We start from the raw sequence: 461,373 nt of genomic DNA, 5'->3' as shown, positions 1-461,373 counted from the left end.
CCTGGCTATAGCATTAATGGAATCAAGAAACTTTCAACAGCACGATTTTGCCCGTTTTCATCCCGGGGGGAGTTTGGGGCGTAAACTGCTGGTAAAGGTTAAGGACCAGATGCGTATCGATAAGCTGCCTTTTATTAATGAAGAAGCTTCATTCATGGATCTGCTGCTCCGTATGTCAGAAGGCAGATTGGGTATGGTTATGGTTGGCGATTCATCCCTTATCAAAGGCGTTGTGACAGATGGGGACCTTCGCAGGGCGTTATTAAAACACCCGGATACTTCAACCCTAACCATAGCCGAAATTATGACTGTTAATCCCGTCATTATTGATGAGAATGAATTTGTAGGTTATGCCGAGCAATTAATGCTTGAAAAGAAAATTACCACCTTGTTGGTTGGCACTGCAAGTAACCGTTCAATAACAGGTGTTTATCAGATCTATACTGCTTAAAATCGCTTTAAGTTAGCTTTGATCGCTTGCTGTTTGCATAGGGGGCACCAGATTTTGGTAATATTTGATTATCTTTACCGGTATCTATCATATCTACCGTGTTAAATTAAATGTCTGATCAATCAAATTCGATCACTAATAAATTTCAGGCTCCTGCAAATATTCGTATTGCAATAATAGGTCTTGGCTATGTGGGATTGCCTCTCGCAGTTGAGTTTGCAAAAAAATATCCTGTAAAAGGTTTTGATATTAAGCAAAGCAGGGTTGATGAGCTGAACAATGCATTTGACCGGACCCTTGAAACCAGTACCGATGAACTATCGACGGTTTTAGGCTTAACGGATGAAGGTAAAGGCTTAACTTTTACATCGCAGGTAACTGATATTGCTTCGTGCAACGTTTATATAGTTTCGGTGCCTACGCCTACTGACCAGCATAACCGCCCTGATCTGAGCTTGCTTACAAAGGCAAGTAAATCAATAGCAAGTGTACTAAAGAGGGGAGATGTGGTTATTTATGAATCGACAGTTTACCCCGGAGTAACAGAAGAAGTTTGTGTGCCGGTTTTGCAGGCAGAATCGGGTTTGCAATATAACAATGATTTTTTCGCCGGGTATTCGCCTGAACGTATAAATCCCGGCGACAAGGTTCATACGTTAACTAATATTTTAAAAGTAACCTCGGGTTCAACGCCTGAAGCTGCTGATTTTATTGACGGCTTATATCAATCGATAGTAAAAGCTGGAACACATAAAGCTCCTGCTATTAAAGTTGCCGAAGCGTGCAAGGTGATAGAAAACTCGCAGCGCGATATTAATATTGCTTTTGTAAATGAGCTGGCCAAAATATTCAGCATCATGAATATTGATACCCACGCAGTATTGGCGGCTGCAGGCACCAAATGGAATTTTCTGAATTTTAAACCGGGCCTTGTGGGGGGGCATTGTACAGGAGTTGATCCGTATTATCTTGCTGCTAAAGCCCAGCAAATGGGATATCACCCTGAAATTATACTGGCCGGGCGAAGGCTTAATGACGGCATGGGTAGTTACGTTGCCCTTGAGGTTATTAAGCTAATGGTTAAGAATGATATTTCGGTTAAAAAATCCAAAATCCTTGTGCTTGGGTTTACCTTTAAAGAAAATTGCCCTGATGTACGTAATACAAGAGTAATTGATATCATTAAAGGCTTTGAGGGCTTTGATGCCACTTGCGAAATATATGATCCATGGGCCGATCCGGATGAAGTAAAAAGGGAGTACGGGATATCTACGTTGAAAAACTACGGTGAGCTAAGCGGTGCATATAATGCCATTGTTGTGGCCGTGGCGCATCGGGAGTTTTACAATCTCGACTACAATGGTTTAAAACATACGCCATCATCCGTAATTTATGACATCAAAGGTATTTTAAACAAGGAAGTTGTAAATGGACGGTTGTAAATGTTGTTTTTACAATTATTTTTTCACATAAAATTCATATTTTTTTCACTGTTAACAGAGATTTCATTTTGAATAAATTTCTTAATTTTTAATTTTGTGGCTGTGGGAATAATACATTTGTAACGGTGTCTTCATTTAATTATGACATTGTTATTTATAAATAATTATAGTAATTTTAGCAGGTTGCATACTACATAAGCACATATACATGATTCACAGATACGCTACTTTTATTAAAGCAGTGAACCTTACCATCGATTATATTATACTTAATATGAGCATGGTAATTTCTTACTTCATCGAAGACCGGTCATACATCTTTTGGATAAACAACAGGAAATACTTGCCTATTGTGTTGGTTTTTAACCTTATCTGGCTGTTGTCTGCAAATATTACCGGCTTGTATGAGCATGTACTTAATAAAGATTCAATTAAAACTTATCGCGGCGTAATTAAAACCTATTTGCTGTTTGTAAGCTTTATCTGTTTCACTATCATTATATTGATAGGAACTAATGCGTATTTTATAACGCGTGAGTATCTGTTTTATTCGTTGGCATTGTTTGGTTTTCTGCTTGGTTTGTGGAAGCTGATATTCCTTACCATCCGTAAAAGCGACCGCTCTTCACTTATTGATACACGTACGGTTATCATTATTGGCGGAGGCCGGATCGGATCGGATCTTTACAGCTTTTTTAAACAAAACCCCGAACGCGGTTACAATCTTGTAGGTTTTTTTGATGACGGGATCGATACTGTTCTGGATAAAAATCTTTATTTAGGCGGTACTAATGACTGCATAAGCTATGTGCTTAATAATAAGGTTGATGAAATATTTTGTACGCTTCCAAATTCAGATGCAGACAAGATAGAGCAGTTGATGCTTGACGCCGATAAAAACCTGATCAGGTTTAAGTTTGTGCCTGAATATTACGATTATGCCAAAAAGCCAACGTTTATACAAAGTTTTGGTCATATTCCAATCATATCCGTAAGGCCCGAACCTTTGGAGAATATGCTTAACCGTTCTATCAAACGCTTATTTGACATCTGTTTTTCGATATTTGTTATCCTGTTTATTTTTAGCTGGCTTTTCCCTATCCTGGCCATTATTATAAAGCTCGAATCAAAGGGGCCGATATTCTTCGTTCAGGAGCGTTCCGGCAGGGACAATAAGCCTTTTAAATGCTATAAATTCCGTAGCATGAGGGTTAATCATGATTCGGATAAAAAACAGGCCACGCGTGGTGATTCGCGCATAACTAAGTCAGGAGCTTTTATCCGTAAAACCAGTATTGACGAATTGCCGCAGTTTTTTAACGTTATATTAGGCAACATGTCTATTGTTGGGCCAAGGCCACATATGATAAGCCATACTCAACAATATTCGCAACTCATTGATACCTTTATGGTAAGACATTTTCTTAAGCCGGGCATTACCGGTTGGGCCCAGGTGTCTGGCTTAAGAGGCGAAACTCAAACCACCCAGGCGATGCTTGAGCGCGTTGAGGCCGATGTTTGGTATCTTGAAAACTGGTCGTTCCTGCTGGATATGAAAATCATATTCCTGACCGTATGGAACGTGTTTAAAGGCGAAAAGAACGCATTTTAACATGCTGATATTCCGGGATCAGCTAAATCGAGAGGTTAAACTTTCCCGGCCGCCTAACCGTATCATTTCTATTGTACCATCTCAAACAGAATTGCTTTTTTACCTTGGCTTAGATGCCAGGGTAATTGGCGTTACTAAGTTTTGCATTCACCCCGCGGAAAACGTTAAATCAATTGCTAAAATAGGGGGGACCAAGCAACTTGATATTGCAAAAATCCGGTTGCTTAACCCTGATTTAATTATTGCCAATAAAGAAGAGAACGACCGTTTTCAGGTAGAAGAATTAATGAATATTTGTCCGGTATGGATTAGTGATATTTTTGACCTGGATTCGGCCCTACAAATGATTAACGGCATTGGTGATGTTACTGGTCGGCTGGAACAAGCAAACGATCTCTGCAAGGAAATAAAGCATCTGCTTAATGGCATAAAGCTTTCCTCAACCAAGCTCAATGTCGCTTACCTCATTTGGCGTAAACCCTATATGCTTGCAGGCAAGGGAACTTTCATTGATTGTATGATGCAAATATGCGGGTTAAATAATGTAACAGATGTTGAGCGTTATCCGGAAATTGATGCGGATGCCCTGATTGCTGCTAAGCCAGACCTTGTTTTTCTGTCAACTGAGCCATATCCATTTCGCGAAAAACATATAAATGAGTTTAAGGCCATTTTGCCTGACGCCAAAGTGATTTTGGTAGATGGTGAAATGTTTTCCTGGTATGGTAACCGACTTTTATATGCTCCAATGTACTTTAAACAACTGTTGAAGGGGGTGATGGAAAATTAATTGCTACTAAATGAGCATGATAGCAAAAAAATGAAAATTATGTTTTTAAGTATAATATTAAACACTATCTTTGCAGCCTGTTAAAACAGAAACGCGGAAGTGGCGTAATTGGTAGCCGCACCAGACTTAGGATCTGGCGCTTCACGGCGTGGGGGTTCGAGTCCCTTCTTCCGCACTAAAAAAGACGAGAGTCCCTTTGAAGCAATTTAAAGGGACTTTTTGTATTTAAACATTACCATGATTGTTCATGGTAATCCGGATCAGGTAGAAAAGTTGGGGGGACTTATTTTATCCATCGATATAAGCGAGTAAAGTACTCCATCTACCCGTATACCAAAGTGTTTCCTATTTTCAAACATGTATCAATAACTAAACCGACGTCTACATGGAACAAACAGTAATTGTATCACGAAAACTCAAAATGTTCGATAAGAGAAAGATCAGTAATTGAGTTAATGAACAGCTCCATTTTTGCAGAAGGTCCTTGAAGTTGCCATGTTAAAAGCATATAATTACTTTCTTTAACCCTTTTAACCATCTTGAATTTCAGTTTATGATCTTTCATCATATTTTCGCATAATGTGATGCCATTTGCTGAAACAGGGCATTTAATGTAAAATGTTTTGGATTGATTATAATAGTCTATTTTCTTTTGAAAGAAAGGAAGTACTGCAAGTATGAACAGGATCATTATACTGGCACAGCCGGCTGCTAAGTAATAACCGGCACCAATGCCCATTCCTACTGCAGCAACCGCCCAGATAGTAGCTGCTGTAGTGATGCCATTAACCCGATTTTCGCCTCTGAAAATAACACCGGCACCAAGAAAGCCAATGCCTGTGACAACGTTTGAGGCAATCCTGTCTGCATTATTGGGAGAACCGATGGCTGTTGACATCAAGGTGAAAAAACATGCACCAAAAGATATCATAATGGTTGTACGGAAACCAGCCGCTTTGCCGTGATACTCTCGCTCGGCGCCTACAAGTCCACCCCACAAAAGGGCCAGCAAAAACCTGATCAGGATTTCTATATCGAAAGTCATAAACTCAATTGCATTGATTATAATCGAATATATGATTTTTATAAATAGTTGAACGGCAGATTTTCGCCAAGTATGTGATGGGAGCAACCGATTGTAAGAGATAGGTTGTTACCATTTCATGTAATGCCGGGCGGTGTTTTGCTGCGATAGGGGATATAAGGCTATCAGGCGCCACTTTCTGGCTCTATCGTACCCGGAACAACATTGTTTTCGTAAAGTGAAGTTAAACCTGTTTATATCAAAAAAACAAAGCAGGGTGTAATGAAACGTCCTGCTTTGTTTTTAATTACCTATAAGTTTTACCACACGTTACCCCGGGTTCATGGGCAGCTGTGTAATACTGTATTACTTACCCTTAAGCTGCACCATTACCTTTATAGTTTGGAAAATTATGCCTAAGTCGTTATTAAAGTTGATGTTCTTTAAATAAATAAGGTCATAACGAATTCTGTCGCGCATTTCCTGGACATTTTCCGCATAACCATAGTTTACCTGGCCTATAGAAGTAAGGCCGGGTTTAAGTTTAAATAGTTTTTTATAATTAGGCGATTCTTCTATAAGTTGCTCGATAAAATATTGCCGCTCCGGCCTTGGCCCAACAATAGACATATCTCCTTTTAAAACATTCCAAAATTGCGGCAACTCGTCCAGGCGGGATTTACGTAAAAATAAACCCCATTTAGTAATTCTCGGGTCTTTATCTTTTGACAGTAAGGGAACAGCCTGTTCTGAGTTTACGTACATGCTTCTGAACTTATACATGCTGAATGGTTTGTGATTCCTGCCAATTCTTTCCTGGCGATAAAAAACTGGGCCTTTTGAAGTTAGCTTGGTTACTATGGCTAATACAATAAACACAGGGAGGCCTGGAATCATTACAAAAAGCGAAAACAAAATGTCAAAGCAGCGTTTAAATAAAATAATTTTAAGGCTGATTTCAATTGATGAAGAAATTTGTATTACCGGCAAATTTTCATAATTGACAATACTGGCATAGCTGTTATCAAGAACAAGATCCGACACTAATTTGATCTTTATGGAATGATGATCGCCCAGGGCCACAAGTTTATTCAATAAAAGCTGATCCATAAATTTATAGCATATAAATGCTTCATCAGGCCTGGCTTCGAGTATTTTATCAAATAATACCTCGTGAGGCATACTTTCAATCATTTCTTCAGGTATGGTGGTGATGAAATTGTATCCATATTCCGGGTGCCGTGAAAATGATTTTTTTACCCTATTAACGATATCTGCATTTCCAATGATTATAACGTGCTTAATGTTATAGCCTTTTTTTCGAATATAATCAAGCGTGAAAAAGATCAAAGAGCGTTGTACTACTATTAAAATGAAAAACAAAAGATAAGTGCAAAACATTACCATTCTGCTTACCTCATAAAGTTTAAAGAAATAAACTATGCCCAGAACCATTACGAGATGGTACACTATCGAGGACATGAATTTGCTTAAATTGTCACTTAATATCAGTGGCCTTTTTATAGTATAGTTTTTAGTTACCGAAGCTATAGTGACCCAGGTTAGATTAACTAATAATAAAAAGTCGATTGACTGTATTTCGGACGAATAGAACGTAAGTATAAGTAAATGAGCACATTGGAGTGCGATATTTAATAATATTAAATCACATAAAAATGTAAATGGTTGGAGTAATCTTGAGTAACGCATTTGCGATCAGGGTTAAGTTGTGCAAATATAATAATTTTACTAAAACGAATTGTTTTTTAAAATAAAATCAATGTTTGTTAAACTTAATTACGGGGACTACATCTGAAACGCTACAGCTATAAACTAATTATTTTCTATTTTATTTTGTATTTTTTGATTAATGCAGCTAATTAACTCATTTTTAAATCTATCTGTTGAAAAAGAAGAGGCGTGCTGGGTGATTTCTTTATAATTAAATAATGATATGTTAACCTCGAAAGCCTCAACGGCTTCTTTAATAGCTTTTGCAGACTGCTCATAAAAGAATATCCCTGTTTTGTTTTCTATGACGCTTTCCAACGCGCCGCCTTTACCAAAGGCAATCACTGGGGTGCCACAAGCCTGGGCTTCAACAGGTAAAATACCAAAATCTTCTTCGGCGGCAAATACAAAGGCTTTAGCTTCGGCGAGATATTTTTTAAGCACATCAAAGGATTGATAACCGAGTAATATTGTATTTGGGGCGGCTAATTTGCTCACCTTTTTGAAATCCGGCCCCTCACCAATCACATATAATTTTTTGTCAGGCATTTGAGCAAATGCCTGTACAATCAGATCAATTTTTTTGTAAGGAACAAATCTCGAACAGGTAACATAGTAATCTTTTTTCTCATAAACAGGTAAAAAGTCTTCGGTAGCTACATTTGGATATATAACCTTGCTTTCCCGTCCGTAAACCTTTTTAATTCGCTTAGCTATATAATTTGAATTAGCAATAAAATGATCAACGCGGTTGGTGCTTATGATATCCCATATCCTGATGCGGTGCAGCAGATATTTTGCTATGAATCCTTTCAAACCTTTATCCAACCCCGATTCTTTCAAATATTGGTGGTGCAAGTCCCAGGCATAACGTATCGGCGAATGGCAATAGCAAACATGGATTTGGTTGGAATTAGTTAAAGCTCCCTTGGCTACAGCATGTGAAGATGAAATGATCAAATCATAGCTCGAGAGATCAAATTGTTCTACCGCCAAGGGAAACAGAGGTAGGTACGCTCTGTATTTGGTTTTGGCAAATGGCAATTTCTGAATAAAAGAGGTTGTAACTTTATGGTCAGAAAGGCCAAGTTTCACGATGGTTTCATCGCGGGCTACCAACGTATAAATATCTGCATCGGGATACAATGCAGCAATTTCTTTGAAAACATTTTCAGAGCCACCAATTACGGTAAGCCATTCGTGTACTAATGCGACTTTCAAGATTGTGCAATTAAAAAAGTAATAGAATTAAAAATTTGCATGGCCGAGTTTTCCCAGCTAAACCGCTTTAAATTTTGGTTCCCATTTTTAACAAGAGTGTTACGTAATGTGCTATCATCAATGAGTAAATCAATACCCTTTGAAATCTCTTTTGTATCAAGTGGGTTTATATACATGCTGGCATTGCCACAAACTTCACGCAAACTGCCTATATCAGATACTAAAGTGGGGCAGCCGTAAGCCATTGCTTCAAGCGGCGGGATCCCGAAGCCTTCATATAAACTTGGATACGCAAACAATTGTGCTCCGGTATATAAATTAGCCAGTTCATGATCGTTAACCCTCCCGGTAAATATAATATCGTTGCGTGTTTTCAGATTTTCATTACCCTCATTGTTAAAAATAGCATTGCTATCGCCAACAATTATAAGTTTAAAGTTCTTATGCTTAATTAACCCAAAAGCCTCCACCAGGTTCTGGATATTTTTCCTTTTATCAATTGATCCAACTGCCAGTATGTATTTGCCATAATTTGTTTCAATAAACGAAGGAGCAGGAAGCTCCGATACGCCATTGTATACAACTTTTATTTTTACGGCATCTACATGGAGATACTTTATGATTTCGGCTTTGGAAAAATCGCTGACTGTGAATATTAGTTTAGCCTTCTTACTGATCCGCGGCATCAGAAATTTATAAAATCTGACAAAGTTTTTGCTGAACCATTGCGGATTAACGAAAGAGGCAACGTCATGTATAGTTATGACCTGGTTGGTATAAAACAGCGGCGCAACATTGCATAGGTTAATAAGAAGTGGTTTGTTATTCCTTTTTAAATACAGAGGTAAATCAAGCTGCTCCCACATAACTCCTTTGCATTTTCCTATAATAATTACGTTTAATTCAGCTGCCACTTCATGGTGAATGATATCTGAAGGGGCTACAAAAACAAGATCGGGCATCATTTCGTTTAATTGCCTTGCTATTTCAATAGCAAAACGTTGTACGCCAGTAAGTTTTTGGGTAAGGAAGCGGGCGTTAATAATGATATTTTTTTTTTGTTTTTCCAAAATTAAGGTTATTACTGAATATTAACGTTGGGTAAAAGTGAAGTGGAATTTGCTGACTTGTTAATATTATTACTAATATAAAAAGCAAAAAACCAGGAAATTACTACGAAACCATCGCAAGTTAGCGGGCTAACATTTGTTGTCAGAATAATAATAAGCGCAATACCGATACCTTTTAAATTTAGATACCTTGTAAAAATTAAAAACAAAGCAAACACTTGAACCCCATATCCCAAATAAAGTGCCGGAAGACCACAAAACTCCTTTATTCCTGAATCTCTAAATTCAAGTGTCATGGCTTCCATGCCTTTTCTGGACCGTTCCATTAAATCATAAATGCTAATCCCCCTTACAAAATCGATCAAACTTGCGTATGGTGTGAGTGCGTATCCCGAAAAACGGTGAACCATTGAGTTATTGGCAACGTCGGTAAAAAAGTCGGATGTTAATAGCAGGTGATTAAAAAATATTATCAGGATAATGGTGTAAACAATGGCCACACCATATTCCTGCAGCATGTTTAAATATCTTCTAAAAAGTAAAATGAACGGCACTATCAATAATATCAGGGTGGTTTTTGAAAGTGATATTATGATGCCAATTATTAAAAAGGTAATGTAAAATTTTTTCTTCCCGCTTTTTATCTTAGGGTCATTGATCAATACAAAAAATGTGGTGCCTAAAAGAGATGCAAAAAATCCTCCTTCCCTTGATAGCCCGCTAACCCTGGGAAGAAGTGAAATGGCATAGAAGTTTGTAAAAGTAGGTCCGGCAAACTTACCTAAAAGAACACTGGCGATATTGGTAGGACCGATTTGATAAGCTAAAGTCGGATCAATAAAAATCAAAGTGAATTGTAACAGTGCTATTAGCACGTTAATAAAACACCATTGATACAAATAGAAAAAGCCTGCTTCATAACAATAAAACATATATGTTACAGAAAGCAACAACATTTGTATTTTTAGAAACAAAGCTACATTAAAACAAGCCAATGCCATCAAAACCGACATCCCAACGACTATAATAATCTTGTTCTTATCAAACTTATTTACTGCCCATAAAATAAAGGGGATATCAAATAAAATGATAACCGATGACAGGTAGATTGTTACGCCCCCAACAAATGGAGACAATATAGGCGCTGTTAAAAAAAGGAAAAACAAATTCGGAATTGCTTTTTTCATAGAAAGATTGGGTATCTAAGTAACTCCGTATAAAATGTCTGATATATAACCCCTCATCTACAATTATAATTTAAAACCTTCTTGAACTCCTTTAATAACTTGAATCTTTTGTTTTGAATCGAATTGGATAAATCTCACAAAACGGGTACTCATAGTAAAACATAAGGAGCACAAGTACTTTAGGCCTTTTAGGTTTTTGCGAATAAAGTAAATTCTGTTTCTTGTTCCATAATAAATGGAAAAAAGAGATTCTTTTCCCCCGGTAAGCGAGCTAACTTTATGATAAACATGCAATTGTGGTAATAATTTAACCAGATAACCTTTTTCGACTGTTCTAAATATAAAATCGGTATCGTCATAATAAACAAAATACTTTTCATCCATTAAGCCAACGTCATAAAAAACCTTGTTATTGATAAGCATAAAACAGGTTGGAGCATATTTAAAATAACTTTCAGCACTATACCGCGGCCCATCATCATCCCCCTCTCCGATATGAATGGTTGAACCTTTAAGCATTAAAAATTTACCACCTGCCATCCAAATTTTGCCATTATCATGAAAAAATATTTTAGGTATGATAATGGACTCATTGTTTTTTTCAGCATGGCGTAACATATTTCCAAGAAGCTCAGGTTGATTAAACTCAATATCATTATTAAGTAACAAAGTATGTGTTGTACCTTGCTTTAACGACAGTTCAATACCCTGATTATTACCCTTTGCAACGCCCGCATTATCTGGGTTTTTAATATGTGTATAATTAGTTATAGCATATTTAACACTTAGCTCAAGCAATAGATTATCTGTATCCTCGCTACTTGTATTATCAATTAAATACAAGTGGTAATCTTTAAATGTCTGTATAGACAAGCTTTTAAAAAAGCCTTCAAGTACTTTATCACTGTTAAATAATACGGTAACCAAACCAACTTTTGCCATAAACTATTATTTAAAAAGCCCCTTTTCTTTCATTTCCGCGATTGATTCTTCAAATTTATCATCACTTATCTGCTGCTCGTTAACCCATTGTACAAACTTTGCAATGCCAGTTTCAAAGTCAACTGCAGGAACAAAACCTAAAGTTTTATTTATTTTATTTAAATCAGCATAGTTATGCCTGATATCACCAGTACGGTAATTACCTGATATATTGAGAGGTACCCTGATATCATAATGTTTAATCAACATTTCGGCCACGGTTAAAACATCTGTTGGCACTCCAGAACCAACATTAAATACCTGCCCATTTGCCTCATTGTTTACTATTCCTAAGTATGTTGCATGTACAACATCATCGATAAATACAAAATCACGGCTTTCTTTCCCGTCTTCAAAAACATTAATGCTTTTTTTATTTCTTATAAGTGTTGAAAAAATAGAAAGGATACCCGTATATGGGTTTGAAAGAGACTGCCCTGGGCCGTAAACATTTTGGTATCGGAACGCCACTGGAGCAATGCCTATTGTTGGGCAAACTGTCATAATCATTTGTTCCTGATTTTGTTTGGTAATACCATAAACAGAAGAAGGATGTATTTTTGATTCTTCATCAGTTGCGACCAACTTTAACGGACTGACATTGCCCTGATACTTCACCTCAAAATCACCGTTATCCATAAATTCAGATACACGATGTTTAGGGTAAATATAAGTATTGAGCTCATCAGAATAATACTTCCCTTCGCCATATATTGATCGCGAAGAGGCAACAATTACCTTTTCAACGTTGTGCTTACTATTAGCTAAAATATCAAGCATTAACGCGGTGCCTTGTATATTAACTTCTGTATATCTTGCAATTTCATACATTGACTGACCTGTACCAGTTTCTGCTGCATAATGTACAATGATATTTTGCCCGTTTATGGCGTTTTCCCAATCTGTTTTTGAGGTAACCGTACCCTTAATAAAATTCACCCTGTTTTTTATTGATAAAAATAAAGGGGATGCATTTTCTGCATCTTCTCCGTGTATCTGAGGCGAAAGGTTATCAAGAACGGTAACTTCATATCCTCTACTTAATAACAATAAGGCCAAATTGCTTCCAATAAATCCCGCTCCACCTGTAATTAGTACTTTTTTCATTTAGCTATTTTAAAAATAAGTTTTTAATCAATTAATGAATTATAAACGTGCCATCCGGTGATGTTTTTAACCACGTACCTGATTTCGCATCATATTTTTTTATTATTCTTGCCGGACTTCCAACTGCCACACAATAATCCGGTATGTCTTTTGTTACCACGCTGTTGGCGCCTATTACACATCCTTTTCCAATACTTGAACCAATTACGCATACATTTTCGCCCAGCCATGTACCATCTCCTATATTCACAGCTTTTAGTTGTTTTATGGGTTGTTTAGAAACAGGAAGGCTTATATCATCATAACTATGCAGATTATCAGATATATATACTTTGTCTGCTATTAAAACATTTTTTCCTATGGTTATACTTTCTGTAGCATAAATATGATTAAAATGCCCAATATTGGTCCCATCTCCAATGATCAAGTTGCAAGTTGCAGCTCCTGTATGGGGAAAAGCTGCCAACCATGTTTTATATTCAATATTGACTCTACTTCCAATTGAAATATTTGAATATCCCTCGATTTTAAGTGGAGAGACAATCTTAGACCTATATCCGATATGTTTAAATGCCAATTTATAATACGGATATATTATCAAATAATAAATTATACTAAGTAACCGTTTCATGTTTTAATTGATTTTCTTATCTATTAAATGAGCTTGGTTTTCGAACGTAAAGTATTTAGCAGCATTCTTAACAAAAAAACTAAACCTGTCAACACCTAACATAGTCAATAGAAACTTAGACATCAATTGCATTATTATGAGTCGTTTGTTTTTTTTATTTGCATTAGCAATAGAATTCCTTCCAACGTGTCCACTATTGAAGTTGACAATATGTTTAGTCAACAGTTTATTTTTTTTTAATAAATGATAAAAACTATTTTCACTTGTTTCAAAGGGATTGTTTTTGCTTGAAAAATAATTAGTATCTAAACATTTTCTGTAAACCCTACGATTAAAATCACTAATCAGCTGCCCGTTATTAAAATATTGGTAAGAATAGCTTAGTCCCCAAAAATCTTGAATATTTTCATTGTTCAAGGCATCCTTATATACATCAAAAGCAATTTTCAAATCATCATATTTTAACTCTTTATATAAGCCATTTTGAATTTCGTTTTGTTTGTAGGAAGAAAAATGCATGAAAACAAGTTCGAACTTTTCTTTATTTTTTTCGGCCCTTGGTATTACATATAACGTATCTCCAATATTTACAATCTTTCTTTCGTGAAAATTCCACGGAGCAATATTTAATCCTAAATCGGCGGATATCTCTAATTCTTCGGAAGAAAGAAAAATTGGAAAAAATGCAGCCCATTTTTGATCTGTTGCCAAGCCGCGTTCATCGTCAAAAAAAGAGTATTTTACCAATCTTTTTGCCCACCAGTTGAGTACAGAAGTTATTTTTTCCGATTTTCTCAATCCGATAAAACCTAAATTAAACGTTCCGTATTTTAAGAATAAATAATCCGGGACATCTCCAGTGAAATCTTCCTCCATATAAAGTATATGAGGGGTGAGAAGCATTACCGAAGTATCCAGTTTTTCATATATGGAATCTAAAGAATTGTATACAAGGATATCAGGATCAAAATAGATGACTTTTCCATAACCCAGGAAATCCATTAAATATTTAAAACAAAATGGTTTTAATGCAGTGCAAAATTCTACCAAATTATATTTAAAAGACAATTCGTCCCATGTATTCTCATCAATCGGTAAAACATTTTTTGAGATTAAAAAGTTGCCTCCCTGATCTTCTAAGTTGATTTTCGTTGTCTCATCGAAGTCATCGGCAATGAATATAAAAAAATCAACATCTTTGTTGTATCTATACAGGGAATTCTTTAAGGTTTTGGCAAGGCCAATATAATTCTTGGTTACTATAGTAAAAGCTACTTTTTTCATAATAAAGTCTTAATTGATTTAGCCATATATCCCAATAATGATTTTTGGGGGAGGTTTTTCGTTGTAATAAAATTAGAGTCAATAACTAACCGCTTACCGATTACAACAGTTTGTTATGGTTAAATACATTTGAAATCTTATTTTTTCCTGCATGGATTATAGAAAAAATGATTTCATTTTTTATAATCTTAATCTGGTATATGGCGTAAAAAATAACACATGATAGCATAATCGATATTTCTGTAATTATATTATCAGAAAATAGTTTTCTGGCAATGTATGCGATTAAAAAAAACACGCCCGAGCCTAAAGCTGCACTAAAGATTGGTTTTGCTGAAATAGCTACAACTTTTAACCGGTAAACAAAGTAGAAGCTTAAGAGCATTACAACCAGCTCTGTACAGATATTGGCGAAAGCTGCTCCGTTTGCTGAAAATGTTGGTATTACTGCAAAATTTATTGAAAGACTCACCACCATACCGCAAAGCACCACTATCAACACCTTTTTATCATTACCCAATGGCGATAATATTTGCCATGCAAAAACATTTGTCGCTCCAATAATGAAAATTATTGGCGACAATATTTGTAATGGAACTATTGACTGTGAAAATGATTTACCTACCAATGTTGTTATAATGAACGGAGCCATAATTATTATGCCAACACTTATAGGAATTCCAAATGTACAGACAAAATTAAAGGACTTATTGATCAGTAACTGAATCCTGGAATGGTCTCCTTTTTTAAAGGCCTGACTAATTTGTGGTATTAACACAGCTCCTAATGCGGTAACAATTGTAATTGATATTTTGGCAATTTTAACAGCTGTGCTATAAAAACCTACCGGGACTTCGCCTTTTAAAAAGCCAAGTATGGTGTTATCCATTAGCAGATACACGGTAATTACAATATTTGAACACAGTATTACAAGTAATGGCTTTACATGTTTCTTCAGGTTTAGATGTTTAAATGAAAGCCTGATAATTTTTTTGCTGTAAATGAAATTGAATAGCGCGTTGAAGAAATAGCTTGCTGCAGTTAGCCCATAATAAACAGGCTCATCGCCTTTATGGTGTACAAAACCAAATAGCAATATTAAAAATAGCCCTCTGACAAGGAGTGTTCTTTTTGTAATGTAAGTAAATTGCTCAATACCCTGAAAAAACCATTCGATGGTAAATACATTACATATTAAAATAAAGGCACCAATAAGAACAAGATTAAGATGCGTGTTTATTTTACCAATAAAAATCCCGGCAAGCACATACGTTACAACAAAGATCGCTGTACAGATCATATGTATTGTGACTAACTCCGAAAAAAGAGAAGAAAGTTGATCAGGATCATCTTTTACCTTTGATATCTCTCTTACCCCATATATTGGTATTCCTAATGCCGCAATCAGTAAAAAAATCTGTGTAATACTATCAATAAACACTACCGACCCTATACCATCAGGTCCTAATGTTCTTGATGCAAAAGGAAAAATGATAACTGAGAATAGTATTTGACTTACTGAAAGTAGGAAATTAAAGAATATGTTTTTTTTAAGCATATTTAATTCATAACGCTTGCTTAATATACCTACCCGCCAACAAAAGCGATACTATCAAAACAGTGGCTAAAACAAATCCTATTATAGCAGCCATAACTTTGCTGGTGTGTTGTTTTAGTAAAGGTAAGGTGGGCTTATCAATTACTTTTATTAGTGGTTTTTCGTTCCGCAATGAAATTTTGGATATTTCAAGGTTTTTAACAATTTCTGCATATATGGCTTTACTTGATTCAACATCAATTTGCTTTTTTTGTGATTGTACACGTAACGTCAATAAAGCCGGGTTAGCATTTGGATTGGCGTCCATTGAAGAGGCTACTCCGTGTAATGCAAAATTTAATTCTCTTTTTACACTATCTGCCTGGCGTTGCAATATATCCAGGTTCTGATTGGTCTTTTGAGTCTTGGTTTGCACATAAAAATCATTTACCGTTTCAACCAACACATTGGTAAATGTCTGGGCAAACACTTCGTCTTTTGAAACAAACTCAACTTTTATAATATTCAGCTCTTTTTCTAATTTATTAACCGACAAAAAGTTCTTGTTAAACTGTCCCACTAAATCAGTAATAATACTATCCTGTTTCCGGCTAAACTTTTCGGGATCTCCGTTGAAATTTATGCTTTCGATTTTATCTTTCTTTTTCCAGCGCTCCCTTAGTTTATATGAATTTATATACATTTCTATGAGCTTCTGTTTTTTGCCATTAATTTCTACTTCAGTAAGCAGGGCCTTTTCAATCATTAGCCTCGTTTTATAAAGGGCCATTATATTGATTGGGTCAAATAAACCACCATTGCCGTTATCCAGGTTGATACCGGCTAATGATGCCAGTGCCGAATATTGACTTAAACCTCCGCCTTTATTACCATCTTCAAGAACAAAGGTTGATTGAGCTGTAAAGCTATCCTTTTTAGTATACGCATAAACGATACCTAAAATTGATCCGGTTATTGATACTACTGTAATAATAAAAACCTTCGATTTAAGATACTTAAGCGCTTTTCGAAAATTTGCGATCAGGTCTTTTAACGTTATTTCTGACTTATTATCCATTTTTTGTAATGCTGAAATGCAGAAACTGTTATTTATTTAAACTTAAAATCCCTAAAATAATAGCCCCTAATGAAGCCAAACCGGTAGTAAAGCCTAAAATAGTTTGAGCGGTATTGCCTTTGCTTTCTGATTTTTTAGGAACATATATCTCACTACCTGGTTTAACCGAAGGGTGGTTGTTGAAGAAAAGGAACTTGCGCGTACCTTTTACCGTGCCATTTGGATAAACAACATAAGCTCCACGCCTCAGGGCATCCGGCCCATAGCCTCCGGCGTTTGAAACAAAATCGTTAAATGATTTTGACTTGTCATATACAACTGCACTTGGATAAAGCACCTGCCCGTTAACGCGTACAACCTGTTGTTGCTTAGGTACTCTTATAACGTCACCGTTCTCCAAAAGCAGATCCGTTTTTGAGCCTGGCGATTTCAAGATCTTGTCTAATTCAATACCAACGTAGTTGTTTCTTAATTGCACTGTATCGGTTGTTGTGTTTGTTGAGTCTTTATATGATTTTTTAAGCCTGTTGATCCGGGAATAGCGCTCTGCATTTATTGATGCAGTATCTGTTTTGTTTTTGTCAATACCCAATATCGCAAAGTTGTCGCGTTTTAACGAGCCACCTGCCGCATCGGCTGAGGCGGTAAGTCCACCCGCTCTTGCAATCAGGTCTGATATCTTTTCGTTTTTATTTTTAATTGTATAGGATCCGGGATATAACACTTCACCTTCAACTTTTACGGTTTTTTGCTTTTCATATCCGGGGAGGCTATAAACAGAAACAATGTCAAAAGGCGTAAGCACAAAATTAGCATCGGCAGGTTTTAGGTTGCCATCAATATTAACGCTAAAAACCTGCGATACTGAGCTGTTTTTAGATGACGGATCTGCATCTGTTACTCGCCTGGCCACCTCAATACGGTTTGTACTGGCACCTTCGGCAAAGCCACCTGCTTTTAAAATCAGGTCTTCTACTTTCATGTTTTCAGAAAATGCAAACTTTCCAGGTTTTCTGACATTTCCGTTGATAGTAACTGTGTACTTATCCCTTAAATCAAATATAGATGAGATGTTAATAATATCTTCACGCTGTAACGGAATGTTCACAGTTTTGTTAATGATGTCTTTAACATTAAATCCTATTATTTCGGTACTGTTATCAGGCTTTAACCGGGTAATGGTACCGCGCTCAGTAAAGGCGTCTTCTTTTAGTCCCGCGGCTTTGTCAATTAATTGCAGTAATGTTAACCCGTTTTGAAGTTCATAATCACCAGGTCTAAAAACTGCTCCTTTTATTACAACCCGGTTTTCAAACCTGTAAATAATAGGCTCGATGGTATATTTATCCCCCCTTAACGGGATGTAGTTTTTATAGTCAGCTTCCAATACATCAGTTATTTTACGCTGTTGATCGCTTACCTGCGATACTTTGATCCTTGCAGTATATGCGCTATCGGTGAAACCGCCGGCATAGGTTATGATATTATCCAGACTTTCTCCTGGTAAAACTTCAAATAGTGCCGGTATTTTGATCTCGCCAACAAGTTGCACCCTGGTGCGGTATGTTGGCACGCGTACAATATCCTGATCCTGAAGGGTAATATTATTTTTTTGATCACCTTTTAGTAAGAAATCATAAACATCAAGATGCCTGATAATGCGGTTGTTTCTGATGATCTCAATCTGCCTTAAACTTCCGTTATCGGAAGGGCCACCGGCAGTATATAAGGCATTAAAGACGGTAGCAAGGGATGGTAGGGTATAGGTGCCCGGTTTAGCCACCTGTCCTATAATAATTACCTGGATACTGCGGATATTGCCGAGTGTAACCTGTACGCTTGTGCCACGCCCGATAGCGTAATTGTTTGCCGCAAGCTTGTTTTTTATTAACGCCGTGGCTTGTTCAATAGTTTTACTGCCTACGTTTAAAACGCCAACGCCTGGAATGTTAATATTTCCTTCGGGGGATACATCCAGCTTCCAGTTTACTAACGAGCTGCCATAAACACTAATATTCAGTTGATCATTAGGCCCAACAATATAGTTTAGCGGGGTTGCCAGCTTAAGGTTGGGTTCAAATGAGCTGTTTTTATTTTTAAAAATGTCTGCACCGAAAATTTTAGGCTTTAAACTTTCAAAAAGGTCTTTGTTGGTATAAAGCGTGTCTGTTGTATCTGGTTTATAGTTAAGTTGCCTTCCCAGCTGATTTTGCGTTGAATCTGGTTGTGTATTGGATGATGCGTTGCTTTTTGTTCTTAGCTTTTTTATGCGAAGCTCTAATTTTTGAAGCTGTGTGGCCGACATACCCCGACTTTGAGCCTGCTGCAGTAATTCTGTGTCGGTTAGATCTGTTTTTTGCGCCTGTTGCAGTAGTTGAAGCACCTGCTGGTCTGAAAGATCGTCGACATTAATTGAGGAAATGTTTTGTAAGCTGGTTTGGGCGGTGATATTAGTAACTGCTCCAAAGCTTAGCACAGCAATTAAAAATATAAAAAAGCGAAGTTTGTTCATATGTAAAGGTTATCAGAGCGTAAAAATAGCACTCTAATAAATGATATTATTTTCTGCAAAAGTAAACCAATTTCCCGTTTCGGGGGATAAAGTGAATTTTTTAATTCGTAGTATAAATGGTTGGCTGATTGATAAACTGAAAAAAGCTGTCTGAAATTGTTCGTTAATTAAAAAAATAAGTAAAGTTAATCCTGGCATGTAAATTATAACTTGAGCCATTTCTGTACTCATAGTTTAAGGTATAAACTGGTGTAACCTCGGCCGAGATCAAATAGTTTTCAAATTTATGATTAGCATAAAAGGTACCTGCAATATCCACCCAATGTAAATTACTTATTCGGGCTTCAGTAAAAGCCTGGTAATATAAATCATTATTATGCAATAGTCTTTCCAGTGTAATGCCATATGAGTTGTAATTTTTAAGGTAGCTAATATCAAAAATAAAGCTGTTGCTTCCGGGGCCAATGCCTGCGCCTATGTACCTGCCATCATTAGTATATCCGTCTCTTGGGCTTTGCGAATGGATATACCATGAAGGTTCGTCGCGCAGTAAATAAGTTGGTGCCCTTTGCAATTGCGTTATTTCTGATTTAATTTGTATAAAACCGCCACGGCTGAGTTCAAATAATTTGCGGCCGCCAAGAGTATACGCCGCTGAATGCTCAGGTTCTTCTAATAGATCAGACAGGCTTCCGGTGCGGTCGTTGCGTGCCCATTCAAAATAAATTTCGGCCTTGTACAAGGGTAGGAGCTGCCTGATGTTAAGTGAGTATGCAAAGTCTTGCTGATCTCCGTTTTGCCCATTATTAATGTTATTGGCCTTGTTTGAAGAGCCGGTAATAACCGGGATTATTTTGCGGATAATATTTTTGTTATGATAGACAGAGTCTTTGTCAAGATAATCATAAGCAGAAAGGCCAAGATACAACCCTTTTAACCATTTAGGTTGCCAATTAATACTATAAGCCGAAATATATCTCGAAACTTTAGGTTTCGGGATATATAGATTACTTCCGTATATAAGTTTGCTTACATCGTCTGGAGCAAAACCAGATTGTTTCAGGTTGCCGCCTATGATTTGCCACTCAAAAGAACCAATTATTGTATTAACCGGCTTGGTGGAGTTGAATGTCCAGTGAAAAAAACCCGGTGCCGAATTACTCATCATGATGGAATTGCGTATTCCTGGCCCCCACCATAAGTTTTCGGTAGATACACCAGCTTCTATGCTTTTATATGCTAAAGTAATTTTTGATTGTCCCGGATAAACATGTTTCAATGATGATGTGCCAAATCGTTCTGGTGCGTCGATTCCGTTAACCTGGGCAAAGTAAGCACCCATTAAAGCTTGTGAGTTGTTTTGAGCTTGTACGTCAGCAAAGGTTGAAAAGCTTTTGTTTTGTGCATAAACTAACTCTGGTTTTATTTGTACGTTAAGAATTCCGGCTTTTAAGAAAATACCACCACTAAGCATACTTTGATACCCGGCATTAGGGTATAACGAAGAATTATTGTAACCATAAGGGCGCTTCACGTTGTACTCGTTTAACCAGTTAACAGGCAGAATATGCAAGCCTGAAGGTATTCCCATGAAATTAAATTTAATGTATTCGCGGCTTGCAATTAGCGGCTGGAGTGCAGAATCAGCTACAATAGAGGTTGTTAATGGCCGAATAACAAACGACGATTTACTATCGATATTTCCAGCTACTTGCTCCCGGCGCAGTAACTCTTCAGCATAACTCCCAACAGGGAAAGTTTGGCCGTAGCTTTTTAATGAAACAACAAAGCTTAATGAAATGAAGATATATAAGGATCGGATAGTTATATTAATGCTCATCAAAAAGAAAGGTTTAGGAAATCAACAATTAACCCAATGGTAATGTTAAAATATCGTTCTTTTAATATTAATTAAAGGATCAGGTGTTTGTATACTAATCTTAAATCAATATCTTGAATTGACTGATATTTATAATAACAATTATCGGGTTTTTTTTAAAATTCCAAAACGTTTTTTAAATTTTAATAAAAAAACTACAATTTGATTACTATACGTTATGAAGAGGTAAAACATTACAATGGCATTTTAATTTTTGTATTGGAGCCGGCGATGTGACTTTTCTAACACAAGCGTTTTGCAATGGTAATGCCATGCCTTGGTTTTGGTAGGCTATCAGATAACGGCCGGGAAGTATGCAAATTTCACAGGTTTGATAAGATTCTCCGGTATTTTTAGTGGAAGAAAATGGTAGCGTTAAACATCCTTAGCTATAAATGCGCTTTGACCGGTTAGATAGATGAAAAAGCAGTTGTTGGGGTAGTTTGGAGAAACAAAAAGCGCCGTAAATTTTACGGCGCTTTTTGTTTCCTAATTGAATAATACTTGGCGGAGAGTTAGGGAACAGTAACCAGTTTAATGTCTGCTATAAATCAATGCTTTGTGCTTTTATTCAGTTAGGGGTCACCTGATAGATCACCCTTAAATAATCAAATCGCTTGTGCTTATTTAACAAAGATATAACTATTTTAAATGTAAATATTCACAACTTCAAGATGAAGGAATTGACAGACGCACTAGTCTAAAAGATCTGTCGGAAACCGTACCGGTTCGATTCCGGTTTGGAAAGATTTGATACTCCAAAAAAACCTATTTCTAAGAGCTGATTACCAATACGACAAACTTTGCTTATCTGCGCTTTGAAAAGTGTCAGAAATGACTATCATTTCTGACCTTCAACTGCTGATATCTTCCACATAGTTTCAATAACCGAGTTTTCCGGGTGACAGATATCATTAAGTTATTTGACGGAGGTCATTCTTTTTGGTAAATGTTATTCAAAACTTTACTTAAAAAATTGATGATCATTTGTCTCTTCGAAAATGGCATCAGGTTATCATAAAATGATTAAAAATGAAAAAGTTGATTTTGGTGATGTTTATAGTCGAATTATTCTTTTCGATAGATGGATTTGCCCAGGACAATAATCCGGCGCTAGTCAGTGCCGTCCGTCATCAACTGAATTCACCAGCTTTACTGCAGGCATTACATTACCCGCAAACCGCAACCCGTTTTTACAGGCAAAATAACTATCGCCCAGTATGGATAAACCCCGAATCTCATTCAAATACCGGAAATGCCATGTTGCTTATAGATTGTGTAATGCAGTACGGATTATCGCATAACGATTTTCATCCTAGGGACCTTCAATTCGACGTACTTCGTGATATTTTAGATAATCCCAATACAGTGGATGACTTGTTGAAAGCAAAATTTGATGTTTTGCTCACGGATGCGATAATCACAATGATGAATCATTTGCATTACGGAAAGCTAAATCCAGATTACGGATCTGCACGTGTCGATTATGGGATGGACATTCCGTTTGCAGCGGAAACCAAGCTAAAAAACGTTATCGATTCACCCGATTTCAAAGATGCGATTCTTAGTGTTCAGCCATGTGCTAAAATCTACGTTGTTTTGCGGGAAATGCTGTATATAATCAGGGGGCAAGCGCCTGACGATTGTTACGGAGAACCTGGCAGCGATGTTATGAAAATAGCTGCTAATATGGAACGGATCAGATGGGCGGAGATTGACGACAAGCAAGAGTTTATCCAGATCAATGTGCCAACTTATACGTTAAAATTGCATTTGCCGGATACTACAGTGCTCTTCAAAGTAATTGTAGGAGCACCAGAAACGCCCAGCCCAACGTTGCAAAGTCAGGTGACTTATTTGACTACATACCCCAACTGGCTTATCCCCAACCAGATATTCACCCACGATATATTGAAAAATGCCCTTGCAGATAGCCTGTTCCTTGGGCGCAACCAAATAAGCATCTATAATAGGGACGGGGAACTAACAGATATCACAAATGCCCAATTGAAATTCATATTAAAATTACCAAACGGATATTATGCCAAACAAGCGCCGGGATGCGATAAAACGCTCGGTTCGATGGTTTTTCATTTTCAAAATAGCTACAATATTTATTTAAATCAAAGGGATGATCAAAAATTGTTGACATTGGATAAGCGCGATGTAAGTAATGGTTGCATTTGGATAGATAAGGCGGTTGAACTTGGTGCGTTGCTGCTTAAATATGACGGTTTGGGACAAGCGGCTCAAATGTACAGGAGTTTGAAAAAAATAAAGACTCAAAATTTTATTCTTAATAAGCCGGTTCCTTTAAAAATCACTTATTTAACGTGTGAAGTGAGAAACGGCGAGTTGATACGGTTTGAAGATATCTATAATTTGGATGAAAGCCTTGAAATGGCCATCTATGGTAAAAATACACATAACATAAGTATAAAATAAACATCGGTTTGCTAACCTTAACATTTAACCATTTGGTATTTTAAAGTTCCGGGTTTCATTTTCCCCTGAAGAGGTTGCTTAACATAGATCAAATTATTCTGACATTTTGCGATAATGAAAACTAACCAGCAGCTAATTAAAAATCGAAAAAATGAGGTGGCAAAGTTTTTTTCGGTGCTGGGCCCGGGCCTTACAACCGGCGCTGCTGATGATGACCCTTCAGGTATAGCCACTTATTCGCAAACCGGCGCACAGTTTGGCTATAATCAATTATGGACAGCGCTTTATATGTTGCCTTTTATGATAGCCGTGCAGGAAGCCTGCGCAAGCATTGGGATGGTTACCGGTAAGGGTATATCGGCCGTAATAAAAGAAAATTATAGCAAAAGTGTTTTATATGCGGTTGCCGGGCTGGTATTAATAGCTAATACCATTAATATTGGTGCCGATATAGGAGCTATGGCCGCCGCCGCCCAATTATTGGTCCCAGCATCTTTTGTTACCCTGACGTTATTTTTTACGCTGTTAATCCTCATTCTTGAAGTTTTTACTTCTTACCGGTCATATGCCAGGATTTTAAAATGGCTGGCCATAACTCTCCTTGCATATCCCATTACTTTATTTATTGTCCGGCAACCCTGGCTCACTATACTAAAAGCAACAGTTTTACCTCATTTTGAATTAAATTTTAGCTTTCTGTTTATTATTACCGGGGTGTTGGGAACTACTATTTCTCCATATATGTTTTTTTGGGAGGCATCACAGGAAGTAGAGGAACAAAAGGAATGGGAACGGCTTTCACATCATAAACCAAAAGTAAGCCGGGGGCAAATTAAGCGGATGCGTATCGACAATACTTTCGGAATGTTGTTTTCAGAATTTACCACCTGGAGCATTATTGTAGTTTCTGCTACGGTTTTACACAACAGCGGTGTAACAGACATCAGGAGCGCTTCCGATGCGGCAAAAGCGATCGAACCATTGGTACATACCTTTCCTAACGCTGGTTTTTTAGCAAAATTAATTTTTTCAATTGGCATCATTGGCCTCGGCTTGCTGGCGGTTCCCGTGCTTTCTGGTTCAGTAGGATATGCTACTTGTGAAGCGTTCAATTGGAAATCTGGACTTAATTTGAAGTTAAAAAGAGCTCCGGCATTTTATGCTGTTATTTGTATCTCCACTTTAATTGGATTACTTATCAATTATAGCGGGGTAGATCCTGTTAAAGCACTTGTTTATGCAGCAGTGTTAAACGGAATAGCTGCGGTGCCTCTACTTTTTTTAATAATCCGGATCACTTCTAACAGAAGTATCATGGGGGAATTCAAAACTAAACTATTTTCCAAAATACTGCTTTGGTTCACTTTCGTCACTATGGGGGCGGCTGCGATAGCGTTATTTTATACAGTTTATGCATAACCCAGAACCTTTCGCAACAGCTATAAACATTGACTTCCTTTTTTATATTAAAAAAACACGCTTTTATTGCAGATAAGCCAAATGATTATGACACCTCAATTAAATGATTTAAATTAGGCTATGTCCAGTACCTGATTTATGAGTATTCCAATTTTAATAATAGAAGATACCGCCGACATTCGGGAGGGTGTAGTTGAAATACTCGAACTGGCCGGTTATACCGTTTATGCTGCAGAGAACGGAAAAGTAGGTGTTGAACTTGCTAAAACCCATTTGCCGCATATAATTCTTTGTGACATTATGATGCCGGAGCTCGATGGGTATGGTGTGCTGTATATGCTCAATAAATTGCCGGAAACGGCTAACATACCATTCATTTTTCTTACAGCCAGGGCGGATCGGGTTGATTTACGCAAGGCGATGGAAATGGGGGCTGATGACTATCTCACCAAGCCTTTTGATGATGTGGAACTGCTTGCAGCAATTGAGAGCAGATTAAAAAAGCAGGAACAGCAAAAGAAATTTTATAGCGAGAGCCTTGATCAGTTAAGCCGAGTTGTTTCCCGGAAAGAAGGCTTAGCCGAACTTCAAAAGATCATTAAAGAGCGAAAAGTGCGTTCATTCAAAAAAAATCAGGTTATATATTATGAAGGGGATAAGGGAAACGGCTTGTATGTTATACTGAATGGAAAAATTAAAACCAGCAAGCTCGCTTCAGACGGGCGGGAATTGATAACAGATTTGCATACGGCAGGCCAATACCTCGGTGTCAGGTCTCTCCTGGCCGATGATTCCTATTCGGAAACCGCTTGCGCCGTTGAAGATAGTCAGCTATGCCTTATTCCCAAAGAGCGGTTGGATGAAATGCTTAATTTATATCCCGATGTAACAAGCAAGTTTATTAAACTGTTGGCGGGCCAGATACGGGAGAATGAAGATCGTTTACTGCAATTGGCTTATGATTCTGTTAGAAAGAAAATGGCAAATGCCGTTTTACGGCTTCTCAGGCAAACTAACGCTGAAGACAGAAGCATTCGTATTTCCAGAGAGGATTTGGCAGCGTTTGCCGGCATGGCTACAGAAACGGTTAGCCGTACATTGTCAGACTTTCGCAGCGAAGGATTGATCGAAAAAAATGGCAGTGTAATCAGGGTGCTTGATTTGGAGCGGTTAAGTAAAATGAAGAATTAATTTTTCTGCAAAACGCAAAAAACATGTAAAAAATATGATGCAGGAAGTTTAGCCGGGTATTTTTTATTCCCCAGCCGATAGCAGGCATCGCCCAAGTGTTTGCAATAATTCTTCCGGGCCAAAGGGCTTGCAAACGTACCCGTTAGCCCCTAAATGCATTCCTGTCTCCATTTCTTTTTTCTCGGCATTTGCCGTAAGAAAAATAAAGGGAATGGTTGCGGTAATGGGGAGCGATTTTAGCGCCCGAAACACCTCATAGCCATTGGCCATGGGCATCATGATATCACAGAGAATAATATCCGGCAACCAGTCTCTTGCTAATTGAAGGCCGGCCTCTCCATCCTCAGCCGTCAGTACCTTGTAACCTTCCAGTTCCAATAGCTCACATGTGTTTTCCCGGATATCCTGATTATCTTCAATTACCAAGACTTTTTTCATAATGCCTCATCTTGTGGTCTTAGTGCCGCAAACAGAGTTTCAATAATAAAGATATGAAAGATTTCTTAAATACTCCGGTGAGTTGTAAGTTGGTGTCAGCTGCGCTGGCCAGGTATCGAAAACGCCATTTTTAATAATCCTAAATAGTTACAATCAAACGTGAAGAGAAGATATAGTTATGCCAAACTGGCAATCCTATTCAGTTGAATAAGGCGCTGCCATAAAGCGCCAGCGCCTTCCTTTTAAAAAGCAAATTCAGCTTCTCCGATATCCAGTTTGTTTTTTACATGGAATATGCCGGGCGCGGCCAATGCTGCATTCTCGGCGTCGTCTTTCTCCGCAAGGGAGCGTACCCTGCCGGTCAGCGTTACGGTGTTTCCATTGATTTCCGCATGAACCTTCGCTGCATCTATACCGGCGCTTCTGTGAAAAGCTGCGCTAATTTTTTGCTCCAGTTCGTAGGCAGATAGCCTGGGTTTCAGCGCAATCCGGTTGATTACCGATTTTATACCCGTGAGGTTTTGAATAGCTGTTACTGCGCCGGCGCGCTGATATTCCCATTCCAATTCGCCCTCAAGTGTGACAACGCCGCTTTCTACCTTGATTTTGATCTTATCGTTGGGGATCGCTGAATGCCATTGTAGGGTGTTTAATATTGCCTCGGCTATTTCAGTATCGGTTCTGCGGTAGATTGGGGAAATCCCTATTTGGATGTCTTCGGCTACAGCCTTCACGCCGGCCACCTTTTTTACTGCCTTTTCCGCATCAACTTTTTTAGAAAATGTGTCTACGGTACCCGACAGCGTAACAATGCCGTTTTTAACGGCAACTCCAATTGTGGATGAGTTTAGGAATGGTTGCCATTTAAGTTCATCCATCACGTCATTCTGAATTTCATGGTCTGTTTTCACAATTAATTATTAAATAATAGAGTTGTGTTAATTGATATTCAAATGACCTCAATTTCAGTAGAAAACAACATGACGGTGGGCAGTACCCCGGATGATTGTTATCACGATAATAACCCAGACAAAAAATGTAGGGAACAATGATAGTTTGGATCATTTTAGAACATGACCCGGGTCATTTTTGTGTTGGTATTTGCCAGGTAACTTGCCCGTACAAAATCGACAATTGCCATGAAAGGAATCATCATTTACGGGAGTAAATACGGCGCGACTAAACAATATGCGCATTGGCTGGCCAACATTTTGCAAATGCCGGTATCAAAAGCCGAGAGTGTGACTCCCGACGTGCTGGCTCTTTATGATATGATTGTAATTGGTAGCCCAGTTTATATCGGCAAGTTAGTGCTGCATGATTGGCTGAGGAAAAATAGCGACAGTCTAAAACACAAAAAGCTTTTTATATTCATTGTTAGCAGCACCAACGATGAGGATATTGCGCAGCGGCACGCGCTGATAAAAAACAACTTCGACCATAATATCAGCAAAATGGCCAAAGTGTTTTTCCTCCCTGGCAGATGTATTGTTGCTAAACTTTCATGGATGGACAGGTTATCATTAAAGATGGGCGCCTGGCTGGAAAAGGATCCTGAGAAAAAATTGGTTATGAAAAAGGGATTTGATTATATGGATCGCCACCACCTTGATGATATCATTGCACAAATTCAGCGTTTTGCCGACGATTAGTACGAGTTTTTTCGTGCAGATGCCAACAGTTTGGAATAGCGGCCTTTAGATCAGGCTTCATCCATAATCAGCACTGCAGCGCCGCTAATTTGCCCTGATCTTAACATCGAGATAGCGTCATTAGCTTCGGACAGTTTAAACACCTGGGTTTGCGTATGTACCGCAACATTTTTCAATGCAGAAATGAAGTTCAAGCCATCCTGGCGGGTTAAATTTGCAACTGATTTAACCGAGCGTTCGCCCCAAAGCAAATCGTATGAAAAGGTCGGGATATCGGTCATGTGAATCCCCCCGCAAATCACCTGGCCTCCTTTATCAATCTCTTTTAAAGCTTTGGGAATTAATTCGCCGGCAGACGCAAAAATAATGGCCGCATCAAGTAACTCAGGCGCAGTTTCCGAACTGCCGCCTGCCCAATACGCCCCCATAGCTTTTGCAAATTGTTTTGCCTGATTGTCATTGTCTCTAACGAACGCGAACACCTTCTTGCCTTGAGCTATAGCTATCTGGACCAGGATATGTGCCGCTGCCCCAAAGCCATACATGCCTATATTTTGGGCCGATGGCGTTATCATCTGGTAAGAACGAAAGCCTATAAGGCCGGCACAAAGCAAAGGCGCTGAAGATGGGCTGCGATACTGCTCATCCAATACAAAACAAAAACGGGCATTTGCCACTGTATATTCGGCATAGCCCCCGTCTATGGTATAACCGGTAAATAACGGGTTATCGCAAAGGTTTTCCATTCCTTGCAGGCAAAACTTGCAATGCCCGCAGGTTTGACTCAACCACGGTATACCCACAAGTTGACCGGGAACTGGCTCTTTGACCGCCTTTCCGGCTTCGATTACCGTTCCTAATATCTCGTGCCCTGGGATTAGCGGAAGTTTGGGTTTATCAAGTTCGCCATCTATTATATGCAGGTCGGTACGGCAAATGCCGCAGGCCAATACTTTAACAAGTACTTGGCAATCAGAAGGCCGGGGGATTGGCAGCTTTTTGCAGATGAGCGGGTTGCCGGCTTTTTCCAGCACCATGGCCCGCATGGTATAGGGGTATATCATGAGTATTTCGGTTTTATTTATTAAACATCAAAACAGCCGACGTCAAAATATAATTTATTGCATCGCTGATAGTTTATGAACTGTAAATTTTCATGTAGTATTCATCAGCCATCCTTGCCGATTCAAAGACTGGGAATATATCTTTTGCTGCTTGCTTCATGATAGATAGCCATTGATCCTGGTTGCGATAATACATGGGCATTATTACGTTTTCTAACAAGTCCATCAGGTTCCTGTTCTCCAGAATATCTTTTTCTTCTTCTGATATCGTACCGGGTGCGGGCCTGATCAGGAAACAATTATTCATTTCTCGGGCAAATTCAGGGACCCAGCCATCAGGCATCGACAGGTTTATACTTCCGTTCATGGCCGCCGTCATACCGCTTGTGCCTGATAAAGTTTCGGATTATTCAGCCATACGTCCGAACCTTTTTTTAACATAGCCGATAGCGCAAGCTCATAGCCTGTCAACACCGCGCAGCGCTTAAAAGGCCTGGTTTTAATCATGATCTGGTTAAATTGATCTATGGAATCCTTATCTTCAGGATAAGGCTTACCGGCCCAGATCAACTGTATAGGGTAATCGCTTTGTTCGAGCAAACCCGTAAATCGCTCCCAGTCTTTCATGATGAGGCCGGCACGTTTATAGCCTGCAAAACGTCGCGCCCAAACAATGGTTAGTACGTTTTCGTCAAAAAGTTTACCGCATTGGTCGGCTACGATTTTGAACAAGCTTCGTTTCATTTCTTTTTTCCAGGCTATGACATGGCCATCATCATTATCAGCAAAGGCCGCGTTAAGATCAGTGTCGCTCCAGTAAGCGTTGTTTTGGGCGTTGGTAATAGAAGTAATTTCGCATATATCGGGGTTTTTACCCCACATTTGCCTGGCGACTTCCCCGTGGAGCTTTGAAACCCCGTTGGCTTTTCTTGAAAATTTAAGTGCCCCCAATGTATAATTAAACCGGTCGCTTTGCATGCCCAGCATTTTCCTTACCTCGGTATCTTGTAAATGATAAAAGAACGACATTTCTTTTAATAGAACATAGCTATGTGATTCGTTGCCGGCCATTTCCGGGGTATGGGTTGTAAAAACCACCCGCTTTTTTAGTTCCGCAAGGCTTTTAAATTTATCAAGCAGGTAAAAGTTAAGGGGTACGGAATGGCCCTCATTCATGTGGTAAATATCCGGTTCAAGCCCCAACAGGTCAAGCAAAGTAGCGCCGCCAATACCCAATATAATACTTTGCGCAATGCGGGTTGCTTCATTCGGGTCATACAAGCAATGGGTGATAGAACGCGAAAGCTCATCATTTTCGTCAATATCGGTACTCAGCAGGATTAATGGGGCTGTTCCGAACGTTTCAGGAGTGAGTAAATAAGCTTTAACATGTACCGGGGCATCATGAACGGATACCTGGAAAACGAAACCTAAATCTTTCAGAAAAGCATATTCTTTTCTGATAAATTCCGCTTTCATCAAACCCTCACTATCTCTTGCCTGATCATAATAACCATATTTCCATAAAATACCTATCCCAATCAGGTTTTGCTTTAACTGGTAGGCGCTGCGCAAATGCGAACCTGATAAAAAGCCCAACCCTCCGCTGTAAATCTTCAGCGCCTGGTCAACAGCAAATTCCATAGAAAAATAAGCTACGCTCGTTTGGTATTTTTTATCGGGTGTGTAGCCGAAAATTTCGTCTTTGGTTATCATAAATAGTCGATTGGTTGCTTATTCTATAACAGGTGGCGCTATTGTTTGTGTTATCCGGCGCCGGGTATGAGTTTGCCTTAATTACCATGCTTAGGTTCAACAAAGGTAGGTTGTTGTTTAGGCAGCGAAATGATCGCTTCTCCTCAAATAAATGATACTGATCATTTATTTGAGGAGAAGTTGTTTGGCAATACATGACGAGTGTCACCCTTGCAGCTGTTCGTGGTCATTCCGGCCATATACAGCGCGTTGCAATTTTGTATTATGAAAAATCATATCAATATCAAATACGTTAAAAACCTCAATAACGACGCTTTACGCGGCATTGTTTTTTACACACAGGAACTGGGTATCCTTCAGGAGAGGTTACAGGAAATAGCAGCAGATAATACTGCGCGCGAAGTGCAGGAAAAGGTTGAACATTTTCAAAATCAGTTCAGCATCCATCAGGATTATCTGACAAAGTTAAGGCACGATATCCAAATCAATGATAAGGCAATCGAGGCCCAATTACTGGTTACCGATGCCGTGATCTCTGAAAGGACCGCCGCTGAGCATGCCGGCATCCATGAGAACTACATCACTGAGGAGAATATTTTCAACAACCTGCGACACGAGTTTAACCGCTTCGCTGCACAATGGATGTAATCTAAGGAAATAAGAAGAAATATGCGCAAACCTTAGTTTTTAAAAGGAATTTAAGGTTCTCCAAATGACGAGGATCACAAACAAAACTGATCATTGTCCTGTCCGGACTTCAATATAGTAGATAGTTTTGTTATAACCGATGGATGGAATTTATTCCTGTTTCGGTAAATGATCCGCATCATGGGTTCAATACCGGTGACGGCGGCATTACGGAACCGGAGGTACCGGTTCCGTTTTTTTTTATTAAATATCCCCCGCGTTGTCAATGACTAAAAATAATTTCCATATCCAGGGTTTGAGCCGGTTGGAAGTTGCCGCTGCGCGGGAAAGATATGGTATTAACCGCCTTTCAATAGAAAAGAATAATGTTTTTTTTACTGCCCTGAAAGACCTCGTAGCAGAGCCAATGGTTGTTTTACTATTAGTAACGGCCGTTATATATTTAGTTAGAGGTCAGAACGGCGATGCTATGTTTTTAGCGATAGCCGTATTTTTGGTAGCCGGAATTTCTATTTTTCAAAATTCCAGGAGTAAGGCTGCTCTCGATAAGCTAAAGAGTTTTACACAGTCAAAGTGCAGGGTGATCCGGGAGGGTTTGGTAACTGATATAAATAGCTATGAGCTTGTTGTGGGCGATAGCCTAATAGTCGAAGAAGGTATGTCCATCGCAGCGGATGGAAGGATCGTGCATTCCAATGATTTTTCCGTTAATGAGAGCATACTGACGGGAGAATCCCTCCCGGTTTTTAAGGATCCATTGTCTGTTGAACCCATCGTATTTCAGGGTACCACAGTAGTAAGTGGACTTGCAGTGGTTGCCGTTTCTGCTATAGGTGATCAGACCCAGCTTGGTAAAATTGGAAGGGGGCTGGAATCTATCACGGTAGAAAAAACGCCGTTAGAATTACAGATCAACAATTTCGTAAAAAAGATGGTCATCATTGGTGTCATTGTTTTTGCAATTGTTTGGGCTATCAATTTTTTCCGCTCTGCCGATTGGCTGGCCAGCCTTACTAAAGCACTTACCCTGGCTATGAGCATTTTGCCCGAAGAGATCCCGGTTGCATTTACCACTTTCATGGCTTTGGGGGCCTGGCGGTTGATGCAGATGGGAGTGGTGGTTAAAGAAATCAAAACTGTGGAAACGTTAGGCAGCGCATCAGTAATATGCACGGATAAAACGGGTACTCTTACTGAAAACAAGATGAGTCTTGCTAAATTATATTTAAGGGGGGCCAGGCAATTTTATGACGCTGTAGAGTTGATGGATGAAAAAAAAGCAAGGCAATTGGTGGCGTTGGCAATGTGGGCAAGCGAACCTATTCCTTTTGATCCGATGGAAGTGGCTTTACATGAAGGCTATCATAAAAACTGTGATACAGATGAGCGCCCCGGTTATCGTTTGGTTCATGAATATCCATTGGCTGGTAAGCCGCCAATGATGACACATGTTTTTGAAAATGAAAGCGGTCATCGGATCATTGCGGCAAAAGGCGCGCCGGAGGCTTTGCTGGCCGTATCAGGATTAAATATTGAAGAAAAAAAAGTTATTGAAAGCGCGATCAGGAAACTATCGGCAGAAGGTTACCGGGTATTAGGCGTAGGGCGGGGACTTCTTGATGGCAATCAGTTTCCGCCGGTGCAGCAGGAAATTCAATTTGACTTTGTTGGCCTGGTGGCTTTTTATGATCCACCAAAAAAGAACATAAAGGATGTACTGGAAGCTTTTTACAAGGCAGGCATCGTTGTGAAAATTATAACAGGCGATAATCCTTTCACCACCCAGGCAATTGCAAAGGAAATAGGTTTCCGCAACGGCAATGAAACCATCTCCGGCGACGCGTTACTCGCCTTGCCCGAAAAAGAGTTCGGGGAGAAGATAAAGCATGTCAATATTTTTAGCAGGATGTTCCCCGATGCAAAACTAAAGATTGTCAACGCGTTAAAAGCCGCAGGCGAAATTGTTGCTATGACCGGCGATGGTGTTAATGATGGACCTGCGCTCAAGGCAGCGCATATTGGTATAGCCATGGGCACTAAAGGAACGGAAATAGCCAAAGATGCCGCTTCGCTGGTGCTTGTAAAAGATGATTTGTCAAAAATGGTTGACGCGATAGCCATGGGCCGGCGTATTTATACTAACCTTAAAAAGGCAATACAGTATATTATTTCTATTCATATACCTATCATTCTTACAGTATTTATTCCTTTAGCATTTGGATGGATCTACCCTAATATATTTTCCCCTGTTCATATTATATTTCTGGAACTGATTATGGGGCCGACATGTTCTATTGTTTACGAGAATGAGCCTATCGAAAAGAACACTATGCTCCGGCCTCCAAGACCTCTGGTCTCGACATTTTTCAATTGGAGTGAGTTAGTGACCAGTGTTATTCAAGGATTAGTGATCACCGGGGTGACCTTGCTTATTTACCAATATGCAGTAAACGCAGGGTTTAGTGAGCAACTGACACGTACCATGGTTTTTAGTTGCCTGCTCTCGGCCAATATTTTCCTGACACTGGTTAACCGTTCATTTTACTACTCGCTGCGGGTTACAATAAAGTATAAGAACCGGCTGATGTTCCCGATGCTTGGGTTTACCTTGCTGCTTGGCTTGGCGTTGCTTTATATCAGGCCATTAGCAATGTTTTTTGAATTTAAGTCTCCTTCTGCATTTCAGCTTGCAGTAAGTGCCGGCGCAGGCTCTCTTTCCGCCGGATGGTTTGAGGCATTGAAATGGGTTAAGAGAAAATGAGATTAGCGCATCAATAATTATGTGCTAATGATTTTGGGGATACTCCTGATCAGAGCAAATTAGGTTTTATTGACCATGAAAGAAACTATAAACAGTTACAATCAGCACGTATCTGCTCTTTATTTCGCACCCAACCGGATGATTAATTGTGCTCAAACCGACCGGTTGTTTTGTCAATTATTATTTTATAAACTATGAGGTCAATTTTATCTCCCAGGTCGTATTCACTTTCGGTGATCCCATGGGAGGGATGGCCAGAAGGCTGTTCAACCAATGGCATGATCCTATGAATTAGGGCCTGCATAGTCTGTTCTTGCTCTCCAATTTCGGTAATCTCTTCAAATTTTCCCCAGGCGATGACACTTTTCCAGCTAAAGATGTTTTTTATTTCGTCCACCTCAAAACAAACTTCAGGGTTTTGCCGCATCATCTCGATCTTTTTTCCCGGACCGGAGTGCGCATAGATAACGCCGTTTTTATATACGTAATTAACAGGCACAATATAGGTAGTACCGTTGGCGTGGCATCCCAGGCGGCCTGTAATTTGCCGGCTAAGCAAAGCTTCTATTTCTGGCTGTTCCAATTTTCCTAACATAGCTAAGCGCATTAAGTTTATCAAAACTAAACACGCAGGGATTTAAATAAGATGTTCTTTGTCAGCGGGAGATATGATCTATATCACTCTTGTTGAATTGTTGCTGATATCAATTTCTTAACCGGTGCTTTGCTGCCCTAAGTTTTTGCGCGATACAGGTACTTGTTATATCCGAATGAGATTTTTTCGATGAGGCCGGCCTCCACCAGTTTCTTCAATTTATTATTGAATGAGCTGTGTGAGATATCGAGCCCGGTAGCTCGTACATCCAACCAGATAGATTCGGCATCCTTGCCTTCTTTTGATGTTAACATTTGATTGATAATGTAGCCACTTATCAACTGCATCTGTTCCTGCGGTTTAGTAAGCCGTGACTTTGATGACCTGAAAGGATATTGGATATTCATTGCTTTATATACTCAATGATTTATAGCTTATTTCCAATAAGCCAAAATAGCTTTCAAATTTGAAGCAAATCTGTACCTGGCTTTAATACTCCCTTTTTTAAAGCTTCAAATTGTTAAATTCTGTTAAACAATACGCATTTCATCTCAACTACAGAATGTTGCAATACTATTGTTAAAAAAAGAAGAGTGCGGATAACTATGCTGTGTTGTTTACCGACACAAAATAGCCGTTTGTCCGCACATTGTTTGAAGTACCTAATTGCTAATTAAATTTAAAGGAAACTTATTTATATACCCCGATCTTAAATTTATGGACAGAAAAGAATTTCTTTCAACGATTGGAATTACGGCCGCTTCATTTGCGTTGATCAATTGCATCGGTTGCAGTAAAAAATCAGATAGCGCATCCGGCAGTGTTACCGGGCCGACGGGCGTTGATTTTACACTTGATCTTAGCCTTTCCTCAAATTCGGCTTTGCTGAGCAATGGTGGTTACCTCGCTTCAAACGGCGTAATTGTAGCAAAGACTACGGCCGGCGCTTACATTGCTGTTCAGCAATCCTGCACGCACGAAAGTTACCCGCTCATTTACCAGGGTAGTAGTCAGCAGTTTTATTGTAATAACCATGGCTCCGCGTTTACTGAGGCCGGAGTGGTTAAAAATTCGCCAGCAAACCGTAACCTAACTGTTTATAAAACAACACTAACAGGTACATCTTTGAGGGTATTCTCTTAAAAAACGTTAAAATGAAATTACTGATCTTCACACTTTTTTTATTTGTGGCTAAGCCGGTTACCTGGCTTGGTGATTTCAGCAAGGCCCAGGCCGAAGCTTCTGCATCACATAAACTGATTGTTATAAACTTTTCCGGTTCGGACTGGTGCGGCCCCTGTATCCGGTTACGAAAAGAGATACTGGAATCGGATAAATTCAATGATTTTGCAGCTGATAAGCTTGTTTTGGTAAGGGCTGATTTTCCACGGCAAAAGAAAAACCAATTGAGTAAAGAGCAGGTGAAACTGAACGAGGCACTTGCGGACAAATACAACCCCGATGGTAAATTTCCGTTTACACTGCTTGTTGATGAGCACGGTAAAGTGTTAACAGAGTGGGACGGGTATCCAAATGAATCCACCGATCAGTTTATTGATCAGATCAAAGCCTTTACAAATGACAGCCATTGAAATAGTGCCAACCGTTTATAAACGCGTTCTGAAATTGATGGGCAACCGCTTTGAAATAAGCGTAGTAAGCGATGATGAGAGCCGGGCGTCAAGTCGTATCGATTTGGCTGTAGCAGAAATAAGCCGGATAGAAAAATTACTTACCACCTTTAGCGACGATAGCCAAACCAACCAGATTAATGCTGCTGCCGGTATAAAGCCGGTAAGAGTGGATCAGGAGGTTTTTCAGCTTATTCAACGCTCGCTCAAAATATCCGCGATTACGCAAGGGGCATTTGATATTACCTACGGATCAATTGATAAAAGCCTGTGGAACTTTGATATAAACATGAAAAGTTTGCCCGATGCCGAAACCGCGCGTAATGCTGTACGACTGATCAATTACAAAAACGTGATCATGGATCCTGAACACCTAACAGTTATGCTTAAAGAAAAAGGTATGCGCATAGGTTTTGGCGGGATAGGGAAGGGATATGCTGCCGACCGGGCAAAAGCCATTTTACAGCATAACGGCGTAAACAGTGGCATAGTAAATGCAGCCGGCGACCTAACCACCTGGGGAACACAACCTAACGGTAAGCCATGGACTATAGCTATTGCAGATCCCGATAAGCAACTAACACCCTTTTCAACGCTTAATATCAGTGATATGGCCATCGCTACATCCGGTAATTATGAAAAGTACGCTGTAATAGATGGTAAAAAATATTCCCATACCATCGATCCTAAAACGGGTTTGCCAGTAAGTGGAATTAAAAGCGTGAGCATTATTTGCCCAAGTGCGGAATTTGCCGACGCTATGGCCACACCGGTAACCGTAATGGGTATCAGGGTGGGCCTTGATTTGGTAAATCAACTACAGCAACTTGCTTGTGTGATCATCGACGACAATAACCGCCTTTACACCTCCAGGAATATCAACGTTAAAAATTAATACATGAAAAAAATACCCCTGATTAAATTAATGCTGGTGAGTAGCTTGCCGGCACTTTGTCTGCCATCTTGTATGTCGGTAAAGGCCTATCAGAAAAATCGCCTTAATGATGCGGAGATGGAACTGTCAGCCCGTAAATCTCAGAAGTTTGAGCAAAGTTTTCAGTTATACCGTGAAGGCGGCTCAGGAGCAAATGGCGGAAAAAGCGGCGGTGGCTGCGGATGTAATTAAAACGGCTGCCGGAAATGAGAAAAATATATTTATGCGTTGCCGCTTTGTATTTAGGGATAGTTGCCGCGCATGCGCAAACTAAAACCTTGCCCGTTAAAGATAGCAGCAATTACCAGGCACGTAAACTTAAAATTGATGAAATTAACATTGTATCAGCTTATTACCATCAGGATGGCAACAACTCTGCTGTTACAGGAGGTATTGGTACCGAAAAACTGACTGATTTTGCTAATACCTTTGATCTGCAATTATCAAAATATGGTGTAGGAGGAAATAAGCACACTTTTACTTTTGAATTGGGCGTTGACCATTATACGTCGGCCTCTTCGGATAAGATCGATCCTTATAGTGTTTCTTCGGCCTCCAGACAGGACACCCGTGTTTATCCCTCACTAAATTGGACGGTATCTAACGATAAAACGGGAAACGCATTTGGCTTAACCGGATCTTATTCACACGAGTTTGATTATCAGTCTTTCGGCGGAGGGATTAACCTAACCCGAGTATCAAAAGATAAAAACACGCAGTTTGATTTTAAGGGACAGGTGTTCCTTGATACCTGGAAAGTTATATTGCCGGTTGAATTACGACCGCCTGGATATGGATCAGGGTCAGACAGGGATGGACGGGGTAACGTGGACCATAGTCCCCGCAATTCATTTAGTACATCATTTTCAATTTCGCAGGTGCTGAGCACGCGTTTACAGGCTTTGTTTATTATCGAGCCGTCCTACCAGCATGGTTTATTGGCAACAAAATATCAACGTGATTATTTTACCGATGGATCTGAAAGGGTTGAAAACCTGCCGGGCAGCCGTTATAAACTTCCCATTGCGGTAAGGTTCAATTATTTCCTGGACGACCATTTCGTGATCAGAACGTTTTACAGGTATTACATGGACAATTGGGGGATCCGGGCGCACACAGCCGAATTAGAGATACCCATAAAGCTAACCTCTTTTGTATCGGTAAGTCCCTATTACCGGTATAATAATCAGCAGGGTACACGCTACTTTGCACCTTATGGGCAACATGATCCAACAGCTGTATATTATACCAGCGATTACGACTTGTCAACACTTCATAGTAATTTTGTTGGCGCCAATATCAGGTTATCACCACCAACTGGTGTATTTGGATGGCAGCATTTCAATTCGCTGGAGATCAGGGCAGGGCATTATATGCGCTCAACGGGCTTAAACTCAAATATTGTAACTTTAGCAATGAAGTTTAAATAAATTATTATGCATCGCGAACATCATGTAACAAGTTCAGAAACCATCAGGGATATCGTTATCGGTATGTCTGATGGTTTAACCGTACCTTTTGCACTGGCGGCAGGGCTAAGTGGGGCGGTAAGTTCGTCAGCCCTGGTGGTTACGGCGGGTATTGCCGAAATAGTGGCCGGATCTATTGCCATGGGTTTGGGCGGATATCTTGCCGGACGAACAGAAGTCGATCACTATCAATCTGAGTTGAAGCGCGAATATGATGAAGTTGAGCGTGTGCCCGACCAGGAGAAGGCAGAAGTAAAGAAAGTATTTGCGAGCTTCGGCCTTTCAAAGCATCTTCAGGATGAGATTGCAGATGAACTGGCGAAAGATAAGACCCAATGGGTTGAATTTATGATGCGTTATGAACTGGGCCTGGAAGAACCTGATGCAAACCGCGCTACCCAAAGCGCCATCACTATAGGCATTTCCTATATCGTAGGAGGTATCATCCCGCTTTCGCCCTATATTATTATTCATGAGGCGCAAGAGGCACTTTATTACTCATGCGGGGTAACGATAATTTGCTTGTTTATTTTTGGCTATTTTAAAAGTAAAATGACCGGCCAGCCTGCGTTAAGCGGCGCATTAAAAGTAGTAATTATTGGGGCTCTTGCCGCAGGGGCCGCATTTACTATGGCAAAGCTGATTACTGGTAAATAATGTTTATTTATTATTACCGCCGTTTATCATGTCTGAAACAATGCCCTTGTCATCTTTCCTTTCAGCCAAAAATACGCCAGCCAAATGTACAAGTATAAATGAGATAATCAGGTACATGCAAAATCCGTGAACTTCTTTAACACTATGCCTGATAGATTTAAATGGTGCTAAAAGATCTTCAAATGCCAGGAATAAACCCGTTAGGGCCATTATAATAAGTAAGATATAGAATAACGCATAAATGGCTTTCACTGTAAGCTCATGTTTGGCAAGTTCACGCTCTTTTTTGGTGGAATGAAACTGACGGTAAAGTTCTTTTATCCGGCGGATGAATTTTTGGTCAGTTAGTTGAAAAAGCTCCAGGATGAGCCTGAACAGCAATAGGCCGACTAATACATAACCAAACCAGGTATGTATGCTCCAAACGCTATCTCCGAGAGCGTGTGCAACCGAGCCTGATTGATCGTCGGTTATGGTAGCACCTTGGGCTTTCAGTTGCGTTTTAATTATGTTTGTTATAGTCCTTTTGTCGGTGATAGTAGAATTGATCAAAACGGTAATTAATGAACCACTAATAACGATTGTGTTTGCCCAATGCCAAAAACGCAGAGGGGCAGAGTATACCCGATGGATAAGGCTCTCATGATTAGGTTGGATTATTGCCATAGTTTTTTGACTGGAACAGGATTTGTTATATCCTCACTTAAAATGTTTGTAAATTAACTGATGATTTTGAAGCAAGTCTGTAGTTTGTGACACTTCAGCTTCTCTTCAGTTTCCATATTTAAATTTGATCAAAAAGCTTTGAAAATCCTGGTAATAGAAGACGAGCAAGGTTTACGCGAAAACATCACAAGTTATTTGAATGTAGATGGCAATATCTGTGAAAGCTGTAGCACATTAACTACGTCACTGCAAAAACTTTCTGACTATGACTATGACTGTGTTTTGCTCGATATTGGCTTGCCCGATGGAGAAGGGTTTGGCGTGCTTGAATACCTGAGCATCAAACAAAAAACCGAAGCTGTTTTGATCATCTCGGCCCGAAACTCGCTCGATGATAAATTAAAAGGGCTTAACATCGGCGCCGACGATTACCTGACAAAACCCTTTCATTTAGCCGAGTTAAAAGCCCGGTTGATGGCTGTGTACCGCCGAAAAGCTTTCAATACAAGTAATAAATTGGTTTTCAATGAAATTTCTGTTGATATGCAGGGACGTACAGTTGAAATTAATCAAACCCCGATTATCCTGACCAGGAAAGAGTATGATATGTTACTTTATTTCATGGCCAACAAAGGAAAAGTAATCTCCAAAAATGCCATTGCCGAACACCTTTGGGGAGATGAAATGGATATGTATGATAGTTTTGATTTTATATACACGCATATAAAAAATCTCAGACGGAAAATTCTGGAGGTTGGGGGGAGGGATTATTTGACGTCTATATATGGTATGGGTTATAAATTTACCGATTGATGAAGCTGTCACAGCATTATACCCGGACGAGTGTTTATGCCACGCTGACTGTTTTAGTGATAGGAGCAGTTATTTATTACTTTGCCATTAATTACATTGGCACACAGCAACTTGACCGGGCGCTGCAACAGCAGTTAACGGAGGCAGAAGAGTATATCAGGAGCAACGATGGCAACCCGCAGCTATATGACCTTGACCGTGATCATGCTGTGTTTGTTAAAACTAATAGACAACTGTTACTGAAGCGTTTTTTTGATACAACGTATTTTAATCCAAAAGAACAACGAAGCGAAGCAGGCAGGGCGGTAGAAGACCTGGTAAAACAAAAAGATAGTAATTACAAGGTTGTGATCACTGTTTCGCGGGCAGGGCAAAAAAATCTTATCGAGCTTATTTCTATCATTACGCTTGCATTGCTGGCCGGTTTACTTGCAGTACTTTTTGTTATCAATAAATACATGTTAAATGGCCTTTGGAAACCCTTTCAACTCACCCTGAATGAAATCAAACAGTTTAATATCGCCGACGTTGACCAATTTAAAGGCAAACCAAGTAAAGTTGACGAGTTTACAGAACTTAATGAAGCTATAAGAGAAATGTCTTTAAGGGTAACCCATGATTATCTTAACCTGAAACAATTTACCGAAAACGCATCACATGAAATGATGACCCCGCTGGCTGTTGTTACTACTAAACTGGATACCCTTATACAGGATGAAACATTAAGTGCAGAGCAGTTAGGACAAATAGCCGACATTTATAGCTCAGTAAATAAGTCCAGTCGGCTTAATCAGTCGTTATTGCTATTGGCTAAATTAGAAAATAAACTGGTTACTGAAGAGGAACCAATTAGCCTTGAAACGGTGATTGAAACTAAAATACTCCAGTTTCAGGAGCTTATTGAAAAAAAAGAACTTACCATCCGGCATACCCTTTACCCCAGGCAAATAGTGGCCAGTAAATACCTTGTTGATATTTTATTGAATAACCTTTTCAGCAATGCAATCCGGCACAACCTGCCAGGTGGATTCATAACCATTGATCTTAATTTCGACCAGTTATCTATAAAAAACACCGGGGCCGCAAATACATTAAACGGGCCGCAAATTTTTGAGCGTTTTCAAAAAGGCAAGGACTCACAGGGTGCCGGATTAGGCTTAACATTGGTTAAAAATATCTGCCAGTTATATGGCTATACCATTCATTATGAGTACGAGACCGGTTGGCATAAATTTGTTTTTACTTTTTAAGCCCGTCGCTGTTTTGTCACGTTTTTTATACACAGGGATCAACTACAATTTTGCTTCAGATTACCGCAATAGCTTAGCACGAATACAATTTGTATACGTTTTAAAGCTCAATATCGATGAAATACGTTTGCTTGCTGATCCTTACATTTTGCGTCCTCAAACTAAAAGCACAGGATAACTATGAGATTCAGGTTTATGGCTCAGAAACTGTTGAAAAAGGTAGAACCATGGTTGAGCTTCACAGCAATTATACAATAAGCGGTAGTAAAACGGTAGGTAACGGCGAGCTTCCAACAAATCATGTTGAACATGAAACTATTGAGATTACTCATGGTTGGACAACATGGTTTGAAACCGGGTTCTACTTTTTTAATTCAATAGGTGACGGTGGCCGCACCGCTTATGTTGGTTCTCATATAAGGCCCAGGGTAGCAGCACCGGAAAGCTGGAATTGGCCTGTAGGAGTAAGTATCTCAACCGAGTTCGGCTTCCAAAAAGCTGCATTTTCTGCCAATACATCCACGCTGGAAATCAGGCCAATCGTAGATAAAAAATGGAATAAGTTATATATATCCGTGAATCCTACACTGGAAAAGAGTTTCAAGGGGCCTGATCAAAACCGCGGGTTTACCTTTTCACCAAATGTTAAAGGCAGTTATGATGTAACAAAAGTTGTTGCACTTGGGCTGGAATACTATGGCAGTACAGGTCCATTTTTTCATTATGACCCAATTGAGCAACAGGACCACCAATTGTTTGTTGCAACCGACCTGAATGTAGATCCTAAATGGGAGTTTAACGGCGGGGTAGGGTATGGTTTTACGTCAAATTCAGACAGGGCTATTTTGAAGATCATTGTAGGTCGCCGGTTTTAATAGAATTTTAAAGCGTACAGAATTAACCCGTAGATCAACGCGTATTCTTTTATACTGAGTTGATCAAATAATGACGCAGATCATTTGCTGTGTTGATGCGGGTCAACATAATATCCGGCGATATGGGCTTAATTTGACAGGTATTTCCAAAACCTCTTCGGCCCAAACCAATGGAACATAAAAACAATCAATTAAATACCTTCTGGCAGCTTACGCAAGATGACGCATTGCACTTGCTTGACACTACAGTTACAGGGCTTAGTTCATCGCATGCTATCGAAAGGCTTGAACAATACGGTGCCAATACATTAAAAAAAGCAAGCAAATTCAACAATCTGGTATTGTTACTCTCTCAATTTAAAAGCCCTGTAACATTATTACTTATAGCCGCAGCATTACTATCTGCTGGTTTAGGTGACATGGCTGATACTTTAATTATCATAGGTATAGTGCTTGTCAGTAGTATTTTGGGGTTTTGGCAGGAGAGGGGAGCTGCCGGCGCCGTTAATGAATTGTTGAAAATGGTCCAATTGCATTGCACCGTACTGCGTAATGGCAAAAAAACAGAGCTTGAGGTAACAGGTGTGGTTCCCGGGGATGTTATCTGTTTATCGGCCGGGGATATTGTGCCTGCCGATTGCCTGATCATAGAATCAGAAGCCTTGTTTGTTGATGAAGCATCATTTACCGGCGAAACCTATCCGGTTGAAAAAAATCCTGGTATTGAACGCGCTAACACACCTTTAGCCAGGCGCAACAATTGTCTTTTCATGGGCTCGAGTGTCGTGAGCGGCATCGGAAAAGCGCTTATAGTACAAACAGGGCGAAATACAGAATTTGGGAAAATATCAAATGATTTGTTATTGAAAGCGCCAGAAACCGATTTTGAAAGAGGGATAAGAAAATTTGGATATATGCTAATGGAAATCACTCTTTTGTTGGTGTTGGTGATCTTTGCGATAAACGTATTACTGCATAAACTGGTGCTTGATTCCTTTTTGTTTTCGCTTGCTTTGGCTGTTGGGCTTACTCCTCAGCTTCTACCTGCAATTATCACTGTTAATCTTTCATCCGGCGCCCGAAGAATGGCCAAACAAAAGGTGATTGTAAAGCGCCTTAGCGCTATAGAAAATTTTGGCAGCATGAATATATTATGCTCTGATAAAACCGGCACTATTACCGAGGGAAAAGTCAATTTAAAAGATACACTGGATTTTAGGGGCGAGCACAACGATAAGGTGTTTACCTATGCCTGGCTCAATGCCAGATCCCAGCAGGGTTTTGTAAACCCCATAGATGTTGCTATTTGCTCAGCCGGTATCGGACAAAAACACGTAGAACCCTTTTCTGTAATTACTGAAATTCCATATGATTTTATCCGTAAGCGGCTCACCGTACAATTGAAAAGCCAGGCCGCTAACCTGGCTATCACCAAGGGTGCGTTAAGTGTAATTCTTGATATCTGTAGCCGGGTTGAAGTGTCTGAAAGTGTTATTGAAGATATCGGAGATCGTAAGCAGGCTATTTTAGATCTTTATCACAAATTAAGCGATTTGGGGCTCCGAACGCTGGGGGTTGCCTATAAAGAAGTGGCCGATGACCAGGTTTTTACAAGGGATAATGAAAATAATATGGTATTCCTTGGATTTGTAACACTGTTTGACCCACCCCGGGCGGGCATGCTTCAAACAATTGAAACCCTGCAAAACCTTGGTATAAAGCTAAAAATAATTACGGGTGATAATGCGCCGGTGGCCCTTAATCTTGCCCAGCAAATCGGTTTTCAATCAGTTCGGATACTTACAGGTCAGCAAATGCGCAATATGAGTAATTCTGCGCTTCGGCATAGCGCACCGCTTACCGATATTTTTGCTGAGGTTGAACCAAGCCAAAAAGAGCGGATTATAAGCATACTAAAAAAAGCAGGAAATGTTGTTGGTTTTATGGGCGACGGAATAAATGATGCCCCCGCGCTGCATACTGCCGACGTAGGTATTTCTGTAAATTCTGCTGTTGACGTAGCTAAGGAGGCGGCTGACATAGTACTGTTGAACCAGGATCTCAATGTATTAATCAATGGTGTTACGGAAGGCCGTAAAACTTTCACCAATACCATGAAGTATATTTTTATGGCTACCAGTGCCAATTTTGGCAATATGTTCAGTATGGCTGGTGCATCGTTGTTTTTACCATTTTTGCCATTGTTGCCAAAACAAATATTACTCACTAATCTGTTAACCGATTTTCCTGAGATGACTATTTCTTCGGACAAGGTGGACGATATTAACGTTAAAACACCTCAACGCTGGGACCTCCGCTTTATTCAGCGTTTCATGATTGTTTTTGGTTTACTGAGTTCGGTTTTTGATTACCTCACTTTTGCGGTGCTCATTTTCGTGCTACATGCCAATGAAAAGGTTTTTCAAACCGGTTGGTTCACCGAATCGGTGATTTCAGCTATTTTGATTGTACTGGTAGTGCGTACACGTTTGTCATTTATGAAAAGCCTGCCGGGTAAATATTTATCATTGGTAACTACCGGCATAATGTGCCTGGTATTGGCTATTCCATTTTCACCCTTTGCAGCAATGTTTGGTTTTATAACACTATCATGGAAGTATTATGTGTTGATGATGGGCACAGTAATAGCGTACATCTTATCAGCCGAACTTGCGAAGCAATGGTTTTATAAACGAATTGCTAAGTAACTATTTATTTGCATGCCCCGAAGTTTTAAGCAGGAACAACTAGATTATTTCGCGGGCAGCGTTTGAAAGTATGCTGCCAGCTTACCCGATGATATAGTTAATTTACCCGGGCATTGAATATTAATATAGGCACATTTACATTTTTAGTCATTTCAAGCGTGTGGCTGCCCTTAAATAAACGTTTTATAAAACCCAAATGATGATGCACCATAGCCAGCATATCCACATGCTCTTCTACGCAAAGTGTTGCAAGCTCATTTTCAATTTCTTTAGATCTCAGAATTTTGGTGCTCAATAAATCGTTTTTGTTTTTTAATGCCATGGTGTTCAATATTTCCTGCATAAATCGTTCATTGAGAGCGAAGTAATTATCGTGCTCGTCAACTGTTGTTAATAGTATTTCGGCATTAAGCGCTTCTGTCAGTTTGGTTAATGATTCAATAGCCTCAATGTCATCTTTAGTTGATGTCAGATCGGTGGCGAACGCTATCCGCCTGATATCGTTGAACCTGGCGGCGGGAGGAACAAGCAACAGGGGAAGGTCCAGATTATTCACCATGCTTTTCATGTTGTTGCCTTGCAAAAAGGTATTTAATCGGTCTTTATCATGTGTGCCGGCCACAATCATAGCAACGTTATTGGTGGATGAAAGGAATTTTATTACGCTGCACAAATTGCCAAAAGAACTATTAACAGATATTTGAGGGCTAAACCCATTTTCTTTACGAAGAGTACCCCGCCAGGTTTCCAATTGGCTCTTCAAAAGGTTTAGCATGTTGGTGCTTTCTTCGCTCAGCATATCATATTCTTCAACCGGCCAGCCAACAGTGTAAGGACTTGGAATTTCTGAAGGCAACAGATAAGCATTGCACAATAGTAAATTGGCTTTTAGGCTCATTGCAAGTTTTAATGCAAAATGTGCGGCGTGTGTCGCATTAGGGGAGAAATCGGTGAGTGCAATAACGGTTTTCATGATCCGGTAATTTTTAAGGTAAAAATGCGATACCCGCGGCAGGAAAAGCATGATGAAAATCATATAAATAGTTGATAGTCATCAGTGAATGAGGTTTTACAGATAGCTTATTTTGCAGATGTTACCCGGTTATTCACCTAAAAAGCATTATTATGAAAACGATCCTTGTAATTGACGATGGTTCCGCATCAGCAAAACATGCGGCACATTTTGCCCTTAGCATGGCTCAGCAGGCAGAAGCAAGTTTGGTGTTGGCACATGTTTATCCGTTAAAACGACCTGCCGTATCCAGGGAACTTCAATTGGCTGGCCAAAACATACCCGAATATGACATTACTGAACCAACGCAAGATCTTTCGGCTCAACTCAAATTGGTAGCAACAGGTGCTTTTGTGCCCCCAATTGATGAATTTGACGCGTTGCTTGATACTGAAGCGCAATTAATCTCTTACATCAATAAAAATAATATCTGGCTGGTAATAAAAGGGGCGACGAAACCTGGACCTTTTGACACGGAAATAAAAATTCAGTCGGTTTTAAATAGGATCACATGCCCGTTGATGCTAATCCCTGAAAAATATGACAGGCAGGGTTTTAAACAAGTTATTTATATCGCTGACTTAAGGTATTGCCGGTTAAGTGTGCTGCATTACCTTGCCGCGCTGGCCCGGCCATATAAAGCCAATTTGTTGCTCACACACCTGTCGGCAAAAGGATTGCCCCATATTGAACAAAACTATGCGCTCAGCCTATTCAATGACGAAATAAGTACAAGGGTTAATTACGAACAATTGCATTTTAATAATACGAGGGAACGGGATGTTACCCGGGCAGTTGACGTTATGACACACACTATGAATGCCGATCTGCTGGCCGTTGTTCATCATCGTTTTCATTGCGAAGAATTGGCTGCAGAAAGCAACGGTAGTTCTGTGCCTGTTCAGATAACTATTCCGGTTATTGTCTTTCCTTATTGAATTTCAGGTGGTTATGGTTTATTCGGGTGTTAAGGATCAATCGGATTAGTGACGGCCGTCACTAATTTAACAATTGGTGCGTTGCAACTTTACATTATTAAAAAAGATGTTATGAAAACAGGAGAGATGAATAACGCGGTTATTAAAAGAATTGTAATTTTTCTTTTTATCTCATGCATTTTTACTGCTGCCAATGTTAAGGCCAGGGGCTTAGCAATTTTAAGAACCGATACTTCGGTAAAAGCGGAGATAATCAGGCAACTGAATGACAAGGCGGTTAATAGCGGGTTATATTTCCCTTCGTCAACAAAGCGTTTTTATCTTAAGCGTAACTTTGCACCTATTTGGACATTAGAACAAAAAGACCAGAATAAAACCTGGGCCGCCATGCTGCTGGTTGATTGTGTATTACAGTTTGGTTTAAGGCACGAGGATTATCACCCGAAAGACTTACTGTACCCACTACTTCATAAAATACTTGAACAGCCCGAAAAAATAAGCAACAGCCAAAAAGCCCGGTTTGAAATACTGCTTACAGATGCCATGCTTACCTTCATGAATAACCTGCATTTCGGCAAATTAAACCCATATTATTCACCTGCAAAAATTGATAGGGAAACTGTAAATGGTTTCAATGGCAGCGATATTTTAGCTAATGCGCTCAACCAACCTGCCTTTATGGACGCGATAGTAAAAGTGCAGCCAACTAATGAAGATTATAAGACTTTTCAGCATCAGTTACACATGATAAAAGGGGTTTATGAAGGCGATTGCTATGAAACACCTGAAGCCGACGTGAGGAAAATAGCTGTCAATATGGAAAGGCTGCGATGGGCCGAAATCAATGACAGTATTTATATCCAGGTCAACATTCCTACTTATTCATTAAAACTGGTACGGCCGGATACGACATTTAACTTCAAAGTTATTGTGGGAAAACGTGCGGCGCCAACTCCATTAATGGTTAGTATGCTTACAGATTTTGCAACTTCGGCAGGACCTCGGGTTATAAAAAACAAGAGCCGGGATAAATTTAATTCCGGAAATTTTTCATTCAAAGCCGCTACACCTAACGAAAAAAAAGGGGCATATATATACTTTATGCCAGGCAATAAAGCAGGTATTGAACTACAGGGAGTATCAGATAAAAGTTTATTCGGCAAAGGGGGAAGGGCAGCAAGTGACGGAGCTATAAAGATTGAGCGGGGGGAGGAGCTTGCAAAGCAATTACTGATAACAGGCGGTGATAAAAATGATATGAAATTGGTTCACCGCGCTCTGATGAACCGGGAAGTTAAGGTTTTCCCGTTAAAAAAGCCCATCCCAATCAGGATCACCTACATTACAGCGGCTATTGTAGACGGTCAGATTGTTAAATACAATGATGTTTACAATTTGGATAGCGTGATTGAAAACATGCTTTATGATATTAAGCCTAACAATAAAACTAAATGATCATATTATTAATAATTGTTAAGTTATGAAAACGATCTTAGTACCAACTGATTTTTCAGCTCCTGCTCACAATGCGGCAAGCTATGCTTTAAACCTTGCAAAAAATATAAGGACCGGGGTAACCTTGTGCCATGCTATTAAAGTGCCATCGGAGGCGCCCATGGCGGCGCAGGTTCCCTGGCCACTGGAGGATTATGCCTCTTTGAAGGAAGAAGCGGACCAGGAACTGAAGCACTTGTCGGTAACTTTACGACATGAAGTCCCTTTTGAGAAAATAGCCTCTGGTCACGAATTTATCGGCACCCATAGCGCTACCGGTGAAGTAACCGATGTGATAAGAAACACATTTGAAGAACAAAAATGTGTAATGGTTGTAATGGGAATGTCGGGAGAGGGAGCTGTAAGCAGGTTCTTTTTAGGGAGTAATACCCAGGAGATCATTAATAAATCAACATTCCCCGTACTGCTGATCCCGGCGGAGGCCCGTTTTCGTCCGATATTTAAAATAGCGTTTGCTACTGATTTGAGTAGGGGAGATATCGAACTGATCCATTCGGTAGCAAGCCTGGCTTACTATTTCAACGCCGAGTTGTTAATAACCCATATTACCGACGACAAATTTGAAACAGGTGATGATAAACAAAAAGTTGATGAATTTTTAAAAGAGGTTACCTGTAAAGCCAATTATCCCAAAATCTATTACAAGCACATAAAAAGTATAGATGTAATGCATGGACTCGACTGGCTTTGTGAACACGGTGTAATTGATATGCTGGTTATGGTACACCGGAGGCTAAGCCCCCTTGGACAGCTTTTAGGTTTTAGTTACACTCAAAAGCTTTCACATCATATTGAAATACCCCTGCTAATGCTGCCTGAAGGCCTGCCTGCTGTACACTTTTAACTGAGCGAATATTTTGAAAACAATTAACAGCATGGCGGTTATCCGTAATTTTTATGTCATTGGGATAAGTTACAAAAAAACAGATGCCGATAACAGGGGTAAATTTGCAATAAGCAGCGGGCAATATGAAGTTTTATTAAAAAGGGCAAATGGCTATGGTATCATTTCGGTATTTGTTCTGTCAACATGTAACCGTACCGAGATTTATGGGTTAACAGACAATGCAAACAAGCTTATTGATTTATTATGTAGTGTTACCGTTGGCAAAAAGAATGAATTTGCCGCTTATTGTTATGTGAAAGAGAACGTGAATGGAGTTAGGCATTTATTTAATGTTGCGGCAGGTTTAGACTCACAGATACTGGGTGATTATGAAATTGTTGGGCAGTTGAAACAAGCTGTTAAATTTGCCAAAGAACGTGCCTTTATCGATAGTTTTTTAGAGAAGCTTTACAACACCGTTTTGCAGGCATCGAAGCAGGTTAAAAATCAAACCGGCCTGAGTAAGGGATCTACGTCCGTGTCTTTCGCAACTGTTCAACTCATAAAAAAACATAACCTTTTTAATATTGATAGTAAAATATTGCTCGTGGGCGCCGGAAAAATGGCACGGCTTACATGTAAAAACATAACCGAATGCCTGGGGAAGATTAGGATTACAATAGTTAACCGTTCTGTAGATAAGGCAAGAGAGGTTGCGGCTGAAATGAATGCTGATTACGCAGCTGTTGACGAGCTGAATAGCCTGATAGGATCTTCTGACATTGTCATTGTAGCTACGGGGGCACCTTATCCCATTGTTTTAAAAGGGGACCTTGAATGCCCGGGTAAAAAACTGGTTATAGATTTGTCCATGCCCTATAATGTTGACCCGGAAGCAGCAAAATTGCCTCATATTGATTTAGTTAATATTGATAAGGTATCGCTGATTAATAGTAAAACGTTACAACAAAGACAAGGGGACGTGTGCGCCGCCCAAAAGATCAATGAATACTTTATTGACAAGTTTATGGAGTGGTGTGAAATTCGTAAAAGCCTTTTATTGGTAAATACTATTAAAGGAAAACTAACCACCATTTGTGTAAGTCAATCATTGCTTGCTAATGGTACAGGTAGCTCTATTGTTTTTGAAGAGCAACAAAGGATACAGCAAATTTTGACTGAAACGGCCACAAAAATGAAAAGCTCAAATCAAGCCGGCTGCCATTATCTTGAAGCTTTAAATGATTTTATGTCACCTCAGTTTTCGGTGCAAAAAACCACTCTGATATGATATCTGTCAAATAGGTTATTGATTGAAATCATTTCAAAATTCTGTTATAATCAACAGATTTGATTAAAATAACTTCTTATGGCTAACGATGTAAGCAAATCAGAGATCGCATTCCTGGAAGGTCCCCATTCCCGGTTCAAGGAGTTGCGTTTTACTTTAGAAACCATGTGGGAGTTTATAAAGGGCTTCCGTGCTTTGCATTTTATCGGCCCTTGTATTACCATTTTCGGTTCGGCGAGGTTTAATGAAGATCACCCTTATTATGAGCTTACCCGAAAAGCCGCGGCCGAATTTGCCAAACTTGGGTTTACTATAATGACCGGAGGGGGGCCTGGACTTATGGAAGCAGCCAATCGTGGTGCTAAGGATGTTGGCGGCAAATCGGTAGCCTGTAATATTCAGCTACCAGTGGAGCAGAAACCCAATCGTTACCTCGATAAGTGGGTTTATATGAAGCATTTTTTTATCAGGAAAGTATTGCTGGTCAAATATTCTTTTGCCTTTGTAGTCATGCCGGGCGGTTACGGCACTATGGATGAGTATTTTGAAGCACTTACCCTGATTCAAACCCATAAAATAGAAAACTTTCCCGTTATTATTTTCGGCAAAGCTTATCACAGGGAGCTTGTGGAACATATCAACCTGATGGAGGCGAATGGAACCATTGGGCCCAATGATACAAAATTATACCTGATTACCGATGATATACAAGAAGCAGTTAGCCTGATAGCAGAGAAGAGTATCAAAGCTTTCGGTCTAAAACCAGCTAACCCCATAAAGCCAATGAAATGGTTGCTCGAGCACATTTAAATTATCTGCTGATATTTAACGGGTTCAACAGAGAGGATTTACCGGCTTGAACCGCAATATTGTTAAGCGTTATCTCGAATTAATACAGAATACTATCAATATTGAAAGCCAAATTGAGCCTGGTGCTATTTTTTTAATTAACTCTCTCGCTACACAGTAAGTTGCCAATTGCTGAAAATTGTTTTTTTCTGATAGCTGTTATAATAATGGCTTACAACATTGGAAAAACAGTTAAGTGTTCTAACGTTGTAAGCCTTTGTAGTTGAATAACAGATCATTGATGATGCGGGTACGCATTATACGGTTGTAGGAAAAATAAATAATGGCAGTTTTAAATCTTCGAGAGCATCTTTAGTTGTGCTGTGCTCAAAATAGCGCCTGAAGAATGAATGCTGATGATGAACTACAGCAAGAATATCGGGTTTTACCTCAGCACAATGACGGTGCAGCCTGTCTGCAACATCATGACCTCCAAGGTTTCTGAACGAGATTTTATCATACCCAAATTTGGCTATGTGTTTTTGGAATGCCGCTTCCTTTTCAATCTGTTGCTGCTTGTCCTTAACCTGTTGATTTACGTGTACCACTTCGATGCTAAAATGAAAGGTTTTGCCAAGGTTTATTAAATAGTGTAGGGCCTGGATGTCGGGTTCATCAAAAGTTGTGGCGAATACTACATTTTTAATATCTGCTAAAGCACCATTGGCAGGTATAACAAGTACGGGTTTTTGAGCATGCCTTATTATTTTATTCGTTTCACTGCCAAAAAACAAATGGTCTATTGATGTACTTGATGGTGCGCCCATAGTTATAAATTCGATTTGGTTTTCGTCAATTACCTGTTTTAGGTTGTCTTCCAGGTTTCCATCACCACTTAAACCTTTGAGTGTTGGTTTACGATAGCTTTTATCAATGTCATCGGCAATGTATTGAAGGGCGTTTAGCTGGTGGTCAAGCTTTTTCTTTGTTTCAGTGGTAGCTAAAAAAAACTCTTCATCTACGTAAGGGCCGCCAGAAAAAGTAGAGGCTATAGCTATCGTTTCATAATTATGATACAACAGCATGTTGGCATGTAATTTACCCGCAAGCAACACGGCTGAGTTAGCCGCGTTTACTGAATTATCTGAAAAATCGGTAAGTGCAAGGATAGTTTTCATGATGACAAATTGGTTTAATGTTATTGAAATTGTTTATACAAATTTTTGCATAATAAGTCATGCTGCAAATGATCGTGATCATCAGGAATACTGATATTGGACATCGATTATTCAGCCACTGCAACACTTTGATGTTGAATATCATACCTTATTGTGACGGCCGTCATGTTACGTTAAATGGTTTGTTTCCAATTTTGCATTATAAACTTAATACATACCGCTATGTCAACATTAGTAAAATCAAACAGCACCCCTTCATTACGTTCGATGATGGAAGATTTTTGGAACAACGACCGGTTTTTTACACTCCCTTTTTTAAATCAGGAATTATTGCCCGCGGTAAACATTCGTGATACAAAGGATAATTATGAGCTTGAAGTTGCCGCTCCGGGTTTTAAAAAAGATGATTTTAATATCAGTACCGAAAATGGCTTGTTAACTATAAGTGCGGAAACCAGCGAGGAACATAACGAAGAAAAGAAAAATTATACCCGTAAGGAGTTTTCTAATACTTCGTTTACCCGCACTTTTCGCTTGCCGGACAATGTGGACAACGAGCATATCAAAGCAAACTACAATCACGGATTACTGACTATTGATATCCGCAAAACAAAGCAGGACACAACGGAGAAAAGGAAAATTAATATTGACTGATCAAACCACGTTGCGCCTGTGCCTGGTAGCACCGGTGCAACTTTTTCTTTGATCTAAAGCAAAAAAAACAAGCAATGGAAGCAGGAGTTTATAAAAGTGCCATAGTGCCCTCAAGATATTGGGTGTTGATGCTATTATCAGGGATATTACTTTCTATTCTTGGCGTGTGGATCATTTTATCGCCGCTACAGTCCTACTTATCGCTCAGCCTTACGTTTGCGGTAGGCATGATCATAACAGGTTTTTTTGAAGCCATTGTATCCCTCATGAGCATCAGACATATTGAGCGCTGGGGGTGGTTATTGGCAAGCGGGCTCATTGATATTGCTATTGGAAGTTACCTCTTTAGCTATCCTTCAATAACCATGATGTTACTTCCGATTATTATTGGCTTTTGGTTGCTGGTTAGAGGGATAATGGGGATTGGAAGTGCTATCGATATGCGTGCCTACGGTATTTCGAGTTGGGGCTGGATCTTATTTAACAGCCTTGTTGTTGTTTTTTTCTCGGTGGGGATACTTGCCTATCCTGCTTTTGGAATAGCAAATCTGATCATTTGGACCGGGCTTGCTTTTTTAGGGGCTGGAATATTCAGAATTGTTATTTCAATAAAGATAAAGGAAATAAGCCGGCGTGTATCCGGCCATAGGTGACATTGTCATTAGTTTTCTTTCAATAATCAGTAGCCCGGTTTCATTAAACGAATATTGGGCGTTTAGTATTTGTTACAGTATTTAAATATCTGAAAATGAACCCAAAAGTTCCAACCCCGGCAGCATTACTTGCAATTAATGCAGGTTCATCAAGTATCAAATTCTCTTTATTCCGCCTGACTGCTAATGTTCAGAAAATAGGAGAAGGTAGGATAATCCGCATTGGTCTGCCCGGAATGTCATTTGAACTTACGAGGAATCAGTTCTCCGAAATTGAAACACTCCCTAATGATGTTACTGATTATGTGTCGGCGATAAAATTCATTGTAGACTGGCTTGAATGCCAACCCTTATTCGCTCAGGTTAAAGTCATAGCGCACAGGATGGTGCATGGCATGGAGGATTGCTCACCCGCCATTGTTAATGACCACATGTTATCCACTTTAAAAAAGGAAGCCGGTGATGATCCGGAGCATCTGCCAAACGAAATTAAGCTGATCGAAGCTTTCAGGTATCATTATCCGCAATTGCCTCAATACGTTTGTTTCGATTCATATTTCCATCAGGATATGCCAGCCGTAGCCAAATTACTGCCATTGCCAAGGCGCTTTACACAATCTGGAATAAGGCGTTACGGTTTCCACGGCCTCTCGTATCAATATATTATGCAAAAGTTAAAGGCAGAGGGCAACGGGGAAGGCAAAATTATCATTGCGCACTTAGGTAATGGTTCGAGCCTGGCAGCGGTGAAGGACGGCAAAAGCGTGGATACCACCATGGGGTTTACCCCCGCTTCGGGGTTGCCAATGAGCACCCGGTCGGGAGATATTGACCCTGGCGTGGCCTGGCACATTATGAAGCATGAGGGTCTTACTGCCGATCAGTTTATCCACATGACCAACCATGAGTCGGGACTTTTAGGCGTTTCCGGAAGCAGCGGCGACATGCATGACCTGCTTTCGCGGGACGCAACGGATTATCTTGCAGTAGAAGCGGTAGATCTGTTCTGCTATTATGTTAAAAAAAATATTGGAGCCCTCACTGCCGCTTTAAGTGGTATTGACACTTTAGTTTTCACAGGTGGAATAGGGGAAAATGCAGCAGTGATACGAAAAAAGGCATGCTCCGGGCTTGAATTTTTAGGAATTGAGCTTAATTACGAAGCAAATCAAAAAAACGAAAATGTCATATCATTAGCTGAAGCGAGGGTTAAAGTTTATGTAATGCCAACCGATGAAGAGCTAATGATGGCTGAGATGGTTAATGAATTAATGAACATTTGAATTTTAAAAATTAAGAGATGAAAATGATAACTGATATTACCAAAAACGAGAATGCGCCGTTAACCGATGATTGTTTAACAAAATTGGATGCGTATTGGCGTGCAGCAAATTATTTATCTGTTGGCCAGCTTTACCTGTGCGATAATCCGCTGCTGGATGAGCCTTTAAAAATGGAGCATATAAAAAAGATGCAATTGGGGCACTGGGGAACCACACCTGGTCAAAACTTTATATACACACACCTTAACAGGCTTATTAATCGGTATGAGCTAAACATGCTTTATATTTCCGGTCCCGGGCACGGGGGGCCTGCCGTAGTTGCAGGCACCTACCTTGAGGGTACCTATAGTGAAATATATCCCGAAGTTAGCCAGGATAAAGCAGGGATGAAAAAACTATTCAAACAGTTCTCATTCCCCGGCGGTATTTCCAGTCACGCGTCGCCGCAAACACCGGGATCGATGCACGAAGGTGGAGAGCTTGGTTATTCGTTAAGTCACGCGTTCGGTGCTGTACTTGATAACCCCGATTTAATCGTTGCCTGTGTTGTTGGCGATGGCGAGGCCGAAACAGGGCCGCTTGCAACTGCCTGGCACTCTAACAAGTTTCTAAATCCGCTTACAGATGGCGCCGTATTGCCCATTTTGCACTTGAACGGTTATAAGATATCCAACCCTACCGTATTGGCCCGTTTACCTCATGATGAGCTGGAACAACTATTTCAAGGTTATGGTTATAGCCCGATATTTGTTGAAGGATCAGATCCTGAATTTATGCACCAAGCTATGGCGGCAGCTTTAGAGCAAGCGATACACTACCTCAAGCAAATTAAATATAATGCCGCAGAACACCCCGGAATGGAGAGGCCAAAATGGCCGATGGTTATTCTTCGGTCACCCAAAGGCTGGACAGGGCCTAAAATAGTTGACGGCAAACAAATAGAAGGTACATTCCGCTCACATCAAATCCCTCTTACGGTTTCATCAGCATCTGGTAATCATTTACAAATGCTTGAAAGCTGGTTGAAAAGCTATAGGCCCGGGGAGTTGTTTGATGTAAATGGCAGGTTGAAGAAGGAAATTGCAGAGATAGCACCGAAGGGCAACCGGCGAATGGGGGCAAATCCTCATGCTAACGGCGGACTTTTGTTGAAAGAACTGCGCCTTCCGGATTTTCAGCAATACGCCGTAAATGTACCTGCCTCTGGTGTTGCGGGGGAGGGTGATGTACACGTATCCGGACGTTTTCTACGGGACGTTATATCCCTTAATCCTCAAAATTTCCGCGTTTTTGGTCCGGATGAAACGGTTTCGAATAAACTGGAAGCTGTTTTTGAAGTAACCAACAGGCAATGGAATGCCGATGTTGATTCAAATGATGAATACTTGGCTGCAACCGGAAGGGTAATGGAAATGTTGAGTGAACATCAATGCGAAGGCTGGCTGGAAGGATACCTGCTTACCGGCAGGCATGGACTGTTTAACTGCTATGAAGCATTTATCCATATTGTAGATTCGATGTTTAATCAGCATGCCAAATGGCTCAAGATGACCAGCGAGATCCCATGGCGAAGAAAGATAGCGTCATTAAATATCCTACTTACATCTACCGTTTGGCGTCAGGACCATAACGGTTTTACCCATCAGGACCCTGGTTTTATAGATCATGTGATCAATAAAAAATCAGAGATTGTGAGAGTTTACCTACCGCCCGATTCTAATTGCCTGCTGTCTGTAATGGATCATTGCCTGCGGAGCAGCCATTACGTAAATGTTGTAGTTGCCGGGAAACACCCTTCGCCGCAATGGTTAAATATGAAGAATGCTGTAGATCATTGTACAAGAGGCATCGGGATTTGGGATTGGGCAAGTAACGATCTGGATTGCGATCCGGATGTAGTGATGGCATGTTGCGGAGATATTCCAACGCTCGAAACCCTTGCCTCGGTATCCATTTTAAGGGAGCACCTGCCGAATTTAAAAATAAGGGTGATTAACGTAGTTGACCTTTTGAAGCTCGAAAAGCAATCCGGGCATCCACATGGCCTGAGTGATCATGACTTCGACTCTCTATTTACGACTAATAAACCTGTGATTTTTGCTTTTCATGGTTACCCCTGGCTAATTCACCGGCTTACCTATAACCGTACCAATAACAACAACATTCATGTAAGGGGATACAAGGAAGAAGGTACAATTACTACCTCGTTTGATATGACTGTTTTAAATGAAATGGACAGGTTTCATCTAACTATCGATGTTATTGACCGCGTGGCTACCCTTGGCAGTAAAGGCACATATTTAAAACAGAAGTTAATGGATAAGCTAGTTGAGCATAAACAATTTATCTGTGCTTATGGAGAAGATATGCCTGAGATAAAAAATTGGCGGTGGGAAGTGTAAATCAAACCTCAAAAAAGCAGATGGAACGCTTAAAATAGACTATAGAACGATGATTAACTTTTAAATAATACAGAATGAGGATTTTAGAGAACAAAGTCGCCTTGATTACCGGAGCTGGTTCGGGCATAGGCAAGGCTATAGCAATTTTATACGCTTCAGAAGGCGCCAGAATTGTTGTTTCTGACATTGATGAACCGAGAGGGATGGAAACTGTTCAGCGCATAAAAGCGTTCGGTGGCGATTCTATTTTTGTTAAAGCCGATACTTCTCTGCCACATGAACACAAAAAAATGGTTGACAGAACTGTTCATCAGTTTGGTGGGTTGCATGTAGTAGTAAACAACTCAGGAATAGGGGGGCCATTAAACACCGTTGGCGATTATCCTATCGATGGTTGGGACAAAGTAATCAGCACTAACTTGTCTGGCATTTTTTATGGCATGCATTTTCAGATTCCTGCTTTAATAGCCTCCGGAGGTGGCAGCATCGTTAATATGGCTTCTATTCTGGGAAAGGTGGGAACTAAAGGTTCTGCTGCGTATGTAGCAGCTAAACATGGAGTTATTGGCTTGACGGAGGCCGCTGCTCTTGAATATGCAGACAAGGGTGTTCGCGTAAATTCCGTAGGTCCCGGCTATATACTAACGCCGATGCTAAACATCTTGGATAAGGGAACTATGGATAAAGTGAAAGGCATGCATCCAATGGGACGGCTGGGTAAACCGGAAGAAGTCGCTGAGCTATCTTTATGGCTTAATTGCGACAAGTCATCATTTGTTACCGGCTCGTACTATAACATTGATGGGGGATACCTTGCGCAGTGATTATCATTTTTACAATTTTAAAATCAGTTATTTTACGCATTATTTTTAGACCGATTCCCCACGAATTGCGGGACTTAACCGAGCAGATCGTGGCAAATTGAAGGTGTTTATTTCTATGTGTAATTTAAAGACCGGAGGAAAAACTAGCGCGAGCAATTGCTGATCAGCGATCATTGCGCTAAATTTACGATGGCCGACGAATCCTGACAGTTGTTCCTTTGCGATACCTTACTAAGCACATCGTTATAGATCAGACCTTGGTGCGCGAGAGATTTTTTAATGATACCTTTTTGCTTATATCTATTGCCACAAATAAACTTAGAAAAGCTCTTGAGTATTTAACATGTTACTTTCTTTTAATTTTTTTTCCGAACGCAGAAAAACTTATTTTTGAATAAATCACCTGTCTATGAGCGTCACTTACTTCAAGCCTCGCGACCGCTTTGATTTTTCAAAAGATAGTCTTGATATTGGAAATCCCTTACAATGGGACAGGTCACATTTTTTAAAACACTTTTTTAAAAGAGTGTTTACCATTCGAGATGATCGCATAGATGAATTTTACCAGCGCCACCTGGCTTATTATCTGTCCCAACATCCAGATGGTAAAGAACAGATCTTCTTTAAATATTTTTGGTCGCTCATTGAAAGGCAATTAAAGGTGTTGTTAGGTACTAATGTTTATGATGAGCACCATTTAAGGAATGAGCGGGAAATCGTACGATTGCAAAAGTTTACGTCAATGCTGATTTCGCTTGACCGTTGGAACATTCACAAATCAAATGATGCAGTAATAGCGCAGCAGGAATCAGAAATATTCGCACTTAAACAAGAGGTAACTCGATTGAAAGCCGATCTCAAGAAAGCAACGGCTTTTGAAACTGAAGGCTATATCAATATCCCAGAGGGCTACCGAAATACCGTTTTACACCTGCATTTGCAAATGCAGGAACTTAAAACACCTGAAGGGAAAGAACTGATGTTTTCTCAGACGCAGAGTGTTTGGATGAAAATGATCTGCAAGTATTTCCGCGAGGGAGACAAAGAGATCAATTATGAAACCATACGCCGTTATTTCCCGAGTGACAAGCGCGAACCCGGAGATAAACACGCCGACATCCCTGCAAAATCCAAGCTTTTTACGATCAATCCTGCGAAAAAGAGGAGTTAATTTTTCTTTTGCTGGCAATGTAATTAGCTATTCGCCAATATAGCATCAATTTGTCAATCAGTATGTTATAAGCATCTTTAGCTTTTTCCAAACTACTCCATTTTAACCAAGCAATTCTGCATGGTCAAGAAATTTATTCTGTACCGCACACATTTGTTCCAAAACAAATGCTATGCAGATCATCAATCAAGAAGCTCTTAGCCTGTGCATACGCCAGGCAGTGAGGGCAGAACTACAGGAACATTTTAAAACGGGCGGCAACGAGCTGCCAAACTCAGAAAGACTTTTATCCAAGCAGGAACTTGCCGCCGAACTAGGCGTGTCTCTCGTTACGCTTACCGATTGGATGAAAAAAGGCTTACCCTATTTGCGCCTGCATAAAAGGGTGTACTTCAGAAAAAGTGAAGTACTTAATGCCATGCAACAAACCATTAACAATTAAACAAGGAGGAACAGATGAATGTGGAATTAATCACCAAAGGGGATTTACTGGAATTTAAAAGCGATCTGCTTAACGAGATCAAACGGATCATACAGCCGGGACAAGCCAGTACAAAAAAATGGTTAAAGAGCGTGGAGGTTAGAAAACTGTTGGGGATATCGCCCGGTACGCTTCAAAACCTTCGGATCAACGGTACGCTGCGGTTTACCAAAGTGGGTAGCATCATGTACTATAAGTTGGAAGACATCAACAAGATCCTGGAAGGAGAAGGCAAATGAAACTGCAAAAGGAAATTGTTAAAGAACTGGCGGGTTTTGCAAGCCTGCTTAAACAGATGGAAAAAGATAATCGCTTGCTGCCAACCCACCTTAGCCTGTTTACCGGTCTGTTTGTTTGCTGGCAGCGAAACGGTTTTATCAGCCCATTTAGTGTGACCCGGAAAATCCTCATGGCGTTTTCCAAGATAGCATCCATTGCCACTTACCATAAGTGCATCAGGGAGCTGAATGAGTGTGGTTATATCCGGTATCAACCTTCCTATCACCCAAAGCAGGGCAGCCTGGTTTACTGGCTGGAAGCACAAGCAGCGGCGAAAAAGCATGGTGTCTGAATCCGCGCAAAACTTCGTTTTGCAACATTGGAATAGCATACCGCAAGCGGTATGCAGCACATATACAGATAGCTGGATATATGGCGGAGAGATCTACGACCCGAAGGGAGCGAGTTAATGTTTTTGCTTCACAAAAACCCGGATACACCCCGCCGGGGTGATCCGGTAACTCGCTCCCGTTGGTCGGTTTGGGAAGAAGTTTTAAGAACGTGATTTTATGACAGGATCAACCGAAAAAGATAAAACTCAGAAAAAGCGGTTGCCCGGCAGACCGAAGAAAACAGTAAGCAGGAGCGATTTTCTGATGGTACGGTTAACGCCGACGGAACGTGTTCTGATCGATGGGCGGGCAAAGAGGGCCGGATTAAAATCCAGTGAATGGTTCCGCAGTGCTGCCAAAAGCGCGAAAGTTTTCCCGCGATTTTCGGTAGAAGAAACAAGTTGGTTCAGGATGCTGGCGGGGCTTGCCAATAACCTTAACCAGCTGACACACCTTGCCCATGTGGCCGGGCTTTTCTCACTCGCCCTGAAATGCCAGGCCTTGCTGAAACAGATCGAGGACTTGTTAACTAAGATCAGCGGCCATGATGGGTAAACCAATCACCGGGCGAAGCTTTGGCGGCTGTGTCCGATATGTAGTAAATAAGCAGGATGCAAAGGTCATTGCTGCCGAAGGCGTGCGGATACAGGACGCAGGAACGATCACCCGTGATTTTAACCTGCAACGAAAGATGAGGCCGGAATTAGGCAAAGCTGTGGGGCACCTGGTTTTAAGCTGGAGCAAGGAAGATCTGTCTAAGCTAAGTGATCAAATTATGGTGGAGCGGGCAAAAGAATACATGGATAAAGTGGGTATCTGTAATACCCAGTTTGTTGTAGTTCGTCACCATGACAGCGAGCATCCGCATTTACATGTGATCTATAACAGGGTAGATAATAACGGCAACACCATTACCGATAAAAATAATTTTGCGAAAAATGTGAAAGCCTGCAAAGAGATCACGCTGAAATACAGCTATCATATAGGGGAAGGCAAAGAACAGGTGAACAGGCAGGCCTTAAAAGGAAAAGAGAAAATCCGGTACGAACTTTTTGATGTGATTAAAGCTGCGCTTAAGCAGTCAGGAGACTGGAAACAGCTGGAAGCGAATTTGCAAAAACAGGGTATTGGAATCGCTTATAAATATAGGAGCGGCAGCAATGACGTACAGGGCATTTCTTTTGAAAAGGGCGATATCAAAATGAAAGGATCTGCTATTGACCGGAGTTTGAGCTATGTCGGGATTAATACGCAGCTTAACCGGAATCTACAGGCGCAGCAGGAAGATATAGTAAGAAAAGTAGATTCACCTTCATTAGCCGAGCAGTTACGGGATGCGATCAAGCAGCATGGCGAGGCTGATGAGGTACACGTTCAAACTGGCGGTAAAGGCATACTGGAAACGTTGCTGGAACCGCAGTTTGTTGCCGGTCCGCCCGATCCGATGGGGGATGCGGATATAGCCAAAAGGAAACGAAAGAAACATGAAGCAGAGCATTCGCAGTCACAAAGGATCACCAGGTAGCGTGATTGCAAAATGATTATTTAACTATTCAAATTCAGGAATTATGCAACAGGAAGAACTGGAAGAAAAAGTAACGATGTTGGAGGAACTGATACAGGGGTTCATTCAAAGTATTGCAATAATAGAAACCGAAATGCCCGACTTTCTAAAGAGTTTTTTACAGCAATACAAGGAAACATTAGACCGGATAACCATCAAGATCGAAACGGCCAATAAGCGTTACGATGATAAAAAGATCCAGCAACAGATGGATGAATTAAAAGATGTGGTTTCGAGGGTGCCTAAAGTGATCGGTGTCAAAAATCATCATCATTTCGGGGCATGGTCAAAAAGCCTGATTATCGGAGTTGTGGTAGCTTTTGTTGTTACTGCCGGATCATTTGGCACAGCTTTATATCTTAACCAACAAAACGACCGGTTAAACGAGGAGGCTTATAATTTCTGGCTGGTTAGGGCGATGTATCCTAAAACTGCGGAAACAATTATTACAGAGTTAAAGGATGATCCGGATGCTTTTATCGCTAAGGCTGAAAAGGCGATAGAGAAACAACAGGCTATTGCTGCCGCTAAAGCTATTGCCGATCAGGCAGACAAGGATCAGAAAGCGGCGAGGGATAACCTGAACAAAGTAAGATCGGCTAAATGAATACGTTTGCCCTGTTTTCTTTTTTGATAGGAGCGGACGGCCATGCGGCTGCGGCAGGCGGCTGCATTACACCACGCGTTTCGCTCCGGGTTCCATTACGCCGCCAGCCTCGCCACCGCACATGCAGGAGTGTATTCGTTCCTCATACACACCTGCCTTTCTCGCCCACAGGCTATGGGTTAGTCACAGCACCGCAGTCACAAAATTAGCTACGCAGAAAAACCGTCAAGGGCATGTAAACCGGCTATCGCCGGCCCTTGACAGTTTTCCTGCTAACAGCTCCGGTTGTTTAAGCGGTGAATGACTTAGCTTGCACAATGGAATATATGGGAAATGCTTGATATCCTAATTCCCACCTCAAATTAACGCTTAACTCCACCACTGCCCAATGAACGCCCAGGATTCTGAGTATGTTTGGGGGGGACTATATCTTGTTGCACTTTCATTTGCTTTACAAATGTTCTCATATCTATCGCAATGCGATTGACCCAATGGGGTAAATTAACAGATTCATCGATAATCTTACCACCGGCAAATTTTAGATAAACTGAAACGCCCTGTCCGTTTTCCTTAGATGCGGCTTTCATTAAAATAACCTGCTCAAAAGCATGGTAATACTTTTGCAGATTAATTAAAGACTCTTTATAATTTGCTTTGATGTTATCTGCTGATACGTCATGACCGCCTTTGGCTACTCTTAAGAGTACACGTTCAAAAGACATGGCAATATCATCCAGGCCAAAGAAAAACAATCGGGTACTATAGCCATTGATCTTAAATTCATTGACTGATTTCATGATATCTTCTGTTCGGAAATTAGTTTCGAAAGCACAGGTTGTATTTCTGTTTTGCATGGTTTCTTTCCAATCCGAAAATATATGCCCGTTAACCGCATCATATAGATTACCACTGTCTAACCCCGGAAATTGCTTTTTAAGCAGTATAAATTCCTTATCGCCATCAAAAATAGGGGTGCCAGGTGGCACCATAGAGGATGACAGCGTGCTTTTACCAGCTCCGTTGGGCCCGGCAAAAACAAACAGTTCCGGCTGATCCATTAAAATTTCCTGCTAATTATCTGGCTTTTGCCTGTGTTGACATCTACCTCCACCAACTCGCGGTGATCGGCATATTCACGGATTACATGATTTTTATGCTCTTGATTTTCGGCAGGCTCGTAAACATTATAGTGTCCCAGACGTGTGTTTTCGAATTCTACGTTTTGGATTTCAGGGCACAACCGCTCTTCGATCTCTTTTAGAGAACATTCAAAAACGGGTATGTAGGTTAGTTGTTCCATTAGCAATTGTAATTCAGCTGCCTTTGCCGGGTGCCAATGGCTTACAGGGACAAGAACAGCTGTTGCTTTTTGTTGGTCGTCGTAAACAATATTAAATGTGTCCTGAGTGACGAACTCTTTCAAATTTAGTGTTTTATACATAGTCTTACAAATTACTATTTAATAATAACGTGACGGTGACGTTCTCTTCGTTGTCTGATTGGCATATCAGACAGCGTCGGATTAAATGACTGTGATTGGGTAGCTGTCGGTTTATTCAAGTTATCTGCATTTTTTTGTAATAACTCCATCAGCACATTGGTCTCTATTTTTAAGGCCACTGCAAATCCAAAGGAAATTGCAGTGGCTGTAACCAAGCCGAAATAAACAATTAGAATCTTCAGTTTTACTTTTTTTGAATAGGATTGAAGCACTTTGTCAAGCTTTTTATCGAAGCTATCTACAGCGAGTTCTAATTGCTTATCCGCTTGACGATTGTTCAACTTGTCCAGTTTTAAGCTGATCTGTACAAGTTGTGAAGCGTGATCTGGGAGACAAACTTTTGGATAATTTTTAACGTTTTTCTCGCTGTTGATTAAACTTTCATGCCTCCATTTGTTCTGTTCAGCTGACCTTTCAGAAGCTTCACTCAGTCCATTACTTTGATTGTTTTTTTGCTGGTTCATCTATTCCTTATTAAACATGTAAATGACTAACCTTGCAGCTAAACAATAACCGCAAGGTTGATGATTAATTCAAGCGCTAATAAAGCTTCCTAAGTTTAGACATGTCCTGCGCCACTTTCATATCTAGGATTTTCGCATAGTGCTGGGTTGTTTTGATATTGGTATGGCCGAGCATCTTAGATACACTTTCGATAGAAACGCCATTTGCAAGTGTTACAGTCGTTGCAAAAGTATGGCGGGCTATGTGGTAAGTCAATTCCTTGTTGATGCCGCAGGCATCGGCTATTTCCTTCAGATAGCTATTCATCTTTTGGTTGCTCAATACAGGAAGCAATAAACCATCATTCACACATTGAGGGTGGTCTTCATATTTTGCCATTGATTCCATTGCTTGGGGAAGTAAAGGGATTCTTGAAGAGGTATCTGTTTTCTGACGACTGGTATAAACCCATTTCTGCCCGTCGATTCCGGTTACGATCTCTGAACGTTTTAATTTCTTAACGTCCGCATAAGCTAAGCCTGTGTAGCAACTGAAAAGAAAAATATCCCTTACCTGTGATACCCGGTCGCTGACAAGTTTCTTATTGGCCATCACTTCCAATTCTTCGGCGTTTAAGAAATCGCGTTTAACCTCTTTAACTTTGGGTTTGTATTTGACAAACGGATCTTTATCAAGCCATCCGTTTGCGATACAAATGAGTATTATCTTTTTAAAGTTCTTCAGATACTTAACAGTTGAGTTATTGTTGCAACTTCTTTCCGAACGTAAGTAAAAATCATAAGCCATAATAAACTCGTGGTCGATTGCCCGGATATCGATATCGCAGGAGTTAAATTTCCATTGCAGGAATGCTTGTGTATGTTTGAGACTTGTCTCGTATCGATCAAGCGTCCCCTTTGCATATTCTTTGCCAATAAGCGCAGCAACCTGACGGTTATGTTCCTGGAATATTGGCACCAGCATTTTTCCGGGTGATGGTTTTCCGCCGAGAAGTCTGTCTTTTAAGTTGGGAGCGGTGATCAGCAACTTACGCTCTATCATATCCCGGTGGACATCGTACACCTGGTGTTCTAATGTTTTCAGGTAAGCATTGATGCTTTTCGTTTCCTCATTGTTCCCGGTTAACTTTTGAGCGTTTGTATTCCATTTGTCGGGGTTGACATAGCGTTTAGAGGAGACTTCGATGCGCACGCCATCGATAGTGATACGCAGGTAAACAGGGGCGAGGCCTTCGGCATTTGTTTTTGATCTCTTTACGTAAAAGAGGAGGTTAAAAGATTTGTTCATCGCTGAAGCTTTTAAGTGAATAAAATTAGTTACATATCCTCCTGTAATCAAGATGTTTAAATACTAAACAGGCTCAATAACAGTAACTTATAAGCATTCCGGTGACCAGCGGTTTCACCTCTAAAAAGGTCACCCGCAGGTCACTGGAACAAAGCGATTTATTGGTTTATCTTGGTGTGGGTTAAAAACAAAAAAGCGCCGTAAGTAATTCATTTACAGCGCTTTTGATTCTAAGTGAATATTACTTGGCGGAGAGTTAGGGATTCGAACCCCAGGAACCTTTCACAGTTCAACAGTTTTCAAGACTGCCGCAATCGACCACTCTGCCAACTCTCCGGCGACAAAAGTACAAATCCGAAGCGAATTGGCAAATTTGAATTGCACTTTTTTTAATTTAATTAAATAATCTACATAAATTACTGATTAACAGAAAGTTAATTTTTTGTTTACTCTGTTTTTTTTGCCCTAAAAGTGTTAAATCTGGGTTTTACAATGCGAATTGTGCGCTTGGAGAGCTCCACCGACGCATTTAATTCGAACCCGATGATCAAAATTAACGAGTTTATGTACATCCAGATCATGACCACAATGAGCGTACCGATAGACCCGTAGACTTTGTTGTATGATGAAAAATTGTTGATGTAATAAGAGAACCCCAGCGAAGTTAAAACTGCCAGCGCTGTAGCCAGTATGGAACCGGGATTTACAAAGTTCCATTTCTTTTTATGCGCAGGGGCGTAACGGTACAGGCAACCGATAGTCACAAAAATAATCACCACAATAATCACCCACCTGAACAGCATTACCGGGTAAACCCAAAAGTGATTTGTGGATGCAACGTGCGATTGGATAAATTTGATAGCAGACTGCCCCAGGATGAGTATGGAGATTGCCAGTAATAATGCAAAACTGATGGCCACGGTAATCCCCGTCGCTACCAGCCTACGTTTAATCCAGCTTCGTTTATCCTCAATCAGCGAAGATTTGTTGAAGGCTTTCATCAGGTTGATAACTCCGTTGGTTGCAAAATATAAAGTTGACAGGAAACCAAATGAAAGCAACTTGCCATTTTGGTTGCTTACGATATCAAAAAGGGTTTCCCTGAAAGCCATATAAGCGTTTGTAGGCATTACAGAGGCCAGCACCATCATCAAGTTGCCCCTGAAATGTTTAATAGGTACGTAGGGGATAAGCGTAAACAAAAAGATCGTTGCCGGAAAAATGGCCAGCATAAAGCTATATGCCAATGCATAAGCCCGATTAATGAGTGAGTTGTTGGTGATTTCTTTTACAAAAAAATCAATAACTGTATATAGCGGCAATGGCCTGAAACCCGGAATGATGACAGACTTTGTCCACTCAATGATGTACCTGTAAAACGTAAATCGTAATAAAAAGCGGTGCAGCCATTTCATTTACACCAAATCTACTTAAAAAAGGGCATTAATCTATCGGTAAAATCCTGCGGCGGCAAGCACGGGCGGTTGTTTTTCATATTGATGAACACCAATAGCGTTTCGCCGGTGTTAATGAGTTCGCCTTTAGGGTTTGTAAGCTCATACTTGAAATGGATGCGGATACCTGGCAATTTATCCATAATTACCCTGATGCTGATCTCCTCGTCATACAAAGCAGGTTTTAAGTACTTACATTTAAGCTCAAGCACCGGCATCATAATACCCGATTCTTCCATACCTTTATAAGTAAGGCCGAGACTGCGGAGCATTTCTACACGGCCAACTTCATAAAACTCGGCGTAGTTGCCGTAGTACATATAGCCCATCTGATCGGTTTCGCCGTAGCGCACCCGTATTTTGCTGGTGTGCTCAAACATTACCTGAGGATATTACGTTCGTTAAGGGCTTGTTGAAATTTATGTGCGTTAACCAAATGGTCGGCCACATTGGTAGCAAAGGCATGGTACCCCGAAAAATCAGCTTTGGCGCACATGTAAATGTAATCGTTCTTTTGATAGTTGAGCACGGCTTTTACAGCATTAACTGACGGCATCATGATAGGGCCCGGAGGTAAACCTTTATGCAGATAAGTGTTGTATGGCGAATTGTATGAAAGGTAACGGGTGAGTACACGTTTTATAGTAAAATCATTCATTGCGAAGATCACAGTAGGATCGGCATCCAGTGTCATCCCTTTTTTTAGACGATTAAGATATAAGCCCGCGACAGCAGGCATTTCATCGTCATGCAGCGCTTCGGCATCAACTATTGATGCCAAAACAGATACTTCCTGCGGAGTAAGGTTTATTGCAGCAGCCAGTTTCTTGCGTTCAGGTGTCCAAAAGGCCTGGTAATGGTCATACATCCGTGTAAAGAATTTTTCAGGGCTTGTATTCCAATACATTTGGTACGAGTCGGGCATCATCACCGTATACACATTATCAGTAGTAAAACCATATTTACTTACAAAACTTGCCGAATCGAGCAGTCGGATAATCGCCATTGAATCGGGTTCTATCTTTTTAGAGATAAAACCGGCAAATTGTTCTTTAAGCCTCAAGCCATGAAATTCAACTTTAACAGGTTCCTGGGTTCCCGATGCCAGCATATTAATAAGCTTACGGTTACCCAGCCCTGCGTGAAGGCGGTATTTACCCGGCTTAACACGGGCGACATAATTCATATTACGGGCAGCCCACGCAAATGAAGCAGTATCTTTAACGATACCCTCATCCTGGATAGTTTTAAAAACATCGTTAAAAGTTGCACCCGTGTGGATGTATAAATATTCCTGCTTATCGGTTACGTTAGGGCCAAAGTATTTTAGGTAATAATTGAATCCTGTAAAGCCTAAAAGCACTACGATAACGATTACCAGTGCTATAGTAAATTTCTTGAGCATGCCTGATCCTTGTTTTTCCGCGGTCATGATATTGAATAGATTGTATTTATTTTAGTTTTTGAACAGCTATTAACCCACCGCGTAAATTACGCACATTACTATAGCCATGCTGTTCTAAAATGGCTTGGGCCGTTTCGCTCCTTAAACCAACTTTGCAGATAACGATTATCTCATCGGTTTTGTTGTAAGTTAAACCGTTAAGCTTACGTTCCAGGCTTGACAGCGGAATATTATCACCACCAATATTGTAGGTGTGGTACTCAATAACCTCGCGCACGTCAATCAGATTAAGGTTTTCACCTTCACTTAAACGTTCAAGCAGTTCGGTAGCTTTAATTTGCCGGTGGGGCTGCATCTGTTTTTGTGCCTTGTGAAACAGTTAGGTTTATACGCGTACCAATACTGGTTTTGCTTAACGAGTCGGTTTTCATTGGGTATTGTGAAACTACAACCACATTAGTCGAATCAGTAATGGAGCCCTGATAAGTAATAATGCCAACCGTTAGCCCTGCACCTTTTATGGCAAAGCGTGCAGCATCAAGGTCAAGGTTTACCAATTCTGGTATTTCCACTTCGCTCGCGCCTTCGCCATCGCCCAAAACCAAATCTATTTTGGAACCCTTAGGGAGCTTGGTTCCCGGTTTTATCACCTGTCCGCCAAAACGTACTTCAAGAATTCTGTCGCGGGCAATATCTGATCGATAGGTAGTGTCACCTACTTTTAAACCGTAATTTGATATGGTAGCGATGGCTTCGCGGTAATTGCTTTGTTCAAGGTCGGGCAGGCTTACAGGTGGTGCCTGAAGGGTTACCATGGTAAGATAAATTACCCTGTTTTCCTTAACGTTGGTACCCGGATCAGGATCCTGTTCAACGATGGTGCCTGGTGCTACGTCCTGTACGTAAACGGAGTCTATTTTATAGCCAAATCCCTGTTCTTTTAAGATATCCATAGCCTTATCAATAGTAAGGCCTTTAAGCTTTGGTACAGGTATGCCCGATCCGTGGCGGGTGTAATAACCAAGACTGAAAAATGCTATTAAGACAACGGCTATCACGGTTACAATAGCCATCAATAAGTTATTCCGGAATGATTTTGATTTTAAGTAAGCCCCAAATTTGCTCATCAGTATATGTAAGGGTAAACCTTTTAATTAAGTATCAAACATAGGAATTATTTTGTTAGCCGTAAAGTTTTAAAGTTGCCCGAAAGTCGGTAAAGTGCGTAAATCAGACAGTTAGTTTCTGATTGATTTAATTGATGAGATGTTTAGAAAAAATTATGACCGCATCATCTAATTACTAAATTTGGGGGTCTGCTTCCGGTTTTCGGACTTTACCGACTTTCGGACTTTCTGACCATAATCATGAAGAATATAGCCCTTTTGGCCGGAGGCTTTACCGGCGAATATGAAGTATCCCTGAACAGTGCAAAGAACATTGCTGCAAACCTTGCATCAAACAGTAATTACAAAGTTTATACTATATTGATTACCCGCGACAGGTGGTTTTTTGAGGCCGATGACGCCACGGTTGATGTAGATAAAAATGATTTTACGATCACCCTAAACCAGGAAAAGATAAAATTTGATTTTGCTTTTATCACCATTCACGGTACTCCCGGCGAAGATGGTAAGCTACAAGGCTATTTTGATATGTTGGGTATCCCGTATAATACGTGCGATGCTACAACATCGGCTATTACCATGAACAAGGCTTATACCAAAGCTATTGTAAATGGTATTCATGGTTTGCATACCGCCCATTCCATGCGCTTATTTGAGCGCGATGTGCATGATGTGGCTACCATAGCAGCTAACCTTAAATTCCCATTATTTGTTAAGCCTAACAATGGCGGTAGCAGTGTAGGCATGAGCAAAGTGCAAAATATAGCAGGTTTGCCCGAAGCATTGAACCGCGCCTTCCAGGAAGATGCACAGGTGTTGGTTGAAGAATTTATTAAGGGCCGGGAATTTAGCATTGGTATAGCCCGCTTGCACGGCAAAATAAAAGTATTGCCTGCCACCGAGATTATCACATCAAAAGACTTTTTTGATTACGAGGCAAAATATACATCGGGCGTAACACAGGAAATAACCCCGGCAGATCTGTCTCCTGAAAAGGTCCATGAAATTGCCGGCATAGTTACCGAAGTATATACCCGTCTTAACTGCCGCGGCATGGCAAGGATCGACTTTATCTTATTGGAAGGCAGCAACGACTTTTACTTTATTGAGATCAACACCACACCAGGTCAATCGGCAGCCAGTTTGATTCCACAACAAGTGAGGGCAGCAGGCATGGACGTTGGCGAGTTTTATAGTGCATTGATTGAAGGAGCTGCATTGTAGTATTTCGGAATTGGGGTTTTCGATTTCGGATTTATTTTGAATTCATAATTTAAGAGACGCCTTTGGTGCGTCTCTTTTAGTGTAACAACAAGGCTATTCTAACGTCAAAACCAACGATGCTGCAATTTCAAAACTTCAAAAAATCATACGGTAGTTACCCGGCCTTAAAAATTGAAAGCCTCAAGCTTGAAAACGGTATTTACTGGATAAAAGGAGTAAACGGATCGGGCAAAAGCACTCTGCTAAAATCTATTGCCGGCATCCTGGCGTTTAATGGCGACATATTGCTTGGTGATGGTATTAGCATAAAAAAACAACCGGTGGCTTACCGTAAGCTGGTTAATTTTGCTGAAGCCGAGCCGGTGTTTCCTGATTTTTTAACAGGGACTGAAATGGTCAGGCTGTTTGCCGATGCTAAAGACGCCCCGGCAGGACAGGAAGATAGGTACATTAAAAGCATGGGAATGCAAAGTTTTGTCGACCGCCCGGTTGGTACTTACAGCAGCGGTATGATGAAAAAGCTTTCACTGTTGCTTGCCTTTTTAGGTAATCCCAAATTGATCCTGCTCGACGAACCGCTTATCACCATTGATACGGCATCGTTGGCAGTATTAAATACCTGGATCAGGGAAAGACATGAGCAGGAGGGAACCAGCTTCTTATTATCATCTCACCAAGTACTGGAAGATGGCTCGTTACCCGTATCGGGCGAGTTATTAGTTGAAGATCAAACCCTAAAGTTTATCAACTAATGAAGCCGCTAACCAATGTATTGTTAAAAATATTTGCAGGCGGTTTTTTCCGGGTACATGCGGGGATCTTGCTTTTTATATTTCTGGCGATGGTTGGTGTCGTGCCGCCTCAATATTTAATAGGTTATCATAAAGCCCTAATGCTGGCAATGGATAGTAGTTCGGCAGTGATGGCGTTGGTATTTGCGGTCTGGCTAATTTATGCCATTAAAAGCTGGCATTATGTATCCGGGCAGATCTTTGCCTCTGGTCAGCATTTTTTATTTTACAGCAGTAATTCTCTGAGTAGGGAGAAACAATTAAAAAGCTGGTTTGGGATACAGGCAGCTATATTATCGCCAATAATAGCTTATGCGATCATAGCAATTTGTGTTGGCTTTGCTAATCATTATTATGTATTGCCGGTTTGCATTTTGTTGTATTTAATAATATTAAGCTATTTAAGCGCGGTTATTTATATGAGACAAATCAACCGTCTTGTTGATGGCAGTAGTCAATCTCTATTATTAAAACTAAGCAGCAAATGGCGGAAACCTTATTTCAGCCTTTATATTTACCACCTGTTTGATAAACGCAAAGTGCCGTACCTGATCACCAAGGCATTATCATGGCTTATCATTACCGGGGTATTTTATGTGTTTGCTGATGTTAAAACCGATGCACGTGTCGCCGGCATTGCCATACTTGCGGTAGTCACAGCACATATTGTTTTGATATTTGAAGAACGGAAGTTTGAAGAGAACGGATTAGGTTTCTCCCGCAATTTACCTTACAGCAGGCAAAGGCTCTTTCTGAATTTTGCAGCTGTTTATTTCTTTTTACTGATCCCCGAAAGTGTCTGGCTGTTCAATAGGTTTAACCCCTTTATGGCCGCAGAGTTATTACTGTTAGCTTTAAGCACCTCAATGTTGTTCCACTGCCTGCTTTATTGGTTCGGGCTCAATATGGATAAGTACCTGCAATGGATCCTGGGTTTATTTATAGTGCTGTTTTGGATCATTATGTTCAAGCTGCTTTGGGTGCTAATCCCATTAAACTTGGGTTTAGCTTACTGGTTGTTTTGCAATAACTATTATAAATTTGAAGGAGTAGCAAGCGATAAGCTGTGATAATTAAAGCTGCGCTTTTATCATCCTGTCCCTGCCGCTCATGTCTTTTTTTAGCTCTATGTTTTTAAATCCTTTACCGGCTAATAGTTCCACTGTTTCTTTACCCAGGTTTTCATTTATCTCAAAGTAAAGTAAGCCCCCGGCAATCAAATTATTCAAAGCAAAGCCGGCAATAGCCCGATAAAATATCAGCGGGTCGTGTTCGGGGACAAACAATGCTGTATGTGGTTCAAAATCAGTCACATTGCTGTGCATCTGCTTTTTATCATCAAGAGTAACGTAGGGGGGATTGCTTACGATGATATTATATTGAGCGCTTTCATTACCCGGTTTGGTATTTAAAATATCAGCCTGAAGAAAATTAACATCTACCTCATTTAACACAGCATTTTCCTTAGCCGTTTGCAAGGCTCCCTCAGATATATCAATCGCTGATACAACAGCATATGCCAAATTCTTTTTCAAACTGATAGCTATACAACCACTCCCCGTACCTATATCCAACAAAGAAAACCTTTCGCCTTTCACCTTTAACCTTTCACCTTCCGAAAGCAAAATCCATTCAACCAGTTCCTCAGTTTCCGGGCGCGGGATCAGCACATAAGGGTTTACTTTGAAAGGCAAGCCGTAAAACTCGGTAACGCCGATAATGTACTGAACAGGTTTTCCTGTTTGAAGTTCGATAAGGATATTTTTGACCCGTTTCGATTGTTCGGCAGTTAATTCCCTTTCCGGAAATGCTTTGATAGACGCTCTTGATAAGCCCGTAACTTCGGCGATAACAAGCAGCGTAATGGCTTCTGTTTCATTAATATCGTAAACGCCGTTTATCTGCTGCCTGTAATCTTCAAAAACATCCTTAACTGTAATCATGCAACAAAGTAACATAAAAGCTACTTTTGCAGCATGCTTGAACATGAAAAATATATGCGCCGCTGTTTAGAGCTTGCTCAATTGGGTGCAGGATATGTTAGCCCGAACCCCATGGTTGGTGCAGTTGTAGTTCACGATGGCAAAATAATAGGAGAGGGCTATCACCGGAAGTATGGCCAGGCCCATGCCGAAGTTAATGCCATTGCCCAGGTTGCCCAACAGTTTGCCAACCACGTCCAATTGCTTAAAAATTCGATAATATATGTTTCGTTGGAGCCTTGCGCGCATTATGGCAAAACGCCCCCATGTGCAGATTTGATCATCAAACACCAAATCCCAAAGGTTGTAGTTGGGTGCCGTGATCCTTTTGCCCAGGTTGATGGGAAAGGGATCGAAAAACTTCAGGCAGCCGGTATTGAAGTAATAACCGGAGTATTGGAGCAGGAATGCCAATGGCTTAACCGACGTTTTTTTACCAAAGTACAAAAACACAGACCATACATTATACTGAAATGGGCACAAACGCAGGACGGATTTTTTGCTCCGGCTGATGGTGGCCAGTTTTGGATCACCGGCCCTGAATCAAAAAAACTGGTTCACAAATGGCGCAGCCAGGAAGATGCTATACTGGTTGGTAAAAACACGGTATTAAGTGACAATCCGCAATTAAATACCCGTTACTGGGACGGCCCTTCGCCTAAGCGGGTAGTGATAGACAGGAAACTGGAATTAAATAAAGGGTTGAATATATTTGATCAGTCTGCCGAAACGTTGATATTTAACGAGGTTAAGTTTGATGTGGATGGTAAAAACAGGTACATCGCTCTTGAAGATTTTGAACGCTTTGTGCCGCAATACATTTTATACCAGTTATACCTTCAGGATATTCAATCTGTCATTATTGAAGGAGGCGCTCGTACGCTTGAGGCCTTTATCGAAGCTGGTCTATGGGACGAAGCCCGCGTGTTTACCGGCGATAAAGTTTTAAACAAAGGCATAAAAGCACCGCAAATAACCGGTATACTTGCCGAAGAATATCCCGTGGGCGCCGACCGCCTAAAAATGTTATACAATAAGCCAGTTATATAAATGCTGTTCGTTTTTTTAAGTATTTGCTGTAGTGTTATCGTGTCTATTTTGCTAAAACTGGCAAAACGTTACCATGTAGATGTTTATCAGGCCATCACCTGGAATTATTCAATGGCTATTTTGCTTACCTGGTTCTTTTTTAAACCACAATTAAGCATCATTCAGAACGGGCCTGTTTATAACTATTTGGCCTTAGGCATTTTGTTTCCAGCGGTGTTTGTAATTATGGCTACATCGGTACGCAAGGCTGGTATTGTACGAACAGATGTGGCCCAGCGGCTATCCTTGTTTATTCCAATATTAGCAGCCTTTGTTTTATTTGGCGAAGCAACAGGTGCAGTAAAAGCCATTGGCATTATACTGGCTTTCATTGCTATTATCTGTTCTGTTCCATGGCAAAAATCAATCGGTAATAAGGTGGAAAAAGGTTCATGGATTTACCTGTTAATAGTTTTCCTGGGTTTTGGTATTATTGATGTACTGCTAAAACAACTTACCAAGGTTAGCAATGTACCTTTTACTACAGCTATATTTGTTATCTTCATTATTGCCTTTGTATTAACCTTTGCTGGTTTAGTTTACCAGGTATCTACTAAAAAAACAAAATTCTCGCTACCGCAGATTGTTATAGGCTGGATCCTTGGGATAGCTAACTTTGGCAATATCCTGTTTTACCTAAAAGCGCATCAGGCATTGGCCAATAATCCATCTACAGTATTTTCATCCGTAAACATTGGTGTTATTGTGGTTGGCACGCTGGTGGGCATTTTTGTATTTAAAGAGAAACTGAGCCTGATCAATAAAATAGGTATAGCCGTAGCGTTATTGGCTATTGTTATTATTTATTTTCCGCAAACGTTAGGCTTCCTGCACTTGTAATATTTTTGAATGCTTTTTGACGATACTTATAAAACTATAGAAAATCCTGCCGAAGGTATTTTCCGCGACCGCGGCAGCAAATTCCTGGCCTATGCTTTTCCTATCAACTCTGAAAATGATATCAAGGCTATTGTCACCCAATTAAAATCCGAACATCCCAAGGCTAATCATCATTGCTGGGCCATGCGCTTAACTATCGATCGTTCGGTGTTCAGGGTTAATGATGATGGAGAACCTTCAGGTACCGCTGGGAGACCAATCTTAAATACACTTTTATCAAAAGATCTAACCAATATATTGGTTGTAGTGGTTCGGTATTTTGGCGGCACTTTATTAGGTGTGCCCGGCTTAATCAATGCTTATAAAGTTGCAACCGAAGAGGCATTAAACCAATCGGTTATCATTTCAAAAACAGTAAATGACGTTTACACGGTCTCTTTTGATTACCTGCAGATGAATGACGTAATGCGTATTATCAAAGATGAGAACCTTACAATAGTTAACCAGGTTTTTGATAATGATTGCAGTATCCAGCTTTCTATCCGTAAAATGCAGGTTGAACAGGCGCTTTTTAAATTGAGTAAAGTGAGCGGTACAAAGCTTAAGTATGACCACAGTATCTAACAGTTGAACTCCTTTACCTTACCAATCAGGGCACTGTTTTTGTGCCGATTTAATTCCTTAATTGTGGTGTAATTGTTTTAATTTAGTCGGGTATGCAATCTTTTGATTTAGATAAAACCGACCTGCTCCGCATTAAAACAGCGCTCGAAGCCGATGATGCTGAGTTAGAGACTGTTCTGAAGGAATATCACGCTTCGGAGATTGCCATACTATTTGAAAAACTTCAGCAGGAAGAAAAAGAACGGATCATCAATATTCTTCCGGCCGACGTTGCTTCGGAAGTTTTATCCGAAATGGACGAGGAACACGGCCCCGCCGAGTTACTTGTAAATCTTGACCCTGAAAAACGTACAGAGATAGTTGAGGAACTTGACTATGATGATGCTACCGATATCATATCTCAGCTTGATGAGGAAGACCAGCAAGAGATTTTAGAGGACCTGGATCATGAAGACGCCAGCAGCATCCGTGCGCTGATGACTTATGCGGAGGATACCGCCGGCGGTTTGATGAACTCTGAGATTATCAAGGTGAATATCAATCTTGATAAAAAGGATGCGTTGGACGAGATTATTCGCCAATCGGAAGAGATGGAGGAGTTTTACACCATTTGCGTGGTTGATAATGATGACATCCTGAAAGGCATCCTTTCCATCAAAACAGTTATTAAAGCCCGCGCCGATGCCCGCATCAGCGATCTGGTAACTACCGATTTTGTTTACGTAAAAGCCGAACTCGATCAGGAAGAAGTAGCACGCCTCATCAAGCAATATAACCTGACCAGTATCCCTGTTGTTGATGACAATATGAAACTGCTTGGTCGTGTTACGGTAGATGATATCATCGACGTAATGGAGGAGGAAAACACAGAGGACATTTTGAAAATCTCCGGTGTATCTGAAGACGAAGAGTTAAGCGGTAACTGGGTGGAAGCTGTCAAAAGCCGTTTACCATGGCTGGTGATCAACCTTGGTACAGCATTCCTTGCCGCATCTATTATCCGTACTTTTGATGATACCGTTGCTAAACTTTCAATTATTTCGGCTTATATGACCATTATCGCCGGTATGGGTGGCAATGCGGCCACACAGGCCCTGGCGGTAACTGTGAGGCGTATTTCGTTAAGTGACCTTTCAGACAAACAAGCGTATAACACTGTATTGAAGGAATTTTTGGTTGGTATGATCAATGGCGCCGCTAATGGGCTGATAGTTTTTATAGTGGCTTTCTTTTATGATGCAAACCCGATGCTTGGCCTTGTGCTGTTTTTGGCAATGACAGGTAACCTTATTATAGCGGGTTTAACAGGGGCATCAATTCCGCTGATATTAAAAAGGGTAGGGATTGATCCAGCTGTGGCATCATCAATCATCATTACTACATTTACTGATTGTATTGGCTTTTTATTACCATTATATCTTGCCACGAAATTGCTTTTAAAGCAGTAGAGCTAAAACTGAAGAATATTTAAAGCCTTGTTATATAGTTAGTTTCTTTTGCGGGGGTACCAAAAATGTTATATTTATAAATAATCTTTGAATATTTGCGTGTTTACAATAACTTAATAACATTGCTGGGACGAATTTAATCTGAAACTGATGACAGAAGTTAGACATAACTGGACTAAAGAAGAGATAGCCGAAATATATCATACGCCGTTGCTTGACCTTATCTACAAAGCAGCAACTATACACCGCGAAAATAAAGATTACGCAGAAGTGCAAATCAGCTCACTGATCTCAATTAAAACCGGTGGTTGTTCTGAGGATTGCGCTTATTGCCCACAGGCAGCCCGTTACAATACAGGTGTGAATGTGCATGCAATGATGCCGAAAGACGAGGTGATTGCTGCCGCCGAGAAAGCAAAAGCCGGCGGTGCTTCACGATTATGTATGGGCGCTGCCTGGCGCGAAGTACGCGATAACCGCGATTTCGACAAGGTAATTGACATGGTAAAAGCCGTTAATGAGCTTGATATGGAAGTTTGCTGCACCCTTGGCATGCTTACCGAGAGCCAGGCACAGCGTTTGGCCGATGCCGGTTTATATGCCTACAACCATAATTTGGATACATCTGAGGAAGACTATAAACGTATTATCACTACCCGTACTTACGACGAGCGCCTAAAAACGTTGGAACATGTGCGTAAAGCTAAGATCACCGTATGTAGCGGTGGCATCATAGGTTTGGGTGAAACGGTAGAAGACAGGGTATCTATGCTGAAAACACTATCAAACCTGCCTAAACATCCGGAATCCGTACCTATCAATGCCTTGGTACCTGTGGCCGGAACCCCACTGGCGGATCAGCCACGGGTTTCTGTTTGGGACATGGTGCGTATGATTGCTACTACGCGTATCATTATGCCGAAAACAGTAGTTCGCTTATCCGCAGGACGTACTGAAATGAGTACTGTTGAACAGGCTTTCTGCTTTATGGCCGGTGCTAATTCAATCTTCGCAGGCGAAAAATTGCTAACCACGCCAAATCCGTCATTTGATACTGATATGGCTATGTTTGAATTGCTTGGTTTGTCGCCGCGCAAAGCATTTAAAAATGGCCGCCCTAATGAAGTTAAAAATCAAGAAGTTGAAGTAGCGGGTTAAAAAATGTTATTAAATAATAGTAAAAGAAGCCGGGCATTTTGCTGCGGCTTCTTTTGTTTAGGAGCAATCTGTTGATGCTATTGTTGTTTCTTTCTGGCTTTAACGCTTTTTTTGCTTAAGCCGTTTACCTTGTATTCCAAATACAACTGTTTTGAGACAAAACTCTTGTTAAAATCTGTCCGTTCTTTTTCAGTCATATTGGCCCGTGCATTAAGGATAACGTTAGTAAGTGGCTGCTTTGATGCTTTATCATACGGAATTCCGTCCTCATGCATAACCATTAACCTTCCTTTAGTCCGCTTCAGCAATTCGTCTATTAGTGCCCTGTTGGGCATTGTTGACATCCAACCACTACTGATGATTTCGTAATCCAGTGTTGCCATGGCAGCAAGGTCGGGGTGGCTCATCATTTCCAATCCTAATCGTTGCGCTGTTCCGTTATGACTAAGATGATGCGCAACCTTATAAAAAACGGTACGGTTCAACAGATCCTTTGTAAAATCTTGTTGAGGCCACGAAATATTATGCCAGCTTTCCCAACTACCATATTCGGCATCACCTGGGAATAACATTACCCGGCCGCTATCTTCAAACTCAATAGCCAACGCCAGACTAAGGTTGTTCGTCATGCTGTTTACCCTTAAGGCAAGTGCTCCGGCGCTGTTCAGCCAATCGTGATCAATATTACGCCATTGATTTGCTTTATCTTCATAGCATTGGCGCTGGTCTTTGCTGTCTTTGCTCACGTATTTTGTGTCAAAGGGTAACAAATTTTTTAACTCCCGTTTGTCCTCTGCCAAAACTGCCATGGCAAATGCATCGCTATGCGCCAGTTCGTTATTATGTGCATAGCTTTCGCCGGCACCGCCACTTTCCTTTTTTACCTGCTCCCAGGCTAAAGGCGGTCCAAGCACATAAAAGCGAATCCCCTCTGCGCCCGGCAGATTACTGATAATCTCTCCGGGATGGCAATACCTGATTTCAATTTTATTACCTTCAGCAATTTGCTTTTTAACTACTTCCATACCTTTCAGCATGCCAACGTAGTCTCCGTCCTTTAACGCGAATTGCAAATCCGCAAAAGAGTTTAACGCGCCGGCAAAATATTCCCGGGCTGCCTTTAGCTCATTACCGCTTTTTTCATCTTTAAACTGGTTTACAAATTCAGGGTCTTGAAGGGCTTTGTTCATTTGGTTTGCCGCTTTCTTTAGCGCCTTTTTCTTATCGCCGAAATCCTTGAGCCACTGCTGTGCCTTACTGTCGTCGTCACTTTCTGTCCAGGCCATCCAGATATTTTTGATATTAAAGTCCTTTGTAAATAGCTCTTCACAAGCTTCAAAAACATAAACATGGTCTTTATGCTCATGAGTAACGATCAGGAGATCTATAGTATTTCCTACGTATTCTTTAAGGTCGGTAATATAGGGAACCAGCTTTTCTTCTGCCCCCTGCCACGTACCACAGTCAATCATGATCTTATATTTTTCCTTTTCCCCGGCAAATAGTTTAATAATAAAACAATCGCCGGTGCCCATGCGGTACATGCGTATATCTGCCCGGGTTACTTTTTCTGTTGATATTGTTGTCATGACAGGTTCAATGTTGGTGAAGAAATGCAAAAGGTTCTGTACTCCTGAACGCCGGGCCCGAAAATCCTTGTTGAAACCCGTTATCTGTTCCGCCATCATTATTCAGGAAATTGTACTGAGCTTTTAGCCGCTGCAGGTTTAACAGACACTTATCCTGATTGGCAAAACAATCTACATCTATAAGTGGCTTGCTAATAGCATATTTAAGTTGGAGGCTGTCCAGGTCAAAGATCAGCGTACAGCCGCCTTTGAAATCGAACGATGTTTCATCTTCAGTTTTTTGGCTTGAAGGGAGGAAAACGCCATCTCTGCAGATCAACCTGCTGGTTTGAACAATAGAAAATATTACCTGGTTAATTTGATTACCTTCCGGCCCCACCCGGTTAACAAGTCTTAGATTTTGAATCTGAAATGATGGGCCCAAGTACTTCCCTGATTGTTTGATACCCAGGTCAATGTATTCTTCTAGAAAAGCCAGCCCTGTAATTCTTGCAAATTCCTTGGATGACGAAAACTTTATGTTTAACCGGTCATGCAGTCCCTGAATTTGTGTCTCTTTGTTTTTTTCTGTCCGTCCGGCGATATATAAACGGGTGAGATCATATATTTCTTCTCTATCCGACACATATTTGATCGCATTGCCATATTCCCTTAAAAAAGTACCTATGATCAACAACAGCTGCCCGGTGTCATTTTGCGTTTTCTCCTGATCTGATTGGTCCTTAAAGCTTAATTTTTTTCCGGTTGCCTTAAAGGAGATATCAATCATCGGTTGTTGCAAACTTTCAATACTCAGGGTTTTAATTCCCTGGGGATAAATGCCGCGCCGCCTGAAAGCGTCAATAAAGGCCAGCCTATAGTCCCGGCTGTCGTCCGCAACCAGCTCAACATCTGCCGTGATGATTGCCCGCAGGTAATCGCCAAAGGTAATATCAACCGGAGGACAATAGTCCAGGGCGCGGATGCACATATTGAGTACGTGCCCGGCTGTCTTAGCAGCTTCGCCAGCCAGTCTGTTAACTAAATCCGGATGCAATTCACCTAAAGGCAAAATCCCGGTTCCGTTAGATGCGATCCTCAGCAGATCGGCGGCCCTGCTTTTATAAATATTAATGAATGCCTCAAAAACAGCTGCAACCAGAATGCTGCCACGGGCATGGGGTTCCATAATGTTTCTGTAATCATCCACGTTAGGTATTGTTGGCACCCATTTGCCAGTTGTTTCATCTATGTGTCCTAATGCATCGCGCAAGCTGCCGTATGATCCGATAGAAGACCCAAATTGTTGCGCCAATTGGCCCAAAAGGTTTTGACTGGCCAAATCACCACGTGTTTTAGCAATCTGATGTTTCAATACATCCGGGAATGTAAAATGCTGAAAAAGTGCTACAATATCTGCGAAAGCCTCATGAAAGGCCAGTACATCGGCGTTGCTTGGCTCGTTGTAATTGCGGTGCATACCGTCAAGCAATGCGTGGGTTACTTCATGGGCAACAATATCATGGCTAAGGCAGGTAAATACAAGAGAGTTTGGCATCTGCAGTGTCTCATCGGCAGGCATTGCCGAAAAGTATCCAAATAAAACGGCCTTTTTTACAGGGCTATAATAAGCGTTTGCATCTCTTAATGCGTGGGGATAAATCCGGAGTCGTTTAACATACGTTTCATAGCCTTTTCCTTCACTATAGTTTAACAGGCGCGATGCCCAAAGGATTTTTCTTCCAAGCGATTTTTCAAAATGGCGGATAGTTATCATTGCTACAGCATAAACCATTTGCTGGTGAAATTGGGGATTGCTTTCGCTCGGATCGAGGCCATCTTGCGCAAGCACATAGGCATTATCTAAATTAACAGGGGCGTAGTACTCCTTAGTTGTGGGATCATAATCAAGCACCTCCAGGTATTCACCTACGGGACCGGGCTCCACATTTTCCCAGGGGACCTTGTAAACAAGATCATTAACAGCGGAGGTATCCAATTTAAGTGATAAGCTGGGGTCGAAAGCGTATCCCCTCAGCTTCCGAAACGCCGGAAGCTTGGCAGATTGACTGGAATACAAATTGTTCATAATGCAGGTTGATTAGGTATAAGTACGAAATGATAAAGTTGAGTATTCTAAATTTTTGATTCCGGTTGTTCGGTTTTATTGTTGTATTACAACCGAATGCCTGAATATTAATATATTGTCCGCATCTGGTTGCAATGAGCTTAATACAATTGTACCGGGACCTGTTAAAAACAAATAAGTAAACCAGGAAGAAAGGTCTTTCTGGTTTACCCGTCGTTAAACAATAGTCCATGTTTTCTTTGCGTCGAGATTGGCTGCAGCGTCTTTTACTGAAAGCACGAACTCGGTTGCGGTTGCATCGGCAGGGGCGTAGTCAAAACTGATTTCGGTGGCGGTTATCGTTATAGTCGATTTATCGATAACCTGATTATTGATCGTTATAATCAAATTCTTGAGGTTCAGATTTTGACCGGGTATTTTTACATGGTTTACCCCCTTGGCGTCAATCTTCTCCGGGCTTACCTTATTCATATCTACCGTAGCAGCTTTGGCGGCCGGTTGCGGCGAAGCTGCGTTTCCCGCACCGGAGTGTGTATCTGCCGGTTTAAGAATTGCTTCAAATATTACTTTTAACTTTTGTGTTGCTATATCGGTAAATAATCCCACTAACCCGGCCGTTAGCATAATAGCCGTTAAATTGATTGGAGCACCCTGATCAGTAGTTCCTGAACCGGACGTGCCGTTTGTTGCGAAATAGATCAGCAGCGCCAGGCCTGATGCCGTAAAAGGCTTTATGATATACCAGGGATACCAGCTTCTTTGAAACCTTTTCATGCCGATATAAAATGTCAGTGACCTGCTTACATGGATCAAGTTGCCCAGGAAGCCCGCTGCAGCTACAAGTATCAGCAGAAGATTACCCAATTGAATAGTACAGATTTTTTCGCTGGATCCGGGGCACTCTTTCCTGACGCATTTTGCCGCACAAATGTGTTCCAAAGCTTCCTGCTTATCCTTTAATTTCTTCAATGCATTTTGAGTTTCTTCAATCACCTTTTTTAAAACCTCAAGGGCTTTTACCGAATCTGGATTTGTATCCTTGGCCAGGGTCTCGCTGTGCTTTTGCTGTTCTGCCAGCTTTTTTGTAAGAATGACAATCGTATCGGCTACGGTAGCTTTAGGTTTACCGTCGGCGGATTTAGTTTCGTTGCCGGCAGGTGCAATTGGCCGTACATGAAAAGGTTTGTTTAAGTATAACGCATTTTTGTTTGTAGTTGGGTCTGCAGGCCACCATGCGATGATTATAAACATCGAGATGATCATTGCAGAAACTACAAGGGCAACCACAGTAAATTGCTCTTTTGCTGAAAGCTGGGGATTATCTGGCTGACCGGCGGCATCATTTTTTAGCGCATCGTTTGGAGTAGTGCCTTCTGTTGAAGATTGGGGGTTTTGTTCTGACGTTGGCATGATAAGTTGAGGTTAAGGGTTTAAAAATCGGTTGTAATAATATATCTCCGAACTGGAGGTGGATAGAAATTATTGCATTTCTTAAACTAACTGAAAGCTAGGTAATTATATTAAAAAACAAAAGATATTTTTTGAAAAAAAATACACGCTTTTTTATACAGAAATAGCCATCTATTTCTCAAAGTCAGGCCGTACTTTAAGTAGCCTCGCACATCTCGTTACCGGTGATGACCACCGATATAATCCAGATTAAAACATATGCTGATTACGAGTTGCAACCTATTGTTAATCGATGTGCTACTTCTTAAATATATGTCGGTTTACGAGCTGCGGATTTTTATAGTATTTGATTAACTTCGCGTTGCAAAACCTTATCATGCGTCTTTCTCGTTACTTGCTGTTGTCCCTGATCGTTATTTCTGCTTATCGCGCCTGTGGGCAGGATGTAGATTTTCATTTAAATGGTACTTTCCTGAGCGGCAAAAACATCCTAAAGGTTAAGCGCGATTTTAAAGATCCCTACTTGTGGGTGCTTGCTCAAAATCATGCGGTTTACCGGATAAATAGTATCACCAAAATTATTGACGATTACAGTGGCTTTTTCAGTGCGTACCACAACCTCCAGTTTGTTGATATTGCCGGTGCAGATGCTAATACAGTATTCGTAGCAACAAATTCGAATAACATCCTGGCGCTAAAAAATGGCACAATCAAGGTTATCGGCGCAGCAAAAGGGATACCGGGTACGGTTCAATCTATCGGTTTAGATTATACCGGTAGCTACTTTAGTGATAATACCAACGGATTGGGCGGCCATCCGCTTGCTGAACATATTTTGCTTATCGGTACCGATAACGGCCGGTGCAATTATGATTATGAACAGGAAATAATGAAACCCAATCCATCGCATGTGCCCTCTCAAATCTTTGATGCGACATACCGTTCGGAACTGTTCAGTAACCTTGAATTCGGCAGTTATCCCGATGTAGTAAAGCAATATGCTGTTGTTGAGCTTACTAAGCTAACTATTTGGGGTGGCTTTCTATGGTATGGTAACAACAGTATGTACGGCGAAAAGATCAATACCGCCTATACAACTTTCGGCAATGTAATAGATGCAATGGATTACGGGTCTTTGTCCGGCTCCCTGATGAATCAGTTCTGGGGAACGGAAAAAGGCTTGTTCCAAAATTTCAGGGGCTATTCTTACTATTCTGATAATGAACATCATGCCTATTTGCCCGGTATCAATGTCAATAAAATAGCTTCAATTTATGGATTGCGGTATTTTGGTACGTCACAAAACAAGGGGCTTATTAAAGAAAATCTGTTGGTAGGTACGGATCAGGGCTTTTATTATAGTAACTCGGGTTACTTCAGCTTCAGCCTATTTAACTATTCGTTGTTTCATTATGACGCACTCGGCAACACTAAGGTCAACGATATTTGCGTGAATGCCACATCTTATTCCAGCCCCGTCTGTGAAGATGGCGTGTGGGTAGCTGCGGCTACCGGTTTGTATCTGCTCAAGCCCGATTACGGGCCTTACGTAAATCCAACGCAGCAACTTAGTAGCATACAGTTTGAAGGCCAGGCTTTTAATGTAACCCAGTTAGAAATATGCGCCAACACCACTGTTGATGCTATTGTACAAAATAGTGCATATTCTGGGAATGCAATACAATGGTATAAAGATGGGCAGGAGATACCTAACGAAAGCAATAGCAAGCTTACCATAAAAAACTCAGGCGACTATTACGTGGTATTGTATGATCCCTGTTCGCCTTTGCACCTTGAAAGCAACCATCTTAAGGTGACGCAAATAGCAGCCCCGGTATTTGCTTTTGATTATCCGGATCAATTGAATTACTGTGAAGGGTCTGTTGCCAACCTTAAAACTGATAATAAGGCAGGATATAATTATCGATGGTATAAGGATGGCGTATTAAACGGAAATACCACTGCCTCTCTTGATATCAGTGAAAATGGCAAGTATAAGGTGGAAGTGAGCGCCTGCGCGGGCAATTGGGTTTCATCAAAGGAAGTTGAGGTTAAATTTATTCCGGTTCCAAAGCCGGTACTTAAACAGGATAAGGCGGCTTATTGTGATGGAGAGCAGGCAACGATAAGCAGCCAGGTGCCAATTGACGGATCACAGATCATCAACTGGAGCCCTTATCAATACCGCTGGTACCGGGATGGCGTTTTAAACGGCGCAACCACGCCTAACCTGCAGGTTACTCAGGCCGGTAAATATAAAGTGGAAGTTCGGGGATGTTCGAACTCGTGGGTTGCCTCAGATGAGCTTACTATTGATTTTATTAACCTGGCAAAACCGATTATCGCAGCCGATAAGCCCGGTTACTGTACGGATAATATTGCCAGCCTGACTACCAATTTCACCAACGACGGTACTTATACGTTAAACTGGTTCCGTGACGGAAATTTACTGGCCGCTGAGCTAAATAAAACTAATATAACTGCCAGTCAACCCGGAAAATACAGTTTGAGCGTCAGTAGTAATATAACTGCCTGCAGCGCCCTTTCCGATCCTTATACTTTAAACTTTGATGCTGTGCCGGATATCAGCATTCAGCAGATCGTTAATACCAATCTGTGCGACGGCGAAACGGTTATACTGAAAGCCAGCTATTCAAACGGAACTGTTAAATGGCAAACTGGCGAGGCCACTGATCAGATCAGTGTTAACCATTCGGGCACATATACCGCGACGGTGAGCACTCCGGGGGGCTGCATTGCATCTCAAAGTATGCCGGTTAGCTTTTTGCCTAAACCCATATTGTCGGTTCCAGATGCCAGTTTGTGCCAATATTCAAATGAAACCATTACATTAACTGCTCCTCCGGGCTTTGTAACTTATGAGTGGAATGGCCAACCCGGCGGGCCTGATTTCAACACAGGCAGTCTGGGGACAGTTAGTTTAAGGGTTACTGACCATAATGGCTGCAGTGCCACACAAACTATTAACATTACCAGCCACTGCGATGACATTCACATCCCAAATACTTTCACCCCTAACGGCGACGGGGCCAATGATAGCTGGGTAATCACGGGCCTTACAAAGTCTGATAAGGTTAACGTTTACAACCGTAACGGTACAATGGTTTTTCAAAGCCAGGGTTACGCCGTACCCTGGAATGGGGCCTATAAGGGTAAAGCACTGCCTATAGGCGTTTATTATTATGTGATCAACACCCCTGCGTCTAAACAAGTGCATAGCGGTGCGGTGACTATTATTTACTAATGTTTGCCGCCAGCTATACTCCGCAAACTGGCAAGCGGTTTTGACTCTTTAAAACAAAACCGTTTGCGATTTCCTTTTTTAGATAGGAAATTTTCTAAATTACCTGTCCTATCTAAAACCAGTTATGAATATCGAATTCAATAAAAATGAAGATATTAATAAGCAGCTTGTTTATGAGTTAAACACCCGGCTTAACAAAGTTTACCAGGGCGGCGGAGAAAAGGCAGCCACCAAACAAAAAGAAAAGGGTAAAATGCTTGCCCGTGAACGGGTGGCTTACCTGATTGATAAGGACAAACCCTGGCTGGAAATTGGCGCTTTTGTTGCCGATGGCATGTACGCCGAACATGGCGGCTGCCCATCCGGCGGTGTTATTTGCGGTATCGGATATATTTCAGGCAGGCAGTGTGTTGTTGTTGCTAATGATGCCACTGTAAAAGCCGGGGCCTGGTTCCCGATAACAGCAAAAAAGAACCTGCGTGCCCAGGAAATAGCTATCGAAAACAAATTACCTATCATTTATCTTGTCGATTCGGCAGGGGTTTATCTGCCCTTGCAGGATGAGATTTTTCCAGACAAAGAGCATTTCGGGCGCATTTTTCGTAATAATGCTGTGATGAGCAGTATGGGCATTATCCAGATTGCAGCTATCATGGGCTCTTGTGTTGCAGGTGGGGCCTATTTGCCTATTATGAGCGATGAAGCTATGATAGTAGAAGGCACAGGCTCTGTTTTCCTGGCAGGGTCATATCTTGTAAAGTCGGCTATTGGCGAGGACGTAGATAATGAAACGCTTGGTGGTGCAACTACCCATTGCGAAATATCGGGTGTTACCGACTATAAGCAGCCCAATGATAAGGCCGCACTTGATTCCATCCGCAATATCCTGAGCATGACCGGCGACTATACCAAAGCCGGTTTCGACAGGGTTCAGCCATCAGCCCCAAAGCTCGATGAAAAGGAAATATACGGTGTACTTCCTGATAACAGGGAAAAAGCATATGATATGATGGAGATCATTCTCCGTTTACTGGATAATTCTGAATTTGAACCTTATAAAGATGGCTACGGGCAATCCATTATCTGCGGCCTTGGCCGGATTGATGGCTGGGCTGTAGGAATTGTTGCCAATCAGCGCAAAGTGATCAAATCAAAAAAAGGAGAGATGCAGTTTGGCGGCGTAATCTATTCCGATTCGGCAGATAAGGCTACACGTTTTATCATGAACTGTAATCAAAAGAAAATCCCGCTGGTTTTTTTGCAGGATGTTACCGGTTTTATGGTAGGCAGCCGGTCGGAGCAGGGGGGCATCATCAAAGACGGTGCAAAGATGGTGAATGCAGTGGCAAATTCCGTTGTGCCTAAATTTACCATTGTTGTAGGCAATAGCTATGGCGCAGGTAATTATGCCATGTGCGGTAAAGCATACGATCCACGACTGATCTATGCCTGGCCATCGGCTAAGATTGCAGTAATGGGCGGCGGACAAGCAGCTAAAACCCTGCTGCAGATACAGGAGGCGGGACTCAAAGCAAAAGGCGAAGAGATTGATGCGGTAAAAGAAGCAGAGTTATTGAAGCAGATAACGGATAAATATAATGCTCAAACAACCCCATATTATGCTGCTGCCCGGCTTTGGGTGGATGGGATCATCGATCCGCTCGAAACCCGTAAAGTAATATCAATGGGTATTGAGGCAGCCAATCATGCGCCAATTGAAAAAGTCTTTAATGTAGGGGTGATACAAACTTAGTGATTAGAGGTTGGAGATAAAAGATTAGTAAAAAACGCCATGCAGAAACTATCTCGGCATGGCGTTTTGCTTTTTCAACTTACGCTCGTTTGTAACGAGCGCTTAACCAGGGTTTGCGTTTGCAACGAAAACTAAACTATCCTCTGTGTCTCTTATGTTTTTTCTTCGACGATTTTGACGACGATGAACTTTGTATATCCGAAGATTTTTTCTCATCCGTTTTAGCAGGCTGATTGTCCGGTTGTTTTACATCGGTTGAATCTTTACTCAGTTGTTTAACTGTAAATTCATTACCTCGTAATCCATATTCCAGCTGGCGTTTTGCTCCTGAGGGTTTGGCGTCTTTGCCAGTGCCATTAAATATCGGAAACTCCCGCATCAACTTTCCTTCCTTGATATAAAAATTATCATTACCTCGATAACCTTTACGCTGTGAGCTGGTTAATTTCGGGAAGTCAAGTTTATTGGCTTTACTGTTATTGTCGTTAAACTCAAAGGCGTAGATAGATGTATAATTAGTCGTGTCTTTCGATTTCGCCTGGATCAGAATCTCAGGATTGCCATCCACATCCATATCCGAATTGTAAACGTCGATAATAGCGCCATCCAAATCGCCGGTTGTTGTAGTGTATTTTATGGCCGATGAATCTGAATGTAATATCATGAACGAACCGGCTTCTTCGGCACCACGGCCCCAGCTCAAAATATCATAGCTTTGCCCTGGCGAAACCTCTATCAGTTTATGAAACCTGAAAGGCGCCATCAACTCCGGCTTTTTAGGTGCCGTAGGAGCGGCAGGCTTTTTTGTTTCCTGCCCGCCGCATCCAGCCATTAATGCACTTATCGCAAGTGCAAAAAGGTAAAACCTGTTAGTCATATTTTTTTGGTTCAACTTAGTTGTATAACGTATCTGGTGTTAGCTCGGCTTTTGCTTTGCCAGGCGCAGTAATAAACACTTTTAACGATACAGGGCCAGTTCCCTGGTCAAAATATTTTACCGTTACCTTATGGTAGCCTTTTAACAACGGCGCAGCTCCCATTTGTTCATTCATGGAATGTTTTCCGTCATTATCAACTACCGGTTGGTCATCAATTAATAAAACCGAACCACCTGCAGATGACGTTGCAAAGCCATAAACGCCATCAGTTTCAATATTAATAAATCCTGTATAAATCACACCATATTTACCTTTATTTTTTCGCAGATCGGCTGTATTAAAGGTTTTGGTTACGCCACTATCGGCTGGCATAATGCCAAGCTGATTTGTACTGGTATAAAGGCCGGGAAAAACCTGGTATTTAAGTCCTGTTGCTGTACCTGTATAAGTAACGGCCGCCATCGGCGCTTTATTATAAACCAATGTACGGGTCACGTTGCTACGCTTACCTGAAGGAGTTATAACGATAGTCTGTAGTTCGCGGTATTGATCAGCAGGTATATCCAAATTTAATGGGGTGGTATAAATCAAATCTGTTTCGCGCGGGGTGTAACCATCAATAGTATAATACACTTTTGCTCCTTCAACAGATGGTTTCAATACGGCATTTAACTTGCTGCCTATCATTACTGTATCTTTTGCACCTATAGCTGTTGGCACGTGGTAGTCAAACCCGTTTTTATCCAGCCAAGCCAGATGACCAGGCAAGCGTGTATCAGCAAAATCAACGTAATTCTTGTTGGCTAATGGCGACCAGGCAATTTCTGACAACGCAAGCAATCTCGGCAACAGCATAAACTCTACTTTGGCATCTGTGGCTATATATTCTGTCCACAAATTGGCCTGTACACCTTTAATGTATTTTTGCTCATCTGGCGTTAATACAGCAGGAGTAGGGTTGTAACTATAAATTTTCGACAGTGGTTCGTTACCGCCAATACTTAATGGTTCCTGGCTTGGTTTTCCCTGGCCATGGTCGATGTATAAACCGTTGCTTCCCGGCGTCATGATCACATCATGTTTTTGTTGCGCTGCCGCAATTCCACCTTCTTCGCCTCGCCAGCTCATTACGGTAGCGTTAGGAGCAAGGCCACCTTCTAAAATCTCGTCCCAGCCAATGATGCTGCGGCCTTTTGAATTTAAAAACTTTTCAATACGTTGTATAAAATAGCTTTGCAATGCGTGCTCATCCTTCAGTTTTAGTTTTTTAATTAGCTGCTGGCAAAAAGGCGAGCTTTTCCATGCATCTTTGGGGGCTTCATCACCACCAATGTGGATGTACTTACTCGGGAAAAGTGCCATTACTTCTGTTAAAACATCCTGCAAAAAGGCGAAGGTTTTTTCATTAGGGCAATAAATATCGTTAAATACTCCCCAGGTTTCAGCCGGTTGATACGTTTTTGATGGATCGCAGCTTAACTCGGGATAAGCAGCAAGCGCGGCCTTAGAGTGCCCTGGCATTTCAATTTCAGGCACTATAGTAATAAACCTGTCTGATGCATACTTAACAACCTCACGAATCTGGTCTTGTGTATAAAAGCCACCGTAAGGTGTACCATCAAATTGTTGCGGCGTACGGTCATGATAACCTCCAATCAACGTTTGGGCGCGCATGCTGCTGATTTGGGTAAGCTTAGGATATTTCTTTATTTCTATACGCCAGCCCTGGTCTTCGGTAAGGTGCCAGTGAAAGGTGTTCAGTTTATAGGCAGCTAACAGGTCGATGTACTTCTTAACCATCTCTACCCCAAAAAAGTGACGTCCAACGTCAAGCATAGCGCCGCGATAACCGAAACGCGGATAATCTTCAATTTGCACAGCTGGCAATTTGATGGTAGCAGCATGTTCTGCAGGCATCAGTTGCAGCAGTGTTTGCACACCATAGAACAATCCGGCGCCCTTACCTGCAACAATAACCTGTTGCGGCGTAATGGTTAAACGGTAACCTTCGGCAGGTAAACCATCAGTACCGGCAGCGGTAAGGGTTATAACGTTACTGCTTCTGCTGCTTTTTATGGCAACCGGTTTGTTATAAGCCTGGTTTCGGGCAAGATAATCTTTTAAAAATACTACAGCTTTGTTTGAAGGAGTATCTGCCTGGACGATAGTTTCCTGGCTCAAAACAAATTGACCGGGAGCTTTTTTCAATGAAACGGGAACTGGGATAATGCCCAGGTTTGGATTCGTGTCCTGTGCGTTTACAGTGGTGGTGTACACTGCAAGCACGGCAAGCAGTACTAAAGAAGCCTTTTTATACATGATTTATCTAACAGGTTAGTGTGAGCCCGTAAGATAAAACTTTTTAAAAAAATATAAAAAGTTTTGATGTGTAAAATATTAGTTCGTTTGTTCGATGATCTGAACTTACTATTGGAATTTAGTAGATTCCCATAATTCGTTAATCTAACCTCATAACAACTCCACAACATTCATGTATTATTTTGAAGCGGATAAGTTGCCGTGAGGACACGGCAACTGGGGGATTTTAAAGCAAAAAAGCGACAAGTGTAGTTACCTGTTGCTTTTTTAAAGCCTCTCCCTTTAGGGGAGGGTTTGGGTGGGGTTCAACTTATGCTGTCACCACATGCTCTTTGGCAGCCAGGTAACGTTCAGCGTCAATAGCCGCCATACAGCCGGTACCTGCTGCTGTTACAGCCTGGCGGTAAATGTGGTCCTGAGCATCGCCTGCACAAAATACACCTTCAACGTTGGTTTCAGTTGAGCCAGGGCGGGTGATGATGTAGCCTGTTTCATCCATATGTAACCAGCCTTTAAAAATATCGGTATTAGGATGATGGCCAATTGCTACGAAAAAGCCTGTAACGTCAAGATCAGTCTCGGCGTTAGTTTGGTTATTGATCACTTTAACACCGGTAACACTTTGACCGTCGCCTAAAATCTCTTTGGTTTCTGTATTATATAAAATTTCGATATTCGGGGTGTTCAATACACGATGAACCATTGCTTTTGAAGCGCGGAACTCATCCCTGCGAACGATCATATATACCTTGCGGGCTAATTTTGCTAAGTAAGTAGCTTCTTCGGCTGCGGTATCACCAGCGCCTACGATAGCTACATCCTGGCCTTTAAAAAAGAAGCCATCGCAAACAGCACAGGCAGAAACACCAAAGCCGCTGTATTTTTGTTCAGATTCCAGGCCAAGCCATTTGGCCGAAGCGCCTGTAGATATAATTACGGTATCGGCAGTGATGGTTTTTACGTCATCAACCACAACTTTATGTGGCAAACTTGAAAAATCAACAGAGCTAACATATCCGAAACGGATTTCAGTACCTAAGCGTTCGGCTTGTTTACGGAAATCTTCCATCAGTTCAGGGCCCATGATGCCCTGCGGATAACCCGGGAAGTTTTCAACTTCGGTAGTTTGTGTAAGTTGGCCGCCTGCCAGTAAGCCGGTATACATAACTGGTTTAAGATCAGCGCGGGAAGCATATATAGCTGCAGTATAACCTGCAGGACCAGAGCCTATGATGAGGCATTTTACGTGTTCAGTTTCTTGAGACATTTTATTATAAATGAGTTGCGAATTTACGATTTTAAGCGCATAAGGCAAAGCGCATATCGTCAACAAAGTGACATCATTTGCCCGTATTTGCCGTTAGCACCCGCATTACATTTCCGCCCAATATTTTATCGATGTCTTTTTGACTATAGCCTAATTTTAGCAACTCAGCTGTTATTTTAGGATAGTCAGCAACGTTGTCCAAACCGAGGGGGTATGATTCGGCACCATCAAAATCCGAGCCTATACCTACATAATCAACGCCTATGAGCTTTACTATGTAATTGATATGTTTGATCAACAACTCAAGCGGTGGCCTCAATTTGTCTGATTCGGCTTTGTACATAGCATTTATCCGGATATTGGCCAGATCGACATCATGGTAAACCTTTGTCAACGAGTCGAGCTCTGTTTTGTGCAGTGCCAGAAACTTAAGTACTTTGGGGGTATACGTACTATCTACAAAACCGCTGTAAAAATTAACGCATACCACGCCGCCATTTTTGGCAAGTGCTTTTAGTTGCTCATCTTTTAAATTACGACGGTTAGGATCAATACTGTAGGCGCAGCTATGGGAAGCAATAACTGGTTTTGTAGTAGTTTCAAGCACATCATAAAAGGTACGCTCGCCCACGTGCGATACATCAACCATAACGCCAAGCTCATTCAGGTGTTTAACAATCTGCTTACCATAGTCGGTAAGCCCTAAATGTTTCAAACTATCTTTTTTGGTAACCTCGTCACGCGCCGAAGTTGCCCATGAGGTACTGTTATTCCAGGTTAAGGTAAGATAGCGCATCCCTCGTTTGGCAAGGCTATCGATATAATCCATCCTGTCCTCAATCATGTGACCTCCTTCAACACCAATCAATGCCGCCAGCTTTTTATCCGCAACTGCTTTTTGAAGTTCTTTGGTATTGCGTACTAAAGTTATTTTATCAGGATTACGTTTGATGAGCGCATACAACGAATCTATTTCCCGGTTTGCAAAAGCAAAGGCAGTCCCTTTACCATAACTTTCGCCGCACCAGATAGAAAAGATCTGCGCATCAAGTCCGCCTTCTTTAGCACGAACCAAATCAAAATTCCCTTCGTTTTGCCGTTTGCCTAAATCAGTTTTGGTTATCAGCTCGTTTGAAATAACATCGTTATGCGTATCAATTAAAATAGCCTTTTGATGGATTTGCTGAGCGTTTTGGGCAGATAATTTCAACGCGAGCAATAACGGGAATAATAACAGCGATCTTTTCATAATTGGAAGATAGGGAAATTGATTGCTGGTTCGGCTAATTTTTTGATTTCGGTGATTTTGACTACCCGCCTTTCACTATAAAAATGATAATTGCTGCAACTAATAACGTTAACCCAATTAAAACGAAGGCAAATGGGACACTTTTTGAAGAAGCGTCATTTAATGTAAATAGCGAATTATCGGTGCGATCATAAACCACATTTACTGAATCACCCTCTTTATATGAGTATCTGCTGATACCGATATTGTGTTTTTTTGTTATCAATTCGTTTTGCAATGTTCGATAACTAATTACCGGATAATTTAATACCGTCGAATCTTTATTGCTCCTTTCGCGTTCAATACTTATAACCGTACCGTTAACTTGTATACCCCTTTTAATAAGTTTTTTATGATCATTATATAGCATGGCGCCAGACAAACTAAATACTGCTCCTATAACTCCCAATATTACAGCAGTTACAGTAGGATTATTGGCAAAATGGGTGTTATATAATAAGAGATCAACAATCATGGTTAAGGTTATTGGTTAAAGCGTAGAGTTTATTAACTCTACGTTCAATATGTAATATTAACTTATAATTTCCAGGTCGCTTAACTGGTTATTGATAAACTCCATTTCTTCTCCGTTGATATGGATATTGATAGCCTTGGCATTCTGGATAGATTGCTCAGCATTACGGGCGCCAACCAATGCAACGGTTATACCCGGGTGATTGATCGTCCAGCGGATAACCAATTGCCCTAAAGTGGCACCTTTTTCATCGGCCAATGGTTTTATTTTGGCAAGGAAAGCGTTGGTACGTTCAATATTTTGATCTTTAAAATACTTAACGCCTGCACGGTGGTCGCCTTCGCCGAAATTTTGGCCGGGTTTCATTTTGCCGGTTAGCAAACCGCGTTCAAGCGGGCTATAAGCTAATATTGCTTTCCTGTTCTCGATACAGTAAGGAATTAACTCATCTTCAATAGCGCGGTTAACCATACTAAACGGAACCTGGTTTGCAGCCAGTTTAATAGTTTTGGCAGCGATATTCATTTGACTTACATCGTAATTACAAACACCGGCTTCGCGAATTTTACCCTGTTCCTTCAGCCGTAAAATAGCTTCCATGGTTTCATCTATGGGCGTGGTTTTGTCCGACCAATGAATCTGGTACAGGTCAATATAATCGGTGCCAAGGCGCTTAAGACTATTTTCACACTCGGTAATAATACTGTCTTTACCGGCATATCGATATACATCAATATCCTTCCCGCTGTTGTCTTTACTTTTAAAAAAGAACTCGCCTTTTGCAAGGTCCCAGCGTAAGCCGTATTTAGTTAGTATCTGTACCTTATCGCGGGGGAGGTCTTTTATGGCTTTGCCAACAAGTTCTTCGCTTTTACCCTGTCCGTAAACAGGGGCTGTATCAATTGAGGTTATGCCAAGGTCGTAGGCAGCAAGCATGGCATCGATAGCTTCCTGATCATCATTACCGCCCCACATCCAGCCGCCTGCAGCCCATGCACCAAAAGTTATTGCCGATACGCTTAGTTTACTTTCGCCTAATCTTCTGTATTCCATTTTTAAAAGTAGATTGATGTATGCGTCAAATATATTTATTTAAACATTATTTGAAAGGGGGGGATGAGCTATAGCTTATGAAAGTATGGTTTTAAAATATTCTCATAAAATAGCTCGAATAGAATCTGCACATCTGAAATTTGCACACCTGCATATTTAAAAAATCACCACATTTGTAAATAGCACAACCACCTATATAAAATATGTATTTTTTATATCCTGCTTTTTTATTTGCGTTGCTGACCCTGGCCATCCCGGTTGTGATCCATCTCTTCAATTTTCGTAAATACAAAAAAGTATACTTTAGTAATGTACAGTTTTTGAAAGAGGTGCAGGAACAGCAGGCCTCACGCCGTAATTTAAAGGAACGCTTGATCCTGGCGTCACGCTTACTTGCTTTACTGTTCCTGGTTCTTGCATTTGCCCGTCCGTATATACCAGGTACCCATAATGCAAACGCCGCCAAACAGCAGGTGATCAGCATTTTTGTGGACAATTCCTACTCCATGGAAACCCTTAACCGGGAAGGTTCATTGCTTGATGAAGCTAAACGCCGCGCAAAAGAAATTGCCTCTGCTTATAGTATCAACGACCGCTTTCAATTGCTCACACAGGATTTTGAAGGTAAACATCAACGCTTGCTGAGCCGTGATGAATTTAACGATGCCGTTGATGCGGTTAAGGTGAGCTCGCAAAGCCGAAGCCTGCAACAGGTGATCAGCAGGCAGGACAACTTATTGGAAAATCAGATAGGTTCCACCAAATCGGTATTCATCATTTCAGATTTTCAAAAAGGAAAGAATGATAAACCCATAAAGTCTGATAGCGATATAGCTGTAAACCTTGTTCAGCTCAAAGCCGGGAATCTGCCCAATGTTGCAGTTGATTCGGCCTGGTTGCTTAGTGCAGTACATCGCCCGACCGAAAGTGAGAAACTGGTTGTTCGTCTGCATAACTATGCTACTGAAAAAGCAGAAAAGATTCCTCTTAAAATATCGATCAATGGTGCGCAGAAAGCGATTGGTAGTTTCAGCATCAACGCCCACGAAGTTCAAAACGACACATTGTCTTTTTCGGGTTTAAAACCCGGATGGCAACGTGGCGAAATTCAGTTACAGGATAATCCGGTTACCTTCGACAACCAATTTTACTTTAGTTTTAATGTAAAACAGCAAATGCCGGTTTTGCTGATAGACGGCGGGACGGCAAATCCTTATTTGAAAGCAGTTTTTGCTTCAGATGCTTTCTTTGCTTCAACCCGCGTAACAGACGGTGGTGTTGACTATGCTGCGCTTAATAATTACCCTATAGTAATTATCAGCGATGTTAAAACTATCGCTACCGGGCTGGCGCAACAGCTGAGAACGTATGTGACAAAAGGAGGGACACTGGTTGTATTTCCGTCGGTAGATGCTGATCTTGCTAATTACAAATCCTTTTTATTAGCCCTAAATACCGGATATCCTGAAAAGATGGTCACCCAGGATGTAAAAGTGGCTTCCATTAACAGGCAGAGCCCGGTTTTTAAGAACGTGTTTGAAAGCTTTCCTCAAAATCCAGATCTGCCATTTGTTAAAAAATACTATCAACTAAGTAAAAGTGGTGTTAAACACGAAAGTTTGATGGACCTTGCTACCGGTGAAGCTTTTTGGGAGGGTTACAGCAGCGGGAAAGGGAATGTTTTCATGTGTGCTGTACCTCTTAATGAAGATTTTAGCAACCTGCCCCGGCATGCTTTGTTTGTGCCAATACTTTTCAGGATGGCATTATTAAGCGGGCATGACCAGCCCCTGTTTTATACCCTTGGTACCGATGAGAATTTTGAGGTGCCTCCGGTGCAAACCACCGAAAAGCAATTGCTAAAACTCACCAAAGGCAATCAAACCATTATCCCTGATGTAAGGCAGCAGGAGGGGAGTACGCTGTTATATGTTTCCGACCAATTAAATGAACCTGGAATTTATTCGCTTAGGAAGCAGGATAGTACGCTGGCAACACTTGCTTTTAATGACAGCCGGGCCGAGTCAGACATGCGTTATTTTACAGCGGCCGATCTCGAAAAAATACTGCCAAATGCAAAGCCCTTATTAACAGCAGGAAACGGTTCGTTAAAAAGTGTTGTTGCCGAATCAAATTTTGGCACACAATTATGGAAACTTTGTATAATTTTGGCGCTGATCTTCCTGCTTGCAGAAATATTGTTAATCAGATTTTACAAGCCTGATCAACAGCGTGTTATTCAGGCGGGATAGATCGATACAAATCCACACATAAAGCAGTGCTAATGAATTTGCTTATCAAATCAGCCACTATTCTTGATCCCGGATCATCCTTTCATCAACAAGTTGCCGATATTTTAATTGAAAATGGTGTTATCACCCGCATAGCCGACGACATTGATGCCGACACCGAACTATTTGATGCCGAAGGTAAATATGTTTCGCCCGGTTTTTTCGATCTTAACTGTAATGTAGGCGAGCTGGGCCTTGAAACCAAGGAAGACCTTCGCTCCGGTACAATAGCTGCGGCAGCCGGAGGTTTTACTGGCATAGCATTAATGCCTAATACTCAACCGCCGGTGCATTCCAAGTCGGAAGTTGAATACCTGTTGAATCGTTCAAAAGGTAACCTGGTTGATGTTTATCCCCTGGGTACTATATCTCAAAAACGTGAAGGAAAAGACCTTGCAGAAATGTACGATATGTACCAAAGCGGCGCCAAAGCTTTTACCGATGGTAGTCGGCCGGTACAGGATGCCGGTTTAATGGAAAGAGCTTTGCTGTATGCACAGGGCTTTGATGCATTGGTTTTCTCTTACCCGGAAGATACTGCAATAGCCGGTAAAGCGAAAGTTAATGAGGGCGAGATCAGCACGCTGCTGGGCATGAAGGGCATTCCTTCATTGGCAGAAGAACTGATGGTTGCCCGTGATCTTTATCTTGCAGAGTACACCGTATCACGCATCCATTTTACAACCATATCAACGGCCCGTTCGGTCGAACTGATCCGTGAAGCCAAGCGCAAAGGTATCGAAGTTACCTGCGATGTTGCCGCGCATCATTTAGTGTTGACTGATGAAGCTCTTTTAGGTTTCGACAGCTTGTATAAAGTTAAACCGCCATTACGTACTGCCGATGATGTTGCGGCGCTTGTAAAAGGTTTAAAAGATGGCACCATCGACGCTATTGTATCGCAACATACCCCGCACGAAATTGAATTTAAAGATGTGGAGTTTGAGGTTGCCGAATACGGTATGGTGGGTTTGCAAACGGCGTTCTCCCTGGCTTTAAAAGCCGGCTTACCTGCTGAACTTATAGTTGAAAAACTGGCCATCAATCCCCGCGAAATACTTGGGGTTGAACTGCCTGTTATCGCCGAAAATGAAAAGGCAAACCTGGTAATTTTTGACACTGACGCAGAATGGGAATACGCTCCATCTGTTAACAAATCTAAATCTGCAAACTCTCCTTACATTGGGCAGCTTTTAAAAGGTAAAGTATTGTTAACTTACAACAATCAACAAATATTTAAATAACATACCTATGATCGATCCTAAAATAGAAAACGCCTTTATAGCAGCGCTTGAAGCCTTTTCAAAATACAACAGCTACGACGCAACCCAGTTAACCGACGAGTTTGCTGATGTTTTTGCCTCCGACGAAGATTTCTTATCTAAAGTGGATGAATTGGATGCGGTTTTTGATGAAAACCCGGAGGTTGAGGAACTTCGCGAAATCTTCTTCGACCTGTTGATGATCAACTTCTTTAGTGCTGATGTTAAAAAGCTGGAAGAAGATTATCTTGATACACCGGAGTGGGAGAGTATTGAAGAAGAAACCCTTGACCGTGGTACCGAACTCCTTAATCTTTTACTGTACCTTAACGAGTGCGAAGACGAAGATATTGAACCAGAGCTTGAAGATTACCTGAAGGAATTTTTACTGGTTGATGAAGATGAGTTCCAGGACGAGTACCGCATTTATGAGCCTGTAATTGCCAACCAAATCCTGATTGAAAGCCCGGTATCTGAGATCAGCAAGGTGGCAACAACACTTCCTGAAGATTCGGAGCTGAAAGAGTTGTTTTACCCAATGATGTGCTTTTTCCAGAATATAGATCCTTCTGATGAAGAGATAAAAGAAATTGCCGACAATGCCATCAACAAGGAATTTGATATGGCAGTTTTAGAAATCCTGGTTAATTTTCAATAATACAAGTAGCGTTTAAGTAATATAAACCAACAAATGAGTCAAGAAACAGATAAAGAGATAAAGAAGCAAGGATTGATTAAAGGAGTTTTCTTAGGGCTGGTAATATCGGCCATAAGCATTATCTATTTTTATTTTATGGTTACAGCCGCTAAATCAGCAGTGATAATCACTTTTGGCTCAATGGTGTTTTCATATCTGCTGCCTTTAACCGCTGCAGCTTTGTTTTCACTAAGCCTCCGAAAAAAAATAGGTGGATTATGGACGATGAGACAGGCAGGAACCGGGATTTTTATAATGTTTTTTGTTTCGTACATAATGGTTTTTATTATTAAAGACCAGGTTTTTGCCAAAGTAATTGAGCCCAATATGGTTCAAAAAACGGAAACAGCTATGGTTAACGCCCTTAACAAACTGAAAGATGAAACCACAAAACCAGAGGAAAAGAAAGAAGCTGATGCTAAAATAGTGGAAATGAAAAAAGCTTTCGATGCCGAAAAAACTGTTACCATCGGGCAGCAAATTCAATCGTTAGGGATTAGCATTATATTTCTGTTTGTTCTGTCGATAATTTTTGCTGCATTTTTTAAGCGAGAACCTGTTGGGTCAGCCTCTTGAAAATGAGCTGGTTAAACCAATAATAAAAGAGGCCTTTCAAATTCTGAAAGGCCTCTTTTATTATATAAACTCCCTGGGGTTAAAATAAAGATGTACATGATATAGTATTATTAGTTAATTTTAACTAAACACTAAACACTTGTATCATGGAAGTAAAAAAAGCGAGTCCATCGCAACCGGCCCTGAAATGGGCATTGATAAATCTGATAGCTTCGATAGTTATAACTTACGCATTCCAGTTCCTGGATCTCGATCCAAACTCGTCTCTTAAATATCTTAGTTTCCTGCCTTTTCTGGCGTTCCTGTTTCTTACTCAAAAGGAATATAAAGATCAGCTTGGCGGTTACCTTACCTACGGCGAAGGCTTTTTGTCGGGCTTTCTGTATGCTATTTTTACCGGCGTATTCATAGCTATATTTACATATGTATACTACACCATGCTAAGTCCGGATATGGTTACTAAAATTATGGATGCATCACAGAAAAAGATGACCGAAGACGGCAAACTAAGCCAGGATCAAATAGATGCGGCTATGAATATGACCCGTAAATATTTTGCAGTTTTTGCTGTAGTAGGCGTTGTTTTTATTTACATCCTGTTCGGTACAATTGTAAGCCTCATATCGGCAGCGATATTCAAAAACGAACGATCTCCGTTTGATACTGTATCTGATAATTATGAAAGTCCAAAGCCAACCGATCCAACAGTATAAAGTAAGCTGAAAGCAGAATGCACAAAGCTTAAAGCTAATCTTCTAATTGGTACAGCTATTCAATTAGTTGATAAATTCATATAAAAAAGAAGGCCTTTCAACTAATGAAAGGCCTTCTTTTTTATATGCTTCAGAGGTTATTTATCTCTAACCAACAATCTCTATTTCTTCATTACCAACTTTACAATATCGTTACCAAACACAAACACCATCAAGGTAACTAATATTACAAAGCCTACAATTTGCGCACGCTCAAGGAATTTATCGCTTAACGGTTTGCCTTTAATCATTTCTATGATCAGGAAAACCGCATGACCGCCATCAAGGGCAGGAATAGGTAACAGGTTCATCAGCGCCAATACCATTGACAGGAAGCCTACCAGTGTCCAAAAGTGGCCCCAATCAATAGTACCACCAAACAGGTTGGCTATAGCTACTGGTCCGCTTACTGCTTTGCCGGGGTTAACATCACCCTTGAAAATCTTGCCGATACCTTTGGCATTATCCCTGAAAGTTCCCCATGCTCTTTGTGCTCCTATAGGAAAAGCCTCAAAAAAACCGTACTTTATTGTTTTAATATCCGGGAAATCGCTTTTTGCACGGTAAAAGCCCAATTTACCTTCTGGCGTAACCTGTGCTTTCAATGTAACCAGCTCATGGTTGCGTTTTATGCCCAATTCAACTTGTTTGCCTTTATTGGCCGATAGTTGAGCCTGCAATTCGTCCCAAAATACAATTGGATGATTGTTGGCCATCACAATGCTGTCGCCTTTTTTCAAACCTGCTTTTACAGCGTTGCTGCCCGGCTCCAATGAATCAACAATGAACTTAGCACGGGGCAGGCGGCTAATGAAGCCTTCTATGTCGTGATCGTTCAAATCGTTAAGGATCGTACGCGGGATACTGATCTGCAAAGTTTGCGTGCCGCGCAACACGGTAAATACAGTATTATCCAATAGTACCTGCGGACTGGTAAGATCGTCAAAACGTTCAAATGGTTTACCATTTATAGCAACAACCTTGTCGCCAATTTGAAGGCCTATTTTTTTACCTACTTCGCCTGGTACAATACCGTATTTTGCCGCAGAATTAGGGATATAGCTATCGCCCAAACGCATGGTTAACACCCAAAATATCAGGATCCCGAGTATAACATTTACCGTAACACCGCCAAGCATCACAATAAGGCGCTGCCAGGCCGGTTTCGAACGAAATTCCCAGGGTTGCGGCGGACCAGCCATTTGCTCAGTATCCATCGACTCATCAATCATACCGGCAATTTTAACATAGCCACCCAAGGGTAACCAGCCAATACCGTACTCAACGCCTTTATATGTAAATTTAAACAGGCTCACGTTCCAGGCATCAAAAAACAGGTAGAATTTTTCTACCTTAATGCCAAAGGCCCGTGCTGCCAGGAAATGCCCCAGTTCATGCAGGATTATCAAAATTGAAAGGCCCAGTATAAGCTGGCCCACCATGATCACTATACTCATTATCTATATCTATGTAATATTAAAATTGTAATGTTTTTGAAGGTAGTTGTTGTATATAATTTTGCGCAAAGATGCGTGTTTCTTTGTCAGTATTCAAATAGTCAGTTAGCGTTGGGTTTGCAATAAAATTAATTTTTTGCATGCACTCTTCAATGATACCGCTCATGGTTAAAAAGCCAATTTTACGATCAAGGAAGCCTGCAACCGCTACCTCATTTGCCGCGTTTATGATGCAAGGCATGTTACCTCCCTGTTTTAAAGCAGCATACGCCAAACTTAGATTACGGAAAGTTTCCATATCCGGTTTTTCAAAAGTAAGATTAGGGTAATCGGTAAAATTGAAACGCTTAAAATTTGTTTCTATCCGGTTAGGATAGGTGAGGGCATACTGTATAGGCAGCTTCATATCGGGCAAACCTAATTGAGCCTTAATTGATCCATCCCTGAACTGTACAAGCGAGTGAATAATAGATTGCGGATGAACTACTACTTCAATCTGATCTGCTTCAACATCAAACAACCATTTGGCTTCGATAACTTCAAGCCCCTTGTTCATAAGGGATGCTGAGTCGATAGTTATTTTGGCACCCATCACCCAGTTTGGATGTTTAAGCGCATCTTCGCGGGTAACATTTGCTAAGAAATCCAGACCGCGGCCGCGAAATGGCCCGCCAGAAGCCGTGATGATCAGCTTTTCTATTGATTTATAGTCCTCGCCAACAAGGCTTTGAAATATTGCTGAGTGTTCAGAATCTACCGGTAAAATTTGAACTTCATGTTGTTTCGCCAATGCTGTTATGATATCGCCGGCAACAACTAATGTTTCTTTGTTGGCAAGGGCAATGTCTTTCCCTGCTTTAATAGCGGCAATTGTTGGTTCCAGACCGGCAAAGCCCACCATAGCAGTCAGCACAACTGCAATTTCGGGGTGGGTTACAGCGTCAATGATAGCCTGATGACCGGCAAGCACCTGTATTGGTAAGTGCGCCAAAGCCTCTTTAACTTCCTGGTATTTACTTTGATCGCAGATAATGGCATATTCGGGCACAAATTCAATAGCCTGGCTAATAAGCAAATCGGCATTGGAATGTGCTGTGAGCAAAAACGCCCTGAATAAATTGCTGTTCCACCTTATTACATCAAGTGTTTGTGTACCGATGCTGCCTGTTGAGCCAAGGATGGCAATGTTTTTTATTTGGTTACTCAAGTATCTTTATTTTATAAAACTCTTTAATCCTTCGGCAATCTTCCTGTCGTTTGATAGCCGTGGTACTTTGTTTTGCCCGCCAAGTTTACCTTCTGCCCGCATGTAATTGATAAAGGCATCTTTTTGCAGGCTTTGGATTACCAAAGGTTGCAAAATGTTACCTTCAATCAGGTCAAAATAGTAAATATTTTTATTCTGCAACGCCTTATCCACTTTTATGGCGAAAGCCTGAAGATCGGCCGGGGCTGTGCCGAATTCGATAAACCATTCGTGGTAAGGCAATTGTCCTGCCGGCGGGTTAACCTGAGGCGCAACTGTAAATTCAACTACGTCGATACCTTCTTCTTTAGCCACGCTCATCAAGGCATACTCTACTTCTTCGCCTATAACATGTTCGCCAAAAGCAGATATGTAATGCTTAATACGACCGGTTACGATAATACGATACGGATCTTTCGAAATAAATTTAACAGTATCACCTATGCTATATCCCCATAAACCTGCGCTGGTATTCATGATGAGCGCATAGTTTTTGTTCAGCTCTACATCTTTAATGTTGATGCGGGTTGGATTTTCGTTAAAATACTCGTCAGATGGAATGAATTCGTAAAAGATTCCTGAATCAACCAACAATAAAAGCCCTTTTTCTTTCTGCGAGTCCTGAAACGCAATAAAGCCTTCGGAAGCAGGGTAGGTTTCTATCGAATCGATCTTAAAGCCAATGCTCTCTTCTATACGAGCGCGGTAAGGTTCGTAATTGACACCGCCGTAAACATAAAGCTTAAAGTTTGGGAATATGTCTTTTATTTTTTTTCCTCCTGCTTTGGCCGAAAGCCTGTCGAAATACATCTGGCACCAGGGTGGGATCCCGCTGATGAGGCGCATATCTTCATTAAAGGTTTCGTCTACAATGGCATCAACTTTTTGCTCCCAATCTTCAATGCAATTGGTTTCGTAGGCCGGTAACCTGTTTTTTTGCAGATAACCCGGAACGTGATGCGCTACTATACCCGAAAGCCTGCCCGTTGAGATACCATGCTTTTCGGCTAAGATCGGGCTGCCCTGCAGGAATATTAATTTGCCATCTACAAAATCAGCATTACCCGTTTCATGTATATAGCTTAACAAGGCATTTCGAGCAGCTTTGATATGCTCGGGCATGCTTTCTTTGGAGATGGGAATATATTTTACGCCCGATGTTGTGCCTGATGTTTTAGCAAGGTAAGCAGGTTTGCCCGGCCATAGTACATCCTCTTCGCCATTAACCACTCGGTCGATATAGGGGCGAAGGTCTTCATAATCATGTACAGGCACCAATCGCTTAAAATCCTCGTAGTTATTGATCTTTTCAAACTGATGATCTTTACCGAAACTGGTGTTTTTGGCTGCATGTACCAGATCTGTAAACGCCCTTTGTTGAAATGAAACCGCGTTTTTACGCAGTTTATCTAATTCCCGATTAACAAAGGCAGCAAATACTTTACTTAAAGCAGATTTAAGTCCCATTTTTAATTGGTTTCAGATAGGTCATCGTCCACATCCTGATGGCTGTAAACCAGTTTACGGTAAGTAACCATAATGATCACCTGGGTAAAAGGAAAGCAAAGAATGAACCAGCAATAAAATGCAAGCCTGAATGCAAAACCATCTTTTTCCTGGTCAAAACCAAATAAGCCCATCGTAGCTACTACCGGTAGTAATACGGCAACCAGTATCAGTATGATTATAGCAAAGACGCCTAAAGTTTTGAAGAAATTATCTTTTGTGATCTCAAAGCTTTGACGCAACGATTCGATAGGCGATGAATCATCATCAACAATGAAACAAATACAAAAGATGCACCTGAGACTTATATAAAGAATAAACAGCAGTTCAATAACCTCAAAAATGCTATCGTATCCAATGTTGCGTTTGGCTAATACGTATAAAAAAACCAAAGTAGCTACAAAAAAAGCTGTTATTATACCAATCATCACAAAGTTGAAGGTCATCTTGAATGATGGTAAAATGTCTTTGAATTCAAATTCGTAATATTCCTTGTCGATAAGCGTGAGTATCAGTTTGTAAAAGCTTAAACCGATAAAACACTGCACTATCATTTGTACAATTACAAAACCTATCTCAATGAAGCGGTCGTCATTATCAATGATAAATGCCTTTAAAAACTCAACAAATTCGTTTATAAACAACGATATGATCGAGTAAACCACCAGCGGTACGAAATTTCTTTTTAAAATATTCCATGCGGTTTTAATGGTCTCCGCTACAGAAAAGGTGTGGTACATATTGCTTATGATCTACTTAAAACTTTCCGCTTCCAAAAATCCTGTATAAATCCTAACCCGTAGGCAATAAGTTGTGTGAAGGCAGCTATAATGCTCAAAAATGCGATTTTTGCCGATTTATTTTTCCACCAGGCATGGAAAAATATTAACAAATTGAAAATCAACAGTATAAAATTACCTGCGAGCGCTAATGAAGAGCCAAACAGGTTTAATATAATGGTTAGGATAACCCCCAAAGTAAAAGCGGCCGGGAAGAAATGAACCAGTTTTAACTCCTGAGGAAAAAACTTTGAAATATTGATACGTGCCCTTCCAAAAAAATGCAACTGTTTATAAAACTGATAAAAGTTGGTACGACGTTTATGATATACAATAGCATCGGGGATCAAACCAATTTTAAACCCCAGCGAATGGATCCTGATACTGTACTCAATATCTTCTCCTAATCGGGTGATAATAAAACCGCCGGCTTTCTCCCAGGCCTGCCTTGAAACCCCCATATTAAAACTACGTGGATGAAACTGGCCTATGCCTTTTTTATTACCACGAATACCGCCGGTAGTAAAAGGAGAGGTCATGGAATAACTGATGGCTTTTTGCGTAGGGGTAAAAGAATCGTGTGCCCCATCGGGCCCGCCATAGGCATCAAGGTAATTTGCAGCCAGCGAATTATTTACAATTTCCAGGTAAGTAGGAGGAATCAGACAATCCGAATCAAAAATCACAAAATAGTCGCCTTTGGCACGCTCAAAACCAAAATTGCGGGTAAAGCCCTGGCCTTCGTTCTGCTTTTTAAAATAGCGCAGGTTAAGCTTATCAGTAAAGGTATTTACTATGGCTTCAGCATCATTTACAGAACCATCCTCAATAACCAATACCTCAAAGTCCCTGTACGTTTGCAGGGTTAAGGTTTCCAGCAGTTCTTTGATCTCCTGCGGGCGGTTATATAAAGGGATAATGATGGAAAAAAACATGTTTTGTAGATAGATGTGCAAATTTCAAATGTGCAAATGTGCAGACTGTTTTAGCAATGCCAGATGTTTTTATTGTTCATCTGCACATCCGAAATCTGCATATCTGCACATTCAATTAAATTGTTTCCTCAATTTGGTAATGGTTGCGCTCGCTCGCACTACGTGATACTAATTCGGCAACAAAGCCGGTTAAAAACAATTGCGATCCTAATATAATAGCAACTAACGCTATATAAAACAGTGGATTGTCAGTTGGTTGCCGTACTGTAAGGCCATGTGCCAGGTTATATAGTTTTTCACCAATGATCCAAACGGTAATAAAAAAGCCGGCAAAAAAGCTCAGGGTACCCAGCAAGCCGAAAAAGTGCATTGGACGTTTTCCAAACTTACCTACAAAAAATATCGAAAGCAGATCAAGAAAGCCATTGATGAACCTGCTTAATCCAAACTTTGTTTTGCCGTATTTACGCGGGCGGTGTTCAACAACCTGTTCGCCAATTTTGGTAAAACCAGCCCACTTAGCCAGCACCGGGATATAACGGTGCATTTCGCCGTAAATTTCAATATTTTTAACCACTACGCCACGGTAGGCCTTTAAACCGCAATTAAAATCATGCAGGTTATTTATCCCACTCATTTTGCGGGTGGCGGCGTTGAATAGCTTGGTCGGGATAGTTTTACTCAGCGGATCATGCCTTTTGGCTTTCCAGCCAGATACAAGGTCATATTTTTCTTCATTTATCCGGCGATAAAGTTCCGGGATTTCATCAGGGCTATCTTGCAGGTCGGCGTCCATGGTAATTACAACATTACCTTTAGCTGCAATAAAGCCGGTGTTTAGGGCTGCCGATTTGCCGTAATTACGCCTGAATTTTATTCCTTTTATAAACGGATTGCCGGTTTGCAATTTCCTGATCATTTCCCATGATCCGTCCTTACTGCCATCATCGACCAAAATTATCTCGTAAGTAAAACGGTTTTCATCCATAACCCGGCTAATCCATGAGGTTAATTCGGGTAATGATTCTACTTCATCGTAAAGAGGTACTACAACTGATATATCCATTTATAGGGCTGCGATCAACGACTATATGTGCCGTAAATCATCCGCAAAAATATAAAAAATAGGGATTGATTTGCAACAATGTATCAACGGCGATTTTAGGGAAATAGTTTATTCATTATTGCGATAAAAAAATGAACCTGATACTACGTAACCAAGCAATTACGTTTCAAGTCAAATATATTTTAATATCTTTCCCTCACAATTAAAACACAGTTAATGAAATTCTACAAAGCCGCGTTATTATTGGTTTTAGGCTTTTATGCCCTCGAAGTAAAAGCGCAAAATGCAGATCAGGCCGCCCCAAAGTATGATCAGCATAAAGTATTTAACCCTATGTTTTACCCCGAAAGAGGTGGCGAATTCAGGCTGGCCAGTGGAGCCCCGGGCCCAAAATACTGGCAAAACCGGGCCGACTATAAGCTTGATGTTACGCTCGATACTACTAAACATCGTATAGAAGGCAGTACATTAATAACTTATACCAATAACAGCCCGGATGCACTTGCCTTTTTGTGGCTCCAGGTAGATCAGAATATATATAAAGAGGATTCACGTGCCGAAGCTACGAGTAATGTTTCGGGCGGGAGATTTGTAAACAAATCATATACAAAAGGTGCCGAAATAAAATCAGTCTATGTAATCAATAAAGGTAAAACCCTGAAAGCTGACTACCTGATCACTGATACCCGCATGCAGATAAAACTAAAAGATTCACTACGTGCAGCCGGAAGTAAATTGCAGATTAAAATAGAATATGGTTTTGATATCCCCGAATACGGTACCGACAGGATGGGCCGTCAGCATACCAAAAACGGCTGGATCTATGAAATTGCTCAATGGTACCCTCGCATGGAAGTTTACGACGATGTAGCCGGATGGAATACGATACCATACCTCGGCGCAAGTGAGTTTTACCTTGAGTACGGTAATTTTGATTATACCATCACCGCGCCTGCAAGTTTAGTTGTTGCAGGATCGGGTGAGTTGCTTAATCCTGTCGAAGTATTATCGCCAACCACCATAAACCGTTTGGCCGAAGCTCGTAAAAGCGATAAAACTGTTACTATTAAAGATTCAACGGATATTTTGCGTAATAACGATTACCCGAAAAAGCCAACGCTTACATGGCATTTCATGTGTAAAAATGCACGCGACGTTGCCTGGGCCGCATCAAAAGCCTTTATTTGGGATGCAGCACGGATCAATTTACCGAGCGGTAAAAAAGCACTTGCCCAGTCGGTCTATCCGGTAGAGGCTAAGGGGAATAATTCGTACGGGCGTTCAACGGAATATGTTAAAGCTGCCATTGAATTATACAGCGACAAATGGTTTGAGTACACTTATCCTGTTGCTACCAACGTGGCAGGCATAGTGGGAGGGATGGAATACCCGGGTATTGTATTCTGCGGTTCAAACAATCAAAACGGAGGTTTATGGGAAGTCACCAATCATGAATTTGGCCACAACTGGTTCCCGATGATTGTAGGCTCAAACGAACGTAAATATGCCTGGATGGATGAGGGCTTTAATACGTTCCTGAATAATGTTGATACCAAAGTGTTTAACAAGGGCGAATATTATGAAAAGCCCGATCAGCAAAAAAACGCCGCTTACTTGTTTAGCCCCGGTGCCGAGGCCATTATGAATACGCCGGACGTGATACAAGAAGATTTTTTAGCCGTTGCTGCTTATGAAAAACCTGCATTAGGCTTAACAATTTTACGCGAGCAAATTTTAGGTGAAGAGCGGTTTGATTATGCTTTCAAAACCTATATCAAACGCTGGGCCTTTAAACATCCAACCCCGTGGGATTTTTTCCATACGATGGATAATGCCGCAGGCGAGGACCTTAGCTGGTTTTGGAACGAATGGTTTTTTACTACCTGGAAAGTGGATCAGAGCATAAAAGACATTTCGTACCCGGATAATGACGCCTCGAAAGGAGCTATGATCACCATCGAAAACCTGGAGGAAATGGCCTTACCAGTTACCATATCTATAAAAGAAGAAAATGGAAAAACAGGTATTGTAAAACTCCCGGCCGAAATCTGGCAGCGCGGTGATACCTGGACATTCCCATACAAATCGACCTCGAAAATTGCATATGCAACTATTGATCCCGATCACACCCTGCCTGATGTTAATCCCGAAAACAACTCCTACAGCGGCTTGCCGATACCCCAGGGTACAACTGCAACCTCTGTTATAAAAATGTACTTAGATGCTATCGGAGGCTCTGATAAGCTTAAAAATATCCGCGATTTACAAGCATCGGCAATAGGCAATATACAAGGTGCCGACGTTCAATTGGTAACCAGGTATAAAATGCCCGATAAGTATTTCCAGGAAGCAATTGTGCCATCATATAATAACATGGTTGTATCTCATGTTACCCTTAATGGCGATAGTATAAAAGCAAAACAGGTTAACAGGGACGTGCAGCTTGATGATGCCGGTAAAAAAATGATCAGACTTAAAAGTCGTCCGTTCCCGGAGCTTGATTATGAGCGGATAAATCAAAATATGATGTTGCAACCTATTTTACGTGTAGTAAACGGAGAACTCGCCTATGAGGTTGATATTAATATAGGCGCCGATATTCATATTCATAATTATTACAGCCAAAAAACAGGGTTGAAACTTAAACAAACCATAGAAGGGGCGAATGACCTCTCGGTTGAATTTGGTAATTACGAAGGCATAAACGGAGGTATTAAAATTCCGTTCTCCATAAAAACAACACTTGTTGGGCAGCCGATAGAGTTTAAGGTTAAAGAAACATCAGTTAACTCCAACCCTTCAAACGAAGCTTTTAAATAGGCTTGATTTGCATTGCCGAATGGGTATTCTGATTTCCAGTTTATGTGGAAATGAGAATACCCATTTTTTGTTTTCGAAGCATTAATTCCTTCTGATATCATCGAATAAAATTTTGAAAATGGTATGATGCTAAATGCTATTTAAAATTCTATTTTTGTACCCACAAAATGAGGGTCACTTTGTAGGTGACCGTTTAAACGTAATTTTATAAAACTTTAAATCATAGTTGTAGATGATTAACATTACACTTCCCGATGGATCCGTTCGTCAGTATGACAAAGGGATCTCTTCTATGCAAATCGCGCAGTCGATTTCTGAAGGTTTAGCACGTAACGTATTAGCAGCCGAAGTAGACGGCCAGGTTTGGGATGCAAGCCGCCCTATTGAGCAGGATGCCCATGTTAAATTATTAACATGGAATGATGCCGATGGTAAATCAACTTTCTGGCATTCATCAGCCCACTTAATGGCCGAAGCTTTAGAAGCCCTATATCCGGGTACTAAATTTGGTATCGGTCCGGCAATTGAAACTGGTTTTTATTACGATGTTGATTTTGGCGACAAGGTTTTATCTTCTGACGAGTTTAAGCAGATCGAGGATAAAATGATTGAGCTTGCTAAAACCAAAGAGGAATACATCCGTAAACCGGTGAGCAAGGCCGATGCTATTGAGTATTTCACTGAGAAAGGTGACGAATACAAATTGGATCTGATTAAAGACCTGCCTGACGGTGCTATTACTTTTTATACTCAAGGTAATTTTACAGATCTGTGCCGTGGGCCTCACATCCCTAACACAGGCTTTATAAAAGCGGTTAAGTTGATGAGCCTTGCCGGTGCATACTGGCGTGGCGACGAAACACGCAAACAGTTAACCCGCATATACGGCGTTACTTTCCCTAAAGCAAGTGAGCTTACTGAGTACCTGCATATGATCGAAGAAGCTAAAAAGCGCGATCACCGTAAGTTGGGTAAAGAATTGGAACTGTTTGCTTTTTCGGAAAAGGTAGGCATGGGGTTACCATTGTGGCTGCCTAAAGGCACTGCACTGCGTGAGCGTTTGGTGAACTTTTTGCAAAAAGCACAGGTTAAAGCAGGATATGAGCAGGTAATTACTCCGCATATCGGTCATAAAAACTTGTACGTAACATCAGGACACTACGAAAAATATGGCGCCGATTCCTTCCAGCCGATAAAAACCCCGCAGGAAGGAGAGGAGTTCTTCTTAAAACCGATGAACTGCCCGCATCACTGCGAGATATATAAAACAAAACCGCGTTCATACAAAGATTTGCCGGTTCGTTTTGCAGAGTTTGGTACTGTATACCGTTACGAGCAGAGCGGTGAGTTGCATGGTTTAACCCGTGTGCGTGGCTTTACTCAGGACGATGCCCACTTATTTTGCCGTCCGGACCAGGTGAAGGATGAGTTTAAAAAGGTGATTGACCTGGTGCTGTATGTATTTAAAGCTTTAGGCTTTGATAATTACATTGCACAGGTATCATTACGTGATCCTGAAAATCGCGCTAAATATATAGGTACCGACGAAAACTGGGCATTAGCCGAGAACGCAATCATTGAAGCAGCAGCCGAAAAAGGTTTGCCAACTGTAGTAGAATATGGTGAAGCTGCGTTTTATGGCCCTAAGCTTGACTTTATGGTGAAGGATGCGCTTGGTCGTAAGTGGCAATTGGGCACCATCCAGGTTGACTACAACCTGCCTGAGCGTTTTGAACTGGAATACACTGGCAGCGATAATCAAAAGCACCGTCCGGTAATGATCCACAGGGCTCCGTTTGGCTCGATGGAACGCTTTATTGCGGTATTAATTGAGCATTGCGCAGGTAATTTCCCGCTGTGGTTATCGCCAGAGCAGTTCATTATACTTCCCATATCAGAAAAATATGAAGAATATGCAAAAAAAGTTTCTGATATATTAAAAGATTCCGATATTTGCGGGCTAATCGACTTCAGGGACGAGAAAATAGGCAGAAAGATACGTGATGCTGAAGTCAAAAAAATCCCTTACATGCTGGTTGTGGGCGAAAAAGAAGCTGCCGAAGGCTTAGTTTCTGTACGTAAACATGGTACCGGTGATTTGGGAAGTATGAGCATAGAAGATTTTAAAGAACAGATAACTAAAGAAATAACAGTATAACTTGGCATTAAACAAACCTTTCAATAGAGGACCAAGGCTTCCTTTTAAGAAAAAAGAAGCTGAACATAATATCAATCAATTCATTAGGGCTCAGGAAGTTCGCCTTGTAGGTGATAATGTTGAGCAGGGAGTTTACTCATTAAGAGATGCCCTTGCGATAGCGCAGGAGCAGGAATTGGATCTGGTTGAAATATCTCCAAACGCCGTACCACCCGTTTGTAAAGTAACTGATTACAATAAGTTTATTTACGAGCAGAAAAAGAAGCTTAAAGAGATAAAAAGTAATGCCAAGCAAACGGTTATTAAAGAGATCCGTTTCGGACCGAATACTGACGACCATGACTTTGAATTTAAATTAAAGCATGCCATTAAGTTTTTGGAATCTGGAGAAAAGGTAAGAGCTTACGTACACTTTAAAGGTCGTGCCATTGTTTACAAAGAACAAGGTGAGATTTTACTACTTCGTTTTGCCCAGGCATTAGAAGAAGTAGGTAAAGTGGAGCAATTACCTAAGCTTGAAGGAAAAAGGATGTTTTTAACCCTTGCACCAAAGGCAGCAAAAAAATAATGAAAATGTGCAGATGTGCAAATTAAAAATGTGCAGATGCTAAAAATAAAACGTTGAGAAACGTTAATATCTAACACAAATAAATAGAGTTATGCCAAAAATGAAAACCAATTCCAGTGCTAAAAAGCGCTTTAAGCTTACTGGAACCGGTAAAATCGCAAGAAAAAACGCATACAAAAGCCACATCTTAACCAAGATGTCGACAAAACGTAAGCGTGCCCTTGGTCAAACCAGCTTAGTATCTGATGCTGACATGGGTAACGTAAAACGTATGCTTTGTATCGGAAAGTAATTCACAAATTTTAAAACCAGGTATTAGAGTTTTAAGTCCGGCACACGAGATGCAGGCACTCACTACCAAAAATCAAACAAGATGCCACGTTCAGTTAACGCAGTAGCGTCGAGAAGACGCAGGAAAAGGATCATGAACCTCGCCAAAGGTTATTGGGGTTCACGTAGCAAGGTTTACACCATTGCAAAAAACACAGTTGAAAAAGGTTTACAGTACGCTTACCGCGACCGTAAAACCAAAAAGAGAGAGTTCAGAGCTTTATGGATCCAACGTATCAACGCTGGTGCCCGTCAGCACGGAATTTCTTACTCTCAGTTAATGGGTAAATTAGCCGCTAAAGAAATTGGTTTAAACCGTAAGGTATTAGCTGATTTAGCGATGAACAACCCGGATGCTTTCAAAGCAGTTGTTGATGCAGTAAAATAATATCGCATTATAAATGCAAGAAAAAGGCCGCAATTTGCGGCCTTTTTTGTTTTATCTCCTTGGCTTTTGTGTCCTCACAAAAGCATTGCCTGCCAAAGGAAAGGCATATGATTATTCAATTACTATCACATTCACAAATTCATCAGCATCATTATTGATATCCATATACTGCTTAAAATTCTGGATATCCTTATCAACCATATTTTTGAATACAGGGTTTAGTATTTTAGCTATACCTGCGCCAACACCACCTGCCGGGGGCTGATAGCTGATCACCACATCAACAATAGTTCCCTGTCCGTCAACCGTATCCTGGAAACGTATTTTACCCGCATTGTTAATCATTGAATCGGACAGCGAGCTCCAGCCGATCATTTCATTAGGTTCGTCATGAACAATTTCGGCATGCCAGCTAACTGTTGCTACATTTTTCGGCAGCTTTAATACCCAATGCGAATATTTTGAGTCGATGACCTCCACGCTTTCCAGGTGTTTCATAAACAACGGCAGGTTATCCAGCTTGCGCCAAAACTCGTATACTTTTTTCCGCGGTTTGTTTACGATGAACGAGGATCGGATATTTACATTTATGGGATTGGTTGATAGCTTGCCAATGCGTTTATAGAGTTCGCAATGCCCGGTAATGCCACGGTTTAACAGGTAACCACCGGCACCTATTTTTACGATACTTGCGAATGGGTTTTTAAAAATGTTTTTAAAACCAGAGAAGCCGAGTTTCATGCCGCCTGCAATAGAGGTGAAGCGCTCGGGCCAATTCAGGTTTATGCGGTCATCACCATAAAGTACAGGGAAGTTGTCGGTATATTTTACTATTGTAGTTGCCATAGGTTTTTAAATAGTTGTCGTTTTTAGAACACCTTTATGGCTACTAAGTTTTTTCTGAAGTGAATTTTATTGCTTTTTACTATAGGCGAACTTGAACTTAGTTAAATCTGGCTGGTGCTTTTTAGGACGATTTAACTCATATTGATATATCACCTGCCCAAGGTTTTTCAGGAAAGGCAGACATACCGTAGCATATTCATATTTATTGTCGTTCAGTATGCCATCTTCATTTGATTGCACAACGGCGCTGAGCATAAACTCCACCTTGTTTTTGAAATCCACGATATAAGCATTGTCAATATCGTAACCATAACTGTCACCAACTTTATTAAAGACCCTGATATCTGGGTTTATAACAGCTGTACTGTCTCCACCATAAAATAAGAATTTACAATAGGCCGGGAAATATTCGGGCCGGCTATAAGTCGGTTTAGCATTTTCGGTAGGGAAAGTGCTCATGTACCGGTAAATGAAGCGATAGTCATCTTTAGTTAAATTAAAGCGTTGTTTTTTCGGAAATGTTTCGGGGAATAGCAATCGTTTAAGTACCATCTGCTGATCGGCAAGGGAATAAACATTCTTCTCAGAAAAATCAAGTGGTTTATTAACCAGCCGGTCACTGCTATCTAAATAAGCTTTGCCTTGCAGCATATTTTCCAGGTGCATAGGATAATTCAATGTATCATATAGTGCCGGTTTGTGATAAGCCAGCTTGTTATCATCATAAAAATCGATAGGATTGGTGTGCCTTGTACTTTCACCGGCATCGCCGATGGCCAACCTGCCTACAATACGGGTGTTATTAAGATGATATTTCTTAAGCTTTTGGTTGATCTCCGCCCGCCCCACAAATTCATACAGCCGGTTATAGGCATGGTTATCGCTTACCAGCAGGATCTTTTTAATATAGTTTTCGATGCTTGGTAAACCTGTTGCAGATGATGTATCTGTCCTGACTTTAGTTTGGCCGGCAAATGAACTGTCAGTAATCATTACCGATTTGCGGCTTAGGCCTTTTATTTTTAGCTCGTTTAGTTTTTCAATCGCGAATATAGCTGTAGGAAGCTTTACGGTACTTGCAGGATAAAAATAATGATTAGCGTTAAGGCGATAACTGTATGAGGTAAAATGGGGAACATTGTTTTTGTCCCTGTCTATCCGGGTATATAAGATCTGTATTTCATTTTGTGTGGGATGCTTCAGGATGCCCGAAAATAGTTCCGGATGGCTATTTAATAATCCTCTCAGAAAAACAGTATCCGGCTGCTGGGCAAAACCGGAAAACGCAATCATCATCAATAGTAAAATGCAGAAATGTTTCATCCTGATAAATATAGCTATGTAGTTTGAGGTTAACAGATACTTATTGTACTTTTGCAGCGCTTTAGGTTTCATTAAAATTGTTTAATGAATTAAAAGGGAATACGGTGTAAGTCCGTAACTGTCCCGCAGCTGTAAGCTCCGTAACCGTTGCCAAATCTATAGGTCACTTTCTGAAAATAGGAGGGAAGGCCAGGCAAATGGGGGGTAAGTCAGAAGACCTGCCAAGGCATTATATGTTATTCATAGCTTTCGGGGATTGAAGCTTGAATGTGAATGCTCTTCAATTGGCGTGTTTTCATTTTACTCATTTCCGTGTATGCTATTCAGGCTGCATTATTATTTTATACATATCAATCATACATGGAAAAAAAGTACGCTAAAATTACTTTGGGTTTCGGCTTGTTAGCTGTTGGTTTATCAGCCAATGCTGCATATGCACAGGATACCACACGCACTTTAAATACGGTGGTAGTAACGGCAAGTCGTTCGCCTAAAAAACTGTCAGACATCGGTCGCGTTGTTACTATAATCTCTGCCGATGAGATCAATAAATCGCAGGGCAAATCATTACCTCAGCTATTAAATACTGTTGCCGGTATAACTTTTTCGGGCGCAAATAATGCTCCCGGCATTAGCACTTCGGTTTTCCTGCGCGGAGCGTCATCGGGCAATACCCTTATCCTTGTCGATGGCTTCCCGGTAAACAATGCATCAGGCATTGACGGCAGTTACGATCTTAATGCCTTTTCGCTGGATATGATAGATCATATCGAGATTTTAAAAGGAAGCGGTTCAACACTGTATGGTTCTGACGCTGTAGCCGGCGTTATCAATATCATCACCAAAAAAGCAAAAGAGCAAGGATTAACCGGTGGCTTGCAGTTAACCGGCGGCAGCTACAATACATTTAAAGAATCGGCGTCATTAATTGGGCGTGTAAAAAATACCGATATTGCCATCAATCTTTCAAATACCGATTCAAAGGGATTTGCCGCTGCTACAGATACTACAGGCAAAGGCGGTTTTAAGAAAGATGGTTTTCATCAGCGCTCTGCCAGTGTAAACCTGAGCCAAAACATATCATCTAAATTTATCCTGAACGGAAATTTGCAGGTAAGCCATAATACCGGTGATCTGCCATATGGAGCTTTTACTAATGATAATGATTACACTTATAAAAACACTTTTTTATTTGGTGGTGTAGGTGCAAAGTTGATTTTGCCTAAAGGTGACCTGAATGTAAACCTGTCGCAAAATACGGTTCAAAATGATTTCAATAACCTGCCGTCTGACAATTACGGAACCCACCAGGTTACAAAAAATACAGGTCGTATAACTAATGCTGAAGCTGTGTTTAATTATGAATTGAATAAGTATTTGGATATTACCAGCGGCGCGGCCTTTAAATACAGCAACACAAGTCAATACAGTCTGTATGAATCAACATCTTATCCGGGTGTGCCAAGCATTATCAAAGCAGGTGATGCTGCTAATAATATCTTCAGTGCTTATACATCGTTATTCTTTAAATACGATATCTTCCACATGGAGTTAGGCGGCAGGTACAACAACCACAGCAAATATGGCGACAAGTTTACTTACACCATCAATCCATCGTTGTTCCTTGCCGATCAGTTTAAAGTTTTCGGTACAATAGCTTCAGCATTCAGGTCGCCTTCGCTATATCAGTTGTTTTCTCAATATGGCAATCCCAAATTAAATCCTGAGATCACTACATCATATGAAGCTGGTTTTGATTGGGAGATTGTTAAAAACACGCTGTCATTTAATACCCAGTTTTTTAAGCGTAATACAAAAGATGTGATCTACTTTTTCTCTGAATCGGCCCCCCCGTATAGCTCCTTCTATAAGAACGGACAAGGGCAAAAAGATAAAGGCTTTGAAACTGAGTTAAAATATCGCGACACCAAAATACACGCATCTGCCTATTACGCTTATGTAACAGGTAAGCTTACCGATGAAACCGGTGTACAAACCAGCAATCTTTACCGCAGGCCTAAAAGTACTTTCGGCGCTAATATCAGCTATGATGTTTTAAGTGATTTTGAGGTAGGTGTTAACTACAAATATACAGGTAACCGTACTGATTTGACTTTTACAAACACTGGATCAGAAGTGATTACACTGAAGCACTATAACCTGGTAGATTTACACCTGGAATACAAAGCAACCAAAAACTTAAATGTTTTTGGCGACCTTAACAATGTTTTGGATACGAAATACGTAGACTGGTTAGGATATAACACACGCGGTATCAACTTCATGCTTGGTGCCAGGTATCAAATTAAATAGCGTTTGCTTATTGTTCGGATTATTAAGTAATTTTACGCCATATATAAAATCATGACCGCAAAAGATAACACCAACCGCAACCTGTTCCTGATCCTGATGATCCTGGTTGCTGCCGCATTCAGGCTTTTAGCATTTAAGTATAAAGAATTGAGTAATTTCAATCCGGTAGGTGCTATTGCATTATTTGGTGGTGCTTATTTTACCTCAAAGTGGAAGGGGTATGCAACAGTATTGCTTACATTATTTACAACAGATATTGTGATTAATTACCTGTACACTTCAAAGTTAACTTTATGGTATGGCGGTGCAGCATGGGTGTACTTATGTTTTGCTTTGATGGTACTGGTGGGCAATTTGCTTGAGAAAGTAAATGTTATCAATGTACTTTTAGGCTCAATTACGGCTGTTTTAATTCACTGGTTAATTACAGATTTGCCATGGTTATATGGTACGCTTTACCCGCATACTATGGCTGGTTATGGAGAATCATTGGTTAAAGCTATTCCGTTTGAACGCAATATGGCGCTTGGTACATTAGTGTTCAGTGCGATACTTTTTGGCGGCTTTGAGCTGGCGAAGAGTAAGTATACTTTTCTACAGGATAAAAAGCAATTGGCTTTATAAGATAAATGAACTTAAATTTAAAGCGGATTGTTGAAAAACAGTCCGCTTTTTTTATGGCCTACTCAGGCTGTCTACTTAAATCAATATGAAAAATATAGTAATACTAACGGGAGCCGGAATCAGCGCCGAAAGCGGCTTAAGAACTTTCAGGGACAGCGATGGGCTGTGGGAAGGTTACAATATTGAAGATGTAGCCACACCCGAAGCCTGGGAGCATAACCCGGTTATGGTGCAGCAGTTTTACAACGAGCGCCGTAAATCCGTATTGGAGGCAAAACCCAATGCTGCCCACTATGCACTTGCCGCGCTCGAAGAAAAATATAAAGTGACCATCGTTACCCAAAATATCGACGACCTGCATGAAAGGGCAGGCTCAACTAACGTGGTACACCTGCACGGGATCATCACCCGGTCGCAATCAAGTATCAAGCCGGAGCTAACTTACCCTATCGATGGCTGGGAAATAAAAATGGGAGAGAAATGCGAATTAGGCTCGCAATTGCGAGCGCATGTAGTTTGGTTTGGGGAAGCCGTGCCAATGATAGAAACGGCAGCCGCGATCTGCGCTGGTGCTGATTTATTTATCCTCGTTGGATCCTCGCTGGCAGTTTACCCGGCAGCCGGGCTGATCGGTTATGTTGACCGTGGAGTGCCGAAATATATTATCGACCCTAATATTCCTTCGGTAAATGTAAGGGGAAATGTAATTAAGATCCAGGAAAAGGCTACCATAGGTGTGCCGGCATTGGTAAATGAATTATTGAAAGATTAAATCACTAATTAAATATGAAGTGCATCTTCAATTGGAGCGGCGGTAAAGACAGCGCTCTCGCCTTATATTATTGTCTGCAAAACCCCGAGATTGAGATCGCGTATCTTGTGACCACCATTAATGACGCGGCCGACAGGATTTCGATGCATGGTGTAAGGACTGAGTTACTGATCAAACAGGCTGAAGCTATCGGTATTCCTTTATACCAAATCCGCCTGCCCGAAATGCCTGGGATGAAAGAGTATGATGATGTTATGCGTTATCATTTAACCCGTTTCAAAAACGAGGGCATAACCCATTCCATTTTTGGAGATATATTTTTACAGGACCTTAAAGATTACCGCGATGCCCGATTGAGTGAAGCTGGTCTTAATGGGATTTATCCGTTATGGAAACGGGATACATCAGAACTTATAAATGAGTTTTTAAACCTCGGTTTTGGAACGGTGATAGCCTGCACCCAGCAGCGTTTGGAAAGGATAGTTGGAAAGGAAATTACCCACGAACTGATTGATGCTTTACCCGATGATATTGATGTATGCGGCGAGAATGGAGAGTTCCACACCTTCGCTTTTAAAGGGCCGATCTTTGCCCACGAAATAAAATATAAAACCGGGGTAAAGATTTTTAAGGAATATGCGGCGCCCAAAAACACAGATGATTCCTGTATTTCTGCTGCAGACTCAAAACCTTCCGGATTTTGGTATTGCGATCTTTTATTGGCTTAACTTATCATTTATTTTGCCAAATTCAACGCAGAATTAAATTTTGTTTGGTGTTATAAGTTTATTAACTATCAGAACTTTAACTTAAAATATCTTAACTTTTTATTTAGATAGAGCTAAAGATAAAATCAATTAGTGCCCGAAAGGCAATTAATTGCCAAATTAAATTCTGTTTCAGATTGCTTGCTTTTATAAGCAGTTGATTATTAGGTATTTGTATTGGTTAACTTAATAGTTATATCTGAAATAAGCATCCTTGTAATCCATACGCATGTCATTAAACCGGGCTGCTATTTTCTTTAAAAATTCTTCGTCAAGCAATTCAAAAACACTGTTAACACCATCGGTTAAATCCATCTCGGGGATCTTGTAACTTTGCTCAAGGGAGCCCTGCTCTATCTTCACAATAAATTTGTTGTTCATATTCAGGATAGAGATCTTGAAATCGGGGTGCGGGAGTTCTGCAATAATTCTCATGTCTTTTTTATTTATCCAATAATCCGTTTAACGGATCTTTTCCATTGATGGTACCAAAGCTGGCAACCGGTTTAAACCGGGCGAATAGCTCCTCACTGTACCAGCCTTCGCTTCTCGTCTTTTTTATTACTTCGGCATGTTCGGGGCTTTTATATGCAAAAGCCTTTACATGATCCAGGCTTTCCCAAACAGAAAACGTAGCCTGCCTGTATACCGGCGCTTCGCCAACGCCAAACGAATTTATATACCCGGGAGCGGATGTCATCATATTTGCAACTGTATCTACATTAGCCCAGAAATTCTTTAACCTGCTAAATTTTATAGTTGCGCGCGTGAGCACCGCAACCGGGCCGCTAATATCGCTTACGTCCGGCTTGCCAAAAGGTTCTTTACCATCCCAGCTTCCATGGCTTTGTATTGGAGCGCAAAGTATCGTCCAGTTTTCGGTACCTAACAGCCTCCACCAGGAAGAAACAAATGAACGGTTGTAGAATACATCAAAATCATCGCGGCTATCCCAACAGGCCAATAAGCCCCATTGTTGCCAGTCCGGTTCAAGGTCAAAGGTTCCGTTTTTTCCTGAGCCCAGAAGCTTGTAAAAGTTGCATCCTTTTTGCATCAGTAAGGGGAGACGATGAATCGCCATAGCCAATAGAGCAAAAGGAATAAACAGTTTGCGGTAGCGAATTATGGTGAGGCTAACGATCATGCAAATGCTAAATAAAAGATTAAATATGATATTTGCCTTATTTACTTTCAACACCACATCCTTACTTTTGTATCATGGCAGAGGATTTAACAATTACCGCATCAACCGATAAAACCGAACAGTATACCACGCTTATCCCTCAAATTGAAGCTTTGCTTTATGGCGAGCCCGACCTGGTGGCCAACATGGCCAATGTTGCAGCGGCTTTAAAAGAGCAGTTTAAATGGTTTTGGGTAGGCTTTTACCTGGTTAAAGAAAACGAGTTGGTGTTAGGGCCATTTCAAGGTCCCGTAGCTTGTACCCGCATTGGTTTGGGGAAAGGCGTTTGCGGTGCGTCATGGCAGCAGGCTAAAACATTGGTTGTACCTAATGTTGAGGCATTTCCAGGGCATATTGCCTGTAGCTCACTTTCGCGCTCAGAGATCGTGGTGCCGGTATTTAAGGATGATAAAGTAGTGGCGGTACTTGATGTGGATAGTGAATTGCTGGATCAGTTCAACGAAACCGACGCGCAGTATCTTGAGCAAATAGTAAAGCTTGTTAATTTTTAATGAGCAGGATCTATCTGATCGCCGGTCTCGGCGCCGACACCCGTGTCTACAATAATATCAACCTTAATGAACATGAGGTAATTACTGTTGATTGGGTTGAACCTGACTTAAACGACACTTTACCTGATTATGCACAAAGGCTTATTTATCAATATAATATTAAGCCTAATTCTGTACTCATTGGTAATTCTTTAGGTGGGATCATCGCCGTTGAAATGGCGAAGTTTATACCGGTAGAAAAGGTTGTCCTGATCTCCAGTATTAAAACCAGCGATGAGGCGCCAGGGTATTTTAAGCTCTTCCGCACGCTGCCTGTTTACAAAATGATTCCGGGTAAAGTATTTAATTCAATGGGCTTCATGGTTAAACCTTTGTTTGGTCACATGAGCCAGGAGGATGCATGGTTATTTAGCGACATGCTCAAAAAATCATCGCCGATATTTATGAAATGGGCCATGTATGCCATTTTGCATTGGAAAAACGAAATTGTCCCGCCAAATCTCTATCACATTACCGGCGATAAAGACCTGGTGTTTGATTATAAAAAAATAAAAGGTGCTACAGTTGTTAAGGGCGGCACACATATTATGATCTTTGATAAGGCAAAAGAGATCAATAAATTATTGAAGGGGATCCTCAAAAAATGAAATTACCTGAAAGTTATTACCTGGGCAATGATGTGGTAAGTATCAGTAAAGACCTGTTAGGTAAGTATTTATTTACCTGTATCGATGGTGCAATTACTGGTGGATATATTGTTGAAACAGAGGCATATAATGGCGTTGTGGACAAAGCTTCGCATGCGTTTGGTAATCGCAATACACCGCGGACTAAAACCATGTTCATGCAGGGTGGCATCGCTTATGTTTATCTCTGTTATGGCATTCATGAAATGTTCAATATCGTTACCTCAAGCGAAGGTCATCCGCAGGCAATCCTTATCCGGGCCATTCAGCCCACCGATGGTATAGAGGCTATGCAGGTGCGTCGCAATATGCCGGTGCTTAAGCCCAATATTACTGCGGGCCCCGGTTCGGTAGCTAAGGCTTTAGGGATTTCGCGTAACATCAATGCTTTTAGCCTGCAAAGTGATACTATCTGGCTTGAAGATCGAGGCTTGACTTTTTCTGATGCGCAGATAAAAGCCGGTCCGAGGATAGGGGTAGCGTACGCAGCCGAAGATGCCTTGTTGCCTTATCGCTTCTATGTAAAAGGCAATATTTACGTAAGCAAGCCCAATAAATAAGCTTCCTATTTTGTAATATTGGCGAATGAACTATCAAAACGATCTGGCATTTGCCCGGCAGCAGGATGAGCAAGATCCGCTTAAAGATTTCAGAAGTCGCTTCTTGATCCCAAAGCACAATGGCGAAGATGTAGTTTACCTTTGTGGTAATTCACTTGGGTTGCAGCCTGCATCGGCGCAGCAATATCTTGCCGACCAATTAGACACCTGGAAAAATCTTGCTGTTGAAGGTTGGTTCCAGGGAGATGATCCCTGGCTTGACTATCATAAATCGATTGCCGGTTCAATTGCCCGCATTGTTGGTGCGCAGGAAAATGAAGTTGCCGTAATGAACTCACTTACAGTAAACCTTCATTTATTAATGGTAAGTTTTTATAAACCAGATAATAAACGTTTTAAAATTATCATGGAAGGAGGGGCTTTCCCTTCGGATCAATACGCCATGGAAAGCCAGGTAAAGTTCCATGGTCTTGATCCTAAAGATGCAATAATTGAGATTTTTCCGCGGGAAGGTGAGGTTACATTACGAACTGAAGATATCATTCAAACTATCGATCAACATAAAAATGAACTGGCTTTAGTACTGTTTGGTGGTATCAATTATTATACAGGGCAGTTCTTTGATCTGAAAGCGATAACCGATGCTGCTCATGCAGCAGGCGCTTACGCCGGTTTTGATCTGGCTCATGCTGCGGGCAATGTACCTGTGCAGTTGCACAACTGGGGTGCAGATTTCGCATGCTGGTGCTCATACAAGTACATGAACTCCGGGCCGGGTGGTATAAGCGGCATTTTTGTGCACGAAAAACATTTTACCGGTAAAGAACTAAACAGGTTCGCCGGCTGGTGGGGCTATCGCCGGGATAAACAATTCCTGATGGCTCCGGGCTTCGACCCGGAAATCGGCGCTGCCGGCTGGCAGGTTAGCACAAGTCCAATATTGCTTCTCGCTTTATTTAAAGCCTCCATGGCTATTTTTGATGATGCGGATGGGTTAGATACCCTCCGGGAGAAAAGCGTTCGTTTAACGGGTTATTTGGAGTTTTTGATTCGGGAGATCAATCAGGAGCAGGGCGAAGAAGTTTACAGGATCATTACTCCGGCAGATCCGGCTACCCGCGGCTGCCAGCTTTCGGTAGTTTGCAAGCGAAATGCGCGGGGAATTTTTAACTACCTGGCACAAAATGGCGTTATAGGCGATTGGCGCGAACCCGACGTGATCCGCCTGAGTCCTGTACCACTTTACAATACCTTTGAAGATGTTTACAAGACAGCTGGTTTAATAGCTGACGCATTAAAAGCTGTTTAAATTTCAAGAGATATGGTTTATTATAATCCCAAAGAATGGTTTTCATTTATTTTTAAAATAAACAAAGCGGAAACACTGCGCGAGTTATTTCCGCTTATGCTTGCGGTAGGCGCGTATGCCGGTGTTGTTACTTATTTCCTGATAGATTTTTGGCAGTTGCCTGATACCAGCATACTCAGGAAAGTGATCTTCATCCATCAAACAATAGGTTTCGTATTTTCATTATTGCTGGCATTCCGTATCAACTCGGCTTATGACCGCTGGTGGGAAGGGCGCAAGATCTGGGGGAGTTTAGTTAACAATAGTCGCAACCTCGCTATCAAACTAAAGCATCTAATCGGTGAAGATGACCTGGCCTTTTTCAATTATGCGATCCCCCGTTACGCACGGTCACTGCGTGATCATTTGCGCGACGAATACGTTCCCGAAGAACAGCCGTTTATTAGTATTGATGTCCTGAAACACGTACCTAACCAGGTAGCTTCTGAAATGATAAAAAATGTTTACCGGTTAAATAAAGAAGGTGTAATTAATCCGGAGCAATTATTTAGCATAACTGCAGAAATTACCTCTTTTACAGATATTTGTGGTGCTTGCGAACGCATCAAGAAAACACCTATTCCGTTTTCGTATAATGTATTTATCAAGAAGTTTATCTTCACCTATATCATGACGCTACCGTTTACCTGGGCTTTTGATCTGAAGTATTTTATCATCCCTATAATTTGCTTTGTGCTTTTTGTTTTTGCAAGTATTGAGTTATTGGCCGAAGAAATTGAGGATCCATTTGGCCGCGACGCCAACGATTTACCGCTGGACAGCATTTGCGATAATATCCAAAAGCATGTAGGGGAGTTGATAGGATAGAAGGCATGCTCAAAATAGCTTACGATCCGATATACGCCCATCCGCTGCCCGAAGGTCATCGATTTCCGATGCTGAAGTATGAGCTGATCCCCGCACAGCTATTGCATGAAGGTGTGATAAACAAGGATAACCTGTTTTCTCCGGATCTGCTGGCAGAAGATGTCATCATTCGTACTCATGATGAAAATTACTGGCACCAGCTTCGGGATTTAACACTACCTCCAAAGGAACAACGCCGTACAGGATTTCCGTTATCAGCGCGGTTGGTGGAGCGGGAAATAAGAATTGCTAAAGGTACAATTGATGGTTGCAGGTACGCTTTCGAAAGCGGAGTTGCGTTCAATGTAGCCGGAGGCACTCACCATGCGGGCAGTAATTGGGGTGAAGGTTTTTGTTTATTGAATGATCAGGCTATTGCGGCTAATTATTTACTGGATAATTACTTAGCTAAATCTATCTTAATAATTGATTTAGATGTGCACCAGGGCAATGGCACAGCCCAGATCTTTGAAAACGAGCCAGGTGTATTCACTTTCTCTATGCATGGTGCCAATAATTTCCCTTACAGAAAGGAGCGGTCTGATCTGGATATTCCTTTGCAGGATGGCGTAGGCGATGATGAGTTTCTTGACATTCTTAAAACAACGCTGCCTCGATTAATAGAACAACAGAAGCCTGATTTTATCTTTTACCTTTCGGGAGTAGATATTCTGGCTACTGATAAACTGGGTAAGCTTGCGTTAAGCAAAGAAGCATGCAAAGCCCGCGACCGGTTTGTTTTTGAGCAATGCATTAAACATAGTATACCGGTACAGGTGAGTATGGGAGGAGGTTATTCACCGCAGATTAAAGATATTGTAGAAGCGCATTGCAATACGTTTAAAACGGCCATTGATCTTTATTTCTAATCTTTGGCTATTATCGGTATTGCCGGTTTGATCTTGTGGCTTTTGCTAAGCAGGTTGAAGCGCGCAAACAAAAGTATAGATGCGGTACCCAGGCCAAGTACCAAACCATACCATACCCCATATACCCCAAGATTAAATTTAATGCCAAGCAGATAACCAACGGGTAAACCTATCACCCAATAAGCCAGGAAAGTAATAACCGTGGGAACATTTACATCGCCCATGCCCCTCAGTACGCCAAGCCCAACAACCTGTGCTCCATCAAATAACTGAAAGAAAGCTGCAATGATAAGTAATTGTGATGCAATAACTATTACTTCTTTATCTGAAGTAATTATCCATGGCAAAAGGTTTCTTGCCAGCGCAAATACTATCGCCGTAAAACACATAAATAGCAATACAATATGATAATTGGAGATAGCAGCCAACCTTAAATTGCGATGATCGCTTACGCCAAAGTAATTTCCCGATTTAATAGCAGCGGCAGCGCCTATACCGCTGGCCATCATATAAGTCATGGAGGCCATGGTGATAGTTACCTGATGTGCCGCCTGAGCAACCACGCCAATAGTGCCCACTAATAAAGCAGCTCCGCCGAAGGCGCTGATCTCAAAAGTATATTGCATGGCCACAGGCGCCCCGATTTTCATGATTTGAATCCCCCGCAACCTGTCGATATTCTTTATTGCGAAGTCAGTTAAATATGCTTTGAAATTCTTCGACCGAAAAACATAAACACCCATCACGGTAGCCATCAAACATCTATCAATGAGTGTGCTGTAACCAACGCCCTTAATGCCCATAGGTTGAATGCCGAACAAGCCTTTAACAAAAGTTATCCCCAATAAGATATTGATCAAATTGCCCCATATGGATATCATCATCGCCTGTTTGGTAAAGCCCAGGCCTTCGGCAAACTGCTTAAATGTGTTGAAAATAAGTAAAGGGATCAGCGACAGGCTAAGCAGGAATAGATAAGGCTTGGCTTCTTTCACTACATCCGGCGATTGATCAAGATGCCCAATAAGCAACATGGTGCCAAAGTAAATTCCGCAAAACAGGATGATCCCACTCAGGATATTGAGAAATAAGCTGTTAGACAACAGCAATCCACATTCTTTATAATTTTTACGGCCGTTATTTTGAGCAACAAGCGGTGTTAGCCCATAGGAGATGCCCATACCAATAACTAACGGAACCATGAAAAGACTGTTTACCGTTGATACTGCAGCTAACGAAATGGTGCCTGCAAAGTGCCCTACGATAATAGTATCAGACATTTGCACAAGAGTATGCCCAACATTTGAGATAATTACCGGGATAGCCAGTTTAAGGCTTTCAAGATAATAAGGCTTGTATTTTTGGTAAATGGCTCTCATAATTACTCAGGCAACAGGACCGTAAAAGTAACCATTTGGGCACACACAAAAGTCAGCAGGCTGTATAATATTCTTCCTTTTCGGTTGTATTGATCTTAATCAGGCCTGACAATATCAGGTCGACAAGTACATTCTGCGCACGGCGACGCCCAACTTTAAGTAGCTCGCTACATTCTTTTATAGTGATGCGGCCGACCTTTTCTAAATGGCCAAGCAAGGTGCTTTCATTTTCAGAATACTCAATTAAAACACCCTGATCATTTGATGAGCGTTTCAAAACCTCCAGCACAATTTTACTCGCCAGTACGCTTTTATCTTTTACACGTACATAAGCCCACCATTTACCATCTTCGGCAAGGGCATAATGCGGTTTTAGTTCGCTTGCCGGGGTATCTACAACCAGCACCAGCTTATCATCAAAATAAACTTCTTCAAAAGTTGGCTCAAGGGCCGGGCGCGAAAACAAATGCGCCGCTTTTGTTATCATGTATTTTTCTTCCTCTTCAGATTTAACACCTTTTATTGTGCCGTCATCCGATACGCCAATAAGTAACTTACCACCTTTATTATTGGCAAAAGATACCATTGTACGGGCTATCTTTTCACAACTGGTTATTGTTTTTTTAAAGTCGACGCTTACACCTTCTCCTTCAAAAATCAGCTTCTTTACGTTTGTTTTATTCATAGCCTTTTATCAGTTATCAGGGCTTAATATATGGTGTGAAAATTTCCATCCAGGTTTCTGGCCGTAAAATGGGTGAAAAACCAAACTGGCTATATAAGTTGTGTGCATCCTTAGTAGCTAACGACCACCTTCTTAAACCTTTCAGGTCGGGGTGCCTAACAATGGTTTGTACCAACCATTTAGAAAGGCCTTTGCCCCGGTGAGCAGGTAAAACAAACACATCGCAGATGTAGGCAAACGTAGCATTATCAGAAACCACCCGTGCAAAGCCAACCTGTTCATTGTTGAAATAAATACCAAAACACATAGAGTTTTCGATTGCCCTGGCTAATTTTTGTCGCGGAATGCCTTTTGCCCAGTATGACTCATTATTGAGGTAATCATAAATAACATCAACATTAAGCAGGTTTTTATCGGTTGAGATCATGAAGCCCTTTTTTTCAAAAGCTTCGTCATTCATAATTACAGTCATCAGTATAAATTATATAGTAGTATCAATAAAGTTTAAGTTGCGTACATAAACCTCAATCATGACGGATACGCATATTTCGCCATCTTTATTGTAAATATCAATAGGGAAGAAGCGAATAAATTTACCGGTGGTATTTAAAATATGCTCCGCATCGGCTATATCGCTATCCGTCAGTTCAATATTGAAAAATAAATTTGTTGCAGCAGGCTTGGTATATTTTACACTTGCTGATTTTGACCAAACTGTCAATTTATAACCTTTGTGGCTAAATATTTGATAAAAGAGCAGGGGATAAAAAGGGTCGGCAGCCGAAAATAGTGTGCCGCCAAAAATTGAGTTATTATAGTTTTTATTAAGAAAACTCTTCCTGATCTTCACCTTAACACCGCGGTAGCCTTTACTGAATTTAACTACCCAGATACGCTGGAAAAGGAGAGGAGGGTAGAAGCGCATTACCCACTTTAATAATCCTTCGGATACCACCATAGCGCTTAAAGATCAGAAAAAAATTAAACAATGACTGGCAAATGTGGATCAAACAAGCCTATGTTTAAAAATAAAAAGATAACAAAATCCAGAATTACCAGTAAACAATACCACTAAAGCTTGGTTTATAGTATGGTTCAATATAAATTGATCATTTAATTAAAAGCAAATAACTATGAAAAAGCAATTTTTAAGTTTCGCACTTGTCGCGGCAATGATTGGCGCCATTGCGACAAGCTGCAGTTCAGAAAAAAAAGCAGGCGATGGCTCTGACAGTACAAAAATGGATTCAACAAGCCAAAGCACACCTGCACCGGCCGCTACTGACACAGCTAAAACAGACACTGCAAAAAAAGATACTACCAAGCATTAGTAATTTAAAACGCATAAAAAAATCCCGGCCGGGTATTTCACCTGACCGGGATTTTTTTATGCGTTTTTCTCTTTTTTAAATTTTAGAATGCGGTTTTTATAACACCGCCGTCGGCGCGTAAAGTTGCACCATTAGTTGCTGCCGATAGCGGACTTGCAACATAAGTAACCATACTTGCAATTTCATCTGTAGTGATAAAGCGTTTTATTAATGAAGTGCCACGCACATTAGTGAAAAATTCTTTTTCTACCTCTGTATTACTTAAACCCTGATCTTTTGCTAACGCTTCAATGAAATCGCCAACACCCTCAGATAACGTTGGGCCAGGTAAAACGGTATTTACAGTAACGCCTGTGCTTTTAGTAAGTTCGGCCAGGCCACGTGCCACGGCAATTTGAGCTGTTTTGGTTGTTCCGTAATGGATCATTTCTTCGGGGATCTGATATGCAGATTCGCTGGAAATAAAAATGATACGGCCCCAGTTTTTGCTGATCATTTTATCAAAATAAGCCCTTGATAACCGCACCCCGCTTAGCACATTAACCTCAAAAAACCTCAACCAATCGGCATCCGTAATTTCGGTAAATGGTTTGGGTTCAAAAATGCCAACATTATTTACCAGAATATCGACTTCGGGCAATTGTGCTGTCAAAGCGTCAACTTGCGCAATATTTGAAAAATCAGCAGCAATTCCTTTAATTTTATTATTGCCGGTTTCTGTGATCAGTTTTTTTACAACTTCGTCAACTTTGGTTTGGTTGCGGCCATTTACGTATACAGTAGTGCCTTCGTTTGCCAATGATTTTGCAATAGCATATCCAATGCCAGCTGTTGATCCGGTTACCAACGCGATTTTGTCATTAAGTTTAAGGTCCATGATTTTATTTTTGCTTGATAACACAAGTGTAACACCGATGTTGGTTTTTAGCAGATTTTAAAATCAAAGATTGAACAATACTGACAATTGACGTGAAGTATTGAACGTCGGCAACTTAACCCTGTCCTGGTTGATACATTCTTTTTTCAACCGGCTGATAATATTCATTCAAGTTTTCCGGTACACGGGATTTGTAGCCCAAGATCTGCCTTAAGTCGTCGCTTAATCCTTCGCCAAATTCATAACCTAAAAATCTGGGGTAATCAAGTTGCTGTTTGAAAAACGGCTTGGTAAAAGCCATGGTTAAAGTTCGCCGCGTTGCATCCGTATAGTTTTTACCGGCCGCATGCCACAAATTGGAATCGAACAAAATAATGCTACCTTTTTTTGTATTAGCACGATCTGCGTTTTCATAAAAGAAATCAGCTTCCGGTTTATCATCTTTTTTATGAGAGCCTGACAAAAAAAAGGTCGACCCGTTTTCGGCAGTGAATTCATCTAAGGTGATCATCATCTGGATCATTACTTTAAAATCTCCTGTAAAGCTCCTGATGTCCCTGTGTATATTTTGCACATAAGGTTTTTCATCTTTTAAATTAATTACCGCACCTAATGAGTTGATAATGTAATTTCCCTTTAAAAAGTGCGTCATCTGATCTGCACAATATTTTCGTTCAAGAAATTTTAATGAAAATCTTTCCCTTTCAACGAGGTGGTGCAACGTGCCATTCATATTGTCGCCTATACCATTAGCAATTTGAATTTTACGCCTCACATCGTACGCAGGCACCAATGAATCCCTTATTTCGTCAATGAAGGCATCATCCAGGGCATCTTCATATATGATCCATCCATATTCATCCATTACCTGGTCAAATACGGCAAGGTCAGCATCGGAATATTTAAACTTATTTTTCATTTTGTTATTAATTAAGGTTGTCGATAGTCGTGGTTTCGGGTTCGGAAGTAGTTGCTTGTATTTTTCTGTTAGGATGACGATATAATGGAAAAAATTTAACTTCGGGATTGGCGTCAACACCTGATCTTAAAACGAGATCGTTATATGCCGATTCATCGTTAACGTAACACCAGATCCGGTCTTTTACCTGTAAGTTTGAGAAGAGCTTTTTGAAATTGAAAAGTGAATCTTCCTTTCCGCCAACGCCGCCTCCAAGATGAAAGATCTTTTTTCCTAACCGTCGTCCAATCATACTTATTTCGTCTGTTAATAGTTTACTCGGAGAAATATTCAGATAGTCGGGAGAGGTGGCCGAAAGGTGGTTTCTTACGATGTTATCCGATAATAAAATGAGTGCTCCGCATGTAAGATTCAGGCCGTCGTAAATTAAGATCAGCTTATTTTTCATGTATTCTTCGTTAAGAAGATTAATAAAATGCTGAACATCAAAATAATAGTTAGATGAAGCATTTAGCCTATCCATATTTTTATAATACATTTCGGCAAAATCTTCTATTTCCTGAATTGTATCTGCCTCTTTAATTGTAAATCCCATTTTTCGCAGGCTTCTGATTTGGCGGCCAAGTCTTTTATCGTAGCCTTTTCGTTGATCTTCTTCAGACATGGAAAGGTCAACGTACAGTGTGGTACCATTATCCTTAATGCCGCCAATGTTTTCCAACAGATGATGCTGATTAAGGAATGGATGCAATCTTGAAAAGATACAAATAGCTGATTCCTCTTTCATGAAATCGGTAAATGCAATCTTAAATTGTTTAATTATCAAGGCGGATAAGCTCTCAAGAGATTTGTTGGATAAGGGGCCTGAATAACCATACACACAGGTCATATCGAAGTATCCGGAACCTTCAATTTTTCTTTTGATGACAGGTAATGCTATAAAAACTGTATCTTCTTCATAAACAAATAAAAGCGGCTCGCCTTCATTATTTAAAGAGTGATAATACCATGTGTGAAATCCCTCGTGGGCATACGACCGGCTTATGTATTCATCCCAATCCTTTCTATTGCGTATGGTGAAACTTCGATAGTTCATAAGTGGATTTTTGATTGTTGTAAGTGATTGTTGATTGTATGCCTGGGGGAGGGCATGGGGTACTTAATCAGTCAATAACATTGACAGTTTATGGCTAATACTTATTCGGGTGCCGCCGTGGTGGCGCACAAGTTAATAGTATAACAGGAAGATGAAAGTGTAATGTAGCTTAAAGCAAGTATTTTACAGTTTCAAAAGCTTTACGTAACCGGAAACGGCCTAATTCAAATAGTATATATCTTTTAATATATAACAACAAGAGCATTTTCTTTTGCATTCCGCGATAATGAAAACGCCTGATGATCAGGTTAAAGTCGCTAATAACCATTTCCATTCTGGCTTCATTTTTTATCATGCTCCAAATGCCGCCAACGTGATTGCGATAACAGCTCATAACCTCGGGCATTACATATATTTTACGCCCGGTATTAAAGGTGGCGAAAAGTTTAAAAAACTTATCAGCTGCATAACAGCTCGTATACCATTGTTTTTGAAACAATTCGTGCACTTCGGGGATATTGTGATAAACAACAGTGGCAGTTTTAGTTTCCACCTGGCGCCCAACTAATAAATCATGATAAGTATACTCAAGCGGCACTGGATTTGGCTCAATATTTAGTGTGTTATTGTTGATATCAATTACTCTTGTATAGTGGCAGCAAATAACATATTCCGGGTTGTTTTCCAGGAAATCGACCTGTTTTTGCAGTTTTTGAGGGCTTGTCCAAAAGTCATCACCATCACAAAGGGCAATGTATTTTCCTTCACATGCTTTAATGGTATTAATGGTATTTAAATGAGCCCCGCGGTTTTTTTCCGGGTATATGATCTTGATTTTGTCGGGATATTTTTCCTTATATGATCTCAGGATCTCCGTTGTGCCGTCGGTTGAACAATCATCGCCAACAACAATTTCATATCGAAAATTTGTTTCCTGCATTAGAAAACTCTCAATAGTTTGACTGATAAAATCTTTATGGTTATAAGTTGTACAGCAAACGCTAACCATTAAGTTCTGATCTGTTATCATATAAAAGGTGAAATTTATTTGCAGAAATATTATAAATAGAATTTTAGGTTCGCATGCCTGGTATAATTAAAAACTATAGCAACTGGCATGTATTTCGGGTTATGGCACAATGCTTCGCCAATTGACTCACATTTTTTTCAATTTGATCGGAAAAGGTCTATTATTTAAATAGCTTTTAATTCAACTGAGGTTCGATCAAAAATCAATAATTACGAGTCGGCTATTACAGCAATTTTGCTATGTCAAATATATTTAATTCATGTTTATCAATAGCCTGCATCACTTTATTGACCCTTAAATTGTAAACTACTTTTCAATTACTTTACATACATGTGCATGCCTGTAAATATTATATGTATACCCGTGCAATTCTATATAAGTTCAAGCCGAAACCAAGAATACCACGTGAAATTGAGTAAAAAATATTATTCTCATAATTAACATTATGTTAAATAGTAGTTTTAAAAGAAAGGCCTTTTTAAAGGCCCCTCTTATTTATGATATATCCTCGGATATTATTGATTAGCCGGCAATGCGTCGATCTGCGCTTTTAATTTTGAAGCGTTTGCGTCGTCTTTAACCCCTAAATAATAAGTTCTCAAGTTTTGCAGCGCATCAATTGATTTTGGCTGAAGTTCTACAGCTTTTACCAAATAAGGTTTAGCTTGTTCAAACTGAGCTTTAGCTTTGGCGATTGCAGCATCGTATTCCTTTTGTTTATTGGCAGGTAATTTATTTGCTGCGTTATAAGCATCAATTGCCGGGTTAAGGATTACATAGCCGTAATTTAAGTTAGCCTCGAAATAGTTAGGATCAATTTCTAATGCTTTCTTATACATTTCTCCGGCTTTAACATAAGCTTCGGCTTTTGAAGCGGCTAATTTAGCTTTTGCAGCTGCATCTTTAGTAGCACCAGCCTCTCTTGCATAATTATCAGCTGTTTGAGAGTAAGTTAAACCAGCATAATAATACAGAGTTTTGTTTTTGGGATCATTTGCTAAAGCAGCCTGGATTTTATCGGTAACTTCCTTTTCTTTTCCTGTTTGCAGGCTGATTTCAATTTCGCGTTTACGTAATTCGCTGTTTGCCGGATATTTGCTTACGCCTTCAGATACGGTTTTAAGTGCACCTGCGGTATCTTTACTTGCAAGGTACAATGATGAGAGATCAAGATAAACACCGGCATTTTTTGAATACTTGGTAGTTACCAGTTTGCTGTAATTTGAAATTGCAGCTGGGTAATTTTTTCCGTTTGCAGCTGCAAGGCCTGTATAATAGATAGCATTTGTATCTTCAGGCAATACGGTACGGTAAAAGTCAAATGACTTATAAGCAAGATCATATTTACCGCTTGAGTATTCCTTTACACCCTTTGTTAATTGATATTGGGCAAGGTTTAAATATGCTTCATCAATCATTTTTTTGTTTTCGCCTTTAGTATCAACCTCTTTAGCTTTCTTTAAAGCTTCTTCGGCTGTAGTAAATAGCGGTAATGAAGTAGTTGGCACAGTGTCCTGAATAGCTAACGCTGAATAAATTGAGCCTTTTACAGCATAAGTAAGCGGTAAAGTAGCGGTTTTTTCATTGGCCGAGGCTTTGTCAATTGATTCTTTGGCGGTAGTAAGGCTTTTGCCTGCCATTGATGCCATTGCCGGCTGGCCCCTTAAACCCGAATATTTTTCATATTCTTCCTTTGCGGTATTTAACTCACCTTTTTGTGCAAAAGCTGTTGCTGAAACTAAGCCTAACAGGCCCGCCATCAAAAGTTTGATTTTCATGATTATTATTGATTGGTTAACTGTTTTAGTTTATTGTTTATTCTGTCTAACTGATCCTGGTTGTTGGTTTTGGCGTAAGCCAGTTGCAAAGCCTGCAAGCTATTGACGTTGTTGGGCGAAATTTCGTTAGCCTTTTCAAGCCATTGTATAGCACGTCCCAGGTCCTGAATGCTCCTCTCCCCTTTTGTGGTTGAGCTTTGTTTTAAATATAGTAACCCTAAATTAAATACCGGGTCAAAGTATGTTCCGCTTAGTTCAATGGCATGTAAATAAAGAGACTCCGCCTGATCAAATTTATCTAAATGATCATAGCAATTAGCTGCCACAAACGCAATATCGGCGTTATTTGCATTAATATCAAGCAATGGGCCAATTAAGGGCTCTAAGGCTTTATAATTTTTTCTATTGTTGTAAATATTGGCTTCGTCGAGCAGTAAAAAACGATCGTTAGGCAAGATTTTTCGGCCTTTCTGGAGTATTTGTAGCGCCTTAGTAGTATCGCCCAATGATTTGTAGATATTTGATGCCGTTTCGATATACTCGGTACGGCCACTGTCAACCTGCAGCATGGTAGTATAGTACTTAGCGGCATCCTGCAAATTACCTGCTTTGTTGTTTGCGAAAGCAATATAAGTATTAATCTGGTTCATTCCCGGAGCATACTTTTTAGCATTTTCAAACGAAACTCTGGCATTGGCAAAATCCGAATTATTTACAGCTTCAAACCCTTTTCTGATATAGACATTAGCCAAACACCGCTTGGTGTAATCAAGTTCAGACTGGTATTTGAAAATCTTGCCCATGCCCGATAACCTGTCAACCAATTTGGTTGTTTTATCCAGCATGTCCGCGGGCATACCAAGTTTGTTTAACGAATCGATATACAGGATACTTGAGTTTACGATAGCCCTGTACAAGTTCTTTTCGATATCAGCCGTATCCGACTTGGTAATGATCAAACTATCTGCAGATTTTTTGGCCGCGGCCAAATACTTCAGGTCGTTTTTCTGCTTATAAAATGCCAGGTTATTTACCACAACCTTCAGCGCTTCTTTTTGTGCGAAGGCAAAGGTTGTAGTAAAACTTGTTATTAAAACCGATAAAATGATCTTGCGGTAGTGCATATTTTATTATTCTGTTGTATCCTCAGTTGATGGTTCTGCGCTATTTTCAGCTGTATCTCCGTCGCCTTTATTTTCGGCTGCGGTGTCAGTGCCTTCAGCATTTTCATCGCCTTCTTTTACTTCTTCATCTTCGTCATGCTCAATTTTGGCTACTGAAGCTATCTCGTCATTGTTTTTAAGCGTGATCAGCCTTACACCCTGTGTGGCACGGCCCATTACCCTTAATTCGCTTACAGCTATACGGATAATAATACCTGATTTGTTAATGATCATCAGGTCTTCCTTATCTGTAACACCTTTTATAGCTACAAGGTTTCCTGTTTTTTCAGTAATATTTAGTGTTTTTACACCTTTACCACCGCGATTCGTAACACGATAGTCTTCAATATCGGTACGTTTACCATAGCCTTTTTCTGATACTACCAATACGGTTGTTTCAGCATCGTCAATAGCTATCATACCAACTACTTCATCGTTCTCATCATCAAGCGTAATACCACGAACGCCCGTAGCCGTACGTCCCATAGGCCTTACTGTCGACTCATTGAAACGGATAGCACGCCCTGATTTAAGTGCCATTACTATTTCGCTGCTACCACTTGTTAAGCTGGCTTCGAGTAGCGAATCACCCTCGTTAATGTTGATGGCATTGATACCATTTGAACGTGGGCGTGAGTAAGCCTCAAGTGAGGTTTTCTTAATGGTACCTTTCTTGGTACACATGATAATGAAGTTATTTTCAAGGTAGTTCTGGTCTTTAAGCGAGATTAGCTTAATGTATGCCTTGATATTCTCTTCTTTCGGAATATTAATGATATTCTGGATTGCACGACCTTTTGAGGTACGTGTGCCTTCTGGTATTTCAAATACCCTGAGCCAGAAACATTGACCAGATTCGGTGAAGAACAACATATAGTTGTGATTTGAGGCAATAAGCAGGTGCTCTATAAAGTCTTCATCACGACTATTGCTGCCGATAGCACCTTTACCTCCCCTGCTCTGCCTGCGATATTCTGTAAGCGGAGTACGTTTGATATAGCCTTCGCGCGAGATTGTAATTACAACGTCCTCGTCCTCAATGAAGTCTTCGGTTTGCATTTCGGCAGATGAGTGAACCATTTCGGTACGGCGCTCATCACCATATTTCTCCTTAATTTCAAGTAACTCATCCTTAATGATCTGCATCCTTAAACCTTCGTCGCTCAGGATGTTTTTTAAATGTTCGATGAGTTTCATTAAAGCTGCATATTCATCTTTGATCTTGTCACGTTCAAGTCCTGTTAACCTCCTTAAGGTCATGTCAAGGATAGCGCGTGCCTGGATATCAGTTAAACCAAAGGTGGTCATTAAACCTTCCCTTGCTTCATCTGGCGTTTGTGAAGCACGGATCAGGCGGATAACTTCATCAAGATGATCTAAAGCGATCAACAATCCTTCAAGGATGTGTGCGCGTTTTTCCGCTTCATTAAGCTCAAATTTGGTACGGCGTACCACAACCTCATGACGGTGCTCAACAAAATGATGGATCAGATCCTTCAGGTTCAGCAGCATTGGCCGGCCGTTAACAAGAGCGATATTGTTAACACTGAACGAAGTTTGAAGAGCGGTATATTTAAATAGGTTATTTAATACGATTGCAGCATTAGCATCGCGTTTGATTTCATAAACAACGCGGATACCTTCACGGCTCGATTCATCGCGAATAGCTGATATGCCTTCCAGTTTCTTTTCGTTAACTAATTCGGCAGTACGCTCGATCATTAAAGCTTTGTTTACCTGGTAAGGTATTTCGCTAACAATGATACGTTCACGCTCGCCATTGTAGGTTTCAATTTCTGCACGTGCGCGGATCACAACCCTGCCACGACCTGTTTCCAGTGCTTCGCGTGGGCCATCGTAGCCGTAAATAATGCCACCTGTAGGAAAATCAGGGCCTTTTACATATTTCATTAACTCAGCAACCTCTATCTGGCGGTTATCAATCAATGCAATAGTAGCATCAATAACTTCCGAAAGATTGTGTGGGGCCATATTGGTAGCCATACCTACCGCAATACCCGAAGCGCCGTTAACCAACAGGTTAGGGAATTTAGATGGCAATACAGTTGGCTCCTGTAGCGAGTCGTCAAAGTTTAATTGATAATCAATGGTGTCCTTGTTGATATCGGCAAGCATCTCTTCGGCAAGCTTTTGCAAGCGTGCCTCGGTATAACGCATTGCCGCTGGCTCGTCACCATCAACAGAACCATAGTTACCCTGGCCTTCAACCAACAGATAGCGTAAGCTCCACTCCTGGGCCATACGCACCATGGTATCATATACCGATTTATCACCGTGCGGGTGATACTTACCCATTACCTCACCCACAATACGGGCAGATTTTTTATAAGGCTTACCGTTGGTAAGTCCCAGGTCAAGCATACCGTAAAGCACGCGCCTGTGTACGGGTTTCAGTCCATCGCGGACATCGGGCAGCGCCCTGGAAACAATCACTGACATTGAATAATCAATGTACGCCGATCGCATTTCCTCATCAATATTTATCGAAATTATCCTGTCTTCTGCGTGTGAATTATCGTTTTCTGTTCCTTCAGCCATTTTTGATTATTTGTAGAACCTTCTCTTATAATTGCGTGTTAAAATTGATTTTTCAACGACCTGCGAAGTTAAAAAAATACTTGGGATTGCACCAATTTAGTAACAATAAACCATGCTGCTTATTGCTATAAAGCCAACAATTTTGTTACGTTAATCAGGGTTTATTTAAGTTTTACCCAGTAATCTTCAACCCTGTTGCCGTTGGGTAAAACAGAAAGCAATTTAAGCGTGTCGTTACTGATTGTGTAGTTGTACTTTATGGTTTTGTTAAGCAGCTTTGACTCCTGCATGCAGTATGTTTGGGTTTCAAAGCAGGTATCATCTTTTAACTGATAGTCGCCCTTTTCATAAATCTGGGTACTCTGCCCTTCCTCAATCACTTTGGCTTTATAATGCTCGTTGTCATAATCCCGTTGTAGTTTGTAAGCTGTGGGGGCTGCATCAAGCTTGCCGTTAATTATGCCGCCGCGATATTCCCAACTGCCTTTCAGCGGACTATCGGCAAAATGAAAAGAGCATAGCAGCAGTATAGCGGCTACAGGTAAAAAAAGCTTTTGCATAGATGATGTTTGTACCGGGCTAAATTTCGATTATACCCAGTTAATACCTTTTTTTAGTAAAGATAGTGTTTTTTCCTCTTCACTGCCAGTTACCGGATGATAGTCATAAACCCATTTGGCCGTAGGCGGCAAGCTCATCAATATCGACTCAATCCTGCCGTTTGTTTCCAATCCGAATTTGGTGCCGGCATCATAAACCAGGTTAAATTCGGCATAACGGCTGCGGCGCTGGTATTGAAAAAGCTGCTGCGCTTCTGTGAATGATTTATCCCTGTTGCGGTTCACCAGTTCGGTATATATTGGTGCAAAAGAGCGACCAACCGTTTTTGAAAACTCAAAGATATCCTCCCAGCTCAACTCATCATTAGCGGTGAGCCTGTCGTAAAATATGCCGCCTATGCCGCGGGTTTCGTTACGGTGTTTGATGAAGAAGTAATCATCTGCCCATTTTTTAAAACGGGGATAAAAATCGGCATAGTATTGATCGCATGCAGCTTTTAGGCCGGCATGAAAAAAACGGACATCATCTTCAATGACGTAATGTGGGGTCAAATCAATACCCCCGCCAAACCAGCGAACAGGTTTTTGACTGTCGCCCATGGTAGAAGGCATTTCAAAATAACGGATGTTCATGTGAATGATAGGCACCAATGGATGGTTGGGATGGATCACAATAGATACACCGGTAGCAAAAAAATCGTCCTGCTCAACCTGCAGCGCACGCTTCATCGTATCAGGCAAATGACCATGAACCGCCGAAAAGTTAACCCCGCCCTTTTCAAGGATATTGCCATTCTGAATAACCCGGGTACGGCCTCCGCCACCACCCTCGCGCTCCCAAAGCTCCTCTTCAAATTTTGTTGCGCCATCTAATTGTTCAAGTGCGGCGCAGATCTCATCCTGTATTTGCTTATAATCTTCGGCTATTTGTTCTTTGCTGATCATAGGCTGTAAAAGTAATGAATTTTGGGAATTGCCATGGATGGCCTTTTTGTTAACGCCGGAATGCACACTTCTATATCCAACAGGCAATAATAGAAAGTGTTCAACTTTTTTAGGTATGAACACCAGATAAAAATTAACTATCTGATAGTCATCGTTTTAAATGTTCATTATTTTACCGTATAAAATACAATTAGCTGATAATCAGTGCTTGTATTTTTCGCTTTATGATAAACGGAGCATTTTGGAACACGCGTTTTTAAAAAATTGAACACCTGGCTGGTTTAGCTTATCTCAACATAGTTCAAATCCTTACCAAAAGTTTCTTTTAACTGGCTTAAGGATAACAGAGCCACCGCGGTGAGTATGCCCATCATGATATACCCAGATTTAATATACCCATATTTTGCATTGAAAGCATTAAATGCTACAGTTATAGGGATTAATGAGCCGCGTACAAAGTTAGGAACGGTAGTAGTAACTGTTGAGCGGATATTGGTGCCAAACTGCTCGGAGGCGATAGTGACAAATGTTGCCCAGTAACCAACCGTACAGCCCATGAAAAAGCTTAGTACAGCAAATTTTTCAGGAGTAATGCCATAGCTGCTTAAATAAAAGTGAACACTAACTAATGATATAATCAAAAATACAGCCATGGTTAATTTTCGGGACTTGGTAACCTGGGCCAGCAAGCCAGCAACAATATCGCCAATGGCAATACCTATATAACTGTAAAATATACCGTCACCTGGCTTGATAATAGTTTTGGCACCTAACGCAGCACCAAACTTATCCGAAAAACTGATCAATACACCTACCACATACCAAAGCGGTGCGCCTATCAGAATACAGAACAGGTATTTTTTTAAGCGTTCCCAATTAGTAAATAACATGATCATGTTGCCTTTGGATACGTCACTGTTCTCGACATTTTTGAACATGCCCGATTCAAAAGTACCAACACGGAGCAGCAACAATAAAATTCCCAAGCCACCCCCTACAAAGTATGCATTGCGCCAGCCAAATTTAGCTACCGCATAAGCAGCAGTGGCGCCAAACAAGCCAATAACAGCAACCATCATGGTTCCGTAACCGCGGTTTTCCTTGCTCAACGTTTCGCTGACTAAAGTAATACCTGCCCCAAGCTCGCCTGCAAGCCCCAGGCCTGCAATAAATCGTACAATGGCATAGGTATTTACGTCATGAACCAGGCCATTGGCAAAGTTGGCGATAGAGTAAAGCAATATCGAACCGAAAAGCACTTTAATACGGCCCAGCTTATCGCCTATAATACCCCATATGATGCCGCCAAGCAACAAACCAAACATCTGGATGCTGATAATGAACTGGCCTTTGTCGGTTATTTCCTGTGCATTTAAGCCAATATCTTTAAGGCTGGGAATTCGTACTATCGAAAAAACCAAGAGATCATATATGTCAACAAAATAGCCCAGTGAAGCAACAAGAACTAAGAAAATAGCATTCCTTGTAACTTTGGCATTGGTAGCATCGGTCATAAACTATAAAAATTGGTTGGCTAATGTAGGAGATTTACGCAGATAAAAGCAAAAAAATGAGCACAAAAAAACCCCTGTTGAAGCAGAGGTTTTGTGAGTAAATGTTGTTCAATAACTTTATATATTTATACCTTTTTCACGTTAACTGCCTGTAATCCTTTTCTTCCTTCTTCAACATCGTATGTAACGCTGTCGTTGTCCTTTATAGCATTTACGCCGCCCTGAACGTCTTTAAAGTGTACAAAAAGATCTTTACCTTCTTCGGTAATTATAAAGCCATAACCTTTCTGTGTGTTAAACCATTTTACTTTTCCAGTTTTCATAATTATAATAATCGTAATAAAAAATTCGTGTTAAGATCAACTAAAACCAAACTGAAAAATAAAATAGGTTTATATGTTCAGAAGGAATAGATATCCCGCTTCCCTCAAATATATAAAATTATTAAATAAACCAAATAAAATTATTTATTTGGTTGCGGTGTCAGGCGCAAATAAGGTTTAACTGCTGTAAAACCCTTTGGAAATTTGGCAGGGATATCTTCAGTTTTAATTGCAGGCACTACAACTACATCCTCCCCTTCCTTCCAGTCGGCCGGTGTAGCTACGCTGTAATTAGCGGTTAACTGCAGCGAATCAATCACCCTTAAAATCTCCTGGAAATTACGACCGGTTGATGCAGGATAGGTAATGATCAGCTTAACTGCTTTATCAGGGCCTATAATGAACAATGAACGCACCGTTGCATTTACCGAAGCATTTGGGTGGATCATATCATAAGCTTCAGAAATTTTACGGTCTTCATCGGCAATGATCGGGAAGTTAACTTCAACACCCTGTGTTTCGTTAATATCCTGGATCCAGCCGTGGTGTGACTCTACCGAGTCAACGCTAAGCGCTAATACTTTAACATTACGTTTGGTGAACTCGTCTTTTAAAGCCGCAGTTTTGCCAAGTTCGGTAGTACATACAGGCGTATAATCACCAGGGTGCGAGAATAATACGCCCCAGCTATCACCTAAATATTCGTAAAAGTCAATTTCGCCTTCTGATGTTTTTGCCTTAAAGTTCGGTGCTTTATCGCCCAGTCTTAAACTCATAATTGATAGATTTTTGATTGTAATTTTATACGACTAAGTTACTATACATTCCTAAACAAATGCAAACAAACTTTAAATAATCATATTATTTACGCCAACATTACAAAGGCTGTGTTGTTGAAGTTTGAAATAAACAAACAGCTATCCATGAGCAAACACACCTATGATACCGGAATAATTGGCAATTGCGCCTTTTTAGCCCATATTAATAAAAACACCAATGTAGACTGGCTTTGCTGGCCGCGATTTGACAGTACCTTTATTTTTGGCGGCTTGCTTGATAAAGATAAAGGAGGCGAATTTTCCATTCGCCCGGAAGGCGAATTTACTACACAGCAGCATTACCTTGAAAATACCAATATTTTAATTACTGAAATCAGTCCTGAAAGTGGCGGCAAATACCGGATAACCGATTTTGCACCACGCTTTTACCAACATCAGCGATATTATAAACCACTGATGCTGATCAGGAAAATTGAAGCTATTGAAGGCTCGCCGAGGATCATTGTTAAATGTGAGCCAGTATCCGAATACGGCGCCATTAAACTTAGCGTGAACCGCGGCAGCAATCATATCCAATACCAGGGCGGCGAAGAAAACATCCGCCTTACCACCAATATTCCGGTCAGTTATATTTTTGACGAGCAGGCATTTGTGCTTAACGAAACCAAATACCTGGTCATGACTTATGGTGAACCGCTTGAAGCCCCGCTTATTAGTACTGCCGATCGTTTCCTGGCCGAAACAGTGCAATACTGGCGCACATGGATCAAGCACTCATCAATTGCCACCTATTTTCAGCCATTTGTTATCCGCTCGGCCCTGGCCCTTAAAATACATCAATTTGAAGATACCGGCGCCATTATAGCAGCAAGTACCACCAGTTTACCCGAATCGCCGGGAAGTGGCCGCAACTGGGATTATCGCTATTGCTGGCTGCGCGATACCTACTATGTAATAACCGCGCTAAACCACATCGGTCATTTTGAAGAGATGGAAAAGTATTTCAGCTATGTTACCGACATCACTTTTTCAGAAATGGAGCGTTACCAGCCGCTTTATGGCATTACCGGTAAAAAGGACCTTGTAGAAAATGTTTTAAGTGATTTGGCAGGATACATGGGTAACCAGCCGGTACGCGTTGGTAATCAAGCCTCTGAACACATACAAAATGACATTTACGGCCAGGTATTGATCTCCCTGCTTCCATTGTATACAGATCATCGTTTTGTGTTTTCAGAGCGTAAGGATTCGGTACATTGGGTTGAATTTTTGCTAAACAAGATTGAACATACCATCGACGAAAAAGATGCAGGAATATGGGAGTTTAGAAACATGGCTAATATCCACTGTTACAGTAACCTGTTTCAGTGGGCAGGCGCATCTGCCGCCGAAAAAATGGCACGTACTATCCAAAATCAGGAGCTGATTGATAAGGCGTTATCTCTGAAAGAGCGCGCAGCTGCACATATTGAAAGTTGCTATGATCCCGTGAGGAAAGTTTACACCAATTCTGCCGGAAGCAGTAATCTTGATGCCAGTACTTTACAGCTTATTATGATGAATTATCTTGATCCCGCTTCGCAAAAAGCAAAAGATCACTTAGCTGCACTGGAGAAAGAGCTAAAAACACCTAATGGATTATTTTACAGGTATTTATATGCCGATGATTTTGGTAAACCGAAAACTACTTTCCTGATCTGCGCATTTTGGTATGTGGAGGCGCTGGCGGCTGTTGGCAGGTTAGATGATGCCCAGCGAGAGTTCGGAAACCTGCTGCAATATTCTAATCACCTGTTGCTGTTTAGTGAGGATGTTGATGAGGAAGACGGCAGCCAATGGGGCAATTTCCCACAGGCTTACAGCCATGTAGGATTAATGAATGCCGCTTACCGGATTGCTATGAAATTGGACAGGCCGATATTTTTGTAAGGGTTTGATCTCCTTTTATGTAAAATTAATAGCGAATAAGCCTTACGAAGTTTTAAAAACTTCGTAAGGCTGGATTGCACTGTTCAAGTTTCCTTAGGGTCTATAGCAGAGGCCTCTTAGGCTCACCGGGTTCTAAACATTTGCCAGGATATTCGAAACGGCGAATTAACCTGGCGCATACATCAGGGTCCTCTGCGAGAGACCCTGATGGGACAATAATTTTTAAAGCGTCATTGCGAGGTACGAAGCAATCCCCAATAGGCAGAGCAGTTATACAGGTTCGCCCTTTAAAGTCGGGGATTGCTTCGTACCTTACAGCAATGACGCTTTTTTATTTTTATTACACATCTTATGCGGCTTAAATGAAACTCAATTTGGTTATTAAATAAAGAAGCCCGAATGACTTACGCAGTCAACCGGGCTTCCATTAAAAAGATAATGTTCTACACTTGCGTACTCTCTTCTACCGGTGTATACTTAGCAAAACTGGTAAGTAACTTCCTTACCTCGGTTGGATTGCGCAGATAAAATTTTGCTGCCGAAAGATTACTGCCAACTTTAATGGTTATAGCACTCTCAGGCAGGGCTTTAAAGATATCTTCGTCGGTATAATCATCGCCGAAAGCTATAATAAAGTCATAGTCCCGGCCTTCGGTAAGTGTTAAAGCGGCTTTACCTTTATTGATATCCATGTTCTTCACCTCCAATACTTTATCCCCTGCTAACAATTGTAATCCTTTATCGCTCGCAAGGTATTTTAGGTTGTTCATGAGCTCGTTGGCCCTCAGTTCGCCAAGCCCTGCCTGTGCTTTGCGGTAATGCCAAACCAATGAATAGGTTTTTTCTTCAATGAACGAACCCGGAGTGCGGTCTACATAAGTTTCCAGTATCGGGTAAATGTCGTGTTTCCATTGATCGCTAAGCCCTCCTATTTTATGCCACGAAGTGCCCTGCTGCTTAAACCATGATCCATGTTCGGCAATAAGATAAATATCATTGCCCGCAAACCAATCATCGAGGTTTTCATGCTTTCTGCCGCTAATCAAAACAAGTTGATTGGCAGGATCTTCTGCAAGTTTATTAATGATGTTATATAGCTCCTTATCCGGACTGGCCTGGTCTATGTTTGATTTAAAATTCACGAGCGTGCCGTCATAATCTAAAAAGATGATGCGCTTTTTAGTTTTGATATAACGGTTAATGATACTTTGTTCAGTTGTGTTGCTTACGTGCCTGGCCTGCATGGAACGTTGCATGAGTTTCACCTCTTTCAGCCTATCCATAAAAATTTTAACCCAGTGTGATGTATTGAATTTTGCAACTAACTGTCTCATCGGGATCATGCGTCTTCGTTGTTCCTCAAGCGGCATATTGATGGCTTGCAAAATAGCGCGGCAAACCTCGCCGGTATTGTTGGGGTTAACGATTATAGCGTCTATAAGCTCTTTAGATGATCCAGCCATCTCACTCATAATCAACACGCCGTCATTATTTATCCTACTGGCTACATACTCTTTGCTCACCAGGTTCATACCATCGCGCATGGGGGTAACTAAACAAACGTCGGCCGAATAATAGAGCGCCGAGAGGGTTTCAATAGGAAACGAACGGTAGTAGTAATGGATTGGGCTCCAATCCATAGTTCGGTATAGGGCATTGATTTTACCCACTTTTTTATCTATTTCATCACGAAGGTGAGCATATTGCGGAACGGTATCCCTCGACGGAACAACGATCATGTAAAGTGTAATGTGTTCAATACACTCCGGGCATTGTTCAAGCAACAGTTCAAAAGCTTCGAGCCTCTGCAAAATCCCCTTGCTGTAATCAAGCCTGTCGATAGATAGGATTAGCTTTTTGTTTTGAAAATTCCCTTTAATAAGCTCAATCTGCTCCTTTACCTCATCTTGCAAAGGTAGTGACGAATATCTTTTTTCATCGATACCCATCGGGAATGATTCAACAACAACCGAACGTTCGCCGTTGCTTATAATATTGGCACTTGACGACACGGGGAGCAAGCGTGTGGCGGCTCCCAAAAAGTGGCGTACATCATCAAAGGTATGTAAACCAATGAGGTCTGCGCCAAGTATACCTTCCAATAATTCCGAACGCCATGGGATAAGCCGGAACATTTCGTTTGATGGAAAAGGAATGTGCAGGAAAAATCCGATAGATACATCCGGCATTTCCTGTCGTACAAGCTGGGGCAGTAAAAGTAACTGGTAATCATGAATCCAAATCACATCGCCCGGCTCGGCAATGCTCAGGATAATGTCCCTGAATTTTTTGTTTACAGCCTTATAATAATCCCAGTTTGATTGTTTGTATGCAGCATATGTTGATGCATAATAATGGAAAACAGGCCATAAAACCTCGTTGCTAAAACCTTCGTAATATTGATTTATTTCTTCCTGATCTAAAAAAACAGGGATCAGGCTCAGTTCTTTTAATTCTTTGGTAACCTGATCTTTATCTTCCTGTTCGGCTATTTCTATTCCGGGCCACCCTATCCACACATTATTGCCCTGTTTATATATTGAACCTAAACCGGTAGCTAATCCTCCCTCGCTTGGTGATGAATGATAGGCACCATCAGTTTTGGAAATTTTAACGGGTAAGCGGTTTGATACAATTATTGTTTTCGACATACTAACTAAATATTAATTAATATTTAAAAGGCGAAAACAGCGTTTTTGTTTTATAAAATGGCGTTTTATGACATAAAAACGTGATTTTTAATCATAAAAAAAGCCGTCCTGATATTTAGGACGGCTTTCAATTGTTATAATTTTTCGGAAATTATTTCACTTGTTGGAAAAACTCAATGTTAGCTTGTTGAGTGATTCTTACCAAAACTTCGTGTTTGTCGTTTTTCAAGTCAACAAAGTATGAAGTTGGCTCGATAGCGTCATTGATTGAAGTGTTAGCCTGGTAAACGATAACTTCGCCTACTGCGTAACCTTTGTACTCGTTGTTGATTTGTTGAAGAGCTTTTGCAGGGATAGCTTTGTTGTCAACACGTTGAGTTGTACCTAAAAATTCACCTTGCAAGTTGTAGAAAGCAGTTTTTTGAACGCCATCAACAGTAAAAGTAGCTTTTTGTACGTTTTTAGTTACTGTCCAGTTAACGTCAGTAGCTTCAGCAAAATCAGCAGTAAAGCCGTGTAATGCGATGTAAGAAACGTTTGTACCACCGTCAGATTTTTTGCCACCATCGGCGAAAGCGTTAACGGTAAATAATGCTGCGGTTGCTATTGTTAAAAATATCTTTTTCATGTTCGTTTAAATTTTAAATCCTGCAACAAAAATACAGTGTACTTATCAATATTTAAAATTTTCCGAAACTTTTATGAATATTTAATAATTATAGCCTTTTGTAGCCTTAAAATTTAAATTTTATCAATGACCTTAGTGTATATTTTACAATATCTAAAAGAAAAAACGCCAATTAATGGCGTTTTTAGTTTGCTAAACCGATTTATGTTGTCATGAAAATGTCATTTAGCCGTTATCTGCAAAGCCCGGGTATAAAGTCATGCCCCCATCTGCAAAAATTGTTACCCCTGTAACATAATCCGACTCATCAGATGCCAGCCAAACTGCCAGTTTTCCGATATCATCGGGCTGACCAATGCGGTTGTATGGAATGAGCGTCAGCAATTTATCTAACGCATCTGGTGTTTCCCAGGCTTCTTTATTAATAGGCGTTTGTATAGCTCCCGGTCCTATGCCGTTTACCCTGATCTTATGTGGGGCAAGCTCCTGTGCTATACTTTTCATAAACATCATAATGCCGCCTTTGCTGGCTGCATAGTTTACATGTCCGGCCCATGGGATAACTTCATGCACGCTGCTCATGCAAATAATTTTGCCCGCAGCCTTGCTTTTTTCTTCAATAACACCCCGTTTTATAAACTCCCTGGCTGCCTCCCGGGCGCACAGGAACTGCCCGGTTAAGTTAATACTGATCACTTTATTCCAGTCGTCAAGCGTCATGTCAACAAATTTGGAATCTTTTTGTAAGCCTGCATTATTCACCAGGATATCAATGGTACCATATTGCTTAAATATTTCAGCAAACATGGCTTTTACTTCCTCTTCATGACTTACATCGGCCTGGAATGCAAATGCATCGCCGCCAAAGGCTTTGATCTGACTCACGACATCATCAGCCGCGGCCTTATTATGTGCATAGTTAATCAGGAGTTTAGCACCGGCCGCAGCCATAGCCAGTGCAACGCCTTTGCCGATGCCGCTATCGGCGCCGGTCACAAGTGCTGCTTGTCCTTTTAATAGTTGGGGGGTATTGCTCATAGATAAACGTTTTTGTGTTTAAGATAAGCAATTGAATTGAGTGGAGAATTGTTTTTATATGAACCGGGATTTATGTGATTGAAAGATTACATAACCATACAATTGTGATCCGGTAATCCTGAAAATCCACGTAAACCCCGGCTCGGAGCTTATAATGTCTTTATATAATCATGAAACATATATAAGGCTTTCTTCTTATCTGCTGTTAAATCATAATCTATTTTAACCATCAGATAATCAACCAGGTCAAAATCATCGCGCATGGTCAATTCTTTAAACAACTCTTCGCGGTGGTCAAGACCGTATTTTAACGATGCATTAAACTCATCCATAAAATCCTGCGGAATAGGCTTGTTGGCTATCCAGGCCGCAAACGTAAAAGGCAGACCGGTCATCTTTTGCCATTCTTCGGCAAGGTCGTAAACGTATTTATATTGTTGCTTTTTGCCGAAAGTACGATCGCCTATTTGTACAAAAGCGGTGTACTCATCTGTTGATTGAGCATAATCCGGCGCATTGGTAACCTGTTCCGGATTTACCTGCCAGTGGTTTTTAAGCAAAACGCGGGCAAGATTATTTGATGAGCGTGACTGCGGATCGAGCTGAATAGCAGTTACATCATTAATGTCACAATTGCTGAAAATAAAAACTGAGTTTACCGCGCCTACTGCACCAATGCAGTAATCAGAAACAATTTCCCATTGTGGTAAGCTCAAAGCTGCTGCAACAGGGATAAGACCGATATCAACCACATCGTCGATGAGTTTTTGAGCACAATCCGACGGAATGTCGAGGCTTAGGTCTATTTTATTAATAATGTCGGTATGTTGAATGCCGTATAAAAAGGGTTTGGTGTTAGTGTAGCTTACTGCTGATATTCTGATCTTGTTCACAAATTCGCTATTACTGTTCTTCTGAATGTTTTAGATGTTCGGCGTTGTTGAAGTCGGCGACCTCAAATTTTTCACCGTCGTAGGTCACCTTATATAGCACGAGGTTTTGGTGCGGAAAAGCGTCCATTTCGGATAATGGCTTGCCGGTGAGGATGCAAAGCAACAGGCGCAAAGCACGGCCATGCATACATATAAGCACCGTTTTTTCTTCGGGATGGCTCATGATCACCTTCATGGCCTCGCGTTGACGTACTTCAACCTCGAGCGGACTTTCGCCGCCTTCAAATTTACTGTCGAGTTTTCCGTCCAGCCAATCGCGCATGATCTGCAGAAAAGCTGCCTTATTATCAGTTGTGGGTGCCTGGCCTTCATGAATGCCCCAGGCCAGCTCATCCAAACCCGAAAGCTTTTCGAAGGGAATACCGAGGTCAATAAAAGGCTGAATACTTTGTTGCGTACGCTTTAGTGCTGATATGTAGATCTTATCAAACTGAACAGTTTTATAAGCCTCATAAAACTGGCAGGCTTGCTTGCGTCCTTCGGCATTTAAATCGGTATCAACCCCGCGGCCCTGTATAATACCAAGTTTATTATACTCGGTTTGACCGTGACGTACTATATATAAGGTTTTTTGTATCATTTTTTTGAGCTGAAAGCTAAAAGCATAAGGCTTAAAGCTTTTTGCTTGTTGAATAATTTTATTGTCGTTTTGCTTTGGGCTTTCAGCCTTAAGCTTTTTGCTAATTAATAACCGGTAACTTGTAATACTGAGGCTTAGGCTCATCGCCAAACACAAAGTTGGTATAATCCGTCACCACATTATACAAAGTATCACGTTCGATGGGTTGCCGGCCTACATGTTTAATTAACTCTACCACCTGTTTAGTACTCATGCCTGGGTGTTGTTCTTCGGCACCGGCCATTGAGTAGATTTTGGTGGTATCATCAAGCGTGCCATCAATATCGTCAACGCCAAAGTTAAGCGAAAGCTGCGCAGTGGTACGGCTAATCATAGCCCAGTAAGCTTTAATATGATCAAAGTTATCCAGGTAGATACGGGCCACGGCATAATTACGCAAATCTTCAATCACAGAAACCTCGGGCACATGCGACATCTGGTTATCCTTATTACGGAACTTAAGCGGAATGAATGTCTGAAAACCACCTGTTTTGTCCTGCAACTGACGCAGGCGCTCCATATGATCTACACGGTGCCTGTATTCTTCGATATGTCCGTAAAGCATGGTAGCGTTTGAACGGCCACCAAGCTTGTGCCACTCTTCATGAATAGCCAGCCACTGATCGGCAGTACATTTATCCTTCGAGATCTGATCCCTGATCTCCGAATCAAAAATTTCGGCACCGCCGCCGGGGATAGAATCCAGACCTGCTTCCTGCATGAGGCGCATGCCTGTAGCGTAGTCAATTTTGGCCTTTTTAAAGATGTAGTGATATTCAACCGGGGTTAACGCCTTGATATGCAATTCCGGACGGTGTGCACGGATGCGGGCAAAAAGTTCCTGGTAAAAAGGTACATCATATTGCGGTAATACTCCGCCTACAATGTGAACCTCTGTAACCGGTTCGCCGTCATATTTGGCAACCATGTTAAACATTTCATCCATGGTGTACTCCCATCCTTCTGATTTTTGTTTCAGCAGGCGTGAGTATGAACAAAATTTGCAGTCGTAAACGCAAAGATTGGTTGGCTCAATATGAAAGTTACGATTAAAATAAGTTTTATCGCCGTGGCGCTCTTCGCGGATGTGATTGGCTAAAGCGCCAAGATATCCAAGCTCGCCCTGCTCATAAAGCAAAACGCCTTCATCAAAAGTGATGCGTTGTTTATTTAGTACCTTTTGGGCAATGTGCTTTAAGTCAGCAGATAAATTCGGATCCTGTAGCAATACCTGTAAATTATCTGAATTTTGCATCATTATAAATTTGGCCAAATGTACAAAAAAGCATAAAAGTAATATGCGTTATGACACATATCGGCCAAATTTCGTGGTAAATTACATTAAGGTTACAGTGCTTTGATCTCACTGATGGAGATCCCTATTGAGCAATCGTCCTGGCAACCATTGGGCACATAACTGGCGCCTGATATCATACCATTATTGTTGGTTTCAAAATAAATGGTATTCTTTTTCTTATCAGCCGCAAGCCATTCGGTTTTTGCTTTTTGATAAACCTGGTCGAGCGTAAGTAATGACGCACCAGAATTATGCTGCCCTAATGATGTTTTATCTTCCTGCCACTGTTCCCTTATTTTTTTAGTAGGAGCGCTGTTGGGATTTTGCTCTAAAGTATATGATAGAAAATCTCGCCCTACCACCACGCCGTTTTGCACAATAATTTTTGTTTCGGATCCATAACCGAATACAGACCCGGCATTAACTGTGTAGCTGTATGTGTTTTTACTTTCAGTTTTAAAGTTTTGCCACACCTTATAGCTTTTGTCGTAAGCTGTTTCGTTAGCATCTTTTTTGCAGGCTATAAAGCTGGTTGTAGCAAGCAGGATCAGGATAAAGGTTTTTTTCATGCGGATAGGTTTTACAGCCTATTCGGATAAAAAGAAAAAAACGCTACAATTAATAACAAATATTCTTTTTTACTTTGGGCGATAAGCACAAATACCAATGAAAACAGAAACTATAGCTATACATGCCGGCAACCACGTTGATGAAGCAACAAGGGCCGTAATACAACCCATTATTATGTCAACCACATTTGAGCGTGGTGAAGATGGTGGCTTTCCGGCGGGGTATATTTACAGTCGCTCATCAAACCCTAATCGCCATGCGCTGGAGCATGTGCTGGCTAAACTGGAAGGTGGTGTTGAAGCAGCTGCGTTTTCATCGGGCAACGCTGCAGGCATGTCGGTATTTCAATCGCTTGAGCCGGGTACGCATATTATCGCTCCTGATGATATGTATCACGGCTTACGTAACCAACTTAAAACCCTTTTTGCAGGGATCCTTACTTTCGATTTTATCGACGTAAATGATACCGAAGTTTTACAACAACATATTAAACCCGAAACTGGTTTGATATGGATAGAAACGCCTTCAAATCCGTTATTGAAAATCACAGATATAAAAAAGGTAGTAGCCATTGCCAAATCAAAAGGCATTAAAGTTTTATGTGATAACACTTTTGCCACCCCTATTTGCCAGCGGCCTTTTGACTTAGGAGCAGATATGGTAATGCATTCAGCTACCAAATATTTCGGTGGGCATAGTGATTTGATGGGGGGCGTTTTAATCACTGCCGAAAAAAACGATTGGTGGACAAAGATCCGTCAGGTACAGGAAATGGGTGGTGCTATCCCCTCACCTATGGATTGTTATTATCTGGTACGCAGTATAAAAACCCTGCCGTATCGCGTAAAAGGTCACGTACAAAATGCACAGTTATTGGCCGAATACCTTGAACAGCATCCTAATGTTGAACAGGTAATGTATCCGGGTTTGCCATCGCACCCGCAGCATGATATTGCTAAAGATCAGATGCTGGCTTTTGGAGGCATGTTGTCCTTTATTGTTAAGGGAGATGAAAATGATACACATAACATCATTAACAAGCTTAAGCTATTCATAAAAGCTACGAGTCTTGGCGGCGTAGAAAGCCTTATAGAACATCGCGCTACCGTTGAAGGTCCGGATACCAAAACACCGCGTAACCTGCTGAGAGTTTCTGTTGGGCTGGAGCATATTGATGATTTGATAGCAGATATGGAGCAGGCGTTATTAAGGTAAAAGGACAAAGGTAAAAGGCGAAAGGTAAGACCTGTATCGCCTTATAGATATAAAATATTGGGTACTCTTCCAGTAATTAGCTTACTTCAAAAAGAAAACCTTTTACCTTTCGCCTTTAACCTTTAACCTTAAAAAGAAATAAAATTTGGTACATTACCAAATAACGTGTTATATTTGGAACATTATTTGGTAGCGATACCAAGGTCGATCAATACTCCGCACATAGTTCGGGTTTTGATTTATAAAGAAGCGGCGAGAGATCAGGCTCAATGACCCGCTGGCAACCCTTCAATGTTGAAGAAGGTGCCAATTCCTGTCCCGGCAAATAACACCGGGGAATATAAATTTATAACCATGAAAAGTTTAATTAAATTTACGCAACACAACACTTTTTACACCTCAAACGGTAATATACAAAATATTAGCTCCCCTATTGGCTGTATTTGTATGTGTTGCTGCTGTTGATGCTTGGCACGCTGCTATTTTCATTCTCTGAAAAATGCGTGTGTTATTAAACCGGTCATCTAAACCGGCTTATCAAAATCCATCTTAACATTCAAAATCTAAATTAAACACATTAAAAATTAAAACTATGTCTGCCTTAAAATTCGAAACCTTACAATTACATGCCGGTCAGGAAGTTGATCCAACAACAGGTTCACGTGCAGTGCCCATTTACCAAACTACTTCGTACGTATTTAACAGTGCCGAACATGGCGCCAACCTGTTTGCGCTGAAAGAATTTGGTAATATCTACACCCGCATCATGAACCCAACTACCGATGTGTTTGAAAAACGCATCGCTGCGTTAGAGGGCGGCGTTGCGGCGCTGGCAACAGCATCGGGACAAGCATCACAATTTATAGCATTAAATAATATCCTGCAGGCAGGCGATAACTTTGTTACTTCTCCTTTCCTGTATGGAGGTACTTATAACCAGTTTAAAGTAGCTTTTAAACGTTTAGGCATTGATGTTCGTTTTGCTAAAGACGATACAGCAGCTAATATCGAAGTGCTCATCGACGATAAAACAAAAGCTATTTTCCTGGAAACCATTGGTAATCCAGGTTTTACCATTGCCGATTTTGAAAAGGTTAGCGAGGTTGCGAAAAAACATGATTTGCCGCTGATTGTTGATAATACTTTTGGTGCAGGTGGTTACCTCTTCCGCCCTATTGAGCATGGCGCTAACGTGGTTGTTGAGTCAACCACTAAATGGATTGGCGGGCATGGTACAAGCATAGGCGGCGTTATTATTGATGCAGGCAATTACAATTGGGGTAATGGCAAATTCCCTCAATTTACCGAACCATCTGAAGGTTATCACGGGTTGGTATTCAATGATGTATTTGGTATTGGTGGGCCGTTCGGCAATATCCAGTTTATTATCCGCGCCCGTGTGGAGGGCTTGAGGGATTTTGGCCCATCGCAGGCTCCGTTTAATTCGTGGTTGAATATCCAGGGACTGGAAACACTTTCTTTACGTGTACAACGCCATGTTGACAATGCACTGCAGTTAGCTAAATGGCTGGAGCAGCACCCGCAGGTGGCAAGCGTAAATTACCCTGGACTGGAATCATCGCCATACCATGACCTGGCTAAAAAATATTTAAAGAACGGCTTTGGCGGCGTGTTATCGTTTGAAATTAAGGGAAGTAAAGACCAGGCCAGCCGATTGATCAATAACCTTAAACTGGTAAGTCATTTGGCCAATGTTGGCGATGCAAAAACACTCATCATCCAACCATCGGCAACCACACATCAGCAATTATCTGATGAAGAACAATTGGCGGCCGGTGTTACACCTGCTTCGTTGCGCGTGGCTGTTGGTATTGAACATATTGATGATATTAAAGCCGATTTTGAACAGGCTTTTGCAAAAATCAAGCAAGGTGAGGGTGAGTTAGTTTAACAATGTATAGTTTTTTTTAAGTGATATAGTAAACGTTATTACGGGCAGCAACCAAAAATTTTGGTTGCCCCCGGAATAACAAATAACAGAATGAACGCGGAGATATTTAAATACACTGATACTTTTGAATTTGAATCGGGCCGTACAATTGAAGGTTTAGAGATAGGCTTTCATACATACGGTAGGTTAAATAAGGAAAAAAATAACGTTGTTTGGGTTTGCCATGCGCTTACGGCCAACAGCGATGTGCTTGACTGGTGGAAAGGCCTTGTGGGCACAGGTTACTTCATTAATCCTGAAGAGCATTTTATAGTTTGCGCTAATATTTTGGGTTCCCCTTACGGCACTACCAGTCCGTTGAGCATTAATCCGGTTACCGGTCAGCCATACTATCTCTCCTATCCCCAGTTTACTACGAGGGATATGATTAAAGCGCATCAACTACTTGCCGGTCATTTACAGATTGACAGCATTAATATATTAATTGGCGGCTCCCTTGGGGGGCAGCAGGCTATGGAATGGGCCATTATTGAGCCCGACCGGATCAAAAACCTCATTCTGATAGCCACCAACGCCAAGCATTCACCATGGGGTATTGCCTTTAATGAATCTCAGCGTTTAGCTATTACTGCTGATCGTACTTTTTATGCCAACACGCCTGATGGTGGCCAGAAAGGTTTAAAAGCAGCACGTAGTATTGCGTTACTGAGCTATCGTACCTATAAAACCTATGGCATTACCCAGCAGGAAGAGGGTGATACTGTACAGGATGATTTTCGCGCCTCAACTTACCAAAATTACCAGGGGCAAAAGCTGGTGAACCGTTTTAATGCCTATAGCTATTGGTATTTAACCAAAGTAATGGACTCGCACAATGTTGGCCGCGGTCGTCATGGTGTTGAAAAAGCGTTAAGCCTCATCAAGGCAAAAACTTTGGTTATCGGTATCTCTTCAGATGTTTTGTTCCCTATAGAAGAGCAACAATATCTGTTCAGGCATATCCCGAAAGCAGCCTTTGCCGAACTGGATTCGTTTTATGGGCACGACGGGTTTTTAATTGAAACAGAAGCATTAACAAACATATTTACATCGTTTTTTAAAACCGATGTGAAAGGAAAAATTATAGAACTGCAACGTACAGCGTAATGAGTAAAAAGTTAAATATCGGCCTCTTTGGATTTGGAGTTGTAGGCCAGGGTTTATATGACATCATCAAAACAAAGCATTTAAATATCGAGATAGTAAAGTTTGCTATTAAGGATCCAAATAAAAAACGTTCTTTACCGGCACATTTATTTACTACCGATAAAGAAGAACTGCTTAACAACCCCGAGATCAATACCATTGTTGAACTCATCAATGATACCGAAGCTGCTTTTGAGATTGTTTCAAGAGCGTTAAAATCTGGCAAGAACGTAGTATCTGCCAGCAAAAAAATGATTGCCCTGCATTTGGACGAGCTGATCGAGATCCAGCATCAATACGGTACATCGCTATTATATGAAGGTGCGGTTTGTGGCAGTATTCCTATTATTCGTAACCTGGAAGAGTATTATGACAACGAGTTACTGCATTCCATAAGCGGTATTTTCAATGGTTCTTCAAACTATATCCTTTCGAAAGGTTTTATTGAAGGGCTTGATTACGATAGTGCATTGAAACAAGCGCAAGACCTTGGTTTCGCTGAAACTGACCCAACCAGTGACGTTGGTGGTTTTGATGCCAAGTATAAGCTGGTTATTGCGGCGGCACATGCTTATGGTGTAGTTGTACAGCCCGACGAGGTTTTTAATCTCGGTATCCAGAACCTTGCAGCTGCCGATTTACAGTATGCCCGCGAAAAAAATCTCAAAATTAAACTGGTTCCTGTAGCAAAAGAACTTGACGACCGTAACGTTGCCCTGTTTGTATTGCCTAAATTTGTGAACGATAAAGAGTTTTTATATAACGTAGAGTACGAATACAATGGCGTAACCGTACAAGCTGCCTTTGCCGATCAGCAATTCTTTTTTGGAAAAGGTGCAGGTGGGCACCCTACCGGTTCAGCTGTACTTTCGGACATTGCGGCCCTGCGTTATAACTACCAGTACGAATACAAAAAGGCCAAAGAAAAAACAGACCTTAATTTTACCAATAATATCGAATTAACTGTTTACCTGCGTTATGACGATGAGGAATTAGTTGAAGCGCTGAACTTTGAGCATATTAACGAGCGTTACTATTCAGGTAATTACAAATTTGTTATAGGAAAAATCAATTTGCAAAATCTGATCGCTAATCAATTACGTATATCGGAAAGTAAGGCTTTCGTGGCCTTTGCCGATCAGCTTACGGGGGTCAGCTTAGCATCGGCAGCTAAAGAAGCAGCTGAAGTTTTTTAAGTAGATTCTTCGGTTGCCATTAACATAAAAAGGCTTCTCAAATTGAGAAGCCTTTTTACATTGAAATATTTGTTATCGATTACTTAGCCGGTTCTGCAGCTTCTTTGGCTGAATTCAGGAACACGAACTGGTTATCGAACATATCAATTTTGATAACGCTGTCTTTATCCACCGTACCGGCAAGGATCTGTTTACTCAACTCGTTCAGTATCTTTTTCTGGATAACACGTTTTAACGGACGTGCGCCAAATTGCGGATCATATCCCAATTGTGCCAGCCAATCCAAAGCTTCGTCGGATGCTTCGATAGTTACACCCATTTCTGCAAGGGTTTGCTGTACCTGTTTAAATTGCAGCTTCACAATATCATGGATCTCATCGCGGTTAAGCGGGGTAAACATGATGATCTCATCAATCCTGTTCAAAAACTCCGGACGAATGGTTACCCTTAGCAGGTTAAATAGCTCGTTCTTTGTTTTTGCAACCAGTTCATCGCGATTTTCGTCTTCCAGGTTCTGGAAGTTTTCCTGGATAATGTTTGAGCCGATATTGGAGGTCATGATGATGATAGTGTTTTTAAAATTCACCACACGACCTTTGTTATCAGTTAAACGGCCATCATCCAACACCTGCAACAGGATGTTAAACACATCGGGATGGGCTTTTTCAATTTCATCCAGTAAAACCACACTGTAAGGCTTGCGGCGAACGGCCTCCGTTAACTGCCCGCCTTCATCATACCCAACATAGCCCGGAGGCGCTCCTATCAGCCTTGACACAGCATGGCGTTCCTGGTATTCACTCATATCTATCCTTACAAGCGCGCCTTCATCGTTAAACAGATACTCGGCCAAAGCCTTTGCCAGCTCGGTTTTACCCACACCGGTTGTACCTAAAAATATGAACGAACCAATTGGCCTGCGCTTATCCTGCAAGCCTGCACGGCTGCGGCGGATAGCATCACTTATTGCTTCAATAGCTTCTTCTTGCCCGGCTACACGTTTGTGCAGCTCATCTTCAAGGTTAAGCAGTTTTTCGCGCTCACTCTGGATCATTTTGCTCACCGGGATGCCTGTCCAGCGGCTTACTACACCTGCAATATCATCGGCGGTAACTTCCTCTTTCAGCATGCGGCTGTCGCTTTGATTTTCAAGCAGGGCTGCTTTCAGCTTTTCAACTTCGGCCTGGGCTTCAACTATGGTGCCGTAGCGTAATTCGGCTACTTTGCCATAATCCCCGGCACGTTCGGCCTGTTCGGCTTCCAGCTTGTAATTTTCTATCAGCTCTACTTTAGCATTGATGCCATCAACAAGGTCTTTTTCACCTTTCCATTTGGCACGTAACGAATCACGTTGTTGTGAAAGGTTAGCTATTTCTTCGCTCAGTTCGGCAACCTTGCGGTCGTCCTTTTCACGTTTAATAGCTTCACGCTCAATTTCCAGCTGCATGATGCGGCGTTCCAGTTCATCAACCACTTCCGGCACCGAATCCATTTCCAAACGAAGTTTTGAAGCGGCTTCGTCCATCAGGTCGATCGCTTTATCAGGTAAAAACCTGTCGGAAATATAACGTTGTGACATTTCGACAGAAGCGATGATCGCTTCGTCTTTGATCCGCACTTTGTGGTGGGTTTCATAACGCTCTTTCAGTCCACGTAAAATTGATATAGCATCGGCAGCATCAGGTTCTTCAACCATTACTTTCTGGAAACGGCGTTCCAAAGCTTTATCTTTTTCGAGGTATTTCTGATACTCGTTAAGTGTAGTTGCACCAATTGAACGGAGCTCACCGCGTGCCAGGGCTGGTTTCAGGATATTAGCCGCATCCATAGCACCTTCTCCCCCGCCTGCACCTACCAGCGTATGAATCTCATCAATAAACAGGATGATCTCTCCGTCGCTTTGGGTAACCTCTTTTACAACGGCTTTTAACCGTTCTTCAAACTCGCCTTTATATTTGGCACCAGCAATCAGGGCTCCCATATCCAACGAGTATACCACCTTGGTTTTCAAACTTTCGGGCACATCACCCTTAATGATCCTGAATGCAATGCCTTCGGCAATGGCTGTTTTACCAACACCGGGCTCACCAACCAATATCGGGTTGTTTTTGGTACGGCGCGAAAGGATCTGGATAACACGGCGAATTTCATCATCGCGGCCTATAACCGGGTCTAATTTGCCCGAACCTGCGTATTCGTTCAAATTGCGAGCATATTTGTTAAGGGCGTTATAAGTAGCTTCGGCGTTTTGATCCGTCACTTTACTGTCGCCGCGTAAAGCTATAATGGCCTTTTTCAGGTCTTTTTCATTAACACCCGAATCCTTAAGCATAGTGCTCACCGCGCCTCCGGCTGCTAAAATGCCTAACAGCACATGCTCAACCGATACAAATTCATCTTTAAATTCTTTTAAATATCCCGAAGCTTTTTGCAAAGCCGAATTTGCTTCAGACGAAAGATATACATTGCTTCCGCTTACTTTAGGGAACGATGCAATCTGTGCATCTAAAGTATCATTTAACCTTTTCAGGTTAACGTTTAGTTTCTTTAATAAGTAGCTAATTACGTTTTCATCAACCAGCAACAAGCCTTTAAGCAGATGTGCGGTCTCAATTGCCTGCTGTTGGTTACCAACAGCAATTTCGGAAGCCTTCTGCACGGCTTCCTGAGCTTTTATGGTAAAGTTGTTAAAATTCATAGTACTCAGTGTTAATCAAATTATCGGCCATAATACCCATAGTGAAAAATTGTCATTTAAAATTAAATCAAAATGACACTTTGCCATGATTATTAGCAATTTAGGCGTTAATATTAACAATAGTACGAAGCAATTTGTCGTTTAATACGTTAAAACAATAATAAAAGTATGCGTCAGGTAGAGATGTTTAAGGACGCTAAAGCTCAGATGAGCTTAACAAACACCTCACTAACAGACAGGCGTGGGCTTGTCTGTTAGTGAAATATTGTGTAACGGATAAAGCTGATTGTGATGGTGCAATGCCTGTTGTCTATAAAATGGGGACTTATAATGTGCGAGGGTTTAGTCAGCCAGGCGCGGGTTTAATTATCCAATTTTTCAACTTTAACTAAATTGCAGGTCCAGGCAAGTGCTTTTCCGCCATTTCTTCCGTCAACCACGCCACTTGTCTTCATCGTTTTTCTATTGCTGCTTAACGTGTAATAATTGGCATACTGCCTTCCTTTGAGATCATATGTGGCGTTGGGCCTCGCATCTGTAATCGTCAATAAATAAATACTGTCGGATAAGACTTTATAAGTACCGCTGTGTGTAACAATCTGTACATTATTTTCTTTTGCAATGTTATAAAAGCTGCCATCCGACCTGAATACAACTTGAGATCCCGGATTGGTTGTATCCTTCCAAATGCCTACAAACGGTTTAATTTCCTTCTGATTAGCCCTTTCTACAGTTCTACAGGAAAAAGTTGTTAATACAGTAATAAGAATTGCGATAAATTTAAGAGATTTCATTAACATGTGATTTTGGTTTTATGATGTGTAAATTATATTTTTCCTTTCTTTAAAAACAATCAAGGTTCATCAAAATAGGCTTATATGTTATCTGACCTAATATTTGTAAAAAGGGTTAATTGTGCTTTGTCACATTTCCGTTACGTTGTTTTTAAATATTTTCATAATTTTGTTTAATCCATAAAATATAATTGAACACCCATTTCTTTTTTAATAGTCTTCCAATCAAATACCGGTCGCAATACCGTGATCATTATACTTACCAAAATCTGGTGGCTATCAGGGGTGCCAGTATGATATTTTTGCTGCTTAATGTAATTATCCGCATCCTTTACCTTGTATTCCCGGTTAGTTTAACTAAAGCGCAAAATTTCCCTGAATTTAATTTCAGTAACTGGGTTTTCATTATCGTAACCCCGGTTTTCCTGATAGCCAGCAATCTTTTTATAGTTGGATTTAAAGGACGTAAAAAAGCAACAACAGGCATGTCACTGCTTGTGTTTTTGTTTGCCCTGTATATTATTGTTTGTGGTATGTATTCGAGTTTTATTGCCACGTCCGATCCAAGCAATGCACTCACTTTGTATCTTGTTGCACTGAGCCTCATTAGTGTAATATTTGTATTTGAATACTATGAAACTGTATTGCTGCTTGTAGCAGTTGAAGTATTTTTTACTTCGCTGTTATTTTACAGCCAAACACCCGCTACCGACATGCTGTACAACCAGCTGATATCGGCCATTTTGATTTCGGGATTTTATTTTACTTCCAGATACTTTTTTACTTATAAAGCCAACTACTATTTACAGGTTATCGAGACCCGCGAAAAAAACTCGGAAATTGAAAAAGCAAGCGAATTTAAAAACCAGGTATTAGGCATGGTAGCGCATGATCTCCGAAATCCAATAGCAGCAGTAGAGTCAATTGCCATGATGATGGAACTTGATGAAGTTGATGAAGATATGCAGGATAATATCAATATGATGAAAGCTTCATGCGTAAAAGCACGAAGTATCATTGATGATTTGCTGGAGGCAGCTCAAAATGAAAACATAGCAGTTTTTGAAACCCGCAATACCGACCTTAACCAATGGCTTAACGGCATTGTAAACGAATGGAAATTGCAGCAAGGCAACAAGGTTGATGTGCTGTTCATCAATACGGCAGGTGCTGTTAATGCGCTTATCAACCATGAAAAATTTCACCGGGTTATTGATAACCTGATCAGTAATGCAGTAAAGTTTTCAAAAGACAGGGACCGGGTAGATATTCGATTGTCTCAACAAAATAACGTGGTAACCATCGAAGTTCAGGATTATGGTGTGGGCATACCGGCTGCTATGTTACCGGAGATCTTCAATCAATTTTCAAAAGCAGGGCGAACAGGTTTGCGCGGTGAAAAATCAACAGGACTTGGTTTAAGTATAGTGCGCCAAATCGTTGAAAAGCATAAAGGCAGTATTACGGTAACAAGCACCGAAGGACAGGGTTCAACATTCAGAATTATGCTTCCTGCCGTCAGCCCATTTTAAGAAGATGTTTCATTACTCCTCATTTAATTTATAAAACCTGTTATCAAAATTAACAAGGAATAGTTCGGTAGTGGCCCGGGTGAGCGCGGTATAAAACCATCGCAGAAAATCCATATTGATCATTTCGTCGGTTACATAACCCTGATCAACAAAAACGGCATCCCACTGGCCACCCTGCGCTTTGTGACAGGTAATGGCGTAAGCAAATTTTATTTGCAAAGCATTATAGTATGGATTAAGTTTCAGCTCGTTGTGCATGGCCCTTTTACTGGGTAAATGCTCATAGTCTTTCATTACTTCCTGGTAAAACCGTTTCTGATCTTCCTGGTTCAATGCCGGCGAATCGGCATAAAGCGTATCAAGCAGCACCTTGCAATCAAGCGTTGGATCTTCGGCATAATCTATAAATTCCAACTGCACATCGGCAAAACGAAAGCCATACATTTCCTCGGTGCGGCGCACTTTTACTATACGGGCAATATCTCCATTGGCAATAAATGCAGTACTGTTCTCGTCCTTATCCTGTAGCCAGAAATAATTGTTTTTCACTATCATGATCTGGTCGCCGCCGGTAAGCTCTTCCTCCCGGTACAGGATCCGGTTGCGGATTTGCCCATTATACAGGTTGGCGTTTTTGTTTGAGCGGCAAATGATAAGTGTACGATCATAGCCGTACTTACGGTAAGCATATTCCAACCCTTCAGGTAATCGTTCGCCGGTCATTCTGTAAACGTCCTTAAACCCTTTGGTTACAATTTTAGGTATCTCAATGAGCTCTTCGCGTATCAGATCACGAATATTGGTGGCGTTATATAAAATACCCGAGTTCTTTTGCTGTCGCAAAACCTCGGTAAGCTCATAACTGAATATCGACAGGCCAAATTTATCGCCCATAAGCTGCGCGTCAAGCGCGGGGCTGTCCTCGGCTCCTACGGGTGGCAACTGTGCGGTATCACCTACCAATATCAGTTTGCAGTTTTTATCGTTATAAACGTATCTAAGCAGATCAAATAATAAGGAAACGTGATTGTTGCCCATTGCATCATCCGATATCATCGAAGCCTCATCCACAATAAAAAGGGTATCACTGGCCAGGTTATCGGCCAAGGCAAAACCGTCATCAATGGTTAAGGCCGATTTTTTACGGTAGATGCGCTTATGGATTGTAAAAGCTTTTCGTCCGGAGTAATTGGTAATCACTTTAGCTGCACGACCTGTAGGGGCCAGCAGTACGGCTTTGTAATTGTAGTGCCTTAGCGCTTTTACCAACGCGCCCACTATGGTTGTTTTCCCGGTGCCTGCATAGCCCTTCAGGATAAAGCATTCGTCGCCCTCTGCGCTTTTTAAAAAAGTGTGTAGTTTGCTAAAAAGCTCCGTTTGCTGGCCTGTTGGCTCATGCGGAAATGCCTGGCGGATATGATCGGGATTTGACACCCTGCAAAAATGATGATAAGTATTTAATTCAGTAAGATTAGTTTTACATTTGAGCCATGGAATTTGACGAAAACAAAGAGGAAGAAAAATACAGCGAAGACGATTATGTAGATATTTACTCCAAAAGGGCAATATTTTGGTTTTCGTTTTTTAACCTGATTTTTGGCGGGGTACTGCTGGTTATTAATTTATACAATGCCGGTTATAAAAAAGCCGTTCCGGCGGTACTGGCTTTTGTCTTATTTTTTTCCTATCTCTCCTACTTTGTTATCATGCATTCGGGCGTTAACCTGCAACAGGTTATTGATGCCATGAACGTAACCGCGAAAGGCGGCCAGCCAACACCCGCACAAGTTACAGCAATGCTTTCAGTAGCAGGCCTTAACATAGGTTTTGGGCTGATTGGTGCATTAATCCTCAGTCAGTTTTTTTTCAAGAGGTATTTTCCCGATAACGATTACTATCCCAAACCGGTGGGATTACCAATTTTGATATTTATCTTCCTGATGGTATTAACCCGCATCTTATAACGGCATATCAATTTGGACTGCGGTAATTACTGTATCTGCTAAAAAATATTACTTTTGCTAAAACCGGTATGAACGAACACAATTACACTTACCATGATGATAGCTTTAGTTTGGATAAAACTGAAGATTATATTTTATTAATACAGGTTGAAGACAAATCGTTTTCGTATGCCATTAGTAATAATGGCACCCTGATTGCCTGGGCCGAAAACTATCCTTTTGATGAGTTAAGTGATCCACAGGAATTGCTTGATCTTTTATCTGCTAAATACAGGCAGATAATTATCGGCTTACCGGCGCACAGTTTTACGCTTGTTCCTGCCGAAATATTTAGCGGTGAGCGCCTGCCTAACCTTGCCCGTTTCCTTGATGTAAAGCCAGATAGTAAGGTTTTAGCGCAGCTATTAGATCAGGAAAATGTTATTGTATACAAAACCAGCGAGGTTATTGTAAATGCAGCCGAAGAATTTGGAATTCGTAATACTGTTTTTACATCAAAAGGCTGGTTAACGGCCATTGCTCAAAACAATCCCGGCAACAATGACCTTTATCTCAATATTGAAAAAGACAAGGTAGAAATAAGCTATTTCGCAGGTAATAAACTCCGTTTTTATAATTCATTTGAGTTTAAGGAAATCGATGAGCTTGTTTACTTTACCGTATTGGTTACTAAGGAGCTTAATCTTGAACCTAAAAACACTGGCTTATACCTGAGTGGAGACCTTGAGGCCGACGATAAAATATTAAACCGGCTGGCAGATTTTTTTGGCAAGGCAGAAGTTAACAATTTACAGGTATTACAATTACCGGCAGAGGTTGTTGCACACAGGGTATTATCAATAGCGGCACTTTCATTATGCGCATTATAGGAGGCAGTTTAAAAGGCTTAAGGCTTAATCCACCTAAAAATCTTCCCGTTCGCCCTACAACAGATCTGGCTAAGGAGGCTTTATTTAATATTCTGCTAAATCAAATTGAATTTGAAGGCATTAAGGTACTCGATTTGTTTAGCGGTACGGGCAATATTTCGCTTGAGTTTGCATCGCGAGGGGCATCAGAGGTCGTATCTGTTGACAGGAGTATTCATTGTGTTAACTATCTTAAAGACACCTCCCGTCAGCATAAGCTTACACAAATAAAAACCTACCGCGAAGATGTATTCAAATATCTGAATGTTGAAACTGAACAATACGATCTGATATTTGCTGACCCGCCGTATGACCTTAACCGGATTCCTGATTTGCCAAAAGTTATTTTTGAAAAGAACCTGCTTAAACCCGATGGCTTGTTAATAGTTGAGCATCAATCGCTTCAAAATCTTAGCAACCATTCTGCTTTCGTGGAGCAAAGAAAATACGGGCATTCATCTTTTTCATTTTTCAGACCGGTTTAGACATCCGCTTTTAAAACAGCAATCCCGCTTTCTTCAAAGATTTTTGCCTTGCTGTTATCAGCATCGGTAATGATTGCATTGATGATGTTTAAGCCTGCGAAATTAAGGTAGGTCTCTTTTCCAATTTTACCTGCATCGCAAAGGATATAGGTGTAAGCGCTATTTGCGGCAAATGCAGTTGTTATGGATGCCTCCTGTTCGCTATTGGCAAACAAGCCTGTTTGCGAAATGCCATCAATACCTAAAAAAGCTTTGGTTGCACGGTATTTTTGGATGTGCTCAATGGCTATGGTACCATGTACGGCCTGGCGCTCTTTGTCAAGCTCCCCTCCTATAATATTCACACTTGCAACGCTATCCTGAAGTTCATATATTACAGGTAATGAATTTGTTATAACCTTTATCTTCTTGTTTTTAATAAACTGGCAAAGCCTGAAAACGGTGCTTCCGCAGTCCATAAAAATAATGTCGCCATCATTGATCTGTGATGCTGCCCTGCGGCAGATGGCATCTTTAACAACCGCATTTTGGGCGCTTTTATTCGCGAAGCTGTGCGGCTTTTCGTGAGGGTTAACTTTTGTTGCCCCTCCGTGTGTACGATAAAGTACCCCATCGACAGCTAACTGGTTCAGATCGCGCCTAATGGTTATTTCCGAAGTATTCATTTCGGCGGCTAATTGCTTTATATCTACCTCTCCGTTCAGATTAAGTTGCTCAATTATTTTTTGTTTTCTTTTAGGAAAGTTCATTTTATTTGTTTTAATTCGATCAAAAATAATCATTAATAATCATAAATGATCAGTCAAAATGAATCATATAAAAATCCTCAATACCGATATTTTATCAAACAACTGGTATACATTAAAAAAAGTAACGTACGAGTTTACGGAAAGCAATGGAAAAACATCGATACAGCATCGGGAAGCATATGACCGTGGCAATGGTGCAACCATCCTGCTTTACAATAAAGCGCAGGCATCAGTGATATTAACCAGGCAATTCAGGCTACCAACGTACATTAACGGCAACCCTGACGGCATGCTGATTGAATGTTGTGCCGGTTTGCTGGATAAGGATAATCCGAAAGACTGTATCCGCAAGGAAACCGAAGAAGAAACGGGATATAAAATAACCGATGTTAAAAAAGTTTACGAGGCTTATATGTCGCCCGGGTCAGTTACCGAAATCCTTTATTTTTTTGTGGCTGAGTATGCCAAAGAAATGAAAGTGAGCGAAGGAGGCGGTCTCGCTCACGAAAATGAGCATATTGAAGTTTTAGAGCTACCATTCAGTGAAGCTCTTCAGATGGTCAAAAACGGCGAAATAAAAGATGCTAAAACTATCATGCTTTTGCAGTATGCACAGATAGCTGCTCTGGTTTGAAGTTGATTTGGTTGATTGGGTGAGCGGTTCGTTTTTCGGGTAGCACGATGGATATTGAAACACAAAAAAAATAATCTTTCACTAATAACCCAATTAACTATTCACTAATTTTACTGCATGAAGATAGCCCTGTTTCCAGGTTCATTTGATCCCATTACTAAAGCGCATGTTGATATCGTAAAGCGATCTGTTGAGCTGTTTGATAAATTTTATATAGGTATTGGCGTAAACAGCAGCAAGAAAGGGCTATTAACAATTGAACAGCGTGAACAAATGATCAGGTCTGTTTTTGAGCATGATGAACGGATCCATGTAATTGCCTACGAAGGTCTTACTGTAGATTTTTGTAAAAGCATCGGTGCGGCTTACATGATCCGGGGGATCCGTACAGTATCTGACTTTGAATACGAAAAAGCCATAGCCCAGATGAACCATTCGCTGGCACCCGATATTGAAAGCATATTTATTGTAAGCAAGCCGGGCTATTCGTCCATAAGCTCAACCATTGTACGTGAAATTATCCGCTATAATGGTGATGTAAGCCAATTTATTCCGAAAGAGGCATTACCTTATTTGTAACAAGCTTTTGTTCGTGCAGCACATCCATTATGGATGGAAAAGTATTTTCAATTATCGGTTCAATATGGTGGTGCTCAAACCAGCGCACATCAGTAATACCTTCTTCTTTTTGAGGTTTTAATTTGTCCTTGCCTTTGCTTTTCATTGCAAACCAATGTGTTTTTTTAAGTACAACCTCGCCACGGTTCACATAAACATGGTAGGTTTTACAAATTTTTTCGCCCAGCTCGCTTACTTTTATGCCGCACTCCTCCTCTACCTCACGTACTGCGGCTTCTTTTACCTTTTCGTCTTTTTCTATTTTGCCCTTGGGTAAATCCCATTTATCATTACGATAAATGAATAAATATTGCCCCTTAGTGTTCATAACCAGGCCGCCTGCCGCTTCAATTAGTGTAATGTTTTTCTTAACAGCTTTAAAATACACCTTAGCATTGGCTGTTTTTATATAGAACAATTTGTTGGGGTTAGCGAGGATCCAGGTATATATAATTTTAAGGTCAAATGTCTCTGCATCAAGCCTTTCAAAATTATCTGCATGCTTTGGTTCAGATTCTGTGAGCAGGATAACCTTTTCGTTAATATAAATTCTGTATTTTTGAGCCATGTTTACTAATAATGAGATCGAACAACAAGTAGCCGAATTCCTGCTGCAAATTAAAGCAATTAAATTACAACCCAATAATCCTTTTACATGGGCATCGGGCTGGAAATCTCCAATTTACTGCGATAACCGCGTTACCCTTTCTCATCCAACCATCCGTACCTACATCAGGCAGCAATTAGTTGCAGCTATTCAGGACAAATTCGGTTCGGTTGGCTGTATTGCGGGTGTAGCTACTGCAGGCATTCCGCAAGGTGCATTAGTAGCACAGGAGTTAGGTCTTCCTTTTATTTATGTGCGTTCAAAACCTAAAGAACATGGAACCGGCAGCATGATTGAGGGTGATGCCCCTACTACCTCAGGCAAACGCGTTGTAGTAATTGAAGATCTGCTTTCAACCGGAAAAAGCAGCCTGCAAGCTGTTGAAGCTTTACGTGCTGCAGGCTATGACGTTGCCGGCCTTGCTGCTATATTTACATATGGCTTTGACATTGCCGATGAAAATTTCAAACAGGCAAATTGCCCTTATGTAACCCTGTCAAACTATAACGCCCTTATAAAATACGCCGAAGAGCATCAATTCATTAATGAAAAAGATGTAAACCTGCTCAAACAATGGCGCGAAAACCCATCAACCTGGGGCGAAATGGCTGCAAGTTAATACCTCAGAGTTTTTTTGATTTATATGATTACGCTGATTTTTCACCAAACGTATAATTTGTCACAAATCTCACGTCTAATATCTCATATCTGTTCATGAATACATTTACCAGTTCTATAAGCATTAACAAACCTTTAACAGAGGTTTACAACTTTTTGGCCGATTTCAATAATCATAAGCAGCTAATGCCCGATAATATCCAGGAGTGGACATCTACGAGGGATGAAGCACGCTTCAGCATTCAGAATATGGCCAAACTTGCTTTGAAAATTGATGAGCGTATTGCGAATGAGCTCATAAGGATTATCCCTGCCGAGAAGCCTCCCTTTGATCTTGAACTAAAATGGTCGTTATCTTTCAATAACGACCATACTGATATTTTATTCACCATCAATGCAGAACTTAGCATGATGATGAAAATGCTGGCATCTGGTCCGCTCCAAAAATTGGCCGACCATGAAACACAGAGTTTGCTTAATGTTTTAAGCTAACTCCTGCAGCATTGCAGCAAAGTTTATTAATATACTTTGCGTTTGTGTGTATTGTTGATGGCTATTACCACATTGATGATAATTAAACCTATAATTAAAGCTCCCATGACCATTGTTAAATATTTTTAATAATTGTTATATTACTTGTTAGTCAAAGGCTGTACCATTATGCTATAACTGGTAAAATGTTCCTTTAAAACGCGTTAAACGCACTTTTAGTTTATCATCAATTATCATTTTTGTGTAATTGTATGCCCACGAAATAAATTGTGGGGAAAATTGCTGCTCAAAAAAATTCCCCATTTATAATATCGGGACCTGATATCGTTAAAATGAAGATTTTAACGTACTTTTGCGCCAAATTAGAGGTGCAGCATGATCACGGTATCCAATCTTTCTTTACGTTACGGTAAGCGTACTTTGTTTGAAGACGTTAACCTGAAATTTACACAAGGCAACTGCTACGGTATTATTGGCGCCAATGGTGCCGGTAAATCTACATTCCTGAAAATTCTTTCGGGCGATATTGACCCAACCAGTGGTTCGGTGAGTTTTACTCCCGGCGAGCGTATGGCTGTTTTAAGCCAAAACCACTACGCTTTTGACGAATTTACAGTTCTTGAAACCGTAATGATGGGCCATAAGGAAATGTATGCTATCATGAAGGAAAAGGATGCTATTTATCTGAAAGAAGATTTTAGCGATGCAGACGGCGAACGTGCAGGTGAATTGGAAAACCTTTTCGCTGAAATGGACGGCTGGAATGCTGAAAGTAATGCCGCCACCCTATTGAGCAATCTTGGTATCAAAGAGGAATTTCACTATCAGCTGGTAAAAGACCTTGATAATACGCAAAAAGTACGCGTGTTATTAGCTCAGGCGCTTTTTGGCAAACCTGATATCCTGTTACTGGATGAGCCTACCAACGATTTGGACATCCATACCATTAGCTGGCTGGAAGATTTTCTTGCTTCATATGAGGCTATCGTACTGGTAGTATCGCACGACAGGCACTTCCTTGATACTGTATGTACCCACGTAGTAGATATCGATTTTGGAAAGATGACCATTTATACCGGTAACTATACCTTCTGGTATGAATCGAGCCAGCTGGCCCTGAAACAACGTGCAGAGCAAAATAAAAAGGCCGAAGATAAAGTTAAAGAACTTCAGGAGTTCATTCGCAGGTTTAGTGCCAACGCCTCAAAATCAAAGCAGGCAACCAGCCGTAAAAAAGCTTTGGATAAAATCAATCTGGATGAGATCCAACCATCAAACCGTAAATATCCAGGTATTATATTCAACAATTTGGGCCGTGAAGCCGGTGACCAGATCCTGACCGTTGAAAACCTGGGCAAAACGCTTAATGGTGAAGTATTGTTCAACAATATCACTTTCACAGTAAATAAAGGCGATAAGATTTCCATCCTGTCGCAAAACAGTTTGGCAACCACTGCCTTCTACAATATTTTAACCGGCCGTGATAAAGATTTTACCGGCACGTTCAAATGGGGCGTAACCATTAATGCTGCCGATATCCCTAACGATAGTAGCGAATACTTTGATGGTAAAAACGATAACCTGATCGACTGGCTGCGTGAGTATTCACCTGGTGAAAAAGACGATCAGTTTATCCGTGGATTCCTGGGTAGGATGTTGTTTTCGGGCGAAGAGGTTATGAAAAAGTGCAGCGTGCTTTCGGGAGGCGAAAAAATGCGTTGCATGTTTAGCCGTATGATGCTGCAGCAAGCCAACCTTTTAATGTTTGATGAGCCTACCAACCACCTCGATCTGGAATCTATTACCGCACTTAACAATGGCATGAAAGACTTCCGCGGCACGATACTGTTTACCTCGCGAGATCATGAATTGGTTGAAACAGTAGCTAACCGTATTGTTGAGTTAACACCGGGCGGCTATATAGACAAATTGATGACTTACGATGAATATATCAACAGCGCCGTGGTGCAAAAACAGCAGGAAGACTTATACGCTGCTGTATAATAAAGATTAAATATTCAAAAGGTCCGGTAGTATTACACTGCTGGACCTTTTTATTTTAAATTTATTATAAGTTTATGCCAATAGCCTGCGTTTCGAGTTGATTGATTGTCGACTCGTCACTATACAGATAAAAATGATCTTTAGTATAAGAATATTGAACATTTAAACCATTTTGGGAGATAAAGTCTTTAACAACGCTTTCATACTGCAGCTTGTTAATTTTGAGTAATTTTCTTTTTTTCATAAGGAGTAGATGTTAAGTTTTACAATTTAAGTAGCTTTTGTTGAAATTCCAATAAGAAAATCGATATTTTGTTATGAAACTACTACTAAATCTATTTAGCAAGGCCGGTATTCATAAAAATACCGAGTAAATTCACAAAAGTTTACTACCAATCCTAAATGATTTTACAATCCGTTAATTAAAATAATTGTTAACAAAAGGTATTTTTAACAGCTTAAAAGAAAATAATTTGCATATTTGCAGCCCTACCAAAATCAGGTATAAGACTCCGTAGCTCAGCTGGTAGAGCAAATGACTCTTAATCATTGGGTCGAGAGTTCGAATCTCTCCGGGGTCACTCAAAAAACAAAAAACAGCCTTGAATATATCATTAAGGCTGTTTTTTGTTTCACCAACTATCTACCTATCGGGCAAAAACAGCCTCTAAAAGCGGGTTTATTGATTTTTGTTTCTCCGATATTTCACCATGTTTCACCAGCAAGCAATAATGTCTCACCAATTATGACTACTAAGGAATTTAAACAAAGTATCTCTACAAAGGTGGTTTTACACCACAGGGTATTGTCTGATGATACCCGAGGGTTGTTTTTGCGGGTAATCATCGACCGGGTAAAACGCGAGTTCAATTTAAAGGAAAGCTGGCCGGAGGCTTTTTTTGATCCCGCTGCCGAGCGTGTCACTAAACGAAGTGCCAGGGATACGGATGCCGACAGGGTTAATATGATCTTAACGGAAGCAAAAAGCCGTGCTAACCGGATCATTATGCGCTATTTTTCTGCCGAAAAGCCACTTACTACAAGCTTGTTTACCCGCGAGTTTGAAAACTACGATAACCGGGAAAACTTTTTGGCCTATTGGAAACAAACTCAGGATAACTGGGAAAACGAGGGCGTTATAAAAGACACCACGGCTAAAAACCATACTACCAGCTATAATCGCTTAGTTGAGTTTTTGGGCGGCAATGAGGTGCTTTTGCTGGGCGATATCAATTTTGATTTTGTTGTGAAGTTTAACACCTGGATGCGCACTAAAAAAGTGCCGGCATTAAGTCATAATTCGGCTTGTACTACGCATACGCGGTTCAGGACTTATATTATAAAGGCTAAGGATGACGGTTTCGATATTCAAAATCCTTATGAGCGCTATAAATTTAAATATGAAGATGGACATCGCGAATCGCTTGAAAAGCATGAATTACAGGCGCTGAAAAAGCTTTTTGATAGCGGCGAATTGGATGAACTTTGCCAGGAAACGCTGCGCAAGTTTTTGTTTAGCTGCTATACCGGCATCAGGATTAGCGATACACACCAATTGCACCGCAACATGATCAAAAACGGGCGGCTTAAAATGAGCCTTTTAAAAGGCGCTGTAAGGTATGGCAAAGAAATTAATATGCTGATCCCCGATTATGCTCTGAAACTGGTAGAGGGCAGGAAAGGAGTATTGTTTAAGGAAATAGCAGATCCCACATGCAACGAAAAACTTAAACTCATCCAGGAGAAAGCCAATATCACCAAAAACCTAACCTTCCACGTTAGCCGCGATACATTCGGAACGCTGTTTATTGAAATGGGCGGCGATGTTGCCACCCTTAAAGAGTTAATGGGGCACTCAGATATTGCCACTACCATGATTTACGTAAAAATGAGCGAAAAGCGCAAAGATGTGCTGATGGCTAACTTTAATAACCTGTAAATAAAAAATCCCCTAAGCGGGGATTTTAAGTAATTGAACGGTTTCGGTAAGGTCATTGTCCCGCTGTCGGGCTATTTCGGCGAGTAAGTGGTGCAGCTGGCCAATCTCTACTTTGTCCCGGTCTGTCAGGTGATCCGAATTAAGTGTGAGTTGGTTGAGCAATTCCATCATGTGAATAGGATCTGCATGGCGATAAACTTCAAGTAAACCGGTAACCATTGGCGGTTTTTGATTGCAATTTGAGCATTGTTCAATCATTGTGAAAGGTGTTTTGGGGGTCAAAAAAATAATTAGCTATCAATCAGGGGATTTAAATCTAAATCAAATTTCTTAAAATGATAAATGTTTTCACATGTATTTTTAATGGTATGGTACATATAACCTTCGTGAAAATATAGAAGATTGCCGCGAAAATAATAGTGTTTTTTAAGCAATAATTATGGATTTAATATTACTGTGAGTGGTTAATGCCGCCCTCTTCCGAAGCATCAATAACCTGTTTGGTATACCTCTTTAGTATTTCCTCAAAAAGGCTTTCGTGTACCAGGTAAAAGCCAACAACTTCGCGTTTTATTTGTGGCTTGCCTTTCTCCCAGTAGTAAGGTGTTAACCGGGTATAATCGCGCCATGTTTTAATGGCATCTTCCTTTCGCTGGTAAACATTGGTTGCCCCAACGTTATCCTGTATCACTCTATCGTTTTCTACTTGAAAATACATTTTACGGAAAGTGTACTTTTTATCATCGCTCATATCACCCAATTTACTAACAAAATTAGTAAAATAAAATAAAGATGCATAAAAAAAGCCCCGGAGGGCTCACGTTAATGGCAGGTTAGCAGTTGTACATGCTGCGCATAGTTTAAAAACCTTATCAGCCTGAATATAGCGGCCGATTGTGCAGGCATTGGCTCAATTTTGCTATGCTCCAGCAAATCCAATAAGGTATCAACTATAGTGTTGGGGCCGTTTTCATCGCTTAAAAGGCTTTTCAAATCCATTTCAAGTATCTCGCGCGCGTTTTGCGCCTCTTTTTCGTTATATTCGCTCATGATCTTTTTAATCTTTGTTGGTTAATGGTTCATTAGGCCCCGGGCAGCGTCGAAACTTCCGGGGCTTTTATTTTTTCTTCTTTGTTAAGCTATTATGAATTTTTTCGATTGTAATAAAATCTCCTTTCTCGTTAGCATTATTTAATTTTTTGAAAACCTCCTGATCGCCTCCTTTATCAGGATGGCACAATGAAGCCGCTTTCCGATATAGTGTTTTCATTTTGGCTGCCAGTTCAGGATCTGTGTCAGCTGTAATTTTAAGTGCCCCTGCTTTAATGTCGATTTCCTTCTGCCTTTCAATCAATTCTTCTACAAGTTCATAGTAAATCTTATAAAATGCTTTTTGCAGGTCTGTTAATGGCAAAGTATCGTAACAATACTGCATAAACTTTAAATACTGGCAGCGTACACGATGTTCAAGACTATCAAAAACAACATAGGGATATTTAATGCCAAAAGTGTAATTTTCTGAAAACTCGGCACGCCCGGCGTTTGAAAAACCAGTCCAATAAGCTTTATAAGTATCAAACACATCATAATCAATAGCCACCGCAAACGACATAGTATTAAGGTTATGGACGTATAATTGATACTTAGGGTTAGTCCGAAAGCGGGAAAACCATGTAAAAAATCTAATCTTGCGCTCTTTGTACGTCGAAAAATTAAATATTTTACTTTTATAAAACCGCAATTTATAACTGGCGTAAAACTCACTGAGCTCACTTAAGTGTGGATATTTTTTTATGGCAAGCCGATAAAAAATAACGCGATCTAAATAAAAAACCTCTCCCGCTCTTTTATTCACTTTTAATGTTGTGTCATCAGTGAATAAAAGATTTTTATAGAAGATAGGTTTATTCATATCACGTTTAAAATTGCTATGCCTTGAATACCCTAAAAAACGATACACAAAAGATGAAAGAAAAGGATAATCGTTTTCGCTATCCAAAAACATTTCCTTTATGTTTTCCAAATTGGATTTCTCTACATTCATATTCAAAGGCCTTATTGCTCAAATATCAATACAGATTTGAGCAATAAGGAGCGTTTTTAAATTTGCTACTCTGGAATTTCTAAGCCTGGATTTTCATTGATATATTGGTCTAAGTCGCCAAAGAGTTCAAGTTGCTCAGCACCTGCCTCTACCCGTACCAATTCAGCAAACCTGGCTTCTGCCTTTTTAATTTTTGTATTGATGCCGGACCTGTCTTTTTTCCAAACATTGATTTTATCATAGTAGGTAGAAATCAATTCTTGTTTCTTTTTAAGTAGCTCTAATTCCTGATTTTCCATGTTGCTAAATATTGTTTAATGTAGTAATTACTATAATATACTACAATTATAAACATAGAAAATTTATAAAACAAATTTTATTTTAAAAGATTTTTTTACTTCTTTTGTTGTAAATAAAACATCATGACAGCAATTACACTTAAACAGTTACCGGATGATGTGCACCGGGCTATAAAACGCATCCAGCTGGACAAAGAAGATGAGGGCCAAAAATTGAAGTTGGAAGAGATTTACGTTTTGGTTCTCAAGGAAGGCCTTGAATCGTTAGAAAAGAAAAAGCCAGCTAAATAAGCTGGCTTTTTTGTTCAGCAACCATTTGCTATTCAGCAACCAGTTGCCAACCTAAGCGTGGCAACTGAAAAGCCTATCACGCGTTAGCCTGATCCCTGATAGCTAATTTCTTTGCCTTATAAATTTCATAGGCGCGGTCATTAAAAATAACCTGCTGATCCTGTATCGCCTCTCGGGTTTTCTTCAATTCATCGAGCATCATATCAATATGCTCAGGCGTTATACCGGGGCTTGTGGCCACTGCAGTAGCGGTTGATTGCCTTGCTGTAGATGGACTACTTAAGCCAGGCGATGTGCGCCGCTCCCGGTCTGTTATAGCCGTTGCCACTCGGTCATAGTTTAAAGGTGCGCCGCCACTGTTAAGCAAGGCATCAATAATACCTTTGTTATTGGCATAGGTTTTTTTGCTTAATACCGGCTCACCGCCCTCTATCTGTCCATAAATTTGGCCGTACGGGCCTACCAGGTTGATACCGCCATTGCTATGGCTGGGGCCATCTGGCAGAATGCCGCCATCTTCAAACTCTGGTGCTTTCTGTGAAGCAATTACCGCTATTTGCGCAGCGGTTTCAAGCGCAATTAAGGGGCTAAAGGCAAAACTAAGAATTCCTGTTTGGGCTGCAACCTTTGTCATTGCCAACGCACCGTTTATTATGGCCTGTACAATGGCCGCTTGTTTTTCGGCTTCCCATTGTTTACGCTTTACCTCGGCTTCCTGTTTAGCGTATTTATCTTCAATGGCGGCACGTTGCTGCTCGGTTAAGTTTTTATTGCTTAACTCCTGATTTTTTTGATTTTCGAGATTTCGGATATGCGCTTCAGTATCTGCCTGCCTGTTGCGGTTGGTTATTTCAAAAAGGGCGTTAGCTGTGGTTTTAGCGCCCGAAAGCACCATTTCATTGTTCGCTTTACGCTTTTTTATTGCCTCTTTTTCGGCTTGTTTAGCCTCTTCATCATCACGTTGTTTATTAATGGCAGCAATCGCATCTTTAAAATCTTTTGTTGCTTGCTCTTCCTCGCTAAACTTGCTTTTAAGGGCGGCTATCTCATCATCATATTTTTTATTAATTCTTGCCCGTTCTTGTTCGTCGCTATCGGCAGATGTAACCAGGCCATCAGCTTCAATTTTCTTTTTCTCTTCCTGGAAGCGCTTTTCTTCATTGATTTTAGCATTAGCCAAAGCTTCAGCCCTGCCTTTTTCAATTGTAGCTATCCGATTTGCGTTGCTACCGGCATCAGCCAGCATAGCATCATACTTCGCATTGATATCATCACGCTCTTTATCGTACTGTGTTAAAAGCTGATCCGAAAGTTTGTTATTGTATGCAGCTATTTTGTCATTTAAATCCTGTTGCTGCTTAATAATCAGCTGGTTTCGCGCAGTTTCCTTATCGGTTTTTAATTTGGCTATCCGCTCATCCAACGCGTCGCTTTCGGCCTTAGTAAGGTTTTTTTTCTGTGTTGCCTTTACTTGTTTATCTATTTCCTGTTGGTATTTATTATCAAGCAGGTCAAGCTCTTTATCGTTTTTGGCTTTTGTCGAGGCTATTTCGGCAATATCAAACTGTTTATATTCGGCAGCCAATGCAGCCAAATCTTTTACAGTTTGCTCACGTTCGCTTATGGCACCCGAACCTTGTTTTTTGTCGTTTTTGGCAACTTGCAAAAGCTTTTCCGTATCATTAATATCCTTAATGATCTTCTTATAAGCTTCTGAGCCTATCACGGTATTTTGCAGAGAGGCGTTTAACGATTTGATGCGGTCATTCAACTCGCCTACCGTCATTTCGCCAAGCGCTTTGATGTTGCCGGTAGTAGCGGTTGTTTTTTTGTTAAGATCGTCCATAAACGAACCATTGAGGCCTTTTATGGTATCATCTATTTTTTTTGTATCGGTGACAAGGCCCTGCAAATCTGCCCGGATCTTCCTTATTTCATCGGGCGTTAATTGCCTGGTTACCGAGGTGCCAGTACCAACGGTACCCCCGCCCTGGTATTCGGTAGTAGTCCCCTTATTTAGGGCCTGAATCAATGCGTTACGCTGAAAGGTGATCTCGTTGCGCTCTTTTACCAAAGCAGATATCGCGTCTTTATTGGTGTACTCAAGCAGGGCTTTTTGCACGCCGACAAAATCACGGGCTTTTTTGGTATTAATTTCAAGCGCGTTTCCGTATTGATCCCACTTAGTAACTGCCGATGGGATAACATCGGCTATTTGGTTCAGGATATCCTTGGTTTCTTTTTGTTCATCCTTATTCAGTTTGCCTTTTTGCTTTAACTGATCGTAGCGCTCAATTAAAGGTGTGGTGTTTTTTTGAAGCGAATCAACCGCCTCCGATTGCTTTTTAAACTCATCTGTTAATTGTTCAGCCTCGCTGCGCGCATCCCCCAGTTTTTTAACCAAAGGGTCGAATATGGAAGCTATCGCACCTTTAAAAGATACGATCAGGCTGCCGATACGTTCCTGCAAGTTGCCTAAATCGGTGTTAAATGCATCAAGCGCGCCACTGGATGTGTTACGGATAGCTTCTGCGGTACCGCCGAACTCTTTTTCAAGCTCTTTTAAAATAATGGTCTGCGCGCCCGCGATGTCGCCACTTTCCTGCATCAGCTTTATTTGTTCTTTTTGCTGATCGTTAAAGGTTACACCAACCTTTCGCAACGAGGTGAGGCCGTTAATAGGGTCGTTCAGCGCTTTGCCTACTGCGATACTGGCCGTTTGAACACCTTCCATGCTTACGGTACCCCCATTCATGGCCGATGTATAGTCTAAGATTGCCGGCAGCGCCTTTTCATATATCTTACCCCCTACATTAGTAAAGGTGAGCAGCATTTCTTCGGCTTTGGCAATTACGTCGTCATCAACGCCGGTTTTATCCATCTCTACCTGCTGCATTTTTTGGAGGGCATCCATCGAAATGCCGGCAGCACCGCCGGTAGATGCCAGCGCGGCAGCTAACTGCGCCTGCGTTTTTTCTGCCTCGACAAAAGCAGCCTCGCTACCATTCCACACGTCCTTTACAAAGCCAATAGCCGCAGAAACGCCTTTATAGATTAAGGTGCCGGCAGTAATTTCGCCGGCCATTTCGCCGATGTTTTTGAAACCTTCTTTGAAATCGGCGAAAAAGCTCTTTTGTTTATTATTGGCCTCATCGGTGGCGCCAGCCAGTAGCTGCTGGGATGTTATTGTTTGGTTGAGTTCCTCCCTTCGTGCACGTTGCGCCTCGGTTATTGTCCGCAAATTAGCTAATTCCCTTTGGTAGATAGGGTCGGTTTCTTTCAAGCCCTGTACAAGCTTCAACTGATCAGCCCTGGCTTTGTTCAATTCCTTATATGTAGCTTTCGCTTGTTCACCATTAATGACAAGGTTTATTATCGCGTTTTCGGTTTGATCTGCCATTTTTTAAGGAATTAATATTTCTGTGCCATTAAATTCGCCTTCGACTTCTGCCAACCAGTTTACGCCAAAATCTCGCATCAATATGAGGCGCAGGATACCGGCTTCGCGGGTTTTGGTTTTGCTATACCATGGGCTTTTTTTGCGCCTGCGGTTGCCTATCGGCCTGCCTTTGCCCACGCGCATATCAATGTAGCGGCCGTATTGTTTAAACTTGATGATCACGCGCTCGATATCGCCGTTTGCCTGCACCAGTTCATAAGCAAGGCTTTGCCAAAGGGCGCCGTCAAGCCTGCCGATATCGTATTTATCAAGCGCCTCGTGAAAGCGGTCGATAGTTACCTCGGCCCATCCTTTTACAGCATCGTTAATGTTTATGGTTTGCACGTTTACTGCTGCCATGGTATTAAGTTAAAATATGGTAATAGGCGCTCGGCATAAGCTTATAACTCCATGCGGTGTATGGGCCACCCGAGTTTGAACTGATTGGCGCGCCGTGTTGCAGCTCGGTTTCGGTGCCGTTACAGGTGGTGGTAACCGTGCCGTTAGTAGTTTCGCTGCCGCCTGTGTAATAGGTGGTAATATTGTACCGTACGGGCAAGCCGACAACCGTTTTGGGAATAGTGGCGGCCGCATCCTCAAAAAATACGGCATATAAATCGCAATGATAGGTACGGTAGCCCGGCGGCGGAAAAGGAAAGTCGGTAGATGCGATGTTACGCTGCTGTAATTTCACGTAAACGGTGCCATTGTCTTCGCCCGGGCCCGGTACATCGGGCGGCGGCGGCTCAATCTGCACCGTATTGTTTGGCCTTACAACCGGGTACAGCGTTAATTTGGCTTTAACCGTTTGCTCATCGGCAATATCAGCAGTAAAGCTGCTCAGGATGCAACTTATCGTAGCCTTGTTGAAATCTCGGATGAGGTAGCGCTTATGTACCGACAGGTTCAAAAATTCTTCCTTGGTGAGCCTGAAACCCATCTCAAAAGGCTTGGTGTTTTTCAGGAAAGTGTATTTCTGCTGTAACGATTGGTATGAGGTGCCTGATGGTGTAAGCGAGAGCGTGAATTTGGTGAGTTGCGTGCCTGCCTGATCAACATTATCAGTACTACCATAGGGATAGGTGTAGCCGGCAGCGTCATGCTGCATGCCGTGATAATACAGAAATCGCAGTTTAAAGTTATTGCGGTCGGCATATTCCTGCGCCTGTATCTGCGTAAATGGCGCTACCGCGTGTACCGGTTGTTTCATGTACGGGATACGCCATTGCGCGGCGCTAACGGTGGCGGGCGAATCCTCATTGATCATTTTGGTTGCAACGTCGGCCAGTGTTATTTCGGTAAGGCCGTCGCCGATCACCATTTTAGGCAGGTTGTTTTTATCGGTATCGCTAAAAGCATCATCCTTATCATCAACAGGCTGGGTAATGGTGTAGCCCGTGGCCTGCCCGGATATTTCGCGGTAATCCAGTACCTGTTTGTCGCGCAAATCAACCGTTTCGGGCGAATCCTGTAAATACAGCAGGCTTTCAACGTAACAAATTTTGCGGGTGGTATCCTGGTCAATTAATGCGCCGAACCGGTTACGTACGGTTTTCAAAAATTCGGTAACCGTGATAGCCGGCATATAGGTGGGATAATCGGCCACGATGTATACATCGATAGATACCTGCGAGTATATGAAGATCCGCTTTATATCCGGGTCGTTAAGCATGGTACCGGTTGCCGACAGACCGTAAAAGGCCAAAACCTGCTTTAGTACATATACCAGGTTAAAAAACGGCAAAAACGTTTGGCTTTTAGGGTCAATGCCTGCGTTTACAAAAAACGAACCTACGCCGCTTGTGATGCGCCACTCGTTCATGTATTTGCTCACCGGGAAATCGATATCAGGGTAATCTCCGTATTGCGACGGGTCAATCTCTTTATAAGCACCATCGTTTTTGATTGGGAAAAATACCAAGGGGTAAACGCCCGGTGCCGCCGTAGCAGTATCGAGCATAAAGGCACCAAAAGTTTCGGCATCATAAGCACCGATAATGCCCGAGCTGCCGGGAATATACAGTTGGTTCATCATCCGGGTTGACATATCCTTAGCCAGAATACCCTTATCAATAAGCAAATTGTAAGCGATGGTTTTATCCTCAATAGTGAACAGGAAGCGGGTAACCTTATAAGGCAGGTTGCCCAGCCACATGCGTACATCCAGCTCGCGCAGGCCTGCAGCAGTGGCAATAAAATGCGCATTGGCTATGAGGGCGCGGTTATCTTCAAGCGGCAGCGATCCGGAATAACTCAGGCTGCCCAAAAAGTCATCCTCGTTATTAAAAATGGTGCTGTTTATTTCGATAGTGAGCGCGCCATCAACTGCCATTACAAAAAACTGGCCTGTACTGATGAGTTGGAGACGTAAAAGCATTGTTTTATCCGATGAATTTTATCAATGCCCAAATACTGTCAGCTATTTGCTGATATCCCGCAGTAGCCGGGTGAATGGCATCATTAAGCACCGTTATTTGCTGGCTTGTATTCCGGGCGCTCAGGTTAATGGTGGTAGTAGGATAATTATTATCCGTATCCAGGTTAAGGTTGGCCGGGATCAGGTAGATACCTGCAGTTCGTTTTGCCGAGGTATCCAGGTGAGCGATAACAGCAGCACGCCATAGGGCAAAATTGCGCACGACGCGGTCTCGTTGCGTTCCTGAAGCAAACGTAGCCGCAAAGCCGTCTTGTGATCCAGCAGGGCCGAACGTCATCACATAACCGAACTTGCCACCAGGTACAGCGCTTTGAAAGCTTGCGATCATCTGATCGAGCTGAGCGAGGCAGCTCGTGATCATGGCATTAACGCTGGCATCATCCGTTGCAAACCTGAAATCGTTTATACCTAACTGGATAACAAACCAATCGCCTGAAGCCATGGTAAAGCCATTATTTGACAGGTAGTAGGAATAGTCGAAAAGGCCGGTTGCAGCTTTATAGTACGGGTTGGACGCGGCACTGCTTACAGATGAAAATGTGATCGTAGCATCGCCGGCGCTGCCATTGGTTTTAGTGAGCGTGCCTGACGCGGCTGGAGCAGTGCCCGACGCGAGCGTACAGATGATTGTGCCGGCACCACCGGTAAGGTTTACAGTTTGTACCAGGAATACCGCGCCGTTATTTGAATATAGGGCGCTTGCAATTGCCGGCGCGGTGGTTACGCCGGTCACGTTAAAAGTATAGTTGACAGTGCCGGCTCCTGAATATGATGCGAAAGTGTAACCTCCACGGCCTTCATGCTTTGTTGAACCGGCACCTAACGTCCCGATTTGAGTAAGCTTTAAAAGATTACCCGATGCATTTTGCAGGTTATTTAATTCTATTGTCTCCTGGTTAGAGGCAACGGTGCTATCACCCATTTCGTTTATTTTATGGGTTGCATTTCCATTTCCAACAGCTGCAATATTGACTGTTGTTGAAGCCGCCGTATAAAGCACGTTTCGGTAATAAACATTTACAGTCAGGACAAAAGAGCCCGATTCGGTAGTATCGGGGGTGTATCTCCAGAAATCAGCATATTGCCTGCCCTTGGCACAAACAATGTCGATGACGATATCGCGCATCGGCATATTGCAGTAGACAAGATTCTTAAGGTAAATATTCATTTCCTGCGTTTGCATGACATACAGCTGCGACTGCAGATTAATGAAACACTCGAATGCGTAAGCTGGTGTTGATGATGGTATAAGCCCTTTAATGTAGTTTTCAGTTGCTGTAGAGAATCCTCCCACAACCGAAACGTTCAATAGCTGCATCCAAAGACCTTTCACAACAGTATCGCTGGTTAAAGTAGCCGGCTCTGTTGTAAGATCTGTATGGGTTTCGAACAATCGTTTATTTGTACTCGTAGTGATTGTATTACCAAAGAAGCCACAGCGGCCATTGGTCAGGTATTCAACCCATAGCGGAACGTTGTTTGTGTTGGGAATAACAGCATCGAAAGTCAACGTAAGCACATTTATCACGCTATCGGTGGTGATGGTTAGCCCGGTGAACGTTTTAGTGACCAGTACCGTACCGCTGCTATTGTTTTCACGGATGATGATCTTGATACTGGTTACTGGGTTTCCGACATACCCACAGCCCATACCGAACTTGATGGCGTTAAAATTTTGCGCTGCCGGCAATTGAGATGCCCAGGAAGTAGAGGGCGACGATGTATTGAAATCAAGCACCGATCCGGACTGAGTGAGCTGCTCGGCCACGATGGTTGTTATGGTACGATCTGTCAGGGTCTTATCGGCCTGATCAATGTTTATTTTCAGCTTATCGCCGACAGCTGTTTTTGCATATAACACGGATCCATCGGGCAATGAGGGGATTGCCGAGGGCTTTACGTTGTATACCGGCGTACCCTGCTTGTAAAACTGGATCCAAAAACCAAAGAAGATACTTTCGGCACCCGCTGTTGCCGGCTCTGTATTGACATTGAGCGCCGCAGTGTAGGTAGCTTTATTTACCGTGCCGGTGATCACGTTCCCGTACCTTCCGCAACGCCCATTACAGCTAATCCCAATCCACAGCGGCACGTTATTGGTGTTTGGCACGTTGGCATCAAGTATAACATTGATGTTTTGCGCAGTGCCGGTAACAAAGCTGAGCCCGGTTACTGTTTTTGTAGATAGTACGCTGCCTGTGGTGTTGTTTTCGCGGATGACCACTTTAAGCGAGGTAATGGGATATGAAGCGTCATACTGGCGAATTTTGAACGTTATGTTATCAAAGTTTTGCACCGTTGGACCCTGGGTAGCCCACCCGCTGAAACTTGGCGCTTCAAATGAAAAAGCGCTGCCGGATTCGGTGAGTTGCTCAGCTATTTTATTGTTGGGCGTAGTGGCCGAAAATGCGGCATCCATCAGCGTTACTTTGCCGGCTATGTCGCCCGGCACAGCGGGAAGGGTAACCAGGTTGTATGATGCTGTCCAATAAGTTCCGTTAAAGTACAGTTTGCCGTTCATGATGCCCTGGCCGTCGGGCGGTGCAGGTATTACAATGGCAGCGTTTGAGGCATCTTTAAAATTGGTGTAGGTGCCTGCCGATGAAAATGAATATGATTTACCGGCAGCAACAGTACCGGGATTAGTTGAGGTTGTTGCAGCGCCCAAATCGCCCGAAGTTGCCGAAGCGGCCAGCGCGATAGATTCCTGCCGGTTAAAGGTTTCGCCCTGCGGGTAATACCGTTTATCTAACTCATCAAATGTTGCTCCTGTTGCCATTTTTAAATATCATTTATAGCCTGTTGTGAATTGTTAAGCGATGGTATGGCCAGCGCATAGCTATCCGCGGTGTGCAGATCTTCATCATACGCAAGCCTGTATTCGAGCACGGCGGCGCTAAAGCCGGTACCGTCTTTTCGGAAATCAAATTTTTTGGTGGTCATTACTACCGGGGTTAGCTTGTTGCCGAAAACACGGAAAACCTGTTTGCTGAGCTGCAACTCGACAATAGCGTCATATATCCCACCGGCGCTGATATAACCTGAGTTTATTTTATCATTTAAAACAGCTTTAATATTGCTGTTTTGATAATTGCCCGATTCGGGTAGCGTGGCAATATCCGGCTGAAAGGCCGTGAGATCAAATTCGGCATCCGAACTAAGCTCAGAACGGCCAAAAGTGCGCAGCGTTTTGAAGTTGCCGCAGCTATCGGCATATAAAAAATACCGTGTGTATTGCTCATAATTGCGGTCGACAATAAAGCGCTTTGGCTTTGACCGGCTTTCGTGACTTGTGCCGTTAACCAGTGTAACAATGTAAGAGGCTGCCCTATTCCCCGAAACACCATAGCCATTAAGGCCCAGTTGCTGATAACCACAGCCAACCGCTACTTTTTGCATGGATAAAACTGTGCCGCCGGTTAAGTATATGGTTTGTAAAGTATTATCCTGGTAGGTAATATCAACTTGAACCGCAAGTGTTTCGGTTGCGGACAGATTATTGACAAACGAAAGGAATTGAGCCTGATTGGTTTTTATAGAAAAATAGTCAACCGGCCATGTTTCCAGCCAGCATTGATAAGCATAAAGCGACGGATCAGGCAGCAGGTAAGTTTGCAGGTAATTCACCCTGTCGGCGATCTGTTGCAGGGCAAGATTGCTATAGCCTCCATAAACTACCGTGTGAAGCCCGGTTTTATTGAGTTTTTTAACCGAAGGGTCATCACCAAAAAACTGCGCATATTTTACATAGTACTGCCAGCAGCTTTTTGAGCATAACTGCCAGTAACTACCGGTTAACGACGGGCTGTCAAAACCCATAAATGAGTGCAGCGATTCGCTGATATCAAGCGTTGTAATGCCCGTTTTTGGCTCATCAAGAGAAACATTAGCATCGTAAACTTTTACGTCGCCACCGGATGGGTTATACTTCCATACCTCGATATGGTGCATGAAATTTGCCTTTTGTGAACCCGATGTACCGGGCGTTGCTACGGCCTGGTTTGCCGCCGGTGTAATATCATAATCGGTACTCGCCACTTTAGCGGTAAAAACAAGTTTCGGGTGAGCACCTGAAGTATTTACAGATACCTTAAAAGCCTGATCGATAAAATAATTCCCCTCAAAATAATCTACAAGCGAAGCCACATAAGCATTACTGCCATCGCCGGTTGGAAACTGATTGCCGCTTATGTCAGGTGTGGTGGCCGCAGTTAAACTGGCGCTGCCCGCATTCCATGAAAGGCCGATCTGTAAGCCATCGGTAACAGCACCCGGAAACTCAACCGTATTGACCGAAAACGCAGGCGCTGTGGTAAGGTAGTCGTCGCTCATAAGCTGCAAAACGATTGGATTTTTGCTGAATGCGATAACAGGAAGCGGCGAATACAGCGTAACGGACATTGGGACTGCTATTTATCAAGCCAATTTCCCGAATCGACCGTAAAACCGAAAGGACAGGTTATTGTGTAGCGGAAGGTATAACCGTAATGATTGCCCGCCATTGGGCCCACCGGGTCATATTGCACGTTATGGATCACGAAACGGGCACCGCCTGCAAGATTTGGATTGGCCGGGTTGCCTTTTAACTCGTTATGCATGCGGGCGCAAACCTGCAAACCGATGGCTAAACACTTATCCTGAACGCCTCGGATATCTTCCTGCTCGCGCGGATCTGCTTTATCCAGTATGGTAAACTGCCCGCTGATGGTTTGCAGATGACTTTGGGTACCATTATTGTCGCTAAAAGTGCCGTTCATGGAATCAAGCGCCATCATGGGCGTAGCTTTGGTTGCCCGGATCGCGTTATCTATCTCCTTTAAATCCATATCAACCGGGATAAAAAAGAAAGCGGTACGGCCATCAACCCCATGCCTGATTTGGTTGTGCTTTTGGGCAAGGCCTGTAAAGTAGGCTATATACTGGGCTTCGGTGATCATGGGTTATTGCGTTTAAATTCCTCTTCCTGTTCAATAAGGTTAACCAGGTGCAGAAGGAAGGTGTACAGGTTTGTTTTTTTGGTGCTGGCATGATCACCAAGCGGGCCGCCTGCCAGCGAAAGCGTAACATCGCCACGCTTTTTGCTTTTACCTTTATTACCCTCAAAAGCTTTTGAATGGGTTGAGGCGACGTAATTGCGGCAACCTTCGTAATTGAAAGCAATAGCCAGTTTAAACGCTTTGCTCAGTCGTTTGAATTTTTGCTGCCTTTTGGCAATGCCGGCATCGGTAACATCTTCGCGGATATCATCATCAATTATTCCGCTTCGTTTTGGTCGGTAAAGCACGGCACACAGGGCATTAAGGGTATCATTATCGCCGGTTTGTTTGAACTGCCAGTAAAGGGGTTCGCAAACGTTGAAAAACTCGTGAGCCGTGAGGTTTGCCAGCTTATCGGCAGGGCCGTGATAGCGTTTAAAAAACAGGCTGAAAGATTTAATCACCCAGCGGTTTAAGCGGTTTTCTTTGATCAGCATGCGCAGCGATGGCGCAATTTGAATGCGCTGCCAGGGCTTCATGTCCTTAAATATGCTCGGCTTGATGCCGTAAAATATCGGCACGGCCAGTTCCAGCTTTTCTTCGTCGGAGGTTTCCCGGTAGGCGTTGAACACCCATAACATTAGCTGGCGCGGCGTAACCTCATTCCATACCGATGGCGCGGTACAATCGATGCGTTTTTTGCGATGGGTGAATGATATGGCGTTCATGTTTATTGGCCGGGTTTTTGTTGCTTTTTAGTTATGATAGCTACCATCATTTTAACTATAGCGCTATGCGTTTGCGATCTTTTTGACATTGCAGATGCCGAAAACAGTGCTAATGCTTCTCGTGCTTAAGTTGCTCCACTTCGGTACTTAATAGCTGTACCTGGGCTTCCAGTGTTTTCAGGCGGATCTCGTTAACACGGGTTTGCGTTTCTTGGTTAGACCGTACATCCTGTATATCTCCCTTCAACTGGAAATATGTTGTCATAACCGATATCACGATACTGGCCGTGCTGGCAACCGTAACGATCATGTTTTTAATGGTAATTCCCCGGATTTCCCGGTGTTCAAAAGTGGTCATGGTTTATTCGGGTGTAATGGTTTTGGGCGGATCGCCGGTTACGTTAAAGTCTTTGGCGCACAATAAAGCCACGCCGGTAATAAGCTGCGGTACTGCCATTTGCCAGTTGATCTTATCACTCAGGAAGCTTTCAATAATTGGCGCGGCAATGGTGAGGATGCCGCCAACGGTAGTTTTCCAGTTGCGTACCAATGGTTTTGATTTTATTTTTTTCATATAAAGTAAATCCCCCTTTCATCATCATTGAGCTTACTGGCGGTTGATAGATCGGCCGCCACATAGCCCGCGAACAACAAAGCGTTATTGTTTAGCCATTTCGTGAGAGATGCCAGTTGCGACAGGCCTTTATTAAGCGTTACATTCATGATGCCCTGTAAGCGCTTCATATCGCCCTCGGTTGATACTTCTACATTTTCGATATTTCCCTTAAGGGTATCGGTTACCAGTCCTGAACTATCAAAGTTTACCAGGCGGTAAGGGATGGCCTCGGCAATGGTGAGCAAGGCCGTTGATTTGGCGATGCGTTGCAGCAATTGCTTTTGATCTGTAGTAGTACTGCCGGCAAGTACAGCGGCGCGCAAAGCCGAGCTGAGGGTATCGCCCAACAGGTTATCAATATAATTTTGCTCAACGGTTTGGATCACCGAGCGCAGGCGGTAAAACAACTCAGCGTTGCCATTAATATCAAAGCCCTGCGAAAACTCTTCGGTAGTGTTGGTATACAGGCTGCGGTTTTTGAGGTGGGCGGCATCGGCGGTGTAAGCGCCGAAGTCGGCCTGGTTAAGTTCAAGATAGGTTACAGCAGCTTCCAGCGCCCGGAAACCATCGGCACGGCTTTGGGTGCGCAGCTGGTACGTTTTTTTATCGGAGGCCGGCAGGTAGTTGCTATCTTTTTTAACGATGATCCCGGTTTCATTGATCCTAACGCTGCCGAACGCCACATAGTAATGAATGGCGAAGTTGGCAACCGCTTTTTGCAGCATGGTAAGCGCACGGGTTTCTTTATCGGTAAGCCCGGTTTCGCGCAAGCGGTCGTGCAATCCATAGCCGATGGCGGGGATAACGTGATTGGTTTCGGCATCATCCACAAACGACTGGATGGCATCGAAGTACAGGTCGGTATCTACCGCACCCATCACGCTTTTTAATTCGCTGGTGCTGTTGATGAGTCTTTGGCTGGCCATTGTTGTTGAACTGATGTTGAAACCTTGCGTGATGTATCAAGTGCCTGCGGTGCGGCCTCAATTGTTTTGATAAAAAAGAACGGGTGGCGCTCATAGTAACCATTGTACCGGCAGGCGAAGTAAACCGGCTCATCAACTACCTGGCGTTGCGGCCCGAGCAGGGCAACGTACATATTAAAGGCAATGAGCTTATCAGATCCGCCGCCCGCGTTAAGATTGCGACCGGGGCCCTGCCCTACCAAAGTACCATCCAGCCCGAGCGCGCGCAAAAGGTGGGCGCTTGCTTCCTGTGAATCTTCGATGTATGCGCCGTCCTTTAGCTTATCTTCGATAACCTCAATGTCCCAGCCTGGCAACTTTTCGCCATTAACATCGTAACCTACTTCATTAAGGATTGATTTGCCGGCATTTTCTACGCCGGTAAGTTTTTTATTGATGAGGTCGAGCGTTTCGCGCTTCTTAGCGGTTTTTTCTTCCTGCGTATAGGTTTCCCAATCGGGATATACAGCAGGCCAGTAATTAGTGGGAATACGAACCAAATATTTAATATTCATTTGGTTATTCATGATAGCCTCTTTAAACACCGGAATTTTGGAAGCGAGCGCAAGCCACCCCGAAGTACGGATGCCATCCCATGGCGCAAGCTGGTAATATGCTTTGCCTGGTGATGGGTATGAAACGGGATACACGAAGCGCTTAACAGCCTTGTTATTTTGCAGGTTTTCGATCAGGTTCCAGTCGTAAATATTTACAACAGGTAACTCCATACCGTAAGGCCCATTTTTATCGTAGATGCCATTGCCCCAGGTTGAGGCCAAAGCCATTTTATTGATGATCCCGTTCGCGTCTGATTTGTACCAACGGCACCAACTGGCATCGTGGGTACCGATGTAAACAATTTTATCGCCCTCTTCATTTTTGATGAGGTCGGGAAAGATATTCCAAAACCAGTAAAAATCTGTATAGGCTTCCCGGTAATAGCGTTTGAGGTTTTCCGAAAGGAAAAACGCCATGATATCGGGGTCGGTGATGGGCTGTTCATCCCATGCCTTTGTTTCCGCGTTATATACCCTCTCATATGGCAGCACCAAAGCACCCTGGGCGGCACGTGCTTTCCAGTCGAGCAGCGCAGGGAGTTCGGTACTTTTCTCGGCAAGGGCAATGATGTCCTGTGGGAACATGTTGTTATCCCCCCAGTATGCTACATCCTGAACATTAAGCAGGCTGAATATTTGCGGCGAGGTGGCAGCAACAGCCGGAGTATTTGATGACGGTGTCCGCTTTCCAACCCGAGCGGTTGAGCCAGTATAAACCGCCGCGCCTACCGATGGCAAATAGGCAACTTCTTCGCTGAATAGTATTTCTGTTCTGTTGGCCATTATAATACTACCCTCATATTGTTGAACTCTTCAACCAGCAAGGGGTGAAACTTGCGGATCTCGTTATTATAGATTGATCGGAAATTACGAGTGTAGTTTTGGAAGTGGTTAGGGTTGCGCTGAGTACTGTCGCTACTAACGCCGCCAACGATAACCACGTTTTTAACCGTGATACGTTTTCCGCCAGTACCTTTCTTCAGGTTGCAGTCGATGAAACGGAAGTTACAGGGGATTGGCAGGCCGTCTTCGCCTTTCAAATCCATAACAGCAAGCATTTCCTGTACCCGAATTAATTCCATAGTACAAAAGTTCTTATTGTATACACGGAAATAAAGGACAGCGAAAAGCAACACAGTTAATTGCAGTGATTTTTGATGTAATTTTTTGACTGCGTTTGACTTAGCAAGTAAAAAGGCTTTTTTGAGTTACATTTTCGCGCGATTGAGCACGGCACACACTATCCCTCGATGGAAAGAAAATGCTAAAAAAATGCGATATCATCCCCGCTCCTACATCAGCAGGTCTGTGACGGGCATTGAGTAGCCTACCTGGTGCTTAAACTTACCTATGTACAGCGTATCAAAGGCATCTGTGAAGTGTGTAGCCTCTTCAGGAGGCACGGTGTGTATCCTGCTTTCATCACGCTTATCTTTTTCGAAGCCCTTGTTACCCTGGCGCACTGCCGCACGCTGAAGCGCGATGAGCAGTTGAGCACAGTTGCTTTTGTTGAAGCGCACCCTTACCACGCGCCTATCATCTTCCTTAAGCACAGCTCCCCACATGCGGTACCTGGTATCATGCTTAGGCTGTTGGCCGATGTATAACATGTTTACTTTCCATCCTTTAGCGGTGAATGCACGGTTAATCATATCGGCATAGCTGAATACCCGGCTGCTATCGGTACCAACAAAGGTGTGATCATAATACAGGTTAAGTACTTTGGTTGGGTGGAAACGGTAGTATGCAATAACCTTTTGACATAGTTCCTCTAACCGCTCCTCATCCTTAACGTAGAACGCATTAAGCACACGATACTCTTTAGTATGTTCCTGCCCGATGGTGCAACAGTTGAAGTAACCGTTACAATCAAAGGCTATATCAAGCGGCTTAGTCTTGTTTACATCGGCATCGAAACGGCTGTCCGGGGCAAAGTCAGGCTGCCTGGTTAGGATGATGTTGTTATCGATAAATCCATAATCATAGGCATCGTAGGTGTGGCGATCGAGGTCGAGCTGAGGATAAAAGCCTTTTTCTACCTGAATGATGCGCTTATTAAGGATTGCCCTTTCGTAAACGGCGGGTTTCATTTCGCGTTTCCATTGACGGAATTGCTCTTCACCCAGCACCTCGATATTATCCAGGCTGGTAGCTTCGCTGTAAAATACAGTTCCTTTTCGCAGCTCATTCAATACCGTAGCATAATCACGCATTTTGCGGGCGAGGTATTGGCGGCGAGGTTGTGATGTTCGCGGATGGCCGAACTCCAACTCCAAATTATTGTACGCCAGCTGTATGTTAATGATCTGCGTTATGGCAGATCTGTTCATTTCCTTTTCCTTATCGAGTATCCACTTGCCCGACTGATCGGCAGGCATATCCGTACAAAAGGTTACCTGGTGATGGCAGGCCAAATGGCCGAATATTTCCCGGTTACCGCGGTTGGTTGGCGCAATGTCATCCAGGTAGCGCGTGTAGTTAAGGAAGCGGGCTTCGTCTCCATCAATAGCATCTACGGTTTTACCATTGGCAAGGCCCGGCCTGTCGAGGCTCATTAAATGGCGTACATGGCCGTTCCACCAAAAAATGCTGTGCTCGGGTGATCGAGGGTGATAAATTGCGCGTGGGATCTTCAGGTTTTTAGGCGGAAACTGGAAAGCCCAGTAATGAACGCCCGGCATGTACCCGTACTGCTGCCATGCCTTTTCAAGCGGAGGCAAGGTACGGGTGAGCGCTTGCATGTACGTTGCTGATACCATGCCGGTAGCGCCTTTGGGCATTGCGTTTTGGCTTTTTATTGATCGCCTGGCAATTGGGCCCTCAGTTTTGCCTGTACCACGGGCCCAAACATGGTAATGTTCATGCGCATCAACCAAATCGGCAATGCGCTGCGGTTTGTTGAGCCATATTTTACGCGCTTCACTCACCATCGGGCATGACCTCCGCGTCTTCGGCTTCCGAATCAATGAACCCGGCCCGCTTTTCGTTAAGTATCCGGGCAACTACCTCATCCGGGTTATCAATCTTTTCGAAGCCCAATTCCGTCGGATCGGCGACAATGGTAAATGTCGGAGGCACAAACTCGCTATAATCGGGCACATCTACACGCTGTTCGTGCAGACCTTTAATTTTGTTCAGCTCTTTAAAAAACTTACTTGCCGCATCAAAATCACCCGCCTCAAATGCGCTATGCATCATGTTTTCGCCCCATTCGATCATCACGCCGCGTGAGTACTCTACATCTTCGCGACCTTCACAGCTTAAAAAGAAGCGTTTGGCATTGCGGATATCTTCATAAGCAGTACGGGCAGATACACGGTATTCCTGCCTGATCCATTCAACCAGGCCGCTAAAGTTGAACCGTTTGCGCACCTGCTTAATAGTTCCATCAGCATCGGCGGCCGAAACTATCTCCCCCTGCCTGATGAGCACATCAACCTTTTGCCAGCGGATGAGCATCCCGGCAAGCTGCGCAGGTAAGTCGGCGGTTTTATGATCCAGCCAGGCGCGCAGGATGATATCATAAGGTGTATCGCCCTTCACATCGCTCGATTTGATCATCTTGCCCAAACTCATTTCTTCCGCTTATTGGCAACCAGTTCGGCAAGGCGGGTTTGGCTGTTGGTGAGTAATTGCTGTGTTTGCTCGCGGTTACGGCATGATGGCGAAGCCAAGCGCGCTTTCGCCTTGCTGATGGTTTGCCTGAGCAATTGCATTTCCTTTTTTGGTTCGAGGGTTTCTTTGGGTTTTACCTCATCATCCGGGAAGCATTGGTGCTCCTGGTAATAATCAATAGCGGCCCATGTTTCGGTAATTTGTTGATGAGTCGTGAGGATTTTTGCAGCGCACTGCCGAAGTTCCTCGCCCTCGGGCAGGTAATGCTTTTGCTCCATGAGCATGCCCAGCAATTGGTACAGCTTTTGTTTTTTATTAGTAAGCTGAAGGTACTTTTTAGCCTGCTCAGGCTTCGGTTGCGCGGATGGTTTTTTAACCGGCTCAGTGGTGGGTAATGGCTGGCTTTCGGCTTTCGGCGTTACGCTTTCAGCTAACCTAACCAGTTCCTCGCGCAGCTTAGTAACATTATAGGCGTTAGCGCCTCCGAGTTTAAATTTTTGCTTTAAAAACGCATTGCTGCCGTGCTGCTCATAAAGCCGCACACCATCATCATAAGTGCCGTTTTGTAACCAGTTGGCTATTGCCTGCATGGTACAAAACACCCTTATTTATGCGCTGTAAAAAAGGACAGGGAAAGAAAAAGCCCGGTTTTGGCCGGGCTTGATAGTTAGTTGATGCATGAATTAATTAATGCGTATGTTTATAGTTAGCTAATTCGCAAAGCAATTTTGCATCACTATAAAACATCGCGTTATTATTAAGTATTTCCCCTTTTTTATTAACAACATACCATCGGCACTGAATTCCATCATCCTCTAAAAATCTATCTGTAATGCTGTACTCTTCCGTGTTTTCAATTTCGGTTACTTTCAAAGTAACAGTAACACCATTCGGTAATATAGCCATAAAATAAGTTTTAAATAAAGGTTAAACCTACGCAACAATTTTCAAATTATCATTCATTTTGGCTATCTGCGTTAGCAGGCGGATGAGGTTATAAAAGTTTTGCCACTCATCGGGGCTAAAATAGCCGTCGCGCTTTTGGTGCTCCACCATCAGCTCGGTTATGTAATCAATGGTTAGTAAGGGATCGGCCATCTGCCTGAACCTCATTACTTCGTTCCATAGCAAATCTGTTGCTATTTCTTCCTGTGTTTGTTTTTTCGTGGTTCGCATAATTCAAAAAAACTAATTATAGCCCAGGTCACTGCGAACCACGCCGGAGACCGGAAAAGTACAGCACTTGCAACTGCTTGCCTGGGTATATTGTTAATAAAATGTTTTGCTGGATTTCTCCAACGTGATTCGCATTACAAACGTGCGAAACATTATTGATATTAACAAGAACAAAAATAGCCGGGCTATGCCGGCTACGCAATACTATAAAAGTGGGATATTAATAGGTTACACTTTTGTGAGTAGTATCTTGCTGATATTTGATAAAAGGTGGATTGTGAATTATACTATCTCCCTTAAAGTCAAGCCAAAAATCATTATCCATAGAAAAACTATCATCGCGCCCTAACTTGCTTACTATAAACGAGTATGGTGTTTTCTGCTTAAAATTATACTTTATAAAAACAGTATCACCTTTTTTTAAGTCGGCCCATCCCGGTATGTTTTTAACAATTTTTAAATCTTCAAACAAAACCACCTCATTAAAATATCCAGGTAAATCGTCTGTTAAAATAATCTTAACAGTGGTAGAATCAACGTACAAAAGCTTATGCTTTATCGGTATCGACTGTTTTTGACAAGAAAACATTAAAGTCAAAGCTGCTGAAACCAAAATGTAAATTTTTTTCATGTTTATTTATTAAATATGCTTGAATCCCGGTCATTAACGTCCTTCAGAGGTCTGTTACAGACACCGCAGCTACCGCCGTTTTTAGCGCAATGCTTACAATATTTGCAGTTTTTACAAGCGTGGCAGTGAATAGCCCCACGACACACCGGCCAATGCTTCTTTCGGGTTTGCCCATCGGTAAAAAAGGAAATCAGCAGGCAAAAAAAGATAAGGCTAAATCTCATGATCAGGTTTATTTCCCTAAACCTACACAAAATCTCACAAAAACAAAAAACCCGGCCTCGCGCCGGGTCTCCCCTAATTAACAATCTAATTATAAACAAAGAAAACTATTACACTTTTTGCAGCCATGGCAGGCCATCGGTTACCAGTTTTTCGGCTTGCTCTTCGGTTAATGTCCTGAAGTCAATATCACCGATGCTGGTATTCAATACAATGGGGCAGTGTGTGCCTACCACTTTGAATTTACCCTCCAGCGCGGGGTTAAGGTGCTCGTTTTCGGGCTGATCGGCGGCGCCTTGCACCCCTGAATCGTTTTTACCTTGCTTTGCCATGGTTTATGCGCCAGTTACGGGCAGTGTGCCGGTATAGTAAAAGAACGGCTGCGGATTGTGCGCCTCAATGGTAAATGTAACACCTGGTTCGCCTGTTGGGCCCTTACCAAACTTAACCGAACCGGTCATTATTTTGGCAGGTAAAAACTTGCTGCCAACCTGGTAAAAGTTTGTGGTATCGCCAGGCCTGCGCATCAATAGCACCAATCTTGAATTTTTAAGCGAGCTGAAACCGCCAACATTATCAATAGTTGGCTGGGCCATAAATATGGTAACCTTAGGGTTAAACATATGGCTATACACTTCGCCCTCCATTGCAGCCTCAAAATCGCTTTTCTCGTAGATGGTTTCTACAGGGATAGGCGCTTTGCCTGTTTTCATCACGTGCGTGGCACTGATGGTTAATATGCTGGCTGCAGTGGTGCCAATGGTCGCCTCCTGAAGCGTTAGAATATCGCCATAGCGTAACAAGTACGCGAGTTCGGCAACGCCGGCCGCGTTTTCGGCACCGTCATCATGACTTAGGCCGGTTAATACTACTCCTGAATAGGTTCCCATGGTTTATTTTCCTTTCTTGTTTGCTTCAAGCAGGGTAACTGCGTGCGAGCCTTTTTTTAACAATTCGGTTATTTTTTCGTGGTTGTCAAGCAATTCATCTTTGCTAACGCCATCAGCGCCAAAATGAACCTCAACCTTGCCGATGTTTTTCACTACAGTCGTGAAATCCTTGGGGGCCGCGCCGATAGCCACACTTGCTTTTTCAATAGCGTCGTTGGCAATTTCTTCGGCTTGCTTTTGCGCTGATAATGCCGCATCGCGCTCACCCTCAACCTGCGTAATATAGGCCTGCGCATCTTCGAGGGTTTTGATATTTTCCTTTTTCATTTTAAAAATGTTACAGCTTTACTGAAAGTGTTAAAAAAGGGGTTTTACCCCCTTTCTGTTAATTTTGATCGTTAATGCACAGTATTTCCGGATCCTGAAAGTTGAAGCCCAACACGCCCGACATACCCATTTTAATGCTATAAACATCAGGTATTACGTTAACAATGTTATTATCGCTTAACAAATCGGTACCCATCAACAGGTTTTCTTTCGGTGTAGCAATGATCATATTACTGCCACGCTGCCATGTGGTTGGCACCAATTGTGCTTTTTTATTAGTATTGGCGAGGAACATGTTACCGCTTGCGTCAGTTTCTGTGTATTTGGCGGTGGTACTCAAAAAGTCATCCTGTAAAAATTCCATGATGGTATTACCCAGGTAAATTTGAGCGCCACGAGCTTTAACAGCATCAGGTAAAGCCCTGAAAACAGAAGTTACTTGTTTGTATGGATTGCTGCTTCCAGTTACAGCACCTGTTGATACGACGTTGGCGGCGGGTATAACGCTGGTATCTCGCGCCGTTTTGATACGCGTACCCAAACCAATTGTTACAGCCAATGCGTTTGAATCTACCCATTTAGCAGGTGTTGTAGCGGGTGATTCACCGGCAGAAGTTGAGGCAACTGCGGTAAAATACTGCGTTTTCTGACCAACTGTAAATTTGATCTTGGCCCCAACACTATAAGCCGTACCAGCATTAAATGCAGCAAAAGCGGCCGATCCAACGCCAAAAAATGCAGTTTTATCGTTTATGTCGGCAGCAAGCGATTGCAGCACTTTGTCATAAGTATACTGCTGAAAAGGGATTACGTTGTTAAGTGTGTTTTCGCCTGATGGCCTGAAATCGCTAAGATAGGTAGTGCGATATTTACGCGGATCGATGATTAAATCGCGCTGCCATTGGTCAACATCCAAATATTGAGGCTGATATCCGATATCATCTCCTTTAGGCTGAAATGTACCACTATAAGGCTCAAAGCCATTGCGGATAAGCAGTTTGGTTAACACCATCCTATTTTTAACGTTTGGCACCAGGGTAATATCATTAGCTATATCGAGCATGTTGTAAAACTTGCTGAATAGCTGGTTTCTTACCTTTCCAAAGAAGTTTGCTATTAACGTAGTATCGGGCGATATGGTATCAAATGCAACGCCTGTGGGCCGTTGTACGCTGCCCAGTATAACCAAAGCAGCGAACATGCCAAAAACAGGCACGCCGGTATAATGAGCACCGATTAATGACATAAGTGCTATGATCATAAGGCTAACAATTAACCCTAAAACCGATTGTGATTTTTTCATTTTATTGGAGTTTAGTAATAATTTTTTTAAAAGCTGAGAAAACTCAGTTTATTTAATTAGTGCTGTGCATGGCGTACATTTGGCGCAGTTCCTTCTCAACAGAGGTTAATTCGGCTTCTTGTGTACCTGCTGTAGGTTGGATATTATCGCGCTCCGCACCAGGAGATACCGGCTCAGATCCTGGCTTAGCATCAACCTTTGCCTGTAGCGCAGCTATCTTAGCGTCTTTTTCGCCTATAGTTTTCACATGCGCTGCAATGGTGTTGTTGGCGGTTGTTAACTGGCCTTCAACAGCGGTTAATTGTTCAATTTCGCTATCAAGGCAAAGGGTAACACCCTTTATCCCGAAAGCTTCTATCTCTTCGTTTGCGGCTTCGAGATTTTCGGCCGTGATGGTTTCAACGCCTTTGAGCGCGGCTACCTTCGGTAATTTGTTTCCAAACATTTTATTTTGATCTTGATTTTGTGCTATGAGTTGCTGCATACGGGCCACTACTTCGGTGTAGTTTTTTATCCCGTCTATCAGGCCTATGCGCTGGGCATCTTCGGCAAAAAACATCTTTCCGGTTTTCCATTCGTCGCTTGTGAGTTTATCGGCGCGGTCGTCGGTAACCACGTTTAAAAAGCGGTCGCAAATAAATTTGAGTTCGGCCAGCAGCGCGGCTTTTTTACCGTTCAGGGCATCTTCAACATCTTTGTTTTTGTCAACGCTTTGAGGGGCCCGAATAATGATCTGCTCAATACCGTTCATCTCCAAAGCCTTCCTGATATCCAGCAGCGTAGCCATAACGCCCACGCTGCCCAGCATGCAAAGCATGTTGGCTGCATATACTTCGGTACTGCCTATAAATGCCCATACGCCGCCGCTGGCCATGCTGCCATCATTAACGAGGGTAAGTAAAGGTTTCTGCGCGCGGAAGCTTTGAACGGCAAGCCTGAGTGTTTCAATGCCATCTACCTGCCCGCCTGGTGTATCGGCCAGGATGATAAGGCCGGCAATGCTTTCATCGGCAGCATATTCATTGATGCGGGCCGCGTAATCTTCGGTACCATAGCTGCACATGCCGCCATAATGCATCATTACACCGGTAACACGCATAACAGCTATGCGTCCGGTGTACTCGTCATCCTGCGAAATGGTGATATCGCCCTCGCAACCGTCATCAAATTCGTCGTCTAATACAACGCGCTCGAAAGTATCTTTTGGGAGTTCGGCGGCTTTTGGTTCAAGCTTGCCGGATAGCACCGCCTGAGCGTACGGGAATGAGGCGTGTACGCCCTCTTCTGAGATGGCGAAATAACCTTTGGCTAATGCTGATACAAGTAAACTCATTTAAGCCAAAACTACCGGGCGGCAGATCGGCAAAAAAGGACAGCTATTTGAGAGGTAAGACAATAAGATTCAAGAGACAGGAAAAAAATATTGCTTCCTGAATCTTGAATCTTTGATCTATGAAGCCACAGCGGGTTCGCAATTAACCCAACTTACATTCAGCTTGTAATAATTAAGGCTTGCATAACCCTGCCCGGTGTCGGCATCGTGAGTGATGGTTACGGGGTTTGATGGCGTGCCGATGATCCTGGTTAAGCCGTTGTTATCAGTAGTTTGCAAAATGCCCGTTTGGCCGATGTATTTTTTAAACAGGTTATAGAGGTCGGTGTTTTGACGGTTAAAGGCGAAAACTATGGAGTAACTGTATTCCGGGCCGTTAACGCTATCCTTAGTGTTGTCCTTAATGGAGGTTTGCTCGGGTAAAAAATCGATAGTTTCCCAATCGTACCCTGTGTAAAATGTTACGGGGTTAAAGCCGCTAAGCCAGTTGGCCATGGCAAGCGAAATGGATCTGAGCGACCCGATATTATCATCTTCGGAAAATGCAGCTGCGAAAGCCATATGGTTGAGGTATTAATGTGCTATGGTGAATTGAAGGAAACTGGTTTCGTTATACATGGGCCCATCGGTATGGATCAGATTAAACTGCCTTTGAAAATTACCGATAAGCCTGGCGGCGGTCTGTTTTTGCTCGGCAGTTTGAGCGCTTGATGCTACCCGCTTTACCCAGGTATAAACATCATATTTATTGTTACTGGGTTTCATGCCGATAATGCGCTTAAAAAACTGATCTGATTAAGCAAAGCCGGGTTAACGATGGCCTCCTGTTCAACTTCCTGAAAAAAGTTAAGCGTAAACTGCGGCTTAACTTCGCGCTGATCACGGGCGCGGGCATCAAGGCGCAGGCGTTCGCGGTAATACCAGCGTTTAAGGTTTTCAAATGGCAGCTCGTCTTCAGTAAAGCCATACATTTTTTGAAACTCGCGGATGGTATCATCAACCTGGTAACCTGCCTGGTTAAGCTGCTTAATGAGGCGGTACATCTCTTCATGTATCAGATCTGCAACAACATCGTTAAAAAGCTTCACATTTTCGCTGCTGAACTGCAGCCCTTTTTTACGGGCGATACCTTCGCCGGCTACAGCGCCTATAAACGCGCCGTAATCAACCTTGTCCTTTTTGGTTACTTCGGATGCTTTTACTTTTGTTATGGGTTGCAGGGCGTTGTAAATGTAGGCAGGGATAAAACCACGGTCGGTAATAAAGAACCGCTCGCCGTAGTGGTACAGCAAGTACTTGCGGATGTACGGATGAACCGATATCCTGATGAGGTAATGGTTTGCCATTTGTGAAAGATTGTTTACCAAATATAACGATAAACATTCCAAAAAATCAGAATATTTTTCTGTAAAACAGAGAGCGCGCGCGAAAAATCATTTTCGGGTAACGTGTTTTGTGTTTTTTGTCTCCACAGTCCCTACACGCTCCACGCATCCCTACACGCTCCTACATCAAAAAGTGCGTTTTTGATAGCGTAAAGGCACATTAGGTTATGTGGAGAAAAAAAATCAATATTTGTTAAACCCTAAGCGTTTTTATTTTTTCGCTGTGTCGATTTTAAAAAGTGCCTTTAAACGCTTTAAAGACACTTTTACTTTTTAAACAACCTTTCGGCGGTAAAGGTACGCCGTCCCTACAAACAGGCAAAAGGACGCGTTTTTTGTAGGAACTATGTAGGGACTGTAGGTACGTGTTTAAACATTTATTACATTTTGGCATAAAAAAGCCCGGTTTTGGCCGGGCTGGGGTGGTGAGATGATGAACCTGTTAAAATGGGATGTTAGCTAAATATGGCGTGCCTTTTTTTATGATTTTATGCTCACTTAATGGACTACCTTCATCCTCTTCGCTAAATTCACTAACCGGGCATATCCCTTCGTCGTTTTGAAAATAGTCCTCTTCCAGCTGATAGGCATCAGTGATCCTTATCCCGCTATCTTCCTGTTGCACAAGTACGGGGCTCTTTAATTGCTCTTCTGTTAACCCATTGCAAAAATGTTTCAATGTTAGAAAAGTAATAGTTTCATTCTGTTCTACGTGGATTTGCGTTATCCGATCTTCAGGCACCAAACTCGCCTCTAAAAACCGTTGTTTTGCAACCTGCTCATCGTTGCACCACTGCATAACCAAGGAATTATCAACGCCTGTGTCTGTTTTAAAATGTACTCTGTAATTTTTCATATTTATTTAAGTTGTTAAAATTCTGCAACCTGAAAACCTGACAAACACCTGATCTTTACCCTGCGATTCGTCAAACTCGCCATCAACGTAAAAACCTTCATCTTCTACATGAATTACCCTAACCGGGTTAATAGGTTCGTGACCCGTAATTTTGCAACAGGTCATTACACATTCAGTATCTGAATGGTACTCGTAAACTTCGCCGAACATGTTACTTACTTTAAACTCATATCCGTATAAAAACTCTGCTTTTGTCATTCTATCGGGCTTTTTTCAACTATAAGGCTGCCTGATTGCAGCATGGTTATCATTTTTTCGGTATCAATTGGTTTGGGTGTGCAGGTCATGTACTCCAACAGGTGTATGTTGCGCGGCTCCCACTCGTTAGTTGCCTGGTTAAGCGTCCAACCTGCACTGGTGCACAGGTACCGTTTACCGGTTGTGGTGCTCAGGTACCAGGTGTATTGATGGATATCGGCGGCGGGGTTGTAGGGCATTACAATATTTCCTCTTTTAAAATCTGATCAGTAGTTAAGCCGAAAAACTCTGCAATTTGAATAAGGCGGAAGTATGCAGGTTCGGCTTCGTTTTCCCATGCCGATATGTTGTTTCTGTCAATGCCTTTAAACTTTTCGGCAAAGGCCTGCTGCGTTAGCCCATGGCGTTTACGCAAGCGTTTCAGGTTTTTGTGAAAGTGGTTGTACATCATTTATCATCCTCCTTTCCAAAAGCAGCCTCAACCAAAGCCTGATCAGTTGGGATGGCGTTTATTTCTTCGGTAAAATCAATTGCGGTAACATTCATGCGCCTGAAGGTTCGGTCACCTTTGTGGCTAACACTCAGGATACCGGTTACTTTTATTTCGCGGTCGCGCTTTAATTGGTGCGCCATGTTTACCAAATCGCTGATGCAGTTGGTGAGCACTTCGTTTTTAACCCGGTCGCCGGCATCGTTGGTGTAGCTTTCATCCTGCATCAGGGTAAATGTTAACTTTTGCTTATCGATGATATGCTCTAACTGGCTGTCAAATTTGAGGCGGCCGGTGATGGTAACCGTGTCGGCGGCATCATCACGGCTTCGGTCGAGGTTTACGCCCAGCATTTCGTAATCAAACACGTAGCTGCTGGTGTTGGTATCCTTAAACCAGCTTCCGGGGTTATTGCCCAGGTAACTTTCCTGATCTTTCATATACGCTATTATGGTTTGTTCATTTTGGCCTGCTTTGCCTGTTTGGCTGCGCATTTCTTTCATGTAAAGCGCGTGTATGGTGCCCAGGCGCAGGAATAGCAGTTTTTTAGGCCCGTCAAACTTTTTGGTAACCGAGATCTTTTTACCCGCTTCCTTGCCGGCATCCAGGCGTACTTCGGGTTTAGCTTCCACCCGGAAGTGGTTGCCTGCCTCAATAATGCCCTGGTCGAGCAGAAACTCAACCGTTTTCCAAAACTGGCTAAGCGAGTTACTTTCGCTCATTACGCTGGCCAGCTTGCTGATTTCTTTAATACAATGGTTAAAAAAGGTATCGTAGGTAAAGCCGAGATTAAACTTTTCGCTGATGAGCCCGGCAACGGAGAGGGCTACCGAGTAGTTTTCAACTATCCTGTTTTTAGCATTGATGCCCTCTTTTACCAGTTTGGCCTTAAGTGCTGCACTTGCCGCCAGGTACCGCATGGTAAAATGATCGGCAATAAATTCGCGGTATTGCAATACATCGCAGATCAGGCTGCTGATACCTTCCTTTTCGTGGCGTTTCAGCTCATCATACAGGGCAATCTTTTCGGCAGTGCGGTTACTGTCTTCCGTAATTTTGCAAGGGATGGTGCGGCTAAGTACCGAGTTATCATCTTTGGTGCTCAAAAACTGGCCTATGAGCATGATGGCCACGTTGATAGATTGCACCGTTGTTTTATTTCGCTTTCCGGTGCCCTTGTGCCTGCCTTCGCCGTCATACGCGCCCTTGATGGCTGTAAACCAATTTTCGTTAATCGTGTTTTCGTCGAACTCGTTTAAACCGATGGCGACGTTAGTAAAGCGGGAAAGCAGGCTGAAAAATGCAAAGTCGGTACCGTTAGCTAAATTGAACATGGGCATATTGAGTGTAAAGAACGCGGCAACCGATTCGGCAATTTTTGATTTGCCCGATCCTACAGGCCCGTAAAAGTAAAGCAGCGGAAAATTGCCATTTCGTTTAAACAGGATATCCCTAAAGCAGGTCATCACCGTGAAAATAATGGCCGTCATGCCATGCTCGGGATACACTTTAACCATCAGGTTACACCAGGCCTCAAAACCTATCGCAGACCTGTTATAACACAGGTATTTGTCGTTTTTGTAATTGTCATCTTCCTGCCTAACACCTTCCAGCACATTGCTGGCGCTCATGCTCAGGTAATTGTAATCGCCAACCTGCGCAAAGCCGTACTGGTTATAGTCAATCAGGCCATCTTTATAAATGATATTGCTAAAGCTGTAAAAACCCTCGGGCTGCCATCCCAGTGTATTGAGTTCAAAGCATTTGGGGTACTCCATTAAAAAGTATGATTTTAATTGGTTAAGGTGCGCTTTGGTAAAGCCGTTGAGCGTAAAAAATGCGCCCTCGCCGGTGATGATGGTATCAAACACCTCCATGCTTGTAAATGCTTTGCCTGGCAGTTCCAATACTGTTTTAATATGCCCGTTGTGCAGCTCGGTAAGGCGGCGGTTGCCCATTTCGTCTTTAGTGTAAATGTGCACCAACGGGATCAGCGTAAAGTTTGTGAGCTTTTTGGGCCCGTTACCGGTTGCGAAGTAGATACCTGTTGCGGGTCCGGCATTAAGGTGCTGTACCCAGCCTTGTTTCCAATAAAAATCGCTCAGCTCGGGGTTATTACTCAACCACGCCGGCAGCACATTGTCACCGTCATCAATGTGCTGTACGGTCTGCAACTCGCGCGAGCACATGAAATTGTTTATTTCCTTTACGACGGTTGCTTTCGGGATCTTGAATTTTGAGCCGATGTGTTTGGCTATTTCTTCGCGCTCAAAAGCGTTTTGGTAGTAACTGATATGCTCACAGATAGTGAGCAAGTTTGCCGAAATTTCTTCAGCTGTTTTATAGTCGGTATAATGGGCGATAAGCCAGTTTGCATAATTGATGTATTCGGAAGCAAAGGTGTTGATGCTGATGGTAAAACGCTGCGAAATAAGCGAATCGCATAGGTCTAAATCTTCGGCAGGGTCACGGCTCACTAATATTATTTTTGTGCCGATGCCGCGCAGGACGTTGCAGACTTCTTTAGTAGTTGTTTGCAGATTGCTAACCAGGTTGGGCAGTTCATCAGAGTTAAGTTCACTCAGCAACTCGTCATTGGTAACCAGGTGCCAATGCTTGCTGTCAGCATCATGGTTAAGCAGATCATAAGGCGCAATAGTTTCCTCAGCCGCAGGCTCGATAGACGGTTTAGTAAGTAGTATAGGTTGTATTTTGTCGAGCATGGTTATTGGCGTTTTTTGCAGAATTGTGACAGGTATGAATATTTTGCAGCGTACAGGGTGTGTATGTCGGGTTCGGGTTCCGCTATTTCTGATTTTACAGCCGTAACCTGCAAGCCCTCGTTTTCGAATGACAGTTTTACATTTTCAAAATCTATTGCTGGTGGCGATATTTTAACCCCTTCATTGATCATGGTTTGTAGTTCCTGTTCGGTGTAATAAAACACCATGTTTGGGTTGATGCCGTGCAGTTCAGTAAACTTCACCAGCTTTAAGGTATCTGTATGCAGCTTCATATACCTGATTATAAAATCGTTGTTTTCGTTCCGCAAATGCTCAATTTCGGTATTTGCTTCGTTGTAAAAATCAACCAGCTTATTAATGATATCGGCTTTGATATTAAGTATACGCTGCGTTGCGTTAGGCAGCGCAGCATACTTTTGCATATCGGCCTGCAAGCTTTTTACAACTGCCTCGAAATTGGATTTGGCGGATGATGAGGGCATGGTTAATCGTTTCTTCTGAATTCCTCGGCCTGATAGGTATAGTAAACAGATGGCTCCATTGATGGCATGAGGCCGAGGTAATAGTATTTATCACCAACAGTCATTACTGTATCGTAATACCATACACCATCTTCAGAGTGATGACATTCTCCGGCTTGACCTGTCTTACCATCATCGAAATGAGATGGAACCCATCCGCAAAGAATATTTTCGTAGAGTTCCCAATCAATTTGATCAAGAGGCTTTAGAAAGTCGTGTAATCCTAAACCACTCTTTTCATATTTTTTAAACGTTTTCGTAGCCATTGTTATTGATGTTTACCGTTGGTTGATATAACTTTAAAAAAGATAGCCCATACCCATGGGTTTGCATTGTAGTTTTCGCGGCCGTTTATTTTGCACCACAGTTCTGCCCAGTGGGCTTTTAAAAGCATTTCCTGTGTTAATATGATGCCGTTGTCTTTCTGCATAAAACCCTCAGGCAGGAATGATGCGGCAGAATTTTCTATACCCAGCTTGAACACTGGTTTGTTATCTGCACACGGTATACGCACCCCTTCTCGTAAAATATCGGTTTCGGTGATATCGTGCAGGCGCTCGGCCTCAATCTCGGTTATCTCAAGCCAAATTCGGGCAAAACATTTAGGTAGAAACCTTGCCCGCTGCCACTTGCCAAGCGTTTTCCTTTTCTTAAGGTTTTTTAGGGTATTTGCGGGTATCTCATCAAAGTGAAGCATAATCGCTCCTAAGTCTTTGAAAACACATTGTATATGGTTGCCGTTTACGCTTATTAAGTGCTCTTCGCGAACCCAAAGTTTACTACCTATTTCTCCAAATGGTGGCTTCCTTTCGATGATATCGGCATCAGTGATAGGGTTTTTACCGTTCGGAGCCCAGGTATATTTTCCTGAAGCGTGCAAAACAAGTGTTTGTAAATAAGTATCGGTTGGTAACTGTTTAATTTCGCGCCTTGTCACAGTTTTATTTCCTGCAAGTATGGCCTGCACCATAGCAGTGCTGAATAGTATAGGGTATTCTTTCATTTTATTACGTGATTAAATTTTAGGAAAGTTTTTATGTGTAACTCCATCAAGCAGCGCCCCTGCCATGGTTTTCCCCAGCTTATAGAACCTGTAATAGTTGTTCTCATCGTGAAAAACTTTTGATTTTGCGCGTATGTAATTGTCTTCTAAGTCGCGCTTTACATGAGGTGGCATTTGATCTAATTCAACCCAATCGCCCCATTGTTTAAAGAAAAATGGCACCCCATATTTAGCACATTGGTCTCTAAGCTGTCGGGCTGATTCAATATGTAACGGTCGCTCGGTATGTCCGCTTTCTCCACCACATATAACCCAATCAATACCCCTGGCATACGCAAATTTTTTTATATATCCGTCGAAGCCTGTTAAAGCGTTAAATCCATTACAAATGTTTGCAAGGTCGAGGCGGCCTAAAAGCGGCTCGCAACTTAAAAAACGCACTTTAGCCGGCACCATCAACAATATTGGTATTCTCTCTTCCGCAACAGGCTGGCTTTCTACGCTTGTTCCTATCCAAACATTATCCGGCCAATTTTTCAACCATGCATCAGGTACCATTTTTAAAATGTTTTCAGGGCGCTTGGTCAATAGCTGCCATATAAGGTTAGGCGTGTTAATAATGATGTAGAAAAGATCAATCCTGAGTTCATTTAATTGCGGGTGATCTTCAAATACATCGCCCATACTCGCGCAAAAAACCTTTGCGTTTATACCAACCTGCTTAGCATCTAAATCCCACTTAAAAGGCATCCGCCAATATTGTTTGGATTGTGTTTTCCGGGTGCTGTTTGGCCCCCAATGCGGGTTTTCATGGTTGTACCTGTTATCCTGTTTTTCGGCGTAGCAGTTTTTACAACCTTCGCTTACTTTCATACAGCCCCACCAAGGGTTAAAGGTGTGGTCTGTCCATTCAATTGATGAGTTTTGCATGATTAACAGCCTTTTTCTGTGAAATAATTTTTGTAGTTCATCCATCCGCGCGAAGTAAAAAAGCCCCATTGGCGCACGTATTTCGATACAAAAACAAGGGTGTAGGCTGGCTTATCGTTCAAGAGTACCACCCGGTGAGCGTGGTGTGCAGCCCTGTAAATGATCATGCCGGGCCAAATGCGTTTTTGTTTTCGGTAACCTGGCGCCGATCCGTCCGGTACCTCTTCCATATAGCCGCGCCAAAGGATTATGCTAACAAAGTTCCAGGGGTGATCGTGAAGGTCAACAGCGTCACTACGGTGAAATTTGTGAAAGTAGATTTTAAGCTTTTTGCCGTAAAAAATGATAAACCGGGTTAGATAAGGCTCATGGGCGTCGCCACGCGCTTCGCAACCGTAAATTATTTTTTTGCGCTGGATGCCTGATTTTAACCATTGGTAAATTTCGGATCGGAAGGCGCAGATAAGCGCCAGTGCTATACACGACAATACAACCGCCGCGTACTTGATAAGGTAAATTATGGCTTCCATAATGGTTTGTTGGTTTTTAAATTAATTGCGCTTGTTTAAGTTTCCTGATATCAGAAGGGCACGTAACCCGGAAGGTGGTAACCTCATCCAGTTCGTCGCCCACAATCAGGTGCTGGCAACCCCAGCGGTTAACACAAAGTATGTACGGTATGCCTTTTGTCAATTGGTAGCTGATGTTTGACCTTGTTTCGCCGGTTGCTGTGGTTTCGGCATGGTAAATATCAATGTGGCCAATACTCAGCTTAATAAAAGCGGTTTGCCTTGTTTTGCATTTAGGGCATACAATATCATAAGCCTGGGTTAACGCCTGTTTGTGCATGATGTATGATTTATTTCGTTAATCAGGATATCAATAGGCATATTTTCGATGTGTTTATCAATGCGTGAGTTCAGCATGCAAATGGTCATCATATTGCCCTCCAGTCTTAACCCGGCCATTGCCCTCGGCACTTCGGGAATGGATTCATCGTTAATGATATCTTCAAGATCCTGATTTTCCATTTCGAGCAGTTCCAGCTCAGAAAAGGCCGCGTTAAGAAATACATTCATCGTTGTTGTTTTTTGATCCGGTTACGAACTGCAAAGTATTTGGCTTTGCTCTTTTGCCTTTCAACCCTACCGGCCCTGCTTTGATAAACCTCTTTAGCTAAGTCGAGATATTGAGCGCGGGTAATTGATTCGGGAATGTTTTCAATTTGGCCGTACTTAATCTTCATATAGAAGTCTTTATAAGCAACCAACCCGCAAACAGCTATGTAATTTTCGAGTGAGGCTTTTACGCCCGCCTCGGGTGTGCCGAAAACATCATTGTTTTCCGGCACGTTTGGGAATAGTTCCAGTGAGGTTTGCATTATGCAGCCTCCCTTAAAAGTTCGAGTAGTTTTTCGCTCATTTTGAAAAAATGAGCTTTTCGTGCGCTGGTGCGCGCAGCATCAGCATCAGCAGCAGCATCAGCAGCATAAGCAGCATCAGCAGCAGCAGCAGCATAAGCAGCATCAGCAGCAGCAGCAGCAGCATCATTTCTTACTTGCGCCCATTCATCATAGGTAACGGTTTCGGTAATTGATCTTGTAAAAGCATCAGCAACGTCCTGTATAGCCTTTCTTTGCTTATCATTTTTAGCAAATTTTATAACGCCTTCGGCGTTATCTGCCAGCATCCAGGCCATAAACCTGCGCCAAACATTTTCAAGATTAACACCAACCGGTACAGCCTCTATAAACCGCAATGGCCACTCTTTTGAATTTTCGACTGTCATCCCCTCGAAAAAACGATCCTCAAGTCTTGCCAATATGCGCGGGATACCTAATTGGGTTTCATACCTTCCGTGTATATCCGAGGTATTTACGGTCTGTTTTTCGAAATCTTCGGGGCTGAACATGGTACAGGTAACTGCACAGCCTTTTTGATTTTCCCAATATGATCCCTGCCTCAGGTTATCTAATACCTGGTGACGTTTAATGTCTGCTATTTTAGCATCCTTAATTTCCTGCTTTCCGTGAAAGCTGATAAGCGGTTTGTTCATTTGTTTATGGTTTGATTGTTAAATTATTGTTTGATGTATCAGAGGTAATCCCGGCAGGCCTGCATAATGGCCTCTATTTTTTCATACCATGTTTGATACAACTTTTTTGTAGCGCGAGGCGCTATAAAATGCAGGTCGAGCGCGCATGTCATTACGGTTTTAATAACTTGTTTTGGTGATGATTGCAACTCGGCAATTTCCAGCTTGATCAAAACCTGCTCAACAGCTTCCAATTTTTCAGCCGCCCCCGTAGCATACTGATAAGCTTTTAAGGCGTATTTTCGCTCAATGGCATAACTACGAAGCTTATTAACTACATCACGCTCGGTAAGCACCGTGCCTGTTTGCTGTTGCATGGTTTGGGTTTGCATGGTTATATCAAATGTTTTTGAGTGGCGAACCTGGTTAAATCGGCTTTGCGCTGAAAGCCTGTTTTTTTGCGGATATTACGGGTATGAGTGGTTACCGTACCGATGGCAATATTGAGTTTATGAGCTATTTCCTTGTCCAGGTACCCCATGGCAACATGCTTTAAAACTTTAACCTCCGATGATGTAAGTACTTCACCGATATTGGTCTTTAAACTATCGCAAACAATACCCTCCATTTTGCATATTCCGCGCTTTGGGCATGGCCAGTATTCCTTTTGCTGTAACTGGCCGTTTATCATATCCGGCGTATGATCAAAGCCACCGTAATTACATACTACGTATTGGTTTATCACCGGCATGCGACCGTATATCCCCATTTTGGCAATGCCTTTAAGTTTTTCAGGGTGCTGCAACATATCTGCCTCAATGGTTGCTATCATGTTTCCGCTTAGTTCGTCAATACTTACAGCGCGGCCGCCGGTAAGGCAAAAGGCTTTCATGTCAGCATCTGCAAAAAACTCTGCATTTTGGTCGAATAGTCCTGCGGGTAAAGTGTGCATGGATCAGGCGTTTAATTTTTCTAAAAGTGATTGCCTGTTTGCCTCTGCGGCGGCAGCCTTTTGCTTTCCTTTAACTGCTAAATCGAGCAGGTAATCAAAAACATCATCATTATTGCGCGCCCCTGAAGCAACTTTGCCGATAGTTGACTCAGACAAATCAAATTTTTCAGCGCCGAGTTTCCGCCAGTTTTCGGGGAGGTATTCGGTAGGTATCTTCGGTTTAGTGTCGTCGGCCATTTTGTACTATTTAAATGGTATTTTTTAATTGGTTGCTTTGTGCTTAATTTGTGCTACAATTGTGTTGGCTTTGTGCCCTAATTGTGATATAAATGTACTATGATAAAATGTAATATTCCAAATACTTATAATAAGTTTTTGGAATAAACTATATAACTATCTGATTTAAAGCAAAATAAAATTTACAAAAAAATGGAAGAATACCCGTTCAAGGCGCTCTTAAAAGAAAAATTTGAACTTACTGGAGAAAAGCTGGCCTGGTTTCTCGATGAGGCAGATGTTAGCCAGGGATGGTTTTATAATCCGTCTGCATTTATCGACACTAAGCTTAAAACAATTATGAAAGTGTCAGAAGTTTTGAAGTTTGATTTTTTATCGGATTATTTCAGATATATAGGAAAGGAGGCACCAACAATGCATGTGCTAAGAGAGCCAGCAGGTACGTATGGAAACGAGGAAATAACGGTGCAGGTGTCGCTAAAAGGGGATATAAGAAAATTAAGCAAGATGCTTGATAAAATAAAGACTGAAACGGATAAGGAAGGGGTTAAAATTCAGTAATGTTTCTCCTTTGTTTCACTATGTTTTTATAACTGACTGTTTTTCAGTTAAAAGCCAATTCATAATTGACCTCTCCGGGGTCACTTTTTTAAGCAAGTTGTCAATAAAATTGACAACTTTTTTTATGACTTGGTTTCCGATAAATGGTGGTGTTTAACAACATAGAAGTTTTTAATTTAACCATGCCCAAACGGCCTAAGAATGCCACCTTGAAATTATAACGACATTTTCTTGGCGCCTTAATAAATAGGATACTTTAACTTATAAGTTAGTACAAGCTTCCCTTTTAATAGGGTATCCACTCTATTAATAATTACATATAGGTGCTGCTTTTGGGGGGCTTTGAATTTGAGGATACAGGTTGCAGTTGAGTCGGCAAACAACCAATGCTCCTTTCCGAAACAGCAATTGTCAACAGCGATAGTATCAGTAATTTTCTTTTTGTTTGCCACCGTATCATGCAAAATCCACACCTGATGCCAGGAGTTTTTTGTTGAACTTATTTTTAAAGTAACCATTTTAGCGTTGTTACTTTTAACCAATGTGGCGTTCAGGCCTGCACACTTTTCAGTGTTTGCGAAATATTTTTTAAAAGCGGGCGCCCCAAACTGCGCCAACAATCCAACGCTATAAAAAAACACACCAATTGAAGTAAGTATAACTGCCGATTTAAACCGAATATTATTTCGCTTTGCAGCTTTGTTAAAAGCGGCCCGTACAGATTCCGGATCGGCCGCATAAAATGATTCAGGTACGGGGAAATAAGCAATAGTTGCCAGCCAGTATGCCATAGTTAAGCTCATAAAGGCAAATCCCAATAACAATAATGAATAAATATTCCAGTCGTCTTTTTTTGAAAAAACTACCGATCCCATTGTTGTTGCCGTATAAACAGTAAAAACCCATGCAATAGCTGCCTGTAATTTTTGGATAGCATCTTTTCTGTTTGGAGCTGAGTTGTAAACTTCTTCGGCCCCGATATTAAGCCAAAAAGGGTCCGAAACAACATTCGTATCATTGATTGCCATAACTTTAACAGCTTATGTTGTATTGATTTTTATGGTTAAGCACACAAACAAGGGTAAATAAATGAAACACAGTTCTTTGTGTGCCTGATTTTTTGAATAACTGATGTTGGGCGTGGATATCCTGGATCCCCAACTCGCTTACAATAAGCGAGTCAACTTGATTAATACTGGCCGATATCTGTTTGTCGGCAGGGGCTTGGACTAATCGTTCTAAAAGATCGGTTCTTATTTGAAATAATGCATTTGTTTTGACGCAGGGATCCGAAATCCAGCAAGGACAATCAGGAGTTATACATTTTACATTTGGCATGATAATATGGTTTGATGGTTAATTAGATGTTTTACCTTGCAGATTCCATTGAAGGGTTAAAAAACCAAACAAGTTTGGTTTTTTAAGGTCATATTTTAACGTAACAGGCAGCGTAAATTCTTTAGTAATATGAAGACTAAATACTGCGTCAAACTTGAGTGTGTTTCGTTCTTCATTTGTATACAAAACCTTATTTGTTATCCAGTTTTCTTCCAAAGCAAACTCCATTTCAAACAAGGGATTGTTCTCCTTATCGTTAGCCAGAATTTTATTACCCCCAGCATAGATTCTAATAAGGTTTCTACCTAACCCTTTATTTGACATGGTATCATGTTTTAAGATATCGTTAAACTGCAAATCTAAAAACCATGGTTTTTCCGATTTTTTTCCTATTCCAACAAGGTATCTTAAGGCAAAATTAGTGCTATCAAGTGTTTTAGTGTTCCATTTATATTCCGGATTCACGCTTAAAGTAAGCAGGCTTTTCATGTCAAGTTGCTTGGCTTTCTTATCATATTGCGTTTGTAAATCTTTTCTTGCGGACCCTATCAGGCTATCTCTCAAATCTTGTATGCGCTTTGATAAGTCTGATAAATTATGAGATGTTCTAAATTTTTCATTGGAACTTTTCAAGTCGGCTTCCATTTGGGAGGCTTTTTTGGGGTCCTGCTTTTTTATTTCGGCGATTTCTGCTCGATAGATGCCTTCGGCATTAGCATTTGCATTTCCAATTCTTTTATCTATCAAAAAAAAATCATTAAAGAAGTTGTGCTCACTTTTATCGCGATTATTAATAATTGCATATTTAAATCCGCCTGTTAATATGTTAAACCCTCCACTTTTACCCTTATCAATACCCAGACTGTATTCAAAATTTCTTGCAAATCGCCCGGCTTTACTGGTGTAATAATTGGATAAATCCAGGCGACCATCTTTAAATAGATTGAATGTATTAAACAAAGTTGATTTGAATTGATATCCGCCTCCATTTAATGTCGTAACGGTTGATTGAAAAAATTTGGTCAGAGCCTCATAACTAACACTCGATTTGGTAGGAGTATTTGCTATTGTTCTCGTTATAGCATCGTTTTCGTCCGGCGATGTTTGTTGACAGAGTGCCCTACTTGCTATTGAGAATAGCAACATCACTATAAGATAAACTTTTTTCATGATATGGTTTAGCTAACGGTATAAGATTTAATGAAACTATCAATAATATTTTGGTCAAATGTGTTATCATTTGCAGAAGACAGGACCGTTCCGTGGGCATCCCGAACTTCAACCGTAATTTTCCCTCCGTTTGGCGCATTACCAGTAACTACAATGCTTTGGTCTCCTAAAACCTGATTTACGGTAAAGGATTGAGTATCTCCGTCATCAGAATTAATGCACCTTCCACTACCCATACTTCCCTGAAAATCAAAAAAGCAAATCCCGCCTCGGCCATCAAAAAACTTTACTATAAATGTGATTGGTTTAAAACCGCCTTCATCTCCCATAATTGCTCGTACATATTTAAGTTTTGGAGATGAAACTACATTAGCGCTACTTTTTAACCATTGCGACTTTGGTGTTTTTCTTCGCTCTCTCCTACTGCCAATGTGCGCCCGCATACTATATTTCAGCACTTGGTCTGCCGGGTATTTCTGCTGCCAGCCGCTTCCGGATTCAATATCATATACACCGATATAACCACCTTTTAATAATTCAAAAGGCTGTGTAATATGCTTACCGTAATCAAATTGAGTACCGGGTAAATGAAATTTCTGAAACCATGATGGAAATACGAAGTCAGAAACTTTAATGCCGTTAATCAGGTAAGCAAAACTGTCATCTTCGCAGGCATCACAATTTTCATAAGCATACAGCACGCCGGTACCGGCTTTATTTTCAACAAAAACAGTTAAGTTGATATCCGGGTCACCCAGCATTTCAAGCAGTTCATGACTTGCCGTTACCGACCATGAAGTGCCGAACTTAAGATCTGTACCGGCAAATACTTTGCCCAATGGCAAGCCTTCGCTGGTTAAATCGTGATAGCCTAATGCGCCGGCCTGGTCTGAGTTGTCTAAAATGATCAGCTGCCAGGCCCCAGACGGCAAAGCCCCTTTCGGATAAAAAGTTATCTCTGCATCTATTCCCCAGGCTGGGGCAAAGTGCTCGTGTACCTGTATCTGTAAAGCATCTACAACTGCCTGAACTTGTTGATCTGTTAGTCCAATAAATTGATTTTGGACGGCTATTTTAATGCTGCTCATCGCTTTGAATATTAAAGAGTTAATGATTGAAATTTTATTGAAGTAAAGTTAGATGACCAGTGATATGCAGGTAAAGAGGAATAATCCCGATAATGAAACCGGAAATTTCCGGTACTCAAATAAGGCTGCGGTATTTATAATTGTACTGGCTTTTAGATAAGTAAAAAGCTATGCTAACGTCTTTGAAATACGGATATATATTTGGACATTAGAACAGCATATTAATGGATGTTTAATATGCATTAATACAACCTAATACCATCTGAAGTCACATAATATTTCCATGAAAATAACGATAGGTATAGCCGACGATCAGCAATTATTTTTGAAGTCTTTATCTAACTTAATAAGCTCCTTCAATGATTTTGAAGTTGTTATTGAAGCATTAAACGGAGAGGAGCTGTTAAAGGATATTGGGATACTTAAAACCTTGCCCGATATCATATTAATTGACGTGCAAATGCCGGTAATGGATGGCCCCACAGCCGTTGCTAAAATTGCTGCGGGTTATCCTTCAATAAAAACGGTGGCACTGTCGATGAAAGAAGATGACCACTCTATTTTGAGAATGTTAAGGGCGGGCTGTTCGGCCTATTTGCTTAAAGACCTTCATCCAAAAGAACTTGAAAGAGCCTTGTTAGAGGTTCGGGAAACAGGATATTATAACAGTGATACATTAAGCGTGCATTACAGACGCTTGCTAAGAAAACAGGACAGTAACGAAATTACGCTTACAGACCGTGAAAAAGCCTTTTTAAAATTAGCATGCAGCGATTTCACTTACAAAGAAATAGCATCAAAAATGTTTCTTTCAGAAAAAACGATTGATGGCTATCGTGAAGCGCTGTTTGTAAAGCTAAATGTTAAAAGCCGTACCGGGATGGCATTGGAAGCTATACGACAGAATTTGGTGGTTTTTTGAATAGAGAAGTATCGTTGCGGCCCTTGTAAATACACCAGGATGATAATTAATTAACCCTTAAACAATAAAAATTAAAACAATGGCCAAGACTAAATTAGATCCAACCGAATTTGCCATTCAGGTGGGAGCAACCTTCGATTTCCAGGAAAACGGAACAATTGTAAAAGTTAATTCAGACGGTACTATTGCAATTACATTGAACTTCGTATTAAGCCAATGTGCAACATGTGCGATTAGAACTTCGGGAGATATTAGTGATATTAATACTGCTGTGTTTATAAAGGATAGTGCCAATTCTTTAAATTTAGGTGGCGGCTCTAAAGTGAAAAAGCTGTCACTTGGGGAAAATGTAACAACAGGCCAGTTTAGCCTTGGAACTGATAGAAATGATGTTTTTTTAATTACAGAAGCAACTAAAGGCCGACAAGGAGGCAGTTAACAGTTAGATAAATATACTATCTATTTGCGGATCGATATATTTTAGAAACTCGCGCCAGTTTGGTAACTCTTCTAATAGCTTGTCGGATAATACATTGGCTTTTACGTTGGCATAATCGCTGGGATGCATAATTTCTTTACAATTTTGTATTGGAAAAAAAAAGCTATAGCCTGTGGGAGGCAACTTAATAGTTACAAAATCATCAATTTTAGTATTAGAGGTAAACAAATTATTGGGGCTGTAAATATCCGAACCGCTTGATGTCTCTATAACAATGGAACTCTTTGAAACAGCCTGATTAAAAGCAGCAATCTGACTTGTAAACATTTGTGTTAGTTTCTGCAGATCTGAGTTAAATTGTTGGTTAGCCGAATTAATGGCTTTTATCCAGTTAACTATATCGATCATCATAACAAAACCGCCGGTAAAGTCGAAGCATACGGATCTTACATATTTGAGAAAATATTTCATTTCTGTATCTACTGCACTATTCTCTTTCAGCTGATCGATTAGTAAATCGATCAGCCCTTCCAGAAGCTCTTTATGTTGAACAAGTATGCTTTTGTTACCGGTTGTTTTACTTAAATCAACGGCGAACACTTTAAATAATTTAAGTACACCGGGTTCAGATCTATCGAGCATAACAGCTTTTGATTTTGAATAAGAATTATCTAATGTTGTTACACATGTTCTGGCTAATTCAGCAGGTTCAAGTTTGTTACCGGCGAAAGCGCTTATTTCTGTAAGGATGTCTTTTAAATTATAGCCTGGTAAATCAATGCTACCTTGAGGAGCAACCAGGCATTTAACGCTATCCTTAAGTGTATACATGGTATGCAAATTCATCATCCAGCAGTTGCTCATTAATAAAACACCAACCCTTTTTCCGCATAACCATAGCTCGAGACATTTATCCAACTCGCTGTTTGTTAAAATTTCCGCAGCCGTTGGCTCAACGTCCATCTCATTTTGCAATAGTCCATCAGATAAAATGGCCGTTTTTTGCTGTTGAAACAACGAATGCCCGGTGTCCGCATTTGCGCCTGCACCGATAAATCTGATCCTGCTGACTTTATCATCATATACAAACCCGCTTTCACTCTCTAAATAATACTTAAGTCTTTGTTCATTTTCCGGGCTGTTTCTTATCTTTATTAAAGTATGGCCAACCTGAATAGTGGTATGAGTAGTTGCAACTTGTTTGTTTTTTAAAAAACCATGCGTGTCTTTTTGTTTAACCCGGTTCCAAAACATTTTAATGAATGGATATTGGAATAAATCCCGGTCAATCTCAGTTCGAACTGTATTGTTATTAAGTACAGGAATTTCTTTTCTGAAGATCCCAAATGCCGAACCATGATCCCAGGTAATAAGGAAAACTTCTTCGTCGGGTTTAACATTTGTTTTTCGTAGTATATCTGCCAGTTGCTCGGCTTTTTGTAAAACAAGGTTTCCGTTTTCATCCGCTTCATTATCCACTAACTCACAGTTTTTTATACGGTTGCCTAAACCATTCTTTTTAGCCTCAATTGTGAAAAATGCGGTTGTATTATATGCTTTATTCCCCAATGTGTACTTTATGTTGTTCATGATAACAAACATCCTGGTTTGCTTATTATTGATGGGTGTAGTGATAATATCCCCCAGCATGCTATTAACCATAATTTTCATTCTTTCAACCATAGAAAGCTTTTCATTTGTGGTAAAATCTGCATAAATTAGAAAGACAATTAACCACTTATTACATTGATTTTCAGGAAAATTTTCCATATCAGAGTTTTATTGTTACTTAGTTTAGGTACGAATTCGATTGCGCAGCAAAAAGTCAGGGTGTCTCTGGTGAAATATGGGCAATCCGATGGATTATCAAGCTACAATATACAGCAAATTATCAAAGATAAAAATGGATTTCTTTGGGTAGCTTCACAAGATTGCTTAACCAGGTTTGACGGTAAATCTTTTTTATCGTACACCCAACAATCTTTACCAAAACACCGGATATCGGGCCCTGATGTACGTAAAATAATTGAAGATACCATACATAAAGCGTTATGGATTTTACCAAACAGAGATCAATTACATGTCATAAATACCACGAATGGAGATGTAATTAAAAATATATCTATCCCGAATTATGCTAACGACGATTGGAACATCACCATGACAAATTGTGGAAATAATTTATGGATAGGTTCCTTTCGGGGGTTAAAAATACTAAACACGAAAAAATGGCAATTTATTCCCCCTCCAAAAAAGATTCAGAACCACTTTATAAATTCCGAAATCAATTGTATTGGACGGGATAATTTCAATAATGTTTGGGTTTGTTATACCCGCTATGGCATTGTTATTTATAACGGAACCAGTCTGAAAAAGATAAAGGAAATTAAGTTAAAAGACCTCGGAGACCGTTTGGGACGCAATACTATTCGCGTAAACGACTTTACGCTGGTCAATAACAATGAAATTCTGTTTGCCACTGATCAGGGTTTGAGAACGGTTTATTTCGATAGATTTTACTCACTAACAGTTGATAATAATCCTGTTAAAAATTTAAAAGTATTAAATAGTTGCCCAATAGATGCAATAAAAGCTATTCGGCATGATGATATAATAATTTCCGGCAATGGCCATTTATATCAATTCAATTCTGCTTTGAGTAACTATGTTGTTTATGACGAAAGTATCGGCGATGCAGAAAGTAAATGGATCAACTACGTGCAATCAATTTACTTTGATGGTGACAAGATTTGGTTAGGTTGTCAGCAAGGGATTGGGATGATGAAAATTATTAGTAGTCCTTTCGCAAAATATTATTATGATGAAAAAACAGGAAACAAACTTGAGCACATGCGCTCGATATGTGTGTTACCTAATAAAGACATTTTATGTGGTTTAAGCAGCGGATTAACTTTGGTAAATCATGGGGATAATAGTTTTACCACGTTAGACAGGGCACACTTGTATCACCATATTTTCTTTTTAGGCAACAACATGGCTTTCCTTTCCACAAACCAGGGGATGCATGTACTGAAAAAAAAAACTATTAAATCTATTGAAAGCATTTATCCAGAGTTGAAAAGTTATAAAGCACATGTAGTCAATAGCCATGTTTTTGTGGGGGATTCGGTGGTAATAATGGGTACAGAGTGCGATGATGGCATTTTAATTTGGAACTATAAACGACACTACGTGAAGAAAATTGACACATCTTCATCGCCCGCTTTGGCTTCCAATACGGTTAATAATATTTATCATGACAAGATTGGAAATTTATGGGTATTATCAGATAAGGTTATAACGGTTATCAATGCTGATTTCACTATTTCAAAAAGCCTGGATTTTGCTTCGGAAAGAAAATATCCAAAGCTTGACTTATTTTTCGACATGTGCGAATTCAATCGCAGTTATTGGATCGCATCTTATGGGAATGGGCTTATCCAAATAGATGACAAGTGGAAAGTCAGGAAGCTTATCAGACAAAAAGACGGGTTATCCAACGAAGGAGTTTATAACATATTTAATATCAGAGACTCAAGTTTGCTAATTACGTCTAATAACGGACTTTCGTCCTATAATATTAAAGCGCAAAAATTCAAAAATTACTATATTGAAAATGGATTGCAATCGAACAGCTTCGAAGAGGTAACTGCTACGGCTTATCATGATAAAATTTACGCCGGAGGCATCAATGGCTTTACAGTGATAGACCCTTCTAAGTTGCTTGTAAATAAAATCCCTCCCATCCTCTACCTTGCTAACGTCGAAGTAAAGTTAGACAATGGTCAAAATCTTGTTAATACAAGCCTTGACATAAAGACGTTAACGATTCCCAATAACTGGTTGCAAATATCGATATCATTTACCGGAATCAATTTTGAAGATCCGAAGCGGGTAACCTATAAATATCGTATAAAGGAAATTGAAACCAACTGGATAAATAATGGCCATCGCGATCTGATAAATATTATAGGCCTTCCTCCCAATACCTACACCATTGAACTAAAGGCGGCGAATGAGGATGGTTATTGGAGTTATCCTAAAACACTCATTGTAAAAATTGAACCCAAATGGTTTGAAACTTGGTTTTTTAAACTTGCAATGGTAGTATTAGGTGTAATAATTTTAAATGCCTTTTACCATTATCGCATTAAACAAATTAAAATCCAGCAACAAATAAGAAGGGACATTGCCAATGACCTGCATGATGACTTAGGCAGCACATTAAACTCAATTAAAATATTTACCCACCTGGCTATCGAAAAGAAACAAAATATCTCCTATTTAAAAGAAATCGAAAAATTGATAACCAGTACTACAGGTGGTCTGCGGGATATGCTTTGGGTTTTAGAAGATTCGCGGGATGATATGAACGAACTATTAGATAGAGTTAAAAAGTTTGCTACCCCAATTGCCCATGCCAATCAAATAAAATTAGAATGCTACATTGAACCTGAGCTCGGCAACCCCAATATATCAAAAACGGAAAAAAGGAACCTTTTATTAATAGCAAAAGAGGCAATAAACAATTCCTTTAAGTATGCTGAATGCCAAACAATAAAAGTCATAGTCAAACCAGGGACTAATAAAAAGATTCTATTCTCAATATCAGATGATGGGTTAGGGTTTGATATCTCCAATAAATCAAATGGCTACGGCCTAAATAGTATGAAAAACAGGGCCGAGCAAATTAATTATGTGCTTCATTATAATTCATCTCCGGGCAGTGGGACCTTAATAACTGTCGAAAAAAAGTAATTTTGAAAACCGGATCTATTTTGAGAAAAAATTAATTATCTAACATAAGAACTAATCCAATATAATCTTTCGCTACCTCCGGGCACTTTAAAAATAAAAACCGCTCCTAATCCAATTAGCAGCGGTTTTTATTTTTACACATTCCCCGGCAGACAACAACTGTCTTCCCGGGCAACACATGAATCCATCGCGCGATTTATGAAACTTTGATCACGATTTTACCAAATGCACCTTTTGCCAGGTGCTGGTAGGCCTCAACTGCGTCTTCAAATGGATATACTTTTTCAATAACCGGCTTGATATTATATTTATCAAATGCCTTGTTCATCTCTTCAAGTGCTTTCAAATGGCCAACTGCAATGCCTTGAATTTTGGTTTGCTTAAAAATCACAGGCATTAGGTTCAGCGCAGTGGTTTGTCCGGCAAGAAATCCAATAACTGTAATTTGTCCGGCCACCCTGGTTGCTTCAACCGAATCATTCAAACCTTCGCCGCCAACAACTTCTAAAATATGGTCGGCTCCGATGCCATTGGTTAGCCTGTTTACCTCTTTAGCCCAATTGGGTGTTGTTACATAGTTAATGATCTCATCAGCTCCAAGTGTCCTCGCTTTTTGGCCTTTTTCATCACTGCTGGTAGTAACAATTACGCGGGCGCCCAAAGCGTGGGCAATCTGAATTCCAAATATTGATACCCCGCCGGCACCCTGTAATACAACCGTTTCCCCGGGTTGCAGGTTGCCATGATTAACAAGAGCAAACCATACGGTAAGGGCTGCGATTGGAAGCGTAGAGGCTTCTTCGTCAGTTAGTGAAGCAGGTGCGGCTACCGCCGACTCTGCTTCAAGGATCATATACTCGGCCAGGCCTCCGGGTAATGGTGCCCCTAAGCAAAATTCCGGCTCATTGTGAGCGGGCTTACCGTCCATCCAATGAGAGTAAAGGTGGGAAATTACCCGGTCGCCTACTTTAAACTTCTGTACGTCAGTTCCAACAGCTACCACAGTTCCGGCAGTATCCGAAACAGGAATAAATGGAAAAGGAATCATTTCCGGTGAATAAATTCCATCAATAATAGCTTTATCGCGAAAGTTGAGTGACACAGCGCCAACTTTGATCAATATTTCATGGGTTTTTGGTGAGGGAATTGCAACCTGGACCAATTTTAAGTTTTCTAAACCGAAAGCGTTTGATTGCCATGCTTTCATCGTCGATTTTTCTTTTGACATATTCTTGTTTTTATAATCCAAATTTCCTTGTTATTTAAATCATAAAACAGATTCAGATTTTACAAAAAAAATGAGATCAGTTTGTGATAAACTATTTTTTTCTGTCTTTTGTGTATTTATTTTAATGCTTAATTATCAAAATCATGCCGGGTAGGATATTTCGATACGAGCAAGTGGCATCCAAAATAGAGGAAACCATTAAAATGCTCGATTTGCAACCGGGCGATAAAGTGCCGTCGGTTCGCCAGGTAAGCCGTGAGCTGAAAGTGAGCTTAAATACAGTTTTTCAGGCTTATGCTATACTTGAAGCGAAAGGTTTAATTTTTTCCAAACCAAAATCGGGCTATGTAGTCAATGTACCGCCCAGAACATTAAATGCGCCCCATTTAAAGCAAAACGCGGCTTTGCCGGCGGTAGTTGAAATAACCGGGATGGCCGCTGCTATGATGAAAAATGCAAAAGAAAACGGAATCGTGAACTTTTCTATTCTGGCGCCGGTTAATGAACATTTACCGGTAATCAAGCTAAATAAGTATGTTACGGCCGCTTTAAGTGAGACAAGAAACGAAAATTACCAATACCCATTGGTTGACGGTCATCCCCGGTTATTGAAACAAATTGCCAGGCGCGCGTTTGAATGGCCCAATAGCATTGACCAGCAACATATACTTGTTACCAACGGCTGCATGGAGGCCATTAACCTTTGCCTTGATGCAATTGCCAAACCGGGCGATATCGTCGCCGTAGAATCTCCAACTTATCATGGGATTTTACAAAGCCTGGAACAAAGAGGCCTAAAAGCACTTGAAATAGGTATCGATACGCAAACCGGGTTACGTTTAGATAATCTTCGTGCGGCAATTGCCAATAACAATATATCGGTCTGCATTTTTATGCCCACCTGTCATAACCCAACAGGTTGTGCTATGCCTCAGTCCAATAAAATAGAACTGGTTAATTTATTGGGCGAACACAATATTCCCCTTATTGAAGACGATGCATTAGGCGAATTAAATTACCACGGGAATAATCTTCCCGCAAAGGCGTACGACACATATGATAATGTATTGTATTGTTCATCCTTCTCAAAAACACTTGCACCCGGGTTTAGAGTAGGATGGGTTTCTGCCGGGAAGTATCATCATGAGCTCGAAAAATTAAAATTCGGCTCAAATATTTCAACAAACGGTGTGCTGCAGGATGCTATAGGCAGATTTTTGGAAAGCGGACAATATGACAAACATATCAGGAAAATGCGCCTGTCCCTTCAGTCGCAAATGGTAAAGTATGTAGGCACTATTTCAGGCTATTTCCCTAAAGAAACCCGCCTCTCCATACCACAGGGAGGGCTAAGCGTATGGATTGAATTACCGATAACAACAGACGCTTTTGCGCTGCAAAAAGCGGCACTGGCTAAAGGCATTGGTATATGCCCCGGTCATATTTTCTCAGCTTCCAACATCTATCACCAATGTATTCGCATTAACTATTGCCCGCTATGGAACAATAAAATCGACAATGCCATAAAAACCATAGCGTCACTTTTGAGTTAGTTGAGCATTCAACTCACCCCAGGGTTGGCTATATCCAGCACCGTTCTGCCCTCTATCTCCCCTGCTTTCATTCTGTCAAATACCTGGTTAATATCATCCAGACTGGCGGCATGAACAGTGGCTTTCACTTTACCGTCTAATGCAAATTCAATAGCTTCCTGCATATCTTTCCTGGTGCCAACAATAGAACCTCGAACAGTGTACCGGTTTAAAACAGATTCAAAAATCGGCAGTTCAAAATCACCCTTAGGTAACCCGTTTAAAGCGATAGTACCTTTTTTCCTCAATACCGAGATCCCCTGTTTAATAGCAACAGGCGAAACCGCTGTAACCAACACGCCATGCATGCCTCCCGTGTGTTTTTTAAGGAATTCTTTGGGATCCTGCTTTAGGGCATTTACCGTTAAGTCGGCACCCAAATCCCTGGCCAATTGCAGCTTGTCATTAGCTATATCAATTGCAGCTACATGCATGCCCATAGCCCTGGCATATTGAACAGCGAGGTGCCCTAACCCGCCAATACCCGAAATAGCAATCCATTCGCCGGGTTTGGCTTCGGTTTCTTTTATGCCTTTATAAACTGTAACACCCGCGCAGATGATAGGCGCCATCTCCATGAAGTTTGTATTAGCCGGAAAATGGGCTATATAACGTGAATCCGCAATTAAATACTCTGCAAAGCCACCATCTACGCTATACCCCCCGTTCTGTTGCGAATCGCAAAGCGTTTCCCAGCCTGTTATACAAAATTCGCAGCATCCACAGGCGCTGTATAACCACGGCACTCCTACTATGTCGCCTTCCTTAACATTTTTTACGTTACGGCCAAGTGCGGCTACATAACCAATGGCCTCGTGTCCGGGTATCAGCGGCATTTTGGGTTTTACAGGCCAGTCGCCCTCACAAGCGTGCAAATCGGTGTGGCATACACCGCAAGCAATAACTTTTACCAATATTTGGTTTTCGCCCGGTTCTTTCACAGGCATTTCCTCTATTTGAAGCGGTTGACCAAATTGATGGATCACCGCGGCTTTCATTGTTTTAGGCAGCATATCTTTACTTTTATAAATGATAATGAACGATTTACTTTTTGGCGGGAAATACTAATAGCGGAATATTGAGGCGACCAGCCATTTTCTCGCTATGACTGCTTTTCAATAACCGGTGGACGAAACTATGTGGCCTGTGCACCATTACCAGCAGATCAACCTGTCCATGCTCACATAGCCAGCTCAAACCAGCCTCAACCTGGCTGTTGCGGACGCTGCGATAATAGATATGCGGATAATTGGCTTTATTGGATACTTCTGTCATGAAGTTGGCAATGGTTTCCTTCAACGCTTCGGGTATTGTTTCGCCATCATAAATATGGGTCAGTAAAATTTGTGCGCCTAATGTTTTAGCAAAGGGTATTAAATGAAACAAACTCTCCACATCATTTTTCGGATCGGTAAAATCTGTTGCGAATGCTATTTTTTTAAGCGGTGCGAACTGCGTTTCGGGCGAGATGAGCATTAAGGGTTTAGTGGTGGCTTCAATCATATTTTTGCTGTGGTTACCCAATAAAAAACTGCTCATCCCGTCGCCGTGGGTACCCATTACCACCAAATCAACCGGGTGGCTTTCCACATAACTTTCTACAACATCAGTTACAATGCCCGATTCGTTTTTGAGCGTGATTCCGGGCTTGAACCCGTCAGGGTGGTTAGTCATTTCTAAATCTGATTTTAAGTTTTCGAGGCCGGTAGTACTGTCCAGCAGCAACAGTTCAAGATCATCCATTGGCCATACTATAGTGCCTGATTGAGGCATTTCGGCAGGAACAATAACCGCATTACAGAGTACGATGTTAGCTTTGATGTGTTTGGCCAGGTGATAGCCATATTCAGCAGCATGCCTTGCATTAGCTGAAAAATCGGTAGCAACAAGCAGTGTTTTCATGTTTTGAGTGTGATTGTTTTATACCACAAAACTGCCTGTTTTTACAGGCGAAAATAATGACTGCGGTCACCATTCTACGTGACCCTAAGCCCAATATAGCCTGTATCACAACCTAATACCTGGATCTACATTTAAATACCTGGCTTTTGTTTATTCACCCTCATATATTACGCCAGATGCCGGTGTCTCTTTCAATTCTATCTTTCTCAATCCGGGCAATAAGGGTTTTATTTGCCGCCAGATCCAGATAGCCAAAAGCTCGGCTGTCGGATTTTCAAGCCCTTCTATGCTATTTAACAGGGCATGGTCAAGCATTCCGATCACCGGAGCGGCGATTGCCTTCAGGTCAGAAAAATCCAGGATCCAGCCCTCCCGCTCTAATATTTCGCCGGCAATGTAAAGGGTAAGATGATAGGTGTGCCCATGTAAGTTCCGGCATTTGTGGCCCTCGGGAACATGCGGTAAAAAATGGGCGGCATCAAATGTAAAGTGTTGGTAAATGATCATAAATAAGTTAGATAAATAATAACGCTGTAAGGTTAGGCCAAACTTATTGATGATCATGTGACCAGGGTCGTTTGCGATAGTAACCTTTATCATTGTTTCATAAGGGTATTGCAACTAATCGTTTTATTATCCTTTATGGCAATGATAAGCATCAGCAAACAGGCTGTTTGCCATCATGGCAGCAGTCACGCACTGCCTATAGTTTTGAGCCATAATTCAAATCCATATATTATGAAAACTTTAAAACTATCTGTATTGACTATCTGCCTGTTTAGCGCGTTAAACAGTTTTGCCCAGCAAAAAAATGAGTGGGATATTCGCTTGCGGGCAGTAGGTATATTACCACAGGAAAGTGCCAAAATCGGTGTTATAGGTGGCGATATCAATATCAGTAATGCATATATACCCGAGCTGGATATTACCTATTTCTTTGCCAAAAACTTCTCTGCCGAACTGATCCTCGGTACCTCAAAACATAAAGTAAAAACACAGGGTTCAAACCTTACGGCCATAGGTGGCGGCTCCTCCGCCGATGTTAACCTTGGCAAGGTATGGCTGTTACCACCAACCTTAACTTTGCAATACCATTTGCCGACAGGTATAGCATTTAAACCATACATCGGCGCAGGTGCAAATTATACCATATTTTATAATGCCGATAAAGGTCCCGTTGTGCAGGCGATAGATTATCAAAATAAATTCTCTTTTGCAGCGCAGGCTGGTATTGATTATGACATCACTAAAACGGTATTCCTGAACATCGATATCAAAAAACTTTTCCTTAATACCAACGCTACGGTCAACGCCGCTAACCTTACCCCGGGCGGTAATCAGTCGCTGGCCCCGGTATTAAAAAACATTAACGCCGACGTTAAGATCAGGCCATGGGTAGTAGGTGTAGGAGTTGGATACCGGATCAAGTAGTGTCCGCCCAGTCCTTATAAGGCAATTTTGAAAGAGCCGGGCAATTGTACCCCGGCTTTTCTGCTACCTGCATAATAAACTTTATGATATCAATCAATTAAAAAAGTGACGATGGTCATTTTTTTTAAGCAAGCTGATCGCTACTCTTATTACATGGAACAAATCAATATAAAACAAACCACTCCTCTTCACCAGGAATGGCTGCGGAGGCTTGATTTTTATCATTTTGAGCTATTTCTTATCCAGGAACAACTGGACGAAGTAGCAGAGGACTGCATAGATGGCGATATCTCAGAAAAGGCCGTGCATTTTAAAGATCGGCTAACTATCCGCAAAAACGATATAGACAGATTGAGAAACCGGATCCGCGAAAGTCTTGCTTGCCTGGCGACGGAAATAATGGATGAAAGCACTATTGAATACACGCTTCAGGTGTTCGGAACTTTAAATCAGGAATGCCTGTCACAACAGCAATCAATTAATGAATTAAAAAAAGAATTCGATCATTTTACCGCCGAGTTAGTCTAAAGTAAACCCGCTCGTAAGTAAAAAACACAATCAAAAAATGATCAAAATCACTTTTTAAACTGAATGTGATTATTCCTCACTTTCCGCCAGGTGATGATATTTGACTGACCTGATAAAGCGGTCACGGGGTAATATGGAAAGTGCAGCATTGCTGAATGCAATCATCGAAAATGCTATTGATGGCATTATAACAATTGATGAAAGAGGGTTGATTGAATCGATCAACCCATCTGCATGTAAGTTATTTCAATATACCCCCGGCGAAGTCACCGGCAAAAACATATCGGTACTGATGCCGCCACCCGATAAGCACCAGCATGATGAATACATTAACAGGTACCAGAACACCGGCCGCGCGCATATCATTGGCATAGGTCGCGAAGTTACAGGGTTGCGGAAAGACGGCTCACTGTTCCCGTTTCGCCTCGCAGTAAGTGAAGTAAAATATTCAGGGCGAAAAATATACACCGGCTTTATACATGATATCAGCCGGGAAAAAGAAGCCGAGGGCCGGCTCAAAGAATACGCCACCCATTTGGAAGAAGAAGTACAGGAACGTACCCAATCACTGCAGCTATCCGTAATTGAACTTCAACAAGCTAAAGAAGAGGTTAGCTTATCGCTCGAAAAAGAAAAAGAGCTCGGGCAATTGAAAAGTCGTTTTGTTTCGATGGCCTCGCATGAGTTTCGTACCCCCTTAAGTGCGGTGCAGCTGTCTGCTTCACTCATCGAAAAATATGCAGGGCATATACAAAGTCAAAATATCAGCAAGCACGTTAATAAGATCAAAAATGCCGTTGGCAACCTTACCACGATCTTAAACGATTTCCTGTCGCACGAAAAACTGGAGGCCGGTCGTGTTGAGCCTTCCTTAACATCTTTTGACCTGGTAAAGCTGGCCGAGGAAATCACTGAAGAAATGCAGCTGATAGCCAAAAAAGATCAGAACATCATTTACCAGCATACGGGTAGCAACAGCCGGGTTAATCTTGATTTAAACCTGCTCAAAAATTGTATTATCAACCTTATTGCTAACGCCATCAAATACTCCGGCGAAAATACTTTTATTGAATTTAATACCGAGATCGGCAAAAACGGCTGTATCATCACCATAAAAGATAACGGCATAGGCATCCCCGAAACAGATCAGAAGCATTTATTTGAAGCTTTCTTCAGGGCGCACAATACCGGTAATATTCCTGGCACCGGCTTAGGTTTACACATTGTTGCCCGTTACGCCCGCCTCATGAATGGCAGTGTTGCGTTTAAAAGCAGCGTTAATAAGGGCACCATATTCACCATTTCATTTCCCGAACAATGAGCAAAAAGATACTTATAATTGAAGACAACAATGATATTCGCGAAAACGTAGTTGAAATACTGGAACTTGCCGGTTACAGCGTATTTGAAGCCAGTAACGGCCGCGCCGGGGTTGACCTTGCTTTGAAAAACGTTCCGGACATTATTTTATGCGATATCATGATGCCGGAGTTGGATGGCTATGGCGTGTTGTATATGCTGAATAAAAATCCGGTAACCGCCGCTATCCCTTTTATATTTCTAACTGCAAAAGCCGAGCGGGTTGACCTGCGCAAAGGCATGGAAATGGGTGCAGATGATTACCTTACCAAACCATTTGATGATATGGAACTGCTAAGCGCGGTTGAAAGCAGGCTCAAAAAGAAGGAAGCCCAGCAGCTCTTTTACAGCAGGTCGCTCGATAATTTAAATCAGCTGCTATCTAAAAACAAGGGCCTGGCTGAATTAAAGCGCATCATCGAAGAACGGCGGGGCCGCCAGTTTAAGAAAAACCAGGTTATTTATTATGAAGGCGATAAAGGGAACGGACTTTATTTAGTAATAAAGGGCCGAATAAAAACTGTAAAAATGGCCGAAGACGGTCGCGAACTGATGACCGGAATTTACACTGCCGATGAATACCTGGGGATCCATTCGCTCCTATCTAACGAAACCTATAGCGAAACTGCAACTGCATTGGAGGATAGCCTGCTATGCCTTATTCCTAAAGACCAACTGGATGAGCTATTGAATTTATACCCCGAGGTTGGGCGCGAATTTATCACGCTGCTGGCCAACAACATCCGGGATAAGGAGGAACAGTTGTTGCAACTGGCCTACCACTCTGTCAGAAAAAGAATGGCCGAAGCTATGCTCCGTCTCCATAAACAATACACCAGTACCATTGACAGCTTTAAAATATCAAGAGAAGACCTTGCAGCAATGGCAGGTATGGCTACAGAAACAGTAAGCCGTACACTATCCGATTTTAAAGATGAGGGCCTGATAGATAAAAAGGGCAGCGTAATCACCATCCTTGACATCAACAGGCTATCAAAGATGAAAAACTGATCAGCATCACTTTTTGGGTTGATGAGGCTCATTCGGAACTGGCTTTTTTAACCTAATTTTACTCCTGATAAATCATTGCAAATGAAAGCGGTAGCCTATAGTATCAAGCCTTTTGAAAAGGAATTCCTGGCAAAAGCCAACCAAAAAAAGCACGACATTACGTTAATATCCAACGCCCTTGGTCCCGACACAGCCGTGTTTGCCGAAGGCAAGGATGCAGTCATCGTATTTACCAATGACGATGTTTCGGGCCCGGTAATTGAAAAGCTTGCAGGCTTTGGCGTAAAACTGATCATCACACGTTCAACCGGCACAGATCATATTGATAAACAAGTCGCTGCTATATATGGTATCAGTGTATCAAACATCCTCTCCTATTCGCCGCAGGCTATAGCAGAGCATGCTGTTGCACTTGCATTCGCGCTAAACCGGCAGATCATCAGGGCTGATGCACACAGTCATCATTTCGATTTCAGGAATGATGAGTTGATGGGATTTAACTTCTCTGGTAAAACTGTGGGGCTTATAGGTCTTGGTAATACAGGCAAAGCAGCGGCAAAGATATTCGATGGCCTTAGCTGTAATGTTATTGCTTATGATCCTGTATTCCCCGCAGATGCTGTAAACATAAAATCGGTTACTTTAACCGAACTGCTTACAACTGCTGATATTATTTCGCTTCATTTACCACTTATACCCGCTACCAGGCACCTTATTAAAAACGAAACCATCAGTTTCATGAAAAACGGGGTGATGCTCATCAATACTTCAAGAGGTGCGCTTATCCGCACTACCGATGTTATAGCAGCACTAAAAAGCGGCAAGATTGGCTACCTGGGCCTGGACGTATATGAGTTTGAAAAGGGTTTATTTTTTGAAGATCATGAAGATGACCTTGTTAAAGATCCTTTGCTGCATAGTTTATTGAATTACCCTAATGTGCTGATTACTCCACATCAAGCTTACTTAACCAAGGAGGCACTACAGGAAATAGCAGACCAAACTATCCGTAATCTTGATGAGTGGCAGCAGAACAAATGTTCTGGCGAAGCTTGTGTATGTGCCAATAGTTGCAGGAATAATACCATCCACTCAACACTTTGAGATTTTTAATTTATGGAACAATCACTTACAGCCAAATACAATGTGGCTGCGCCCCGCTATACCAGTTACCCAACCATGCCCTATTGGGGTACTAACGCATTTAATAAAAGCGAATGGATTCAAACAGTAAAACGTTCCTTTAATGAAAGTAACACGCAGGAAGGTATCAGCATATATATTCACTTGCCTTTTTGCGAAAACCTTTGCACTTACTGTGGCTGTAATACACGTATCACCAAAAATCACCGGGTTGAGGAACCATATATTAAAGCCTTATTGCTGGAATGGGCTATGTATAAAAATATTTTCGGTAAGAAGCCGGTTATTCGGGAGATTCATCTTGGTGGTGGTACTCCTACATTTTTTAGTCCGGCAAATCTAAAAATGCTGATCAGTGCTATTCTGCTTAATGCAGATATTCATCCGGATGCAGGCTTTAGTTTTGAGGCGCATCCGGCCAATACTACGGTTGATCATTTACAGGCCTTATATGATCTTGGTTTCAGGAGGCTAAGCCTCGGCATCCAGGATTTCGACCCCAAAGTTCAGTTCATCATTAACCGCCAGCAAAGTTTGGAACAGGTGCAGGCTGTTACCGGCCAGGCGCGGCGCATTGGTTATACCTCAATCAATTACGATCTGATTTATGGTTTACCCTTGCAAAGCTTACCCGGTTTGGCCGCCACCATGCAACAGGTGGCCGACTTGAGGCCTGACAGGATTGCCTTTTACAGTTACGCGCATGTGCCATGGATAAAACCAGGTCAGCGTCGTTTTACCGAAAAAGACCTGCCGGATGCCAGGCTTAAAGCTAAATTATATGAAGTTGGACGTTCGTTACTGAAGCACTATGGCTATGTAGAAATAGGAATGGATCATTTTGCCCTCCCCGGCGATGAGCTGCTATTAGCCGAACAAAACGGCAACCTGCATCGTAATTTTATGGGCTATACGCATCAGCATACGCAATTATTGGTTGGCTTAGGAGTGTCATCCATCAGCGATTCACAATACGCTTTTGCCCAAAACGTAAAAACGGTTGAGGAATACCTTGAGCTTGTAAAAAATGGCGAACTACCCGTTTTTAAAGGCCATATCTTAACCAATGATGATATGATCATTCGCAGGCATATTCAGGATATCATGTGCAAAGGCCAAACCACCTGGAACCATCATACAGAACCCTGTGAACCGCTGTTTGAAGGGATTGAACGCTTGCAACCTTTAGTCGATGACGGATTAATAGAGCTTAACTCCTGGGGCTTAAAGGTAACGCCTGAAGGCAAAAACTTTTTACGCAATATTTGTATGGCTATTGATGCGCGCTTATGGGCTAATAAACCGGCTACGCAGTTGTTTAGTATGGCGATATGATTACTCTAAAAAGCCACAATTGATGGTGATTTAAAGACCTGCCATCTCCAGCACGTCATTGCGAGGTACGAAGCAATCCCCGATTGGCAGAGCCGCTCTGCATAGTTTGGGATTGCTTCGTACCTCGCAATGACGCTTTTTGTGTATAAATAATTCCTTAGATTAATAATAGACTTATTATTCCTCATTTGCATACCTCAATACCAGATGATTGCTTTGCCGGGCTCAAATAAGGAATATTCAAATTCAATCCCCGCAAAATAAACCAAAAGCCGAGACAAACCATCAGGTAAGGCATTGTCCTATTGATCCTACGCCTTATTACCGGGCCAACAAAACCCGAGCTAACCGTTGCAGCCAGCATCAGCGGAAAAGTTCCTGTTCCAAACCAAAACATGTAAGCCGCGGCATCTGCAGCCGACGGACTGTTAACTGCCCCCACAAGTGCCAGGTAAATAAAACCACAAGGTAAAAAGCCGTTTAGCACACCAATAACCAAATGCCCGGCCTTGTGCTTTAATGCATATTGCAGCAGTTTATTAATAGGCGATATTATAGTAGGAAAGCCTTTCATTTGTGATAAACGGCGCAGTTTAAATAAACGAGAAAGACCGGCCATAATAATTAGCGCGCCGCTCAGCAAGCTTATCCCCTGCTGCAAACCGTAAAGCCACAATTGTTTCCCTATAATTCCGATAAGCAATCCTAAGAAGGTATAACTAATTACCCTGCCTGTATTATAAAGCAGTTTATCTGCAACAATAAGCCACCAGCGGTTTTGCGAAACCGGGACAGCAAAAGCCAGAGGCCCGCACATACCAATACAATGCACACTGCCAAACAAGCCAATAAAAAATGCAATCTCGTTGTTACTCATTTAATGTATACCTCCTTATGGTACAGGTATGATTTTTTGCCGCTTTCCCATTCAAACGTTAATTGCCAGAGGCCTTTGGCAACGCCTTGCAAATCAAGTTCTGCCGATTTGCTGCTACCGCTGTTTAGTTTAAACGATCTGTCTAACGCCTTATCAGAAGGTCGCATAAAACTTACCTTTCCGGTTATAGGTTCGCTAAAAGTTATCATAAGCCGGTCGTCACTTTGTAACATTACAGGCTCAGCATGATCTTTATTTACCTGTTCTTCACGGTCGTGATCTTTGTTGAAACTCAATCCCTTTTCGTAGTATTGGTGATCGTAATCATCAACCGGTGCGTTGAACATATAGATACACATGCTCAGGATAAACAGCATAAAAGCTGCCATCCCTGCAATAATTCCTTTTCCCCAATTCATTTGCTTAATCGTTTATTGGTCCTATAAAATTGGTACTCACTGTTTGGATAACCCGCTTGTCGGTCATCAACTGTAACCGGATGTTTGTTTTGGCGGTATGGATATGTGATGCAGGCAGCATAACAAAAAACACTATTTTTTCCGTTCCGCCCCCGGTAACAATCGCAGGCGCCTGGATATATTTTATTTTGATGGAAGGGGCGTCGGCCACAATAGTTATGCGCTTGTTTTTATCGGTTTTATTGATGATCTCGGCATTATAAATATTGCTGATATAGCCGCCGGGCTGTTGCTGATAGAGCATACCCGCGCTTCGCATAACCGTCATCTCCATATCGCTGCGGCTAAAAATAAAATAGCTTAATACACCAACCAGAACAGTGATCACGGCAGTATAAGCCATCATCCTGCCGGTAAAAGTTGGCTTCTCTTTAAGCCTGATCATATTTTCTGAGAAATAGCCTATCAGGTTGCGGGGCTTGCCTATTTTATCCATTACCTGGTCGCAGGCGTCAATGCAGGCGGTGCAGTTAATACATTCTATTTGTGTTCCCTTACGGATATCGATTCCTGTAGGACAAACCGCCACGCACAAACCGCAATCCACACAATCGCCTTTCAAATTAAATGGATCAGCTACTTTACTTAATTTTCCGCGGGGTTCACCGCGTACGTCGTCATAAGCTACAACTAAAGTATGCTGATCTATCAATACACTTTGCAGCCTGCCGTAAGGACATATTACTGTACAAACCAACTCACGCACCTGGCTGTAAACCAGGTAAAACACCAGCGTAAACACCCAGATACTGGCAAAGCCTATCCAATGCAGCGTAATTGGTTCGATCATGATCCGGATCAAATTTTCGCTACCGACGATATAAGCCAGAAAAGTATTGGCTATAAGGAATGATACCAGTATAAACAAAGCATGTTTAAGCGTTTTCTTCTTGATCTTTTCCTTAGTCCACGGCCCGGCATCCAGTTTTCTTCGTTTGTTGGCATCGCCCTCAATCATTATCTCGATTTTGCGGAAAACCATCTCCATAAAAATGGTTTGCGGACAAATCCAACCGCAAAAGATCCGCCCGAAGGCTATGGTAAACACCACAATGCAAACCAGGAAAACCAAAGAGGCCAGCGCGAACAGGAAAATATCCTGCGGCCAAAATACCTGGCCAAACAACACGAAATGCCGGTTCATAAAATCAAGTAGCAGCAATGGCTGCCCGCCGACGCGTAAAAATGGTCCGCTGAAAAAGAAGATAAGATAAAAATAGCTTAGCCAGCTTCTCCATTTATAAAACCTGCCCTTACGCACCAACGGATACATCCATTTCCGCTTTTTGCTTTCCTTACCCTCCAATAATCCTTCCATTATTTTAATGATAATATTATGCTACGCTTTTTTTGTTGCTTTAGCGGCATCATCGGTTTCTTTTTCACCCTGGGCTTCCTTGGCTCCCGCCGGATTAGTACCGTGTAATGATTTGATATAGTTTGCTACATCGGAGATTTGTTTAGGCGATAATTGTTTCTCCCAGGTTGGCATCCCCTTAGCCTGTACGCCGTATTTGATGGTCTTAAATACATCACTAATCTTGCCGCCATGCAGCCAGTAATCATCAGTAAGATTAGGGCCAACAACTCCCTGGGCATGATCGCCATGGCAAGGCACACAATTTTGCTTAAATATCACCTGTCCCGCCGCTACCACTCCCGGTTCGGCGTCTAACTTCACGGTATTCTCGTCAACGCGGTTGGCAGCTTTGCTTAAATAAGCCTTCTTAGAAATGTCAGCCTGCGCCATTTCGGTATTATACTCTTCATACTGCAATTGCCCGAAATGAAAGACGTGATAGTTCAGAATGTACCCAACGGCGAAAATGATAGTGGCGTAAAATAGGTATGAAAACCAGGCAGGTATCGGGTTATCCAATTCCTGGATGCCATCGTAATCATGTGCTATAAGCAGTTCTTTTTCCTCGGCAAGCGGCCTCAATGAAAGCAGCTTGTTCCAAACCTCAGCCTTTGGTTTCTTAACCTTTTTAACAGGAGCCATTTCAGCAGCTATCTGCTCTTCAGTATAACCCTGAGATTTGAGGACAACCCTTGCAAGCACCTTAAAGGTTTTGAGCAGCACCAGCATAGCTACAACAAATAACAACAGCATACCTATTATTATCCAGTAAGCTATCTCATTTTGCAGATCATCCGGGATCAGGTTATCGGCAACCGCCATGCCGGGCTGTATCAATAATATAAACGGTATTAAAAACAATATTCGGTGGTATTTCATAGCTGATAAGGATTAAATGATTCACCAATACCATCTTCCAATGGCAGGTCGCTCATATGGTCGATATGTTGTTTCCTGAGGCGGATAAGCAACACAGATACTACAATAAAAAATACCAGGAATATGGCTAATGAAAACAGCAGGTACACCTGGGTACCGTTAACGCTTTCTGTAAATTGTTTAAACATGGCTATTTTATTTATTGGCTGTTTTGTTGGCTTTAATATCGGTACCGAGGCGTTGCAGATAGGCAATGATGGCTATCACCTCTTTATCATTCTTGATTTTGATATGATCGGTATAAAGGTTGGCCGCAATTTCTTTGGCCTGTTTATCCAGATCGCTGTTGGCTATCCTTTCATAACCCGGTGCATATGGAACGCCAAGTTTACGCATGGCATTTATTTTAGCTATGGTTGTGGTGGTATCAAGCGTTTGGGTTAAAAGCCAGTCGTAATTTGGCATGATACTTCCTGGCGACATTAATCGAGGGTCCATCAGGTGGTTATAGTGCCAGGCGTTGCCATACTTCCCTCCTTCGCGCGCCAAATCTGGGCCTGTACGTTTTGAACCCCATAAAAATGGATGGTCATATACAAACTCGCCGGCTTTGCTATATTCACCATAACGCTCCGTTTCAGACCGGAAAGGCCTCACCGTTTGAGAGTGGCAGTTTGAGCAACCTTCCCTTATATAAATGTCCCTCCCCTGTAGCTCAAGCGGTGTGTAAGGTTTAACAGCAGCAATAGTTGGGATATTTGATGAAATGGTAAGCGTTGGCATCAGCTCAACAAATGTGCCTATCAATATCACTATCAAAGCGGCTATCATCAGCTGTATAGGTTTGCGCTCGAGCGTACGGTGCCAGGTGCCATCTTTGGCAGCTTTTGGCAGCGGAGCCAGTGGCAGGGCCTGTGCAGCTTCGTTGGCTACCAGTTTGCCCTGCATTGCAGTACGTACCAGGTTATATGCCATTACAATTACACCAAGCAGGTAAAAGGTACCACCTACAGAGCGCATTACGTGCATAGGGATAATGCGCAATGTACTTTCAAGGAAGTTTGGATATTTCAGGATACCGTCGGGTGTAAATTCCTTAAGCATTAAGCCTTGTGTAAAGCCTGCCCAATACATTGGTACCGCATAAAACAAGATACCCAAAGTGCCTATCCAAAAGTGAAACGAAGCCATTTTTTTGGAGTAAAGCTCAGTTTTGTAAATGCGGGGTATCAGCCAGTACAGTATAGCGAAGGTTAAGAAACCATTCCAACCTAAAGCGCCAACGTGTACGTGAGCAATAATCCAGTCGGTAAAGTGCCCAATGGCGTTAACTTGTTTTAGAGAAAGCATCGGTCCTTCAAAAGTTGCCATACCATAAGCGGTAAGCCCAACCACCATAAACTTCAGGATAACATCATCACGAACCTTGTCCCAGGCGCCACGCAGTGTTAGCAAACCATTAATCATACCTCCCCAGCTTGGTGCTATCAGCATAATAGAAAATGCTATACCTAAAGACTGCGCCCAGCCTGGCAATGTTGTATATAACAGGTGGTGCGGGCCAGCCCAGATATAAATGAATATCAGCGCCCAAAAGTGTAGAATACTCAGTTTGTATGAATAGATTGGCCTGTTAGCCATTTTGGGCAAAAAGTAATACATCATACCCAAATAAGGCGTGGTAAGGAAAAACGCAACCGCATTATGGCCGTACCACCATTGCACAAGGGCATCCTGTACACCGGCATAAACCATATAACTTTTAAAAGCAGACACCGGCAACTCAAATGAGTTTACAATGTGTAATACCGCAATGGTAACGAAGGTGGCTATGTAAAACCAGATGGCTACATACAAATGTCTTTCCCGACGTTTAAATATGGTACCAAACATATTGATACCGAACACCACCCATATTATCGTAATGGCAATATCGATAGGCCATTCCAGCTCTGCATATTCATGGGATGTGGTTAAGCCAAGCGGTAAAGTGATCACCGCCGAAACAATGATCAACTGCCAGCCCCAAAAATGAATGCTGCTCAGCAAATCGCTGAACATCCTGGCCTTAAGCAGGCGCTGCAATGAATAATACACACCCATAAAAATGGCGTTACCCACAAAGGCAAATATCACGGCGTTGGTGTGGAGCGGCCGGATGCGGCCAAAGGTGGTATACTGGTTGCCCATGTTCATCCCCGGGCTATACAATTGTATAGCTGCGATGAGGCCCACGGTCATCCCAATTATCCCCCAGATCACGGTGGCTATGCCAAAATTCCGCACGATCTTGTTGTCATAGTAAAATTTTTCGGGCTGCATAAAGTGTTTTTATTATGGTGTAAAACTATTGCCTTGGCTTAAGCGGCAGAATGATGGAGATTGGCGTAAAAGATGACAGATATCACTTTTCGGGGTCGGCATCCTCCGAATCATCCAACAGGATGCGGACAGACGGTGTATACAGATCTTCGTTTTGACCTGATCTTTGTGCCCAGAAAAAAGCAATAAGGAAAATAAGTGCAAGTACTACACTGCACCCAATCAGAAAATAAATGACACTCATGATAGTTTCCTTTTTTTGGCTGCGAAATGTGTGGCCAGGCTGGTGAACGAAATAATGGTTACCGTACTTACCGGCATCAGAATAGCCGCAAATAAGGGCGAAAGCTTGCCCGTAACGGCATAACTTAAACCAATAAAATTATAGGTAAGGGAGATCAGAAAAGATGCATGAATGATCCTTACCGTATCTCTCGAAAACTGTAAAAATGCTGGTAGTCTGCCAAACGACCGGCCATCCATAATGGCATCGCTGCCGGGCGAGAAGTTGTTTACGTTATCTGTAACAGCTATGCCCAGGTCACTTTGTTTAAGCGCACCCGCATCGTTCAATCCATCGCCTATCATCATCACCTTAGCGCCCTGTTGTTGCAGTTTGCTAATAAAATCAAGCTTATCCTGGGGCGACTGGTTAAAAAACAAATGATCAGGAGTTTTAAAAAAACGGATCAGCTCAAAGCGTTCATGATCCTGGTCGCCCGATAAAAGGTATAACTTATAGTCCTGCTCCAGACTGCTTATATTTTTCAGTCCGTCGCGGTATTGATGGGCAAAGGCAAAGTATCCCCGGTAATTACCATCTACCGAAACATGAACTTTGGTACCCGCCGAAGTGTCCCTACTATACCCTGCAACATGCTGTTCGCTCCCGATACACACCTCGTACCCGTTCACCGAAGCCGTGATCCCGCGGCCTGCTGCTTCCGTGAGTTCTTTTACCGGCAAACGTTTGTAGCTGCCGAGGTACCTGCAGATCATCCTGCTTAGCGGGTGATTAGAATGCATACAAACATTGTAAACCAGTTCCCGGTCTATTTCGCTTAATTGTGCGTTCAGTTGAACATGATCATTATCGCTGGTAGTAATGGTACCCGTTTTATCCATCACAATGGTATCAATAGCAGCCATTTGTTCAACAACGGCGGTATTTTTCAGGTAGAAAAGGTTCCGGTCAAAAATGCTTAACGCCGCCGACATCGTGAACGGCGTACTCAATGCCAGCGCACATGGACAAGCCACTATCAGCACCGCTGTAAAAGCGGCTATGCCCCGGTTGATATCCGTTGGCAACCAAAACAGCAAAGAAGCAAAGGCTATGATCAATAAAACCACAGTAAAATACCTGCTCACCTTTTGGTTAAAGGTTTGTACACGGTTATCCTGCTTACGGTTAAATGCCTCGTTATTCCATAGCTGGGTAAGGTAGCTTTGCGATACCGGCTTTACCACCTCCAGCTCAATAGCCTCACCTGTTTGGCGGCCGCCTGCATAAATGATCTCGCCCAGGGTTTTGTTTACCGGTACTGCTTCGCCGGTAACAAAGCTAAAATCTATCAATGCATGCCCCTTCAATAATATGGCATCTGCCGGGATGATCTCATTATTGCGGATCAGGATCCGGTACCCGGTATGCAGATCCGAAAGCGGAATGGGCTTTTCATTTTCATCAACAATAATGTTTACAGCTACAGGAAAAAATGAACGGTAATCACGCTCGAACGAGATATGATGATAGGTTTTCTTTTGCACAAACTGGCCTAACAATAAAAAGAAAACCAATCCGCAAAGTGTATCGGCAAAACCCGCCCCGGTATGGGTAGCTACTTCAAAAACGGTACGTACAAAAAGCACAGCGATGCCCAGGGCCAACGGAAAATCGATATTTAACGATTTACGACGCAGATTTTGCCATGCTGAAATAAAATATTCCCGGCCGCTGTAAAAAACAACCGGCAAACTGAACAACACATTTAAACAGCCAAAAAACTGCCTGAATGATTGCTCGTACGTTGATATACCGAAGTATTCGGGGAAGCTTAACAGCATTACGTTACCAAAACAAAACCCGGCAACGGCTATTTTCTGAACAAGGTGATCTTTAGTAGCAGCGTTTTGTTCTTTGATAACATCCTGTAAGCTGATCAGCGGTTCGTAGCCGATATCATATAACAACTCAACCAATTGCTGCAGGCTTAAACGGTGATGGTCAAAGCGGATATTCAGTTGTTTCTTCAAAAAATCAACGCGGCAATAGTGTACAGCAGGATTAATTTTATTGAGCTTTTCCAGCAGCCACAAACACGAGCTGCAATGGATATGCGGTATATAGAATGTAACCATGGTTATATGCTCATCGGTATAATCGATAAGCTGGTTTACTATGGATGGTTCGGACAGGTAATCGAAACGCCTGTCTATACGTGCCCGGGTAGCGCCGGGGTGGTCATTATAAGTGTAATAATTGCAAAGCTGGCTTTCTGACAGCAGCTGGTAAACGCTCTTGCAGCCGTGGCAACAAAAATATTTATCCTCAAGTGTGTAATTTTCGGTTAAACAGTCGTCACCGCAATGGTAACAGCTTATTTTCTCAATGGTTGGGCTTCCTGTCATGCTGTATATGCTTTCAGCTTCAAAACTGCCCTATAAATGCCGGATAAATAATGACGAGCAATTGTCCAAAATGTGATATCCGTCAGTTTTTGAAGCTAACACCCTCCATAGTTTTGACAGCAGGAACACAGGTTCCGTCAAAACAAAAAATCTGCATGAGCCATACATTTCATATCCCGGTATTAGGATTAGGATATTCTGTTGATACCCCATTAAAAGTAGCACGTTACGGTATCTCGTCGGTTATCTCGATAGTAGATGACGAATTAATTGAAAGGATGCGGGAGTATCACACATTAAATAGTGATAAAACATTTATTCCGATATCTAAATCGGCTCCTGATGCGCGCGCAAACCGCATCAAAGCATACCTTAACCTTGTTCATGAGTTAGTAAATCAACAATTTGAGCAACTGAGCAATCAGCTGTTTGAGCCCGGTACTGACATTACGCGTTACTTTGAGCTTTTGCCTGATTCATCGCAGCTTAAACAAGGCTATGAATTGATGCTGGAATATCCGGATGGGGAACGGAAGCAGATTTTTCAAAATATCCTTCGCAAAAAAATGACTGTTGGCGCTATCGACGTTAATATCATGTCGAAAGTGGATAAGATGAATTTTGATGCTGATGGTAATTACCTTGGCGATGAAAATACTGATGCGTTAGCGGCCTTACGTGGCTTTGTTAATAGTTCACTCCATTCCTCAATTATCTTATCGGCCGGGATGAACCCCAGGCTTTACAGTTACCTGGAGACTTTCGATGAGTTTTTACCGGATAAGGAAGGAAATTTCCCCAAGCGGATCATCCTCAAGGTAAGCGATTTTCGTTCGGCATTTATACAGGCTAAATTTTTGGCCAAAAAAGGGTTATGGGTATCTGAGTTCAGAGTTGAATCGGGCTTGAACTGTGGTGGGCATGCTTTCGCCACCGAGGGCTTTTTACTTGGGCCGATATTGGAAGAGTTTAAACAGAAACGAGCGGAAATGACTGCCGAACTTTTTGAATTATATAATGCCGCATTAAATCAAAAAGGGATTAATAACGCCATTGTGCCTCAACAACGACTGAGCGTTCAGGGCGGCATAGGCACAGCTGAAGAAAATAACTTTTTGATGGAGCATTACCGGCTGGATGCCACCGGCTGGGGAAGCCCGTTTTTACTGGTTCCGGAAACCACTAATGTAGATGAACAGACCCTAATGCAGCTTGCTAATTCATCTATAGCCGATTTTTATGTTAGCAATGCCTCGCCGTTAGGTATTCTGTTCAATAATTTCAGGCCCAATAGCATGGAGCAATTAAGATTGAAACGTATTCAAATGAACCGCCCCGGCAGCCCTTGTACCAAGAAATACCTGGTTACCAACACCGAATTCACTGAACAACCTATATGTACTGCTTCAAGAGAGTATCAAAACTTAAAGATCAAACAATTGCAATCGCTTAACCTGCCCGAAGATGAATTGCGGCAGCAGGTTGATTCGGTTACCGAAAAGATTTGCCTTTGCGAAGGTTTATGTACATCGGCTTATACTAAATATGAGATCCTGAAATCAAAAGAAGCATCCGCGGTTGCTGTATGCCCCGGCCCTAACCTTGCTTACTTTAACAGGCTTTATACACTGGATGAAATGGTAAAACATATTTATGGCAAGCTGAACCTGCTGGAGAAAGTACAACGCCCGAACATGTTCATCAAGGAGCTTGAACTCTATATCGATTACCTGCAAACCGACGTTAAAACACATCTAATAAATATTACAGATAAGAAAAAGAAACAACTGGATAAGTTCAAAGCCCAGTTGTATGAAGGCATCGGTTATTACAAACAGTTGTTCCACCTATCAGCAACTGCGTTAACCTTTAATATGAATTTGCTTAACGAGCTAAGTAACTTTGAAGATAAATTAAATAACTTATTGACGTACTGATTTTTATCACAGTAAAAGAATTGAAAAATCAGCCTTTAGCTACGACTTTTGCCTGCATGTATTTAGGCTTCCATTCGCTCAAATGCTCCTGAAAGCTTTATAAACCGGAGTAAACACTTTGGCATGCCGCCCGGTGTTTACTCCGGTTTTCTTGCGTTATATATTGGAATATTCGCTTTTCCAGCTAACTATTTCTTTGTTGTACAAAGCCTTATTAGCCAAATGGACACATATAGCTGTCCGGGCCCCTGTATAGATATTGGAATCCGGTAACTTGCCTGAACGTACTTTTTCATAAAAATCATTCAGGGCATACCAGGTGCCATCTTTGGTGGACTCAGGTAAAATTGGCGTGCCGCCTTCTTTATTCCAGGTAATCCGGGTAGCCCCGGTAACGCCATCAACCAGACCTTTTTCCTTTAACAATTGTTTTTCGGGATAAAACATACCCTGATCGGTTAGCAGGGATACAGTTCCCTGCGTGCCTTTAATCTTAAACAAAAATCCATCCCGCGCATTACCACATGTTGCACCAAAATTACCTATCATGCCCTGCTCAGGATATCGCAGCATAACCTGTACGTTATCGTAAGTTTCGCGCCCATCCTTAAAAACATCAATACCACCTGTTGCCTGAAAATCTGACGGATTGGTATCAAATGCCCAATTGATAAAATCAATCTGGTGCGATAACAGCTCGGCCATCAGGCCACCTGAATATTCCTTGTACATCCGCCAGTTAATTTGCCTTTCCAGGGATGGATCAGGCACCGGCCTGCGCCAATTGCCGTTGCGGTCCCAACGGCAATCAATCTGGGTTATTTTGCCCAGGTAGCCCTTATTGATCATCTCTTTCACCCTGTAATACAGCGGCGAATAACGATACTGGTGCCCTATTTGTACTGTTTGCTTTGGCTTGCTTTTTGCCAGTTTTACCAGTTCCAGCGCCTGTTCAATATTAAAGGTCATCGTTTTTTCGAGATACAGGTGCTTGCCTGCATTGAGCGTATCTACAGCTATTGCATAGTGCATATTAAGTGGCACCGCGACCAGTACTGCGTCGACTGAACTATCGTCTAACAGACGACGGTAATCAGTATAGGATTTATAAGGTTTATCTTTACTTAGTTTTTGTGCCTCGGACAAGCGAAAATCCAAAACATCGCAAATGGCAACTATCTTAAATTTATCAGGCGATTGGTTCATTACCTGCATCACTCCCTTTCCTCTGTCTCCGCATCCAATAACACCAATTTTTATTACGTCTGTAGCGTCGACTTTAGCAAGGCCTATATTACTAAGTAATACCCCTCCTGCTATCAGTCCGGTATTTGCAACAAAAGATCTTCTATTCATTTTTTAGTTTCATATGGCTTTTAAACCCGGAAGTTACGGTATCGGCAACCATTCCGCCGGGCTTTTTGTAAATAATGTATGCCCCAATATCTGTTCTATTATTCAAAAAACGAAGTGTTTTTTTTAATCCCATGGCAATAAAGCCGTTATCATAACCATCGGCTGTAATACCATCTGTTGCCCAAACAGTTACGCTGATCATCTCATTTTGGGTTGGATAACCGGTTTTAGGGTCCATGATATGGGAGATTTGCTTGCCGCCAGCCTCCAAATGTTTACGGTAATTACCCGATGTGGTTACCGCGCCATTCCCCGGTTCTATAATTCTGCGTAAGGGGCCGGGGTTTATATCATTCCCGTCAATAGCTTCAATACCTATTTTAAACTGCTCGCCACCAGGTTTACTCCCCTTTATACGCAGCTCGCCGCCTATTTCCGCTACATAATTGTAAACATGGTGCAGTTCGCACAAATTGCCAAGCAAATCGGCCGCATAGCCCTGGCCAATGCCGTTAAGATCTATCTGTACGCCCGGCGTTTTCTTATGTAAAAAATTTCCTTTCAACCAGATTTTATCACTACCCACATCTTTAAGTATGTTTTTTACTTCTGCATCATTCGGGAAACTTTTCGGCTTCTTTACGCCAAAACCCCAGGCATCAACCAGGGGTTTTACGGTAACATCAACAACGCCGCTTGTAGTACGGTTTATCTCTAAAGCTTTTTTTACCAGTAGCTTAAAATGGCTATCAATGACTATACCTTTTGCCGACTGGTTAAATTTGCAGATTAACGACTCCGGCTTATATAAGGATACAGATTGATCCAACTGCGACAGTAAGCTATCGGTTTGTTTTTGCGTGATTATGCTGTCGGCAGCATAATAGGTAACCTGGTAAGTTGTTCCCTGGGCGTAACCTTCGATGTGAAATTTATTAAGATGTTCCTGCCCGAAAGCTGATATCTCTCCTGTTATCAGAAAGCACATTATGGCCATAGCGGCAAACCATGCTTTCTTAATATTTAAATACTTTACCATTTACAATAACCTCTTGTCTATTTTCATCAAACATAGCTTTTCCGCCTGTATGTACGGCAGCATTGGTCATAATGTTTGCGATAGAGTGATGATAACCTGCTTCAACGGGTGCATTAGGCTCATTGCGGCTACGGATGCACTCGAGCCAGTTACGCATATGGTTTGAGCTCAATATGTCGGCACCGGTATTTGCCGATGCCGCCGCCGCCGAAGGCGGTGCAAGCTTTACCTCTGGCAGCAAATTAGGCTGCATATGCATGGCGGAAGCAGCCCTGGCAGTTAGGCCGCCCTGTGGCGATATGGTATTGGTGATAAGGTTTAGCTCACCGCCGTTTGAGTAGTAAATCTCTGCCGGCTTTTCTTCGCCGTTGTGCATGCGCGATGTAAATACCACCTGGAAGCCTTTGCTCATATCATCTAACGGACCGTAGTCAAATACTGCGGTGGTAGTATCCCAATTGCGGCGACCGTCTTTCCACTGATAAATGCCGCCGTTTGCGGTTACGCTGCGTGGATGTGGCAAGCCCGTAAACCAATGTACCGTATCAATCTGGTGGCTCATCCATTGGCCGGGCATTCCGGATGAGTACGGCCAAAACAAACGATATTCCAAATAAATCCTTGGATTAAATGCTTCATATGGGCGGTTGAGCAGGAAACGTTTCCAATCGGTGTCTTCTTCTTTTAACTTAGCTACCAGATCGGGCCTGCGCCAGCGTCCCGGCTGGTTCACGTTCCAGCTTAATTCAACCATGGTAATATCGCCAAACTTGCCTTGTTTAATAAACTCGGCAGCGGCCTGGTAATTTTGTCCGCTGCGGCGCTGCGAACCTATCTGCAGGAGCTGCTTTGATCCCCTCACAGCTTTCAGTGCGGCCCGGGCATCGTCCATAGTTTCGGCAAATGGCTTTTCGCAATACACGTCCTTTTTATGCCCCACAGCTTCAATAGCATGTGATGCATGTGCAAAATCGGGCGAGCTGATGATCACTGCGTCGAGATCCTTTAGCGCATACAGTTCATCATTATTTCTGCAGGCGGTAATATCATGCCCGATTTTGTTTTTAATATGATCTGTACCTAATCCACGACGGTAGTTCCACAAATCAGACAAGGCAACGATATCAAAATTCAGTTCTTTGTTATGGTTTAAAAAGCAGGGAAACAGCGTGTCTTTAAATCTATCTGAAAAGCCTACCACTCCTACACGTACCCTGTCATTTGCGCCAATAATATTGGCATAGCTTTTTGCCGACATACCCAGCGTACCCACGTAAGTACCGGCTGCTGCAATAGCTGTTTTTTTTATAAACTCTCTTCTCGAATTATCCATCACAATCTTAATTAAGCTCTTTTATTTTGATGTTTCGGTATGATACCGTGTTCCCGTGGTCTTGCAACAAGATATGCCCTTTTGGTGCCTGCCCGAAATTGCTCCATATTTTGTATTTGCTGATGGCTACCAGGTCTTTAAACTCCTTCGATCCGCGTACATACGATATTACCTTAACACCATTGAGCCAATGCTCTACGCGGTTATCAGGGTAAACCCTTATCTCGCCACTGTTCCACTCTCCAATTGGTTTAATAATTGAAGCTGGCTTATTTGAAGGGATCAGGTCATACAGTGATGCCAGTTTACGGTCGCCATCTTTACCCAGTTTTGCATCGGGATGCAGGTCATCGTCCAATACCTGGTATTCAAGGCCAATGCCTGATTTTTCGGTTTTTTCCTGTTCGGTAACAAAATATTTTACACCGCTGTTAGCGCCAGGGGTTAGTTTAAAATCAAACTTTAATATAAAAGCCGAATATTCTTTATTGGTAACAATATCACCACCTGATCCTTCTTCTTTTCCATTGGATGCGTGTACGGTTAATATACCGTCTTTCATTTCCCAACCCTTGTCAGGAAAATGATCTTTAAATATGGCGCGCCAGCCTGCATCATCCTTGCCATTCCAAAGCAGCTTATATCCTTCTTTTTTCTCGGCTGCACTAAGGGTATTTACTTTAGATTGTGATTTTTCTGAATTATTGGCTTGTGCATAAACTTGTGTACCTGCAAAAAGCAATGCTAAAGCACTAATGATCAATTTGTTTTTTTTCATGGATTTCAATGTTGCAATTATATTTTATGTTATTGGGGCACTGAATGGTAAATTGTACAGTTAACCTGTTAATTATTGTTTTACGCCGGTCAGTTCTTTAATTAAATCAGTTTCTTCTTTCTTGTAAGGACTTCCGTCGGCTTTAAAAATTTCGTGAAACCATAGTTCGGGTTCACCACCATCTGGCATTGGTTTGCTCCATGCATATTTAGTGTTGGTTTTTCCATCTACAAATCCCCAGTTTATAGCCGCTACATTTTGTTTTTTCAGGATCGGCAACGTATTTATAAACGTACTGTTACGGGGCCTGGCCATGTATTCGGTACAAACCAAAGGTTTGCCAAAAAGCTTAAGCAGTTCTATCGTGCGTAAATGTTGTTCGGGGCTATCATAGCAATGATATGATATTACATCAGAGTTGGCTAACTGAAACCTGTTAAGCTCGCTGAATTTTTCGCTCCAGTTCCAAAGTCCTGCTGTAACAGGCTGATCGGGATTTACTGCCCTTGCCCAGGTAAATATTTGTGCAAGCAACGGCATGCTGGTACCCACTTTACCACTGTTTCCCGGCTCATTATAAAGATCCCAAAGCAGGATGCGCTTATCATGCGAAAAGGTTTTTAATACGTCTTTCACGTAGATTTCCAATGCCGGATAGCCTGCGGTTTCTTTGTAAGCAGGGTCACCGGGGTCCTGCATCCAGCCTGAGTTGTGGATGCCTAACTTTTTTTCGGGCTGTTTGCCTATCTGGGGTACTTTATTCCAGCAATCGTCAAAAAAAACAAATAACGGCCTGATGTGGTGTTTGTTAGCAATGGCCAGGAATTGATTAACCCGTGATTTAAAACCTGTCGGGTCGGCTTTGTAGGCCAGGCTGTGTAAAAACACCCGCATGGTGTTCATGCCAATACCTTCTGCCCATCCAAGTTCTTTATCTATTGTGCCCGCGTCAAAAGTATCGGCCTGCCACATTTCCAGTTGGTTTATTGCACTTGCCGGTATATAATCGGCACCTACCAGCCAGGGCTGTTGTTTATACCATGCATTAGCCTTTTCGGCCGACCATACTTTGCCGGGGGCGATAGCTTTGCTTTGAGAAAAGGTGGTGGTTGTTAAAGTTACCCCTGCAATAATTAAGGTAAGTATTTTTAATTTCATAAAAGTTTGCTGTGTACTGCAAATACAATTGACTGTATAGCTATAAAAAGAATTTGCCGTACGATTTATTATTGGATTTATTTTGAACCAAAGTAAACCAATGGCACTTATAAAATCTGTTCAACTTTTTGTCGATTTGTCTCAAACTGAAAAAGGTTGAGCGTTTTAATTTGAAGTTACCTGCTGCATCTTGCGGGCATATCTTTTACCCAATTTTTCGGCAGATTTACTATCAAAATGCAGTGTATCGCCCTTATGTACTAACCCGGCCGATGATACAACTCCTGTAAAAGGCACCAGCGCAGGCAGTTTTTTCAATTCTGCGTTTATTGTTGCATTTTCCTTGTAAAACCGACCAAGTTCACCTGCTACAAATGGCAGGTTTGCATTTCCGGTTACTTGCCTTACACGCTCAATGAGCGCTTCAAGGTTTTTTAAATAATTGGCTGCAAGCTCAGGCCGGCTGTCGGATTCTCCCTGATGCCATACCACACCTTTAATAACACCGGTTTTCATAGCATAAATAATCTTTTTCACCGCGTCGTCCCATGGATATGTTTTAGTAGGCGGGTCAAAAGCACCCGGAACCCAATGTTCTATAGGCGATCCACCGATTGCGCAGGGCACCAGGCCAATGGTGATTTTTGAACTTCTTTTTGCCAATGTCATTCCAAATGATAAGCCAGGGCCTACCCCATCAACGGCCGGTTTTTCAGAATGCAGGGGATGATGTGCAATTACCCATTCAAGGTTTTTATTTAGCACCATAACACGGTTATGATGTTCGGCAGTGTATTGCTGTGTGACCGGCCCTCTTCCAGCCATATTTGATTGACCCATCAGCAAATAGATGTGAAAATTAGAATCGACCCTGGCAACCTGGGCGTAAACTAAACGGGGAGCCCATAACATAAGGCCCAACAAGGCTATCGAAAAAAGATGATTGACACGCATTTGATTGATTTACTAAAACATTTTCACGAGCCAGGTTACTGCAAAATCAGGAAATAGAGACAGCCTGCGTGCGATTTACACGCAAGCTGCCTTCTGAAATTTTCGCTTGGTAAATTAATTAATAACCTGGGTTTTGCGTAAGCGTACCCGTATTGTTACGTTCAATTTCCGATTGTGGGATTGGCCACAGATTGTATGTTTGCAGGGCATCGCTGTAATATGGGTTAAATCGTTTAACCCTGTCATACCACAATCCTAACCTCATCAGGGTAAGCCGCCTTTTTTCCTCATATCCTAATTCGCGCAGCCGCTCATCCAGGATGTAATCGATATTAACATTTGACGGATCGACAGGTTTGGCATTTGACCGGGCCCTCACCGTGTTGATATCCGCAGCGGCAGCTGTAGGGTTATTAAGGTTAAGGTAAGCTTCGGCCCTTATAAAATAGGTTTCTGCCAGTCTGAACATATATTGATCAAGGTAGGTGCCGCCGGCTGTAGCCTTGAGCAAACCGTTAGATGAGTTACTGATGAGATTTGAAGGGTGAGCACCCGGCGTAGTACATTTGGCCTCGTAAGCATAAAACTGCCTTGAAGGAACTGTAATACCTGCTATAGGAGCCTGGGTAGAGATAACTTTTTTATAATAAGGAGAGGCAGGATTGGTAGCAGTAAAATTCCTGACAAAGTTGATGTTGGCATTACGGATGTCGTTATCAAAGTCACTCGCCCAGATTTCATCGCTAAAATGTTTAGTGGAGATTGCCCAGCCAATTCCCCTGCCGCCAGTCAAATCATCAACCGGCCATAAAAAGGGATTGGGAGTTACACCGGTAATAAGGGATAAGTTAGGCCCTGCGTTACGTTCAAGCAGGTAGTTGCCGGCCATCGCAGTTGATACTGAAGACCCGCCTGGTACATCGGTTTCAAGCTGTATCACCCACAGCCCCTCAAAGTTTCCGCCGGTAGTACGGTTTTGATTATTAGGTTGAAAAAGGTCCCAATATACATTCCCTGTAGTAACATTGGCCTTTGAGCCAAACCTTGCGGTCATCAAATGCACATTTGCATCAGTGATCACTTTGGTAGCTGCATCAACCGCGTTTTGGTATTGCCCAGCAGCAAGGTATACCTCGGCCAATAAATGCCCTGCGGCCTGGCTGTTAATTTCGCCGTCTAAAACTTTATTGATCGATGGCAGATTGGTAACCGCAAACTTAAGGTCATCAATACATTGCGCATAAACTTCGGCTTTGGTTGCCCGTGTAAAATCAGTTTTGGCGCTCGTTACCTCCTGCGTAATTAAAGGCACCCCACCGTATAAATATGCTAACGTACGGTAAGCAAATGCCCGAAAAAACTTTGCTTTCGCGGTAACAAGTGTTTTTTGGTCATCTGTCATGACTGAATTTGGCGCACGGCTGATAATAGCATTGGCCTCAGAGATAATTTTATAAAAAGCCGACCAATGAGCTGTTGGAATACTACCGGTAGGTGCATAAGCTGATGCCATAGGTGTGTGCCGGGCTGTTGCCGGCTGGCCGTCATAAACTATATCGCAGCCAAACATATAATCAAAGGGGGTGCTTTCATCGCGGGTGTAAAACTCTAAACGAGTTACACGATAAATATCATTAGCTGCAATGGTAAAATCGGCATAAGTTTGATAGGCATTTGAGCCACTCAGAAAATCCAACGGTTTCTCATCCAGGAATGATTTTTTACACGAGAAAATGGTTGTGAGAATAAATAATAAACTGGTTGAATAAAATATCTTCTTCATAATAGTTGGATTAAAGCGTCAGATTAAGTCCGAATGAATAGGTTTTTAGCAACGGACGGCCGTTAATGGTTAGTCCGCCATTGGCTATTTCAGGATCCCATCCCTGCCATTTAGTCCAGGTATGGAGATTTTTACCGCTGGCAAAAACAGTTAAATTTTGTATGCCGATTCGCTTGGTGAAACTGTTGTTGATTTTGTAAGAGAGGGTTACATCCTGTAACCTTACAAAACTACGGCTGAAGTATTGGGTTGGGGCAATTGTAGGCGAGTTGATATACATTGGATACTTGCCATTGGGATTGCCTGGGTTCCAGAAATCAATACCGCTCATAGAGTTCCAGCGTACCGAATTGTCCGTTAGTTGTTGTGAAGGCGAATTGCTGCCGAGGTAGCCATTGCTGCCCCCCTGAACTGAGTTAATGAAGGCACTAAGGCTTAAATTTTTATACGTAAAAGTATTAAGAACACTAAAACGATACGCTGGATCGGCGCTACCTAATATGGTGCGATCATCAGTATTGATTTTTCCGTCACCGTTATTATCCACAATGCGTAAGTTGCCCGTATAATAGCCCGATGGCGGAGTTTCGCCGACCTGATAAATGCCATTAGTACGGTAGCCGTAAACCGCATTAATGGACTGACCAATAAACAGGTTACTGGAAACCAGATCGCCGGTACCCAGCAAGCTCATTATTTTATTAACGTTTTTTGAAAATGCAAAGGTCGTGTTCCAGCCAAAATCCTTTCTGGCAATGTTTTTTGAAGATAGTGATATCTCCACCCCCTTATTGGATATTTCGCCTACGTTGGTATTAATGGCGGTGAATCCGGTGATTGTTGGTATTTGCACACTGAACAAAAGGTCTTTTGTATGCCGGTCATAATAATCTAAACTGCCCGAAAGACGTCCTTTGAACAATGAAAAATCAAGACCAAAGTTTAGTTCAAAGGTGCGTTCCCATTTCAGGTTCGGGTTAGCCAAAGTAGATACGTATTGACCATATTGTGTGGTTCCGCCGTCACCAAATACATAAGCTGTTTGGGTCGAGACCTGGTCGAGCGAATAATAGCGGGCAGTTTGATTACCGCTAACGCCGTATGAAGCACGGAGTTTTCCATTATCCAGCCACGGCAGGTGTACAAATGGCTCGTCAGAAAATACCCAACCCAAAGAAGCCGATGGAAAAGTAGCATATTTGTTGTTAGCCGCAAACCCAGAATAACCATCGCGTCTTACGGTAGCCGTTAGCAAATACCTGCCATTATAGGCGTAATTGATACGCGCCATCTGGTAATTAAGCTGTTCGGACCATGCGTTTGATGTGGCAAATTCATTGGTTCCCTGCCCTAAATTATTATATCCCAGGGTAAGGCCCGTAAACCCGTTGGCCGACGCACCGGTATAATCATCCTTACGCTCAACAGCACCATAAAGTAATGTGGCGGTAATGCTGTGCTTTTTGAAACTTTTGTTGTAAGTTAAAATATTATCCAGGGTATAGTCATAATACTGCTCATTGTTTTTATAAGCCGACCCTGTTAAACCCGCGCCATATTGACTGGCAAAATAATGCTCGTCGCTGCGTGCGTTATTGCCAAAGTTGAGCCTGTAGCTTAACCCCTTAAGAAATGGAAAATCAATTTGAGCGAAAAGATTGGCGAAAAGATAATTATGACGCTCAAAATCGCTCACGTTGGATGCCAAGAATGGATTGGTTTGGTTTGTAGCCATCGGATATGGATTTAAGCTACCGTCGGCATTGTAGGGTGTATTTAACGGGCCCATCTGAAACAGATCCGTCAGTGAGGGCTCTGCTCCATCGTTATTAACAAATGAGCCAAACGCCTGTACCCCTAATTTTAACCAACTCTTTGGTTGAATTTCCAGATTGGTACGCAGATTTTTACGCTTAAAAAGGTCGTAAATAATATAACCGGCCTGGTTGGTGTACGCAGCCGATATAAGATAATTCACTTTTTCGCCCCCGCCGGATACGCTTACCTGATTGTCATTGATAAAACCAGTTTTGGTTCCGGCTTTATACCAGTTAAAATCTGTCGGCACCAAATTATTATTGGCGTCACGTTGAGTGTGGTCAACATACAGGGCCAGGTTAAAACTCGGATCGGGCGTAGTATAGTCAGGTGCCAGAAAAGCTTTGGTGTAATACAGGTTTCTTACGTGCTCAAGGTATTCGTCACGCTCCATGGGGTGAGTATTGCCTGCAGGCGTTTCTGTAGCGTACGATGTTGAGATATTAATGCGCGGTTTACTATTATTTGCACCCTTACGGCTGGTGATGAGTATAACACCGTTAGCTGCCTGAGCACCGTATACCGCAGTAGAACTGGCATCTTTTAATATATCTATCGATGCAATATCATCCGGATTAATTGAGCTAAGGGAATTATTATATTGAACCCCATCCAGGATAATCAAAACGTTCTTATTTCCACTGATGGTATTTTGCCCGCGGATGGTGATGGTTGGCGTTGAACCTGATGTGGTTACCGGGCCTACGTTTAGCCCCGGTACTGTTCCCTGTAAATTTTGTGCAACGTTGGTATTAGGTGCGTCCCGGAAAGCGTTTAGATTTGCACTGGCTACAGCTCCGGTAACGTACTGCCTTTTCTGCGTGCCGTAACCAACTACTACTACTTCGTTAAGGCTACTTTGACTTGCCTTTAAAGCGATGTTGATCACCTTGTCGTTTCCAACAGGCTTTTCCTGTTGTTCAAAGCCAAGAAATGAAAACGCAAGCACGGCTTCGGCATTGGGAGCGTTTATGGTATACATACCATTTGCATTTGTTACCGTTGCAATGGTTGTTCCTTTAACTTTTATGGTGACACCGGGCAACGGCTCCCCCGTTTTTTCATCTACCACTTTTCCTGTAATGCTAATAGCATTGCCCATTAGTTCAGGAGTCAATTTTCTTTTAAGTACAGCATGAGCATTAGCGGAGTTTGCTAATGCAATGCCTGTTAGTGAGAATAAAATAAATAACGGCAAAAACGTTATTCTGATAATTTTCACGAGTAAATGTTTATAATTCATATTTGGAAATTGGTTTATTATTGGATTGATAACTCAATTAAAAAGCACGATTGCGCGACGGCAAAGGATATTTGAAAAGTATTCCGGGCTTTTGTATTGAGGGTTGATAATTAAAATATTACCGGCCGATTGTATTTTTCAAAAGTCTGTTTTCTTCATATGCTATTGCGGTTTAGTAGATTAATAGGTTGTTAGTTTTCACGCAGTTGTTCCCTGGGCTAAATTGCCGGGAGTGTTATTCATAAAATATTGATGTATGCTGCAAAATCCTCACAGACGCGTTGACGACGAAAAAAATTGCAGGATGTTTTTTATTATTTGGGTTTATTGAGGGTCAAAATAAACGAATGGGATTCGCAAATTCTGTTCAACTTTTTGTCGATTTGTCTCAAATTACAAATCATTAGTCTTAGTAGATATGTATAACAAATTGACTGTCAGTTCATAATGAAGACATAGGCTTTTACCTCCTATCTCAGGGCTTCGTCAACGCCTGCTATACCCATGCCGTTTATCTATATTTGGTTCAACTAATTATGCGCCTACTCAGTTATATCGTTTTGGTAAGCCTGCTGTTACAATTCGCAGCTTTACCTTGCAATGCGCAATATTATTTTAAGCACTATCAGGCTGATGAAGGATTGGTACATAATTCGGTTACATCTATTATTCAAGACAACAAGGGCTTAATATGGATTGGTACCCGCGGAGGACTGAACCGTTTTGATGGTTATAGTTTTATAACTTATAAAAACAAAAAAAGCAGGTTTGGTAATATTGGAAACAATATTATTACCGCTATTGCCGAAGATAAAAAAGGCATATTATGGATTGGTACAGGTAAAGGTATTTATCAGTACGATCCCCGTAATGAAGTTTTCACCCCTCTTGAAATTGCCCCGCAAAATTACATCAGCCATGTTTTGGTTGACAGGGAAAATAATGTATGGTTCCTGGCTAATTTTAACCTGTACAAATACAATCAGCAGGAAAAGAGTATTGACAATCTAAAAATCAAGGCATCATGTTTAACCATCGATGGCAAGGCTAACTTATGGATGGGGAATGACGATGGGCTGATTAGTATCTATACCCCTACCCTAAAGCTGATCAGTAAAGTGCGAATAGTTGATGAGCATATTCCGGCCAATCTGCGGTCTATCAGTAAAATATATCCTGTCAACGAAAACGAAGTATTAATAGGCTGCTTTAAACAGGGGCTGAAAAGCTATAACATCAAAACAGGTTTAATCAGGACATTACGATTAATTGATAACAATAATGTCGAAACATATGTGCGTGACATTACCGCCGGCAACGGTAAAGAATACTGGATAGCCACCGAATCAGGCATCTTTATTTATGACTTAACCAAAAACACAAGTCAGCATTTGCAAAAAAGAATTGGCGATCCTTTTTCACTTGCCGATAATGCTGTATACACCATATGTAAGGATAAACAGGGCGGCATATGGGCAGGCACCTTTTTTGGCGGAGTAAATTACTACTCACCTGAAAATGCACGGTTTGAAAAATATTACCCGTTGCAAGGGGCAAATTCTATCTCGGGTGATGCTGTACGGGAAATCGTTTCCGATAACAAAGGAAATTTATGGATAGGTACCGAAGATGCCGGCATCAACAAGCTTAACTTAAAAACAGGGAAATTTACAGTTTATACCGCTTCCGGAAAATCCGGGGATGTATCTTATCCAAACATACATGGTTTACTGGCATTAGATAACCAGTTGTTCATCGGCCCATTTTATCATGGTATGGAGGTCATGGATATGCGCACCGGCTTAGTGACGGACAGGTTTAAACTTGTTGGCGACAAAAATGATAAGGTGAGTGATTTTGTACTTTGCATCTATCTTACCAAAGACAGTACTTTACTCATCGGCACCGCCTATCATGGCTCCGGCCTGTTTACCTACGATAGGAAAAGCAAAATATTTAACCGCGTTAAACAAATACCATACAATTCATATGTGTTTGATATCAAAGAAGATACGCAAGGGAATGTTTGGACCGGCAGTGTATCTCAGGGAGCCTTTTATTATAATCCTAAAACCGGCCAGCACGGCAATATCCGCTTTGGGGATAAGGTTAAAAACAAATTTATCAATGAATTTGCCGTGCATAATATATTGGAAGACAGCAACCATTGCTTATGGTTTGCTACAGACGGCGGCGGATTGATAAAATTGTACCCTGATCATAAAACCATAAAAAAGTATACTACCGAAAACGGCCTGCCCAGCAACGTGATATTAAGTATACTGGAAGATAGTGCGAAACACTTATGGGTGAGTTCGCTTAAAGGATTAATATGCCTTGATTTACGCTCGGGACAGTGTAAAACCTATACACAGTCAAATGGGCTTATAACAGATCAGTTCAACTATAATTCGGCATATAAAGACGCTGCCGGCAAAATGTATTTCGGATCGGTAAAGGGAATGATTGCTTTCAATCCGGCTCAATTTGACAGGAAAGATCCATGCCCGCCAACTTACATTACCGGCTTTCAGATCAACAATAAAGAGATAGTGCCGAATGAAGAAGATAGCCCGCTTTCTAAATCCATTTTATTTACGGATACTATTATACTACGGCACTATCAAAATAACTTCAGTATTGAGTTTGCAGCACTTAATTATTCCTCTCCAAAGGTTACAAGGTATAAATACTTAATGAAGGGCCTGGACAAAAACTGGACATATCTTAACAGCAACAGAAATGCATATTTTACAGACCTCGCTCCGGGTGATTATACATTTATTGTACAGGCCGAAAGTAATGTTGGCAGTTGGAAGGGTAATCAACGCCGGATATATATTAAAATTTTACCACCTTTCTGGAAAAGCTACACCGCATATTTTATTTACCTGTGCATATTAGCTATTAGCCTTTATTTGTCAATCCGTTATTATCACAGGTACCTGGAGCGAAAAAATCAGAACAAGCTACAGCTATTTGAACATGAAAAAAAGAAAGAGATTTACGAAGCAAAAATTGAGTTTTTTACAAACATAGCCCATGAGATACAAACTCCGTTAACACTGATTGTGGGCCCTATCGAGTGGTTGATAAAAAAAACGGAGGAGCAGCCCGGCATCAAAAAGAGTTTGCTGATGGTTGATAAAAATGCAAAACGCCTGGCCGAGCTTACAGACCAGCTGCTTGATTTCCGAAAAGCAGAAATGCACCAGTTTGGGTTAAATTTTGTTAATGCCGATATCATAAATTTATTGGAAGAACAAATTTTAGCCTTTGAGCAGGAAGCGCGAAAAAGCAATATTAGCTTAAGCCTTGAATTACCCCAAAATCATGTGGAGGCCTTTGTTGACAGAGAGGCCTTGGTTAAGATTTGCGGTAACCTCCTATCCAATGCTATTAAATATGCCGCAACAAAAGCTATTGTATCTGTTGCAGAATTCAACGTCACCGATGAAGTATTTACCATCAGGTTTAGTAACGACGGTAAAGGTATCCCTGATGAATTTAGTGAACGGATTTTTGAACCCTTTTTCAGGCTGCGGGGTGACGATAAACCGGGCACAGGTATTGGCCTGTCACTGGCCAGGTCTTTAACTAATTTACATAATGGGGCGTTAAAAATAATTTCGGGCAGCGCTAATATGACCATTTTTGAATTAACATTACCGGTGCACCAGGAAATTGAATTTAATTTGGGAAGCTGGAAAAAAATAGAATAAGCATGGACTATAGTGTTTTAATTATTGACGATAATGAAGATATACTGGAATTTTTATCGGAAGTTTTAGGGGATACTTACAAACTACATTTGGCTGCGAATGGTGAAATAGCTCAGGATATTTTAAATGCCGAAATTATAGATCTCATCATATCTGATATAATGATGCCCGGAATAGATGGGTTTCAACTTTGCCAAATGGTAAAATCAAACGTTGAATTTTGCCATATTCCGGTAGTGTTACTTACATCAAAAAATACGTATAAAGCGCATATCGAAGGCCTTGAGGTTGGTGCCGATGTGTATATTCAAAAACCATTTTCGCCAGAGCTGCTACAACTGCAGATAGCTAACCTTTTAAAGAACCGGCTAAAAATAAAAGCCCATTTTGCAAGCTCGCCCTTTGAAGATGTACGGGTAATGGCCCATTCAAAAACAGATGAGGCTTTTCTGAAAAAACTTGACGAATACATCCGTAAAAACATCAGGGATGTAAATATGGATATTGATAAACTGGCCGAGCACATGAACATGAGCCGCCCAACATTCTATCGCAAAATAAAATCACTCTCCTCGCTGTCACCAAAAGAACTTATTGATATTACACGACTGAAAAAAGCGGCGCGGCTTATCGCACAGAATGAATTTACCTTATCTGAAATTGCCCGGATGGTTGGTTATAGTTCTCAAAGTATTTTTAACAAAAACTTCCAAAAATACTTCAATGTGCCTCCGGTGGAGTATATCAACTCATTGCCTAAAGAAATATAAAATGCAAAAACAAATTATTACACTGCTGCTCTCACTGTTAATTACCACCACTTATGCACAAACCGGGAAAGAACCTATCTCACTTGCCGATCCCACTATATTCTTAGATGGTGGCACTTACTATCTATATGGCACCGGCCGTGCAGATGGCTTTGCTGTATATACTTCAACCGATTTAAAAAGCTGGCATTTGCAAAGCCGGAATGCTTTATTAAAGGGTGACAGTTATGGTACAAAAGGTTTTTGGGCACCGCAGGTATTTAAACATAAAGGAAAATACTTCATGGCCTATACTGCTGATGAACACATTGCCATAGCAGAAAGCAACAGCCCTTTAGGCCCATTCACTCAAAAAACGCTCAAATCAATTTCATTAAGCGGCAAACAGATAGACCCGTTTATTTTTAAGGATAGCAATGGCGATATGTACCTGTATTTTGTGCGGCTACAGGAAGGTAACCGCATCTTTGCCGCCCGGCTTAATAATGATATGGATATAGACTCCTCAAAAGTAACTGCGTGTATCCATGCAGAACAAGGATGGGAAAACACAGCTAATGCGCCATGGCCTGTGTCTGAAGGCCCAACGGTGGTAAAGTTTGGCAGTTTATACTACCTGTTTTATTCGGCCAATGATTTTAGAAACATCGATTACGCTGTAGGTTATGCAACCTCAACATCTCCATTTGGGCCATGGAGCAAATACGGCAATAATCCTATAATAAGCAGAAAAAACACAAGTCAAAATGGTTCCGGCCATGGTGATCTGTTTTGGGGGAAAGACAAAAAGCTGTATTACGTTTTTCATACGCACGAATCTAACGGCAGCACTGGCAAGCGAAAAACTGCTATTGTACGGATCAATTTAAGCGATAACAATCCCGCAGTTATTGCAATAGAGCCGGCTTCTTTTCGCTACCTGGAACAGGAATAAACTATAGCTGAAACGCTCATTAACAAATATTTTTTTGGGCATTGCCCGCTTAACAAAGGTTGCAATAAGTTATTTGAATCCTATGAATAAAAACATCAGTCGTAAACAGGCATTAAAGCAATTGGGGAACCTGGCTATTGCCGGCATGCTGCCGGTAGCTTTAAAAGCAGCGCCTACCGGCAACACATCTCCCAAAATATCTTTAACAGTCGGGCATTCTGATCAGCCTGCGCCCAATATTGTACTTGTTATTGCCGATCAGATGAGGGCCGATGCCTGCAAACGCGAAGGTTTTTCGTTAGATACAACTCCCTTTTTAGATAGCCTGGCTAAAAGTGGCACATGGTTTAATAAATCATATTGCGCGGCACCGGCATGTGTGCCAAGCCGTACGTCTATGATGACCGGACGTTTTCCAAATGCAACGCGTGTTCGCTCAAACTGGAATATTCAGGATGCCACTTTCAAGGCAGATTTAGTTGATGTAGTAAAAGCTAAAGGATATCAGACCGCATTAATTGGTAAAAACCATACTTATTTAACTAAACAACACTTTGACCATTGGGTAGAATATAATCACCTGTCTGAGCTTGGCAACAATGACCCTGAAGTAAAAAAAGTGAATGATTACCTGGAAAGCACGCATTTTTATTTCGACCCAAATCCCGCGCCTTTCCCGGCCGAAATGCAGCAGCCGGCCCGCATTGTTACCGATTCGATGGATTGGATAAGCAAGGTAACTACCGATAAGAAGGCCCCCTTTTTTCTTTACATGTCTATCCCCGAGCCGCACAATCCCTACCAGGTGTCCGAACCTTATTACTCATTATTTAAGCCAGATACCCTGCCGCCGGTTAGTGCCGGCAAAGACGCGTTACCAAAAAAAGGCAATAAATGGGTGCTGCACCGGAAAATGACCGAAATGGGATACCCTAATTTCGAAAAGAATATACCCCGTATCAGGAGCAATTATTATGGCATGCTGCGTTTAATTGATGACCAGATGAAACGCTTCGTCAATTTCTTAGAGGAAAAGCAACTTACCGACAACAGCATTATCGTTTTCGTAGCCGATCATGGTGATTTTGCGGGTGAATATGGCTTGATTAAAAAAGGCGTGGAAGTGCCAGAGTGCCTTACACGTATCCCTATGATCTGGAACGGACCTGGTATTTCAAAAAACGCAAACCCACATGAGGCCCACGTATCAAACATTGATATTATGCCTACCATTTGCGATATGTTGAACGTGAATTTACCCGAGGGGGTTCAGGGCCGAAGCTTGTGGCCGCTGCTTAGCGGCAAAACCTATCCCCGGGCCGAGTTTGAAAGCGTCATTGCCCAGCAAGGTTATGGTGGCCTGCATTTTACCAATTTAAATGAATATGATCCATATACCCAGGACGGTACAATCGTTAAAGGCCGTACAGAGTTTGATGAGCTCAACACATGGTCGCAAAGCGGCACTATGCGTATGCTGCGCAAAGGCGACTGGAAGCTGGTATATGATATGCAAGGTACCGGCCAGCTTTATAACCTGGTAAAAGACCCTGCCGAAGTGAATAACCTGTATGGCAACAGTGAGTGTGCCGTAAAACAGGCAGAGCTGCTTCAGGATATTATGACATGGGAGCTGCGCATGCAGGACCCTCTGCCCTATCCCCGTCCTTCGGCTAAACGTAAGTACGGTTTTAAACGCGATCCCCGTAACTATTGGACGCCCTATAAAGATGAACCGGGAAAAGCGATGAAAGACAATCTGAAATAAATCAATATTTCGCATTGTTTAAAACAATAACATAGAATCTCTGAAATATCAGCCTGCAAAAAATATGGAAGGAAAAAATAAACCATGCTGTTCGGCCAACCGCGCCACTACGCCAACAGTTGCCATAACAGATTTTTCAAAAGCAGGGCGCCGGGATATTGGCGGCATGATTAAAATACCTTCAGGCGGTTTTTTAATGGGCACCAATGATGCTGACAGATTTGTTGCCGATGGAGAAAGCCCTGTACGTGAGATTTATGTAGATAGCTTTTTTATAGATACTACAACCGTCACTAACAGTCAGTTTGCGGATTTTGTAGAAGCAACCGGCTACCAAACCGATGCCGAGAAATTTGGCTGGTCGTTTGTATTCGAGGGACTATTGGATATAACTGATGCCGATAGTGATTGGCAGGTAGCAGCACAAACACCATGGTGGGTTATGGTGCATGGCGCAAGCTGGTCAAGGCCTGAAGGACCAAAAAGTAGTGTAGCTGATAAAATGGACCATCCTGTGGTACATGTGTCATGGAATGACGCAATGAGTTTTTGCAGCTGGGCCGGTAAACGCCTGCCAACCGAAGCCGAATGGGAAAAGGCAGCCAGGGGTGGTCTTATCCAAAAGAGATATCCGTGGGGCGATGCGCTTTGCCCGGATGGTAAACATCAATGCAATATATGGCAGGGCGTTTTTCCTACGCTTAACACACTTGATGACGGCTTTTTAGGTACGGCACCGGCACAAAGCTTCGAACCCAACGGCTTTGGCCTCTACAACATGGCCGGCAATGTATGGGAATGGTGTAATGATTGGTTCAGTAATACAGCTCATTTACCGGGTAGCCAAATTAACCCACAGGGCCCACCGGCCGGTACAACCAAAACAATTAAAGGCGGGTCTTTTTTATGTCACGAGTCTTATTGTAACCGTTACCGGGTAGCTGCCAGAACATCAAACACACCTGATTCCAGTGCTTCAAATATGGGGTTCAGGTGCGTGGTAAGTGAATAAATGAAGCTTCAATAGTCCCCCTGTCAGGATTATTTTACCAGTTTGGCATAAATCTCGTTTAGTTTGGAATTGCGAAGTTCCTTTTCATCTGCCAGTTCACCGGCCTTTAGGAAACCGCCGTTAAGCTTGTTAAATTTCTCATCAATCAATACCGATTGACGTTTTAATGCAACAATGGTTGGGCGATATTTATCCTTCGATGCTTCGTTAAACTGTGCGCTGTTCATGGCAGCTTCTATTTGCACCACATTGAGATAAAACAACCTGATTTCGGCCATTAACAAGTAATGCTCAAACTCCTGCAGGTTTTTCTGTGGCTTAAGTTTGTTTAATGTTGAAAGTGCGGTACGTGTACTGTCAACAAGTTCATCAAGCGATAGATCTGCTTTCGCTTTTACTTTACCAAATGCTACCGGGTATGGTGCCGTAAAAAGTGCCTGTTTAAACAGATCGGCATCCGACTGATTAAAGCCATAATTTGCTTTGCAGTAACTGCGGATAAATGCTGTTATATCCAGCGGCTGATTACTTTTAACCGCTTCGGTATAGGCCGTAATGAGCAAATTAAAGGCAGATAAAGGATAAACACGACGTATTGGATATAGCGCAACCGGATCATCATTTGAATCAAAAACGGTTGAATATGCTCCCGAGGTTGACCATGATGTCATCACTACGCCCTGATAATGCAACGATTTAATTTGCGGCACAAAATTGCGGATGTTTTCGAAATGGTTAAACCATTTTTCGATGTAAAAGTTATCAGGTTCGCTGCGGATTGCAGGCGCTCCCCACACTTCATAGCCGCTGGCCAGTAATTTGCCGCGGTTGCCGAAAAGATTGGGGTCCCAGCCATAATTCCAGTCTACAAAAACGGTTTCCTTAGGCAGGAGGTGAATATAGTCGGGATATTTCAGGGCGATGTCGGCCCATACAACAGGCTTTTTGCCAAGGCTGCTTACAATATCACAGATGAGCTTAATGTGGTCAAAATACAAGCGCGAAAGCCCTGCTTCAGCGGCTTTTTTCTTGCATTTTTCGCAGTGGCCAAGCAAAAAGGTTTCATCACCTCCTATATGTACATACGGCGAATCGTGCAGGCTGATCATATCTTTAATCAGCTTGGTGAACAACTCCCGGTTTAATTCGGGCTCACTCGGGCATACCTGCGAAAAATCTTTATCATCCTCCCTTAATGCAGCATATTTATAATGCTTCAATATGTATTCAACATGCCCAAAGGTTTGTTGCAAAGGGATAACATCGATATGTAACCCATTGCAATATTTTATAAACGCTTTAACCTCGTCCCTTGTATAAGCGTATTTATTGGATATTACAGCTTCACCACTATAGGGGTATGAGCCCTCCCATTCCATAATTAATGTATTGATACCCTGGTTATGAAGTTGCAGGACCAGTTGCTTTAAAGCCGGCATGGTCATTACCTGTATCCGTAAATCAACATGAAAGGCTTTCACCTTCAAGTTATCCTGCCCAAAGCCTTTGGCAGTTACGGCACAAAATAAAAAGACTAATAATACACAGCGTTTTGCAAGTCTTAGATAATTGGTGTGAGGCTTTTTCATTTCTGACTTTCGTTATTCGTGTACGTACACGAATAACGAAAGTAGATGGTTCGCTTTAATTTTCCAAATATTTACAACATAAAATTATGCTCAAATAGTTACTATGCGTTAACTGCTGTTATAAGTTCGTTCAGTTCCTTCTTTTGATTGGTTTTTAAATATTTATCAGTCTTCTCACTGCTTAACTGATATTTTGTAAAATTCCCCTATCGGTACAAATCAAAAAATATTTTTTTGAAATAGAAATTTAACTATTATTGCATCGTGTACGTACACGAAATGAAGATCAAAAATGTTATTACCGGCAGTATTGCCAATTATATCGGCTTGCAGAATGCTTACGTTATATTGCTGCCCGTAATACATATTTGATATTTTTCACTTTACGTGATTATAAATTGAACACATGGAAACTGAGGAACAACTAAAGTCGCCTTTTTTGAAAATAAGCAACGCGCGAATCATAACGCCCGATGGTATTTACTCAAACGGTACCTTAATAGCCGAAAACGGCAGGATCAAAGGCATTGAGAATGGCCCAATTGAATTTGCATGTGATAATGAAATTGACGCCGGTGGTAATCTTTTATGCCCCGGGTTTATTGATATTCATGTGCACGGAGGTGGCGGCTTTGATTTTATGGATAACCATGTAGATGCCTATCTGAAGATAGCAGAAATGCACGCCCGCTTCGGGACTACCGCTATGGCCCCTACCAGTCTCAGTTCAAGCTTCTCCGATTTGCAGAAAACTTTGGAATGTTATGAAGAAGCCTTCAAGCTTAACCGTAACGGGGCAGAGTTTATTGGTTTCCATATAGAAGGCCCTTATGTTTCGATGGAGCAAAAGGGTGCGCAAAACCCGCTTTATATTAAAGCCCCGGATCCTGCCGAATATAAATCGATCATCGAACGTTTCCCGTTTGTAAAACGCTGGAGCGCAGCTCCCGAACTGCCCGGCGCGATGGATTTTGGCCGGTACCTGAAAAGTAAAAAAGTATTACCGGCAGTAGCTCATACCGATGCTGTTTTTGAGGATGTGATTGAAGCCTTTGACAACGGTTTTACCCATGTAACCCATTTTTATAGCTGCATGTCGACGGTATTCCGGAAAGATGCTTATCGCTATGCCGGTTCTGTAGAAGCTGCTTACTTTTTGGATAACATGACGGTTGAGATTATTGCAGATGGGGTGCACCTTCCTCCTGCCCTGCTTAAACTGGTTTGCAAACTGAAAGGGTATGATAACATTTCACTCATCACCGATGCAATCCGTGCGGCAGGATTACCACCGGGTGAAAGCTATCTTGGCACCATTGAGGACAATTTTAAAGTGATTGTAGAGGATGAAGTAGCCAAACTACCAGATCGCTCTGCATTTGCCGGCAGCGTAGTTACCTGCGATAAGCTGGTTAAAAATATGGTCCAGCTGGCTGATGTGCCGTTGATTGAGGCCATAAAGATGATGACAATAAATCCGGCTAAAGTAATGGGTATTGATCAGCAAAAAGGTTCGTTAACAATTGGCAAAGACGCCGACCTCGTGCTGATGACCGACGATTTCCGTGTATTGCAAACCATTGTTAGAGGACAAACTATTTACAAAGCTTAACCGATATTAAATGACAACCGCATATCAAAACCTAAACGTTATCACCCTGGCCGACAGACAGGCCCTCGGCATAAAAGCAGCTGCCGATGCTGCTGTAACCATTAAAAGGTTACTCAACAAGAAAAAGCATATCAATATCATATTCGCAGCGGCACCATCACAGTCGGCTTTTTTGGAAAGTCTTAAAAAAGATACATCTATAGCTTGGGAAAGGATCAACGCATTCCATATGGATGAATACCTTGGTCTGCCCGTTGATGCCTCACAAAGCTTTGGCAATTTTTTAAGGGATGCGATATTTGGCCACGTTAATTTCAGAAGCATAAACTATATAAATGGTAATGCGGAAGACGTAGATAAGGAAAGGGAGCGTTACGCTCACCTCCTGAATAAAAACCAACCGGATATAGTTTTTATGGGGATAGGTGAAAATACCCACCTTGCCTTTAACGAACCTTTCCAGGCAGATTTTAATGATCCGGAAATTATAAAAGTGGTTACTCTCGATCCGGTTTGTCGTCAGCAGCAGGTTAACGACGGTTGTTTTCAAGCGCTTGACAATGTACCGGTAAAGGCGCTTACCCTAACCATTCCTGTTTTATTAAGCGCAGGTCATATATTCTGTATGGTTCCGGGGATTAATAAAGCGGATGCTGTGGTAAAAACGTTGACAGAGCCTATTTCTGTTAAATATCCGTCGACGATCCTGCGTAAGCACCAGAATGCTATACTGTATCTGGATGCGCAGAGTGCATCGTTATTATAAACAAGATATTGCCTGAAGCTAATTCCCGATTACGGCATCGTTAATGATCTCAACAGAAACAATTATCCCGTTTTCTGCAACAGGTGGTAATACAGCTGTGCTTGTTTTACGGCATGCACTATGGGGTACTGCTCCGCAACAGCAATCCCTGGTTAGTATCGCTTATGACGATTATGGTATCCGCTTGGGTTTTGACGTTTATGACAAATATCTCAACTCAAAAAAAAGAAACTTCAATGATGATGTGCATCTGGATAACTGCGTTGAATTTTTCCTCCGTTTTCCCGGTGATAATAATTACTACAATTTTGAATTTAACTGCCTGGGCTCAATCAAAGCTGCCTACGGCCCCGATAGGTATCAGCGGGAATTTTTACAGGTTAATGTCTTAAAACAAATAACCCAAAATCTTGAACTTTCCATCAGCAACCAAAACAAAACAGGGCTGATCAATTGGAAGATCAACGGATATATCCCTTTACAGGCCTTGCATTTTAATAACATCACCTCAATTAAAAACCTCGTCTGCGAGGCCAATTTTACCAAATGCGGCGACAACCTTACACAACCCAACTATTTTTCATGGGTTTATATCGATACTCCTGTACCAGATTTCCATCGCCCTGAATTATTCGCGCAGATTCACTTTCTATAAACCGCCGCGCGATTTCCCTTTCACCATTTTTTATCCTGTAACAGCGCTTATTTCATTGCTTTTATAGGCATTAAAATGCTCTGCCCTTCCTTTTTTCGATCATTTTAGCCCGGATCAACAAATAAAATTCCAAAACATTTGGAAAATTGTTTAAAACCGATAAATTTGTTTACGTGTACGTACACGTTTATATTGTTACCGTTAACGTAACAATAATTCTTCTACCAACTTCTACTCATTTTTTTCAGGACAATGAATTAACATTTATTAAAAACTCAAACAATCAGAGCTATGATGAAACTACGACCACCAATCAACATTAACTCTTTTGCGTCATCCCTGCGCGAGGTACCCTCCTTCCGTTGCCGCAGCAGGATGATAATAAAGTTTTTGCTGTTTTCCCTATTCATTATCGGGGGCTTAAAAGCAAATGCGCAAAATCACATTGTCAGCGGCCGGGTGATTGACAGCTTAACGCTCCAGGGCGTTAGCGGCGCAACCATTAAGATTAAAAACACCACGAAAGGAACAGTAGCCAACCCGGATGGCTCCTTTAAAATTGAAGCGGCAGCTGGCGCAATTTTGCAGATCTCAGCAGTAAACTATCACCCTGTCGAGGTAAAAGCCAGTTTATCCGCCCCTATACAAATCATGATGGCATCTATCAATAAAACATTAGCCGATGTGGTTGTTATAGGTTATGGTACTGCCAAACGATCAGATGTTACGGGTTCGGTATCATCGGTGCCTAAAGCAAGGTTATCAGAAATACCTGCGCCTAACGTGCTGCAGGCCATGGAAGGTACCGTTGCAGGCGTAAATATCACCACAGGTACCAATGCTCCGGGCGAAAGCCCCAGTATTGTTGTGCGTGGCGTTAATACCATTACCGGCAGTACTGATCCGCTGATAGTTATTGACGGAACGCCGTTTCAAAGCTTGTCCTTAAACGACATCAACACTAATGACATTGCTTCGATAGATATTTTGAAAGATGTTTCGGCTACAGCTATTTATGGTACACGCGGCGCTAACGGCGTATTGCTGATCACCACCAAGCATGGCAAAGCGGGCAAAGCCTCAATTTCGCTAAGTAATTACGCAGGCCCCGAATATTTTGCGCAGAAGGTAAAACCCATGGGCCCTGCCGAATATGTACAGAAATACGCCGATTACAAACTGGAAGCCGGTGTCGACAATGAGTTTCCTGTTCCCAACCAATACGAGCAGCAAAACTATGCTGCCGGTAAAACTACCGATTGGCTCAAAGAGATATCGCAGCAAGGTTTTATTGAAGATCATAATCTGAGCATTACAGGTGGTGGCAAGGATGTAAAGTATTTTGTATCGGGTGATTATTTCCGCGAGAAGGGCTTGTTGAAAGGTTTTCAAAACAAGCGGGGAAGCTTAAGGTCAAATATTGATGCCACCCTGGCGAGTTTTTTAACCGTGGGCGCTAACCTCTACATGACACTCAATAACTTTGATGGCGGCCGGGTAAACCTGCAGCAAGCCATGCAAATGAGCCCCTATGGAAGGTTTAAAGACCCTGACGGTAATTACACCATCTTTCCGATGTCGGGCGACCTGGCTTTTCAAAGCCCTATGCTTGGTCTTACAACCACAAGGAACGACCGTCGCGAAAATTTCATTACCAATGTATATGCCGAAGTTAAGCCATTAACAGGGTTAAAATACCGCGTTAACGCCAGCTATAATTATCTCCCTACCCTATTTCAGTATTACCAGGGCAGGCTGGCCGGTGATATCACCAACGGCTCGGCATCAGTAACCAATGGCGAACGTAATAACTGGGTGGTTGAAAACATCCTGACTTACGAGAAAAACTGGAATAAACATCACATCGATTTTACCGGCCTTTACAGCGCACAGCAAAACCGGGAATACTCATCAACCATAAATGCCTCGGGCTTTATCAATGATGCTTTACAGTTTGACGCATTACAGGGTGCATCCACCTTCTCGGCCTCATCATCTTATATCAAAACCACACTGGTATCGCAAATGGCGAGGATCAACTACAGCTATGATAGCCGTTACCTCATCACCGCTACTGCCCGTCGTGACGGCTATTCGGCCTTTGGCAGTAATACCAGTAAATACGGTACGTTCCCCTCTGTTGCTGTAGCCTGGAACGTAAGTAATGAATCGTTCATGAAAAAGGCCGACTTTATCGAAAGCCTTAAGCTACGCGGTTCATATGGTTTATCTGGTAACCAATCGGCAGTTATACCTAACTCAACGGTTACCACATTTTCTACCACCAGCATCCCATCAAACGGTAAACCCACAACAGGTATTGTTGCCGATATTCTGGGTAACAGCGATCTGAAATGGGAAAGCACTTACGGTGCCAACCTTGGCATTGATTTCAGCCTGTTTAAAGGTCGTATAAGTGGTACTATTGAGGGGTATAAAACTACCACTAAAAACCTGGTGCTTTATCGCCAGTTGCCTGCCGCTACCGGGTATTTGAATATAGTATCAAATGTGGGTAAGGTTGGCAACAAAGGTCTTGAAGTTACGATAAGGACTCAAAACATCATCAGCGGTGATTTCAGGTGGGAAACCAGTTTTAACTTCGCCACCAACGCAAATAAAATACTCGACTTATATGGCGACAAAAAAGACGACATAGGCAACCGCCTGTTTATAGGCAAACCTATTTATGTTATTTACGATTATAAGCAGGTTGGTGTATGGAAGGTTGGCGAAGATCCGTCAAAACAAGACCCCACGGCCATTCCCGGAGATTTGAAATTTGCTGATCTTGACCATAACGGGTCAATTACGTCGGACGGTAAAGATCAAACCATTCTTGGTCAGTCTACACCGAAATGGACAGGTGGCGTTACCAGCGCGTGGCATTATAAAAACTTTCACCTGAGTGTGTTTATCCAAACCGTGCAGGGTGTCATGAAGTATAATCAATTAACTGATTTTGTTGATTACGGCGGCCGTCAAAATGTTGTAAGCGGGCTTGGTTACTGGACACCGACCAATCAAAGCGATGTTCGTCCGTCACTTACCTATGTTAATTACCTTAACTATAGCTATCCGCAAAAGGCAAACTTTACGCGCATCAAAGACGCCACTTTCAGCTACACTATGCCTAATAGTTTGGCCGATAAGCTAAAACTCAGTGCGCTTACCGTTTATGTAACCGGCCGTAACCTGGCAACTTTTACCAATTGGTTTGGCTGGGACCCGGAAGCCAACTATGCCACAACCGGCGATACAGGTGCTAATTACCCTTTGGTACGGACATTTATTATTGGCGCAAACATCACATTGAAATAAGCATATGAAAAAATATATCAAACTGCTAACGGTGCTGCTCGCCATAGGTGCGATGCTCAACTCCTGTAAAAAGGACTTTTTAAAAGAAACCGTTTACTCCAAATTTACTCCGGCGGCACTTAAAGATTCACTTGCCTTTGAAGCCGGCATAGTAGGTTTACAATACACCTACAACCTGTGGAACAATCAAAATGAAAACCAGAATGGCAATCAGGGCTTTTTGTGCGTATGGCAAATGGGTACCGATGTGGCCTACAACAAAGCTATTGACGACCTGGACCCCATGGCCATACCCTACACCAACTATGAAAAGCTGACCTCCAGAGATGTATCGATTGATTTTGTTTGGCGCTGGTGCTACCTGCTCATCAACAACGCCAACAATGTGGTAACAAATCTTGATCAACCGGGGCTAACGCTATCCGCCGGTTTCAAAAACCGAATTAAAGGACAGGCGCTATTTTACCGGGGACTGGCTTATAATTACCTGGCCACATTGTTTGGCGGTGTACCTGTTATTACCGAACCGCTTAGTGCGCCTAAAACTGATTTTGTGCGGGCCTCGCTTGATGATGTAAATAAACTCATTGTGCAGGACCTTACCTTCTCCAAACAAAATGCCCCAACTGTTGATCAGTTATCCGTACCCTCAACGCCACATACAGCTATGGCCTCGCAATTATTGGCAGAGGTGTATTTGCGGATGGGCAAAAACCCCGATGCCGAAACGGAGTGCAACGCAGTTATCAACAGCGGTTATTTTAGCTTGATCAGGAACCGTTACGGTGTGCATGCCAATCAACCGGGTGATGCCTTTGCCGATATGTTCATTTTTGGCAATCAACGCCGAAGCCAGGGTAATACCGAAGCTATCTGGGTGCAGGAAACCGAAAACCCGGCATCAGTACCAAACGGCGCAGGACCGGATATTGACAGCAAGTTTCCGGGATATCACTTCACCGGCTCGCAACACCGCAGGGTTTGGGGTAGCCGCTATTATAACACGCCGGGTATGATCATTGGCGATAGTTTAGGTGGCCGTGGTATTAGCCGTATGGCATTAACCTATTTTGTGCTTAACCTGTACGATAAAAATGATATGCGTAATTCGCAATACAATATCCGCCGTAAGTATTACTACAATGATCCGTCGAGCTCACTTTACGGCAAGCTTGTTACAGGGCCAGGTATTGACACTAATCGTAATATTGTGCCCAAAACCAACAAATGGGACCAGTTTGATCCTAACGATGAGTTTGGCAGCAGCATGATCAAAGACATGATCATTATGCGCCTGGGCGAAACCTATCTGCTTAAAGCCGAAGCTCAATTTAAACAGGGCAACACCGCAGGTGCAGCAGCAAGCATCAATGTGCTGCGCGACAGGGCGCACGCACCGCTGGCAAATGCCGGCCAGATAACCATGGATTTTATATTGGATGAGCGCGTGCGCGAACTGTTAGCTGAAGAAAACCGCCGCATGACCCTGATGCGAACCAAAACATTGGTTGACAGGGTTAAAGGTCGCGGGCAAAAGATCACCGGTTTGTCTGATAAATATTTGCTGCTTCCTATTCCGCAATCAGAGATCGATTTAAATAAGGATGCACAATTGACACAAAACCCCGGATATTAAAAAGCCGGAGTCTTATTTATACCCCTGCAGGGCTGGAAACGATGGTTTCTGGCCCTTAATTTTTATAGTAATGAAAGTTTTCTTTGGTGATGATATCAATAGGCATATAGTTGGTACGTTCCGCGTCGCCTAAGCCAAAGAGGTGTTTATACAGCGCCATGATGCCGTAATAACCTTGTTCTTTAGGGCGCTGACTAATAATAAAAGAAATAGACTCATTTTCGAGGCAGCGGATATTTTCTTCGATAAAGTCATATCCAACCAAAATTAGTTTTTGAGGATGATCTGCCAGTACACGAGCAACAACGTTCACCCGCGAATTGGTGACAAACAATACCCGCGCGCGAGGTGCCGAAGCAAGTGCTTTACCAAGCTGTTTTTTAACCGATTCGATATCAGTATGATTGATATTAAGTGTGAGTATAGTATTGGCAATATGATGTTCCTCAAAATACCTGCGGAAACCCTGCTCCTTTCTTAACAGGTGATGGTCAAGCTCCAACTCGGTAGAAATGTTTACAATGAATATATCATCAGCTTCACGGGCCATCATACTGATGATCTGTGCGGCAAGCCGGCCACTTTGAAAAAGGTCAGGACCAATATAACTCAGGCTCTCCTGGCGTGGCAAATCAGAATTGATAAAAACAAAAGGGATATTTGCTTCGGTAAGCCTTTTGGTAAGCATAAAGGATTCTTCAATGAACGAGGGAGCGAGCAATACGCCTTGAAGATCGGTAGCCAGGGCTTGTTCGGCAGCACTTACAAAACTGCTTTTCGAGTCCAGATCATAAAAAAAATGCGTTACGCCCACTCCAAACTGTTTTAACTCATCAACAGCTTGTGTTATACCAACCAGCGGATATGACCAGTAATTGGTTTCCGTTGACGTTTTTGGGATGAGTACGCCAATGTTTACCTGGTTACGCCGGGCCAAAAGACTGGCCATTTTATTGGGCCTGAAATCCAACTCTTCAATAATAGCATTAACCTTTTTACGGGTTTCATCTGATACCCCTTTGCGATTATGGATTACCCTGTCAACCGTACCAATAGAAACGTTGGCGAGCCGGGCAATTTCTTTAACACCCGTTGAATTTGAGTTACTTTCTTTCATGTTCAGAAACCAAATATACAGACGAATTGGTTTATTCTATCTTCTTTTAAAAGCATCTGCATTGTTTTTACAGAAGCTTGCACAAAGCTAAATAAATTCAATCGTGTACGTACACGATTGAATTTATTTAATTATATTGCAAATAATCTTTTATAAAACATATCTCCACAAGTATAATATATTCATGAAACCAGTAAAAGACCGCCTGCAATCTTTAGATGTTTTCCGCGGGCTAACCATCGCGTCCATGATCATTGTTAATACGCCTGGTGATGGCGATCATGTTTTCGGGCCGTTAAAACATTCAGAATGGAACGGCTGTACCCCTACCGATCTTGTTTTTCCGTGCTTTATTTTCATGATGGGGATTTCGATAGTATTTGCGCTGCAATCAAAAAAGGCTGATCCGGCAAAACACCGCGAGATAATCATCAAAGCGTTAAAACGTATGACTTTGCTGATCTTAATTGGCTGTGGAATCCAGCTGGTGTATCATTTCAACTTCAGCACACTACGTTTTCCGGGAGTATTGCCGCGCTTAGGGTTTGTGTATTTTTTATCAACGGCAATCTATCTGTATATCTCTCAAAAAGGATGGAAATATATTCTCGGAGGGATTTTATTAGGATATTACGCTGTAGTCTGCCTTGTTCCGCTGCAGGGTTCTTATGCTGTGACACCAACTCATAATATCGTAGCTGTAATTGACCGGTTCTTCCTCTCCCAAAGACACCTGGCCAAATTTGCTTATACAGATCCATGCGGAATACTTAGCACCCTGCCTGCGGTATGTTCGGCAATGATAGGCTTATATGCAGGTACTATATTGAAGGAAACCGGGATATCGGCAAAAAGTAAATTTGCAAGCCTTAGCGTATCCGGTATTCTGCTTATCATTGCGGGCGTGTTATTCAGCCTTCTTTTTCCGTTAAACAAACCGCTTTGGTCAAGCTCGTACGTTTTATTTGCCGGCGGAATTTGCATGACGGCATTTGCAATCTGCTATTTGCTCATTGATATAAATAATATTAAAATGCCGTATTGGATATTTTCAGTATTGGGTGTTAACGCAATCGCTTCTTATGTACTATCAGAAGTATTACCAAAACCTTTAAGTTTAATCGGTGTGGCTACCGGTCATGGTAAAATTTCGGGCATAGCTATTATTAATGATCTTGTTTTTGCGAAGATTGTCAACCCGGAATGGGCGTCATTAATTACCGCTATGGTATTCACGCTAATAGTTTGGTTGCCGACGTATGTACTTTACAAAAAGAGAGTGATCATTAAGATTTAATATAAGATCAATTGCAACCGCTCCCTGTAATGCCATTACAAGCACGAAGCAAGATAAATCAGGCGATAACAAACGTTTGCGTTGTTATTTATATCGTTTTGCGCACCCAATAATTTATTTTAGATGAACACTTTTATTGATACGCTGAACAGGTTATGAAAAAATACGCATTACTCGTTTATTATATATTGCTTACTGCCGGTGTATTTGCGCAGACAGCTAAACACGATATGCATTTTGACACACTTGCCAAACGTTGGGATGAAGCTATACCACTGGGTAATGGCATGGTAGGTGAGTTGATATGGCAAAAGTCGGATCATTTACGCTTTTCACTTGACAGGGCAGATATCTGGGACCTGCGCCCCATGAAAGGCTTGCACCGACCGGAATTTAACTACCAATGGGTTGTTGACCACGTTAATAAAAAAGACTATGCCCCAGTACAAAAGTATTTTGATGAGCCTTATGATAATGAACCTGCTCCGTCAAAAATACCCGGAGGGGCGCTGGAGTTCAATACGGGAGGATGGGGAAAAGTAACATCTGTTAATTTGCATCTGGCCGAGGCACTTTGCCGCGTGGAATGGGCAAACGGCACTATACTTAAAACATTTGTACATGCTACGGCACCGGTCGGCTGGTTCAGGTTTGAAAATGTTAATACTGATATTGTGCCACAAATAATCGCACCAAGGTACCAGGGCGCCGTAAAAGTATCCGGAGACCCTGTTGGTGGCGATGACCTTTCAAGACTTGGTTACCCCCAGGGAACAATTACCAGACAGGGGAATAATATCACCTACGTACAAAAAGGCTGGAATGGCTTTTCTTATCAAATTAATATAAGCTGGCATAAAAAGGGTTTACATACCATTGAAGGTGTTTGGAGCATTTCTTCCCAATATCCGGATCAGAAAAAGAACGTTACTGCGGCTATTACTAATGATAAAGCATTGGTGAGAGGATATGATACAGACTATGCATCACATAGTGCCTGGTGGAAAAACTTCTGGAGTAAATCGGCTATCCACATCCCCGATGCTTTGCTTGAAAAGCAATGGTATTTGGAACAATATAAATTTGGCGCCGCTTCGAGGCCGGGGGCGCCTCCTATCTCACTTCAAGCCATCTGGACTGCCGATAATGGCCGCCTGCCACCATGGAAAGGCGATTTTCATCATGACCTAAATACGCAATTGAGTTATTGGCCGGGTTACAGTGCCAACCATTTGGACGAAAGCATGGCATATCTTGATCACCTTGATCAAAACAAAGCCAATTACAAACGGTACACTAAAATGTATTTTGGCAAAACAGGCCTGGCGGTACCGGGCGTTACTACGCTTGATGGCAGCGAAATGGGCGGTTGGATCCAGTATTCGCTTTCACCTACGGTATCTGCCTGGCTGGGGCAACATTATTACCTGCAATGGCGGTATAGTATGGACAAGGATTTCCTGCGGCACAGGGCTTATCCATGGGTTAAGGATGCAGCTACGTTTATTGAAAATATAACAGTATTGGATAACACCGGGCGCCGTAAGTTGCCAATTAGCTCAAGTCCTGAAATTAACGACAATGATATCTCGGCTTGGTTTCATCAAAACACCAATTATGACCTGTCGCTTATGAAATTTATTTTCAAAGCTGCAGCTGAAATGGCAAATGAACTTGGCCTTAAAACAGAAGCATCACATTGGAAAAAGATATTATCACAATATAACGACTTCGCTCTCACTGGGGCAAATGAACTAATGTTTGCACCTGGGATGTCTTACAATCAATCGCACCGTCACTTTTCTAACATGATAAGTATTCACCCTTTAGGGCTCATCAAATGGGACGACGGGCCCCGGGCACAATCTATCATTAAAAACTCTATTCACCTGTTGGATAGTGTTGGCCCTGCCTACTGGTGTGGTTATTCTTACTCCTGGCTTGCAAATATGAAAGCGAGGGCGAAGGACGGTGAAGGAGCTGCAAAAGACCTTACCATTTTTGCCAAAGCATTTTGTTCGGTAAATAGCTTCCACCTTAACGGCGATCAAACCAAATCGGGATATTCAAAGTATCAATACCGCCCTTTTACGCTCGAAGGTAATTTCGCCTTTGCGTCTGGTTTACAAGAAATGCTTATACAAAGCTATGCAGGATTTATTGAGGTGTTACCGGCCATACCGGCTGCATGGAAAGACGTGGCATTTGATAATTTACGTACCGAGGGTGCTTTCCTGGTAAGCGTTAAGAAATCAGAAGGTCAGGTTTCAGAAGTAAAGATAGTTTCCGAAAAAGGAGGTAAAACCAAATTGAAACTCCCTTTTAAAACATGGTTCACCAACGCACGAAAAAACGTAACTATAAATCAATCAGAACCGGGCTTCTTAAACTTTGATTTTAAGCCGGGCGCTTCTATAACTATAAAAAATGGTTTCGAATAGAAAAAGAAACACCCCTGAATAACACTTACGTAAGGTTTCTGTCTTTAAACCATACCTCATCCGGTTTGGCATTGAAATTATCCATCAGATTCACCAATTCTATCGGATCACCGGAAGTAAGGATGAGTTTGCGGTTGGTTGGTTTCAGGAAACGTTGTTCAACCATTACATCCATTTGTTTAAGCAACAGATCGTAAAAGCCGTTCACATTTAATAAACCAATAGGATGATTGTGCAAACCCAATTGCAACCAGGTTAAAACCTCAAAAAACTCCTCAAGAGTGCCCCAGCCACCCGGGAGCGTAATGATGCCTTCACTGAGGTCGTTCATCATTTGCTTACGCTGGTGCATGTTTTCTACGATATGCAATTCTGTTAAACCTGTATGCCCAACTTCCTTATCCATCAAAAATTGGGGGATTATACCGATGGCTTTGCCACCCCTGCTTAAAACTGCATCGGCCATTAAGCCCATGACGCCAACCTTGCCGCCACCAAACACAAGGGCGATATTACGGCTTACCATAACCTCTGCCAATTGTTCAATGGCTTGTTTTAATACAGGATCGCCGTTAAAATTAGCGCCGCAGAATACACAGATAGATTTCATGCTCAATGATAATAAAATTTGTTCGTTGACCTGTTAAGGTTTTGTTACCTGTTAATTGAATTACTCCAATATTGATATATTTAAAAAAATTATCACATGAAAAAACCTATTTTAACCATTATCACTTTTTTTATTATTGTAGCGCAGGCGTTTGCCCAAAACATCATTACTCCTAAAATTGAGCAAAAAGATGATCAATCGACAATCATCAAAAAGATTGAAACCAATAACATATATACTATTGTAACTTTTGTTGGCCACGCCTATCAGGATAATGCATGGTTACAGCTCAATAAAGAAATTTTTATTCAAACCGATTTGAGCAACGCACATTATGACTACGTTAAGTCGGAAAGTATAGCCATGGTGCCGGATAAGAATATCTTAAAAAAGGCCGGCGATAAACTTGAGTTTAAGGTTTATTTTAAGAAAATACCTGCTGCTGCAAAATCAATTGATATTATTGAGCATGCCGGTTTAAGTAAACCCGGAATCAGTTATTTCAACTTTTATAATGTTAGTTTAATTGAGCAAGCTCCTAAAATAGATGTGGTTTTGCTTCCGCCGCCACCAGTACAAAGAGACACAGCCTCTGCAGGCATATTTAATGGAAGCCCCGCAATTGACATGCAAAACGCGATGAATTCTATGGTGCCCATGTATGCATCTATAGCAAGATCTGTGCTCGATGCCCAAATTGCTTATTATAAGCAACCGGGCAAAATAGCCGAAATAGCTAAATTAAATAAAGACTATTTTGATGCACTTGTTAAAGTTGGTTTCAATTACGACCAGGCATTAAAAATCATTACATCTAACAGCTTAATTTCAAAATCTTCATCTGTTACCGGCCAATAAGGCCATTAAAAACAAAAGCGTCTGAAGGATACTTATCTTTCAGACGCTTTTGTTTTATGCAGTTTATATTAAGAATTACCTGCTGGTATAGTTAGGCGCTTCTTTAGTGATAGTAATATCATGCGGATGGCTTTCGCGCATGCCGGCTGCGGTGATGCGTACAAATTTAGCGCGCTGTAGATCTTCGATATTGGCGGCGCCACAGTAGTGCATCCCGGCACGTAAACCACCAATGTATTGGAAAATCACCTCGGCCATGCTTCCTTTAAACGGTACGCGACCAACAATACCTTCGGGCACCAGTTTGGTAACCACATCTGTCTCATCCTGGAAATAGCGGTCTTTTGAGCCCTTAGCCATAGCCTCAACTGAACCCATACCACGGTACGACTTAAATTTACGGCCTTCGTATATGATAGTTTCACCTGGTGATTCTTCAACACCGGCAAATAATGAACCAGCCATGATAGAGCTTGCACCGGCAGCAATAGCTTTAACAATGTCACCGGTTTGTTTGATGCCACCATCGGCAATTACAGGTACACCACGGCCTTCAAGCGCTTTAGCACACTCGTATACCGCGTATAGTTGAGGTACACCTACACCGGCAATGATACGGGTTGTACAAATTGAACCCGGGCCAATACCTACTTTAACAGCGTCAGCGCCGGCATCGGCAAGTGCAATAGCAGCATCACCTGTTGCAATGTTGCCGGCAATTACCTGCAGGTTAGGATAGAGTTTCTTAACCGCCTTAACCATATCAATAACTCCTTTTGAATGGCCGTGAGCTGTATCAACCGTAATTACGTCAACACCGGCATTAACCAGGGCTGTTACACGATCAATATTATCGGCGGCTACACCAACTGCTGCGCCTACGCGTAAACGGCCGTATTCGTCTTTACAGGCATTAGGGAAATTTTTAACTTTCTGAATATCTTTATAAGTGATCAGGCCTACCAGCTTCCCATCTTTATTAACAACCGGTAGTTTCTCAATTTTATTACTTTGCAAAATATTAGCAGCATCGGTCAGGGTAGTTCCTTCCGGCGCAGTGATCAGGTTTGTTTTGGTCATTACTTCACTTACGGGAACGCTCATGTCCTTTTGGAAACGAAGATCGCGGTTGGTGATAATACCTTTCAGGTTTTGATCTGCATCAATAACCGGAATGCCTCCAATGCTGAATTCTTTCATCAGTTGAAAAGCATCTGCTAACAAAGCATCTTCGCGCAAAGTAACAGGATCCTGGATCATGCCGCTTTCTGAGCGCTTTACTTTACGCACCTCGTCAGCTTGTGCCTGTATGGTCATGTTTTTGTGTAACATGCCTATACCACCTGCCTGAGCAATGGCAATAGCCAAATCAGCCTCGGTAACGGTATCCATGGCCGCCGAGATAATAGGAATGTTTAACCGGATGCTTTTAGTTAAGTAAGTTCCGGTATTCACTTCGCGTGGTAAAACTTCTGAATAAGCCGGGAGTAATAAAACGTCGTCGTAAGTTAATCCTTCGGCAACAAATTTTGATGGGTCTAACTGCATAGCAAATAATTATTTTGGAGTTATTATTTGCCGGGCAAAGGTAATAAAATATTTCGGATTTCGGAATTTCGATTTTAGATTTATTTAAAATTGCCTTGGGATGATAATTCAGGATTTTGATATCGGATTTCGGAATTTCGATTTCGGATTTATTTTGATTTGAAGTTTGGAGTATTCGATTCGGAATACTCCCCAATCGGTATCCAAATTAAAAATCATAGCTACAAAATGCTTAAATCCGAAATCGAATGTCCCAACTCCGAAATATCGCTAATATTTCCCTACAATCACTTTGTAAAATTGATCGAAGTGGAAATAAGTATTAGCCAGTTGGATCAGTTTATCGGAAGTAATGTTTTTTACGGTTGCGGTGTACCTGTCGTAATAATCATAATCCAGGCCTGCAAAATAAATGGTTTTGAATTTATCAGCATGTGAAAATACATTTTCCAAACTACCTAATAGTGAGCCAAGCATATAGTTACGCACTAAAGACAGCTCCTCTTCGGGCACCAATTCAGTTTTCAGGATATTGATTTCTTTTTCAATCTCGGTAACGGCCAGCTTGCAAACATCTGCGCCAACTTCTGTTGCTATGAAAAATGAGCCGACTTGTTTAAATGACGCCAGTCCGGAACCTATACCGTAAGTATATCCTTTGTCCTCACGGATATTGGCCATTAACCGCGATCCGAAATAGCCGCCAAATACCGTGTTTAAAACCTGTAATGATTGAAAATCGGCATGCGAACGGTTGATGATAGGTGTACCTATCCTGATTGCCGACTGCAATGCCTCCGGTTTTTCAGTAAAATAAAAAAGATCGGCAGCCGCATTTATATCCGGTTGATTTGTAATTGCCGGTACCGCTGTATTTGTCCAGTTTTTTTCAAATGTTTCTGCTAACAGCGTCAACGTTTGGGGCTCAACCTTACCGGCTACAACAATGGTACAATTAGAAGGCTGGTACATTTTTTTGTAATGAGCCAGCATATCATCATGTTGAAGGGTTTGGTAATCGGCCATTTCTGATGCATAACCAAAAATGGTGGTTCCATAAACGGCCCTGTTAAACGTGCGGCGTGCCACCACGTCATTTTTTTGCAGGCTAACCTGTAGTTTTTGCTGCTGATTACGCTTAAAGGTTTCCAGTTCTTTTTCGGGGAAGATGGAATTTTGGAGTATATCGGCAATAACCGGCAAGGTATGCTGCAGGTGTTTATTCAGGCTATAAAGCGTAACCTGCGAGTTTTCATACCCATAGTCTACCTGTAAAAAAGCGCCGTAAAAATCAATTTTATCAGCTATTTGGGCAGCTGTTAAAGTTGTAGTGCCATCGGTAAGCATGGAATTTACAGCCATGTTAAGCAGCGGCTTTGCCGGATCGAAGCTAAGGTTGCCGAAGATCCACTCAATACGTACCAGTTCCTGATCGCCAGAGTTAAAACTAAAAACATTGGCGCCATTACCAAGCTGCTGGTGCTCCGGCCTGATGAGGCTTATATTGTCGATAGCCCTGAACTCAGGAGCTAATTGTCTGTTAATCATATATTACTTTGTTTAACCCTGATTTTCGTGGTTTTAAGATATCTTGACTCAAAATTGCTTAGTATCAGAGGTGTCTTAAAATCAGGCAAATCAAGGTTTGTTTACTTCTCTGCTAAATAAATAAGCGTTGATGAATTATCCTTTTTGAACAGTTTATTGGCTTGCTCTTTTACCTGCGCGGCAGTTACGGCTATGTATTTAGCCGTTTCATGATTGATCAGGTCTGCATCGCCAAGCAACTCAAACGAGGCCAGGTTCATGGCCTTATCTAACAACGACATTTCTGAAAATATCATGGTTGATTCGGTCTTGTTCTGAACCTTGGTAAGCTCATCTGCCGGAATTTCTTCTGCTTTTACTTTCTCCAGCTCTTCCCACAAAGCAGCTTCGGCCTGTTCAATGCTGATTCCCTCAAGCGGCTTTCCCTCTAATACAAACATGCCTTTATCCAGGCTGCCTGTAATATAAGCATGCACTTCACTGAAGATCTGCTTTTCTTTGATCAACGATTTATACAATCGTGATGAATTACCTCTCGAAAGGATATCAGAAAGCAATTCAACAGCATAATAGTCTTCGTCTGTACGGGCACCCATCTGAAATGCGATATACACATCATTAAGTGGCACTTTGGCAGTAACCGTTTCACGGCGGGCTTTCTGTTGTTCCGGCTCTTGCGGCAAGTTACGATGATACTTTTCGCCGGCGGGTATCTGGCCAAACCATTTTTCAGAAAGCTCTTTTATCTGTTCGGTTGTTACGTTGCCCCCTACTACCATAATGGCATTTTGCGGGTTATAATGTTTTTTGAAAAACGCTTTTACATCCTCAATCCTGGCATCTTCAATATGTTTGATGGTTTTGCCGATGGTTGCCCAGCGATAAGGATGTTTTTTATAAACCAGCGGACGAAGCTTTAGCCAAACGTCCCCATATGGCTGATTTAGATAGCGTTGTTTAAACTCTTCGATAACTACGTTGCGCTGTACCTCAAGGCTTTTTTCGCTGAACGCAAGGCTCAGCATCCGGTCGCTTTCCAGCCAAAAAGCAGTTTCAAGATTGGCCGATGGCAGGGTGATATAATAGTTGGTGATATCGTTGCTGGTAAAGGCGTTATTTTCGCCTCCTACCCTTTGCAGGGGTTCATCATAAACAGGAATATTTACAGAGCCGCCAAACATCAGGTGTTCAAACAAATGGGCGAAACCGGTTTGTTCCGGATCTTCATCGCGTGCGCCAACATCATACAGAATATTGAGCACGGCCATAGGTGTGGTATTATCTTCATGCACAATAACCCTAAGGCCATTGTCAAGTGTGAATCGGTTGAATTTAACCATGTATCTATTAAGTTTTTAATACGGATAGCAAATGTATAACTTTTGATGACATTGAAAGTGAATGCCAAAAATGAACAAGTGTTTTAGGTTAGGCACCGGTATTTTTTTACTTTTAGGCTACCAATGACCTGCGACGAACTTACCCAAAAAATAGCGAATACCATAGGCAAACTCAAAGTGCTTGAACTAACTCGTATTTTGACGGAACAACAATTTGATTTGCGCGACCTGATAGAGATTACCTTTCATGCCGATAAGCCCCTCGGTTTCAGGGCGGCATGGCTGCTGGAAAATATGTTTTTAAAAGATGCTGAGGTTTTTACCAATAATCTTGAATACCTGATTGCACGCTTACCACAGGTCACTAACCCGGGATGTCAAAGGCATTACGCTAAAATACTGATGCATGCTACCGAAGAAAAGGAACAATCGCTGGTAAAACAAAAACTAAACAGCCTTGATCTTGAACCTGCGGTTGAGCAGCTTTTTGACTGGATGATAGATCCCAAAGTAAAAATTGCAGTGAAAGTATTTGCAGGCTGGGCCTTGCTCAATTTGCGCTTCCGCTATCCCTGGGTAGCCGATGAGCTGCCCGCTCAACTGGAATTTTTGATGCGTGACGGTACACCTGCAATTCAATCGGCAGGAAAGAAAATGATAAAGGAATTGAGCCCCTCTAAATCTCTCATAAAAGAGAGACCTTAAAAAGCCAAAAGCCGGCAACAAATATCCCGCTGTCCCTACAGAAATATTTGTCGCCGACTTTTAACTTAAGATTTTAGACTTAAGACTACCAACTTACGCCGTCGGCCTGTCTTCGCCGTGCAGGTTATGGCTTACCTGTCCATGATGTAGCTTGGCAGCCAGGGCTGAGGAGCTATCATCGGCATAGGTACCATAAGCATTTACCAACACACCTTTTAAGTTATATTTTGATGATGATACCGCATATACTATCGACATATCTGATGGGTTACTTGCTCCTTCAAAACGGTAAAACTCATCTATCTCAAAGTCATCGGCAGTCATATGGATATCTTTTTCTTTATCGTCAATGGTTTCGCCATCAAGGCTAAGATTAGCTGTATATCCCCTTTTCAGGAGGTCGTTAGTGGCATCCACTAAGGTTTCATAATTTTTCATGGTGATGTTTTTGTATAGGTAAACAAAAAATGACCTTATTGATCACCTTCTGTTATTATAACTTCAAAAGCAACCAACTTGTTTGAAGCATGAGCATAAAAAAGTCCTGTTGCCACCGGCAACAGGACTTAAACTAACAATTGCACTTCCCTTTGAGGAAAGTCTTTATATTCTTATTGGGCTTTAGCCAGCCACAATGAAGCATTTAAATGAAATGCCGAGTGAGAAGTATAGCCAGATGGAGCATCGCCAGACCAGCCATTAAACAAGTTATCGCCTGTATCACCTGTACCGTCGTCAGCATCTGAACTATCACCTATCCAAACTACACGGCCGCTACCATAGGTTGCCAATAATGCCATAGCGTTAGCTGTACCACCGTTAGTAGCGCTGTTGCGCCAGAACAATCCCTGTACACTTGAATTATTAGCCGGGTATAAGGTTGCTGTTGAACCATCATAGAATGCCATTTTTGAAGCTGTACCGGCCGCACCATTCAGTACTTTCTGCGCATTGGCATTTGAGCCGGTGTAAACATTGGTTGAAGGGCTTTCATTGATATCAACATAATTAATGTTAAAGCCAAAAGGGTTGTTATTGTTGATACCGTTATTGGTCATCAAATCATTCCAAACCCTTGGTGAATCATAACCGTCACCATCACGATCTGACGGATTGTAGCCATTAGCATCGGTGCCGGCAGTTGTTGCTGCGGTATGGTCTGCTACCATGAATAAACCGCCACCATTAGCCACAAAGTTCATCAAGGCAGTTTTTTCGGCAGCAGTAAATAAACGGTTAGGTTCGCAAACCACAAATACGTCATAGTTGCTCAAATCCTGGGCACCACCGCCACCATAAGTAATCGCTGTCCCTACCGGAAGTGATTCAACCAGTTCGCCGCGCTTTACCAGTTCCACAGCCCATGCTGAAAGAGCGCCTTTCCAATAAGTTTCAGAAGTAGATGAAGTAATACCGGTGTATGATGGCGTAGGGATACGCTGAGCCTTGGTTTCTGTAGTGGTTCCGCCGGTGTAAATAGCTACCTGTTCGGTGCCATCGGCGTCTATCTGCCAATCGGCGCTGCCTGCATTTTCAAGGTGACTTGCATCAAACAGGAATTTTTTGCCTGTAAGTACTGTGCCACCGCCACCAGTACCACCACCGGCGTTGTCATTAATGGTAATATCATCTATATTGATACGGTTGCTGCCGCCGGTGAGCTTACGGATCTCTAAACGTACATTACCGGTTTGGGTAATGGTAAAGGTTGAAACTGTTAATGTTGCTGTGGTAGTAATTGCCGAACCCGACTGAGCCCATGATGAGCCGCCATCAACCGAATAAAACAAACCCCAGGTACTCGCGCTGTCGCCATTGTAAGTTGCGCTTTTAATGGTAACTGTGCTGATACCTGTAGTGACATCAAATAACATGGTAATTTTACCGGTGTTACGTACGCGGGCACTCCATGAACCTGCTTTTTGATCGGCAGCGAGATTACCTATCAGGGCATCGTACATATTCCATGAAGCGCCTGATAAAGTAACATTGTCGCCGCTTGATGAGCCGGTTGGCGATACATCATAAGCAGTTTTAGGACTGGTTGAGCCAACTTCAAAACCCTGTGTTAAGGACACAGCTAAGGTTTTGATTGTTTTGTTGGTGATAGTTTGATCAGCATCTTTTAATGCAGGCATCTGGCCATTTTTCTGACAACCTGCCAGCATGCCTGTTGCGGCAGCGGCCAATACCCACATACGTAGATTAGTAAGCTTTAGCATAATGATTTTTTTAGGTTTTATGTATAAGTTAATGATATTGAATTATACGGTAAAAGTGCACGAAGGTTAATTCGTAATCATTTCTATTTCATTAACTTATTGTTAAGCAAACCCATTGAAACTTATAATCCGGTTTTTACATGGCCGGTTATGTATTCCATTTTCAAGAGCTGAAAATTATGGAACACCATATAATTTGTAACCACTTAGCCGCTAATATTTATACAAAAAAGGGGTTAACATATTCCTTGCATTAAAGGTGTGTAATTATTTGATTATTAGATATATGGTTAAATATTAACCCTAAGCCATGATAACTCTGTTAACCCCCTTTTATTATTAGAGTCAATCTAACCCTAAGCCATGTATCGCTTAAGTATCTCAATACAACAAAAAAAGAGGCTGATTTACAGCCTCCTTTCACTATTAAAAATCATTCAAGTTATCTGGCAAAATATGCCCCTATTCGTTTAGCAAAAGCCACGGTAAGTATCCCAATGAATATTTTTGCCCCTGCCGATATTACGCTACTTTGTTCGCTAACGTTAGCAAGCGTATACAGATGGTATAAAAAATCGGGAATGGTGCTAACCAGTAAGAGCCCTCCTATGATCACCAGTGATATTTCGTAGATAACCTTTCGCTCGGCAAAAAGCTTCGCGTTTTCCTGGTAGTCACTTTCATTGGTGATCCAGCGGGTAATTCTTTTTGTGCCGGAAATAAGTATTACGGCTAACACGATCAGGAAAATAAAGTTTAACCCGTTTACAATTAACAGGCTACCCTGGTCGGCTGCTTGTTGCTCTACAGGTGAACTTGCATGATTACTAATAAAGGTGATAAGGCCGGGAAGTTTAGAAATATCGGCCACCAGCAGGTATATACCCAGTATTTTAATGGCGACCTCATAGATGTCGGATTTTTTCATTCGTCTTAATTAGGGATTAATTGGTTTATGGCTTACAATATAAACAATTGTACCCCAAGTAAAAGATAAATGAATGTCCCGTGATAAATTATTCCAGGTAGTAGTGCCTGATCCTGTTCAGTCCTTCGTCAAGCTCATAAACCCATGGAGTTGCCGTAGGGATTTCCAGCGCCGTAACCTCATCATCGCTTAAATTATCAATATATTTTATAAGTGACCGAAGGCTGTTGCCGTGTGCCACAACGATAACCTTTTGGTTGCGCCGTATAGCCCTTACAATTCTTTCGTTCCAAAAGGGCAATACCCTATCCATGGTTTCGCTCAGGTTTTCTGTTAAGGGCAGTTCGCGCTCGGTCAGGTCTTTATACCTCAAATCGTGCCCGGGATATCTTGGGTCTTCTTTGGTTATAGCGGGTGGATGCTCATTAGGATCGCGGCGCCATTTTAATACCTGCTCCTCTCCGTATTGAGCAATAGTTTCATCTTTATTTAAGCCCTGTAAGGCACCGTAAAAGCGTTCGTTCAATCGCCATGATTTTTCAACGGGTATCCACAGGTGATCAAGTTCTTCCAAAATATAATGGAGCGTTTTGATAGATCGTTTTAAGTATGATGTGAAGCCAACATCAAAGTTGTAACCATTTTTATTGAGGATTTTCCCGGCGTTATGGGCCTGGTCGTACCCTTGGGCCGAAAGGTCAACGTCTTCCCATCCGGTAAAACGGTTTTGTTGATTAAAAACGCTTTCACCGTGGCGTATTAATACTAATTTTTGCATAGGTATTTAGTTAACGCAAAAGTAAGCTAAGGGTTGTGAAAAACTTGCTTAATATTTATAAATCAGTTAGCTTGCGGTACAAACCAAATAAACTAAAACCTACTATGATCCCTACTACACCAGTACCGGTGAAGGATGGCATTGCCAACCCTGCGCCGCTTGGCCTATGCGCTTTCGGAATGACTACCGTTTTATTAAACATCCACAATGCCGGCTTTTTTGAAATGAACACCATGATTTTAGGCATGGGCATATTTTATGGTGGATTAGCACAGGTTATTGCCGGTGTTATCGAAGCTAAAAAGAACAACACTTTCGGGCTTACAGCCTTTACATCTTATGGATTTTTCTGGCTTTCATTAGTTGGCTTACTGGTGATGCCAAAACTTGGCTGGGGAGCTGCGCCATCTGAAGGTGCCATGATAGCTTACCTGAGTATCTGGGGCGTATTTACTTTCCTTTTATTTTTCGGCACGTTAAGGCTCAACCGCGCTTTGCAATTTGTTTTTGCATCGTTAACCATATTGTTTTTCTTGTTGGTAGCAGGTGATGCTACGGGCAATGCAAGCATTAAACACCTCGCCGGTTATGAGGGCATTATCTGCGGTGCTTCGGCCATTTATACCGGTATTGCCAACGTATTAAATGAAGTTTACGGAAAAACCGTTTTGCCAATTGGCCCGGTAAAGGTTTAAATTATTTCAGCTAAATTGCGTGGGTGAAAGATTATAAAAAATATTACAGCATACCGGCCACTCCCGAAGAGATCTATATGGCCATAACCAACCCGGTTACCATTGAATTGTGGACTGGTGAAGTTGCAGAAATGTCAACAGAGCCAGGCTCCGAATTTTCTATGTGGGATGGCAGCATTGTGGGCAAAAACATTGAGTTTGAACCCAATAAAAAAGTTGTACAGCAATGGTATTTTGAAGGGCAAAGCGATAATTCTATCGTAACCATCAAGCTGCATGCTGACAAACAAGGCACTTCGGCCGAGTTAAGGCACACCAACATTCCGGATGATGATTATAATGACATTGTTGAAGGATGGAACGACAGTTACTTCGGTGGCCTGATCGACTTTTTTGAAGGAGCATAAACCAGTATTACCTTTTTAATTAAATACACTACACCCATGAAACAAGGTCTTTTAATTGATATGGATGGGGTGATTTACAGTGGCGAAGAACTTATATACGGCGCTGATAAATTCATCAAACATCTTATTGATAGTGACATTCCCTTTACTTTTATGACCAACAACAGCCAGCGCACCAGCCTGGAAGTTGTACGCAAACTAAAAAGACTGGGAATAACTGTAGAAACAAAACACGTTTATACCAGCGCTATGGCTACCGGGAAATTCCTGGGCGATCAAAGCCCCAACGGTACCGCGTTTGTATTAGGCGAAGGCGGCCTGCTAACCAGCCTGCACGAAAACGGCATCACGCTTGTCGATTCAGATCCTGAGTTTGTGGTTTTAGGTGAAGGCCGCAATTTTACGTTGGAAATGGTGCAGCGTGCGGTTGATATGATCCTGGCCGGTGCTAAGTTTATAACCACCAATAGAGACCCTTCTCCTAAAAAACCAGGCTGGAATAATTTGGGCATTGCAGCAACAACTGCCATGATTGAAGAAGCTACCGGCCGTAAAGCATTTGTAACCGGCAAGCCAAGCCCGGTGATGATGCGCTCGGCAAGGAAATTCCTGGGCCTCGAAACTGCCGAAACAACCGTAATTGGTGATACCATGGAAACTGATATCCAGGGTGGTGTACAGATGGGTTATAAAACAATCCTTGTATTATCCGGCATTGCAAGTAAAGACCAGTTGAGCCATTATGCCTTTAAACCAGACATGGTAGCAAGCTCGGTTGATAAAATAACTTTTCCGCTTAAATGGTGGCAATAAGCTAAATCTGTAAGTCTTTTTAAAAGCGGATAGTCATGTTTATTGGTTGTCCGCTTTTAATTTTTGACGTAGTGAGTAAATGAACCATTTTGAGAAATTTCAGAATGCGTTTCTGTAATTTGATCGCCGGGGTTATATCATTACTCTTGTCAACACATCCACCAGTTCCTGAATTTCAAAAGGCTTACCGATATAAGCATCAGCTTCTCCAAGGGCTGCTTTTTGTTTGATTGCCGGGTTAGCAGAAATCAGGACCACAGGGATTTCCCGGGTTACGGGCTTCGATTTAAATAAAATGCAAATTATATGGCCGCTAATAATCGGCAGGTTCTCATCAAGTAAAAAACAATTGGGCTGTAAGGCCACCATTTCCTCCAGGGTGGTAAATGCGCTAAATCCAGACACCCGGAAGCCCTCGTTTTCAAGCAGCAAGGTGGTAGACTCAAGGATGTCAGGCTCGTCTTCTATTAATACAATGTGTTTACTCATAAATTACCCTAATTCTACGAAATTGTTGCCTTAGTAGTTGTGTGGCCGCGAAAGTATGATAAAATCTGTAACCATGTTGTTAATGCCCGCGTCTCAATTAAAATACACATTATACTTTGCCTTCCAATGAGAAATTACTTACAATACTTATACCATAAATACCGCAGATTATTTACGCTTATCTTGTTAGTTTCGTTTGTGTTCCGTAATACATCAGAAGCTCAAATAGCCACTTCAACCGGAAAAATCATCAGTAACGCCTCTATGGACAGTTTTCTGCAAAAGCAGATGGATTCACTAAAGCTCCCCGGATTGTCTATAGCATTTATCAATAAAGGTAAAATCATTTATCACCGTGCATTAGGTGTAACTGATATTAAAACAAAGAAGCCGGTAGATGAACAGTCTGTTTTTGAAGCGGCCTCGCTTTCCAAACCGGTATTTGCCTACTGGGTTATGAAACTGGTTGACCGGGGCGTATTAAATCTGGATACTCCTTTGTATAAATATCTTCCGTATCCAGATATCGCACAGGACGAAAGGTACAAACTGATTACTGCACGAATGGTGCTTTCTCATCAATCGGGCTTTCCAAACTGGCGCTTCTTCACTGCCGATTCATCTTTACATGTTAAGCCGGGTGCACTTTATTTGAATTTCAAGCCAGGAGCATCCTTTGGCTATTCGGGCGAAGGTTTTCTTTACCTGGGTAAAGTTGTTGCGCATCTGCTTAACCGGTCGTTGCAAAATATGGAGCCTGCATTTGAAAAAGATGTGGCCCAACTGCTGCATATGCCCCATAGCTCATACACTGCTAACCCATATATTTTGGAACACAAGGTAAAAGGTCATCAAGATGGGCATATTGACCCTACGAATGGATTAAACTGGCCCATTTTGCCATCTTTAGGTATAGATTCAAATACGTTTAATCCTGCAGCTTCCCTGCATACCAACGCTTTGGATTACGCAGCTTTTATCATAGCGTTAATGAAAGACAAAGGATTAAGCTCAGCAAGCTTCAGAGAAATGTACCGCCCGCAACTGAACGTTCCACTTCCCGAAGACTTTCGTAAGGCGGGCTATTCAACCTGGGGGTTGGGCATAGCAATTGCGCAAAGTTCATCAGGTACAGTTTACCTGCATTCGGGTAATAATGGCAATTTTCAATCTGCTTTCATGATGGATAAAGCCCGAAAATCCGGCTATGTTTTTTTCACCAATTGCGATCACGGGAACGTTTTTAATGAGAAACTGGAGGCCTTCCTTTCGCTTAAATAGGATTGCTATATTTGCTGCATGGATACACCACTCCAACTTTCCACTTTTGAATCTGAGTTTCGCGTACGCCCTGATGATATCGATATGTTTCAGCACGTGCATAACAGCAAATACTTTGATTATGTACTGGCTGCCCGTTATGATCAGATGGAACGCTGCTACGGTATGGCCATGGAAAAATTTATGGAGCGTGGCTTTGGCTGGGTGGTGCGTACAGCCCATGTTGACTATAAGCGCGCCCTAACCATGGGCGATTACTTTATTGTAAAAACCGGCATTGAAAGTATCGATGATAAGGGCTGCCGCGTAAAGTTTGCCATTACCAATAAAACTACAAAAAAAATCTGCTGTGATGGTTGGTTTGATTACGTGATGATTGATATGGCTACCGGACGCGGAGCAAAGATTCCGCAGGATGTAATTGATCAGTACCTGATTTGACCTCAACTCCGCGGGTGAAATTGGCTTATCGTACTTTTTAAATACTCCCGGTCTAAATGCGTATAAATCTCCGTTGTTGTAATACTTTCGTGGCCCAGCATTTCCTGTACGGCGCGTAAATCAGCGCCGCCCTCAACCAAATGCGTAGCGAATGAATGGCGAAATGTATGCGGGCTTATCTTTTTCTTTAGGCCAATTGTTTCGGCAAGGCCTTTAATGGTTAAAAAAATGATCTGCCGACTTAGCCTTGTACCACGCCTGTTTAAGAAAACGTAGTCCTCCTCTCCTTTTTTGATGGGATTGTGGACCCTTACATTCTCTATCCAGAGCTTCATTGCTTTTATAGCTTCACTTCCTATAGGCACCAATCGTTCCTTATTGCCTTTTCCCGTCACCTTTATAAATTCAATATCAAGGTATAGGTTGGAGAGCTTCAGTTCGGTAAGTTCGGATACCCGTAATCCTGATCCGTACAGTGTTTCCAGGATAGCTTTGTTACGCATGCCTTCAGGTTTTGCAAGATCAAGGGCAGCTATAATTTTATTGATCTCTTCATAACTCAACGTATCCGGCAGCTTGCGCCTGATCTTTGGCGATTCGAGCAATTCTGATGGATCGGTTTTGATCATATCCTCCATCAGCAGATATTTATAAAAAGCTTTGATGCCCGAAAGGATCCTGGCCTGCGATGAAGGGATCATCCCCAACTCATTTATCCAGTTGATGAACCCTCGTAAATCAGTTAAAGTAATTAATTTAGGTTTCAGTTTAACTATCTGTGAATCTGAATATTGATATAGTTTCTCTATGTCTCTGCTATAAGCTTCGATAGAGTTATCGGAAAGGGATTTCTCTAACTTTAAATATGCCTGGAAACCTTTTATTGCCGAACGCCAATCCAATTGATTTTAGTTTTGATGATTTATAGCTAAGTTTGAACTAATGAAGATACAAATTATAAATGGCCCAAATTTGAACCTGCTGGGCGTTCGCGAAAAATCAATCTATGGCGATGCCAGTTTTGAAACCTATCTTGAAACCCTGCGCCAACGCTTTGCAAACATCACTATTGATTATTATCAAAGCAACATTGAGGGCGAAATTATAAATAAACTGCATGAAATTGGTTTTAGTTACGATGGCATTGTGATGAATGCTGGCGCCTACACCCATACTTCCATTGCCATAGCTGACGCCATTGCCGCCATTAATACGCCGGTTATCGAAGTGCATATTTCTAACGTACACAAACGTGAGGAGTTCAGGCATAAATCAATGATAGCAGCCAATTGCCGCGGGGTAATTGCAGGTTTTGGAATGGACAGCTACAGATTAGCCATTGAAAATCTGTCGGTTAAATAATATTAAATTATTTTATCGTTTTGATAAAACGCTTTTGGCATAAAAGCGTTTAAACATTGCTTTTAGCTTATTGTTCCAGATGCTTAAAATATTCAGAGTTGCCGCGCTAAGTTTACTTTCTGTTACGCTGTTATGCAGTGTTAATACGTTTGCCCAAACCAAAAAGAAAAAAACGCATTCGGTAAGAGATTCGCTGCGGGCCTCTATCCTCTCGCGCGACTCGATGATGCGGGCGCTTAAACGCTCGGACACATCGGTAAATAATTTGCTGCAAAAAGTTGAGTATTATACATCTGCTTTTAACCAGATCAAAAGCAATCTTTCAAAAAAGTTAGACACTGCTGATATCAGCACCAAATTGCCATCGTTTGAGCGGCGAGTTACGTTGATCAAATCGCTTATTGATAATGATAAATCAAGCACACTAAGATATCTATACACTATCAGAGATGTGCTTACCCGCAGTGATGACCAGCTTGACCTGTGGCAGGAGCAGCTTGCCGATATCAATAGCAAACTTGTTCAAAATCAAAATGACCTGGATGCCATATCACGCGATAGCGTACTGAAAATCCTGCCGGCCGATAGTTCATTAGCTACTACGTATCTCATCCAAAAAATAGCTATCGACAGTAAATATCACCGGCTTGATACCACCAATAAAAAGGTGATGGTAAAGATTGGCCTGTTGCAAAATCGAACCTCTGCAGTTTATATTACCATACTTGACCTTAAAGACCAGATTGATACCAAGATCAGGGATTTCAGTATCAGGGCCATGTCGCAGGAGTACAATAACATCTGGAGCATGGAAGCCGATGAAGGCAATGACTTCGGTACGGCCACAAAAGCTACCGCCGATATGAACGCGAAGCTTTTTAACTTTTTTATAGGTCGTGATATCCTGCTACATCTTTCGGGCCTGGTGGTTTTATTCGCATTTTTTGCCTGGATACGTGCCAGTCGCCGCAGGATTGTACGTGATAATGATGAGCCCGAAAGCGTGTTCAACCAAGCCAATTATGTTGTAAATCACCCGTTCGTATCATCAGTTATTTTAACTTTTACACTGCTGCCTAATTTTTATGACCACCCACCGGTGGTTGTATTGGAAATGTTTTTAATGGTGCTAATGATAGCGCTGCTTTACCTCGTAAAAAAGGCTTGCCCGGCAACTATGTTCACCTACCTGCTGCAACTGTTTGGCATTACCATTATTTACAGCCTGAGCAACCTTTACATCCAGGTAACCAATATCGACAGGGTGGCTATTTTGATTTTAGGACTGGCTGCATCTGTAATAAGTTTCAGATTTTTATCAAAAGTACGTAGGGCCAAAGATGAATACCTGCCTTATACCGGTTTCATACTTAAGGTTTTTATATTTTTTCAGGCTTCATCGTTTTTATGCAATGTTTTCGGCAGGGTAAGTTTGGCTAAGATCATTGGCGTTAGTGTGGTGTATAACCTCTGGCTTGCCCTGGCGTTGTATTACATTGTGCATTTTATCATGGAGGCCTTGTTCCTGCAATTGGAAGCAGGTAAAAAGAGCAATAATCTTACTTCATTCATTGATTACAAACTGCTTCAAAACAAATTCAGAAGCGTACTAAGTATCATGGCCACTATATTATGGCTGGTCATGCTTACCCAAAACCTGAATATTGAAGATACTGTATTTGATGCCCTGGGCGACTTCCTGACGAAAAACCGCAGCATAGGTGGCACCAATACACAATTTACGTTTCAGAGTGTGATCATATTTGTTGCAGTGATCTGGCTTTCATCTATAGCGTCAAAAATAATCAGTTATCTTTATGATGTTGCTGCCAAGCATGCCAATGATATAGATGTAGCAAAGAAAAAGAACCGTACCTCCACTCTGTTGATCCGTATCGGTGTGATTGCTTTAGGCTTTTTCCTGGCAGTTGCAGCCTCAGGGGTGCCTATCGACAAGATTACCATCATTATCAGTGCTTTTGGTATAGGTATCGGTTTTGGTTTACAGAATATCGTAAACAATCTGGTATCGGGTTTAATACTGGCTTTTGAAAAACCGATACAGGTGGGCGATATTATTGAAGTGGATAGCCGCTCAGGTACAATTATGGATATCGGCATCCGGGCAAGTAAGATAGCTACTTCCGATGGTGCTGAGGTAATCATTCCTAACGGCGACCTGATATCGCACCACGTAATTAACTGGACGCTAAGCAATAACAACCGCCGGGTCGAACTAATTATTGGCGTAGCATATGGATCTAATATTGAGAAGGTTAAGGCAATACTACTAAACCTGTTAACCAACCATGATGATATCATGTCACAACCGTCGCCCTCAGTATTCCTGCATAATTTAAGTGAAAGCTCAGTTGATTTCAGGGTATTTTTCTGGGCCGCCGATATCAATACCTGGCTTGGGCTTAAGAGCCGTGTATTAGCCGATATTTACGACGCATTTAACAGAGAAGGCATTGATATACCGTTCCGTCAGCAGGATGTACGTGTAATATGGCCCAAAGGCTTGCCACCTATCAAGGTAGAAGCGCCGGGGTTAAGCGATGCCGAAGAACAACAGGATACAAAAGATACTAAAGCTCCGCAGGATCAAGATCAGTAAAATGAGTTTTCTTTTTCACAAAGAAAGCCCAAACAATGCTGCCCTTGTAGATACCTGCGGTGTTTTGTCGCCTGACTTCCCGACTTCCGGACTTTCCAACTTTCGGACTTCTCTTAAAGAGGCTCAACACAAAGCTTTGGTGCGCCCTGCTTACAGCCCAGGCATCTTTACGCTTGCCTTCCATTAAAAAACGAAGTAAAGCAAGCAAATCCATCATAAAGCGGATACAGATTACCCAAAATGCCCGCCCAAATGGAAGGTTCTTTTTTATCAGCAGCAGGTTGTTCCTGAAGTTGAGATAAGTTTTAAAAGGATTTTCAGCATTTAACGTACCTCCACCAACATGGAAAATGGTTGATTGCGCGCAATACATTACTTTGTACCCCATGTTTTTTAAGCGCCAGCAAAGGTCGATCTCTTCCATGTGGGCAAAAAAACTTTCGTCAAAGCCACCGGCTTCATCCCAAATACTTTTTTTGATGAACAACGATGCTCCAGACGCCCAAAACACCTCACCCGATTGCTCATATTGCCCGTTATCCTTTTCCAGTTCATAAAAGATCCTGCCACGACAAAACGGGTAACCATGCTTATCAATAAAGCCACCGGCAGCACCGGCGTGTTCAAAATAATCTTTTTGAGCGTATGATCTTATTTTAGGAGCTGCGGCAGCAATTAAGCTATCGCTTTCCATTAATTTGACAACAGGTTCTATCCAACCGGGAATAACTTCCACATCTGAGTTAAGGAGGATATAATAGTCGGCATCAACCTGGGCCAGTACCCGGTTATAACCGCCTGTAAAGCCGTAGTTTTTATCATTTTGAATGATCCTTACCGATGGATAATTCTCGCGCATAAACGCCACAGAATCATCTGACGAGGCATTGTCGCCCATCACAATCTCCAGGTTGGGATATGTTGATGATAATACTGATGGAAGAAATTGTTTAAGGTATTTTAGGCCGTTCCAGTTTAAAATAACTACAGCAACTTTAGGTGTATTGGTCATCTATGTAAATCCTCCGGCTTAAACTTCCATCTCCGGTGCGACCATAACCAATACTGTGGTTCTCTCCTGATCATCCCCTCAAGGTATTTCACGTGCATATCTGTTATTTCGTGTTCGGCAGTTTCTTTTGGTGTTTCGGTAAGCGGTATCAGAGTGTATTCATAATATCCACGCTTTACCCGTTTCATGTCGTAAAAAACAACAGCCGCATCAATTGTTTTAGCAATTTTTTCAATCCCCAAAAATACGGCTGTGGGCTGGTTTAAAAAATTGGTAAAATAGTTTACCTCATGCATTACCGGCGTTTGGTCGCCTACCAATACACTTACCGTAAGCTCTTTACGATACTCCACCATTTTGCGCAGCGTTTGCTTCATAGCTACAGGCTGCCCGCCAAATCGTGACCGGATTTTAATAAAAAAATCATCGAACGTTTTGTTCGACAGATTTTTGTAAACGATCAGGAACCTTTTATCGGTAACAAAATTAAAATTGAGGGCCGCCATTTCCCAATTGCAATAATGACCGGCAACTGCTATAATACTCTTACCTTTAGCAAAGTATTCAAACACAAGGTCGGAGTTGGTAGCCACTACCCTTTTCTGAATCTGTTTTTCTGATACGGTGATCATTTTAATGGTTTCCACCATTAAATCGGACAGGTAGCGGTAGTATTTTCGTTCAATATCATGGCGCTCCTGATCTGTTTTTTCGGGAAAGGCATTACGCAGGTTTTGCTGCACCACATCGCGGCGATAATGAACAATGTGGTAAATAATAACGAATGCTATATCAGATAAAATGTATAAAAACCAAAAGGGAAGCAACGATATCAGGTATAAAATTAATATACCAAACTTAGTAAAGCCCTTTTTTATCATTATTTTCGCCAATTTTGAGCACAAACATAAAATATATGATTGAAAAAGGCGCTGTATTACCTATGTTTTATCTTCCGCCGGTAGATTATTTTGTACAGTTAAACACGTACAAGCCTGATATACTGATAGAAAGAGAGGAGCATTTTCCTAAACAAACTTATCGCAACCGGGCTAACATCTACTCGCCCGACGGGATGCTGGCATTGGTTGTGCCCGTAATAAAAGGTTCAAAAAATCATACTAAAGTTAAAGACGTAAAAATAAGCTACGATTTTATGTGGCAGCGCCTGCACTGGCAAAGCTTACAGGCTTGCTACCGTCGCTCGGCTTACTTTGAGTTTTATGAAGATGACTTTGCGCCTTTTTATGAAAAACAAATTACCTACTTGTTTGATTATAACCAGGAGCTTTTGAACCTGTTGCTTAAGCTTACTAAAATAAAAACAGAATTAAACTATACGGATGAATATCAACCCGAATATCCTAACCTGCATGATTTTCGGTTTTCTATCCATCCAAAAAGGGAAAGCGAAATACAGCAGAAGCCATATTTTCAGGTATTTGAAGACCGAAAGGGCTTTATGAAAAACCTGAGTATTATCGATCTGCTATTTAACCAGGGGCCGCAAACAATAAACTATTTGTAAATGAATGGCAACTTGAAGCGTTTACGCTTTAAAAAACATAAACATGCAGGCAATGTAGGCGACAGACCGGGCACTATCAACGTGCCCAGCGATGCGCTTAAACCTATTATATCAGTTTACTCATACAATAAAGATGAGTTGGTAACCTGCGAAGGCAAGGATATAAAAACAGCCTTAAAACAGCTGAATAAATGTGATAATCATACCCATTGGATTAAAATAAACGGCTTGGGCGATGCTGAGCTTATTGAGCAAATTGGCGAGCATTGTAATATCAACTCTCTTGTTTTGGAAGATATCGCCAATACGCACCAACGGCCAAAGTTTGATGAATACGATGACTATGCTTTTTGCACCAGCAGGATAGTTCATTTCAATAAAGAAAATGAGATTATCAACTGCCAGTTTTCGGCCATTATTAAAGATAACATCATTGTTAGCTTTGAGGAAGACCACACAGATCGTTTTGATGCAGTAAAGGCGCGATTGAAAGCCGGTAAAGGGGCTATTCGTACTGCGGGCCCGGGTTATATGTGTTATGCGCTTACCGACACCATAATCGATAACTATTTTGTTTTATTGGCGCAAATTGGAGATCATTTGGATGCGCTTGAAGATAAGCTTTATGAAAGTGCCGATAAAACAATCATGTTTGATGCCCAGCAACTAAAACGTACGCTTATTGTGGTACGTCGTGCCAGCTGGCCCGAGCGTGATAAGATCAATGATATGATCCGGTCGGAAAGCCCGTTGATAACGCCGGAGGTTAAATTGTTTTTACGTGACGCCTACGATCATTGCATCCAGGCGATGGACCTTATTGAAAACTATAAAGAGGTAACCTCAAGCATTATCGACCTGTACCTGTCGATGGTTAGCAACCGCATGAACGAGATCATGAAAGTGCTAACCATTATTTCAGTGATATTTATCCCACTTACTTTCATTGCCGGTATTTACGGTATGAATTTTTCGAGGCAAGATGATAAAGGCCATATCCTTCCGGATAACATGCCCGAATTATACTGGCATCACGGTTATATTTATGCCATCGTGTTTATGCTGCTGATTGCGGTAATACAGGTATTTGTATTTTGGAAAAAGGGATGGTTTAACAGGTTGTAAAGCCCCCGCCCCCCCTGAAGGGGGAGTTATCGACAGCAAATAGAAGGAATATTGCACACTGCAATGTTCCTTTTATTTTTGTTAACGGGCAAACTCCAGTTTCAGGTCCGCTTTCATCGCTTTCCTGAATTTCATCACTTTAGGCACTGATACCCCTACGATATAGGGCTGATCGGGATGCGACCGGTAATATCCCTGGTGATAGTTCTCGGCCGGATAAAACACTTTAAATGGCACTACCTGGGTAACTATAGGGTTAGCATAATGCTTTGACTCATTTACTTTCTTTATGGTAGCCTCAATCGCATTTTTCTCCGCTTCGTTACGGTAAAAGGCAATAGAACGGTAATCGGTACCTTCGTCGGGCCCCTGACGGTTGAGTGTGGTTGGGTCATGCGCAAAGAAGAATGCCTCGGCAATTTTATCAAAACTGATCACTTTAGGATCATAATAGATCTGAACTGTCTCAGCATGATTGGTATTATCAGAACATACTTCCCTGTAAGTGGGATTTTTGGTAGTACCACCGGCATATCCTGAAATCACTTTGTTAACACCTTTCAGTTCGGACATAGCTTCGCTCATACTCCAGAAACAACCACCTCCGAAGGTTGCCACGGCCTCCCCTGTTTTTGGCGCAGGTAAAGCTGCAAAATCATCGCCATTTTTTGAACCTTGCCCATCGGCACAACTGCTTAAAAACAGGAATATACCCACTGTATATAAGATCAACTTTTTCATAACTGACATAGCTATTTAGTCCATTATATACGCCATCCCTGAGCAGGCGGATGGTCATTATTGTGTAAATAAGGTTAACGCCGATTTCCCTGCTGCACGAGCGATTTCTTCACCATGAAGAGGATCTCGCCAAGGCCATTTGTTTTGATCTCGAATGCGGTAGATAATAACATCCCCATTTTATCTTTAGTAAAACCCTTGCCAGCCATCCACTCCAGGTATGATACGGGAATATCTGCTATGATGGTACCTTTATATTTGCCGTAAGGCATTCTGGTTTGCACAATATCAATAAGTATTTTGGGGTCTGGTTTTAAATTTTCCACACGGTAAAGGTAAGCACAAACCAACGGGATTCTTCTTTATTCCTGTAATCCGCGGATAATAAAAAAAGTTGCCAGTGCGGCGGCTATGCCTATTGTTGCCTTTAAAATCCCGCTGCTCGTGTAGGGCGGGACATATTTTACGCCCATTTCATCGGCAATAGCCGGGTGACTTACATAACGACCTTTTGCGGGTATTGCCACTTGTTCAAAATTATCGGCCAATTCATTCAATTCATCGTGCAGCTCACGTCCGCGCATCACAGGGCCATGGCCTGCGGCAACCGTACGTGGCTCAAGTGCGGTAAGCCTGCGCACAGATTCGGCCGCAGCTTCCCAGTCGGTAGTAAAATATCGTGGTGGCCCGGTTAATTTTTTTAATGAACTGAATGAATATATGGCTGATTCGGCTTTAGTGGTTGAAAATGCGTCGCCGGCTATCAGGGTTGAATTTATTGGCAAAAACAGCGAAATATGCCCCGGTGTATGGCCCGGAGTGTGAATGATCTTCCATTCGGGTAATTCGGGGATGCCTTCCTCCATATCGATTGCCTTTACTTTAGTGCCGAGGTTTATAGGTGCTGTAGGGAAAAATACCGATAAAAGGCTCATCATCCCATCCCTTAATGACGGATCCGCCGGAGGATATGACGACAGGCCGGTTAAATAAGGCAATTCCAATGCATGGGCGTAAACGGGTATATTCCAGATCTTCAACAATTCTTCAAGCCCTCCTGCGTGATCGCCATGCCCATGAGTAAGTACAATAGCTGCCGGCCTTGTTCCGGGGCCAAAAAGTTCCTCGGCCATCGCAATGATCTTACCTGCCGAACCTTTTAATCCCGTGTCAACCAAAACCCAGCCTTTGGCAGCACCAGGGCGGTTTGCTATCATGTAAACATTAACAAACAATAATTTGGTTCCCCATACCCTTTGCGATACCTGGAAATACTTTGTGCTGAGCCTTCTGTTCATGGTTTATAATTGTTAACAAAACATAACTCGGATATTAAAAGTTTTAGCTGTGTTAAATTTAAAAAACAATTTTATCAGCCTAAAAATAAATAATATAGCGGCCTGCCTAATGCAGGCGCAAACAGAAATTAACCAAACCATGTTAGCTTAATAAACTTAAACACCATGGAACAGCAATTTGACGCTACACTTACAGGAACCGACAGCGAAATTGACGGAACAGTGCAACAGGTAATCCGTCCCGGTTACAGCGAAGCTTATGATTTTAGATCAATAGATGGTACACTACATTTATTGATTGGCAAAGACAGGGACGGTGAATGGATCAGGATTAGCGGTACTGAACCTTATCTTTCGAGCTGGATAGATGAACTGGCCGAACAGGCGGCAAGCCACTCTTTATAAAAAAAGCCGGGTTAAATGGCCCGGCTTTCTCTTGTTATAACTCAATCGGTTTAATCCAATTCTATCGGCTTCATTTTAGGCACTAAAAAGTGCATAATGAGCCAGGCTAAAATGTAAGCGCTGCCGCAAACAAAAAACATAATGTAATAAGCTATCTCAATTTTATGGATTGACCGGTAATAAACGAATAAATTCTTTTGTACCGCGAGCGATAAGAATACCCCCCCTATAGAACCAAACATACCGCCTAAGCCAGTTACCGAACCAATGGTACGTTTGGGGAACATATCAGAAACTGTTGTAAAAATATTAGCACTCCAGGCCTGGTGCGCAGATGCCGCTATGCCTATTACTATAACTGCAAGCCACATATTTACGCCACCTAAGATTTGGGCAAATATGATAGGGATCACTGCAAGTGCATAAATAAACATAGATGTTTTACGAGCTTTAAACACCGGCCAGTTATTTTTAATCAGGTTCATGGGCAACCAACCGCCGCCAACGCTGCCGAAGGTAGACATGGTATAAACCAATGCAACAGGGATAGCTATTGCCGTGCCTTTTAAATTATACTGGCTCTCCAAAAAATCGGGTAACCAAAAAAGGTAAAACCACCATATAGGGTCGGTAAGGAACTTGCCTATAACAAAAGCCCAGGTTTGCTTAAAAGAAAGTAGCTTACCCCATGATATTTTCTTTTGCTCAACAGGTTGCAGGCTTTCGGCTTGGCTATCATGATCGCTGTTGATATAATCAAGTTCAGCTTTTGATACCTTACTGTGTTGTGCAGGCGCGCGGTAAATCACCTGCCAAAGTACCAGCCATATAAAACCGATTGAACCGGTTATAATAAATGCCCAGCGCCATCCCCAGGCAACAGCTATGAATGGTACTGTTAAAGGAGCAACAATTGCACCTACGTTTGCGCCAGAATTAAAAATCCCTGTTGCAAACGCTCTTTCTTTTTTAGGGAACCACTCGGCTACGGTTTTAATTGCAGCAGGAAAGTTTCCGGCTTCACTTATGCCCAATGCAGAACGCACTACGCCGAAGCCAAATGTACCACCAACAAAAGCATGGCAAACTGCCGAAATACTCCATAACAATGTTGAAAGGAAATATCCTAATTTAGTGCCTATTTTGTCGATGATCCTGCCGGCAGCCAACAGGCCTATAGAATAAGCTATTTTGAATGCTATCTCAATGTTGGCATAGTCACCATCATTCCACTTAAACTCCTTTGTAAGGTCTGATTTAAGCAGACTGATCACTGCCCGGTCAAGATAATTAACGGTTGTTGCGAAAAACACCAATGAGCAGATAACCCACCGGTAGTTTCCAACTTTTTCTTCTCTCATTATAATTTAGGTTAACTGGCTATTTAATGGTTTGTACTATTTCCAGTAGCTTCAAAGTATCGTTATAAAGCTTATCATACTCCCGGTTTTCGAGTACGGCTTTGCTGATGAGCTTGCTGCCCATACCCACTGCACATACACCGGCTTTAAACCAGGTACTGATGCTGTCATGGCTCAGGTCAACCCCACCTGTTGGCATGAACAACTGACCCGCGAACAGATCCCTGATTGAAGAAACAAACTCAGGCCCCAATATATTGGCCGGGAATATTTTTATTAAAGCTGCACCATTTTGCTGCGCCAAATAGATCTCGGTTGGCGTCATACTTCCCGGAATCCACAATAGGTTATGCTGGGCGGCCAGTTTGCCTACTTCGGGATTAACAATCGGCGACACGATAAAATCAGCCCCGGCGGCAATAAAATCCTCAGCTTCCTGAACACTTTTAATGGTGCCGATACCTAATTCCAGGCCAGGCATTTCGCCGCTGGCAAGGGCTTGTTTTAAAACCTTGAAATTTTCAAGGGCAGCCGGGCCGCGGTTGGTATATTCAAATACCCGGATGCCGGCTTTATAAAGTGTACGGGTTATCTGCAGGCTCACCTCCGGATCTTTGTAAAAGAACAGCGGTAATGTGCCCTGCTTTAATATGGCGTCAAGTACTATATCTTTTTTACTCATTGTTTCATAGCGTTATAAATTTCATCAACTGTTTTGGTGGTTGCATCGCCTTCGATAAAAAGCTTTTCGAAGGCGGCAGCCGTGGCAAAATCCAGCAACTGCTGCGGATCCTGCTTGTTATAAAAGCCGTAAATAAGCCCGGCCATAAAGCAATCGCCGCTGCCCACTTTATCAACAACGGTTTCGGTAGTGTAGGTTGGCGAATGATAAAAGCGGTTGCCTGCATAAAGTGAAGTGTAATATTCAACACCTTTGCCAGCATCAAAACGGAAAGTATTAGCTACAGCCCTACAACGCGGGTAAGCATCCATGATCCTTTCAGACGAATAAAGCCCTTCTTTCAGGTAAATACTTTGCTGACCCGATTCATGCATATCTGGCGTAACCGGAATACCAAGCATGGTTTCTTCGGCCCAAACATTGCCCATAATAATATCGGCATATTGTACCAGCTTTGGCATGATCTCCACGGGCTTTTTGCCATACTGCCATAATTTGGGGCGATAATTAAGATCGACAGATATGGTAATATGCTTTCTGCTGGCTGCCTGCAAAACTTCTTCGCAAACGTCGGCCGCAAGTTGGCTCAAGGCCGGGCAAATCGCACTGAAATGAAACCAGCTTACACCTTCCAAAACGGCATCCCAGTTAACCATCCCCGGCTTAAGATCGGCAAAAGCCGAACCTGCACGGTCATATACAATGGCGTTATTCTTTACATCTTTACCACGGGTAAGGTAATAAAGCCCTATCCTGTTTCCGCTTTTGTTAATAGCTGAGGTGTCAATATTTTTGCCTTGCAGATAATCGATGACCTGCTCGGATAAAGCATTATCAGGCAAAGCAGTAAAGTATTTTATTGGCTGTTGCCACAGGGCTAAAGCGTTGGCCACGTTAAGCTCGGCACCTCCTATAAAAAAAGGCAGTTTGTTTTCCGCAAGCCACTGGCCCTCGCCATCCGGGCACATACGTAATAACAGTTCGCCAAACGACAAGATGCTTCCCTTTGTATTTTCGATATTGCTCATTAAAAATTGAAATAGTTTTTGGCGTTAAAGTAGCAAATATCACTCACGATCTTCCCTGTCCATTCAATATCATTAGGTAACTCACCATTTTCAATATCGTCGCCCAACAGGTTACAAAGCAACCTGCGGAAATACTCATGCCTTGGGAATGACATAAAGCTCCTTGAATCGGTAAGCATACCAACCAAACGGCTCAGTAAACCCATGTTTGATAAAGCGTTCATTTGTTTGATCATGCCATCTTTTTGATCCAAAAACCACCAGGCCGATCCAAACTGCATTTTACCTGCCACCGAGCCGTCATTATAATTACCCACCATGGTAGCAAACAGCTCGTTATCGGCCGGGTTAAGGTTATAAATGATAGTTTTAGCTAATTGATTAGTAGTATCCAGCCTGTTCAGGAATTTGGATAATGCCCTGCCCTGCGCAAAATCACCTATTGAATCCCAGCCTGTATCAGGACCTAAATTAGCCAATGCGCGGGCGTTATTATTGCGTAATGCGCCGAGGTGAAATTGCTGCACCCAGCCTTTTTCGTGATCCCAAATGGCAAAGTAATACAACATAGCCGATTTGAATTTCAAGATCTCTAATGGCAACAATACTTCGTTGCTCCTGATTTTGGTAAAGATGGCAGCTATTTCAGCATCTGTATAATCTTCGGCATAAATTTGCTCCAAACCGTGATCGGATAATTTGCAGCCGTTTTCGGCGAAGTAATCATGCCTTGCTTTTAATGCCGAAAGATACTCATCAATGTTAGATATGGATACATTTGCCACTGCTTCCAACTGGTCGATGTATTTGTTGAGCCCCGCAATGTCATCGGCATTCATAGCCTTATCGGGGCGATAAGCAGGTAATACTTTTACACTGAACGCATCCTGCTTCAGTTTCTGATGATAACTAAGATTATCCAGCGGATCATCGGTTGTACCCACAACCTCTACATTTTTACTTTTCAGGATATTACGGATGCTGAATTCTGGTGATTGCAGCTTTTCATTGCATTGGGCATATATTTTTTGTGCCGATGCAGGTGAAAGCAATTCATTAATACCAAAATAGCGCTGCAATTCAAGGTGCGTCCAATGGTACAATGGGTTTCTTAAAGTATATGGTACAGTAGCAGCCCAGGCCGTAAACTTTTCTTCATCCGTTTTATTACCGGTGATATAGGCTTCATTAACTCCGTTTGCCCGCATAGCACGCCATTTATAATGATCGCCATAAAGCCAGATCTGGGTGATGTTTTTAAAATTGATATCGTCGGCAATCTGATCTGGCGGAAGATGGCAATGGTAATCAATAATAGGCTGATGGCTCGCAAACTCGTGATATAAGCGCTGCGCCGTTTTAGTTTGAAGTAAAAAATCCTGGTCTAAAAAATTCTTCATTGGTTATTAACGGATGAATACCATGGTTACTGGTATAGTAGTTTATACTTGTAAGCGGCAAATTACACATCATATAGGCAAGTTGGAAGTAATAAGCCCAAACAATCCACGCAAACGTTTTCGTTAGCGGGTAAAAGTTAGCGGCAATTACACAAAAAAGGCGACGAGTATTAACCCATCGCCTTTTCTTGTCTATTGGTAAAATTTCTGCTACCAGAAAATTGAGTACAATGCAACTACGATGCCGGTTACAATTAAGGCGCCTGCTAAGAAACCTCTTGAAGTTTTAAACATTGAACCATCAATTTCAAGGCCGTTTGTTGTAATGCCCCTGGCCTGGTCAATTTTTGAAATAATGTACATGCCGATAACGCAGAGAATAAATACAAAACCCATACGGTCAAGGAAAGGGATTTCATATAACTTGGTTACCTTATCATCCTGCAAGGCCAATTTTGAGAAGCCGTACGGCGACAGGAAACTCAGATCAATAAACCTTGGGCAAAGTTTAAAGAAGCATGAGAATATGAACCCGCCAATGGTTGCAAATAGTGCTGCATTTGAAGTCGCTTTTTTCCAAAAGAAACCAAGGATAAACATGGCAAAGATACCCGGAGATACAAAGCCTGTATATTCCTGGATGTATTGGAAGCCTTGTTTGCCTTCGCCCATTAATGCTTTACCGATAAGCTCAGATAACAGGATGCCTAATAATAAGGCAACAAGTACGGATATCTTACCCAGGTTAACCAGTTTTTTATCGGTAGCTTCAGGATTGATTGCTTTTTTGTAAATATCTAACGTAAAGATGGTAGCAATACTGTTTGCTTTACCTGCTAACGAGGCCACAATTGCAGCTGTTAACGCAGCAAATGAAAGACCTTTTAAGCCGCTTGGCAATAAGTTTAACAGTGAAGGATACGCTTTGTTAGGATCCAATACCCCTGATGAGCTTGCCATCTCCTGGTGGAACATACCTTTTTGATATAACAGGTAAGCAGCAATACCTGGCAATACCACAATAACAGGCATCAGCAATTTAAGGAAAGCCGCAAACAGGATACCGCCACGGGCAGTTTTAAGGTTTGCACCCAAAGCCCTTTGCGTGATGTATTGGTTACAGCCCCAGTAGTTAAGATTGGTAATCCACATACCGCCTATCAGTACCGATAAGCCCGGAAGGTCCATGTAATTTGGATTATCCTTTTTGAAGATCATATGGAAGTGATCTGTAGCTTCGCTATGCAGGATCTTGAAACCGTTTAATAGGCCTGTAGTACCTTCTTTTTCACTTAACAGAGTAAGTGCAAGGTAAGACGCCATTAACCCGCCCAATATAAGTACTGCTACCTGTATAACGTCGGTATAGCCGATAACCTTCATGCCGCCCAGCGTAATTACTGCCGAGAATATAGCAAGCAACCAGATACACAGGTGAATATCCAGGCCTGATATACCGCTTACAGCTAATGCACCAAGGTAAAGAATTGACATTAAGTTAACCACTATGTACAGCAACAGCCAAAAGATGGCCATGATCATAGCTACCGTTCCGTTATACCGCTGATGCAGGAATTGCGGCATCGTAAAAATCTTATTTTTAAGATATACCGGAATAAAGAAAACCGCCACAATGACGAGGGTAATAGCAGCCATCCACTCGTAAGTAGATATCGCCAGCCCCATTTTAAATGCAGACCCACTTGTACCTATAAATTGTTCGGCAGAAATATTTGAGGCGATGAGCGATGCGCCGATAGCCCACCAGGTTAAAGATCCTTCCGCCAAAAAATAGTCTTTTGAGGTGGCATCGGCGTTGTGTTTACGCTTATACACCCAGAAGCCGTAGCTGGCAACAATTATAAAGTAGATAAAGAAAACAGCATAATCGCCATTCGAGAGGGTTTTGAGGTTCATTGTTTTGGTTTGTCTTTGGGTTTAATATGTATGATTGACAATTATAAACTATATATATCGATTTATCAAATTTTCGATGTATTCTTGTTTACCACTTGTCACTTTTGGCTCGCCATTAGCGATCGCATAGTTACGCAAATCTTCCAAAGAAACCTTGCCTTCTTCAAAATCTTTCCCGGTGCCGGCATCAAATGAGGCATACCTTTCGGTACGTAATTTTTTGTATTCTGATTTCTGCAGGATGTTATCGGCAGTTATTAACGCCCTTGCAAAAAGATCCATACCACCAATGTGTGCATAGAACAAATCAGCAGGATCGGTTGAGTTACGACGGATCTTGGCATCAAAGTTAATACCTCCACCCTGGAAGCCACCTGCTTCAAGAATAATCAGCATGCACTCAGTGATCTCGTTGATATCATTCGGGAACTGGTCAGTATCCCAGCCGTTTTGGTAATCGCCACGGTTAGCATCAATAGAACCCAATAAACCTGAATCAGCAGCTACCTGAAGCTCATGCTGGAAAGTATGGCCGGCTAATGTAGCGTGGTTAACTTCAAGGTTTAATTTAAAATCATTGATCAAATCGTATTTCTGTAAAAAGCCTAATACAGTAGCAGCATCATAATCATATTGATGCTTGGTTGGCTCACATGGTTTTGGCTCGATAAAGAATGTGCCTTTAAAGCCTTGTTTACGGGCATAATCTTTAGCTGTGTGTAAAAACTTAGCCAAATGCTCCTGCTCGCGTTTCATATTGGTGTTAAGCAGGCTCATATAACCTTCGCGACCGCCCCAGAAAACGTAGTTTTCACCACCTAAAGCAATTGTTGCATCCATTGCAGCTTTTACCTGCGCACCAGCATGTGCCAAAACATGAAAATCGGGATTGGTTGAAGCGCCGTTCATGTAACGTTTGTGGCTAAATAAGTTTGCGGTGCCCCAAAGCAGTTTCACGCCGCTGGCAGCCTGTTTTTGTTTAGCATAATCAACCAAAGCCTGTAAACGGCGATCATTTTCGGCAACGTCATTGCCATAGTCAACTACGTCAACATCGTGGAAACAGTAGTATGGCAGGTTCATTTTGGTCAGGAACTCAAACGCTGCATCCATCTTGTCTTTAGCACGCTCAACAGCGTCAGCCTTTTCATCCCACGGGAAAACATGCGTAGCGCCACCAAACGGATCAGCACCGTTACCGCAGAACGAATGCCAGTAAGCGCCTGCAAAACGTAAATGATCTTTCATGGTTTTGCCGGCCACTACCCTGTCCGCATCATACCATCGAAACGCCAACGGATTATCTGATTCAAGGCCTTCAAATTTTACCTGGCCAATTTCTTTGAAAAATTCCTTTTCACCTGTTACTATGCTCATATTGTTTTAATTAACGAATTAATGATTTATTGATTTATGTGTATTGAATTATTGAGGTTCTAAATTTCGCTTTCAGCCTTCGGCCTTACGCTTTCAGCTTCAAATCAAGCAAGGCTTTCCACTCCTGGTAAACAGGTTCAAACTGATCGGTTGTTGGTTCAACCAGTTTAATGGCTTTAATATTGCTGAATGCTTCGGATGGTGATTTGAAAATTCCTGCGCCTATGCCCGCTCCTAATGCTGCGCCAACGCTGCCGTCATTATTATAAAGTTCGACAGGTACTCCTGTAGCATTTACAAACGTTTGGGTGAACAGATCGCTCAGGAAGAGGTTGCTTTTACCGGCACGGATCACGGTTGGGTTCATACCATTACCGCGCATAATATCAAAACCATAGCGGAATGATGAGGCTATCCCCTCCTGTACCGCCCTGAAAATATGTGCCGGGGTATGCAGGTTAAGGTCGATGTTTTGGAAATGTGCACCTACCTGCTTGTTATTTAACATGCGCTCCGCGCCGTTGCCAAAGGGTAATACCTGCAAGCCTTCGCTGCCCAAAGGCGCTTTTTCGGCTTCTGCATTCATTTGATTGTAGCTGTAGCCGGTTCCGAAGGTGTTTTTTACCCAGCGATACAAACTACCTGTTCCGTTAATGCAAAGCAGTACACCAAGTCTTTTTTGTTCGGAGGCATAATTAACGTGAGCAAAAGTATTAATGCGCGATTGCTGATCATAGACCAGTTGGTCATCTACACCATATATAACACCTGAAGTACCCGCAGTAGCTGCTACTTCGCCGGGATTAAGTACGTTTAATGATAAAGCATTGTTGGGCTGATCGCCTGATTTATAGGTAACCGGGATACCGGCCTTTAAATTCAGTTTTTCAGCAACGGACGCCTGCAAAGTTCCATGCGAGGAAAATACAGGATTAATAACCGGGAACAGGCTTTCATCAAAACCAAAGTAACTGATGACCTCTTTGGAGATACCATTAGCTTTAAAATCGAAGAACACACCTTCAGACAGTGCAGATACAGACGTGGTGATCTCGCCGGTCAGTTTCATAGCGATATAATCACCCGGCAACATGATTTTATCAATTTTACTGTAGACCTCCGGTTCATTTTCCTTTACCCAAGCAAGTTTTGAGGCTGTAAAGTTCCCCGGAGAATTAAGCAGGTGCGACAGGCAATGCTCCTCGCCTATTGCCGCAAAAGCCTTATCGCCTATTTCAACAGCGCGGCTATCGCACCATATAATGCTGTCGCGAAGTACGTTTTGATCTTTATCAACTAATACCAGACCGTGCATTTGATAAGCGATACCAATGGCAGCTATATCTTTTGCATGGTAACCGCCCTTAGCATGACAGCGCTCCAATGCTTTTTGTGCCTGCTCCCACCACATTGACGGTGATTGCTCGGCCCAGCCGGGGCGCAATGCTTTTATTGGCGACTCCTGGTCGGGGTATTGTGCCGAAGCAATTGTATTTTGAGTTGCGGCATCAACAACGCTTACCTTTACCGACGACGTACCTATATCGATCCCTAATAACAGCATAGCCTATTCAGATTTTTGTATGATTTTTTGGTTGTATTTATTAATTGGTAACTTAACGCAACGAAAATAAAGAAATAAATAAAAATTGCAATCGATTGCGTAAAATATTTTTTCCAACTTGCACGCTATAATGAAGAAAGTTAAACGTACCACCATTTATGACATTGCCGCCAAGCTCGGCATAACTGCCTCTTCGGTATCAAGGGCGCTGAACAACAGTAGCCAGGTAAACGAAAAAACAAGGGAGCTGATCATTAAAACTGCCGATGAGCTGAATTACAAACGCAATACCCTTGCTTCAAACCTGCGCAAGGGGCATTCAAAAACCATTGGCGTGGTGGTACCACGGATAAACCAGAACTTTTTCAGTAACGTGATAGCGGGGATTGAGGAAACAACCTATCAAAAAGGATATAACCTGATCATCTGCCAATCGGGCGAGGTGCATGATAAAGAAATTCAATGCGTAAATACGCTCATTAACCAGCACGTAGATTGCATTGTGATCTCGGTATCTGCCGATAGCTATGATTACCAGCACCTGCAAAACGTACTGGACCATGGTATCCAACTCATCCAGTTTGACCGCGTTGCTGAAGAACTGGAGACCCTAAAAGTAATTAACGATAACGAGCAGGCTTCATTTGAGGCGGTGTCCCACCTGATAGAAAACGGCTATAAACGGATAGCTTTACTGGAAGGCCCGCAAAACCTGAATATTTTTCGCCAACGCAAAAACGGTTACCTAAGGGCATTAGAAACGCACAAGGTGAAAGTTATTGATGAACTGGTAGTAGAAAATGCATGGACAAAAGAGCTCGGTGCTGAAGCTACCCGCAAACTGCTTAATCTCCCCCACCCGCCGGATGCGATATTTGCATCAACATCTGATTTTTCGGCTTTGGGTGTTTTGGAGGTAGCCAATGTTATGAATATCAAGGTGCCTTCAGAATTGGGAATTTGCGGTTACTCCAATGAAGCTTTTACAGAGATCACCAGTCCGTCGATAACTTCGATAGATCAGTTTAGCGTTTATATGGGTAAAACCATTGGTAACCTGTTTTTCCAGGAGAATGCCAATACCGAGGTTTCGGTTAAACCGAAGATCATCAGTATAAAACCGGAATTGATCATCAGGGGGTCGACGGCGAAGAAGGGATAAGTCCGCTTGCTTATAAGAATTGATGATCCATTAAGATTAAAATAAATGTCATTGCGAGCGTAGCGTAGCAACCGTATGCTATGCAGAACGGCCGTGCTTCCGTGCGATTGCTTCGTCGTTCCTCCTCGCAATGACATTTTTTAACTGTTATTATTACCAAATTCTACTCATTAATCCAACTCTACCCCAATAAAAAACACACTTTAAATTCAATATCGATAAGCATTTAGTTACAGATTTGTTACATTAACATTTAATTTCAGCCATTATTTAAGTATAACACGTATGGATGATTTTTTAGCGGCCAGATCCCAAATGGCCTTATCGTTAGGTTTTCATATCATATACTCCTGTATCGGTATGGTGATGCCGGTTTTTATGGCTATATCACACTTCAAATGGATAAAAACACAGGACCCTGTTTATAAAAACATCACTGTTGCCTGGAGCAAGGGCGTGGCTATCTTTTTTGCCACCGGTGCCGTATCAGGCACCATGCTTTCGTTTGAGCTCGGTTTGCTTTGGCCGGGCTTTATGAAGCATGCCGGCCCTATCTTTGGTATGCCATTCTCGCTTGAAGGTGTGGCCTTTTTTATCGAGGCGATAGCCTTAGGTTTATTCCTTTATGGGTGGAACCGGTTAAATAACTGGGTACATTGGACAGCCGGAATCATTGTTGGGGTGAGCGGTGTTGCGTCGGGCATCCTCGTAGTAGCCGCCAATTCGTGGATGAATAGTCCGTCAGGGTTTGATTTTGTAAACGGGCAGTATATTAATATCGACCCGGTAAAAGCCATGTTCAATAAAGCCTGGTTTTCCGAATCATTACATATGATCATTGCAGCATTTTCAGCAACAGGTTTCGCGGTAGCGGGCATCCATGCGTTAATGATATACAGAAAGAAAAACATTGCTTTCCATACCAAGGCATTTAAAATCGCCATTATATTCGGAGCAGCTGCAGCGATTCTGCAACCCTTCAGCGGTGACCTTTCGGCCAAAAATGCAGCTAAACATCAGCCTGCAAAACTGGCCGCAATGGAAGCCTATTTTCATACTCAGGAGTATGCACCGTTGGTTATTGGTGGCATTCCCGACACCGTGGCTAAAAAAGTAAATTACGGTTTAGAAATCCCCGGCTTGCTGAGTTTTTTGGTGCATGATAACTTTAAAACGCCGGTAAACGGATTAGATAAGATCCCTGTAAAAAATCAGCCACCGGTAGCTGTTACGCATTACGCATTCCAGATCATGGTAGGTATTGGTGTTTTGATGATGCTGATCGGGATCATTTATTTTTATGAGCTTTGGAAAAAGAAAGACCTGATCTCCAAACCCTGGTTCCTAAAAACCTTCATTTGGGCTACCCCACTCGGTTTTATCGCCCTTGAAGCCGGATGGACAGTTACCGAGGTCGGTCGCCAGCCATGGATTATACAAGGGGTTATGCGTACCAGCGAAGCGGTTACACCAATGCCCGGCATTCAGTATTCGTTTTACCTGTTCAGCTTTATTTACTTTACGCTGAGCATAGCTGTAATATTCCTATTAAAAAGGCAGATCCAGATGGTGCCTGAATTGTATGACCGCAAAACCGCTCAGTCATGATGCTATATATTGTAATCCTTTTCCTTTTTGCTGCAATCACCCTTTACTTTTTACTGGGCGGAGCTGATTTTGGTGCGGGCATAATTGAACTTTTCACATCGACAGATAATAAACATCGTACCCGCAAAATCATGTACCAGGCCATTGGCCCCATTTGGGAGGCTAATCACATGTGGCTTATCATTACCGTAGTGGTGTTATTTGTAGGATTCCCGGTTATTTACAGCGAAATGTGTATTTACCTGCATATTCCGTTATTGATAATGCTGCTTGGTGTAATTGCCCGGGGTACGGCATTTTCATTCCGTAACTATGATGCTATTAAAGACGAAAAGACGCAGGCCTTTTATACCCATATATTCGTTTATTCGAGCTTTGTTACACCGTTGTTTTTAGGAATCATTGCGGGCAGCGCTTTATCCGGACAGATTGATCCCAAAGCCACCGATTTTGTACATGCCTACATATTTAGCTGGTTTAATTGGTTTTCGGTATCCGTTGGCTTTTTTACCGTGGCGTTGTGCGGCTTCCTTGCAGCTATTTATATAGTGGGCGAAACTGAAGACATTGACGAAATCAAGCGCTATATCCGCAAGGCAAAAATCATGAACATTGCTGCCGTAATATGTGGCGCATTAGTGTTCCTGGCTTCTCATTTTGAGCATGTTCGCCTGGCTAACTGGATTTTTGGCAACCCTGTGAGTTTAGTTGCGGTAATAGCTGCAACAATTTCATTAGCTGTACTTTATCTGATCATATCACATCGCCGCAACCGGCAATGGATCAGGGTACTGGCAGCTTTCCAGGTGTGTATGATATTAATATCGGTTGGGTTTTCACGCTTCCCAAGGTTTGTTATTTTTAAGGATGGCAGTTCGATGTCCTTACTTACCGAACACGCCAACAGCAACAGTATTGATGACTTAGGTATTGGTTTATTGGTAGGCAGCTTATTTATATTACCGGCATTGGGGTATTTGTATTATGCGTTTAAAAAGAAAGACCGCTGAGTTTTTTGATTACGCTGATTTCGTTGATTCTATATTGACCGATAAAGCTCGACATAACCGTCTTTGTCTATCCTGTTGAGGGTAAAAATGCGCTTTCAAATATTACATTTGTGTTGTGAAGAATTATTTAAAGATCTTATCGATAGACGAGTACTCCATTACGCCTAAGTACCTGCAACTATCTAATGCTATTATCAGGGCTATTGAAAGCGGGCAAATAGTAAAGGACGATATGCTTCCTTCTATCAATGATTTAAGCTATGCGCTGGATACTTCACGCAATACCATTGAAAGGGTTTACAAGGAATTGAAAGAAAAAGGAATTGTAAGTTCGGTGCCGGGAAAAGGTTTTTTTATTTCAAATACCGATTTTCAGAAGCCGCTCAAGATCTTCTTGCTGTTCAACAAGCTTAGCGCTCATAAAAAGATTATTTATGATGCCTTTGTAGCTACCATTGGCGAGCAAGCGGCAATTGATTTTTATATCTACAATAATGATTTTTACTTCTTTAAAAAGATCATCACAGAAAGTATCCAGGCCGATTATGCCAAATACATCGTTATCCCGCATTTCATAGATAATGAAACAAAAGCGCATGAAATCATTAACACCATCCCTAAGGATAAACTGATTTTGTTGGATAACCTGGTTCCGGGTGTAAACGGCAAATTTGCAGCGATATATGAAAACTTTGCTACGGATGTTTACGAGGCATTGAAAAGCATGCTGGACAACCTGAGTAAATATCATACGCTCAAGTTGATCTTCCCCGGTAAAACCTATCACTCTAAAGAGATCATGAAAGGTTTCCTGAATTTTTGCAGGCAATACGCCTTTGAATACGGCATAGTTGAAACGCTATCTACAGAAACCATCCAGAAAAACACCGTATATATTAGTCTTACAGAGGATGACTTGGTTGACCTCGTTAAAAAGATCATCGCCTCTGATTTGAAGGTAGCTAAAGATGTGGGTGTGATATCCTATAATGAAACGGCGCTCAAAGAGATCATTCTTGACGGTATTACCACCATATCAACCGATTTTAAACTCATGGGCAGCAAAGCAGCTGAGTTTGCTTTGAACAATTGCCATGAGCATTTTGCTGTGCCATTTACGATGAGGTTGAGGAGTTCGTTGTAAAGTTCGTAGCGCAACAAAAAAACATGTCATTGCGAGCGATAGCGTGGCAATCTCGTAGCCAATGCATATCGAAGATGCATAGCTACGAGATTGCCGCGTCGTTCCTCCTCGCAATGACATAATGAATATTACTACTTCAGTTCCCTAACCTTGATACTTCTGAAAAACACTTCATTGCCATGATCCTGCAATAACAAATGCCCTTCAGCAGCTTCACCAAAGTTTTTCCAGATCTTATATTTGCTGATAGCTACCAAATCACGGAAAGCTGTTGAACCGCGTTCATATTCTAATACTTTTACCCCATTCAGATAGTGTTCGACGTGATTATTTGGATATACCACCACGCGACCGATATTCCATGCTCCTATAGGGTGCACAAAACGCTCTTGTTTATTGGCTTTGATGAGGTCGTACAACGAGGCTAAAGTACGGTCGCCATCACGGCCAAGTTTGGCATCGGGGTGCAGTTTATCATCAAGTACCTGGTATTCCAGACCAATAGCTGACCCCTTGGTAACTTCGGACAGGGTTACAAAATATTTAACACCACTATTAGCACCCGGAGTAAGTTTAAATTCAAACGACAGGTCAAAAGCACTATAATTATCATTGGTTACGATATCGCCGCCGCCTGATTCTTCCTGCCCCGCAGATGGCAATACGTGCATGGTGCCGTTAGCATATTCCCAGCCTTTTTCAGGGAAACCTTTAAGGGTTGCACCTCGCCAGCCGGTATTGGTTTTACCATCGTACAATAACTTCCAGCCGTTTGCCTTTTCGGCAGTTGTTATGCTGTTTGGTGTAAGGTTAACCACATACACATCCTTTGGGAATGGAGTAGCCTTTAAGTTAGTGGTCTTGATAATAATGTTTTTGAAGTATACTTTTTTATTAGCCTGTTTTTCTTCGCTTACGGCATGCACCTGTAATGCTATAAAGCCTCTGCTGTCAACGGTATCAACTACGTAGCCGGCTGGTACACCGTTTACCCAGGTTTTCATTTCATTGCCAATGCATTCAATTTTAATGTGATTGTATTCACCTACTTTAAAGGCCTCCTTAGCCTTTGGGTTCAGATCAAGCGGATAAAGCCAATCGCGCCGACCTTCATCATAGATGCCACCTGTCCATTTACGTGATGATGGGTCGATCTCAAACTGCCTGCCATATACTTTGCCTTTGCCTTTATTACCTTCAGGGTCAAAATGGCTACGGGTTTGCACGCCCGAGTTACTTAGCTCGCTTTCAATTTTAGCATCCAGCTCCAGTATAAAATTGCCGTATTCCTTTTCGGTAGCCAGGAATGAATTGCCCGAGTTAAGTACGGTGGTGCCAACAATAGCCCCATCTTCTACTTTATAATCGGCATTGCCGGCAAGCCGTTTCCAGCCTTTAAGGGTTTTACCATCAAATAATTTGGTTTGCGCGCTTGCAGGACTCAATGCCGTTGACGCCAAAAGCATAATTGCAGGGTAGATTATTTTTTTCATTGATTGATATTTTCTTGTTTGATTTTAAATAGATGTCATTGCGAGCGATAGCGCTGCAATCTCGTCGCCAATGCTTTTTTCGGCATGCACAGCTAAGAGATTGCTTCGTCGTTCCTCCTCGCAATGACATAAAGACATAGACATTTATACCTTTACCTCCCAACCTTTCTCATACTCCCTGCTCCAAAGTTTTTGTGCTTCGGGATCCTTCAATATATGGCCGTTATTCGGATCAATATGCAACACCCGATCAACACGGTATGAGATATTACCTAATTGCGGCAACAGGGTTGATTTAAAACCAATCTCAATCGGACAGTTCAGCTTATCCGTCCCACGTATCGAATCGGCAAAGTTTTTCATATGGAAGCCGTCCAGTGCCTCAGTTGGGCTTACTTTATTGGTGCCATCTACTTTGGTATCGTCTTTAATCTCTTTTATCAGTTTGTTATCACCGTCATAAACGCGATAGCTATTGCCACTGTCATAAAACAGCGTTCCTTTATCGCCATAAAACACCACTCCCCTGCTTAATTTTTCGATATCGAAGCCATTGCAGCTACGACATTCCCATTCGGCCGCTGTGTTATTGGGGAAATTGTAAAGTATATTTTGAGTATCGGGTGTCTGCCAATCGTCGTCAAAATGGAACCGGCCGCCTGTTGACACTACCTTGTTTGGATAGTCAACACCAAGCCCCCAACGAATTACGTCAAGTTCGTGCGTGCCGTTGTTCAATGCCTCACCTGTGCCCCAATTCCAAAACCAATGCCAGTTATAATGGATCAGGTTATCCTGATAAGGCTTTCTTGGTGCTGGGCCCTGCCATAAATCGTAATTTAAATTAGCAGGCACCGGTACCTGTTTACCTTTGCCAATACTTGCACGGTGATTGGTATACCAACCCTTTGCATAATAAGTACGACCTATCACGCCCTCATGCAGTTCTTTTACCATGGCCTGCACATTAGAAAACGAACGGCGCTGGCTCCCCATTTGCACCAGTCGTTTATATTTACTTGCCGCTTCAACAGCCATCTCCCCTTCATGCGGATTATGGCTGCATGGTTTTTCGACATAAACATGTTTACCGGCCTGGCAAGCCATAATTGTTGCGGGCGCATGCCAATGATCGGGCGGAGCAACTACTACAGCATCAATATCCTTTATCTCCAGCATTTTGCGGATATCTGTTAAACCCTGCGGCTTTTTTCCTGTTTGTTTATAGATTGCATCAATCGTTTTAGCAACCACGTTCGAATCAACATCGCAGATATACCCGATCTCTACATTAGGCAGTTTAGCAAAACTTTGGGCAAGGTACAGCCCCCGGCTGTTGGTGCCCATCATGCCTATTACTACTTTTTCATTAGGCGATCCCTTAAAAAATCCGGCAGCTTTTGACAGTTGAGGTGCAAGTAAAAAACTTGTACCCGCTACAGCGGTTGATTGAATAAACTTTCGACGGTTAATCATTTTTCAAAACAGGTTAATTGGGTTTTAATACGCGTAACCCGGCGGGCCGCGCCGCAAATTAGCTAAGATTTATAAAGGGCTAAAGCTATCAGGCATTTTTTTTATGAAGCAATTGTAATTTAACTGTTACTTAATTGAGCTTAAAGCCCAAGGCAGAAAGCTAAAAGCATTAAATATTGTAAGGAACATCCGCTTAGCTTTCGGCTCTCTGCCTTAAGCATTCAGGTTTCCCAAAAAACAGAAAGCCCCTAAACGGGGCTCAAGGGGGTATTAATTGCAGGGAAAGCTATTATACAAGTGGCTGTATTGAAAATACATCCAGCTTTGATGTTTGGAAATTACGTACACGTTTATATACGCCGTTTCCATTACTACTGCCATCGGTATTGGTATTTCCTTCAATGGTATCAAACAAATCGCCGTGCACACCGGTAATGAGACCGGTATGAAACCAATCGTTAGGTGTTTTTTGAACCAGGAAAATATCACCAGGCTTAACTATTGAAGGATTAGCCCTTACTGTTGCCACGCGACTTAGCAAACCTTTACTGATACCGGTAGTGCCCACAGTATCGCAACTGTAGGTAAGCGGCATAAGCGTACGAAAATCTTTTCCTAATTGTGTTGCGGCCTGATCAATGATAGTTTGCACAAAGCCCATGCACCAAAACCATGGCGTACCTTCATTATTATCCATGTAAGCCCTCACCCACGGCCCGCTATTACTTTGCCCCTTTATGACAAGTTCAAAAGGCGCGTTGCTTAAATGCTGCATTGCGGTATTTACAATCAACTCCCTAAGGCCGGTACCGGTAACAGGACTTTTGAATGCATTTACCATGGGCTGAGTTAATGCTGCAAAAACGTTGTTATCAACAATACCTGTTTGGGACAGACCTTTCGCTTTTTGAAAATTTTTAACTGCCGTTTCAGTACCGGGGCCAAAACTACCATCAATGCCTGTAGCAGTGCCTGCCGAAGGATTAGTAACCGCATACAGATTTAGCCAGCTTTGAATTTTGGATACTTCTTTTTGATTATTGGAAGCATTACCTTTTTGCTGGGTAGCCGATATAACTATTTCTTTGAGGTACTGTTTTTTGATCATAAAGGAAAGGTTTTTAAAAAGTGATAAGGTTTAGATATTGTAATAGCCAATATCGTATTACCTTTAAGACAAAACTAAACGAATCAGTATAACCATAACAGCGTGCTGTTACGGTATTTAACAAGAAAGCTTACGTAAAACTACGTAAGCTTTCTTGTTAAATACATTTAATACTGTATTGGCAGCGGTACCAGCTTTAAGTTTTGGCGCTGGTGCCAGTACGGATATATTGGGTCCACCTCGCTGGCGGCATCCAGTTTTTTAACCTGATCAACAGTTAAATTCCAACCAATGGCGCCGAGGTTTTGCTTAAGCTGTTCTTCGTTGCGTGCACCAATTACCAGGTTGGCAACAGTAGGCCTTTGCAGTAACCAGTTCAATGCAACCTGCGCTACTGATTTGCCTGTTTCTTCGGCAACTTCATCAAGCGCATCAATAATATTGTACAAATGATCAAAATTTGTGGCCGGGCCATGTGCACCACCCTGTACCGTTCTTGAACTTTCGGGGATTGGTTGTCCTCTTCTAAACTTGCCGCTTAGCTGACCTGATGACAGCGGGCTCCAAACAATGGTACTTACTTTTTGATCGATACCTAATGGCATCAGTTCCCATTCAAACTCGCGGTTAAGCAGCGAATAATATGCCTGATGGGCAACATAGCGGCTCCATCCGTATCTTTCAGATACAGATAGTGATTTCATTAAATGCCAGCCCGAAAAATTGGAGCAGGCAATGTAACGCACCTTACCACTGGTTACCAGATCGTCAAGCGCCCTTAATGTTTCTTCAACCGGCGTGTTAGCATCAAAACCGTGCATATGATAAACGTCGATCCTGTCGGTATTTAAACGGCGCAGACTATCTTCGGCCGACTTAATCAGGTGATAACGTGAGGAACCGAAGTCGTTAACTCCTTTTCCCATCGTAAAAGTGGCCTTGGTTGAAATCAGCACTTCATTGCGGATACCTTCCAGTGCTTTCCCCAATATTTCTTCAGAAATACCCTGCGAATAAACGTTAGCGGTATCAAATAAGTTAACGCCGGCATCAAGGCAAATATTAACCAGCTTTTTTGCCTCATCAACCTGGGTATTGCCCCATGCTTTAAAAAACTCGTTACCACCGCCAAATGTGGCAGTACCAAAGCTCAATACCGGCACCCGCAAACCAGATGCACCTAATTGTCTGTATTCCATAGTTTAATGTTTTATGATGTAAAAGGCCGCAGCCTCTATCACAAATTTATGCGGAATGACATGCCGGGCCGATTTTTACGCATCATAAGTTTGTCATTTATGAATAACGCTTCATTGCAGACAAATAAACAAATATTAGTTTTGGGTAATGATTGCAGACCCGCTAAGCGTTTCCATTTTTGAGATGAGGCTGGAAGAAATCCATCGCCGCAACCCGACGCTAAGATACGAGATCAGTATCCGTGATTTTATTGCCTTGTTTCCGCTTAAAATAAAAAATGGAAAACCGGTAAAACCCGAACAGCCGTCTTCTTTTGCGCTTGACCGGGATGTTTTTCTGCAAGTGCTCGTTGCGTTTAACCAATCGTTTAATTAAAGGCGCGCCCTTGTTTGTCCAATCAGGAACACTTCTAAATAACAAATAAACCACATTAGCCTACTGCCATATTTTAACTTTGCGCAAAATTTAAAACATGGAGAAAACTAAACTTACCATTAACAATAACGGTTCGGTTAAAATAGATGGCGATTTCGAAATAGTGGATATGCAAGGTAATGCTTATGGTTTACAGGGCCGTACGATAGTTTCTATCTGCCGCTGCGGTTTATCAGCAAATAAGCCATTTTGCGATGGTTCGCACAAAGGCCATTTTGAGCATAACGCTATAGCATTTGATCTGCCGCCAAAAAAAGTATAAACAATTGTTTTTATATACATAAAGCCCGGTGTTTAATTACATTGGGCTTTTGTTTTATGCAGTGTTCTTGAAATAATCTGCATTTTTGAAAACTATACTCATAAATAATAATGCGTTACTTTTTTCACATAGGTTATCATGGTGCAAGGTATTCGGGCTGGCAAAAACTCTCGAAGGCAATTACAGTACAGGAGGTAATTGAAACAGCCCTGGAAAAAATCCTGAAATACCCGGTTGCCATTAACGGTTGTGGTCGTACGGATGCCAAAGTACACGCAAGTCAGTATTTTTTTCATGCTGATATTGATGATAATTTAGACTTTGACCTTTTGTTTCGCCTAAATAAGCTGCTTCCGGATGATATTGCCATATTTGATATTATCCCGATGCAGGGCGATCCACATGCCCGCTTTGATGGTGTGATCCGATCTTATGATTATTTCATCCACAATTATAAAGACCCTTTCCTGGGCCGTTTCAGCTCGCTTTATCCTGATCAGGACCTTGATTTGGATGCCATGAAAAAGGCTGTTTCTATTCTGCCTGATTATACCGACTTCCGCGCTTTGTGTAAAACACCTGATAAAATAGAGCATACTATCTGTCACGTAAAATCTGCCGGGCTTTATATTGATGGCAACGGTAGTAAACTGAGGTTTAACATTACTGCCAACCGTTTTTTGTACAAGATGATCAGGATAACTATGGGGAGGTTGCTTGAAATTGGTCAGGGCAAGATGAGTACAGATGAGTTTGAATTTTATATCGCTAATAAACAAACGCCCAAAATCATTATTCCGGCTCATCCGCAGGGTTTATACCTTTCAAAAGTTACGTATCGTTACCTCGATCTTGAACCGAGGTCGGCATTTTCATTGCTCAATAGTACCGACTGGTACCCTATATAACGCTTATCTGCTGATTTTTAAAAATATGACGCGTTAATTTGGTACTTTTGCACCCTCATTTTAAATTTTAATCGATATACTGATGGCGTGGTCTGATAAATTGAAGCTTAATAAACAATTATTGCGTTCGGTAAACGAAGCCGGTTTTGCAAATCCTAAAGAGCTCCAGCTTAAAACCATCAACCGTATTATTGGCGGGCAGGATATTATTGCCATTGGTCCGGAGGGCAGCGGCAAAACTACTACCTACGTATTGGGTGTGTTAAACCGCTTTAACTACGCCCCGGAGGGTGTACCGCGCGTGTTGATCCTCGTACCCGAAAAAGAGCATGTATTTGCTGTTATAGAACAGTTTGACAGGCTTAACAAAAATAAATCCATCCGTATTGTTGGTTTGTACGTTACCCCCGGTTTTGAAAGCCAGATGGATGAGCTTGCCGATGGTGCCGACATTGTTGTAGCCACTCCTGACAGGGCAAGAGCTATCTATCTTAAATTAGCCCTGAATTTAAATAAGGTTGATTTGCTGGTGGTTGACGATGCCGATCAGATAGTTAAAAGAGGATTGCAATTGCCGGTTGCAGAACTGGCTAACAGCATTGACAAAGGTCAGCACCTGGTGTTTACCGAAGTTATGCATGCCAAACTCGAAAAAATGATTGATCCGTTCATGAGACAACCAGCTATAATTGAAGTAGACGAATTGGGCGACACAGCTGTTGAAACCTATGAGCAGCTGTTGTATAATGTACCTAACTTCGGCACTAAACTTAACCTGCTCAATTTATTCATGTACGATGAAGAATTGTTTACTAAAACCGTGGTGTTTGTAAACAATCAAACTACAGCCGAAAAGCTTTTTCAAAGTCTCAAAAGCCGTTTGCGTACGGGTGTTGCCTATCTGAACCCAAAGTTTTTTGATACAAAAGGATTTAAAGATATTGAAGCTTTTAAAGCTGACAACGGCGCAAGAATCCTGATCGTAACTAACGAAAACGAGGAAGAAGTTAACCTGAGTGGTATCCCCTTCCTGATCCACTTTGATTTACCTGCCGATAATGATCTGTTTATTAACCGCGTGGCAAACCATAACCCGGATAATAAAGAAGAAACACTGGCCATGACATTTGCCACTGATATTGAGTTGAGCCAGGTGAAAAAGATTGAACAGATGATCGGGAATAAGATCCCTGTGGCCGATTTGCCTGATGACCTGGTCATCGTAACCGAGTCGAAGCCTAAAAAGACAGATGCAAAAGAGGATGTTAAACCTGCGGGTGTTGGCGAAGCTTTTCACGAAAAGAAAGCATCAAATGCCAAAACTTATAATTTAAGCGCCAGTACTAAGGCCAAAATGAATAAGAAGAAAAAGCACGGGTAAAAAATCCGTTATATCCAGACTTACGAAGTTTTAAAAACTTCGTAAGTCTCCATCACATTTCCATCACGCTATCTCCAAATACAACTCTTCAACCTTCTTTCTTGCCCAATCTGTTTTTCTCAAAAACTTGAGGCTTGATTTGATACTCGGATTATCATTAAAACAATTGATCCTGATCCGCATACCCAGTTCTTTCCAGCCAAAGTGGGCTACCAGTTCGTTAAGTATCATCTCAAGGGTTTTACCATGTAATGGATTGTTGGGCTGTTGCTGCATAGGGGCAAAAGTAAATGTTTGTTTCGTTAAAATAATATAACAAAATTTGTCGCTGGCCCGTTTAAATACTAAATGTTATTAGCTCATATTTAATAAATGATGAAATTTATTAAATTTAATGCTGCTAATGGTTCACGTTTAAACCGCTTCTTTCAATTTGCCCAAAATTATTTTAATGAATAGCTATAAGTGTTACCTTGTTTTATTATTGCAAGCTATTTCGTTATGCGTATTCTCACAAAACCGCCCCATTCATTTTCAGCATATTGGCAGCCGTGAGGGGCTTTCTGAATTAAATATAAATTGCATAATACAGGATAGCCGGGGTTTTATATGGGTGGGCACGCGCGACGGCCTTAATCGTTATGACGGTAACAAATTCAAAGTTTTTAAAAATATTGTCGGCGATAATAATAGTATCAGCAATAGCTTTGTTCAGGATATAGTTGAGGATCATGATGGCAATCTATGGATCTCAACCAGTGGCGGCGGGTTAAACATGTACGACCGTAAATTTGATCGTTTTATCCATTATCGTCATAATTCCGGCAACATTAATTCAATAGCAAGTGATATTTTAGTTAAGATAGCACTTGATAAAAGCGGCAACCTGTGGATCGCAAATCAAAAAGAGGGTCTTGATCAGTTTAATATAACCCAAAAAAAGTTTGCGCATTACCGGTATATTGCAACCGACACAGGCAGTTTAAGTGATAATAACGTCCGTACAGTTTATGTAGACAGCCAAAATAAACTATGGATAGGCACAACTTATGGAGGTTTAAACCTTTATAACCAGCAAAGCCATAATTTTACCCGTTTTGTGCATGATGAAAACAAATCAACATCTCTTTCGGCTAATAAGATCAATGCAATTTTAGAAGACAGCAGTCACCGTTTATGGGTAGGCGTAAGCGACGGGGGGCTCAACCTGTTTGATCCTGCTACCAAAGCCTTTATTCATTATAAAAATGATCCCGGTAACAAAAGCTCCCTTTCTTATAACAGTGTACAATGCCTTGCCGAAGACAGTAATCACGACTTGTGGATCGGCACCGAAAATGGCGGGCTGAATATTTTCAATTACGCCCAGGGCAAATTTAATAACCACCAGGAGGATGATGTAGATAACAGTAGTATCGCCAATAATTCGGTAGATGTTATCATGAAAGACAAAAACGGCAACATGTGGATAGGCGCATTTGCTTCCGGTCTTAATTTTTATAAAAAAACAAGCGAAAACTTTACTCATTACCAGCATGGGGCACAAACCGGCAGCTTATCTAATAACTTTGTATTAAGTGTTTACTCAGATCAAAAGAACAATATATGGGTAGGTACAGATGGCGGCGGCCTTAACCTTTTTAACCCTGAAAAAGGCGAGTTCAAAGTTTATAAAAATAGCAACAGTAACATCTGCGGTAATTATGTTTTGACTATTCAGGAAGATGCCAAAAACAATTTATGGATAGGCACCTGGGGCGATGGGGTAAGCATGATGAACCCGCAAACCAACAGTTTTAGGTCGTTTAAGCATAATCCTGACGATAGCACCAGCATAAGCGGCAATAACATCTATGCCATAGCCAAGACACTTGATGGGAAGTTATGGTTTGGCACTCTTGGAACAGGACTTGATCTCTTCGATCCTAAAACCAACAAATTTATTCATTACCGTCATGATGCCAATAATCCCAAAAGCATCAGTAGCGATAATATCAATTCGTTACTTGGCGATTCGAAGGGAAACCTGTGGGTAGGCACTAATGATGGCGGTGTTAATTTATTTGATGCGGCAACTAATTCATTTAAACCTGTGCAGTATGAAAAACTGAACAGTGCGCTTGGCAATAACACTGCCCTTGACCTTTTTGAAGATCATCTGGGTAATATCTGGATCTGTACTTATGGAGGTATTTATCGTTTAAATCCGGTTACAGGTAAAGTTGCAAACTTCAAAGTAAAGGATGGCCTGCCCAATAATTATACTTATGCTGTTGAAGAAGACAGCAGCGGTAATTTATGGATCAGCACTAATAAAGGTCTTTCGAGATACAATCCTAAAACCAATAAATTCAGGAATTTTACTATTGAAGATGGCCTGCAGGCCGAAGAATTTAAACCTCACTCGGCAGTAAAAAGCCGTGATGGGGTCATGTATTTTGGTGGTGTTAACGGGTTTAACATGTTCAACCCAGAAAGCATCAGAAATAACATATACGACCCGCCGTTGGTACTCACCGATTTCCAGATCTATAATAAGTCTATCAGCGTAGCTCAAAACAGTGACGATCCCTCGCCATTGAAAGAAGAAATTACGGAGACAAAGTCTATCACCTTAACCCATGATCAATCTGTTATATCCTTTGAATATGTCTCGATGGATTATGCCTTAAGTAATAAGGAGTCGTACGCTTATCAATTGGAGGGTTTTGATAAAGGCTGGAACTACGTTGGCAATAAAAATACAGCAACTTACACTAATTTACCCGCAGGCAATTACGTTTTCAGGGTAAAAAGCCGCAGCACCGACGGAAAATGGTCTATAAGGCAGGTAAGTTTAAATGTAACCGTACTCCCTCCTTTCTGGCTCACCTGGTGGTTTATCAGTTTACTTGTTTTCTTTGTTGCGGTAATTATTTATACATGGCACCGACTTAGGATAAATGCCATCGTACAACAAAAGAATCTGCTTGAAGAACAGGTTACCGAACGTACGGCCGAGGTTATGCAACAATCGGAAGAATTAAAGGCACAATCTGAAAATCTCCAAACACTGAATATCGAACTTCAAAATCAGTCGGAAGAATTACAGGCATTGAACGAAGAGTTGCAGGCTCAATCAGAAGAATTGCAATTGCAAAAAGAACAGGAGCGTGAAGCGCGGGAAGAAGCAGACAAAGCCAACCAGGCCAAAAGCATATTTTTAGCTACGATGAGCCATGAAATCAGGACACCGATGAACGGAGTTATCGGCATGGCCTCGTTGTTAGGCGAAACTGAACTGAATGCAGAGCAACGTGATTATACCGATACCATTATATCTTGTGGCGACAGTTTGGTAAATGTGATCAACGATATTCTTGATTTCTCCAAGATTGAGTCAGGGAAAATGGAAATGGAGCAGGAAGATTTTGACCTGCGCCAATGTATTGAAGAGGTAATGGATATCTTTTCGCAAAATGCTGCTAAACGCGAACTCGAACTCGTTTATCAGATTGATCCGGCCCTGCCCCACCAGGTTATTGGCGACAGTTTAAGGCTAAAACAGGTGCTTACCAATTTAACAGGAAATGCTCTGAAGTTTACCGAGCGCGGTGAGGTGTTTATTAAAGTGTTTTTGTCAAAGAAAATTAATGATAAAGAAATTGAGATTGGCTTTAGCGTTATGGATACTGGTATAGGTATTCCGGAAGATAAGCTGACAACCTTGTTTAATGCCTTCTCGCAGGTTGATTCATCAACCACGCGCAAATATGGCGGCACCGGGTTGGGGCTTGTCATCAGCGAACGCCTGGTGAAATTGATGGGCGGCGAAATATGGGCCGAAAGTGTTTTTGGTGAGGGCTCTGTATTTGTATTTACCATAAAAACCGCCATCAGCAGCAAACAATCCAAGCAAGTACCTATTGTTTTTAATGCGGAAGAGCTCGAAGGAAAAAAGGTGCTTATTATTGATGATAATAAAACAAACCGCTTTATCCTGCAAACACAGCTTGAACAATGGGGAATTCAAACTGTAGCTGCAGCTTCGGGCAAACAGGCGCTTGATGTACTTGCCGCCAATAATGGTTTTAACCTGGTTATAACTGACATGGAGATGCCCGAGATGGATGGTGTTGGATTAGCGCGGGAGATCAAAAACAACTATAAAGCTCTTCCGGTAATTATGCTTAGCTCCATTGGCGATGGGTCAAAGAAAAAATACCCGGGCTTATTTTCGTCCATTTTAACCAAACCTGTAAAACAATCGCAATTGGGCAAAAGCTTACAGGCCGAGTTTCAGGGTAAAATTCAGCCACCTGCACCCGAAATAAAGCCGGATAAATTGCTCGATGTGAATTTTGCAAAAGAATATCCCCTTAACATTCTCGTGGCCGAGGATAATACCGTTAACCAAAAACTTATCAGCCGCATTCTCGAGAAGCTGGGTTACGAATTTGATATGGCGCATAACGGGTACGAAACCCTTGATAAATTAAAAGCCAATCCAAAATTTGACGTGATTTTCATGGATGTGCAGATGCCCGAGATGGATGGCTTTGAGGCAACCCGCCACATTCGTCAATATGCCTTTAAGCAACCTTTTATTATTGCTATGACAGCGAATGCAGGCCCCGACGATCGGGATATGTGCATAAGCGAGGGTATGGACGACTATATAGCCAAACCCATGAAAACCGATGCGCTGATCAATGTTTTAAAGGGCGCTTACAAAATGATGAAAAACATAAAAGGCAAATATGTTTAACCATTATCGCGAAGCGACTCCCCAATAGCAACTATTGCGGATTTTTTTCAGGATAGCCGGCGTGATGCTTGAAACTTCATTCTTATACTTGTTTTGACTATCAAGCAGGTACATTGTGCCGTTTGTATTATTATATATATATGAGCATAGTCGGGTATCTTCACCATCTTCTTCTTTCTTTACATCAACCCTTAAACCATTGGTTTTGTTGCTTGTGTCGGGCTTTAATGCCGGTGCGGATGCTTTTACCCAGTTAATGGTAAAATTTATACTTTGCGACGAAACACCGTTGGTGTTTTCTTTGTAGCTTTTACTATCCTGTATAACGGCCAGCAAACATTTTACGCAGGGATCGCTTACCGTTGCCTCTCCATATTTTTTGCGCGGATTGTTAATCACGCTATCTTTTTTGCCGGCTACCGTTACCGTTGTTTTTGAAATATCATTTGATACTGGCTTCGGTTTGGATTGTTTATTGGATTGCCTGCAGGCAAATATTGTCATCGCCAAAACACAAAAGTAAATACATGGTTTAAACAGATTCATGGTTTATAATTTAGCACTTTATTTATATACATCATTTTAACCGTTTTGTGTTAATGTGTTTGGATATACCAAATGCGGTTTTAATCTATAAATTAAGTTTAAACAATTTAAACATAGATTTTATTGCATTAATTGGATAAGTAAAGGACAGTTTTTCTATAAAAATTTCTTAAAATTGCCTGATTTATTTTGGCCCGGCCGGTTAACTGCCGGCAAGACTTAAACCATCATAACAATTTTTCAAAAACGAGGTTTACCTTGGTATAAATAACACTGCAAACTAATGCAGGATATCATAATAAAATGACTAATAGCGGTACAGGTTCAAATTTAACGGTTGATGTGGTTTTAATTGGCGCAGGTATTATGAGCGCCACCCTTGGTGTAATGCTTAAAGAGCTGCAACCCGATTTGACGATTGAAATTTTTGAACGCCTGGATGTCATTGCAGCCGAAAGCTCGGCCCCGATGAATAACGCAGGTACCGGCCACTCGGCTTTTTGCGAATTAAATTATACTCCTCAGCTTCCTGATGGCAGCGTTGAAATAAAAAAGGCTATCAAAATTGCTGAACAGTTTGATATCAGCAAACAGTTTTGGACTTATCTTATTGATCAGGGCCTTATAAATAACCCCGAAAGCTTTATTCGGAAAGTGCCGCATATGAGTTTTGTGTGGGGCGCCGAAAATGTTGATTACCTGAAAAAACGCCAGCAAGCACTTACTAAACATCACTTTTTTAAAGGGATGGAATATTCAGAGGATAAAGCCCAGATAAAACAATGGATCCCGTTGGTTATGGAAGGCCGTGATCCAAATGAAAAGGTATCTGCAACGTTTATGGATATTGGTACGGATGTGAATTTTGGAAGCCTTACCAGCGCGCTGATAGATGAGCTTAAACAAAAAGAAAACGTAAACATTAGTCTTAACCATGATGTTAAGGACATTAAACGTAACGCCGACGGCACATGGAAGGTTACGGTAAAAGATAAAACTACCGGAAATAAAAGAAAGCTGAACGCCAAATTTATTTTTGTGGGTGCCGGCGGCGGTGCATTGCCCTTGCTTCAAAAATCGGGCATTCCGGAAAGTAAAGGTTTTGGCGGCTTCCCTGTAAGCGGCCAGTGGCTGGTGTGCAACAATCCCGATGTGGTAAAACAACACGAAGCTAAGGTGTACGGAAAAGCATCAGTTGGTTCGCCACCAATGTCGGTTCCTCACCTGGATACCCGTATGATTGATGGTAAACGAGCTTTGCTTTTTGGCCCATATGCAGGTTTTTCAACCCGTTTCCTGAAAAAAGGATCTCTGCTTGATCTTTTCGGATCTATCAAACTAAATAATATACTTCCCCTGCTTGCCGTGGGGCGCGATAACTGGCCTTTAACAAAATATCTTATTTCGCAGGTATTGCAATCACCTGCCGACAGGCTTAACGCGCTAAAGGATTACATGCCGACAGCCAAAGCCGAAGAATGGGATTTGGATATAGCAGGCCAGCGTGTACAGGTTATCAAAAAAGATCCGAAACACACGGGTGTGCTGGAGTTTGGAACGGAGGTGGTAACATCTGCGGATGGCAGCATCTCGGCCTTATTGGGGGCATCACCAGGTGCGTCAACCTCAGTACCTATTATGATCCAGCTTATTGAGCGTTGCTTTAAAAATCAGGCTAAAACAGAAGCCTGGCAGCAAAAGTTTAAGCAAATGATCCCTTCATATGGTGAGTCGCTGGCAAACAATGAAGCCTTAAGCGATGAAACAAGAGCAAGGACAAGTAAAGCGCTCGGATTGGTTTAAATAGAAATTTGCATTCTCTGACTATTCGTGAAAAAAGTAATTATTATTTCTTTCGCGAATAGTTAAATACATCCTTTTTCAATCTACCTTTTTTGTCGTTTTCGGCAAGGATCACTTCCAGCTTATCAGGCGCGACCAATTGGTATGTGAGGCGGACAGATTTATCTTTCAATTCAAATTCAGCTTTGTTTTTTCCGATGCCTACCAGGTAAAATAGCAGCGGCTTGTTTTTATCTTCCCAACCTATACTGCCACGGTTAAAGTGACGCATTTTAAAAATCGGCACCTGGTTTTGTTCTTCAATAACAACAAACTCATAAAATACCGCTTTGCCATCCTTAACCACCCGGAAGCTGCTGATCATACTATCACCCATTGGCTCACTCCAAAATTCTTCCATGTCGCCCCACTCCTGCTTTTGTGTCCAGATGCCGGCCATAAAAGCCAACTGATTAACTTTTGCTTTGGTTACCTGTGCAAAGCAACCTGCAGAAATGAGTGCGAAGCAGATGAACGCAGAAAGAATATATTTTAAGTTCATGATATGAATTTAGCAATAATTCGCGCCGGTAATTTGTTCTGCTATGTTACATCCCTTTCCACTCGTAACTTTTGCTTTCCAATCCAATCAGATCAATCACACGGTTTACTACTGTCATGGCCAGTTCTTCAATAGTTTGCGGTTTGCTGTAGTAAGACGGTATTGCAGGACAGATAATGCCGCCGGCTTCGGTAACCGTAGCCATGTTGCGGATATGGATCAGGTTAAGCGGGGTATCTCGTGCTACTAAAACCAGTTTTCGGCGCTCTTTCAAAATTACATCGGCAGCACGGGTGATCAGATCATCAGAGATTCCGCCTGCTATTCTCCCAAGCGTACCCATTGAACACGGAACAATTACCATAGTATCAAACTTTGCCGAACCCGAGGCAAAGGGCGCCATGAAATCATTTTTAGCATAAAATTTAAAGGGAAGCTGGGTGTAATCTTCGTTATCAAGCTCAAATTTCCAAACGTCTTTAGCATTGTCAGACATGACAACACCTACTTCGGCAATTTGACCTTGTAACTGATTTAGTTTTTTTAGCAGCAGACTGGCATATATTGAGCCACTGGCGCCCGTAATAGCAACAACTATCTTTTTCCTCATAATTACTCCTTCAACCACCCGAACACACAAAAAGTTAGGGGCACAAAAAAGGGTCGAATAACTTGTACCCGACCCTACATCTACCTATGAAAAACATGCCCTTGAGAGGGCACTACAAATGTAATAAGAGTTTTTAAATTATTAAACAATTTGTTAAAATAATTTTAACCTGTTTATTGTAAATTTTTCTCTATTAAAGTTTGAATAATACCATCAACCATACCTACCCTTGGCACATAGATATTTTTAATATTGGCATTTTTCATTACGGTAAGGTAAATTTCACATGCAGGAATAATAACATCGGCCCTGTCCTGGTTAAGGCCAAGCACGTTGATCCTGTCTTTTAATGAAAACGAACTCAGGTAAGTGTATAATGACCTTAGTTTAGCAAAAGTTAGCGGCATATCTTCCTTCTCCTCAGATAATCTGAAAAGCTTGTTAATATTGCCACCGGTACCAATGCCCGATAATTGTTTGAAGTTACGGGTATTATCGCGTATGAAGTCCTTCATCTCGTTCCATGTTTCCTCGGTGTCCTGGTTGTCAAGGATGCGAATGGTGCCTATGTTGAATGATCGGGAAACGATCAACTCTCCTGCTGAAAACAATGAAAGCTCTGTACTACCGCCGCCAACATCAACATACAGGTAATTTTTACTTTTATCAATGTTTTGTTCGGCATGGCTGGCATAAATAATGCTGGCTTCTTTCGATCCATGCACAATTTCAATGTCGATGTTTGCCTCCTCTTTGATCAGTTTAACAACATCTTCTCCGTTTTTGGCTTCGCGCATGGCCGATGTTGCACAGGCTAAATAATCTGTAACCTTGTATACATCCATCAGGTTACGGAAAGCAACCATTGATTTAACCAGTTCCGTAGTTTTTTTCTCAGATATATGTTGCTGAATAAAAGCATCATCGCCCAAACGCAAAGGAACACGGATCAGGGTATTTTTTTTGAATGACACCGATCCGGTGTTTTGAATTATGTCGGCAATTAAAAGCCTCACGGCGTTTGAACCTATATCAATGGCAGCGTATCTCAATGTTATTTTGTTTTACTTTTTAAATAATTATATATCTCTATCTGCGCACGGTGACTTTCGGGCGAGTTTGTTTTGTGGTATTTGTTAGTATTTTGACTGTTGATTTCGCGGGCTTTGGTATTATCCTCAAGCTGGATATCAATAATGTCCCTTATCTCCTGCTGTAGTTTTTCATCGTAAATCGGGAAGCCAACTTCAACTCGGTTATCAATATTACGGGTCATGAAATCGGCCGACGTAAGGTAGATGAGCTCCTTACCACCATTGCAATAAATATGTACGCGGGCATGTTCAAGGTATTTATCTACAATACTAATCACCTCAATATTTTCGCTGTAGCCTTTTACTCCAGCTATTAAACAGCACATTCCCCTGATGATCATCTTGATTTTTACCCCGGCATTGCTGGCCTGGTATAACTTATTAATCAGGTCTTCATCGGCAAGGCTGTTCATTTTCAGGATCATGTATGCCTGTTTGCCTGCCTTTGCGTTTTTGATCTCGTTATCAATCAGCTTGTAAATTGCCAGCCTCGAATCAATTGGCGATACGATAAGGCTTTTGAGTCCTTTAGCTAATTGTCCCCGGTTAATAGCTTTAAAAACATTCACCAGGTCATCAGTGATCCTTTTGTTAGCTGTTAGCAAGGTATGATCGGCGTAGATCTGCGCAGTTTTTTCGTTAAAGTTACCTGTGGAAAGGCAGGCATAATAAGCCAGCTTCCCTTTTTCGGTACGGCTTACCAAACATATTTTTGAGTGCACTTTGTAGCCGGGAACGCCATAAAGCACAGTTACACCCTCTTCCTCAAGCCTGTTGCTCCAATGGATATTATTTTGCTCGTCAAAACGGGCCCTTAACTCAACAAGACAGTTTACTTTTTTACCATTTTTGGCTGCATTGATCAAAGCGTGAATCACCCTCGAATTTTCGGCTAATCGATATACGGAAATACTGATCTCCTTTACTTTCGGGTCAATAGCAGCCTCACGTAAAAAGTGAATTATATAATCATATGATTGATATGGTGTACTTACCAAATAATCCTTTTTAGCAATAAGCTCGATAAGACTTTTACCAAACGAAAGGTCAGCAACCGGTAACGGTACATATTTGCTGTATTCTAACTCGGGACCACCAACGTTTGGGAACGAGATGAAGTTTTTAAAATTATGGTACCTGTTGCCCGGGATAAGGCTTTCGCCATGTAAACCCATTTTATTCACCAGGTACTTCAGCATGTCCATAGGCATGTCTGAATCATACAGTAAACGCATGGGCTTGCCTTTTTTACGCTTTTGAAGGCTTTTAGCCAGCGAGTCGACAAATTTCTCGCTCACTTCTTTATCAAGGTCAAGCTCTGCATCGCGGGTAAGCTGAATGGAATATGCCTCGATGCTGTCGTGTTCAAAAATGAAAAAGATGTCCTCCAGGCTATACCTGATAATATCATCAAGCAGGATAATAAACTTCAGGTTATTGGTATCGGGTAGCTTTACGAAACGCGAAAGGTTATCCGGAAACTCGATAAGGGCAAATCGCGTTTTTTTATTGGTAGTAAGCTTTACAAAAAAATAAACAGCCCTGTCCCTAAGCTCGGGCAGCGGTAAAGTATCATTGAGCATGATAGGCACCAATGTGGCCAGCAACTTCTCCCTGAAATAATTTTTAACGAAGGTGCCACGGGTTACGTTAAGCTGTTTATCATTCAGGATAAAGATTTTTTCTTCAGCAAGCTGCTTAACAATAATATTTTCGTAAAGATTATTGAACTTTCGTTCCTGCCTTACCACAATGTTTTTGATCTGGTTAAGTACCTTTTTGGGGTTATAACCAAGTATCTCCTTAGATTTCTCGTTCAGGGCCGCTAAACGGCTCAGCGTGGCTACCCTTACCCTGTAAAACTCGTCGAGGTTGGATGAAAATATGGCTAAAAAACGGATCCTGTCAATCAGTGGGACTGTTGGATCGGCTGCTTCCTGCAAAACCCGATCATTAAAATATAACCAACTTATTTCTCTATTAATTAAGGGAACCTGTTTATCCATAAGAATTTCTTGCTTTACAGCCAGATGTTACAAATCTGCTTATTTATTTGTTAACTTAATATTAACTCGTGAGGAATTAACCTGTTTTCGTTCACCATTATTTATTGCAGAAGTTAAACAATTTGTTGCAATATTGCGCTGTATGTTAACAATACATTAGCTTTGCAAAACATTTATAACCAATACACTACTTATGCCAACATTTGATATAGTTAGTAAGATAGACGGGCAAACGCTTGATAACGCGATAAATACCGCAAAAAAAGAAATCCTGAACCGTTACGACTTTAACGATTCAAAAAGCACTATCGACCTGGATAAAAAAACAAACCAGGTTACTATAGTTACTGAAAACGATATGCGCCTTAAAGCCATACAAGACAGTATTATAAGCCGTATGGTAAAACAGCATCTAGACCCTAAAGCACTTGATTTTGGTAAAGAGCAATATGCTTCGGGCAATATGATCCGCAAGGAAATTAAGATCAGGGAAGGTATTGATAAAGAAGCCGCCAAAAAGATCGTAAAGAAAATCAAAGACAGTGGCCTTAAGGTACAGGCTTCAATAATGGATGATCAGGTACGTGTGCAAGGCAAAAAGATAGATGACCTGCAGGCGGTTATAAGCCTTTGCCGTGCCGAAGATTTTGGCCAACCGCTGCAATACATCAATATGAGAGATTAAGGTATTAAAGCTTAATATCAGTACTTAAAGTGCTAAAAAAGGAGGTATCTTAATTAGATACCTCCTTTTTTATATACTAAATATTGACCGCTCAGTTAAACCTGTTCCGATTTAGGTACAAGCGCTTCTCCTTCAAATGCTATTCCTGCCCAGCCATGAGCCATAAACTGCCGGATGTTTTGATGATCGGTACCGGCTGGCGTTGCCAAAACTGCTCTGTAATGTTCAGCAAATAAATAAAGTGTGTCTGCTGCTGTTAGGTTATTGATCTGTGCAAACGCAAAAACGCGGGCGCTGCCCTGGTTCTGTGTGGCTTCGTTATAAAAATCACCGTTTTTAAATGCCGTTGGCTGATGCAGGTATTGAGCTGCTATAAATTCAATTACTTCATTAAATGTGGTAGTGCCTTCTTTTAAAGCTATAAGCAATGCTGATAATTGTTCTTTCATTAAGAGAATATTTTTTGCGAAAATAAATTTAAAAGCTGTTATAAGCACATCAAAACCATGCTTTTTCTTTTTATGAATAAAAAATCAGACATATGATAGCCTATGATTTAGCGTAATAATTATCGCCCCCTTCAAAATATTATTTTGTCCCCTACATATAAATTAAAAAGTACCGTAATTCGTGCTTAACCAATAAAGGCTCATAACCTAACGCTATGAAAAAAACGCTCACCCTTTTTTACTTTTTAACTATTTTTCATTTTGCTTCATTTGCCCAGGAAAGACCGATTATCTCCAAAAAAAATATCCCACTTGATTCAATCCACTTAAGCGACCCATTTATCCTGGCCGACCATAAAACAGCGATGTATTACATGACCGGCACCGGTGGCATGCTTTGGAAAAGCAAGGACCTCAAATTATGGGACGGCCCGTTTCAGGTTGCCCAAACCGATCCGCAATCATGGATGGGGCCTCGCCCTATGATCTGGGCTGCCGAACTGCACGAATACAAAGGCAAATATTACTATTTCGCTACGTTTACTAACCGTGATGTAAAGATTGATACAGTCAAGGGCAATGTGATTGAACGCAGGGCATCTCATATTTTAGTAAGCGATAAACCCGACGGTCCTTACGTACCAATGAAAGACGCTACCTATCTGCCCGCTAATAAACCAACGCTTGACGGTACTTTTTGGATTGACAAAAATGGCAAACCTTACATGGTTTATTGCTACGAATGGTTGCAAAACTGGAACGGTACCATCGAAAAGATTGAACTTAAACCAGACCTCAGCGGATCGGTTGGAACCGGCAAAGTATTGTTCCGCGCAAGCGACTCACCATGGAGCAGGGAAAAAGACGAAAACGGAAATGATCGACCTAACAAAGTAACAGATGGGCCATACTTATTTCTTACGCAAACCGGGCGGCTGGGCATGATCTGGACAAGTTGGATATATTCTGTTTACACGCAAGGGGTAGCCTATTCCACAAGCGGTACGTTAGATGGCCCCTGGGTGCAGGAGAAAGATCCGATTACACCGCCAAATTTCGGACATGGAATGATTTTTAAAACGCTGCAGGGCAAACTCTTGATGGCAGTACATAGCCACCAGGATATTAATGGCCATTACCGCAGGATTCCGCATTTATTTGAATTAGATGATTCAGGTGATAAACTGGTGGTACGCGGCCCTTACATCCCCTAACGATTTTAAAGCAGGCAAAACCTCGAAGCATAGATATAGGTATCCCCACGCAACATTTTTGCGACAGTGGCATTCAAGTGCTGATTGCATTACTTTTGCCCACGCTGCCATTTAGAAAATCTTGCTATGAAAAACCTGCTTTTGCTAATATTTATCATTGTACTATGCCCTGTTATAACTTTTGCCAATGCTAAAACAGATAGTTTGCTAAAGGTGCTGAAACAGGAAATAGCCAACAGAATTAATTACGATACACGGCAGGAGGAACAGATTGACAAACTGCGCAAGCAACTAAAATCATTACCAGCGGAATATAGCGAAGCAAGATATCTGGCTACCCAACAACTTTTTGAAGCGTTCAGGGATTACCGGTATGATTCAACATTTGTTTATGCACAACGCCTGATAGAACTAAGCAGGCAATCAAAGAATAGTGCGAGGCTCGCCGAAAACCGGCTCAGGCTTGGTACTACGCTTATCGCATCCGGTATGTTCAAGGAAACATTTGATTGTTTACGGGAAATATCACCTGCACTTTTAAATACAGGCTCAAAAAAGCAATATTACATTCTTTATTCCTGGGCTTATTCAGATTTGGCAAAATACAACCGTGATGCATTCTATTCTCCGGATGATTTTAACAGGAAGTATAGCTACCTTGATTCTGCCATTAATTTGACAACTCCGGGAACTTTTGAACGCTTGATACTTCAGGCCCAGCAAAAACCGGGAAAAGGCCCCCATCCGCTTGTATATTATCTTACTTTGATGAAAAGGCGGTTATCTGCACATGAAGAAGCAATGGTAGTTACAGGCCTGAGCCGTTACCGAAGCGGCGATGAAAAAATACAACTCTTGACAAAAGCTGCAATAAATGACATTCACACGTCTACCTACCGTGCCCAGGCCATGTTGTCATTGGGGACTACGCTTTATGAACAAGGTCGTATGGAAGATGCTTTTTACTTTTTGCAGCAGGCTTTAACACAGGCAAATCGTTTCGGATCGCGCCTTAATCAAAACGAGATTGTACGTATCCTGCCGATAGTTGCGGCAAAGCGCGTTTTATTAGAACAACAACAACGGCAGCGTTTTCTGATCTACCTGGTATCTGTATTTGTTATAGCGATAATTATAGGCTTAGTTTGCTTTATCATCTTTTTTCAATTAAGGAAGGTACGCCGGGCAGAACGGATCATCAAAGAAAATAACAGGGCGCTTGAAAAAATTAACCAGCAACTCTGGGAAGAAGGCCGTATTAAGGAAGAGTATATCGGTTTTTTCTTCAGCGAGCTGTCGGGCTTTATTCTTAAAATTGATAAGTTAAAGAACAACCTTCACCGGAAAATAAAATCGGCTACCACTGAGGAGGTTTTACGTGTGGTTGATGGAATTGATGTAGCCGCGGAACGCAGACAGTTGTTCCGCACATTTGACAGCGTATTTCTTAAACTGTTCCCTGATTTCCCCGATGCTTTCAATGCACTTCTTCGTGAGAAGGACCGTGTAAAACCTAAAAAGCCCGGTACCTTAAACTCCCATCTCAGAATATTTGCCCTTATGCGCTTAGGTATTAACAGTAATGAGATGATTGCTGCTATTCTTGAATATACCGTAAGCACCGTTTATACCTACCGTTTCCGTACACGGTCAAAGGCAATTGTGCCGGCCGACGAGTTTGAGCAACGTATTATGAGCATCCAATTAGCCCCTCCCAAAGCATAATTACGGCAATTATAATCTGGATTTTTTCAATACAACTGTTTTGTAATACATTACAAAACAGGGAGTTGGATTTTATTGAAGTTGGATTTTTCTTTGGCTTGCCTGCCAGGGCTTGTGTCTTAGTGCCTATCCGCCTTATTTGCACACGAAACCAATTAGCGAAAAGCCATCTGCTTACCGCTTAAAATCTACCATAATGAAAAACACAATCCGGACATATGCGCCGCCTTAGTGGCTTGCATTTCGCCGTTGCCGGGGGGCGTTATTTCCCGGCTCAATTAACTTCTAAAACCAATTAATATTTTCTTCTTATGTACAAAAAACTTTTACTCAGGCTAAGCGCCTTTGCGCTCTGTTGTATCTTTACCAGTGCTGCCCTGGCTCAAAACAGAACCGTGACCGGCACCGTAACGGATGCCGCCGACGGTTCTCCATTACCCGGCGTAAGTGTGGTAGTAACCGGTATGTCGGTAGGCACTACCTCTAATGCTAAAGGTGTTTATACGCTCAGCATCCCTGCATCTGCAAAAACCATCTCTTTTTCCTATATCGGATACTCTACCCGCGTAGTACCGCTAACCAGTGATGGAACACTGAATGTTTCACTTACCACCTCAAGCAAATCGCTGCAGGAAGTTGTTGTGGTAAGTGTTGGCTATGGCACACTTGATAAGCGTGAAGTATCAAGTGCCATTACCCACGTTTCTTCTAAAGATTTGCTTCCCGTGGCATCCAACAGTCCTTTAATGTCTTTACAGGGCAAAGTGGCAGGCCTCAATATTACCAATACCGCCACTGCCGATCCAAACTCATCTCCTAAAGTGCAGTTGCGAGGGGTTTCATCGCGGAACGCCGGTTTAGGTCCGCTGTATGTGATAAACGGGGTGCCTGGAGGCAACATCGATAATATCAATCAAAATGACATAGAAAGCATCGATGTGCTTAAAGGTGGTGCCGCATCTGCTATTTACGGAACACGGGGAAGTAATGGCGTTATTATCATCACCACCAAAAAAGGTTCGTCGCAGGCGCGTACTTTTTACGAAGGCTATGCAAGCTTCGATTACCTGACCAATCGCCTGCAAAACCTTACACCCGATGAGTTTATCAATGACCGGGTAAAAAACAACCAGGGACAGGATTATGGCGCTAAAACCAACTGGATGGATGCAGTTACAAACTCGCCTGCATTTGCTCAAAAACATACAATTCAATTGTCGGGTGGTTCTGGTAAAACGAATTACTTCGCCTCTGCCGATTACCGTAATGCCGATGGGATCGACCTGCGCGCCAATAAAAAAGAGTACGGCGCACGGATTAACGTAAACCATGCTACCGATAATGGCATTTTTGTAGCTTCACTGAGTGTTGCCCCAAGGTATATGAATACTAAAAACTCCGATCAGGGCAATTTCAACAATGCGCTCACGCTTAACCCAACTTATCCAATTTACGATACCGCTCATAAGTACAATTACATCAACACCGGATTCTTCTCCAATAACCCTGTTGAAAATGCCAACGTAATTAAATCAGAAGCGGAAATTAAAGAGCTGGACATTAATGGATCATTAAGGGTTAATATCCTCAAAAACCTGAGCACAACTGTTACAATATCAGAAATAAGCCGGTCGGCAAGGAGCTATAATTTCACCCCTTCTACCCTTTCATCAATTGTACACGCTGGTAAAATAACGCAAACTAACTTTGCATCGCAACGGCAAGAGGAAAATGATCAGAAAAACGTAGAATGGACCGGTAATTATTCATTTGATCTGGGGCGCCATCATTTCAAAGCATTAGGTGGTTATTCATATACATTATACAACTACAATACGTTTTATGCTCAGAATTACGACTTCCCTTTTGATTCATATCTATGGAATAACCTCGGCTCCGGATTGTATAATGGCGGCGCTGCAGGCCAGGGCCAATCGGCTGTAAGTTCAACACAAAACGGGTCAACCCTCATTTCATTTTTTGGCCGGGCTAATTATGATTTTAACAATCGCTATATCTTAACAGCAAGCGTACGACGTGAGGGTTCATCAAAATTTGGAACTAACAATAAATGGGGAAATTTCCCGGCTGCATCCGCGGCATGGCGTGTTTCTGAAGAGAGTTTCATGAAAGGTGCACTCCCATGGGTAAATGACCTGAAGCTGCGTGCCGATTACGGTGTTACAGGCAACCAGGATTTTGATAGTTATCTCTCCTTACTACTATACGGTGGAGCAGGCTATTTTCCATACAATGGCCAGGTTTACCAGGTTTACGGGCCAACCTCAAATGTTAATCCCGACCTGAGATGGGAAAAATCAATCAACTTCAACGTTGGCCTTGATTTTTCCATCTTAGACAACCGCATCTCCGGTTCGCTCGACTATTATATCCGCAAAAACAAGGACCTGCTGGGTTATTACAACGTACCGCTGCCGCCAAACTCTCAAACACAGACCTTTGCCAACGTAGGCACCATGAAAAATTACGGGTTGGAGTTGGCGCTTAATGGTGCAGTTGTCAGAAACAGCGATTTCAATTACAATGTAACCTTTGCGCTGGCTTATAACCGCAATAAATTCATCTCGTTCTCTAACGATATTTATAAAGGTGCTCCATTTGTTGAGCTTGCTGGGTTGCCAGCCCCTGGCTCTCCGGGCAATATCCAACGCATCCAGGAAGGTCGCAGCATTGGCGAGTTTTACACGCTGCGCTCGGCAGGTGTGAATAAGGACGGAGCTTTACAGGTTTACAAAAAAGATGGCACCATAGTTCAGGCCAACCAGGCATCTGCAGATGATAAACAATTTGTAGGAAATGGCCTGCCGAAGTTTATCGGCTCCATGGGAAATACTTTCAGGTACAAACGTTTCGATCTGGGCATCTTCCTGCGCGGTACATTTGGTTATAAAATATTCAACACGTCTGCATTTTATATCGGGACACCATCAAGCCAGAGCGATGCCAATGTGCTGAAGTCGGCATACGATAAAAAGAGCAAATACTCATTGTTAACCAACCCGGCAACCACAGCAATCGCTTCCGACTATTTTTTGGAGAATGGCTCATTTGTAAAAATAGATAACGTAGCCTTAGGTTATACGCAGCCATTTAAAACCAAATACCTTAAATCGATACGCGTTTATGCCACTGGCAGAAACCTGCATACGTTTACAAGTTTTACCGGCGGCGATCCCGACCTGGTAGAGGTTAACGGACTTACACCGGGTGTAAACACTTCATTAAATTATTATCCGGCAACACTTCAACTAATTCTTGGTCTGCAGGCAACCTTTTAAATCTACAAAACATGAAAAAATATAAATTATATATCAGCGGCATTTTACTATCGGCCTTACTAGCCGGCAGCTGTACCAAACTGGATGAACATGTATATGACAAGGTGGATGCAGCCAGCTTCCTGACCCGACGGGACGATGTGATCAGGGATTTCCTACGTCCCTTTGAGCATGCTTACTGGAGTATACAAGGCAATGACGTTTATGCCGCCGGCGAAGACGCCACCGACGAAATTGGCACCTACAACAGGCAAGGCGACTGGCAGGATGGTGGTTATTACCAACGCATGCATTATCACACCTGGACCACTACAGATAATTTCACAACAGGTGCGTGGAATAACTTTTACCAGGGAATTGTATTGGCTACCAATTCACTAACAGATATGGAGGGCGTCAAAGATCCTTCAAAACTCAGTGTTACCGATGCCGAATTAACAGACTTCAAATCGGAGCTGCATACGTTGAGGGCATGGTTTTATTTAAGAGCATTTGACTTTTATCGCAATATTGAGATCGTTACTGACGTAAAAAACTCTACAAAGGGTAATCCGCAGTCCAGCCCGCAGGAAATTTTCACTTATATTGAATCGGAACTGAAGGGTGCTATTGACGGGTTGCCCACACGTGAGCAGCTTGGAGCGGCCGGTATAGGGCGGTGGACAAAGGCGGGTGCAGCGGCTTTACTGGCACGCCTTTACCTTAATGCTAAAGTTTATATCGGCACAGAAAAATTCACCGAATGCGAGGCCGTTTGCCGGGACATCATTAGTGGCAAATATGGTGCTTACCAGCTTGACACACGGTGGGATGCCCCATTTGATTACACCAATACAACATTAAACTCAGAAGTGCTTTATGGGTTTCCGGGCTCGCTTGCACGTACGCACTGGCAGTATGACGGCGGTATGTTTTTTTGGGGGATGACTTACGATGCAGCTCCGCTGTATTGTGGGTTTACCGACTTCAACCAATCAAACCCGCGTTACGCGTTACAGCCAGGGCGGGATGTGGATAGTGTAGAATATACTTTTCAATTAGGCAAACCCTTTGTTAAGTTTCAGAAATACCCCGACGATTTGCGGTTAAAGAAGTACAAAAACCTGGGCAACAGTCAGCGCGAAGGGATGTTTTTGTATGGCTACCTGCCATATACCCATATCGTAAACGGTGTAAGCCGTACTGATACTGTTAAAGGAAATAAAGGACCCTATCCGTTGTTTATCCGCGACCAGGTTGGGATGTTCCTGGGCGCAAAACCCGGAACCAAAATAACCGATAAAGAATCAGATATGAATCATGCTGATCATAACTCGGGCGTATTCCTGGTTAAATATCCGTTTTATCCTACGCCAGATCCTAACCGGATTACCTCTGCTTATGCCGAGATCCGCCTTTCGGAGATTTACTACACCCTTGCCGAATGCCGTTACCGGGCCGGTGATAAAGCCGGCGCGGCGAATTACCTGAACCAGGTAAGAAAACGTAACTATCCAGCTGACTCACCAAGCTTATATAGCCCGGACGGCAGTCAGCTTACCGATCAGGAAATGCTTGATGAATGGGGCAGGGAATTTATCGGCGAGAACCGTCGCCGCACCGACCTGATCCGCTGGGGCGTATTCAACACCGGCACCTGGTGGGATAAAAAACCAGATGGGGATAAACATACAGAGATCTTTCCTATTGGGCGCGATATCATGAATGTTAACCCGCAGTTTAAGCAAAATCCTGGTTATTAATTTCAATTTGGAATGACACAGATGAAGGCGCTGCCTGGATGCGGGCAGCGCCTTTTTAATTGTGATATTCTAACTACAAAGCATGAGAAATTAGAGCGATATTATCGCATTATTTCTTTTCAAATTTCCACGCATCCAAACCTAAAGTATACCCTCCTTTTTTACTGAGCGATGAGCAGACTAACCGCACTGACGCAGGGCTTTTAAGATCCGCATTATTGGAGCTTTGAACGGCTATAAAACTGCTATTACCAAACGTAGCTTGTAAGCGGCCGTTATTCATTTTTAGGGTGATGCGTGGCCAGTAATCTTCCAATTTTTTAACCTTGTCGTATTGTAACTTATAAATAACTGTTTCATTTACCAACAAACTCACGTCACCGCGATAAACAGCAGAGTGCAAAAACACGCGCGCTATTACTTTTTGCGCTTTGTCCAATACCTCCAGGTAAACCCCGTTGTTTTCATCAAAGCTATTGCCTGCGCCAACGTTAACACAATTTTGAGTGAAGTTAACAATACCAGATAATGTCCAGGAAACGAGATTTGCCTGATTACCAAGGCTACGGCTTAAAAGCGCCGCTTTATTTTGCTGGCGAAAATCGATATAAATATCCGGGTTGGTTTTGCGGTAGCTTTTGATATTGGTATGTACATTCCACCATTGGGTGTATTTATTTGTGCTATCGTCAATAGCCGGTTGCCGTTTCCAGCCGTAGCGGCCATTTTCGAGGGTGCTGTTATTTGGGAGGTCGGCCATCAGTTGAATAGTAGATGAAGCGCCGGATGATTTTAAACTATAAAGCTGTTCGTCAGAAATTAACTGTTCAGGCTGACTGGCGCTTTTCCAATAAAGTTGTATTGCATTTTTGTTATCAACTCCGGCCGGGACTTCTAAGCGTACCGGATAACGCGTCCCTTTATTCAACTCCATTAAAGTACCTTTTTGTGGGACAATCAATTTTCCATCCACCCACAACCTGCAATCGGCTATATTATCACCTTTTAAGGAAAACTCATATCGCTCTGAATATGATGGTTCTACAAAACCATTATAACTACGCGCAGAACCAGAAGCGGTTATTATGCTTTCCGTTGATAAACCGTGCGTATTAACAGCTAAATTGATAGGGATAACCTGCTCTTTTATACTTGATAACCCGCTTATTTTCCACCTGTGCACGCCGCCGTGCATACTTTCGTCATTATGATACAGGTAGGTATCGCCATTAGGCAATTTTACAACTGATGCAGCAAAACAGTTCCCCGCCATTTCGGCAGCGGCTTCAACGCTCCCGGCCTCAGGGCCGGCGACACCAAACTGCCCGACAAACAAACCGTTATCATAAACCTGTGTCCATTTGTTTACCTCGCTGTTTTTCCAAAACTCGCCATGATAGCCCCAAAAAATACTGCGTCCGCTTACCATAGCTATGCACCCAGGGTAATTTGTATGGTTTCCAATATCAAAAGTACCATCAGCAGGAAACGGTCCCCAGTATTCTTTTGTAGTGCTCGGAGCTGCACGCCAAAGCAATTTATCGCCGCCAACTTTTATTCCTCCAAGGTGCCAGCAATTGGCAGTAGTACCATCAAATAATGCAATAACTCCTGAAGAAGTAATCTCACCTGATTTCAACAAGGTATTGTTGCCATGATAGCCCGGATCCGTCAATTCGGCGGGTTGGGTTTGGGCTATCGTATTTTGCGGGCCCCATATAGGGTCGCCGTCGGGCGTAAATTTTAAAAGCTCTCTTTTAGTAAAAACGGTTGGCACCCCTACCCTGAATGTTGAAACCTTATAAAGCGAGCCATCCGGGTATAGTTGTGTATTATCCATAGGGATATCAACACTGGTTATTCGCAACGGCCCTGCTTTGGGTAATTCGACAAGCTTCCAGCTAACCAGTGTTCTGAACCTATGTGTAAGCAAAGCATAAGTTTTACCGTTCGTTAATGTTGCAACGCCCCGTAGCCTGTTGTATTTATCATCATATTCGGCCGGGATATTATGCCCCCAGTTACGCACCAGCTGCCAAGAACCATTATTAGCGGCCAGTGGCTTGCTGTAATCTACCTTAAATTCAAGATAATCTGAAAACACCCGCGACGGATCATTAGCATCAACAAACGAACTGTATGAAGTTTGCAAATACATGATCCTATCAATAAACTTTCTATCGGCTGTAAAATGCTGTGCCCTTGAGTTACCGGGATCTTCCACCCAAAAACTGCCATCGGGCTGAAAAGCAATAAAAGTGCCCGGGCCTTTAGTTTCATTGAAATAGAACTTATCGTTACGCACATTAGGATCGGTTACATAGCCACCCGCTGTGCCATACGTCCACAAAGGCGATCCTTTATCAACATCAAATGCTTTTAGCTGCTGACTGTCCCCTCCGTCAGCCACTATGAGTGTTTTACCATTTGGACTTATAGCCAATGCCTGCGGCTCGGTTAGTCCTTCCAGTGTAACATTTGAAGGATTTAATTTACCGTTGGCCTCAACGGTAAATTTTTCTGCAATGCGTTTGCCATTTTTTGAATAGATAAGCCAAACATGGCCTTTATCATCAGTAGCTATACTTAAAGGCGTATCAAATGATAGCTTTTGTAAAAGCTCCCCCGTTGTTTTATCCAAAACATGTAACTCATTCAGATTTTTGTGCGCTACAAAAAGATACCGGCCATGTTTTTGGACAGCGAGGCCCGAAATCTCCGATTTATCATTATTTATATTATCTAAAACGCTTTTATACTTACGGCCATATTTTGTTATTGCAGGTTGGCCATTGGTAAAGCTGCTCTCCGAATCGTTGGCTACTTTAGTTCCAAACACCATCCAGTTATTTACGACGCCTGCATCATTACCTGCCCAGTAAACATTTGTGCCATCTGTAGTCACATATTTCACTGATAATCCTTTACCGAGTATTACTGATTTTTTTTGAGGAGTATGGATATTGAATTTGAAGGTACTACTGCTTTGCTCGTTATACCCAACTGCAAAATAGGCGTTATTACCGCTAATGGCCATGCCGTACATCCGCTCAATAGCATGATGAACCGATGTGCCGCTAAGAGAATCAGATGTATTGCCGATTACGCCCTCCCATTTATATTTTACATTGTTTGATAATACTTTAACCTCGTAGCTGCCGTTTGCAGCGAGGCGACCACCGTCATCAATACCGTCCCAGTTAAATTGATGAGTGCCGGAATTATAGGTTACGCCGCCCCAAAGTGTACGTACCAGGGTTCCGTCTTTTGAATATACGCCGGCGCTGGTTTTTGCCTTGCCATCAAGTTTAAAAGTAAATCTGGTTCCATCCTGAGCCAACGCATATTGCATGGGCGCAAAGTAAACGCCGGTAAATAAAGCGATAGCAGTAAAGCAGGTTCGGGCTCTTTTTATAAACTGAGAGATCGTCATTATTAAATAGCGCTGTTATAATTCCATGTTTACTACAAAGCTATCTTAATATCGTTTGTGGAAATGTACTTTATTAGTGACAATACTATTTTATCCAGCCCTGACCTTTCAGGTATGCAACAAATTGAGGATTTTGAACAGAAAGCGCCGGTAGCCATAATCCTAATCTTTCTCGTTCCCAATAAGGGCCACCATTCTGTTCAGGACGGGCAAAGCGGTAACGGTAAATAACTGCACGGATATAACGCGGCGGCTTTCCCGGAAAAGGATTGCCGGCAAATAAACCAAGTACACCCGGATCATTATGCAGCAGCTTCCAGGCAAGATGATATGTCCAGGGGTATTGATCGGCTGTGGACATTGCTGCAAACCACATTTGCCAGTCCAGCCGTAACTGGTAAGGTGCTACCTGTGGCGGCGGTTGAGCCAGCGCCACAGGCAAGCCTTTATAAGGATAAGCTTTCCAGTCGGCGCTAACGGGATTGAGGTCGCTTGTCCCTTCAAAAACTACGTTGTAACGTTCCTTCCCCACGCTGCCAAATGCCCCGTAAGTATTGACGAGTTCTAAGGGATCGAACGAGGTATTCATAATTTGTTTAGGTGATAAGAGATTGAACGCCGGCTGAAAACTAAGCACTCCGACAATGCAAGTCACTATTATCGCGGTATATTGCATGGGCGTAGAAACCTCTGCTTCTTGAGCAGCCTTCGCAGCTTTGCGTACAAGCACACCCGGTAAAATTTTCGCCCAAAAACTATCATCCATACAAGCCAGCGCAGGCACAATGGTAAGCCAGTTCAAAAAAGAAAGATTACCGCTCAGGATAATTGACAGTTGGAAGAGGAATATGATGGTACCGGCAATATGCCTGCCCAATCTTGGACCGAAGGCAAACCACGGGGCCAACAGTTCGGCCAGCCAGTTAAACCAGACACCCAACCGTAAAAGCACACGAGGTAAAAAGTGGAACCAACGGCTAAGCGGCCCTGGTATTGGCTGGGTTTCAAAATAATAATAAAGAGCGGTTCCTTTTCGCCATACAGCATCACCACGGTATTTGATCATCCCAGCACCAAACATGCCCCGGAAGATGAGCCAGCGAAACAGGACAATGATGAGCAACGGTGGCGGGCGCTTAGGAAAAGGCAGCATATCCAACAGCGGGCACAAAAATATGGCAAGAAAACCGGTTTCTGTTAGTTGGATTTCCCAACCGTAACCATACCAGTCTTGCCCAACGTGTACCAATGAAAGATATAGCACCCACAACACACCCATTGATAGCGCATTGGCATAACCGGCTACAACAATTAGTGATAAGATCAAACCTGCCCATGAAGCCAGCAACAATGCAAAATCTGAATGCCAGAACCAAAAAACGGAAGGTAACCGGAAGAAAGCTGCTTCCTTTGAACCCAATGTAGTGCTTACCTGTTGCAGGTAATTATCTACCGGTAACAATCCATGCGAACCGATTAATGGCAGTATTTGATTTATAGCTACAAGAAATGCCACTGCATAAATCGCCCCCAGCAAACGTAGAAGTACAAAGCGTGTGAGCCAGTATTGAGGTGTATGTTCTTGGCTATCTAACATAGTGATGTGTATTTTAAAGTTACAGAGATTTGAAGATTAAGGGGAGAAATATTTGGCTACTAATTGAGCATTTGGATCGAGAAAGTTTCTTGCTTACGGGTTAGAAGCTCCCTCCAACAAAATCAGTCATGCCAATTAATTTTATATATTTACTATATAAATCTTAATTCTTAAAAATGTCAAACAATAAAAAAAACTGGTATCAAAGACATATCGATTCCATGAACTTTGGTCAGCGATTGGCTGACTCGGTGGCAGCAGGCATGGGCTCCTGGAGGTTCATTATTATTCAAACCATAATTGTTGCCTTATGGATGGCACTAAACGTAGTGGCTTTTGTTGGCCACTGGGACCCCTACCCTTACATTCTATTAAATTTATTGTTTTCGACCCAGGCAGCCTATGCAGCCCCCATTATCATGATGGCTCAAAACCGCCAGAATGAACGCGACCGCGCCCAGGCCAATGAGGATTTTCGTACCAATGTGGAAGCTAAAAAAGAAATTGAAGAATTACAATTGCGCTTAAACGCTATTGAAGTAGACAAGCTTGACAAAATTTTGGCATTGCTTGAAAAGATGGATAAAGAATAATCAACTGCCTGATAAAAACACAAAACCAACTATCCTGAAAAGGTAGTTGGTTTTGTGTTTTTGTAAATAATTTATTGAGTATAATATTAGGAGTGATTGAAATTACTTAGCAAAGTAATTCCTTAATTCTCCGCTGTTTTCAGCATAGTTCCACCTGGTCTGGTCATTTTTGCCGTCACCATTAAGATCGGCGAAGAAGAAATCGGTATCTCCGCTTTGTGAAGTCCCTCTGAGTGAGTAATAAGGTCCATCAAATGTATTTGCAGCAGTAGCGTAGTAAATTTTCAGCTTGCCTAAATAATTGCCCGGGTTCCAGTAGATCTTATCTGCCCTGCCGTCGCCGTTTACATCAGTAAAATAAAATACCGTAGCCGATGAAGCGCTCGAAGCTCCTGCGTCAGTAAATGAGGTAGATGAAGTAAAAGTGCCGTCACCGTCTGACAAGAAAACAGCAGGTTTGCCAGAGTTAAGGGTTGGCTGCCAAAGGATCTTATCAGCCTTTCCGTCTCCGTTTACATCGGCATAATAAAATACCGAACCGCCTGTGGTACTTGCACCTTCGGCGCCTGAAACCACTGTTCCGCTGAAATTGCCGTTTGAGGTAGCCAGGTAAACACGGGTATGGCCTGAGTCAACAGTACCGTTCCAATAGATCTTATCGGCTTTGCCGTCGCCATTCACATCAGCAAAGCTATAAATGGTGGTGGTTCCTACACTTGTACCTTCGGGGTTATCGATCACGGCCGAACTAAAATTACCATTAGTTGTAGCCAGGTAAACGCGTGTATGTCCGGAATTTAACGTTGGGTCCCAAAGGATTTCATCAGCCTTGCCATCCCCGTTCACATCGGCATAATAATAACGCGTAGTTGTTGAGGTAGAAGCTCCGGCGGTATGAACCACGGCAGCAGAGGCAAAAGTACCATCGCCATTGGAAAGGAAAATCTGCGGGCGACCGCTATCATAGGTAGAGTTCCAGTATACCTTATCAGCCTTGCCATCTCCGTTGATGTCCGCAAACCAGAATTTGGTATTGGCATTTACACTTTTTCCGTTGGCATCGGCATGAGCACCGCCAAAAATGCCGGGCACAAAGTTTGCCATTACCGGCCAGTGATCCGATGGCCAAAAGCCGTTATAGCTCGTCGTGATCACTTTCCATGAGGTAAATGACATGCTCCTGTCGCTCATTATCCAATCTATCTTACCTGTACCGGTAGCAGTCCAACCATGAAAAGTTAAATCGCCATCGGTATCACCCAGGGCATCTACCAAATCTAAACCACTCTTCAGGTTATTGATCTCATCGGCCCCTGGCTGGGCATTAAAATCACCAAAAACAATTTCGGGCAGGTTCTCGGTATTATATTGATTAACAGCGGCCACCAATGCCTGCGAGTTTTGCATCCTTACAGGCTGTGAATCAAACTGCCAGTGGCTATTGCTCACAAAGTACCTTAATGAGGTAGTATTATCAAGTAGTTTAGCCCAGGTACCTGTATTGGTTGGCCCAAGTACAACGGTACCGCTGCTTTGCATGGTGAACCGATTTGTTTTATAAAAAATAACCTTTGGCGTACCCATACCAGCCGACTCATCATAATATACGCCGTAACCAAGGCTTGCCATTTGCGGAATAAACCAGGTTTCGAAAGAGTTATCTGAAAACTCCTGCATACCGAAAATATCAGGGTTATTGTCGACAATAATTTGACGGATATTACCCTGGCGTTCTGTAATAGATTGAGGATCGGAAGCATCATTGTGCCTTACGTTAAAAGATAATACCCTGATCTCGGGAGTTGTTTCCGTTGCCGAAAACTTGGATGTGACCGGCAAATTGCCGTTGTTTATTGCCTTTAATTCATTGAGCTGTGATTTTTGACAGCTTGAAAAAAATAACAGACCGCCTAAAGAACAGGCTGCTGCTTTACTGAAATTTGTGTTGTTTTTTTTCATGATAGGTTGATGTATTTTATAAGATTTATAATACGAGATGACTGATCAATTGACTTTCTTTTCGGCGGGAGATAAAAGCCCGGGATAAAGCACGCCGTCAAAATCCTTCATATCGAGGCCGAGGAGTTCGTTAACTATGGGTGCGATATCTTCAAGTCCCATTTCATGGATGATCTTTTCTTTAGCCAGACCAACGCCATAAGCCAAAAATCCGGTGCTGATCTCCGGGAAGTTGGGATAATGCCCATGGGTACCGCCATTGCCCGGTTTAACAGGATTCCCTTCGGTAGCATTTATAAATGATACACCGGGGATGGTAGCCAAAGCAAGTGTTACTTTAGGGTCAACGCCCCATTTATCCAATTCAGGTCTTTCAATAATGCGATATAGCTTTTTCTGTGCTGTGGGTACTGCGTCTAATAGCCAACGAACTGTTTTAAGTGTCTTTACGTCATTATCCTTTACATATAAAAACGCTGTACCACCCTGCTGAAAAAATTGAGCTTTCCAATCGGCATTTTGCAGTTTCTTGCCTACCAAACCTGCACCGGCCAGCCAAACATTGGGTGCCAGCTGCGTATGGATATTCACAAATCCGTGATCGCCTACAATGAGATAAGCAGTACTATCCTGTATCCCGGCCCTTTGTGTAGCTTCTATAATGCGCCCTATATTATGGTCAACACCAAGCACAGCCCTTTTTACGTCGGGCCCTAATCTGCCTTCACCATGGGCCATATGATCAACACAAACCAAATGAACCGTAATGAGGTTGGGTTTATGCTTTTCTATAAGATAAGCTGCCATACGGGCAAGATTATCATCGGTATTCAGTGCGCCATCAAGGTCGGCGTTATATAGGTGCCCGGTGGCGTTCTGCTCCATTTCCTCAAACAGCCCGGCGGGTGTCGACCACCTCCTGAAAGGCTGAAGCGGATCTGCCAGTTTGGTATTCCGTGCGGCATCGGGCATATTATAATCAACCGGAGCATTTACGGATACCGGCCAAAGCACCGATGCTGTTGTCAAGCCTTTTTTATGTGCTGCATCCCACAAGGTTTCGGTTTTAATGCGGCGGGCATCGGTATAACGAAGCTCACCGGCCTGCTCTGTCGTTTCAAACGGATCGTTATAATAAATGCCATGCTTGGCCGGGAACTTACCTGTAATTATTGTGGTATGTGATGGATAAGTTACCGTTGGCAATATTCCACGTACGGCATCCGCATAAATGCCTTTTGCTGCAATTTGCTGTAAATTAAAAGCTCCCCATGACGGGTCTTTGTAAAATTCGGGACGGAAGCCATCAATACTGATGATCACAACATGTTTAGGCCTTTGTGCCAGGGCATGGAAACTTGTTAAGGCAATAATTGCCAGCGTTTTAAAAAAGATCTTCATAGCGGCTTATTTTACTGGATTATCAAATAAAGGGACGGTAAACTGGCTGTCGGCATCAGTTTCATATGTTTTGGCATACGGCGAAAAAGTTTTCACCGACAGCTCATTATCCTTAACCGAAAATTTGTATAAGCGCATTAGCCCATTACCGCCGTTGGGCCTGCTTTGATAGTTGTTCAAGAATGCTTTAATTGTATGGCCGTTATAGGTTTCAACGCGGTACCCTTCCCCATTATCGCCCACATGCCCGCAAAGCATCATAAACAAATTGGTATTGTTTTTAAGGTTTTCGTAGATAGCCTTGCCCTGTGCGTTAAACGGCGCTTGCGGTGTATTGGAACCTGTTACCGGATTAAAGTGCAAAATGGAGTGGCTTATTACAATTGCTTTACGGGAAGCGTTTTTGCTTAAAATTTGGTTAGCCCAGCTATACAGCCCTGCCTGATCTTCATTAAAAGCATCAAACTCAAGGAACATTACAATAAAATCAACACCGCCCGCAGTGAACAAGTCATAATGGCTGTCATTATTGTTGCCGTAATGACCGCCGTAGTACGAGCGGCCCTCAAAGTGTTTTACGCCAAAATATTGGTTATAGCCGTTGGTAGTGCCTGTAACTGGATGCTGTGCCGGAAACTGGTCGTGATTGCCAACTGTCAGGCCATAAGGGATACTAACAGGATTTTCAAGGCCATAAAGTGCGGTTTTAGCAAGGTACCATTCGCTGTTTGCTGTAACCGGGTTATCGCCATGTTCGGTAATATCGCCCATGTGCGCTACGTAAGCTATATTTTCTTTAACCTGGTTCTTTTGGATCCAGTCAATCTGGGCTTTGAACATATCAAAAGTTCCACCCAGTTGCGCCTGGGCCAGGTAGTATTGCGAATCGGGGATGACGGCAATTGAAAAATCGCCGGGTTTAACTACTGCAGCCGGTCCGGGAGCATTTAAAACAGTATCCGTTAATGGCAATAAGCCTTTTGATTGTGCATTGTGATTCAGCAATAATGAGCCAAAGCAGAGCCCTGCTGATAATGCATTTCTGTATTTCAGTAACATGAATTTTTAGTTTGAAGCGTTAAACCATATCCCTGCCTTCAACAACCTGAAGGCAGGGATAGTAAATCAATAACCGGGGTTTTGAGTCATTTGACCCGGATTTAAATCAATTTCGGGCTGCGGGATCGGGTACAGCAATTTATTGGCTGTTAGGTTGTAAGTATCTGGTGTAAGGTAGTTTACCTGTGTTTTTAGCACAGCGCCAAATGCGTTCATCACGTTGACAGCTTTGCCGGTGCGTACGAGATCATTCCAGCGGTGATTTTCAAAGGCCAGTTCAACCCGTCGTTCGTGGGCAATGATATCTCGTAGAACTGCCTGGTCGGCAGTTGTTGTAGCCGGTAATCCTGCTCTTGACCTCACTGTGTTCAATGCCGTTAAAGGCGATTTACCCTGCTCATTCTGTGCCTCCGCTAAAAGCAACAATGCATCGGAATATCGGTAGATAGGAAAGTTATCGCTTGAGCCGGTAACCGCAATGAGTGGCGGATGCTCATATTTCTTTATATAAGGCACACCCATTTTACCTGCCGCCGGTGTATAACCAATTACACTTTTATTAGCCGAATAAACAAACAAGTCGCTGGCATTATAAGTACCTTCAACAATTCCAATGGAGGCATCCAGGCGCTTATCGTTTGGCTCATAGGTATTTATCAGATCTTGTGTGGGCGTATTCCAGCCACCGGTTGAGCTGTTATTGATGTTGATGCCCGTGATGATGGAGGTATTGGTACTCCGTGGTAAAAAATGAAACGGCAACGGATTTGGTGTGGTACCCAAAACTATCCCTTCCAAAAACTGGATATCAAATATCGATTCCTTGTTATTTTTATTTCCGGGAGTAAAGGCATCTGCGTAATTGGCGTTTAATCCATACCCCATAGCCGAAAGCGTGTTTAGCTGGGTTTCAGCATCAGCCCATTTTTTTTGAGTGGCGTAAACTTCGGCCAGCAGCATCGTTGCCGATCCTTTGGTAGCCTCTCCTGTTTGCGGAAATTTCGAGGGAGCGCTTAATTCACTTATAGCATCTTTTGCATCGGCAATGATCTGGGTATATACCGCATCTGCTGCCGAGCGTGGCAAAAAGGCTTCTTCTGTCTTGGTTACTTCCTTTAAAAATAAAGGCACGCCACCAAATAACCTAACCAGCTTAAAATAATAAAGAGCCCTTAAAAACTTGGCCTGTCCATCAATAGGGGCTTTGGTAGCAGCATCAAAATCTGTTGTTTTTAACCGTTCAATAACGATATTGGTACGCGAGATACCTGTATAACAATGCTGCCAAACAGCGTTCACGTAATCGTTGGTAGATGTGTTTGTAAAGTTTGAAATGCTTTCGCGATATAAGTACGCAGTACCACGATTGCTGGGATAGGGCTGATAAATAGTATTATCCGAGCGCATTTCTGAAGTAAAATAATCGTTTACCAAAACATCACGCAATGGTGCATATGCTGCAATATCGGCCTGTTTAAACTGATCAACGGTTTTATAAAATGTAGCGTCGGTATAGGAATCCTTGGGCGTAAGATCAATAAAGTCTTTTTTGCACGAAGCAGCGGTAAACGCTGTTAAAGCAAGGATGATATATGTCTTTTTCATACGATGGTCTTTGGGAGATTATTTAAAAGTTGCTGAAGCACCAAATGAAAAGGTGCGTGGGATTGGGTATGCATTTTCATCAACGCCAATACCCAGTGTAGGATCAAGCCCGGCGAAGTTGATCTCAGGGTTCATACCCGAATATTTGGTAAGTACAAAAGCTTGCTGAACAGATGTATATACCCTCAGGCTTCGCACCAAAAACTTTTCGCCCAGGTTAAAGCGATAACCCAATGAGATATTTTTTGCAGTTAAGTACGAGCCATCTTCAACCCATTGCGAGTTAACTTGTCTTCCCATCGCCGTAGTTCCCGTTTTGGTACGCGGGTAAACGCCCGAACCCGGATTTTCCGGCGATCGCCAGCGATCAGCTGCGGCCGCAAGCATCACGCGTGAACCATCCAGATTGGTTTGATAGGCCCATTTAGCAGCATTTAATATTTTACCGCCTACTGAAAAGGACATATGTATGTTTAGGTCCCAATTTTTATAAACAAAATTATTGGTGAGGCCGCCAGTAAAGGTTGGCGTAGGGTCGCCAATAAAGGTACGGTCGTTTACATCATCAATAACGCCATCGCCATTAATGTCTTTAACTTTGATAGTACCCACATCTGAGGCACTGCCATATTTGGCCGAGTTAGCCAGATCATTAGCATCCTTATACAATCCTAAAAACACGAAGCCATAAAACTCGCCAAGGTGGTGTCCCTCCTGCTGGCGGAAATAATCAGACGAAACGGTATTATTACGGCGGATATAGCCCGGAGAAACCAGGTTTTTGATCATGTTACGGTCAAAGGACACATTCAGGTTGGTTGTCCATTTTAATTTACCCGTAAGGTTATTTGAGTTAACGGTAAACTCATGCCCCCATAATTCAATCGCACCTACGTTATCCAGGATACTGGTAAAGCCAGAGGCTTTTGGTATTGGGCGCTGCATGATAAGCCCGTCGGATATTTTGTGGTAGTAATCGTAAGTAAAATTCAAACGGTTATTGAATAGCGAGAGATCAAAACCAAGATCAAACTGTTTATTGCGTTCCCAGCGCAGATCATCATTAGCTAACCGGTTAATGGTTTGGCCTGCTACAGCTGCGCCGCCAAATTCATAGTAATATTTCCCGATGGTTGCCTGTGCGTCGTAGTAACCCGGGAAGAAGTTATTACCAGTTACGCCGTAACTTGCGCGGATCTTCATGAGATTAAGAAAGCTGAAACGATCCATAAACTTTTCATCGCTTACTACCCAACCCGCAGATACCGATGGGAAATTGCCATAGCTCTGATTGGAGCCGAAACGAGAGGAGCCATCACGGCGAATTGCGCCTTGCAATAAGTACTTGCCTTTGTAATTATAGTTTAAGCGGCCAATAGTTGATAAAAGGGAATAGGCTGTATAAGTGCTATTGCCTGCTGATAAGCTGGTGGCGGCTGTTAAATATGAGATATCATCGCTCGGATAACCTAAACCGGTTAGCGTATTATTGGTGCCACTATATTTTTGAGCAGAATAGCCAGCTAGGGCCTCAAAGTTATGATCGCCAAACGATTTACGGTAAACAAGGTTAGCCTCCGCAGTATACGATCCGTTATCTACCGAACTGTTTGTACCAGTGGCCTGACCTATTGTTGAAGTAACCACACCCGACTGGAAATATTGGCGTGTTTCGCCGCCTTTATCTATCGCCACATTTGTTTTAATGCTCAAACCGGTTAAAAACTCATAGTTTAAATAACCGTTAGCGAGTATCCGGGTTGTTTTGTAATCATCATTAGTAAGGTTGAATTGAGCCAGTGGATTTATATAAGCCACCATACCCGGCGAGTAAGTATCGCGGTTATAGCTGCCATCTGCGTTATAAGGCGATTTTAAAGGGCTTGCTTCGAAAATTCGTTCAAACAAACCACCCACACCATCAGTCCCTAAACGGTTATTGTGGTCAAGGCGATAGCTTGGCGCAAGGTTAAAGCCTATTTTTAATTTATTATTGCTTAAGGAAAGGTCCTGATTAATACGCAATGAAAACAATTTAGTGCCGGTATTGATCAGTACGCCCTGTTGTTCCTGGTAACCAGCCATAACTGTCGAACTTGATTTTTCTCGCGCACTGCGGATGGTGATATCATAACTTTGAATTGGAGCGGTACGGGTAAGCAGTTTATACCAATTGGTACCTTCACCATATTGTTCGGGGTTTAAATAATCGGCTGGGGTGGCTGTTGTATAGCCAGGCTCATATTGACGGCTGTCGGCAAATTTTTCATTCATATACTGGGCGAAGCCACGCGCATCCATCATTTTAGGAACGCGCTCACCCGGTATTTTCTGCACACCGTAGTTAGCATTAAATTCAATCTGCGCATCGCCCGGTTTAGCATGCTTGGTAGTGATCAGGATTACGCCATTTGCTGCACGTGAGCCATAAAGCGCCGTAGCCGAAGCATCTTTCAAAATACTGAAGCTTTCGATTTCGGCAGGGTTCATGTTATTGATGCTGCCGGTAACAGGAGTTCCATCTATCACTACTAAGGGCTGGTTGCTGGCGTAAAAGGAAGCCGCTCCCCTGATCCTGAACTCTACCCCACGGCCCGGCTGCCCGCTGCTTTGTGCAATTTGAACACCGGCGGCTTTACCCTGTAATTGTTGAGCGAACTGCATTACGGGCATGTCCTGAAGCGGTGCTGCGTCAACCTGTGTAAGCGAACCTGTAACCTCTTTTATACGTTGCTTACCATAACTCACAGTTACTTCTTTTAACTGGTTGCCGGCCACAAGGCGGATATTTAAAGTAGTTACCTGATTACCATTTATCGTGACGTTGGCCGATTCAACACGGGTATAGCCTACAAATGAAGCGGCCACAGTATAAGTACCTTCGGGCAGACTGATATTGTATTTGCCATCGGCGTCGGTCATCATTCCAAAAGAAGTACCAACTATACTTACTGATGCACCAGGCAGGGGCTGCCCGCTTTCATCTGTTATCCTCCCGCTTATGCGCCCGGTAAACTGCCTGTAAAGTATAATATTACCGGCTTGTTCCTTAAAGCCTATCTCCTGCCCTTTTAACAAGGCTGTAAGGATATTTTTCAGGCTTTCGTTTTGATAGCTCGCAGCATTGGTATGCTTATCGGCAAGTTTTAAAAACACCTCGTCATAGGCAAAAGCAACGTTGGCCTTTTGTTCCAGCTTTTTAATAACTGACGAAAGGTCTTCGTTCCCGATGGTGATATCAAGCCGGGTATTAACACCCTGGGCGGCTAACTCTGTCGCCTTTACTGATACCAGGCCGATGGTTATTGATATGGAAATTAGTAAAAAAGAGATACGCATAAACTGTCTGCATAACTGTGTATGGAAATTCATATTTTTGATTGCTTTGTAATAGTCAAATTTTGCTGAGCATTGCAGGCTGGGGTCGGCAAACCTTCACCTGCTGAAATTAAAGCCGGCTCCTGCTGAAACAGGGACCGGTTTCTTTTTTAAAAAGGGCTAATAAATAATTATGTTGGTACCCTCCTTTCTGAAATGTGCGTTGTGGATTGCGCTGATGAGTTTCAGCGTTTCTGTGGCTGGTGTGTTACGTTTAATACGTAAAGTGAATAAGTAATCATGTACCCTTTTGTTACCTGCTTTTAACGTGAGGCCATAAAGGTTTTTGAAAACTAACGCCAACTCCTCAAACTTTACCCGGTTTAAATAAGTGTCACCATCTTTCCAGCTCTGACTTTGACCCGCATCCACTTTTTTCTGTTCAAAGGTTCCTTTGTCAGTCAAATAGCTGAGTTCCTGTCCCGGAGTAAGAAATGAGAGCAACTTTGTTCCTTTACTTACCCCTACCTTACCGGTAACAACCGTGATTTTAACATGAGACAGACTATGATATGCATTGATGTTGAACGAGGTTCCCAAAACCTGAACCTGCAAGGGAGCAGTGATGACTCTGAATGGCTTGTGAATATTATGCTTTACTTCAAAAAAAGCTTCGCCTTCATCGAGGTAAACCTGCCGTATAGTTTTATCAAAATTAGAAGGCACCCGGATCTGGCTTTGGGCATTGATCCAAACAACCGAACTGTCGGGAAGTGTTACTTTCCTGATCTCGCCGTTAAGTGTACTTAAAGTGGTATAGGTTTCGGGAACAATGGATAGAGGCTTTGTCAGAAAATATACCAGGGCAGCTGAGGAGCATAACAATAAAATACTTGCTGCAATACCATAACCGAACCACATCGACCGTACAGGTTTGTTGATGGAACCGCTGATCTTCGAGTGCATAGAATTTCTGACACGCTCGCGTTCATTCACAGATAACTGTTTTTCGCCCCCGGCCTCATATGAATCATACCAGGCTTCAATTATGGCTTTTTCGGTTTCATTGGTACTGCCTTTCTGATACCGGCCAAGTTGTTTTATAAATTTACGTAGCTCCATAGTGGGTTTTCAACAGTAAGTCGTTAAAAGCCCCCGGAGGTACTTATAATTTACATCAACATTTTGTTAATTAATTGTAAAGCACAAACAATATCAGTGCTAAGTAAGCTGCGCTTTGTTCAGGGTGTTTTTCGGAGATGACGATACGCAGCCTGCGCAATACTTCGGAGATATAATTTTTTACTGTTTGCTCTGCCAATCCCAATTCGCTGGCAATAGCTTTTACTGAATGGTTTTCACTACGTAGCTGGTAAACTTTTTGCAGCATTTCGGGCATGTGTTTAACAGCCTGTTCAAGCGTTTGCTCCAGCTCAAGATAGCCTGCATGGTCATGGATGGAATTTTCAAGCAACTCCACCCGTTGCAGTGCATCCTCAAGGCGTACGTGAGTAACCTTTTGCGATCTGAAATAACTGATCACGCTTAAGCGTACCGCACTTAGTAAATATTGCTCAAAACTGGTTTGAATGGCTAAGGATTGTCTGCGTTGCCAGAGTTTAATAAAAATTTCCTGCACAAGATCCTGAGCCTGCGCTTCGTCATCAAGCCTGGCTTTGGCGGCCCGGTATGATCGCTCCCAATAACGTTCAAACAACAGGTCGAAAGCCGAATGATCGTCCTCCCTGATCCGCGAAAGTAAAATAGAGTCGGCAATTTCCATGATTGGGTGCCACAAACCTACACTACTAATGTTAACTAAACTTTAAGAAAATAATTCTCATACAATTACCTTAACTCCATTTTGAAAGAATACCTCCAACCAAAAAATCGCCCGTTTAATTAAATATTGAATGTTAGTTTGTAGATTTAAATATTATGAGAAACCAAACTACCACTAACAAGAACCTAATTAACAGACTTATCCGCATACAGCTTATTGCTGGATTGCTGTTTTTGATAATTTCAGGAGCCAGGGCTCAACAGGCAAAAGATCCTGCGGTTATCGGGCGTTGGGATATTACAATTGATAAAGGCGGCAAAAGCCTTCCATCCTGGCTGGAAGTTCAAAAATCGGGAACTCACACGCTGATAGGTCGTTTTACCTACGCCTTTGGGAGTGCGCGCCCTATATCAGAAGTTAAACCTCATGATGGTAAATACAGCTTTTCCATTCCTCCACAATGGGAAGAAGGAAATCGCAATATGGATTTTGAGTTTGAGCTTAAAGGCGAAGAACTAACCGGGACTATGGTATATACAGATGGGGTTACCTACCATTTCACGGGAGTCAGGGCGCCATTAATGATCAGGGCCAAGCCACCGGTTTGGGGCAAGCCTGTTAAGCTGTTTAATGGTAAAGATACTAAAGGCTGGCACACCGATGGCAAAAACCAATGGGTAGTTGAGTCCGGCATTTTGAGGAGTAAACACTCGGGCGCAAACCTTATTACCGATCAAAAATTCAGCGACTTTAAACTGCATATCGAATTTCGCTATCAAAAAGGCAGCAACAGTGGTGTTTACCTGCGAGGCCGATATGAAGTACAGGTAATTGACACCAAAACCGGCGAGCCGGAACCTATTAATAACCAGTTCAGTGCCATTTATGGCTTCCTGCCGCCTAACAAAATGATGGCAAAAGATGCCGGAGAATGGCAGTCATACGATATTACACTGGTAGGGCGCTTAGTTACCATTGTAGCCAATGGCACTATGGTGATATGCCAACAGGAGATTCCGGGCATTACCGGCGGGGCTATTGACAGCAAAGAAGGTGAACCAGGGCCATTGCTGATCCAGGGAGATCATGGGCCTATAGACTACCGGAACATTATTATTACCCCGGCAAAGTAAATTAATAAAAATCGTCATTGCCGGTATTAACCAATTATCCCCTCTAAATCTCCCCCTTTGGAGGAGACTTGAAAGCACCTTTCTTTAAGCCCTCTCCTTTGGAGAGGGTTTGGGTGAGGCTAATTAAGCAACCTGATATATCAGTTCTGCAAAGTTTTCCTTGGCCGCGCCACAGGTAGGGCATTCGTAGTCGCCTAAGTTTTGAAAAGGCACCCCTGGCTCTATTTCATTAAACATATCCCCATACAACTCGTCATAAATGGTAAAGCAGCTTTTACATTGATGAACAGTTTTTTGAGCAGACGATTTAACGTCATTGTTAGCTTTATTTACCTGCAAAGGCAATTGGTTGTTGATTTGCTGTTCATAAAACAAATCGCAAAGTGCTATCAGGTACTTCGTTAAATCTGCCTTTGTAACGCCCTGTTTGTATATCACAAACTCGCGGGTGTTGTGGTTAAAATCACGGGTATGCACAATTTCGTATTCATCAGGTATTCGCGCGCGAATCATAACAGAACCGTAAATCCCCGATTTAGGAGATCGCTTAATAGCAAAGCTAAGGCCATAAGTCCGCAAATCGGCTTCCTCAAATTCACTTACCAATTGCTGTTTAAGCTCAAGGCAGGGGCTGCAAAGGTCTTCAACCTGCCAGTTAAGCTCGTTTGAAGCGTGCCTGATGTTTACCCGGTATTTATTAAGCAAATTTCCCCATAATGGTCTCTGTTTTGCCTCAATGTTTTTGATGAGCAGAGATTTCCATGGACTGATGTATAATTGCCCAACCCTTGTTTGCATGCACAGGTTACAGATCTCTTTCAAAAACTCAATATCAAAAAGTTCGTGACGCCTGTAAATACCCAGCCAATATTTATTCCCCTGTTTGTTAAAGCCCTCGTAATAAGGCAACTGAAACTCTGGGATAGCCAAAGGCTGATCAATTTCCTGAATTACAAACTGGTAACCGGCAGTAACTAATTGATAAAGCTCTTCCGGATTGATTTCAACCTGATCGTAAAACAGCTTCTTGTTGGCAAATATCACCTGCTGAATTGCTTTGCCCATAGCAGGAATATCGTCAGAATAAACCAGCACAGGCCAGCAATACAGGATATTGGTTTTTGGAAACCTGATATACAGGTACCAGTAATTACTTACCGGCGAAGAAATAAAGTTGAGGTTTCCGGTAAAAAACGGAGCAAAAGTCTGATTACTGTCAACCAGGTTTATTTTTAGTTCAGGCTGATAATCAAACAGATCGAAAATGTCTTTATAAACACCCTCTTTGAGCCAGTTCTCCTGGTTAAATATACCATCGGCAATGTATGAGCTGGTGATATTGGGATAAACATCTTCATTAATTTCATGATCGATACCCGCACCTAACATATCAAACTCCAGATCCTCCAGCTGCGTTTCCTCTACTTCAAAATAAAGCTGCTGCCGGTTTCCAAAGCGCACCTGTTTGGCACCTGCATTTTGCGCAATGATGAGCATCTCGTAAAAATCACCGGCAGATGCTACACCTCCTGGAAGATTAATCTTAATCAGTTGCTTATTTTCCATCATATCAAGCTTTTAATAATTGTTTGTTCAAGTACTTCTTCAAGCAGTCGCTTTACTTCGGGCCGGCATGAGCCACAGCCTGTTCCGGCTCCTGTCTGGCTGCAAACATCAGCCAGCTGGGTGCAGCCACTTTTTACCTTATTGCGGATATTATCGGCGCCAACGTTGTTACAGCTGCAAACCAGTTTACCCAAAACAGGCTCAGCCGTTTTACCACTGCGAAGTAATTTGAGGCGCTTATCGCTTAGTTCGGTTCTATTGGCTATCAGCTCCCTAAACTCCTGGAACTCGCCTTTATCGCCAATTAAAATGGTGCCTACCAATCTGTCCTGGTGAATGATGCATTTTTTATAGTAGCGTTTGGCCTTATCTATAAACACAATCTCTTCATAATCTTTATCATTCGGGCAGTCAGATAAACCTATGCTGCACAAATCAAAACCATGAATTTTGATGATATTCATAAACAGGCTACCCTTGTAGTAACTGGCGATATCGCCATTCATATAACCTGCAACTACAGCTGCCTGCTGTTCTGCTGCGGCAGTTATACCGTATAAAGTACCGTTAAACTCCGCTATTTCGCCAATGGCATATATGTTCGGATCGCTGGTAATCAAGCGTTCATTTACAATTACACCGCGTTTAATTTCAAGGCCGCAATCTTTTGCTATTTCAAGATTTGGCGTGGTACCGATTGCCAGGATCATGGCATCACAATCAATTTTTCGCCCGCTTTTTAAGCCGATACCGGTAAGTCTGCTGCGGCCATAAAACAACTGCACCTCATCGTCATAAAAGATGTCGCAGCCCTGGTCAACCATTTCTTCGTGTAATAGTCGGCTGCCAAGTTCATCCAGCTGCCGGTTCAAAAACCTTGATGTACGTTGAATAATAGTGATGGTAATCCCTATTTCGCGTAAAGAGGCGGCCATCTCCAATCCTAATAAACCACCACCAACAATAACCACATGACCGTTTTTAGGTACGTGCTTTTTGAAATTATCGGCATCGTTGCGGCTACGCATGCTGAAAATACCCGGCAGGGATGGCACGTTTTTAGGAATTGCTGCCCGGCTACCGGTAGCCAGCAATAATACATCATAGTACGTTTTTACACCACGGCTATCCAGCACATATTTATTGGCACGGTCTATTTTCTCAACGCTTACACCACGTAGTAGCCTTATTTTAAGTTCAGGTTCCTCTTCATCGGTCATTTTTACCAACTGCTCCCAGCGTTGTTCGCCGCTGATATAATCGGGTAGCATTACGCGATTGTAAAAAGGATGATCTTCTTTACTGAAAATGATGATCTCATCATCTTTGTTCAACTCCCGGTATGACCGGACAAAACCATGCGCACCTGCGCCTGCGCCAACAACTACGATTCTTTGAAAAGGCTTTTTATATTTTTCAATCTTTACCGCACAATACTTAAAATCCGGTTCCTTTGATATCGGGTCGAGCGCATCATTGGTAACGTTGTTAATGCGGTGCAGGTCGTTATTCAGGATCTTGCCCCAATGCATCGGTACAAAAATAACCCCTTGTTTTATCTGTTCGGTAAGGCGTGCTTTTACCCTTGCTTCTCCCCTTCGTGATGTTATAATAGTAACATCGCCCTCTTTGATTTCCAAAGCAGCAGCATCAATTGGATTAATTTCAACAAACGACTCTTTAATATGCTGATTAAGCTTATTAACCTTACCTGTTTTGCTCATGGTATGCCACTGATCACGAATACGGCCGGTGGTAAGGATAAAAGGATAATCACTGTCAGTAGTTTCGCTGGTATGGGCGTCAGGTACAGCACTGATCTGCGCGTTGCCGGTTGTTGTATAAAATTGCTTGTCGGTAAACAAACGTGGCGTACCTACTGCTGCATTACGCTTTTTATAAGGCCATTGTATTGAGCGTTGCAGTATGATAGTATCGTGGGTGAGCCCGCTGATATCAATATTGGTTTTACCCGTGAGTTTAGCGTGCTCGGCATAGATTTCTGCAGCGTTTTTAAAATCGAAGCCTTTGTACCCCATTTTTTTTGCAAAGCGACAAATGATCTCGCTATCAGGCATAGCCTCTCCCGGAGGGTCGAGCACCTTACTCAGATAACTGATGCGCCTTTCAGAATTGGTCATAGTCCCCTCTTTTTCGGCCCAGGCCGCTGCCGGCAGGATCACATCGGCATAAGCCAGCGTCTCTGGCTTATTACTAATTTCCTGAACTACCACAAACTTTGCTTTTTTCAGGGCTTCTTCGGCCAGGCGTACGTTTGGTAAACTGGTTAGCGGGTTAGTACACATGATCCAGATAGCCTTGAGGCGGCCATCATTTAAGGCCTCAAACATTTCTGTTGCGGTAAGGCCCGGCTTGGCAGCTATTTCCGTTCCTCCCCAAAATTTCTGTACCTCTGCCCTGTCTGCCGGATTAGTTAGAACACGGTGGGCTGGTAAAAGGTTGGCAAGCCCACCCACTTCGCGCCCTCCCATAGCATTAGGCTGCCCTGTTAATGATAACGGTCCGGAGCCAGGTTTACCAATATGACCGGTTATTAAATTGAGGTTTAGCAGGCTTAAATTTTTATTTACGCCAACAGAACTTTGATTTAAGCCCATTGTCCACATGGAAATGAAGCCCTTTGCCTCGCCGATATAAGTGGCTGCAAGCCGGATATCACTTTCGCTCACACCACAAATGGCGGCTGATTCGGCGAGCGTACGTTCAAATACTAATTTACTGTACCGCTCAAAACCGTCGGCATGTTTGGTTACAAAATCAACATCGATATCACCGTTTTCTATCAATACCCTGCCAATGGCATGATTCAGCGTAATATCAGTGCCCGGATTTAGTTGCAGATGTAAATCGGCGGTGCTGCAGGTATCTGTAACCCGGGGATCAACCACAATGATCTTCACATCGGGGTTTGCCACTTTATGCGCCTCAACCCTTCTCCATAAAATAGGATGACACCAAGCCGGGTTAGCCCCCGTAACATAAAAGCAGTCGGCCAGTTCAATATCGTCATAACAAACAGGTACAGTATCCTCACCCAGTGCAATTTTATAGGCAGCAACAGCGCTGCTCATGCACAAACGCGAATTAGTATCGATATTATTACTACCAATAAAACCCTTAATTAACTTATTAACAACATAATACTCTTCAGTGAGACATTGACCTGAAGCATAAAACGCAACCGAATCCGGCCCGTATTTATTGATGAACGTTTTAAAAATAGCTGCTGTACGCTCCAATGCATCATCCCAGCTTACCCTTTGCAGGGGCATACTTTTATTATAGCGCATTTGAGGGTACAGCAGCCTGTCTGTTTTATCATTAGCTGTGTAGTGCAGGTTAAGGCCTTTGCTGCACAGCATCCCTTTATTTACAGGATAGTCCTTGTCGCCCTCAAGCGTTATACTGCCATTTTTTTCTTTATTAATCACCACGCCGCAGCCAACCCCGCAGTAGCAGCAAGTACTTTTAAATGTATTTTGAGGGCGTTTGTTAGACATTGTTCGAGCTAAAAGCTTAAGGCTGAAAGCCGAAAGCTCCTTTTATATTTATGTTGTTATTTTTCTATTGCTTTTTGCTTTCAGCCTTCGGCTTTAAGCTCCTAAGGCTAAAGCGGGTTCATCTGCTGTTTGAGGCTCGGCCTGTTTTTGAAAACGGGTGATCAGTACAATTGCAGATACCACCATAACGGTTATGCCGATGTAAGTAAATGCCTGTACGTAAGTAATATGCTCTGATTTGAAAAGAAACCCAAACAGCATACCTCCAAGGTTACCGCCGGCACCTACTATGCCGCTTACCATCCCAACATTTTTGCTATTGATAAACGGCACTATGCCATAAGTAGCACCATTTGACATTTTAAGGAACAGCGCGAATGAAAGCATAGAAATGATGGCCATTGTAAGGCTACCCGACTGAGCAAACAAGATAAGCCCCATACCTTCAAGTAGTAACACGCCGGCCAAAAGCAAACCTTTGCCCCGCATGCCGAATTTACCGCCAACCTTATCAGACACAATACCGCCTAAGGCACGGGCAAAAATGTTCATGAACCCAAAAATACCTGCCCAGAAACCGGCCGAACTTTGCGATAAATGAAAAGTATCTACAAAATGCAGGGAAGCTACGTTATCAAAGGTAATCTCCATGCCAAAGCACATCGCATAAGCCATGGTCAAGGCCCAAACGCGCCAATCTGTTAATATTGACCAATCGGTTTTAGATGGATTAGTTTTGGCGTAGCCAACTTCATCATAGTTGCCATTAGGGGTATCTTTAGTAAACTTCCAGTATACAAAAGCTATTATCAGCATCATTACGCCGGGAACTATCATGGCATAGCGCCAGGCTTCGGCTTTGGTAAAGCCAGCCCCAACTATGGCAGCAAATATTAAAGGCATAACCATATTGGTTACACCACCGCCAAGGTTGCCCCAACCGCCGGTTACCGCATTTGCCGTGCCTTTTATATTAGGCGCAAACATCATTGAAGTATGGAACTGTGTAATTACAAACGATGAACCTATTACGCCAATAGCCAGACGAAACAATAAAAATGAAGTGTAATCATGTGCAAGCCCTACCAGAAATACAGGCAACGAACCAATAATTAATAACCTAACGGCTGTTTTACGCGGCCCCCAGGTATCACAAAGTTTACCTATAATAAGGCGGGCTATAATTGTTGCAGCTACCGATGCAATGATGGTGTTACCCACCTGTCCTTTACTCAGATGTAATTCGGCACGTATGGTTGGCATTAACGGCGCCAAACCGAACCATCCAAAAAAGCACACAAAAAACATGAGCCAGGTAATATGGAAGGTGCGCATTTGAACACCCTTAAATGAGAATATATTGAGTTTGGTAAGTTGTTTTTCCATTTTTTTAAGCTTAAAGCTTAAAGCGCAAGGCTAAAAGCTGTTTATACTCTAATTTTATAATGTTTTTCGCTTTAGGCTTTTAGCCTTAAGCTTTCGGCCACGCATTACTTGTTTAAAAACTCAGGTTTGATATTTAGCTGCAGATATGCCCAAAATGGGTGAAGCTTATTAGCATCCGGCGTTAAACCTTTGGCATATTCCATGCTATGGGTTGCGGCCATATAGGATAAGCCCAGATCAACAACGGTGAATTTGTTAAGCTTATAGCTGTTCGTTAAGTCAAATTCGGTACCCAGGTATTTGTCAATGGGTTGCCCATCAGCCCCTTTCTGGTCTTTGGCTAACAGAAAGTAATGATTTGCCAGCTCGGTGCTAAAACGCTTATTATCTGACAGGTATTTAATTTTAACATAAGGATTACTCAAGCCGCCGGTTGGAGATCCGCTACCTGCATAGAAGTAGTCCATATAGCCCCAAAACTTATGCGGAGTACCATATAAAGGGTCAAAGCGATGGTCGGTCTTTGAGGTAGATAACGCGTCATTTCCTGACAGATAATCCCAGCCGGCTGTATAAGCCAGATTACTGTTTCTGTATGATAAAGACGTAGTATAAGTGTAAGCGCTTAACTCGGCTCCATCGCGATCATGACCTCCCTGGTAATAAAATCCAGCGGTAGCAGCCCATTCATCTTTACTACCGAAAACGGGATTAACAAGCAGCCCGGTTGTATAGCGGGTATTAACTCCAGGCTGGTTAAACCGGCGGCCATATATATAACCAACATCCTCTCCTGAAGTGTTTTTTACCGAATCAAGCTTGTATTTGGCAAACTGATCGGCAAGGAAAAGGCCTGTTAGCTTAGTTTTATTAAATTTCTTTGCAAAGTAGAGATATTCAAGTGCTTTATAGTTTTGGTTTTGCCCGTTAGTGCCGGGCGGATTTAAGAATGAAAGATTGCCGTTTTTTGCGCTAATGCCCGAAGCATTTACCAGCGGAATAAGCCCGGCAGGTGTATTTGCCAAATTACCTTTGCTATCCTTTACTGTAGCAGGCACATTGGCCGGTGTATAATACGTACCGTTATAATTAATAGCGTCAGAACTTTGATTAAAGGCTGCGCCGAGATCAACCTGCCAGCCGGATTGAAGAAGTTTTAATACGATGGCATCATGCCTGCGGCCTTGTTGTATCCAATCTGTAGAACCAAGCAAACGCTCATCGTCATAGCTAATTTCCTGGCGACCAGCTTTTATGGCAAAATAATCGACAGGTGATTTTTTAAAGGAAGTGTCTTTTTTATTGGAGAGGATCAGTTCGGCCCAGGCTTCGTGCAGGCTTAAGCGGCTGCCGTCATTAATAGTAATGGTTGAGGCGTCCTGCCCCCAAAGCCTTACATCCTGTACCGATGTTTGAAAAATAAGCTTGCTGCTTTTGTAATTAAAGGTGAGCCGCGTTCGTTGCGATACAAAGGCTGCATTTTTGTTACCTATTGGCTCCAAAGTTCCATAACCATCACGTAATTCGCCTCTTGTTTTGATTTGCCCGGTTAAAGACAGCTGCGCCGAAGCATTATAAGAAACGAAACATGATATAATTAATAGAATTTTTCCAATAGTGTATTGATTAGATACATTTTTGTACATTTGAATTGGTTTTTTATTTGTTAAAGCGATTAAAAACTATTTAACCCTGTCTGGGAATGCGACCTCCCGGCAGGGCTTTTTTATGCGTTTTTGGTTTTTACCATAGGCTCAATCTATTTTTTGATTTATTTATCCGTTTAATTATGATAAATATAACTTATTTAATGAATGAGTGCAAATAATTGATTTTTAAAATGAATTTTTATGATAAAAATCATTAAAAAGGTGTTTTTTTAATAAAAATTCATTTCTTAAATAATACAAAACCACAGAAATGCATTTTTAACAATTTATTAATAGATAAAAAGCAATTAAAAAACCATACAAATCAAATTTAAATTCGAAAAATCAAGAAAAAACACCATATAAAACCAAGTTAAACAACAAACAAACATTAAAATTTGCCATAAACCTCAAAAATCAAAAGAAAACGCCTGTAAAAAACAGGCAAAAAAACCAAACAAAAATACAAAACACAATACTTAGTGTAAAAACAACACCATAATTCAAACAAAAACACATAAAAAAAGCGCCATTACCCTATTCAGCAACGGCGCTTACCATAAATTCATCTTATCCTTAACCTGGATGTATTTATTTTTCAATCAATTCCCACAAAAACTTTCCCATCGGCTATTTTTACAGGATAGGTTTTTATAACTAACTCTTCTTCACCCAAACACTCACCTGTAAGAAGTGAAAATGTTTTTTTATGAAAAGGACAGGCCACTTTTGGCTCACAGCTTTCACCAGCGCTGCCAATCATCCCGCGAGATATCGCCATTTGTTGCTTGTGCGGACAAAGATTTTGAGTTGCATACCACTCATTGCGGCGCGCAAAATTAAATATCGCTATCTGTTCGTCACCGTGTTTAATGCACGAGCCGCCATTTTCGGGCACGTCATCAACATAACAAGCCATGATCCACTGTGTTGCTATAATTGTTTCCATTGTGTTTTCTTTTAATAATGATTAATCTAACCTTGGACTAAAAAACCAGAACTTTCCTACTAAAACCTACCACTCTTTTGCGCGCACCTGCTCACGCATAGGTTCAAATTGAGCATGGGGATCTTTTTCGTCAGGAGCATTGATAAAGTGAGCGAAACGTTTGCGCATTGAGGGATTGTTAATAGCCTCTTTCCACTCACAGTGGTAAGTATCTACCAGGGCCTGCATTTCTTCCTCTAACTGCCCGCCCAGTCCAAGACTATCATTTACAATCACGTTTTTAAGATAACTCATACCACCATCAAGCTTATTAAGCCAGGTTGCAGTCCGCGTTAACTGATCGGCAGTTTTTATATAAAACATCAGGAACCTGTCGAGATATTTAACTACGGTTTCTTTATCAATATCCGTAGCCAACAATTGAGCATGCTGAGGTTTAGAACCACCATTGCCACACACATATAAATTCCACCCCTTCTCTGTAGCTATAATTCCAAAATCTTTTGATTGCGCTTCGGCACATTCGCGCACACAACCACTCACACCACCTTTAATTTTATGCGGCGCGCGAATACCTTTATACCTATCCTCTACCTCAATGGCAAAGGTCACGCTATCATGCAAACCAAACCTACACCAGGTACTACCCACGCAGCTTTTTACGGTACGAAGCGCCTTGCCATAAGCATGACCACTTTCAAAGCCCGCATCAATAAGCTCCTCCCAGATCAAAGGCAAATCACTCAGATGCGCGCCAAACATATCAATACGCTGCCCACCTGTTATTTTAGTATATAATCCGTATCTTTTGGCAACCTGGCCTATAACGATCAATTTATCAGGCGTAATTTCACCACCCGGAATGCGGGGCACAACAGAGTAAGTACCGCCCTTTTGGATGTTAGCCAGGAAACGATCGTTACTATCCTGTATCACCTCCTGTTTTACAATAACATCATTCCACAAACTGGATAATATACTGGCCACAACCGGTTTGCAGACTTCACAACCGTCGCCTTTGCCATAATGATCGAGCACAAGATCGTAGTTTTTAAGCCCGCTTATTTTAACAAGATCAAACAACTCCTGGCGCGAGTAGTCAAAATGCTCACAGACAACATTTTTAATATACTGACCATTAGCTTTCATGGTACCGGCAATTAAATCCTTAACCAATGGCACACAGCCACCGCAGCCGGTACCAGCCTTGGTGCATTTTTTCATACCATCGATACCAGTAACGCCACCTTCATTTACAGCCGAACAAATTGCTCCCTTAGTAACAGCCTCGCACGAGCAGATCAATGCATCGTCGGGCAAACTCATTACGCCAGCTCCGGCATTAGCTTCACCACCTCTTGACCCCAATATAAGATCTTCCGGGTCCGGAGGCAATACTATCTTATTATTAACGGTTTGCAGCAGCATATTATAAGCATCCGCATCACCAATTAAAATACCACCTAAAAGATACTTGCCATCATTTGTTATATTAATACGCTTATAGATTCCCTTATGCGTATCCTCAAATAAAATAGTGCGACAATCAGGTTCAGTTATAAAAGCATCTCCAAAACTGGCCACATCAACGCCGATCAATTTAAGCTTGGTGCTCATATCGTAACCATAGAAGCTTTTGTCGACTTCCGTTAAGTGAGCGGCCACAATATCAGCCATTTCATAACCCGGTGCCACCAGGCCATATATCATACCCTCATACAAGGCGCACTCTCCAATGGCATAAATACACTCGTCGCTGGTTTGCATTTTTTCGTTCACCACAATGCCGCCCCGGGTACCTACATGCAAGCCTGCAAGTTTAGCCAGCTCATCGCGCGGGCGGATACCTGCAGATATAACCAACATATCTACTGCAAGCTGACTATCGTCATTAAATCTCAACGCCTGGATCTTTTTATCACCAGTAATAGCAGCAGTACTTTTATTTAAGTGCATTTGCAAGCCCAGTTGACTTAATTTCATTTGCAGCATATTGCTTCCTGCGGAGTCTATCTGGCGCGGCATCAGGCGTGGCGCAAATTCAATAACATGCGTTTCGGCAATACCAAGATCTATCAGGGCCTTGGCAGCTTCCAATCCCAGCAACCCACCACCCATTACAGCACCCGATTTTGCATTAACAGCACAAGCTTTAATTAATTCCAGATCCTCAATGGTACGATACACAAACACCCCCTCCTTTTCGATACCCGGAATATCAGGAACGAAAGCTGAAGAGCCGGTTGCTAAAACCAGGTAATCGTACTTAAGGGTAACGCCTTTTAAAGAATGGATTGTTTTTTCGGTGCGGTTAATTTCCTGGATAGGGTCATCCAAATGCAATGCTATACCATTATCTGTATACCATGACAAAGTGGACAGAGAAAGATCATCGGCAGACTTACCATTGAAATACTCGCTAAGATGCACCCTGTCATAAGCGTGACGCGGCTCTTCGCCAAAAACAATTATCTGGAACTGAGTTGATCTGGCTAAAAGTTTTTCGCAAAACTTATAACCTACCATACCGTTGCCAACAACAATGATGGTTGGTTTTGACATATCGAAATTTTTTAAATGTTAAAGCAATTTTCAAACTAAAATGAACCCAACTGCGACCTTGATTTCATTTACATCACAATTATAACTCAAAAAAACATCAAATAAAAATTTAATTTCAATTTTTTATCATATAAATCATAATTATTGGCATTTAATTACGTAAATTAGTGCTATAATTATAATTTATATCATTTTTAAGACAATATTTTTTAACTGATTTTGCATTTTTATCAAAATCATTAAAATAAAAAGACGCAAAAAGCCATTTTTTAACATTGAATTTAACAAAATGCAAAATAAAATACAAAATCCAGAGCTTTTTATACTTGGAGCAGGCCCGGGAGACCCCGAATTAATAACAATTAAGGGATTTAAGGCATTGCAACAAGCAAATGTGATATTATATGACAACCTGGCTAACAAGGAATTACTGGAAATAAGCCGGGATGATTGCGAAAAAGTATATGTTGGCAAGCAACCCTATGGCGATTATACCCCCCAGGAAACAATTCATGAACTCATAAAACACTACGCCTTTACTAAAGGCAATGTGGTGAGATTAAAAGGAGGCGACCCGTTTATATTTGGCCGTGGCTTTGAAGAAATAATTTATGCCCGTCAACATGGTATCACTACTCATTATATCCCTGGTGTAACCAGCATGCAGGCTTCCGGATTGGATGACATCCCCCTAACTCACCGACTGGTGAGCGAGAGCGTTTGGATGGTTACCGGTACAAAAAAAGATGGCAGCCTATCAGCCGACTTAACCTGCGCCATGCACAGCAACGCTACAGTTGTTATATATATGGGCATGAAAAAGCTGGCCGAAATTGCATCAGCCTATATAAACGCAGGCAAGGGAGATACACCGGCAGCTATTATTCAGCATGCATCATTACCCCATCAAAAATCAGCAAAAGGAAAAGTATGCAACCTTGAGGCTCTCGCCGCAGATAACCAACTTACCTATCCCGCTATTATTATTATAGGAGATGTTGTTAACGTAAAAAATTAAAAAAATGAAGATCAGGATAAAAGGAAACTCACTGCGCTATCGCTTAACCAAAACCGACGTTGAAAATTTCGACAGGGACGGATACCTGGAAGAACGCACCAATTTTGGTTCACAAACATTTAAGTATGCGCTGCAACGCTCTGCAACCGATTTTTTAACTGCAGACTTTAATGGCAATACTATAATTATGCATATGCCGGTTACTATGGCTATTGAATGGACAAGTACGGATCGCGTTGGCTACGAAAACAACAACAGCCCAATGTATTTGCTTGTTGAAAAAGACTTCAAATGCCTGGATAATGTTGCCGAAGATCAGAGTGATAATTATCCTAACCCACTTAGCTTAAAACTTCAGCATTAATCCTGGAATGATTTTTATTTGCTGACAAACTATTTATCAGTAAATAAAAATCATTTAAACCGACTGCTTTGCTGTTGCCCTGGCAAGATTATTCAACCTTAAACGCCGAACAGTAAAAAACAGCGCAACTAACATCAATGCCCATACCCAGGTATCCAGCGGACAACCATCGGGGCCGCCATCATTACCATCGCAAAGACCATCTCCCGGATCGGCAAAGCTCCAGGATACAGTGAGCAGGTTGATTATTATAATAGCTAATATTGTTTTCCATTTTGATGTAATCATAGGTAATATGTACATACTGTTATTGTTTAAAGAACATTCCACTTCCAATTCTATCTCCCGTGCTTTCATTAACTGCAACCACTATATAAAGTCCCCTGCCTAAGCTATTAACATTTTCCTGTAAGGTATTGGTACCTGTTGCCGATAGCTTTCTGACAATAGCCCCCGAAGGACTAACGATACTTATCCTAACAGCCCTGGAGGATGTTTGTTCTAACTTTATATTAACTGTGCTGGCCGAAACTACAGTTGGATATACCAAAAACTTATTTAAGCCGGGGCCCGGCTGTATTTCAAAACTGAGGTTATCAGATAATTTATTTTCGCCGGTTACCAGGTTTTGGCTCAGCCGGTATATGACCTGGCCACTCCCGGGAGTTTGATCGGTATAAGTATATTTACCTTCCCCGGTTGATTGCAGGCTATCGATAGTTAAAAAAGTTTTACCTCCATCCGCACTTTTCTGAACAGCAAATTTTGTAAAGTTGCTTTCATTATTGGTTTCCCAGTTCAGGGCTATACCTTCAGTAATTTTCTTTCCTGTAAAGGTTAATAGGCGGTAATCATGTCCGGGTACTATACCAATAGCAAGATAAAACCTGTCATGAGCATAGCTTGCCGGGTTTGATTCTACCTTAAATGCATATTCGGCATTATGCACAACGTCAAGCGAATCGTTGGTGTATTTATCCTTCAGGTAGATTGAATATCTTGCGTCTATATTCTTTTTTACCGGTGAGGTAAGTTTATATGTGCCATAGTTAGAAAAAGTAACAATCAGGTTTACCCGTTTTAATTTTTCGAGATTACCCGTGTAGTTAGCAAAGCAACCTATAGAATCGCTGCTTAACGAATAAAACAAATCACCCTGACCTGATGGCTGATAGTATGGCGCGTCTTCGCCTGGAACAAATTTAGTACTGGCACTGCCGTCAAAATTAATATCGGTGGAGTTGTGCACTACTGTATCCTGCACCAATTCCATGGTAAGGCGGGGTAATGTACTTTCAACGTCATTAGTAGCCTTACTTGCAAATGAAGCGGCAATATTTTTACCAGGATTGCCTATAACATTAAATATGGGGTTAGATGATGGAGAGGCCGAATAAAGAGAGTAAGCAACTTTCATGCTTTCATCAAACTTAATGGCCGATGCAGAACTTGCCAAAGTGAAAAAACCTTGTCCCGATAAGGCGTAACGGTTTGAACCTGCTCCCACAGAACCTGTGCTGGCGTCATACAACGCAAACTTGGTAGACGAGCTGTTGGTTCCGGTACTGGCATCCTTTACCAGCATGTAGTAAAATTTATTAGTAGTATTTGCAAGGTAAAGCGCATGAAGGTCAATTACCGAGGCGTAAGGGTTACCAATAAGATTAAGCCCCTTTTTTGTAGAATTGCTTGAACCGTATGAAAGGGTTTGTGGAGCGTTTACTGCTGTAGCAGTATAATAAGTTGGCGGCGTAGCTGGAAAATTGACAATATTCGCAGTTAGTTGCGCATTGGCGGCAGCGGTACCTGTACCTTTAATAACTGTCCCAAAAAAATTCAATGTAGCATTATCTGTCGCAGGGAACGGCCTTACAAAAGGGTTAACTATGCTCCTGCTCCCTCTGAAATAATATAAAAAACCGTTGGCAGCAGGTAAACCCTGGCTTGTTGAACTAAATGGTTTATATTCATTGTTCACCACCTGATTCGGATCTGTGCTGGCCGGCGCGTTTTCATCATAAACAAAAACCGAAGGGCTATTATTTGTAGCGGTGGCATTATCAAACCCATTTGTAGAACCACCAGGGCCGGTGATAAAGGTAGTTGCTATTAAAGGTAGAAGATTATAGGTATTGATAGCACTTGCGGGCGAAGTAAATGTTGTGGTTCCATTGGTAACCGGCGATGAAAGCAGCATATACCGGCGCAACGTACCTTTCACATAACGCTGAACATTGATGCTACCGGTTATATTGTTAACAAAACCACTTGATACAAGACTACCAATACTGGCATCCCCAACAGAAGTAGACAATAACGTAAGCGCCGATGTTGTTGATGTGGCGTTACCTACCGCAAGAGTTGATGCCGCGCTTGCTGAAGCGGTTACACTTAATGTATATAACGGGGCGACGGTAAATTTACTGCCTGAGGCCATTGTTTTGGTTCCGCTACCGGTGAAGGTTACGTTGTAAAAATTTGTACCGGTACTTGTCGCATCTGTTAGGGTTTGCGTTGTACCATCAAAGGTGATGGTTGGGGTTGAATTAGCGGTAAATGTTCCGGTATTGGTGTAATCTTTAGCAATATTTAAAGCGCCGGTGCCCATATTCATGGTGCCGGCATTTGTCAATGTTCCGTTTATATCAATTGATCCTGTTCCCCCAGTAATCGTTGCAACTGCATTATTAGTCCAAATGGCGGCTGTTGAACCAGCCACACCAATTTTGGTAGCAGTATTGGTTGCATTGGAAAATGACACATTTGAGTTTGTGGTAAATGTGGAATCGATATTTAAATAACTTGTTTGACCAGCCGTTGTACCACCAATAACAGCGGTGCCGCTGCCTTGTATAATAAGGTTGTCATAAGTACGATCTGTAGCCGCATTTGTGTTTACGGGCCCACCGCCCGGGCCAAAACCCTGCACCGAGGTTGTATAAATCACAGGATTAGCCCCTTTATAATTAACAGTAGCTTTACCTCCATGGTCACCATAAAAGTTACAGGACGCATAAGGTACAGGTATGGTTCCGATAGCGTTTGTGGCATTAAGGATTAATGTTGGATTTACAACCGTATTAGTTGTTTTATATGATGTAAGGGCATTCACTGTAAAGTAAGCGCCGTTCTGACTGGTAACACTGTGATTTGTAAAGGTTATCTGGTTATTTATGGTCATAGTCCCCCCTTCCAATCTGAACCCGCTTCCGTTTTGTTGTTTTACGTTCAGGTGTATATTTACATTATTACTGACTGTTAGCGTGTTAACCTCTGAAAACAAAAATGAAAAACTACCATAGGTAGCCGAATTAGTACCGATCTGTATATTCGTGCAGGAAATAGCACCGGTTCCCCTCATATCATTGAAAATGGTACCACTTGCATTAGTATTGACATCCTGGCCAATATCACCTGTTACCGTTAGTGTCGCGCTATTTACAGTTAATATTGTCCCGGTCAGCGATGTACCCGCTAAAACTCCTCCCGAAACATATTGAATCCTTCCAAAAGTGATTGAAGCTACTGTAACGTTTGCCGAAAGGACAGGTTGGTTTGTGTAAGTCGATCCTGTAACACCAAAGCGAACAATGTCGGTAGTAACACCGCCCTGACCTGGATATACTAAGGTTGGCAATCCCCCTACAGACCAATTTAAAGGATCAGTCCAAGTTGTTGAAATAGTTCCGGTCCAATCAAAGGTAGCTGCAGAAGCACGTATATTTATTAAGAGTGCACATATTGACAGCAGGGTTATTTTTAGATAGCTCGTTTTCAAATTGTTTTGCGCTCATTGTTTTTAGGCATTTCGTTATACGCTACAATTTTCTTAAAAGTTATATTAACAATGAAAAAAACACGTTACAATTAACGAATGTGCATAAAAAGAATTATTGCACATTTCAGAGTAATCCATAACATTCAGTTTTTTTCAAGGAATTTAACTGAACCTGTACAATGAAGCTGCATTTCCATTAACCTGAAAGGCCCTGGGGGAAATCAATTATTACGGGTTAATTAATTACAAAATTTGGATAGAAATATTGCTTGATAAAAACAGTGTCTTTTAGCTGGGGGTTTTCATCGGCCTGCAAAAATATCTTTGCCTCTACCAACCATTTTGTTTGATCAGCCTGTTTATCGGGAGTGATATTAATGCCTTTTACGTAACCATCCACGGGCTTAAATGGGATCATGTAACAAGTGGGGCATGAACTGTTAACTTGTATTTTACCGGCAAGGATGTCAGTTTTTGCGAGAGAAAAACTTTTACCCGGCATAGGGGCTTTGATATATAAAGTAGAGGTAATGCCAGAACCTTGCTGGATACTCCAAAATACACGGTATGTACCTGGCTTAAGGGAAGTGTAGCCTTCAAAATCAGCTTGTTCGGTGAACATGAAACTACAATCGGCACCTGTAGCGCATGTGGTTAAATTCTTGTCGTCTAATTTTAATTCATCTTTTTCACTCTTTTGTTTGCTGCATGAGCTTAAAAAAGCGGAGCTACTTAATAATAATAATAATAATGGCAGGATAAGTTGTGATTTCATATTACAGGTTATTTATACTAAACATTACGTACAGATAACCAATTGTGCTACAATTAACTACATTAAATCCATAGTAATGTGCAACTATCTAAAAATCATCAAACTGCTGGCAAAAAGTAGTTGAGCCTGGTTAACACATTTTTTAATATTACATCACTAAAACCGCTTTCTTCAACCATATTTACAATCTTTGAGCTGTAATACTCCCTGGTAAGGCTGTCCAGATCAATATAAAGCGCTTTCGACAATAAAATTAACTTTTCAGAACCGGGGTTTTTCTTTCCGCATTCAATCCTGCTTAGTTCGGCCCTGTCGATATTCATTTCACGGCTCAACTTCTCCTGCGAGATTTTTAATGCTAAACGATGTTTTTTTATAAATGCTCCGAAGCTAAGGTTATCACCTAAAGTTTCCATTGCCATGTTGGCGGTGCTGTTTACAGCTTGGGTTTCTTTCAAAATTGGCGCCGGCAACTGCTCAATGCTGTTTAGGTTATCAAACAATGAAAAAAAACGGGATACCATCTTATTAAATAAGAGGATATCTATGCTGTAATTTATATTCGCTTTTGCCCCGCTTACTTTTATAATCCCCGTTGTTTTAAGTTCGGCTACATGTTTCAGAATGTTCTCCATTTCAAATGGCACATTGCAAATCTCTTTTTTACTAATGGAGTTGCCGTTTTCAATAATCATCCTGATGATGTAAACTCTCACAGGAAGTGCAAGTATGCGGGCAAACCGGGCCAGCTCACTATCGGTTTCAGTAAATTTTGATTTTAATGTCAACATAGATATGAGGTAAGAACTAAAAAACAAGATAATGTTTATGAATGTAAAAAGGCCTCCCAGTTTACCGGAAGACCTTTTTCAAGCTGTAGTTTAATTATTTTTTAACAGCGCCTGGTGTTGTATATGGCATTGTTTGAGGATCGAAGTTAGCCCAGCCAGCAGTCCAGTCGGTTGAACCAAAAGCACCTTTGTAATCAACTTTATCAAAGAAGGCATCGGTTAATTTTGCATCGGTAAACAGAGCGCCGGCATCTGCAATAGAACCGGTTTTTACAGTAAAGTCGGGCGTACCGGCGTTAGCAAAATCAGATGAGAATTTGAACGGAGCATTGATAACTAAATCAGCATATTTAAGAGCATCGAAAACGTTATCAGCCCTAAGTTTGGTTTCAAATGACGCTTTGTTTTCGCCTTTAACCTCATTGCTCTTTTTGTTACTGCCTAATATAATGTTGTTTTTGAACACCAAACGACCGGCAGTGTAGTTAGCTAAAGTAGAGTTAGGCGTAGTTTCTTTTGTATCGTCGATATAGATACCTTCAACATAACCTGAGAAGATTGAATTAAAGATGCTAATAGCTGAGTTACGACGGATTTGCGCGCCATGCTGATAGTTAGCATTAACGTTGGTTTCACCATCTTTAGTGATTGGGCCTAACAATGTCATATTAGAGAATATGGCAGAAGTTTGCGGTGTTTTGTCTGAACCTGAACCATCGTTATCACTTTCAAAGCTGTTTGAGCCAGAGATATCGGCGATTGTTTTGAAGCGTTGGCTTAAACCAAACTGTATTTTACCGGCAAAGCCAAAGTCGGTATCAAAGTCGTCGTCTAAACTGCCCATAGCAATAAGGTGTTTACATTGTACTGTACCACCAAACCACTCAAAAGCATCATCACCTGAACGGTAAACCTCAACATAATCAACAGTGGTGCCTTTACCAACGCCACCAAAAGTTAAACCGTTAATTTCATTATCAGGTGAAAAAGGGATACCGGCATACTCTATACGTACATATTTCAAAGTACCAGAGTTGTCATTAGCATCTGTACCACCATATTGGATATATTTAGCAGCATCGCCTTTAGCGTCCAGGCCACCTTCAATACCAACATTATCGCCCTGGTTAACGGGAGCTTTACCCAAAAGGATGATACCACCCCAGTCGCCGTTTGCACGTGCACCGGCATCAAATTGAGACGTAAATACAATTGGCTTATCTGCTGTACCTACGGCCATGATTTTAGCACCACGGGTTACTGTCAAAGTAGCTTTGCTTGATTTTTCACCTTTAATTATTGTTCCGGGCTCAATAGTAAGCGTAGCACCATTGGTAACGTAAACAAACCCTTTCAGTAAGTAAATTTTGTCAGCTTTCCAGGTAGTGTTGGCAGCAATATCGCCGGTTACTGTAACAACATTACTTACTGCTGTAGTATCTTTTGGCGGATTGGTGTCAATAACAGCTTCTTTCTTGCTACAAGCAGCTGTGAAAAGAGCCACAATACACGCTAATAATAATCCTTGTTTTTTCATAATTTTGCTTTTTTCGATTTGAATCAGTTGTTTTAAGTTATTCTTATTCGTTGTTAAAAGGTATAGTTAAATGAAAGTGCATAGCTTGAACCTGTGCGGTAGCTTTTGAATATATAGCCCGATCCGGATGGGATATAAGGCTTACCGTCAAGCTCATATATGAAATTGTATTTTGGGTTGAGTACATCTGTAGCGCTTAACTTTATCTCGCCTTTGCTTTTCAGTACTTTATAGCCAATCTGGCAGTCGAGCACGTTTCTCGGTTGTTCGTAAACGCTTGAAAACCTTTCGCCGCCGGCATAAAAGATCCTTTTGCCAAGCCTGTTGAACAATACGTTCACCGATAATTTGTTATCAAATTCGGTATGTTGCAAACCGGCGTTTATCACATAAGGTGATTGGCCCACCAGGGCACGGTCTTTTTCAAGCCTCACTACCCCATCATTAGGATTGGTTACTTTTGATTTATTAATAGAAAGGTTAGCGTATGCTGTAGTGGTTTTAAAGAAAGAACCACCATTTATAAAATCAAGTGTTTTACGGGCTTCCATCTCAAAACCATATACATATGCCGATTTTGAGTTGAAATAACTGATAGTAGTTGATGAATTCTGATCTTCGATCTTAGGCTCAATAGCATTTTGGAATTTTTTATAAAAAACTGAGAAGGATAAGATCTGCCCTGCCGAAGGATAAAATTCATATCTCAAATCGGCATTATCTATCAATGAACGCTTCAAATCAGGCTCGCCCTGCAGGGTTGCCAGTAACTCGTAATCATAATAAGCGAAAGGTGCAAGTTCCCTGAATTCAGGGCGGGCAACAGTCCGGTAATATGAGGCTCTGAAATTTGCTTTCTGTGTCAAGCTATAGGTAAAGTTTACCGATGGCAAAAAGTCGGTATTATCCAATTCTGCGCGGGGCTGTTGTACAGCAACCTCTTCTGTACGAAGTTTCAGATTAAATTTCTCAACCCTTAAACCGTATACTACCCTGATCTTTTCGCTGAACTTACTATCAAGCATTGCATAGCCTGCGTTGGTTAAGCTATTGGCATTGTACCTATCTGTTGGATTTGAAATTTCATCAAGAGAATAAAGACCTGTATTGACAAGATTTGGCCCAAAAATAGTTTGGATCGGCCGCTGTAATATGGTATTGATATCGTAATCAGGATTGTTAGTATTGATAACAAGCCCAATGAACCTTGCATCAAATTTCCTGTCGCGGTATTGAGAGTTAACACCAAGCTTAAGTGTGCTTTGTTTAAATAAATTAACAGGTAAGTTAAAATCAACTTTACCGGAATAAATATTTTCGTTTAAGTGAGAGAAAACACGGGCATTTTCTTTACTCAGGTTGGTAACCTGGGCATAAAATGGTTCGCCGGCAGCACTTTGCCTGTAATTGGTTTTACGCTGATCTGGCTGATCATTAATGATATTGCTGTAACCGAGGTTCCATTTTAACTTTGAGCTTTTAGCGCCAAGGGCGTGTTCGCCTTCAAGTGTAGTTTTGAACAACGATTTTTCGAGCAGGTCATTAGCATAAAAACGGTTATCATAACTTCCGTTGCTCGAGTTTGAACCTGTACGGTAAGTAAACTGATCATCGAAAACACGATTGTAAAGATTTTTTAAAGTGATCTTATTTTTACCAAAGCTGTATGCCAGATTAGCAAGGGCACCAACATTGGTCGAAAATTTATACTGTGTATTGCTATAATTATAGTTATCAAATTGTTGTACCAAGTCGGGTATTATCGTCTGCGAGTTGCGGTAGGTTAAGGCTACCGTAGTACCCAACCTGTTTTTATTGGCGCCAAGCTCCTGTACATTACCTATAGTAAACTGGTAATTTTGGCTTGGCAAAGCAGTGCTTTTGTAAATATTAAAATCGTTATTCAGGCTCCTTATTGATTGAATTGTTTGTGTGGTGCTTAACTGCTTATTAACAATTTGACTTGTTGTAGGAAAATTGCTCACCAGTTTACGCGTACCATCGTCAAAGCCGAAGTAATCGCTGGTAGCACGGAAACCACTTTGAAAATCTTTAAAGGTACTTTGTGAATTATACCCCACGCCTACTCCGACGCTTACAAAGTTCTGATCGGGAATGTCTTTAGTAATGATCTGCACGTTACCACCGGCAAAATCTCCCTGGATGTCGGGTGTGGCAGTTTTACTGATAATGATGTTTTCAATCAGACTTGCAGGCACTATATCAAAAGAGAAGGCTTTACGGTTAGGTTCAGTACTTGGCAACGGAGACCCGTCTAACGAGGCCGTATTGTAACGATCGCTCAAACCTCTTACCACAACAAATTTATTGTCCTGTATGGTTGTACCGCTTACTCTTTTCAAAACATCGCTTGTGCTACGATCTGGCGACCTTTTAATAAGCTCTGATGAGATACCATCAGATATCGAAGCACTGTTTTTTTGAACTGCATATAAGGCAGCAACAGAAGCCTGTCGGTAAGTAGCTTTTACAACCACCTCCTTAAGTGTTGTTGAAGTTGCCGCACTTAAAGAGATATCAAGCGAAGTAGCAGCCCCGGCTTTTACCTCAACATCCGAAATTGACTTGGTTTGATAACCAATATACTTGATGACCAATGTATATCTTCCGGGTTTTACATCAGTTAATACATAGCTTCCATCTACATTAGTGGCTGCCCCTCTTTGGGAACCTTCAATGCCAACAGTAGCACCGATAAGGGTTTCGCTTGTTTTTTGATCAATGATTTTACCAACTATTTTTCCATTACCCTGAGCAAAAGCACCGGAGGTAATGAAAAATAAGGATAAGGTTAACAGGAGTAGCGTTTTGATTCTGTTCATAAATTTCTAATGACGGGTCAAAAGTATCCTCGTCAAATTAAATTCATGTTACGTTAAAATTATCAAATCGAATATCTTGAATATTAAATTCAATTTAAATAATTAGATTTTATCTAATATCATGAAGATTAGATGAAGAGGAACTTTTCAAATGATCACTGTTTTGATATGAATTATATATTTGCAGCACACATTTAAACATGGCTAATCACAAAAAGGCTGAGTTTGCAGCAACAGATCAGGATATATCAATGGTAGCAAAGGCGTTGTCACACCCTGCCAGGATTGCCATTATGCGTATTTTGGCGCAGCACAAACATTTTACCTGTGGCGAAATAGTTGAAATACTTCCATTGGCGCAGCCAACTGTATCCCATCATTTAAAAGAATTGATGGATGCCCGGTTAATCACCGTTGCAATTGATGGCAAAAAATCGTTATATGATGTAAACTGGCCCACCTGGAACAGGTACACAGCTGAGTTTGAAAATATGCTCAGTGCTATTAACAATGCAGAACAACAGGCCTGACATATCTCTATTCAAATAATTTATGGGTTATATTCGTACACAACTTTGTATGGAATTTGTGTAAGCGAGGCAGATACCTGTCCTATCTTTAAATCATGCAATTGTGGTGTAGGCTCACAAAATGAATAAGCTTTTCCTTTATAAAGCAAAGGTTTCCCAACCGGTTTTTCAAATTGTACTGCCATAGTTATATGTGTAGGGTATAATACAGCAATCATCGGCAAATTATAGATCTCTTTCACCAGATAAAAAAACAAGGCAGCGCGGTCATCACAGTCGCTATACTGTGCAAACAGGGTTTCTTCCGGGCTTAACCGCTTTTCCTTGCCAAAATTTACATTATCATTCTCATATAGAAAAGCGTACCGGGTAAAATGCATCAGATAATCAACTCCTTTTGTAATGTCCATCCTGCCTATATTTTGTTTAAGCAACGGGATCAGTGACCCATAAGTTTCCTTACTTAAAGGGATATTGAAATACGATTCAAAATCAACCACCGGATAGTTCCTGAAAATAGAATCGACCAGTGGGTTAAGCTTAATTTTGAAATAGTAGGCCTTGTGCCTGTAGGTAAACTGCAGGTCCTTTTCAATATAATCTGCAGGCGTAAAATCAGGCATCCTGGTAACTTTATATGAAAACTGGTTAACAGCCCCGGGCACATTGATATCAACCGGGATAGCAGGCTCTGCTGTAAGGTCAGTGCCGGGATAATCATGGATGTTCAGGCACATATATTTTTTGCCGTTAACTGTATATGAAGGTATATCCGATATATCCTCGTTGTTGTAAACATAAAAAATGATCTTTTTCCCAGCCAGTGCCAATCGGGCATCATAACCCGATTTAACCATCAAAAACCATTTATATAAGGTATAGTTGCTGTAGTTTTTTTCTTTGGGGCTTATGTGCTGTGCAGTTTTGCGCACAAGCTGGTAATAAAGCCAGTCATTAAGTTCGTGCTCCTGTTTATAACTTAGCAATGCCTGAACTAATGGTCTATAATTGCTTTCGTTGACATTATTGTAAAAGCTTTCAATGTTTTTTAAAGATGGTATAACCGCGGTATCTGAAAGCGGCAAGGAACCTACATCAGCATTAAATGTACCATCATAAAAGGCAAAGCAAATGCTCCTGTTGTTTTGAGCATACAAGTTAATTGCGCTAAAAAGCAGCAAACAAGCTAATAAATGCTTAACATAATTGTTCATCAAAAGGATTATTTACCCACAAAAATTAAAAAGGGCCGAGGCTTATAACTTATACAAGTTAACAATTAAAAGCCAATTCAATTAATATTATTTTAATCATCAATAAACACAGCGGTAACACTGCGCAAATAAATTTGTATTTTGAAATCCCCGGTTCATGAGGTCAGTATCATTAGGTAAAAGAATACTTTGTTTATTTATAGCAATTGGGTACTTCTTTTTTTCATGCTTATATGTTACACGATGTCCCAAAGCTGCAGGTCATACTAAAACCGGAGCCTATTTTATAGCTAACAATCACACCAAACAAAGTAATACCGTTATCTCAAGTGCTACAAACAGCAAATCCATACCGGTTCTTTTTTTAACACGACCACGTGTCGTCTTCGGAAAAAATTTAGTTCCCTTAACTAATCAATTTAGATTAATACGTGTTTTTGAGCTTTGTCCGTTCCGATGTATAACGAAAAATGACATTGAGGATAGATTTAGGGCTCACAAGATCTTTTACACCGCCAATATCTTTTCTATTATCCGTACCTGGAAAATTTGAGTTATAGCTCCTCTCCTGTTGATACCTTTTACAATATTTTCTTAATTTTTATCACCTGCATTTTGCGGCCGCTATCGCTGATGCATTTAAAAACGTATGGATAAGTTATGTCTTATTTTAACTTAAAATTTTCAGACAGAGATAACGAACTGGCCAATTTTGCAAAAGCACTGGCTTTGCCTGTAAGGATTGCTATCGTCCGCATTATCATGACTAACAATAATTCAATATCTAAAGAAATTTTATATACAATTCCGTTTAACCACGAAACAACAACCAAACATCTTGCCGAACTAAAACGAATGGGAATAATAAAGGCGCATGGGCTTCGTGGCTCAATTAAATATAGCCTCGACGAACAGCTATTTAAACAAATGGCTAACGGATTTGCTATGTTATTCGAAAGCATGAGGCCTGCAGAACATGACGTACAAAGTTATTAAAGGCGTTTAACGGCCATTTTAGCCGTTTTTTGCAAGAAAAATGGCTGATCGAAAAAAAAATTACAATTATAATAACCTGATAAACAGGCCCTGAATTATAACATTTACTTAATGTAAGCTTAAAGTACCAAATGGGATTTGCCAATTCGCTTCGGATTTGTACTTTTGTCGCCGGAGAGTTGGCAGAGTGGTCGATTGCGGCAGTCTTGAAAACTGTTGAACTGTGAAAGGTTCCTGGGGTTCGAATCCCTAACTCTCCGCTGAAAGGGATAACTGAAAAGTTATCCCTTTTGTTATAAACAAGCAAACTTTTATCGTTCATTCCTGGGCTTTATAAGAGAAAACGGGACGATCTCGGGTAATCAAATACAAGAACCTTCCATTCCTGAACAGTTTCTTGCCGCTCAATCATGAAAAACAATTAGTACTTCACCCTATTTTACTCGCTCTCGACACCGTTGGCATGGTTCAATATTGTTCCGCCTTTAATTAAAATCCTTGCTGGCAATAAAATTATTTATTACGTAGAGGTCGCTAACGTGCGATGGCTATCCGTTTGCGAATACGGCTCAGCGATACAGGAGTAATACCAAGTAGTGTTGCCAAATATTTATCTGCAACCCGGTTTACGATATCAGGTTTCTCTTGAACTAATTTTATATAACGCTCCTCGGGTGACAAGATCACGAAAGCCTCCAATCTATCCATAGCCTGCGACAGCATATGCAGTAATAAAGTGCTGCGCAAATTAGACAGCCTTGGGTTATCATCTACAACAAGCTGTGCTTTTTTATAGTCCACCTCAAGCAGAGTGGTATCCTCAAGTGCCTGATAGGTAAACCTGGAAGCTTTTTGATGAATTATATTATCAATAGATGCTATAAACTGATTTTCCCACCTAATCATGAAGGTAACCTCGTCGCCATTCTCTTTAAGAAAATAAGAGCGGATTACCCCCTTTTTAATGTATGCCAGTTTGTGTGTAGATGAGCCTTCGGCAATGTAAACTTCACCGGCTTTAAGCAACCGGCTTTCTGAAAGTTGCGAAAGCTCAAGGATATCGCTATAGCTAAGTTCCTTGAAAACCCGGAGATAAAATTCAATGTCGTCGAAGCTCAGCATTTTAAATATTAGTCTTTAACTCTTGTCCATGTTTCACTTCCCACAGGAAACATGCCCATCATCGCTTCAACTTTCAATGTATTGCCTTTCATAGTTAATTCGCAGCCAAATGTTTTACCACGCCGGGGATCATATATAGAGCCGCCTGTGTAGGAGATTCCGTCGCATGTCAAATCCCTCATTATTAAAGTACCCAAAAGTGGCCTGCCGCGCAATGCCGGCCTGATATTGCGCTGATCTGTCAGCGGCTTACCATGCGCATCATTTGGATGTTTTAACCATACCAGTTTACCTAAATATTTATTACCATACTGATAAATTTCAACCTGCCCCTCTCCTCGCTTGTTCAGCCATTTCCCAACTATTGCGTTGCAATGCTGCGCTTTTATTTGGCAATTTATTAAAGTAAGCAGCGCTAACAAAAAAAACTTTTTCATAATATTTAAAATAGCGTGGGCAGAATTAACTACCCACACCTTATTAACTAAAACTGAACTATAACTGAAGATTTTTATTTGAGTGATTCTTTAGGCGTGGAGAACTATCAAGTTATTCATCAAACCACCAGATGCACTCACCAAACACCTAACTAATGTTACCTGTTTAGTAATTATTAACCAGCAATGCCATCTGAGCATTAACTCCTGTTCCTCCGGGAATACCTTTAAGGGCTATGGTAACACTTTTAGATATTTTAGTACCAAGAGAACTTAGTGTATAAGTAGTTATAAGGGCGGCTGTGCTTGCGTCCCTTATCTCAAAAACATAACTAACCGTTGCAGGCACTGTTTTCTTAGCTGCGTAAGGTAAAAAATCACTGGCCGATTTATAAGCCAGGCCATTTACCAAAGCATTACTTTGGCCTTTTATATTAATACTCACCGGCTTACTCCCCATGGAGATATTTACAAAACGCACGCCGATCAAGCTATCTGCAGCTGCAAAAGCGGGCACCTTATCCGTAGTAAAATAGGAATCGGTATTATCGATAGTGCCTGTAACAAATAGCGTATGGATACTGTTCGCCTCCATCAGGATGTTGTTCTTATAAAGCGTATGCAGGGTATCCGTTTGCGGTGCAAGCGACAAAGGAATATTGCCCAAATGGCCCGAAAATTCAAGGAACCCGTTGTTTGTTATAACGGCAGCATTCTTATAATAGATCAGCGTTTTCTCGCTGTCAAAATTAGGTATCAGTCCGTACCCTCCCGAAAGGGCATTAACAATAGTTAATGACGAAGATGATATTGCGGGTAAGCTGTTTTTTTTACAGGATAGCATGCTGCTACAGCTAGCTATCCATGTGATCACATAAATTAATCGGAACTTCATATTGATGCGGTTTTAAATTACAGGGATCTTTTGTCTTCCAATGCGTGTTTTATACGATTTTGCAGATCTTTCAAATGGTACAACGTAAGCGGATCCTGTACACGCGGGATAGCCTGCCTGATCTGGCTTTGCAGTAACAGTACGTCTGCCTTTAACAGTGATGACGCATCGGTTTCCGAACTGGCCGCGTCATTTGCAGACAGGATCTCCAGCATAGCGCCCCAATACGATTTCTGCAGATTTCTCCGGTAGCTATCTACCTTCACTTCTCTGTTATTCTTCAATTCGCGCCATATTCCCTGGTGCAGGGTAGTGATATATTCGTTCACATTGTACGCATTGTTTCCAAATTGCTTCATATTGGCTATGAGCTTATTGATCCTGCCAATATCCATCAAACTGTTCAACACACGTACCTGTACATCCTCAACAAAGTTTGGCGATTCGGGCAAATTTATCCTATTTACTACCTTTTTATTGATCAGCCAATAAGGTGTATCAAATAACTGCTTATTAAAAAATTGCATGGCTTCCCGCTGCATTGCCTTAGAAACAGGTACATAAAGCGGCCCCGACTGCTCCTCACTTTTGATGGTGTAGTTTACGCCGCCAACGTTTTTAAGTACATGGCCCATATACCTGAAATACTGATCGGTAAGCGATTTATAAATCGACTCGAGATTTTCATTAATACCACCCTCTTCATAAGTCCAGGCTGGTAAATTAGGCAGGATACGCTGAAGGTTTTTGATGCCGTAAGTACTGGCCTTAGCAGCATCGTCACCAAGGTCTTCCATCTGGCTGCGGGGGTCAAATCTTTTTCTTTCACCGTCGCCAAACCATAGCCTTCTGTTTTTAGAAGTACGGTCTACTATCAATTTTCGCTGCAATTTCTTGTCTTCTTCAAAAGAAGTTGCGCCGCTGCTTTTATAACCCCACTCTATCGCCCACTTATCATATTCGCCTATACGCGGAAACAGGTCATACTGGGGGATACGGTCTTGCGGCTGGGCAACATAGTTAAACCGCGCATAATCCATAATACTGGCAGTATGGCCATGCAGGTCCAGGTAGTGTTTGCTGCGTAAGCTATCAACAGGGGTTTGGCTGCTGCTGCCAAAGTTATGGCGTAAACCAAGTGTATGGCCCACTTCATGGCTTGATACAAACCTGATGAGCTGCCCCATCAGTTCGGTATCAAATTTAGCTTTCCGTGCCTGTGGGTCTGTAGCCGACGCCTGGATCAGGTACCAGTCATGTAATATCGACATCACATTATGATACCAACCAATATGCGTCTGGATGATCTCGCCGCTGCGCGGATCATGGATATTAGGTCCGTAAGCATTGGCCACGTCCGAAGCAAAGTAATTAAGCATCGAATAACGTGCATCGTCAATATGCATAGTGGTGTCATTTTCAGGCCACTCTTTGCCGATGATGGCATTTTTAAACCCGGCCTGTTCAAACGCTTTCTGCCAGTCATTGATACCGCTGATCAGGTACGGGCGCCATTGTTTTGGTGCTGCAGGATCAATATAGATCACGATAGGATGTTTAGGCTCCACTAACTCGCCCTTTTTCCATTTAACAATATCCTCATCCCGGGGCTCCAATCGCCAGCGTAAAATAAAATCCCGCTCTTCGGATTTTTGCTGATCATCGGCATAGGTATTAAAGAAATCAGCAAAATAGCCTACCCGCGGATCAAAATAGCGGCGTTGCATGGGTACTTTTGGTAAAGCGATAAAAGAGGTGTGCGATTCCATGCTCAAAGGATCGCCACTTTTACTTGGCCCCGACTGCGGCCCCTTTGGATCCATATTTTTACTAATACTGATCTCCACGTTGATAGGATATACGTGAATGGATTCGATATTAAAATCTTTCATGGACGCTATATTAGCCTGGGCACCTAAGCCTGTACGACCATTTATATTATTCACCATGCTCTTCTCCTTCAAAAACTTCGACACATCGATCACATAACTCTTGGAGTCCTTTCCATAGGCAACTATTGGAAATGTAGCTGCTACCGGGTTTACATTGGAGTTGACCACCGCCTTGTAAATATCATTGGTAGAGTCTGCCTCGCTGATCACCAGGTCATACCTGATACGGATGGTTGAATCAACGCCCTTCTCAAATTGAATGGTTCGTTCATCAAGTTCTTCACCGGCGTACATGTCATACCCCCCGGATACCTTATTCAGCCGATTGATAAGCATAATGTCACGGTGCAGGATAGAGTCCGGGATCTCAAAATATACGGTATCCTTTGCTTTATGAACTGCGAATAATCCGAATTGGCTTTTGAATGATTTATTGATTACTGATTGATAGCTTTTTATTTTTTTCCGGGCAGGCGGCGGTTTAGTGGTATCTTTAGCGGCAGCCTTCGCTACATCATCCCACGAAGTGGCTATCGGTTTTTGCTGGCCATGAGCAGTCGTTTGAACAGCTATAAGACAGACGAATAGCAGAAATATCTTAATAAAAAATCGAGTTGTTTTCATCTTTGTTTAGATTTTTTTTGATCAGGAAATAGTTTGTTAATTTTTAACAGGATCCATACCTGATGTACAGCTTAATGATACCGACGGCACACCGGCAACCATTGATTTAAGGGCACCAACTCTTGCCACTGATGCCGCATCCCAGATAACCACAACGGGGATTAAAAAGTCTCCCGGCTTTTCCAACGTATAATCCGTACGGTGGGCAGCCTGGGTGTGACTACTGAGGTCAATGACAACTCCCTGCTTTTGCCGAGCAGCCCAGCTGGTAAGTAAAGGCAAAGCCATTGGTTTAAAACTATTGACCAAACTAATCGCCAAAGAATCATTTGCGGCGTTTGGTAGTGCTACTAAAACAAACTCATGGAGGTTACCGTCAAGCATCATATCCACGTTGTTGGTTGTAAATGCAAAATCGCCGGAACTTAATTTGCTGCTTGCGTTTCGCCCTTCAAATGGCATTGGGCCTTCAAAGCCGGAAACGCTGCTAAATCCGGGCATTTTCTTTCGGCTGGTTGACCCGCCGCCCGGAGCACAGCTAACCACAGCCATAATAGCCAGGAACATACCGGCAACCTTAACAAGCCCGAAAAATTTTTCTCTGTTCATTTTTATATTCTTTTAATTGATTACTATGTTGTTATTTCACCTGATTATTGGGCACAGACCGCCTAACCGTATCAAATAATTGGTACGTTCACATACTTTTTACTATGCCTTTTTAATTCCTAATAGCCCGGATTTTGAATCAATCGTGGATCTCTGATAATTTCTGAAACCGGAACGGGATATAATAATTGTCCTGGTTTCCAGGGTTGTTTAATTGCTATAGCACCCAGTACCTCGCTGGCTTTCCCCGTACGCTTCAGGTCAAACAAGCGGTGCGCCCATTCGGCAAAAAGTTCAACGCGACGCTCCCGGGCAATAGCTGCTAACAGATCTGTTTGACCGGATGCGGTGGTATTAGGTAAACCTGCCCGGTTCCTGATCCGGTTTATGTCTGCTGCGCTCCCTCCTGCATCGCCCAACTCTGCCCGGGCTTCTGCCCTGATGAGGTATTGCTCGGCAAGCCGGAGCATTACGTTGTATTGCAAAGCAGGCTGGTTATTTGTAGCTGTCCGGTTAATATACTTAAAAGGGTAATTGTAGGTAACCCCAAAATAAGGATCGATATTGGGGCTTGGTGTACTCCTTACCCAGGCAGTATGGCGCAGATCTCCCGGTTCAAAAGCATTTGATAATTCATCCGTGAGATAGTTTTGTGGTGTCAGAAAATAGGAAACAGACGGATAAACAGAAGGATCCAAAAAAGCAGCCTGGTCATCCGGCCCTAACGATTCCCACTCAATCCTGGTATTAAAATTAATATCGTCATAAGTACCACTTCCTACAGGAGTTAATGATACATCCTGCTTCAATTGCCAAATGGCTTCAGTGCTATTGATCAGGAATACCTTATTCAGATCGGCAAGGAGGCTATAGTGACTATTGCCGATAACGGCAGATGCTTGTGCCTCGGCATTTTTCCAATCCTTTTGATAGAGGTAAACCCTTGCCAGCAAAGCCGTGGCGGCTCCTTTGTTGGGCCTGATCCGTTCGCCAAGACCAGCCGAAAAATTATCAGGCAACAATGCCTGCGCGTCCTTTAAATCCTGAACCATTTGGTCATAAACCTGGGCTTGCGGAGCTCGGGGTAATGTAGCTGTCTTATTAAAATCAGTAGTAAGCACCAACGGCACATCACCATAAAAATTGGTAAGGTAGAAATAACTAAATGCCCTGGTAAATTTCGCCTCCCCTGTGCAGCTTGCTCTTAAGCTATCCGTGATTTTATCTGATACAGAAGAGGTTAGATTTTCGATAATGGCATTTGAATTATAGATTGTTTTATAGGCCGAAGACCAGATGACGTCTGCGGCAAAATCTGCGTTGGCATTAATATTACTGGTAAGTAATGGATAAGTAAGCGTATTCAGTGGCCCTCCATAATCCACAAACTCGTCGGCGGTTAGCCCGCCGTAAAGTGTTGTTGCACCATTACTGAATGCCAATCCTGTATTGATCATTTGATTATACAGACCGGCCATCACAGAATTGAGCTTACTATCTGTACCGAATGCACTGGCCGTTGAAATAGTATTGGTTGGCTTATCGATCTCCACAAGTTTCTTACAGCCGCACATCACCACCATGATGATACTTAGCATGTATATTGTTCTTAAATAATAACGGGTTGACTTCATGATTTTTTCAATTAAAATGAGGCTGATAGTCCCCAGGTGATGGTTCTGGTTGGCGGCAATGCTCCGAAATTATTAACCTCCGGGTCCAGGCCCTTATAGTTTGTGATAACGAAGATGTTTTGAGCGCTTGCATTTATTGACAATGCCTTCAAACCTATTTTTCGGATAATTTTTACGGGCAAAGTATATGAAAGAGCTATATTTTGAAGGCGGATAAAACTGCCGTCGGTATAGGCCGCATCCGAGGAGCCATAATTAATGTCGGAGGCTTTTGCAGTGGTGGTTAGCCTTGCTATGGTGGCAATATCGCCCGGGTTTTGCCACCTGTTATTATATTTATATAACGAAACGTTGCCAAGCGCGCCAAATGCGGTACTGGCCAGCTCGTTTCTTGCCAGCTGCTTTCTGTAATTAAAAAACAAACTCAGGGATAAATTTTTGAAGCTGAACCGCTGTCCCATCCCCCCCGAATATTGAGGAGTTGTATTGATAAGCGCAACCCGGTCATCCATCCCGGTTCCGGGGGGAACGCCTGCCTCAGCACTGACAAGACCATTATGATTGGCATCCAGGTAGGTATACTGCCCGGTGAGTGGATCTACCCCGGTAAACTTATATAGATATTGCTCACCCAATGGCCGGCCTATCTTCATGAGCGTATAATAAGGCGACAGCTGAAAATTTGGGTAAGACAAGAGCTTATTCTTATTAATACCAATGTTAAAGCTTGCACTCCAGCGGAAGCTTTTTCCGTTGATGATCTGTGCATTAGCCTGAAATTCCCAGCCATCATTTTGAACATTAGCAGGACTATTGGCCGTTACCGTAGAAAAACCGGTAAGATCGGCGGTTGGGAATTGTATAAGTTGATTATTACAGCGATCCCGGTAGTAGGCAACCTCTACAGAAATGCGTTCATCCAAAAAGCTTAGATCAAGTGCCCCCTCCAGTTTTTTGTTAACCTGCCAGTGAAAATCAGTATTAGCGTGCTGTATGGATACCAGGGGGATAACACCGTTGTACTTGGGGTTAGTAGAAGTCGCTGACTGACCAGCCGAAACGGGGGCCCATTGCGTAAGATATTGATAATCACCTACTCCATCACTACCTGTAGTGCCGTAGCTGCCGCGAAGTTTAATTGTACTGAAAACTTTGGGCAGGAAATCTCTTACCCACTTTTCTTCTGTAACAATATACGCTGCACCTACAGATCCAAAATTACCAAACCGGTTATTTTCACCAAAACGGCTGCTGCCATCCCGTCGACCGTTCAAATTAAGAATGTATTTATTTTCCCAGTTATAATTTATCCTGGCAAACACCCCGGCATATTTATATTGCCCTTTTGTGTCGGTGGCCTGCACTACAGGTGCGGCAGCCATTGAATATAAAAGGTCATCAGTTGTATATCCGGTACCTATTGTTTGCAATGAGCTGGTATTGTTAAGCTGATAGCTGCCACCTGTCAGTAAATTTATTGACCCCTTCCCAATTACTGCGTTGTATTCAAGCTGGGGTTCAATAATAATATTGTTTGTCCGGGCATTTTCAACCTTGGCGCTTCCTTTTTGAGGCGATCCCGGCAGCGGGTCCTGTGCGGCGAGAGGCTGGTACTGGCTTTGTTGTTTTTGTGCGTTATTATATCCAAGGTTAACTTTGGCCACCAAGCCTTTGAATACTGTATAATTTAAATTCAGGCTGCTGTTGAGGGTATTGGTTTTACCTTCGTACGGTTGCAACAATCCTGAAAAAGGAAAAACGATCCTGACTTTATCATATTCTGCGAAATTCAGGCTCCCCTGCGCATCATATACCGATGGCGCATTTGGTGCCAGAGTTGCCACGGGAGCTATATTGATCTGGTTGTTGACCAAAAAAGTGTAGTTAGTAGTAAACGACAACGTGAAACGCTGATTTGCGCTATGCGTTGTCAGGTTAGTGGAAAAAGATCCCTGAGGGTTTTTTCCCTTTGCCGTACTGATATCTGAACTTGCCCTGTAACCACCAGCCAGGCGATAGGTTGTCTGAGCTGTTCCGCCCGACAATGACGCCTGTAAATTGGTCCAGTTCCCGGTATTTCCGTAAGCATATTTTTGCCAATCGGTAAACCGGTTATTATCTAACAGGAAAATGTCTGGGGCATTTTGCGCAGTTGGTATTATGCCGTCATTCCTGAAAGCTTCTTTGCGCATTGCGATGTACTGTGGCGTATTAAGCTGTTGCCATTCACCTACCGTATAGCGAACGCCCTGAGCCAGATCAATTGTAAACTCGCCATTTGAAGGTGATCCCTTTTTAGTGGTGATCAGGATAACGCCATTGGCGCCACGGCTACCGTAAATGGCTGTAGCATCAGCATCCTTCAATATCTCAACCGATTCAATATCTGAGGGATTGTAAGCAGCCAGCGGACTGCTGCCCGTTGAATAACCCACCGTTGGGTCGCCCAAACCTACAGAATATTGGCCGCGCTGGCGATTATTATTTTTATAATCAAATGGCCGCAGGTCAAGTACTGTTTGAGGCACACCGTCAATAATGTACAGCGGATCGGAATTAATGTTAGTGTTGATAGACTGCCGCCCCCTGATCACTACCTTTACGGGTCCCCCGTCATAACCGGTTTGCTGTGTTATCTCTACCCCGGGTGCCCGTCCTTCTAAGGCCAGTAATGGATCTGTTACCGGCTGTTTTGCGATATCAGCTGCGGTTATCCTGTTGATATTACCTGTGGTTAATCGCTGTGTAGTACGACCGTAGGCCTGTACAACCACCTCGTCCAGCCCGCTGGTAGCTTCCTGTAAATTGACATCAACAATAACTCTTTTATTTATAGGTACCGTTGTAGTTTTATAGCCTATAAAGCTAATAACGAGCGTATCAGTAGTTTCGGCAGTTTTAAGGATGTAGTTACCTTTAATATCTGTATTAGTGCCCAGCTTAGTGCGTTTAACCATAACCGTTGCACCACTAAGGGGCACTCCATAGCTGCCGCTAACTTTACCAACAACTATCGATGGCTGAACCAATTTACCGGCTTTGTCTTTGATATCGGCAACCATGTCAACAACCTTATCCAGTAAAGTTTTTTCGGCTTCCCTGATCACCACCGTATGCTCATCTATAGTATAAGATAAAGCCTGCCCCTTTAAACAACTTTTTAAAGCCTCCTCAATTCCGGCGTCTTTAATTTGTATGTCAACAGGTTTGGCATTTTGAATAAGTTTTGCATCAAACAAAAAGTCGTACCCGCTTTGCGTCCTTATCTCCTTCAGCACCTTTTCTAAAGACGCTTTTTTTTCGGTGATGGTGATTTGCTGGGCATAACTACTGGCGCTTACCTGCATAATTGCCGTAATTATTAAAATAATGGTAAGTTTCATGACTAAAAGAAATTTTGACATGTAGCCGGGCGGCCTACACGAATTTCCCGTGTAAAATTTCATACATTTGAATAGTTTGGGTTTTAAACTTTGTTTGTTTCCTAAAAAATGAATCAATGGGGAATCCAGACATAGCCAGGGGTGTTCGAGCACCTCTGGTTTGCTTTAAATCATCTCCATTATGGCTAAGTAAATTTTACTCCATAACAGTGATCCTCCTTCCTGAAACTTTAAAATGAACCTTACCAGTTAATTCCATGATCTTCAATACTGCCGAGATATTTTTAGCACGGGACACCCAGCCGCCGAATACCATATCCCGGGGTGCATTTGGGGCATAAACAACCTCAACATTGTACCATCGGGCTACCTCTCGCATAATACTCTCCAGATCCTGGTTTTTAAATACAAAGTCGCCGTTTTTCCAGGCCATATTACTTTCCAGATCAGCAGCCTGCACCTTAAGCTGATGTGTTTTGGTAGTTAAAATTGATTGCTGTCCCGGATTAAGTACTGCATTTAAATCCTTAGCTGATACTTTAACCCTACCTTCTAAAAGCGTGGTATTAATGGCAGCTTCATCGTTATAAGCATTTATATTAAAATGCGTACCTAAAACCTCTACCTGCTGCAAGTCAGTGGCAACAATAAAAGGCTTTCGCTGGTTATGGGTAACCTCAAAATAGGCCTCACCCTTCAACTGTACTTTACGTTGGGTTGAGCTGAATACAACAGGATACTTTAAAGAAGAAGCTGCATTAAGCCAAACTCTTGTCCCATCGGGTAAATTAATTTGGTATTGCCCTCCTTTAGGTGTTTCAATAGTGTTAAACGCATTAATATTACTATCGCCTTCATCGGCCAGGGCGGTGTATACAAGTTGCCCGCCAGATGTCTTGGTGATCCTGGTATGCGATTCGCGAATAAGCTCGCCGCTCTTTAAGTTATCCAGATTGATTTTCTCGCCGTTGGCCAGGGTCAGTGTGGCCCGGCTTTTACCCGGTGCTATATCGTTGGCGTATTGAACGGCGGAAGTTCTTTTTTCGATATAAAAGTAGGCACCGAAAGATAATGCCAACAGAAGTATAGCTGCCGCTGAATAGTATAACCAGGAACGTCCGAAACGAAGTTTACGGGTGAAACCCAAACGCCTGTAAATTTGTTTGCCCGCATAATCCCATTCCGGTTTATCGGTAAAGGGCTCCGCTTCCTCACTAAGTTGGTTATACCAGCTCTCAACCAGTAAACGCTCTTCGGGCGTACAGTTTCCTGCAATGTATTTATTTAATAATGCTTGTGCTTTTTCCTTATCCATTACTCACGGCATTGTTAGCCGGTTTATAGATAAGACCATCGAAGTGGTCGCTGGTGGACATTAAAAAATAAAAAAAAGTTATTTTTTTTTATTTTTTATTTGAGATTAATCGCCATCAAACCTAAAATAGACGACAAATCTTCAGTAACACATAGATAAAAATTAGCGAAAACTGAGTTTTTAGCAATTTCAAAGCCCTGTTTATGGTTTTTTTTACTGACTGGTCAGAAATATTCAATTCATTAGCAATTTGCTTGTGCGAAAGACCAAGACTTCTGCTCATTTCAAAAATCCGCCGCATCTTTGGCGGTAAACCAGCTATTTCTTTCTCTATTTGACGAACAAATTCGTTATAAGAAACCAGATTATCTGTTGCGCATTCTCCCTCTTGCATAAAAGTGGCAAGGGATGTCAGATAATTATCTTTGTGTTTGCTTTTATTAATAAGTTTAATAGTTGCATTACGCACAGCAGTAAACAAATATGCTTTAAGCGCCCCGCTATTATTGAGCTCAGGGGGCTTGGTCCAGAAAGCAGCAAAAACATCCTGCACCACATCCATAGCCTCTTCATTATCACGAAGCATACGGCGCGAATGACTATATAGCAAAGCCCAATAGCGATTGTAAATTTCGGTGTATGCAGCCTCGTTACCGTTATATAACAACACGACCAATTCTGCGTCACTTAATTTACCAAACAGTTTCATAATTATTAAGGAACCGAATATAACATATTTTTAACAAAAATTAAATACACGCCTCTTACTGAAATCCAGTTCCTAAGTAAACCTATAAGGTACATGTTTACTCACTTACAAAAAACGCATTACATAAAAAAGCAAACCCGGACATACGTTCGCAGACCGGGCAATTCAGCATCAATTAAATATTGATGGCTATTTCTAAATTCTGGTTATTGGCTAATTGGCCACATATTATTTTATACCGTGTTACCAATATTTTTATTAGCCTCATTTTCGTAAAACCTACTTTGCTGAATCTTGTCAAATTCTTTAACATAATCAACATGTTCAGTGCCCATCATGTGGTCCCAGAACCTAAAATACAGCCCGTAATTTCCTTTAAACTTCCGATGGTGTAAATTGTGAAATACCGAGGTGTTTGTAATTTTAAAAAGCAGCGTATTTCTGAACCCTTGAGGTACAATTTCATAACCAAGATGACCGTAGACATTGATCATAAACCCTACCACTACAAACAAAGTAAGCGTGATAGTATGAAGCGGCATAATTATGGTGATAATAAATAACACCAAACCTTCGGCGAAAGCCTCTGCAATGCTAAAAGAATAAGAAGCCCAGGGAGAAGGATTTGTTGAACGATGGTGCAGCAAATGTGTATATCGAAAAATTTTTGGATGATGAAGTACCCTGTGCATCCAATAAAAATAGGTATCATGTACTATCAGGCACAGAACGAGACTAACCGGTATCCACCAAATGGGGTAATAGTTTACATTGGCATATACCTGCGTTATTTTTATTACTGGGGTATAAAGAATGATATAGCCGATTAAAGTAAAAACAATAGTAGTTTGTAACGAATGAATGATCTCACGAAAAAAATCCTTTCTTGCCGCCTTACTGCGTTGTATTTTCGACGAAAGAAACCGAATTTCCAGTAACCTGTAAAAAAGGAAAAACGGAATCCCCGCAACCAGGAAATAACGGACAATTGAGATACTAAAGATGGTCATGAAAATTTTGGCAGCTTGTGACATCGTATAAGATTATGAACACAAAACTACGAGCAGAGGGTACCCCGAAAAATTAACAAAAGTTAATTAAGATCATGAGCATAAGAAATTATTTTCCGGACCGAAACTAAAAGCAAATTGACCAATGAAGAGTTTGATAAAACGCCCAATTAGTTTTTAAGCTACATCGCAAACACTAAGGCGGCTGCCAGATAAGTTCTCCTTACCCGGAAAAGTACAATACTATTGATTTTAATCTCCGATTTTTTCCTAAATTTATTTAACTAATCACTGGTTTATGATCAACATTACGGTAAACGGGCAGCGTCATGATATTGATGCCGACCCTAACATGCCACTACTTTGGGTTATTCGGGATATCCTGGGACTTACAGGTACAAAATTTGGGTGCGGCGCAGCGCAATGCGGGGCATGTACGGTGCATTTGAATGGCGAGGCAGTACGATCATGTGTTACAAAGCTAAGCCGTGCCGCCGGGCAAAAAATAGTAACAATTGAAGGACTTTCTCTCCATAACAATCATCCGCTTCAATTAGCATGGAATGAAATGAACGTTCCTCAGTGCGGCTACTGTCAATCCGGTCAACTGATGTCGGCAGCGGTGTTATTACGTGAAAACCCAAACCCTACCGATCAGGATATTGACGACGCTATGTCAGGTAATATCTGTCGCTGTGGTACATATCAGCGCATCCGGGCTGCTATTCACAAAGTTGCAGCCATGCAAACGGAAGGAGCCAAATTATGAAGAAGCTGCTAATCATAAGCACCATACTTATTGTTGGGGGCACACTACTACTATCCTTCAGAACGGAACCTGTAAAAGTTGACAATCCTCTCCGATTAGCAAAAGACAGTGTTGGCTCAGCCAAAGCATTTATGTCGGTATACAAAGTATTGATGAGCGCGCGATGTATGAATTGCCATCCCGCAGGCGATGTGCCACTACAGGGCGATGATAATCATTTACATACGATGAATGTTAAGCGGGGTGCCGACGGTCACGGCGTTTATGCTGTTCGCTGCAGTAACTGTCATCAGGCAGAAAATGCGACAGGCTTGCATATGCCACCTGGAAATCCAAAATGGGGTTTGCCCCCTGCTAATATGCGAATGGTTTTTCAGGGACGCACCCCACGCCAGCTGGCCTTGCAGCTCCTTGATCCTAAACAAAACGGCGGGCGCACCAAACAACAACTGATTGATCATATGGCCAAAGATGACCTGGTAGGCTGGGCATGGCATCCGGGCGATGGCAGGACATTGCCACCTATGAGCCGGACAGCCTTTGTAGCACAGGTACGTTTGTGGATAGCTAAAGGCGCATACGCACCTTCGGCAAAGGCAAAATGAATGATTTAAACGATAAGAGCAACCACTATGGAAACTAATGCGATATCAAGAAGAAATTTTCTCCGCGTGTCTGGTCTTGCCGGAACCGCGCTTTGTTTGGGCTTCTATTTCCCCGCCAATGCAAAAAACGAACAGTTAATATCGGCAACCGGCGCTGAGCATGGCTTTGATTTTAATGCCTGGATGCGTATCGATACTAATGGCAAGGTAACGCTCACTGATCATCGCGCAGAAATGGGCCAGGGATCTTTTCAGTCTATACCACAAATTATTGCAGAAGAGCTGGAGGTTGACCTGAAGGATATCAGTGTGGTATTTGCACAAGGCAATCCTGATAAATTTGGCAGCCAGATCACCGGCGGAAGCTCAACCATTAGGGGATCTTACAAAAAGCTACTCAAATTAAGTGCAACAGCGCGTGAGATGCTGATCACAGCGGCCGCGAACAAATGGAATGTCCCTGCTGCCGAGTGCTACGCAGAATCTGGCCACGTTATCCATAGGCCATCCGGAAAAAAATTAAATTACGGAGATCTGGTTACAGATGCATCAAAACTCTCCCCTCCTGCCGATATTAAGTTAAAGGAGATATCTCAATACAAGCTGATCCGAAAACCGCTTCAAAGGCTGGACACCCCAATGAAAACCAATGGTGAGGCCATCTTCGGGCTGGATAAGAAGCTACCGGGAATGCTTTATGCCTCTGTAGAGCGCAATCCGAGATTACGCGGTAAGCTTAAAAGCTTTGATGCCTCTGCAGCTATGAAAGTTCCGGGAGTGAAAAATGTATTTAAGATACAAATGATGGTTTTTAATACTACCCGTGATGGCGTGGTAGTTATTGCCAATTCAACATGGGCGGCTATGCAAGGCCGGAAAGCGCTAAAGGTTGACTGGGATGAAAGCGGCTTTGAGCATGTAAACACCGCCGATATATACAAACAGCACGAGGAGCTACTTCAAAAAGAAGAAGGCCTTTCATTTAAAAAACAAGGTGATCCGGATGATATTTTAGCCAAATCGGCCAATAAGATCGACGTGATCTACCAAACACCTTACCAGGCGCACGCCGCTATGGAGCCATTAAACTGTGTAGCGCATTACCAAAACGACAAAATAGAAATTTGGGGGCCAATACAGGCTCCGGATTGGGTACAGGGCGATATCAGTAGTAAATTTAAGATGCCTAAAGAAAAAGTTATCGTTAATATGACTTTTTTAGGCGGAGGCTTCGGCCGAAAAGCTTTTTTGGATTATACTCATGAAGCCGTAGCCATTTCGAAAGAAATAGGCGGACCGGTTCAGGTTATTTGGTCCAGAGAGGATGATGTAAAGCAAGGTCCATATCGTGCCGGAATTTCCTACAGAGCTCAAGGGGCTATTGAAAACGGTGAAATAAGCGCAGTGAAGTTCAAAATGGCAGGTCAAAACATCGACCACTGGAACACTGATAAGAGAGGAACAGCCAATAATAGTACAACAGAAGGTTTTTTAAAACCTTATTATGACAGCATTAAGAATATTAGCTTCGCAGATGTGCCTTATGAAATGCCTTTACCTAATATGTGGTGGCGTTCGGTCTATGCCTCTACAAACGGATTCGGATATGAGAGTTTTATCAATGAACTGGCCGTATTGGGTGGGCAGGATCAACTTGACTTCCGAAGAAAATATTTAAGGGACGAACGTTGTCAGCGCCTGATTGACAGAATGGAAGAAGTATCCGGCTGGAAATCGAGGAAAAAGAATGAAGGCTTTGGCGTAGCCATAACAGAATGTTTTGACAGTACAGTAGGTCAGATTGTAAAGGTTTCGAGGCGTGAGGATGGCAAGGTAAAAATTGACAAGGTTTGGGCAGTTATGGATTGTGGTTGGTATGTAAATCCCGATATTATTAAGGCTCAGGTTGAAGGCTCGGTTGTGATGGCGCTGGGCGCAGCTACCATCCATGAAATTACATTCAAAGACGGACTGGTGGAGCAAAATAATTTTTACGACTACCTGATGCCGCGCATGAGTGACATCCCTCCTGTTGAAGTACACATTATGGAAAATACTGCAGATGCAGGAGGTGTGGGCGAACCTGGCTTACCACCTTTTGCCCCGGCGCTCACTGATGCCATATTTGATTTAACAGGTAAAAGGATCAGGAAACTGCCATTTAAATTGAGCGAGGTTTAATCGGCTCAGAACAAATCGTTTTAAAATGGCGGCTACCTGGTAAATACAGATAGCCGCCATTTTACTATATCAGGCTACGAGTATCAAGGTACAATACTCCATTGTTGGTTCAAACTAGTGTTGTTACCATAAAACTCCATAGGGCTACCATTTGCTGTCCCGCCGCCGGTATCCAGGCATTTTCCGTTAGTCCGATTTACAATTTTGTAGTATGACCCGATTGGCACAATTGTCCATTGCTGATTGGTGCTGCCACCGCTTGTCCACTGTACAATAGTCGAAGCATCGTCCGTATGGTTATCACTATCCAACGCTTTTCCACTGGATACACAAATCAACTTGTAATAACCACTGCTATAAGTAAGCGTCCATTTTTGATTATTGCTGGTACTTGAGGTCCATTGCCCAACATTAGCTCCGTCGGTAGTTGCACCTATATTATCGAGGTATTTACCTGTAGCCCGGTTAACTAAATGATATGTACCATTAGCAATGGGCTGTGTACCGACAGTGCAGGTAAGTGTACCAAACCCCAGTTGGTCAAATCCGCCGCTACTTGAACCATAGTTTCCGCCACCGCCTTCCGGTCTCACCTGGGTAGCAAACTGGCTGCTGTAAGTTGCTGTAATGCCCATCACATTTTGATAGTGATTATAGATCAGTTCCCAGCATGGGCGGATGGTGCCACGCGAAGCATCTGAAATAACGGTTTGGTTCACATTGTCGCAATTGTTGTAGGTGTTATAAGGTACCGTCATATTCAGGTTATACTTTGCTGTATACTCTGCTAATGCCAATACTTTATTGCTCTCATAGGCGAACAAGTCCTGCCCCTGGTTAAAAGCCATCTGGCAAAATGCGCCTACCAGTGATATATCCAGTGTTGCGTGCCCCTGGTCGCGACCAGCTTCCTGATTTTGCCCAAGGTTTCCGGGGTGAACGTAGAATACCGCCCTGTCGATATTCCCATTCCCTATGCCGCTCTTAAAATAAGTTACAGCCTGGTTAAATTTCGCCTGATCGTCACATAAGATACCGATAGATAAAATAGTGGCCATATTACACAGATCCCAGTTGGCCCAGTAATGCGTATCGCAGGTCCCATTATGATTGGTCAGGAAACCATTGGCTGCCGGATAAAAAACATTCAACATAAATGTTTTGAAATTGCTGAAGTCGGTAGCCGACCAGCCACTGTACGATCGAAGGATTTCGGCGGCATTTGCGAGTTGGTATCCATACAAACCGGAAGCTAATGCATAGTTGGAATCTCCGCCTATGGCCTTACAGGTTGTTGCCCAGGCATTAAGAATGCTCACCGCTTTATCAGCATAGGCATTATCGCCCGAAATGTACCATCTTAAAGCATCCTGATACGCTGCTGCAGCATCGCGCATAATGTGTACATAGTTGCCTCCGGTACTTGTCCGCGTTAGCGTATCATTCGGGCCGGCCATAGCATAATTAAGTTGCGAATAGGAATTGGCAGTAAGGATGTTGTAGCTATCAACACAAGGCGAGGCGTTGGCATTCACCTGTGTTTGCATCCGGATCAGATCGGCAGAAGTATGCAGCATACCCGGATGAATGAAACTGAATGTAGCATTTGTTTTAAGTTTACCATCTCCGGTTTTATTGGTTTCTCCGGCGATACTTTCGGGCGAGATTGTTTTTTTACAGCCCGTAGCTGCAATGATACAGCAGCTAATTAATATCAAAAAATTCTTTCTCATAGTTAAAATTGTTATGTAATGGCAGGCGATTAGCCTCCACTTATTTACCAGAAGGGTTTGCTATTGGTTAAAAACACTCCTGTTAATCCTAAAAAATCAAATGTTTGGGGATAAATTATTTAATTCCACAAAACGTAATTTTTACAGAACAGATAAATAAAACATATTTGATGATGCCGCATTTTCAGGGTTGCAACTTTCCCTTACCTATTTTATGAAGACAGGCAACTTCAATGTTGGCCAAACAATATTTGATAATCAGCGAGGTTAGATTTATAAATGGTAATTAGTTTGCGAGAACAAAAAAAATAATACTACTGACAAACAGGATATTATCACATATAGAGACAATAATACTTCGGAGAGATACTCAATTGGTAAAGCAATTTTTACAACAGCAAGTAATAAATCTTGCTATTATTGCGAGGTAAAGGAAAGGCAAACAGCCACAGCCGCTAAAAAACGGCTATTTTATAGCTTTTAGATGCATTTACGACGTTAAGAACGCTTATTTGGATCAGTCGGAAAAGCATAGAAGTATTTCTTTTGCATGAAGAATGGTAGCTCTGGCATTTGTACTCAAATAGTTACAAAACATTAATAGCTACTGTATTGTAATATAATCGCGTTAAAATTCAATCAGGTGAACCGGTTTAAAGGTATTGTTGATCAGTTTATAAATGTGCTTGCAATAGCGGCATATTTATTTATTACATTAACGCATATCTTTTTTTTACCTAACCTAAATAAAGAGGCCTTAAAACTCAAAGCCTTAGTCAATAGCGAATTTATTCATAAAAACCGGAGTCAAAGTAACGGCACTTCGTCGGCACACCATGGCATTCGTTCGGTTGTTGAAAGCAAACGTAAAGTCATTGTCCCCAAATTAACAGGCTTTACTCCCCTGCTGGCATTTATATTCAGTGCCTTCGCTTTATTCTTATTAAAGAAAAAACACGACATCTATTCATCTCCCGGATATATCTCTTATTCCGGCACTTATCTTCAACTTCGTCGGTTAAGGATCTGATTGTTACCCTCCCGTGGCCGCTGATTTTTTTAACTGAAATGAGTTCGGTCATGATCTTATTGCGCGATTTTCTTCGCGTGTCAACAATATTTTAATCAGTGTAATGCATATAAGCAAAGCTTGTAAATGAGGTGCTACAAATAACTATGCTTCTGTTTCAATAGCTTATACTTAATACGTGTACCCGACTGGTTCAAAGTCAATTTTTAATAATTATCGGTTAATAATGAAAATCATGTTTTTCAGCATAAACTTAGTACGCCCCTGTTTTTGGGTTGCCGCTATCTTATGCCTTATATCGTTAAACGCATCCGCGCAAAATAACAAAACGCAGTTCCCTGCACCCGATCAGGTTCCGGACACCGGGAAAGTAGGGTTTCCCGTGATGCCCGTTATACACGGCTCCGGCGAGTATCTCACGTTAAGGGAGTGTATCGATTACGCCTTAGTTCATCAACCTGCATTAAACCAATCATTTATTAATACAGATATAGCGCGTACATCAAACGCTATTAATTTGGCGGCGTGGCTGCCACAGGTTAATGCCAGTGGTAATCTTGTCCATTACATACAGCAAACTAACAATAATATTTCAACCAATGCAGGCAGTGGCACAACAACCGGCGCTGGTAGCATTACAGGCGTACGCAGCAACTATGCCAATACATTCATCCCCGAACTGTCCATAACACAATCCATTGTAAGTCCGGGGTTGCTATACGCTGCTAAGAGCGCACCTTTACTCGTTAAGCAGGCAAAGCAAGTTACAGACAGTACTAAAATTTATCTGGTAAGCTCGGTCAGTAAAGCTTTTTATAATGTACTGCTCACCCTGCAGCAAATCAACGTACTAAAAGAAGATACTACAAGGCTCGGTAAAAGTTTGCGCGATGCCTATCATCAATATAAAGGTGGTATTGCAGATGAAACAGATTATCTGCAGGCAACCATAACCCTTAGTAACTCAAAAACGCAATTAAAACAAGCTAAGGAAAACCTTGTCCCTCAGTACGCCGCTTTGAAGCAACTGATGGGATACCAACCCGAAAAAGAGTTTAACGTGAGCATTGATACCGTGCAGATGATGAACGATGTCCGGATTGATACAGCCAAGGGACTTCAATATGAAAACAGGATAGAATATAAGCAGATTCAAACCCGTAAAGATTTACAGGCACAACTCACCAGCTATTATAAATATGCCTTTCTGCCTACGGTATCCGGTTTCTTTAACTATGGGCTTCAGTTTGCTAATAACCGCTTCTCAGATCTGCTGTCGGGCTCAAACCCAAGTTCTTCGGTGGGGTTGTCTCTCAGCATTCCTATTTTTACCGGATTTGCCCGTACGCATAATATACACAAGTCGCGCCTGCAGGAACAGCTCATCAACTGGGACGAGACGAACTTAAAACTTGGGATTTATAAAGAATATGCCACCAGCATGGCCAACTATAAAAGCAACCTGTACAGTTTTCAGGAGCAGCAAAAAAATGTAGGCATGGCAAAGCGGGTATACTTTGTTGTAAACCTGCAATATAAGCAAGGCGTTGTAGCCTATCTGAATGTAATAACAGCCGAATCTAATCTCATTACCGCAGAAATAAACTATACAAACTCGTTGTTCCAACTGCTATCAAGCAAGATAGACCTGCAAAAGGCAATGGGTGACATTACTTATTAATGCAATAAAAAATAAATCTCCATGAATAAATTATCATTAATAATCAGCTTTATAACCGTACTTATCCTGGGTGCGTGCAAACAAAAACAGCCACCTGCCGACCCGGAAATACCGGTTAATTTATTAAAGATCAAAGCCAAAAATGTGCTTTACTATGATCAATATCCTTCTACTACTGCTGCTTTAAGCCAGGTTAACCTGCTTCCGCAGGTACAGGGAGCTATAACCGGTATATTTTTTACCGAGGGTACGCATGTAGAAAAAGGACAAAAGCTTTTTGAAATAGACAGGCGTATATACCAGGATAATTATGATGCGGCGGTAGCCAACCGCAAGGTTGCCGAAGGCAGCCTTACCCAGGCGCAACAAGATGCCGACCGGTACGAGTATCTCAATAAATACAACGCAGTTGCCAAACAGCTTTATGACCATGCAGTTATTGCGCTGCAAAATGCACAGAATCAGTTAAGCGCATCGGGGCAAGCTGTAAAAACCGCAAAAACCAACCTAAACTATGCTACGGTTTATGCGCCATTTAGTGGCACCATAGGTTTTAGCCAGGTTAAATTGGGAGATGTAGTAAATGTTGGCTCAACTATATTAAACACCATTTCAACAGACGACCCGATGGCGGTTGATTTTGTGATAAATGAAAAACAATTACCAAAATTTGAGCGCCTGCAACAAAGCAAGGGCTCTGCCGTAGATTCACTTTTTACGCTCTTATTGTCTGATAATTCACTATATCCTGTAAACGGTAAAATTTCGGTTATCGACCGTGCAGTTAACCCGCAAACAGGATCGGTTACTATCAGGCTTGTATTTGCTAACCCCAAGCGCATGCTAAGAGTTGGTATGAGCTGTGTTGTACGGGTACATAACCAGGAAGCTGGTCCACAACTGGTGGTGCCGGGCAAAGCTGTAGTTGAGCAAATGGGCGAATATTTTGTATTTACCGCCAAGGATAGTTTGGTTAACAACCCAAAAGCCGGTGCCGATTCTGCTAAAAATAAAATATCCAGGCTTTTTGCAGTACAAAAAAAGGTACAGCCGGGGCAAACCATTGGGGCCGGCATGATCATCAAAAGTGGCATTGCAGCCGGCGACCGTATTGTTGTTGATGGCGTACAACTGCTGCGCAATGGCGTGCCGATAACAACTGCCAACAAGGCTGCACCCTCTGCAGGTGGTAAAGGAGGCCGATAAAACACTCTTAATTTATTCAGGAAAAAAATTATGATAGCTAATACCTTTATAAAAAGACCTGTAACGGCAATCGTAATATCTATTGTATTGGTTATTACAGGTACGGTATCCATATTGCTGTTACCTATAGATCAATACCCCGATATTACACCGCCCATTGTACAGGTTAACGGCCAATTTACGGGAGCCGATGCTCAAACCGTTGAACAAACTGTTGCTACCCCTATTGAGGAACAGGTAAACGGTACCCCGGGAATGGAGTACATGCAAAGTAACAGCACCAATAACGGGCAAATGACTTTGAATGTAACGTTTAAGCCCGGAACCGATATTGACGTTGCTGCCCTTGATGTTCAAAACCGGGTCAGTATAGCAACACCATTGTTGCCTGCCGTGGTAAGCAGGTTAGGGCTTACGGTGCGTGCAGTTAACCCAAGTATGCTGATGATGGTAGCCATATATGCTCCAAAAGGCACACATAACATCACTTTTTTAGATAACTATACCAATATTTTTATCCAGGATGCCTTGCTGCGTGTGCCGGGCGTTGGAAGCATCAATCGCTTTACCGACGATTTCAGCATGCGGATATGGATGAACCCGGAAAAAATGGCTTCATACAGCTTAACCCCTTCGGATGTAATTGCCGCCCTTAATGCACAAAACGTACAGGTAGCCGCCGGAACAGCGGGTGTGCCTCCACAAGCCTCGACCCAAACTTACGAACTGGGTATCCTGGTAAACGGCAGGTTAAGCAAAGTATCGGAATTTGAGAAGATCATTGTTAAAACCATACCGGCAACCGGACAAATGGTTTATCTTAAGGATGTGGCCCGGGTTGAGCTGGGTAAATTCACCTTCTCAAGTAATTCTTTTGTTGATGGCCATAAGGCATCTTACCTGCAAATATACCAGGCACCCGGTAGCAATGCCCTTGAAACTGCGAATGGCATTTACGCCGCTCTCGCTAAGCTGAAACAGAACTTCCCGGCCGATGTACAGTACCAGGTACCTTTTGAATCCGTTACGGTGGTAAAGGTATCCATGAGCGATGTAATAGGCACACTCTTAAAAACATTGGCGCTGGTTGCCGTGGTTGTATTTGTGTTTTTACAAAACTGGCGTTCAACGCTCATTCCGGTACTTGCAATACCTGTATCTATATTCGGTACGTTCTGCTTCTTTATACCGCTTGGCTTCACCATTAATACCCTAACCATGTTCGGTTTTGTATTGGCCATTGGTATTGTGGTTGATGACGCCATTATTGTGGTTGAGGCTGTGCAGCATTATATCGATCATGACCACATGTCGGCTAAAGAAGCGACTTATACGGCTATGAAGGATATTTCGGCCCCGGTTATCGCCATTGCGCTTATATTGGCTGCCGTATTTGTGCCGGTGGGTTTTATACCCGGCATTGTGGGCAGTCTTTATCAGCAATTCGCTATTACCATAGCCATATCTGTTATCATATCGGCTTTTATAGCCTTGTCGTTAACACCAGCGCTTTGTACGTTGTTGCTTAAACCCTCACCAATTAATAAGGAGGCAAAGGGTATCAATAAGTGGTTTTTTGTGTTTAACAATGCATTTGAACGAATAACCAACCGATATACCCTTGGCGTGCAAAAAAGCATTAAGGCTTCACGCCTGGTGATCATCATATTAATATGTATTTGTGCGGGATCGTACTTTCTTTTCCAGGGCAAACCGTCAGGGTTTATACCGTCAGAAGATGATGGAAATTTGTACGTCACTTTTCAGTTGCCTCCGGCGTCATCAACCGCCCGGTCGGTTGAAGTGATGTCGAAGTTAATGAAGGTGATCGGCTCCACTCCCGGCGTTGCGCATTACGCAGCATTGTCGGGCCTTAACGTTGTCACCAATGCCAGTAACTCAAACAACGGCACCATTTATTGTCAGCTTGCCCCCTGGGATGACAGGAGTAAATCAAGTGAACAGGTTCCCGGAATTATAGGCGTGCTGCAAAAGCGTATTGCCGACGCCGGTATAAATGATGCCAATGTGGAAGTGATCCAGCCCTCGCCCCTGCCCGGCATCGGTACCACGGTTGGTTTTAGTATACAGATAGAACAACGAAGCACAACTGATAATTTGCAGGCATTTGAAAAAGTGGTGAACAACTTTGTAACCGAAGCCAATAAAAATCCGGTTATTAAAAAGGCTTTCACTTTTTATACTTCGCATACACCCAATTACAGCTTAACGGTTGACAGGGAGAAGTGCGAAAAACTCGGGGTAAATGTAGCAGATGTTTTTACTACTATACAGGCTTATATGGGAAGCCTGTATATCAATGATTTCACCACCTATAACCGCACTTTTCACGTAGTAGTACAGGCCGATACAGCTTATCGCAAGCTGGTATCCAACATGGATAAATATTATGTGCGTAACCAGGCCGGTGGCATGGTGCCACTTGGAACGGTTATTAGCTACAAGCCGGTAGATGCCCCGCCGCTGATCTCACATTTTAATATTTTCCGTTCGGCCGAAATTGATGGCTCAACCAACGAAGGTTACAGCAGCGGCGCAGCTATAACCGAAATGCAAAAACTGGCCAAACGAGTTTTACCCGAGGGGTACGAGTTTGAGTTGTCGGGTTTGAGTTACGAAGAAGTAAAAGCAGGTTCAACCACTATTTACATCTTTATATTTTCTCTTACGTTCGTGTTTCTCTTTTTGGCCGCCCTGTATGAAAGCTGGTCTGTTCCCTTTTCTGTATTGCTGGCCGTACCTGTCGGAGCTTTAGGAGCTATCCTTGCTTTGGTAATGGTTCCGGGTTTAACCAATAACGTTTATGCCCAGATCGGTTTGATAACACTGATTGGCCTTGCAGCAAAAAATGCCATCCTTATTGTGGAGTTTGCAAAAGTACGGGTTGACCAGGGAGAAGAGCTCATCAAATCTACCCTTGAAGCCGTAAGCCTCCGTTTAAGGCCTATTGTCATGACATCACTGGCATTTATTTTGGGCGTATTGCCATTGGTATTAGCTACGGGCGCAGGAGCTGTAGCCCGACAAACCATTGGCTATACCGTGCTTGGCGGCATGCTTGCTGCATCAACAATAGCCATATTTATTGTACCGGTGCTGTTTGTAGTGATAACCCGTGTTTCATATGGCAAAGAAAAGCTGGAATACCTGCAGGCGCACCGCGAAAACCTTAGAGAAAAGGCTAAAAAGGTCGAAGCTCAAAACATCGACCCTGAATTGGAATACGAGATTGCAAAATCCCGTGAATTACATAAAACTGAATAACGATGATCGCAAACACATTTATAAAAAGACCGGTCACCGCAATCGTTATATCCGTAGTATTGATGATTTCGGGCTTAATATGCCTGTTTAACCTGGCGGTTGACCAATACCCGAATATTTCACCACCAAGCGTCTCCGTTAACGGATCTTACACTGGTGCTGATGCGCAAACTGTTGAACAAACAGTTGCCACTCCTATTGAGGAACAGGTAAACGGTACGCCGGGTATGGAGTACATGACGAGTACCAGCACCAACAGCGGCGGCATGGGTATCAGGGTTACTTTTAAAATTGGCACTAACGTGCACATAGCAGCACTTAATGTCCAAAACCGCGTGGGGATTGCTTCGCCGTTATTGCCATCGGTTGTGAGTAAGTTGGGCTTAACTGTACGCGCCAGTAATCCCGATCAGTTAATGATGATAGGCATTTACTCGCCAAAGCATACCCATAACATCACCTTTTTAGACAACTATACCAATACATTTATTCAGGACGCCATATTACGTGTGCCTGGTGTTGGTGATGTGACTGCACGTACCGATAACTTCAGCATGCGCATATGGCTTAATCCCAATAAAATGGCATCGTATAATCTTACGCCTGCCGAGGTTACCAGTTCCCTGTCTTCACAAAACATGTATGTTGCGGCGGGCGCTGTAGGTGCACCTCCGCAATCGTCATCGCAGGTTTATGAAACCGGGATATTAGTTAATGGCATGCTTAACAAAGCTACGGAGTACGAAAACATCATTATCAAAACCATCCCCGGCACGGGGCAGCTTGTGCGGCTCAAAGATGTTGCCAGGGTTGAACTGGGTAAGTTTACCTTCTCAAGCAATGCCTTTATTGACGGTAACCGCGCCTCAACCATCCAGGTATACCAATCACCCGGGAGCAACGCGCTACAAACAGCCGAAAATGTGTATGCTGCTTTAGCCAAACTCAAAAAGTCATTCCCTAGCGATGTGGATTATGTAGTGCCATTTGAATCCATAACTATTATCAAAGTTTCGATGCAGGAAGTAGTGGGCACATTGCTCAAGGCACTGGGGCTGGTGGCAATAGTTGTATTACTGTTTCTGCAAAACTGGCGATCAACACTCATTCCTATTATGGCTATCCCGGTATCTATATTAGCGACTTTTTGCTTTTTTATACCACTTGGGTTTACCATAAATACGCTTACCATGTTTGGCTTTGTACTGGCCATAGGAATAGTGGTTGATGATGCCATTATTGTAGTGGAGGCCGTTCAGCATTATATTGATGAAAAAGGAATGTCACCAAAAGAGGCTACTTATCACGCCATGAAGGAGATTTCGGCACCGGTAATTGCCATTGCGCTTATCCTTGCATCAGTGTTTGTGCCGGTTGGCTTTATTCCGGGAATTGTTGGGCGTTTGTATCAGCAATTTGCTATTACCATTGCTATATCGGTTATGCTATCGGCCTTTGTTGCGCTTTCATTAACCCCGGCGTTATGTACGTTGTTATTGCGCCCCGCTAAAGCTGATGGCGCTAAGCAAAATTGGCTGGACAGATTTTTCCATGCCTTTAACCGGATGTTTGAGAAAATGTCGTTCAGTTATGCCGACAGTGTAAAACGGTGCATACAAGGCAGTAGGTATGTTATTATTGTACTGGTATGCATTTGTACCGGCACTTATATTTTGTTTAAGCTAAAGCCTTCGGGTTTTGTACCTTCTGAAGATGGCGGCAGGTTATACATAACCTACCAATTGCCGGAAGCGTCAGCAACAATTCAATCGGTTAATGTGATGACCAAGCTGATGAAAATTGTGGCATCAACTCCGGGGATATTGCATTATACGGCCATTTCGGGGTTCAATATCCTCAACGGTGGGGCCAACTCAAATAATGGCTCCATGTTTTGTATGCTCACTCCCTGGGACGACCGCACCACTCCTGATACCCGGATACAAGGTTTAATTAACGTAATTAAAAAGCGAATTGCGAAGGCCGGTATCAAAAACGCCAACGTGGTTGTTGCTCAACCTCCACCAATACGCGGCATAGGCCAGGCAGCGGGCTTTAGTATGCAAATAGAGCAGGGAAATTCTACCGACGATATTTATGCATTTGAGAAGACTGTCAAAAAATTTGTCGCAGCAGCAAAAAAAGTACCTGCAACAGCAGGTGCGTACAGTTATTTTTCCGCACATACGCCAAGCTACGAATTAAATGTAGACAGGGAGAAATGCGAAAAGCTGGGCATCAATATCTCAGACGTGTTTTCAACTATGCAGGCTTATATGGGTAGCTTGTTTGTAAATAATTTTACGCTGTATAATCGTACGTATCACGTGGTAGTTCAGGCAGATACTTCCTACCGGGCGCTTGTGTCTGATATCAATAAATACTATGTACACAATTCGGCCGGGCAAATGCTGCCGCTGAGTACTGTGATAAGTTACAAGCCAATTGTCGCCGCTCCGCTCATCACCCACTTTAACATTTTCCGTTCCGCAGAGGTTGATGGCGCTATTCCGCCGGGGTATAGCAGCGGGCAAACCATTGAAGCATTAAAGCAACTGGCCGCAAAAACACTTCCACGGGGCTACTCCTATGAGTTTTCGGGGTTAAGCTATGAGGAGATAAAAGCGGGTTCCATCACAGTATATATCTTCTTGTTCTCTATCATTTTTGTATTCCTGTTTCTTGCAGCTTTGTATGAAAGCTGGTCTGTGCCTTTTTCGGTAATGCTTGCAGTTCCTGTTAGTGCATTTGGGGCAATAGTTGCTTTATCCGTTACGCCGACCATAACCAACAATGTATACGCACAAATCGGCTTAATAACACTTATTGGTTTATCTGCTAAAAATGCCATTCTTATTGTAGAGTTTGCCAAACTGAGGGTTGACCGCGGAGAAGAACTTATCAAATCAACACTTGAAGCGGTACGCCTGCGTTTGCGGCCAATCATCATGACATCGCTGGCGTTTATTTTAGGGGTATTACCACTGGTGCTGGCTACAGGTGCCGGTGCCGAATCCAGGAATACCATTGGCGTTACGGTGCTGGGTGGTATGATAGCGTCGTCAACCATATCCATCTTTGTTGTGCCAGTGCTCTTTGTACTCCTCACAAGGCTATCCTACGGAAAGAAACAACTGGCTTACCTGCAAACGCACCACGAAGAATTGATGGAAAAAGCAAGAAAAGTTGAGGCACAGAATATTGACCCTGAACTGGAGTATGATATCGCGGAGGCGCGTGCAGAACATGAATCATCCAGAGAATCGCATTAATAATGAAATGAATTGACTTAATATCATTAGAGGATATGAAAAATATACAATTGATATCAAAACGATTAAAAAAGATCAACTATCTGTATACAAAAATGATCTTAAACGAGCTCTCGCCCTTTGAACTCGACCATCACTTTGAAGTATTGTTAACGCTTGCCGTTGAGGAGAAACAAATTACACAAAACAGGCTCTCAGAGCTGCTACAGATCGACAAATCGCGTACAGCAGTAATTGTTTTCGATTTAGAAAAACGTGGGTTGGTATCAATAAATATCAATCCTGAAGACAGGCGTCGCCATTATATCTCACTTTCTCCTTTAGCCAAAAGCTTCATACCGCATATTGAACTAAGCGTTGAAAAAATAAATCAACTGGCAGGGGCCGGTATAGAGCAGCAAAAACTGATGACCTTTTTTGAAGTTTCAGAAATGATCCAGCATAATTTGGTAAATAAGCTGTCTTGTTAGTGATCTTATTTTTAATTCTTTTCGATACAGGCCTTGAAAAACAATACCTGTATCGAAAAGAAATAGTTTATATTTTTTATACCGGCGGTGTTCTTGGAGGGGCCTCTGCATGAAGGTGATGTGTTTTTTGAATCAGCACATGAGCTTCAGTTCTGTTATGCCCCGGAGGAGCCAAAAGCAAACTTGTTTTGGACAAACCCGACCACAAGGTTTGATTTTTAAATGCTATAGTGCCCCCGCCGCGTTTACGCTGCGAAATCATACGGTTAATATCACCTACACAAATCCAGGGTTCATGTAATGTAACTCCCCATTTGGCGTGGTCACTTGTTTCGGGCCATGCCCAATGTGCTCCCATAAAGCCTAAGTTGATATACTTAATATCAAAAGTTTTATGGATGCCATCGCTATCGGCGATAGGTGGAATAGGGCCACGGATCCAGGTCTCAACGTCCAGATCATCATCCAAAGTAGGGCCTACCAACTTATTCCAAAAATCATCATTCCATTCCCGGTTCTTGGCTATAACTTTGAAAGGCATACCGGCGATCGAGGTTAGATCAATCGAATCGCCAAGCGGAAGGGGATGGTTTTTCAATGGTTGAGTTAGCGTGAAGAGATCATCTGTCGCAGGCAAATTGGCAGTATTAAAATTGTATATCTGCGGCTCCTGGTGGGTCAGCATCTGCCTGGCAATAGCATTTGCAGTCTTTAAATCTAATGAAATGCATAAGTATGTTTGCCCATATTTGGGAGTTGGATCTTTCTCTGCACCAGGCTCCATAAATTTGGGCCATGAGTGAAGCAACCAGAAAGCTGTTTCAGATTCGGTATCAAATGCTAATACTCCCTTGGTATGCCCCCTGGTACCATCGTCGTGTTTATTAAGACTAAAGCTTTCGGGCATTTCATCATTGTAAAGAATCCAGCCGGTGGTTGGAGCAGGCGTTTTGAAATTTTTGAACACCGATTCCATGGTGAGGTTAAGCGCCCCTTGGTTGCTGTTCAAAACATTTGGCGATTTAGTAATTGTTCTTTGCCGGGGATCTGCATTTCCATCAATTTTGGAATCATAATAAACATACTCGTACCCCGTTGCTTTGTCATTACCCACACCTCCGTCAAGCTGTGGAACTTTGTAAATAAACCACCAGTCAACTGGTTCGCCACTTTCATCAAGCGCTGAAATTTTCATAATTTTTTTGGTTAGGTTGTGAAATTGATTGATTAATCGCTTGCAGGCGTTGATGAGGTTTACAATAAAGATAAGGCAATATTGTGCACAAGCGTCCCCGTATTTTCACGGTATTTTCAAGGCGTTTTTACCGTATTTTTACGTATAAAACAATCAGTTATTAGAGGTTAAGCTGATTGACGGCACAAAAAAATCGCTGCCCTGTTAAGACAGCGATTTTAAAACATACAATTGTTTTGATATTATAGTTGATCTTAGAATTAATGACGATCTTTACTTATTTTTTAATCATCATCTTCATCTTTCCCTGCCAGCTTAGCGGGATAGGCTTTTTTCCCTTTAGCAGCAAACCACAGTATCCTGTTCATCACGTCATCATTTCCCCCATCAATATGATCGTATTCGGGCCTTGATGATAATTTCGCAAAATGTAATGCAGGTCCTTTTAGTGAAGAAAAAGGCGCACTGATTTTATTGAGCGGCACTTTATTTTTTAAACTGGTATAAGTGTAAGGAGATGGTTTACTGGTAAAGCAATCAAACATGGGCAATGCGGTTGCGTCAATGATGTTCATTGGTGGTAAACCCAATATTTGTTCAATGGAACGTACGATACAGGTCTGATTATAATTTTTGCTTACTTTATGCTGTAACCTGCTATAAGGACTAATCACAAAGCCTGTAGTGCGATATGCCGATACGTGATCCCATCCCGCCTGCGAGTCATCTTCAGTAACAAATATTACCGTATTTTTCCAGAAACGGCTTTTTGAAATTGCTTCTACAATACGGCCAAGCGCCAGGTCATTATCGGCCACCATAGCATCGGGAGTTGGGAAACCGGGGCGGGTACCTACGGTATGATCGGCCGACAGGGCCATGATCATCAGTTGCGGCAATTGATCCCCCGGCTTTTGCTCATATTCATGTAACTCTTTGATAAAAGCTGTTGCTCTTAATTGCTCATTGATCTTATGTTCATCAGAACCTGGAAAATTCTGCGACAGCATTGGTCTCACCCGCGAAATAGTGCTGGTGTTTTTAAATGCAAAAGGCTTACCTGCTGTATAGTTGTTATAAATATCGCTCCAGCTTAATTTATCATCAAAATGCACGGCACAAGCTTCACCATAAATCCTTACTGTTTTACCATGATCGGCAGCGTTATTCCAGATAAAACCGTTGCCATCGTAAACAAGTGCATCTTCCTGCACATGCGGATAACTCCTAAACCAGGAGCGTACGCTTTTTTCAACGTAATCTGTAACCATGGCTGCATCGGTCCACTGGTGTCCTTCGGCCGAACACTTGCCTGAGGCATAATAATTATCAAGCAACAAAAAATTGCGCGCTATATTATGTTGATTTGGAGTGACACTATCGCCGTAAATACAAAGCGATTTATTACCATTTCCTTCAGGCATATCACCTAAAACCTGGTCGTATGTACGGTTCTCTTTGATGATATACAGTACATGGTTAAAAACCGATGGCTCACCGATACGCTCTGGCATTGGTTTAGGCACAATGTTTTTACGGGGCAGTAACTGCGCTATCTGCTGACGGAAGCTGAGGTTCAGGTCCTGAACTTTTTGGGTGTACTGCTTCAATAAATTATCATCGGGGAAACTAATTATTGATACAGTTGCCTTTAAATGGTGCGAGTTATAGGCAGTAACGTCAGCACCGGATGGCAAATCGCCTTTTAAATTATCCTTACCTATCTCATCTGTGCTTATCCTTGAGCCCTCGCCTTCCAGATTGGTCACAAACAGATTGTTACCATCTACAGCCAGGCCGCCGGGATATGCTTCTGTTGGAATGAAACCTTTCACTTCATCATTGCCGGTTCCTTTAAGCGACGTTTTGCTTCCCAACTTTACTACGGCAACCGCATTATCCAAACCATTAGCGACATACAATATAGTACCATCGGCATTAACAGCCAAAGCATTGGGCGAATCACCGATATAGCTTTTTTTGCCCGGATTTAACTTAACATCAATAGCAGCAATATTTTGCAGTGAATTGGTTGAAATTACCGATACCATGTCACTGTTACCATTCGCCACATAAACGAATGCTTCATCGGCACTGTTAACGATAGCATTCGGATGCAGGCCAACTGTAATTTCTTTAATCAAATCGCCTTTAGCTAAATCCATAACCATTACGGTACCCTGCACCGTTGCTCCGGTTTTGGGATCAATATAGGCCTTGCCATATGGAACGCCGGCTGTTTCACGTTTCAATGTATCAATAGCCTGTGGCCCGGCCCAATTGGTTAAGAATATTTTGTTTTTTGCGATAGTAATTCCATATGGAGCAACACCGGTTGATTTTGTCCAAACGGTTTTATTATCAGCTAAATTAATCTTGACCAGTTGGTTATTTCCGTTTAACACTACGTACAGATAATTTATGCCGTTTTCTTTGTTGATGGCCAGATCATTAGGTAACGCCAGTGGCGATTCGCCTTCAGCTCTAAAACTAAATGTATTTTGGATGCTGATATTACCTTCTTTCCATACCGCCTGAAAAACGTACGATTTGGAATCTTTGCCTTTGCCGGCGGCAGCACTCCAGTAGATTTGGGTTTGATTGTCGATATTAACCACTTTAAGGCCAGAGTAAGTACTTGTAAGGCCGCGATAGCGTGCGTCTTGTTTGTAGGTCCACCGGGCGGCCACTTTTTTTGCGGTAGTATCAATTATGGTCATGCCGTACCTGTCTTCAACAGCGATAAACCTGGTACCCGGGATTAGTCTTACATCCATGCTGTGGTTTTCATCAGCAGCATCGCCAAATGAAATTACTATCCCGGCCGGATCGATAATTCGGTTATAAGGCATCAAAACCGGCAATATATGGCGGTTAAGTGTACTGTCATCATAAGCACTATGCATATTAACCTGTTCATTGTCGGAAGTTTGTTTATTACCCGAAACAGTATGACAAGCATAAAAACAAAAAGAGAGTGCTAAAATAAATAGATACAATAAGACCTTTGGATATTTCATAGTACTAAGCTAAACGGCTAAATTATGACAGATTGATTTACTAAAGGTAAATAATTGATGAAGAATATAATTGTTACAGAGTAAGGGAAAATGCACCGGCAATTATCCTCATTACCATAATTGTTATGATATTTACCGGCTAACACATCAAAGCAAGAGTGATCAGGATAATCAGCTATCAGGAAGGCGAAAGCAATCATAATATCATCATCAAAGGCGCAAGCGTTGCCGACCTTAGCGAAAGTGTTATTGCTGCCCATGCTGCTGTAAGCATTTATTTTGACTCGCACAGCTACAGGCAAATACTGGCCAAGCACCTTGAAATTAACCAGGGCGCATTTACCAATCAATCAGGCACGGTAGCTTTTCCCGAAGTAATTGTTACCAGTCATGAAGGGCAGCTAGCCCTATCATGCGGATGCCATGCTACAGGTAATAAACTATGCGAACACCAGGCCCAGGTATTATCAGCCATAATACAAAGAGATGAGTTTAGGGTGTTTTTTGATGCCGAACTAAGACATAAAAAGCTAAAAAAGACAGCGGCCGATTACGGATTGGAAGAAGAGCCAGATCTCGATAGTTTTTTTGAGCTGAGATCATCATCTAAAAGCTTTGAGATAACCCCACGCTCAATTGCATTAACTGCCATTACCAAAGAGAGCCTTGCCAGTTTACAAAATATCATTATCAATGATAAAGCCGAACCGATTGAGCAACCCGGAGATATAGCGGATAAAGTAACTTGTATCGTGCTAAAACAACATAAATATTATAAGTATTTATTTGTTGAACTGTACCTTGCACAAAGCACTAAAGACGGAAAGATCAAGAACCCGTTGTTGCCAATAGCTCCTTTAGACCTCATTTGGGAAACCAACGACGCACAACAACTCAAATTTTTTACCGGAATACATAAGTTTCAAAACCATATTAACAAAGAGAAAACGATTGCAGATATCGCAGCGCTGAAGGCCATTGTTAAAAACCCACTGGCTTATGGTTTTTATGCTCATGACAACAATATTTCAGAAAAGGTTAGTGCGGGTTCGATAAACCCGGTTCCGGTTAAAAGTTTAAGGAGCAACCTGGAACTGAAAGTAAATACATGGGATGAGTTTTATGAGATAACCGGCATTTTTAATATAGATGGCCTGCTGTATGATGTAAAAGATCTTGATATCAAATACACCTATTTTATCAGCACCGGCAATGTGCTTTACCTGGTTGAAAGCTTGCAGGTATTGAATGTTATTGAACTGCTGAAAAAGAAGCAAGGCAGCCTGCAGGTACATAAAAGCAAATTCGGCGAGTTAAAATCGCACCTTCTAAACAAGCTGGAAAACAAGCTTTATATCGATTATACTTACATTAAACCAGCCACACAGGAGCAAATAAAAAAAGAGGGATTTGATCAACCCGCCGAAAAGATCATTTACCTGTCAGATTTTGGTGCTCATGTGATGATCATCCCGGTGATGCGTTATGGAGAGGCCGAGATCCCCATCCGCACGCAAAGGCAAATTTATGGTACCGACGAAAAAGGCAACCAGTTTTTAGTTAAACGGCGAGATGACGAAGAAATAGCATTTACAGCCCTACTTGTAAAACAACATCTTTATTTTAATGAGCAGTTGGATAACGACCTTGATTACTTTTACCTGCATAAAAGGCATTTTTTGGATGAAGAGTGGTTTTTAAATGTATTTAATGAGTGGCTTAGTCACAACATCGAAATACTTGGCTTTAACGAACTGGAGGGCAATAAGCTAAACCCGCATAAAGTAAAGATAACCATCAACGTAGTAAGTGGCATTAATTGGTTCAACACAGTAATCGATTTAAAATTCGGCAAAAAAAGGGCTTCATTAAAACAGGTACACCAGGCTGTAAAAAACAAAAGTAAATACATACGGCTTGATGATGGCACACAGGGAATTTTACCCGCCGAATGGATAGAAAAATTCACACACTATTTTAATTCGGGCGAAATTTCAGACGATGATACGTTGCACACCTCAAAAAGTAACTATACTGCCATACAGCAATATTATGATGAAGAAATGCTTGACGAGGATGTGCGAAATGAGCTTGCCATATACAATAAAAAGCTAACCAGTACTGAAGTTATTGATGAAGTACCTGTACCTGCCGGACTAAATGGAACACTACGTGCCTATCAGCGCCAGGGATTGAACTGGCTCAACTTTTTGGATAATCTTAATTTCGGCGGCTGCCTGGCAGATGATATGGGTTTGGGTAAAAGCATCCAGGTTATTGCTTTTATCCTTTTGCAGCGCAGTAAAACTGAGACCAATACCAACCTCATTGTGGTACCCACTTCGCTCCTGTTCAACTGGCAGCAGGAGGTTCAAAAATTTGCACCGTCTATCAAAGTTCATACTATTTATGGTGCCGAGCGGCTTAAACATACCAAACACCTGCATCAGCATGAAATTGTGCTTACCTCCTATGGTACACTATTGTCAGATATTAATTTCTTAAAAGATTTTAATTTCAATTATGTATTCCTTGATGAATCACAGAATATAAAAAATCCCGAGTCGCAGCGTTACAAGGCCGTCAGGCTCCTGAAATCGCGCAATAAAATTACCATAACAGGTACCCCTGTCGAAAACAACACGTTCGATTTGTATGGCCAGCTTTCATTCGCTTGCCCGGGTTTATTGGGAAGCAAACAGTACTTTAAAGATATCTACGCCGTCCCTATCGATAAATTTAAAGGAAGTAAACGTGCAGCCGAACTGCAGGCTAAGGTAAAACCATTTGTACTCAGACGCACTAAACAGCAGGTTGCTGCAGAACTGCCAGAAAAAACCGAAATGGTTTTGTACTGTGAAATGAAGCAGGAACAGCGCCATATTTACGACTCCTACGAGAAGGAATTCAGAGAATATATTTCGGCTACAACCAATGAGGAGCTAAAAAAGAGCTCTATGAACGTATTAAAGGGGCTTAATAAACTCAGACAGATCTGTGATTCGCCTATGCTATTAAAGGGCGAAAAAATGCCGGGCGATGCCTCGACTAAACTGGATATGCTGATGGAAGAAATTGAAAGTAAAAAGCATCAGCATAAAATCCTCATCTTTTCGCAATTTGTATCTATGCTTGACCTGATCCGCAAGGAATTGAGCGCTCGTGATATCCGCTTCTCCTACCTAACCGGTCAAACCCGCAAACGGGAACAGGCGGTTAATGAGTTTCAAAATGATCCCGGCATCAGGGTTTTTCTGATTAGCCTGAAGGCCGGCGGTACCGGACTCAATTTAACAGAAGCCGACTATGTGTACCTTGTTGACCCCTGGTGGAACCCAGCTGTCGAAAATCAGGCCATAGACCGTTGTCACCGTATAGGCCAGGATAAAAAAATTGTGGCCGTAAGGCTTATTTGCCCCGGTACTATTGAAGAAAAGATCATGGTAATGCAGCAATCAAAAAAGGATATAGCCAACACCCTCATCAAGCCAGACAGCACTATCACAAGTTCGCTTTCAAAAGATGATCTGCTTGATTTATTGAATTAGCCTCACCGCAGCAACAATCTATCTACAATAAATTGCTATTAAGCTCTTGATTTTCGTAATAAAGGCAGCACTAAAAAAGTCACAAGACAATGAGCAACCAACGACAGACCAAAAGTAAATACCAGGATATATGATCTCTTCATCCATGTATTAAAATAATCAAGAAAGCCTGATTGGTTGGTGCCACTATATAATACTGCCAATGCAAAAACGGATAATCCGGTAAGCCATAAAGTTAAGTGCGAATAAAAATATCGAGGCGAGATCAAACTTGCATTTGAAAACGAAGTAAATAACAAAACTACGTGAGCAATAAACAGGATAACGGCAATTGAAATAAGGATATAAAGCATATTAAATATTTAATTTTTGAAGATAATACTTAGACTAATACAACCCAAAGTTTTAAGCTATAATTTTTCAATTTAATAGCATACCAGGCCCAATCGTTATTCAATTGGATCGGGCAGTGCGGGTTTGGATGGGTCATATACAGCTACGGCCACCCGCGAATCGGCACAGCCGTAGTACATAAACCATTTCTTTTTAAAGTAAACCATCCCTTCAATAAAAACGGTGCCGTTTATATATTGTCCGCTTTTCTCAAAAGCTTCCATTGGTCTAAGGAAAGGAATATCAAGTCGTGTTTTAAATTTAGATGGATCTTTTGCATCAAATAAAGCTTGCCCTGCACAATACGAATTGGCATTGAACCGCTTATCTCTACCTTCCGCTGGTTTGTTTTTACCGTTATAAAACAGGATCACACCATTTTTAGTCATTAACGCCGGCGGGCCACATTCAGTAAGGTCGCTGTCAAAATAGCCGTCACGCGGCGACATAAGCTCTTTCAGCTCTCCCTTTTGGTCAATCACCGGTGCCCAGTCAACTAAGTTTGTCGATGTTGCTGCGTATACATGGTGTTCGCCCCAATACAACCAGTATTTTCCATGTGTTTTAATAATTACCTGTTTGCCGTTAACCACCTGGGTTAATATAGAGGCTGATTTACTGGCGATATTAAAAAACTTACCATGATAGGCTGCCTCGAATATTGGCCCGTGTTTTTTCCAGTGGATCAGGTCTTTTGAAGTAGCGACGCCCAATCTTGGTAAATCCCGGTTCCATTCGGTGTAAAAAATAACATAAGTACCATCAGGCGTAACTGCTACACGCGGGTCTTCACAACCGCCAGGCCACTCGTATTTTTTGGCGATATCGTTATTCGGGTAAAGTACAGGTGTTTTTCTTCGGTTAAAGTGAATCCCGTCATTGCTTTCGGCATAGCCAACACGCGAGGTGCGAAAGCCAATGCCTATACCATACAAATCCTCGGCCCGGTACAGCACTACTATTTTATTGCTTTTTATAGTTGCCGCGGGATTGAAAGTATCATTAGCCTCCCATTGAACCTGTTTATTACTCATGGGGTCAAGGAAGCGAGACGCAGTATCCGGCGATATGATCGGGTTAATATTTGCCGGCCGTACAAACCCGCCAAATGCCCACGACGGCAACTTGTTAACAGTTGACTGGCCATAGCAAACATGAGCAAACAAAAAAGAAAATATAATGTACCCTCTTCGTAAAAAACTTATCATGGTAAATGATTTATGGTTATGGTTTATAGCATGGAGTCATGCGCTTGATATCTTTTATATCCTGCACAATAATCGCTGAAAACAAAGCAGATATCAATTATAATCGCTTCAAAAATAGTAAATTTATATCCTGTTATAAACCAATTACCCATCCTGTAAAGGGGTAAAATTTTAGGCCAATGAGAAAACTTCTTTTACTCGCATTTATATTTTTTGTATCACAGGTAAGTGCTCAAACAGCTACGCCCCGGCAACAGTTTCCGGGACTATTTGAGGCAGTTCAAACCTCAACCATTTTTCCGGATAATAAGACCTTTGTTGATGCCGTACCGAAGCAGAATCCTGTACTGATCATGAAAGCTTATAATGAGCAGAAAGATAAGCCCGGCTTTAGCCTGCAGGCATTTGTTTTGGCAAATTTCAATGTTCCTGTATCGCACAACAACTTTCAAACCGATATATCCGCGGGTATTCGCAAGCATATTGATACCTTATGGCAGGTATTGCAGCGACGTCCGGATGAAGCTAAGCCTTTTTCATCGGCCCTTGCATTACCTAATCCATACATTGTACCCGGTGGCAGGTTCAGGGAAATTTATTATTGGGACTCGTATTTTACCATGCTCGGTCTGCAGGAAAGCCACCAGGTGAAGGTGATCCACAATATGGTCGAAAACTTTGCTTACCTGATTGATAAATATGGTTTTATCCCTAACGGTAATCGCAGCTATTACCTCACTCGTTCGCAGCCGCCATTTTTTGCCATGATGGTTAACCTGCTGGCGAAATTGGAGGGCGAGAAAGTACTGGTGCACTTCAGACCACAATTAATCAAAGAATACGAATACTGGATGTATGGCTGGGAAGCCGTAAAGGCAAATCAAGCCACACATCGGGTTGTACGAATGGCCGACGGTGAATTATTAAACCGTTATTGGGATGAAAGCGATGAACCGCGTGAAGAATCATATATAAAAGACGTTGATGCCGCCAAGGAGAGCAAACAACCATCGGCCCAGTTTTATCGAAATATCCGTGCGGCTGCAGCTTCAGGCTGGGATTTCAGTACGCGCTGGTTTGATGCATCGGGTAAGCTACCAACTATACAAACCACAGATATTATCCCGGTTGATCTAAATTGCCTGCTGTATAATTTGGAAATAACCATTGCCCGCAGCCTAAATCAACTCCCAAATGCCAAGCTGGCCAAAATGTACCGGTACAGGGCAAACAGCCGGAAAAATGCAATCCTTAAATATTGCTGGAACCAGAAAACAGGCTGGTTTGATGATTATAACTGGAAGCAGAAACAGCAATCAGCTATTGAAACGCTTGCCGGTGAATTTCCGCTCGAATTTAAAATTGCCAGCGATGAGCAGGCCCGTTTAGTGGCCGATGGACTGAAAAGCAACTTCCTGAAACCCGGCGGCCTGGTTACCACGCCAAATTTTTCGGGCCAACAGTGGGATGCACCCAATGGCTGGGCACCATTGCAATATATGGCTGTAGACGGACTCGAAAAATACAATTACAACACACTGGCCAAAGAAATTGCCACTCGTTGGCTTAAACTCAATATCAGGGTGTTTAAACAAACCGGTAAATTACTGGAAAAATATAATGTGGTTGATACCCAATTAACTGCCGGCGGCGGGGAATATCCACTACAGGATGGCTTTGGTTGGACAAATGGTGTGCTGCTACATTTGGTTAACAGATACCATATCGATACCGATCAGTTGGAAAAGACGCCGGCGGAAGTGCAGAATTGATGCGTTAACCCCGAATTATGTCATTGCGAGGAGGAACGACGAAGCAATCGCACAGGAGTATGGCGGCTCTGTAAAGCATGCGATTGCCACGCTGCGCTCGCAATGACATAGTTATCGAAGACCACCTTCATTTTACTTTATCGTATAAGTAGCCTTATTCATTCCTACGCCGGTAATTTTTAATGATTTCCAGTTAGCGGGCAGCTTGCTTTTAACCTGTACAATACCGGCTGGTGTAATATCCAAACCACCAAAGCCCATCAGCAAACTTTGAATAATGCCCCCTGCTCCTGTTGCAAAATATGGATTGGTTCCGCCTTTAGTTTCGGCAATTACCCGGAAGGGCGGATTGAGATTAGGCTCGTAAGCGTCTTTAAAAAAATGCAGGGCTTTTTCTCCATTACCTAAACGTGAATATAACAGCGCAAAAACGGCCTGGGTCATGGCCGGGGTGCCCTCGTTGGGTACACGGGTTTCATAATATTCAAGATCCTTTTTTATCTGGGCTGGGTCGGTTATTGTTTTAAGCGGATAAGCCAACAGGTTAACATCGGCCTGTTTAATCCCCTCGCCATTGTAGGATGCATGTTCGCGGGTAACCCCATTATCCAACTTCAGAATAGGGATATTTTGAGCAACATTTACCCAATCGGCGTCTGCCTTTTCTCCTAAAATTTTAGCAGCAGCTGTGGCATTTAAAAGGTTTGCTTTTGCGGCGGCATTGGTGAATGCGTTGTTATCAATATTTTCGGCCCATTCATCAGCCGCAACTACGTTTTTAATATCGTAATGACCGGCCCCGTTGCGTTCAACACGGCTTGCCCAGAAATCGGCAGTTGCCGAAAGTATAGGCCAGCCTTTTTCTTTCAACCATTGCTTATCCTGGGTAACGCAATAATAATTCCAGGCAGCAAGTGCCACACAAGCTGTAATATGATGCTCAAATGGGCCGCTTAATGCCCAAATAGGTGTTTCCTCTACCCCGCTGTCGGCGCTTTCCCATGGAAACATAGCCCCTTTATAACCATGCGAAAACGCATTTTTTCGAGCGGCGTCCAACCGTTCAAACCTATATTCAACCATTGATTTTGCAATTTCGGGATGCAAAACCAGCATTGCCGGATACATCCAAACATCGCAATCCCAAAAAACATGACCGTTATAACCTAAACCCGAAAGCCCCATTGGTGAGGGCGAATAAGCCGAGCCTGCTCTTGAGAACGAGTACAAATGGTACAGCATGCTATGGATATCCTGCTGCGATTGGTCGTCACCTTCAATTTGGATATCACTTGTCCATAGATCGTCCCAGGCTTTATTATGAAATTTGATTAGCCTGTCGCGGCCTTCCAGTTTAGCAAAAATAGTAAGGCGCTCTGCTTCATTCAGCGGATCGGCGTGGTGGGCCGAAGTTATAGATGAACCTGTAACAGCATAGTTATAAGTTTGTCCGGCAGCTATCGCTTTGCTGAATTTCATCAGGTGCATGTTATTATCCCACATTTCGTGAATAATACGGGGCTCCTGGCCATGCGGTTCGCTAAATAAAAACGACGTAGACGCACATAGCTGCATTTTACCAGTAGGGCTTTTTGCTGTCGAAGTAAGTAAACTAATGGTTACATGCGGCCGGTCAATTTCATTATAGTAATTCTGAACCTCTTTAAGCGCATCGGGCGCTTCCATTACACTTGCCGAAGTGATGCTGATAGCTTGCTTTGCTGTCACAGAAACATCCATCAAAACCGTAAATGGTAATTGACGAAGAGAATAGTAAGTGTATTTTATCGTTGCTTTGTCTGCATAATCAAACGTGGTGGTGAATGCTGCATGCTGCATATCCAATTCCTGTTTAAAATTGCTGATGTTTTTGGCATCGATGCGTTTACCATCAATTTCCAGGTACATGTTAAGCAGGTTAAAACTGTTCAGGAAATTACTTACCCGCCCCCGGCCGTACAAGTCATAAGCGCCCGCCAATACAACGTTCTTAACCTTGAAGGGCTCGGGTGCAGATACTATCCCGATCATCCCGTTAGCTACTGTAATACCATAGTAATTGGCCGGATCAATTTTGTCAGCTTTAATTTTCCAAAGGTCTATGTTTTGTGCCCCTGCCAACACGGGTGTCAGTAAAGCGACAAACAGACTAAACTTAAATATCCTATTCAAAATCAGTATTTTAAATTAAATAATTAAAATGCTACTTAACTTTCAATTGTAATTTTTTTATAACCAGCTGTCCTATTTCAGCTCCTTGTTTAGTACCTATGATACAGGCATTCTTAAAATGAATCCCCCCCATTACCCTTGACATAGAGGCTGATTTTGCTGCCTCGCGAAATGACTTAAAAGATAGCGGGGCAATTCCGAACTCCATTTCTGATGAATCTGTATAAGCAAAATCATCACCAATACGATCGGTAAGCACTTCTGCAGCCGCTGAAGAAATCACGGCGTGACCGCTGCTGTACTCAGGGAATGGCGGTGTTTGGATATAAGGACGCCAATCGGCATCAATATACTTGGTAATTATAGTTTCAGGCCTTACATAATTTGAACGATATTTAAGATACCAGCAATTGATAAAGCCATCGAACAGTGCAATTGAGGTTTCGGTATAAACGCTAACTGTAGTACCAAAATCAAACTTTTTGCCACGTGTGCCTATAGCGGTTATATTCATCCAATGCCCTCCCGGCGAAAACTTTTTGGTTGCAAACGACGCATGGCCAACCACATTGAGTTTAAAAGCATTGTCATCCCAAAAATCGGCCTGATGTTTTTCTTCTTTGGTTAAACTGTCAACTATTTGTTTAACCTCAAGGGCTTGCTTATAAAAAGGGCTATTGTGATCTTTAACATTAAACACCGGCGGATTGGGTGGGATAAACTGAGCTGTTGAATCCAGCACCATCGGCCTGATCTCGCCCCAATGTGCCTCAAGGGCCTGAGCATACATAGGCGGAGTTGGGATCCAGCGGCCATCCTGCTGTTTCACAGTATATTTACTTGCCGAACGTGTTTGTGCATAGTGATCGCCTTTGCTCCACTTCAATATAAATTTAGCCACTTTACCGGCATAATTTACAGAGCCTTCAAACAAATCCGACGGCATACCTGCATCTTTAGCTTTCTTTTTAAGTTCGTCAACATATTGATCCATACTTCCTTCAGGAAATGTTACTGCGTTGCCAACGGTACAAAAGGCAAGCAGTGAGGCAAACTGATAATCAACAGCAGTATCTTTTGGTGCTTTAGGTACGGCAGGAAGGTGTTTTATTTGCCCGGATAAGGATTTAAAATGTTCCGGATCGCCGGAAGCAATAACTTCATATGCAGCGATATTGGCGTATACATAATTACGGGAAGCTGTTACAGGCGGAAAGTTATTTTCAAGTACGATGTCATTTAACTTTTTAACGGTTTGGCGGTAAAGTTCGGGATCGTGGATTACTTTTTTATAATCGGCTTTTTTACAGGATGCAAACAAAAATAACCCTCCGGCAAGGCAAAGTAAAAAGTATCTCATAAGTTATAAATAGGTTAAAAGCCAGGCATATCTATAGGGAGAATGCTATCAGCTTTTTTAATTGCTCAACAGCCAATATAAGCTTTTTTTTCTAACAGAAGCGCGTAATTGTGTTTGTTTTTTTATGAAACATGCACTTTTTTCATGTTCACAAAAATGTATTTTTTGGCATCCAAATACATTACAAATGATACAATATCATTAAATTTATCATCCCTTATATCCGTGTTTTATAAACCCATGAAGAAGAAAGTTCTTATTATTTTATTATTGATAGTTGTCGTTTTCTGTTTTATCCCATCCAAAATAAAATTCAATTATGATATAACTATTGAGGCCTCAGATGCTGTTACTTCAAAATTTTTAACTAATCAAAACAATTGGGATAAATGGTGGCCCGGAACTAAAATAAGTGCCACACGTTATCGCTACAACGATATTGATTTCACTATCGATAAACTAATCAATAGCGGCGCCCAACTTACGCTTCGAAGAGGCAAATTGAACCTTAACTGTACAGTTAATTACCTGCTGATCAATGAAGGTGAAGTTAAAATTACCTGGAGCGTCATCAAAAAAAATGGCGCAGGAAGCATTCCTCCCGTAATTGACAACTTCAAATTATCCGGGATTGAAAAACAAATAACGGCGATTTCAAAACATCTAAAGTATTTTTTAGAGGATGAAAAAAATGCCTATGGTTACAAAATATATTTAAAAGCAGCGCAAGACACCGTTTTAATTACCTCAACCAAACTATCAAATACCTTTCCTTCAATTTCTGATATTTACACCACAATTGGCGATCTAAAGAAACAAGCAAATGATAAAGGGGTAAAGGAAACTAATTGCCCAATGATGAACATAACAATGATCAATGAAAAACAATACCAGGTAACTATTGCCATCCCGATCAATAAGAAAGTAGTTCCATCAGCAACCACAGCTATAAAATATATACCCGGAGGAGCTAACTTGTTAGTAGCCGATGTAAAAGGCGGATCAAGTACTGTAAAGGATGCTTTGGCGCAGATGAAAATATATTTGAAAGACCACCGTCTGGTATCTCCGGCAATGCCATTCGAATCGCTAATAACAGACCGCTCTGCCGAAAAAGACACTGCTAAATGGATAACAAAAGTATATTATCCCATTTTTTAATCTATTGGTTTACCAACATCAGCCTGCCATCATAAGTAACTATCAAATAGCTATTTAAATTAACGGTTTTAAGTGGTGTTACATTACTAAGCTCCTGGAAATTGAATGAAGAATTTACCAGGTAAGCCGGATTTTCAAATACCCCGTTATTTTTATTATAACGAAGTGTCACTAAGCCAAGCGCATCGTACTTGCCTTCATAAGGTACCACTCCCCAAAAGTTTCCATTAAGTAACATATTGCCACCATCATCTTTTAGTATTGATTTAATTGGGGCTTGCTGGTACAAATAAGGTAGCGGCCTAACGGAGGCCGTATGCAATACGTCACTTACAAAAATACTGTTAAACTGATTTACGCTTAGGCGCTTAGTATCGTCCAATTTGTCTTTGAATATTTCGGAAGTGGTTTTGTCGGCCATTTTTTGATAGCTAAGCCATTCTTTTTTAAGGTATGGCAACTCCTGTTCCAAGTCATTTTTGGGACGGAATGGATAATACAAATCTTTATAAAAGTACGATAGGATCAAGTCGTTTTTTCCGTCTTTATCCAGATCAGTATTATAGGCAAACAAGGGTTGGTCGGGCGTAACGTTATACTTATTGTTTAAACCCCAGTTACCCGCAATGAGGTCGGCCTTACCATCGCCATCAACATCAGTTATCATTGCCGATTGCCACCAGCCTTTTTCCTTATCTAAAATCTGCGACGAAAAGCGCTTCAGTTTTTTTCCGTCGTTTAGGAAGATATAAACAGGTTGCCACTCGGCCGTAATCAACAGATCTGGTTTGCCGTTATTGTCAATGTCGCTTGTAGTTATACTGGTAACGTACTGCAGGTTAGTAATTTCATCAAATGCTTTATCATGGCTTATTTCAAATATTCCGTTGCCTTTATTAATTAAAATTGCAGAAGGAACAACAGCAGTATAGTCTTTAAATGAAACGGCACTTGTTAATAAAATATCGTTCAAGCCGTCCCCGTTAAAATCAAACGAGGTAATTTTTGATGCCTGGTAATTAATTTTTGGTAGCGGCTTATATTCAAACTGAAAATTGCCTTTATTTAAATATAACCGTGGCTGAACCAACTTTTCTGTTTCCAAAAACGGATGATTAGCGCTGATCACAATCAAATCAGGTTTGCTGTCATTATTTACATCCGCCCATACAGCCTGTTCATCGGCGGTATTCTTGTCTTGATCAAATAATGGCACCCTTATTTTGTTGAAGCCGCCAGATTTATTGCCCGCAAGTATGTACTTTTCCTCATCTGCTATGCCCCCTACATAAATATCGTCCATGCCGTCATTATTCACATCGGCTACAGCAACTGCAGGTGTATGTTGCAAATAGGTATGCGGTAAAAGTGAGTAGTAGTTAAAATCTGGTGTATCAAACGTTTTAACTGTGGCCAAAAGTTTTGATTGCACAGACTTATAATCGAACTGTTTTTTATCGCTAATGAAGCCATCTATAACCCCGGCTACTGGTTTCCTGTCAACTATCTGTGCATTATAACTTATAATCATCTTCTGTCCGGGCTTAAAATCTTTGATCACCTGATAGCTATTGTCCGGCCATACTACCAATAGCGATTCCGGTTTATCATCCGGAGCAAATGTGAATAGCAGTTCATTGTTTAAATTGCTCTCATAAGCGTTACTGGTTTGTATTTCCTGGTGATCGATATGTTTTTTTGATTTCAGGAAAAATTTGGTACCGATACCATCACGATTCAAAGGGTTATACTTTACGGCATAGTTAAGATAAGAAGGCTTGTTTTCTTTATGGCTTTCAATTGTTGTATTTTTATAGATAAAAGCCGGCTCATCCATGTTATTGGTTACCATATCAAGATCGCCGTCATTGTCCAGATCAACAGCTACGGCGCCCGCGGATATCGATGCTTGGTTCATATCGTTAGCCGATGATTCATCGGTAAACTTTAACTTATCTCCTCCGCGATAAAAGTAATTGTGAACCCCTCCTTCGGGCATTTTGTTGATCTTTTCCTTGTCAAATACGCGATTTTCTTTGTAGGCCTGCATAACCGTAGGATCACCAAGGTATTTCAGGTAATCCATATCATTGAGGCGGCGTTTGATACCGTTAGAAAAGAACATATCCTTCGTGCCATCCATATCAAAGTCCTGGATCAATGGCGACCAGGTCCAATCCGTAGCTGAAACACCGCTGTATAAACTTAAGTCGACAAACTTATTACCATTACCTACGTTCAGTTGCAGACAGTTTTTTGAGTATTGATAGTAAAATCCGGCATTTACTTCCTGATTATAAATATCCAATGATTCATCATTTATTGTTGAGCGAAGTACCTTCATCTCTTCGGGAAGCATATCTGTGCTGAGTACATCCAGATGCCCGTCCTTATTGATATCGCTGATGGTATTGCCCATCGAAAACAGGCTGGTATGGCCAAAAGCACTTTTCAATTTCTCCTTAAACGTGCCGTTATGTTGGTTAACGTAATAGTAGTCCTGCTCAAAAAAGTCGTTACTTACATAAATATCGTCCCAACCATCGTTATTCAAATCTCCAATACTTACTCCCAAGCCATAACCGATCGGAGCCGAATAAATACCCGAACCGGCTGTTACATCTGTAAAATGCCCGTTATCATTTCTGAAAAGGTGGTCGCCGGCATCATGACTGTATTTAAACCGCTGGGTAGAATCACCGTAAGTATCATTGCTGTGTACTGATGAAGTAAGCAAGAACATATCCAGGTCGCCATCTTTATCATAATCAAAAAAAGAGACCTGAGTTGAGAGCCCCGCGAAATCGAGCCCATATTTAGCTGCACTTTCGGTAAAAGTCAGGTTGCCGTTATTGATATAAAGCTGATTTTTCCCTTTAAAAGTTTTATAACCAGAAACTACACTTACATAAATATCCTTAAGCCCATCGCCATTGATATCAACTACTATTACCCCGGTTTTCCAGTTACCAGTACCGGCAACACCGGCTTTATCTGTAATATCCTCAAACTTCATCCCGCCTTTGTTCAGATAAAGTTTATTCGGCCCCTGGTTTGATACAAAATACAGATCGGGCAGGCCATCATTGTTAAAATCGGCAGTGGCTACTCCTGCCCCGTTGTAAAAATACAGGTAGTCTAAAATATTAACCGAATCTGATACTACATTTCTATTGACGAAGGTTACTCCTGTTTCATTAGCCGGAAGCAACTTAAATACGGTCTCTCCACTTTTTTTAGGCTTACAGGAAAACAAGCCCACTAAACCAATGCTTAACAGTATAAAAAGATATCTAAAAGTATATTTGGCAGACAGCATTAAATTGGTATTAGCGAAGTTCATAAGCTTTAAGCGGTTCATCATTAATGCCAAACAGGTAATAATTTCTACCTGCCGCATTTTTTATAGCTGCTGATGAGCGTACCTGGCCGTTTAAACTAAGGCCGGTTTGAGCAGCCGAAAAATAAGTAAACCCATTTTTTGCGTACTGATAAACCTGACCATGGTTAGCATCAAGCCGCCCGACTTCGGGCTTAAAGCCATAAAAATTGCCGCCTAATATGATTTTCTTAGTCCCTGTATTATCAATATCGGCACATAAAATAGTATTTACCATAGATAGTTGTGCATGGGCTGGCAATGGTTTACAGTTAAACTTTCCGCCTTTGTTAAAGAATACTGCCGAAGCCAGGAAGTTCATCTGGTGTGTTTCGGCGCCATCAAGCATATCTGCCGTAAATACTTCGTTAAACGGCTTGCCTGCATAGTCGATATAGCGCAGGAATCGTTTTTTGAGGATGGGCATCTGGCCTACCAGATCGGGCTTCATATGAAAAACATAGTTTACACCATCGCTTTTGTACATGGAGGTTACACATTCCTTAGTGCCGTTATTATCAAAATCCTTTACGTGAACTTCCATCGGTTGATCAAATGACGCCCTGAATTTTGAATTAAGACCAATGTTGCCGCCAATAATATCAAGTATACCGTCCCCATCTACATCGGCAACTTCCAGGCTGCTCCACCAGCCTTTGTAATTGGCCAGTTGCTTATCTTCAGTAAACTTTCCCTTATTGTTCTTGAAGATCCGGATCCCCATCCAGTTACCTGCTACTATCAAATCGGGTGAACCATTGTTGTCAATATCGGCCCATTTGGCAGCTGTTACCATTCCCAGTTTTGTATCATTGCCTAACACTGCTTTGGATACATCCGTAAAATGCCCATTACCATTATTATGAAAAACAAATGATTGGGGCGAGCAACCATAAAGGCCGGGCACGCTCCTGCCGCCAACAAAGACGTCGGGCTTGCCGTCGCCGTCATAATCTGCCGAAACAATTACCGAAGCATTAACAGCAGCGTGTAACGTCCTTTCAGGATCACGATGAAAATTGCCCTTGCCATCATTCACAAAAAAACGCGGATTATAAATCGGGGTTTCTGCTTCATCGGCATTGCCACCTACTCCTATGATCAGATCCTGGTCGCCGTCGCCATCAAAATCGCCAAAAACAGCGCCTGCATTTTCAAGATACCCTTGCTTTTTAAAATCATCGGGAATGGTTTGTTTAAATCGCCCATCTTTTTGTTGGATATAGATGGCTGCAAAACTATTTTTTGAGCTCCCGAAGTAAAAATCAGTCAGTCCATCGCCATTTACATCGCCGGTTGCCATGTAGGGGTTTTCAGTCGATAACATCTGAAGCATCAGGCGTTCATTATCAAAGTCGATAAAATCATCTTCTTTATGCCTCGGAATGCTATCAAATATTGATTTGGTAACATCGGCAAACATTGGTTTAACAGGAGGCTTTGTCCTGTTATATTTCAAATTGGCGTCAGCTTGCTTAATAACGTAAACTTTATCTGCGGCGACGCTTTTCAATAACTGGTAATTATTCCCTGGCCAAATCACCTGTACCGAATCAATTGATTTGTATTTACCAGTACCAATAGTAAGTAAATTAGGCGATGTACAGCTTTGGAACCCACGGGTTGGTTGATTATAATAAATGAGTGAACTACCTTTCATAAACACTTTGACAGTAGCGCCTACTCCAAAAGTATTTAACCCCGCTCCTTTTAACTTTAACTGAATGTAATGATTCCCATTTTTTTCGGCATTATTTTTAAAGACGGACACCAGCGCGTTTTCATTGTTTACAACCAAATCGTTATCGCCGTCATTATCCAGATCAGCATAAGATGATCCATTGCTGAAGCCCGGCTTATCCAAACCAAAATCGGCCGATTTATTAGTAAATGTAAGGTTGTGGTTATTTAAATAAGCATAGTTTGACTGGGGCGACGAACCCATTTTGTCTGTAAAATCCTTATAGTCAAACTTCTTCCTGCCTTCGGCAATCTTTGCCATATTATCGCGATTGCCTAAAAACTCGATATAATCCTGATCGGTAAGGTCCTTATAAATTCCGTTTGATACGAAGATATCTTTCCAGCCATCATTGTCCATATCAAACATCAGCGCGCCCCAGCTCCAGTCGGTAGCGGCTACGCCCGAATAAAAGGCGGTTTCAGAGAAAGTGCCATCGCCGTTGTTTACCTGCAGGCAGTTTTGCATGTATTGGTTATAATAGCCGTCGCGTTGTTTTGCTTTGATTACGTCGTAGGATTCAAACGCTGTCATCTTTTTTAACCGCTGATCACCTTCGGGGAGCATCTCTGTAGTGAAAATATCATATTGCCCATCGTTATTGATATCGGCAATGTCCGATCCCATTGACGCCAGGCTCAGGTGACCGGTTTCATTTTGGATGTCCTCTTTGAAAGTCCCGTTTTTTTGGTTGATGTAGAGATAATCACGCTCAAAAAAATCGTTAGACACATAAATATCGGGATACCCATCTTGATTTATATCTGCAACAGAAACACCTAAACCAAAGCCAATATCACTTGAATAGATACCGGCCTCTTTAGTTACATTGGTGAAGTGTCCGCCATCGTTACGGTACAAACGCGCTCCGCCCAGCTCGTCAACAACAGCACGAAGGTTTTTACTAAAATCGAAGGACTCTATGGGCCTGAAAGAATTATTCAGCACAAAACAATCAAGGTCACCGTCATTATCATAGTCGAAAAATATGGCCTGGGTTGATAATCCATTATCTACCAGACCATACTTTTGGGCCTCTTCTTTAAACGTTCCATCATGTTGATTTATAAATAGTTCATTCCCTTTTTCGTTGCCGTGCGCGTTACCACTATGACAAACGTAAATATCAAGCCATCCGTCGCCATTAATATCAACCATTGTTGCGCCGGTACTCCAGTACTTGGTACCTTTAACCCCAGCTTTATCAGTTACGTTTTCGAATTTCCAATTCCCTTTGTTGATATAAAGCTGGTTTCCTCCCATGTTTGAGGTTAAATAAACGTCGTTTAAACCGTCATTATTAACATCACCGATTGCTACCCCGCCGCCATTGTAATAATTACGGAAAGTAAAAACGTTTGTACGGTCCTGATCATTGAGCTGGTTAGCAAAGTTTATACCTATAGCTTCGTTGTTTTGCAGCGTAAACAGGGTTTGTTTATTGGCGCCATTACAGGCGCAAAGTATAGTAAGGGTTAAACCAAGTAGAAACAGGGGTATCTTTGGATGCATATAATCGGGGATAAAACAAACGTAGCGGAGTTTTCCGCTACGTTCCTTTCAATCAAATAAATCTCAACTATTAATAACCTGCGTTTTGTTTAAGGTTAGGGTTAGAGTCGACAGCACGGGCCGGGATGGGATACACAGTCCTGGTTTTGTCGCTTTTGTTTGGACGCTGATCAACCGGATCGTTAAATTTCTCAAACCTGATCAGGTCATTTCGCCTCCAGCCTTCATAATACAACTCGAAACCGCGTTCAGCGAGCATTGCTTTCAAATCTAAAGTCGCCAGGGCAGTAGCTCCGCGAGGGGTCCTTACGCCATTTACGATAGCGAGGGCTGATTCACCATTCGGATCAGAACCGCCTCTAAGTATTGCCTCTGCCTTCATTAACCTAACATCAGCAAAACGTAAAAAGATATAAGTGTTTGTAGCGAAGTCGTCGTTAACAGAGCCATCTGCTGCTGGGTGCGGAAAATATTTAATAACACGGATACCCTGCGCCTCTGTAGAATAATTGAGGTTTACGTCTGGCGTAAAAACAAGCGGAGAGCCGCCACGTTGTTTAAGGGCAACGTGGCCCGGGCCATATTGCTGCCCAACCAGGAAACCTGTGTTTAATCCGTTACGGTCGGTAAGTTCTGGATACGAACCGCCACGCCTTTCATCTTTTGGATCAAATGCATTGTAAAAGTCGGCAAGGGTTGTAAAACCGTTCCATCCACTTGGTGATTGATTATAGTGCATACCCATTCTCCAGCGATTGTGGGTATTGGCCGGCGCATTTGTGGAGGTGTTGATTATACCGAATATGATACCTTTTGACTTATCGCTATTATCCCAGGCAAACTCCTGGAAATATTTACCTGCAGGCTCCAATTGGTAACCTGCATCGGCAACCCGGTTAGCAAATACTATAACGCTATCCATATCTGTTTTAGCAAAAGTAAATGGCCCCCCAACGGTAGTAGCCTTATATACAGCTTTATTAAGGTACACTTTGGCCAACAGCGCTTCGGCAGAAGCTTTACTTGCGATACCGGCGGACGCGGAGGCTCCAAGATTTGTTTCGGCGAATCGCAGGTCATTTATTATAAAATCTGTTGCGGCACTCCGACTATAAACTTTAGGATTATCGGTTGCTGGAGCTGCCGGATCCCTGAATGGTGCCTGACCATACAGGTCAACAACCTGAAACATAAAGTATGCTCTCAGAAAACTCGCTTCGGCTTTGGTTTGAGCGCTCGATTGCGATGAATTTATAACCTGGGTTGCCCGGAAAACACCTGTATTTAATTGATCCCAGGTATCACTTATCTGGTTATGGAAAGCGTCCCACGTATGGGTATGCAATTTACGCCATGTGCCAAAATCGCCCCAGTCTGTACCCCTTGTTGGGCCCATCATTTCGTCGGTAGGGTGTTCTTGCAATGCATAAGTATTTGCCTGGTCTGACTGTCCATTTAATTGAGTATAAACCCCTTTCAAATCAGATGCAGAACCATTACTACCCTCCCTTATCACTTTTGAGCCTGTAACTTGTTCATCAAGTTTTGCACAGCTCATTATTGCCAGTAACGATGCTGCCAAACAAACAACACCCGTTCTTTCTATTAATTTTTTCATTTATTTACTTTTAAAATCCTGCAGTTAAACCAAATGTATATGTACGTGCTTTAGGGTATGCAGTGTAATCGATACCCCTTGATGGTACACTATTGATGTCCTTATTAACATTTATTTCAGGATCAAGTCCTTTATAACTGGTTATAATGGCTAAGTTTTGACCAGTAAGTGCCGCCCTTAGGGATTTAATAAATTTACTGTTTTTCAATTGGAATGTATAACCCAGGGTCACATTTGAAAGACGAACAAAGTCACCTTTTTCGAGCCATCGGGTAGATACCTGCCCGGAGTTAAGTGGATTTTCATTAGTAAATGCAACATCAGTAGAAACATTGTGACCTGTTAACAAGCTACCACGATAGAAATAAGCGTTTGCCGTGTTATCATAAATGTAAAAACCTGTTACCGCATTAAGGAAAACGCTTAAATTCCAGTTGCCATAAGTGAAATTATTGGTTAAGCTTGCTGTAAACTTAGGCAGTGCACTACCCTGCAATGTTTGCACATCAATACCGTTAGGATAAATGCCGAAACCATCTTTATCAAGGCCATTATATTGGGCAACTTTAAAAGTAAACAATGGGTAATTGTTTTGAATAACCTGGGAAAATGCACCAGATAATCCCTGGCCGCTTATAGCACCTGTTTGCACTACCAGTTGCTCAAAGCCTTTGACGTTGTTTTTCAAAAACGTCATATTATAATTAACATCCCAGGTAAATTTAGTTCCCTGAACAGCCGCCACGCTTAAACCAAACTCTAAACCTTTATTTACTACATTACCCGGTAGGTTAACCCATATTGCCGGGAACGGGGCTGGTTGTGCAAAGTACTTCAGGAAAAGCAAATCTTTTGTGCTTTTATTGAAGTAGTCAATGCTACCTGTAACCCTATTATTAAAGATGGCGAAGTCGATCCCAGCACCATAATTTGTTGTTGTTTCCCACTTCAGATCAGGATTAGCCGCATAAAGCTGGCTTGAGCCCCCAGCCAAATCATATTGCCATACCGGAAGTGACTGATATGGAGGAAATTCCTGGTTACCTGTTTTACCATAATTTAAACGCAGGCTCAAATCATCAAAGATGCCTTTTGGAGCAAAACTCTCATTCATGATCTTCCATTTAACAGCTAAGGCCGGGAAAGTAGCATAATGATTGTTTTTACCAAACTTAGAAGAGCCATCTGTACGTACTGTTGCAGTTAACAGATATCTATCTTTAAATGAATAATTTATACGGGCATAGTATGATTGTAACTTTGAGCGGGATGTATCACCGAATACAGGAAATGGATTTTGAAAATCATTTATATTTTTCACCAGCACATTAGCTTGTGACGTTTTATATCTGATATCATTGAAACTTTTGTTGTTAAATACCTGGTATGAATAACCGCCCAATATTGTCAATGAGCTATTATCAGTCCATTTTTTATCATAAGTTAAAGTTTGTTCAGTGATTTCGTTACCAAGTTTAACGGTTTGCAAGGCTCCCATACCGGTACCTGAAATAGCCGGGGTAGTTTTGCCTCTGATAGTACTGCTGCTTGTATAACCCTGAATCCTTGGATCATAAAAAGTATAACGTTTAGCCAGTGAATAATCATTGCCGTAAGTACCACGGTAAGTTAAATTCCGTGTAAGTTTAACGCTCAGCCCTAAATTGGCTAAAACGCGGTCTACGTTGTCCCTATCCCAGGTATTGTTGAGCATATCCACCGGGTTAAGGCTACTGCCATCATAGTAATAAGTACCATCGGGGTTTTTTACCGGGTAAGTTGGATTTAGGCCAATAGTGGCGCCGATTAGGCTCCCCTGGAAACCCGCGTTATTGGTAATAGGCGCATAAACGTTTTTTACATTTGATCCCAGCACGTTAAGATCAAGCTTTACAACATCTTTATATAAAGACTGGGTAGCATTGATCCTTACGGTGCCGCGTTTTAATCCCGACTTTTTGATAATACCATTTTGATCATCATAGCTTCCGGATACACGATAAACAAAACCGCCGGTTGCACCGCCAAAGCCTAAATTAAAATTTTGGGAAAACACTTTTCTTAATATCTGATCTTGCCAGTTGGTATTTGCACCCTTATTAATAGCATCAGCATCAGCACCGGTTGCAGCAACAGCCTGAAGAAATTGTGAAGCACTGAGCAGTTTATAACGGTTTGCGGCTGTTGAATATGAAGTATTTTCAGAAAATTGTATACCCTGCCCCTTTCTGCCTTTTCTTGTTGTGATCAACACAACACCGTTGGCTCCTCTTGAACCATAAATGGCAGATGCAGAAGCGTCTTTCAATACCGAAATATTTTCGATATCAGCAGGGTTAAGAAAAGAAAGCGGGTTACGCGCAGATGACATCCCGATAGGGCTTGCTGCACTTGAGGCGGCATACGAATCATTAGATACCGGCACACCATCAATTACATATAAAGGGTCATTCCCGGCCCTTATTGAGCCTGTACCCCTGATATTTATCGAAGCACCGCTTCCGGGCTCACCACTGCCAGGCGTAACTGTTACACCTGCAATACGGCCCTGAAGTAACTGATCCGGAGTTGCGATTTGCCCTTTATTGAAATCCTTGGTGCTTAACGAAGCTACCGATCCTGTGGCGTCTTTTACCCTCTGGGTACCGTAACCTACCACAACTACTTCATTAAGGGCCTTACTGGCCGACTCCATGCTCACATTAATTTGCGATTGCCCATTGATAGGAACTGTAAGATTTGAATATCCTACATATGTAAATGTAAGGCTTTTGGCAGTTGAGGGTACCGATATACGATAAGATCCGTCTGCTGTAGTGATAGCCCCGCCTGAAGCTCCAACGGCTGTTACTACCGATACTCCTATCAAAGGAGAGCCATCCTTTTTGTCAGTTACTTTACCGGTTATCACCTTATTCTGGGCCATAGCAGGCTCCATCAAAAAGAGAAAAACAGCAAAGAAACATACGTTGAGTAAATGTTTAATTTGCATAAAATTTGAGATTTAGTTGAAATTGGTTGTTGTTTGGGTTTAGTTTTTAAAGTGCAAAAGAGAGACCCCCACATTTTATACGAAGTTATGCGGATATAGTTTGCGATTATTATAACAAATAATATCCTCAAAGCATATACACAAATGCTATCAAAAACATCTCCCCTCACCAACTAATGGGCAGGCAACAGGATAAGGTAAACAATAACTGGCCGTTTAAAAATGTAATGGTTTACAATTATTACAGATTAAAATCTACTGCAATTTAATTATAAATAAATTCAGAAAGAGGTTCACAACGGTTAGCAAAGGAAAAACGGTATATTTTAATAATTTTTATAAACTTTTTCGATGTTTTTTTTATTTAAAAAACTACAAGTCAATTAGTTATATAAAAAAACAACAAGAAAAATATAATGTTTTTTTAATCATTTATGATACTTTTTATACTAAAAACCCTGTAAAGTTCAACAATCTTACAGGGTTTTTAGTTCATGTTTTCTCCTAAAAAGTCAATCGTAATCAAAAGCCTTGATATCCATAATACGTTGTTCAAACTGATCAGGGTGCAATGATTTTGCCTTGATCCGCATTTTATAAACGTAAATTGTATTAACTGAATACTCCAGTATTTTGGCAATTGTTTCATTATCGGCAATACCCATTCTGATAAGGGCAAATATGCGGAGATCTGTATTTAATACTTCATCTTCATCAGGCCAGATCTGATCTTTTTCGGCAAAAAGACTGTTAAATACAGTAATAAAATTGGGGAAGATCTTTAAAAAGATATGGTCAAAACTATAGTATAGGTTTTCTCTTTCCTTTTTAATGTCTATGCCATCTACAAATGTATGTATGGCATCATACTTTTTCATGGAAAGCTTGGCATCGATAGAAATCTTCAAGTTTTCGAGCTTGACTATGTACCCTGATATGGCTTTAAAAAATTGACCAATATACTCTTCTTTAATTTTTGCATCTTCAATCAACTTGCCGTTGATGTGGTTTAACTGAACGTTTTTCCCCTCGATTATCGCTTCTTTAATCTTCAGCTTTTTTAATTGCTTAATGATCATCACCAGGAAAAAAACCACCAGCAACGCAAGTGCTGTAATAACTAACAGGAATACCAGGAAACGATTTCTTTGATGTTCGGTATTATTAAGTTCGGCAGCTGCTATTAAAGGTAAAATTGCTCCTATTTGTATTTTACGCTGGCGGGCCCCATAAAAATCGGCATCGGCTTTAGCCAACTGAACAAAACTGTATGCATCCTTTATGCTTCCATGCCTATATAATATCTCAGCAACCCTAAAAAGTGCCACATTCTCCCGCGTTGATGATTTTATATCAGCAATTGCCGACCTTATCATTAAGTTAAGCCCCTCGTCCGGTTCATTATCTTCAAGGCAAATAGCACCTAACGAGCATGATACCATTGCACGCATGTGCATGGAAATTGGCATATCCCGCTCCAATAACTTCCTGAACCTTATCCGGCCTTCTTTATAATCTTTTGTCTGGTAGTTTTGCAAAGCAAGCAGATAGGTATGCATTATATGGTCATTTCCACAAAAAGAAACAGCAGAATCTATATACCTGTTGCCCGCAGAGACGTAATCGGGGCTGAAATATTTATCATTACTGTAATTTGCCAGATCATAATTGCATCTTCCTAAAAAAAAATAATAATCAACTTTATCGGCATCGCTCAATGCCTTTACATCTACTTTATGTAAATAATCAAAGGTTTCGTTAAACATCCCCGACGAAAGGAGAATAAAAGCCATCTTAACATAACTATAATATTCCCGCTTTTTATTCCCGGTTGCCCTGCTCAGCGATATCATTTTATCTACATAAACATAGGCCGAATCAAATTGGTACGATTTATATTCGGTATAAAGCTTATCCCAGGTATCAAACCGGGCATCATAATTTGTTTGTGAAAGTTTTGACTGGTATACCTTTAATTTTTGAATCCTCACCTCCTTAGCGCCATCGTATACATTTTTCTTTGCTATTTCATTTTTTAGTTCTTCGAGTAAAGGGTTGGTATCAGTTAACGCATTTGCCGAAAGACTAATTAATAAACAAAGCAGGCAGAAGATATATTTCATTTTTGTTTTAAAGGTTTTTAGTAATATGCAGCTTGTTACATGGCATTTAATCAAACACATTAATTCAGCAGATCAAATACTCAATAATCTAATTAAAACGGCAACTAACAGGCTATCATTTTAAGGACAATTGCACAATTGTCCCCGGTTTATCTTCTCAAATATATGGATTTGAAGCATTGCTAATGCGTTTTAGTTTGTTTTTTAATCAAAAGTAATTGTACCATCGAACGTTCAAAAGAACTGTCGTTACGTGCCCTCATGCATTAAATAAATTTAATTTATAATTAACAAAACAAGACACCAATACAAACAGATGCATCGTTTTCCATACAGCACAGAAACATTCAATTAATATTATTGCAATAAATTACTCTATATAAAATCAAAACTTTTAAAAATTAAATAAAAGTTAATTAAAGCCCAATTTAATACTGGCATGGCATCTGGGTTGTTGGCTATTGTAAAACCCTGACGTATTATGAAAGCATATTATCAATTATCAAAAAACGCAATTAAAACGCTTTTGATTGTAGTAGCCTGCCTTTTACCATCACTAGTTTACTCCCAGTTCAAAACACCAGGATCTGTAGAGTATCTAAAATTTTGTAACGGGATTAACGGATTAACACTTGGTGAAGATGTGGCCCAAATTCCTTCTCATAAACTTTCTTATTTGGACAACGACGACAGGCCTGATGCCGATAGTTGTGTGCGTTATCAATATAAAGACAGTAGTTTGTTAGTGTTGGGAGATAGTTTGTCATTAGATGCCATAGGTTTCCGCACCTATAAAAATAAAATAGTAAATATTTATCTCTTTTTTAAGATGGGCGATGCCTACAAAATACTCAGCGATTTCTTAAAAGCATATGGGCCATTTACCGGACGCCCCAATAATTACGCCGACATTTACAACTGGGATACAAGTGCACTGAACCTATCATTAAGATACCAGGTAAAAACCGAGATGGGAGTAGCAATATTTAGCAGTAAACACCTCGAAAATGAAATAGCAGCAAACAAACCGGCTGTCATCCTCAAGGATGCATACCAGTCGTTCTCCGTTTTGTATTGATTCCTTTACACCAACAAGGGGGCACAAAATGCCCCTTTTATATCATTTGCGACCGCAAAGACGGAATTATTAAAATAAACTTTGGTTTTAACGTGAAAACATCCTTTATTTAAAAAAAATCAAACGAAATTTGTATACGGTGGTTATCTATCATCTTTAATCTCAATTTATAAATGGTCAAATTATTTGTAGGCGGCTTTCCTCTGGAGATGACAGAGCTGGAACTTGTTAAAATGATAGGTCCGCATGGCGATGTGGAAACGATTAAAATTGTACGCGATAAAAAAACAAGAATATGCAAGGGATATGCTTTTCTTGAAATGAAGGATCGTACAGGAGCTGAAAACGCAGTGATTGCCTTAGATGGTACCCCCATTGCCGATCGCGTATTAAGCGTAAAAATAAACGACGACTTTGTTAAGAAAACCCCGCCACCACGCAAGTCATTCGGTTATGGCAACAACAATAACCGTAACAGCAATAATAGCAGGCCCAACAATACCCGAAGCTACAATAGCAATAGTAATAGTAGCCAGGGCGGTTACCGCAGCAATAGTGAGCAATCGCCTGCAGGTGACAGACCAAGGCGCCCAAGAAAAACGATGTAACAACGGTACGATAAATTACATATAAAAAATCCCGGCCAATTATTAATCGGCCGGGATTTTTTATGGAGTCTTATTTGTCAGCATTAAACGCCAAGGTCCTGCATAATTGAGGCAATTTTAGCGTCGAGCTGTTTATCTGTTTCGTTGTAAGCTTCCTTACTGGCAAGTTTGCCGTTCACGCTGCAATAAAACTTGATTTTAGGCTCGGTGCCCGAAGGACGCGCCGAAATGATGCTTCCGTCTTCAGTAATAAATTGCAAAACATCAGATGTTGGCAATTCAATCGGTTTAGAAGTATTAGCTACCAAATCAGTTTCGATACGTTTTTCGTAATCTTTAAGCGTAATTACTTTTGAGCCACCTAAAGTAGCCGGAGGGTTTGTACGGAATTTTTCCATCATTTCCTTGATCTCTTCGGCACCGGTTTTACCTTTTTTGGTTAAAGAGATCAATTTTTCTTTGTAAAAGCCATATTGTACATAAGTATCAATCAAAGCTTCGAACAAGCTGCTGCCTTTATCCTTATAATAAGCAGTCATTTCGGCAATGAACGTGCTTGAAATAACAGCATCTTTATCCCTTACCAGTTCGCCTATCAAATAACCATAGCTTTCTTCGCCGCCGCCAATAAAGGTTTGTTTACCTTCAAAATGGGTCATCAGCTCACCAATATATTTAAAGCCGGTTAAGGTGTTATAGTAAGTAACATTTTTAGCTTCGGCAATACGCTCGATGAGGTTTGTGGTAACAATAGTTTTAACAATGTACTCTTTACCGGTAAGCTTACCTTTTTCTTCCCATGCAGTTAATAAATAATTAATGAGCATGGCGCCAGTTTGGTTTCCATTAAGGAGCACAAACTCACCATCAGTATTCTTTACGGCAATACCTACACGATCGGCATCAGGATCAGTAGCTAACACCAGGTCAGCATCAGTATCCTGGGCTTTTTTAAGCGCAAGTGTTAATGCTTCTTTTTCTTCCGGGTTAGGATAAACTACTGTAGGGAAGTTGCCATCAGGTGTAATTTGTTCATCAACCAGGATCACGTTTTCAAAACCAAACCTTTTTAAGGCTTGCGGAACTAACGTAATACCTGTACCATGAATAGGCGAATAAACTATTTTAAGATCTTTTTGACGCGCAATTGCATCTGGTGAAACAGAAAGCTCGGTGATCTTGCTCAGGTAAAGCTCATCTATCTCTTCTCCTATTTCTTCAATATTCGCGTCAACACGATTAAATTTAATGTCATCAATACTGCTGATGGCTGCAACCTCATCCATTACAGCCTTGTCATGCGGTGCAACAAATTGTCCGCCGTCGGCACCGTAAGCTTTATAACCATTGTACTCTTTAGGGTTATGTGATGCAGTAAGCATTACACCACTTTTGCAACCTAACTGACGTACGGCAAATGACAACTCAGGAGTAGGACGAAGTGCTTTAAAAAAGTAAACGTAAATATCATTTGCCGAAAAAACCTCTGCTGTAATGGTCGAAAAGAAATCGGCATTATTACGGCTGTCGTGAGCAATAGCAACTTTGATCTTTTCGCCCGGGTATGTTTTTTTCAGGTAATTAGCTAAACCCTGTGTGGCCGCACCTATCGTATATTTATTGATACGGTTTGAACCCGGCCCCATAGTACCGCGAAGGCCTCCTGTACCAAATTCCAGATCGCGATAAAATGAATCTGTCAGTTCGGTATAAGCCTTCTCGTCAATTAACTTTTGAATTTCCTGCTTAATATCAGCATCATAATTTCCTTGAAGCCATGAATTTGCTTTCTGAAGAATGGTGGGGTCTAATTCCTGCATAAGTGGTTGTATGTTTTCTATTTATCCGGTTCGGTTTTGACGTAAATATGGCAATAAATAGCCAAAACCGAACGCCTTAAAGTTAAATCATCTTTTTAAATATGCCAGCCCAAAATTGAATAAGTTTTTGCGGCATATAAAGCGATGCTATCGATCAGTGAACAAAACAACATTATGAGAATAAAGTTTACTGCATTTTTAAAACATCTGTTATTGATTGCCGGGCCTTGTCTTTAAAACAGATTTCATTAAGCAGATTTGCAGTAGTTTGAGATAGTATTATTGAGCCGGCAATATCTGTTAGCCGGCTTGCCTGAGCAAACCGGCATTAACAGACGGATATATAGGAGTTGGTAAGTGGTTGCAAAATTTAGCCTGCCAATAATCCCTTATCATTTTATTACAGGCTCCCCTATTTATCCAATTCGATTATGATCTTTTTAGCATTGTCATTTGCTGGGTCAAGTTGTAACGACTTTTTATAATTCAACAAGGCTAACGGCTTATTGCCCTGATTGTAATATGCTTCGCCAAGGCTGTCAAACACATTGCCCGATTTTGGAAATAGCTTGGTATTATATTCGAAAACAGAAACGGCATCGGCCAGCCTTTTTTTACTCATTAAATAATAGCCGGTTTCGTTCAACGTGTTTTCGTCATCAAAACTATATTCATCACTGTGTTTATTTTTAAGCTCATTATAAAAACTGATAATTTGCTCGCCGCTCATTAAGTCAAGCTTTGTGCTAAACGCATCCAGGAAGGATCTCTTTACCTGAACGTAAGGTTTACCATCTAAAATGGCTTCAATAGATTTTTCAATTGAATACAGGTTTCCCTGTTTATTATTGGTCATCAATATAATAGTAACACCTTCCGGCACCTTGCTTACCAGTAACGCCTGGTAATTAAGGGAGGTGCCATCGTGAACATGGCTAAGTATCTTATCACCCTCCATGCTACCACCACCAAGGCCAGATTGTCTTCCCGGAGTTACGCCATTAATAATCTCGCGGGTGGCAACGGGACTTATCAGTTTAAATTTGGCTATAGCATTGGCCCACGCATAAAAATCATCCAGCGTTACAGCTGTCCAGCCAGATATGGGGTATACCAGGCCGTCTGGCTTGCCATCGTTATTATAGGATTGGGCAACAAGCTTATCATTTTCATCAGGATCAATGATAGCTGTATTCATACCCGCCGGCTTCAATTCATGATCTTCAACAAATTGTTTGAAGCTTTGGCCGGTTATCTTTTCGATAATGCGGCGCTGCAAGAAAACATTATTGTTATTGTACGCATATTTTTTACCCGGCTCAAAATCAAGCGAGTCAATTTTCATCAAATCGGCCATGTTACCGGCGTCATCTTTAACTGTCTTCCATTTTACATCGGGCAAACCGCTTGTGTACTGTAGCAGGTTAATGATGCTAATTTTACCGGCCCAAGCGGGTAGCTGAGGCAGGTATTTGGATACTTTATCATCCAGGTTCAGTTTGCCTTGTTCCTCAAGTATCATGATGCCAACAGCATTAAATTCTTTAGCTATTGAACCTATATGAAAACGGTACTGATCGGTAAGTCTCGCAGTTTTGCTCGCATCGGCATAGCCTATCGCGGCTTTATAAATGATCTTCCCATGATCGGCAACTAATACATTCCCATTAAATAAGCCTAATCTGTTTGCTCTTTGAATCAGGGTATCAATATGAGCTATTCTGGTTTGCTGCGCAATGGTTCTCTGTGTGCCTAAAGCAAACATGGCAAGCAGCAAAATGTATTTAAAACTCAATTTCATAAGTTGCGGATTGATGGTAAAAAGACAACAGCAAACGCAGTTATGTTACAGTCAATACAATATTAGTTTATCCTTCCCTATCGTAAACAGCAGCCAGTATAAAGGCACATGACGCAAGACCGGTATCTTTCAGGGCGTTGGTTATTTTTCCGGCATCGAAATGGCTATTGATCAATAAGGGAATATGTATTGTTAAAATGAATACCCATATCATGCATCCTAATAAAAAACATCCCCATTGAGCATATAAATTAACGTAGATGCTTATAGCGGCAGCCATCAGCGCAACCGCCGTTAGATACACCCAAAACAGGTGAAATGGGATCCAGCCGGGAACCAGCGTGGCCACAAAATCGGCATACATAAAATGTTGTATGCCGAATATGAACATTACCGTAGCATAAATGTAGGTGCTAATCCTGCTTATTATTTGTTTCATTGTTGGTTAGGTTATGGTATATTTAGGTTTAATTTTAATGCTGATAAAGTTAGTTTGCACACCACGCTATAGCAATTCACAGCCTGTACAAGTTGGTACAAGGCTGTACAAATAATATTTGAACTGATTTACCGGCTATTTTTGACCCAATGAATATGCCTGCACAAGAGTTGCCTATTACCGAACTGATAAAACAATACGAAACCTATACCGGCTGGGGCGATAGTGCGAACTGGAAAAACCAGGATTTTATAAATCTGAGCGAAAAGATCAGGGAGAAAACGGGTGCTTCTATAAGCCATGTTACATTAAAGCGCATTTGGGGCAAGGTTAAATATGACAGCCTACCCAATACCTACACCATGGATACACTGGTGCAGTTTTTAGGTTATGAAAATTTCAGGGTGTTTAGCATTCAATTTGTTCCGGTTGATAAGCAAACCGAACAATATCAACTTAAACCCAAGCCGGTAAAAAAGCATTCCAGGTCAATGCCTTATGCTTTAGGCGTTTTAACGCTGGTGGGCATTTTATTGGTTGTGATCATGGCTTCGCGTAGTGAGCTCCCCAAACCACCTATAGTAGCAAAAGATTATAAATTTAGCAGTAAAAAGGTAATCACCTCGGGCTTGCCCAATTCGGTTGTGTTTGATTTTGATGCTACCAGGTCGCCTTACGATTCGGTAGCTATTCAGCAATCATGGGACAGGCATTTACGTGTCAATGTTTCAAAAAATGATCGTCAGCATACCTCTATCTATTACTTTCCTGATTTTTATTATGCCAAGCTCATTGTGGGCGGCAAAATTGTGAAACAGCATGAACTGTTTGTTGAGTCGAACGGATGGCTGCCTATAGTCGAAAAGCAGCCCGTACCAATTTATTATAAAAAAAAGGATGCTATGGTTGATGGTAAGCTCTCGTTGTTACCCGAAAAGATCAAGGAACGCAATATAGCCATGCAGCCTACCCCGCCCTATGTGGTTTATACCAACGTAACCAATTTTGGAGAGATTTACAGCAATGATTTTACTTTTGAAACCTCGGTAAAAAACAATTATAGTGAGGGTGCAGCTGCCTGCAGATTAAGTACTGTTTATATTTTGTGCAAGGGAACGGCAATCTGGATCCCGTTGAGCTCGAAAGGTTGCGTATCCGATCTGGATATGTATTTCGCAGGCTATGAGGTATCAGGTAAAAAACATGACCTCTCTGCTTTTGGGGTTGATTTTGAAAAATATGTACCGCTTAAAATTGAATCCCATCAAGGCAAGGCACAAATCTATATTGATAACAAATTGGTTTACACTATAGACAAAGGCATTGGCCGGGCTAAAATAATTGGAATTGTGTTTCGTTTCCAGGGTACAGGATCGGTTGATTATGTGCGTTTAAAGAATGGCAAAGTAAATTATGACGATGAGTTTTGATGATCGTTATTTGCTTCGCGAGGGATAACTGACAATAACTCATTTTTTATGGCTGGTGGAATAACCATCATTGGTTGAGAAACGATTACACCGTTATTCCCCGGCGAGGGGCAGCTTGCTATTAAAATAAAACAGCCCTTTTCCGCTTCAAAAGTTACAGCTATTTTTAATTGCTTTAGCGCCTCAAGGTCCTGGAATGCTGTTCGGTTACTGATCCGGAATTGAGTGGTTAGCAGTTCAATAGAAACTACATCCCTGGTTTGCAGCAATACCAATACCCTGAGCAACCTGTCGGCCCTGTTCATAGCGAATCATTTTTTCATACAAAGGTGTAATAGACTATTGACAACAGTGTGTCAGCAGGAAAAATGCAGTACCCGGGACAGTTTCACGCTTGCATTGCCCTAAAGGTTAATTATCTGCCCGATAAATCATCAACACTACCCCTGATGAAAAAACTTTCTGTGATATCAATTTTAATGAAATACTATTTTTTTGCCGGCTAAAAAGAGGCCTGCCATTGCCTAATACTACCGGGTGAATCCAAAACTGAAACTCATCGATCAAATTTACAGCCGCCAGCTTATCAACCACACTGATACTTCCGTAGGTAAGGATGTCGCGGCCATGGCAGTTTTTCAAATTTTCTATTGCCCGTTTTAAATTGCCCTTAAGCAGTAACGAATTGTTCCACCAAACAGCAGTCATTGTTGAAGACAGAACCACTTTTTGATAACTGTTCATCATATCAGCATATGCGATATCTGTACGGGGAAAACTCATGCTTTTAGCTTGAAATGGCCAATAAGTTGCCATAGCCTGATAGGTATTTTTTCCCAATAAAATAGTATCTGCATGGCTCAGCAGTTCTGTTGTTGTTTCGGCAATTTCATCAGTCCAATATTTATAGTGCCAGTCGAGGCCTTCGTCCGCTGCTGCAACAAACCCATCCAGCGTAATATTTAAAGATACTATTAGTTTGCGCATGATAATTACAGGCAAACCGGGCTCAAATGGCAAACCCGGTATTAAGTATAAGCTTATGGTTATTTAGGCCACGCCGGCATTACCGGCAAGTTTGGTGTTGGTTAAACCGAGGTCTTTTACCTGTTCGTACTTTTTCCATAAATAGTAGGTAAAAAACATAACGATCAACATCACCGTTGGCGGAATAAGCATAGCAGCGCCGGCCCCGATTGCAAACCATGATAAAAATGCGCCGATAAAACTGATGGTGAATCCCGAGTACGCCCATTCTTTAATAATGCGATATCTTGTTTGTGCTATAGCCATTACGCCCGCAATTTTTGCCGAGCCCATAATTACCAACAGGTACATAGGATAGCCAAGTCTTGCTAATGAGTCCTTACCTGCCTGTTGCATGGTTATCCCTCCATAGGCGTCACCAAGCATTGCTAATAAAAAAAGCGTGGTGAAAATCCAGTACAGGGTTTTAATTGTTTTTGGTTTCATGATGATATGTTTTTGTGTGATTATTGATTGGTTAACGGTACAAAGTTATCTGCAGAGCCAAAGATGTGTAGCACGTAAAAAGGACTTGTTAAGGGGTTGATTGCGACATTGGTGTTCACTATCTTTATCCAATATAATCAGTTATACGAACAATCAAATGAAACATGTTGCTATCCTGATACCTAATGAGGCAGTTTTGGCCAGTATTGTTGATGCCCGGACCATTTTTACCGGCGCTAATGACTTTTTGCAATCCATGGGCCGGCCACCGGTTTTTGATGTTCATATGGTTGGGCTTGCCAAAGAAGTTAAAGTACACGGGGGTATATTTTCGGTTCACCCGGATATTTTATTGAATGAATTGCAAAAAAGCGATATCGTGGTTATTCCCGCCATAAGCGGCGACCTGGAGAATGCGGTTAAGGTAAACCAGGATTTTGTGCCCTGGATCATAGAACAGTACCGTAAAGGGGCTGAAATAGCCAGCTTATGTATCGGGTCGTTCATACTGGCATCAACCGGGTTATTGAACGGGAAGGAATGTTCCAGTCATTGGATCACTGCCGATAAATTCAGGAGCATGTTTCCGCAAGTAACGCTGGTTGATGGTCGCATAGTTACCGAACAGCAGGGCTTGTATTCAAGCGGCGGAGCCACTTCTTACTGGAGCCTGTTATTGTTGTTGATTGAAAAGTACGCCGGGCGGGATATTGCAATCATGGCAGCCAAGATCTATGCTTTGGAGATAGACAGGAAAAGTCAATCACCTTTTGCGATGTTTACCGGCCAGAAGAAGCATGAAGACAACCCGATAAAGCAAGCTCAGGAATACATAGAAAATAATGTTACCGAAAAAATTTCAGTTGAAGACCTGTCATCAATGTATGCCATTGGCAGGAGACATTTTGAGCGCCGATTTAAAAAAGCCACCAACAATACACCTGTTGAATATATTCAACGTGTAAAAATCGAAGCAGCCAAAAAACAACTGGAAAGTACTCCCAAAAACGTAAACGAAGTAATGTATGATGTTGGGTATACAGATGCCAAAGCATTCCGCACAGTTTTCAAAAAAATAACCGGGCTTTCACCAATTGATTACCGAAATAAGTATAACAAACAAGCAGCAGTGGCATAGCTAAACCCAGCCAAATTTCGAGTATGCGTTAGCGCTTTGAATCCCTCAATATTACCGCTTCATTATTATCGAAAATATCTATCAGC

At 41.8% G+C, this 461,373-nt stretch carries 395 protein-coding genes, 4 tRNA genes and 2 riboswitches (1 of these 401 running past the window's edge); of the genes, 160 read left to right on the top strand and 239 right to left on the bottom strand.

Features of this window, described 5'->3' with window-relative positions; translation table 11 throughout:
• The 5 genes from BMX50_RS02810 to BMX50_RS02790 all read left to right on the top strand — a co-directional run.
• Positions 1-451, top strand: partial view of a KpsF/GutQ family sugar-phosphate isomerase gene (locus BMX50_RS02810; protein WP_091207352.1) — the final stretch only. Its footprint begins 485 nt before the window's first position; the window shows 451 of its 936 coding nt (coding positions 486-936); the start codon falls outside the window, past its left edge; it ends in the stop codon at positions 449-451.
• A gap of 110 nt (positions 452-561) precedes the next feature.
• The gene (locus BMX50_RS02805) at positions 562-1,893 is read left to right on the top strand and encodes a nucleotide sugar dehydrogenase (RefSeq protein ID WP_091207349.1); all 1,332 of its coding nucleotides are present in this window, start codon (positions 562-564) and stop codon (positions 1,891-1,893) included.
• 208 nt (positions 1,894-2,101) lie between these two features.
• A complete protein-coding gene (locus BMX50_RS02800) occupies positions 2,102-3,505 on the top strand; it encodes an undecaprenyl-phosphate glucose phosphotransferase (protein ID WP_091207347.1) in 1,404 nt (467 codons plus the stop codon).
• A gap of 1 nt (position 3,506) precedes the next feature.
• Positions 3,507-4,295 carry a helical backbone metal receptor gene (locus tag BMX50_RS02795; RefSeq protein ID WP_091207344.1) on the top strand — a complete coding sequence of 263 codons (789 nt, stop codon included), beginning with the start codon at positions 3,507-3,509 and terminating at the stop codon, positions 4,293-4,295.
• Between the two features lie 93 nt (positions 4,296-4,388).
• Positions 4,389-4,470: transfer RNA gene (locus tag BMX50_RS02790), tRNA-Leu, on the top strand.
• 231 nt (positions 4,471-4,701) lie between these two features.
• Here BMX50_RS02790 and BMX50_RS02785 read toward each other — a convergent pair.
• The 13 genes from BMX50_RS02785 to BMX50_RS02725 form a co-directional block, all read right to left on the bottom strand.
• Positions 4,702-5,340, bottom strand: coding sequence for an MgtC/SapB family protein (locus BMX50_RS02785; protein ID WP_091207341.1), 639 nt, complete (start codon positions 5,338-5,340; stop codon positions 4,702-4,704).
• A 345-nt stretch (positions 5,341-5,685) separates the two neighbouring features.
• Complete coding sequence (locus tag BMX50_RS02780; protein WP_091207338.1) at positions 5,686-7,029, bottom strand: sugar transferase; 1,344 nt, start codon at positions 7,027-7,029, stop codon at positions 5,686-5,688.
• A gap of 123 nt (positions 7,030-7,152) precedes the next feature.
• Positions 7,153-8,271, bottom strand: coding sequence for a glycosyltransferase family 4 protein (locus BMX50_RS02775; protein WP_091207335.1), 1,119 nt, complete (start codon positions 8,269-8,271; stop codon positions 7,153-7,155).
• Entirely contained in the window at positions 8,268-9,341 is a 1,074-nt protein-coding gene (locus BMX50_RS02770; protein WP_091207332.1) for a glycosyltransferase family 4 protein, read from the bottom strand. The genes BMX50_RS02775 and BMX50_RS02770 overlap by 4 nt, the downstream gene beginning before the upstream one ends.
• A gap of 11 nt (positions 9,342-9,352) precedes the next feature.
• A complete protein-coding gene (locus BMX50_RS02765) occupies positions 9,353-10,528 on the bottom strand; it encodes a hypothetical protein (RefSeq protein ID WP_091207329.1) in 1,176 nt (391 codons plus the stop codon).
• Positions 10,529-10,591: 63 nt separating this feature from the next.
• Positions 10,592-11,470: a glycosyltransferase family 2 protein gene (locus BMX50_RS02760; protein ID WP_091207326.1), complete on the bottom strand. Its 879-nt coding sequence runs from the start codon at positions 11,468-11,470 to the stop codon at positions 10,592-10,594.
• A 6-nt stretch (positions 11,471-11,476) separates the two neighbouring features.
• Positions 11,477-12,616 (bottom strand): NAD-dependent epimerase/dehydratase family protein, encoded by a 1,140-nt coding sequence (locus BMX50_RS02755; RefSeq protein WP_091207321.1) that lies wholly within the window; start codon positions 12,614-12,616, stop codon positions 11,477-11,479.
• A 31-nt stretch (positions 12,617-12,647) separates the two neighbouring features.
• Positions 12,648-13,247: an acyltransferase gene (locus BMX50_RS02750; protein WP_091207318.1), complete on the bottom strand. Its 600-nt coding sequence runs from the start codon at positions 13,245-13,247 to the stop codon at positions 12,648-12,650.
• Between the two features lie 3 nt (positions 13,248-13,250).
• A complete protein-coding gene (locus tag BMX50_RS02745) occupies positions 13,251-14,531 on the bottom strand; it encodes a glycosyltransferase family protein (protein ID WP_091207316.1) in 1,281 nt (426 codons plus the stop codon).
• A 100-nt stretch (positions 14,532-14,631) separates the two neighbouring features.
• Positions 14,632-16,089, bottom strand: coding sequence for a flippase (locus tag BMX50_RS02740; RefSeq protein ID WP_091207312.1), 1,458 nt, complete (start codon positions 16,087-16,089; stop codon positions 14,632-14,634).
• Positions 16,090-16,096: 7 nt separating this feature from the next.
• The gene (locus BMX50_RS02735) at positions 16,097-17,146 is read right to left on the bottom strand and encodes a GumC domain-containing protein (RefSeq protein ID WP_091207309.1); all 1,050 of its coding nucleotides are present in this window, start codon (positions 17,144-17,146) and stop codon (positions 16,097-16,099) included.
• A gap of 28 nt (positions 17,147-17,174) precedes the next feature.
• Complete coding sequence (locus BMX50_RS02730; RefSeq protein ID WP_091207306.1) at positions 17,175-19,658, bottom strand: SLBB domain-containing protein; 2,484 nt, start codon at positions 19,656-19,658, stop codon at positions 17,175-17,177.
• A 163-nt stretch (positions 19,659-19,821) separates the two neighbouring features.
• Positions 19,822-21,498 carry a capsule assembly Wzi family protein gene (locus BMX50_RS02725; RefSeq protein WP_091207303.1) on the bottom strand — a complete coding sequence of 559 codons (1,677 nt, stop codon included), beginning with the start codon at positions 21,496-21,498 and terminating at the stop codon, positions 19,822-19,824.
• Between the two features lie 1,071 nt (positions 21,499-22,569).
• Here BMX50_RS02725 and BMX50_RS02720 point away from each other — a divergent pair.
• From BMX50_RS02720 to BMX50_RS02710, 3 genes are all read left to right on the top strand, one after another.
• A complete protein-coding gene (locus BMX50_RS02720) occupies positions 22,570-23,982 on the top strand; it encodes a L,D-transpeptidase scaffold domain-containing protein (protein WP_091207300.1) in 1,413 nt (470 codons plus the stop codon).
• 156 nt (positions 23,983-24,138) lie between these two features.
• Positions 24,139-25,401 (top strand): NRAMP family divalent metal transporter, encoded by a 1,263-nt coding sequence (locus BMX50_RS02715; RefSeq protein WP_244280825.1) that lies wholly within the window; start codon positions 24,139-24,141, stop codon positions 25,399-25,401.
• A gap of 138 nt (positions 25,402-25,539) precedes the next feature.
• The gene (locus BMX50_RS02710; protein WP_091207295.1) at positions 25,540-26,592 is read left to right on the top strand and encodes a response regulator; all 1,053 of its coding nucleotides are present in this window, start codon (positions 25,540-25,542) and stop codon (positions 26,590-26,592) included.
• Between the two features lie 63 nt (positions 26,593-26,655).
• Here the strand turns inward: BMX50_RS02710 and BMX50_RS02705 are convergent, their stop codons facing one another.
• Together BMX50_RS02705 and BMX50_RS02700 are read right to left on the bottom strand one after the other, a co-directional pair.
• Positions 26,656-27,030, bottom strand: a complete 375-nt coding sequence (locus tag BMX50_RS02705) for a response regulator transcription factor (protein WP_091207294.1) — start codon at positions 27,028-27,030, stop codon at positions 26,656-26,658.
• A gap of 242 nt (positions 27,031-27,272) precedes the next feature.
• Positions 27,273-27,941, bottom strand: a complete 669-nt coding sequence (locus BMX50_RS02700; RefSeq protein WP_091207291.1) for a BON domain-containing protein — start codon at positions 27,939-27,941, stop codon at positions 27,273-27,275.
• Positions 27,942-28,169: 228 nt separating this feature from the next.
• Between BMX50_RS02700 and BMX50_RS02695 the strand changes: the two genes are divergently transcribed.
• Positions 28,170-28,682: a flavodoxin domain-containing protein gene (locus BMX50_RS02695; RefSeq protein WP_091207290.1), complete on the top strand. Its 513-nt coding sequence runs from the start codon at positions 28,170-28,172 to the stop codon at positions 28,680-28,682.
• Between the two features lie 50 nt (positions 28,683-28,732).
• Here the strand turns inward: BMX50_RS02695 and BMX50_RS02690 are convergent, their stop codons facing one another.
• The 3 genes from BMX50_RS02690 to glgP form a co-directional block, all read right to left on the bottom strand.
• Positions 28,733-29,746, bottom strand: coding sequence for a zinc-dependent alcohol dehydrogenase family protein (locus tag BMX50_RS02690; RefSeq protein WP_208864626.1), 1,014 nt, complete (start codon positions 29,744-29,746; stop codon positions 28,733-28,735).
• A gap of 73 nt (positions 29,747-29,819) precedes the next feature.
• On the bottom strand, positions 29,820-30,113 hold the full coding sequence (locus tag BMX50_RS34850) for a hypothetical protein (protein WP_244280823.1): 294 nt from the start codon (positions 30,111-30,113) through the stop codon (positions 29,820-29,822).
• Positions 30,114-30,121: 8 nt separating this feature from the next.
• Positions 30,122-31,462 (bottom strand): alpha-glucan family phosphorylase, encoded by a 1,341-nt coding sequence (gene glgP / locus BMX50_RS02685; RefSeq protein WP_244280821.1) that lies wholly within the window; start codon positions 31,460-31,462, stop codon positions 30,122-30,124.
• A gap of 264 nt (positions 31,463-31,726) precedes the next feature.
• Between glgP and BMX50_RS02680 the strand changes: the two genes are divergently transcribed.
• Both BMX50_RS02680 and BMX50_RS02675 read left to right on the top strand, forming a co-directional pair.
• A complete protein-coding gene (locus BMX50_RS02680; RefSeq protein WP_091207287.1) occupies positions 31,727-32,110 on the top strand; it encodes a hypothetical protein in 384 nt (127 codons plus the stop codon).
• A 265-nt stretch (positions 32,111-32,375) separates the two neighbouring features.
• Positions 32,376-34,871, top strand: a complete 2,496-nt coding sequence (locus BMX50_RS02675; RefSeq protein WP_091207284.1) for a cation-translocating P-type ATPase — start codon at positions 32,376-32,378, stop codon at positions 34,869-34,871.
• A 142-nt stretch (positions 34,872-35,013) separates the two neighbouring features.
• On the opposite strand, the gene BMX50_RS02670 is transcribed toward BMX50_RS02675, so the two are convergent.
• Entirely contained in the window at positions 35,014-35,466 is a 453-nt protein-coding gene (locus BMX50_RS02670; protein ID WP_091208579.1) for a pyridoxamine 5'-phosphate oxidase family protein, read from the bottom strand.
• Positions 35,467-35,603: 137 nt separating this feature from the next.
• Positions 35,604-35,873 (bottom strand): helix-turn-helix domain-containing protein, encoded by a 270-nt coding sequence (locus BMX50_RS02665; protein ID WP_091207281.1) that lies wholly within the window; start codon positions 35,871-35,873, stop codon positions 35,604-35,606.
• Positions 35,874-36,183: 310 nt separating this feature from the next.
• Here BMX50_RS02665 and BMX50_RS02660 point away from each other — a divergent pair, with 310 nt between their 5' ends.
• Genes BMX50_RS02660 through BMX50_RS02635 form a run of 6 tightly spaced genes read left to right on the top strand, consistent with a single transcriptional unit; the run spans position 36,184 to position 40,157 of the window.
• Positions 36,184-36,609, top strand: a complete 426-nt coding sequence (locus BMX50_RS02660) for a QcrA and Rieske domain-containing protein (protein ID WP_091207279.1) — start codon at positions 36,184-36,186, stop codon at positions 36,607-36,609.
• 11 nt (positions 36,610-36,620) lie between these two features.
• A complete protein-coding gene (locus tag BMX50_RS02655) occupies positions 36,621-37,058 on the top strand; it encodes a thioredoxin family protein (protein ID WP_091207276.1) in 438 nt (145 codons plus the stop codon).
• Positions 37,045-37,992, top strand: coding sequence for an FAD:protein FMN transferase (locus BMX50_RS02650; RefSeq protein ID WP_091207273.1), 948 nt, complete (start codon positions 37,045-37,047; stop codon positions 37,990-37,992). The genes BMX50_RS02655 and BMX50_RS02650 overlap by 14 nt, the downstream gene beginning before the upstream one ends.
• A 3-nt stretch (positions 37,993-37,995) precedes the next feature.
• Complete coding sequence (locus tag BMX50_RS02645; RefSeq protein WP_091207270.1) at positions 37,996-38,223, top strand: DUF4266 domain-containing protein; 228 nt, start codon at positions 37,996-37,998, stop codon at positions 38,221-38,223.
• A gap of 14 nt (positions 38,224-38,237) precedes the next feature.
• Positions 38,238-39,461 (top strand): DUF3570 domain-containing protein, encoded by a 1,224-nt coding sequence (locus BMX50_RS02640; RefSeq protein WP_091207268.1) that lies wholly within the window; start codon positions 38,238-38,240, stop codon positions 39,459-39,461.
• Positions 39,462-39,467: 6 nt separating this feature from the next.
• A complete protein-coding gene (locus BMX50_RS02635) occupies positions 39,468-40,157 on the top strand; it encodes a VIT1/CCC1 transporter family protein (RefSeq protein WP_208864625.1) in 690 nt (229 codons plus the stop codon).
• A gap of 3 nt (positions 40,158-40,160) precedes the next feature.
• On the opposite strand, the gene BMX50_RS02630 is transcribed toward BMX50_RS02635, so the two are convergent.
• Positions 40,161-40,823, bottom strand: coding sequence for a cytochrome b/b6 domain-containing protein (locus tag BMX50_RS02630; RefSeq protein WP_091207263.1), 663 nt, complete (start codon positions 40,821-40,823; stop codon positions 40,161-40,163).
• Positions 40,824-40,961: 138 nt separating this feature from the next.
• Here BMX50_RS02630 and BMX50_RS02625 point away from each other — a divergent pair, with 138 nt between their 5' ends.
• The 4 genes from BMX50_RS02625 (at position 40,962) to mgtA (ending at position 46,469) form a co-directional block, all read left to right on the top strand.
• Complete coding sequence (locus tag BMX50_RS02625) at positions 40,962-41,636, top strand: response regulator transcription factor (RefSeq protein ID WP_091207260.1); 675 nt, start codon at positions 40,962-40,964, stop codon at positions 41,634-41,636.
• On the top strand, positions 41,636-42,886 hold the full coding sequence (locus tag BMX50_RS02620) for a sensor histidine kinase (protein WP_091207257.1): 1,251 nt from the start codon (positions 41,636-41,638) through the stop codon (positions 42,884-42,886). The genes BMX50_RS02625 and BMX50_RS02620 overlap by 1 nt, the downstream gene beginning before the upstream one ends.
• Before the next feature lie 116 nt (positions 42,887-43,002).
• Positions 43,003-43,761, top strand: a complete 759-nt coding sequence (locus BMX50_RS02615) for a hypothetical protein (protein ID WP_091207253.1) — start codon at positions 43,003-43,005, stop codon at positions 43,759-43,761.
• A 170-nt stretch (positions 43,762-43,931) separates the two neighbouring features.
• Entirely contained in the window at positions 43,932-46,469 is a 2,538-nt protein-coding gene (gene mgtA, locus BMX50_RS02610) for a magnesium-translocating P-type ATPase (protein ID WP_091207250.1), read from the top strand.
• 97 nt (positions 46,470-46,566) lie between these two features.
• On the opposite strand, the gene BMX50_RS02605 is transcribed toward mgtA, so the two are convergent.
• Positions 46,567-47,442 carry a universal stress protein gene (locus BMX50_RS02605; RefSeq protein WP_167667787.1) on the bottom strand — a complete coding sequence of 292 codons (876 nt, stop codon included), beginning with the start codon at positions 47,440-47,442 and terminating at the stop codon, positions 46,567-46,569.
• A 152-nt stretch (positions 47,443-47,594) separates the two neighbouring features.
• On the opposite strand from BMX50_RS02605, the gene BMX50_RS02600 reads away from it, so the two are divergent.
• The 5 genes from BMX50_RS02600 (at position 47,595) to BMX50_RS02580 (ending at position 52,861) form a co-directional block, all read left to right on the top strand.
• The gene (locus BMX50_RS02600; RefSeq protein ID WP_091207244.1) at positions 47,595-48,419 is read left to right on the top strand and encodes a universal stress protein; all 825 of its coding nucleotides are present in this window, start codon (positions 47,595-47,597) and stop codon (positions 48,417-48,419) included.
• A 111-nt stretch (positions 48,420-48,530) separates the two neighbouring features.
• Positions 48,531-49,874, top strand: a complete 1,344-nt coding sequence (locus tag BMX50_RS02595) for a L,D-transpeptidase scaffold domain-containing protein (protein WP_091207241.1) — start codon at positions 48,531-48,533, stop codon at positions 49,872-49,874.
• Positions 49,875-49,899: 25 nt separating this feature from the next.
• Positions 49,900-50,778 carry a universal stress protein gene (locus tag BMX50_RS02590; RefSeq protein WP_091207238.1) on the top strand — a complete coding sequence of 293 codons (879 nt, stop codon included), beginning with the start codon at positions 49,900-49,902 and terminating at the stop codon, positions 50,776-50,778.
• A 13-nt stretch (positions 50,779-50,791) separates the two neighbouring features.
• Positions 50,792-52,051, top strand: coding sequence for a glutamyl-tRNA reductase (gene hemA, locus BMX50_RS02585; protein WP_143065065.1), 1,260 nt, complete (start codon positions 50,792-50,794; stop codon positions 52,049-52,051).
• 78 nt (positions 52,052-52,129) lie between these two features.
• A complete protein-coding gene (locus BMX50_RS02580) occupies positions 52,130-52,861 on the top strand; it encodes an LOG family protein (protein WP_091207232.1) in 732 nt (243 codons plus the stop codon).
• Positions 52,862-53,157: 296 nt separating this feature from the next.
• Here the strand turns inward: BMX50_RS02580 and BMX50_RS02575 are convergent, their stop codons facing one another.
• Positions 53,158-54,018, bottom strand: a complete 861-nt coding sequence (locus BMX50_RS02575; protein ID WP_091207229.1) for a universal stress protein — start codon at positions 54,016-54,018, stop codon at positions 53,158-53,160.
• A 222-nt stretch (positions 54,019-54,240) separates the two neighbouring features.
• On the opposite strand from BMX50_RS02575, the gene BMX50_RS02570 reads away from it, so the two are divergent.
• The 12 genes from BMX50_RS02570 (at position 54,241) to BMX50_RS02515 (ending at position 64,268) form a co-directional block, all read left to right on the top strand.
• On the top strand, positions 54,241-54,672 hold the full coding sequence (locus tag BMX50_RS02570; protein ID WP_091207226.1) for an Hsp20/alpha crystallin family protein: 432 nt from the start codon (positions 54,241-54,243) through the stop codon (positions 54,670-54,672).
• A gap of 74 nt (positions 54,673-54,746) precedes the next feature.
• Positions 54,747-55,325, top strand: coding sequence for an HdeD family acid-resistance protein (locus BMX50_RS02565; RefSeq protein ID WP_091207223.1), 579 nt, complete (start codon positions 54,747-54,749; stop codon positions 55,323-55,325).
• 95 nt (positions 55,326-55,420) lie between these two features.
• A complete protein-coding gene (locus BMX50_RS02560) occupies positions 55,421-56,608 on the top strand; it encodes an acetate/propionate family kinase (protein ID WP_091207220.1) in 1,188 nt (395 codons plus the stop codon).
• A 17-nt stretch (positions 56,609-56,625) separates the two neighbouring features.
• Positions 56,626-59,010 carry a phosphoketolase family protein gene (locus tag BMX50_RS02555; RefSeq protein ID WP_244280819.1) on the top strand — a complete coding sequence of 795 codons (2,385 nt, stop codon included), beginning with the start codon at positions 56,626-56,628 and terminating at the stop codon, positions 59,008-59,010.
• Between the two features lie 74 nt (positions 59,011-59,084).
• Entirely contained in the window at positions 59,085-59,834 is a 750-nt protein-coding gene (locus BMX50_RS02550; protein ID WP_208864624.1) for an SDR family NAD(P)-dependent oxidoreductase, read from the top strand.
• Positions 59,835-60,243: 409 nt separating this feature from the next.
• A complete protein-coding gene (locus BMX50_RS02545; RefSeq protein WP_091207218.1) occupies positions 60,244-61,005 on the top strand; it encodes a hypothetical protein in 762 nt (253 codons plus the stop codon).
• Between the two features lie 172 nt (positions 61,006-61,177).
• A complete protein-coding gene (locus BMX50_RS02540; protein WP_091207215.1) occupies positions 61,178-61,447 on the top strand; it encodes a helix-turn-helix transcriptional regulator in 270 nt (89 codons plus the stop codon).
• A 14-nt stretch (positions 61,448-61,461) separates the two neighbouring features.
• Positions 61,462-61,725 (top strand): helix-turn-helix domain-containing protein, encoded by a 264-nt coding sequence (locus BMX50_RS02535; RefSeq protein WP_091207212.1) that lies wholly within the window; start codon positions 61,462-61,464, stop codon positions 61,723-61,725.
• On the top strand, positions 61,722-62,057 hold the full coding sequence (locus BMX50_RS02530) for a hypothetical protein (RefSeq protein WP_091207210.1): 336 nt from the start codon (positions 61,722-61,724) through the stop codon (positions 62,055-62,057). Before BMX50_RS02535 ends, BMX50_RS02530 begins: the two co-directional genes overlap by 4 nt.
• A gap of 217 nt (positions 62,058-62,274) precedes the next feature.
• On the top strand, positions 62,275-62,652 hold the full coding sequence (locus tag BMX50_RS02525) for a MobC family plasmid mobilization relaxosome protein (protein ID WP_091207207.1): 378 nt from the start codon (positions 62,275-62,277) through the stop codon (positions 62,650-62,652).
• Positions 62,642-63,622 (top strand): relaxase/mobilization nuclease domain-containing protein, encoded by a 981-nt coding sequence (locus tag BMX50_RS02520; protein ID WP_091207205.1) that lies wholly within the window; start codon positions 62,642-62,644, stop codon positions 63,620-63,622. The genes BMX50_RS02525 and BMX50_RS02520 overlap by 11 nt, the downstream gene beginning before the upstream one ends.
• 43 nt (positions 63,623-63,665) lie before the next feature.
• Positions 63,666-64,268, top strand: a complete 603-nt coding sequence (locus BMX50_RS02515; protein ID WP_091207202.1) for a hypothetical protein — start codon at positions 63,666-63,668, stop codon at positions 64,266-64,268.
• A gap of 362 nt (positions 64,269-64,630) precedes the next feature.
• On the opposite strand, the gene BMX50_RS02510 is transcribed toward BMX50_RS02515, so the two are convergent.
• The 10 genes from BMX50_RS02510 to BMX50_RS02465 form a co-directional block, all read right to left on the bottom strand.
• Positions 64,631-65,326: an ATPase gene (locus BMX50_RS02510; RefSeq protein WP_091207199.1), complete on the bottom strand. Its 696-nt coding sequence runs from the start codon at positions 65,324-65,326 to the stop codon at positions 64,631-64,633.
• Positions 65,326-65,709 (bottom strand): hypothetical protein, encoded by a 384-nt coding sequence (locus BMX50_RS02505; RefSeq protein ID WP_091207196.1) that lies wholly within the window; start codon positions 65,707-65,709, stop codon positions 65,326-65,328. The genes BMX50_RS02510 and BMX50_RS02505 overlap by 1 nt, the downstream gene beginning before the upstream one ends.
• A 14-nt stretch (positions 65,710-65,723) precedes the next feature.
• Positions 65,724-66,233, bottom strand: a complete 510-nt coding sequence (locus tag BMX50_RS02500; RefSeq protein ID WP_091207193.1) for a hypothetical protein — start codon at positions 66,231-66,233, stop codon at positions 65,724-65,726.
• Positions 66,234-66,309: 76 nt separating this feature from the next.
• Positions 66,310-67,521, bottom strand: a complete 1,212-nt coding sequence (locus BMX50_RS02495; RefSeq protein ID WP_091207189.1) for a site-specific integrase — start codon at positions 67,519-67,521, stop codon at positions 66,310-66,312.
• A 246-nt stretch (positions 67,522-67,767) separates the two neighbouring features.
• Positions 67,768-67,857: transfer RNA gene (locus BMX50_RS02490), tRNA-Ser, on the bottom strand.
• 110 nt (positions 67,858-67,967) lie between these two features.
• Entirely contained in the window at positions 67,968-68,936 is a 969-nt protein-coding gene (locus BMX50_RS02485; protein ID WP_091207187.1) for a YihY/virulence factor BrkB family protein, read from the bottom strand.
• Between the two features lie 11 nt (positions 68,937-68,947).
• The gene (locus tag BMX50_RS02480; protein ID WP_091207182.1) at positions 68,948-69,355 is read right to left on the bottom strand and encodes an acyl-CoA thioesterase; all 408 of its coding nucleotides are present in this window, start codon (positions 69,353-69,355) and stop codon (positions 68,948-68,950) included.
• On the bottom strand, positions 69,355-70,407 hold the full coding sequence (gene mltG, locus BMX50_RS02475) for an endolytic transglycosylase MltG (RefSeq protein ID WP_091207179.1): 1,053 nt from the start codon (positions 70,405-70,407) through the stop codon (positions 69,355-69,357). The genes BMX50_RS02480 and mltG overlap by 1 nt, the downstream gene beginning before the upstream one ends.
• Before the next feature lie 19 nt (positions 70,408-70,426).
• Positions 70,427-70,735 carry a rhodanese-like domain-containing protein gene (locus BMX50_RS02470; protein ID WP_091207176.1) on the bottom strand — a complete coding sequence of 103 codons (309 nt, stop codon included), beginning with the start codon at positions 70,733-70,735 and terminating at the stop codon, positions 70,427-70,429.
• A complete protein-coding gene (locus BMX50_RS02465; protein WP_091207168.1) occupies positions 70,713-71,507 on the bottom strand; it encodes a PASTA domain-containing protein in 795 nt (264 codons plus the stop codon). The genes BMX50_RS02470 and BMX50_RS02465 overlap by 23 nt, the downstream gene beginning before the upstream one ends.
• A gap of 240 nt (positions 71,508-71,747) precedes the next feature.
• Between BMX50_RS02465 and BMX50_RS02460 the strand changes: the two genes are divergently transcribed.
• From BMX50_RS02460 to BMX50_RS02450, 3 genes are all read left to right on the top strand, one after another.
• Positions 71,748-72,731, top strand: a complete 984-nt coding sequence (locus BMX50_RS02460) for a D-alanine--D-alanine ligase (RefSeq protein WP_091207166.1) — start codon at positions 71,748-71,750, stop codon at positions 72,729-72,731.
• Positions 72,732-72,847: 116 nt separating this feature from the next.
• On the top strand, positions 72,848-73,483 hold the full coding sequence (locus BMX50_RS02455; protein ID WP_091207163.1) for an ABC transporter ATP-binding protein: 636 nt from the start codon (positions 72,848-72,850) through the stop codon (positions 73,481-73,483).
• On the top strand, positions 73,483-74,592 hold the full coding sequence (locus BMX50_RS02450) for a hypothetical protein (RefSeq protein ID WP_091207160.1): 1,110 nt from the start codon (positions 73,483-73,485) through the stop codon (positions 74,590-74,592). Before BMX50_RS02455 ends, BMX50_RS02450 begins: the two co-directional genes overlap by 1 nt.
• Positions 74,593-74,595: 3 nt before the next feature.
• Here BMX50_RS02450 and prmC read toward each other — a convergent pair whose 3' ends face one another.
• A complete protein-coding gene (gene prmC / locus BMX50_RS02445; RefSeq protein ID WP_167667786.1) occupies positions 74,596-75,465 on the bottom strand; it encodes a peptide chain release factor N(5)-glutamine methyltransferase in 870 nt (289 codons plus the stop codon).
• A 33-nt stretch (positions 75,466-75,498) separates the two neighbouring features.
• Here prmC and ribD point away from each other — a divergent pair, with 33 nt between their 5' ends.
• The 5 genes from ribD to bioB all read left to right on the top strand — a co-directional run bounded on the left by ribD (position 75,499) and on the right by bioB (position 80,663).
• Positions 75,499-76,554 (top strand): bifunctional diaminohydroxyphosphoribosylaminopyrimidine deaminase/5-amino-6-(5-phosphoribosylamino)uracil reductase RibD, encoded by a 1,056-nt coding sequence (gene ribD, locus BMX50_RS02440; protein ID WP_091207154.1) that lies wholly within the window; start codon positions 75,499-75,501, stop codon positions 76,552-76,554.
• Positions 76,555-76,593: 39 nt separating this feature from the next.
• Entirely contained in the window at positions 76,594-77,433 is an 840-nt protein-coding gene (locus BMX50_RS02435) for an EamA family transporter (RefSeq protein ID WP_244280816.1), read from the top strand.
• 9 nt (positions 77,434-77,442) lie between these two features.
• Positions 77,443-78,057: an IMPACT family protein gene (locus BMX50_RS02430; RefSeq protein ID WP_091207148.1), complete on the top strand. Its 615-nt coding sequence runs from the start codon at positions 77,443-77,445 to the stop codon at positions 78,055-78,057.
• A 92-nt stretch (positions 78,058-78,149) separates the two neighbouring features.
• A complete protein-coding gene (mgtE, locus tag BMX50_RS02425) occupies positions 78,150-79,505 on the top strand; it encodes a magnesium transporter (RefSeq protein WP_091207145.1) in 1,356 nt (451 codons plus the stop codon).
• A 150-nt stretch (positions 79,506-79,655) separates the two neighbouring features.
• Positions 79,656-80,663, top strand: a complete 1,008-nt coding sequence (gene bioB, locus BMX50_RS02420) for a biotin synthase BioB (protein ID WP_091207143.1) — start codon at positions 79,656-79,658, stop codon at positions 80,661-80,663.
• A gap of 77 nt (positions 80,664-80,740) precedes the next feature.
• Here bioB and BMX50_RS02415 read toward each other — a convergent pair whose 3' ends face one another.
• The 3 genes from BMX50_RS02415 to BMX50_RS02405 all read right to left on the bottom strand — a co-directional run bounded on the left by BMX50_RS02415 (position 80,741) and on the right by BMX50_RS02405 (position 85,730).
• The gene (locus tag BMX50_RS02415; protein WP_091207140.1) at positions 80,741-82,252 is read right to left on the bottom strand and encodes an MBL fold metallo-hydrolase; all 1,512 of its coding nucleotides are present in this window, start codon (positions 82,250-82,252) and stop codon (positions 80,741-80,743) included.
• Positions 82,253-82,259: 7 nt separating this feature from the next.
• Positions 82,260-84,320: a gluzincin family metallopeptidase gene (locus tag BMX50_RS02410; RefSeq protein WP_091207138.1), complete on the bottom strand. Its 2,061-nt coding sequence runs from the start codon at positions 84,318-84,320 to the stop codon at positions 82,260-82,262.
• A gap of 216 nt (positions 84,321-84,536) precedes the next feature.
• On the bottom strand, positions 84,537-85,730 hold the full coding sequence (locus BMX50_RS02405) for a hypothetical protein (protein WP_091207135.1): 1,194 nt from the start codon (positions 85,728-85,730) through the stop codon (positions 84,537-84,539).
• A 376-nt stretch (positions 85,731-86,106) separates the two neighbouring features.
• On the opposite strand from BMX50_RS02405, the gene BMX50_RS02400 reads away from it, so the two are divergent.
• A complete protein-coding gene (locus BMX50_RS02400) occupies positions 86,107-88,995 on the top strand; it encodes a T9SS type B sorting domain-containing protein (RefSeq protein WP_091207132.1) in 2,889 nt (962 codons plus the stop codon).
• A gap of 124 nt (positions 88,996-89,119) precedes the next feature.
• Positions 89,120-90,748, top strand: a complete 1,629-nt coding sequence (locus tag BMX50_RS02395) for an acyl-CoA carboxylase subunit beta (RefSeq protein WP_091207129.1) — start codon at positions 89,120-89,122, stop codon at positions 90,746-90,748.
• A 136-nt stretch (positions 90,749-90,884) separates the two neighbouring features.
• Here the strand turns inward: BMX50_RS02395 and BMX50_RS02390 are convergent, their stop codons facing one another.
• The 6 genes from BMX50_RS02390 to BMX50_RS02365 all read right to left on the bottom strand — a co-directional run bounded on the left by BMX50_RS02390 (position 90,885) and on the right by BMX50_RS02365 (position 98,028).
• A complete protein-coding gene (locus tag BMX50_RS02390; protein ID WP_143065064.1) occupies positions 90,885-91,625 on the bottom strand; it encodes a hypothetical protein in 741 nt (246 codons plus the stop codon).
• 16 nt (positions 91,626-91,641) lie between these two features.
• On the bottom strand, positions 91,642-93,945 hold the full coding sequence (locus tag BMX50_RS02385) for a family 20 glycosylhydrolase (RefSeq protein WP_091207124.1): 2,304 nt from the start codon (positions 93,943-93,945) through the stop codon (positions 91,642-91,644).
• Between the two features lie 310 nt (positions 93,946-94,255).
• Positions 94,256-95,212: a thioredoxin-disulfide reductase gene (gene trxB / locus BMX50_RS02380; protein WP_090526227.1), complete on the bottom strand. Its 957-nt coding sequence runs from the start codon at positions 95,210-95,212 to the stop codon at positions 94,256-94,258.
• Positions 95,213-95,285: 73 nt separating this feature from the next.
• Positions 95,286-96,461 (bottom strand): dipeptidase, encoded by a 1,176-nt coding sequence (locus tag BMX50_RS02375; RefSeq protein ID WP_091207122.1) that lies wholly within the window; start codon positions 96,459-96,461, stop codon positions 95,286-95,288.
• 61 nt (positions 96,462-96,522) lie between these two features.
• Entirely contained in the window at positions 96,523-96,975 is a 453-nt protein-coding gene (locus BMX50_RS02370) for a DUF3592 domain-containing protein (protein ID WP_091207119.1), read from the bottom strand.
• Positions 96,976-97,032: 57 nt separating this feature from the next.
• Positions 97,033-98,028: an aldo/keto reductase gene (locus BMX50_RS02365; protein WP_091207116.1), complete on the bottom strand. Its 996-nt coding sequence runs from the start codon at positions 98,026-98,028 to the stop codon at positions 97,033-97,035.
• A 203-nt stretch (positions 98,029-98,231) separates the two neighbouring features.
• Between BMX50_RS02365 and BMX50_RS02360 the strand changes: the two genes are divergently transcribed.
• The 5 genes from BMX50_RS02360 to BMX50_RS02340 all read left to right on the top strand — a co-directional run bounded on the left by BMX50_RS02360 (position 98,232) and on the right by BMX50_RS02340 (position 103,567).
• Positions 98,232-100,280 carry a BatA domain-containing protein gene (locus tag BMX50_RS02360; RefSeq protein WP_091207113.1) on the top strand — a complete coding sequence of 683 codons (2,049 nt, stop codon included), beginning with the start codon at positions 98,232-98,234 and terminating at the stop codon, positions 100,278-100,280.
• Positions 100,281-100,312: 32 nt separating this feature from the next.
• Positions 100,313-101,563 carry a dihydroorotase gene (locus BMX50_RS02355; protein WP_091207110.1) on the top strand — a complete coding sequence of 417 codons (1,251 nt, stop codon included), beginning with the start codon at positions 100,313-100,315 and terminating at the stop codon, positions 101,561-101,563.
• A 7-nt stretch (positions 101,564-101,570) separates the two neighbouring features.
• The gene (locus tag BMX50_RS02350; RefSeq protein WP_091207108.1) at positions 101,571-102,239 is read left to right on the top strand and encodes a hypothetical protein; all 669 of its coding nucleotides are present in this window, start codon (positions 101,571-101,573) and stop codon (positions 102,237-102,239) included.
• A gap of 33 nt (positions 102,240-102,272) precedes the next feature.
• Positions 102,273-102,854, top strand: coding sequence for a DUF4199 domain-containing protein (locus BMX50_RS02345; protein ID WP_091207106.1), 582 nt, complete (start codon positions 102,273-102,275; stop codon positions 102,852-102,854).
• Between the two features lie 146 nt (positions 102,855-103,000).
• A complete protein-coding gene (locus BMX50_RS02340) occupies positions 103,001-103,567 on the top strand; it encodes a DUF4199 domain-containing protein (RefSeq protein ID WP_091207103.1) in 567 nt (188 codons plus the stop codon).
• Positions 103,568-103,728: 161 nt separating this feature from the next.
• On the opposite strand, the gene rseP is transcribed toward BMX50_RS02340, so the two are convergent.
• From rseP to BMX50_RS02310, 6 genes are all read right to left on the bottom strand, one after another.
• On the bottom strand, positions 103,729-105,063 hold the full coding sequence (rseP, locus tag BMX50_RS02335; protein WP_091207100.1) for an RIP metalloprotease RseP: 1,335 nt from the start codon (positions 105,061-105,063) through the stop codon (positions 103,729-103,731).
• A 19-nt stretch (positions 105,064-105,082) separates the two neighbouring features.
• On the bottom strand, positions 105,083-106,270 hold the full coding sequence (locus BMX50_RS02330) for a 1-deoxy-D-xylulose-5-phosphate reductoisomerase (RefSeq protein WP_244280814.1): 1,188 nt from the start codon (positions 106,268-106,270) through the stop codon (positions 105,083-105,085).
• A 6-nt stretch (positions 106,271-106,276) separates the two neighbouring features.
• Entirely contained in the window at positions 106,277-107,776 is a 1,500-nt protein-coding gene (locus BMX50_RS02325) for a GH3 auxin-responsive promoter family protein (RefSeq protein WP_091207097.1), read from the bottom strand.
• Between the two features lie 2 nt (positions 107,777-107,778).
• Positions 107,779-108,555 carry a glycerophosphoryl diester phosphodiesterase membrane domain-containing protein gene (locus BMX50_RS02320; RefSeq protein WP_091207095.1) on the bottom strand — a complete coding sequence of 259 codons (777 nt, stop codon included), beginning with the start codon at positions 108,553-108,555 and terminating at the stop codon, positions 107,779-107,781.
• 5 nt (positions 108,556-108,560) lie between these two features.
• Positions 108,561-109,529, bottom strand: coding sequence for a glycosyltransferase family 2 protein (locus BMX50_RS02315; RefSeq protein ID WP_091207092.1), 969 nt, complete (start codon positions 109,527-109,529; stop codon positions 108,561-108,563).
• 115 nt (positions 109,530-109,644) lie between these two features.
• Positions 109,645-110,595 carry a glycosyltransferase family 2 protein gene (locus tag BMX50_RS02310; protein ID WP_091207089.1) on the bottom strand — a complete coding sequence of 317 codons (951 nt, stop codon included), beginning with the start codon at positions 110,593-110,595 and terminating at the stop codon, positions 109,645-109,647.
• 216 nt (positions 110,596-110,811) lie between these two features.
• Here BMX50_RS02310 and BMX50_RS02305 point away from each other — a divergent pair, with 216 nt between their 5' ends.
• The 5 genes from BMX50_RS02305 to rplT all read left to right on the top strand — a co-directional run bounded on the left by BMX50_RS02305 (position 110,812) and on the right by rplT (position 116,859).
• Entirely contained in the window at positions 110,812-113,415 is a 2,604-nt protein-coding gene (locus tag BMX50_RS02305; protein ID WP_167667785.1) for a M1 family metallopeptidase, read from the top strand.
• 232 nt (positions 113,416-113,647) lie between these two features.
• Positions 113,648-115,573, top strand: coding sequence for a threonine--tRNA ligase (thrS, locus tag BMX50_RS02300; protein WP_091207086.1), 1,926 nt, complete (start codon positions 113,648-113,650; stop codon positions 115,571-115,573).
• Position 115,574: 1 nt separating this feature from the next.
• Positions 115,575-116,141 carry a translation initiation factor IF-3 gene (infC, locus tag BMX50_RS02295; RefSeq protein WP_091207084.1) on the top strand — a complete coding sequence of 189 codons (567 nt, stop codon included), beginning with the start codon at positions 115,575-115,577 and terminating at the stop codon, positions 116,139-116,141.
• Positions 116,142-116,232: 91 nt separating this feature from the next.
• Positions 116,233-116,433, top strand: coding sequence for a 50S ribosomal protein L35 (gene rpmI, locus BMX50_RS02290; RefSeq protein WP_090525627.1), 201 nt, complete (start codon positions 116,233-116,235; stop codon positions 116,431-116,433).
• 81 nt (positions 116,434-116,514) lie between these two features.
• A complete protein-coding gene (rplT, locus tag BMX50_RS02285) occupies positions 116,515-116,859 on the top strand; it encodes a 50S ribosomal protein L20 (protein ID WP_022829871.1) in 345 nt (114 codons plus the stop codon).
• A 111-nt stretch (positions 116,860-116,970) separates the two neighbouring features.
• Here the strand turns inward: rplT and BMX50_RS02280 are convergent, their stop codons facing one another.
• Complete coding sequence (locus BMX50_RS02280) at positions 116,971-117,705, bottom strand: SRPBCC family protein (protein WP_091207081.1); 735 nt, start codon at positions 117,703-117,705, stop codon at positions 116,971-116,973.
• 66 nt (positions 117,706-117,771) lie between these two features.
• A complete protein-coding gene (locus tag BMX50_RS02275; RefSeq protein WP_317040859.1) occupies positions 117,772-119,100 on the bottom strand; it encodes a serine hydrolase in 1,329 nt (442 codons plus the stop codon).
• Positions 119,074-119,268: riboswitch (cobalamin riboswitch) on the top strand. (Overlaps the previous gene by 27 nt.)
• A 120-nt stretch (positions 119,269-119,388) precedes the next feature.
• Here BMX50_RS02275 and BMX50_RS02270 point away from each other — a divergent pair.
• The 4 genes from BMX50_RS02270 (at position 119,389) to BMX50_RS02255 (ending at position 123,465) form a co-directional block, all read left to right on the top strand.
• Positions 119,389-121,341 (top strand): TonB-dependent receptor plug domain-containing protein, encoded by a 1,953-nt coding sequence (locus tag BMX50_RS02270; protein ID WP_167667784.1) that lies wholly within the window; start codon positions 119,389-119,391, stop codon positions 121,339-121,341.
• 51 nt (positions 121,342-121,392) lie between these two features.
• Entirely contained in the window at positions 121,393-121,965 is a 573-nt protein-coding gene (locus tag BMX50_RS02265) for a DUF6580 family putative transport protein (protein ID WP_091207074.1), read from the top strand.
• Between the two features lie 85 nt (positions 121,966-122,050).
• On the top strand, positions 122,051-122,737 hold the full coding sequence (locus tag BMX50_RS02260) for an SIR2 family NAD-dependent protein deacylase (protein WP_091207071.1): 687 nt from the start codon (positions 122,051-122,053) through the stop codon (positions 122,735-122,737).
• A gap of 14 nt (positions 122,738-122,751) precedes the next feature.
• Positions 122,752-123,465 carry a Dph6-related ATP pyrophosphatase gene (locus BMX50_RS02255; protein WP_091207068.1) on the top strand — a complete coding sequence of 238 codons (714 nt, stop codon included), beginning with the start codon at positions 122,752-122,754 and terminating at the stop codon, positions 123,463-123,465.
• A 225-nt stretch (positions 123,466-123,690) separates the two neighbouring features.
• Here BMX50_RS02255 and BMX50_RS02250 read toward each other — a convergent pair whose 3' ends face one another.
• Both BMX50_RS02250 and BMX50_RS02245 read right to left on the bottom strand, forming a co-directional pair.
• The gene (locus BMX50_RS02250) at positions 123,691-123,939 is read right to left on the bottom strand and encodes a hypothetical protein (RefSeq protein WP_091207066.1); all 249 of its coding nucleotides are present in this window, start codon (positions 123,937-123,939) and stop codon (positions 123,691-123,693) included.
• 7 nt (positions 123,940-123,946) lie between these two features.
• A complete protein-coding gene (locus BMX50_RS02245; RefSeq protein WP_244280812.1) occupies positions 123,947-124,558 on the bottom strand; it encodes a DUF3291 domain-containing protein in 612 nt (203 codons plus the stop codon).
• Between the two features lie 164 nt (positions 124,559-124,722).
• On the opposite strand from BMX50_RS02245, the gene BMX50_RS02240 reads away from it, so the two are divergent.
• The 6 genes from BMX50_RS02240 to BMX50_RS02215 are packed head-to-tail and all read left to right on the top strand — an operon-like array spanning position 124,723 to position 129,529.
• A complete protein-coding gene (locus BMX50_RS02240; RefSeq protein ID WP_091207060.1) occupies positions 124,723-125,199 on the top strand; it encodes a GAF domain-containing protein in 477 nt (158 codons plus the stop codon).
• A complete protein-coding gene (locus tag BMX50_RS02235; protein WP_091207056.1) occupies positions 125,199-125,846 on the top strand; it encodes an alpha/beta hydrolase in 648 nt (215 codons plus the stop codon). The genes BMX50_RS02240 and BMX50_RS02235 overlap by 1 nt, the downstream gene beginning before the upstream one ends.
• Complete coding sequence (locus BMX50_RS02230) at positions 125,843-126,445, top strand: DNA-3-methyladenine glycosylase (protein WP_091207053.1); 603 nt, start codon at positions 125,843-125,845, stop codon at positions 126,443-126,445. The genes BMX50_RS02235 and BMX50_RS02230 overlap by 4 nt, the downstream gene beginning before the upstream one ends.
• 25 nt (positions 126,446-126,470) lie before the next feature.
• Positions 126,471-127,754, top strand: coding sequence for a kynureninase (kynU, locus tag BMX50_RS02225; protein WP_091207051.1), 1,284 nt, complete (start codon positions 126,471-126,473; stop codon positions 127,752-127,754).
• 12 nt (positions 127,755-127,766) lie between these two features.
• The gene (locus BMX50_RS02220) at positions 127,767-128,621 is read left to right on the top strand and encodes a bestrophin family protein (protein WP_091207048.1); all 855 of its coding nucleotides are present in this window, start codon (positions 127,767-127,769) and stop codon (positions 128,619-128,621) included.
• Positions 128,622-128,626: 5 nt separating this feature from the next.
• Positions 128,627-129,529: a histone deacetylase family protein gene (locus tag BMX50_RS02215; RefSeq protein ID WP_091207046.1), complete on the top strand. Its 903-nt coding sequence runs from the start codon at positions 128,627-128,629 to the stop codon at positions 129,527-129,529.
• On the opposite strand, the gene BMX50_RS02210 is transcribed toward BMX50_RS02215, so the two are convergent.
• From BMX50_RS02210 to BMX50_RS02195, 4 genes are read right to left on the bottom strand one after another with little or no spacing between them, the layout of a single operon-like run.
• Positions 129,526-130,908 carry an MATE family efflux transporter gene (locus BMX50_RS02210; RefSeq protein ID WP_091207043.1) on the bottom strand — a complete coding sequence of 461 codons (1,383 nt, stop codon included), beginning with the start codon at positions 130,906-130,908 and terminating at the stop codon, positions 129,526-129,528. The genes BMX50_RS02215 and BMX50_RS02210 overlap by 4 nt on opposite strands.
• Positions 130,909-130,960: 52 nt before the next feature.
• Complete coding sequence (locus tag BMX50_RS02205) at positions 130,961-131,593, bottom strand: AlbA family DNA-binding domain-containing protein (RefSeq protein WP_091207040.1); 633 nt, start codon at positions 131,591-131,593, stop codon at positions 130,961-130,963.
• A gap of 16 nt (positions 131,594-131,609) precedes the next feature.
• Positions 131,610-132,065, bottom strand: coding sequence for a GNAT family N-acetyltransferase (locus tag BMX50_RS02200; protein WP_091207037.1), 456 nt, complete (start codon positions 132,063-132,065; stop codon positions 131,610-131,612).
• Between the two features lie 9 nt (positions 132,066-132,074).
• Positions 132,075-132,551, bottom strand: coding sequence for a DUF4442 domain-containing protein (locus BMX50_RS02195; protein WP_091207034.1), 477 nt, complete (start codon positions 132,549-132,551; stop codon positions 132,075-132,077).
• A gap of 175 nt (positions 132,552-132,726) precedes the next feature.
• Here BMX50_RS02195 and BMX50_RS02190 point away from each other — a divergent pair, with 175 nt between their 5' ends.
• Positions 132,727-132,924 (top strand): hypothetical protein, encoded by a 198-nt coding sequence (locus BMX50_RS02190; protein ID WP_091207031.1) that lies wholly within the window; start codon positions 132,727-132,729, stop codon positions 132,922-132,924.
• Positions 132,925-133,006: 82 nt separating this feature from the next.
• Here the strand turns inward: BMX50_RS02190 and BMX50_RS02185 are convergent, their stop codons facing one another.
• The 12 genes from BMX50_RS02185 to BMX50_RS02130 form a co-directional block, all read right to left on the bottom strand.
• Entirely contained in the window at positions 133,007-133,801 is a 795-nt protein-coding gene (locus BMX50_RS02185; protein WP_091208570.1) for an SDR family NAD(P)-dependent oxidoreductase, read from the bottom strand.
• Between the two features lie 115 nt (positions 133,802-133,916).
• Complete coding sequence (locus tag BMX50_RS02180) at positions 133,917-134,720, bottom strand: phytanoyl-CoA dioxygenase family protein (RefSeq protein WP_091207028.1); 804 nt, start codon at positions 134,718-134,720, stop codon at positions 133,917-133,919.
• Between the two features lie 7 nt (positions 134,721-134,727).
• On the bottom strand, positions 134,728-135,816 hold the full coding sequence (locus tag BMX50_RS02175; protein WP_208864623.1) for an Ntn hydrolase family protein: 1,089 nt from the start codon (positions 135,814-135,816) through the stop codon (positions 134,728-134,730).
• Between the two features lie 169 nt (positions 135,817-135,985).
• Positions 135,986-136,846, bottom strand: coding sequence for a glycosyltransferase family 2 protein (locus BMX50_RS02170; RefSeq protein WP_091207026.1), 861 nt, complete (start codon positions 136,844-136,846; stop codon positions 135,986-135,988).
• Positions 136,847-137,361: 515 nt separating this feature from the next.
• On the bottom strand, positions 137,362-138,624 hold the full coding sequence (locus tag BMX50_RS02165; RefSeq protein ID WP_091207024.1) for a tetratricopeptide repeat protein: 1,263 nt from the start codon (positions 138,622-138,624) through the stop codon (positions 137,362-137,364).
• A 5-nt stretch (positions 138,625-138,629) separates the two neighbouring features.
• Positions 138,630-139,748 (bottom strand): tetratricopeptide repeat protein, encoded by a 1,119-nt coding sequence (locus tag BMX50_RS02160; RefSeq protein WP_091207022.1) that lies wholly within the window; start codon positions 139,746-139,748, stop codon positions 138,630-138,632.
• A 6-nt stretch (positions 139,749-139,754) separates the two neighbouring features.
• A complete protein-coding gene (gene gyrA, locus BMX50_RS02155; RefSeq protein ID WP_091207019.1) occupies positions 139,755-142,346 on the bottom strand; it encodes a DNA gyrase subunit A in 2,592 nt (863 codons plus the stop codon).
• A gap of 161 nt (positions 142,347-142,507) precedes the next feature.
• Positions 142,508-142,906 (bottom strand): hypothetical protein, encoded by a 399-nt coding sequence (locus BMX50_RS02150; protein ID WP_091207016.1) that lies wholly within the window; start codon positions 142,904-142,906, stop codon positions 142,508-142,510.
• Between the two features lie 30 nt (positions 142,907-142,936).
• Positions 142,937-143,851, bottom strand: coding sequence for an oxygen-dependent coproporphyrinogen oxidase (gene hemF, locus BMX50_RS02145; protein ID WP_091208567.1), 915 nt, complete (start codon positions 143,849-143,851; stop codon positions 142,937-142,939).
• A gap of 281 nt (positions 143,852-144,132) precedes the next feature.
• On the bottom strand, positions 144,133-145,365 hold the full coding sequence (locus BMX50_RS02140) for an MFS transporter (RefSeq protein WP_091207013.1): 1,233 nt from the start codon (positions 145,363-145,365) through the stop codon (positions 144,133-144,135).
• Between the two features lie 125 nt (positions 145,366-145,490).
• Complete coding sequence (locus BMX50_RS02135; RefSeq protein WP_091207011.1) at positions 145,491-145,688, bottom strand: cold-shock protein; 198 nt, start codon at positions 145,686-145,688, stop codon at positions 145,491-145,493.
• 140 nt (positions 145,689-145,828) lie between these two features.
• Entirely contained in the window at positions 145,829-146,464 is a 636-nt protein-coding gene (locus BMX50_RS02130; RefSeq protein ID WP_091207009.1) for a peroxiredoxin, read from the bottom strand.
• Positions 146,465-146,611: 147 nt separating this feature from the next.
• Between BMX50_RS02130 and BMX50_RS02125 the strand changes: the two genes are divergently transcribed.
• On the top strand, positions 146,612-148,396 hold the full coding sequence (locus BMX50_RS02125) for a glycoside hydrolase family 15 protein (protein ID WP_091208564.1): 1,785 nt from the start codon (positions 146,612-146,614) through the stop codon (positions 148,394-148,396).
• A gap of 443 nt (positions 148,397-148,839) precedes the next feature.
• On the opposite strand, the gene BMX50_RS02120 is transcribed toward BMX50_RS02125, so the two are convergent.
• The 7 genes from BMX50_RS02120 to BMX50_RS02090 all read right to left on the bottom strand — a co-directional run bounded on the left by BMX50_RS02120 (position 148,840) and on the right by BMX50_RS02090 (position 156,151).
• On the bottom strand, positions 148,840-151,047 hold the full coding sequence (locus BMX50_RS02120) for a bifunctional alpha,alpha-trehalose-phosphate synthase (UDP-forming)/trehalose-phosphatase (protein WP_091207006.1): 2,208 nt from the start codon (positions 151,045-151,047) through the stop codon (positions 148,840-148,842).
• A gap of 151 nt (positions 151,048-151,198) precedes the next feature.
• Entirely contained in the window at positions 151,199-151,675 is a 477-nt protein-coding gene (locus BMX50_RS02115; protein WP_091207003.1) for a hypothetical protein, read from the bottom strand.
• Positions 151,676-151,900: 225 nt separating this feature from the next.
• Positions 151,901-152,713, bottom strand: a complete 813-nt coding sequence (locus BMX50_RS02110; RefSeq protein WP_091207000.1) for an SDR family oxidoreductase — start codon at positions 152,711-152,713, stop codon at positions 151,901-151,903.
• A gap of 149 nt (positions 152,714-152,862) precedes the next feature.
• Complete coding sequence (locus BMX50_RS02105) at positions 152,863-153,606, bottom strand: menaquinone biosynthetic enzyme MqnA/MqnD family protein (protein ID WP_091206997.1); 744 nt, start codon at positions 153,604-153,606, stop codon at positions 152,863-152,865.
• Positions 153,607-153,616: 10 nt separating this feature from the next.
• Positions 153,617-154,246 (bottom strand): histidine phosphatase family protein, encoded by a 630-nt coding sequence (locus tag BMX50_RS02100; protein ID WP_091208562.1) that lies wholly within the window; start codon positions 154,244-154,246, stop codon positions 153,617-153,619.
• 100 nt (positions 154,247-154,346) lie between these two features.
• On the bottom strand, positions 154,347-155,540 hold the full coding sequence (gene mqnE, locus BMX50_RS02095; protein WP_091208559.1) for an aminofutalosine synthase MqnE: 1,194 nt from the start codon (positions 155,538-155,540) through the stop codon (positions 154,347-154,349).
• A gap of 92 nt (positions 155,541-155,632) precedes the next feature.
• Positions 155,633-156,151 (bottom strand): hypothetical protein, encoded by a 519-nt coding sequence (locus BMX50_RS02090; protein WP_091206994.1) that lies wholly within the window; start codon positions 156,149-156,151, stop codon positions 155,633-155,635.
• Between the two features lie 97 nt (positions 156,152-156,248).
• Here BMX50_RS02090 and BMX50_RS02085 point away from each other — a divergent pair, with 97 nt between their 5' ends.
• The 4 genes from BMX50_RS02085 to BMX50_RS02070 all read left to right on the top strand — a co-directional run bounded on the left by BMX50_RS02085 (position 156,249) and on the right by BMX50_RS02070 (position 161,660).
• Entirely contained in the window at positions 156,249-157,367 is a 1,119-nt protein-coding gene (locus tag BMX50_RS02085; protein ID WP_091206992.1) for a trans-sulfuration enzyme family protein, read from the top strand.
• 236 nt (positions 157,368-157,603) lie between these two features.
• Positions 157,604-157,714, top strand: a riboswitch (SAM riboswitch).
• A gap of 245 nt (positions 157,715-157,959) precedes the next feature.
• Positions 157,960-159,279 carry an O-acetylhomoserine aminocarboxypropyltransferase/cysteine synthase family protein gene (locus BMX50_RS02080; RefSeq protein WP_091206989.1) on the top strand — a complete coding sequence of 440 codons (1,320 nt, stop codon included), beginning with the start codon at positions 157,960-157,962 and terminating at the stop codon, positions 159,277-159,279.
• 90 nt (positions 159,280-159,369) lie between these two features.
• A complete protein-coding gene (locus tag BMX50_RS02075) occupies positions 159,370-160,425 on the top strand; it encodes a homoserine O-acetyltransferase family protein (protein ID WP_091206986.1) in 1,056 nt (351 codons plus the stop codon).
• Positions 160,425-161,660, top strand: a complete 1,236-nt coding sequence (locus BMX50_RS02070; protein ID WP_091206983.1) for a homoserine dehydrogenase — start codon at positions 160,425-160,427, stop codon at positions 161,658-161,660. Before BMX50_RS02075 ends, BMX50_RS02070 begins: the two co-directional genes overlap by 1 nt.
• Before the next feature lie 79 nt (positions 161,661-161,739).
• Here the strand turns inward: BMX50_RS02070 and clpB are convergent, their stop codons facing one another.
• Entirely contained in the window at positions 161,740-164,358 is a 2,619-nt protein-coding gene (gene clpB, locus BMX50_RS02065; RefSeq protein WP_091206981.1) for an ATP-dependent chaperone ClpB, read from the bottom strand.
• A 362-nt stretch (positions 164,359-164,720) separates the two neighbouring features.
• Positions 164,721-165,152, bottom strand: a complete 432-nt coding sequence (locus BMX50_RS02060) for a hypothetical protein (RefSeq protein ID WP_091206978.1) — start codon at positions 165,150-165,152, stop codon at positions 164,721-164,723.
• Positions 165,153-165,343: 191 nt separating this feature from the next.
• Here BMX50_RS02060 and BMX50_RS02055 point away from each other — a divergent pair, with 191 nt between their 5' ends.
• Positions 165,344-166,684, top strand: a complete 1,341-nt coding sequence (locus BMX50_RS02055; protein ID WP_091206975.1) for a sensor histidine kinase — start codon at positions 165,344-165,346, stop codon at positions 166,682-166,684.
• A 12-nt stretch (positions 166,685-166,696) separates the two neighbouring features.
• Here BMX50_RS02055 and BMX50_RS02050 read toward each other — a convergent pair whose 3' ends face one another.
• Positions 166,697-168,118 (bottom strand): ATP-dependent DNA helicase, encoded by a 1,422-nt coding sequence (locus BMX50_RS02050; RefSeq protein WP_091206973.1) that lies wholly within the window; start codon positions 168,116-168,118, stop codon positions 166,697-166,699.
• 56 nt (positions 168,119-168,174) lie between these two features.
• On the opposite strand from BMX50_RS02050, the gene BMX50_RS02045 reads away from it, so the two are divergent.
• From BMX50_RS02045 to rsmD, 3 genes are all read left to right on the top strand, one after another.
• Positions 168,175-168,648 (top strand): hypothetical protein, encoded by a 474-nt coding sequence (locus BMX50_RS02045; RefSeq protein WP_091206970.1) that lies wholly within the window; start codon positions 168,175-168,177, stop codon positions 168,646-168,648.
• Positions 168,649-168,716: 68 nt separating this feature from the next.
• Positions 168,717-169,517 carry a DUF3822 family protein gene (locus BMX50_RS02040; RefSeq protein WP_091206968.1) on the top strand — a complete coding sequence of 267 codons (801 nt, stop codon included), beginning with the start codon at positions 168,717-168,719 and terminating at the stop codon, positions 169,515-169,517.
• The gene (rsmD, locus tag BMX50_RS02035) at positions 169,505-170,041 is read left to right on the top strand and encodes a 16S rRNA (guanine(966)-N(2))-methyltransferase RsmD (RefSeq protein ID WP_091206965.1); all 537 of its coding nucleotides are present in this window, start codon (positions 169,505-169,507) and stop codon (positions 170,039-170,041) included. Before BMX50_RS02040 ends, rsmD begins: the two co-directional genes overlap by 13 nt.
• Here rsmD and BMX50_RS02030 read toward each other — a convergent pair.
• Entirely contained in the window at positions 170,038-170,790 is a 753-nt protein-coding gene (locus BMX50_RS02030; protein WP_091208556.1) for a DeoR/GlpR family DNA-binding transcription regulator, read from the bottom strand. The two genes, rsmD and BMX50_RS02030, sit on opposite strands and share 4 nt — an antisense overlap.
• Before the next feature lie 58 nt (positions 170,791-170,848).
• On the opposite strand from BMX50_RS02030, the gene nudK reads away from it, so the two are divergent.
• On the top strand, positions 170,849-171,424 hold the full coding sequence (gene nudK / locus BMX50_RS02025; protein ID WP_091206962.1) for a GDP-mannose pyrophosphatase NudK: 576 nt from the start codon (positions 170,849-170,851) through the stop codon (positions 171,422-171,424).
• 117 nt (positions 171,425-171,541) lie between these two features.
• Positions 171,542-172,003: a pantetheine-phosphate adenylyltransferase gene (coaD, locus tag BMX50_RS02020; RefSeq protein ID WP_091206955.1), complete on the top strand. Its 462-nt coding sequence runs from the start codon at positions 171,542-171,544 to the stop codon at positions 172,001-172,003.
• Here the strand turns inward: coaD and BMX50_RS02015 are convergent.
• Positions 171,972-172,610: an NUDIX hydrolase gene (locus BMX50_RS02015; RefSeq protein WP_091206951.1), complete on the bottom strand. Its 639-nt coding sequence runs from the start codon at positions 172,608-172,610 to the stop codon at positions 171,972-171,974. The genes coaD and BMX50_RS02015 overlap by 32 nt on opposite strands.
• Here BMX50_RS02015 and pyrE point away from each other — a divergent pair.
• From pyrE to BMX50_RS02000, 3 genes are all read left to right on the top strand, one after another.
• Positions 172,609-173,268 (top strand): orotate phosphoribosyltransferase, encoded by a 660-nt coding sequence (gene pyrE / locus BMX50_RS02010; RefSeq protein ID WP_091206948.1) that lies wholly within the window; start codon positions 172,609-172,611, stop codon positions 173,266-173,268. The genes BMX50_RS02015 and pyrE overlap by 2 nt on opposite strands.
• A 95-nt stretch (positions 173,269-173,363) precedes the next feature.
• Positions 173,364-173,759, top strand: a complete 396-nt coding sequence (locus tag BMX50_RS02005; protein ID WP_091206932.1) for an orotate phosphoribosyltransferase — start codon at positions 173,364-173,366, stop codon at positions 173,757-173,759.
• A 375-nt stretch (positions 173,760-174,134) separates the two neighbouring features.
• Positions 174,135-175,763 (top strand): ABC-F family ATP-binding cassette domain-containing protein, encoded by a 1,629-nt coding sequence (locus BMX50_RS02000; RefSeq protein ID WP_091206929.1) that lies wholly within the window; start codon positions 174,135-174,137, stop codon positions 175,761-175,763.
• A 64-nt stretch (positions 175,764-175,827) separates the two neighbouring features.
• Here the strand turns inward: BMX50_RS02000 and BMX50_RS01995 are convergent, their stop codons facing one another.
• On the bottom strand, positions 175,828-176,007 hold the full coding sequence (locus tag BMX50_RS01995) for a hypothetical protein (RefSeq protein ID WP_091206926.1): 180 nt from the start codon (positions 176,005-176,007) through the stop codon (positions 175,828-175,830).
• A gap of 264 nt (positions 176,008-176,271) precedes the next feature.
• Here BMX50_RS01995 and BMX50_RS01990 point away from each other — a divergent pair.
• Positions 176,272-176,344 (top strand) — tRNA-Lys (locus tag BMX50_RS01990).
• A 164-nt stretch (positions 176,345-176,508) separates the two neighbouring features.
• Positions 176,509-177,702 carry a site-specific integrase gene (locus tag BMX50_RS34395; protein WP_167667783.1) on the top strand — a complete coding sequence of 398 codons (1,194 nt, stop codon included), beginning with the start codon at positions 176,509-176,511 and terminating at the stop codon, positions 177,700-177,702.
• Positions 177,703-177,714: 12 nt separating this feature from the next.
• Here the strand turns inward: BMX50_RS34395 and BMX50_RS01980 are convergent, their stop codons facing one another.
• The 5 genes from BMX50_RS01980 to BMX50_RS01960 form a co-directional block, all read right to left on the bottom strand.
• On the bottom strand, positions 177,715-177,960 hold the full coding sequence (locus BMX50_RS01980) for a hypothetical protein (protein ID WP_091206920.1): 246 nt from the start codon (positions 177,958-177,960) through the stop codon (positions 177,715-177,717).
• A 193-nt stretch (positions 177,961-178,153) separates the two neighbouring features.
• On the bottom strand, positions 178,154-178,453 hold the full coding sequence (locus tag BMX50_RS01975; RefSeq protein WP_091206916.1) for a hypothetical protein: 300 nt from the start codon (positions 178,451-178,453) through the stop codon (positions 178,154-178,156).
• A 71-nt stretch (positions 178,454-178,524) separates the two neighbouring features.
• Positions 178,525-178,752, bottom strand: a complete 228-nt coding sequence (locus tag BMX50_RS01970) for a hypothetical protein (protein ID WP_091206913.1) — start codon at positions 178,750-178,752, stop codon at positions 178,525-178,527.
• A 67-nt stretch (positions 178,753-178,819) separates the two neighbouring features.
• A complete protein-coding gene (locus tag BMX50_RS01965) occupies positions 178,820-179,746 on the bottom strand; it encodes a hypothetical protein (protein ID WP_091206910.1) in 927 nt (308 codons plus the stop codon).
• Positions 179,747-179,811: 65 nt separating this feature from the next.
• Entirely contained in the window at positions 179,812-180,045 is a 234-nt protein-coding gene (locus BMX50_RS01960) for a hypothetical protein (protein WP_091206908.1), read from the bottom strand.
• A 123-nt stretch (positions 180,046-180,168) separates the two neighbouring features.
• Here BMX50_RS01960 and BMX50_RS34390 point away from each other — a divergent pair, with 123 nt between their 5' ends.
• Positions 180,169-180,336: a hypothetical protein gene (locus tag BMX50_RS34390; RefSeq protein ID WP_167667782.1), complete on the top strand. Its 168-nt coding sequence runs from the start codon at positions 180,169-180,171 to the stop codon at positions 180,334-180,336.
• 76 nt (positions 180,337-180,412) lie between these two features.
• Here BMX50_RS34390 and BMX50_RS01955 read toward each other — a convergent pair whose 3' ends face one another.
• The 43 genes from BMX50_RS01955 to BMX50_RS01740 all read right to left on the bottom strand — a co-directional run bounded on the left by BMX50_RS01955 (position 180,413) and on the right by BMX50_RS01740 (position 214,961).
• Positions 180,413-183,736 (bottom strand): hypothetical protein, encoded by a 3,324-nt coding sequence (locus BMX50_RS01955; protein WP_091206906.1) that lies wholly within the window; start codon positions 183,734-183,736, stop codon positions 180,413-180,415.
• 3 nt (positions 183,737-183,739) lie between these two features.
• Positions 183,740-184,135 (bottom strand): hypothetical protein, encoded by a 396-nt coding sequence (locus BMX50_RS01950; RefSeq protein WP_091206903.1) that lies wholly within the window; start codon positions 184,133-184,135, stop codon positions 183,740-183,742.
• Between the two features lie 4 nt (positions 184,136-184,139).
• Positions 184,140-186,152 (bottom strand): hypothetical protein, encoded by a 2,013-nt coding sequence (locus tag BMX50_RS01945; RefSeq protein ID WP_091206899.1) that lies wholly within the window; start codon positions 186,150-186,152, stop codon positions 184,140-184,142.
• Positions 186,153-186,156: 4 nt separating this feature from the next.
• Complete coding sequence (locus BMX50_RS01940) at positions 186,157-188,991, bottom strand: SGNH/GDSL hydrolase family protein (protein ID WP_091206897.1); 2,835 nt, start codon at positions 188,989-188,991, stop codon at positions 186,157-186,159.
• Positions 188,992-188,993: 2 nt separating this feature from the next.
• Positions 188,994-190,613: a hypothetical protein gene (locus tag BMX50_RS01935; protein WP_091206894.1), complete on the bottom strand. Its 1,620-nt coding sequence runs from the start codon at positions 190,611-190,613 to the stop codon at positions 188,994-188,996.
• 8 nt (positions 190,614-190,621) lie between these two features.
• Positions 190,622-191,149 carry a hypothetical protein gene (locus BMX50_RS01930; protein ID WP_091206892.1) on the bottom strand — a complete coding sequence of 176 codons (528 nt, stop codon included), beginning with the start codon at positions 191,147-191,149 and terminating at the stop codon, positions 190,622-190,624.
• Positions 191,146-191,916, bottom strand: a complete 771-nt coding sequence (locus BMX50_RS01925) for a hypothetical protein (protein WP_091206889.1) — start codon at positions 191,914-191,916, stop codon at positions 191,146-191,148. The genes BMX50_RS01930 and BMX50_RS01925 overlap by 4 nt, the downstream gene beginning before the upstream one ends.
• 109 nt (positions 191,917-192,025) lie before the next feature.
• Entirely contained in the window at positions 192,026-192,274 is a 249-nt protein-coding gene (locus tag BMX50_RS01920; RefSeq protein ID WP_091206887.1) for a hypothetical protein, read from the bottom strand.
• A 3-nt stretch (positions 192,275-192,277) separates the two neighbouring features.
• Positions 192,278-192,490, bottom strand: coding sequence for a hypothetical protein (locus BMX50_RS01915; RefSeq protein WP_091206884.1), 213 nt, complete (start codon positions 192,488-192,490; stop codon positions 192,278-192,280).
• Positions 192,487-193,458, bottom strand: coding sequence for a DUF6712 family protein (locus BMX50_RS01910; protein ID WP_091206881.1), 972 nt, complete (start codon positions 193,456-193,458; stop codon positions 192,487-192,489). The genes BMX50_RS01915 and BMX50_RS01910 overlap by 4 nt, the downstream gene beginning before the upstream one ends.
• Entirely contained in the window at positions 193,419-194,837 is a 1,419-nt protein-coding gene (locus BMX50_RS01905; RefSeq protein WP_091206878.1) for a hypothetical protein, read from the bottom strand. The genes BMX50_RS01910 and BMX50_RS01905 overlap by 40 nt, the downstream gene beginning before the upstream one ends.
• Positions 194,837-195,136 (bottom strand): hypothetical protein, encoded by a 300-nt coding sequence (locus BMX50_RS01900; RefSeq protein WP_244280810.1) that lies wholly within the window; start codon positions 195,134-195,136, stop codon positions 194,837-194,839. The genes BMX50_RS01905 and BMX50_RS01900 overlap by 1 nt, the downstream gene beginning before the upstream one ends.
• Positions 195,137-195,346: 210 nt before the next feature.
• Complete coding sequence (locus tag BMX50_RS01895; protein WP_091206875.1) at positions 195,347-196,984, bottom strand: hypothetical protein; 1,638 nt, start codon at positions 196,982-196,984, stop codon at positions 195,347-195,349.
• Complete coding sequence (locus BMX50_RS01890) at positions 196,974-197,630, bottom strand: hypothetical protein (protein WP_091206871.1); 657 nt, start codon at positions 197,628-197,630, stop codon at positions 196,974-196,976. Before BMX50_RS01890 ends, BMX50_RS01895 begins: the two co-directional genes overlap by 11 nt.
• Entirely contained in the window at positions 197,627-198,259 is a 633-nt protein-coding gene (locus BMX50_RS01885) for a hypothetical protein (protein ID WP_091206868.1), read from the bottom strand. The genes BMX50_RS01890 and BMX50_RS01885 overlap by 4 nt, the downstream gene beginning before the upstream one ends.
• A 97-nt stretch (positions 198,260-198,356) precedes the next feature.
• Entirely contained in the window at positions 198,357-198,575 is a 219-nt protein-coding gene (locus BMX50_RS01880; RefSeq protein WP_091206865.1) for a hypothetical protein, read from the bottom strand.
• Between the two features lie 27 nt (positions 198,576-198,602).
• Entirely contained in the window at positions 198,603-198,845 is a 243-nt protein-coding gene (locus BMX50_RS01875) for a hypothetical protein (protein WP_091206863.1), read from the bottom strand.
• A gap of 220 nt (positions 198,846-199,065) precedes the next feature.
• Positions 199,066-199,476, bottom strand: a complete 411-nt coding sequence (locus BMX50_RS01870; RefSeq protein WP_091206860.1) for a hypothetical protein — start codon at positions 199,474-199,476, stop codon at positions 199,066-199,068.
• 332 nt (positions 199,477-199,808) lie between these two features.
• Positions 199,809-200,030 carry a hypothetical protein gene (locus tag BMX50_RS01860; protein ID WP_091206854.1) on the bottom strand — a complete coding sequence of 74 codons (222 nt, stop codon included), beginning with the start codon at positions 200,028-200,030 and terminating at the stop codon, positions 199,809-199,811.
• Between the two features lie 3 nt (positions 200,031-200,033).
• Positions 200,034-200,588 (bottom strand): hypothetical protein, encoded by a 555-nt coding sequence (locus tag BMX50_RS01855; RefSeq protein ID WP_091206851.1) that lies wholly within the window; start codon positions 200,586-200,588, stop codon positions 200,034-200,036.
• Between the two features lie 3 nt (positions 200,589-200,591).
• Complete coding sequence (locus BMX50_RS01850; RefSeq protein ID WP_091206849.1) at positions 200,592-200,915, bottom strand: hypothetical protein; 324 nt, start codon at positions 200,913-200,915, stop codon at positions 200,592-200,594.
• Positions 200,916-200,973: 58 nt separating this feature from the next.
• A complete protein-coding gene (locus BMX50_RS01845) occupies positions 200,974-202,218 on the bottom strand; it encodes a hypothetical protein (RefSeq protein ID WP_091206846.1) in 1,245 nt (414 codons plus the stop codon).
• A gap of 52 nt (positions 202,219-202,270) precedes the next feature.
• Positions 202,271-203,551 (bottom strand): S49 family peptidase, encoded by a 1,281-nt coding sequence (locus BMX50_RS01840; RefSeq protein WP_091206843.1) that lies wholly within the window; start codon positions 203,549-203,551, stop codon positions 202,271-202,273.
• Between the two features lie 117 nt (positions 203,552-203,668).
• On the bottom strand, positions 203,669-204,112 hold the full coding sequence (locus BMX50_RS01835; RefSeq protein ID WP_091206840.1) for a hypothetical protein: 444 nt from the start codon (positions 204,110-204,112) through the stop codon (positions 203,669-203,671).
• Between the two features lie 12 nt (positions 204,113-204,124).
• Positions 204,125-204,316, bottom strand: coding sequence for a hypothetical protein (locus BMX50_RS01830; protein ID WP_091206838.1), 192 nt, complete (start codon positions 204,314-204,316; stop codon positions 204,125-204,127).
• Positions 204,313-204,897 carry a hypothetical protein gene (locus BMX50_RS01825; protein WP_091206835.1) on the bottom strand — a complete coding sequence of 195 codons (585 nt, stop codon included), beginning with the start codon at positions 204,895-204,897 and terminating at the stop codon, positions 204,313-204,315. The genes BMX50_RS01830 and BMX50_RS01825 overlap by 4 nt, the downstream gene beginning before the upstream one ends.
• 481 nt (positions 204,898-205,378) lie before the next feature.
• On the bottom strand, positions 205,379-205,792 hold the full coding sequence (locus BMX50_RS01820) for a hypothetical protein (RefSeq protein WP_091206829.1): 414 nt from the start codon (positions 205,790-205,792) through the stop codon (positions 205,379-205,381).
• A gap of 6 nt (positions 205,793-205,798) precedes the next feature.
• Positions 205,799-206,050 (bottom strand): hypothetical protein, encoded by a 252-nt coding sequence (locus BMX50_RS01815; RefSeq protein ID WP_091206826.1) that lies wholly within the window; start codon positions 206,048-206,050, stop codon positions 205,799-205,801.
• Entirely contained in the window at positions 206,047-206,289 is a 243-nt protein-coding gene (locus BMX50_RS01810; protein ID WP_091206823.1) for a hypothetical protein, read from the bottom strand. Before BMX50_RS01810 ends, BMX50_RS01815 begins: the two co-directional genes overlap by 4 nt.
• Entirely contained in the window at positions 206,289-206,501 is a 213-nt protein-coding gene (locus tag BMX50_RS01805) for a helix-turn-helix domain-containing protein (RefSeq protein ID WP_091206821.1), read from the bottom strand. Before BMX50_RS01805 ends, BMX50_RS01810 begins: the two co-directional genes overlap by 1 nt.
• Complete coding sequence (locus BMX50_RS01800; protein ID WP_091206818.1) at positions 206,498-209,263, bottom strand: hypothetical protein; 2,766 nt, start codon at positions 209,261-209,263, stop codon at positions 206,498-206,500. The genes BMX50_RS01805 and BMX50_RS01800 overlap by 4 nt, the downstream gene beginning before the upstream one ends.
• A 2-nt stretch (positions 209,264-209,265) precedes the next feature.
• Positions 209,266-209,766: a hypothetical protein gene (locus BMX50_RS01795; protein ID WP_091206815.1), complete on the bottom strand. Its 501-nt coding sequence runs from the start codon at positions 209,764-209,766 to the stop codon at positions 209,266-209,268.
• A gap of 2 nt (positions 209,767-209,768) precedes the next feature.
• On the bottom strand, positions 209,769-210,071 hold the full coding sequence (locus BMX50_RS01790; RefSeq protein WP_091206812.1) for a hypothetical protein: 303 nt from the start codon (positions 210,069-210,071) through the stop codon (positions 209,769-209,771).
• 2 nt (positions 210,072-210,073) lie between these two features.
• Complete coding sequence (locus tag BMX50_RS01785) at positions 210,074-210,808, bottom strand: hypothetical protein (protein ID WP_091206808.1); 735 nt, start codon at positions 210,806-210,808, stop codon at positions 210,074-210,076.
• A gap of 12 nt (positions 210,809-210,820) precedes the next feature.
• On the bottom strand, positions 210,821-211,738 hold the full coding sequence (locus BMX50_RS01780) for a DUF5131 family protein (protein ID WP_091208551.1): 918 nt from the start codon (positions 211,736-211,738) through the stop codon (positions 210,821-210,823).
• 2 nt (positions 211,739-211,740) lie between these two features.
• Positions 211,741-212,268, bottom strand: a complete 528-nt coding sequence (locus BMX50_RS01775; RefSeq protein ID WP_091206805.1) for a hypothetical protein — start codon at positions 212,266-212,268, stop codon at positions 211,741-211,743.
• Between the two features lie 16 nt (positions 212,269-212,284).
• Positions 212,285-212,587, bottom strand: coding sequence for a hypothetical protein (locus BMX50_RS01770; RefSeq protein WP_091206802.1), 303 nt, complete (start codon positions 212,585-212,587; stop codon positions 212,285-212,287).
• A complete protein-coding gene (locus BMX50_RS01765; protein ID WP_091206799.1) occupies positions 212,569-212,817 on the bottom strand; it encodes a hypothetical protein in 249 nt (82 codons plus the stop codon). Before BMX50_RS01765 ends, BMX50_RS01770 begins: the two co-directional genes overlap by 19 nt.
• Complete coding sequence (locus tag BMX50_RS01760) at positions 212,814-213,119, bottom strand: hypothetical protein (RefSeq protein WP_091206796.1); 306 nt, start codon at positions 213,117-213,119, stop codon at positions 212,814-212,816. The genes BMX50_RS01765 and BMX50_RS01760 overlap by 4 nt, the downstream gene beginning before the upstream one ends.
• Positions 213,119-213,793 (bottom strand): hypothetical protein, encoded by a 675-nt coding sequence (locus tag BMX50_RS34385; protein WP_091206794.1) that lies wholly within the window; start codon positions 213,791-213,793, stop codon positions 213,119-213,121. Before BMX50_RS34385 ends, BMX50_RS01760 begins: the two co-directional genes overlap by 1 nt.
• Positions 213,794-213,831: 38 nt before the next feature.
• Entirely contained in the window at positions 213,832-214,164 is a 333-nt protein-coding gene (locus tag BMX50_RS01750) for a hypothetical protein (protein ID WP_091206791.1), read from the bottom strand.
• A 2-nt stretch (positions 214,165-214,166) separates the two neighbouring features.
• Complete coding sequence (locus BMX50_RS01745; protein WP_091206787.1) at positions 214,167-214,724, bottom strand: response regulator transcription factor; 558 nt, start codon at positions 214,722-214,724, stop codon at positions 214,167-214,169.
• A 3-nt stretch (positions 214,725-214,727) separates the two neighbouring features.
• A complete protein-coding gene (locus tag BMX50_RS01740; protein ID WP_091206785.1) occupies positions 214,728-214,961 on the bottom strand; it encodes a hypothetical protein in 234 nt (77 codons plus the stop codon).
• Between the two features lie 192 nt (positions 214,962-215,153).
• Between BMX50_RS01740 and BMX50_RS01735 the strand changes: the two genes are divergently transcribed.
• Entirely contained in the window at positions 215,154-215,522 is a 369-nt protein-coding gene (locus BMX50_RS01735; protein ID WP_091206780.1) for a hypothetical protein, read from the top strand.
• 239 nt (positions 215,523-215,761) lie between these two features.
• Here the strand turns inward: BMX50_RS01735 and BMX50_RS01730 are convergent, their stop codons facing one another.
• The 3 genes from BMX50_RS01730 to BMX50_RS01715 all read right to left on the bottom strand — a co-directional run bounded on the left by BMX50_RS01730 (position 215,762) and on the right by BMX50_RS01715 (position 219,118).
• The gene (locus BMX50_RS01730) at positions 215,762-216,550 is read right to left on the bottom strand and encodes a hypothetical protein (RefSeq protein ID WP_091206777.1); all 789 of its coding nucleotides are present in this window, start codon (positions 216,548-216,550) and stop codon (positions 215,762-215,764) included.
• 328 nt (positions 216,551-216,878) lie between these two features.
• Complete coding sequence (locus BMX50_RS01720; RefSeq protein ID WP_091206772.1) at positions 216,879-218,030, bottom strand: hypothetical protein; 1,152 nt, start codon at positions 218,028-218,030, stop codon at positions 216,879-216,881.
• A gap of 8 nt (positions 218,031-218,038) precedes the next feature.
• The gene (locus tag BMX50_RS01715; protein ID WP_208864622.1) at positions 218,039-219,118 is read right to left on the bottom strand and encodes a hypothetical protein; all 1,080 of its coding nucleotides are present in this window, start codon (positions 219,116-219,118) and stop codon (positions 218,039-218,041) included.
• A 283-nt stretch (positions 219,119-219,401) separates the two neighbouring features.
• Between BMX50_RS01715 and BMX50_RS01710 the strand changes: the two genes are divergently transcribed.
• Positions 219,402-220,040 (top strand): response regulator transcription factor, encoded by a 639-nt coding sequence (locus BMX50_RS01710; protein WP_091206769.1) that lies wholly within the window; start codon positions 219,402-219,404, stop codon positions 220,038-220,040.
• Between the two features lie 79 nt (positions 220,041-220,119).
• Positions 220,120-220,479, top strand: coding sequence for a hypothetical protein (locus BMX50_RS01705; protein WP_091206766.1), 360 nt, complete (start codon positions 220,120-220,122; stop codon positions 220,477-220,479).
• A gap of 3 nt (positions 220,480-220,482) precedes the next feature.
• On the opposite strand, the gene BMX50_RS01700 is transcribed toward BMX50_RS01705, so the two are convergent.
• On the bottom strand, positions 220,483-222,249 hold the full coding sequence (locus tag BMX50_RS01700; RefSeq protein ID WP_091206763.1) for a clostripain-related cysteine peptidase: 1,767 nt from the start codon (positions 222,247-222,249) through the stop codon (positions 220,483-220,485).
• On the opposite strand from BMX50_RS01700, the gene BMX50_RS01695 reads away from it, so the two are divergent.
• Positions 222,226-225,237, top strand: coding sequence for a ligand-binding sensor domain-containing protein (locus BMX50_RS01695; RefSeq protein ID WP_091206761.1), 3,012 nt, complete (start codon positions 222,226-222,228; stop codon positions 225,235-225,237). The two genes, BMX50_RS01700 and BMX50_RS01695, sit on opposite strands and share 24 nt — an antisense overlap.
• A gap of 196 nt (positions 225,238-225,433) precedes the next feature.
• Here the strand turns inward: BMX50_RS01695 and BMX50_RS01690 are convergent, their stop codons facing one another.
• Positions 225,434-226,465, bottom strand: a complete 1,032-nt coding sequence (locus BMX50_RS01690; protein WP_208864621.1) for a zinc-dependent alcohol dehydrogenase family protein — start codon at positions 226,463-226,465, stop codon at positions 225,434-225,436.
• Between the two features lie 143 nt (positions 226,466-226,608).
• Between BMX50_RS01690 and BMX50_RS01685 the strand changes: the two genes are divergently transcribed.
• Positions 226,609-228,018, top strand: a complete 1,410-nt coding sequence (locus BMX50_RS01685; RefSeq protein ID WP_091206759.1) for an aminotransferase-like domain-containing protein — start codon at positions 226,609-226,611, stop codon at positions 228,016-228,018.
• A gap of 8 nt (positions 228,019-228,026) precedes the next feature.
• On the opposite strand, the gene adhP is transcribed toward BMX50_RS01685, so the two are convergent.
• The 3 genes from adhP to queD all read right to left on the bottom strand — a co-directional run bounded on the left by adhP (position 228,027) and on the right by queD (position 230,559).
• Positions 228,027-229,070, bottom strand: coding sequence for an alcohol dehydrogenase AdhP (gene adhP, locus BMX50_RS01680; RefSeq protein WP_091206757.1), 1,044 nt, complete (start codon positions 229,068-229,070; stop codon positions 228,027-228,029).
• A gap of 31 nt (positions 229,071-229,101) precedes the next feature.
• A complete protein-coding gene (locus BMX50_RS01675) occupies positions 229,102-229,959 on the bottom strand; it encodes a universal stress protein (RefSeq protein WP_091206755.1) in 858 nt (285 codons plus the stop codon).
• Positions 229,960-230,109: 150 nt separating this feature from the next.
• Complete coding sequence (gene queD, locus BMX50_RS01670; protein WP_244280807.1) at positions 230,110-230,559, bottom strand: 6-carboxytetrahydropterin synthase QueD; 450 nt, start codon at positions 230,557-230,559, stop codon at positions 230,110-230,112.
• A 42-nt stretch (positions 230,560-230,601) separates the two neighbouring features.
• Here queD and BMX50_RS01665 point away from each other — a divergent pair, with 42 nt between their 5' ends.
• The 6 genes from BMX50_RS01665 to hemN all read left to right on the top strand — a co-directional run bounded on the left by BMX50_RS01665 (position 230,602) and on the right by hemN (position 236,766).
• The gene (locus BMX50_RS01665; protein ID WP_244280805.1) at positions 230,602-231,390 is read left to right on the top strand and encodes an OmpW/AlkL family protein; all 789 of its coding nucleotides are present in this window, start codon (positions 230,602-230,604) and stop codon (positions 231,388-231,390) included.
• 153 nt (positions 231,391-231,543) lie between these two features.
• Positions 231,544-231,918, top strand: coding sequence for a hypothetical protein (locus tag BMX50_RS01660; RefSeq protein ID WP_143065061.1), 375 nt, complete (start codon positions 231,544-231,546; stop codon positions 231,916-231,918).
• A 133-nt stretch (positions 231,919-232,051) separates the two neighbouring features.
• Positions 232,052-233,239: a PAS domain-containing sensor histidine kinase gene (locus BMX50_RS01655; RefSeq protein ID WP_091206752.1), complete on the top strand. Its 1,188-nt coding sequence runs from the start codon at positions 232,052-232,054 to the stop codon at positions 233,237-233,239.
• Complete coding sequence (locus tag BMX50_RS01650; protein WP_091206750.1) at positions 233,236-234,288, top strand: response regulator; 1,053 nt, start codon at positions 233,236-233,238, stop codon at positions 234,286-234,288. The genes BMX50_RS01655 and BMX50_RS01650 overlap by 4 nt, the downstream gene beginning before the upstream one ends.
• Positions 234,289-234,369: 81 nt before the next feature.
• Entirely contained in the window at positions 234,370-235,392 is a 1,023-nt protein-coding gene (locus BMX50_RS01645) for a 2-hydroxyacid dehydrogenase (protein WP_091206747.1), read from the top strand.
• Between the two features lie 12 nt (positions 235,393-235,404).
• The gene (gene hemN / locus BMX50_RS01640) at positions 235,405-236,766 is read left to right on the top strand and encodes an oxygen-independent coproporphyrinogen III oxidase (RefSeq protein WP_091206744.1); all 1,362 of its coding nucleotides are present in this window, start codon (positions 235,405-235,407) and stop codon (positions 236,764-236,766) included.
• 184 nt (positions 236,767-236,950) lie between these two features.
• Here the strand turns inward: hemN and BMX50_RS01635 are convergent, their stop codons facing one another.
• The 8 genes from BMX50_RS01635 to BMX50_RS01600 all read right to left on the bottom strand — a co-directional run bounded on the left by BMX50_RS01635 (position 236,951) and on the right by BMX50_RS01600 (position 245,314).
• Positions 236,951-237,643 carry a sulfite exporter TauE/SafE family protein gene (locus BMX50_RS01635; RefSeq protein WP_091206741.1) on the bottom strand — a complete coding sequence of 231 codons (693 nt, stop codon included), beginning with the start codon at positions 237,641-237,643 and terminating at the stop codon, positions 236,951-236,953.
• Positions 237,640-238,062 (bottom strand): FixH family protein, encoded by a 423-nt coding sequence (locus BMX50_RS01630; RefSeq protein WP_091206738.1) that lies wholly within the window; start codon positions 238,060-238,062, stop codon positions 237,640-237,642. Before BMX50_RS01630 ends, BMX50_RS01635 begins: the two co-directional genes overlap by 4 nt.
• Before the next feature lie 4 nt (positions 238,063-238,066).
• On the bottom strand, positions 238,067-239,440 hold the full coding sequence (ccoG, locus tag BMX50_RS01625; protein ID WP_091206736.1) for a cytochrome c oxidase accessory protein CcoG: 1,374 nt from the start codon (positions 239,438-239,440) through the stop codon (positions 238,067-238,069).
• 21 nt (positions 239,441-239,461) lie between these two features.
• Complete coding sequence (locus BMX50_RS01620; protein ID WP_091206733.1) at positions 239,462-240,361, bottom strand: cbb3-type cytochrome c oxidase N-terminal domain-containing protein; 900 nt, start codon at positions 240,359-240,361, stop codon at positions 239,462-239,464.
• Positions 240,358-240,549, bottom strand: coding sequence for a hypothetical protein (locus tag BMX50_RS01615; protein WP_091206730.1), 192 nt, complete (start codon positions 240,547-240,549; stop codon positions 240,358-240,360). Before BMX50_RS01615 ends, BMX50_RS01620 begins: the two co-directional genes overlap by 4 nt.
• A gap of 7 nt (positions 240,550-240,556) precedes the next feature.
• Positions 240,557-242,683: a cytochrome-c oxidase, cbb3-type subunit I gene (gene ccoN, locus BMX50_RS01610; protein ID WP_091206728.1), complete on the bottom strand. Its 2,127-nt coding sequence runs from the start codon at positions 242,681-242,683 to the stop codon at positions 240,557-240,559.
• An 82-nt stretch (positions 242,684-242,765) separates the two neighbouring features.
• On the bottom strand, positions 242,766-242,927 hold the full coding sequence (gene ccoS / locus BMX50_RS01605) for a cbb3-type cytochrome oxidase assembly protein CcoS (protein ID WP_091206725.1): 162 nt from the start codon (positions 242,925-242,927) through the stop codon (positions 242,766-242,768).
• Entirely contained in the window at positions 242,924-245,314 is a 2,391-nt protein-coding gene (locus tag BMX50_RS01600; protein ID WP_091206721.1) for a heavy metal translocating P-type ATPase, read from the bottom strand. The genes ccoS and BMX50_RS01600 overlap by 4 nt, the downstream gene beginning before the upstream one ends.
• 155 nt (positions 245,315-245,469) lie before the next feature.
• On the opposite strand from BMX50_RS01600, the gene BMX50_RS01595 reads away from it, so the two are divergent.
• The gene (locus BMX50_RS01595; RefSeq protein ID WP_091208539.1) at positions 245,470-247,251 is read left to right on the top strand and encodes a hypothetical protein; all 1,782 of its coding nucleotides are present in this window, start codon (positions 245,470-245,472) and stop codon (positions 247,249-247,251) included.
• Positions 247,252-247,407: 156 nt separating this feature from the next.
• Here BMX50_RS01595 and BMX50_RS01590 read toward each other — a convergent pair whose 3' ends face one another.
• The 8 genes from BMX50_RS01590 to BMX50_RS01555 form a co-directional block, all read right to left on the bottom strand.
• The gene (locus BMX50_RS01590; RefSeq protein WP_091206719.1) at positions 247,408-248,607 is read right to left on the bottom strand and encodes a Gfo/Idh/MocA family protein; all 1,200 of its coding nucleotides are present in this window, start codon (positions 248,605-248,607) and stop codon (positions 247,408-247,410) included.
• The gene (locus BMX50_RS01585; protein WP_091206716.1) at positions 248,600-249,646 is read right to left on the bottom strand and encodes an FAD:protein FMN transferase; all 1,047 of its coding nucleotides are present in this window, start codon (positions 249,644-249,646) and stop codon (positions 248,600-248,602) included. Before BMX50_RS01585 ends, BMX50_RS01590 begins: the two co-directional genes overlap by 8 nt.
• A complete protein-coding gene (locus tag BMX50_RS01580) occupies positions 249,624-250,979 on the bottom strand; it encodes a Gfo/Idh/MocA family protein (RefSeq protein ID WP_091206714.1) in 1,356 nt (451 codons plus the stop codon). Before BMX50_RS01580 ends, BMX50_RS01585 begins: the two co-directional genes overlap by 23 nt.
• A gap of 7 nt (positions 250,980-250,986) precedes the next feature.
• Positions 250,987-251,757 (bottom strand): 3-keto-disaccharide hydrolase, encoded by a 771-nt coding sequence (locus tag BMX50_RS01575; RefSeq protein WP_091206711.1) that lies wholly within the window; start codon positions 251,755-251,757, stop codon positions 250,987-250,989.
• Between the two features lie 72 nt (positions 251,758-251,829).
• The gene (locus BMX50_RS01570) at positions 251,830-252,915 is read right to left on the bottom strand and encodes a glycoside hydrolase 5 family protein (protein ID WP_208864620.1); all 1,086 of its coding nucleotides are present in this window, start codon (positions 252,913-252,915) and stop codon (positions 251,830-251,832) included.
• A 165-nt stretch (positions 252,916-253,080) separates the two neighbouring features.
• Positions 253,081-253,869, bottom strand: a complete 789-nt coding sequence (locus BMX50_RS01565; protein WP_091206708.1) for a sialate O-acetylesterase — start codon at positions 253,867-253,869, stop codon at positions 253,081-253,083.
• A gap of 118 nt (positions 253,870-253,987) precedes the next feature.
• Positions 253,988-255,652 carry a RagB/SusD family nutrient uptake outer membrane protein gene (locus BMX50_RS01560; RefSeq protein ID WP_091206705.1) on the bottom strand — a complete coding sequence of 555 codons (1,665 nt, stop codon included), beginning with the start codon at positions 255,650-255,652 and terminating at the stop codon, positions 253,988-253,990.
• 10 nt (positions 255,653-255,662) lie between these two features.
• On the bottom strand, positions 255,663-258,692 hold the full coding sequence (locus BMX50_RS01555; RefSeq protein WP_208864619.1) for a SusC/RagA family TonB-linked outer membrane protein: 3,030 nt from the start codon (positions 258,690-258,692) through the stop codon (positions 255,663-255,665).
• Between the two features lie 557 nt (positions 258,693-259,249).
• Here BMX50_RS01555 and BMX50_RS01550 point away from each other — a divergent pair.
• The 5 genes from BMX50_RS01550 (at position 259,250) to BMX50_RS01530 (ending at position 266,919) form a co-directional block, all read left to right on the top strand.
• On the top strand, positions 259,250-262,435 hold the full coding sequence (locus BMX50_RS01550) for a ligand-binding sensor domain-containing protein (RefSeq protein WP_091206702.1): 3,186 nt from the start codon (positions 259,250-259,252) through the stop codon (positions 262,433-262,435).
• 2 nt (positions 262,436-262,437) lie between these two features.
• Positions 262,438-263,205, top strand: coding sequence for a response regulator transcription factor (locus BMX50_RS01545; RefSeq protein ID WP_091206699.1), 768 nt, complete (start codon positions 262,438-262,440; stop codon positions 263,203-263,205).
• Between the two features lies 1 nt (position 263,206).
• A complete protein-coding gene (locus BMX50_RS01540) occupies positions 263,207-264,139 on the top strand; it encodes a glycoside hydrolase family 43 protein (protein ID WP_091206695.1) in 933 nt (310 codons plus the stop codon).
• 82 nt (positions 264,140-264,221) lie between these two features.
• The gene (locus BMX50_RS01535) at positions 264,222-265,907 is read left to right on the top strand and encodes a sulfatase family protein (RefSeq protein WP_208864618.1); all 1,686 of its coding nucleotides are present in this window, start codon (positions 264,222-264,224) and stop codon (positions 265,905-265,907) included.
• A 64-nt stretch (positions 265,908-265,971) separates the two neighbouring features.
• Positions 265,972-266,919: a formylglycine-generating enzyme family protein gene (locus tag BMX50_RS01530; RefSeq protein WP_091206691.1), complete on the top strand. Its 948-nt coding sequence runs from the start codon at positions 265,972-265,974 to the stop codon at positions 266,917-266,919.
• 29 nt (positions 266,920-266,948) lie between these two features.
• Here BMX50_RS01530 and BMX50_RS01525 read toward each other — a convergent pair whose 3' ends face one another.
• Complete coding sequence (locus BMX50_RS01525) at positions 266,949-268,508, bottom strand: beta-N-acetylhexosaminidase (RefSeq protein ID WP_091206688.1); 1,560 nt, start codon at positions 268,506-268,508, stop codon at positions 266,949-266,951.
• Positions 268,509-268,914: 406 nt separating this feature from the next.
• On the opposite strand from BMX50_RS01525, the gene nagA reads away from it, so the two are divergent.
• The 5 genes from nagA (at position 268,915) to BMX50_RS01500 (ending at position 276,498) form a co-directional block, all read left to right on the top strand.
• Positions 268,915-270,120: an N-acetylglucosamine-6-phosphate deacetylase gene (nagA, locus tag BMX50_RS01520; RefSeq protein ID WP_091206685.1), complete on the top strand. Its 1,206-nt coding sequence runs from the start codon at positions 268,915-268,917 to the stop codon at positions 270,118-270,120.
• Positions 270,121-270,130: 10 nt separating this feature from the next.
• Positions 270,131-270,886, top strand: a complete 756-nt coding sequence (locus tag BMX50_RS01515) for a glucosamine-6-phosphate deaminase (protein WP_091206681.1) — start codon at positions 270,131-270,133, stop codon at positions 270,884-270,886.
• Positions 270,887-270,929: 43 nt separating this feature from the next.
• Positions 270,930-271,541 (top strand): carbohydrate-binding family 9-like protein, encoded by a 612-nt coding sequence (locus tag BMX50_RS01510; protein WP_091206678.1) that lies wholly within the window; start codon positions 270,930-270,932, stop codon positions 271,539-271,541.
• Positions 271,542-271,832: 291 nt separating this feature from the next.
• Positions 271,833-274,862 (top strand): SusC/RagA family TonB-linked outer membrane protein, encoded by a 3,030-nt coding sequence (locus BMX50_RS01505; RefSeq protein WP_244280803.1) that lies wholly within the window; start codon positions 271,833-271,835, stop codon positions 274,860-274,862.
• Positions 274,863-274,866: 4 nt separating this feature from the next.
• Positions 274,867-276,498, top strand: coding sequence for a RagB/SusD family nutrient uptake outer membrane protein (locus BMX50_RS01500; RefSeq protein ID WP_091206672.1), 1,632 nt, complete (start codon positions 274,867-274,869; stop codon positions 276,496-276,498).
• A 55-nt stretch (positions 276,499-276,553) separates the two neighbouring features.
• Here BMX50_RS01500 and BMX50_RS01495 read toward each other — a convergent pair whose 3' ends face one another.
• Positions 276,554-277,615, bottom strand: coding sequence for a LacI family DNA-binding transcriptional regulator (locus tag BMX50_RS01495; RefSeq protein WP_091206669.1), 1,062 nt, complete (start codon positions 277,613-277,615; stop codon positions 276,554-276,556).
• 184 nt (positions 277,616-277,799) lie between these two features.
• Here BMX50_RS01495 and BMX50_RS01490 point away from each other — a divergent pair, with 184 nt between their 5' ends.
• Both BMX50_RS01490 and BMX50_RS01485 read left to right on the top strand, forming a co-directional pair.
• On the top strand, positions 277,800-278,912 hold the full coding sequence (locus BMX50_RS01490; protein WP_091206668.1) for an acyltransferase family protein: 1,113 nt from the start codon (positions 277,800-277,802) through the stop codon (positions 278,910-278,912).
• Positions 278,913-279,067: 155 nt separating this feature from the next.
• The gene (locus BMX50_RS01485; protein ID WP_091206665.1) at positions 279,068-281,353 is read left to right on the top strand and encodes a glycosyl hydrolase family 95 catalytic domain-containing protein; all 2,286 of its coding nucleotides are present in this window, start codon (positions 279,068-279,070) and stop codon (positions 281,351-281,353) included.
• A gap of 25 nt (positions 281,354-281,378) precedes the next feature.
• Here the strand turns inward: BMX50_RS01485 and BMX50_RS01480 are convergent, their stop codons facing one another.
• Positions 281,379-281,963, bottom strand: a complete 585-nt coding sequence (locus BMX50_RS01480) for an LOG family protein (RefSeq protein WP_091206663.1) — start codon at positions 281,961-281,963, stop codon at positions 281,379-281,381.
• A gap of 96 nt (positions 281,964-282,059) precedes the next feature.
• Between BMX50_RS01480 and BMX50_RS01475 the strand changes: the two genes are divergently transcribed.
• On the top strand, positions 282,060-282,821 hold the full coding sequence (locus BMX50_RS01475) for a hypothetical protein (RefSeq protein WP_091206660.1): 762 nt from the start codon (positions 282,060-282,062) through the stop codon (positions 282,819-282,821).
• Between the two features lie 75 nt (positions 282,822-282,896).
• On the opposite strand, the gene guaB is transcribed toward BMX50_RS01475, so the two are convergent.
• The 3 genes from guaB to BMX50_RS01460 form a co-directional block, all read right to left on the bottom strand.
• Positions 282,897-284,369, bottom strand: a complete 1,473-nt coding sequence (gene guaB / locus BMX50_RS01470) for an IMP dehydrogenase (RefSeq protein ID WP_091206658.1) — start codon at positions 284,367-284,369, stop codon at positions 282,897-282,899.
• 270 nt (positions 284,370-284,639) lie between these two features.
• Complete coding sequence (locus tag BMX50_RS01465; protein ID WP_091206654.1) at positions 284,640-285,917, bottom strand: M16 family metallopeptidase; 1,278 nt, start codon at positions 285,915-285,917, stop codon at positions 284,640-284,642.
• Positions 285,918-286,018: 101 nt separating this feature from the next.
• A complete protein-coding gene (locus BMX50_RS01460; RefSeq protein WP_091206651.1) occupies positions 286,019-287,257 on the bottom strand; it encodes a M16 family metallopeptidase in 1,239 nt (412 codons plus the stop codon).
• Between the two features lie 123 nt (positions 287,258-287,380).
• Between BMX50_RS01460 and BMX50_RS01455 the strand changes: the two genes are divergently transcribed.
• Positions 287,381-287,962 (top strand): hypothetical protein, encoded by a 582-nt coding sequence (locus tag BMX50_RS01455; protein ID WP_091206648.1) that lies wholly within the window; start codon positions 287,381-287,383, stop codon positions 287,960-287,962.
• Between the two features lie 93 nt (positions 287,963-288,055).
• Here BMX50_RS01455 and BMX50_RS01450 read toward each other — a convergent pair whose 3' ends face one another.
• The 4 genes from BMX50_RS01450 to gpmA all read right to left on the bottom strand — a co-directional run bounded on the left by BMX50_RS01450 (position 288,056) and on the right by gpmA (position 291,890).
• The gene (locus tag BMX50_RS01450) at positions 288,056-288,400 is read right to left on the bottom strand and encodes a phosphoribosylpyrophosphate synthetase (RefSeq protein WP_091206646.1); all 345 of its coding nucleotides are present in this window, start codon (positions 288,398-288,400) and stop codon (positions 288,056-288,058) included.
• A gap of 173 nt (positions 288,401-288,573) precedes the next feature.
• Positions 288,574-290,184, bottom strand: a complete 1,611-nt coding sequence (locus tag BMX50_RS01445; RefSeq protein ID WP_091206643.1) for a hydrolase — start codon at positions 290,182-290,184, stop codon at positions 288,574-288,576.
• A 442-nt stretch (positions 290,185-290,626) separates the two neighbouring features.
• Complete coding sequence (locus BMX50_RS01440) at positions 290,627-291,112, bottom strand: hypothetical protein (RefSeq protein ID WP_091206641.1); 486 nt, start codon at positions 291,110-291,112, stop codon at positions 290,627-290,629.
• 88 nt (positions 291,113-291,200) lie between these two features.
• Positions 291,201-291,890: a 2,3-diphosphoglycerate-dependent phosphoglycerate mutase gene (gene gpmA / locus BMX50_RS01435; RefSeq protein WP_091206638.1), complete on the bottom strand. Its 690-nt coding sequence runs from the start codon at positions 291,888-291,890 to the stop codon at positions 291,201-291,203.
• A 104-nt stretch (positions 291,891-291,994) separates the two neighbouring features.
• Here gpmA and BMX50_RS01430 point away from each other — a divergent pair, with 104 nt between their 5' ends.
• From BMX50_RS01430 to BMX50_RS01420, 3 genes are read left to right on the top strand one after another with little or no spacing between them, the layout of a single operon-like run.
• The gene (locus tag BMX50_RS01430; RefSeq protein ID WP_091208528.1) at positions 291,995-292,585 is read left to right on the top strand and encodes an acetate uptake transporter; all 591 of its coding nucleotides are present in this window, start codon (positions 291,995-291,997) and stop codon (positions 292,583-292,585) included.
• A gap of 23 nt (positions 292,586-292,608) precedes the next feature.
• Positions 292,609-292,992, top strand: coding sequence for an SRPBCC domain-containing protein (locus BMX50_RS01425; protein ID WP_091206635.1), 384 nt, complete (start codon positions 292,609-292,611; stop codon positions 292,990-292,992).
• 36 nt (positions 292,993-293,028) lie between these two features.
• Positions 293,029-293,805: an HAD-IIA family hydrolase gene (locus tag BMX50_RS01420; RefSeq protein WP_091206633.1), complete on the top strand. Its 777-nt coding sequence runs from the start codon at positions 293,029-293,031 to the stop codon at positions 293,803-293,805.
• 132 nt (positions 293,806-293,937) lie between these two features.
• On the opposite strand, the gene BMX50_RS01415 is transcribed toward BMX50_RS01420, so the two are convergent.
• The gene (locus BMX50_RS01415) at positions 293,938-294,294 is read right to left on the bottom strand and encodes a response regulator (protein ID WP_091206630.1); all 357 of its coding nucleotides are present in this window, start codon (positions 294,292-294,294) and stop codon (positions 293,938-293,940) included.
• Positions 294,295-294,420: 126 nt separating this feature from the next.
• Here BMX50_RS01415 and BMX50_RS01410 point away from each other — a divergent pair, with 126 nt between their 5' ends.
• On the top strand, positions 294,421-295,575 hold the full coding sequence (locus BMX50_RS01410) for a serine hydrolase domain-containing protein (RefSeq protein ID WP_091206627.1): 1,155 nt from the start codon (positions 294,421-294,423) through the stop codon (positions 295,573-295,575).
• A gap of 18 nt (positions 295,576-295,593) precedes the next feature.
• A complete protein-coding gene (locus BMX50_RS01405) occupies positions 295,594-296,016 on the top strand; it encodes an acyl-CoA thioesterase (RefSeq protein ID WP_091206624.1) in 423 nt (140 codons plus the stop codon).
• A gap of 2 nt (positions 296,017-296,018) precedes the next feature.
• Here BMX50_RS01405 and xerD read toward each other — a convergent pair whose 3' ends face one another.
• On the bottom strand, positions 296,019-296,918 hold the full coding sequence (gene xerD, locus BMX50_RS01400; RefSeq protein WP_091206621.1) for a site-specific tyrosine recombinase XerD: 900 nt from the start codon (positions 296,916-296,918) through the stop codon (positions 296,019-296,021).
• A 40-nt stretch (positions 296,919-296,958) separates the two neighbouring features.
• Here xerD and aroQ point away from each other — a divergent pair, with 40 nt between their 5' ends.
• Together aroQ and BMX50_RS01390 are read left to right on the top strand one after the other, a co-directional pair.
• Positions 296,959-297,378 (top strand): type II 3-dehydroquinate dehydratase, encoded by a 420-nt coding sequence (aroQ, locus tag BMX50_RS01395; protein WP_091206618.1) that lies wholly within the window; start codon positions 296,959-296,961, stop codon positions 297,376-297,378.
• Positions 297,379-297,457: 79 nt separating this feature from the next.
• Positions 297,458-299,998 carry a mechanosensitive ion channel family protein gene (locus BMX50_RS01390; protein WP_091206615.1) on the top strand — a complete coding sequence of 847 codons (2,541 nt, stop codon included), beginning with the start codon at positions 297,458-297,460 and terminating at the stop codon, positions 299,996-299,998.
• On the opposite strand, the gene BMX50_RS01385 is transcribed toward BMX50_RS01390, so the two are convergent.
• Together BMX50_RS01385 and BMX50_RS01380 are read right to left on the bottom strand one after the other, a co-directional pair.
• Positions 299,970-301,010 (bottom strand): glycosyltransferase family 2 protein, encoded by a 1,041-nt coding sequence (locus BMX50_RS01385; RefSeq protein WP_091206613.1) that lies wholly within the window; start codon positions 301,008-301,010, stop codon positions 299,970-299,972. The genes BMX50_RS01390 and BMX50_RS01385 overlap by 29 nt on opposite strands.
• A complete protein-coding gene (locus tag BMX50_RS01380; protein WP_091206610.1) occupies positions 301,007-301,891 on the bottom strand; it encodes a lysophospholipid acyltransferase family protein in 885 nt (294 codons plus the stop codon). Before BMX50_RS01380 ends, BMX50_RS01385 begins: the two co-directional genes overlap by 4 nt.
• Positions 301,892-301,926: 35 nt before the next feature.
• Between BMX50_RS01380 and BMX50_RS01375 the strand changes: the two genes are divergently transcribed.
• Both BMX50_RS01375 and corA read left to right on the top strand, forming a co-directional pair.
• Positions 301,927-302,538 carry a WbqC family protein gene (locus BMX50_RS01375; RefSeq protein ID WP_091206607.1) on the top strand — a complete coding sequence of 204 codons (612 nt, stop codon included), beginning with the start codon at positions 301,927-301,929 and terminating at the stop codon, positions 302,536-302,538.
• Positions 302,539-303,663 (top strand): magnesium/cobalt transporter CorA, encoded by a 1,125-nt coding sequence (gene corA / locus BMX50_RS01370; RefSeq protein WP_091206604.1) that lies wholly within the window; start codon positions 302,539-302,541, stop codon positions 303,661-303,663. It abuts the gene before it with no gap.
• A gap of 81 nt (positions 303,664-303,744) precedes the next feature.
• On the opposite strand, the gene msrA is transcribed toward corA, so the two are convergent.
• The 3 genes from msrA to BMX50_RS01355 all read right to left on the bottom strand — a co-directional run bounded on the left by msrA (position 303,745) and on the right by BMX50_RS01355 (position 305,702).
• The gene (msrA, locus tag BMX50_RS01365; RefSeq protein ID WP_091206602.1) at positions 303,745-304,404 is read right to left on the bottom strand and encodes a peptide-methionine (S)-S-oxide reductase MsrA; all 660 of its coding nucleotides are present in this window, start codon (positions 304,402-304,404) and stop codon (positions 303,745-303,747) included.
• 74 nt (positions 304,405-304,478) lie between these two features.
• The gene (locus tag BMX50_RS01360) at positions 304,479-304,730 is read right to left on the bottom strand and encodes a DUF3820 family protein (RefSeq protein WP_091208525.1); all 252 of its coding nucleotides are present in this window, start codon (positions 304,728-304,730) and stop codon (positions 304,479-304,481) included.
• Positions 304,731-304,766: 36 nt separating this feature from the next.
• Positions 304,767-305,702 carry an MBL fold metallo-hydrolase gene (locus tag BMX50_RS01355; RefSeq protein ID WP_091206599.1) on the bottom strand — a complete coding sequence of 312 codons (936 nt, stop codon included), beginning with the start codon at positions 305,700-305,702 and terminating at the stop codon, positions 304,767-304,769.
• 165 nt (positions 305,703-305,867) lie between these two features.
• On the opposite strand from BMX50_RS01355, the gene BMX50_RS01350 reads away from it, so the two are divergent.
• On the top strand, positions 305,868-306,107 hold the full coding sequence (locus BMX50_RS01350; protein ID WP_091206596.1) for a hypothetical protein: 240 nt from the start codon (positions 305,868-305,870) through the stop codon (positions 306,105-306,107).
• 50 nt (positions 306,108-306,157) lie between these two features.
• Here BMX50_RS01350 and BMX50_RS01345 read toward each other — a convergent pair whose 3' ends face one another.
• From BMX50_RS01345 to BMX50_RS01315, 7 genes are all read right to left on the bottom strand, one after another.
• Positions 306,158-307,468 carry an MFS transporter gene (locus tag BMX50_RS01345; RefSeq protein WP_091206593.1) on the bottom strand — a complete coding sequence of 437 codons (1,311 nt, stop codon included), beginning with the start codon at positions 307,466-307,468 and terminating at the stop codon, positions 306,158-306,160.
• Positions 307,469-307,487: 19 nt separating this feature from the next.
• Complete coding sequence (locus tag BMX50_RS01340) at positions 307,488-308,150, bottom strand: bifunctional 4-hydroxy-2-oxoglutarate aldolase/2-dehydro-3-deoxy-phosphogluconate aldolase (protein WP_091206589.1); 663 nt, start codon at positions 308,148-308,150, stop codon at positions 307,488-307,490.
• A complete protein-coding gene (locus BMX50_RS01335) occupies positions 308,147-309,178 on the bottom strand; it encodes a sugar kinase (RefSeq protein ID WP_091206586.1) in 1,032 nt (343 codons plus the stop codon). The genes BMX50_RS01340 and BMX50_RS01335 overlap by 4 nt, the downstream gene beginning before the upstream one ends.
• A complete protein-coding gene (gene uxaC, locus BMX50_RS01330) occupies positions 309,178-310,578 on the bottom strand; it encodes a glucuronate isomerase (protein WP_091206583.1) in 1,401 nt (466 codons plus the stop codon). The genes BMX50_RS01335 and uxaC overlap by 1 nt, the downstream gene beginning before the upstream one ends.
• A gap of 210 nt (positions 310,579-310,788) precedes the next feature.
• Positions 310,789-312,495, bottom strand: a complete 1,707-nt coding sequence (locus BMX50_RS01325; protein ID WP_091206580.1) for a sodium/sugar symporter — start codon at positions 312,493-312,495, stop codon at positions 310,789-310,791.
• 48 nt (positions 312,496-312,543) lie between these two features.
• A complete protein-coding gene (gene xylA, locus BMX50_RS01320; RefSeq protein ID WP_091206576.1) occupies positions 312,544-313,872 on the bottom strand; it encodes a xylose isomerase in 1,329 nt (442 codons plus the stop codon).
• A gap of 85 nt (positions 313,873-313,957) precedes the next feature.
• Entirely contained in the window at positions 313,958-315,436 is a 1,479-nt protein-coding gene (locus BMX50_RS01315; protein WP_091206573.1) for a xylulokinase, read from the bottom strand.
• A gap of 130 nt (positions 315,437-315,566) precedes the next feature.
• On the opposite strand from BMX50_RS01315, the gene BMX50_RS01310 reads away from it, so the two are divergent.
• The 4 genes from BMX50_RS01310 (at position 315,567) to BMX50_RS01295 (ending at position 320,360) form a co-directional block, all read left to right on the top strand.
• Complete coding sequence (locus BMX50_RS01310) at positions 315,567-316,598, top strand: LacI family DNA-binding transcriptional regulator (protein ID WP_091206570.1); 1,032 nt, start codon at positions 315,567-315,569, stop codon at positions 316,596-316,598.
• A 285-nt stretch (positions 316,599-316,883) separates the two neighbouring features.
• Positions 316,884-318,206 carry a cytochrome ubiquinol oxidase subunit I gene (locus BMX50_RS01305; RefSeq protein WP_091206567.1) on the top strand — a complete coding sequence of 441 codons (1,323 nt, stop codon included), beginning with the start codon at positions 316,884-316,886 and terminating at the stop codon, positions 318,204-318,206.
• A complete protein-coding gene (locus BMX50_RS01300; protein WP_317040854.1) occupies positions 318,203-319,216 on the top strand; it encodes a cytochrome d ubiquinol oxidase subunit II in 1,014 nt (337 codons plus the stop codon). The genes BMX50_RS01305 and BMX50_RS01300 overlap by 4 nt, the downstream gene beginning before the upstream one ends.
• Positions 319,217-319,331: 115 nt before the next feature.
• Positions 319,332-320,360 (top strand): GntR family transcriptional regulator, encoded by a 1,029-nt coding sequence (locus BMX50_RS01295; RefSeq protein WP_091206565.1) that lies wholly within the window; start codon positions 319,332-319,334, stop codon positions 320,358-320,360.
• Positions 320,361-320,491: 131 nt separating this feature from the next.
• Here the strand turns inward: BMX50_RS01295 and BMX50_RS01290 are convergent, their stop codons facing one another.
• From BMX50_RS01290 to BMX50_RS01275, 4 genes are all read right to left on the bottom strand, one after another.
• Positions 320,492-321,853: a 3-keto-disaccharide hydrolase gene (locus tag BMX50_RS01290; RefSeq protein ID WP_091206562.1), complete on the bottom strand. Its 1,362-nt coding sequence runs from the start codon at positions 321,851-321,853 to the stop codon at positions 320,492-320,494.
• A gap of 144 nt (positions 321,854-321,997) precedes the next feature.
• Positions 321,998-323,329, bottom strand: coding sequence for a Gfo/Idh/MocA family protein (locus BMX50_RS01285; protein ID WP_091206559.1), 1,332 nt, complete (start codon positions 323,327-323,329; stop codon positions 321,998-322,000).
• A 289-nt stretch (positions 323,330-323,618) separates the two neighbouring features.
• Entirely contained in the window at positions 323,619-324,437 is an 819-nt protein-coding gene (locus BMX50_RS01280; protein WP_091206556.1) for a peptidoglycan-binding domain-containing protein, read from the bottom strand.
• A 167-nt stretch (positions 324,438-324,604) separates the two neighbouring features.
• Complete coding sequence (locus BMX50_RS01275) at positions 324,605-325,636, bottom strand: aldo/keto reductase (protein ID WP_091206554.1); 1,032 nt, start codon at positions 325,634-325,636, stop codon at positions 324,605-324,607.
• Positions 325,637-325,784: 148 nt separating this feature from the next.
• Between BMX50_RS01275 and BMX50_RS01270 the strand changes: the two genes are divergently transcribed.
• From BMX50_RS01270 to BMX50_RS01255, 4 genes are all read left to right on the top strand, one after another.
• Entirely contained in the window at positions 325,785-326,012 is a 228-nt protein-coding gene (locus BMX50_RS01270; protein WP_143065060.1) for a hypothetical protein, read from the top strand.
• A 97-nt stretch (positions 326,013-326,109) separates the two neighbouring features.
• Complete coding sequence (locus BMX50_RS01265) at positions 326,110-326,334, top strand: CDGSH iron-sulfur domain-containing protein (protein WP_091206548.1); 225 nt, start codon at positions 326,110-326,112, stop codon at positions 326,332-326,334.
• A gap of 110 nt (positions 326,335-326,444) precedes the next feature.
• Positions 326,445-327,242: a tRNA pseudouridine synthase A gene (locus BMX50_RS01260; RefSeq protein ID WP_091206546.1), complete on the top strand. Its 798-nt coding sequence runs from the start codon at positions 326,445-326,447 to the stop codon at positions 327,240-327,242.
• 82 nt (positions 327,243-327,324) lie between these two features.
• On the top strand, positions 327,325-328,623 hold the full coding sequence (locus tag BMX50_RS01255) for a DEAD/DEAH box helicase (protein ID WP_091206543.1): 1,299 nt from the start codon (positions 327,325-327,327) through the stop codon (positions 328,621-328,623).
• 63 nt (positions 328,624-328,686) lie between these two features.
• On the opposite strand, the gene BMX50_RS01250 is transcribed toward BMX50_RS01255, so the two are convergent.
• The gene (locus BMX50_RS01250) at positions 328,687-328,899 is read right to left on the bottom strand and encodes a VF530 family protein (protein WP_091206538.1); all 213 of its coding nucleotides are present in this window, start codon (positions 328,897-328,899) and stop codon (positions 328,687-328,689) included.
• A 175-nt stretch (positions 328,900-329,074) separates the two neighbouring features.
• Here BMX50_RS01250 and BMX50_RS01245 point away from each other — a divergent pair, with 175 nt between their 5' ends.
• Positions 329,075-333,370 (top strand): hybrid sensor histidine kinase/response regulator, encoded by a 4,296-nt coding sequence (locus BMX50_RS01245; RefSeq protein ID WP_091206535.1) that lies wholly within the window; start codon positions 329,075-329,077, stop codon positions 333,368-333,370.
• A 3-nt stretch (positions 333,371-333,373) separates the two neighbouring features.
• Here BMX50_RS01245 and BMX50_RS01240 read toward each other — a convergent pair whose 3' ends face one another.
• Entirely contained in the window at positions 333,374-333,916 is a 543-nt protein-coding gene (locus tag BMX50_RS01240; RefSeq protein WP_143065059.1) for a hypothetical protein, read from the bottom strand.
• 303 nt (positions 333,917-334,219) lie between these two features.
• Between BMX50_RS01240 and BMX50_RS01235 the strand changes: the two genes are divergently transcribed.
• Positions 334,220-335,719, top strand: a complete 1,500-nt coding sequence (locus tag BMX50_RS01235; RefSeq protein ID WP_091206529.1) for a malate:quinone oxidoreductase — start codon at positions 334,220-334,222, stop codon at positions 335,717-335,719.
• Between the two features lie 43 nt (positions 335,720-335,762).
• Here the strand turns inward: BMX50_RS01235 and BMX50_RS01230 are convergent, their stop codons facing one another.
• The 4 genes from BMX50_RS01230 to ppk1 all read right to left on the bottom strand — a co-directional run bounded on the left by BMX50_RS01230 (position 335,763) and on the right by ppk1 (position 339,970).
• The gene (locus tag BMX50_RS01230; RefSeq protein WP_091206525.1) at positions 335,763-336,260 is read right to left on the bottom strand and encodes a DUF6265 family protein; all 498 of its coding nucleotides are present in this window, start codon (positions 336,258-336,260) and stop codon (positions 335,763-335,765) included.
• 46 nt (positions 336,261-336,306) lie between these two features.
• On the bottom strand, positions 336,307-336,870 hold the full coding sequence (locus BMX50_RS01225; protein WP_167667781.1) for a UbiX family flavin prenyltransferase: 564 nt from the start codon (positions 336,868-336,870) through the stop codon (positions 336,307-336,309).
• 173 nt (positions 336,871-337,043) lie between these two features.
• Positions 337,044-337,922 carry a Ppx/GppA phosphatase family protein gene (locus tag BMX50_RS01220; RefSeq protein WP_091206523.1) on the bottom strand — a complete coding sequence of 293 codons (879 nt, stop codon included), beginning with the start codon at positions 337,920-337,922 and terminating at the stop codon, positions 337,044-337,046.
• Positions 337,923-337,924: 2 nt separating this feature from the next.
• Positions 337,925-339,970: a polyphosphate kinase 1 gene (gene ppk1 / locus BMX50_RS01215; RefSeq protein ID WP_091206521.1), complete on the bottom strand. Its 2,046-nt coding sequence runs from the start codon at positions 339,968-339,970 to the stop codon at positions 337,925-337,927.
• Between the two features lie 193 nt (positions 339,971-340,163).
• On the opposite strand from ppk1, the gene BMX50_RS01210 reads away from it, so the two are divergent.
• A complete protein-coding gene (locus BMX50_RS01210; protein ID WP_091206519.1) occupies positions 340,164-340,655 on the top strand; it encodes a YajQ family cyclic di-GMP-binding protein in 492 nt (163 codons plus the stop codon).
• Between the two features lie 95 nt (positions 340,656-340,750).
• On the opposite strand, the gene BMX50_RS01205 is transcribed toward BMX50_RS01210, so the two are convergent.
• Positions 340,751-341,104 carry a HopJ type III effector protein gene (locus BMX50_RS01205; protein ID WP_091206516.1) on the bottom strand — a complete coding sequence of 118 codons (354 nt, stop codon included), beginning with the start codon at positions 341,102-341,104 and terminating at the stop codon, positions 340,751-340,753.
• A gap of 215 nt (positions 341,105-341,319) precedes the next feature.
• On the opposite strand from BMX50_RS01205, the gene BMX50_RS01200 reads away from it, so the two are divergent.
• The 4 genes from BMX50_RS01200 (at position 341,320) to BMX50_RS01185 (ending at position 349,084) form a co-directional block, all read left to right on the top strand.
• Positions 341,320-342,318, top strand: coding sequence for a glycoside hydrolase family 43 protein (locus BMX50_RS01200; protein WP_091206514.1), 999 nt, complete (start codon positions 341,320-341,322; stop codon positions 342,316-342,318).
• 126 nt (positions 342,319-342,444) lie between these two features.
• The gene (locus BMX50_RS01195) at positions 342,445-344,043 is read left to right on the top strand and encodes a DUF6377 domain-containing protein (RefSeq protein WP_091206511.1); all 1,599 of its coding nucleotides are present in this window, start codon (positions 342,445-342,447) and stop codon (positions 344,041-344,043) included.
• Positions 344,044-344,354: 311 nt separating this feature from the next.
• Entirely contained in the window at positions 344,355-347,342 is a 2,988-nt protein-coding gene (locus BMX50_RS01190; RefSeq protein WP_091206508.1) for a SusC/RagA family TonB-linked outer membrane protein, read from the top strand.
• A gap of 11 nt (positions 347,343-347,353) precedes the next feature.
• Positions 347,354-349,084, top strand: a complete 1,731-nt coding sequence (locus BMX50_RS01185) for a RagB/SusD family nutrient uptake outer membrane protein (protein WP_091206505.1) — start codon at positions 347,354-347,356, stop codon at positions 349,082-349,084.
• A 109-nt stretch (positions 349,085-349,193) separates the two neighbouring features.
• On the opposite strand, the gene BMX50_RS01180 is transcribed toward BMX50_RS01185, so the two are convergent.
• Positions 349,194-352,517 (bottom strand): FlgD immunoglobulin-like domain containing protein, encoded by a 3,324-nt coding sequence (locus BMX50_RS01180; protein WP_091206502.1) that lies wholly within the window; start codon positions 352,515-352,517, stop codon positions 349,194-349,196.
• 85 nt (positions 352,518-352,602) lie between these two features.
• Positions 352,603-354,114 carry a lipase maturation factor family protein gene (locus tag BMX50_RS01175; protein ID WP_091206499.1) on the bottom strand — a complete coding sequence of 504 codons (1,512 nt, stop codon included), beginning with the start codon at positions 354,112-354,114 and terminating at the stop codon, positions 352,603-352,605.
• A 176-nt stretch (positions 354,115-354,290) separates the two neighbouring features.
• On the opposite strand from BMX50_RS01175, the gene BMX50_RS01170 reads away from it, so the two are divergent.
• Complete coding sequence (locus BMX50_RS01170) at positions 354,291-354,707, top strand: DUF1003 domain-containing protein (protein WP_091206495.1); 417 nt, start codon at positions 354,291-354,293, stop codon at positions 354,705-354,707.
• 102 nt (positions 354,708-354,809) lie between these two features.
• Here BMX50_RS01170 and BMX50_RS01165 read toward each other — a convergent pair whose 3' ends face one another.
• The 7 genes from BMX50_RS01165 to BMX50_RS01135 form a co-directional block, all read right to left on the bottom strand.
• Positions 354,810-356,666 carry an FG-GAP-like repeat-containing protein gene (locus tag BMX50_RS01165; RefSeq protein ID WP_091206492.1) on the bottom strand — a complete coding sequence of 619 codons (1,857 nt, stop codon included), beginning with the start codon at positions 356,664-356,666 and terminating at the stop codon, positions 354,810-354,812.
• A 45-nt stretch (positions 356,667-356,711) separates the two neighbouring features.
• The gene (locus tag BMX50_RS01160; protein WP_091206488.1) at positions 356,712-358,067 is read right to left on the bottom strand and encodes an alkaline phosphatase family protein; all 1,356 of its coding nucleotides are present in this window, start codon (positions 358,065-358,067) and stop codon (positions 356,712-356,714) included.
• A gap of 6 nt (positions 358,068-358,073) precedes the next feature.
• Positions 358,074-359,126 (bottom strand): metallophosphoesterase, encoded by a 1,053-nt coding sequence (locus tag BMX50_RS01155; protein WP_091206486.1) that lies wholly within the window; start codon positions 359,124-359,126, stop codon positions 358,074-358,076.
• Between the two features lie 66 nt (positions 359,127-359,192).
• Positions 359,193-360,731: a RagB/SusD family nutrient uptake outer membrane protein gene (locus tag BMX50_RS01150; protein ID WP_091206483.1), complete on the bottom strand. Its 1,539-nt coding sequence runs from the start codon at positions 360,729-360,731 to the stop codon at positions 359,193-359,195.
• Positions 360,732-360,749: 18 nt separating this feature from the next.
• Positions 360,750-364,103, bottom strand: coding sequence for a SusC/RagA family TonB-linked outer membrane protein (locus BMX50_RS01145; protein WP_244280801.1), 3,354 nt, complete (start codon positions 364,101-364,103; stop codon positions 360,750-360,752).
• Between the two features lie 126 nt (positions 364,104-364,229).
• On the bottom strand, positions 364,230-365,171 hold the full coding sequence (locus tag BMX50_RS01140) for a FecR family protein (protein WP_091206480.1): 942 nt from the start codon (positions 365,169-365,171) through the stop codon (positions 364,230-364,232).
• 70 nt (positions 365,172-365,241) lie between these two features.
• Complete coding sequence (locus BMX50_RS01135) at positions 365,242-365,832, bottom strand: RNA polymerase sigma factor (protein WP_091206478.1); 591 nt, start codon at positions 365,830-365,832, stop codon at positions 365,242-365,244.
• A 155-nt stretch (positions 365,833-365,987) separates the two neighbouring features.
• On the opposite strand from BMX50_RS01135, the gene BMX50_RS01130 reads away from it, so the two are divergent.
• On the top strand, positions 365,988-366,965 hold the full coding sequence (locus BMX50_RS01130) for a 3-keto-disaccharide hydrolase (RefSeq protein ID WP_091206473.1): 978 nt from the start codon (positions 365,988-365,990) through the stop codon (positions 366,963-366,965).
• A 123-nt stretch (positions 366,966-367,088) separates the two neighbouring features.
• Here the strand turns inward: BMX50_RS01130 and BMX50_RS01125 are convergent, their stop codons facing one another.
• From BMX50_RS01125 to nirB, 6 genes are all read right to left on the bottom strand, one after another.
• Positions 367,089-368,534 carry a rubredoxin gene (locus BMX50_RS01125; RefSeq protein ID WP_244280800.1) on the bottom strand — a complete coding sequence of 482 codons (1,446 nt, stop codon included), beginning with the start codon at positions 368,532-368,534 and terminating at the stop codon, positions 367,089-367,091.
• Positions 368,531-372,052 (bottom strand): nitrate reductase, encoded by a 3,522-nt coding sequence (locus BMX50_RS01120; RefSeq protein WP_091206467.1) that lies wholly within the window; start codon positions 372,050-372,052, stop codon positions 368,531-368,533. The genes BMX50_RS01125 and BMX50_RS01120 overlap by 4 nt, the downstream gene beginning before the upstream one ends.
• Before the next feature lie 93 nt (positions 372,053-372,145).
• Positions 372,146-373,438, bottom strand: a complete 1,293-nt coding sequence (locus BMX50_RS01115; RefSeq protein ID WP_091206465.1) for an MFS transporter — start codon at positions 373,436-373,438, stop codon at positions 372,146-372,148.
• Positions 373,439-373,542: 104 nt separating this feature from the next.
• Positions 373,543-375,084 (bottom strand): alginate export family protein, encoded by a 1,542-nt coding sequence (locus tag BMX50_RS01110; protein WP_091206462.1) that lies wholly within the window; start codon positions 375,082-375,084, stop codon positions 373,543-373,545.
• A 601-nt stretch (positions 375,085-375,685) separates the two neighbouring features.
• Positions 375,686-376,036, bottom strand: coding sequence for a nitrite reductase small subunit NirD (gene nirD, locus BMX50_RS01105; RefSeq protein ID WP_091206459.1), 351 nt, complete (start codon positions 376,034-376,036; stop codon positions 375,686-375,688).
• A gap of 66 nt (positions 376,037-376,102) precedes the next feature.
• Complete coding sequence (gene nirB, locus BMX50_RS01100; protein ID WP_091206457.1) at positions 376,103-378,598, bottom strand: nitrite reductase large subunit NirB; 2,496 nt, start codon at positions 378,596-378,598, stop codon at positions 376,103-376,105.
• A 289-nt stretch (positions 378,599-378,887) separates the two neighbouring features.
• Between nirB and cobA the strand changes: the two genes are divergently transcribed.
• Together cobA and BMX50_RS01090 are read left to right on the top strand one after the other, a co-directional pair.
• Positions 378,888-379,616 (top strand): uroporphyrinogen-III C-methyltransferase, encoded by a 729-nt coding sequence (cobA, locus tag BMX50_RS01095; protein ID WP_091206454.1) that lies wholly within the window; start codon positions 378,888-378,890, stop codon positions 379,614-379,616.
• A gap of 4 nt (positions 379,617-379,620) precedes the next feature.
• Complete coding sequence (locus tag BMX50_RS01090) at positions 379,621-379,980, top strand: DUF7009 family protein (RefSeq protein WP_091206450.1); 360 nt, start codon at positions 379,621-379,623, stop codon at positions 379,978-379,980.
• Between the two features lie 54 nt (positions 379,981-380,034).
• Here BMX50_RS01090 and BMX50_RS01085 read toward each other — a convergent pair whose 3' ends face one another.
• From BMX50_RS01085 to BMX50_RS01060, 6 genes are all read right to left on the bottom strand, one after another.
• Positions 380,035-380,283 carry a hypothetical protein gene (locus tag BMX50_RS01085; RefSeq protein ID WP_091206432.1) on the bottom strand — a complete coding sequence of 83 codons (249 nt, stop codon included), beginning with the start codon at positions 380,281-380,283 and terminating at the stop codon, positions 380,035-380,037.
• Positions 380,284-380,287: 4 nt separating this feature from the next.
• Positions 380,288-383,617, bottom strand: coding sequence for a beta strand repeat-containing protein (locus tag BMX50_RS01080; RefSeq protein ID WP_091206426.1), 3,330 nt, complete (start codon positions 383,615-383,617; stop codon positions 380,288-380,290).
• A gap of 376 nt (positions 383,618-383,993) precedes the next feature.
• Entirely contained in the window at positions 383,994-384,533 is a 540-nt protein-coding gene (locus BMX50_RS01075) for a hypothetical protein (RefSeq protein WP_091206423.1), read from the bottom strand.
• 98 nt (positions 384,534-384,631) lie between these two features.
• Positions 384,632-385,324 (bottom strand): helix-turn-helix domain-containing protein, encoded by a 693-nt coding sequence (locus tag BMX50_RS01070; protein WP_091206420.1) that lies wholly within the window; start codon positions 385,322-385,324, stop codon positions 384,632-384,634.
• Between the two features lie 94 nt (positions 385,325-385,418).
• On the bottom strand, positions 385,419-386,861 hold the full coding sequence (locus tag BMX50_RS01065) for a hypothetical protein (RefSeq protein ID WP_091206417.1): 1,443 nt from the start codon (positions 386,859-386,861) through the stop codon (positions 385,419-385,421).
• 53 nt (positions 386,862-386,914) lie between these two features.
• Entirely contained in the window at positions 386,915-389,704 is a 2,790-nt protein-coding gene (locus BMX50_RS01060) for a TonB-dependent receptor (RefSeq protein WP_091206414.1), read from the bottom strand.
• A gap of 200 nt (positions 389,705-389,904) precedes the next feature.
• Here BMX50_RS01060 and BMX50_RS01055 point away from each other — a divergent pair, with 200 nt between their 5' ends.
• The gene (locus BMX50_RS01055; protein WP_091206412.1) at positions 389,905-390,234 is read left to right on the top strand and encodes an ArsR/SmtB family transcription factor; all 330 of its coding nucleotides are present in this window, start codon (positions 389,905-389,907) and stop codon (positions 390,232-390,234) included.
• Positions 390,235-390,254: 20 nt separating this feature from the next.
• Here BMX50_RS01055 and BMX50_RS01050 read toward each other — a convergent pair whose 3' ends face one another.
• A complete protein-coding gene (locus BMX50_RS01050; RefSeq protein WP_244280799.1) occupies positions 390,255-391,448 on the bottom strand; it encodes a hypothetical protein in 1,194 nt (397 codons plus the stop codon).
• Positions 391,449-392,108: 660 nt separating this feature from the next.
• Between BMX50_RS01050 and BMX50_RS01045 the strand changes: the two genes are divergently transcribed.
• Positions 392,109-392,444 carry an ArsR/SmtB family transcription factor gene (locus tag BMX50_RS01045; RefSeq protein WP_091206409.1) on the top strand — a complete coding sequence of 112 codons (336 nt, stop codon included), beginning with the start codon at positions 392,109-392,111 and terminating at the stop codon, positions 392,442-392,444.
• 173 nt (positions 392,445-392,617) lie between these two features.
• A tRNA-Ser gene (locus tag BMX50_RS01040) sits at positions 392,618-392,704 on the top strand.
• A 274-nt stretch (positions 392,705-392,978) separates the two neighbouring features.
• Here BMX50_RS01040 and BMX50_RS01035 read toward each other — a convergent pair.
• The 10 genes from BMX50_RS01035 to BMX50_RS00990 form a co-directional block, all read right to left on the bottom strand.
• Positions 392,979-393,566, bottom strand: coding sequence for a Crp/Fnr family transcriptional regulator (locus tag BMX50_RS01035; protein ID WP_091206406.1), 588 nt, complete (start codon positions 393,564-393,566; stop codon positions 392,979-392,981).
• A gap of 8 nt (positions 393,567-393,574) precedes the next feature.
• Complete coding sequence (locus BMX50_RS01030; protein ID WP_091206403.1) at positions 393,575-394,003, bottom strand: DUF2147 domain-containing protein; 429 nt, start codon at positions 394,001-394,003, stop codon at positions 393,575-393,577.
• Between the two features lie 166 nt (positions 394,004-394,169).
• Positions 394,170-394,898, bottom strand: coding sequence for a DUF4397 domain-containing protein (locus BMX50_RS01025; RefSeq protein WP_143065058.1), 729 nt, complete (start codon positions 394,896-394,898; stop codon positions 394,170-394,172).
• Positions 394,899-394,915: 17 nt separating this feature from the next.
• Positions 394,916-397,414 carry a zinc-dependent metalloprotease gene (locus BMX50_RS01020; RefSeq protein ID WP_091206399.1) on the bottom strand — a complete coding sequence of 833 codons (2,499 nt, stop codon included), beginning with the start codon at positions 397,412-397,414 and terminating at the stop codon, positions 394,916-394,918.
• Positions 397,415-397,450: 36 nt separating this feature from the next.
• The gene (locus tag BMX50_RS01015; protein ID WP_091206396.1) at positions 397,451-398,023 is read right to left on the bottom strand and encodes a hypothetical protein; all 573 of its coding nucleotides are present in this window, start codon (positions 398,021-398,023) and stop codon (positions 397,451-397,453) included.
• Positions 398,024-398,142: 119 nt separating this feature from the next.
• Complete coding sequence (locus BMX50_RS01010; protein ID WP_091206393.1) at positions 398,143-399,657, bottom strand: RagB/SusD family nutrient uptake outer membrane protein; 1,515 nt, start codon at positions 399,655-399,657, stop codon at positions 398,143-398,145.
• Positions 399,658-399,668: 11 nt separating this feature from the next.
• The gene (locus tag BMX50_RS01005; protein ID WP_167667780.1) at positions 399,669-403,040 is read right to left on the bottom strand and encodes a SusC/RagA family TonB-linked outer membrane protein; all 3,372 of its coding nucleotides are present in this window, start codon (positions 403,038-403,040) and stop codon (positions 399,669-399,671) included.
• 196 nt (positions 403,041-403,236) lie between these two features.
• A complete protein-coding gene (locus BMX50_RS01000; protein ID WP_091206388.1) occupies positions 403,237-404,355 on the bottom strand; it encodes a FecR family protein in 1,119 nt (372 codons plus the stop codon).
• Between the two features lie 121 nt (positions 404,356-404,476).
• Entirely contained in the window at positions 404,477-405,064 is a 588-nt protein-coding gene (locus BMX50_RS00995; RefSeq protein ID WP_091206385.1) for an RNA polymerase sigma factor, read from the bottom strand.
• 233 nt (positions 405,065-405,297) lie between these two features.
• Entirely contained in the window at positions 405,298-406,098 is an 801-nt protein-coding gene (locus BMX50_RS00990) for a sterol desaturase family protein (protein WP_091206383.1), read from the bottom strand.
• A gap of 274 nt (positions 406,099-406,372) precedes the next feature.
• On the opposite strand from BMX50_RS00990, the gene BMX50_RS00985 reads away from it, so the two are divergent.
• The 3 genes from BMX50_RS00985 to BMX50_RS00975 are packed head-to-tail and all read left to right on the top strand — an operon-like array spanning position 406,373 to position 409,629.
• A complete protein-coding gene (locus BMX50_RS00985; RefSeq protein ID WP_091206380.1) occupies positions 406,373-406,843 on the top strand; it encodes a (2Fe-2S)-binding protein in 471 nt (156 codons plus the stop codon).
• Complete coding sequence (locus BMX50_RS00980; RefSeq protein ID WP_143065057.1) at positions 406,840-407,448, top strand: hypothetical protein; 609 nt, start codon at positions 406,840-406,842, stop codon at positions 407,446-407,448. Before BMX50_RS00985 ends, BMX50_RS00980 begins: the two co-directional genes overlap by 4 nt.
• Before the next feature lie 27 nt (positions 407,449-407,475).
• Positions 407,476-409,629 carry a xanthine dehydrogenase family protein molybdopterin-binding subunit gene (locus BMX50_RS00975; protein WP_091206374.1) on the top strand — a complete coding sequence of 718 codons (2,154 nt, stop codon included), beginning with the start codon at positions 407,476-407,478 and terminating at the stop codon, positions 409,627-409,629.
• Between the two features lie 83 nt (positions 409,630-409,712).
• On the opposite strand, the gene BMX50_RS00970 is transcribed toward BMX50_RS00975, so the two are convergent.
• Positions 409,713-411,362: an RICIN domain-containing protein gene (locus tag BMX50_RS00970; RefSeq protein WP_167667779.1), complete on the bottom strand. Its 1,650-nt coding sequence runs from the start codon at positions 411,360-411,362 to the stop codon at positions 409,713-409,715.
• Positions 411,363-412,005: 643 nt separating this feature from the next.
• Here BMX50_RS00970 and BMX50_RS00965 point away from each other — a divergent pair.
• From BMX50_RS00965 to BMX50_RS00940, 6 genes are all read left to right on the top strand, one after another.
• Positions 412,006-412,392 (top strand): hypothetical protein, encoded by a 387-nt coding sequence (locus tag BMX50_RS00965; RefSeq protein ID WP_091206372.1) that lies wholly within the window; start codon positions 412,006-412,008, stop codon positions 412,390-412,392.
• A gap of 235 nt (positions 412,393-412,627) precedes the next feature.
• Positions 412,628-414,073 carry a TolC family protein gene (locus BMX50_RS00960; protein WP_167667778.1) on the top strand — a complete coding sequence of 482 codons (1,446 nt, stop codon included), beginning with the start codon at positions 412,628-412,630 and terminating at the stop codon, positions 414,071-414,073.
• A 21-nt stretch (positions 414,074-414,094) separates the two neighbouring features.
• Complete coding sequence (locus tag BMX50_RS00955) at positions 414,095-415,279, top strand: efflux RND transporter periplasmic adaptor subunit (protein WP_091206366.1); 1,185 nt, start codon at positions 414,095-414,097, stop codon at positions 415,277-415,279.
• Between the two features lie 30 nt (positions 415,280-415,309).
• Positions 415,310-418,564 (top strand): efflux RND transporter permease subunit, encoded by a 3,255-nt coding sequence (locus tag BMX50_RS00950; protein ID WP_091206363.1) that lies wholly within the window; start codon positions 415,310-415,312, stop codon positions 418,562-418,564.
• Between the two features lie 2 nt (positions 418,565-418,566).
• Positions 418,567-421,836 (top strand): efflux RND transporter permease subunit, encoded by a 3,270-nt coding sequence (locus BMX50_RS00945; protein ID WP_091206360.1) that lies wholly within the window; start codon positions 418,567-418,569, stop codon positions 421,834-421,836.
• Positions 421,837-421,871: 35 nt separating this feature from the next.
• The gene (locus tag BMX50_RS00940) at positions 421,872-422,306 is read left to right on the top strand and encodes a MarR family winged helix-turn-helix transcriptional regulator (RefSeq protein WP_091206357.1); all 435 of its coding nucleotides are present in this window, start codon (positions 421,872-421,874) and stop codon (positions 422,304-422,306) included.
• A 76-nt stretch (positions 422,307-422,382) separates the two neighbouring features.
• Here the strand turns inward: BMX50_RS00940 and BMX50_RS00935 are convergent, their stop codons facing one another.
• Both BMX50_RS00935 and BMX50_RS00930 read right to left on the bottom strand, forming a co-directional pair.
• Positions 422,383-423,501 (bottom strand): deoxyribonuclease II family protein, encoded by a 1,119-nt coding sequence (locus tag BMX50_RS00935; RefSeq protein WP_091206355.1) that lies wholly within the window; start codon positions 423,499-423,501, stop codon positions 422,383-422,385.
• A gap of 284 nt (positions 423,502-423,785) precedes the next feature.
• A complete protein-coding gene (locus BMX50_RS00930) occupies positions 423,786-426,521 on the bottom strand; it encodes a bifunctional YncE family protein/alkaline phosphatase family protein (protein ID WP_091206352.1) in 2,736 nt (911 codons plus the stop codon).
• Positions 426,522-426,679: 158 nt separating this feature from the next.
• Between BMX50_RS00930 and BMX50_RS00925 the strand changes: the two genes are divergently transcribed.
• Entirely contained in the window at positions 426,680-430,069 is a 3,390-nt protein-coding gene (locus BMX50_RS00925) for a DEAD/DEAH box helicase (protein ID WP_244280798.1), read from the top strand.
• Between the two features lie 38 nt (positions 430,070-430,107).
• On the opposite strand, the gene BMX50_RS00920 is transcribed toward BMX50_RS00925, so the two are convergent.
• Entirely contained in the window at positions 430,108-430,422 is a 315-nt protein-coding gene (locus BMX50_RS00920) for a hypothetical protein (RefSeq protein WP_091206350.1), read from the bottom strand.
• 96 nt (positions 430,423-430,518) lie between these two features.
• Positions 430,519-431,670, bottom strand: coding sequence for a glycoside hydrolase family 130 protein (locus BMX50_RS00915; RefSeq protein ID WP_091206347.1), 1,152 nt, complete (start codon positions 431,668-431,670; stop codon positions 430,519-430,521).
• Between the two features lie 179 nt (positions 431,671-431,849).
• Between BMX50_RS00915 and treA the strand changes: the two genes are divergently transcribed.
• Positions 431,850-433,442: an alpha,alpha-trehalase TreA gene (gene treA, locus BMX50_RS00910; protein WP_091206345.1), complete on the top strand. Its 1,593-nt coding sequence runs from the start codon at positions 431,850-431,852 to the stop codon at positions 433,440-433,442.
• A gap of 132 nt (positions 433,443-433,574) precedes the next feature.
• Here treA and BMX50_RS00905 read toward each other — a convergent pair whose 3' ends face one another.
• The gene (locus tag BMX50_RS00905) at positions 433,575-435,614 is read right to left on the bottom strand and encodes a kojibiose hydrolase (protein WP_244280797.1); all 2,040 of its coding nucleotides are present in this window, start codon (positions 435,612-435,614) and stop codon (positions 433,575-433,577) included.
• 31 nt (positions 435,615-435,645) lie between these two features.
• Entirely contained in the window at positions 435,646-436,974 is a 1,329-nt protein-coding gene (locus tag BMX50_RS00900) for a vanadium-dependent haloperoxidase (RefSeq protein WP_091206342.1), read from the bottom strand.
• A gap of 240 nt (positions 436,975-437,214) precedes the next feature.
• Here BMX50_RS00900 and BMX50_RS00895 point away from each other — a divergent pair, with 240 nt between their 5' ends.
• Positions 437,215-438,135 (top strand): GyrI-like domain-containing protein, encoded by a 921-nt coding sequence (locus BMX50_RS00895; RefSeq protein WP_143065056.1) that lies wholly within the window; start codon positions 437,215-437,217, stop codon positions 438,133-438,135.
• 1 nt (position 438,136) lies between these two features.
• On the opposite strand, the gene BMX50_RS00890 is transcribed toward BMX50_RS00895, so the two are convergent.
• The 5 genes from BMX50_RS00890 to BMX50_RS00870 all read right to left on the bottom strand — a co-directional run bounded on the left by BMX50_RS00890 (position 438,137) and on the right by BMX50_RS00870 (position 451,500).
• The gene (locus BMX50_RS00890; protein WP_167667777.1) at positions 438,137-441,478 is read right to left on the bottom strand and encodes an FG-GAP repeat domain-containing protein; all 3,342 of its coding nucleotides are present in this window, start codon (positions 441,476-441,478) and stop codon (positions 438,137-438,139) included.
• Positions 441,465-444,767: a VCBS repeat-containing protein gene (locus tag BMX50_RS00885; protein ID WP_091206333.1), complete on the bottom strand. Its 3,303-nt coding sequence runs from the start codon at positions 444,765-444,767 to the stop codon at positions 441,465-441,467. The genes BMX50_RS00890 and BMX50_RS00885 overlap by 14 nt, the downstream gene beginning before the upstream one ends.
• Positions 444,768-444,837: 70 nt before the next feature.
• Positions 444,838-446,385 carry a RagB/SusD family nutrient uptake outer membrane protein gene (locus tag BMX50_RS00880; RefSeq protein WP_091206329.1) on the bottom strand — a complete coding sequence of 516 codons (1,548 nt, stop codon included), beginning with the start codon at positions 446,383-446,385 and terminating at the stop codon, positions 444,838-444,840.
• Positions 446,386-446,395: 10 nt separating this feature from the next.
• Positions 446,396-449,377 carry a SusC/RagA family TonB-linked outer membrane protein gene (locus tag BMX50_RS00875; RefSeq protein WP_091206326.1) on the bottom strand — a complete coding sequence of 994 codons (2,982 nt, stop codon included), beginning with the start codon at positions 449,375-449,377 and terminating at the stop codon, positions 446,396-446,398.
• Positions 449,378-449,889: 512 nt separating this feature from the next.
• Positions 449,890-451,500: a DUF6377 domain-containing protein gene (locus BMX50_RS00870; RefSeq protein ID WP_143065055.1), complete on the bottom strand. Its 1,611-nt coding sequence runs from the start codon at positions 451,498-451,500 to the stop codon at positions 449,890-449,892.
• Between the two features lie 481 nt (positions 451,501-451,981).
• Between BMX50_RS00870 and BMX50_RS00865 the strand changes: the two genes are divergently transcribed.
• Both BMX50_RS00865 and BMX50_RS00860 read left to right on the top strand, forming a co-directional pair.
• Positions 451,982-452,578, top strand: coding sequence for a hypothetical protein (locus tag BMX50_RS00865; protein ID WP_091206321.1), 597 nt, complete (start codon positions 451,982-451,984; stop codon positions 452,576-452,578).
• Between the two features lie 173 nt (positions 452,579-452,751).
• A complete protein-coding gene (locus BMX50_RS00860) occupies positions 452,752-453,186 on the top strand; it encodes an RNA recognition motif domain-containing protein (RefSeq protein WP_091206318.1) in 435 nt (144 codons plus the stop codon).
• Positions 453,187-453,269: 83 nt separating this feature from the next.
• Here the strand turns inward: BMX50_RS00860 and BMX50_RS00855 are convergent, their stop codons facing one another.
• The 3 genes from BMX50_RS00855 to BMX50_RS00845 form a co-directional block, all read right to left on the bottom strand.
• Positions 453,270-455,006, bottom strand: a complete 1,737-nt coding sequence (locus BMX50_RS00855) for a phospho-sugar mutase (protein WP_091206316.1) — start codon at positions 455,004-455,006, stop codon at positions 453,270-453,272.
• Positions 455,007-455,418: 412 nt separating this feature from the next.
• A complete protein-coding gene (locus BMX50_RS00850) occupies positions 455,419-456,807 on the bottom strand; it encodes a serine hydrolase (RefSeq protein WP_091206313.1) in 1,389 nt (462 codons plus the stop codon).
• A 67-nt stretch (positions 456,808-456,874) separates the two neighbouring features.
• Positions 456,875-457,246: a DoxX family protein gene (locus BMX50_RS00845; protein WP_091206310.1), complete on the bottom strand. Its 372-nt coding sequence runs from the start codon at positions 457,244-457,246 to the stop codon at positions 456,875-456,877.
• A 155-nt stretch (positions 457,247-457,401) separates the two neighbouring features.
• On the opposite strand from BMX50_RS00845, the gene BMX50_RS00840 reads away from it, so the two are divergent.
• On the top strand, positions 457,402-458,676 hold the full coding sequence (locus tag BMX50_RS00840) for a hypothetical protein (protein ID WP_143065054.1): 1,275 nt from the start codon (positions 457,402-457,404) through the stop codon (positions 458,674-458,676).
• Here BMX50_RS00840 and BMX50_RS00835 read toward each other — a convergent pair.
• The 3 genes from BMX50_RS00835 to BMX50_RS00825 form a co-directional block, all read right to left on the bottom strand.
• Positions 458,658-458,981 carry an HTH domain-containing protein gene (locus BMX50_RS00835; RefSeq protein ID WP_091206306.1) on the bottom strand — a complete coding sequence of 108 codons (324 nt, stop codon included), beginning with the start codon at positions 458,979-458,981 and terminating at the stop codon, positions 458,658-458,660. The two genes, BMX50_RS00840 and BMX50_RS00835, sit on opposite strands and share 19 nt — an antisense overlap.
• Positions 458,982-459,087: 106 nt before the next feature.
• On the bottom strand, positions 459,088-459,663 hold the full coding sequence (locus tag BMX50_RS00830; protein WP_091206303.1) for a dihydrofolate reductase family protein: 576 nt from the start codon (positions 459,661-459,663) through the stop codon (positions 459,088-459,090).
• Between the two features lie 63 nt (positions 459,664-459,726).
• A complete protein-coding gene (locus BMX50_RS00825) occupies positions 459,727-460,149 on the bottom strand; it encodes a DoxX family protein (protein WP_091206299.1) in 423 nt (140 codons plus the stop codon).
• Positions 460,150-460,306: 157 nt separating this feature from the next.
• On the opposite strand from BMX50_RS00825, the gene BMX50_RS00820 reads away from it, so the two are divergent.
• Positions 460,307-461,287 carry a GlxA family transcriptional regulator gene (locus tag BMX50_RS00820; protein ID WP_091206296.1) on the top strand — a complete coding sequence of 327 codons (981 nt, stop codon included), beginning with the start codon at positions 460,307-460,309 and terminating at the stop codon, positions 461,285-461,287.
• The last annotated feature ends 86 nt before the right edge of the window (positions 461,288-461,373 follow it).

It is taken from the genome of Mucilaginibacter gossypiicola, from assembly GCF_900110105.1.
In the GTDB taxonomy this organism is placed as follows: Bacteria; Bacteroidota; Bacteroidia; order Sphingobacteriales; family Sphingobacteriaceae; genus Mucilaginibacter; species Mucilaginibacter gossypiicola.
Note: the sequence above shows the minus strand (reverse complement) of the source record. Positions and strands in the feature narration are given on the sequence as shown.

Coding starts and splice junctions, on each gene's coding strand:
- BMX50_RS02720 (WP_091207300.1), top strand. CDS start 22,570: ATGAAAAAGTTGATTTTGGTGATGTTTATAGTCGAATTATTCTTTTCG.
- BMX50_RS01075 (WP_091206423.1), bottom strand. CDS start 384,533: ATGAAATCACAACTTATCCTGCCATTATTATTATTATTATTAAGTAGC.
- BMX50_RS01920 (WP_091206887.1), bottom strand. CDS start 192,274: ATGACCACTTTTGAACACCGGGAAATCCGGGGAATTACCATTAAAAAC.
- BMX50_RS01830 (WP_091206838.1), bottom strand. CDS start 204,316: ATGAAACCCAGTAACAATAAATATGATGTTTATACCTGGGTAAAGCGG.
- BMX50_RS01375 (WP_091206607.1), top strand. CDS start 301,927: ATGATTGAAAAAGGCGCTGTATTACCTATGTTTTATCTTCCGCCGGTA.
- BMX50_RS01385 (WP_091206613.1), bottom strand. CDS start 301,010: ATGACCAATACACCTAAAGTTGCTGTAGTTATTTTAAACTGGAACGGC.
- BMX50_RS01885 (WP_091206868.1), bottom strand. CDS start 198,259: ATGCAGGCAATAGCCAACTGGTTACAAAACGGCACTTATGATGATGGT.
- BMX50_RS02480 (WP_091207182.1), bottom strand. CDS start 69,355: ATGTTTGAGCACACCAGCAAAATACGGGTGCGCTACGGCGAAACCGAT.
- BMX50_RS01270 (WP_143065060.1), top strand. CDS start 325,785: ATGATTGCAGACCCGCTAAGCGTTTCCATTTTTGAGATGAGGCTGGAA.
- BMX50_RS01595 (WP_091208539.1), top strand. CDS start 245,470: ATGAGCCATACATTTCATATCCCGGTATTAGGATTAGGATATTCTGTT.
- BMX50_RS02460 (WP_091207166.1), top strand. CDS start 71,748: ATGAAGAATATAGCCCTTTTGGCCGGAGGCTTTACCGGCGAATATGAA.
- BMX50_RS34385 (WP_091206794.1), bottom strand. CDS start 213,793: ATGAACAAACCGCTTATCAGCTTTCACGGAAAGCAGGAAATTAAGGAT.
- nirD (WP_091206459.1), bottom strand. CDS start 376,036: ATGGAAACAATTATAGCAACACAGTGGATCATGGCTTGTTATGTTGAT.
- BMX50_RS01905 (WP_091206878.1), bottom strand. CDS start 194,837: ATGGCCAACAGAACAGAAATACTATTCAGCGAAGAAGTTGCCTATTTG.
- BMX50_RS01650 (WP_091206750.1), top strand. CDS start 233,236: ATGAGCAAAAAGATACTTATAATTGAAGACAACAATGATATTCGCGAA.
- BMX50_RS02705 (WP_091207294.1), bottom strand. CDS start 27,030: ATGAAAAAAGTCTTGGTAATTGAAGATAATCAGGATATCCGGGAAAAC.
- BMX50_RS01665 (WP_244280805.1), top strand. CDS start 230,602: ATGGCAATGATAAGCATCAGCAAACAGGCTGTTTGCCATCATGGCAGC.
- BMX50_RS02205 (WP_091207040.1), bottom strand. CDS start 131,593: ATGAATAAAACAAACGTAAAGAAGCTGATTTTTGAAGGAGAAGGTGTA.
- BMX50_RS02550 (WP_208864624.1), top strand. CDS start 59,085: ATGAGGATTTTAGAGAACAAAGTCGCCTTGATTACCGGAGCTGGTTCG.
- BMX50_RS02200 (WP_091207037.1), bottom strand. CDS start 132,065: ATGACTGTAATTATGAATGACGAAGCTTTTGAAAAAAAGGGCTTCATG.
- BMX50_RS02140 (WP_091207013.1), bottom strand. CDS start 145,365: ATGACCGATGCTACCAATGCCAAAGTTACAAGGAATGCTATTTTCTTA.
- rseP (WP_091207100.1), bottom strand. CDS start 105,063: ATGAGTATAGTGATCATGGTGGGCCAGCTTATACTGGGCCTTTCAATT.
- BMX50_RS01025 (WP_143065058.1), bottom strand. CDS start 394,898: ATGAAGTTCCGATTAATTTATGTGATCACATGGATAGCTAGCTGTAGC.
- BMX50_RS01600 (WP_091206721.1), bottom strand. CDS start 245,314: ATGACAGGAAGCCCAACCATTGAGAAAATAAGCTGTTACCATTGCGGT.
- BMX50_RS02600 (WP_091207244.1), top strand. CDS start 47,595: ATGAAAACGATCCTTGTAATTGACGATGGTTCCGCATCAGCAAAACAT.
- BMX50_RS02645 (WP_091207270.1), top strand. CDS start 37,996: ATGAAAAAAATACCCCTGATTAAATTAATGCTGGTGAGTAGCTTGCCG.
- BMX50_RS02595 (WP_091207241.1), top strand. CDS start 48,531: ATGAAAACAGGAGAGATGAATAACGCGGTTATTAAAAGAATTGTAATT.
- BMX50_RS01795 (WP_091206815.1), bottom strand. CDS start 209,766: ATGCCCTCATCATCCGCCAAATCCAATTTCGAGGCAGTTGTAAAAAGC.
- BMX50_RS01355 (WP_091206599.1), bottom strand. CDS start 305,702: ATGAACAGAAGGCTCAGCACAAAGTATTTCCAGGTATCGCAAAGGGTA.
- mgtE (WP_091207145.1), top strand. CDS start 78,150: ATGCAATCTTTTGATTTAGATAAAACCGACCTGCTCCGCATTAAAACA.
- BMX50_RS01545 (WP_091206699.1), top strand. CDS start 262,438: ATGGACTATAGTGTTTTAATTATTGACGATAATGAAGATATACTGGAA.
- BMX50_RS01975 (WP_091206916.1), bottom strand. CDS start 178,453: ATGAGCGATGATAAAAAGTACACTTTCCGTAAAATGTATTTTCAAGTA.
- BMX50_RS00870 (WP_143065055.1), bottom strand. CDS start 451,500: ATGAAATATATCTTCTGCCTGCTTTGTTTATTAATTAGTCTTTCGGCA.
- BMX50_RS00940 (WP_091206357.1), top strand. CDS start 421,872: ATGAAAAATATACAATTGATATCAAAACGATTAAAAAAGATCAACTAT.
- BMX50_RS00975 (WP_091206374.1), top strand. CDS start 407,476: ATGGAAACTAATGCGATATCAAGAAGAAATTTTCTCCGCGTGTCTGGT.
- BMX50_RS01350 (WP_091206596.1), top strand. CDS start 305,868: ATGGAACAGCAATTTGACGCTACACTTACAGGAACCGACAGCGAAATT.
- BMX50_RS02400 (WP_091207132.1), top strand. CDS start 86,107: ATGCGTCTTTCTCGTTACTTGCTGTTGTCCCTGATCGTTATTTCTGCT.
- BMX50_RS02500 (WP_091207193.1), bottom strand. CDS start 66,233: ATGAACCAGCAAAAAAACAATCAAAGTAATGGACTGAGTGAAGCTTCT.
- BMX50_RS01010 (WP_091206393.1), bottom strand. CDS start 399,657: ATGAAGTCAACCCGTTATTATTTAAGAACAATATACATGCTAAGTATC.
- BMX50_RS02415 (WP_091207140.1), bottom strand. CDS start 82,252: ATGACAACAATATCAACAGAAAAAGTAACCCGGGCAGATATACGCATG.
- BMX50_RS01260 (WP_091206546.1), top strand. CDS start 326,445: ATGCGTTACTTTTTTCACATAGGTTATCATGGTGCAAGGTATTCGGGC.
- BMX50_RS01170 (WP_091206495.1), top strand. CDS start 354,291: ATGTCAAACAATAAAAAAAACTGGTATCAAAGACATATCGATTCCATG.
- BMX50_RS02555 (WP_244280819.1), top strand. CDS start 56,626: ATGAAAATGATAACTGATATTACCAAAAACGAGAATGCGCCGTTAACC.
- BMX50_RS01660 (WP_143065061.1), top strand. CDS start 231,544: ATGGAACAAATCAATATAAAACAAACCACTCCTCTTCACCAGGAATGG.
- hemN (WP_091206744.1), top strand. CDS start 235,405: ATGGAACAATCACTTACAGCCAAATACAATGTGGCTGCGCCCCGCTAT.
- BMX50_RS01390 (WP_091206615.1), top strand. CDS start 297,458: ATGCTTAAAATATTCAGAGTTGCCGCGCTAAGTTTACTTTCTGTTACG.
- BMX50_RS02575 (WP_091207229.1), bottom strand. CDS start 54,018: ATGAAAACTATCCTTGCACTTACCGATTTTTCAGATAATTCAGTAAAC.
- BMX50_RS01720 (WP_091206772.1), bottom strand. CDS start 218,030: ATGAAAAAAGTTTATCTTATAGTGATGTTGCTATTCTCAATAGCAAGT.
- BMX50_RS00935 (WP_091206355.1), bottom strand. CDS start 423,501: ATGAAAATTTCAGCGCTTGATGAAAGTGGCGAACCAGTTGACTGGTGG.
- BMX50_RS02265 (WP_091207074.1), top strand. CDS start 121,393: ATGACCGCAAAAGATAACACCAACCGCAACCTGTTCCTGATCCTGATG.
- pyrE (WP_091206948.1), top strand. CDS start 172,609: ATGTTTACTAATAATGAGATCGAACAACAAGTAGCCGAATTCCTGCTG.
- BMX50_RS02110 (WP_091207000.1), bottom strand. CDS start 152,713: ATGAGCAATACCCCCCAACTATTAAAAGGACAAGCAGCACTTGTGACC.
- BMX50_RS01315 (WP_091206573.1), bottom strand. CDS start 315,436: ATGCTGTTATTAGGGATCGATATAGGTACGTCGTCGGTAAAGGTAAGC.
- BMX50_RS00915 (WP_091206347.1), bottom strand. CDS start 431,670: ATGATAAGTTTTTTACGAAGAGGGTACATTATATTTTCTTTTTTGTTT.
- BMX50_RS01445 (WP_091206643.1), bottom strand. CDS start 290,184: ATGCTAAAGCTTACTAATCTACGTATGTGGGTATTGGCCGCTGCCGCA.
- BMX50_RS01475 (WP_091206660.1), top strand. CDS start 282,060: ATGAAAAAACCTATTTTAACCATTATCACTTTTTTTATTATTGTAGCG.
- BMX50_RS02640 (WP_091207268.1), top strand. CDS start 38,238: ATGAGAAAAATATATTTATGCGTTGCCGCTTTGTATTTAGGGATAGTT.
- BMX50_RS01345 (WP_091206593.1), bottom strand. CDS start 307,468: ATGAGAGAAGAAAAAGTTGGAAACTACCGGTGGGTTATCTGCTCATTG.
- BMX50_RS02785 (WP_091207341.1), bottom strand. CDS start 5,340: ATGACTTTCGATATAGAAATCCTGATCAGGTTTTTGCTGGCCCTTTTG.
- BMX50_RS01140 (WP_091206480.1), bottom strand. CDS start 365,171: ATGGAGCTACGTAAATTTATAAAACAACTTGGCCGGTATCAGAAAGGC.
- uxaC (WP_091206583.1), bottom strand. CDS start 310,578: ATGAAGAATTTTTTAGACCAGGATTTTTTACTTCAAACTAAAACGGCG.
- BMX50_RS01455 (WP_091206648.1), top strand. CDS start 287,381: ATGACCTGCGACGAACTTACCCAAAAAATAGCGAATACCATAGGCAAA.
- BMX50_RS00985 (WP_091206380.1), top strand. CDS start 406,373: ATGATCAACATTACGGTAAACGGGCAGCGTCATGATATTGATGCCGAC.
- BMX50_RS01580 (WP_091206714.1), bottom strand. CDS start 250,979: ATGGATAATTCGAGAAGAGAGTTTATAAAAAAAACAGCTATTGCAGCA.
- BMX50_RS01130 (WP_091206473.1), top strand. CDS start 365,988: ATGAGAAACCAAACTACCACTAACAAGAACCTAATTAACAGACTTATC.
- BMX50_RS02655 (WP_091207276.1), top strand. CDS start 36,621: ATGAAATTACTGATCTTCACACTTTTTTTATTTGTGGCTAAGCCGGTT.
- BMX50_RS02385 (WP_091207124.1), bottom strand. CDS start 93,945: ATGTATAAAAAGGCTTCTTTAGTACTGCTTGCCGTGCTTGCAGTGTAC.
- BMX50_RS02350 (WP_091207108.1), top strand. CDS start 101,571: ATGATCGATCCTAAAATAGAAAACGCCTTTATAGCAGCGCTTGAAGCC.
- BMX50_RS01210 (WP_091206519.1), top strand. CDS start 340,164: ATGCCAACATTTGATATAGTTAGTAAGATAGACGGGCAAACGCTTGAT.
- BMX50_RS00895 (WP_143065056.1), top strand. CDS start 437,215: ATGAAGAAGAAAGTTCTTATTATTTTATTATTGATAGTTGTCGTTTTC.
- BMX50_RS02160 (WP_091207022.1), bottom strand. CDS start 139,748: ATGCACTACCGCAAGATCATTTTATCGGTTTTAATAACAAGTTTTACT.
- BMX50_RS02405 (WP_091207135.1), bottom strand. CDS start 85,730: ATGCCAACGTCAGAACAAAACCCCCAATCTTCAACAGAAGGCACTACT.
- BMX50_RS02805 (WP_091207349.1), top strand. CDS start 562: ATGTCTGATCAATCAAATTCGATCACTAATAAATTTCAGGCTCCTGCA.
- BMX50_RS01935 (WP_091206894.1), bottom strand. CDS start 190,613: ATGTCCGTTACGCTGTATTCGCCGCTTCCTGTTATCGCATTCAGCAAA.
- BMX50_RS01785 (WP_091206808.1), bottom strand. CDS start 210,808: ATGAAAGAATACCCTATACTATTCAGCACTGCTATGGTGCAGGCCATA.
- BMX50_RS02590 (WP_091207238.1), top strand. CDS start 49,900: ATGAAAACGATCTTAGTACCAACTGATTTTTCAGCTCCTGCTCACAAT.
- BMX50_RS02520 (WP_091207205.1), top strand. CDS start 62,642: ATGATGGGTAAACCAATCACCGGGCGAAGCTTTGGCGGCTGTGTCCGA.
- BMX50_RS01925 (WP_091206889.1), bottom strand. CDS start 191,916: ATGAACGCCATATCATTCACCCATCGCAAAAAACGCATCGATTGTACC.
- gyrA (WP_091207019.1), bottom strand. CDS start 142,346: ATGGCTGAAGGAACAGAAAACGATAATTCACACGCAGAAGACAGGATA.
- BMX50_RS01015 (WP_091206396.1), bottom strand. CDS start 398,023: ATGAACAGAGAAAAATTTTTCGGGCTTGTTAAGGTTGCCGGTATGTTC.
- BMX50_RS00840 (WP_143065054.1), top strand. CDS start 457,402: ATGCCTGCACAAGAGTTGCCTATTACCGAACTGATAAAACAATACGAA.
- BMX50_RS02755 (WP_091207321.1), bottom strand. CDS start 12,616: ATGAAAAAAGTACTAATTACAGGTGGAGCGGGATTTATTGGAAGCAAT.
- BMX50_RS01485 (WP_091206665.1), top strand. CDS start 279,068: ATGAAAAAATACGCATTACTCGTTTATTATATATTGCTTACTGCCGGT.
- BMX50_RS02395 (WP_091207129.1), top strand. CDS start 89,120: ATGAATATCGAATTCAATAAAAATGAAGATATTAATAAGCAGCTTGTT.
- BMX50_RS01530 (WP_091206691.1), top strand. CDS start 265,972: ATGGAAGGAAAAAATAAACCATGCTGTTCGGCCAACCGCGCCACTACG.
- BMX50_RS02085 (WP_091206992.1), top strand. CDS start 156,249: ATGAAAACAGAAACTATAGCTATACATGCCGGCAACCACGTTGATGAA.
- BMX50_RS01780 (WP_091208551.1), bottom strand. CDS start 211,738: ATGCAAAACTCATCAATTGAATGGACAGACCACACCTTTAACCCTTGG.
- BMX50_RS01995 (WP_091206926.1), bottom strand. CDS start 176,007: ATGAAAAAAAGAAAATTACTCAAAATTAACAAGCTGCAGTATGAAAGC.
- BMX50_RS00850 (WP_091206313.1), bottom strand. CDS start 456,807: ATGAAATTGAGTTTTAAATACATTTTGCTGCTTGCCATGTTTGCTTTA.
- BMX50_RS01635 (WP_091206741.1), bottom strand. CDS start 237,643: ATGAGTAACAACGAGATTGCATTTTTTATTGGCTTGTTTGGCAGTGTG.
- BMX50_RS02175 (WP_208864623.1), bottom strand. CDS start 135,816: ATGAACTATCGAAGTTTCACCATACGCAATAGAAAGGATTGGGATGAA.
- BMX50_RS01870 (WP_091206860.1), bottom strand. CDS start 199,476: ATGAAAAAAATTTACATTTTGGTTTCAGCAGCTTTGACTTTAATGTTT.
- BMX50_RS02670 (WP_091208579.1), bottom strand. CDS start 35,466: ATGTTAGGAAAATTGGAACAGCCAGAAATAGAAGCTTTGCTTAGCCGG.
- BMX50_RS02270 (WP_167667784.1), top strand. CDS start 119,389: ATGGAAAAAAAGTACGCTAAAATTACTTTGGGTTTCGGCTTGTTAGCT.
- BMX50_RS01165 (WP_091206492.1), bottom strand. CDS start 356,666: ATGAAAAAAAACAACACAAATTTCAGTAAAGCAGCAGCCTGTTCTTTA.
- BMX50_RS02170 (WP_091207026.1), bottom strand. CDS start 136,846: ATGATAACAGATCAGAACTTAATGGTTAGCGTTTGCTGTACAACTTAT.
- BMX50_RS01495 (WP_091206669.1), bottom strand. CDS start 277,615: ATGAAAGAAAGTAACTCAAATTCAACGGGTGTTAAAGAAATTGCCCGG.
- bioB (WP_091207143.1), top strand. CDS start 79,656: ATGACAGAAGTTAGACATAACTGGACTAAAGAAGAGATAGCCGAAATA.
- BMX50_RS01380 (WP_091206610.1), bottom strand. CDS start 301,891: ATGATAAAAAAGGGCTTTACTAAGTTTGGTATATTAATTTTATACCTG.
- BMX50_RS02510 (WP_091207199.1), bottom strand. CDS start 65,326: ATGGATCAGCCGGAACTGTTTGTTTTTGCCGGGCCCAACGGAGCTGGT.
- BMX50_RS01965 (WP_091206910.1), bottom strand. CDS start 179,746: ATGAATGTAGAGAAATCCAATTTGGAAAACATAAAGGAAATGTTTTTG.
- BMX50_RS01510 (WP_091206678.1), top strand. CDS start 270,930: ATGATCTCAACAGAAACAATTATCCCGTTTTCTGCAACAGGTGGTAAT.
- BMX50_RS01575 (WP_091206711.1), bottom strand. CDS start 251,757: ATGAAAAAAAACAAATTGATCATTAGTGCTTTAGCATTGCTTTTTGCA.
- BMX50_RS02345 (WP_091207106.1), top strand. CDS start 102,273: ATGAGTCAAGAAACAGATAAAGAGATAAAGAAGCAAGGATTGATTAAA.
- clpB (WP_091206981.1), bottom strand. CDS start 164,358: ATGAATTTTAACAACTTTACCATAAAAGCTCAGGAAGCCGTGCAGAAG.
- BMX50_RS01065 (WP_091206417.1), bottom strand. CDS start 386,861: ATGAAAAAACAAGGATTATTATTAGCGTGTATTGTGGCTCTTTTCACA.
- BMX50_RS01550 (WP_091206702.1), top strand. CDS start 259,250: ATGCGCCTACTCAGTTATATCGTTTTGGTAAGCCTGCTGTTACAATTC.
- ccoS (WP_091206725.1), bottom strand. CDS start 242,927: ATGAGTGTCATTTATTTTCTGATTGGGTGCAGTGTAGTACTTGCACTT.
- BMX50_RS01750 (WP_091206791.1), bottom strand. CDS start 214,164: ATGCAAACCCAAACCATGCAACAGCAAACAGGCACGGTGCTTACCGAG.
- BMX50_RS01630 (WP_091206738.1), bottom strand. CDS start 238,062: ATGAATTGGGGAAAAGGAATTATTGCAGGGATGGCAGCTTTTATGCTG.
- BMX50_RS02185 (WP_091208570.1), bottom strand. CDS start 133,801: ATGGACCTTAAACTTAATGACAAAATCGCGTTGGTAACCGGATCAACA.
- BMX50_RS02255 (WP_091207068.1), top strand. CDS start 122,752: ATGAAGTGCATCTTCAATTGGAGCGGCGGTAAAGACAGCGCTCTCGCC.
- BMX50_RS01245 (WP_091206535.1), top strand. CDS start 329,075: ATGAATAGCTATAAGTGTTACCTTGTTTTATTATTGCAAGCTATTTCG.
- glgP (WP_244280821.1), bottom strand. CDS start 31,462: ATGATAACCAAAGACGAAATTTTCGGCTACACACCCGATAAAAAATAC.
- BMX50_RS02115 (WP_091207003.1), bottom strand. CDS start 151,675: ATGAAAAAGATATTTTTAACAATAGCAACCGCAGCATTATTTACCGTT.
- BMX50_RS01500 (WP_091206672.1), top strand. CDS start 274,867: ATGAAAAAATATATCAAACTGCTAACGGTGCTGCTCGCCATAGGTGCG.
- BMX50_RS01835 (WP_091206840.1), bottom strand. CDS start 204,112: ATGGCTTTCGCAGCTGCATTTTCCGAAGATGATAATATCGGGTCGCTC.
- corA (WP_091206604.1), top strand. CDS start 302,539: ATGAATGGCAACTTGAAGCGTTTACGCTTTAAAAAACATAAACATGCA.
- BMX50_RS01250 (WP_091206538.1), bottom strand. CDS start 328,899: ATGCAGCAACAGCCCAACAATCCATTACATGGTAAAACCCTTGAGATG.
- BMX50_RS01340 (WP_091206589.1), bottom strand. CDS start 308,150: ATGAGTAAAAAAGATATAGTACTTGACGCCATATTAAAGCAGGGCACA.
- BMX50_RS02070 (WP_091206983.1), top strand. CDS start 160,425: ATGAGTAAAAAGTTAAATATCGGCCTCTTTGGATTTGGAGTTGTAGGC.
- BMX50_RS02280 (WP_091207081.1), bottom strand. CDS start 117,705: ATGGCAACTACAATAGTAAAATATACCGACAACTTCCCTGTACTTTAT.
- BMX50_RS01745 (WP_091206787.1), bottom strand. CDS start 214,724: ATGCACACTTTACCCGCAGGACTATTCGACCAAAATGCAGAGTTTTTT.
- BMX50_RS00860 (WP_091206318.1), top strand. CDS start 452,752: ATGGTCAAATTATTTGTAGGCGGCTTTCCTCTGGAGATGACAGAGCTG.
- BMX50_RS00980 (WP_143065057.1), top strand. CDS start 406,840: ATGAAGAAGCTGCTAATCATAAGCACCATACTTATTGTTGGGGGCACA.
- BMX50_RS01980 (WP_091206920.1), bottom strand. CDS start 177,960: ATGATTGAACAATGCTCAAATTGCAATCAAAAACCGCCAATGGTTACC.
- BMX50_RS01910 (WP_091206881.1), bottom strand. CDS start 193,458: ATGGCCAGCCAAAGACTCATCAACAGCACCAGCGAATTAAAAAGCGTG.
- BMX50_RS00865 (WP_091206321.1), top strand. CDS start 451,982: ATGAAAGCATATTATCAATTATCAAAAAACGCAATTAAAACGCTTTTG.
- BMX50_RS01490 (WP_091206668.1), top strand. CDS start 277,800: ATGAAACCAGTAAAAGACCGCCTGCAATCTTTAGATGTTTTCCGCGGG.
- BMX50_RS01840 (WP_091206843.1), bottom strand. CDS start 203,551: ATGAGTTTACTTGTATCAGCATTAGCCAAAGGTTATTTCGCCATCTCA.
- BMX50_RS01145 (WP_244280801.1), bottom strand. CDS start 364,103: ATGAATTTCCATACACAGTTATGCAGACAGTTTATGCGTATCTCTTTT.
- BMX50_RS00890 (WP_167667777.1), bottom strand. CDS start 441,478: ATGAACTTCGCTAATACCAATTTAATGCTGTCTGCCAAATATACTTTT.
- BMX50_RS01310 (WP_091206570.1), top strand. CDS start 315,567: ATGAAGAAAGTTAAACGTACCACCATTTATGACATTGCCGCCAAGCTC.
- BMX50_RS02220 (WP_091207048.1), top strand. CDS start 127,767: ATGGTTTATTATAATCCCAAAGAATGGTTTTCATTTATTTTTAAAATA.
- BMX50_RS02005 (WP_091206932.1), top strand. CDS start 173,364: ATGAATACATTTACCAGTTCTATAAGCATTAACAAACCTTTAACAGAG.
- BMX50_RS02150 (WP_091207016.1), bottom strand. CDS start 142,906: ATGCAAAAGCTTTTTTTACCTGTAGCCGCTATACTGCTGCTATGCTCT.
- BMX50_RS01855 (WP_091206851.1), bottom strand. CDS start 200,588: ATGGGAACCTATTCAGGAGTAGTATTAACCGGCCTAAGTCATGATGAC.
- BMX50_RS01565 (WP_091206708.1), bottom strand. CDS start 253,869: ATGCGTGTCAATCATCTTTTTTCGATAGCCTTGTTGGGCCTTATGTTA.
- BMX50_RS01430 (WP_091208528.1), top strand. CDS start 291,995: ATGATCCCTACTACACCAGTACCGGTGAAGGATGGCATTGCCAACCCT.
- coaD (WP_091206955.1), top strand. CDS start 171,542: ATGAAGATAGCCCTGTTTCCAGGTTCATTTGATCCCATTACTAAAGCG.
- BMX50_RS01685 (WP_091206759.1), top strand. CDS start 226,609: ATGCCGGGTAGGATATTTCGATACGAGCAAGTGGCATCCAAAATAGAG.
- BMX50_RS01715 (WP_208864622.1), bottom strand. CDS start 219,118: ATGAGCAGCATTAAAATAGCCGTCCAAAATCAATTTATTGGACTAACA.
- BMX50_RS01180 (WP_091206502.1), bottom strand. CDS start 352,517: ATGACGATCTCTCAGTTTATAAAAAGAGCCCGAACCTGCTTTACTGCT.
- BMX50_RS02315 (WP_091207092.1), bottom strand. CDS start 109,529: ATGTTTTTTTCCATCATTATCCCTTTATATAACCGCCCGCAGGAGATC.
- ppk1 (WP_091206521.1), bottom strand. CDS start 339,970: ATGGATAAACAGGTTCCCTTAATTAATAGAGAAATAAGTTGGTTATAT.
- BMX50_RS02795 (WP_091207344.1), top strand. CDS start 3,507: ATGCTGATATTCCGGGATCAGCTAAATCGAGAGGTTAAACTTTCCCGG.
- BMX50_RS02680 (WP_091207287.1), top strand. CDS start 31,727: ATGAAAAATCATATCAATATCAAATACGTTAAAAACCTCAATAACGAC.
- BMX50_RS02780 (WP_091207338.1), bottom strand. CDS start 7,029: ATGCGTTACTCAAGATTACTCCAACCATTTACATTTTTATGTGATTTA.
- BMX50_RS01120 (WP_091206467.1), bottom strand. CDS start 372,052: ATGTCTAACAAACGCCCTCAAAATACATTTAAAAGTACTTGCTGCTAC.
- BMX50_RS01280 (WP_091206556.1), bottom strand. CDS start 324,437: ATGATCAAAAAACAGTACCTCAAAGAAATAGTTATATCGGCTACCCAG.
- BMX50_RS34395 (WP_167667783.1), top strand. CDS start 176,509: ATGACTACTAAGGAATTTAAACAAAGTATCTCTACAAAGGTGGTTTTA.
- BMX50_RS02535 (WP_091207212.1), top strand. CDS start 61,462: ATGAATGTGGAATTAATCACCAAAGGGGATTTACTGGAATTTAAAAGC.
- BMX50_RS02765 (WP_091207329.1), bottom strand. CDS start 10,528: ATGAAAAAAGCAATTCCGAATTTGTTTTTCCTTTTTTTAACAGCGCCT.
- nudK (WP_091206962.1), top strand. CDS start 170,849: ATGAATCATATAAAAATCCTCAATACCGATATTTTATCAAACAACTGG.
- BMX50_RS02245 (WP_244280812.1), bottom strand. CDS start 124,558: ATGCAAAAAGGATGCAACTTTTACAAGCTTCTGGGCTCAGGAAAAAAC.
- BMX50_RS01760 (WP_091206796.1), bottom strand. CDS start 213,119: ATGCAAACCTCACTGGAACTATTCCCAAACGTGCCGGAAAACAATGAT.
- BMX50_RS01000 (WP_091206388.1), bottom strand. CDS start 404,355: ATGGATAAGGAAAAAGCACAAGCATTATTAAATAAATACATTGCAGGA.
- prmC (WP_167667786.1), bottom strand. CDS start 75,465: ATGATTACAGTTAAGGATGTTTTTGAAGATTACAGGCAGCAGATAAAC.
- BMX50_RS01645 (WP_091206747.1), top strand. CDS start 234,370: ATGAAAGCGGTAGCCTATAGTATCAAGCCTTTTGAAAAGGAATTCCTG.
- BMX50_RS00875 (WP_091206326.1), bottom strand. CDS start 449,377: ATGCAAATTAAACATTTACTCAACGTATGTTTCTTTGCTGTTTTTCTC.
- BMX50_RS02190 (WP_091207031.1), top strand. CDS start 132,727: ATGAAAAAGCAATTTTTAAGTTTCGCACTTGTCGCGGCAATGATTGGC.
- BMX50_RS01585 (WP_091206716.1), bottom strand. CDS start 249,646: ATGGTAAAGTATTTAAATATTAAGAAAGCATGGTTTGCCGCTATGGCC.
- rpmI (WP_090525627.1), top strand. CDS start 116,233: ATGCCAAAAATGAAAACCAATTCCAGTGCTAAAAAGCGCTTTAAGCTT.
- trxB (WP_090526227.1), bottom strand. CDS start 95,212: ATGTCTCAAGAAACTGAACACGTAAAATGCCTCATCATAGGCTCTGGT.
- BMX50_RS02730 (WP_091207306.1), bottom strand. CDS start 19,658: ATGAACAAACTTCGCTTTTTTATATTTTTAATTGCTGTGCTAAGCTTT.
- BMX50_RS01035 (WP_091206406.1), bottom strand. CDS start 393,566: ATGCTGAGCTTCGACGACATTGAATTTTATCTCCGGGTTTTCAAGGAA.
- BMX50_RS01850 (WP_091206849.1), bottom strand. CDS start 200,915: ATGAAAAAGGAAAATATCAAAACCCTCGAAGATGCGCAGGCCTATATT.
- BMX50_RS01055 (WP_091206412.1), top strand. CDS start 389,905: ATGGCTAATCACAAAAAGGCTGAGTTTGCAGCAACAGATCAGGATATA.
- aroQ (WP_091206618.1), top strand. CDS start 296,959: ATGAAGATACAAATTATAAATGGCCCAAATTTGAACCTGCTGGGCGTT.
- guaB (WP_091206658.1), bottom strand. CDS start 284,369: ATGCAGTTAGACCCATCAAAATTTGTTGCCGAAGGATTAACTTACGAC.
- BMX50_RS01705 (WP_091206766.1), top strand. CDS start 220,120: ATGGCCAAGACTAAATTAGATCCAACCGAATTTGCCATTCAGGTGGGA.
- BMX50_RS02525 (WP_091207207.1), top strand. CDS start 62,275: ATGACAGGATCAACCGAAAAAGATAAAACTCAGAAAAAGCGGTTGCCC.
- BMX50_RS01060 (WP_091206414.1), bottom strand. CDS start 389,704: ATGAACAGAATCAAAACGCTACTCCTGTTAACCTTATCCTTATTTTTC.
- BMX50_RS01875 (WP_091206863.1), bottom strand. CDS start 198,845: ATGCGAACCACGAAAAAACAAACACAGGAAGAAATAGCAACAGATTTG.
- BMX50_RS01945 (WP_091206899.1), bottom strand. CDS start 186,152: ATGCTTTTACGTCTCCAACTCATCAGTACAGGCCAGTTTTTTGTAATG.
- BMX50_RS00855 (WP_091206316.1), bottom strand. CDS start 455,006: ATGCAGGAATTAGACCCCACCATTCTTCAGAAAGCAAATTCATGGCTT.
- BMX50_RS01815 (WP_091206826.1), bottom strand. CDS start 206,050: ATGACAAAAGCAGAGTTTTTATACGGATATGAGTTTAAAGTAAGTAAC.
- BMX50_RS02360 (WP_091207113.1), top strand. CDS start 98,232: ATGTATTTTTTATATCCTGCTTTTTTATTTGCGTTGCTGACCCTGGCC.
- msrA (WP_091206602.1), bottom strand. CDS start 304,404: ATGAAAAAGTTGATCTTATATACAGTGGGTATATTCCTGTTTTTAAGC.
- BMX50_RS01050 (WP_244280799.1), bottom strand. CDS start 391,448: ATGAACAATTATGTTAAGCATTTATTAGCTTGTTTGCTGCTTTTTAGC.
- BMX50_RS01185 (WP_091206505.1), top strand. CDS start 347,354: ATGAAAAAATATAAATTATATATCAGCGGCATTTTACTATCGGCCTTA.
- BMX50_RS01110 (WP_091206462.1), bottom strand. CDS start 375,084: ATGTACAAAAATGTATCTAATCAATACACTATTGGAAAAATTCTATTA.
- queD (WP_244280807.1), bottom strand. CDS start 230,559: ATGATAAAGGTTACTATCGCAAACGACCCTGGTCACATGATCATCAAT.
- xylA (WP_091206576.1), bottom strand. CDS start 313,872: ATGAGCATAGTAACAGGTGAAAAGGAATTTTTCAAAGAAATTGGCCAG.
- BMX50_RS01845 (WP_091206846.1), bottom strand. CDS start 202,218: ATGAAAAAATCACAATCGGTTTTAGGGTTAATTGTTAGCCTTATGATC.
- BMX50_RS01505 (WP_244280803.1), top strand. CDS start 271,833: ATGATGAAACTACGACCACCAATCAACATTAACTCTTTTGCGTCATCC.
- nirB (WP_091206457.1), bottom strand. CDS start 378,598: ATGTCAAAACCAACCATCATTGTTGTTGGCAACGGTATGGTAGGTTAT.
- BMX50_RS01450 (WP_091206646.1), bottom strand. CDS start 288,400: ATGAAAAATTATGAAACCTTAGTGGATGCCACTAACGACCTCCTGAAA.
- BMX50_RS01860 (WP_091206854.1), bottom strand. CDS start 200,030: ATGGCAAAGCAAGGTAAAAACGATTCAGGGGTGCAAGGCGCCGCCGAT.
- BMX50_RS02340 (WP_091207103.1), top strand. CDS start 103,001: ATGGAAGTAAAAAAAGCGAGTCCATCGCAACCGGCCCTGAAATGGGCA.
- BMX50_RS01300 (WP_317040854.1), top strand. CDS start 318,203: ATGATGCTATATATTGTAATCCTTTTCCTTTTTGCTGCAATCACCCTT.
- BMX50_RS02320 (WP_091207095.1), bottom strand. CDS start 108,555: ATGTACCACACCTTTTCTGTAGCGGAGACCATTAAAACCGCATGGAAT.
- BMX50_RS01930 (WP_091206892.1), bottom strand. CDS start 191,149: ATGATCACCGAAGCCCAGTATATAGCCTACTTTACAGGCCTTGCCCAA.
- BMX50_RS01895 (WP_091206875.1), bottom strand. CDS start 196,984: ATGGTGAGTGAAGCGCGTAAAATATGGCTCAACAAACCGCAGCGCATT.
- BMX50_RS02135 (WP_091207011.1), bottom strand. CDS start 145,688: ATGAAAACTGGAAAAGTAAAATGGTTTAACACACAGAAAGGTTATGGC.
- BMX50_RS01765 (WP_091206799.1), bottom strand. CDS start 212,817: ATGAATGTATTTCTTAACGCGGCCTTTTCTGAGCTGGAACTGCTCGAA.
- BMX50_RS01810 (WP_091206823.1), bottom strand. CDS start 206,289: ATGCCCTACAACCCCGCCGCCGATATCCATCAATACACCTGGTACCTG.
- BMX50_RS34390 (WP_167667782.1), top strand. CDS start 180,169: ATGACAGCAATTACACTTAAACAGTTACCGGATGATGTGCACCGGGCT.
- BMX50_RS00955 (WP_091206366.1), top strand. CDS start 414,095: ATGAATAAATTATCATTAATAATCAGCTTTATAACCGTACTTATCCTG.
- BMX50_RS02560 (WP_091207220.1), top strand. CDS start 55,421: ATGAACCCAAAAGTTCCAACCCCGGCAGCATTACTTGCAATTAATGCA.
- BMX50_RS00830 (WP_091206303.1), bottom strand. CDS start 459,663: ATGCGCAAACTAATAGTATCTTTAAATATTACGCTGGATGGGTTTGTT.
- BMX50_RS00900 (WP_091206342.1), bottom strand. CDS start 436,974: ATGAGATACTTTTTACTTTGCCTTGCCGGAGGGTTATTTTTGTTTGCA.
- BMX50_RS02310 (WP_091207089.1), bottom strand. CDS start 110,595: ATGGATATATCAGTTGTAGTACCTCTTTACGATGAAGTAGAATCATTA.
- hemF (WP_091208567.1), bottom strand. CDS start 143,851: ATGATCAGCAAAGAACAAATAGCCGAAGATTATAAGCAAATACAGGAT.
- BMX50_RS01275 (WP_091206554.1), bottom strand. CDS start 325,636: ATGGAATACAGACAATTAGGTGCATCTGGTTTGCGGGTGCCGGTATTG.
- BMX50_RS00820 (WP_091206296.1), top strand. CDS start 460,307: ATGAAACATGTTGCTATCCTGATACCTAATGAGGCAGTTTTGGCCAGT.
- BMX50_RS02565 (WP_091207223.1), top strand. CDS start 54,747: ATGGAAGCAGGAGTTTATAAAAGTGCCATAGTGCCCTCAAGATATTGG.
- BMX50_RS01155 (WP_091206486.1), bottom strand. CDS start 359,126: ATGTTACTGAAATACAGAAATGCATTATCAGCAGGGCTCTGCTTTGGC.
- BMX50_RS02275 (WP_317040859.1), bottom strand. CDS start 119,100: ATGAAACCTAAAGCGCTGCAAAAGTACAATAAGTATCTGTTAACCTCA.
- BMX50_RS01955 (WP_091206906.1), bottom strand. CDS start 183,736: ATGGCAGATCAAACCGAAAACGCGATAATAAACCTTGTCATTAATGGT.
- BMX50_RS01135 (WP_091206478.1), bottom strand. CDS start 365,832: ATGGAAATTGCCGACTCTATTTTACTTTCGCGGATCAGGGAGGACGAT.
- BMX50_RS02505 (WP_091207196.1), bottom strand. CDS start 65,709: ATGTATAAAACACTAAATTTGAAAGAGTTCGTCACTCAGGACACATTT.
- BMX50_RS00835 (WP_091206306.1), bottom strand. CDS start 458,981: ATGAACAGGGCCGACAGGTTGCTCAGGGTATTGGTATTGCTGCAAACC.
- BMX50_RS02060 (WP_091206978.1), bottom strand. CDS start 165,152: ATGAAATCTCTTAAATTTATCGCAATTCTTATTACTGTATTAACAACT.
- BMX50_RS01190 (WP_091206508.1), top strand. CDS start 344,355: ATGTACAAAAAACTTTTACTCAGGCTAAGCGCCTTTGCGCTCTGTTGT.
- BMX50_RS01045 (WP_091206409.1), top strand. CDS start 392,109: ATGTCTTATTTTAACTTAAAATTTTCAGACAGAGATAACGAACTGGCC.
- BMX50_RS01710 (WP_091206769.1), top strand. CDS start 219,402: ATGAAAATAACGATAGGTATAGCCGACGATCAGCAATTATTTTTGAAG.
- BMX50_RS01655 (WP_091206752.1), top strand. CDS start 232,052: ATGGAAAGTGCAGCATTGCTGAATGCAATCATCGAAAATGCTATTGAT.
- BMX50_RS01825 (WP_091206835.1), bottom strand. CDS start 204,897: ATGGCAAACCATTACCTCATCAGGATATCGGTTCATCCGTACATCCGC.
- BMX50_RS01700 (WP_091206763.1), bottom strand. CDS start 222,249: ATGGAAAATTTTCCTGAAAATCAATGTAATAAGTGGTTAATTGTCTTT.
- BMX50_RS00950 (WP_091206363.1), top strand. CDS start 415,310: ATGATAGCTAATACCTTTATAAAAAGACCTGTAACGGCAATCGTAATA.
- ribD (WP_091207154.1), top strand. CDS start 75,499: ATGCTTGAACATGAAAAATATATGCGCCGCTGTTTAGAGCTTGCTCAA.
- BMX50_RS02470 (WP_091207176.1), bottom strand. CDS start 70,735: ATGCAGCCCCACCGGCAAATTAAAGCTACCGAACTGCTTGAACGTTTA.
- BMX50_RS01805 (WP_091206821.1), bottom strand. CDS start 206,501: ATGATGTACAACCACTTTCACAAAAACCTGAAACGCTTGCGTAAACGC.
- BMX50_RS02545 (WP_091207218.1), top strand. CDS start 60,244: ATGAGCGTCACTTACTTCAAGCCTCGCGACCGCTTTGATTTTTCAAAA.
- BMX50_RS02570 (WP_091207226.1), top strand. CDS start 54,241: ATGTCAACATTAGTAAAATCAAACAGCACCCCTTCATTACGTTCGATG.
- BMX50_RS01195 (WP_091206511.1), top strand. CDS start 342,445: ATGAAAAACCTGCTTTTGCTAATATTTATCATTGTACTATGCCCTGTT.
- BMX50_RS02745 (WP_091207316.1), bottom strand. CDS start 14,531: ATGAAAAAAGTAGCTTTTACTATAGTAACCAAGAATTATATTGGCCTT.
- BMX50_RS01160 (WP_091206488.1), bottom strand. CDS start 358,067: ATGAAGATCTTTTTTAAAACGCTGGCAATTATTGCCTTAACAAGTTTC.
- BMX50_RS00995 (WP_091206385.1), bottom strand. CDS start 405,064: ATGAAACTGTTTGGTAAATTAAGTGACGCAGAATTGGTCGTGTTGTTA.
- BMX50_RS02530 (WP_091207210.1), top strand. CDS start 61,722: ATGAAACTGCAAAAGGAAATTGTTAAAGAACTGGCGGGTTTTGCAAGC.
- BMX50_RS01740 (WP_091206785.1), bottom strand. CDS start 214,961: ATGGCCGACGACACTAAACCGAAGATACCTACCGAATACCTCCCCGAA.
- BMX50_RS01970 (WP_091206913.1), bottom strand. CDS start 178,752: ATGAGCGAATATAACGAAAAAGAGGCGCAAAACGCGCGCGAGATACTT.
- BMX50_RS02365 (WP_091207116.1), bottom strand. CDS start 98,028: ATGGAATACAGAAGATTAGGCGAAAGTAAACTAAGCGTATCGGCAATA.
- BMX50_RS01900 (WP_244280810.1), bottom strand. CDS start 195,136: ATGGAATTAATTCGGGTACAGGAAATGCTTGCTGTTATGGATTTGAAA.
- BMX50_RS01770 (WP_091206802.1), bottom strand. CDS start 212,587: ATGCACAAACAGGCGTTAACCCAGGCTTATGATATTGTATGCCCTAAA.
- BMX50_RS02580 (WP_091207232.1), top strand. CDS start 52,130: ATGGCTAACGATGTAAGCAAATCAGAGATCGCATTCCTGGAAGGTCCC.
- BMX50_RS00880 (WP_091206329.1), bottom strand. CDS start 446,385: ATGAAAAAATTAATAGAAAGAACGGGTGTTGTTTGTTTGGCAGCATCG.
- BMX50_RS01560 (WP_091206705.1), bottom strand. CDS start 255,652: ATGAAGAAGATATTTTATTCAACCAGTTTATTATTTATTCTCACAACC.
- thrS (WP_091207086.1), top strand. CDS start 113,648: ATGATTAACATTACACTTCCCGATGGATCCGTTCGTCAGTATGACAAA.
- BMX50_RS01115 (WP_091206465.1), bottom strand. CDS start 373,438: ATGGAAAAACAACTTACCAAACTCAATATATTCTCATTTAAGGGTGTT.
- BMX50_RS02355 (WP_091207110.1), top strand. CDS start 100,313: ATGAATTTGCTTATCAAATCAGCCACTATTCTTGATCCCGGATCATCC.
- BMX50_RS02240 (WP_091207060.1), top strand. CDS start 124,723: ATGGCAGAGGATTTAACAATTACCGCATCAACCGATAAAACCGAACAG.
- BMX50_RS02130 (WP_091207009.1), bottom strand. CDS start 146,464: ATGAGTTTAAGACTGGGCGATAAAGCACCGAACTTTAAGGCAAAAACA.
- BMX50_RS01030 (WP_091206403.1), bottom strand. CDS start 394,003: ATGAAAAAGTTTTTTTTGTTAGCGCTGCTTACTTTAATAAATTGCCAA.
- BMX50_RS01615 (WP_091206730.1), bottom strand. CDS start 240,549: ATGTTTAAACAATTTACAGAAAGCGTTAACGGTACCCAGGTGTACCTG.
- rsmD (WP_091206965.1), top strand. CDS start 169,505: ATGCGCATTATAGGAGGCAGTTTAAAAGGCTTAAGGCTTAATCCACCT.
- BMX50_RS02760 (WP_091207326.1), bottom strand. CDS start 11,470: ATGGCAAAAGTTGGTTTGGTTACCGTATTATTTAACAGTGATAAAGTA.
- BMX50_RS01460 (WP_091206651.1), bottom strand. CDS start 287,257: ATGGTTAAATTCAACCGATTCACACTTGACAATGGCCTTAGGGTTATT.
- BMX50_RS01415 (WP_091206630.1), bottom strand. CDS start 294,294: ATGAGTAAACACATTGTATTAATAGAAGACGAGCCTGACATCCTTGAG.
- BMX50_RS02040 (WP_091206968.1), top strand. CDS start 168,717: ATGAACGAACACAATTACACTTACCATGATGATAGCTTTAGTTTGGAT.
- BMX50_RS01620 (WP_091206733.1), bottom strand. CDS start 240,361: ATGAAATACCACCGAATATTGTTTTTAATACCGTTTATATTATTGATA.
- BMX50_RS01020 (WP_091206399.1), bottom strand. CDS start 397,414: ATGAAAACAACTCGATTTTTTATTAAGATATTTCTGCTATTCGTCTGT.
- BMX50_RS00920 (WP_091206350.1), bottom strand. CDS start 430,422: ATGCTTTATATCCTTATTTCAATTGCCGTTATCCTGTTTATTGCTCAC.
- BMX50_RS00945 (WP_091206360.1), top strand. CDS start 418,567: ATGATCGCAAACACATTTATAAAAAGACCGGTCACCGCAATCGTTATA.
- ccoG (WP_091206736.1), bottom strand. CDS start 239,440: ATGGAAGGATTATTGGAGGGTAAGGAAAGCAAAAAGCGGAAATGGATG.
- BMX50_RS02615 (WP_091207253.1), top strand. CDS start 43,003: ATGAAATACGTTTGCTTGCTGATCCTTACATTTTGCGTCCTCAAACTA.
- BMX50_RS02605 (WP_167667787.1), bottom strand. CDS start 47,442: ATGAAAACCGTTATTGCACTCACCGATTTCTCCCCTAATGCGACACAC.
- BMX50_RS02750 (WP_091207318.1), bottom strand. CDS start 13,247: ATGAAACGGTTACTTAGTATAATTTATTATTTGATAATATATCCGTAT.
- BMX50_RS01405 (WP_091206624.1), top strand. CDS start 295,594: ATGGATACACCACTCCAACTTTCCACTTTTGAATCTGAGTTTCGCGTA.
- BMX50_RS01235 (WP_091206529.1), top strand. CDS start 334,220: ATGACTAATAGCGGTACAGGTTCAAATTTAACGGTTGATGTGGTTTTA.
- BMX50_RS01240 (WP_143065059.1), bottom strand. CDS start 333,916: ATGAATCTGTTTAAACCATGTATTTACTTTTGTGTTTTGGCGATGACA.
- BMX50_RS02235 (WP_091207056.1), top strand. CDS start 125,199: ATGAGCAGGATCTATCTGATCGCCGGTCTCGGCGCCGACACCCGTGTC.
- BMX50_RS01590 (WP_091206719.1), bottom strand. CDS start 248,607: ATGAATAGAAGATCTTTTGTTGCAAATACCGGACTGATAGCAGGAGGG.
- mqnE (WP_091208559.1), bottom strand. CDS start 155,540: ATGCAAAATTCAGATAATTTACAGGTATTGCTACAGGATCCGAATTTA.
- ccoN (WP_091206728.1), bottom strand. CDS start 242,683: ATGCAGCCCGAAAAATTTTACTATGACAACAAGATCGTGCGGAATTTT.
- BMX50_RS02675 (WP_091207284.1), top strand. CDS start 32,376: ATGACTAAAAATAATTTCCATATCCAGGGTTTGAGCCGGTTGGAAGTT.
- BMX50_RS01735 (WP_091206780.1), top strand. CDS start 215,154: ATGGAAGAATACCCGTTCAAGGCGCTCTTAAAAGAAAAATTTGAACTT.
- BMX50_RS02635 (WP_208864625.1), top strand. CDS start 39,468: ATGCATCGCGAACATCATGTAACAAGTTCAGAAACCATCAGGGATATC.
- BMX50_RS02485 (WP_091207187.1), bottom strand. CDS start 68,936: ATGAAATGGCTGCACCGCTTTTTATTACGATTTACGTTTTACAGGTAC.
- mgtA (WP_091207250.1), top strand. CDS start 43,932: ATGGAACATAAAAACAATCAATTAAATACCTTCTGGCAGCTTACGCAA.
- treA (WP_091206345.1), top strand. CDS start 431,850: ATGAGAAAACTTCTTTTACTCGCATTTATATTTTTTGTATCACAGGTA.
- BMX50_RS02165 (WP_091207024.1), bottom strand. CDS start 138,624: ATGAAAATCAAACTTTTGATGGCGGGCCTGTTAGGCTTAGTTTCAGCA.
- BMX50_RS00970 (WP_167667779.1), bottom strand. CDS start 411,362: ATGAGAAAGAATTTTTTGATATTAATTAGCTGCTGTATCATTGCAGCT.
- BMX50_RS01205 (WP_091206516.1), bottom strand. CDS start 341,104: ATGAAAGAACAATTATCAGCATTGCTTATAGCTTTAAAAGAAGGCACT.
- BMX50_RS01675 (WP_091206755.1), bottom strand. CDS start 229,959: ATGAAAACACTGCTTGTTGCTACCGATTTTTCAGCTAATGCAAGGCAT.
- BMX50_RS02325 (WP_091207097.1), bottom strand. CDS start 107,776: ATGGGACTTAAATCTGCTTTAAGTAAAGTATTTGCTGCCTTTGTTAAT.
- BMX50_RS02210 (WP_091207043.1), bottom strand. CDS start 130,908: ATGAGAGCCATTTACCAAAAATACAAGCCTTATTATCTTGAAAGCCTT.
- BMX50_RS01285 (WP_091206559.1), bottom strand. CDS start 323,329: ATGATTAACCGTCGAAAGTTTATTCAATCAACCGCTGTAGCGGGTACA.
- BMX50_RS01125 (WP_244280800.1), bottom strand. CDS start 368,534: ATGATGGAAAATAAGCAACTGATTAAGATTAATCTTCCAGGAGGTGTA.
- BMX50_RS01820 (WP_091206829.1), bottom strand. CDS start 205,792: ATGAAAAATTACAGAGTACATTTTAAAACAGACACAGGCGTTGATAAT.
- BMX50_RS02030 (WP_091208556.1), bottom strand. CDS start 170,790: ATGAACTTTCCTAAAAGAAAACAAAAAATAATTGAGCAACTTAATCTG.
- BMX50_RS02495 (WP_091207189.1), bottom strand. CDS start 67,521: ATGAACAAATCTTTTAACCTCCTCTTTTACGTAAAGAGATCAAAAACA.
- BMX50_RS01690 (WP_208864621.1), bottom strand. CDS start 226,465: ATGTCAAAAGAAAAATCGACGATGAAAGCATGGCAATCAAACGCTTTC.
- BMX50_RS01150 (WP_091206483.1), bottom strand. CDS start 360,731: ATGAAAAAGACATATATCATCCTTGCTTTAACAGCGTTTACCGCTGCT.
- BMX50_RS02305 (WP_167667785.1), top strand. CDS start 110,812: ATGAAATTCTACAAAGCCGCGTTATTATTGGTTTTAGGCTTTTATGCC.
- BMX50_RS02375 (WP_091207122.1), bottom strand. CDS start 96,461: ATGAAAAGATCGCTGTTATTATTCCCGTTATTGCTCGCGTTGAAATTA.
- rplT (WP_022829871.1), top strand. CDS start 116,515: ATGCCACGTTCAGTTAACGCAGTAGCGTCGAGAAGACGCAGGAAAAGG.
- BMX50_RS01255 (WP_091206543.1), top strand. CDS start 327,325: ATGGCGTGGTCTGATAAATTGAAGCTTAATAAACAATTATTGCGTTCG.
- BMX50_RS02430 (WP_091207148.1), top strand. CDS start 77,443: ATGCTTTTTGACGATACTTATAAAACTATAGAAAATCCTGCCGAAGGT.
- BMX50_RS02735 (WP_091207309.1), bottom strand. CDS start 17,146: ATGGATAATAAGTCAGAAATAACGTTAAAAGACCTGATCGCAAATTTT.
- BMX50_RS01535 (WP_208864618.1), top strand. CDS start 264,222: ATGAATAAAAACATCAGTCGTAAACAGGCATTAAAGCAATTGGGGAAC.
- BMX50_RS00990 (WP_091206383.1), bottom strand. CDS start 406,098: ATGTCACAAGCTGCCAAAATTTTCATGACCATCTTTAGTATCTCAATT.
- BMX50_RS01070 (WP_091206420.1), bottom strand. CDS start 385,324: ATGTTGACATTAAAATCAAAATTTACTGAAACCGATAGTGAGCTGGCC.
- BMX50_RS02725 (WP_091207303.1), bottom strand. CDS start 21,498: ATGAGCATTAATATAACTATCCGATCCTTATATATCTTCATTTCATTA.
- BMX50_RS02260 (WP_091207071.1), top strand. CDS start 122,051: ATGAAAAATATAGTAATACTAACGGGAGCCGGAATCAGCGCCGAAAGC.
- BMX50_RS01515 (WP_091206681.1), top strand. CDS start 270,131: ATGACAACCGCATATCAAAACCTAAACGTTATCACCCTGGCCGACAGA.
- BMX50_RS02180 (WP_091207028.1), bottom strand. CDS start 134,720: ATGAAAAATAAGTTTAAATATTCCGATGCTGACCTTGCCGTATTTGAC.
- BMX50_RS02665 (WP_091207281.1), bottom strand. CDS start 35,873: ATGAATATCCAATATCCTTTCAGGTCATCAAAGTCACGGCTTACTAAA.
- BMX50_RS01570 (WP_208864620.1), bottom strand. CDS start 252,915: ATGAAATTAAAAATACTTACCTTAATTATTGCAGGGGTAACTTTAACA.
- BMX50_RS01525 (WP_091206688.1), bottom strand. CDS start 268,508: ATGAAAAAGCCTCACACCAATTATCTAAGACTTGCAAAACGCTGTGTA.
- BMX50_RS00825 (WP_091206299.1), bottom strand. CDS start 460,149: ATGAAACCAAAAACAATTAAAACCCTGTACTGGATTTTCACCACGCTT.
- BMX50_RS02230 (WP_091207053.1), top strand. CDS start 125,843: ATGAAATTACCTGAAAGTTATTACCTGGGCAATGATGTGGTAAGTATC.
- BMX50_RS02450 (WP_091207160.1), top strand. CDS start 73,483: ATGAAGCCGCTAACCAATGTATTGTTAAAAATATTTGCAGGCGGTTTT.
- BMX50_RS01200 (WP_091206514.1), top strand. CDS start 341,320: ATGAAAAAAACGCTCACCCTTTTTTACTTTTTAACTATTTTTCATTTT.
- BMX50_RS02120 (WP_091207006.1), bottom strand. CDS start 151,047: ATGTCGAAAACAATAATTGTATCAAACCGCTTACCCGTTAAAATTTCC.
- BMX50_RS01915 (WP_091206884.1), bottom strand. CDS start 192,490: ATGAAAAAAATAAAATCAAAACCATTGGTACGCAACTGGAAAACTACC.
- BMX50_RS02090 (WP_091206994.1), bottom strand. CDS start 156,151: ATGAAAAAAACCTTTATCCTGATCCTGCTTGCTACAACCAGCTTTATA.
- BMX50_RS01440 (WP_091206641.1), bottom strand. CDS start 291,112: ATGAAAAAATCCGACATCTATGAGGTCGCCATTAAAATACTGGGTATA.
- cobA (WP_091206454.1), top strand. CDS start 378,888: ATGCAAAATAAAATACAAAATCCAGAGCTTTTTATACTTGGAGCAGGC.
- BMX50_RS01230 (WP_091206525.1), bottom strand. CDS start 336,260: ATGAACTTAAAATATATTCTTTCTGCGTTCATCTGCTTCGCACTCATT.
- BMX50_RS02740 (WP_091207312.1), bottom strand. CDS start 16,089: ATGCTTAAAAAAAACATATTCTTTAATTTCCTACTTTCAGTAAGTCAA.
- kynU (WP_091207051.1), top strand. CDS start 126,471: ATGAACTATCAAAACGATCTGGCATTTGCCCGGCAGCAGGATGAGCAA.
- BMX50_RS01940 (WP_091206897.1), bottom strand. CDS start 188,991: ATGGCAACAGGAGCAACATTTGATGAGTTAGATAAACGGTATTACCCG.
- BMX50_RS00845 (WP_091206310.1), bottom strand. CDS start 457,246: ATGAAACAAATAATAAGCAGGATTAGCACCTACATTTATGCTACGGTA.
- BMX50_RS01880 (WP_091206865.1), bottom strand. CDS start 198,575: ATGGCTATATTACCGAATGGTGTTACTGTTACTTTGAAAGTAACCGAA.
- BMX50_RS02630 (WP_091207263.1), bottom strand. CDS start 40,823: ATGGCAATAATCCAACCTAATCATGAGAGCCTTATCCATCGGGTATAC.
- BMX50_RS02080 (WP_091206989.1), top strand. CDS start 157,960: ATGTCTGCCTTAAAATTCGAAACCTTACAATTACATGCCGGTCAGGAA.
- BMX50_RS02015 (WP_091206951.1), bottom strand. CDS start 172,610: ATGGCTCAAAAATACAGAATTTATATTAACGAAAAGGTTATCCTGCTC.
- BMX50_RS01090 (WP_091206450.1), top strand. CDS start 379,621: ATGAAGATCAGGATAAAAGGAAACTCACTGCGCTATCGCTTAACCAAA.
- BMX50_RS02800 (WP_091207347.1), top strand. CDS start 2,102: ATGATTCACAGATACGCTACTTTTATTAAAGCAGTGAACCTTACCATC.
- BMX50_RS02710 (WP_091207295.1), top strand. CDS start 25,540: ATGAGTATTCCAATTTTAATAATAGAAGATACCGCCGACATTCGGGAG.
- BMX50_RS02215 (WP_091207046.1), top strand. CDS start 128,627: ATGCTCAAAATAGCTTACGATCCGATATACGCCCATCCGCTGCCCGAA.
- BMX50_RS00960 (WP_167667778.1), top strand. CDS start 412,628: ATGTTTTTCAGCATAAACTTAGTACGCCCCTGTTTTTGGGTTGCCGCT.
- BMX50_RS01950 (WP_091206903.1), bottom strand. CDS start 184,135: ATGGCAGCAGTAAACGTGCAAACCATAAACATTAACGATGCTGTAAAA.
- BMX50_RS02540 (WP_091207215.1), top strand. CDS start 61,178: ATGCAGATCATCAATCAAGAAGCTCTTAGCCTGTGCATACGCCAGGCA.
- BMX50_RS00930 (WP_091206352.1), bottom strand. CDS start 426,521: ATGAAATATCCAAAGGTCTTATTGTATCTATTTATTTTAGCACTCTCT.
- BMX50_RS02620 (WP_091207257.1), top strand. CDS start 41,636: ATGAAGCTGTCACAGCATTATACCCGGACGAGTGTTTATGCCACGCTG.
- BMX50_RS02250 (WP_091207066.1), bottom strand. CDS start 123,939: ATGAGAATTATTGCAGAACTCCCGCACCCCGATTTCAAGATCTCTATC.
- BMX50_RS01410 (WP_091206627.1), top strand. CDS start 294,421: ATGAGAAATTACTTACAATACTTATACCATAAATACCGCAGATTATTT.
- BMX50_RS02390 (WP_143065064.1), bottom strand. CDS start 91,625: ATGACTAACAGGTTTTACCTTTTTGCACTTGCGATAAGTGCATTAATG.
- BMX50_RS01335 (WP_091206586.1), bottom strand. CDS start 309,178: ATGAGCAATATCGAAAATACAAAGGGAAGCATCTTGTCGTTTGGCGAA.
- BMX50_RS01790 (WP_091206812.1), bottom strand. CDS start 210,071: ATGGCTACGAAAACGTTTAAAAAATATGAAAAGAGTGGTTTAGGATTA.
- BMX50_RS01480 (WP_091206663.1), bottom strand. CDS start 281,963: ATGAAATCTATCTGTGTATTCTGCGGCGCTAATTTTAACGGCGATCCT.
- BMX50_RS01730 (WP_091206777.1), bottom strand. CDS start 216,550: ATGGCAATCAATGATACGAATGTTGTTTCGGACCCTTTTTGGCTTAAT.
- BMX50_RS02195 (WP_091207034.1), bottom strand. CDS start 132,551: ATGGTGGTATCCGAAGGATTATTAAAGTGGGTAATGCGCTTCTACCCT.
- BMX50_RS34850 (WP_244280823.1), bottom strand. CDS start 30,113: ATGAACGGAAGTATAAACCTGTCGATGCCTGATGGCTGGGTCCCTGAA.
- gpmA (WP_091206638.1), bottom strand. CDS start 291,890: ATGCAAAAATTAGTATTAATACGCCACGGTGAAAGCGTTTTTAATCAA.
- BMX50_RS02100 (WP_091208562.1), bottom strand. CDS start 154,246: ATGATACAAAAAACCTTATATATAGTACGTCACGGTCAAACCGAGTAT.
- BMX50_RS01540 (WP_091206695.1), top strand. CDS start 263,207: ATGCAAAAACAAATTATTACACTGCTGCTCTCACTGTTAATTACCACC.
- BMX50_RS02690 (WP_208864626.1), bottom strand. CDS start 29,746: ATGATATACCCCTATACCATGCGGGCCATGGTGCTGGAAAAAGCCGGC.
- BMX50_RS02455 (WP_091207163.1), top strand. CDS start 72,848: ATGCTGCAATTTCAAAACTTCAAAAAATCATACGGTAGTTACCCGGCC.
- nagA (WP_091206685.1), top strand. CDS start 268,915: ATGGAAACTGAGGAACAACTAAAGTCGCCTTTTTTGAAAATAAGCAAC.
- BMX50_RS01800 (WP_091206818.1), bottom strand. CDS start 209,263: ATGCTCGACAAAATACAACCTATACTACTTACTAAACCGTCTATCGAG.
- BMX50_RS01085 (WP_091206432.1), bottom strand. CDS start 380,283: ATGTACATATTACCTATGATTACATCAAAATGGAAAACAATATTAGCT.
- BMX50_RS01175 (WP_091206499.1), bottom strand. CDS start 354,114: ATGTTAGATAGCCAAGAACATACACCTCAATACTGGCTCACACGCTTT.
- BMX50_RS01465 (WP_091206654.1), bottom strand. CDS start 285,917: ATGATTAACAGACAATTAGCTCCTGAGTTCAGGGCTATCGACAATATA.
- BMX50_RS01265 (WP_091206548.1), top strand. CDS start 326,110: ATGGAGAAAACTAAACTTACCATTAACAATAACGGTTCGGTTAAAATA.
- BMX50_RS02075 (WP_091206986.1), top strand. CDS start 159,370: ATGAACGCGGAGATATTTAAATACACTGATACTTTTGAATTTGAATCG.
- BMX50_RS02695 (WP_091207290.1), top strand. CDS start 28,170: ATGAAAGGAATCATCATTTACGGGAGTAAATACGGCGCGACTAAACAA.
- BMX50_RS00885 (WP_091206333.1), bottom strand. CDS start 444,767: ATGCATCCAAAGATACCCCTGTTTCTACTTGGTTTAACCCTTACTATA.
- BMX50_RS01890 (WP_091206871.1), bottom strand. CDS start 197,630: ATGAGTTTGGGCAAGATGATCAAATCGAGCGATGTGAAGGGCGATACA.
- BMX50_RS01775 (WP_091206805.1), bottom strand. CDS start 212,268: ATGGAAGCCATAATTTACCTTATCAAGTACGCGGCGGTTGTATTGTCG.
- adhP (WP_091206757.1), bottom strand. CDS start 229,070: ATGCTGCCTAAAACAATGAAAGCCGCGGTGATCCATCAATTTGGTCAA.
- mltG (WP_091207179.1), bottom strand. CDS start 70,407: ATGACCGCGGAAAAACAAGGATCAGGCATGCTCAAGAAATTTACTATA.
- BMX50_RS02000 (WP_091206929.1), top strand. CDS start 174,135: ATGATCACGGTATCCAATCTTTCTTTACGTTACGGTAAGCGTACTTTG.
- BMX50_RS02650 (WP_091207273.1), top strand. CDS start 37,045: ATGACAGCCATTGAAATAGTGCCAACCGTTTATAAACGCGTTCTGAAA.
- BMX50_RS01290 (WP_091206562.1), bottom strand. CDS start 321,853: ATGAAAAAAATAATCTACCCTGCAATTATGCTTTTGGCGTCAACGGCA.
- BMX50_RS02410 (WP_091207138.1), bottom strand. CDS start 84,320: ATGAACAATTTGTATTCCAGTCAATCTGCCAAGCTTCCGGCGTTTCGG.
- BMX50_RS02370 (WP_091207119.1), bottom strand. CDS start 96,975: ATGATTGTTGATCTCTTATTATATAACACCCATTTTGCCAATAATCCT.
- BMX50_RS01005 (WP_167667780.1), bottom strand. CDS start 403,040: ATGAAACTTACCATTATTTTAATAATTACGGCAATTATGCAGGTAAGC.
- BMX50_RS02465 (WP_091207168.1), bottom strand. CDS start 71,507: ATGAGCAAATTTGGGGCTTACTTAAAATCAAAATCATTCCGGAATAAC.
- BMX50_RS02660 (WP_091207279.1), top strand. CDS start 36,184: ATGGACAGAAAAGAATTTCTTTCAACGATTGGAATTACGGCCGCTTCA.
- BMX50_RS02515 (WP_091207202.1), top strand. CDS start 63,666: ATGCAACAGGAAGAACTGGAAGAAAAAGTAACGATGTTGGAGGAACTG.
- BMX50_RS01325 (WP_091206580.1), bottom strand. CDS start 312,495: ATGAACCTCAAAACCCTCTCGAATGGCGATTATGCTGTTTTCTTTATC.
- BMX50_RS02125 (WP_091208564.1), top strand. CDS start 146,612: ATGAGCAAACACACCTATGATACCGGAATAATTGGCAATTGCGCCTTT.
- BMX50_RS01420 (WP_091206633.1), top strand. CDS start 293,029: ATGAAACAAGGTCTTTTAATTGATATGGATGGGGTGATTTACAGTGGC.
- BMX50_RS01960 (WP_091206908.1), bottom strand. CDS start 180,045: ATGGAAAATCAGGAATTAGAGCTACTTAAAAAGAAACAAGAATTGATT.
- BMX50_RS01225 (WP_167667781.1), bottom strand. CDS start 336,870: ATGAGGAAAAAGATAGTTGTTGCTATTACGGGCGCCAGTGGCTCAATA.
- BMX50_RS01305 (WP_091206567.1), top strand. CDS start 316,884: ATGGATGATTTTTTAGCGGCCAGATCCCAAATGGCCTTATCGTTAGGT.
- BMX50_RS02045 (WP_091206970.1), top strand. CDS start 168,175: ATGGAATTTGACGAAAACAAAGAGGAAGAAAAATACAGCGAAGACGAT.